Origin of the sequence: Tunturiibacter lichenicola, from assembly GCF_051013355.1 — a bacterium.
GTDB classification, from domain to species: domain Bacteria; phylum Acidobacteriota; class Terriglobia; order Terriglobales; family Acidobacteriaceae; genus Edaphobacter; species Edaphobacter lichenicola_F.
Map to the genome: position 1 here is coordinate 4,261,941 of NZ_CP132944.1, position 461,373 is coordinate 4,723,313.

Here is a 461,373-nt window from a genome sequence, read left to right on the forward strand (position 1 = left end):
GAGGCTGGGCCGAGGATGGTGATGTGGAGAGGGTCTTGCGTGAAGTCTTCGTAGGCGAGGAGGGTGCCGGCGGAGAGTGGTTGCAGGGCGATGGTGCTGGAGGCGAGGTAGCGCATCGCTTCGGCGGCCATTTGGTGATAGGTGGGGTCGCCGGTGGCTTGCGAGAGTAAGGATGTGAAGCGGACGAGGGCTACGTTTTCGTCGCGGTCGGGGTGGGGGCGGTAGGCGGCGTCGGTGCGGGTCGGTGAGGTGATGAATCCGGTGCCGGGTTTTGTGGGGGCGAAGTGGGCTGCGATGAACTTTGCTGCGGAGGTGGCGGCGGAGAGGTCGTTGCGGTCGCCGGTGACGTTGTAGAGGGCTAGGTAGGCGTGGCCCATGGCGAGGGTGTCGCCGAGGTAGGGGCCTGCGGGGTCCACGTCATCGTGGCGGAAGCCTCCGCCGGGGATGGTGCGGTGGATGGCGATCCAGTTGGCGGCGTGTTTTGCTTCGGTGAGGGCGGAGGTGTCGCCGCTGACGGCGTAGAGATGGCAGAGGGCGGCGATGGTCCAGCCGTTTTCGCGAGCGTAGACGTGCTTGTCGATGCGGGGGATGCCCTGGGCGCGGCGGCCGCGGTCGTCGAGTTTGAAGTAGGGCTCGTTGTCTTCGCCGTCGTGTAGGTCGGCGTCCTGCGAGACGAAGAAGACGCCGGTGGGGGCGTCGGTGAGGAAGGTGTGGACGTAGCGGTGGACGGATTGGGCCGCGGCTAGGTCTTCAGGGTTGTGGGTTTGGGCGTAGGCGAGGGAGTACTCGCGGAGGTAGGAGGCCTGGATGGAGATGAGCTTTTCGAAGTGGGGCTCGCGCCAGTCGCCGCTGACGGAGTATTGGTAGGCGCCGCCCCAAACGGGATCGATCAGGTAGGTGGCGTTGTGGAGGGTGTCGGTGGTGCGCTTGGTGTAGAGGGCGTTGTTGCGGGCGGAGAGGCGGAGGGCGTACTCGACGGACTCTTCGTCGAGGTACTTGTGGACGAAGCCCCAGCCGGAGTTGGGTTGGTCGTACTGGGCGTCGTAGCTGGTGTGGATGCGGTTGAGGAGTGCGGGTGCTATGGTGGCGTCGGCTGCGGGATGGAGCGCGGCTTCGCGTTCGATGCTGGGGCCAGGGGAGGGGTCGTCGATGATGGCCTTGAGCATGGAGGCCATGAGGCGAGGTTGGAGGAAGCCTTGGCGCTTTACGATCTCGGAGCCATCGGGGGCGAAGACTACGGTGGCGGGCCAGCCGTAGTCCTGGTAGCGGTTGGAGATGTCGGGGCGGGAGTCCTGATCGACTTTGACGAGGATGTACTTTTCGTTGAGGAGACGGATGACGGTGGGATCGCGGTAGGTGACGTCGTCCATGACGTGACACCAGTGACACCAGACTGCTTCGAGGTCGAGGAGGACGAACTTGTGTTGCTGGCGAGCGGTGGTGAAGGCAGCGTCGGACCAGGGTTGCCAGTGGAGTGTAGGTTGTTGTGCTCGGGCGGGTGATGGCGCGATTGCGCTGACAATGAGTGCGAGGAAGATGCAGAGGCGGGCGGCGGAGTGGTTGGTTCTAGTCACTCTGATAGTACGTTTGGGATGCGGTGGTGGATTAGTTCTGTGTTCTGGCGGCTTGTCCTGCCGGACGGGCCGCCTGCGCGGGGGACAGCCACTTTGTGGCTTGTATATCTTTTCTCGTGTGCGTTTGGCGCTTATTCGGAGGGATGGACTGGCGGCTGTCCCCAGTGGCCTGAGTTGATTGGCTTGTAGTTTTGCCAGTTCGCGAAGACGCTGGTGGATTTTTCTTTTGGTGTCAGCAACTGTTGTATGTGCTGCGCGGTTTGAGTGGGGAGCAGAGCGAGGCAGATAAAGCCTCCTGCGCCGGGGTGAGCTAGATTTTTGTTTAATATGATCGATACGAGAGGTGGGACGATCAGGGCTAAGCTTGCCCAAAGCCAGATTCGATTTGTGACCAAAACTTTTACCGGTTCGAGATCAGCTTCCGTCCAGATGTTGTCGTGGAAGCCTCGTTTGAATCGCCGGACTGCAAGCAGGGAGACTGCGAGTCCAAGTGCGAGGGGTATTGTCAAAGCTGCAAGTTGCAGACGGTTCGACCATGCGACATCCCAGACCGCAGACCCGTGTGCTGGGAGTTTCTGAATCGGCAAGATGGCGACGAAACATATGCTGGCCGCAAGGAATGCGCCCGCGATTGCCCATAGCACCAGTTGCTTCGGATTTGGTTTTCGATCATCCACGGCGGCAATTATATCCGTAGGTTTGTGGCTTGACGATGAAAATGCGGGGGTCTCTCCACTGCGCTGCTCACGGTGAGACTGTGAGCAGCTTCGGTCGAGATGACGATCTCTGAGGAGTGGGATCGGAGAAGAGACAACTGCGGCTGCTGGTCGAGGGATGAAGAGTTTTGTGCTCCCATCCATCGCGATAGGGCTGCGGTGGATGGGGCATCTGGTTGGGTCCTGCCGGACGGGCCGCCTGCGCGGCGGGCGGCCACTTCGTGGCGTGTGTACCTTGTGTGGCTTGGGAGTTGCTTGGGGGCCTCGCGATGCTCGGCATGCAGTTTTGTTAGAAGCCGGGTGGGTTTTCTTGCGCTACGTTGAAGTGGCGTTCCATGGCCAGGCCTACGCTTGCGATGGTGCCTTCGTCGAAGAGACGGCCGATGAGAGTGACGCCGTGTGGGACGCGGCGTGGTGGCGAGAATTTTGGTAGAGGCTTGGATGGGTCTGGGGCCCAGTCGCTGCGGGCCTCGGAGACTTCGACGAAGCCTGCGCGGAGGGTGAGCGAGGGATGGCCGGTGAAGTTGGTGATGGTGAGGATCTCGTCGCGGAGGGAGGGGACGAGGAGGAGATCGACTTCGGCCATGATGCGCGCCATTTCGACGGCGACCATGCGGCGGAGGCGGTCGGCCTGGACGTAGTCGACGGCGGAGAGGAAGTGGGACTGGCGGAAGGTGTTGGGCCAGGCGTCGGGGACTTGTGCTTTGAGCTGGTCGACGTGGTGGTTGACGGTGATCTCTTCGAAGGCGGCGGCTGCTTCGGCGAAGAGGATGAGGTCGAGGTTGTCGTAGGGCCAGTCGGGGAGGGTGACTTCGACTGGTGTCATGCCTAACGTGGCGATGGCGGCCAGGGCGGCGCGGTCTACGTCGGTGGCGGGGGCTTCCTTCATCCACTGGGGGAAGTAACCGACTTTGAGATTTTTGATGGGAGCTTGCGCATCGAAGGCTAGTTTGCTGGGGACGCAGGAGACGTCTTTGTTGTCGGCACCGGTGATGGTGTTGAGGACGAGCATGGTGTCTTCGACGCTGCGGGCCATGGGGCCGAGTTTGTCGAGGGACCAGCAGAGGGTCATGGCTCCGGTGCGGGGGACGCGGCCGAAGGTGGGGCGAAGGCCGGTGACTCCGCAGCGCATGGAGGGGCTGACGATGCTGCCTCCGGTTTCGGAGCCGATGGCGAATGCGACGAGGCCAGCCGCGGTGGCGGCTCCGGGGCCTGCGCTGCTTCCGCTGGAGCCTTCTTCGGTGAGCCAGGGGTTCATGGTTTGGCCGCCGAACCAGACGTCGTTTAGGGCGAGGGCTCCGAGGCTCAGCTTTGCGATGAGGACTGCGCCTGCGGCGTTGAGGCGCTCGGTGACGGTGGCGTCGGCGGTGGGGATGCGGTGCTCGAAGGGCTCGGCGCCGTAGGTGGTGGGGATGTCTGCGGTGTCGAGGAGATCTTTTGCGCCCCAGGGGATGCCGTGGAGTGGGCCGCGGTAGTGGCCGGCGGCGATTTCGGCGTCGGCGGCTTTGGCTTGGGCGAGGGCGTGGTCGCGGGTAAGGGTGATGATGCAGTTGATCTTGGGATTTAACTGCTCGATGCGTTTGAGGTAGATCTCGGTGAGGCGGGTGCTGGTGAGTTTTCGGGTTTCGATCCAGCGGGAGAGATGGTGGACGGGAGCGAAGGCGATGGCTTCGTCGGTGGTGGGGAGTGGGGCGTCGGATTTGGTGCGGATGAACTCGTTTTTGGCGGGACCGGCGGTGGTGCCAGGGAGGACAGAGTTGACGGTGGAGTAGGGGACGGCGGTGGTGGGGATGGCGACTTTGCGTGGGCCGGTGCGGCGTTCGTAGAGAGGGGCCATTGCGCTGCGCCAGTTGCCGGCGGCCTGGGCGCGGTCTTTTTCGGTGAGCTCGTATTGGACGAGTTTTTCGGCTTCGGCGAAGGTGGTGGTGGTGACCTCAGGGCCGACAGCGGGAGAGGTGCCGAAGGCTGGTGGAGCGCCGGGAGTAGGTGGGGTGTTGGGAGTTTGTGCGAGGGTTGCGGTGGTGGCGGAGGCGAGCAGGGTGAGCGTGCTTTGGGTCAGGAATTCTCGGCGCGATTTCGACATTGGTTCCTCTGTTGGGGATTGTAGCGGGAGATGTGTGAGGAGATGTCATGGAGTGGTTTACTCGTAAAGCTCCGATGGTCAACTTGATGTACCCGCCTTCCAGAGAGAACGCATTCCAGACAGGAATGGTTGAGAAGACCACCCTTCTGAAACTGTCATCGACGCTCCTCGGTTCATCCATATGTGAAGTAGAGATGTGAGGCAGCGCGTGCCGTTCGTTGCGATGGAATTTCTACGAGTGCTCTTGCGACCGGAGGCATGTTATTTCTGCGTCTCCCTGGAATAAAAACCGGATGTGTCAGTTAACTTCGTTGCGCGCACTGGCACTAAGAGCTTCTCTGCCAAAAGAATCTGGAGAATAAGTAATGAAGAAGCTGTGCTTGTTTGTGTCTCTAACATTGTTCCCGCTTGGTCTGTCGTCACTGTTCCTAACAGGTTGTAGTAGCAATGGATATGGGGCGACTGCCTCGCCCACGCCAACTCCAACTCCCTCCCCAACACCCACGCCCACTCCAACTCCCTCCCCAACGCCCACGCCAACTCCAACTCCCTCCCCAACACCCACGCCCACTCCAACTCCCTCGCCCACTCCAACTCCCTCGCCCACTCCCACTCCAACGCCAACTCCGACTCCTCAGCCTGTGCTCGTGCCTCAATTCGCCATCGTTGCGAACCGAGATGGAGATACTCTTTCCACCTACCTAATCAACTCTTCTACGGGGGAGCTTCGTAACAGCGGAAGTGTCGCGAGTGGAGGCACTGGACCGATTGCGCTTGCCGTGGATCCTGCCGGCCATTTTGCTTATGTTGCGAACTTGATAGTTGGTGGAGGCGGAGTTGGCGGTGGTGGCATATCTGCGTTCGCTATCAATGCGGATACTGGAGTTTTGACGCCAGTGGGCTCACCGGCCGCTGCTGGCGACGGACCCCGCACTGTCGTCGTGCACCCCAGCGGAAGATTTCTTTATGGCACCAGCTTGCTTTCGAATAATATCTTCGCCTACTCCATCGATCCCAGTACTGGCGCTCTGCTCCCGATCGGATCTCCAATAGCCACAGGGCAAGCGCCTGTATCTCTGTCCCTGGATCCTGCTGGGAAGTTCGCTTACGTCGTAAATTCAGACGACAATACGATATCGGTGTACACGATCGACCCAAACACAGGCACTCTGACGGCATCGGGAAAGCCTGTCCCTGTTGTTGGGTTCGATCCGACGATCATGATGGTGCATGTCTCTGGTAAGTTTGCATACCTTACCAATGTCGTCTCCCAAACTATCTCCGTGTTTGCGATTGATTCCATCAGTGGAGCGCTTGCACCGCTTGGCGACCCAATCACCAGCTGCGGGAATCTCCCGACAGCAATAGCAGAAGATCCGAGTGGGAGGTTTCTTTATGTTTCGAACGTAGGCACGGGAGATATTTGCGCGTTCACGGTTGATTCGGCAACCGGTGCACTCTCTTCGATCGGTTCGCGAGTGATAGCAGGAGACGCGCCGAACTCAATGAATGTAGACCCCTCCGGCAGGTATTTATTCGTAGGCAATGCCGGATCCGACAGTGTGTCAATATTCGCGATTGATCCAAACACTGGTACGCTCTCCTCCGCAGGAGCGCCAATACCTACCGGTAAGACGCCGTTCTCAGTGGTTACGATCGCGAAGCTTATTACTCCTCCTGCTTCGAACTGATGTCTTGACCGGGCTTATCGGTAGTTGCGCTGGTGCTGGATAGGTTTTCTCTCGAAGGCGGTGTGGCTAGTCGGGGACCTGCCAGCCTACTGGGGATTGGGCTAGGACGATGGTGTCGGTGGCCTGGCTGGTGGTGGCGTGGGCCATGGTGGGGAAGGCGGCCTGGATGTCGTGGCTTTCGGCCCAGACGGGGACTTCCTTCATGGTGTAGGTGTAGGTGACGGTGGTTTCTTTGAAGCCGTTGTTGACGGCGATGGGCGTGAAGCTGTTGATGCCGGTGACCTCGCGGTGACCGTAGCAGAAACGTGGAGCGTAGCGGGTTCCGGCGGGGGCGACGGTGTAGCGGCTGACGTGAATGCTGGTCTCGACGGTTTTTTCGAGGAGGAGGTTCTTGACCAGGGTGTCCATCTGTTTGGTTATTGCGGGGTCGCTGGTCTCGAAGGGGAAGCGCGTGTCGGTGAGGAGGCAGGCTGGGTGGTCGAGGTAGTGGTTGTTGATGCCGAGGGTGAAGTTGGCGGGGGTGGCGGCGGCTTTGCCGGTGTCGTTGCAGCCTAAGGTAAAGACGAGTGCAGCAATGGTTAGAAGGCTTAGGGCGGTGGCTGCGAGTGAGGGCGAGACGGATTTGGCTGGAACGATTTTCATCGCTTCTCCTATTAATCTACTAGTTGGATGCATGCGCGGAGGTGAGAGAGTTGAGGTATCTGTATCTGCAGATGGTGCAGATTTTTTTTTGACATCTGCCCGGGTGACACGCTATGTGCGGAAGCCTGCTAATTAAACGCAACGAAAAGCAAGCGGAGGAAGTTTGATGAAGGTAATACGAGTGTTGCTGGTGACGACGTTTGTTTTGGGGACGCTGAACGCGATGGCGCAGGCGCCTGCAGATGCCAATACGGGGCGACCGGTGACCGATGACGACATTGCGGTTTTGCGACAGGATATTCAGGCTGATAAGACCGAGATTATCACTCGCAATATGCAGTTCACAGACGAGCAGTCGAAGGCTTTCTGGCCGGTTTATCGAAACTACGCGCATGAACAGCAGGTGATTGGGGACCAGCGGGTCTCGTTGATCAAAGACTATGCGGCAAACTACGACCATATTGATGATGTTCAGGCTCAGTCGTACATCACCCGGGCTTTGAAGTTCGAGGAGGACGGTTTGAAGCTGCGGAAGAGCTATGTGGCGAAGTTCGAGAAGGCGATCGGAGCGAAGCAGACGGCGAAGTTTTACCAGGTGGACAGCCGGTTGACTTTGTTGGTGAATGTGCAGTTGGCGGCCTTGTTGCCAATCATCAAGTAGAGGAGCGAAGGAGGGCGGATGGTGACCGCCCTCCTTTTTCTGCGTGCTTGTTCGGCCTATTCGGCCAGGATTTCGTCCGGGATTGGGTCCAGTTCGCCGATGGTCTTCATGGTGGCCAGGGTTTTGAGATTGGTCTGAACCTGCTCCCACTTTTGCGGATCGTTTTTTGTTGTGATGGGGGATTGAGGGTCGGCGTAGTAGGCAATGAGGTCGTGCTTGAGCTGGTTGGGAACGACGTTGGATGGGTTTTTCGTGATTACGGCGAGCAGCTTGGCGTAGGTGATGTCGGTGAGTGGGTAGCCGCCGGGTTGGACGACGTCTCCGGTGTCGAGATCGCGGTTGGAGATGTAGTGGTCGATGGAGTCGTAGTTGGTGAGGACGCGGCGCAGGGCGATGATGGAGTGGTTCACGCTCTTGATGTAGAGATCCTCGGTCTGCTGAGTGGGTCCCTTGATGGCCAGAAGTTTGAGAGTGCCGACTTTGGGGAGGATGTAGATGAATCCGGCGTAGAGGTGGCTGCGGAAGCCGGGAGTCTTGCGATATTTCTCCCATTCGTTGTCGGCTGATGCCTGGATGAGATCGGCTCGCAGGGTGTCGAGATCGGGGCTGGGAGTGTCGGCGGGGAAGCTGCTTTTGTGAAGGATGGTTTCGGCGCGGGCGATGTTGGGAAGGAAGCGGCGAACGGCGTAGCGGTAGATGTGGATGGAGGTTTCTTTGCTTCCGATGATGTCGGGGAGGCGAAGCCCGTAGGTTTCGAAGAAGGCAGTGCGGAGAAGTGGCATTGGAACTTCGAGGCCGACGTGTTGGAGGTAGGCGGATGGTGCGAAGCGGCGTTTGCTGAGCTGGTTGATGTCGAAGGCGAACTCGGTCTGGACGTGTGCGTGGGGATTTTCGGCGTAGTTGACGGAGGGGCCGTACTTCTTTTCGAGCTTGGGGAACTCGATTGGGACGGATTGGTTGACGGCGTATTTGTGACCGAAGTTGTCGCCGATGTAGTGGGAGAGAGAGCCGATGGCGAAGGCGAGCTCATCGGCGGTCTTTGCGTTGTGAAGGAGGGAGAGGACGAAGTCGCCGGAGCGGACGTAGTGGGTGAGCTCGGAGAAGAAGGCGTTGCCGAAGGGATAGTAGCCGAAGTCCTGAATGGCGCAGCCGCCGTAGGCGTAGGCGTGAGCCTCCTGGAGCTGAGCTTCCGTGAGAGTGGGGTATTTCTTGAGAAGAAGAGGACGGATGGTCTGTTTCCAGGCAAGGTCGATGAGTTCCTGATGGGTTTGGACCGAGTAGGGGACGGCGGGAGTCGCCGTGAGAAGCAGTGCGAGGGAGGCTAGCGTTTTGAGGAGGGTAGAGCGGCGTGAGGTGGGAATGAGTAGGCCCCTAGTAATGCGGTCGTGCTTGTTCCTCTCATACTTTACATAGCTCGAAGGAGAGTAAGGAAGATCTACGCATCGCGAGGGAGAGTGTAGGGTTGCGGGACTAAGACAACGCGGAGGTCTCTCGATTGCGCGATGGACGGTGAGGCTGTCCATCACTTCGGTCAAGATGACGATTTTTGAGGCGTAAAAATAATTCAGATCATACGATCAAAGGCGAAAGTATCTCAGGTCATAGTCAAAATGTCGCTCCTCTGCGCGACTCACGATGACACTGTGAGTCGCCTTCATTTGCTAAGCGTAGAGGAGTGATATCTGTTGTCGCTTGTTTGTTTTACATGTCGTAGAAGAACTCTTCGTAGACGACTTTGCCGTCTTTTACCTTGTAGACTCCGACTTCTTCCATTGTGAAGCGTTTGTTCTGGGGTTTGAAGGTGACGTCGAGTTTGAAGGTGACGGCGAAGTGTGATCCGGCTACGAGTGGACCCTCGACCGTGGCGCCATGCACCTCATGATTTTCTTCCCACCACTTTCCCTTGGCCTTCACGGCGTCCAGACCCTTGGACTCGCGGGATCCTCCCGGAGGTGCTCCGGCTTCCATGCTTACGACGTCGTCTGAGTAGAGGCTACCGACTGCTTCGGCGAACTTACCTTCTTTACATAGCTTCACCAGTTGATTGGCTAGTTCCTGGGTGGTCATGTGAGTCTCCTTTTTAGTTGGGTTCTCGTTCTTCGAGCGCAGCCAGCATAATGCAATTGGCGTGCCCCTGGTTTTGTGAGGGTCAGCGCCACTCTCTGTGATTTGCTATCGCTCTTGCATCCTTGGACTGCTAGCTCTGGCAGTGGTTAGGTTTGGCCCACTTTAGTTGGGTCCGATTTAATGAGAATTGGTGTTGCGGGAAGATGAAAATCCGGTTGAGAGTCGGGATGGGCCGGGTTGAAGTCGGGTACGGTTGGGTCAAGGAACTTGACGATGGGAAGGTTGGATTCGCGAATGCCGTGGACGATGCAGCGGGCAAGCTCGTAGGCGCCGTAGCTGTTGAAGTGAGTGTCGTCGTCAATGGCTTTGGGCTGGTTCGCGTAGGCATTGGCGGGGTAATGCATGAAGGCTTTGATGCTGCCTTCGGGGCCAAGGGTTTCAAAGAGGGTTTTGCTCATGGCGTTGAGGTCGATGAGGGCTACTTTTTGCTGGGCTGCGACTTCGCGCATGGCGTCGGGGTAGCCGCCGAAGGAGTTGGTGATGTGGCCGGAGTCGTCGAAGGTGCGACGGTTCATGGAGGTGACGAGGACGGGAGTTGCGCCTTTGGCGCGGGTCTGGGCGATGTAGTCGGCGAGGAGCCGCTTGTAGTCGTCGAGGGATACGGCGCCGGGTTTCATGTCGTTGTGGGCGAACTGGATGAAGAGGTAGTCGCCGGATTTGATGGTGGACATGATCTTGTCGAGACGCTTTTCGGTGACGAAGCTGCGGGTGGTCTCGCCGGATTCGGCGTGGTTGGCGATGACGACGCCGGGAAGGAAGAAGCGTGGAAGCATCTGGCCCCAGGCGGCCCAGGGCTCGTAGTACTGGTCGACGACGGTGGAGTCGCCGGCGAGGTAGATGGTGGGCTCGTTGGGGATGGGTTCGATGGAGATGGAGCGGACGCTTGGGTGTTCGCCGTTGAACTCCAGGGTGAGTTTGTGGTCCCAGTTGAGGATGCCTTGCTCACGGTCTTTGAGTTTGACGCGGTTGTCGGGGTTGCTGGCGATCTCAGGGTAGCGGACGTTGGTGTCGAACGAGCGCGTGAGGGAGGCGTTCGGCGCGGTGGGGATCTTTTCGAGCATGAGGCGGCGGCCTTCTGCGCGCACGGTGGTGACGGAGGCTTGTGGGCCGCCGAGGATGACGGTGACGCGGTAGTTGCCTTCGGGGATGGCGACGGAGAAGAAGAAAGGCTCATCGCTGGTGCAGGAGTTTCCGGAGATTTCGGGTGAGGCGATGAGGTCGAAGCCTGCGGTGGTGTCGGTGAAGCGAGAGGTGGGGCTGAGGGTCGCGAACATGCGGTTGGCGGGGCCGCAGGCGTACTTCATGAGGGCGAGGTTGGGGGCTTGTGCGTGGGAGGCGATCGTGAGGGTGGCAAGGGTGGCGAGGGTAGGGAAGATTCGTCGCACGGGATTCTCCAGAAACTTTTTCAAATGGGAATCGTATCACCTCAGTGTCATTTGCCTTTGAGTCTGCTGCTGACCGCTTAGAAGAAGTTCTTGCGGAGGTTGATCTCGTACTCGAGGAAGGCTTTGAGGCAGCAACTCATTTGGGTCCAGCCCATGCAGTTGCCATAGGAGCCGTCGAGACTCTGCTGAGTTTCGCGCCAGCCGGATTCGACGATGCGGACGAGGGTATTGGCGGGACCTAGCGACTCAAAGGTCATCTCGACGGTGGTCTTGTAGTCGATCGGCGGAGGCAGCTTGTTTTCGGTTGGCGGCTCATAGGCGGGCCACTCGAAGATGATCTGTTGGTTGGGTGTGACTTTCTTTACGGTAACGGGGCAGTCGCCGGGATAGTCGGCGAAGCGCCAGATGACAGTGGTTCCTTCGGTGAGCGGGGCGCTGGCGCCTCCGGTTGTGAAGTAGGTGCTGAGCTTGGTCGGGTTGTAGACGGCGTCGAAGACCTCGGCGATAGGCTTCTGGATCTTGGTCTGGATTTGAAATTTGAGTTGCATCGCGTGGTTCACCTCGGAATGGAGTGCTAACCTTTATAGGTTATATTTTTATAACATGTCAAAAAAAGATCCACGAGGCGCAGTTTATAAAGCGTTGGCCGATGATCGGCGGCGGAAGATTTTGGATCTGTTGAAGGATGGGCCGAAGACGACGGGGGAGTTATGCGCGCACTTCAAGCGGGTGGATCGGTGTACTGTGATGCAGCATCTTGGTGTGTTGGAGGAGGCTGAGCTGGTAATTGCCAAGCGGGAGGGACGGAACCGATGGAATTATTTGAACGTCGTTCCGGTGCAGGAGATCTACGATCGCTGGATCAGCCAGTATGCGCGGCCTTCGGTGGAGTTGCTGACGAGGCTGAAGCGGGATCTTGAGTAAAAGGAAACAGACGCCAGATCTGCGGTATTTGGAACAACGAAGAGAAAAGCGAAATACAGGGATCCTTCGCTGTGCTCAGGGTGACGAGCGTTCAAACCGATGCAGGTTTAATGCGAGTGGCTTACGCACAGGCTATTCGCTGAGGATTTGAGGCTTTTTGTCGAAGTCGTGGCCGAAGGTGAAGCGCTCGACGAGCATGCAGAAGATGTGTTCGAGGGCGAGGTGCGACTCCTGGATGTTCATGGTGACGGCGGAGGGGATGACGATGTTGTAGTCGCAGAGAGGGGCCATGTGGCCGCCGTCGTTGCCGGTGAGGCCGATGGTGGGGATGCCGATGATCTTGGCTTGGGTGATGGCTCGGATGAGGTTTTTGGAGTTGCCGGAGGTGGAGATGGCGAGGAAGATGTCGCCGGGTTGGCCGAGGGCTTCGAGCTGACGGGAGAAGAGGTGGTCGAAGCCGTAGTCGTTGCCGGCGGCGGTGAGGATCGACGTGTCGGTGGTGAGGGCGATGGCGCGGAGGGCGGGACGGTTGACGGTGAGGCGGACGACGAACTCGGCGACGAGGTGCTGTGCGTCGGCGGCGGAGCCACCGTTGCCGGCGACGAGGAGTTTGTGGCCGGATTGCATGGCCTTTGCTGTGAGTTCGGCGACGGTGACGAGAGTATGGATGATGGTTTCGTCGGCGAGGACGGCTTGCATGGTGGCGATGGATTGAGCGAGCTGCTTTTGTACCAGTTGCTTCATGAACTCTCCGGCGTGGCCTTGGGTGCTGGTGCAAGGGTACGGGATGGGTGGGGGTAATGTCGAAGGTGTGATCGTTGGGGGTGGTGAGGTTTTACGCGCGAGCTTGCCTGGCGGGGTTTGGTGAGGTGGTTGTACCATTGCTTCCGTTGGCGTCTTGTACAGCGCTACGGGGGATGACGCGTGGTGAAGGGCTTTCTTGGCTGTTTCGTTTTTGCAGTGATGTTGGGTGGCGTGGGGTTTGGGCAGCGAGTGGCGGCACCGGCTGTGACGGGAGCTGCGGCGAGTGGGAAGACGGTGTTGTTGTGGCCGGATGGGGCTCCGGGGGCGCAGGGGAGTGAGGATATTGATAGGCCTGCCCTAACGATATTTGTAGCGCCGGGCGAGAATGCTACGAAGACGGCTGTGGTGATTGCGCCAGGTGGTGGGTACGAACATCTGTCGTGGACAAAGGAAGGAACGGACTTTGCGCAGTGGATGAATGCGCGTGGTGTGACGGCGTTTGTTCTGCAGTACAGGTTGGGGCAGAAGTATCACTATCCTGTTGAGCTGGAAGATGCGCAGCGGGCGATTCGATGGGTACGGGCGCATGCGGCGGAGTATGGCGTGGCGGCAGATCATATTGGGATGATGGGTTTTTCGGCGGGTGGTCATTTGACCGCGACGGCAGGGACGCACTTTGATGATGGGAGGGCGGGGGACGCGGATGTTGTGGAGCGGCAGGGAAGTAAACCTGACTTTCTGCTGCTGGCTTATCCGGTGATTACGTTTGAAGAGCCAGCGGTGCATAGCGGGTCGAAGAAGTATTTGTTGGGGGCCGATCCTGATCCGAAGTTGGTTGAGTTGCTGTCGGACGAGACGCAGGTGACAAAGGATACGCCGCCGACATTTTTATTTGCGACGACCGATGACAAGACTGTTCCGGTGATGAACAGCGTGATGTTTTATTCGGCGCTGGTGAAGGCGGGAGTTCCGGCAGAGATGCATCTGTTTCAGCACGGTTCGCACGGAGTGGGACTGGCTGCAACGAATCCGGAGTTGAGTGTGTGGCCGGATCTGATGGCGAAGTGGATGAGGGAGCGCGGATATATGGCTGCGGCTTCGCAGTAGGGAGCGAGCGATGACGGTCGAGGAGTTTTTGGAGACAGAGGCGGATGAGTTTCATGGGGCTCTGCTGGCTCTGTGGTGGGATGGGAAGGGCGACTGGACGAAGGCGCATGAGATTGCGCAGGATGTTGCAGGGGCGGATGGCGCGTGGGTGCATGCTTATCTGCATCGCAAGGAGGGTGACGTGGGGAATGCTGGTTATTGGTATCGGCGGGCGGGTCGGGATGTGGTGCGGGGAGATTCGAGGGTGGAGTGGGTAGCGATTGTGACGGAGATGCTTGGGCGTTGATGTCGGGTAGCTCGCGGTTTAGGTGAGTGTGCCCATCCTGGCGGAATGCGTTGAAGATGGGCACGGCGGGTGTTTTCGCTGCTGCCGTGATTTTTTGTGGCTACGACAGAGATGCAGATGCGGGGCTCTTCACTGCGCGATGGACGGTACTACTGTCCATCGCTTCGGTCGAGATGACGATCATTTTCTAATCATCATTTTTTACTGGCGCCAAATTCTCGGGTTGGAAAGATTCGCATTCAACTCAGAGTGCAACAGCCGAGTTTGCCTGTTGGCTAGCGGAGGTAGCTGTCGTCTTTCTCGATCCAGTTCTGGCGGGGTGGGGCGAAGATGTCGAAGTTGATCGTGTCTTCAAGGGCTTCGGCGGAGTGAGCGAGGTTGCCAGGGATGACGAGGATCTGTCCTGACTTGACGACGTGGGTTGTGCCGTCGCCCATCACGAAGCGGAGAGCGCCATGGAGGATGAAGGCCAGTTGTTCGTTGGCGTGTGAGTGGGTAGGAACGACGCAGCCCTTGCTAAGGACGATGCGGGAGAGCATGGCCTGGGTGCCAGTGACGAATTGACGGATGAGGAGTGGGTTGAGCTGCTCTTTTTCAACTTCGTTCCAACTGTAGAGAGTTGCGGTCGACATGGTAGATGCCTTTCGAAGAATGAGTGCTGGTACGTGACGCCTGTGGGAATAATTTCTCGCTTTGTGTTGCGCGCTCCCTTGTGTAGAGTAAAGCGAACCGGGGCGGTGCGGCGGGTGCTTCGCTACTTTCGCTCCTTTCGCTCTTCATGACGTGTGAAGATTGAGTCGTAGGCTGCCAGATTGGCGAATTGACGGCGTATCTCTTCTTTCCTTGCAACTTTCGTTTATTTTGAAATGACTAACTTTGAAACGGGTGATTGAATCATGCGTCTTCCAGTAGCGAAGGTGTTTTCTGTTTTTCTGTTTGCGCTGATCGTTCTGATGATCGGCGGGTCGGTTGTGGGTGGAGCGCGGGTGATGGCCCAGACTGTGGTCCAGACGGCTGCTCCTGCGGCGACGAGCCAGGCGGATCGGATTGCTGCGCTGGAGAAGCAGAGTGCGGATAATGCTGCATTGGTGGCGGCGGCGCAGTCGGCTGGGGATAACGCCTGGATGCTGGTTTCGGCGGCGCTGGTGTTGATGATGAGCGGGCCGGGTCTGGCGTTGTTCTATGGCGGCCTGGTGCGAAAGAAAAATATTCTGGGCACGATGATGCAGACCTTCGCGATGATGGCGGTTATCACTGTGCTCTGGGCATTTGTGACGTATTCGCTGGCGTTTGGCGAGGGCAATGCGTTTATCGGCGGGCTGCACAATGTATTTTTGAAGGGTGTTGGGCTGGCGCCGGATGTGAAGTATGCTGCGACGATTCCGCTGCAGACGTTCATGGTGTATCAGCTGATGTTTGCGATTATTACGCCGGCGCTGATTACGGGTGCGTTTGCAGAGCGGATGAAGTTTTCGGCGATGCTGGTGTTTATGGTGTTGTGGGCGCTGATTGTGTATAGCCCGATGGCACATATGGTGTGGGGCAAGGGCGGTCTTTTGAATGCTTCGCTGGGCGGACGATTTCCTTGTCTGGACTTCGCTGGTGGGACCGTGGTGCATGTAACCTCAGGGGTCTCGGCGTTGGTGACTGCGCTCTATTTGGGGAAGAGGCTTGGGTATCCGAAGGTGCCGATGCCGCCGCACTCGGTGGTGTTGAGCTTTATTGGCGCATGTCTGCTGTGGGTGGGCTGGTTCGGGTTTAATGCGGGTTCGGCGCTGAGCGCTGGGACGCTGGCGACGTCGGCGTTTGTGGCAACACACTTCGGCGCTGCAGCTGCGGCGATTGGCTGGAGCATCGCAGAGTGGATTCGCCAGGGTAAGCCGTCGGCGCTGGGTGCGATTTCGGGCGCGGTGGCGGGGTTGGTGGCGATTACTCCGGCTTCGGGCTTTGTGACGCCGATGTCGGCGCTTTGGATTGGGCTGATTGCCGGTGTGTTCTGCTATTTGATGGTCGTGAAAGTGAAAGCTGCGTTTGGCTATGACGATTCGCTGGATGCATTTGGCGTGCACGGGGCGGGCGGGACGATCGGAGCGTTGTTGACGGGTGTTTTTGCAAACAGCGTGATTAACCCGATCTTCGGGGCAGGGAAGGCTACCGGGCTTCTCGAGGGCAATGGTCATCAGTTGCTGAATCAGATCATTGGCGTGGCGATTGCGTGGAGTTTGTCGATTGTGGGGACGCTGGTGATCCTGTTCATCGTCGATAAACTGATCGGGCTTAGAGTGAGCGAAGAGGCGGAGCGCGAAGGATTGGATCTTTCGCAGCACGGCGAAGAAGGGTACGATTGGGCGCACTAAAATTCTTGTCGGTAGAACGATTGGGTTGAGAGGAAGATACGGATATGCAGAAGATTGAAGCGGTGATTCAGCCGTCGAAGCTGGACGCGGTGAAGGATGCGCTGGTGGAGATTGGCGTTGAGGGGATGACGATCACCGAGGCTCGGGGGCATGGGCGGCAGAAGGGACATACAGAGTTCTACCGCGGGCGCGAGTACTCGGTTGATTTGCTGCCGAAGGTGAAGCTGGAGGTTGTGGTCGCGGACGAGATGCTGGATAAGGCGATACTGGCGATCACAGGCGCGGCACGGACAGGAACGATCGGGGATGGAAAGATCTTTATCTCGAAGATTGATGAGGCGATTCGAATTCGTAACGATGAGCGTGGCGAGATTGCGCTCTAGACAGCTGGCAGATGAAGTTTCAGATTGACGCTATAGCCGTGCGGGGATGGGCGCGGCTGGCTGTATGCTTAAGGTTCTTTCGAGCAAAATAGCCATGCAGGGAAATGAACCCACAAGCGGGATGCGCGGAGTGTACCAGCGGAAGATGCTGGAGGTTCGTGGTGCGTTCGAGGCGGGTGGCGCTTCGGGTGCGGTGACGATTGCGGCGCGGGCGGCAGCGTTGGACGAGTTGGTAAAGAGGCTGTGGGCGCAGGCGATGGAGCAGGATTCGCGGCTGCGAACCGGGATAGCTTTGGTGGCGGTGGGTGGTTATGGGCGCCGGGAGCTGTTTCCTTATTCGGATGTTGACCTGCTTTTTCTGCTCGATAGCAAAGTGCCGGAGAAGGACGTCAAAGATGCGATTCGGCGCGTGAATCAAGAGATGTGGGACTGCGGGATTCGGGTTGCGCCGGCGACGCGGAAGCTGGCGGAGTGCGAGAAGTTCGATCCGGAGAATGCGGAGTTTGCGCTGTCGCTGCTGGACCATCGGCTGGTGACTGGCGATGAGGCTCTATATGGGAGCTTTGCTGGGCAAAGTGTGCCGAAGCTGTTGCAGCGGGAGCATAAAGCAGTGATGATTCGGCTGCTGGAGATGACGCGCGCTCGTCATGCGAAGTATGGGGATACGTTGTTTCACCTGGAGCCGAATATCAAGGACTGTCCCGGCGGCTTGCGGGACGTGCATGTGTGCGGGTGGATGACCAAGCTGATAGAAGCCGCGGAGTTGGCGCAAAAGAAAGGCAGCGAGGCGAAAGGCGTTTCAGCCGCTGATGGAGATGAGTTTCGCAAGGCGGTGGATTTTCTGTGGCTGGTTCGGTGTTTTCTACACTACCGGCACGAGCGGGACGATAACACGCTGGACTGGCAGGCGCAGGATGCAGCGGCTGAGGATGCGGTCGGATTGAAGGGGCGCAAGCCGAAGAAGGCGGATGCTGCGTATTGGATGCGGCTCTATTTTCGTCATGCGAGGAGCGTTGAACGGCGAGTGGAGCAGATGTTGGACGAGGTGCCGGCGCCTTCGAAGCTGCTGGGCTTGAAACGGGAGCGCAAGATCGAGGTGACGCAGCATGGGTTTCGCCTGGAGCGCGGACGGGTGATGCTGCAGTCGGCGGCAGAGTTTGGGCATGATCCGGCGGAGGACCCGGATGTTGTGCTGCAGGTGTTTGCGGCGATGGCGAAGACCGGGGTGACTCTGGGACGAGACGCGGAGGAGCGGCTGTCGGAGGGATTGCCGCTGCTGTCGGCTCAACTGGAGGAGGGACCTGCGCTATGGCATCACCTGCAGGGAGTTTTGACTGGGATTCATGCTGGAGATGCGTTGCGGTCGATGCATGCGCTTGGCGTATTGGAACTGCTGATTCCTGAGTTCCATGGGATCGACGCGCTGGTGATTCGGGATGCGTACCACCGGTATACGGTCGATGAACACACGTTTGTGCTGATCGATACGCTGCATGGATTGGAGAGCGCGCAGTCGGGTGGAATGGCGGAGTGGGCGACACGGTTTGGTGGGGTGTTGCGTGAGCTGCCGCATCCGGGTTTGTTGTATCTGGCTGCGTTATTGCATGACACCGGGAAGGGTCGGAGCACTGGAGACCATACACGGGAGAGCGCTCGGATGGCGGAGAGTGTGCTTGAACGGCTGGAGTTGGATACGTATGAGAGCGGCCTGGTGGTAAGCCTGATTACGAACCATCTGGAGATGTCGGCTGCGCTGCGGAGAGATATCTTCGACGCCGAGACGGTGAGGGCGTTTGCAGGGAAGATGCAGACGCCGGAGGCATTGCGGATGCTGACGTTGTTTACGTATGCGGATATCAACGCGGTGCATCCGGATGCGTTAACTCCGTGGAAGGCGGAGAATCTGTGGCGGCTCTATATCGCGACGGCGAACTACCTGGATCGCAGTGTGGATGATGAGCGGTTGGGCGCGCAGGAGGAGAGCGAGCTGGTTCATCGTGTGGTGGCGTTGTTGCCGGGGCAGAAGGCTGCTGTACGGGAGTATCTGGAGGGGTTTCCAGAGCGGTATGTGCTGACGAGAACGCCGGAGCAGGTTCGGACGCATTTCAAGATGGCAACGGGATTTGCAGGTGATCCGGTGCAGCTGGACTTTCGTTATGCGGCGACGGTGAGCGAACTGACGCTGGTGACGCGGGATCGGCCGCAGCTATTTGCAACCATGGCAGGAGTGCTGGCGGCGTGGGGCATGAATATCGTAACGGCGGATGCGTTTTCGAATCGGCAGGGTGTCGTGGTGGATTCGTTCCGGTTTACCGATGGCTTTCGAACGCTGGAGATGAATGCTTCGGAGCATGAGGTGTTCGTGAAGAGTGTTCATGATGTGATGACCGGCGCGGTGTCGGTGGAGAAGCTGCTGAGCGGGCGACGACGTGGGAGACGAAAGGCTCCGCTGGTGGTGGTGGAGACGCGGGTTGAGTTTGATGATGAAGCTTCGTCGCACAGCACGCTGTTGGAGGTGGTGGCGCAGGATACAACCGGGCTGTTGCGGGCGTTGAGTCTGACCTTGGCGGCGCAGAGTTGCAATATTGAAGTGGCTCTTGTGGATACGGAGGGAGAGACGGCGATCGACGTCTTTTATCTGACTCGTGGAGGAGCGAAGTTGGATAAAGACGAGGAAGTGGTGCTGCGACAGGCGCTGTTACAAGCTATCGAAGAGAATGCTCGCTAAGTTTGAGGCTGGTATCGCATGAGACTGTAATGTTTCAGCCGCGGACTACTATTTTTGCTAGTCGGTTTGCGAGAAAGTGAACGAAATAAGTTATGCGACGCGCGCAACCGGTTTTATAGTAGAGACATGAGCACAGCTTCTAACGAGAATACGAGCAACCGACCCACAGCGACTCCGCAGAAGAACGACCGCTACATCTTCGGTAGTCTGGATAGCTCCGGGAAGAACCACGAAAAGGTGACCGAGGTGAGCTGGGGGGATCAGCAGCCGGAGGGTGTTGTTCTGGCTTCGATGGATGCCGCGATCAACTGGGTGCGAAAGAACTCAATCTGGCCGATGACCTTTGGTCTGGCGTGCTGCGCGATCGAGATGATGTCGATGGGCGGATCGAGATACGATATTGCCCGGTTTGGTGCGGAGGTATTTCGTCCGTCGCCTAGACAGAGCGATCTGATGATCATTGCGGGCCGAGTCTCGCAGAAGATGGCGCCTGTGATTCGGCGTCTGTATGAGCAGATGCCGGAGCCAAAGTGGGTGATTTCGATGGGTGCATGCGCGACCTCAGGTGGGGTGTTCAATAATTACGCTCTGCTGCAGGGTGTTAACCAGGTGATACCGGTTGATATCTATGTTCCAGGATGCCCACCGCGCCCCGAGCAGCTGTTATATGCAATTACTCTGTTGCAGGAAAAGATTCAGCAGGAGCGGGGAACAGTCCGTAAAACCCTGAATTTGTCATAGTGCACAGTATGAAGTGCACGTTACTGGAAGGGTTCTTTAGATAGGCCATCTGGAGTTTTTTGCTCGGCGGGCTGGTAACCTATTGAAAATAGTGTCATCGAGGAGTATTTTTTTACCCGGATCCATTAGCAACTGAAGTAAGCTGTTAGGAATCGAACAAAACAAAACGATCTCTGAATAAAGGTTCGTAAAAAAGCAAGACTTTGAGTGGAGGAACTCGAATGGTTTATCGCCCGTTTCGCAGTACACGCCGGTTCATACTGGCTGCATGTGCAGTCGGTCTCGGAGCTGCCAGTTTAAGCGCGCAGACTCCCAGCACAGCCGCCCCGGTGGGGCCTAACCCTTCCCGAGTGGATGTATTTCTGGGGTATTCCTACTTTGGGGCTCATGGACAGATTAAGCCCTCGGACATTAGCTACTCTTCGATCAATGTCGGCGCCATCGGTAGCGTAGCTTATTACTTCAATAAGTATGTCGGTGGAGAGGTTATCTTCGCGGCGCATCCGAATGGTGTGAACGATGATCTTTATACTGGCTCTGCCGGTCCCATCTTCAGGGCTCCGATGCAGAACTTTACGCTATTTGGCCACGGCCTGGTCGGTGGCGGTCGCCTCGATGGTCCGAACTCTCACAATGGCACCTATTACAACCCATATCGCTGGGGCCCGACTCTGACTGCCGGCGGCGGCATGGACTACGATCTGCCTTTCTTCAACAACAAATTCTCGCTTCGATTGTTCGAAGCCGATTATCGTTACATTCACACCAGCTATGGCGCTCCGACGCCGCCCCCAACCGCTGGTGTGCTGGGCGGTCGCGCGAACCTGAGTGGTGTCGAGCTGAGCACTGGTATTTTGATGCACTTCGGTCACATTATTCCTCCTCCACCTGTGACCTACTCCTGCGTTGTTTCGCCTACGACTGTTTATCCTGGGGACCCTGTTACGGCGACCGGAACGGCGTTGAACCTCAACCCGAAGAAGACGGCGACGTATTCCTGGACAGCTGATGGTGGTGTAATCTCCGGCACATCCACCACAGCCAACATTGACACGAAGTCTGCGGCTCCGGGCACCTATACGGTGAAGGGCCATGTTACCGAGGGCGTAAAGCCTGGCGAGACAGCGGACTGCTCGGCCACCTACACTGTGAAGCAGTTTGATCCACCAACCGTAAGCTGCTCAGCGAATCCGTCGACGGTTGCACCTGGAGATTCGGCGACGATCACCGCAACTGGTGTCAGCCCGCAGAATCGTCCTCTGACTTATAGCTATAGCTCGACAGCAGGTTCGGTCTCGGGAAGCACCTCGACCGCAACTCTGACGACGACTGGTGCAGCGCCCGGAACGATTACGGTAACTGCTAACGTGGTTGACGATAAGGGTCAGAGTGCATCCTGCACAACGACGGTTACGGTAAATGCACCGCCGCCGCCGCCTGCCCCAACGACCAGCGCTCTCTGCTCGATCAACTTCGATCGTGACAAGAAGCGGCCAGCACGTGTCGATAACGAAGCGAAGGCCTGCCTTGACGATATCGCTCTCAACCTGCAGCGCACTTCGGATGCGAAGCTGGCTGTGGTTGGCGATAAGGACAGCGCAGAGAAGAAGGGCGACCAGCTCGCTGCAGAGCGCGCTGTAAACGCCAAAGCCTACCTGGTAACGGAGAAGGGTATCGACGCTGGCCGTATCTCGGTCTACACCGGTTCGGATAACGGAAAGACTGTGACGACGACGTTGATTCCTGCCGGCGCCACACTGAGCACCTCTGGTCTAACCCCTGTGGACGAAAGCGCAGTAACCGCCAAGCCACGGACGGCACCACCAGCGAAACATAAGAAGAAGTAGTAACGATAGTTGTAGATGTGCATAAAAAGCTGACTGGGGAGGTCCCCCAGTCAGCTTTTGTGTTGAAGGCTGTATGTAAAATGTTCTACTCTTCAACACACACAGATTGGATAACCTCCCTTGAACAAACATCTCCGGCTCCCTAGTAAGTTAGCTCTTCTTCTCGTTCTATCCTCCCTTCAAGCATTTGCCGCGGCAAACTGGTTGCCCTTTGGACCGGATGGAGGCGATGCTCGAGCTTTCGCTGCCGATCCCCACAATCACTCGCATCTCTACCTGGGTACCGCCACCGGGTGGATGTATGAGTCACAGAATGGCGGCGGTGACTGGAAGCGTTTGGCGTGGATTGGCAAGCGGGATGACCTGGTGCTGGATTCGATCGTGCTCAACAGCACCGATGCGAAGCGCATTTTGGTTGGGGCCTGGGTTTTGGGCAGCCCAGATGGTGGCATCTTTCTCAGCAAAGACGGCGGCGCAAGCTGGGAGAATGAAGCGGATATGCACGGCCAGTCCATTCGTGCTCTTACCTCTGCGCCATCGAATCCTAATATTGTGGTGGCAGGGACCCTCAAGGGGGTTTACCGATCGACCGATGGTGGGGAACACTGGCAGTTGATCAGCCCTGAGGGAAGCCACGAACTGCATGAGGTCGAGTCGATTGCAATCGATCCGGTGGATCCTCAGATCATCTACGCAGGCACATGGCACCTACCGTGGAAGACGGTCGATGGTGGCAAGCACTGGACCAACATGAAAGAGGGCATCATCGACGACTCCGATGTGTTTTCAATCATCGTTGATCCCAAAGATTCGAAGACCGTTTATGCGAGCGCCTGCTCAGGAATCTACAAGAGCCAGACTGGTGGCGAAAAGTTCCAAAAGATCCAGGGGATTCCGTCCACGGCACGCAGAACCAGGGTTTTGATGCAGGATCCGAAGAATTTGAATATTGTTTTTGCGGGAACCACGGAAGGGTTGTGGCGTACCGTCGATTCAGGCGCGACTTGGCAGCGCACAACTGGGCCCGAGGTAATTATCAACGATGTGTTCGTTGATCCGACCAACACCAGTCGAATGATGCTTGCGACAGACCGCGGAGGCGTCCTGGTGAGCAACGATGGTGGCAATTCGTTTACGCAATCGAACAGCGGGTTCTCGGCACGAGAGATTACTTCCTACGTGGCGGACGCTTCCAACCCCCAGACTGTCTACGTGGGAGTCGTGAACGATAAGGCGTTGGGTGGGGTATTCGCCAGCACGAATGGCGGCCTCAATTGGACCCAGAAGAGTGTGGGATTAGAGGGCCACGATGTGGTCAGCCTTGGGCAGGGAACGGACGGGAGTTTAGTGGCGGGCACGCGACATGGTATTTACCGGTTGCAAGGAGAGACGTGGGGCCGCGTGAAAGACATCACTCTCAACCCGCCGCCGGCGCCGGCACCTCGACCAGGAAAGAAGGTTGCTGGACACACCACTGTTCCAACAACCGTCCACAAGCCTGTTGCAAAGCCGCTCACTGACTTCCAGGCGACGATCAATGGGATCGCCCGTGGCGGCGATGCACTTTATGCTGCAACTTCGAGTGGACTTTTTCGCAGTGTCACGTCAGGTCAGAGCTGGAAAGAGGTTCCGGGTTTCGAACCAAGGAGCTGGAACTTTGTGGCCGCATCGAAGTCTTCGGTGCTGGCGGCTAGTCTGAACTCTGCGTCGTTTTCTTCAGACGGTGGCGAGCAATGGAGCCCGATTAAGCTACCGGAGGCAATCGATCAGGTCTCGGCTTTGGCCGTGGACGATGCGGGTGGCCTTTGGGTGGGTGGGCGACAGGGCATATTTGTCTCCGACGATAAAGGAGCTACCTGGCAGACGATCAAGAACCTTTTTCTTCTTGATGTGAACAGCATTTTCTATGATGCAGCCTCACAACGCGTCCTCATCGCTGCGGGCAGCAAAAATACGATTGCCTTTGGCGTTCATCTTCCCGATCGAACGGTGCAGTATTGGAACACCGGCTGGAATCTGCGTCTGGTGCGCCCAATGGGGGACCACCTCGTCGGGGCGACCTGGTTTGATGGTGTGGTGATACAGCCACGTATGGTCGATTCCAAGGAAGTGGCCAGTCATTGAGGTGGGCCTCGAGGGCTAATGAGGAATAGAATCGTAGTATGAGTTCTTATTCAGCCGCTCCACGCCCTCGACACTCGTTCCAGACAGACGATGCTGCACTTTTGCCCATTGCGGCGAAGGTGCAGCAAGGCGAGAGGCTTAGCTTCGACGATGGAGTGACGCTCTATCGGAGTGGCGATATCCTCGCTGTTGGCTGGCTGGCAAACCTGGTGCGGGAGCGCATGCACGGGGACATCGCGTACTTCAACGTCAATCGGCATATCAACCCAACCAACGTTTGCATGGCGTCCTGCCGTTTATGTGCGTTCGGGCGCAAAAAGGGAGAGGCCGGTACCTACACGATGGCCCTCGAAGAGGCCTGGGAGACGGCAGCTTCGGGGTATTCGGAGGCCGTGACCGAGTTTCACATTGTTGGCGGACTGCATCCAGACCTGCCGTTTGAGTACTTCATGGATTTGGTTCGTGGGCTCAAGGTTCGGTTTCCGAAGGTTCACGTGAAGGCTTTCACCATGGTGGAAGTAGCGTTTCTGGCCAAGCGCGCGAAGATGACGATTCCGGAGACGCTTGCTCACATGAAGGCCGCAGGGGTGGATTCGATGCCGGGTGGTGGTGCAGAGATCTTTGCGGATCGGGTGCGACATATTATCTGCGATCACAAGATTGACGGCGGTGAATGGCTCGATACAGCCCGCATGGCGCACCAGATTGGGCTGCGCTCGAACGCTACCATGCTGTACGGGCATGTGGAGAACGAAGAAGATCGCGTGGACCACCTGCTGAAGCTGCGTGCAGTACAGGATGAGACTGGCGGGTTTCAGACTTTTATCCCGCTGTCGTTCCATCCGGACAATACGGCGCTGGCTCACATTCCAAAGACAACGGGAATGCTGGACCTTCGGCAGATCGCTGTGGGGCGGCTGATGCTGGACAACTTCCCGCATATAAAGAGCTATTGGCAGATGGTTTCGCCGAAGATGGCACAGATCTCTCTGCGGTTTGGCGCGGACGATATTGATGGCACGGTGATCGAGGAGAAGATTTACCACGATGCCGGAGCAACGACTCCGCAGGGTATGCGGCGGGCGGATCTGGTTCGGTTGATTACGGAGGCTGGGCGAGAGCCGTTTGAGCGCGACACCATGTATCGAGCTGTGACCCGCAGCGAAGACAGCTTTACTGTTGCCGTGTAACCTGCACAGTTCCCGTTTTGATACCAGTTCTATTTTAGGAAAGCCATTTCGGAACGGAGTGGCTTTCCTTTTTGCTTAATGGTGTCGCCTTCTCGCTAGATTCACCCAGTGAGATTGAGATGTTGAGTCCCGCATCCGTCTTGTGGTGCCCGAATGAACTGTGTTCGAGATTGGGAATCGTCACCTTCCTGGTTCTTAATCACTTATAGACCCTCCGTGCTCCGTTACGTCATTTTTGCCTTATTGTTGGCTAAGTGATCGGAAAACTCACGAAAAAATAAGCTTTTGCCTTAAAAACGAACACTGTTGCCAAGGTTTGCATGTGAATAGTGGAAATGTTTTTCCTCGTGGGTAAACCTTTGACACGAAATCCAAGAGGTTTGCCACGTGATTTCAGCGGGTTATTTGAAAACTCTGGAATTTCAGTGAATTTTTAATCTTTCGTGAATGGTTCCCAAGTTGCAACAGAGAGGGTGCAGTAGAGATCTCGGGGAAGGTTTTCATGAAACTTAAGTTTGCATTACTTGTTCCAATTTTCTGCCTTGTAGCTGGTCCGGTTGCGGTTAAAGCGGACACGCTCACACTTAATAACGGAACGGTGAATCCCTCGGGCGGTAGTGCTGAGATTTACCCATATTCTTTTCAACTGAACACATCTTCCGGCACATCGACGGTGGACCTGATGTGCCTCAACTACAACCGTGAGATCGCTGCGGGCGAGAGCTGGAGTGCCGCAGAGGAGAGTATTCCGACGGGCACCTCGGTGATGGATCAGGACTATCGCGCAGATGCGATTCTCTACTCCGAAATCCTACACCCGCAAGCTGGCGTGAGCATCAGCGAGATTCAGTACGCAGAGTGGAGCATCTTCGATCCATCTGATCTGAATGGCAATTCGTTGTTTGACTCTACGGCTCAAACCCTGGCGAGCAATGCGTTGAAGGCCGCCAACAACCAACAGTTGATCAGTTCTGGCTACTTCAATCAGTTCACTTTATATATTCCATCTGACGATACCTCTTCGGGACCGCAGGAGTTTATCGGAACTGCGGCTACCCCAGAGCCTTCGAGTCTGTTGTTTCTTGGGTCTGGACTCATTGGAATGGCCGGAATGCTTCGCCGAAGGTTAGTAACGACACAGGTTGGGTAGCGAAGGTTGGTGTCGCAGTTGCTTTTGCACAGTTGTCAGCTTGTTGCTTGATGAAGGGCAATTCCCTAAATCACGCAGTGAGCCGTAAGGCTGCAGTTTTCGTTTGGATATTTCACTCTTGGGAAGGAGGCACTATGTATCTTCTATTCGGACCAGCTATGGCTGCCGTTGTTGTTATTGGCGTAATTCAACTCCGCGATCACTTTGTAGCCCCTGCCAAATAAATGTTGCAGGTTATTATCCCCATGGAGGTCAGGCTGAGCCTGGCCTCTTTTTCCGTGTGGTCGGTTGGAGAGCTGCTCCGCGGTCTACTAAGTCTTCTTGATTGGGAGGCCGCTCTTCTAACTCTTAGGGTCGGCGATTTGCACATCTACCCGCGGGATGTGATTGGTTTGGCAGTGATGACGCCGGAGAGAATAAGGAGTAGAACTGCGCCGGCGGCGGGAACAACAAGCCCTGCGCGGAGGTTGTGAAATTGGGTAGAGCAGACGCCTGTGATCCACGGGAGTACAGCCCCGCCGACAGAGGCGCTGGCGAAGAGAGGGCCGAGTCGTTTGTGGTTGCCGGTGCGGGCGAGCATAAACGAGACCAGGAGAGGAAAGACAGGAGCTAAGGTAAAGCCGCCGAGGATTGTTAGGGTGAGGATTCCACCTGCGGAGATGTGCACCAAAACGCAGAGCAGAGTTTCAATGATAATAAGTAGAACGAGACAGAGTCGATAGAGAGCCGGCTCTCCCAGGAGAAACATAAGAGCGGCTACAAGAAGCCGACCGACTAACTCCGCTACCCAGAAATAGATTGCGATAAAAGACGCCTGCAGAGATGGGTGGGTCCGGACCGCGTAGGTAGGAAGCCATCCTCCAAGCGAGTTTTCGACGCCGACGTAGAGAAACATGGCAGCAGCGAAGGTCATCAGAGGCAATAGGGGCAGAGGCATTCGCTGTTTTAGCTGCGAACTTGAGGTAGATTGCGAGGTCTCCGCGCTGTCGCTGGAAGAGCTCGAAATCTTGATAGCGGTGGAGAAGAGAGAAGCGATAACAAAGAGTATTGCGAGAACAAAGAAGAAGCGGCGAATGTCGCCCGCTCCCGCAATACGGAGCAGCAGGGGGCATGCGATCGCACCAAGACCCCAGGCAACATTTAATATGGCGAGGAGGCGTGCTCGTGCAGAGGGTAGGGTTGTTCCTGCAATGATGTTGCCAGCAGTAAGACCGGTGCCAAGACCGACACCGATGCAGAAGAGGGCAATGTGGGCGTTGCCAAAGCTCAGCGACGATAAGGTTGCACAGCCTAACGCGGAGAGCGCCGAGCCGTAGAGGAGACTACCTCGAAGGTTGCGTGCGGCGATCCAGGCTCCGCAGAGCTGGCCCAAAAAGTCGGCTGTAAAGAGAGTTCCGGCCTGTGAGTCCTGGATCTGCCAGTGCTGAATCAGTGCTGGCAGCAGAGGACCCAGCATCACGGTTGCAATGCCAGCCACGAAAAAGTAGAAGAAGACGGGCCCGAGCATGCGAAACAGTGCGATACGGTCTTCGTCGGGGGCCGTTACTCCTGGATGAAGTTGTTGCAAAGTGCTCCTGTCAGGATTTGTCTCACTTCGACCGGGATTGGTGGGTGTTGTGTATGCTTGCCGTCGATTCTCTCACGACCAACTCCGGTTCAAACCAGACCTCGTGCGGATAGGGTTCATCCGGGAACTGAATACGCTTTATGAGCAGCTGCGCCGCGGTCCATCCCATCTTGTGCAGAGGCTGACGGACTGTGGTTAGGCGAGGGTTAAAGTACTCTGCAACAATGATGTCGTCGAACCCGATGACCGATATGTCGCGGGGGCAGTTGAGTCCAGCATCTTCAATGGCGCGAATGGCGCCGATCGCTGCGGTGTCGTTGAAGCAGAACATTGCAGTGAAGTCGTGGGTGCGGGAGAGCAGTTCGCGCATCGGTGGATAGCCGAGTTCGGGTGACCACAGATTCTTTTCCAGATAGATGCAGAGTTCAGGTTGTATCGCGATGCCAAGCTCCTTCGCGATGCGAACGATGGCCTCCCAACGAGCCTCGGAGTCGAGAGAGTAACGCTGGCCCTTCATGAATGCAATTTTGCGGTGTCCGAGGTCATATAGGTGACGAAGGGCCTTGCTGGCGGCGAAGTTGTGATCGAGCATCATATTGGAGACACCGTCGGCCTTGCTATGGGAGGAGACGCCGACGACAGGAAGGGGAACATTGAGTGACAGTTCAGTATTGACCAGGAGAAAGCCGTCGACGCGGCGGCTCATGAGGAGCTCCTGGTACTCATCTCGGAGGTCATTGCGGCCGAGATGGCTGACGGTGAAGTAGAGGAAGCCCTCTTGAAGAAGATATTCTTCTACGCCCAGCATGACTCCGGTGAAGTAACCCTCACTAAGCTCTGGAACGATAACCCCGATGGTGTTGGTGATGCGGGTGCGCAGCATACGAGCAGCCAGGTTTGGCCGATACTCAAATTTCTTAGCCGCAGCATGGACGCGTTCTCTGGTCGCTGGAGAGATCGACTTCGCGACCGGTGAGTCATTCAGGACAATGGATATTGTTGCGGGAGACAGATCAAGGTACTCGGCAAGGGTCTTGAGCGTCACAGGTCTGGCTGCGTCGGGCGCGTTTTTTCTGATGCCTGTCATCATGCTCCGGCGGATCTATCTTCTTTGTATGGCAACATTTGTACACCTTTCGCACGAACTCGGCGAGTCGATAGACGCCAGGTAGTAAATTCGGGACGCCAGTAGAAGTCACGAGAAAAAGACAAGTTCAATATTTGTTGGGTCGAGAGAAGCTTGTTTTTTTCGCTTGCTTGCGGAAAACGTCAACACAAAAAATCATTTATACAGCGTCAGCGCTGAAGTGTTTAACACATCTAGATTTGATTAGAAAAAAACACTTTTGTAATGACGTAGCGCGTTGACATCTGCAGAAAGTCATGAAACTTTAGATATCACACAAGAGATGTTACTCGTGGAACTGGTCGCGACCCCGGTAGAGCATAAATAGAGGGCATATAGGACCAGACCATCGGCATTACTTAAGGCCATCGGGTGTGTTTTGCACACCGCAAACGATCAGAAGCCTTATTTCATTAGCCGTAGCGCACCGAACAAAATTCGGATGGGCCGCGTGTTTTCCGCAGGAGGCTTGAAGTGATGCATTCATGGAAGTTCTCGAACGGTTTGTTGGGCTTTGTTGCTTTGGTTTTGATAAGTGTTGGCGCGGGATTTGCGCAATCCACGGCCACCTTGTCTGGAACCGTCACTGATCCGAGTGGCGCGGTGGTTCCCGGGGCACAGGTGACGGTGCATTCTCTGGCGACCGGGCTTGATCGCGTGATCGTAACGGATAGTGCTGGCCTCTACGCTGTGCCTTCGTTGGAGCCTGGTGATTACGAGGTGCAGACGAGATCAGCAGGCTTCAGCTTGTATACGGTGAAGAAAGTGACTGTGGACGTCGATCAACGAGTCACCGTCAATATGCCGTTGGCAGTCACATCCGCTGGTGAGACGGTCCAGGTAGAGAGCACGGCGTCGCAGATCGAGACTCAGACGATGACGGTCGGGCAGGTGATCGGACAGAACACGGTGCAGGAGCTTCCGCTGAACGGGCGCCACTTTCTCGATCTGACGGTCCTCACTCCCGGCGGTGTTGTCGCTCCGACTGCAGGTAACTTGACCGGCGCCAGCCGCGGCCTCGGGGCCAACTCCTTTATCACTGCCGGCAACCGCGAAGACTCGGTAAACTTTCAGATCAACGGCGTCAATCTCAACGACATCAGCCAAAATCAGATTACCTTTCAGCCGTCGATCGATACGACCTCCGAGTTCAAGATTAACAACTCAACCTTCAGTGCGGAGTACGGTCGCAGCTCTGGCTCGATTGTGAACGTTGCCACACGTTCCGGCACCGACAGATTTCACGGCGAGGCCTTCGACTACTTCCGCAACGAAGCTCTCGATGCGCGCAATTACTTCAACCGCAACTTCAGCCCCGCTACCGGACTGCCAATTCCTGGCCTTCCGGGCGAAAAGGCGCCGCTCAAACGCAATAACTTTGGTGGTGCAGTCGGTGGCCCAATTTGGAGGGGACATACATTTTTTTTCGCCAGCTATGAAGGTCTGCGCCAGCATCAGGGGATCCTTCAGAACAGTACTGTGCTTACACCAGCTCAGCAGGCGCAAATCGCTGCCAACGCTGCTCAGTTTCCTGCTGCGGCCGCTCTCGCCAAGCTCATTCCGCTCCCGAATAGCGGCAATAATTTTGTCGCGTTCACACCCGGTCCAGTCAATATCGACCAGTTCACCGTCGACGTCTTGCATCAGATCAACACCAGTGACTCTCTGCATGGCTTCTACGCATTTCAGAAGGACGTCCGCACGGAACCTGCATTGCAGGGCGACACCATACCAGGTTGGGGAGACCATCGCTCCGCGCATCGTCAGGTGTTTACGTTGAATGAGACGCATATCTTCAACGCGAACTTCGTGAACGAGGCTCGGCTGGGCTTTAACCGTATTTCGATCGCGTTCAACCCGGCGAATCTGCTGGACCCGTCGAGCGTTGGTATCAACGATGGCCTTAACGGCAATGTCGGATTGCCTCAGATTACGCTCTCCGATATTGGTCTTGTGTTCGGTGGCCCTTCGGGCTTTCCGCAGGGACGCAACGATACGCTCGGTGTTCTTTCGGATGCGGCGACGATGCTTCGTGGCAGACACACGATCAAGTTTGGCGGGGAGTTCCGCCGGTATCTCAGCGCGAGCTTTGCCGCCAATATTGGAACGCTCACGTATGTGAGTACTCCGAATAACTTCGAGCAGGACAGCGCCACTGTTTTTAGCGTCCAGCCAAATACTACCTCCAGCCGCGTATACGCTGATGCTGTAGGTGCATTTGTGCAGGACAACTTCAAGTTCACCTCGCGGCTCACGCTTGAGTATGGTCTCCGCTTCGAATGGAACGGAACTCCGGTTGAAGGCGAGAATCGCTTTATCCTCTTCAATCCTTCTGGTCCATCCCTAACTCAGGTTGGAACCAATGGTCTCGGAGCCAACGCAGCTTACAACCAAAACTATAACTTCGAACCTCGCGTGGGATTTGCTTATGATGTCTTCGGCACAAGCAAGACTGTAGTGCGCGGCGGATACGCGTACCTAGTGGACCAGCCGGTTTCAAATGCGGTGACGGCGCTTGCATCCAATCCTCCGTTGAGCTCTGCGGTTTCGTATAACGGCCCTGCCATCCCGGTCGGAAATCTTTACAACTCTGCAAAAGCTTCTGGCTTCGCGATCAGCTCGGTCAACCCTAACCTGAGGAATGGCTATATCGAGAGCTACAACCTCAATGTGCAGCAGGAACTTCCGGCCGGCATCGTCGCGTCGCTTGGCTACTATGGTTCCGTCGGCCGTCATCTTCGCATTACAACCAACGAGAACCAGGCAAGCGGACCGGTTGGGTCGCCCCACATGTTCTCGAACCTCGCGTCGAACAGCCCGATTCTCCCCGGTCTGGCAATTGCTTCCAACATTTCCGAGATAAACAGCATCGGCGTATCGAACTACAACGCTACGTGGGCCGTGCTTAGCAAAAACATGGGCCATGGGCTCTACGTCAACATGAACTACGAGTGGGCGAAGTCCATGGACATTAATTCACTTGGATCGCAGGGTGGTCTTAATCTGCAGGATAGTAATAATCCGCGCGGCAACTATGGACTGTCTGACTTTGATGTGCGCAATCACTACGCTGGAACAGCGATCTATGCTTTTCCGTTCAAGGGCAATCGTCTGGTCTCGGGTTATCAGCTTTCAACGATCATTCAGTACCAAACTGGCAATCCGATCAACATCACCGCAGGCAGCTCGAGCTTCAATGGTGTCACCGGCGTTGTTCGTCCTGATCTTGTTGGCAAAGTGTCGACGCACAAATCGCAAACTGCTATCGCCAACGTCACTTTTATCCCGCAAAGCAACGTCTGCCCGATTGGTCGCACGCTGGCAGTACCCAATGGGTGCAGCCTGCAAATTCAGGGCATTAATGTGTCTACGCCAACCCCAACCAACCCCAACGCCACCACACTTCAGTACACCGGCATCGGCAATATACAGCGTAATGCTGTGTCGGGTCCTGGATTCGCGGACGTAGACCTTTCCGGAGAGAAGGACACAAAGATCTTTGAGGGACTAACCTTCAAGCTCCGTGTGGATGCGTTCGATATTCTCAATCACCCCAACTTTGCTCAGCCGTCGGGAAACACTCAATCAGCGACGTTTGGCCAGATATCCGCGACCCGCTTCGCGACGAGCGATGGCGGATCTTCACGGCAGCTTCAACTTAGCGGTAAGTTCGTCTTCTAAGAAGAAGCTTGCAAGATGCGCCTCGCTGAGTAGCTGTCAGCGAGGCGCATTTTTTTTGCTCTACCCGATCGAGGTTATCCTGAGCAAGGTGACGAATGAGTGATGAGATCGTTTTGCGAGACTATCGGTCGGCTGACCTTGATGCAATGTTTCGGTTGGATGAGAAGTGCTTTTCAGCGGAGTTTCGCTTTGATCGTGAATTAATGCAGATGTTCGCAGAGGAGCAAGGTGCTGTCATTCGCATTGCGGAGGAGAGCGGCGATGGGATCGTTGGGTTTGTGATTGCTCATGTGAAGCGCGTTGCGAAGGAATGGCGAGGATATGTCGTTACGTTGGATGTCGCAGAGCAGCATCGAGGGCGGGGCATCGCTCGAAGACTAATGGAGCAGGCGGAGTTTCGCATCGCGGCTGCTGGTGCACGGTGGATGGAACTGCATGTGTTTACGGAGAATGAGAGTGCGATCCGGTTTTATGAAGGAATGGGATATGAACGGATCGCGATAAGGCGCCGATTCTACGGCGAGGCCGGACTCGACGCCTTTGTCTATCGAAAGGGATTGTTGAATTTGTAACAGATAAAGTTACTTTTTACCGAAGACATCTCCCATTCGGCGAATCTGAGCTCCGACGCCGCGAAGCTTCTCCTCAAAATGTTCGTAACCGCGATCGAGATGGTAGACGCGGTCGAGAATGGTTTCGCCATCTGCGACGAGCGCCGCGAGGACGAGGGAGGCGGAAGCGCGCAGATCAGAGCACATGACGGCGGCAGATTGAAGCGGCGTTTTACCCCGAATTGTCGCGGTGCGACCGGAGATGGTGATGTTCGCGCCCATCCGGATGAGCTCTTGAACATGCATGAAACGATTCTCGAAGATATTCTCTGTGACGGAGCTGGTGCCTTCGGCTTGAGTGGCCAGGGCCATGTACTGGGCCTGCATATCGGTGGGGAAGCCGGGATACTCTTCTGTAGTTATGTCTGCAGCTTTGAGTTCGCCGCCGGAGCGGACTCGGACGTAGTCGGCACCGACGTCGATCTTGACGCCGCATTGTTCGAGTTTCGAGATGAGAGCGCCGAGGTGTTTCGGTTCGCAACAATCGACGTTGAGATCGCCTCCGGTGATGGCTCCTGCGACGAGGAAGGTGCCAGCCTCGATTCGGTCCGGGTTGATGCGGTGACGCGCGCCGTGAAGCTTGGCGACTCCCTGTACACGAATCGTGGCGGTCCCGGCGCCTTCGATCTTGGCTCCCATCGCGACGAGCAGAGCGGCGAGGTCGGTGACTTCAGGCTCGCGAGCACAATTCTCAAAGAGGGATTCACCTTCGGCCAGGGTGGCGGCCATCAGAAGATCTTCGGTTCCGGTGACGGTAATCTTGTCGAAGACAATGTGAGCGCCTTTGAGACGGTCGGCGCGAGCTTCCAGGTAGCCGTGGTCCTGGGTAATGGTCGCACCCATCGCTTCGAGGCCGCTGATGTGGAGGTCGATAGGACGGCCGCCGATGGCGCAGCCGCCAGGCATGGCGACGCGGGCAATACCTGTGCGGGCGATGAGCGGGCCAAGGACGAGTGAGCTGGCACGCATCGTTTTGACGATCTCATACTTGGCGACGGGGTCGGAGAGGATCGCGCATTTGATATGAGTGCGGTGCTGGGCGCGGCCATAGCCGAGTTCGACCTCAGCGCCCATGCTGGTGAGGAGCCTGCGCTCGGTCTCGATGTCGTGAACTTGAGGGATGTTCTCAAGGATGACCTCTTCTTCGGTCAGGATGGCGGCGGCCATGCATGGGAGGGCGGAGTTTTTAGCTCCAGAGACTTTAATTGTGCCGAGAAGGGGGTTGCCGCCGCGTACTACGAACTTATCCATTCTGCCAGTTTACGGAGATTTGGCGTGGAAATGAGTAACGGCGATGGTTCAAGTTGTGGACCTGGCCATTGAACCAAGTCGTACTGTGCAGCAGGGCGGACGTAAGTCGAAATTTATGAGCAGTTTGGGACAACAGCCGATATGCAAATTCAACTCGTAGACGAGCTTTGGCAAATTTGATTTCGTGATGTATTGGCTGTAGGTCGACCCGAGCGCATGCCTTCGAGTTCGGCAGATTTTGCGGGCGACGATAGCTTGGATAAGGCAGAAGAGAAAGTCCGCTGAGAATGGTTGATTATGGTGAAGCCACAAACCAAGTAAGGCGTTAGATCCGTATGGTTTTGATGCAGAACGTAGGTAATTCAGGCTTTTGATTACTCTTGAGCACTTACAAATGGCCTGATTACCATTGCCAAAAATCTTGGGTTACCCCGTATTTCTCTCAAGCCAAATAGTTTCTTTTCGCGTACACCTTGCATAGCGGACGCACGTCGATCCTGCAAAGGAGAACTATGCGACTAAAAACCTTTATTTCTTTCATATCTGTCTGTTTCGTCAATGCGGTCGTATGGGCTGCCAGTCCGGCAACTCCCTCTTCTGATTTCACACTTTCCAGCACGTCCCACATTCCCGGCGCTACTCTGCAGCCGGGTACCTACTCCATCCATGTTGTGAATCGTTTGTCGGATCGCGTCATTCTGAAGGTCGATGCGGCGAATGGTGCTCAACATTCAACCTTTATCGGTATTCCTAATAATAAGATAGAAAAGCCAGCGGCCAGTGGTCCCCTGAAGTGGGCCAACTCACCGGATGGCACTCCATACATTAAGGGCTGGTACTTCAACGGAAGTCCATCGGTCGTTGAGTTTGTTTATCCGAAGGATGACGCGGTCGCAATTGCTAAGTCGAATCCTGCCATGGTGCCAGCTGTCGATCCTGCATCCGAGGGGAAGGTTACCGATAGCACGCTCTCGCAGGACGACATGCAGTTGCTGACCCTCTGGGTTCTATCGTTAGAACAGGTTGGGCCAGGGGGGGCACCGTCTATCAAAGCTGCGCGCTATGAGATGGCCAGCGCCAGCCAGAAGCCGGCAATCAAGGCGCTGCCTCATACTGCAAGCTGGCTACCGTGGGTATGGTTGGTTGCACTTTGCTCACTGATTGCAGCGGCTGCGTTGCACATCATCGCATCGAAGAACCGCACATCCCCTGTCAGCGAAAGACAGCCGCTGCGGGAGTAGAATGCGGGTATTAGCACATGCCGAACGTCTTCTTTGGGCGGCCGGGGCTCTCAGCCTCGGCTATTGCCTTGTAGTAGGTGTTCAGGTAAGAGGATCGCAGAACATCGCTGCAGGTATTGGTAGACCTCAGCAAGCTGGCGATGTCGCTCCTCAGAACGACGCGTCCCGGGCAGATGGGGTGATTGGAAGGATAGAGATTCCCGCACTCGCGTTGTCGGCTCCGATTACATCGGACTACGACGTGAACAGTCTTCGACTAGGCGTCGGTCATATTCCCGGAACGGCAGTGCCAGGTGGTCTTGGAACAGTCGGATTGGCAGGTCATCGTGATTCGTTTTTCAGGCCATTGCGTCGTGTAACTCCGAAGATGGAGATACGACTTGTCGATAAGAGTGGCACCTATCATTATGTTGTTGACTCCACCGAAATCGTGAGCCCTGACAGGGTCGAGGTGCTCGATATCGTTGCACGGCCGGAGCTTGCACTCATTACCTGCTTTCCTTTTGACTACGTAGGTGCCGCGCCGAGACGTTTTATCGTGCATGCTCATCTTTTGTCGGCTTCCCCTGACGGGGTTTTTGCCATCCATTAAGGGTGAGGTGTTATGAGATTTGAAATCCTGGAGACGGTGCCCACGCCAGACCGTGAGATGGTCTTGCGTGCCTTGGAGATGTGTTCGCGAGAGGTCTCCAGCAAGGTCGTGCGTTACGGTGATCGGATTACTCTGCAGGGACTAGGGCCGTCGCCACGAGCAAAGAACGTCCGTGACACGACTGTGTTCCGTGTTGATGCCGACGACGATAAAACCATCATCAGCGGAGAGGTGAGCTTTCAAGCGTCAGCCTTGCTTGGAGACCAGCCGCAAGGTGATGTCGTACGTTCAAAGATTGAAGAGCTATTCAACCAGATGAAGGCGCAGATCGGCATCGATGAACTGCACCCTGTGGGTTCTGCTTTGTCAGTGTCTGCAGTCTCGATCGAAGCAGATTCTGGTGTGACAACAGACGTTTTGAACGAGAGCGCCTCCACTGCTTTTATTCAGAATCAAGAAGTGGAGATTCGGCCCGAGCACTCGGAGGCTGGAGCTGTCGAAGTAGTCTCGGCATATAACTCGGAGTTGGCGATTAATTTCGAACGAAATGCAGAATCGGAAAGGAATGTCCCGGCTGAACAAAACGTTGAAGTCGAAGAGCGAAATGTTTGGTTGGACGAGTTGTTTAGCCAGCTAAAGGCGCAGGGCGATCTTGAAGAGAGGCTGGCGCTTGACGGCGTTGCCACGGCACCTACCACTACGTCGATACAGGCAACAGTTGGTGTCACGGACTCTGTTGTGGCAGATATATCGGAAAAGGCAGCAGATATCACTGTCTCTTCGGATAAGCCGGAGGAGATTATGATCGCCTCCACCGAGCCCGCATTAGCAGAGCCGATTGGTTTGGAGGAAAGCAACGGACCTACATGGGCCGCTCTCACCGCGCAAAATGCTGAGGTGGAACAGAATGTCGATCTGAAAAGGCGTGTCGAGCCGGAGGGCAACTTCGATCTAAAAGAAAATGCATGGCTGGAAGATCTATTCCACCAGATGAACGCGCAGATTGACGTCGAAGGGAGCCCGACAGCGCAGGATGTTATCGGCACGGCATCGATTGATTCGTCCTTATCGACTACCACGGATGATGCGTCTTCGATCTCGACGGAAGGCATTTCGGCGAAAGAAGCCGCCTTTATTGATGCTCCAGACAACGAGCCCGAGGTCATGAATTCGGATGTCGAATCCAACTCAGAGATGGAAGCCTCGGTTGCTGTGTCCGAAGTGGCTGCTAATTCGAAGCAAAATGCCGAAGATAGCCGCACCTCTGAAGCTGTGCAAGATGCCGAAGTGGAATCGAGCATCAAACTACAACCAAATCCCGAGCTGGAACAAAGCGTAAAGCATGCACAGAGTATTGAGGCGCAGCTGACTGCGCTGCAAGAAGAAAGTGCTAAGGCTGTCGAGACAGCCAAAGGACAGCCGAGTATCGATCCGGTGCAAAGCGTCTGGCTGCAACACGTAACCGAGTTGGATCAGCATGCCCGAAAGCCATTTGAAACACCGCCATTCCTAGTAGCGGGGGCAGTTGAAGAGGCTCCCCAAAGAAAGCGATCTGCCAAGTGGGTGACTGGATTGGTTGCGCTGCTATTGATCGCCGCCGGCATCTTCTTTTTTCTATATCGCTCGCGTTTTAGCCCTGAAGTGCCCTCAGCGCAGACGATCGAACAGCCCGCTCCTGTCACGACGGATTCGTTACCCACGACTGAGCCGAGTCATGTGCCTGACGCGAAACTACCGTTGCCACTCACGAAGCGCCCAGTCGTCGATCCGGCAGTTCAAGTGACCGATGTCAGGGTGTGGTTGGACAATTGGGCGGCTGCGATGCGCACGCGCGATGCCAGCGCACAGGCCGCCTTCTATGCGGACACCGTGAACGAATATGTGGGGAAGTACGACGTAAGCAAAGACGCGGTGTTGAAGGATAGGGAAGCCACCATTCACATGAGGAAGGGATTGTGGACGGTGAAGATGGAGAAGGTTGTGATCGTGAGGCAGACAAAATCCGAAGCGGAGGTTCGCCTGGTAAAGCACTTCATTGACGAACCTGTACCATCCGAGATTGTGGAGTCGTTTGTTCCAACTCGACTCAAGCTGAAACGCGTTGATGGAAGAGGGTGGAGGATCACTTCGGAGCAGGATCTACCGTCGTTGTCAGCACCGCGGTCAGACAAAATGAAACGGCCTGAACCATTCCCTGGTTCAGGCCGTTCGATAGAGATGGGGACTCTTGTGGCGAACTAGAGCTCCAGGCGCGAGTCGTCGATGGCAAGGCGAACGTTGCCGTCGGACTTTGTAAGGCGGCGTACAGCTTCCATCTTGTCGACGTTGGCTTTCAGCATGACCACTGCGATAGGAATTGATTTACCTGCGGACTTGATGGTGCGAATCGCGGTGTCGCGGTCGATGTCGCAGACCTTCATCAAGACGCGAATGCCGCGCTCGACGAGCTTCGCATTCTTCATGTGCACGTTGACCATGAGATTGTCGTAGACGTAGCCGAGACGGGTCATGGCGCCAGTGGTGATCATGTTGAGGACCATCTTCTGAGCAGAAGCAGACTTCATGCGTGTGGAGCCGGAGATAACCTCGGGCCCGACCTCTGTGATCACGGTAGTGTCGGCAACATCGGCTAAGGGTGTATGCAGATTGCAGGTGATGGCAGCGGTCTTCGCTCCGCGCGCGCGGGCATACTCGACCGCTCCAACGACGTACGGCGTACGGCCGCTGGCCGATACCCCAATGACGATGTCCTTCCGCGTTGGGCGGCGGCGGGCGATGTCGCGCTGGCCGATCTCGGGGGAGTCCTCATTAACGTCGGAGGCAGAGGCGAGAGCCTTGGGACCCCCAGCCATTATGTACTGGACTTGCGAGGGAGCAGTGGAGTACGTTGGTGGGCACTCCGAGGCGTCAAGGGAGGCGATGCGGCCGCTGGAGCCTGCACCGACATAGATGAGCCGGCCACCGTCGCGGAGGGAACGAGCTACTGTATCGATGACGATGGCGATCTCTGGCAGCGCTTTCTTTACTGCTGCAGCGATCTTCGCGTCTTCGTGGTTGATGATTCGGGCTATCTCGAGGGCGGACTTGGTGTCGAGACCCTCTGAGGCGGCGTTGGCGGTCTCCGTGGTGAGATCGTTGAAGTCTGCTGCGCCACGGTTGACGTTCTTGGGTGTCGGGGCCTGCTCGAGCATGGTAAGGGTTGCCATAAGTGTCCTACTGTTCTGCTGGGGCAATTCTAGTCTTAACCTTCTCGAATGCGTCAAGAAAGGTTTGCCACAGACCGGTTATCATAAAGGGTCGGAGGCAGCTTGAAATCGAAGATGGAGATGGCGCAGTGCCGGAACCTGTGGTACGCAAATGAGGTTCGGATCGCAATGTTTGGATCTCATAGATTTTGCGAAGCAAACTGCAGCTTGTGATACATGAGATGCAGCTTTTACAAATAGGTTTGCCCGGCCACCGACTTGAGGCAGCAACGAGATACAGGGAGCGGTAGTAGGCTTTCTGGGGAGTGGGACGTCTAAATGATAGAGGAGTCAGAAGATCGAGTGCAGATCGACGCAAAGTTAGAACCTGACGATGGGCCGGTGAATGAGCCACCACGGCACGATCGCGGCGTAATGCATTCGTGGATGCGTGACCTGGTGATCTCAGTCGTCGTTTCGGCGTTCATTATCATCTTTTTGTACCAGCCGGTGCGAGTGGAGGGAACCAGCATGTTGCCCGTGCTGGAGGATCAGGACCGGCTCTTCATCAACAAGATGGCCTATCGCATGGGAGAGATTCATCGTGGCGATGTGGTGGTGTTTCAGTATCCGCGTGACCATGAAAAGAGCTATATCAAGCGGGTGATCGCTCTGCCGGGCGACGATCTGCGGATCGATCATGGCCAGGTCTTCGTCAACGGGAAACCGATCGCGGAGGCCTATGTGCCGAGTCGGTTCGCCGACGACCGATCTCAGCCGGAGATGTTGGTTCCGGCGCATGAGTACTTCGTAATGGGTGATCATCGATCAATTTCGAGCGACAGCCGGGACTTCGGGCCCGTTGAGCGGGACCTGATCTACGGCAAGGCGGCCTTCGTGTATTGGCCGGTGGACCAGGCCGGGGTTGTGCGGTAGCTGGCCGACGATCCGCTGCTATGCGGTGGCATTATGAATAATCTCGAAGAATGACTTGGGCTGGAGGCTGGCGCCGCCTACGAGCGCACCGTCGATATCGGGTTGATCCATGAGGCTGGCCACGTTATCGGCTTTGACCGAACCGCCATAGACAATGCGCGTTCCGCTGGCGCAAGGTTCGCCAAGGTGCGCTGCGACTTCGCGGCGAATGATGGCGTGGGCTTCATTCGCCTGTTCCGGGGTGGCGACGCTACCGGTACCGATGGCCCAGACCGGCTCGTAGGCGATCACCAACCGGCCACAGGAGCCTCCTTTGATCCCGTTGAGCGCGCAGGCGATCTGCCAGCGGAGAACGGCCTCAGTGAGGCCGGACTGGCGCTTGTCTAGGGTTTCGCCAACACAGACCACGGGGATCAGATCGTGATCCAGCGCTGCTTTGAGCTTGAGGTTGACCATGTCGTCGGTCTCATGGGCGTAGATGCGGCGCTCGGAGTGCCCAAGCAGGACGCGGGTGCAGTCGATGCTTTCGAGCATGGTGGGCGACGTCTGGCCGGTATAGGGACCCTCGTTCAACCAGTGCATCGTCTGGGCTCCCGCGGTGACGCAGGTGCCTTTGGTCGCCTCGATCACGTAGCCGAGCGACGACATGGTGGGGAAGATTGCGATCTCGCTGGCTGTGTGGTCTTTGACCAGAGGAAGGAACTCGCTCAGGAATGCGAGGGACTCTTTAGGGGTCTTGTACATCTTCCAGTTGGCTGCGATCAGTGGCTTGCGCATGTGCAAATCAGTATTCCATTTTCACGCCGTCAAGGGAAGGGAAGAGGGCCTGGACGACTTCAAAGGTGAAACGTCCTGCGGTGAGCTACGGAGCCGCTGGTGGTACCGCTTCTGTAGACGCGTACTGTATTGGATGTCTTGCGATGGCCGATCCAAGCCAAATACCTAGCTGAATCATCGGGGACTCGATGCAGTGAAAAAGCAGGACCGGCATGCTCAAGAGAAGGATGCCGAAAGTCACGACGTGGAACGAGCGCACTACGTCGAATGCTACCCACAAGCAGAAGAGGTGTGACAAGTAGACTCCATAGGAATACTTGGCCATGTTGTAGGTAATACGGTTGACTGTTGGGCTTTTGATCGTGGCGAATCGGGGAAGCAACGAACCCAAGATGAAACAGATCATCCCGCCAACCGCAGTCGACTGCCGCCAGGCAAAGAATGCCATTGTCAGAACACCGAGTGTAATCGGGAAGAGCCAGGACGGCCAGAGTGATGACCGCTGACGGCTCGCAAGCGCAAAGGCAATAACACCCGCCAGGAAATGTGGAGCATAATGCAAGGGCATAAATAGATGAGCGGGTATCCACGAGCCTATCCAGACCGCGAATAGAGGCCACAGTCTGCGTAGCCTCGATTGAAACAGAAATATTATCGGCAGCAACACGTACATTTGGACTTCAAAGGGCAAACTCCAAAGTACTCCGATTATTTCTCGCGATCCTCGCGGCCAAACGTTCTGAATAAGCAACAGGCTACCGACCACCTCATTCCGAGAAGGGTCAAAATTGCCAAATAGATATCGGCCTGAGATAAACGCCGAGGGGATATGAAATAGCACAACGACGGTGACGGCGAAAATGCTAAGAGGATAAATCCGAAATATACGGCGGATGTAGAAGCTAAGCCATGCTCGCGCTCTCGTGGTTTCCGTGGTCAATCTCTCCAGCGAAAGCATAAGCACCGTGCAGGTGTGTACGAAAAAGAACATCACACCCAGGCGACCCAGCCAGTTCATCTCTCGCCCCAATACGAACGGGTGGCCTAAAAATTTCGAGGTGTGGTCGACAACGACAAAGGTCACCGCAACCGCGCGGAGTAGGTCCAGGTTCGTGGATTTGTGCAGAATATTATTTTGCAAGCGTTTTAGGGCACTCGACTTAACTCAAGCTGAATTTAATTGTAATAATTCGTGTTTTTATGTGATTTGGGAACGTCTTTGAACCAATATCCGAACCCCGTTCGATACGCATCTTTTCGTTGTTTGTCGAAAGTCGGGTTGGGTTCCCGACACAATTAGCGAAACCTTTGGTTATCAGTGAGAGCTGCGACGCCGGGGAGGGTTTTGCCTTCGAGGAACTCGAGGCTGGCGCCGCCGCCGGTGGAGATGTGGGTGATGCGATTTGCGAAGCCGGACTGCTGGATCGCTGCGACCGAGTCACCACCGCCGACGATGGTCGTCGCGTCATGATTGCGGGCGACTGCGCCGGCGATCTCGTTTGTGCCGCGAGCGAAGGCAGGCATCTCGAAGACGCCCATCGGGCCGTTCCAAATGATGGTGCGGGCTTCGGTGATCTCGTCTTCAAAAAGCGCAATGGATTTGGGACCGATATCGAGTGCCATGAGCTCAGCAGGGAAGGCTCCGGCACCGTCGAAGACCTGAGTCTTGGCGTCAGGGGCGAACTTATCGGCAAGGACGTGGTCGACGGGGAGGAGGAAACGAACACCCATGGTCTTCGCCTTTTCGAGCGCGGCTTTGGCAACGTCAATCTTGTCAGCTTCGACGAGCGATTTGCCGGTGCTCTGCCCCTGCGCGTTGAGGAACGTGTAGGCCATACCACCGCCGATGATAATGGCGTCGGCCTTCTCCAGCAGATTGTCGATCACCTGAATCTTGTCGGAGACCTTGGCTCCGCCGATGATGGCGACGAAGGGCTTATCGGGCTCCGCAAGTGCCTTGCCAAGGTAGGTCAGCTCCTTTTCCATCAGCAGCCCGGCTGCGGACTGCTTTACGAAGTGGGTGATGCCTTCGGTGGAGGCGTGGGCGCGGTGAGCGCTGCCGAATGCGTCATTGACATAGATATCGCAGAGCGATGCGAGCTTTTTGCTGAAGGCCGGGTCGTTCGCCTCCTCCTCTGGATGGAAGCGCAGGTTTTCGAGCAGGAGAGGCTGACCGGACTCGAGGTTGGCTGCCATCTCGCTTGCGATCTCGCCGACACAGTCTGGTGAGAAGGCGACATTCTCATCATCACCGAGGATGTGGTCGAGGAGCGTACGCAGATGATCGACGAGTGGGCGGAGGCTCATACCCGCGACAGGCTTGCCCTTGGGCCGGCCAAGGTGCGAGCACAGGATGACCTTGGCCTTGTGGCGCAATGCGTACTCAATGGTAGGAAGTGTCTCGCGGATGCGAGTGTCGTCGGTGATGATGCCGTCCTTGAGAGGGACATTGAAGTCGACGCGAATGAGGACGCGCTTGTCGGTCAGGTCGAGGTCGCGGATGGATAGTTTGGACATGTCAGTTAGAGAATACCCGAGGAGGCGGCCCAAAGCGGCGATTGGCTAAAGATATGGGCAGGCCCACCAGGAAGACCATCGCGGCGATGCTATTGAGGAGAACCGGGCCAGTTGGGTGGTTTTTGGGGAATACGTTCGTGTGGGGAAGCACGAGAGAGTACATCACGACGTAGATGAAAGCTCCATAGAGCAGGCCCGAGAGGACAGCATACCGCGTAAGAAACGGTAGGAAACGAGATGCAAGGACAAACGGTGTGGCCCAGACCAATGCGATGAACAAGTGAAGGGCAAGCCCGAGAAGGGCGGTTTGGACCCCGCCAGAGTATGCGGCCCGACCCAGAACGCCGCTTGCGATGGACTGCGGGATCTTGATGGGTGCAATGCCGCGGAGTCCGAAGAAAATGATGGGGTCGAGTATGTCGAGGATCGCCGCGACGACTGCGCCCACGAGAATAGCCTTCAGGACAGGCCGAATGTGTTGATCTGGCATGCCGAATTTTAGAGCATGTTGAGCGTCAGCTAGTCGGGAATGCAGGCATCTGCTTCAATCTCAATATGCCAGGACGGGTTGAGCAGCGCAGCAACGACGACCATGGTTGCGGCGGGACGAATGGTGCCGAAGAACTTGCCATGAACGCGGCCGACGATCTCCCAGTCTTGAGCATGCGTGAGGTACATGCGAGTGCGATAGACATGCTCGACGGAGCTGCCAGCCTGCTTGAGCGCCGTCTCGATGAGGTTGAGGCATTGCTCGGTCTGCGCGGCTACGTCGCCGTCATCGCAGCCGACCGGGCCAGTGCCCGAGACGTGGACGTGACTGCCGATGCGCACAGCCCGGGAGAATCCGATGATGGGTTCGAAGGGGCTGGTTCCGGGAATGTTCTTGCGAGACATAGAGTGAGCCACCAGTTCTGAAAGTGAGATGCCGCTCCGCTGCTCCCAGTTTCGGCGTAGCAACGAAGCGGCATGGTTGCAGTGCGAAGGTCCTAAGCGAACTACAGGCCTTTTTGGACGAGGAAGCTGATGAGATCCTTGACGCGGTTGGAGTAGCCCCACTCGTTGTCATACCAGCTGATGACCTTGCCCGTGTTGCCGCCGACAACCTTCGTGAGCTTTGAGTCAAAGATGCTGGATAGGGGGTTGCCCTTGAAGTCCGAGGAGACAAGCTCTTCGTCGGTATAGCCGAGGATGCCCTTGAGTCCGCCCTCGGAGGCCTTCTTGATCGCCTCGTTGATTGCAGCCTCGGTGATTGGCTTCTCGGAGACGAAGGTGAGGTCGACGACGGAGACGTTAGGTGTTGGGACGCGGATGGCAAAACCGTCGAGCTTACCGGCCATCTCGGGCACGACGAGCTTGAGCGCCTTGGCAGCACCGGTGCTCGACGGAATCATCGAGAGGGCAGCAGCGCGGGCGCGACGGAGATCCTTATGCGGTGTATCGAGGATGACCTGATCGTTGGTATAGCTGTGGATCGTGGTCATAATGCCGGATGCGATGCCGAAGGTGTCATTGAGCACCTTGACGACAGGCGCGAGGCAGTTGGTCGTGCAGGACGCATTCGAGATGATGTTGTGCTTCGCCGCCTCGTACTTGTTATCGTTGACGCCGAGGACGATGGTGATGTCTTCGTTTGTAGCTGGTGCGGAGATAATCACCTTCTTGACCGTGCTGCCGAGATGAGCCTTGGCCTTTTCGGCATCGGTGAAGAAGCCGGTGGATTCGACGACGATCTGTGCACCGACAGAGGCCCAGTCGAGCTTGGCTGGATCGCGTTCCGCGAAGACCTTGATCTTCTTGCCGTCGACGGCGACAAAGTCTTCGCCGTGGGTGATCTCGTTTTTGAGGTTGCCGAGGATGGAGTCGTACTTGAGAAGGTGAGCCAGGGTGGCGGGGGTGGTGAGGTCGTTGACGGCGACGAATTCGATATCTGAGTTACCGATTGCGCTGCGGAAGACGTTGCGTCCAATGCGGCCGAAGCCGTTGATGCCTACCTTTACTGCTGCCATGATTTTCGGTTGCTCCTGTCAGGTTGCTGCGTTATTTACACGTTTCACTATTGTAGAGCGCAGCAAGCGGGCCTGCACGCCATCAGACCGGGATGCTATCACCGGGGCTGAGGTGACGCAAACTGTGGCCTGCCGTGCCGTTAGCCACGGTGGTGGAGATTTGTTGGAAAAGCTGCGTCTGCGGGCTAAAACTTGAAGAACTTCTCGCGAAGAGCTTCTTCGTAGTTTTTCTTGGCTTCCTTCGCCCTTCCGCGAGCATCTTCCTCGCGAAAGTCGGCCGCCTCCCACAAGTCAACCTCTGCCTCGGTGTGGTTGACGGAGGCAAGAGCCTCTTCTTCGTGGATGGCGCTGACCCACGCATCGACGGCTTCTTTGTAAGCGGCCTGCATCTTATCGAGATCGGAGACTTCGGCTGGCATCGTTCACCTCTTTTACCAGCGACAGTATCGCAGCCATGTAAACGGACGATGTAAAGTGCTGAGAAAAGATGGGATGGAGGCGCCCAATCTGAGCGGGTGGAGCAACGGATGGGGTGTCTCTGAAGGTGCGACCGATTTGCGGGAGGCTTCCGCGCTGTGTTACAAGCGTCGTATGCGCGATTTGCGCGAATGGATAAGCGAAAAGATGAGACGACGCCCGAGACGTGGACCGAATGATTCGGAGTCCACGGGGAAAAGCGGGCAGGAGCTGCCCGCAAACCAGCAAGCTCCCCTGAGACCAAGCTACCCGGAGCCCGTGGCAACCCGTGCTGCCGAGCCGGCGCCGGCAAAGGTGGAGCACCCTGTTGAGCCGATCGCCGAGGCTGCTCCCCTGGCAGAGCCATTTACTCCGGCGTCGCCAACTGAACCCAACATCGTGATGGAGACGCAACCCGAGTCGTTGAGCACGCCGCCTGCTGAGGCGACGGCGGCGAAGTCGCCGAAAGGGTATGTCGTTCTCGCAATCGGTTTGCCGGGATCGGGCAAGACGACTTGGTACAAGCGGCGTGGGGTCACTCCGCTGTCCAGCGACCTGCTGCGTACGCTCTTATTCGACGACATTACAGAACAGCGGTATCAGGGATTGGTGTTTTCGACGCTACGAAGTCTTCTGCGTGCTCGGCTCATCGCCAAGATGCCATGGAACTACGTGGATGCGACTAACCTGTCTCCGCACGAGCGCAAACAGTGGATCAAGATGGCCAAGAGCTTCGGATACGAGGTGCAAGCTGTCTTCTTCGACGTGCCGCTGGCTGTGTGTCTGGAGCGGAACTCAAAACGCGACCGCCAGGTTACCGACGAGGTGATGCATAAGATGGCCGAGCGTCTCAAGCCTCCAACCTTCAAAGAAGGATTCGAGAAGATTACGGTAGTCCGCGTCAAAGGACAGCCCGTAGCAGCGGCTGAGCCCGCTGCTATAGCAGAGCCGGCTGCGGAGACCGCGGAGTAAGTCTCTCTTTCGACAAGACACGTTAGAGTAAACCATGCCCACAGTTGGCGTTGAGTTCGCGAAGGTGAGCTACACGCTGGCAGGTGGGCGTACTCTTTTGCGCGACGTCTCGCTTCAGCTTGAGGCAGGGACTACGACCGCCTTGCTGGGGCGCAGCGGGTCGGGCAAGACGACCTTGTTGCGCATGGTCAACGGACTGGTGCAGCAGAGCGCGGGTGAGGTGCTGGTTGCGGGGAAGAACACGCAGGATGGCGACGCGGTGGCGCTCCGCCGAAGCATCGGATACGTCATCCAGGAGACCGGGCTGTTTCCACACATGACTGTGGAGCGAAACGCAGGGATGGCTCTCGAGCTTGCCGGCAGAACGAAGCAGGAGACTGCGGCTCGCGTGCGGGAGGTGCTGGAGCTTACAGGCCTGGACTATGAAGAATTTCACGCACGGTATCCGTGGCAACTCTCCGGCGGCCAAAGACAGCGTGTCGGTCTCGCCCGAGCGTTGGCGACGGACCCAACCGTGCTGCTGATGGATGAGCCGTTCGGCGCGCTCGATCCCCTGACACGGGCAGAGATGCAAACCATGCTAAAAGATTTGCTGAAGCGTGTAGGGAAGACCGTTTTGCTGGTGACACATGATCTTGATGAGGCCCTGTATCTCGCCAGCAGAGTGATCTTTCTGTCTAAAGGGGCAGTGCTGGCGGACCTTCCGGCAAATGAGGTTCTCAGGTCCGAAAATTCTCAAATTAAGAATTATGTTCAGGCGGTACATCGCGCGGTGCCTGCATGACGGACTTCCTGAGGCAACACGGGTGGGAGATCGGCAGACTGACCTTTGAGCATCTCTGGCTGACGCTCTCGGCAATGTTGTTGGCAGCGGCAATTGGTCTACCGCTTGGGATTTTACTGACCCGGAATCGAGCTCTGGCGAAGCCCGTCATTGGCTTTGCAAATGTATTGCAGACCGTACCAAGCCTTGCGTTGTTCGGCCTGCTGTTGCCGGTGCCATGGCTGGGAGAGAACGCGGCCCGGCTGGCAATTCTGGCGCTAACCGGATACGCCCTGCTGCCAATTCTGCGGAATACCTACGCAGGGATTGGAAGTGTAGATCCCGCGCTGGTCGATGTAGCTAACGCAATGGGGATGACCTCCTGGCAGCGGCTGATCAAGGTAGAGTTGCCGCTCGCCGCGAGCGTGATACTCGCAGGCCTGCGTACGGCAACGGTAACTTGTGTCGGCGTAGCGACGATTGCGGCTGCGATCGGCGCCGGGGGGCTCGGCGAGCTGATCTTTCGCGGCGTAGCAAGTGTTGACAACGGCCTCGTACTCGCAGGAGCAATTCCAGCGGCACTCTTAGCTCTGATTGCGGACGCAGGATTGGGGCTGTTGGAAAAGCGATTAGCCGTGAGGCGGGTGTGAGGAGCGAGACGGCAAGTCAGCGCGTCCGCGGGTCTGCGCCACGACGGCTGTCCGAGCTGTCACTGAGTGCAGTCGTTCTCTGTTTTTTGCTGACCTGTGTGGCGTGCGCGCCTCCACGCTCATCACGCATCACCATTGGCGCGAAGAACTTTACCGAGCAGGTCGTCCTCGGAGAGTTGCTATCCCAGGAGATCGAAGCAGTCACTGGGGAGCAAGTTGCCCGAAGGTTCTACCTGGCCGGAAGCTATCTCTGTCAGCAGGCGCTCGTGAGCGGACGAATCGATGGCTACGTCGAGTACACGGGGACGGCGTTGACGGCGATCCTGAAGCAGCCTCTACCGCCGATGGGTCAGAGGGATGCTGCAACGGTGCTGCGACAAGTGACTCAGCTGTATGCTTCGCGCTATCACGTCCTGGTAGGACCAGGAATGGGATTTGAGGACACGTTCGCAATGGTCGTGCGAGGAGACGACGCGCGACGATTGGAGTTAAAGACCATCTCCGACGCCGTGAAGGTCGCGCCGCAGTGGCGGCTTGGCGTGGGTTACGAGTTCGAGGAAAGACCGGACGGCCTGCGCGGTCTCGAGGCAACCTATGGCCTCAAATTCGCCGATGCACCGCGAACGATGGACCTGGGACTGCTGTACCGAGCACTATCGAATAATCAGGTTGATATGGTCGCAGGCAACTCGACAGACGGACCGATACGAGCGCTTGGATTCGTCGTACTCGCCGACGACAAGCATTACTTTCCCCCATACGATGCAGTGCCATTGGTAAGGCAAGACTCCCTTCATCGTCATCCTGGAATCCAATTCGCAATGGAGAGGCTTGCGGGGAAGGTAAGCGCGGATGAGATGCGCGGAATGAACTACGCTGTCGACGGCGAACATCGGGATGTAGGGGACGTCGTGCGAGAGTTTCGCAAAGGGAAGGGGCTCTGAGTTTGGTTGAACAATTCGGAGTGTGAGCGTAACTCGTTTTCGCGAAGATGGCTTCAGTAGTTGAGTTCACACGACTGGAGAGTTCCGATGAGCGAGTTACGAATCATTGCAATTGCAAGTGAGTTGGCAGATCAGGTAAGAGTCACGATGGTGTCGCCTGGATATGGGCATCCGGTGACGGCGAAGGTAGCGACCGGGTTGGGCCCTTGCCGGCATTGTCTGCAGCCGTTTGCGGTGGGTGAGGAGGTAAGGCTGTTGTTTACGTTGAATCCGTTTGATGGCGTGGCGCCGATACCGCAGCCAGGGCCGGTGTTTTTGCACGAAGAGACATGCAAACGACACGAGGAGAAAGATGAATATCCAGAGGCGCTGTTGCCGTTGGGCGCTCTGCTCGACGGCTATGATGCAGAGCAGATGATTCGGCGGCGCGAACTCGTGGCAAAGGATGTATCACCCGAAACCCTGATGCGGGAGATGCTGATGGATCCGCAGGTTCGGTACGTGGTGGTGCGGGATCCGAATGCAGGTTGTTATCGGATGCGTGTGGAGCGAAGGGAGTGGCAGTGATGGTTGAACCATGGTTGCGGGGCACGCTGACGGAGGTGGATTCTGTACGGCGTCAGGTGCTCCACGCTCTGGATTTGGCGAGCGAAGATGTTGAGCGTTGGTGCGCAGGCTTGAGCGACACAGAGATGAATGCACGACCATTCGAACTGGCCCCAGTCGCATTCCATCTCCGTCACATCGGGCGGAGCCTTGATAGGTTGCTCACATACGCGGAAGGTAGGGCGTTGTCAGGAGCGCAGATGAATGCTCTGGCTACCGAAATGGCCGGTGATGCGCTTGCTGAGGAGGTTCTGGCTGAGGTTCGAGCAGGTCTTGGTGAAGCTCACCGGCGAATCATGCTGATCCCGCAAAACAGTTACCAGGAAAAGCGTGGCGTGGGCAGAGCGCTGTTGCCAAGTACGGTGGGCGGCCTGTTGATCCACTGTGCGGAGCACACACAGCGACACGTGGGGCAGGCGGTGACGACTGCAAAGGTTGTCGTGGGAGTGCAAAAGAGCTGATTCGGAGCGCCCAGCGCTCATCCATTAGGCGGACTCAGATCCCCGCCTTTAGGTGGGTTGACTCATATCAGACGGCAGCGTTGAATCGCTGCGAGGAAGAACATGCCACAGATGCAAGAGCTCTACACAAAAAAGACTGAGTCGAGAAGAATTCTATCCTTGGCTTCGATTAGTGCTGCAATTTGCGTCGCTTGCGTAGCTATCCCCATGTTTGTCATTCGACCGTTTCGCCCTCAGGGCGCTCGGGAACTAGAAATTGCCCTGGTCGTTCGTCATGCTGCTCCTTGGCTAGCTGGCGCGTGCGCCGTAACCTTGCTGTTGCTGGTAATACAAACGTGGAAAACCACGCGGTTGAGTTCTCGCATTGCGTTGGCCGGGTTGCTCCTCGTGGCGACTGTATGTGCGGCTTTCACGCACATCAATATCTTCGAAAAGATGTTTCACCCCTATGGTTCGCCGTCGTTTGGAAGCCCAGCAAGCGCTGCGGTCGATCCGGATGACAAGGTGCTGGCAGTCACCTTAGGACATGACGCCCGTGCCTACCCCATCCGAACGATGGGCTACCACCACATCGTGAATGACACCGTTAACGGTGTGCCGATCGCGGTGACGTATTGTACGCTATGCCATACCGGATTGGTGTGGAACCGGATGCTCGACGGGAGGTTGTTGCACTTCCGGCTCGCTGGCATCAACAACGGAAACGCTTTGCTGCGCGACGAAGAGACGAGCAGCATCTGGCAACAGAGCACCGGCGAGGCGATCTACGGCCCGCTCAAAGGAAAGCAGCTTCAACTGGTTCGCAGCAACGAGTTGAGTTTCGGCCTCTGGAAACAAGAGCAGCCGCACGGGCAGGTGCTGCGGTCCAACTCACTCTATGCGTCCGAGTACGACCCCAAGGACTGGGAAAAACACGTCGAGAAGACGCGAACAGTTGTAGACACAGCGAAGTCCGGGATCGGTCCGCATGAGCTGATGTGGGGCATCACTACGGCTGGAGGGAGCAAAGCCTATCCGGTCCAGGCAATACTCGCGACGAAGTTGATTCAGGATCACGTCGGGAAGGTCCCGATCCTCCTGCTGGTTGGGCCCGACGGCACATCAGTCCGGACGTTTGAAACCAGGGTTGAGGGCGGAAACACCGATCTGACCTTCGCCACCGGGCCGCATGACGGAACGATGACGGATGCTGAGACAGGGTCAACGTGGAACTTTCAAGGCTGCGCGGTGGAAGGAACTCTCTCAGGGCGCTGTTTGAAGGAGATCGACGCACACAAGGACTATTGGTTCGACTGGATGAACCACCATCCTGACTCGACTGTATTCAAGAGCTGAATTAACTAACGAGGTGGCCCATCTTCTCCCGCTTGGTCTGGAGGTAGCGCTCGTTGGTAGGCTCACTCGGAACTTCGGCGGAGATGCGCTCGACGACTTTGACGCCTGCAAGTTCTAGCGCCTCAACCTTCTCTGGGTTATTGGTGATGAGGCGGACGGACTCAACGCCCATCTGTTTCAGGATCTGGGCGGGAAGCTCGAAGTGGCGGCAGTCGGCCTCATAGCCGAGCTCCAGATTCGCTTCGATAGTGTCGCGTCCCTGGTCCTGCAACTCATAAGCGCGAAGCTTCGCCATAAGGCCGATGCCGCGGCCTTCCTGCTGTTCGTAGAGGAGGATGCCCGCGCCTGCGTCGGTAATCGTCGCCATGGCGAGCTCGAACTGCTGACGGCAGTCGCAGCGCAGGGAGTGAAAGACGTCCCCGGTGAGGCACTGGGAGTGCACCCGCACGATGGGGGGCGCAGAGTGAATATCTCCCATGACCAGAGCCACGGCAGATTCGACACGCACGGTCGGCGGAGGGACGTTGTCGTTGCAGGCCAACGGGTTCTCAATCGTACCCTCGAAGCCGAGGATGCGGAAGTGCCCCCAGCGGGTGGGAAAGTCGGCTTCGGCTACTTTGGTTACACTTGCGAACGGCATATCTCGATTATACGTTTCAGCACCCATGAACATTAGATTGCCGGAGGGGGCTCCAGGATGCGGAGTTGCGCGACGGGCGTAAAGTAATGGTGTGCCCCCGACCGACTCCAAGCTGATTCTGATTACGCTGCTGATCGAGCTAGGCGTTGCGGCGGCCGTCTCCAGCTCGCTCGCACGCTCGCAACGCTTCAAAAACCTCCTATTGCTGTCGCGTCGGACCCCTAAACAGACCGCGTGGCTGGTGATCATCATCTGCGTGCCGCTAACGCTCGGCGTTTGGGTCCGGACGACAGTGCCGAACTTCCTTGCGGCTGACCTCTCCTTCGAAACCACGATCTTGCTGGGCATTCTGGTCGGTCCACTGGCCGCGATGGCCGGCGGAGCTGTGTTGGCAATTCCAGCGGTGCTGCATCATGAATACTGGGCGCTCCCGGTTAATTTGGCAATCGCGGCCATCTCCGGGGCCTTCGGACGCTTTGCTGACTCTGAGGATGTCTGGTCGTTCTCGCCGATGATCGATCTCAGCATCTATCGCTGGGTGACGCGAAATCTGCGAAGGCCGCAGCTGGACCGGCAGATCTTGCTATTGCTTCTCGTCTCGTCGATGCAGCTCGGCACAAGCATGCTCGGGAGATTTTACCCGCGGCACTTTTTCGAGTTGTACTCCAACGAATGGTGGGTGCAGTTGTTGATCTGCGCGACAGCACCGATCGTCGTTGGAATTCCGCTGAAGATCTGGAACGCGATCCGCGTCGAGCGCAAGCTTGAAGAGCAGGGAAGGCTACTGCTTGAAGCGCGCCTCGATGCGCTGCAACGCCAAATCAACCCTCATTTTCTGTTCAATACACTCAACTCGATCACATCACTCGTTCGATCCAAGCCTGAGCTGGCGCGCGAGATGATCATAAAACTGGCGAATATCCTGCGCGTGCTGCTGAAGGACCGCGAAGCCTTCCTTCCACTCAGTGAGGAGCTGCAGTTCACGGACGACTATCTGGATATCGAGGTGGTGCGATTCGGCGACAAGCTGAAGGTCGTGAAGGAGATCGCAGAAAATACCCTGCATATTGTGGTGCCAGGAATGTTGCTGCAGCCGCTGATCGAAAACAGCATCAAACACGGGCTCGAACCACGAATCAGCGGTGGCACTGTGACCTTGCGGAGCCGCATCACGGACCAGGGCCGGCTCATGGTTGAGGTCGAAGACGACGGCGTCGGGATGGCTCCGGACCGAGACGAAGCGTCGGCGACCAGTGGGCTGGTGAGGCCAGGAACCGGCATCGGAGTCCGAAACGTTCGCGAAAGGATGCAGGTGCTCTATGGCGACCTTGCGAGCGTTGAGATCAACAGCCGCCCCGGTCGCGGGACGAAGGTGACGATGCTGATGCCGGTGCTTGAAGCGGGCGCAGAAACATGGGGCCCGATCGGCGGCGCGGCCGGTCAGGCCATCGGTCACTTGGTCGAAGATGCCGTACGAGCGATGACGCGGTCGTAGTAGTCCTCGTAGAGCGGAATCACACGAGACGCGCAGAAGTGGTCCTGCGCTGTCTTCCGGCCAGCTTGAGCCATTGCTTCAAGACGTGGCTGGTCACGCAACAGCGCGATGGCGGCGGCGGACATGGATTCGATATCGCCTACATTGAAGAGAAGGCCGTTGTGGCCGTCCTGAATCAACTCGGAGACGCCGCCGACGCGGGTTCCGATCGTCGGCACACTGCACGCCATCGCTTCGAGCGCGGCCAGCCCGAACGACTCCATCTCGCTTGGCATCAGCATCAGATCGGCGAGCGGCAAAAGCTCGTTCACATTGTCCTGCTTGCCAATAAAGTGGACGCGATCCTGAATATTATGCTGGCGCGCAAGGTATTCGGCCACGCTGCGATCAGGCCCGTCGCCGATGAGCATCAGCCGAGCCGGTATCGCCTTAGCTACCCGCGCAAAGACCTCAACCACGTCCTGAATGCGTTTGACTGGACGAAAATTCGAGAGGTGCACGAGGAGCCGCTCATTCGGCTCTGCGAAGCGTGGACGCATAGCGCCGACCAGCTCGGGGTTGCGGAAGTAGACATCGCAGTTGACGAAGTTGCGAATGACTTCAATCTCAGAGGTCACGGCGAAGGCCTCGCGGGTCCGGTCGCGCAGGTAGCTGGAGATGCTGGTCACGCCATCGGACTGCTCAATGCCGAACTTCGTAATCGGCAGGTAGGAGCGGTCGAGGCCAACCAGAGTAATGTCAGTGCCGTGAAGCGTCGTGACGAATGGCAGATGCACACCGTGGGTGGCGAGCATCTGGCGCGCCAGCAGTGCACTGACAGAATGAGGAATCGCATAATGAACATGCAGCAGGTCGAGCGAGTAGAACTCGGCAACCTCTGCCATGCGAGTCGCAAGCGCGAGATCGTATGGCGGGTGTTCGAACAGTGGATAGTTCGACGCGACGACCTCATGGAAGTGAATGTTGGCCTCGCGACCGCTCAGTCGAAATGGCTGCGAGTAGGTGATGAAATGAATCTCGTGCCCGCGCGCCGCGAGTTCAATTCCAAGCTCCGTGGCGACGACTCCGCTGCCGCCATACGTGGGATAACAGGTGATGCCGATCTTCATAGACTTCCCATACTTCGTTAGGCTGCGTGGTTCAGTTATTGGACGGAGCAGCGACTTGTTAGGACTCGTTCATAACGTGACTAGTCTCTCGTACGGCCGCGTGACCACCAAGCTCTCCATAGTGGATGAGTTGCGGAGCGTTTGGTTGCAAAGCCCTCGCGGGAATCTCCACCAATAGAGCTGTGCGCTCCACATCACGATGGGTCCGAAGGCGCGTCGTAACCTCATCGAGATCCCTGTCGTTATAGCCGGGATGGCAGCATAGCTCGAAGCTTCCATCAGCGGGCAGGGCGTGAAGAATCTCGCGGAGGGTCTTTCCATAGAGATTACCCGTCGTAGAAATCCCGATAGTTCCGTCCGTAGTCAGGACATGTGCGTTACGGATCTGTGACAGATTCTCGAAGCCACGCTGAAGGCGGCCAACGGCATGGATTTGAAGACGGCGAACGATGCCGCCGTGACCAAGGCCGAGGCTCCACGGCCTCTCAAACGGCTGACGAATCGCACCGACCGAGCAACGCTCGGCGACATCTAAAAGCGGTCGGGTAACTGCAGGAAACATGTGGGTGTGTTTGTGTGTGTCGAGATGAGTGACGTTGATACCGGCGTTCTGCAGCTTGTGTATCTGCGCCAGAGCCTCGCGTTCGATGTCATCCCGGCTAATTTTGCCACGAAGCAAAGCTTGAATGAAGTCGAGTAGCGAGGGACGAAACGTCCTGCCGTCAGGCCCGAGAAGGGTCGGGATGTCTTGCGGTGGCGACGCTGGAATCCCGTCAGTAAGAATAACGTGGCAACCTACGCCGAGTGTTGGATGAGCGAGCGCGATGCTGACGGCGTCATCAAACGCAGCGCCTGTGGCCATGAGCGTCGTGGAGGTAAGAGCCTTCGCCTCATGTAGCTCTACGATAGCGCGGTTGACACCGTGAGTGAGGCCGAAATCGTCCGCGTTGATGATGAGTCGGGAAGGCATAGGATTTGAGCGAAGCCGGTCGATCCAGTCATTGCAAATGAAGATTCTCAACTGGATCGCGTTTCTTTCAACACAGAAAAACCGTGCGAAAACGACCGGAACGCTAAGGTCATTCTCGCACGGCTGTTTGATAAGAGCCACGGCGCGCCGTGACCATCAGGGACTACGGATGGACGTGAAGAGTTGCCTTAAGCGGGTTATCGCTCGAGGATGGCCCAGCCGTTACGGTATAGTCGCCGGGCAGTAGCTGCCAACCATTTTGATCGGTATTGAACACAGTGAGCGAGAGCGGATGGAGCGGGAGCGTGACCTCCTTCGATTCACCCGGAGCCAACTTGACGCGCTGCCACGCCGACAGACGTTTGTAGCTCTCATTTGCCGCGGCAGGCAGAGCAACATAAACCTGAGCAATCTCCGTGCCCTCGTGCGGCCCAGTGTTGCGAACGGTGAAGTGGACGGTGCGTTTCGTATCATCGACGGTCAAGCCCGAGTACGCATACGTGGTATACGACAACCCAAATCCGAACGGAAAGAGCGGCTGCTTGTGGGTCGCCTCAAAATATTTGTAACCGACCTTGGCGCCTTCGGTGTAACGCAGGTCGAACGGCGCGACCTTGTGATATTGGGTCGGCTCCGTAGCAGGTAAACCCTCAAGCCCAGGAACCACAGGGTTTGGCAGCTGCGCATCATCCTTAGCGAACGTAACAGGCAGCTTCCCGGAGGGGTTGACGTTGCCGAAGAGAATATTCGCAAGCGCCTGCGCGCCACCGATGCCGGGATACCACATCTCGACCACGCCCTTGACGTGATCAACCCATGGCATGCTTACCGGGCCACCATTCTCAATCACGACGATAGTATTTGGATTTGCAGCGGCGACCGCTTCGACGAGCGCGTTCTGATTGCCCGGCAGCGCAATAGTGACAGCGTCCATGTCTTCCTGCATCGGCTGGCTTACAAAGACGATCGCGATGGCGGAAGACTTCGCGAGCGCCACCGCCGCGGCAGTGTCCATCCCATCAGCATAGCGAACCGAAGTCTGGGGCGAGTGCGACTGGATATTTTTGAGCGGAGAAGAAGGGAAGTAGACATGTTCCGTCCATCCGGAGCCACCGGGCTTTGGGTTCGCAGCGTTTCCACCAGGCGCATCGACCTGAGCCGAACCGCCGCCAGAGAGAACACCAACGTCAGCGTGTGATCCGATAATTGCGATCGAGTTTGAAGCAGAAGCCTTCAACGGCAGAATATGATCGGCGTTCTTGAGAAGGACGATGCTCTCTTCGGCAATGTGCTGCGCGTCGTCGCGGCCACGAAACGGATCCACTACCGAGCGAATCGGAGGATCGTCCACGACACCAGCAGCGAACATACTGCGCAGAATGCGGTGAACCATGTCGTTGAGACGTGCCTCAGGCACCTGGCCGCCCTCTACCGCCTTCTTGAGCGGTGCATTGAAGTAGTTTTCGTCGCCGGGCATCTCCTGATCGAGGCCGTTCAGCGCAGACTTGACGGTGCTGTGAGTGGCGCCCCAATCGGAGACGACCCAGCCCTTGAACTTGAAGTCCTTCTTCAAAACTTCGTTGAGCAGATAATCGTTTTCGCAGGCATGATCACCCTCCACCAGGTTGTACGAGCACATCACCGCAGACGGCTCGGCAATGCCAATCGAAACCTCGAACGCAAGCAGGTCAGACTCGCGCATCGCTTTCTTACCAAGAAGCACATTGACGACCGTGCGCCCAGTCTCCTGATCGTTCAGCGCGTAGTGCTTAATGTCGCTCATCACGTGCTGCGAGAAGACGCCTTTTTCCAGGTTCCCAGTCAACGTACCGGCGAGGATCGGATCCTCTCCCGCATACTCGAAGTTGCGCCCGTTGCGTGGCTCGCGAGTAATATTCACGCCGCCGCCAATGGACATGTTCGTTCCCCACGCGCGAAGCTCCCGGCCGATCACTGAACCATAAAGAAATGCGGAATCCGTGTCCCAGCTCGATGCGGCGCCCAGGGTCGAAGGCAACAAAGTCGCATAGCGTGCCTGATACGCCGCCATACGTGCGCCGACGGCCGAGTCTGCAAGGTCGATGCCCGGAATACCCAACCGCTCAATACCCTCCATGTAACCTGCGGCGAAGTTCGACTTTGCAGGGACTGGATCGCCCGCACGAAGAACACCCCAGCCGGTTCCATGAACCATCTGTATCTTTTCGTCGAGCGTCATCTGCTGCGCAACAATGTCGGCGCGCTGGTCAGGAGAGAGAGCCTTGTTCATCCAGGGCATCTTGGAAGTATCTGTTTTCGTTTGAGCGTGCGCCGCAATACATCCAAGCGACGTCATGAAAACGGTTGCGAACAGTGGTGAATTAGTGAACCTCTTAAACCGCGTGAAAAATGACATCCATGCTCCTTGAAATCTTTGTGCGACCAACGGATCGCCAGTCGCAGCCGTCAAAATGGTGTTTCCCAGCCGCTAGAGAGTCTATACGAACTAAAACGATATAGGTAAGGGAATTCTTGCATTTCCGGTACGACCGGAGTGGGGAGGTAGAGCCGCGTGTCGGCGTCTTCACCACAGACTAGGCAATGAGAGTCAGATCCCAGGAACACTCAACCAAGGCTGGACTTCAACCCCGATTTCGACGGAGTTTGTAGGAAGAAATGAAGAAGCGTCCTCTACCGTAGATGCCTCTCCGCAGAATTATGATTCGCTTTTATTTCGCAAAGAGATTACCGATGTCGGCGAATGCTTTGAACTCGAGCGCGTTGCCGGCAGGATCGAAAAAAAACATCGTCGCCTGTTCGCCGACCTCTCCCTTGAACCGAATGTACGGTTCGATCACAAACGAAACACCCGCACGGCGAACTCTTTCAGCCAGCGTCTCCCAGACCTCCATCGGCAGCACGACGCCGAAGTGAGGAACGGGAACGTCATGACCATCGACGGGATTGTGATGGGCTTTGTCGGTAGCCGAGCCCGGCTTCAGGTGTGCGACGATCTGATGTCCGAAGAGGTCGAAGTCAATCCACTGCGCAGAGCTGCGGCCCTCGGCGCAGCCCAGAGTCGTTCCATAAAAAGTACGAGCAGCTTCAAGGTCGTCGACTGGGAAGGCGATGTGAAAAGGTGTCAGCGGCACAAATAGTCTCCTGCATTCATCATACGATGCAGAAGACCATCTGCCGCTCGCGACTACCCGCGGTGGAAACCCTGATCGTAGCCTCGAACATAAGAACGACGGAAGGCATCGCGGTACGGTTCATACGGCCCCAGCGCCGAGTCGTATCCAGGCGTCTTGTGAAACTTGCGGTCGTGTTGCGGGTGATATCCAAACCCGTTGTACGCGTCGCGCGCACCATCTTCCGAGCCTGCACGGAAGCCTTCATGATCCGCTCTCGCAATCAACGGTGGAACGCTGTTGTAGCCAACTGGTGGGGGCGGTGGGGGAGGAGCATAGTAAGCAGTGTGCGAGGCACAGCCGGCCGTAAAAATACAAGCTGTGGCAATAAGGGGCAAAGTAAGAGCGGAGCGTTTCATGGCGTCCTCACTATTCAATTCGCGCAATCACAAAAGGAACGCGCGTTCGAATAGATAAACGCTGATGAAAGAAAAATGTTGTCGTCGCCGAATCTCTTCCGCGACCACAATATTTTTTATTCGCTGTCGCTCGGCAGGCGAACGACAAACTTTGTGTTTCCGGGTTCAGAGCTGAACCGAATGATTCCGTTGTACTGCTCAACGATGCGCTGAACAATGCCCAGACCAATGCCCGTGCCAACTCCAACAGGCTTCGTCGTATAAAACGGGTCGAAGATGTGCTCTTGGCTCTCCAGTGGAATTCCGCTGCCGTTATCGCTCACACTAATGCACAGATCCGTATGCGGATTCTTCGGATCCGCAGTCGATTGCTCCGCCCACGTATGCACGCTGATGCGTCCGTGTTGCGGAACTGCGTCAATCGCGTTGTCCAGAAGATTCGTCCAGATCTGGTTCAGTCCAGTGCATTCGCTGTGGAGAGGAGGCAGGTCAGCCGCGAAGCTCTTCTCCAACACAATCTCTTTCTCGCGCAGCTTGTGGCCGAGGATGATCAGCGTCGCATGAATGCTGTTGTTGATATCGATCGTCTGCCGCTGCCCCTTGCCTTCGTACGCATACGATTTGACCGCCTGCACAAGGTCAGTAACGCGGCCAATACTCTCTTCGATGGTCCCGACAAGTTGCATACTCGAGACCAGAGCCTCCAGCCAGCTCAATGCCTCTCCCAACAGCGGTCCATCGAAGTCGTTGCGGACGCGCTCGAGTTCAGCAGCACTCATGCCAATTGAAACCAGCGTAGGAGCCATCTTCCACGCGTTTTCGATATTGGCTGATTCCATCCACTCCGCCAGCGCCTCCTCGGCGTCGCTCTGGTCAAGCGAGTTCATCATCAGCGGTTGTTTCACGGCAAGCGCGTGCTTCTGCAGATCGAACATGCAGTGCTTCTGCTCTGACGTAAAATCGCGTTCTTTGAACTTGAGCGAGATCTCATGCAGCCGGAGAAGGTTTTCCCGCAACTGCGAAGCAGCGCGGCGAGCAGCCGCACCAGGGTTGTTCAGCTCATGCATCAGGCCCGCAGCCAGCGTCCCCAGCGACGCCATCTTCTCCTGCTGCACAGTCGTGCTCTGCAGCTTCTGAAACCGATAAGCCATGTTGCCCAGAATCGCCTTACGAACCTGCGGGCAACTGGTCATCAGATTCCAGAACTGCTCATCGTCCAGCTGCAAAAGATGACTCGGCGACGTCGCCTGAACGCTACTCAGGTTCGGAACGGTCGTCAGCAACGCAAGCTCGCCAAAAGTGTTGCCCGACTCGATCTTTGCCATCGTATATTCGTGCTGCTCAGCCGTCTTCTGAGAGACTCGAAGCTCTCCGTCAAGCAGAATCCAGAAGTAGTGGGAGATCTCCCCCTGGCGCACGATGACCTCGTCCTTGTCGATGTGGATCTCCTGCACCCCCTCCAGGCAATGCAGCTCATCATCTTTCAACGATGACAGAATGGGAACTTTGCGCAGTAGGGCTGTCAGCTCTGCACCGACCGATTCGACAACGTGGTTTTGGACGATTTGGGTTTGTTCGCTCATTGGGTTAGTCGTTCATTGCCTTTCACAGCGTCGCAAGATACTGATGCACAAATTGAATTGCGATGGAGCCTTCGCCGACTGCGGAAGCACATCGTTTGACCGAGTTGAATCGTACGTCGCCTGCAACAAAGATGCCTGGAACACTCGTCTCGAGCAAATAGGGATCGCGCTCCAGCTTCCATGACTTCGGAGATTGCGCCTTCAAGTCTGGACCCGCAAGAATAAATCCCTTGCTGTCACGACAAAGCTCCTGTGGCATCCAGTCCGTCTTGGGAGCAGCGCCGATAAAGATAAACAGGGAACTGGCCGGCCGAGCCTCTTCTCCGCGCGGTGTCTTCAAGGTCAGGCACTCAAGGTGTCCTTCGCCCCCCATCGCGATAACCTCCGTGCCGGTCTCCACCGTGATATTCGGAGTCGCCTCAATCTGATCGATCAGATACTTCGACATACTGCTCTCAAGCGATTTGCCGCGGACCAGCATGTGAACATGATCGGCATAACGCGAAAAATGCATAGCCGCCTGACCGGCCGAGTTCGCCCCGCCAACGATATAAACCGCCTCTTCCTTGCAGGACATCGCCTCAGTCAGCGCCGCACCGTAGTAAACGCCTGCTCCGCTCAACTTATCCGCGCCCGGAACGTCGAGCTTGCAGTAGTCGACGCCGGTCGCCAACAGGCACACGTGGCACGTGACCTCCTGCCCATCCGCCAGCGTGACGATGCGGTATTGATTCTCTGACCGTATGCAGTCCACTCGCTGGGTCAAAAACTCTGCCCCCAGGCGGTTCGCCTGCAGATACGCCCGCTTGGCCAACTCTTCCCCGCTAAGTCCCTCAGGAAACCCAAGATAGTTTTCGATCTTCGAGCTCGAACCCGCCTGCCCCCCCGGTGCGGCGGCCTCAACCACCAGCGTACGGAGCCCCTCAGAGGCCCCGTAGACGCCCGCAGCCAACCCGGCAGGCCCGGCACCCACCACGACCACGTCGTAGAACTCCTGCTGCGCCTGAGTGCGTAGACCAACCTTGCTTGCCATCTCGGTCGAGGTGGGTTGCACCAGTGCCGTATTGTCGCCGAAGAGGATCACCGGCAGCTTGGTATCGTCGATGCCTTTTTCCTTCAGCAGCGCAAGCGCATCCGGATTCGTCTCAGGGTTCAACCACTGGTAGGGAATCCGGTTCCGTGACAAAAAGTCGCGTACCGCATGATCCATCGCAGACCAGCGCACACCCACCACGCGGATCCCTTCGAACGGAGGCCTGTAGCCCTCCTTCCAGCTCCCCAGCAGGTCGTCCAGCACCGGATAGAGCTTCTCCTCCGGTGGATCCCACGGCTTATTCAGGTAGTAGTGGATCTTGGCGGAGTTGATGGCCCGAATCGCGGCTTCGGTATCCGCGTAAGCGGTTAACAGCACACGTTTTGCGTTGGGATAGATACAGAGAGCCTGCTGCAGAAAGTCCACGCCGGTCATCCCCGGCATACGCTGGTCGGAGAGAAACAGTGCGACGATGTCCTTGCGTTCTTTGAGCTGGCGGCAGATATCCAGCGCAGCCCCCCCAGAGGCAGCGCGGACGATCCGATAGTCCTGACCATAGTGACGGCGCAGATCTTGAACCACAGCTTCCAGCACGCTGGTGTCGTCGTCGATCGCTAACAGAATAGGCTTAGGCATATCTCTTTATACTTCGTGACAAGGTTTCGAGACACCCCACGTATGATTTGATTGTGTTTCACGCTCACAAGTTTCAGAAAGTTAATGCGCCCGGAGACGAGGCGCATGCCCCTAAAGTGCTATCAACACAACAATTTGTCCGAATCTTAGACATCGCACCACTCCTGCTGCAATCAACCGATATGGGGATTGTGGGACAACTTGAGCCCGGCAGGAGACTACGGCACCTATGAATCGAATCATTCTCGCGGATAATCAGGCCATCTTTCGGGCGGGTGCAGCCAGAACCCTGTCACTCGAGGACGATATGCGCATCGTCGCCCAGTGCGAGGACGCGGCCAAGCTCTTCACCGCCATCGACGGACTTCGTGGCTCGGTGATCCTTGTCGCCTCCAGCCTGCGCCTGGACCTCAGAGACCTGGTAGCACGCACCCAGGCCGCTGGCAGCCGTTCCATTCTGATTGCGGAAAACGCAGAGCAGGTCCCGGACGATCCTGCCGTACTCTTCCAGGGAATCCTTCACCGCAACGTCGGCGGCACCGTGCTGGTGGACTGCGTTCGTCGCGTCGTCAGCGGACAGCGCTTCGTGCAACGCGCCAACGTCACCACCATGCAAAGCTCCGACAGCGTCGGAACACGCGTTCGCGACCGCCTCACCCCAAAAGAGATGCAGATCGTCGCCCTAATCGTTCAAGGCTGCAAGAACAAAGACATTGCCCAGCAGCTCGGCACCAAAGAACAGGTAATCAAGAACTATCTTCGAAGCATCTATGACAAAAGCGGCGTCTCCGACCGGCTCGAACTAGCCCTCTTCACGATCCATCATCGCGTTCTCGCCGAGGCCGCTGCCAAAGCCGGCACCCTCATCCAGATGAAAACCGCCTGACAGCCGCCTGATAATCAGCAGAAACAGCGTCAAAGCCTAGTTGCCTTTTTCTTGTTCTTCAATTCGCTTTTTGAACTCATCAATATCCAGGCGCGTTTGACTATGAAGCGGCTTGTCCTTAGATACAGACCAGAGTTCATTATTAGCTTGGTCGCGTACAGAGAAAACTACGGGGGTAGGTGATATGTCTATATCATTGCCTGGTGGGGTGGGTCTGCCCTTGGTGTTTGTTGTGAACCGAAGGACCAGATCGGCGTCCTTTGCGTCCTTCAAGATTTTGAATCGCCCCCACTTACTTAATGCATCGTAGGCTCGGTCTGCAATCTCTGCGTGGCCCGTTTGATTGTCAATGTACACGGTTTTTGCCGCGATCACGCTGGCCGGGAGCGGAGCAAGTTTGTCCTTCGCATGAATCGGGGACACGATGAGAACGAGGGCAAGTGCTACTGTGCTTGCTGCTTTCATGCGATCTCTCCTTGAAGAACTAGAACTATAGTCCACAGATCCGTGCAGCGCACACTGCAACCGCATAGCAGGCGATATCATCGGAGCCCCGTCAGGGCACAGATATCAAACTCGGTTCCGTACACCACGCCACAGTGCGGACAACGAGAGTAGCCGCGGTCCGCACTGGATGTCGTCTTGTGGGTGGATCTCCTTCTTACAGGCCGAGGCCCCCGTCTTTACATGCCCATCTGCTCAGACTGCTTCTCCGCCGCAGGACTCGCGTGTCCGACCTTCTCCGCGATGCTCTTAGCCTGCGTAAACAGCAGCAGATAGTCCGGTCCGCCAGCCTTCGAGTCGGTCCCACTCATATTGAAGCCCCCAAAGGGATGCGCCCCAACCATCGCGCCGGTGCACTTACGGTTGAAGTACAGATTGCCAACCTGGAACTCCTCGCGAGCCCGATCCAGCTTGTCTCGCGAGCTGGAGTAAAGCGCCCCGGTCAGACCGTATTCGGTATTGTTCGCAATTGCCAGCGCATCGTCAAAGCTCTTTGACTTTATCACCGCCAGCACCGGCCCAAAGATCTCTTCAAGAGCAATCCGCGCCGTCGGAGCAACGTCAGCGATCACGGTAGGGGCGATATAGTACCCACCTGCCGCGTTCTCAATCGCATGGCCGCCATTCAACACCGTGCCCTCTTTCTTGCCGATCTCGATGTAGTCGAGCGTCTTCCGATAGGCCTTCTCGCTGATCACAGGTCCGGTGTAGACATTCTCAGCCGGGTCACCGGTCTTGATCTTCGAGACCTTCTCCCGCAGCTTGTCGCAGAACACATCGTAGATGTCAGCCGCCACGATCGCTCGCGAGCAAGCCGAGCACTTCTGCCCATTGAAGCCGAACGCGCTCGCCACAACTCCATCCACCGCAGCATCCACATCGCTATCCGCTTCAACGATGATCGAATCCTTGCCGCCCATCTCAAGAATCGTCCGCTTGATAAAGACCTGACCAGCCTGCGTCTTCGCGGCACGCTCGTGAATCTCCAGTCCAACCGCCTTTGAACCGGTAAACGCGATAAACCGTGTCTGCGGATGCGCGACAACAGCGCTGCCGAACTCTGGTCCTTCTCCCGGACACAGGTTCACAACACCATCGGGCAGGCCCACCTCTTCGAGCAACTCAAAGAACTTCGCCGCAATCGTCGGTGCGTCAACCGATGGCTTCAGGATGACCGTATTCCCGGTCACGATCGAAGCCGCAGTCATCCCTGCCATGATGGCAAAGGGAAAGTTCCAAGGCGGAATCACCGCTCCAACGCCCAGCGGAACATACCTCAGCTGGTTGCGCTCGCCGGGAAACTGAATCGGCGTCTTTGCATCGTTCAGCCGCAACGCCTCGCGCCCGTAAAACTCCAGAAAGTCGATGGTCTCGCCCACATCGGCGTCCGCCTCGCCCCAGTTCTTACCCACCTCAAACGTCAGCCACGCGCAAAACTCGAAGCTGCGCTCACGAATCAACTCTGCCGCCCGAAACAGCAGCCCAGCCCGCTCCTCGACCGGCACCTTGCTCCACTTCAAAAACGCTGCCTGCGCTGCCTGCATTGCCCCTTCGACGTGCTCCGCCCCCGCCCGCTGGTGAATCCCAATTACCTCAGCCGGCCGCGCCGGATTCGTCGAAACAATCTTCCCGGCCGTCTTCAGCCGCTTGCCGCCGATGACGATGTCGTACTCACGGCCAAGTTCGCTCTCGACCCGCACGAGCGCCTCTTTCATGCGCCGCTTGTTCTCAGCCGTCGTAAAGTCCACAAACGGCTCGTTGGAAAATGGTGTCTTCGGCGCAAACGCCGGGGCGGAGTGGGTAAGGTTCATAGTAGCCATAACGTGTCGATTCTAGCGGAGGTTTCAGTCTCTCGTCGCTCGTGAGGTGGATAATCCTTCTTGCGGTAATTAGCGTTTGTTGCTGTTGAGTTTGATGAATGTCTCCCAGGCAGCGCGTTCAACACGGTTGTGTAGCAACTTTCCGTCTTCGCGAACGCTCCAAATGGCAGTTCCGGTTAAGCTGATTGGCTGTTGGCCGGCAACCGTTCCCATCATGCCGTTGTTCTTGCCCGTAATACGCCAGAGCGATGCCACCCGGCTCCCGTCTTCATTCTGAAAGGTCTCGAGGACATCAAAGCCGAAGTCATTGATCTTCGATAAAAAGTCCCAGGCCCAGGCGATGAACCTGTCCCTTCCCCTAATCTCTACGCCTCCGGTGGTGATGATCGCATCCTCCACGACGAAGTCTGCGATGGCGTCAGGGTTTCGAGACTTCCAGACCGCTGTCCAAAAGTCCTCAACGATCTTGACTGAATTCATTCCGTTCTCCCTGCATCTGCCTTGCCGACTCAAGCTGATGAGCCTTCACACTCTATTGGATGCTTCCGGACGGATGTTCGATTGTGCAACGCCCGCCTAAGCACCTTCGGTCAGCTTCTCCGTGGCCTTCGACATCTTCGCCGTCCGCTCCAGCTTGTCCCAATTGAACGGCTTCCCGTCAATCGCGCGCTTCACCGTCTTCAGCAGCACAACCGAAAACAGCTGCCGATACGTAAACCGCTGTATCCAGATATGAAACAGCAGCCACCCGTCGCCCTTGCTCGCCGGATGCTTCCGTTCCAGCGCAAACGCCAGCGCCGAAGCCGCAAAATCGATCGCAAGAAACGCCGCAAAGAACGCCAGCAGCTTATAGAAACTGTCCGTCGACGCCGTCTCCGGATGAAAGTGCTTATCGATGATGTAGTGAATCACTCCGCCAACAAACATCAGGTCAATCAGCGGCGACACCAGCGGCAAAATAATCTGGAAGATCAAAATATTCGGCAGCGCAAACAGTCCCATCGCACGATGTTTGCTGATCGCTCCCTTATGTTTAAAAATCGCCTGCAGAATCCCGAACGACCACCGAAACCTCTGCCGCATCAAGCCATCCGCATTCACCGGAGCCTCCGTGAACGCCAGCGCCCGATCCTCATAGATCACGCAATACCCCTGCTCCAGCAGGTTCATCGTCAGGTCGGCATCCTCAGCCACCGTGTTCGAGTGATACCCACCACCCGCCTTCACCGGAGCAGTCCGCCACGCACCAATCGCCCCCGGAACCACCATCACCACATCGAACAGATCCAGCGCCCGCCGTTCAAAGTTCTGGCTCGTGATGTACTCCAGCGCCTGCCACCGCGTCCACAGATTCACGCGATTCCCCACCTTCGCATTTCCTGCAACCGCGCCGATCTTCGGATTCGCAAAGTGCGGCACCAGGTTCGCAATCGCATCATGCGCAATCACGCCATCCGCATCGATGCCGACATAAATCTCCTCATCGATCCGCTCCAGCGCGTAGTTCAGCGCATCCGCTTTGCCGCCATTCGGCTTACTCATCACCGTCAGTCGCCCCGACGCAATATCCGCCGGATACGCGGCCTTCGCCACGTCAAACGTATTATCCGACGATCCATCATCGATCACGATGATGCGGATGTTCTTATAAGACGACATCATCACCGAACGAATCGTCCGGACGATCACCTTCTCCTCGTTGTACGCAGGAATCAGCACGGCAACTCCCGGCTGATACTCCGGCGTCGCATAGTTCTTCCTCTTGCGGAACCGATCAATGATCGCGAAGATCCCGATAATAATGAGCCGCGCGCTCATCAAAATATCGCCGACGAAGAACACACCCACGACAAAGTAGTGGAAGAAGCTATAGAAGAAGAACGTAAGCGAATCAGCCCGCGCCTGCCAGCGTTGATGCGGCGTCAGCGCGGGCATTACCTCGGCCCGTGTCTTGCCCACCAGCTCCGACACCGGAACAATCTCATAACCCCGCGCCTTCAGGGCCTCAATCAACACCGGCAGCGCAGCAATCGTCGCCGACCGGTCGCCGCCGCCATCATGCAGCAGAATCACCGAGCCCCTGTTCCAGGGCCGCGTCTTCATATCCTCAATCTGTTGAAAGACGCTGTCAGTAATCTCCTGCGGAGACTTGCGCGGATGCTCATCCCAGTCATTCGTATCGATCTTGTTGCCGATAATGACGTAACCAAGCGCCTGAATCTTCTCCACCGGCGCAGCCTGATCGTTCGTGTCAGGCTCCTGATCGATCGAGTACGGCGGCCGGAAGTAGAGCGGCTGCACTCCAAGCTTCGACGCAAACAACCTCTCCGTCAGGTTCAACTCCAGATCCACCTGGCGATTCGAGATTTCGCTGATGTCCGGATGCGACCACGTGTGATTCCCAATCTCGTGCCCTTCGCGATACACCCGCTGCATCACGCCAACGTAGTCTTCGGCCACCTCGCCGATCATGAAGAACGTACCCTTCACGTTGTACTTCTTCAGAATGTCTAGAATCTTCGGCGTCCACTCGGGGTCGGGCCCATCGTCAAAGCTCAGCGCGACCTTCTTCTCCTGATAGCCATACTGCTCGACCGTGTACGAAAGTGGGTAGGAGTCCATCGACTCCTGCGTGATCATCCGATACTCCACCGGTATCGAAGTGTCATCATCCATGGTGACGACGCGCTTGCCTACCTGAGGCTTGCGCGTGACCCGCAGAATATCTCCCTCGCCCTCAGTATCGACATCATATCCAGGCTCAACGTCAGCCAGGTCTTTCACCGGGTCCGACTGCATCGGATGATCCCAGATCTTCCACAGCGAATTATCTTCCGAGCCCAGCCGCCACAGCGCGTACGTCTGTATCCCCACCGTACGAGCTGCTCTCATCTGGTTCTGAATCGTGACCGCATCCAAAAACCACACCGTATGTCGAATGCGCGCATCTTCATCATCGTATGAAAAATGCACATTCAGCGAATCGTCATCGAGATCAATCTGCGAGTCGGAGTCCGACGCTGCCTGCCACGCTTCCTGCGTCGATAGATCATGCGACGAGAGTATCTTTTCAGGCGCATCCGGCTTCTTAGCAGCCGTCTTGCGAGCACCTCGCTTCGTCGCAATCTCTGGCGGAGGCAGCGCCGTCGTCCAGTCGTAGCCATAGCTACCCAGCGAGCAGATCACCTTCTCCTTCGGAACCTTCTTCAAAACATTCTTCAGGTTGTCGAGGAACCAGTCTTGCGATGCGATCGGCCCCGGTCCGCTATCGGTCTGGTGTTCGTCGTAGTTCATCAGCAGCAAACCGTCGGAGTGATCCGCCATGAACTTCAAATCCCAATCATCGTCACCAACAGGCGTGTTCACGTAGAGGCGCAGATTGCGCGGATGAAAGTCCTCATACAACGCTGCAATCAAAGCCCTCAGACCGGGTTGCGCATTCGTAGGAATCTCTTCAAGGTCCAGTGAAATTCCACGATAGGTCGGATTTCCCGCAAGGAAGCTATGAACCTGCTGAACGAAGTGGGCCCGTGATGCATCGTTCGTCAGGAAGTCGCCAACCTGCGGCATGAACCTGCCCTTGTTCGGGTCGTAGTTGTTCACCAGTGGAAAGATATCCAGATTCACGTGGTTGGCAACGACTGTGCGCGCAACCTTGTCCTCACGGTCAACTTTATGAACGCCGTTACGATCCACAACATCGTAGGGGCGGTTGTCCTGGGTGTAGGAGGTCAGCTTTCCGTCCGGCGTAACCACGTGCAGCCACTCCGGAAACAGCAAGTCAACCTGGGCGATGTGCTGTTTCAGCGACGAGTAGCTAGCCGGGTCGTCCTCAACGTAATACGCCGCACGCAAACCTTCACCCGAGTTCAGAGGAACGTCGCCCGGCTTTACGTCAGTCTTACGGTGAGCCGATCGATGCAGCTTCTGCCCCGGCTTCACCACAGGCGTAGACTGATTCGCCAGCGCCCGGTAGTTGCGCTTTTGCGCCTGCAGAAACAGCTCCGGCAACGGCTTCATCCGCAGCAAGCCAATGACGAACACGCTACCAAGCACCAACCCCAGCAGGGCGAGTACGTCAAAGATTCGGCGCAGCCGCTTCCAGCGCTTGCGTTGTGGGTCGTAGAAGACTTGTCTGTTCATTGAGAGATACGTGCGACTCTGCGAGCGGGGTCAGTCATCATCGTATGGGGTCGAATGGCCTGAGTCAACGCACGGCGCCACCCACGCCGGCGTCGACTCAACAAGCGAACAAGATACTCTCTTTAGACTTCAACTCTCCTATTGCCTGTAGATGGGTGCTCCCATCGGCGCGCCCGTCGCCCCACCGTCCACGACGATCTCCGTGGCTTGCACGAAGGAGGACTCGTCAGAAGCCAGAAACAGAACAGCATTGGCCACCTCAAGGGAGGCGCCGACCCGTCCCAGCGGAATCGCTCTCCCCATCTGCTTGCGCAGTGCATTTTTCTCCTCGGGGCTGCCGGTAAGAGGATTCCAGACAGGCGTATCGATCGCTCCAGGCGTCACCACGTTGATTCGAACTCCTCGCGGAGAGAGCTCCGCGGCCATCACCCTCGCCATCGTGCGCACAGCGGCCTTGCTTGCTGCATATGCGCTGAAGCCCGGTCTCCCGTTTACGCTCTGAACAGAACCGTTGAAGATGATCGAAGCGCCGTCGTTCAGGTAGGGCAGGGAAGCCTGCACGATAAAAAAAGTCGAAGTCAGGTTTACTCGCAGGATCTTTTCGAACGACTCGACCGTCGTGGCTCCGACCGGCGTCGCATGGGCAATACCGGCATTGGCAAATACCACATCCAGTCTCCCAAATCGCTCTGCCGTTGCCGCGATCGACTTCTCTATGGCCGCGAAGTCCGATACATCTCCATTCATAACCAGAACCTCCGGGCCCAGCTCCGCTGCCACAGCATCCAGTCTCTTCTGGTTGCGTCCCGTGATTGCGACCTTTGCTCCTTCAGCAACAAACAATCTTGCCGTAGCTAATCCAATACCGCTGTTTCCGCCCGTAACCAGGGCGACTTTGCCCGCTAATCTCATCCGATCCCCACTTCTCTCTTCGAACCACCGTTAATAAAGACACTGCAACGACGGATTTATTCCCAACCGGCGAAACCGGGAGAGGACTTCATCCGGTAAATAGACCTTCACTGTTAAAGAACTGTTTTGGATTTCCATCCGTGGCTGTCCGACTCGCCACAGTATTATGCAGAGACATGACTGAAGGACGGGTGAAGACAGGTCTCAACGCTACTCTGGCGCTCATCGCCGGCTTCGCCCTGCGTCTTTGGTATGTCACACGTGCACCACGTATCGACGGCGACACTCTCATCTACGGCAACATCGCTAAGAATTGGATGCAGCACGACATATACGGATTCGCGACGACGGTGAAGGGACTCCAGCCGACCCTGATTCGTCTACCCGGTTATCCCCTCTTCCTTGCCGCGTGTTTTCGGGTCTTTGGCGTCGATCATTACGTTGCGGTCATGTGCGTTCAGGGCCTGTTCGACCTCTTCACCTGCCTGTTGATCGCTGCTCTGGCGCGAAGATTGTTCGGCCAGCGAGCCGCGTTGGTTGCGCTCTGGCTCTCAGCTCTATGTCCGTTCACAGCGGCCTATGTGGCGGCTCCTCTCACCGAGATTCTGACTCTCTTCACCATCACTCTCACGTTCTACAGCCTCGAACGTTGGCGCAGCGCCAGCCTCGGCTTCAACCGGTGGCTATGGGTAGTAGCCGTCACAATGGCCTACTCAGTCCTCTTACGGCCGGAGCAGGGAATGCTCCCCGCCGTCGTCGTCCCGGCGATGATCTGGATGGTTTGGAAGAGCCCGCAGCGGCTTCTTCTGCTCCAGAATCTCTCGCCCGTCGCGGTCGCCGCAATCTGTGTCGTTCTGCCGTTAGTCCCTTGGACAGCGAGGAACTGGCGCACCTTCCACGTCATCCAGCCGCTGGCACCGCGCTCCGCCTCCGACCCCGGCGAGTTTATTCCCCGCGGCTTTCAGCACTGGTATCGCACCTGGGCCATCGACTTCGCCTCCACCGAACAGGTCTACTGGAACTACGACAGCACCGACCTTCGACTTGGCGATCTGCCCACCCGCGCGTTCAACTCCGACGAGCAGTACGAAGCAACCGCCTCTCTCCTCTCCGACTACAACCAGAAAGACAATGCCACCCGGCCACTGGACGATCGATTCGAGGCCATCGCCGAACAGCGCATCCAAGCCAACCCCATCCGCTACTACATCGGTCTCCCCATCGCCCGTCTGATCAATATGCTCTTCCGGCCGCGCACCGAGATGATGCAGATCGGCCTCGACTGGTGGAACTGGCACGAATACCGATCCCAGACCCTCCTTGCCTACGGGATGGCAGCACTCAACTTCAGCTACTTCGCTCTGGGAGCCATCGGCCTCTGGCTATGGTGGCGTGCAGGGTGGGGCGTGCACGGAGCACTTGCAGCTGCAATGACGGCCTTCGTCGTCCTGCGCTGCACTCTGCTCCTGACCCTCGACAACTCCGAGCCGCGTTACACGCTGGAGTTCTTTCCGCTGCTGTTCGTCTGGGGTAGCTGCGTCTTCGCCCGCCGCGCCAAAATCCCGGGCTAGAGCAACGCCGGAGTTGTGCAGTGCCGCTCTCGCTTTTTGTTTGTCATTCCCGAAGGGGAATTCTGCGTTTGGAGTCTTCGAGGGAAAATGGACAGAGTTCTTGAAGAGGCTGTTCAAAAAAAATAGTTGAAAACAGTGGCGCATTTTTCGCGCGTCCTAAAGAGGTCTGCAAGCCACCATGTTTACCACGCAATTCACCACCAACTCACCAGCGAATTACCACGTTAAACACACCGCTTTTTCCAAAACACCCGTCAAAAACGCCCATAAATGAGCATTCCGAGGCCGTTCACCACGCCAGATTTTTTCCGCGGAACTTCCAAAAAATCTAGTGCTGATCCACGGTCGTTTTGTTGTCCGTCTTTATCTGATACGGCTTCGTATCGACGCCTTGGTTGTACTTGATATTCGAATACACCGCGGTCCGGTAATCTTCCGATGGCATATAGAAGCTTTGTTTCAACGAGATACCACGCTCCACATCCACCCAGATCGTCATATGCGTACAGTTATTTCGAATCGCCGGATCCTTCGGCACCAAATCCAGCTTGACAGTCTCTGTACCGTTGATCGTCTCTTCGCCTAAGTCCGAGATATTCCAGGCTTTAGCCAGATCCTTGCCGCTCCCGCCGAAGCCAAGTGTCAGAAAACTCTCCATCTGCGCCTGGTTTCCCTTCGAAGTGACAACTGTTAGATGATCAGTCCCCGGATCGTAAAGCCGCAGCACTCCATCGCGATACTCAAGAATCCTCGTGGTAGGTGAGATAATTCTCGCGCCCATCACCGTCTTCGCCCCGTCTTTCTTGAAGTAAATCGTGCCGTTCTGCGACGTGGTCTGCTTCACAACCTTCTCGTAGAGATCCCACTGAAAGGTCGCCTCAGCAGCCTGAAACCTAAGGCTCGCCGCGTCCATCTTGCGAAGGACTTCGTCCAAATGGCCGGCCTTAGGCTGCGCTGCCGCCGAGGCGAACGAAAGGCCTAACAAGGCGGTGCAGGCCAGAAATAACGCTGTTATGCGACGGATGCTGCTCATAAGTTAAACACTCCCGATGATTCGATGGTGCACGCGCAAACCAAGGCTAACGTAATACCCAGGCGTTGTACGCGATGATCCTGCCCTGCACGTCGCGGACAGGCTCGTAACGCTCCAGAGAGACTTCACCGGAGATTGGCTCGATGACACGAAGAATGGCGGCGCGGCGCTCAGCGTCCGTGTTTGCGCCATTCATGTCATCGGCGCGCACCTGGTAGATGAAGCGGCTGCTTCCACCAGATGTCCCCGCCTCTCGTACAAGAACCTCGCTGGCGTGAAGTGCCACTGTTTCGACCGGTTTGTCCTTGAAATCGATGAAATGGGGCGAGACAAACATGAAAATGAGGATGGCCGTCACCATGACGTCGTAGTGGAAGCTGCCTCGCTCGTAGGCCCAAAAAATGTAATTGCGGATTAGTTTGAACATGTTTTAACTCCGGCCTTGCTGCCTGCCAATGACGGTCTCACCGTTCATATAGGGCATCAGGACGTCTGGAACTTTGATTGTGCCGTCGGCCTGCTGGTAGTTCTCCAGAATCGCGAGATACGTACGGCCTACCGCGAGCCCGCTGCCGTTAAGAGTATGCAAAAACTCGCTCTTCTTTGCTCCTGCAGGTCGATAGCGGATGTTCGCCCTACGTGCCTGGAACGCCTCAAAGTTCGAGCAGGAGGAGATCTCACGATAAAGCTCTTGACCGGGAAGCCAAACCTCCAGATCGTACGTCTTCGCAGCAGCAAAGCCCATATCACCAGTGCAGAGAAGCATACGCCGATAGGGAAGTCCGAGCCGTTCCAGCACTGTTTCGGCATTGCGGGTCAGCTGCTCGTGTTCGGCTTCGGAGTCCTCCGGTCGAACGAACTTCACCAACTCAACCTTCTGAAACTGGTGCTGGCGAATCATTCCGCGCACGTCTTTGCCGTAAGAGCCGGCCTCGGAGCGGAAGCAAGGGGTGTATGCGCAAAAGGAGGTTGGAAGCTGCGACTCGTCGAGCGTTTCATCGCGAAATAGGTTGGTAACGGGCACCTCGGCTGTCGGGATGAGCCAGTGGTCGCTCTCCTGATAGGCGCCAGGTTGGTAGTTTCCATTGTCATCACAATGAAAGAGGTCCTCTGCGAACTTGGGCAACTGGCCGGTGCCGAAAAGCGACTTCGAATTGACCATGAAGGGCGGCAGGACCTCGGTGTAACCATGCTCGCGGGTGTGCAGGTCAATCATGAAGTTCGCAAGCGCTCGTTCCAGCCTTGCACCCTGACCAAAGTGGACGACAAAGCGTGAGCCGGAGATCTTTGCCGCACGATTGAAGTCCAGAATGCCTAGAGCTTCACCGAGTTCCCAGTGAGGTTTAGCAGGAAAGTAGAAGTTCGGTCGTTCTCCCCAGACCTTGTCTTCGCGATTCCCGTGCTCGTCCTTACCGACAGGTACGGAGGCTTGCGGAAGGTTGGGAAGTGCCTGGAGAATCTCCCGCAGCTTGTCGTCGGCAACCGCAGCCGAGGTTTCAAGCGACTCAACCTGAGATTTCAAAGCCTTTGTCTGTTCGGTTTGAGCGGTGGCATCTTTACCTTCGCGCCTGAGCTTGGAGATTTCTTCCGTCAATCGGTTCCGCTGAGCTTTGAGCGTCTCTACCTGGGTTATGGCCTCGCGTCGTGCTTGGTCGACGTTGGCAAAATCACCAAGAGCTACAGCAGGATCCATTCCCCTGGAGCGCAATTTTTCTTCAACAAGGGCCAGGTTGGCCCGTACAAATGCCAAATCGATCATCACTTGTATTTTAGCGTCTTCCCAGCCGAACGCGGGCGTCCGAACCCACCCAATCCCCTCAGCTGAACGCAAGGAGGAGCGCCGGTGTACTTGTCGCGTATTTTTTCTGAGCTATTCACCCACTCTGTTAGTGACAACTGCCGCGGTTTGAATGAGCAATTACATAAGTCAACAATGAACGTGGCCAATTGCGAACCGCTACACTTATATAAAGTATGAAAATGGGATCAGGACAGTGAACGCCACTGCGCGGAGCAAAGGCCCGGATATGCGGGTGATCGTAGCAGGAGTTGAGTTCGCCTCGCCGGTAATTGCGGCGAGCGGAACCTTCGGTTATGGGCTTGAATTTGAGGATATTGTCTCTCTGGGACGCATAGGCGGTTTCGTCACCAAAGGGCTCTCCCGCGAGCCGATGGCAGGCAATCCGGCTCCACGGATTATTGAGACCTCTGCAGGCATGATGAACGCCATTGGCCTGCAGAATATGGGCGTCGGGGCATTCATCGCGGAGAAGCTCCCCAAGCTACGGAGAACTCCGGGCGCAGTTGTTATCGCAAATGTCTTTGGCTTCACCATCGACGACTGTCTTGAAGTTATTCGCGCACTCAACGACGCTCCAGGCGTTGCTATGTACGAACTCAACGCAAGTTGTCCCAACACGAGTCATGGGGGGATGGTCTTCGGGACCGATCCTCCTCAGCTTTGGGAGCTGGTAGCAAGGTGCAAAGCAGTCGCCCAACGGCCGTTGATGGTCAAACTTTCTCCAAACGTCACCGATATCGGTTTGATGGCTCGTGTCGCTGCGGATGGAGGCGCCGACGCGGTCTCGCTGGTCAATACCTTCGTCTCTCTAGCAATTGATGTTGAGACGCGCCGGCCACGCATCGCCAATATCACCGGGGGATTATCAGGGCCCGCTATCAAGCCAATAGCTGTGCGGATGGTGCATGAGGTCTCGAAAAATGTGACTATCCCGATCGTTGGTATGGGAGGAATCGTACGTGCCGAGGATGCCGTCGAGTTCATGATGGCGGGTGCGACGGCTGTGCAGGTCGGAACCGCCAGTTACGCCGACCCAAGAGCAGTCGAGAACATCGCCGATAGGCTAAAACACTGGTGCATCGCCCATGATGTAGCTCGAGTCAGCTCTCTTACCGGGTCAGCCATCCTCTGAGAGAGGTAACGTCGTGTCTCTCGACTGGCTTAGAATAAGCAAGTGATGATTGAACACCGTACTGACCCTTCAGCCCCTGCGACCGATCTTCGCCCTATCCGCCGCGCATTGCTTTCAGTTACCGATAAGACAGGCCTAGTCGAGTTTGCCCGCGTCCTGAGCTCCTTTGGTGTAGATCTGGTTTCAACCGGGGGAACCGCGCGCGCGTTGCGAGAGGCTGGTCTGCCGGTACGCGATATCAGCGACCTGACGGGTTTTCCCGAGATGCTTGATGGTCGGGTAAAGACGCTCCATCCAAAGGTTCACGGCGGTATCCTACATATCCGCAATAACGCGGAGCATGTAGCTTCGGTCGCAGAACACGAGATCGAGCCCATCGATATGGTTGTTGTGAATCTGTATGCGTTTGAGAAAACGTCGCAGCGACCCGGCGTAGCATTTGCGGATGTCATCGAGAATATTGATATTGGCGGTCCGTCTATGGTTCGTTCGGCAGCCAAGAACTTCGCGGACGTCGCGATTGTCACCTCCGCCGCAGATTATTCGTTGCTCGCGGAGGAATTGGCTGGAAACTCCGGTAGCTTAGGTCATTCGACACGTTGGCGGCTCGCCAAGGCGGCATTTGCCGTTACTGCTGCATACGATGCTGGGATCGCGACGGCGTTAGAGAGTATCGAAACTCCTAGCGGTGCTGCCGTCTTTTCGCAAGAAAACTTGCCGACGACGATTCGAGTCATTGATCCGTTATCCAAGGCATTACGTTATGGCGAGAATCCCCACCAGAAGGCGGCTTTGTACACGGACGGGAGCGGTAAAGGTGTAGCGAATGCAAAGCAGCTTCAAGGTAAAGAACTTAGCTACAACAACATCGTAGATCTGGATGCCTGCTGGGAGCTAGTGAGTGAGTTTGATGAGCCAGCCGCTGTGATCATCAAGCATACCAATCCGTGTGGAGCTTCAACGGGGGCAACTGTTGTTGAAGCATATCGCCGCGCGCTCGAGGCCGATCCGGTGTCGGCATTTGGTGGGGTCATTGGCATCAATCGCGAGGTGGACGCTTCTGCAGCCGAGGAGATTGCCAAGCTTTTTGTCGAGGCGATTGTTGCGCCATCCTTTACCCCGGAAGCTCTTGAACGCTTCGCCACCAAAAAAAACCTGCGACTAATTGAAATTCTGCCGGCCGAGACGCCCCGTGTCCTCAAACAGGTTTCGGGTGGTCTGCTGGTTCAGGATGCTGACCGGTTGCGTCTCTCCGAGTCAGAGCTTCAAGTTGTCTCCAAACGCAAGCCCACCACGGAGGAGTTGCGTGCGCTACTCTTCGCCTGGCGAGTCTGTAAACACGTCAAATCAAACGCGATCGTCTATGCGCGCTTCAATCAGGGCCACGGCCAGACGGTGGGGGTTGGAGCAGGCCAGATGAGTCGTGTCGACGCTGCCAGATTTGGGGCAATGAAGGCAGTTCTCCCACTGGAGGGCTCAGTCGCTGCCTCGGATGCTTTTTTCCCGTTCGCGGACGGCCTTGAAACAGTTGCTCGGGCAGGTGCTACTGCAGTTATTCAACCGGGAGGATCGATGCGGGATGCAGAGGTGATCGAGGCCGCCGATAAGCTGGGCGTGGCGATGGTTTTTACAGGCGTCAGGCACTTTCGGCACGGATAATACTGCGGTTTTAAGGAAATGATGGATATAATCACCGGCATGCTGTGCAACCGGCCTGTCTATGCTCCCTGCATCCAAAGTGCGGATGGCGCCGTCTAACCAACGTCTAGTGGTAAAGATCTACTTCGATTCCGTAGGCACCAGGAAACTATCATGACTTTGCTTTTGCGTGCCTCTTCCCTTCGCCATCTTCGTCTATTGCCGGCCACTGCACTCCTATTTGCTGCGCACACGATGCTGGGTCAGGCCTCTTCAGCCTCCAAAAGTACGATCACTCCGACGACAGTTGTTCCCGATCGGGCATCCTCTTACTACCACTATGGCTTAGCGCGGCTGTATGAAGACATGGCAGTCAACGCGGGCCGGTCTGATTACGCAACCCAGGCGGTTGAGCAGTACAAACTAGCTCTGGACGCAGATCCGAACTCCCGGTTGCTTCAGGATGGTTTGGCTGACCTCTACTTCAAGATCGGGCGAATTCGTGAGGCAGTCACCGCTGCTCAGGACCAAGTAAGCAAAAACCCCGACGATATTGAAGCGCATACTTTGCTCGGGAAGGTGTATCTGCGTTCGCTGGGCGATATGCAAAGTCCGCAATCCGGCCAGATGCTTCAGTTGGCAATCACCGAGTATGAGAAACTCGCTCAACTGAAGCCGAACGATGTGGAGACGCATTTATTGTTAGGGCAGCTGTATGGCCTGAACCATGATTCGGCTAAGGCGGAGGCACAGTTCAAAGCTGCACAGGGTATCGACTCGAGCTCGGAAGAGGTTGCGCTTAATATGGCTCGTCTCTATAGCGAGCAGGGGGATGCGAAGCGCGCTGCTGAGGTGCTAAACGCAGTTCCAGTAGACGATCGCTCTCCTCGTGTCGAGTTTGCTCTTGGGGCTAGCTACGAGCAACTGAAGAAAAATAAGGATGCTATCGCTGCCTACCGCCGCGCACTTGATATGGAGCCCGACAACCTGGACACAGAGCGCGGACTTTCTAACGCACTGCTTGCAGATGGGCAACTGGATGAGGCTCTGAAGGTGCTGAATGGGATCGTTGCAGCGGAGCCGCAAGATGCTCAGTCCCAGATCCACATCTCCGAGATCGAGCGACGGCAGGGAAATTACGACGAGGCGCTGAAGACACTTGATAAGGCGAAGCCATTGGCTCCCGATTCGTTGGAGCTGACCTACAATGAAGCGCTCATCTACGATTCGCTTGGCCGCTACGACGACGCGACTGGTGTTCTAACTAAGCTGGTTACAGATTCGGCACATTCCGATGGAAAGTACACCGATGGTGAAAAGGCCAACCGGTCGATCTTCCTCGATCGTTTGGCTATCATATACCGCGAGGAAAACAAAACAGCAGAGGCTGTTGCTACCTATAAGCAGCTAATTGCGCTTGGTGGCGATTACGTTAAGAGTAGCTATCAAGGGCAGATCGACGCTTATCGCGACGCTCATCAGTGGAAAGAAGCCACTGCTGTTGCTGATGAAGCGGCGAAGGCGATGCCGAATGATCACGCGATCCAGTTGATGTATGCCGGTCAGCTTGCTGATACGGGAAAGGCCGACGAAGGAGTGGCTCTGGCAAACGCTCAGCTTGCCGCCACGAAAGGCACTCCGGATGAACGTGACTCACATCTTGCGCTGGCACAGATTTATACCCGGCTGAAGCGCTGGCAGGAGGCGACTGCCGAGCTGAACAGCGCTGAGGCGTTGGCCACGAAGCCGGATGAGAAGCTCTACGTCGCGTTCCTGAGAGGCTCGCTCTATGACCGGCAGAAACAGTACGATCTTGCAGAGGCTGAGTTTCGTAAAGCGCTTGCTATCGATCCTCAGAATGCGACGATCCTGAACTACCTCGGTTATATGCTTGCTGATCGTGGTGTCCGACTTCCCGAAGCGCTTGTTATGATCCGCAAAGCTGTCGATCTCGATCCTCAGAATGGCGCATTTCTGGATTCTCTCGGATGGGTCTACTACAAGTCAGGTCAGTACGCTTTGGCTGAAGAGAATCTCCGTAAGGCAAACGAGCGGATCAATACCGATCCAACTGTTCACGATCATCTTGGTGAGGTCTATGAGAAGACCGGCAACCTCAAGATGGCTGTGGCACAGTGGGAGCGTTCGATGACCGAATATGCTCACTCACTTCCTGCCGATGCCGATCCTGCGGATGTTGCCAAAGTTCAGCACAAGCTGGAAAACGCTCGCGTAAAGCTTGCAAAGGCTACGACCGCAGTCAAATAGCGACGGTCCCCGTTCAAGGCAGACATCGGTTCTGATGTCTGCCTTTACACTTGAATCTGACTATGCCATTCGATCTTCATCGCTGCGCGGTCGTTGCCGACCCGGACGATCTGCTTCTGACTCGCGTATATCCTGCGCCTTTTCGGCCGTCGCGGACTCCGTTCCAGCGTGACCGTGAGCGTATCGTGCAGGCCAGGGCCTTTCGGCGTCTCGCGGGCAAGACGCAGGTGTTCACGAGCCGGGCTTCCGATCACTTCCGCAGTCGTCTCACTCACACTATCGAGGTAGCGCAGATCGCCCGCGCAGCCGCGGCTGCGCTCGGCTTGCATGAGGATCTGGCCGAGACGCTGGCGTTGGTTCATGACATCGGTCATCCGCCATTCGGGCACGCTGGAGAGCGCGCGCTGGACCGCGCGCTGAAGCGTCATGGACGCGGATTCGACCATAACATTCATGCGTTGCGGATCGTCGAGCACTTTGAGCAACGCTATGCGGCACATCGCGGGCTGAATCTTACGCTCGGCGTTCGCGAGGGCATCATCAAGCACTCGCGTGATTACAAGGTTGAGAAGCACCCTGATCTTGCGGGCTATCTGTTGGACGAGCGACCACCGCTCGAGGCGCAGCTGATCGATCTGGCTGATGAGATCGCATATCTTACTGCGGATCTCGACGATGGAGTTGAGTCCGGTCTGCTCGAGATTAGGCACATCTGCGAGCATGTGGACATCGTTGCGCGATGCTACAAGATGGTCGAGCGAGTACATGCTGGTGTCGACGAAAAGTTCCTCTTCAATGAAGCGCTGCAGTTGATGCAAAACGTGCTCACTGACGATCTGATTGAAAATACTGCACGCAATACGCAGGCGATCGGGGCTGATTCGCTTGCGGATATTCGCAGGTATCCCACCCGGCTGGCGCTCTTTTCCCCGGAGGTGGAAGCGGAGCGTCTGCAGGAGAAGCGGTATTTGTACGACACGCTTTACACCTGCCCGGCCCTTGAGCACGAGCACGATAAGGCGGAAGAGGTCGTAACGGCTCTCTTCGACTACTGGATCAATGATCCGGAGGAGCTGCCGGTTGGCCACTTCGATGAGGTAGAGAAGGAAGGGCTCGCTCGGGTCGTTGCCGACTACATTGCGGGCATGACGGACAGCTTTATCCTTCTGCAGTACGCTCAGATCAAGCGCGCTGTCCGTAGCTGACAGGCACCGTGATTAATAAAGTGCCCAGTCCTTTTTGAAAGGCTGTACACTTTCAGCCAAATGAGCTTCAGTCCGGCAAACATCACGGCACTTGTTGTTGCTGCCAGCTTTGCCGCAGGCCTGAATATCTATGCCACCGTACTGACGCTTGGGCTGCTTGCGCGGACACAGTGGGTAGCGCTGCCTCCCGGCCTAGACTCGCTTGGCCACACCTGGGTTCTGGTGGTGTGCGGGATCATGTTCGCGATCGAGTTCGTAGCCGATAAGATTCCCGGCTTCGACGTGATCTGGAACGCGCTCCACACGGTGGTACGTATTCCTGTTGCTGCTTTGGTTGCGTATCACGCCAGTTCGCAGTTGTCGCCGCAGATGCAGGTGCTGGCGACGGCGATTGGCGCGAGTGTCGCGTTGGCCGCGCATGGATCAAAGACCGCTCTGCGTGCGGCGGTAACACCGAGTCCGGAGCCTATTTCTAATATTGCGCTGAGTACTACCGAGGATGCGGCAGCGATCGGTCTTACATGGTTTGCGACCCACCACCCGTTTATCGCAGCTTCGATCGCGGTGATTTGTCTGGGAGCCGCGGTTTTAGCTGCGCGTGCGCTGCTTCGGGCGATACAGAAACCCTTGCGGTGGCTGCTCGGTACCGATCTGGAGGAGACGAAGACTCCGATTGAGCCGACTCCTTGAGTGATGCGTCAGGAACAGGGGGTGGCCCCGGGGGTATCTATGTTAACTCATCCATTTGCAATAACTTACTGAAGTGGCTCCTTCTAAAATCGTCATTCTAAATATCTTGCAGGCAAATACGTCTTAACAAAGAGGTTGCGGTGCGGCTTTACTTGAAGCGATGTTCCTGATGGTGTATTGGTACGCCATACAGCAGATTCCTCCGCTTTGCTGCGGAATGACAACAAAAAGGAAAACAAAGCTATATACCGCATTCTGCTCTAACGTTATGCGTGATATTGAGCGTCCGTAACCTGCTCCATCCAGTCAACGACTTTGCCATCGAGTTTTTCCTGAACGGCGATGTGAGTCATGGCAGTGGTTGGTGTTGCCCCATGCCAATGCTTTTCGCCGGGTGAGAACCAAACGACATCTCCGGGGCGGATCTCCTCAACTGGTTCGCCTTCTCGTTGCGCCCAGCCCAAGCCGGCGGTGACGATCAAAGTCTGCCCGAGCGGGTGTGTGTGCCATGCGGTACGGGCGCCTGGTTCGAAGGTGACGCTGGCACCCTGGACGAGCGCCGGATCTGGAGCCTGAAAGAGCGGATCGATCCGCACCGTGCCCGTGAACCAATCGGCGGAGCCTTTGACAGAGGGTTGTGAGCCGCAACGTTTAATCTGCATAGTTCTATTATAGTGAGCTACCTATAACTCATACGCCACGGCTATGTTGCTGTTGATACTGGGGTTGATAGCTTTATGGGCTTGACAGCGAGGAAGCGCCGGTTTTTCGCGAGTCAAGAGCCGAGGACTTCGGAGCAGATGGCGGCAGAACGTAGGAGACTCGGCCGACTTGGGGTGGATTCGGCTGGGTTGAAGAAAGCGGTTCGCGCTTTCGCGCGAATAACCCACCCTTTGCGGTAAGACTGCAAAGGATGGGCCACCCTATCCTTGAGGCCACCCTATTATTGAGGCCACCCTATCCTCGGGGCCACCCGATTCTTGGGAGCTTTTTTCGGTGTTATCAGGGGCGCGGGCTGCTTAGCGGAGGTTGGGTTAGTTGGATTTGGAATAGTTTGGCGGGGTCTAGGTAGCTGCCTTGCCAGCGTACTCCCAGGTGAAGGTGAGGGCCGGTGGCACGACCGCTGGCGCCGCTCAATGCGATGAGTTGGCCACGGTGAACCTTTGTGCCGACCCTCACTTCAATCTTCGAGAGATGCATGTAGACGCTCATCAGGCCGAGGCCGTGGTCGATGACGACGCAACCTCCTTCAAAGTAGAGCGGCTTCGCAAGGACGACTCGTCCTGAGTTGATTGCGGAGACCGGGGTGCCCGTCTTTGCGTGATAGTCGAGGCCGCGATGTACGCTGGCTAGCTTTCCGTTGAAGATGCGTTGGCTGCCGAAGGAGTCCGTCATGGGAGCGACGCGGAGTGGTGGAAGGAAGTTGGAGGTCCACCCTGGCTTCGAGGACGATTGGGCAAAGGCTTTGTCTTTTACGATCTTGTCAGCGGCAATGATCTTTAGAGCTGCGGCGTTTGGTTCGACAAACTTGTCCGGCACGGTGAGAGGCACTTTTTCGTAGGGAGCTTCTGTTATCTCGAGGTCTTGTTGAAGCGTTCGGTGCGTTGATTCGGTGGGATCGATCTCGATTGCGAGGGGGTAGTGACCTGGGGTTGTCTCTATGTCGACTCCTGCGAGCGAAGACCAAGTTTGATGATCGGTGTTTGGAAAAAATAGGATCGGGTGACTTTGCCATGTGCCTGTGACTACAGATGCTTTGTTGTGCAGCACAACGGTGAGGAGGAAGGGCGATCCGTTCTGCAAGGCTGCAGGGGTGATGGCGATCGAGTCTTGACTGACTGGATTGGCGGATGGTGCGAGCGGGGCTGCGAAGAATGTCGCTGTTGCGAGAGCCAGGATACGCAGGATCATGAGAACTGAAGTCTAAGGTAAGTGCGAGCGTTTGAATGAAGTAATTGCTATGGAACCGTTGGAGCGCATGGCGGCGAGAGGCGAAGCACTGCGATGCGGTGATATTCTAGCCAAAATCAGTACGAATGAGGCCTCCGCTTTTCATGTCCAACCCTGGCAATCCCGATCACGAATCTTCTCTTGAATCCGCTGAGTCTACCGAATCTTTCGACACGATCCTTTCGCAGTATGAACAGACTCATTCGCGTCGATCCGGTGAGGGCGGCAAGCAGATATCGGGGACTGTTGTGTCGGTTACTGCTGATTCGGTGATCGTCGATATTGGGTATAAGACTGAGGGTGTGTTACCGCTTGCGCCGTTTCAAGCGGCTGGTGAGGCTGTGGAGACTGGCACTAAGTTGCTGGTGTCGGTGAAGGGGCGCAACGAAGAGGGATACTACGAGCTTTCGCGCCTGCGGGTGGAGCAGCCGAAGGACTGGAGCGCGCTGGAGAAGGCGTTCGAGGATAAGGCTGTGATCGTTGGAACGGTCACGGGTGTGGTGAAGGGCGGCCTGACGGTGGATGTTGGGGTGCGTGCGTTTATGCCGGGTTCGCGGAGTGGAGCGCGTGACGCGGCTGAGATGGAGAAGCTGGTTGGGCAGGAGATTCGCTGCCGGATTATCAAGCTGGATGCGGCGGAGGAGGATGTCGTCGTTGACCGGCGCGCGGTTGCGGAGGAGGAAGACCGCTCTACGAAGGAGCGTCGCTATGCGGAGACTCAAGAGGGCGATGTGATCTCTGGTACGGTGCGTAGTCTGACTGATTACGGCGCGTTTGTCGATATCGGTGGCGTGGATGGGTTGTTGCATATCAGCGATATTGCGTGGAGCCGCGTGGAGAAGCCAGCGGATGTGTTGACGGTGGGACAGCAGATTGAAGCGAAGGTGTTGAAGGTTGAGGCGGCGGGGAAGCGTATTTCGCTGGGGATGAAGCAGCTTCTGCCGCATCCGTGGGATGCAGTGGCAGGGAAGTATGTGACCGGGGAGCGCGTGCGTGGCACGGTGACTCGGGTGACCGACTTTGGTGCGTTCGTTGAACTGGAGCCGGGGATCGAAGGGATGGTGCATATCTCGGAGATGTCGTGGGCGAAGAAGGTTAGGAAGCCCGGCGATATGGTGAAGCGCGGGGATGTCGTCGAGGTGATGATTCTTGGCGTGAATGTTGAGGAACGCAGGATGTCGCTAGGGCTGAAGCAGACGCTGGGCGATCCGTGGATCGAGGCGGCGGAGAGATTTACGGCGGGTTCGCAGGTGGAGGGGCCGGTTGTGAGCTTTACGAAGTTTGGCGCGTTCGTGCAGCTGGCAGAGGGCGTTGAAGGGATGATCCACGTGAGTGAGATCAGCGCTGAGAAACGGATTGAGCGGCCGCAGGATGTGTTACGCGTGGGCCAGGTGGTGAAGGCGAAGGTGCTCGAGTTCGATAAGGAGAAGCGGCAGCTGAAGCTGAGTATGAAACAGTTGGTGCCGACGGGTCTGGACGACTATATCGCCGAGCATGCGCAAGGGGATGTGGTTTCGGGACGCTTGATCGACATCTCGGAGGAGCATGGGACGGTGGAGCTGGGCGAGGGGATTCGCGCGCGGGGGCGCCTGGTGGTGGAGGCTGCGGCGCCGGAGGAAGCGAAGGCATCGGCTGTCGATTTGTCATCCTTCAGCTCAATGCTGGCGGCTCGTTGGAAGAATGGACCCGCTGCGAGTGAGGCAAAGGCTGAGCCGGTTCGTGTGGGGCAGATTCGACGCTTCCGGATTGCGTTGCTCGATCGCGAGGCAAAGAAGATTGAAGTTCAGCTGGTGTAGGAAAATAAATAATAAGAATTAATTCTTGATAGCAGGTGGCGTGTAAGCTGCGCATTTTCAGTGTTTTTTCTGTTGATTGATGATGCTGCGAGGCGTGCGAAACGCACAGTCTTGACGGCCTCGCGGTCACATGCATGTAACGTCTTGGGATATATTAGATTCATCGTGCTGAGCCCATGGCCAAGACCGAGTATGCAAAGTTCGTGGAGGCTTCTCCTCGCTCTGCTTTGTGTGTTTCTGGTTGTTGCGACCGGGACGATCCAGGTAGTACACGCCCACCCAGTTGGGGATATCTCGCATGCAGACTGCTCACTCTGCGCCACCGCACATGTAACAGTGCAGGTGGTCGAGCCGCCTGTGACACTCTTTGTCACGGCCGTCGTAACAGATGTTGAAGCGTTTGTTTCGCCTATGCGGAACAAGACCTTCTCCACGTTTGCACTCTTCACCCGACCACCGCCTGCTGACACAGTTCTCGCCTAGAACGAAAGTCAAAAAAACAGGTCTAATCAAGGGGGTAGTGTATGCACACGTCAATACGACGGGTCATCTTCGCAGCATTTGTTATTTTGTTTGCACTTGGCAGTTCAGGTGTGTGGGCGCAGTCGGCCGGAAACGCGGGCACGATCTACGGTACTGTAACGGATTCAACTGGCGCCATCATTCCGGAAGCGACTGTGACTGCCGAGAATCCAGTTAGTGGTTACAGCAGGATTACAACGTCCGATAGCGCGGGGAAGTTTCAATTTACCAACCTGCCGCTCAATCCGTATCACGTTAGCGTGGTGGCGAAGGGGTTTTCCAAAAGCGTTCAGGATGTTGTGGTGCGTTCTTCGGTGCCGGTAACCATTAAAGCCAGCTTGAATGTGGGTGCGGCTTCGACGGTGATCGACGTTACGGGCAATGATCTTGTGGAGGATGATTCGACCTTTCACACGGACATCGATCGTGGACTTTTCAATAAGCTTCCGCTGGAGAGCCAGTCTTCTTCTCTCAGTTCTCTGGTGACGTTGTCGTCGCCTGGAGTTGCTGCGGACTCGAATGGGTTGTTTCATGGGCTTGGCGATCATGCGTCGAACTCCTTTTCGATTGACGGCCAGCCGATTACAGATCAGCAGAGCAAAGTTTTCTCGAACCAGATTCCCTCGAACTCGATCCAGTCGATTGAGGTGATCTCGGGCGCTCCGCCGGCGGAGTTTGGTGGCAAGACTAGCCTTGTGATCCAGGTGACGACACGGTCGGGTCAAGGAGTCACGAAGCCAACAGGCAGCATTTCGACTTCGTACGGCACGTTCGGTTCAGCGACTGGCGCGATTGATCTTAGCTATGGCGGGAAGAACTGGGGAAATTTCATCGAAGTCGATGGTTTGAACACTGGGCGCTTTCTCGATCCACCGGAGTTCACTGTGTTTCACGACAAAGGCAATGAGGTTAACGTCTTCGATCGCATCGACCGCCAGCTGACTGCTGTCGACTCGATTCATCTGAATCTGAACTACAGCCGGTCGTGGTTTCAAACGCCGAACGCCTTCGATAATTTAAATGTTCAGAACGTGGTCAGTGGCGGCGATGGAGCGAACCCAATCTTTGGGAACGTTGGCAATACCGATCAGCGTTCGAAGATCGGCACGTTTGATATCTCACCGACGTACACGCGCACGATTGGAGCAAATTCAGTCTTCAACTTTGGTCCATATATCCGCAAGGATCAGTATGACTACTATCCGAGCGGGAATCCTCTGGCCGATCTGGGACCGCCAAATCTGCAGAACCAGACCATCTCTCAGACTCGTTCGCTGACGAATGCAGGTGTGCACACCGATCTTTCGTATGCGAAGGGAATCAACAACATCAAGATTGGCGCTAACTACTCGCAGACCTTCCTGCGTGAGAGCGACACTCTGGGCCTCGTATCCAATACTTTCAACTCGCCTTGTACCGATGCTGCGGCGAATCCGGTGAATGGATTCAGTGATCCATCGCAGTGCCTGGCAGCGGGTTTCTTTCCGAACGACGGCGTACTCGCTGGGGCGCTGAGATCTCAAACCCTCGCTTTCAATCCTGTGCTGCTGCCGTACGATCTGACTCGCGGAGGCGGCCAGTTCAACTTTATTGGCCGTACCGATGTGAAGGAGTTGGCTCTGTACGTTCAGGACCAGATCAAGGCCGGCAACTGGCTCTTCAATGTCGGTATTCGCGGCGATCTTTATAACGGTTTGACGATTGCACGTCAGGCAGAACCTCGTGTGGGTGTTGCTTACAGTATTAAGCCGACCAATACCGTTTTGCGCGTCTCTTACGCGCGAACACTAGAGTCACCCTTCAACGAAAATCTTGTGCTTTCAAGCCAGGGATGCGGGAATGAAGTGCTTTCTCCATTGCTGCTCTGTACGTCTGGCGTGTCGGGAAATCTTCAGCCTGGGTTCCGTAACGAATTTCATGCTGGAATACAGCAGGCCTTCGGTAAGAATCTAGTCATCAGCGGTGATTACATCTGGAAGTACACCCACAACGCCTTCGACTTCAGCGTGCTCGGTAATACGCCGATCACGTTTCCGATCGACTGGCATAACTCGAAGATTCCTGGCTTTGCACTTCGTGCGGATGTCCCGAACTTTCACAACCTTTCGGCCTTCGTCGTTATGTCTTCAGTGGCTGCGCGGTTCTTCCCGCCGCAGGTTGCCGGTGCCGGCGCGACTGTTGGAAACGGCGGATTCCCCTTCCGCATCGACCACGATGAACGCTTCAACCAGACGACGCACCTTCAGTATCAGATCCCTGGAAAACATACTCCGTGGGTCGGATTCAACTGGCGATTTGACAGCGGTCTGACGGCTGGCTCGGTGCCTTGCTACAACGTTACGGATCCGAACAGTTTGTGCAATCCTGCGAATGGTGGGCCTTCGATCACGATCAACGGTCAACCGGGAATCGATCTCAGTGGCTTGACGCCGGATCAGCAGTTTCAGGCTGGTCTTACCTGTAACGGTGTTGCGGCGACTCCGACCCAGGGCATTGTGACCAATGGTCAGCCTCAGTGCCTGGCTTCAGAGCTGACTTCCAAACTGGTATCGATTCCTGCGCCAGGTACGGAAAATGATGATAAGCATCCACCACGTATCGCGGAGCGGAGCTTGTTTGATGCTTCGATTGGCCAGGACAATCTCTTCAACGGCGATAAGAACAAGTGGAGTCTTCGTCTGACTGGCGTAAACATCACCAACAAGTACGCTTTGTATAACTTCCTTTCGACGTTCAGCGGTACGCACTATGTAACACCGCGTGCTTTGACGGCGGAGCTTGGGTTCCACTTTTAGAAGCAATACTTGAATACAAATGGGCAGCAGGAGTAGATCCTGCTGCCCATTTTCTTTTGTGATGGGCTTGTCGTAGTACGAACTACTCCGCTGTCTGCAGCTTCGATTGTTTGGCGAGGTCTTTGAGGGTCTCTTTGCTCAATGCTTTTTCGTGGAGGAGAAGTTCGGCTGCGCGAACGCGAGGGGTTCCGTGGAACCAGTCCTGAACGATGTTGTTTTTGAGTAAATTGGTTACCGCGAGGAGGCACATTCCCTGATGATGAGCCATCCAGGATCTGACCAACTGGGGCTGATGACCCTCTGTGTAGTCGGCTGCTTCGTAGAAGCCGTATGCGCCCATCCAATCGAGTGAGGCCATGCGGCGAAGATTTGCGATGGCGTCTTTGCGCAGAAGGGGAAGAGCTAGGAAGCTCGAGTAGGGAGAGATGACGGGGCCATCTTCTGCACCATATTTGAGAGCTAGTTTTGGAATGCCCCAGGCCTGATAGCCGTATCTGCCTTGGGGGTCCATCTTCGAGAAGCCTGACTCGGAGATTCCCCAAGGGATGTTGCGGACGTGCTCTCTCTGAATACGTACGGCCGACTCGAGCGAGCGCGCGATGAGCGTGTCGGGAAAGGTGCGCATCCAGAGGGAGGGCATCATGTACTCGAACATCGTTCCGGTCCACGAGAGAAGGGCCGCGCGACCGTTGACCAGAACGTGTGAGCGGTCGAGACGGAACCACGATTGCTGCGGTATGTCCCCTTTGGCAACGGCGATGAACGATGCAATGCGCGCTTCGGAGGCGAGAAGGTCGTAGCAGGCCGAGTGTAGTTCGTGAGTGACGCCGTCGTAGCCGATAGAGAGGAGTTGACGCGATTCGACTAAGAGGAAACCGTACTCCATGGCGTCGGCGTGTCGCTCCGCTTCGCCTGCGACTGTGAGTAGATCGGCCTTGAGCTTAGCGAGGTTTCTGGCCGCTTCAGACAATAGCGATTGCAGCGTTGAAGCAGAGACTGCAAGAGGTGAATCCTTGGGCACATCATGGAGTGTGGCAGAGATCTTCGAGTCCAGGTCGGCAATATATTCGGCGGCATCCTGCAGAGTAGGAATTTGCTTGTCAGCAGGTTCGTTGAGATGAGGCGACGCGAAGAGTTCTCCGAATTGTGGGAGAAGCCAAGGTGCGTATTGCTCTGCGAAGCGAATAAAGGCTGCGTTGCGATTCGATACTTCGCCTGCGATCCACGCCTCGTTGGTAGCGCTTGAAGGATTGGTGGGATGTGTGGGTTGTGCAGCTTTCTCCTGCATTGATTTGAGGTGAGAGCGCACTGACGTTGCGGGTGTAGTGATAGTGGATGGAGTTGTATTGGCAGTCGAGTGTTGCATCTGCTTGAGAGTGGTGAGGATCTCTGGGCTGAGGAGAGGGCGTTTCAAGAGATCTAGCGCGCCGGTGTGCAGCGTGTAAAGGGATGCGGCAAGGTTGCCACTGTCAACCGCTGAGACTGTGAGTGGGGCGATTGGCTTCAGGGTCTCAATGTCGTACCAGTTATAGATGTGACCGCGCTGCTTCTCGAGCCGGTCATAGGTGGTGAGTGTGCCGAGTGTGGCCTGCACAAATTCGGAGAGTGTGAGAAAGCCAAACTCGTACGCGGCCTGGCGAGCGTTGAAGAGCATGCCGAGGTTGGTGGGGGAAAGCTTGCGGATCTGAAGGGTGTTCTTCTCTTCGACGTTATCCGGGATGAGCCAGTGATTTTCTTCGCCGCCGAACTCGTGGAAGTAGCGCCAGATGTAAAGGGCTTGCTGATGGAGGAAACGGCTATCTTCCGAGGTGAGGGGGCCTTCTTCCTTGAGGGGAGGAAGATTGAGCCAGATGGCGACGAGCGGCGCGATGATCCACAGTAGCAGCACGGGAGACGCCGCAATAAGAGACCGGACATTTGTGAGGCCAAGAGCCAACGCGATGAGCAGAGCGACGACGGGTGAGAGTTGAAGGTAGACGTCGAGCTGCGTTTTAGAGCCACCGGATTCGGCTTGCGCTGCCGTCTCCCACTCCAACAGATGTTTGCCAGACACGAGGCTGCGGCTTAGTGAACGAACGATCGCATCGAGCGCGAGAAACATGTGATGCGGAAGGAAGGTGAGGTTGAGGATTGTGAAGCCGAAGGAGGTTGCGAAGGTTTTGAAGCCTTCGCGAGCGCCTACGAAGCTTAGTTTCAGGAGCGCGCGGCCAAGGTTGAAGCCTAACTGAACGAGGACTGGGAGAAGCAGAAGAACAAGGCCGGCGATGGTCCAGTAGAGCGCTCCGCCGGGAAGAACGAACCATCCGAGGAGGAAGAGAAGAAAGGTTACTGGTTCGACTAAGCTGCGGCGGAGGTTGTCGAAGATCTTCCAACGAGAGACGGTGTTGATGGGATTGGCAACGAGTTTGCCGGACTCGTCGGGCACGTTGCCAAAGAGCCATCGTGCGATCTGCCAGTCGCCGCGCACCCAACGGTGCTTGCGGCGGGTGTGCGCGGAGTAGTGGGACGGGTAGTCGTCGATGATCTCGATGTCGGTGACGAGGCCGGCGCGAGCGTACGAGCCTTCGATGAGGTCGTGAGAGAGGAGAGCGTTGCGAGGGAAGCGGCGGTCGAGTACCTGGTGGAGGATGTCGACTTCGTAGATGCCCTTACCGGCAAAGATGCCTTCGCCGAAGAGATCCTGATAGACGTCGGAGACAGCGCGAGTGTAGATGTCGAAGCCGGTTTCGCCGGAGTAGAGGGACGCGAGGTGGGAGCGCGATGCGGATGCAACGCTGACACCTACGCGCGGCTGGAGAATGCCGTAGCCCTGGGTGACGATGCGAAGGCGGGGATTGACGATCGCTTGATTGAGTGGGTGCGCCATCGTGCCGACCATGCGGGCGGCGGTGCCGCGCGGGAGTTGCGTGTCGGAGTCGAGGGTGATGACGTAGCGCACACGGTGCAATGCTTCGAGGGGGCCAGCCTTCAGCGGGAACGGGTCGTGCTCGTTCAATAGAAACTTATTGAGATCGAGTAGCTTGCCGCGCTTGCGTTCCCATCCCATCCAGACGCCCTGGCGTGAGTTGAAGATGCGATGACGGTGCAGAAGGAAGAAGGCTCCGCCTTTGGTTCGCGGATATTTCGTGTTCAAATGCTCGACACACTGAACGGCCAGATGAGCAAGTGGGTGGGAGTCTTCATCGAGAGGCCGCGCTTTTGTGTCGGGCAGATCGGTGAGAAGGCCGAAGTGGACGTTGGGGTCTTGGTTGGATAGATAGCGGGCTTCGAGTTCATCGAAGAGTTCGCGAACCTGTACCTCGTTGATGAGCAGGGTTGGGACCACAACAAAAGTGATTGCGTCTTCGGGGACACCTTTTGACAGGTCGATCTTGGGGAGTGACTCGGCCTGCATCAGCGCGGTGACGGTGTTGTTGACGAGGTCGACTCCACCTTGCGTCGCAGGGAGGAGAGCGAGCAAGAGCGCGAACATGACCGGCCAGAATGCATGATGCGGGACCAGAGGAGCAATGATGGCGACGATGAGAAGGCAGGAGAGAGTGAAGATACCGAGGATGTAGAAGTCCTCTTTCCATCTACGGAGAATGCCTCGTACGCGCTCGATCGGTGGTGGGTTGTATCCGATGCGCTGGTTTAGCGTGGGCAGGCCCTCGGCGAAGAGGTAGTAGCCGATGTGTTTGATTCGGAGGGCGTGCCGGGGGTCTTGATCACCAACGCGGTCGGCTTCACGCGCCAGATTCAAAGCTATCTGAGCGGTTTCGACCTCGCTTGCATCTGCGTACTGGGCGAGCTCGGCGACTCGCATGTGATAGGTATGACGTGTTTCGTCTTCCATTCGCGCAAAGACGTTAGCGGGATCCTGGCGGAGGATGGCATCGAATGCGATGAGCGGTTCGAGGACGTTGCGCCACTCGAATTGATTGAGGCGGCGCATGCTGTGGAGAATTGCGGAGAAGGGTGACTGCTCGATGGGAGGGAGCGGGCCGGCTGCGAAGGCTTCGTCGGCGCGATCGAGGATGTATTCGAGTTGCGCCAGCTTGAGCGCCTGCGGAAGAACGGTGACCTCTTCGAGGAGAAGTGCGTCTCGCTGCTGCGCCTGCTGGACGTAGATGGTGAGGGATTCTGCGGACCAGATGCCTCGCGCTGCGACGAGATAGCCTTCGGTGAGGTTGATCGCGCGGGGTAGCTCGCTGTCGTGGTCGACGCGGACGTGAGGGAGAGATGCAAAGGTGGCGGCGGTGTTATCACCAGCGATGAGCGCCGATTCCAACATGCGCGTGCTCTCGAGCAGCTCAAGTTCAGGTGTGAGCTCCTGAATGGAGGCAGTTTTGCGACAGGTACGCAGCGTTTCAGTGAGCCTCTCTTTCAACCGGGCGAGGCGCGCGGCGAGCCCATCGGCCTTCGTGTTGGCAGGCACCATCTCCCATTGCCGGCTGAGTTCGTCGGCGCGCTGCCTTAGCTCCGCCTCGGACACGGTCGGCCTCTCGGGGAGGCCGGCGGTCGGAAGCTCAAGCGCAGGTGCGGTAGGGGGCAGAGCGTGCTCTGCGGTGACTGGATTGTCTGAAGACGATGCCATGTTGCCTTTCTCGTACCCTTCGCCCGCTGACCTGGGAGTTCGATTCAGTCGATTCGTGTCTGTGCTGCTGGGTAAGATGCTGAGGGTAGCTTACCTGTAGCTTGCGGCTTGCATCTCAAACATGCTCGCGTAGAGTCCACTTTTAGCCATCAACTGCTGATGGTTACCTTCTTCAATGAGACGGCCGCCGGAGAGGACGACGATGCGATCCGCCATGCGTACTGTAGAAAACCGGTGTGAGATGAGCAGCGCCATCTTGCCTTCGGTCAACTCCGCGAACCGCTCAAAGACTTCAAGCTCGCTGCGAGCGTCCAGGGCAGCGGTCGGCTCGTCGAGGATAAGGAGTTGCGCGTCGCGGAGGTAGGCGCGGGCGAGGGCCATCTTTTGCCATTCGCCGCCGGAGAGTTCAACTCCACCTTCGAATCGGCGTCCAAGAATTTGGTCGTAGCCTCCGGCGAGCTTACTTACGACAGTGTCGGCAAGGCTTTTGTGTGCTGCGTCTTCAATGTCGCTCTGTTGATGCGGCTGGTCGATACGGCCTACGGCGATATTTTCTCGGGCGGTCATCTCGAAGCGCATGAAGTCCTGGAAGATGACGCCGATATGGCGGTGCAGATCTTCGAGGGAGTACTCGCGGAGGTCGATGCCGTCGAGCAGGATCTGTCCCTCGGTGGGATCGTAGAGTCGGGTGATCAACTTTACGACGGTGGTCTTGCCCTGGCCGTTCTCGCCGATCAGGGCGATTCTTTCTCCTGTTGAGAGCTTCAGGTTAAAGTTCTTAAGGACTGTTCGGTTTGTGCCTGGGTAGGTGAACGAGACGTTGCGGAACTCGAAGCCACTTTGAATGGGCTTTGGTGTCGGGAGACCGTTTGGGTTGGATTGCACAGTCGGCTCCATCTCGAAGAAGGCTATGAGATCGGTGAGGAAGAGCGCTTGGTCGGCGATACCAGATGCCGTGGAAAAGACTTGCTGGAGGTTCGAACTAGCTTGTTGGATCGCGGTTGTGAGGAAGGTGAACTGGCCGATGTCGTAGACGCCGTGAAGGGTGCGCCAGATGACGTAGACGTAAGCGCCGTAGTAGCCAAGTGTGCCGATGATGCCAAGCAGGCCGCCGACGATGAGTTTGGAGCGTGAGAGGGTGACGTCTTCGATGTAGATCTGGTTCGCAAGCGTCTGAAATCTGCTGGTGAAGAACTTGTTGAGGCCGAAGAGCTTTACTTCCTTCGCGCCTTCGCGGCTACCGGCTACCTGTCGGAGATAGTCCATCTGCCGCTTTGCTGGAGTTTGACGGAAGTTCTTCGCATAGCCAAGGAATGCGTAGTGGGTTTCGCCTAGAAACGACGGGAGGACCCCGAGTGCGAGTAGAAGCACCAGCCACGGCGAGGCCCACGCCAATGCTGCCGAAAAGGTGAGAGTGGTTATGACCTGGGTGACGAGGCGGCCTAGTTGCTGGATCATCGCCAGGCGGTCGGTCGCCTGAACGCGGGCTCGCTCGAGGCGATCGTAGAAGACGGGATCTTCGTAGGTGGTGAGGTCGAGGCGCGCGGCCTGCTCCATGACGCGAACACTGACGTGCTGGGTGTAGCGGTTGGCGAGGAGCGAGTCGGAGTAGTCGATGGCTCGCGTGATGAGGCCAAGGCCGACGTTGAGGGCAACCTCGGCGATGACGAGGTTCCAGAAGTTGTGGGCCAGGGGGTTGCCGCGCAGCACGCTGGCGATGTCGGTGATGATGTATTGCGCTACCTTGGCGATGCCGAAGGGAAGGGTTGCGACGATGACCCGAAGTGCAAGGCCCCATGAGACAACCGCACGTCCGGACTCCCACAGGATACGCAGGACTGCGGGCATGTTTTTGAGGGCACGCAGCCGGTCACGCCATGGACTCTCAGCATTCACAAGGTCTTTCAAATCGCTCCTAGAGTGAGACTGCAGATAACGAAAGAGTCACATAGAAATAAAGTCTGTGTTTAATTGATGCAGCAATGGGGCAAGGTGTTGGATATGCGACGTTGGCAAGTTGCTGACGTTGTGATCGTTGCTGGCATTATGCTCGGGAGGGGTCGCTTATCTGCCTCCATATCTCGGGGTCGACGGGCACGCCGAGGCGCAGGTTTTCTTCGCGGAGTTGTAGAGTCTGTTCGCCGGGATAGCGAATTGGCTTGGCGGGATCGACGGGCGTTGCGTCGCGGAGAGACTGGAGAATGCCATCTGCGATTCGGTTGATCGCCTCGGCGGTCGAGAGGGAACGGGGATCGATTGCGATAAAAATCTGCGAGATGCCCGACTCACGGAGTGGATCGAGCGGGATTTCGTGCGTGGAAAGGCCTCCGGAGAGTATCGCTGCCATCATGTCTAAAACAAGGGAGAGGCCGGAACCTTTCCAATAGCCGATGGGGAGGGCGCGTTGCGACGCTTCAATGGCAGTCGCATCCTTCGTCAGGTTGCCGGCTGAATCGAAGCCTCCGTCTACCGGCAGGTGCTGACCGCGTTTGCTGTAGGCGGAGAGGGAGCCATAGGAGAACTGAGACATCGCCATATCCAGCACGACGTGGCCGCGGAGGCGAGGAATCGCGATGACGATGGGGTTGTTTCCAAGGGTTGGCGTGGTGGCGCCCCAGACTGGCAGGTTGGCGAGGGTGTTGGTCCAGCAGATGGCGAAGAGGCCTTGATCTGCTGCCTGCCAACCGTAGGTGCCACCGCGCATCCAGTGGTTCGTGTTGGCTAAGGCCACGGCCCCGATGCCATTTTGCGTGGCAAGTGCAATGGCTCGCTCCATTGAGGCGTGTGCGTTGAGGTTGCCGACTCCACGATGGCCGTCCCAACGTTCGATCGCTCCGAGGCCAGCGGTTTTGGTCGGTTCGGCGTTGACGTCGACACTGCCGTTACGAACGGTCTCAGAGAAACGGGGGAAACGGTTGAGGCCGTGGGTATAGATCCCGTCGCGTGTGGTCTCCGCGAAGAGGCGAGCGCAGTGGGCGGCGCGGTCCTCCGACAGACCAAGCTGGCGCATGGCGCGGTGAAGGGCGGCGTAAAGATCCTCGAAAGGTATTCGGAGCATGCTCCAGTCTAGACGCCTGTTTAGTTTTTGCTTGGTGCTGCGTGAGCTGATGCCTCTTTCGAGAGTTCGAAGGCTTTCGTGGAGTGTTCGTGCGCTTGCTTGGACAGCTCGTGGGCGGTAAGGTGGTCTCCCTTGCCATGAGCGGTGGCGGCGGCGTTGTGGGCGTGGGCGGCTTTGTTGTGGTATTCGGCGGCGCGATCGTGCGGACTTTGAGGCATGACGTACTCCTTCATTCGTTGGATGCTGGCTGAGGTGATCGGAGGTGGATTTCTAACGGCCCATCCAGCCGCCGTCTACTGTCATCACTGTGCCGGTGACGTAGTTGCTGGCGGGAGAGCTAAGAAAAAGAGCAGCTCCGGCGAGATCCTCCGGTTGCCCCCAGCGTGCAGCGGGGATGCGTTCGAGGATTTGGCGATTGCGGGTCTCATCGGCCTGAAGGGCTTCGGTGTTGGTTGTGGCGAAGTATCCGGGGGCGATGGCGTTGACCTGGATTCCCTTGGGTGCCCACTCGTTGGCCAGGGCTTTGGTGAGCTGAGCGACTCCGCCTTTGCTGGCGGCGTAGGCCGGGACGCGGATGCCGCCCTGAAAGCTGAGGAGGGATGCGATGTTGACGATCTTGCCGCAGTTGGTGCCGAGCCCGCCGCGGGGGATCATGTCGCGTGCGGCGAGCTGGGAGAGTTGAAAGACGCTGGTGAGGTTCACCTGGAGGACCTGCTGCCAGTCTTCGAGGGTGACCTCTTCGGCGGCGGCGCGGAGGATCGTGCCGGCGTTGTTGATGAGGATGTCGACGCGGCCGAACTTCTCTTTGACCTGGGTGAAGAGGTCTTCGGCACCGCTGGTCGAGGAGAGATCTGCGCGAAAAGCTGCGGCTTTTTCGCCGATGGTGGCGGCGGTTTCGGTGGCTGCGCGGCGGTTGCCGTGGCAGGCGACGGTGGCTCCGGCCTGCGCAAGCGCAACGGCGATGGCAGCGCCGAGACCGCTGGCGGAGCCGGTGACGAGCGCTACTTTATTGTCGAGACGGAAGCTGTCGAGGATATTGGCTGTTGTGGTTGGCATCACAGCCAATTTACGTTGTGGGTTGTCATCGGGCAAATTGTGAGCGTGTGTCTAAGCTGGAACTGAACCCGTTGTCGAGATCAGCACTAACGTGACGCTTCCTTCGGTGCTGCGTTTGTGCGGCGTGCCACGCGGAATTACGAGCATGTCGCCCTTGTGGAGCGTGAGCGATGTGGCCCCTTCAGATGTTGGAGCGAGCCACTCGCCCGGTTTAATGTTGCGTGCATTCTTTGGTGTCCCGCCCACCTCATAGAACGTTGTCCCGTCGAGGATCTGAAGGATGTGGTCGCGCCCTTCGTGATACTCAAACTCTTTCGCGCTCTTCTTCTCCTCAGTTGTCATGACGATGGTAAAGGGGAGCGCTTTTGAATCGAACAGGCTGTCATTCCCTGGCTTCGCTTGAAGCGTCTTCATCGCATCGGAGAGTTTGTCAGCAGCGAAAACCTGAAAAGGCTGTGGAGTCGCGGCTTCGGCGCTGTTTAGCGTGGCGTTCGATGCTAAGAGGAACTTCTCAGTAAGGGGAAGACTGATTGCAGCGGCGAGGGGTGCAGTTCGCAGGAAGTTGCGGCGAGTTTGATCTTTGAGCATGCGAAAGTTGACCACATCCGACGACGATTTGCCAAGAACATGCAACGTAACTCATCCAGATCTCGGCCATGGGCGCGCGAGTAAGATTTGCGGGGCAGTGGCTGCGCTAAGTGAGATAAGTTTTTAAACTTACGAACCAAAGTTAAAAATCTGATGGCTATACTGGGAACGAGGATCTGGAGGAGAGTAACAAATGCGGCTTTATCAGATGGCGGATGCGGTGCGGTATGGCCTGATGAATACGGAAGAGTTGCGGGAGACATTTTTGCTGGAGGGAATGTTCGAGCCCGGCGAGATTGAGTTTTCGTATGTTGATCTCGATCGCACGGTGATCGGATCCGCAGTACCCGAGACAGAGACACTGACACTTGAGACGGAGCCTGAACTGAGGGCGGAGTATTTTCTTGAGCGGCGTGAGCTTGGTGTTTTGAACGTCGGGGGCGCCGGATCGGTAGTTGTCGATGGGAAGATCTTCGATTTGGAGAAGCTCGATTGTTTATATGTCGGTCGTGGAAATCGAGCAGTTACTTTTTCAAGTAAAAAGGCGTCTGATCCAGCGTATTTTTATCTGTTGAGTTATCCGGCGCATGCAGAGTATCCCACGGCGATGGCGAAGTTTTCCGATCTGCAGGGAGTACAGCTGGGGGCTGCTGAGACCTGCAATAAGCGGACTATCTATAAAGCTATCTACAAGGATGGAATTAAGAGCTGCCAGTTAGTAATGGGCTTCACCTTGTTGGAATCGGGAAGTAACTGGAATACGATGCCTCCGCATACGCATATGCGGCGTAGTGAAGTTTATTTTTACTTCGATGTCGATCCTGCGCATCGGGTTCTGCACCTGATGGGGCCGCCGGATGCTACGAGTCACTTGGTGGTCGCGGACAAGGAAGTAGTGGTGTCGCCTGGATGGTCTATCCACGCCGGTGTGGGAACAAAGAACTATGCCTTCTGCTGGGGGATGGGCGGAGAGAACCAGGCATATGACGACATGGATCCTGTAACGATTGCGGATCTCAGATGAGCGATGCTTCCGTGGGGTTGACGATACGCTCCAAGACCGAATGTAAGTGGGACCTGGTGAGCCTCGGTGAAGTAATGCTGCGATTCGATCCAGGTGAGGAGCGGATTGCGTCCACGCGGAGTTTTCGAGTCTGGGAGGGTGGCGGGGAGTACAACGTGGCGCGGGGGCTGCGTCGGTGTTTTCAGCAACGGACCTCAGTTGTGACTGCGTTGGCCGACAATCCAGTAGGTCGGCTGCTTGAGGATCTGATGTTGCAGGGAGGCGTAGATCTGTCGCACCTGCGGTGGGTAGAGTACGACGGGATTGGTCGTGAGGCACGGAACGGGGTCTACTTTCTGGAGCGTGGATTTGGCGTGCGCGGCGCGATGGGGATGATGGATCGCGGACATACTCCTATCTCTCAGTTGAAGGTTGGCCAGGTGGATTGGGACGCGATCTTCGGCAGGGAAGGAGTGCGGTGGTTTCATACGGGCGGTGTTATGTGTGCTCTCTCTGCCGAGTCTCCGGCGGTGGCTTGTGAGGCGATGGTGGCGGCGAAGCGGAACGGTGTGTTGGTTTCGTATGACTGCAACTATCGGCCTTCGCTGTGGAAGAATGCTGGTGGGCGACAAGGGGCTTCTGACGTGAACCGGATGCTGGCGCCGTTTGTGGATGTGCTGTTTGGACACGAGGGCGATGTGTCGGCAGTGCTGTGCGACGCATCGCATGGAGCGCCTTGGCATAGTCGTGAGAGCTATGGCGAGATGGCTGCTCGTGTGTGTGGCGAGTTCGGGAACCTCAAGGTGATCGCGACGACGACGCGACGACCCAAGACGGCGAATCGGAACGATTGGAGTGCGTTTGGATTTTCCGGCGGAAAGGTTTTTCAGAGCATCGCTTTTGATGATCTAGAGATTTTGGATCGGGTTGGCGGTGGCGACTCCTTTGCTGCTGGGTTGATTTATGGATTGATGGAAGGGAAGGGGCTTCAGTGGTCGCTCGATTGTGGGGTGGCGCATGGGGCTTTGGTGATGACGACTCCAGGAGATAGTTCGATGGCTTCGCTGAGTGAGGTGGAGCGGTTGATGGCGGGTGGGTCGGCTGGAGTGCAGCGTTAGAGGGTTGATTGTGAGGGTCTAGATTGCGAGGGGCTATGGAGAAGGCTGCGGTACTGCGGGAGTTGCGGGAGATTGGGTTGGTGCCGGTGTTGCGGGCGGAGTCGGTCGAGCAGGCGATGGCGCTTGCCGATGCGATTGCGGCGGGCGGCGTGACTGTGCTTGAAGTGACGATGACGGTGCCTGGAGCGATTCAGGTGATGCGGCGTCTGGCGGAGCAGCGGCCGGACATCCTGATCGGTGCGGGGACGGTGCTCGATGCGGAGACTGCGCGGATGTGCATCCTCGAGGGGGCGCAGTTTGTGGTGAGTCCGGCGCTGAATATCGCGACGATTGAGATGTGTCATCGGTATTCGGTTGCAGTGTTGCCGGGAGCGTTGACGCCGACGGAGATTGTTACGGCGTGGCAGGCGGGCGCCGATGTGGTGAAGGTGTTTCCGGCGAGTGCGATGGGAGGGCCGAAGTACCTGACCTCGCTCAAGGGACCGCTGCCGCAGATCGAGATGATTCCGACGGGCGGCGTGATGTTGGGAACTGCGGCTGAGTTTCTGGAGGCGGGAGCGTTTGCGCTTGGTGTTGGTTCGGATCTGGTGGCGGCGAAGATGATAAAGGATGGAAGGCCAGAGGTTATTACCGACATTGCGCGGAAGTATCTGGAGATTGTTCGGGAGTTTCGGTCGCGACACAAAAAATAAACCGGCAAATCGCCTCTCTCAACCCACATGCTACCCTTCCGTGCAGAGTTCTCCAACGATGGCCACTAGCCGCCGCACCTTTTGTTCCCAATCCGCCGCCCTTCTCCTCGCGCCTCGCGTGCTTCTGGGGCAAAGCCCGACTCAATCGCAGTCTGCCGCTCAGACTCCGGCTCCGGCAAAACCCACTGCTCGCCTTGATGTCGCTGCGATCGACCACGACCGCATCCTCCGGCTGGCGAACAGCTATCTCGCACTCCCGGTCGCACCACTCACGACCCTCCCTTGTCCTCGCAGTCCCGGCACACCCCACGACTACTACTCCGAGGCCGAAGACTACTTTCCCGATCCAGCAAACCCCGACGGTCCTTACGTTCAGCACTCCGATGGTGCTCCGAATCCTGACGCCTTCATCGCTCATCGCGATGCGCTTCTCGACCTGAGCCTTTACGTTCCTGCCTTTGCTGCTGCCTTCCTTCTCACCAACGACCCCCGCTACGCCCAGCAGGCTGTCGCTCATCTCCGTGCCTGGTTTATCGACTCAGCTACCAGCATGACGCCCAGCATCCTCTACGGGCAGACCATCCCACCTGCAAAGGCTGGACGCCTCGAAGGTGTCATCGAAGCAGTTCACCTGGCTGAGGTGGTTCAATCGATCCCGTTTCTCAGCAAGTCCGAAGCCCTTACCGACGCTGACCTGACTGTCCTTACCAAGTGGTTTACTGACTACTTCGATTGGCTCAACACCTCGCGGCTCGCCGGGCTCGCTCGCGATAACAAAAGCCATCATGGCACCTCGTGGCTGCTGCAGGCTGCCGCAATTGCTCACCTCACCGAGATCAAGGACGACCGGCCACTCAGCACGCTGCGTCACCAGTTCAAGAGCTCCACCATCCGTGCCCAGATCGTCGCCGACGGCACCTTTCCCCACGAACTCAACACGCCGAATCCCTATCGGAATACCCTCTTCAACCTGGATATGCTCGCAGGCGTTTGCCTCCTGCTGACCAGCCGCTTCGAGAGTGCGTGGGACTACGAACTGCAGGATGGTCCGGGCATGCGCACTGTCGTCGCTCGTCTCTTTCCTTACATCCTCAACCGTGGGTCGTGGCCGTTTCGCGCTGATGCTGCCTACTTCACCGCGCTTCCCATCCGTCCTCCGAGCCTGCTCTTCGCTGCCCGCGCGTACGACCGCCCCGAGTACGCCTCGCTCTGGAAGACCCTTCCTCCAGACACTACCTTTTTCGAGTTGCAGCGTACTTTTCCTATTCGGCAGCCGCTGCTCTGGGTGACCCGGCCTCGACCCTAGCCTCTATTGTGGTGAGTACCCCTCCCCCCTATATTTGCGCGTAAAAACCTTCGTTTCAACGAGTTACGGGTGGCGTCGATTTGTAAATTCGTCTATCGAAAGGGGTTACGGCCAAATTCGTCATACCAAATGAGTTAGCTCCTTAAAACAGAAACGCCCCACAGATGCGGGGCGTTTCTGTTGTTTTGAGTTCTATTTCTATTATAGCTGTCGGATGCAAACTCATACGCCACGCGGAAGTCCTTGTCTGGCGCGGGGATTTGCGGTTTTGGGGGTTGACAGGTTTTTAGATGCCCTCGGGTTTGAGGACCAGGTTCTGACCTTCTCCGCTGGCTCTGGTGGTCAGGGATCTGTTTCGGTCCTGAATGCGGCCGAATGTGCTGATGAGAAGGCGCTGCATCTTTGCGGCGGCTCCCGTGACGGCAGATGGTATGTCGGAGGAGTCGTTGGTGACGGCGAGCGCCTGGTGGCGTTTGTGACGGACTTCGAGGCGACAGCGTTTGTCCTGTGCTCCGGCCTTGTCTCCGTTTTCGTCGCTGAGGTGAACTTCAACGCGAGTGAGTTGGTCTTTAAATCGGTTCAGAATCCGGTTGAGATCGGATTGAATCAAGTTGGAGAGTTTGTTGTGCATGGAGATGTTCTTATCGCTGCTGATCTGAATCTGCATTCGTTGAACTCCTTCTCTCTTACCTGTCGAGTTAGACGCTCGGAGTGCTGCGGAAGTGGCCAAATTTTAGCAGTGCAAGGGTTAGCAGGTTGTGCAAAACTTTTTTCGTGCGCGATCTGCCGTTGCAGGTAGAGGAACGTGTCTTGGGGTTCGTCGGTGAGGGCCATGCTCAGGGCCTCACTTTCGATGGGGATTCAGTTTGGTGATTTCAATTGATGTACCAGTTGGCTTAGGTTTTCGACGGTAACTAGGTCGGTGAGTTTTCCGTCTTTGTCGAAGGTAAAGAACTCTGTTCCGTCCACATGAATCTGCCGGTTGGTTGCAGCGATGACGCCCTCCGGTGTCGGCAGATCTCCTTTTTGCGTGCCCGTGATGACAAAGCGAATGGCGGCTGTGTTGCCGTCTACGACCGTGGTCAGATCGGTGATCTTCACGTCAGGAAATGGCACGACGAATCTTCCTATTCGATTTACGAATGCAACTCGTCCGTTTACTTCTGTGCCATTCGAGTCGACGTGAAGATTTTCTACGACGAGGTCGCCATTTTTTGCGAAGTCACGGTTGTTAAAGTTTTTGTGGAACTGAGAGACGTTGTTCAGGATAAGTCTTTCGTAAGGGGTGTAGTCGTGCTTGATGTGGGTGGGGACTGCGATGCCTGCAACGGTCGTTGAGCTTTGAGCGAAGCTTGTCCCGATAAAGAGCAATGCAGCGAAGACTGCAGTTAGTGTTTTTTTCATACTTGTTTGCCTCCTTGATGTGTCTGCTTCGGACTCCGTTGCAGTACGGCTTTATGATAGGAAGTCCGCAGTGCGAATGGGTCTCGATTTGGTGCGGATTCGTCCAAACACCGGGAGAGGAAGAGGCATGAAGCTGGATGTGATCGAACGGCTCCTCGCCAATCTCGAAGTGGGGGTGGGAGCGTTTGCGTCGTGTGATATTCGTCAAGGCCATCAACTCACATTCGAAGCGCGGCCTGCGGCTGGTGTGCACTACTGCCTGGCTGGCAAGGGTGCTCTACGGATTCGGGACGGGAAGACAGTGGAGATACGGCAGCACAGCTTTGTTCTGCTGCCTCCGAATGTGATCTACAGCTTAGGCGCAAATGAGGCGGAAGAGAGTGACAGTGTGCCGCGTCGTCGCCTGAGAGCGCCTTTGTTTAAAGAGAGCGTTCCCACGATCCAGGCTGGAGAGGGGCAGAGCGGGATCGTGACGGTGTGTGGTGAGATTCGTTTTGAAGGCGTCGGCATACCGGGATTTTTCGCTCAATTGGGCGAGCCGATGATCGAGCACTTTGATGGGCCGGATGGGTTGCGGGAGCATTTTATTGTTCTTCTTGCCGAGTCTGCACGGCCTCAGTTCGGAACGCGGCCGTTGACGGAGGCGCTGTTGAAGCAGTGTCTAATCCTGCTGCTGCGGCGAAAGATTGAACGCAGGGGTGCTCCTCTGCCGTGGATAGCGGCACTCGGCGACAAGGGACTATCGAAGGCATTGCATGCGATCCTTCATCGTTACTCGGAGCCGTTTACCGTGGAGACGCTGGCTTCGATTGCGGGGATGAGCCGTGCTTCGTTTGCTTCTCGGTTTACAAAGGCTTTTGGTCAGACGCCGATTTGTCTGCTGAGGTCAGCACGGCTTAGCCGCGCGCGGGAACTCCTGGCTACTTCCGATGCGTCGATTGATCAGATTGCCCGGTGTGTCGGCTTTTCAAGCCGAAGCAATTTTTCGCATGCGTTTCGTCAGGCTTATGAGGTCGATCCATCCACGTTCCGCGCTGGTTCGTTGGTCGGTGGGGAGGGATCATGAGATGGCCTTGGTGACTAGGGATTGGGCTTCGGTTTGGATTTGTTTGAGGTGGTCTTTGCCGTTGAAAGATTCGGCGTAGATCTTGTAGACGTCTTCGGTGCCGGAGGGACGGGCGGCGAACCAGCCGTTTTCGGTGGTGACTTTGAGGCCGCCGATGGGGGCGTGGTTGCCGGGGGCTTCGGTGAGGATCGCGGTGATGGGCTCGCCGGCTAGCTCTTTTGCGGTGACCTGGGCGGCGGAGAGTTTGGCTAGTTTTGCTTTTTGGTCTTTGGTGGCTGCGGCGTCGATGCGCTCGTAGACGGGGTTGCCGTATTTGGCGGTGAGTTCGGCGTAGTGCTGGCCGGGGTCTTTGCCGGTGCGGGCTGTCATCTCGGCGGCTAGGAGGCCGGGGATGAGGCCGTCTTTGTCGGTGGTCCAGACCTGGCCGTCGCGGCGGAGGAAGGTGGCGCCGGCGGACTCTTCGCCGACGAAGCCGAGGGTGCCGTCGATCAGGCCGTCGACGAACCACTTGAAGCCTACCGGGACTTCAAGCATGGGGCGGTTGAGGCCCTTGGCTACGCGGTCGATGATGCTGGAGGAGACGAGGGTTTTGCCGATGCCTACTTTTTCGGACCACTGCGGGCGGTTGGTGAAGAGGTACTGGATGCAGACGGAGAGGTAGTGGTTGGGGTTGAGGAGGCCGGAGGTGCGGGTGACGATGCCGTGGCGGTCGTGGTCTGTGTCGGCGGCGAAGGCTACGTCGTACTTTTCTTTGTTGGCGATCATCGACGCCATGGCGTAAGGGCTGGAGCAGTCCATGCGGATGCGGCCGTCCCAGTCGGTGGTCATGAAGCGGAAGGTGGCGTCGACGTTTGGGTTGAGGATTTGTAACGATGGGAGATACTTTTCGGCGATGCGTGGCCAGTAGTGGACGCCGGCTCCGCCTAGCGGGTCGACGGCTAGTTTTAGGGTGGTGCCCTTGAGGACATCGAAGTCGATTACGTTGGCGAGGTCGTCGACGTAGGCGGTGATGTAGTCGTGGCGGTGGGTGGTGCTGGCGGCGAGGGCTTTGGCGTAGGGGATTTTTTTTACGGTGGTGAGGCCGGCGGCGATGATTTCGTTGGCGCGGTTCTCGATCCACTTGGTGGCGGTGGTGTCGGCAGGGCCGCCGTTGGGTGGGTTGTACTTGAAGCCGCCGTCGTCGGGTGGGTTGTGCGAGGGGGTGATGACGATGCCGTCGGCGAGTTTGTCTTTGCGCTGTGCGTTGTAGGTGAGGACGGCGTGGGAGAGCGCGGGGGTGGGGGTGTAGGCGAGATCTGTATCGACCATGGTGTCGATGTTGTTGGCGGCGAGGACCTCGAGGGCGGTGGCGAAGGCGGGCTCGGAGAGGGCGTGGGTGTCTTGCGCGAGGAAGAGCGGGCCGGTGGTGCCTTGGTCGCGGCGATAGTCGACGATGGCCTGGGTGATGGCGGCGATGTGGTCTTCGTTGAAGGCGGTGTTGAAGGCACTGCCGCGATGGCCGGAGGTTCCGAAGGCTACGCGCTGGGCGGGGACGGTGGGGTCGGGATGGAGCGAGTAGTAGGCGGTGATGAGGCGCGGGAGATTGACCAGGTTGGCGAGGAGTGGGGGTTGGCCGGGCTGGTTGGGGTGCTGGAGTGGATTCGTGCTCATACCGTTCGTGTCCTTCTTCGTTGGTGGTGACCTTGACACTATATGGGATGCGGGTTGCAAGGGAAGTGAACGTGTCGGTTTGTGGGGTGGCTGGAGGGTGGGGATTCGCGGTGACACGGAAGTCGCAGCGGAAGATGCTTGTATTTTTAGGGCGGATAGCCTAAAACGGGAATGCTCCCAGTTGTCTGTTTCGTTTTGGAACATTGTTTCGACCAGCTCATGGCTGGTTCGGCGGGCACCACAGAGTTTTGATCGTTGAACGATGGGTGGGCCTCGATGCGCCGGAGTGCGCTGCGGGGCCTGTTCATGAGGAGCTGGATGGGCCGGGTAGGTAGGATTTGTTTGTTTTGGGCGGCGCTTGCGGCGATTTTAGCTGCGGCTCTGCCAGCGTTCGCGGTGGAGGCGACGCTGGTGGCAGACGCCCATGTGAACAGCGCCCGGGCGGGGGTGAATAGCGGGGCGATCTCAAACTTGAATGTGGGCGGCGGGTATACGGCGCTGCTGCAGTTCGATCTTTCGATGTTGCCGGCGGGGACGACTGCGGGGCAGGTGTCGCGGGCGACGTTGCGGCTGTATTGCAATCGGGCGGATGTGGCGGGACAGGTGAGTGTGCAGCCGGTGGGTGGGGCGTGGGGGGAGTACAGCGTGACGTTTGCGACGCTGCCTTCGCTGGGGAGCGCGGTGCAGGTGGTGTCGGTGACGCAGGCTGGGGCTTATGTGGTGGCGGATGTGACGGGGTTGGTGCAGGGGTGGATCAGTGGGGCATCGGCGAATAATGGGGTGGCGCTGACGGCGGGGTCGGCAGTGGTGCAGTTCGATAGCAAAGAGAACGACCTGACCGGGCATGCGGCGGTGCTGGATGTGGAGCTGTCTTCGGCGGGGGCAACTGGGGCGACCGGACCTGCTGGTGCGCAGGGGCCTGCTGGGCTTGCTGGGCCACAGGGCGCTGCCGGGGCGGTTGGGCCTGCGGGTGCGCCTGGACTGAGCTTTCAGGGAGCGTATACGGCAAACTCGACGTATGCGCTGAATGATGTGGTGACGTTCTCGGGGTCGAGTTTTGTTTCGTTGACCGGGGGAAATCGGGGAAATACGCCGGGAGTTGCGGCGCAGTGGGCGGTGTTGGCGCAGGCGGGGAGTAATGGGTCTGGTGGTGGGGGGACTGCAGGTCTGGCGTATCAGGGGTCGTACGCTTCGACGACGGTCTACGCGCTGAATGACGTGGTGACGTTCCAGGGGTCGAGCTATGTTTCGTTGATTGTGGCGAACCATGGGAATACGCCGGGGCTGAGCCCGGGGGCGTGGGGAGTGCTTGCGCTGGGAGCGGTGGGGATTCAGGGGCCGCCGGGTGTTGCGGGAGCGCAAGGGCCGCAGGGATCGACCGGACCGGCGGGACCGAAGGGGGCTACTGGCGCTACCGGGGCGGCGGGTGCGACGGGAATACCGGGATCGCCGGGGTTGGTGTATCAGGGGACGTATTCGTCGGTTATGAACTATGCGTTGGGGGATGTAGTGTTGTTTCAGGGGGCGAGCTACGCTTCACTGCTGAACGGGAATCTTGGAAATACTCCGAGCACTAGTTCTGGGCGGTGGGGAGTGCTGACGGCTCAGGGGCCAGCGGGTGCGATGGGTGCTCAGGGACCCCAGGGCGTGGCGGGACCGCAGGGATTGCTCGGACCGGTTGGGCCAAATGGGCCGGTTGGGCCGCAGGGAGCGCAAGGGACTCCGGGACAGACGGGAGCGCAGGGGGTGGCGGGAGCAACCGGGCCGCAGGGGCTGCAGGGACCGATGGGACCGCAGGGAGTTCCGGGGCCGGTTGGAATGACATTTCGGGGAACGTACTCGTCGGCAGTGAACTATGCGCTGGCGGATGGAGTTGTCTTCAATGGCTCGGGGTATGTTTCGCTGGTTGCGGGGAATCAGGGGAATACTCCGAGTACGAGTCCGGCACAGTGGGAGTTGTTTGCGACGGGGACCGTGGGCGCGCAGGGAGTGGCGGGGCCAGCGGGTCCGCAGGGATTGCAGGGACCGGCTGGGCCGCAGGGGGTGGCTGGGGCGCAGGGAGTTGCAGGGGCTACTGGACCTCAGGGTCCGCCGGTGGCGAACTTTACGGGGAGCTATGTTACGACGACGAACTATGGGCTGCATGATGCAGTGAGCTTTGGCGGATCGACGTATGTTTCGCTGGTGGCTGGGAACCTTGGGAATACACCGTCGTCGAGTCCGGTGCAGTGGGCGTTGCTGGTGGCGCAGGGGGCTGCTGGACCAGTGGGCGCGACCGGGGCGACAGGGCCAGCGGGTCCGGCTGGAACGACGGGAGCTACCGGTGCAGTTGGGCCGCAGGGACCACCATTGAGCTTTCTTGGCGCGTGGCAGCTGGGGACGGCTTATTCGGTGGGGAGCACGGTGAGTTTTGGCGGTTCGAGCTACGTGGCGTTGGCGGCGAACACTGCGAGAGAGCCGGATATCAGTCCGACGTTCTGGGCTGTGTTGTCGCAGGCTGGTGCGCTGGGTGCGGCAGGGGCTGCAGGCGCGACTGGGCCACAGGGGCCGGCTGGGGCGGTGGGTGTGACGTATCGCGGGACGTGGGTGGCTAGTACGGCGTATCACGCGAATGATGTGGTCGGCTTCAATGGAGGAACTTATCTGGCGGCGTCAACTTCTCTTGGGTCGGAGCCGGATGTCTCGCCTGCGCTGTGGGCGGTGTTGTCGCTGAATGGAAGTACCGGTGCGACGGGACCGTCCGGGAGTGCCGCGACAGTGAGTGTGGGGACGGTGACTACTGGTGCGGCGGGGAGCCAGGCGAGTGTCAGCAATAGTGGGACGTCGAGTGCGGCGGTGTTGAACTTTACGATTCCTCAGGGCGCGGCGGGAGCCAATGGGACTGGCGGAGGCGGTGGAGGTGGGACAAGTGGAATACCGTTTGCTTCGGTGTTTCACTCGGTTTCGTTTAATCTGCTGTTTCACTCGGTGAATAGCTCGATCGATTCCGGGACTGAGACGGATTCGGTTTTGACGTGGGTGCCTGCGGGCTGCACGGCGACGCAGTTGAGCGTGTTTTCTCGCCAGACGAATACCGTGAACGTGATACTGCGGCAGGGGACGCCGGGAAGTATGGCGAATACGTCGCTGGTGTGTTCGGTGGCGCCGGGTGGGTCTTGTACGGAGACGGGCAATGTTGTGGTGCCAGCGGGAAACTTTGTGGACTTCACCGTTACTGGAGCGAGTGGGAGTGCGTCGAGCATGTGGGTGGCGCTGGCTTGTAACTGATTGCTTCAGGCTGATGGTGGCTTATGCTTGGTGAGCGTATTCAGCAAGCAGTGGCCTGAGGGAGTGATTTCGACGACAGGGCATCCGGGGGAGTGGGGATATGAAGAGGGTGTTCTGCTGGATGGAATGGCCGCGGAGTGGCATGCTACTGCGAATGGTCAGGACTTCGCCTACATTAAGGCGGCAGTTGATAAATATGTAACGGATGATGGAACAATTGTCGGTTACAAGTCGGATGGGCTTACTCTCGACGACATCGAGATGGGCCGTGCGGTGCGGTTTGTGTATCGGGTGACGCAGCAGGCGGCGGGCGAAGTGAGCTTACAGGGCTGAGCTTAGAGACCTGAGGCGAGGGAGCTGCGGAGATCTTTTGCGAGTTCGGGAAGCGTGGTGAGCTGGTTGGGGGTGGGATCTTTGAGGATGTGCTCGATCTTGCGAGCGATCTCGGTGCCTTGTTGATAGCCGAACATGCCGAGGGAGCCGGTGAGCTTGTGGGCGATGTTGTAGGCCTCGAGACGTGGAGCTTCGGGGATGGTGCCGGAGGCCGCGATCGATGCGGTGCGATCGATGAGGTCGAGGCGCTCGCGCAGGGTGGGGAGATTCTTTTGCCAGAGGCTTGCGAGGACGGTGTCGATCTGGTCGGGTTTCTTCATTGGATCGGCGGCTTTGATGGAGCCGGCAGATGGCTCCATCAGCATACAGGGGTCAGTTTACTGCGGATTGTTACGGTTGCGAGGAAAGAATGCGAGCTTTGCGGGGAAGGTAATGGGGAGAGACTAGGGACAGTGCTTCTGGGGGACTACAAGTCTTTCCAGCCGAGGGCTTCGGAGATCTGCTCGGCGAGGGTGAGGGGGTCAAAGGGTTTGAAGAGGATTCCGGCGAGACCGAGTCCGGCAAAGCGGCGTTGATCGACCCCCTGAACCTTCGCGGTCAGTAGAAGGACGGGGATATTCGCGATGGCTGGGGTTTGTTGCATTTTGCTGAAGGTGGTGGGGCCGTCGACACCGGGCATCATGACGTCCATGAGGATCGCGTCCGGCTGCTGGGCGGTCGCGACGGAGATACCTTCGGCGCCGGAGCTGGCGGTGAGGATCTCCCAGCCGGCAGTCGCTTCCAGAGAGAGAGCGGCGACCTCACGAATGTCGTCTTCGTCGTCGATGATGAGAATGCGTCGCATGGAAAGACTTATTCTCTCATGCGCTGCGGGTTAGTGGAGTTGCCTTGGGGGTTTCCTGCCTGGCGGATAAGTGGGAGTCGGTTTTGAGGACAAGGAAACAGACAACCGCAACGACAAAAGCCAAATGCGGGGGTTCTTTGCTGCGCTCAGAATGACAACAGTTTTACAAAAGGGTTAGGGAGTGGCTGTGATGGCAGTTTTCACCCCAGTTCCCGACGTTCATGAAGCGACATCAGAGATTTGCTAGGCGGCGGGACCTGCGGTGGTCAGGTCGGCGAACTTGGTGCGGATGCGATGCACCATGGAGAGGACGAGCTCTTCGACCTCCTGCGGCTGCACTTTGGCCTTGGTGAGGAACTCGGTGGGTCCGAGGCGGAGCTTGGCCATCTCGGTCTCGGAGATCTCGCGGCCGGAGTAGACGACCAGGGGCAGGGAGCGGAGGGTCGGTTGCTGACGGAGCCATTCGACGAGAGAGAAGCCGTCGCCGTCGGGAAGGGTGAGGTCGAGGATGAGAAGATCGGGCGGGCGGGTGATGCACTGGCGGATGGCCTGCTGCCGGGTGGCGGCGTGATCGATGTGGACGGCGGCGTCTTCGAAGCTTGCGGAGAGGACGCTGGCGAGGTCTTCGTCGTCTTCGACGAGCAGGACGTAGGCGGGGCCTTCGCCATGGTGGAGGACGCGACCGAGTTCGGCGAAGAGGAGGTTTTCGTTGAAGGGTTTCTGGACCCAACCCTGGGCGTCGCCGGTGAGTTGGGGGCGAAGGGTCGAGGAGAGAACGCTTAGGACCACGACGGGGATGTTCGCGGTGACGGGGTTGTTGCGGAGGCGCTGGAGGGTCTCCCAACCGCTGAGGCCAGGCATGTAGAGGTCGAGGAGGATTGCTTCGACGTGGTGTTCGGCTGCGAGGACGAGTGCCTGCTCGCCTGATGTGGCTTCGATGACGGTGTAACCCTGACGGGTGAGGTGCTCGGCGACTACCGTGCGGATGCCGGCGTCGTCGTCGCAGACCAGGATGGCGCCTTCGCCGCGGGGTACAGAGGTGGGGAGGGGGACGTCGGTCGCACGGGTGGTGCGGGGAAGCATCATGTACATCGTGGTTCCAGGGCCGAGGTTGCGCTGTGCCCAGATGGAGCCGCTGTGCTGCTGGACGATGCTGCGGCAGATGGCGAGGCCGAGGCCGGTGCCGCCTTTCTGGCGGGCGTCGGAGGGTTCGATCTGCTGGAAGCGGTCAAAGATGGTGTCGAGTTTGTCGGAGGGGATGCCGCGGCCTTCGTCGACGACCTTGAGGAGGATGGAGTCGGATGCGGCTTCGGTGTGGACACGAACTGTTGAGGCTGCCGGAGAGAACTTGATGGCGTTGGAGAGGAGATTGGTGAGGACCTGCAGGATGCGGTCTGCGTCGCCGTCGAAGAAGAGCGCTTCGGGATAGGCTGCCTGAGCGACTGTGGATGGTTCGAGAACGAGGTGGACGGTATTGGCGTCGGCCATGGCAGTCATGGTGTCGATGGCCTGCTGGGCGAGATCGCGCAGAGAGCAGCGGCGAATCTGCAGAGGGGCGCGGCCGGACTCCATTCGCTCGAGGTCGAGGATGTCGTTGATGAGGCGGATGAGACGATCGGTGTTGGTGACGGCGATGCGAAGGAGGTTGAGCGCTTTGGCGTCGACGTCGCCGATGATGCCGGAGGAGAGCAGACCGAGTGCTCCGCGGATGCTGGTGAGTGGCGTGCGCAGCTCGTGTGAGACGGTGGAGATGAACTCGTCTTTGAGTGTGTCGAGCTCGGAGCGCTGAGTGAGTTGAAGCGTGTGTTGGTGCTGCTGTTCACGGGCCTGCGACAGTTGCTCGGCGAGGTCGCGTATTGTCCGTTGAGCGCGAAGGAAAGCGATCAGCAAAATTGCTGAAGTGGCGAGGAGTGAGAGGTAGCCAAGAACAAAAAGGATATGCATTATTCGCCAGTGACCCTAATGGTAACTTCTTACATCGCTTAGCGGTAACTTAATTTGGTGACCGTTATGAAGATTCGAAAAATACGCTCTGGGCTGGTGATCTGAGTTCTTGCTTGCTGAAGACAGAGAAGCCTCTGCGTGAGTGGAAGGGTGTCCGCCGGGGTCCTTATTCCTGCATCGAAGATTCTGTTTTCAAACTGAGAATGACAGAGATAAAGTTGTAGCGGCAATAACACCTCGGTGGGTTATCAGAGATGACAACATTGCAGCGTAAGCACTTAGGCGTAAAAAAGGCGTAAAAAGGCCGCCTTTCCGAGGAAAGGCGGCCTTTTATTCGTTTGATGCGACTAGGCGGTGACGGGAACGCGGTCAAGAATGGTGGCCCATTTCTTTCCGGTCCTGGCGGCGTAAGCCTTCTTATGGAAGGCATAACCGGTAATCAAGGGTAATGCCAAGGTGGCTTCGGAGAAGACCATCTGCTCGTAGGTGAGGTCGACTTTGCCCCAGCTGGAGGCCTCTTTGAGGGTCGAACCGGAGAGGGCACCGTCGCGGGCATCGGCCACGGTGATCTGGATGGCATATTTATGCATCGATGCCTCGACGCCGAGGATGTCGGCTGCGACGACGATGTCCTGGGCGAAGTTCTTGGGAACGCCGCCGCCGATCATGAGGAGACCGGTGGTGGGGTTGGCGATCTTGAGTTGAGTGATCTCGTAGAAGTCCTTGGCGGAGTCGATCGAGACGCATGGTTTGCCCTGACGCTCGTGCTGGTGGGCGACGAGACCGAAGCCGGCGGAGCAGTCGGAGAAGGCGGGGCAGAAGATGGGAACGTTCTTCTCGTAGGCGGCGAGGACGATGGAGTCGCGTCCGCCTGCCTGTGGGCTCTTACCGTTCTTGGCGAGGTAGGCGCCCATCTCGCGGATGAACTCGCGGGAGCTGTACGGCCTGGGCTCAAGGGAGTTGGTGATCTGGTGGGTGATCTCGTCGCACTCGCGCAGCTCTTCTTCGTCGATGAAGGTGTCGTAGATGCGGTCGATCATGAGCTCGCGCAGGTCGGCGTCGCCTGCACCGTACTTGTACTCGTCGCCGGCGACGTAGTGGTTGAAGCCGAGAGCTTCGAAGAAGTCCTGATCGACGATGTTGGCGCCGGTGGAGACGATGGCGTCGACCATGTTGTTGCGGATGAGGTCGACGAAGATCTTCTGGAGGCCAGCGGAGATGAGGGAGCCGGCGAGGCAGAGGATGACGCCGCAGTCGGTGTCGCGGAGCATCATGTCGTAGATGTTGGCGGCGCGGGCGGTGTCACGCGCGGAGTAGGCCATGTGGGACATCGCGTCGACGATGGGGACGACGTTGTGCTGTTTGATGTCGAGGTGCTGGATGGGCGATTTGAGGAGTTCTTTTTTTGTAGGCATGGCTCTACTAGGATATCAACGTTTTCGGCTGGATTTATGCGGGTTTTATATGAATTTAACAAACGTTTGGCTTAGGCTGCCGGGCGTTATGACAGATAGTAAGCCGGGGTCAAGCATGTTTAGTTGGATTGCTGTGCCGGGCTGGACTTTTTGAGGTTACGGGGGTGCATCTTGCGACGATGAGGGTGATGTCGTCGTGCTGCTCGTGGGGGCTGAAGAGCTGGATTTCGCTGATGGTGGCGGAGAGGATCTCGGACGGTGGAAGGTGGGAGTTTCGTTGGAGCGCGGCGATGAGGCGGTGTTCGCCGAACTCTTCTTCGGTTTCGTTGAAGGCCTCGGTGACGCCATCGGTGTAGAGGGCGAAGATGTCGCCGGGGGAGAGCTGGCAGTCGACGGTGGGGGAGTGCCACTCCTCAAAGAGACCGAGGACGGTTGCGGTGGGGTGGAGGAGTTCGACCTGGCCGTTTTGCCGGAGGAGGATCGCGGAGAGGTGGCCGCAGTTGGCGTATCGGAGACGGCAATTTGCGTCGTCGTAGTCGGCGAAGAAGACGGTGGCGTAGGCGGCGTCGGTGGTGCTGTGGAAGAAGAGGCGATTGACGGACTGGAGAAAGAGTTGGGGTTCGTCGCGGGCGAGGGCGAACTGGCTGCGGAGGTTGGCTTGTAGGTTTGCCATGAGCAGGGCGGCGGCGATGCCTTTGCCGGCGATGTCTCCGATGACGAGGCCGAGACGCTGGTTGCCGAGGGCGAGGAAGTCGTAGTAGTCGCCGCCTACGTGGCGGGCCTGGATGCAGATCCCGGCGTAGTCGAGGGTTTTGAGCGGAGGGAGAGTCTGGGGGAAGAGCCGAGCTTGGACCTGCTTGGCGATTTCCAGCTCCTGCGCACTGCGGCGCTCTGCTTCGATGCGTTCGGCTGCCTGACGGCGCTGACGCTCGATCTCACGGGTGATCTGATCGGAGCCGAGGAGTTCGAAGGAGTTGCCGTCGATGTCGTAGAAGCCGGCGACGACTCCTCCGAAGAGGGTTTGCTGGGGAGGGTGGTGAAAGCGGACGCCACGAGCGTTCCATTGCTCGTAGGTGGCGTTGATGTCTTCGGAGAGAAAGCCTATTTGGGTGTTGCGTCCGATGAGCCTGTAGTTTTCAGTGCCGGGCCGGGGTGCGATGAGGGCTAGAACTGTGGAGCCGTCGGGTGGGGCGATGGCAACCCAGCGGCCGTCGAAGTCGAAGCGGGCGTCGGCGACAACGCTGAAGCCGAGCTGATCGACGTAGAACTTCAGGCTCAGGTCGTGATTGCGGACGTAGACCGTGGATTTGAAGACGCGCAGGTAGATGCACTCGGGGCAGTCGCGGGTTCCCGTTTCGGCGAGGAGGGAGGGAGAGGTCACGATGCTTGCGGTGCTGGGTTTCAACGGATGTTCCTGGACTGGTTTGCGTCGGCGAACGGCTAGTCAGAGTCAGGACTTCATTGATCTGTGCGACGTGGGGTCCATCATCTCTCGAATGGGAGTTAGATGTACAGGGATCGTCCGGGATGCGATGAGTTGATGCGCTTTTAGGGTGAGGAGGGCTTGATCGATCAGGGTTTGAGGAAGGTCTGGACGGCTTTATCGAAGGCGGCGGGTTGGTCGTACATGATGAAGTGGCGGGAGTCGTCGATGCGGATGATCTGGAGGTTAGGCTTGGCTGCGTAGGCGTTGGTGTAGAGCGCGGCGACGTCGGTGGGGGAGCCTTCGGCGGCTTCATAGGGGTAGAGGAGGGTCATCGGAGTTTTGATGGAGGCGAGCTGGGGGCGGAGGTCGGTGCCGAGGTCTTCAAGCATGGCGTTGGCGAAGACGGTGCGGTCGGAGGCGATGGAGGAGGCTGAAACGGCCTTGGCTCCCTCGGGTGAGATGACAAGGCGGCTGGTGAAGAGGGGTTGGCTGGCGGCGAATTGGTCGCTGGGCATGGCGATGAACTGATCGTGCATGATCTTGGCCTGGGGCGCGATGTTTTCTACTGTGGCGGCGGGGTTGAAGACGAGACCGTAGAAGGGGAGGGTGTCGATGATGAGGAGTTTGCTGACGTCTTCGGGGTGGGCCTGGGCGAGCATGAGGGCGAGGAGGCCGCCCATAGAGTGAGCTATGACAGGAATGGGTTGGAGGTGATTGGCGGCTATGTACTGGTGGAGCTGCTCTACGACGGGAGCAAGGATCGGGCCGGTTGCATTGGGACCGGCGGGCTCGCCTGCGAAACCGGCGATCTGGACGAGGTGAAGGCGGTAGTTTGCGGTGAGTAGCATCGCCTCTGCAGCGTAGACGTCGCGGGAGCTAGCGAGGCCTGGGATGAGGAGGACGCTGGTGCCTTTGCCGGGGGCGACGCCTTCGATGACGAAGGAGAAACGGGTGGGCGCGGCGGTGGTTGTCTGGCTGAAGAGCGGTCTTTGCAGCAACAGGACGCCGGCAAGGAGCAGGAGAAGGGCGACGAGGCGGAGAGCTTTGGTGGATGTGGTCATCGGGGCTCCTTCGTTATCTAAGAACTACTCTAGTGTGCGTGAGAAGCTGCAGGGCGACCAGTGAGTTGAGTCATTGAAGGGGGATGACAGTTGTCATTGGGGCGTTGGGGTTGGAGTTTGTGCTGGAGCTATGCCAATTGGCTGTTCGAAAAGATCGGCGAGTTGGTAGGCTTACGGGGAGGATGATTACGTGAATGTAAATTTTGCGGAGCGGGCGCACAACCACAACTGGAAGCTGGACCCGATCGTTCGGTCGCTGCTCGATACGGACTTTTACAAACTGCTGATGCTGCAGTTTATCTGGAAGAACTTTCCAAAGATTCATGTCACTTCCGAAGTTACAAATAGGACACTGTCGGTGCGACTGGGAGAGGTGATCCCGGCGGGTATGCTGCGGGAGCAGATGGAGCATGTGCGGGAGTTGAGGTTTCGGCGGTCGGAGATTATTTGGCTGGCAGGTAATACATTCTATGGGACGCGGAGCATCTTCGAGCCCGCGTTTCTGGAGTGGCTGGAGAAAGACTTCAGGCTCTCGGACTATGAGATAAGCGAGGAAGATGGGCAGCTTGTGGTGCGGTTCAGCGGGTTGTGGACCGAGGTGACGATGTGGGAGGTCTATGGGCTGGCGTTGGTGAGTGAGATGAGAACACGTGCGGCTCTGAGTGCTTTGAGCGAGTTGGAGTTGGATGTGTTGTATGCGCGGGCGAAGACGAAGTTATGGGAGAAGATCGAGCTGTTGCGTACGGTGCCGGAGGTGAGGATCTCTGAGTTTGGGACGCGGCGGCGGCACAGCTTTTTGTGGCAGGAGTATGTGGTTCAGGTGATGCGGGTGGCGCTGGGGGCGAGTCTTTCGGGAACTTCGAATACGTTTCTTGCTTACAAGCATGACCTGGAGGCGATGGGTACGAATGCGCATGAGTTGCCGATGGCGATGGCGGCGCTGACGCATGATGATGAAGAGTTGCACCGGTCGCAGTATCGGGTGTTGGAGTTGTGGCAGAAGAGCTATGGTGGAGAGCTTTTGATTATGCTGCCGGATACGTTTGGCACGACGCAGTTTTTAGATGGCGCGCCGGATTGGGTAGCGGATTGGACGGGGCAGCGGTGTGACAGCAAGGATCCGTTTGTTGCCGGGGATGAGTACATTGCGTGGCTTGGTGCCCATGGACGCGATGCGAAGAAGAAGCGGTTGATTGCCTCAGATGGGCTGGATGCAGATGACATTCTGCGACTGCATGAGTACTTTCATGGGCGAATACGGTTTAGTGCTGGTTGGGGGACGCTGCTGACGAATGATTTTCGCGGATGCCATCCGCGCGGAGAGACCGGGCTTGAGCCGATCAGTCTGGTGTGCAAGCTGATGACGGTGGAGGGACGGCCTGCGGTGAAGCTGTCGGATAATGCGAGGAAGGCTACGGGGCCGGAGGCGGAGATTGCGCGTTATCGGCAGGTGTTTGGAAGTGTGGCTGTTGAGGGTGCGTTCGTTACTGTTTGAGATGGCCTGCCGGCCGGGCCCGCTGCGCGCGGGGCGGTCACTTCGTGACTTGTGTGCTCTGCTTGGGTTGCCTGCATTTATTTTTCCTGCGGTGCCGGCACGTATACTTTTTTGCATGATGAGTTGGATGGGTTCTGTACGGGTTGCGGTGGCAGTAACTTTGCTGCCGGTGATGCTGGTTCAGCAGGGTTTGGCGTGGGGCAGGGATGGGCACATGATGATCAACCGCTTGGCGGGGGCGGCGCTGCCGTCGGATGTGCCGGAGTTTTTGCGATCGAAGCAGGCGCTGGATGCGCTGGAGTACTACGGGCCGGAGCCGGATCGGTGGAAGTCGCCGCTGGAACCAGAGTTGAATGCGGCAGGATTTTCGGAGCACTTCATCGATCTTGAGTGGGCGGATCTGGTGGGGGAGTTGCCGCGGAAGCGGTACGACTTTGTCAGGGCGCTCGCGTTTGCGCAGAAGTCGCATCCGGATTTGGCGTTGACGCCCGAGAAGGTGGGGCTACAACCGTATGTGACGGTTGAAGTGTGGGAGCGGTTGAAGAGCGCGATGCGTGACTATCGACAGTTGGTGCTGGACCATAAGGATACGAAGCCGTCGGAGTGCGAGATTGTGTTTTTGGCCGGGTGGTTGGGGCACTATGTTGCAGATGGTTCGCAACCACTGCATACGACGATTCAGTACAACGGATGGACAGGACCGAATCCGAATGGGTATACGACGGAGCACAAGATTCATGCACTGTTTGAGTCGGTGTATGTTTCGGCGAATGTGAAGCCTGCGGATGTCGCTCCGTTGATTGTGGCAAAGCCAGTAGTGGTGGGAGATATATTCACCGATTACATGGCTTATCTGCGGCATACGAACTCACTGGTCGAGAAGACGTATCAGTTGGAAAAGACCGGAGCCTTTGCGGGTGCTGGAACGCCGGAGGGTAAGGCGTTTACCGATGAGCGGCTGGCTGCGGGAGCGACTGAGTTGAGAGATTTGATCTATTCGGCATGGGTGAAGAGCGCGGAACCACTGCCACCTTCCAAGTGGGCGGATTAGTCGGAGGTATTTTTTACTGTTCGTATCGTTTACGACAGGATTGGGTATTGATGGCGTTCAACGCGCTTGAGGAGCTTTCGGAGGAATGGTGTCAAAGCAAGGGCGAAGAGAGGTATAGCGACGGCGGCCAGGATTGCCCAAAGAAGGAACGCGTGCCACTCCCACAGCCAGAGCTGACGGGAGAGAGCGATGGGGTGTTCGCGGGCGGCATGGAGGAGTTCGTTCGGTGAGAGCGGCATCGGTGCGGTGTGGAAGATGCGGCTGGCGATGTGGATGAACGGAATCACGAGAATGAGTTCGAGCGGATAGACGATGTGGTTGCCGAGTTGAGAGGCGGCCACATTGAGACGAAGGATAAAGGCTACTGCGAGGCAAAGAATCGTGGTGCTGCCAAGGATGGGATTGATGCCGATGAGGAGACCGACGGCAATGCTCCAGGCGAGCTTCTCTGGGGATGTTCCCATGCGAAGTAGTGCGAGGACAGGAAGGACGACGCGACGGTAGAGCCAGCTGTGATGAATTGGCGCAGAGACGCTGGAGTTGGATTCGCTGGGTTGCACTGATGACAGGATAGACTGCGCAACGAGGGTTTGTGCGGGTGGGGCAGGTTCGGAAAGGTGAGGATTCGATCTGGTGAATTTTTTTCGGGCAGTGGGGAGGAGCGTTCGGTTGGTAGGAATGTTTGTGGTGGCCGGCACGGAGTTGGCGTTGAAGCGTCCTTCGACACGAGAGGAGCGCGCCGATTGGCTGCATCGATTTTGTGCAAGTTCATTGCGCGGGATGGGGATTGACGTCAGTGTGGTGGGGAGTTTTCCAGAGCGCGGAGCGGTGATTTCGAACCACCTTAGCTATCTGGATATCGTTGTGTTTGCGGCGGTGCGTCCTTGTGTGTTTGTGTCGAAGGCGGAGATTCGAAGCTGGCCGGTTGTGGGATGGATGACGACGATGTCGGGGACGGTTTATGTTGAGCGCGGCCACGGTGGATCTGCGATGAAGGCTCGCAAAGGGATGCAAGAGGTGGTGGATGCGGGACTTCCGGTGGTGTTTTTTCCTGAGGGAACGACGAGTAACGGGAGTGGGTTGTTGAAGTTTCACAGCGGATTGTTAGCGCAGGTGCTTGACGGAGGAGCACCTGTGACGGCAGCTTACGTGCGGTACGACTTTGGAGTGAGTAATGGGCCTAACGTGAGTATCGCGGACGATGTCTGCTACTGGGGTGAACGGAGTATGTGGGGGCATGTCTTTGCGCTTCTAGGTCTTCGCGGGGTTCGAGCAGAGATTCGGTTTGCGGAGGCGCCGATTGCGTTTTCAGGTGATGCACTGCACCGGAAGCAGGCGGCGGTAGAGGCACGGACGGCAGTTGCGGCGTTGGGGCAGGCGGGAACTGTGAAGGTGGGGTGAGTAGGGAGGTGCACCATTTTTTGTTCAACGAATGTTCACTTGTTATGAACACTCTGTAACAGAAGACAAAGCAGACTGACATCGAACGCAGCACATCCTGGACGTTGTAAGGAGAGTCGATGCTCACAGTCACTGAGTCGCCGATCGTACTTCTGCCCAATCGAGCTGTATCCCCGGAGTTGCCGTCAAAGAAAGATATACGACTGGAAGCGGGGAACTATGTGGTGCGTCTGGCGCTGTCTGAAGGAGAACGGGCTGCCGCCTTTCGACTGCGCTTCCTGGTGTTCAACCTGGAGATGAATGAAGGGCTTGAGTCGGCGTACGTCGATGGCTATGACAAGGACCATTTTGACGATGTGTGCGACCACATGATCGTGCAGGATCTGAGTTCTGGCGCGATTGTGGGGACGTATCGGATGCAGATGGGGGATGTGGCAGGGCAGTACTTTGGGTATTACAGCGAGCAGGAGTTTTGTTTTGGGCCGTATGAGGCGATGCGCGGGCAGATTGTGGAGTTGGGGCGGGCTTGCATTAGCCGGGAACATCGCTCGTCTGAGGTGTTGCATCTCTTATGGCGTGGGATTGCACGGTATGCGCTGGTGAATGGCGGTCGTTACATGATGGGATGCTGCTCGTTGACATCGCAGGATGCGGATATGGGGCATGCGGTGTATGAGTCGCTGCAGAGCTGCATGGTGGACCGCTCGCTGTTGACTGTCACCACGCCGGCGTTTGCGTTGCCTGCGGCGAAGACAAAGATGCCTGATGTGCGAGCGCCGAAGTTGCTGCGAGCTTATCTGACGATTGGGGCGAAGATCTGCAGCGAGCCTGCGATCGATCGTAGCTTCAAGACGATTGATTTTCTGACTCTGCTGGATTTGCAGACTCTGCATCCGCGGGTGGCGAAGAGATTTCTTGAGGGATACTGAAGTGACGGCTCCACGGTCGGTCAGGTCGCTGGTGCGGTCGTTGTGGCGCAGTGGGCTATTCGTGGCGTTGCTGCTGGCGGCGGCTGTGGATTGCAGGCTTCGGCGGCCGAAGATTGGGGCTGAGGGGGCGGTGTGGATCCATGGGTGGTGTCGACGGATTGTCGGGGCGTTGGGGTTTGAGTGTGGCGTTGAGGGCGTGATGCCGACGGGTGGAGCTGTGGTGTCGAATCACCTGAGCTACCTGGATATTCTGCTGTACAGTTCGGTGCAGCCGTTCGTGATGGTGGCGAAGACGGAGGTGCGCGGTTGGCCGCTGCTGGGTTGGCTTACGGCCCAGGCTGGGACTGTGTATGTGGAGCGTGGTGGTAGACCGAAGACTTATCCTGCGGTGAATGCGGCGATGGCTGAGGCTTATCGGAGTGGATTGCCTGTGCTGTTCTTCCCCGAGGGGACGACGACGGATGGAGCTGGTGTGCTGGCGTTTCGTCGTGGGTTGTTTCACTCGGTGCTGAGTGGTGGGATTGCGTTGCGGACTGCGGCGCTGCGATACACGCTTGATTCGCATGGTGTGAATGGCGATGCGACGGTTGGCGAAGATGTCTGCTGGTGGGGCGATATGGAGTTTGTCTCACATATGTTTCGGTTTCTTGGGCTGCGGGGGCTGCGAGCGCGGATTCGATTTGGCGAAGAGATCGTTGAGCGGGCCGATCGATTTGTGTTGTCGGAGGGGGCGCAGGCGGTTGTGGCGGAGATGTATGAGGAGTTAGGCGGAGGGGTTGGGGCGCGATTGGGGTGGGAGCACGACGCCAAGCTGGTTGAGGCGTTGTAAGACCTGTTCGACGGACCAATCGAGGGCGTCTGTGCCTTCTACGGTTATGGATGCGTGAGTGGCAGAGGGCAGGACGTAGAGATCTGCCATTGGCTTAGCGGTTGCGTCGAACTGGGCGCGAACGCTCTCTTCGGTGCGGCCGCGTTCGCGCATGTCGCGATAGATGCGACGATTGAGACAGATCTGGTTTGGAGCGTTGACGTAGATGCTGAAGTCGTAGAGGGAGCGGAGAGCTTCGTAGTGGAGGGCGAGGATGCCTTCGACGATGAGGAACTCTGTTGAGGCGATGAGTTCTGTCTGGTTCGGCACGCGGGTGTGGTTGGCGAAGTCGTAGATTGGGCGATTGATTGATTCGTGGTTGGCGAGGGCACGGATGTGTTCGGCTAGAAGCGTGTGCTCGATGGAGTTGGGGTGGTCGAAGTTTTGGAAGGGGCGATCTTCCGGGGGGAGGTGGCCGAGGTCGCAGTAGTAAAAGTCCAGCGGGAGGAGCGTTGCTTTGAACTGGGCGGTGAGTTCTCTGGCCAGGGTGGTTTTGCCGGAGCCGGAGCAGCCTGCGATGCCGAGGATGAAGGGGCGGCGGGGTAAGGTGAGCTGTTCGGGAGTCGACTGTGGAATTGGTTCTGTCACGGTTACAATTTAATTTTGGCAGCTACAAGCTGTTCGATTGCGATCTGAGGGATGAGGGCGGTGAGGAGGCTGGTGAACTGCTTTTCTGCGTAGCGGCCGGTCTCCATGACCTCTTCGTGATTGATTTGCTGGTCGAGAACACCGGATGCCATGTTGGTTACGAGTGAGAGTCCGAGGACTTCGAGGCCCATGTGGCGAGCTACGATGACCTCGTGAACGGTGGACATGCCGACGAGGTCGGCACCGAGGGTGCGGAAGGCGCGGATCTCGGCAGGGGTTTCGAAGCTGGGGCCGAGGACGGCGAGGTAGACGCCTTCGGTGAGGAGAAACTCCTGTCGTTCGGCCTCTTCGATGGCGAGGGTGCGGAGTTTGAGGGAGTAGGCGGAGCTCATGTCGAAGAAGCGCTGGCCTGCGCCGGGGACCATGGCGAAACGCGGCTCGTTGGGGCCCAGGGCGGCGTTGGTTCCGGTGAGGTTGATGTGGTCGGAGATGGCGACGAGCGAGCCTTGCTGGAGGGTGGTCCGGATGCCGCCTGCTGCGTTGGTGACGATGAGGGTTTTGCAGCCGAGGAGGCCGAGGACACGGGTGGGGAAGGTGACCTCGGAGATGGGGTAGCCCTCATAGGCGTGGACACGGCCCTGCATGACCGCAACCGTGACTCCTGCGATGGTGCCCAGGACGAGGTGGCCGGAGTGGCCCTGGACCGTTGACCGTGGGAAGTTTGGGATGTCGGCGTAGGGGATGCGTGTGGCGTCTTTGACGTGGGTGGCGAAGTTTCCCAGGCCGGAGCCGAGGATGACGCCGATGGATGGGAGGAGCGGTGTTCTGGCATGGATGAAGTCGGCGGCGGATTGGGCCTTGCTGTAGATGTCGGTCATAGATCTTTGGTGCTGCTCTCCCTGGGGTTGCACCGGCATAGGGTACCCCCCCCTATATACCTCGCCTAAATTATCCAGAATCAACAACTTACGAGGGGTTGATTCCGGCAAATTCGTCATTCCAAATGGGTTACATCCAAATTCGTCCAGCGAAAGGACTTAGCTCCAATCTCTCCCTGTTGGCTCAGTCTAACTTGTGTGGTTATTCCACTGTTAATAGTTTAGCGAGCGGGCAGGGGTAAATGCGCCACGGTTTCGGGTTTTATTTTTTACGTTGGCGAAGACGCGGAGATGCTGGATTGGCGCGGGTTTTGGCGTCACTGCACGACACTTTATTTTCTTTTGTGTGAGCGCCGGGGGCTTGACAGAAAAAACGGTGTGTCGCGTGGGGGAGTCTGAGCAGGAAAAGCTGGCGTGCGCCAAATCTTAATGAGAGGGTTTGTGCGTAGCAAGATGTAGGAGCGGGGGCATGTGATGGGAAGCGCTGGGTTGAGTTCAACGGATGATGTTGCGGGGCGGTTTGCTTCGATTCATACCGAGTCGGGGGCGAGCCTGTTGGAGTTGGTGGAGGCTTCGCCGGTGCTGCTGATCTTTCTGAGGCACTTTGGATGTTCTTTTTGCCGTCAGGCGATCAGCGATGTTGCGGATCTTCGTGAGGAACTGGCGCGACGTGGGGTGCGGCCGGTGTTTGTTCATCTGGGTACGCCGGAGCGAGCGAAGCCGTTCTTCGATTACTACGGGATTGGGGACGTGGAGCGGGTGAGCGATCCGGAGGCCAAGATCTATCGGGATCCGGTGTTTCTGCTGCCGCGGATCAATCCGTTTCTGACTCTGCTGCAGCCTGCGGTGTGGGCGGGCTGGTTGAAGGGCGCGATCTTCAAGCATGGAATCGGAGCGATCAAAGAAGATGGGGAGCAGATGCAGGGGCTCTTCTTTTTGAAGGGGCCTAAGATTGTGCGGCAGTTTCGGTATCGGACGATTGCGGATGAGCCGGATTATTTGAAGCTGGTTGCGTGAGGCTACTGTCCTGCCGGACGGCCCACTGCGCGTGGGGCGGCCACTTCGTGGCGGGTGTACCTTTTCCTGCTTTGTGATCGGCTTTGGTCCTCCCGTTGGTCGGGGCTGACATTTTTTTTAGAGTACTTTTGCTACTACTACGGTCAGGTCGTCAGACTGTTGCGTGGTTCCGGCGAAGTTCGAGACTGCCTCCGCAATGTCGGCGACTACGCTTGCTGCGGGCTCTGATTCTTTGCTGAGGACGAGTTTTTTTAGCCGGTCGAGTGAGAACTCTTCTTCGGTTTCGTTCTCCTGTTCGGTGACGCCGTCGGTGTAGAGGATGAGGATGTCGCCGGGTTCGAGTGGGACGATGGTGTTGGTGAACTGGGCGTCGGGGAGGATGCCCATGATAGGGCCTGCTTCTTCAAGAAGGAGCGACTCGCCGGTCTTCGGGCGAAGGAGGAGTGGTGGGTTGTGGCCGCCGCAGGCGTACTCGAGTGTGCGACGGGATGGGTTGAAGCGGGCGTAGAACATGGTGACGAAGGTCGCGGGGTTCGTGATCTGTTTGATGATACCGTCGAGGTCTTTGAGGATGGCGGCAGGGCCACTGAGTTCGCCGGCGTGGAGACGGAGAGCTACGGCGAGGGAGGGCATGAGAAGAGATGCGGCGGCGCCTTTGCCGGAGACGTCGGCGATGACGACATCGACGATCTCGTCGGAGACCTTGAAGAAGTCGTAGTAGTCGCCGCCGAGGAGACGAGCGGTTTGCATGGCGGCAGCGAGTTCGATGCCAGGCATGATTGGGGGCTTTGATAAAACCTGACGCTGAACTTGAGAGGCGAGGGTGAGGTCGCGCTCATATTCGTCTCGTTGGCGCCGGACCTCGGCCGCGAGGCGCTCGCGCTGTCTTGCGATGAGGGTGACGAGAAATCCGACGATCAGGAAGCCGGTCAAGCCTAGCGCGATGTGGGCGATCCTAAGGTTGATCGACTCCGCGGGTGGTCCGAAGAGGTCTTGCAGGACGGTGCAGAGGATGGCGAGGGCGATGGTGACTGGAAGTGGGTTGACCAGCGCACAGAGGGCTATGGGGAGAACGTAGAGATAGCCCATGGAGATGTTGACGACTACCTTCCAGTCTGTGAAGGCGACGGCAGCGATGGCCAGGGCGACGACGACGTTGAGTAGACCTGTTGTTCTGTTCTCTTCGGCGATGACTTGTTGCTTGTAGTCGGCGCTGTTTTTGTTTCCTTGTCTGAATGCCATCGCTCATGCTCTTTCGCAAGGTGAGGTACGCGGAGATTTTAGTCCTACAGAGTTGGAGGCTTCGATGTTATTTGGCTTCGGTGTTATTTGATGAGCATGGAGACGATGCTGGCGGACATGAGGTTGGCCATGGTTCCGGCGAGCATGGCGCGAAGGCCCAGCTGGGCGAGGTCGTTACGGCGGTTGGGGACGAGGGCGCCGATGCCGCCGATCTGCATGCCGATGGAGCCTACGTTTGCGAAGCCGCAGAGGGCGAAGGTGGCGATGGAGAAGGTGCGTGGGGTAAGGGTGGATTTGATGGCGCCTAATTGGGTGAAGGCGACGAACTCGTTGATCATGGTGCGGGTGCCGAGGAGGTTGCCGATGGTGGGAGCTTCGCGCCAGGGGATGCCGATGAGCCAGGCGATGGGGGCTCCGATGACGCCGAGGATGGCGTTGAGGGAGTGAGGGAAGGGAATGTGTCCGTGGGCCCAGGCGAAGTTGGAGATGCCGAGCATGATGGCGTTGAAGAGGCCGACGAGAGCGACGAAGCTGATGAGCATGATGGCGACGTTGAAGGCGAGTTTGCCGCCATCGAGAGTGCCACGGGCGATGGAGGCGATGAAGTTTTCGTCTTTGTGCTCCTCGTTGGGAGGCATGTGGACGGTGCCGATGGTGGCGGGGACTTCGGTTTCGGGGACGAGCATTTTTGCGACGAGGATGGTGCCGGGTGCGGTCATGATGACGGCGGAGAGGAGATCTTGCGCGTTGATGCCGAAGCTGATGTAGGCGGCCATGATGCCTCCGGAGACGTGGGCCATGCCGGAGGTCATGATGACCATAAGTTCGCTGCGGGTTGCGCCGGCGAGGAAGGGGCGGATGGTGAGGGGGGCTTCGGTCTGGCCCATGAAGATGCTTGCGGCGACGTTGGTGGACTCGGCACCGGAGGTTCCCATGGTGCGCTGCATGATCCAGGCGACGATGCGGATGACGTGCTGCATGAGGCCGATGTGGTACATGATGGCGAAGAAGGCGCTGACAAAGATGATGGTGGGGAGGACGGCGAAGGCGAGGATGGCGAAGGGCCCGGGGGTGCCGAGGCGGCCGAAGACGAGGGAGGAGCCGTCGACCGAGTGCGCGAGGAGGGAGGTGATGACGGCGCTGACGTTGTGGAGGATGAGTTGGCCGGTGTTCCACTTGATGACGAGGAAGGCGAAGATGATCTGCAGGCTGAGACCCCAGGCAACGGTGCGCCAGCGGATGGCGCTGCGGTTGGTGGAGAAGGCGTACGAGAGGCCAAGAAACGTGATGAGGCCGAGAAGACCGATGAATCGGGGCAAAGGCTGCTCCTGCTAGATGGATCGCAATTATGAGTACGGGTTGAGTGTAACGGGTGGGAGGGGGAGGGGCCTAGGGATTTCAAGGTTTGTTGTTGCACGAGCGGTGTGAGTTGAGTTGTCGGAGCACGCGCTGTTGGAGTTGAGAACAGCTGCAACGCTCCATGTTGGAGTAGTACAGATCGGTCGTGTCGCTAATTTGTTTCTGGGCTCGTTACGTTTGATCGGATTTGAGATTGAGGTTGCGGGCCAGGCGGTGGAGGTACTTGGGGTGAATGCCGAGGAGGCGCGCGGCTTCGGGATAGCTGCCCTTCGATTCGCGTAGTGCGTTGAGGATCATCTCTTTTTTGGATTGGTTGAGGACGTCGTGGTAGCGGGCTCCGGCGAGTTCTGCGGATTGCTCCTCGAGTACTCCGTTGGGAAGATCTTCGGGGAGGATCTCTTCGGTAAGGCCCAGGACGATGGCGTGCTCGATTGCGTTCTCGAGTTCGCGAACGTTTCCGGGCCAGCTGTAGGCTGTCAGGAGCGCGCGGGCCTCGCGTGAGATTCCCTTGAAGGGGCGCTTCGCTCTTTGCGCGTATTTTGACGCGAAAAAAAGAGCGAGGAGAGGGATGTCTTCACGATGTTCGCGAAGAGGTGGGATCGTGACGGAGACAACGTTGAGGCGGTAGTAGAGGTCCTGACGAAATTCGCCGGACTTGATGGCCTGCTCGAGATTTTTGTTGGTGGCGGCTAGAACGCGCGCTTTGAACGGGACGGAGTTTGTTCCTCCGACGCGCTCGAACTCTTTTTGCTGAAGGACTCGGAGTAACTTGGCCTGCATGGGTGGGGCGAGTTCGCCGATCTCGTCCAGAAACAGCGTTCCGTCTTCGGCTGCTTCGAGCTTTCCCTTTCTCATTCCGACGGCGCCGGTGTAGGCACCCTTTTCATGGCCGAAGAGTTCGCTTTCGAGGAGCGTCTCGGGGATTGCGGCGCAGTTGATGGCGATGAATGGGCGATCTTTCCGAGGGCTGATCTGATGTATGGAGCGTGCGACAACTTCTTTTCCGGTGCCGCTTTCGCCACGGATGAGGACGGTGGAGTCGCTCTGTGAGACGCGGGAGATGAACTCTTCTACCTGGCGGATTTGCTTGCTTTCGCCGATCAGGTTGCTGGTCTGGTTTAGCTCTTGCTTCAAGCGCAGATTTTCGGAGCGAAGAGAGTCGAGGGCGAGTATGTTTTCAAGCGTGACTGCAGCGATGCGGGAGACCGAGTCGAGAAAGTGAATGTGGTCCTCGCGGAATGGCGGAGCGGGGTGAGGCGAGGTGAGATAGATGGCGCCGATGGTTCGTTCAACGGCCACGAGTGGGAGGCAGAGTATGTTTCGCGCTGCGGTTGAGTCTGAAGGTGACTCGGTGAAGACGGCGGCTCTCTCCCAGATTGCGCGATGAACGAACTCTCGCTGAATTTCGATGTTCGACGCCTCGTCGGTCTTTCGGCTCCATGCGCAGATGGAAGGACTCTCCTCTTCGAGATCGGTCAGCAGAACGACAGCGCCGTCTTCGGCTGGGACGACTTCGAAGATCAGGCGAAGAAGTTCGCGTTGCAGGAGTTCTGCGTCGCGGATTGAGTTGATAATGTTGCTGATTCTGAACAGCGCGGTTAGATCGCGCGCCATCCGCCCTACCTCGATGCCAAATGCCGGGGGCACGGGTGAGTCCTCCACTCGAAACATCGCGAGTCTGGTGTTGGAAGAGCTGTCGCTCAGGTGGATTTTGGAGGTGGGGGTATGTTCGCCTTCGTGGGTGAGGAAGACGAACTCGGCGCTGCCGATGCGGATGGTATCGCCGTGGTCCACGGTCTTGCGGCGTATGGGGGTTCCATTGACGAAGGTACCGTTCTGGCTGTCGAGGTCGATGAGTTCATGTAGCGCTTCGGTCTTTCGGATGGTGCAGTGTCTTCGCGAGACCACGGGATCGACCAGGCATAGCTGATTCGCGTCGTCGCGGCCGATGGAGATCTGGCCGTCGACGAGCTGTCGAACAGTGCCTGTCAGCGAACCTTTGATGGCAAGGAGCCGCGGCTGCATCGGGGACCTCCGATGCGTCAAAGTGTAGCTGAATTGACGGTATGCAGGGTATTCAAGGGTGACGGGAGCCTATCGGATACCTGCGGGTAACCGTTCGGATACCGATGAGACTGAGCGTGGCGGAGGGCGATTGCGAAGGGGCTGATTGATGCGGGTGTATCTCGTTGCAAATGCACGCATGCGGTTTTCTTGCACGGACTCTGGCCACTTTGGCCACGGGCTTGCAATATATCCGGGCATAGCAAACACGCTCCAGACAGTATTCCGGAGCACCCGGGCCAAGAGGGAGCCGAATGAGGGCACCTCAGAAAAAGGAGATCACCATGAACCGCATATCCGCAATCGCTCTCTTCGTCGCAGCAAGTTTCGTTACGGCCGGCAGCGCCATGGCACAGGATCATCGAGTCCAGGCAACCGTTCCGTTCAACTTCACCGTCAATGGTGAATCGCTTCCAGCTGGCACTTACGTTATCGGCTCCGATATCTCTTCTCCACGCATCGTCACGATTAGCGATCGAGCGAAGAAGGTTAATCTGATGGCCGTTACATTGCCCGATTCGAGCAGCTCGCATGTGTCGAACAAGCTGGTCTTCCATAAGTATGGAAACCAGTACTTCCTCAGCGAGATTCGTTGCGACTCTGCGTCGATGAACGCTCACCTTACGACCTCGAAGCAGGAGAAGTGGGCAAAGGCACGGACGCAAGAGGCAGCTCTTCGCGAAGACAACAATGTTCTGGTCGCGCTCAACTAGTTACTCAGAGGTTGAGATGAGATGGACCCGGAGACGATGTCTCCGGGTCTTCTTCTGTTTCTAGAGCGCTGTCTGAGAACAGTTCGTCGGCTATTATTTTTTTTGAATTACTTCGCGGATGAGGGGTTGGTTCTGGGGTGGTGTCGAGGCAATGTGGAGGGTTTCGCGGAGCATGGCTTCGGGTTCGTCGAGGAGATCGGGGTCTTCGCTGAAGAGAGTGATGAGGGGTTGGCCGATTTTAATTTTGGCTCCGAGTTTGGCGTGCATCTCGATGCCGGCGTGGGCGCTGACGGGGTCGCCGGGTTTGGCGCGGCCTGCGCCGAGGCGTTGAACGGCCCAGCCGACTTGTTTGCAGTCCATGCTGGCGAGATAGCCGGAGTGAGTGGCGGCGAGTGTGCGTGAGGCAGTGGGTTGGTGGTGCGCTGCGGGATCTTCGAAGACGGCGATGTCGCCGCATTGGGTTGCAACGATCTTGAGCCACGCTTTGTAGGCGGTGCCGCTGAGGAGGATGTTGTTGGAGAGAATTGCACCTTCTTCCGGGGTCGCGGCGTGTCCGGCGAGGTGAAGCATCCAGCCGGAGAGGATGTTCGAGAGTTCGATCAGGTCGGCCGACATGGGATGGCGGTCCTGGGGGCGGCGGGCGCGCATGATGTCGATGCACTCCCAGACCTCGACCCAGTTTCCGGAGAAGCGGCCGAGTGGCTCGTCCATGCCGGTGAGGAGCGCGACGGTGCGGGTGCCGGAGGTTTCGCCGGTCTGGACCATGAGTTCGGCGAGGAACTTTGACTGCTCGTAGGTGGGCATGAAGGCGCCGCTGCCGACCTTGACGTCGAGGACGAGGGCCTTGAGGTCTTCGGCGAGTTTTTTGCTCATGATGCTGGCGCAGATGAGAAAGGGGGACTCGACGGTGCCGGTGTGGTCGCGGAGGGCGTAGAGGATGCGGTCGGCGGGGACGAGGTGCGGGGTTTGGCCGACCATGGCTGCGCCGCATTTTTCCAGGGTGAGGAAGAGGTGGTCGAGGGTGAGCTGCGTGTTGAAGCCGGGGATGGTTTCGAGTTTGTCGAGTGTGCCACCGGTGTGGCCGAGGCTTCTGCCAGAGATCATGGGGACGCAGATGCCGGGGATGCCTGACGATGTGGGTGAGGCCAAGCCTGCTGCGGCGAGGATGGGTGCGATGAGGAGGGATGTCTTGTCGCCGACGCCGCCGGTGGAGTGCTTGTCGATGGTGAAGGTGTGGAGTGGTGCCGCGTCGAAGGTTTCGCCGGAGTAGCGCATGGCAGAGGTGAGGGTGGCGAGCTCGTGTGGGTCGAGTCCGCGTTGGAAGACGGCCATGAGGAATGCGGCGATCTGGGCGTCGGTGACGAGCTGGTTGGTTGGGGTACGGTCGACGATGGCGCGGATGAAGGCTTTAATTTCGGCGTCGCTGAGGACGTGGCCGTCGCGCTTGTGGAGGATGACGTCGATGGGGTGGATGGGCTGAGTCATAACGATGAATGTATCTATTATAGTTACGAATTTGGATGCGAATTTCCTATGAGTTTTCCAGAACGAAGGCGGCGGGGAGTAGTTTGGCGATGGTGGTCTCGGCGATGACTCCGAAGGCGGAGGGATAGAAGACGATGGTGTCGGGGGTGCTGAACTCGTGGATGGTCTGGCGACAGGCTCCGCAGGGTTCGCTGGCGGCGGCGTTGAGGTTAGCGATGGCGACGGCACGGATGCGGATGCCCGGTCCGTGGAGGGAGACGGCGGTGGCGATGGCGGCCTGCTCGGCGCAGGTGGTGAGGCGGTAGGAGGCGTTCTCGACGTTGCAGCCGGTGACTATAGTACCGTCCGTGAGGAGGAGGGCGGCGCCGACGCGAAATTTGCTGTAGGGCGCGTAGGCGTGTTCCGCAACGGCGCGCGCTCGCTGTTGGAGATCGGCGATTTGTGCGGGGGGGAGCTCGCTGGGACGTTCGGTGGAGGACATGATGTGAGTGAGGCTATCGGGTGCGGGGTTCGATAGCAAGTCGTGTTGCGCTCATGGTTACCGTCCTGTGTCCGATAGAGAGAGTGTGGACGACCTAACCAAAGAATTTATCGCAGAGAGCCAGGAAGGTCTGGACCGGATGGAACGGTGTCTGACTGAGCTCGAGACGCGGCCTGACGACGCTGGATTGCTGGGAGAGATCTTCCGTGCGGTGCACACGATCAAAGGGACGACGGGGTTTCTGGGATTCGATCGCCTGGAGAAGCTGGCGCACGCGGGAGAGCATCTGCTGGGTTCGCTGCGGGACGGCAGACTTGCTGTGACCTCGGAGCTGATCAGCGGGCTGTTGCGCTTGATGGATGGGCTGCGCGCGATTCTGGTGCTGATTGAGGAGACCGGCAGCGAAGGGACCCGGGCGGGTGATGAAGACGGAGAGCTGATCGCAGAGTTGGCGATGTTGAACGGGCAGGAGCCTGCGGAGTTGCCGGAGATCGAGGCTCCTCAGATTGCTTTGGTGGAGACGACCAAGGTAGAGGGTGCTGTGCCTGTCGCTGGGAGTGGGGCATCGCCAGGTTTGCAGCCGACGGTAGTGAGTGAGAAGGCAAGCGCCGATAAGACGCTGCGTATCGATGTAGACGTGTTGAATCGCATGATGAATCTGGTGGGAGAGCTGGTGTTGACTCGCAACCAGATGCTGCAGAGCGGCATGGAGGCGGCGAACTTTCCCGAACTGGCGCGGCGTCTGGATAGCGTTACCGCGGATCTGCGCGAGACGGTGATGCAGGCCAGGATGCAGCCGGTGGGAAATCTGTTTGGCAAGTTTCCGCGGATGGTGCGGGATCTGGCGCGGACGTGCGGCCGTGATGTGAGGGTTGAGTTTAGCGGGCAGGAGACTGGGCTGGATAAGAGCTTGCTGGAGGCGATCAAAGATCCGCTGACGCATGCGGTGAGGAATGCGGTCGATCATGGAATTGAATCGCCTGCTGACCGTGTGCTGGCTGGTAAGTCGGCGGAGGGGTGTCTTCGGTTGAAGGCATTCCATCAGAGCGGGTCGGTGGTGATTGAGGTTGAAGATGATGGTGCGGGGATACCGATTGAGCGTGTGCTGCAGAAGGCGGTCGAACGGAACCTGGTGACGGCGGAGGCTGCCGCGGCGATGTCGGAGAGGGAGGCGTTGCAGCTGATATTTCTGCCGGGCTTCTCGACGGCGGCGGCGGTGACTACGGTTTCGGGGCGCGGCGTCGGGATGGATGTGGTGCGCGCGAACGTGGAGAAGGTTGGCGGGAGCGTTGAGGTGGAGTCGCGCAGGGGCGTAGGCACGACGCTGCGGCTGCGGGTGCCGCTGACGCTTGCGATTGTTCCATCGCTGGTGGTGAAGAGCGGGGGGCAGAGCTTCGCATTGCCGCAGAGCGCGTTGGTGGAGCTGGTGGATATTCCGGAGCGTGAGTTCAAAGAGGTGGTGCAGCGGATCGGCTCGTCGGAGCTTTATCGATTGAGGGAACATCTGCTGCCGATGGTGTGGCTGGATCGATTGCTTGGGTTGGATGCGGACGCTCCGGAGAAGTCGAAGGGGCATTATCTCGCGGTGCTGGAGGCGGAGGGTTGCCGGTATGGCCTGGTCGTGGATGATCTGATGTCGCCTGAGGAGATTGTGGTCAAGCCGTTGTCACCGGTGTTGCGGGAGATTGGATTGTTTTCGGGCGCGACGGTGCTGGGGAATGGGACGCTTGCTTTGATTCTGGACATTGGAGCGACCGCGGCTCGAGCTGGTGTGAAGCCGATGGAAGAAGAGATTGGTGGGATTGGTGTGGGCGAGGCCTCGGTCCAGGAGGCTGCGGGGACGCAGTTCCTGATCTTCGAGGATCGTGCGCGGGAGAGGACTGCGCTGCCGCTGGATGTGGTGGAGCGGATCGAGAGTGTGCCGCTGGGACAGATCGAGTATGCGGGTGGACGGCCGCTGTTGCAGTATCGCGGAGAGCTGTTGCCGTTGAAGGACGAAGGAAATGTGCTGGCGGATCTCGAAGCGGCGCGGCAGCGAGGCGAAGAGGTGATGGCAACGGTGCTGATCTGCGGCGATGCCGAGATGGGCGGAGTGCAGCGGGGCGGCATGATCGTGCGTCAGGTGTTGGATGTGTCGCACGGCACGCTGCTTGAGCGCGACGAGGCGACCGATGGAGTGGAGCTTGCCCTGGTGAAAGAAAAACTGACGCTGGTTCATCGTGAATTTGGTGTGAAGGCGAAGGGCGTATGGCAGGAGGTTGCATGAGAATCGCTGGCAAGGCGAAGGTCGATGAGATCCAGGATGAGAGCGATGCGGTGTCTCTCTGTTCACTGTATGCGGGGAGCGAGACGTTCGGGATCGACACGAGCAAGATACGCGAGGTGCTGGGCGAGCGGGACCTGCAGCAGGTGCCGATGTCGCCTACCTTCATCGCGGGTGTTGTGCCTTACCGTGGTGAGGTGCTGACGACCGTAAATCTTCGAGCGCTGCTCGGAGTCGAGGCGCATTCGGGGCGGAGTTGTGTGCTGGTGATGGAGGACGACAAGGCGGCGGAGCGGTTCGGCCTGGTAGTGGATGCGGTTGGCGGCGTGGTTGTGGTGAGCCAGAGCGCGTTGGAAGAAAATCCATGCACGTTGGAGGCACGAGGCAAGTGGCTCTTCGATGGAGCGTACAAGATGGAGTCAGGTCTGATGATTCGACTGGATCCGCAGAAGTTGAGCCCGTCGCGGCTGTCGGAGACGGGGTTATTTAGGAAAAATTCAAATGGAGGTGCAGATGCGAGCCTTGATCGTGGATGACTCCAGCTTCATCCGCGAGTACCTTCGGCACTTGCTGAGCCGAATGGACATCGTGTGTGAAGAGGCGGTAGACGGGAGTGACGCACTGACCGTGTTGGCAGCGCAGGAGTCCTTCGACCTGATGTTGCTGGACGTCAATATGCCGGTGATGAACGGGTTGGAGTGCGTCAAGGCGCTGCGTGATGCGAACCTCGGCCCGGACATGAAGGTGATGATGGTAACGACGGAGGCTGATCACACATTTATCACGACTGCGCTCGACAATGGTGCGGATGAGTTTCTGATGAAGCCCTTTACGCCGGAGAGTCTTCGGGAAAAGATGCTTCTGCTGGGTGTTATCGCCGCTTGAATTGCCGCCTAAACCGGAAGACTAAGGAAAGCAGACATGAGTACTTTGGATGATCGGCCTCTGCGCATCCTCGCGGCGGATGACTCCGCGGTGATGCGTGGCATCATGTGGAAGCTGTTTCAGATGCATGCGGAAGAACGCTCGGGCGAGCTGCCTCGTATGGAGTTGTGCGGGGTTGCGCAGGACGGGATTGATTGCCTGGAGTCGGTGAAGCGCCTGGCGCCGGATGTCCTTGTGCTTGATCTCGAGATGCCGAGGCTGAATGGTCTGGAGGTGTTGCATCGGCTGCGTGTGGAGAACCCTAGTCTGCCGGTGATCATGTGCAGCTCGTACACCGAGCACGGAGCGCGATCGACCCTGGAGGCGTTGGCGAGCGGTGCTTCGGACTATGTGACCAAACCGGCGGAGCAGCGCGACTTTGCTTCGGCGATGGTGTCGCTGTCGAAACAGCTGTTGCCGCGAATCGCTGCGCTGGCCAAGGGCGCTCGCCAACGGGAGGTGAGCGCGGACAAGGAGTCTTCGCCAGCCAAGAGACCGGCGTTGCAATCGGCCGAGGCACCTGCGAAGGCTGCCTTGCCTGTTGAGGTCGTTGTGATCGGATTGTCTACCGGCGGCCCAACCGCGCTCGAACAACTACTACCGAAGCTGCCGGGAGACTTTGCTGTTCCGATTCTGATTGTGCAGCATATGCCAAAGCTGTTTACCGGCGCGCTCGCGGAGCGGCTGGATAAGATCTGCAAACTGCATGTTCGAGAGGCCTATGAAAATGCAGTGATCCGTCCGGGAACGGTCTGGCTTGCTCCGGGAGATGCCCATATGGAGATAGGGCCGAGCAACGGGCTGATGGAGAAGCAGGACGCAAGCGTCGCGGGGCGAAACGGTCGCGTTCGGCTGCACCAGCGGGAGCCGTTGAACCATTGCAAACCTGCGGTTGACTATCTTTTCTTCTCTGCGGCGCGGATGTTCGGGGCCTCGGCGATGGCGCTGGTGATGACGGGAATGGGCGCGGATGGCCTGGATGGAGCGCGGGCGGTCCATGCGCGTGGTGGGACTGTACTGGCGCAGGATGAGGCGAGCTCTGCCGTTTGGGGGATGCCGGGCAAGGTGACGGAGGCCGGCATAGCCAGTGCAACCCTGTCGCTCGGCGCGATGGCAGAGGCATTGAACAAGAGGGTTAACGCAGGCCGGCTGACGAAGCTGAACGCTGTGCCGTTAGCGACGTCGGCGACGGCACCCCATCGGGAGATGACTGATGGCTGTCTCTGAGTCGGATTACACCTATCTACGTGAACTTGTGCAGGAACAGTCGGCTAACCTGATCGACCCTTCGCGCAATGCTTTGTTCGATACGAGGTTGACGCAGATTGCGAGGTTGTCGGGCGCGGAAAGCCTTGGTGACTTCGTCACGATGTTGAAATCGGGTCGTCCGGCTCATCTGCACCGGGCGGTTGCTGAGGCGATGACGATCAATGAGACCAGTTTTTTTCGCGATCTGAAGCCATTTGAGATGTTTCGGGAGGTTATTCTTCCTCGACTGATCGAACGGCGGCAGGATGCGCGCAGGCTGCGGATATGGAGTGCAGCGAGTTCGACCGGGCAGGAGGCGTACAGTCTGGCGATGGTGATCGCGGAGCATTTTCCGGACCTGGCTCATTGGGATGTCAAGATTATTGGGACCGATATCTCACGACAGGTCGTGGACTACGCGCAGAAGGGACGGTATCGGCGCCTGGAGGTGAACCGGGGACTGCCTGCGAGAATGCTGCTGAAGTACATGACGCGGGACGGCGAAGAGTGGGAGGTCAGTCCGCAGATTCGGTCGATGTGTGAGTTTCAGTACGCGAACCTATGTGCTCCGTTGTCGCTTTTGCCGGTGTTCGATCTTGTGCTGCTGAGAAACGTGTTGCTTTATTTTTCTCAGCAGGATCGACGTGCACTCTTTCGTGAGATCCATCGGAAGCTGGCTCCGGACGGATATTTGGTACTGGGGAATGCGGAGCAGGCGGAGGACTCGACGGATCTTTTTGAGGTGGAGTTCGGCGCAAACTGCTATTTTTATAGTCCCGTAAAAACGGGATGAGAGTGCTGTGGATGGTTTGAAGCGGAGGCGGACCTCAAGCCGTCGGCGCGCATCTTATACAGTGCCGCAGTTATGCTGCTGAAAGCACTTTGAGACGATGCCGCTACCTCCTTCCAAGCCGAAGAAGAAGATTGAGGCTCTGCCGCTGGCTAATAGCGCTGCGACGGGGGAGCAGGCGCTTGCGCTTTTTCATCCGATTACAGCGAAGTGGTTCAGGGCTGTGTTCGAGGGGCCGACGGCTCCGCAGGTGGAGGGTTGGCCGGCGATTGCCCGGGGTGAGTCGACGCTGATACTGGCGCCGACGGGCACAGGTAAGACGTTGACGGCTTTTCTGTGGTGTCTTGATAAATTGATGTTGCGTATCGCGCCGGAGGCTGAGCGTGGGTGTCGTGTCGTCTATCTCTCACCTCTGAAAGCGCTGGCGGCCGATGTGGAGAGGAATCTGCGTTCTCCTCTGATCGGTATTGCGAATATGGCGAAGCGCGAGGGCGTGGACGTGCGGATGCCGGAGATCAGCGTGCGCACGGGAGATACTTCGCCGAAGGAGCGGGCGCGGTTTCGGAAGCATCCTGGCGATATTTTGATCACGACACCGGAGAGTCTTTATCTGCTGCTGACGTCGGAGGCCGGAGAGGCGCTGCGATCGGTTGAGACGGTGATCGTGGATGAGATTCACGCGCTGGTGCCGAGTAAACGCGGAGCGCATATGGCGTTGTCGCTGGAGCGGTTGGAGGCGTTGACCGGGAGAAAGCTGCAGCGGATTGGGCTTTCGGCGACGCAGAGGCCATTGGAAGAGGTGGCGCGGTTTTTGGGTGGGGCGGATGCTGCGCGGCAGCGGGTTAGCGAGCAAGCGAGTCAGCGAGTCGGCGAGTCGGCAGGTGCGGATGCGTTTGGAGTTGGCGGCGTGCTGCTGGAAGCGACTGGCGATGATGGCGCAGGCGCGGAGGTGGGTGCGGGTGCTCCGCTGTACCGGCCGGTGACGGTGGTGAACGCCGGGGCGAGGAAGGTGCTGGAGCTGAAGGTTGAGGTTCCGGTTGAGGATATGGCCAGGCTCGGGGAGATTCAGGAGCAGCCGAGTGGGCCGGCTTCGCAGGGGCCGAAGCGGACTTCGATCTGGCAGTCGATTCATCCGCGACTGCTTGAGATTATTCAGTCGAGGACGTCGACGCTGATCTTTGTGAATGCTCGGCGGGTGGCGGAGCGGCTGGCGGGTGCGTTGAATGAGTTGGCGGGAGAGCAGATTGCGCGGGCACATCATGGCTCGCTTGCTGCGACGCAGCGGAGCGAGATTGAAGAGTTGCTGAAGGCGGGGAAGATCAAGGCGCTGGTGGCGACTTCGTCGTTGGAACTGGGGATTGATATGGGTGCGATCGATCTCGTGATTCAGATTGAGGCTCCACCGTCGGTTGCCAGCGGGATGCAGCGGATTGGCAGGGCGGGGCACCAGGTGGGAGCGCCTTCGCATGGGATTATCTTTCCGAAGTATCGTGCGGACTTGATCGCGTGTGCGGCGGTGACGCGGGCGATGCATGAGGGGCATGTGGAGTCGACGCGGTTTCTGCGGAATCCTCTGGATGTGTTGGCGCAGCAGATGGTGGCGGTGATTGCGCACCCTCCACTGAATGTTGTTGATGCGGAGAGGCGGTCGAAGCGCAAGAGCGAGGAAGAGGAGAGTCCGGGGCTGAGTTATGCTGCGCTGTTTGCTCTGGTTCGGGGGGCGGCTCCGTTTGCTGGGTTGAGCAAGAGTGTGTTCGACGGTGTGCTGGATATGCTGGCGGGACGATATCCGTCGGATGAGTTTGCGGAGTTGCGTCCGCGGATTACGTGGGACAGGACGAGGGACTGGATCACGCCTCGTGCTGGAGTGAAGCGGATTGCCATTTTGAATGGAGGGACGATTCCGGATCGTGGGACGTATGGGGTATTTCTCGCGGGGGAGAGGTCGAAGCCGGTGCGGGTGGGCGAGTTAGATGAGGAGATGGTCTTCGAGAGTAGGACGGGAGATACGTTTATTCTTGGGGCTTCGACTTGGCGTATCGATGAGATTACGCATGATCGAGTGTTGGTGACGCCGGCGCCGGGTGAAGCGGGAAAGATGCCGTTCTGGCATGGTGATCAGGCTGGGCGGCCGCTTGAGTTTGGGCGAAGGATTGGCGCGCTGGTGAGGGAGCTGCGGGATGCTCCGCGAAGTGTGGCGATAGCGCGGCTGACGACGGAGCATGATCTGGAACCAGGCGCGGCGGAGAATGTGTTGCGGTATCTGGCGGATCAGGAGTTGGCTACGATTAATGTTCCGGATGACCAGAACATTGTGATTGAGCGGGTGCGGGATGAGTTGGGGGATTGGCGGGTTTGTGTGCTGACGCCCTTCGGTAGCAGGGTTCATGCGCCGTGGGCGATGGCGGTTACGGCGAAGCTGCGGGCGGTGAATGGGCAAGAAGTAGAGACGATGTGGTCGGAGGATGGTTTTGTGCTGCGGTTTCCTGAGACCGAGGAGGCGCCTGGTGTTGATCCGATTTTGCTGGAGCCCGAGGAGGCGGCGGAGTTGGTGTTGCGGCAGTTGGGATCGACTGCGTTGTTTGCGGCAAAGTTTCGTGAGAGTGCGGCGCGTGCGTTGCTGCTGCCGCGAAGGAGGGCGGATGGGCGGACGCCGCTTTGGCAGCAGAGGAAGCGTGCGTATGACTTGTTGAGTGTTGCGAGTCAGTATGCTTCGTTTCCGATTGTGCTGGAGGCTTATCGGGAGTGTCTGCGGGATGTGTTCGACATGCCGGCGTTGATGGAGACGCTGCGGAATATTGGGAGTCGTTCGCTGCGGGTGCATACGGTGGATTCGCGGACGCCCTCGCCGTTTGCTTCGGCGCTGTTGTTCAGTTATGTGGCGAACTATATCTATGACGGAGATGCTCCGCTGGCGGAGAGGCGGGCGCAGGCGCTTTCGATCGATCAGGATCAGCTGCGGGAGTTGATGGGTGATGCGGATCTTCGGGAGTTGTTGGATATTCATGCGATTGAAGACACCGAGGAGCAGTTGCAGTGTGTCATTGAGAGCTATCGAGCGCGGAGTATGGATGGGGTGCACGATCTGCTGCTGCGATTGGGGGATTTGACTCGGCCTGAGTTGAGGGATCGATGTGTAACTGACGAAGTTGCAGATAGTGTTGCGAAGTTGATACGGGCGCGGCGAGTGCTGGAGGTGCAGGTTGCCGGTGAGAAGCGGCTGATCGCGGTGGAAGATGCGGCTCGTTATCGGGATGCGCTGGGGTTGCCGCTGCCGCCGGGACTGCCTTCTGCATTTTTGCAGGAGGTGCCGGATGCTGTCGTTGATTTGATACGTCGTTTTGCTAGGACGCATGGACCGTTTACGACACATGAGGCGGCTATGCGGTACGACTGGCCGACGGACAGCGTTGAGGCCGTGCTGCAGCGGTTGGTGCAGAACGGGAAGGTGGTTGAAGGTGGGTTTCGTCCGGGGGGTATCCATCGGGAGTGGTGCGATAACGAGGTGCTGCGGGCGATTCGGCGTAGATCGCTGGCGCGACTGCGGAAGGAGGTTGAGCCGGTTGAGCAGAGAACGCTGGCTCGGCTGTTTACGCGGTGGCAAGGTGTGGTGCAGCCACGGCGCGGATTGGATGCGCTGCTTGATGTGATTGAGAATCTGCAGGGCGCGCCGTTGCCAGCATCGATTTTGGAGACGGAGATTCTGCCTGCGCGATTGTTGGGATATAAATCTTCTGATCTCGATACGTTGATTGCAGCGGGCGAAGTGGTTTGGGTGGGGTTCGATCCGATTGGAGAGAGGGACGGCCGGATTGGGCTATATCTTGCCGAGAGGCTTGCGGCTCTGTGGCCGATCGCTCCTGCGCCGGTGGAACGGGTGTTGAGGGATGAAGAGGGGAAGGTGATTCCGGCGTCAGTTGCAGTGGCCAGTAAGGAAGCGGAGATTATTGGCTATCTGAAGACGCATGGTGCGTCGTTCTTTCAGGATCTTCATGATGGTGTGGGAGGAGGGTATCCGGGGGAGACACTGGAGGCGCTGTGGAGCCTGGTGTGGAAGGGGCAGTTGACCAACGATGGAATGGCGGCGCTGCGGGCATATTGCGAGAAGCCTGCGTCGAGTGGTTCGCGTAAGCCTGCGCGAAGGGTGCATCAGCAGACGGGATTTCGATCGAGGCGAACGACCCCTCCGACTGCGCAGGGGAGATGGGCGCTGCAGGGAGCGGCGTTTGCTGCAGACCGGTCGTCTACGGAGTGGAGCCACGCGATAGCGTTGCAGTTGTTGACGCGGTATGGCGTGGTGTTTCGCGAGACGGCTCATGCGGAGAACCTGCCGGGTGGATTTTCGGCGATCTACGACGTGATGAAGGCGCTGGAGGAGAGCGGGAAGATTCGGCGAGGGTACTTTGCGGCCGATCTTGGAGCGACGCAGTTTGCGATGCCGGCTGCCGTGGATCTGCTGCGTTCGTTGAGGGTGCAGCAGGATCCGGAGAAGGTGGAGATGTTGCAACTGGCGGCAACTGATCCGGCGAATCCTTATGGTGCGCTGTTGCGTTGGCCTGCTGCGGCGGATGCTGGGTCTTCTTTGACGCGGAGTGTCGGGGCGCGGGTGATCTTGTGTGATGGTGCGTTGGTGGCTTATCTGAGGCGGGGGAATCCTAATGTGCAGATGTTTTTGCCGGAGGAGGAGCCGCAGAGAAGCCAGGTGGCTCGGAGTGTGGCGGAGTTTTTGGTGACGCGGGTGCATGATGACGAGGACGCGAGCGGGCGGGGCGGAATGCTGATCTCGTCTGTGAATGGAGTCGCGGTTGCGGAGCATTGGATGGCGCGGTTTTTGCTGGATGCAGGGTTTGCGGCGGGGGCGCTGGGGTTCAATGTGCGACGTGGGTTGCCGCCGTTGCCGGGGGCTCGGGGCGAGGTGAGAGCGAATGCCTGAGGGAGATACGATCTATCGTGCTGCGCGGGCTTTGCAGAAGGCTATTGGGGGCAAAACGGTCACGGGTTTTGATACTGGTCTGGCGAAGCTGGCTCGGGTGAATGACGATGCGCCTTTGCTGGGTAGGGTGGTGGAGAAGGTGGAGTCGCGAGGTAAGTGGTGTCTGATTTTCTTCTCGGGCGATTTGATTCTGGTGACGCACATGTTGATGAGTGGGAGCTGGCATCTGTATCGCGTGGGCGAGAGGTGGCGGATGGGGCGTGACCGGATGCGGGTGGTGATTCGGACGGTTGATTGGGAGGCGGTGGGGTTCAATATTCCGGTGGCGGAGTTTCATACGGCGCGGTCGCTGGAGCGGTCGAGTCAGGTGCCGAAGCTGGGGCCGGATATTTTGTCGAACGAGTTTACGGTGGAGGGTGGTGTGGCGCGGCTTGCCGCTTACGGGAGAGAGAATCCTGATGCGGAGATTGCGGTGGTATTGCTGAATCAGAGAGTGCTGGCCGGGCTGGGGAATGTTTATAAGAGCGAGGTGGCTTTTGCGGCCGGGGTAAATCCGTTTCGTGCCATGAGGACGATTACGGCTCGCGAGATGGAAGTGATGGTGGAGGTTTCGCAACGGTACATGCGGGCGAACGTGGTGGATGGGGCAGGGGATGGGATCGTGACGTATGCGGGGAATCGGCGAACGACGCATGCGATGGATCGAGAGGAGCGACTGTGGGTGTATGGGCGACAGGGACAGGAGTGTCGGCGGTGTGGGGCTGCTGTGATGATGCGGAAGCAGGGTTTGCAGGCGCGGTCGACGTACTGGTGTCCGGAGTGTCAGGCGTGGGTGGGGATGGGTGAGACGGCTGCTCCAGTGGGGCGGACGCAGGTTGTGCGTCGGGGGAAAGTTGGGTGTTAAGCGTGGGCTTCAGAGGTTGGTTCGACGCGATGGGGTTGGGGAAGTTAAGGAAGGCGGTTCGCGCGTATAGCGAATAACCCACCCTTCGTGATGCGACTACGAAGGATGGGCCACCCGGCGAATGCCAACATCTCAAAATCGAGATATGGGGCAGTTTTATTGCGGGGGCGGATTGGGTGGTGGTTGCTGCTGTTGTTTGTCTTTGCCTCCGCCGAAGATCTTCTGGAGGAAGTTTTTCTTCTTTGGTTGGCCGGGTTGCTGTGTGTTGTCGGGAGCGTTGCCGTTGGGTGGGGTGTTTGGGGCGACGCGGACGATCGGTGCGGGTGTGGTTGGCGTTGCGTCGGGTGTAGATTTGCTGCCGCCGATGCCGAGGATCTTCTGGATGAAGTTCTGCGGACTTTCGCTCATCTGGCTGCAGGTGTTGACGGGCGCGGTGCCATCGAGGAACGCAGCATACATCACCTTGTCGGGGCAGGTGGAGTCGGCAAGAAGGCTTGAGGTTCTGTCGATGCGGGCAGTGGTGATGCCTTCGGGTGGGATGAAGGATTTGACGTCGGAATATTGAGGGAGCTGGATGGCGCGCTTCATGAACTCGGCCCAGAGGGGAGCGGCCGCGTCGGCGCCTTGCAGAGGACGCGATAGTCCAGTCGAGATATCGGTGTAGTCGTCGTTGCCGACCCATACGACGCAGATCAGGTTGGAGGTGTAACCGGCGAACCAGACGTCGTGGCTGGTTCCGGTCTTGCCTGCGGCTGGCGCGAGGAAGCCGTGTGCGCGGGCAGAGGCACCGGTGCCGCGGGTCATGACGCTTTCGAGTAGCGACTGGGTGAGATAGGCGACGCGCGGATCGAGGACCTGCTTGGCTTCGGGAGAGTAATCGGAGACGATGTCGCCGTTCGCGTTTCGTACAGAGGCCAGCATCCACGGGGTGAGGTGGACTCCGCTGTTGGCGAAGACGGTGTAGGCTCCCGCCATGTCGATCGGTGTGGCGCTGTAGGTGCCGATGGCGACGGAAGGGGTTCCGCGGGCGCTGGTGATTCCGGCGGAGCGGGCTAGTGCAGCTACGTTGCCGAATCCGACCATCTGGGCGAGCGAGATGGTGGCGATGTTGAGCGAGTGATCGATGGCGTCGGTGGCGGATACCATGCCTGGATATTCGCCCTTCTCGAAGTTACCTGGGGTGTACTCCTTGCCGTCGTACATGAAGGTCGTGGTGTCGTCGTTGAGTGGGGTGAGGGCGGTGAAGACTCCGCCGCCACCTGCTTCGCCGCCGTCGCCGAGTGAGAGGCCGTTGAGAGAGGTGTTGTAGGCCGCTGCGTAGACGAATGGTTTGAAGATGGAGCCGGTGGGGCGCTCGGCGACTGCGTGGTTGAGCTGCGAGACGCCGTAGTTGCGACCGCCAACGAGAGCGAGGATCTGGCCGGTGTGAGGGTTGATGGCGACGAGCGCGACCTGGGGATAGGTGATGGGGCCGGGAGTCTCTCCCTTGGGGGTCTTGTGGAGCTTGCGGACTAGCTCGTCGATGTTCTTCATGCCGATCTCGACGGCTTCGGAGGCGGCGCGCTGGAGTTCGGGGTCGAGCGAGGTGTAGATGCGGAGGTTCTGGTGGGCGATGTCCTGGTCACCGATGCGTCTTACGAGCTGGTCGTGAACGAGGTCAACGAAGTAGGGGGCTTCGCTGGAGTCGATGTTGGGCGGGGCGAGGCGGAGGGGTTCGGCTTTGGTGCGCTCAGCTTCGGAGGCAGTGATGGCGCCGGTTTCGACCATGGAGTCGAGGACTACGTTGCGGCGCGTCAGGGCGCGCTCTGGGTGGCGGTAAGGATTGAGACGAGTGGGCGACTGGATGGTGCCGGCGAGGAGTGCACACTCGGCGAGGTCGAGCTGCTGGAGGTTTTTGCCGAAGAAGGTCTGGGCGGCCTCGCCGAAGCCGTTGATGGCGTAGCTGCCGCGTTGGCCGAGGTTGATCTCGTTGGCGTACATCTCGAAGATCTGCTTTTTGTTGAAGCGATTTTCGAGCTGGAAGGTGATGAGGATCTCGATGAGCTTGCGCTTGATGCGCTTTTCCGGGGAGAGGAAGAGGTTTTTCGCGAGCTGCTGGGTGAGGGTGGAGCCGCCGCAGGTTCTGTGGTGGGTGATGAGGTCGGAGAAGGCGCATTTGGCGATGCGGAAGTAGTTGATGCCCCCGTGATTGAAGAAGTCGCGGTCTTCGATGGCTGTGACGGCCTGCACCATGCGCGGGGGGATCTCGTTGTAGGAGACGAGGCGGCGCTTGGTGCGGTTCTTGTCTTCGGAGAGGGCGGTTATGAGCTGAGGTTCGAGCTCGTAGGCGCTGAGGGTGACGCCGTTTTCGGCGGTGATGGTCTGCACGACGCCGTTGGAGGTGTTGATGGTAGCGCCGTCGGTGTTGTGGTAGCTCTCGGGGCCGGGTTTGATGAAGATGTTGTCGGCGTTGAGCTGGAAGGTGCCGAGTTGCGTGTTGGTGTTGTAGCCTGCCTGGCGGAGTTCGGCGGCTATGGCTGCGGCGGAGAGCTTCTGACCTGCGCGGACTTCTTTGGGTGCGGCGTAGATCTGCGAGACGCTGGCGAAGATCGGACCGGCGGCGAGGCGGTCATCGACGACCTTCTGGTAGTGATAGTAAAAGTAAGTGAAGGTGGATACGCCCACGATCACGAGCACGGCCAGCGCGATGAGCGCTATCCGCAACAGGCGTGGGCCGAAGCCGGACGGTTTGATGAGGGAGCGGACGCCGTTTCCGTATTTGAGTTTGACTGGCAATATGCTCTTTCGTTGGACGGTTAGAGGCCGGCTGCGGAGAGCGGGTTGCGCAGGGTCGTGGTTATCCGCTCGGATACCTTTGCGACTACATCGCCGAGGGCGACATCCTCTGTGACGCTCTGTAGGCGATCGAGAAATTCTACCTTGCCCTCTGCGACTCCGCGACCAATATTGATTCGATAGGGGATACCGACCAGGTCCGCATCTTTGAACTTGACGCCGGCGCGCTCGTCGCGGTCGTCGAGGAGGACATCTACGCCTGCTGCTTCGAGGTCGGCGGCGATCTTTTCTCCAGCGGCGAGCAGGGCCTCGTCGCCGATGTTCGTGATGGTGACGATGGCCTGGAAGGGAGCGATAGCAGGGGGAAGAGCATAGCTGGTGCCCTGGTTCGCTGAGGCAGATGTCTCGATGGCTGCGGTCAGAATGCGCTCAATGCCGATGCCGTAGCAACCCATGATGGGGGTGACCTCTTTGCCGTCGCGGTTGAGGACGGAGGATCCCATGGACTTCGTGTACTTGTTGCCGAGTTTGAAGATGTGGCCGATCTCGACGGCCTTGCCGAGGCGCAGAGGCTGGCCGCCGATGGGGTCGAGTTCGCCTTCGACGATGTTGCGGACGTCGGCGATAACGGTGGGCTTGAAGTCACGGGCGGGAGTCACGTTGCGGAGGTGGTACTCCTCCTTGTTGGCTCCGGCGATGAGGTTGCTGCGGCCCTCGAGAGCTTTGTCGAGGATGACGAGGGTGCCCGGCTTTTTGGGGTGTGGCGCGGCTTCGATGCCGATTGGGCCGAGGTATCCGGCAGGGGCCTTGAAGGTTGCTTCGAGCTCTTCGGGGGTCATGGGGCGTAGCTCTCCGCCGGCGATGAGAAGGAGCTTGGCTTCGTTGAGCGAGTGGTCGCCGCGCAGGAAGACGACGACTGGGCGAAGCTTGCCGAGTTTGGCGTGGTCGGCTTGGGGCAGCTCAGCCATATAGGCCATGGTCTTGATCTGGTGGACGGGAGCGACACCGAGGAAGGTGCCGACCTCGTCGATGGTGCGCTGGCCGGGAGTGTGGACGAGTTCGGGCGAACCGTCGCCGGTGGGCGCGAGAGCTTCGACTGCCGCGAGTTGCGAGGTTGCTTTTTCGAGGTTGGCAGCGTAGCCCGAGGTGGAGCTGGCGATGAGGTCTTCGCCGGCTTCGGTATAGACCATGAACTCCTGCGAACCGGAGCCGCCCATGGCGCCGGAGTCGGCCTCGACGGCGACGAACTCGAGACCGCATCGCTTGAAGATGCGAACGTAGGCGTTGTAGTGCTTGTTGTAGCTTGCGTCGAGGCTGGCATCGTCGATGTCGAAGGAGTAGGAGTCCTTCATGATGAACTGACGGACGCGGAGGAGGCCGGCTTTGGGGCGGGGCTCGTCGCGGAACTTGGTCTGGATCTGGTACCAGATCTGGGGGAGCTGCTTGTAGCTGCGAAGTTCACTGCGGGCGATGGAGGTCATGACCTCTTCGTGGGTCATGCCGAGGCAGAGGTCAGCACCTTTTCGATCCTTGAGGCGAAACATGTTTTCGCCCATGACGGTCCAGCGGCCGGACTCCTCCCATAGTTCGCGGGGATGGAGGGTGGGGAGCAGGAACTCCTGACCGATGCGGTCCATCTCTTCGCGCACGATGGCGACGATCTTGTTGATGGATCGGTTGCCGAGGGGTAGATAGCTGTAAATTCCGGCGCTCAGCTGACGGATGTAACCGGCGCGGAGGAGGAGCTTGTGGCTGGCGACTTCGGCGTCTGCGGGTGCTTCGCGGAGGGTGGGGACGAAGAGTTGTGACCAGCGATGCATAAGTAAAGAAGCACTTTCCGGCCCGCGGCCGGGTGCGCGCGGACATATAAGAATGAAATTTCATTCTAAACCGGATGACGTTACACACGAGAAAAGCGCTTGATGTTGACTGCGTGAAATCTTAGGATGTGTCGTGTTTGTATATGTTGGGTGGGTGACAGACCATGTTGAACCATAAGCGTATGGTTGGGCTAATCGCATGGATCCGACAAGCGCTTTGTGGGCGACACGCCTTTGCGGCTAGAGGATTATCTCGCACAAAGGACGCCCCAATTGATGAACAAAAGGAGTGGAGTCGGCGTAGGGCTGTCGGTGCGCCCGCGCAATCTCATTCTGAGGCAGTTGCCCGACGAAGAGTTCGCTGCCCTAGTGAAGTTTTTGACTCGTGTCGATCTTCCGCTTGGCATGCAGTTGTCTGAACCAAATGTCCCAATCGAATATGTGTACTTTCTGAACAGCGGACTGATCTCAACAGACGCTTTGACGGAGAAGGGCGAATCGGTCGAGGTTGGGGTGATCGGGCGCGAGGGATTCGCAGGCCTGCCAGCTTTGCTGGACCAGCCGCAGATGTCCCATTCGGTGATGATTCAAGGCGTTGGCGAAGGGCTGCGTATTCGAAGCTCCATCGTGCGTGACGAGTTCATAAAGGGTGGAGCATTTCAACGTATGGTGCATGCGTTTGCGTACCTGCAATTAGTCCAGATATCGCAATCTGTTCTGTGTAATCGGATGCATGAGGTGGATGCTAGGCTGGCGCGTTGGCTACTGACTTCGGCCGACCGGATGGAGTCGGAGTCGTTGAACCTGACACAGGAGTTTCTAGCGCAGATGTTAGGGGTGCAGCGGTCTACTGTCACTGTTGCGGCTGGCGATTTGCAGCGGCGTGGGATGATCGGTTACAGCCGCGGCAAAATTAATATCCTCGACCGCGCAGCGCTGACCAAATTAGCTTGCGAGTGCTACAGAATCGTCTCCTTGTCCTATGAACGGGTTTTGCAGACCGATTTCAAGCATCCCCCGAGTTACGTCGTTTAGACGACACAACTTCTTTCTTCATTGTGAACTGTCGGCTGGCGGTTCGACATTGTCAATAATTACTGAAGTATGGCGGCTCGATCCGCAGTTCCGAAGAGAACCGGCGCTGTTGTTGTCTCCTATATCGGAGACGATCTCCTGACTGCGGTTCAATCTGAAATGCCAGAGATGGTTGTGCTCTGTCACTCGCTGTCCACGGACTACGCGGAGGCGATGGCAGACACGGGCCGGCTATGCTGTCCGAAGACAAAGTTTCTGCTGGTGTTGTCGGAGTTGCGCGTTGATCGACCTTATAAAGATGCGATTCGACGCTATCAGTCTTGCGGAGTCTTCGAGGCTGATCGCGCGGGTTAGCGAGTTATTAGGGATACTGCCTCACCATGTTATGGAGGGCACAGCGTCAGAGAGACAGGGACCTGAGGCGGCTAGATTTGCAAGCGATGAAGAGGATGCTTGTGGTGAGTCCGGCATCCTACCATGTCGTTTGAGTTATTTTCTTCCACTACTTCAGTTGTTGAGTTGAAGGGTCCATAGATCGTGGAGATGGACGACACCTTCAATGCGCCGGTCGGGGGCTATGACGATGAGGGATGTGATTTTTTTTTCTTCCATGAGGGCAAGGGCCGAGGATGCGAAGGCGCTGCCTTCGATGGTGAGCGGATGTGTGTTCATGATGTCGCCGGCGGTGTGTTCGAGGGCGTGGGAGCCATCGCGTTCGAGGAGACGGCGGAGATCGCCGTCGGAGATCATGCCGACGAGATGGTTGTCTGCGATGACGGTCGTCATGCCGAGTTTCTTTCGCGACATCTCATAGATCACCTGGGGCATGGGAGTGGACGGCGCGACTTGCGGTATCGCGTCGGCGGTGTGCATGAGCTCGCGGACGCGTGCGAGGCGCTTGCCGATGCGGCCACCGGGGTGCAGGTCGGCGAAGTCTTCCGCCTTCCAGCCACGACGGCGGCTTACTTCGAGGGCGAGTGCGTCGCCGAGAGCGAGCATGACGGTTGTGGAGGCGGTGGGTGCGAGGTTGAGGGTGCAGGCTTCGGTGGAGACACTGGCGTCGAGGAAGATGCTGCTCGACTGGGCGAGGGTGGAGGTGCTGCAGCCGCTGATGGCGATCAAGGTGGCGTCGAGGCGCTTGAGGGTGGGGAGGAGGCGCAAGAGCTCTTCGGTCTCTCCGCTGTAGGAGAGTACGAGGACGATGTCGCCGGTTGAGAGCATGCCGAGGTCGCCGTGAATCGCTTCGGCCGCGTGAAGGAAGTGTGCTGGAGTTCCCGTGGAGCGGAGGGTGGCTGCGATCTTGCGCGCGATGATGCCGCTTTTGCCGATGCCTGTGACGATGATGCGGCGGTTGCCGGCGGCAGATTGGAGCAGGTGGTCGATGGCCTGAGTAAAGGGGGCGAGCATCGTTGTGTCGAGACGGGCGGCGAGTTCGTTGAGGGCAGTGGCCTCGATGCGGACGAACTCCGATGGACGTGACGGGATGTTGGAATTGCTGGACATAGAGGCCGAACCATGTCGATGCTAGCAGAGGTGTGGGTGGCTGTATCTTCTGGAGCGCTGCGTATGCGATGGCCGAATTGTGATGCAACTCGTGAAGAATGCGGTCGTTGCACCATTTGCCGGGTCTTTGCGTCTAAACTAAAAGCTAAAGTGTGGCAGGTGTGCGTGCCGGAAGGATTTGACGTGAAGCGGAGCGGATTGGTTCTCAGTGTGATGATAGTTGGAGTAGCGCTGCTGCTCTGGGCGGGGTGGCATAATCTCCGCGAGCGGAAGCTGGCTATGCGGGAGGCGCAGGAGAACCATGTGGTTCTTGTGCCGGAAAAGTCCGGCGCAGCAATGTCCGGGAGTGCTACGCAGCCGGATCCGCAGTCGCCGGAGGCCGAAGCGACGCAGATGCGTGGCAAGGTTGCTCCCGCTTTTACGCTAGTGACGCTCGATGGGAAGAAGGTATCGCTGAGCGACTTCAAGGGACGCCCTGTGCTGGTGAACTTCTGGGCAACGTGGTGTGGGCCGTGCAAGGTGGAGATGCCGTGGTTTGAGGAGTTTCAAAAGCAGTATGCTGCGCAGGGGCTTGAGATCCTTGGGCTCGCGGATGATGTTGATGCGGGCAAGGACGCGATTGCGAAGGTGGCGCAGAAGACGGGCGTGACGTATCCGATTCTGTTGACCGATGGGAAGGTGCAGAAGGCGTATGGCGGCCCTGATGGGATGGATTATCTGCCCATGTCGTTTTACGTCGATAAGAACGGCGTAGTCGTTGAAGAGACGGCGGGGCTTGGCAGCAAGGATGAGATTGAAGCGCACATCAAGAAGGTGATTGCGTCGGGAGCAACGTCAGCAGCAGGCGGGCAGTGATGCGGTTGAGCCTGGGAGTTGCGGGATTGGTTGCTTTCGCGACGGTTGGATTCGCCCAGCAGGTTGGGAGTCTGGATGCGCCGGCTGCGAAGCCGAAGTCGTATGTGGTTTATGCAGCGGAGCAGCAGAGCGTGTCGGCAGGGAAGCGGAGTGTGTTGGAGCTACACTTCCGCGTTGTGGATGGCTTTCATGTGAACTCGCATACTCCTAAGTCTGATTTGTTGATTCCGACGCGGGTTGAGTTGCAACCTGCGGTAGGCGTTAAGGCTGATGCAGTCGAGTATCCGGCTGGGACGTCGTATAGCTTCAGTTTTGATCCGACGGAGAAGCTCGATGTTTATTCGGGGGATTTCACGGTGAAGCTGCCTGTGGTGGCTGAAGTGGGTACACATACTGTGGATGGGACGTTGCGTTACCAGGCGTGTGATCATGCGGCGTGCTATCCGCCGAAGAGTCTGCCGGTACAGGTGATCTTCACGGCGAAGTAGTCGATGCGCGAGTTATCGGCGCAAATTTTGTTGGTAGCTTCGATACGTCCGCTGATTTTGTGATGAGTTGGTGGCATCATGGATAAAACAGGAGCGGGCGGACGGGAATGGAAGAATTTCGAAGGCTGACACGGCTGCCGGCGTATGTATTCAATATCACCAGTGAGTTGAAAGCTGCGGCGCGTAAGCGTGGTGAGGACATCATCGACTTCGGGATGGGGAATCCTGATGGTGCAACGCCGAAGCACATCGTCGACAAACTGATTGAGGCGGCGCAGCGGACGGCGACGCATCGATACTCGTTATCGCGTGGCGTGCCTCGTCTGCGTAAGGCGATCTGCAGCTGGTATAAGCGTCGCTACGATGTCGATCTCGACCCTGAGACGGAGGCGATTGTGACGATCGGCTCGAAGGAGGGGATCGCGCATCTTTGTCTGGCTGTGCTTGATGATGAAGATACGGTTGCTGTGCCGAACCCTAGTTATCCGATTCATATCTTCGGGCCGGTTATTGCTGGGTCGAAGGTGCAGAGTATTCCTGTGCAGGATGGGACTGCAGAGGCGTTGCTGGAGCGGTTGGAGCATGATCTGCCACGTATGCAGCCGCGGCCGAAGTTGCTGATCTTGAACTTTCCTTCGAATCCTACGGCGCAGTGTGTGGAGCTTCCTTTCTTTGAGCGGATTGTGGCGCTCTGCAAGGAGTTGGGGATCTACATCATTCACGATCTTGCTTACGCTGACATTGTGTTTGATGGGTATCGGGCGCCTAGTATTTTGGAGGTGCCGGGGGCGAAGGATATTGCGGTGGAGTTCTTTACGCTCTCGAAAAGTTACAACATGCCGGGATGGCGTGTGGGCTTCATGGTGGGAAATCGCAAGCTGGTTGCGGCTTTGGGGCGCATCAAGAGCTACTTCGACTATGGGACTTTTACGCCAATTCAGGTGGCTGCGATCTGTGCGCTGGATGGGCCGCAGGAGTGTGTTGCGGAGATTCGCGATATTTATAAGGATCGGCGCGATGTGCTGGTGCCGGGGCTGAATAAGCTTGGCTGGCCGGTGGATCTGCCGAAGGCGACGATGTTTGCCTGGGCGAAGATTCCGGAGCAGTATCGGGCGCTGGGGTCGGTGGAGTTTTCGAAGCGGCTGCTGCTGGAGGCGAAGGTTGCGGTCAGTCCTGGCGTGGGTTTTGGCGAGCATGGGGATGGGCATGTGCGGTTTTCTTTGATTGAAAATGAGGAGCGGACGCGGCAGGCTCTGCGGGGAATTAAGCAGATGTTTAAGGCTGGCTGAGAGAGATCATTTTGCAGAAAAAATTGCCCTGGTGCGAGCCAGGGCTTTTTGCTGTTTTGCTGGTGTTTTTGAGGGGTGTTTTGGGAAAACGTGGTGCAATGGGATGGTTTTTTGTGGTGAATATCGTGGTGGATTGTGGTCAAAACGTGGAGATTAGCGACTCGTTTTTGCGAGCGTAAAAATACGCCAACTTTTTAAGATTTATTTTTGGGTCGAGGGAGCTTCGCCTGGTGGGGTGGGGATCGGGGTGCCTTGATGGAAGGTGACCTGCCAGCGTCCGTCGATGTTTGTCCAAAGGGAGCTGCGCCAGGATTGGCCTATTGGTTCGCCGTTTGCGTTTCGGCGTGTGGCTTTGTAGGTTGCGAGGACGGCGTTGGGGGCGATCTCTCGTATGGAGAAGTCGCTGAGCAGGGAGGCTGGACGGGGCGGCTCGTTCTTGAGGTCTTCGAGGATGGAAGCTTTGTTGAAGACGCGGCCGGAGCTGCCGAATTCGATGAAGTCGTCTGCGAGGAGGGAGGCTGCCAGCTCGGAGTTGTGGCGAACTGCTGGGTCGAGAAGCTGTTCTTCGAGGGATCGGAGATGGTCTTCGATTCGCATGTGCTTTTGATATTAGCGAGGACAAGCGCAATCTCCCTCATGGTGCAGAGACTGCAAACGCAGTTTCCCTTCGGGAATGACAACAAAAAGCGAAAGCGGCTCTTCATCAACTACGGCACTGTCGTGAGTCAATTGACATATATTCTTATAATGGAATATATTTTTACTGCTGCCGCGACCGACATGTTTCATGCAGTTGCTGAGCCCTAGTGATTGGAGAGTGTCAGGGTTTGAACCGTTGGTATCATCACCGTGCCAATGCCCGGTGCACCTTCGGCTGCTGGACGTTTCGATTCCTCCGGGCCATGTCTTAAGCACCGATGAAGACCCATTTCGTTGAAAGGTAGATTGGAGCATGAAGAATCTTTTTGAAGCGGAGACAGTGGATGAGGTAAAGGAGAGGATGGCGCGGCTGAGGCCGGAGAGCGCGCGGCAGTGGGGCAAGATGAATGCGGCGCAGGCGGTAGAGCACTGCTCGAGGGGCATGGAGCTGGCGTTAGGGGATCGGCTTCCGCCACGGTTGTTGATTGGACGGATCCTCGGGCCAATGATCAAGCCGAAGGCGTTTGCGGATGGCGAGCCGATGCGTAGGAATTCGCCTACAGTGCAGGGTCTTACGGTTAGCGATGATCGGGAGCTTGGTGAGGAGCGAGCGCGGTTGTGCGGGCTGATTGATCGGTTTGTTGCGGCTGGGCCTGCGGGATGTACTTCGCATCCGCATAGCTTCTTTGGACGGCTTACGCCGGATGAGTGGTCGGCGTGGATGTATAAGCATCTGGATCATCATCTGCGGCAGTTTGGGGTCTAGCGAAGTTCTCCTGTAGGTGTAGTGACGCGGCGAAAAAATACAGGGATCCTTCCCCTTCGACTCGCTCAGGATCAGGATGACGACGAAACAGACACGAAAGAAGCCCCGGTTTGTCCGGGGCTTCTTTCTATTGTGCATCGACGGTGATTTATGCCGTCCTGTCTGTTGTTGCTTAGGCGAGGACTGGGGTGGGGGTGGTCTCAGAGGCAGCCTGAGAGGTTGCGGTGGTGGAGGCAATTGCGGGATCGGTGGTGCTGTCTTCGCCGGTTTCGACGTGGCCTGCGATTTGGCGCTGGAAGGTGGAGTCGGAGTTGACCTCTACTACGAAGTCATACCAGTTGTGCGACTTCTCCAGAGACCATGTCTTGGTGAGCGTTTCACCGGCCCTCAGGTTGTGGGTTGTTTTTTCTTTGGTGTAGACGTCGAGGATGCTCACTTGCGTGGTTGAGCCTCGGTTGACGATGTCGAGGGTGATGCCGCAACGATCCTCTCTGTAGCGGCTGGTTACGTGGAGATTGGCTGCTTCTTTACTGGCGGTGCTGCCTTTGAAGGAGCGCAGGAAGCCGTTGGGTCCGTGGACGGAGAGATCGTATTCGCCGCCGGGATTCGCGGAGAGTGTCCACGAGTCGGAGATGTCGTTGTGTGGCGCTACGGTGTAGGACCAAGGGCCCGTCTTCGTGTTGCCTGAGCGCACGTGATAGACCGCGGTGGCTTTGCCGGTGTTGCCGAAGTCGAGCTTGATGGTCTGGTTGTTGAGCTCGGCGTGGCCGTGAACGTGGAGCTCGTATGGCAGGGCGCGAGCGGGGCGCGTGCCGGGTTCCTGCGTGGGCAGGGCCTGGTCGGTGGGTGGTGTGGGGACATAGTCAGGGTGGCGCTGGTTGTCGGGTGGGAGATACGCGGCGGTGCTGGGTAGAGGCACTTTGGCGTCATTTGGATTTCTGAAGTTGAAGGCGGAGGTGAGGTCGCCTGTGACTGCGCGGCGCCACTTGGTGATGTTCTGCTCCTTGATGCCGGGGTATTGGCGGCCAAAGCGTTGCTCGACGAACTTGATGAGCGAGGTGTGATCGAAGACTTCGGAGTTGACGTAGCCGCCTTTGCTCCAGGGCGAGATGACGACCATGGGAACGCGGAGGCCGAGGCCGTAGGGGCCGGCGGGATACTCGGAGCTGCCGGGGAAGATCTCGTTGGTGATGTCGACGGTGGAGATGCCTTGTGCGCGGGTTTGCGGGGGAGTGGGTGGGACCATGTGGTCGAAGAAGCCGTCGTTCTCGTCGTACATGAGGATGAAGGCGGTCTTGCTCCAGACTGCGGGGTCGGCGGTGAGGATGTCGAGGATCTGCGAGACGTACCAGGCGCCGTAGTTGGCGGGCCAGTTGGGATGCTCGGTGTAGGCTTCGGGGGCGACGACCCAGGAGACCTGGGGGAGCTTGCCGGAGCTTACGTCCTGCTTGAAGATGTCGAAGAGTGTGCCGGTCTTGAGGATGTTGGTGCCGGTGCGCGCTTTTTCGGCGAGCGGAGAGCCCTGGGGCGCGTTCTGGTATTGGTGGAAGTAGAGGAGCGAGTTGTCGCCGTAGTTGCCGATGTAGGGGTTGTCGCCGGTCCATCCCCAGAAGTCGCTTGCGTCGAGGCCCTCGCCGATGTCCTGATAGATCTTCCAGGAGACGCCTGCTTTTTGAAGGAGCTCAGGGTAAGTGGACCAGTCGTAGCCGGCTTCGGCGTTGTCGATGACGGGGCCGCCGTTTTTGCCGTCGTTGCCGACCCAGCCGGTCCACATGTGGTAGCGGTTCGGGTCGGTTGGCCCGAGGAGGGAGCAGTGGTAGGCGTCGCATACGGTGAAGGCGTCTGCGAGGGCGTAGTGGTAGGGGATATCGCTGCGGTTGAGGTGCGCCATGGTGGTGGTGCCTTTCTGCGGCACCCACTGGTCGTTGTTGCCCTCGTTCCAGGCAGCGTGTGTGGTGGTCCAATCGTGGGCGAGGTCCTGGAGGAACTGGAGGCCGAGGTTGGGCGCTCCGGGATGGAAGGGCAGGACGTAGTTGTTGCCGCCGTTGGGCTGATGAAAGACGGAGTTGCCGGAGGGGAGGGTGACGGCGCGGGGATCGCCGAAGCCGCGGACGCCGCGGAGAGTGCCGAAGTAGTGATCGAAGGAGCGATTTTCCTGCATCATGAAGACGATGTGTTCGACGTCTTCGATGGAGCCGGTGCGGTTGTTAGCGGGGATGCTGAGCGCGCGTGCAATGCTGGCGGGGAAGGACGCGCCGAGAGCGCCGGTGCTTAAAAGCTGCAGGAAACTGCGTCGGTCTAGAGCCATGGGGAGAACCTCACTTTAGCTGGAATTTTCAAGCTGCGGGTGAGCGTATGCCTGTATTGTTTCGGGGGTGTGACGGCTGAGTGACAATCTGTAGAGGGGTGAATGGATGTCCTAGAGTTCGGGGGTAACAGCGGTGTTGTGGTATTCGGTGATCTGCCATTCACCCTTGTCCTTCACCAATACCTCTAGAAGCTTGAATCTGAGAATTCCATCGCTGCCGACTGGAAGACCGGGTGGCACTTTGGCGAAACCGGTCATTTCGCCGCTGATGTCGACGATGGCGACGTCGGGCCGCACAAAGCGCAGCTTCGCGATCGAAGTTTTAACCGAAGTGCCTTTGAAGATGGATTGGGCTATCTCGATGTGCCGCTTGACGAACTCGTCGCGTCCGTAGCGGACGGTGCCGAAGATGTTGGTGAAGCTGCCATCCTCTGCGAAGTGGTCGGATGGATTGCCGTGGACGATCTTTTCGATGGCGGCGGTATCTGAGACTGTACTGACTTGGGCGGAAGGTGTCTGCGCGTTGAGGGTGCCAGTCTTCCCGGTAAGAAGCCCCATCAGAGCGATCGAAATGGCTAGAGAGGCCTCTGCTGTTCTCACGAACTAATCCTCACTGCTTGGATTTTGCTTCTTGATCGGTGCGGTGGAATCTATCACAGGACAAACGATAAAGGCGAATGCAGGGATCCTTCGCTTCGCTCAGGATGGCGACGGGTTATTGGGGTCGTAAGCGAAGGAAGAGATTCTGCTCGCTCAGGGTACGGAATGACAACAGAACGGCAGGCAGCGATGACAACAAAAGGACAGGCAACAGCTAGCGCAGTTGCGGAGTGCTTGAGGCTTTGTTCGAAGTTTGTGGTCGCTACTACTTCTTTTGGCTGGCTAGCTTCTTTTGGGTTTCGAGGAAGCGGCGGACTCGGTCGAGGGTGCGGGATTTGCCGAAGACTACCATGCTTTCGAGGAGCGGCGGGGACATGGTGCTGCCGGTTAGGATCGCGCGGAGGAGCATGAAGTTTTCTTTGACGGACCACTGCTTTTCTTCGCCTAGTTTTTTCAGGGCGGGCTCGAGGGCTTCGTGGGTCCAGTCGGTGGCTTCGAGGACGGTGAGCTGCTCGGCGGCGAAGGCCAGGGTTTCCTCGAGAGTGCGTTTTTTGGGGACGAAGACTTCGGCGGGTGGCATGATGTCGTCGGCGAAGAGGAAGTGGGTGAGGTTGCCGAACTCGCCGAGGGTTTCGATGCGGGTTTGGACGAGTGGGGCTATTTGTTGCAGGTACGCGTCGCTGAGAATGGTTTCGCGTAGGGCTTTGTAAAAGGACTCGGGTGTGAGGGCGCGGATGTATTCGCCGTTGAGCCACTTGAGTTTTGTTAGGTCAAAGACGGGGCCACCGAGGCGAATGTTTTTGACGTCGAAGCGGGCGACCATGTCGGGGAGGGTGAAGATGTCGGTCTCGCTTTGTTTGGCGGCGGTTTGCGTGGGTGTGGATTCGGTGGTGGGTGCGGGCATGCCGCCGCCCATGAGGCCGAGGAAGTTAATCATGGCTTCGGGGAGGAAGCCGGCCTGGCGGTAGTAGATGAGGGAGACGGGATTTTTGCGCTTGGAGATTTTGGATTTGTCCAGATTGCGCAGGAGGGGCATGTGCCAGAAGCGCGGGATCTGCCAGCCGAAGGCTTTGTAGAGGAGGACGTGTTTGGGGGTCGAGGAGATCCACTCTTCGGCGCGGATGACGTCGGTGATGTGCATGAGGTGGTCGTCGACGACGTTGGCGAGGTGATAGGTGGGGAAGCCGTCGGACTTCATGAGGACCTGGTCGTCGACGTTGGAGTGCTCGAAGCGGATGACGCCGCGGAGTTCGTCTCGGAACTCGGTGAAGGCGGGATCGCCGGCGGGGACTTTGAGGCGGACGGTGTAGGGGCGGCCTTCGGCGAGGTAGGCGTCGATTTGTGATTGGGAGAGTTCGCGGTGAGCTCCATCGTAGCGTGGGGGGAGCTTGGCGGCGATCTGGCGTTTGCGCAGGTCCTCGAGCTCTTCCGGTGTTTCGAAGGAGCGGTACGCGGTGCCGTTGGCGAGGAGAATTTCTACGTGCTCGCGGTAGATTTCCGTGCGTTCTGACTGGCGATAGGGGCCGTAGGGGCCACCGACGTCTGGGCCTTCGTCCCAGGTGAGGCCGAGCCAGCGGAGGGAGTTGAAGATCTCCTGCTCGGAGGTGGCGACGAAGCGGGCGCGGTCGGTGTCCTCGATGCGGAGGACGAACTTGCCGTTGCGCTGGCGGGCGTAGAGGTAGTTGATGAGGCCGATGTAGGCGGTGCCTACATGTGGGTCGCCGGTGGGGGAGGGAGCGATGCGGACGCGGATAGGGGCTTCGGTGGTGCTAGTGCTATTCGTCATAAAGGCCAAGAGTTAATGCTAGCAGAAGGGTGGCGGTTTTATGATCGTCAGCTCGAGTGAGGTGATGCGAGAGGCGCATCACTCTTTGAGATCCACGAACCTTGCAACAATCAGCCGTTGCGTGACGGCAAAGATCAGCGCGGTTGAGACACCGAACATAAGCGCGCCAGTTGCGCCTTCGAGGGGGCCGAGCAGCTTCCACGCCGGGCTCATGACGACGTCGCCGTACCCCAGGGTCGTGTAGTTGACGGCTGAATGATAGAAGGCGGATCCAAAGTCTTGAAATTCTTTGCAGATCAAAAATAACCAGGCCCACAATGCGATCTCAAGCAGGTGCGCGAGAAACGCAAATGATATTGCGAGCGAAGCGATAAGAATGTCGATGGAGAGAGCGACGCCCGTACGGCCCAGTCTTCGTTCACGGCGAAAGAAATCTACCGTAGCGGTTAGAGCCATCGAGTGGATCAGGATTGTAGCGAGAACGGCCGGTGCGCTGACCGCCAGAGGGATTAAGACTGCGACTCGATGTATCTGCATCATTTTTCTGCCAGTGCATTCTTTTGCAGCGACATGGTGTGTCGGGTGAAGGCCTTTGCGCTATTTTAGTTCGCGGACCCAGATGTTGCGGAAGCTGATGGGTTCGCTCTTGTCTCCGTGGGCCTGAAGCTTGATGGGGGCCGTGTCGTACGGTTTGTAGAAGGGTTGGCCGACATAGAGCGTCTGCCCTTTTAGCTCGAAGTGATTTTGGACCAGGACTCCGTTGAAAAAGACTGTGGCGTAGGCGGGAGTCTTGAGGGTGCCGTCGGTGTTGAAGGTTGGCGCTGTCCAGATGACGTTGTAGGTCTGCCAGTCGCCGGGTTTGCGCGCGGGGTTTGCGAGTGGGATGCCTTGCTTGTAGATGCTGGCGGCCTGGCCGTTGACGTAGGTCTTGTTGTTGTATGAGTCGAGGACCTGGAGCTCGTATCCATCATCGCCGGGACCGGTGGAGGCGAGAAAGACGCCGCTGTTGCCGCGTGCCTGATCGGTGCCTGTGATGTTCTCGGGGATTCTCCACTCGATGTGGAGTTGATAGTTTTTAAAAGCTTGTTTGGTTTCGATGTTTCCGACGCCTGGGGTCTTGCTGACGGTGAGGATGCCGTCTCCGACAGTCCATTTGGCTGGTGATTTGTCCTTGGTGGAGACCCACTGGTCGATATTTTTGCCGTCGAAGAGGACGATTGCGTCGGAGGGTGGGGCGGCGTCGGTGGCGCCCGGCGTTACGATCGGGGGAACCGGCTCGTAGACTTCGGTGTCCTGATGTTTTGGCGCGGCTGGCTGTTGTGCGGAGAGGGATGCGGTGAGGACGATCAGGGATGCGAGGGCGAGGAGCTGCGAGGGTTGGGTGCGCATGATTTCCTGAGAGAAGGATATACCCATTCAATCTTCGGCAATCTATCTATGGCTTAGTAATAGTTTCCGAGGGCTTAGTAATAGTTTCCAAGGTATGTCTTGTCGGCTTGTTGAACGAGATAGCGCCGATTCTGATCGAAGAGGATTCGGGCCAGGCCATCGCGGTAGTTGATGTCGGTTATGAAGCTTCTGAGGACGTCGAAGCCAAGCAGCCCGGATACCTCGATGCCAGTGGCGTGGCTCTTCGGGGTGAGATCGAATGATATAGCTCCGGAGGCGGCGAACTCTGTACCTGCGAAGCGTAAGGTTGGGAACTTGAACGGGCGGTAAACCTTGACGAGGCTTCCGTCGCTTGAGTAGATGTCGGTACGGTTCTGATCACCACCGCCCTCCTTAGGAATAACTTTGACTACCGGGCCTGAGATACCACGGAGCGCTACGCTGCCGTCGGTGGTCTTGCCGAGGGTGGCGTTAGCTACATCAGGAGCGAGGAAGGTGCGGACGGCGCCTGTATCCATGACGAAGAGGTAAGGTCCCTGTTTGTTGATGAGGGCGGGGATGAGGATGTTGCTGCCAGCGATATAGACCTGCGACCAGTCCTTCTCAGTGGGAGTGATGATCGACCGCTCGTTTGCTGGCGCGGCGGCGAGAGGAAGTGCGGGGAGCGGACTGAGTGTTACGGACTGGTCCGGGTAGTCGATGTGTATGAGGTGTTCGCGGAAGAAGCTGAGGCCGATGAGACCGTTTGCTTCAGCAAGTGTGCTCGAGGCTACTACGCGGACGGGACAGTCTCTGTATTTGACGGCGCCGATCTTGATTTCATCGGCGACACCGTCGTAGGGCACCTTGTTCGCGCCGGCGATGAGCGGTTGAACTCCGGCTTTGGCTGCATGTTTTTCGTCGATCAGGATGCCTGAAACACTGGAGTCAAGCTCGAGCAGTTCGACGTCATGATTGAGTTGCGTCATGAAGCCCCAGGAGCGAATAAGGGTTCCGTTCTCCATGATGGGCAACAGAACCAGTTTGGCGGTCTGGATCGGCTCCACTTCCGTGCAGAACTTGTGACCTTGAAGGATCGCTAGTTGGCGAGTGAGTTCACTGAGGCGATCAGGAGGCAACAGCGGCTTGCTGGAGAGAAAACTTTCGAGAGGCGCGGCGCGGTCAGCCTCGGGAAGCGACGTGAGATAGGCGTCGATGATGTCGGGATCGTGCGGCGCGAGCTTGTGCGCAATATCGAACTCATGTTGAGAGGTGGTATGGTGCGAGAGAAGGCTGTCAACGCGTCCCATGCCGAGGTGACCGCGTGCTGAACATACGTCAAGCGCGATTGCGCGAGAGTAGCCGGTAGCAGCCTCGGGGATCTGTCCGGAACGGAGGAGAAAATCTCCCATGGCTGCTTGCACGTCGGCAGAGGTGGGCATGGCCGCGAGAGCATTTTTCACTGTGGCGCGCGCAGCCGAGAGCTTGTTGTCTGCGAGTTGAGCGCGGATAAGGCCAACGTATGCGCCGGCAGATGGCGCCGATGCAACCTGAGCGGCGTAGAGAGCTTCGGCATGTTCGGTGTTGCCTGATGCGAAGGCGATCAATGCTTCGTCGGGCGCGGGCGGAACTTGAGCGGGGCAGTGGACCTTGCCGTCGGAGGCGGGAGTGCGAGGGGCAGGCGCGCTCTGGGATGCGGTTTGGCATAGAGCGACGGACGACAGCGAAAGAACAGCTAGAACGATCAGGCAGCGCATGAAGTGTCCCGGAGTAAGCTTCGCGGATGTTACCACGACACCGGTTTATGAGGTATACGTGGCGAATCCACGTGGACAACGTATCAAGGCTACGACTGGGTGCGGGCGGAGCGGACGGCGGCGGCCAGCTCGTGAAGTGCGACGTCGGTTTCAGCCCAGTCGATGCAGGCGTCGGTGATGCTTTGGCCGTAGACGAGAGGTTTGCCAGGGACTAGTTTTTGCGCGCCTGCAACGAGGTTGCTTTCGAGCATGACGCCGATGATGCGTTTGTCGCCTGCGGTGATCTGTGCGGCTACGTTGCGGCAGACAGATAGCTGCTGGGTGTGGTCTTTGTGGCTGTTGGCGTGGCTGCAGTCGATCATGACCTGGGGACGGATGTCGGCCTTCTCCATCTGCTTGCAGGTATCTTCTACTGCAGTGGCGTCGTAGTTCGTGGTGTTGCGGCCGCCGCGCAGGATGATGTGGGTGTCGTGGTTGCCTTTGGTGACGAAGATCGCGGTGCGGCCCTCTTTGGTGTGGCCGAGGAAGTTGTGGGACTGGCCGGCGGAGAGGATGGCTTCGATAGCGATCTGCACGTTGCCTGAAGTGCCGTTCTTGAAGCCGACAGGGCAGGAGAGGCCGGATACGAGTTCGCGATGGACCTGGCTTTCTGTGGTGCGGGCGCCGATTGCTCCCCAGCTGACGAGCGAGGAGACGTACTGCGGGGAGATCATGTCGAGGAACTCGGTGCCGGCGGGGACGCCCATGGTGGCGAGGTCGAGGAGGAGGTGACGAGCCTGGCGGAGGCCGTCGTTGATCTGGAAGGACTCGTCGAGGTAGGGGTCGTTGATGAGGCCCTTCCAGCCCAGGGTTGTGCGGGGTTTCTCGAAGTAGACGCGCATGATGATGCAGAGGTCGCGGGAGAACTCGGCGATGGCGCCCTTCAAGAGTTCGGCGTAGGCGCGGGCGGCTTTGGTGTCGTGGATGGAGCAGGGGCCGACGACGACGATCAGGCGATTGGCTTTGCCGTTGAGGATGTCGACGACTTCGTTGCGGGCCTTGAAGACTGTGGCGGAGGCTGCTTCGGTGATCGGCAGCTCGGCTTCGAGGGCATCGGGCGGGAGGACGACTTTGGTCCAGGTGATGCGGAGGTCATCGGTGGGAAAGAACATGGGTCTCACTTAGATAGAGTCAGGTAAACCCAAGGCTTTGACCGGCAAGGCGTGTGGATTACCGCGTCTTGATTTTACAGCTTGTGTTGCTGTGATTACACAGAACGAGGTATGGTGATACTCCTCAGCTCTGTCAAGATGGTCGGTGCAGACTAGAATATGGTTGCGGCTGCCGCAGACGCGGTTGCCGTTGATGCTGCAGTTTGCGACAGGAAAGGTACTTCCCTTGAAGGCATTGGTAAAGAGCCGCGAAGAACGCGGCCTCTGGTTAGAAGATGTTCCGGAACCCGAGATGGGTATTAACGACGTTAAGATTCGCGTTCTCGCAACCGGAATCTGCGGTACCGACCTCCACATCTATGAGTGGGATGCGTGGGCTCGATCCACGATTCGGCAGGGGCTGACCATCGGCCATGAGTTTGTCGGCGAGGTGGTTGGGGTGGGGTCGAACGTCACTGATATTCCTATCGGCCAACTGGTGAGCGGTGAGGGGCATGTTGTTTGCGGACGCTGCCGTAACTGCCTTGCGGGGCGGCGGCATCTGTGCGCGCATACGCTTGGAGTTGGCGTGAATCGGAATGGAGCTTTCGCAGAGTATATTGTGCTGCCGATGTCCAATATCTGGATTCATAGTCCAGGTATTCCGCATGAGATTGCTGCGATCTTCGATCCGCTGGGGAATGCTGTTCATACGGCGCTGGCGTTTCCGGTGCTGGGTGAGGATGTACTTGTTACGGGGGCTGGGCCGATTGGGATTATGGCGGCTGCTGTGGCTCGGCATGCCGGGGCTCGGCATGTTGTTATCTCCGATCCGAATGAGTATCGGCGTAAGCTCGCTGAGAAAGTGGGCGTAACTCTTGCGGTTGATCCTCGCGCTACGCCGCTGAAGGAGATTCAGCAGCAGCTTCGTATGCATGAGGGCTTCGACGTTGGTTTGGAGATGTCGGGTAACCCGGGGGCGTTTCGCGAGATGCTCGCTAATATGAGCCACGGCGCGAAGATCGCGATGCTGGGAATTCCGTCTGAGGATATTTCGATCGACTGGAACCAGGTGGTGTTCAATCAGCTCACCATCCGCGGCATCTATGGCCGAGAGATGTATGAGACCTGGTACAAGATGACGGTGATGCTCGAAAGCGGTCTCGATATCTCCGGGGTGATCACGCATCGGATGAACTGGCGCGACTACGAAGATGGCTTTGCAGCGATGCGCACTGGAAACTCCGGCAAGGTGATTCTGGACTGGAGCGATGTAGCTTAGGTTGTCGGACCCGTTTAACGATTGCTTGATTCAACGCAGCGCTGTCTTTTTCTCGGGCAGCGCTGTGGCCCGTTTGGAGTTATTGGGTGGTAAAAAACTCCACAAATCTTCGATGAGTTGGAAGGTATAACGAAGGCACGCTCTTCATGTTTTGCCACTTTATAATCACCGTACGAAACATCGAGGAACAAGATGAACATTGAGCAGAAGCCGGGATTTTATGTCGTCGGGCTATCGACTCGCACACAAAATGCTGCAGAGATGAACGGCAACGGAAAGATTGGTGAGGTGTGGCAGCGATTTCTGGCGCAAAATCTAGCGGCAAAGATTCCGAACAAACTTGGCGTTGACTTGATCGCTATCTATACGAACTACGAAACCGATCACACCGGGCATTACACGTACCTTCTTGGAGTTGCTGTCTCGTCTACCGATCATCTGCCGCCGGGCCTTACGCTGAAACACGTACCAGACGGGCGGTATGCGGTACTTCGCTCGAATCGAGGTGCGATTAAGCGAGTTGTTCCGGAGTTATGGCAACGGATATGGGCGATGTCTCCAAGCGAGCTTGGTGGCTCGCGCGCCTTTCAGGTTGACTATGAAGTTTACGATCAGCGCGCGGCAGATCCAGATAATGCGCAGATCGAGGTTCACGTGGGCCTTCGTTGAAGTGCGGCAGATAGAAGATCTGGGGTCGCCGTATACTTTTCTCGTTGCATCTTAGGAGATATTCGACATGCAGAATCGTATTCTCGGCACCACCATGCCCGTCCTCGAGTTCGCACTTGGTCCTAACGATGCTGTTATCTCTGAGGCCGGAGAACTCTCCTGGATGACCGCTTCCATTCAGATGACAACTCACACTCAGCATGCAGGTGGTGGTGGGTTCTTTGGTGCGATCAAGCGTGTGGCCGGCGGCGGCTCACTCTTTATGACGGAGTATCGTGCAATCGGAGGTCCTGGCGAGGTTGCTTTTGCAACGCGCGTGCCCGGTCATATCGTTCCGGTTGAGGTTGGGCCTGGGCATGAATACTTGGTTCATCGTCACGGCTTTCTTTGCGCCACGGCCGGTATTGAACTGGGTGTTGGTTTTCAGCAGTCACTTGGAGCAGGCATCTTTGGCGGCGACGGCTTTCTGCTGCAGAAGATCACCGGGCAGGGCATTGCGTGGCTTGAACTTTCGGGCGAAGTTATCATCAAGGATCTCGCGGCCGGTGAGACGTTGCGTGTTCATCCGGGGCATGTAGGGGCGTTTCAGGGGACGGTTGCATTCCAGATACAGCGGGTTCCCGGTATCAAGAATATGATCTTCGGCGGAGATGGTGTCTTCCTCGCAGCGCTTACGGGGCCGGGGCGCGTGTGGTTGCAGACGCTGCCGATATCACGCCTCGCTCATCAGATTCAGGAGTACCTGCCGAAAGAGCGCGCACAGCAGGCTGCTGAGGGTGGAGTAGTCGGTGGGATCGTGGGTTCGATTCTTAAGGGGATGTAGGAAGCTGGAGGAAGGCGCCGATGTTACTGACGTGTGTGCAAGTACGCTTACGTCTTTGCGAGCGAGATTACAACGCCACCGGCAACGATGAGTGTTCCGCCGGTCAAAACTGCGATTGAGGGGACTTGCTTGAAGACGAGCCACGAGAGCATCTGGGCGATTACAAAGAAGAAGACGACATAGAGACCGAGCAGCCTCCCAAAGTCCCAGGGCGGAGAATTCACCGTCCAGCCGTAGGCGAAGAGGATGATTGCTGCTGCTGCAAACATGAGGTTGCGCGGCCAGGTTGCGCTCGTATGAAGACCGACACGGATGAGAGCATCGCCACCAGCTTCAAGAGCTGCCGCAGCAAGAAGGATCAGGGTTGTGGTGGTGCGAGTCATGATTTTTTTCCGCGATCGAGTATGGATGGGGGATGGAGACGAGGCATAGGCCTCGCACAGTTAATCACAATAGGGATAACGAAACCATAAGAGAGCTTTCGTCGAGCGCATGAAACCAAGTTGTTGAGAGAATTATCTATGGTCGGCTGCCTGCATCTACACTCAAGCAGAGGCCCGCATGACTGCTGTCCCGCTTGACGTTCACCCTGGCCGCTCAAAGAGGTATCCGGCCGGTCCTCCGTTTCTGCCGCGCTTTCTCTCGGGACGCATGTTCCGTCAGAACGCGATCGAATCCATGAGCGCGACCGCGCGTACTTACGGCGATCTCGTTCACTATACGATCTTCGGGCGACACATCTATCAGCTTAGTCACCCTGATTTGATTGAAGATTTTTTGCTAAAGGACGCGGGCAAACATCATCGTGGCATTGTGATGCAGCGAGCCAAGGTAGTGCTTGGAGAAGGTCTGCTGACCAGCGAAGAGCCGCTTCATATGCGACAGCGCCGTCTCGCTCAGCCTGCTTTTTTACGTCAACGCATTGCAGCTTATGGAGAGGTTATCGGCCAGAACGCTGCTGCTATTTCGCAGAGTTGGCAAGCTGGCAAGGTTCGTAACTTGCACGATGACATGCTTGTACTGGCTCTGCGTATCGTCGGCAAATGTCTCTTCGATCTTGATGTGCAATCTCAGGAAGAAGTGAAAAAGATCTCTGCTGCTGTCGATGCATTCATGGACTTTCTTCCTCTCGCTATTCTGCCGTTTTCAGAGCAGATTCAGCGTCTGCCGCTGCCTGCGATGAAACGCATTCGCAAGGGGCAGGCCGACATGGACGCCATCATCTACTCCATGATTGACGAACGGCGTAAATCTCCGGGTGATCGCGGAGATCTTCTTTCGATGCTGCTTGAAGCGGTAGATCCGGAGGATCCAACGGCCAGGATGTCGAACCAGCAGGTCCACGACGAGTGCCTGACGATCATGCTCGCGGGCCATGAGACGACTGCGAATGCGCTTAGCTTTGCGCTTTGGCTATTAGCAAAAAATCCTGACGTACAGCTTCGTCTCCATGAGGAAGCTACTGCTGTGCTTGGCAATCGTGCTCCTGAGGCGGACGACTACGGCCGCCTCCCTTATGCGACGCAGGTCTTTTCGGAGGCGCTTCGCCTGTATCCTCCGGTTTGGGTCATAGCTCGTACCTGCATTCAGCCCTACGAGATTGCGGGGTATCGAATTCCGCGAGGAGCTGTTCTTGTGGCGTCGCAGTTTGTCGTTCATCGGGATGCACGCTTCTATCCTGACCCACTTCGCTTTGATCCGGAACGCTTCGCCGCGGAAAAGAAAGACATCGCCAAGGCGCGTCCTCGCTTTGCCTTTTTCCCCTTCGCTGCTGGGAGTCGACAGTGCATTGGTGAGGGTCTGGCGTGGATGGAAGGTGTTCTCTCGCTTGCTACGATTGCTCGCGATTGGCGGGTGAGTATGCCCGCTGACTCTCCCTCGGAGATTGCAATCAATCCTGCTATCAGCCTGCGTCCCAAACATGGAGTTCCGTTGATTGTGGAACGCTGGGCTTAGTTCAGCTCTTATTTCGAGCGATCCGGGCGTCTATGGACCAACCGTTGTATCGTCCGAGAAAGAGCAGAGCTGCATATGCGATGGCGTATGTCAGTTGAATCGCTGTCGCGTTCCAGTCCTGCACCAATGCAGTGCCAAACGTTAGCACGACGATTAGGAGGCTGGCGGCGATGAGTGCAGCTCGCGTTCGCAGGCCGATCAGGATTAATCCTCCGAGTATTCCCTCAATGGACGGCAGCATCAAAGCAAAACCCCACACGCTCCAGGCCGGAAGTGGCGCATGTGTGAACTGGATCACCAGCTTTGCAGCGAATTCACCGGGGCCTGAGACGATTCGACTGATGCCGTGCATCATCAGGTTGACTCCAACTACGATTCGCAACAAGGCGTACGCTGTGCGTCTTTCGCGAATATCCAATTCAGTTTCCATCCATCCTCCGGCGGTGATGTCCAGCCATCATCTCTGCTCACACTTTAATCTAAAGCAATAAGCCGCAGTGAAGGCTACATAAGGTAGATGCGAGGCAGGCTATGCTTTATGGATGCAAGAGACAGCCGTCGAACCATTTCTTCATCTCTCTCATGTCAATGTGGCGCGCGGCGATAACGTCGTGCTGCACGACATCAGCCTTACGGTGAATACCGGCGAACACATTGCGATACTTGGGCCGAATGGCTGCGGTAAATCGACACTGATTAAGACCATCACTTGTGAGTGCTATCCGTTGGTTCAGCCTGAGACAAAAGTCAGCATATTTGGCCGTGAACGTTGGGATTTGACCGAGTTGAAGAAGCGCCTTGGGGTTGTTTCGGCTGAGCTGCCGGGGAAGCCCACGTTGCATACGACGGGCCGGGACGCTGTTCTGACCGGCTTTTTTTCGAGTAGTACGTTGTGGCCGAATCTTACGGTGACGGAGGAGATGCGTCGTCGTGCGGAGGAGGTGCTGACGCAGATCGATGCCGTGGATCTGGCGGAGAAGCCGGTGGGGGAGATGTCGGCGGGGCAGCAGCGGCGCATTATGATTGGGCGGGCGCTGGTGGGTTCGGCGGGGATGTTATTGCTGGATGAGCCTTCGAATGCGCTTGATCTTGCGGCGCAGGCTGATCTGCGTGGGTTGCTGCGGAAGCTGGCGCAGCAGGGGACGGGGATTCTGCTGATTACGCATCATATTGCGGATATTCCGCCGGAGATCGATCGGATTTTGATGATGCGGGAGGGGCGAATTGTTGCGGATGGTTCGAAGGAGGCGTTGCTGACTGCTTCGCGGTTGAGTGAGCTTTTTAAGACTGAGGTTCAGCTTTCGGAGCGGGATGGTTTTTTTCACGCCTGGTGATACTTCAAAATAAATCTGCAAAACGTGGCGCATTTTTCGTGTGTCAGAAAGCGGCTCCTCAATTGACCACAAACACCACGCATAAAACCACGTTTCACCATCGAAATCACCACGTTTTGCACTCACTTTTTTCAAAATACCCCTGCAAAAACCACAATTCACCACCCTAAAAAAATACGTACCTGTCACATTCGAAATTGGCATCGCTGCTGACGGTTTTGCTCGAAAGAGATGTCCTGCCGGACAGGCCCACTGCGCGTGGGGCGGTCACTTCGTGACTTGTATACCTTGTCTTGGCGGACCCAAGATCGGTGATCCTCCCGTTGGTCGGAAGGTGAGTGCGCTTGTCTAGTCTGTGTGGGGGATTACGCCGGTTTGCAGCTTGACTAGCTCGTTCTGCGCGATGCGGCTGGGGCCCAAGACTGCGATCTTTGGCAGGGGGCCACGGACCATGGCTACCTCGTCGCACGCGTAAAGGCGTGGGCAGGTCTGGCAGTCCTTGTAGATCTTGTCGGGGAGCGTGGTGCGGTCGACTACGCGGAAGCCGAAGTGGAAGAAGAAGTCGGGGATGCGGGTGAAGAGGCAGACGGCGGTGACCTTTTGTTCTTCCGCTTCTTCGAGTAAGGCACGGAGGAGACGGCCGCCTGCGCCCTGGCCCTTGGCTTCGGGCTTGACGACGATGGAGCGGACCTCGGCAAGGTGCGGGCCGTAGAGGTGGAGGGCTCCGCAGCCGAGGAAGACACCGCCGGAGTCTCCTTCGATGGGGGACTCGGCTACAGCGAAGTCGCGGATGTTCTCGCAGATCTCGGCGTAGTTGCGGCGGAGGAGGGTGCCGTCGCCGGAGAGGGAGTTGACGAGGTCGAAGATGTTGACGGCGTCGGGAAGTTTGGCCTTGCGCACGGTAGCTCCACCTACGCGCGGTCGGGATGAGGAGGTGGATTCACTCACGGTCATCAGGGGGGTAATGGACAACTGCGTTGGGCTCCTTGCTTTATTTTCGCAGAGTATTGGATGGTTTGATCAAAACGTTCGGTGCAGATGTTGAAGAGTGCGGTTCGTGCTCCAAGTGGTCACAGCGGTGCGAAGGTGTGGGCAACGTGATACATGCCGGGTTCAAACTTCGCTATGGTGAGCGCTTCCTGAAGAAATGGGAACGGGGCGGGATCACTGCGCATGGCTTGATAGTCCTCCGCGCTTCGCCACTGAGCGACCATGGTGACCTTTGTTCCGTCGATGCTGCGATGGAGATTCGCCGAGATGAATCCTGGCGCGTGGCGTACGGAGGTTTCTGTTGCCCGGGTCAGGAGTTCGATGAGGCGTTCCTGGTTTAGGGGATCGACTGTGAAGACGTTGATCAGGGTCACGGGTTCGTTCTGAAGGGGAGGAGTTGTCATATCTTTCGCGTTGATGGAGTGTCTGGCTGCGTCGCTAGGCGGGCCTTTGCTTCGGCTAGGGCGGTTTTGACGCGCGGGCGGGCGGTGCCGCCGATGACGTCGTGGCAGTCGAGGGTGGCTTCGAGGGTGATCGCGGGGAAGAAGTCTTCTCCGAATGAAGGGGAGATGGTGCGGAGTTCTTCGAGGGTTAGTTGCTGGAGTTCGCGGTGGGTTTCGAGGCCGAGGCGGACGGCGTTGCCGATGTGCTCGTGGGCTTTGCGGAAGGGGATGCCTTTGTCGGTGAGATAGGTGGCGGCGGCCATGGCATTGAGGTAGCCGGAGTGCGCGGCGGTCTTCATGGTGTCGAAGCGGAATTTTAGGGAGGCGGTGAAGGCGGGTAGGACGCTCAGGATTCCGGCGATGGTGTCGGCTGCGTCGAAGACAGGCTCCTGGCCTTCTTGCAGGTCTTTGTTGTAGGCGAGGGGGAGGCCTTTGATGAGGGTGGCTAGGGTGGTGGCTGCGCCGAGGAGACGGCCTGATTTTCCGCGGATGAGTTCGGTTAGGTCGGGGTTTTTCTTTTGCGGCATCGCGGAGGAGCCGGTGGAGAAGCGCTCGGGGAGGTCTAGGAAGCCGAACTCTGCTGTGGAGTAGAGGGTGAGCTCTTCGGCGAAGCGGGAGATGTGGATGCCCAGGGTGGCGATGGATTGGGTGAACTCGAGGGCGAAGTCGCGGTCGCTGGTGGCGTCCATGCTGTTGGGCGTGGGGGCGTCGAAGTTGAGGGCGCGGGCGGCGATGGTGCGGTCGAGGGCGAGGGTTGCGCCTGCGACTGCGCCGGAGCCGAGGGGGCAGAAGTTCATGCGTTTGCGGGCGTCGGTGAGGCGGCTGGCGTCGCGCTCGATCATACTGACGTAGGCGAGGAGCCAGTGGGCTACGAGGACAGGCTCGGCGCGCTGGAGGTGGGTGTAGGAGGGCATGGTGGCTTCGCCTGCGGATTCGGCGAGGTCGATGAGGGATTTGCGCCATGCGCTGAGGCCAGCGAGGGTGTTGTCGATGGCTTCGCGGACGAAGAGGCGCATGTCGGTGGCGATCTGCTCGTTGCGGCTGCGGCCGGTGTGGAGCTTGAGGGCGAGATCGCTGATTTGTTTGGTGAGTTCTAGTTCGACGTAGTGGTGGACGTCTTCGGCCTGGGGGTTGGCGGTGACGATGGCTTCGCCTTGTTCGGCTTGCTGCTTGGCAACGGCGCGGAGGCCTTCTTCCATTTGCAGGAGTTCTTCGCTGGTGAGGATGCCTGCGGCTTGAATGGCTCGGGCGTGGGCTATGCTGGCTTCTACTTCGTAGGGCACGAGGCGCCAGTCGAAGGGGAAGGAGCGCTGCCAGGATTCGAAGGTGGCGTCGAGTGGTTCGCGGAAGCGGCCGGACCACATTTTTGTATTTTGTTCGGACATTTTGTTTGCCAGTTTTTGAGTTTCGATGACGATTTTGAAGAGTGGAGACAAGGACAACGGTAAAAGCCAAGGCAATATTTAGTCGCTTTGGCAGAGTGGGGCACCGACCTCAGTTCAAAATGCTGTACAAAAAATTCTGTACAGTGAGTATCCGACGAAACAAACACCAATCATAGAAATGATAGCGACTTCCGACCAAAATGATCCCGGCTCTTGATCGCGGTAGACCCATCCATTAAAACGAACCCACACTTTGCCCGTATATGTAAATACCGCAGCAGCTGACATTGAGATGATGCCGAGGATCAAAAAGAGATACGGCGATCTTATTGGTGCGTTCCAATTAGGCATGATGAGCGACCCGTTCCTTAACCTGTACCGTCATGCTCTCAGCTGTAGAGTTGATCGCAAGCAAATGGCAGCGATGAAATTAATCCTTGTTGCTCCCGCTGTTTAGTTGGGGCATTTCGGAGCCTTTGCTTAGGGTGATTAGGCCCGATTTGGCGTAGGTGATGAGTTTGGCGCGGGTGTCGGTGATGTCGAGGTTGCGCATGGTGAGTTGGCCGATGCGGTCGCGGGGGGAGAAGGTGGATTCGCCCTTTTCCATAGTGAGGCGCTCGGGGTGGAAGGTGAGGTTGGGTGAGGCGGTGTTGAGGATGGAGTAGTCGTTGCCGCGGCGGAGTTCGATTGTAACCTCGCCGGTTACAGGTTTGGCGACCCAGCGCTGGGCGGCTTCGCGGAGCATGATGGCCTGGGGGTCGAACCAGCGGCCCTGGTAGAGGAGGCGGCCTAGCTTGCGGCCGCTGTCGCGATACTGCTCGATGGTGTCCTCGTTGTGGATGCCGGTGATGAGGCGCTCGTAGGCGATGAAGAGGAGAGCGAGGCCGGGGGACTCGTAGATGCCGCGGGACTTGGCTTCGATGATGCGGTTTTCGATCTGGTCGCTCATGCCGAGGCCGTGGCGGCCGCCGATTGCGTTGGCTTCGAGCATGAGGGCTACGGGGTCGGAGAGCTCTTTGCCGTTGAGGGCGACAGGAAAACCTTCTTCGAAGCGGACGGTTATCTCTTCGGGTTTGATGGCTACGTCGTCGCGCCAGAAGGCGGTGCCCATGATGGGGGCGACGATCTTCATGCTGGTGGTGAGGAACTCGAGGTCCTTGGCTTCGTGGGTTGCGCCGAGGATGTTGGAGTCGGTGGAGTAGGCTTTTTCGGCGGACATCTTGTAGCCGAAGCCGGCCTTGGTCATGAAGGCGGACATCTCGGCGCGGCCGCCTAGCTCGTCGATGAAGGTGGGGTCGAGCCAGGGCTTGTAGACCTTGAGGTCGGGGTTGACGAGGAGGCCGTAGCGGTAGAAGCGCTCGATGTCGTTGCCTTTGAAGGTGGAGCCGTCGCCCCAGATGTTGACGTCGTCTTCCTTCATCGCCGTCACTAACATTGTCCCAGTTACAGCCCGGCCGATGGGGGTGGTGTTGAAGTAGGTGACGCCGGCGGTGGTGATGTGGAAGGCGCCGGACTGGAGGGCGGCGATGCCTTCGCGGACGAGCGGGCCGCGGCAGTCGATGAGGCGGGCTTTTTCTGCTCCGTACTCGAGGGCTTTGCGGGGGATCTCGTCGTAGTCGGCTTCGTCAGGCTGGCCGAGGTTGGCGGTGTAGGCGTAGGGGAGCGCGCCCTTTTGCTTCATCCAGTGGAGGGCGGCGCTGGTGTCTAGGCCGCCGGAGAAGGCTATGCCGACTTTTCGGCCGACGGGAAGAGTTTCTAGGATTACGGACATTTGATACAGACCTCAATGGTTGATGCAGACTCGTTGATAGGGAGACGTTAATCCAGCATTTAGCAATGCTCTAGAAGGTGATTGTGAATTGTTTCGGAATCGGCTGGACCGTCTCCAATTATGAGAGTTACTTCGTTGCGAAAAGTGTCGGTAATACCACCATCTATACAGAGATTGACCTCATGTGGATTTATCCAAATAACTCTCCCAACAGTAAGGTCGCCCCCGTCCAGCACGAGCAGTTTTTTGGATTTTCCGTGGCGTTCAAGATGAGCGTAAACACGGTTGGTGTCAGAGACCGGTGTGTGTTCACGAGTAGTTTCGACCGTATAGAAGACACCATCTATTGGCGATTTGTAAGTTTCCACGATGGTCGGTTTACCGCAGCCCAATGCGCCTACGACAATGAAGGACATGAATCTAGTGAAAGAGGTCTTCTGCATATTAAGAAATCTATTACGCGATTAGTGCTTCAAATTCGCCCATTGCGCCTTGCTTCGTGACCTCTAGTTGCGTTTGCGGGTTTGGATTCCGCGGTTGCGGCTGTGGGTGGTGCGCTTGGCTCCGCCGAGGAGCATGAGCAGGAGAGCTTTTTGGGCGTGCATGCGGTTTTCGGCCTGGTCGAAGACGGCTGACTGGGGGCCGTCGAGGACGGCGTCGGTGACTTCGGCGTTGCGATGCGCGGGGAGGCAGTGCATGAAGACGGCGTCGGTTTGCGCCTGGGCCATGAGGCCTTCGTTGACCTGGTAGGGCTTGAAGATGGGGGCGCGCTTGGTGGCCTCGTGCTCGAAGCCCATGGAGGTGCAGACGTCGGTGTAGACGGCGTCGGCGCCGGTGACGGCTTTGACGGGATCGTGCGTCAGGGTGATGCTGCCGCCGGTGGTCTCGGCGATCTCCATGGCTTTGTGGATGATGTCGAGCTTTGGAGCGAAGCCTTTGGGCGTGGCTACCGTGCAGTGGGCGCCGAGTTGGGCGGCGGTGAGCATGAGGGAGTGGCAGACGTTGTTGCCGTCGCCGACGTAGGTGAAGCGGAGGCCGGCTGCGGAGCCGAAGCGCTCTTCGAGGGTGAAGAAGTCGGCGATGGCCTGGCACGGGTGCTCGAGGTCGGAGAGGGCGTTGATGACAGGGATCTTGGAGCAGGCGGCGATCTCGGTGATGGTCTCGTGGGCGTAGGTGCGGAGGACCATGATGGACATCCAGCGCTCGATGTTGTGGGCCATGTCGGCGAGGGATTCGCGTTCGCCGAGGGGGGACTGGGTCTGGTCGACGAAGATGGCGTTGCCTCCGAGGGTGTTGATGGCGGTCTCGAAGGTGAGGCGGGTGCGGAGGGAGGCCTTCTCGAAGAACATGACCATCTGGCGGGCGTCGAGGGCGTGACGGAAGTCTTCGGGGTTGGCTTTGACGGCGTGGGCGAGCTCCATGATGGCGGCCATCTCCTGGACGGTGACGTCGGAGATGGAACAGACGTCGCGGCCGCAGAGGCGCTTGGAGGCTTCGCTGAAGGCGGTGTCGGACTGGATGCCGAGGGTGGCGTGACGAGCGGGGGCGAAGTTTTCGGCTTCGGGCCTGGAGTTTATCAGGGCGGGGTTCATGATGACGGTTTTGCTACCCATTGGCTTTTTCTCCTGCCGGTGCTGTGCCGACGTAGGCTGAGCTGAAGATCTCGTCGAATGCTTTGACGGCGGTCTCGACGTGTTGACGCTCGAGAAGGAAGGGAGGGAGAAGGCGGAGGACCGTTTCGCTGGTGCGATTGATGATGATGCGGCGCTCGAGCATCTGGGCGACGACGCGCTGGGCGAGGTCGGAGGAGTTGAGCTCGATGCCCAGCATGAGGCCCTTGCCGCGGACGTCGGTGATGCAGTCGTGGCGTTTGGCGAGTTGTGTGAGCTGGTCGTGGAAGTGTGCGCCGACTTCGTTGATGTGGGCGATGAGGTTGTCGCGCTTGATGGTGTCGATGACGGCGATGGCGACGGCGCAGGCGAGCGGGTTGCCGCCGAAGGTGGTGCCGTGCATGCCGGGGGTGATGGCTTCGGCTGCGGCGTTGGTGCAGAGCATCGCGCCCATGGGGATGCCGTTGGCGATGGGCTTGGCGACGGTGGTGATGTCGGGGAGGATGCCGTAGTGCTGGTAGGCAAACCATTTGCCAGTGCGTCCCATGCCGGATTGGATCTCGTCGGCGATGAGAAGGGCTCCAGTCGAGTCGCAGAGTTCTCTTGCTGCTGCGAAGAACTCTTGCGAGACAGGATGGATGCCGCCTTCACCCTGGATGGGCTCGATGCAGATGGCGCAGATTTCTGGAGAAAACTTTGCGCGGAGGTCGGCTACGTCGTTGAAGCGGACGAAGTCGACGCCGGGCATGACGGGCATGAAGGGCTCGCGATATTTTTCTTTGGCAGTGGTGGCGACGGAGCCCATGGTTCGGCCGTGAAAGCTGTGGTCGAGCGCGAGGAACTTTGTGCCGACGTTGCGGCCCTTTGAGCGGAGGAGGCCAGCGTGTGCGCGGGCGAGCTTGAGTGCAGCTTCCCATGCTTCGGTCCCGCTGTTGGTGAAGAAGGCGCGGTCGAGGCCGGTGATTTCGGTGAGGCGAAGGGCGAGTTCGGCTGTGTGCTCGTGGAAGAAGAGGTTCGAGGTGTGGATGAGGCGCTTCGACTGGCGCGTGATTGCCTCTTCGACGGCGGGGTGGCTGTAGCCGAGACCGCAGACACCGATGCCGCTGAGGAGGTCGAGGTAGTCGTTGCCATTCTCGTCGCGCAGATGCACGCCCTCGCCGCTGACGAAGAGGATGGGGTTTCGCTCGTAGGTGTTGAGGAGCAGGTTCTTCTCTGCTGCCTGGATGGATTGCAAGGTGTTCATGCGACCATGACCTCCGTTCCGTCATTGACCCGCGTGGAGACGAGGTCAGGTAGTAGAGATGCAGCTTCTGCCGGGAGAATTCGCACGCGCTTGACGCCGTGGGTGAGGGCTTCGCGGCAGGCGTTGAGCTTGGGGAGCATACCGCCGGAGACGACCTGCGCTTTTTCCATGGCGGGAATCTGGGCGAGTGTGAGCCAGCGCATGACGTTGCCGTCAGCACCCTTGACTCCGGGGACGTCGGTGAGGAAGACGAGCGTGTCGGCTTTGGTGCCGATGGCGCAGGCTGCGGCCATCTCGTCGGCGTTGATGTTGTAGTATTCGCCGTCGAAGCCGAGGGCGATGGAGGAGATGACCGGGACGGCGCCCATGGTCCAGATGGCTTCGAGCCACTTGGGATCCATGGCGGCGATCTCGCCGACGAAGCCGAGGTCGGGTGTGGTTTTTTTCTTGCGTGCGCGGAAGACGTGGCCGTCGCCGCCGGAGAGGCCGACGGCGGACTGGCCATGTGAGCCGACGGCAGCTACGAGCGATTTGTTGACGCGGCCGGCGAGGACCATGAGGGCAGCGTCGCGAGTCTCGGCGTCGGTGATGCGGAGGCCGGAGATGAACTCGCTCTTCTTGCCCATCTGGGCGAGGGTGCGGGTTAACTGAACGCCCCCACCGTGGACGACGGCGACCTGATTGCCGTCGGCGACGAGCTCGGCGATTGCTTTGCCGCAGGCGTGCAGGATCTTCGGGTCCTCGAGAGCGGCACCGCCTAGTTTGACGACGAATCTCACAGCAAGCCCTCCTCTTCGTTCCATCCACACATCAGGTTGAGGTTTTGTACTGCCTGCCCGGCGGCTCCCTTGAGGAGGTTGTCGAGGCAGGAGACCATGATGAGACGGTGGCCGTCTGCGGCGAGGGCAAAGCCGATGTCGCAGAAGTTGGTGCGGACGACGTGTTGGATCTCGGGCAATTGCGGTGTGGTGTGAAGCCTGACCAAAGGACTGTGCTGGTAGAAGTTCTGGAGCGCTTCGGTGACTACTGTTGCGTTGGATGGCTGCCTGAGGCGAAGGTAGATCGTGGACAGGATGCCGCGGGGAATGGGTAGTAGATGCGGGGTGAACTGGATCTGATCCGACTGCAGATGGAGTTGTTCGAGTAGTTCTCCGGTATGTCGATGTCCGAAGACCGCATAGGCCGAGAGATTGTCGGCGGCGTACATGAAGTGAGTTTTGGAGGTGGGTGCTTTGCCAGCGCCGCTGACACCGGACTTGGCGTCGCAGATGATGCCGTGATCGAGATCGACGAGGCCCGCCTGAACGAGCGGGGCGAGAGCGAGGATGGCGGATGTGGCGTAGCAGCCTGGGTTGGCGACGAGGCGGGCGCTGCGGATATCGTCGCGGTGCAGCTCGGGGGAGCCGTAGACGGCTTCGGACTGAAGCTGGGCGGCGTGCTCGGCGTTGGTGTCTTTGAGTTTGTAGATGGCGCGGTTTGTGGTCTGGTGGAGACGCCATGCGCCGCTGAGATCGATGACTCGGATACCGCGTTCGATGGCTTCGGGGACCCACTCGCGGGATTGCTCGTGTGGTGTGGCGAGAAAGAGGATTTGGGTGCCCGAGTCTGCGAGTTTTTGCCAGCCGAAGGGATGAACCTCGTTCTTCTTGCGGCTTCCCGGGGTTGCGAGGTGCGGGTGCAGGTCTTCGAGGTGAGTGGAGGCGGTGGTTTCAGCCTCGCCAGCACGGCCCAGAAAGATTGGGGGTGTTTTGCGCAGGCGCGGATGGTGAAGGAGAAGGCGCGCGAGTTCGCCGCCCGCGTAGCCGCCTACGCCCACGACCGCGATGCGGGGTACCGTCGTTCGCGTCTCTTCCTGTTCGAGTACGGATGTTGTCGCTGGATTAGCCAAGATAGCCTTCGATTCGTGTCTTTAGAAGAGCTGCCTGCTTCTCGTCTGGGCAGATGATGAGGACGGTGTCGTCGCCGGCGATGGTGCCGATGACCTCGGGCCAGTCTTCATAGTCAATGCCAGCGGCGATGGGCTGGGCGCTTCCTGTGGTTGTGACGAGGACGAGGAGGTTGAGTGCCTGTCGTACCTCGAGGCCGAAGCTTTCGAGGACCTCGCGGATTCCGGGGAGGGCGTCTTCGTCCGAGTCGTTTCCTCCGGGGAGCGAATAACCGGTCGGTCCTTTATTTAATCGTAGTTCGTGAATATCGCGCGATAATGTTGCTTGAGTGACATGAAACCCGCGTCCGGCTAGTTTTCGACGTAACTCGTCCTGGCTGGTGACGGCAGTCTTGACCAGCAACTCTCGAATTACGGCGTGACGCTGTTGTTTCATGGATTTGTTTTACCTTTTCTCGTGTATTTAAGTCGTCAACGGTAGCTCAATTTGTCGCTTCAATCGCTCTGTATATTTATACATTATTTGTGTATATTTATGCACAGCGTCTCAAGTAATTCTTTTGAAGCAACGCTCCATAAAATTGGAAGGGGTCGTAACCGAGCATGTTGTTCCGGGTACGACGTATAGTGAAGCATGGAACGGTCTCTTGCAGCTAGCCTGAACCCTACTCGCGGAAGTGTGGGTATGTCTTCCGGAGCTTCGCCGTCGTTGGTGGACGAGCGGTTTGACCATGATTCGTGTGGTGTGGGGTTTGTCGCCTCAGTTGATGCTTCGCCTTCGCATGGGATTCTGGAGCAGGCGCTAACTGCGCTTGCGAGGCTTGCTCACAGGGGAGCGACCGCTGCAGATGGAAAGAGCAGCGATGGCGTTGGCGTGATGACGGCGGTTCCGCGGTCTTTGCTAGTCAAAGCCGCAAGTCTTGCGATTAGTGATACGCAGTTGCTGGGCGTGGGAATGTTGCTTATTCCTGTCGACGAGACGCGTGCTGAGGAGGTGCTGGAGCGTTGTCTGCTCTCGCATGACTTCGAGATTCTTTGTTGGCGCGATGTGCCGGTGCGTACGGAGTGGCTGGGTGAGATGGCGTTGGGCACGATGCCGAAGATTCGTCAGGTGTTGATCGTCGACCGCGAGGACGCGGAGCCGGGGACGATGGAGCGGCGGCTATATCTTGCGCGGAAGCAGTTTGAGCGGGCGCACGAGCAGGGGGATGTGACGGGATACGTGTGCTCGTTGTCGTCGCAGACGCTTGTCTACAAGGCGATGTGTACGGGTGAGTTCCTGCCGCATTTTTATCCGGATTTGGCGTCGGAGGATTACAACACGCCGTTTGCGGTGTTTCATCAGCGCTACGCGACGAATACGTTGCCGACGTGGCATCGGGCACAGCCTGGGCGGAAGCTTGGACATAACGGCGAGATCAATACGGTGTGGGGAAATCGTGCCCGGATGGCGGCTCGCGATTCTACGCTGCCGGTGGAGTGCAAGCCGGTTTTGACGCAGGGCGGAACGGACTCTACGAGTCTCGATGAGGCGGTGGAACTGCTGTCGCAGAATGGACGGACGCTGGCGGAGGCGATTCGTATGCTGCTGCCTCCTGCGACGGATGGGCATCATCTCTCTTCGTTCCTGCGGTATCACACGGATTGTGCGGAGCCTTGGGACGGTCCGGCGGCGATTGCGTTCAGCGATGGGCGGATTGTGGGTGCGGCTCTCGATCGGAATGGACTGCGGCCTTGTCGATTCGCGGTGACAAGCAAAGGGTTAGTGGTTGCTGGGTCGGAGGCGGGATTGGTGGATCTCGATCCGGAAGAGGTGACGCATAGCGGGCGGTTGGGGCCGGGGCAGATGTTGGTGGTCGATCTCGAGAGCCACAAAGTTTATGAGGATGAGGAGTTGCTGGAGTTGTTCGATGCGGGCGCGACGTACGCGAAGCTCGCTGAGGAGACTCCGCTGGTTGGCGTAGCTACTGCGGCGGTTGATTCGGGTGCCTTGAGTGCGGCGCAGAGGGGCTTCGGTTATACGCGGGAAGATGTGAAGATGATCCTGCAGCCGATGGCGGTCGAGGGCAAGGATGCTGTGTGGTCGATGGGCGACGATACGCCGCTGGCGTTTCTTGCTCGGTCTCCGCGGCCTGTGTATGCGTATTTCCGACAGCGATTTGCGCAGGTGACGAATCCAGCGATCGATCCGCTGCGCGAGGCTTGCGTGGTGTCGCTGCATACGCGGCTCGGGCCGTGGCCTCACATGCTGGATAAGAATGCGCCACTGCCTGGTTTGTCGGTGCCTTCACCATTCTTGTCGCTGGGGCAGGTTGAGGCGCTGCGGAAGGGCGAGTATCCGCATACGGCGGAGCTGAAGCTGGCTGAGTTGCAGGCTGTGTTTGGCGTTGAGAAGGCGCTGACGCAAGGGCTCGACGATATTTGCATGCAGGCGATCAAGCTGGTGCGCGAGGGCGCGCGGATTTTGCTGCTCTCGGATCGTAGTGCGAGTGCGGAGAAGCTACCGATACCGATGGCGATGGCTACCGGGGCGGTGCATCAGGCGCTGGTGTCGGCTGGGTTGAGAACGCTGGCTGGGCTTGCGGTTGAGGCGGGTGATTGTCGCGATATTCACCATGCGGCGGTGTTGATTGGATATGGCGCTGGGGTGGTGTGTCCGTGGCTGGCGCTGGAGACCGGGATGAGTCTCGCTCCCGCGGATACGGATGTGGTGGAAGCTGAGCGGAAGATGATGAAGTCGCTCGATGCCGGACTGGCGAAGGTGATGTCGAAGATGGGCATCTCCGTTGTGGATAGTTATCGCGGGGCGCATCTGTTCGATATTCTCGGTCTGCATTCGAGTGTAGTGGCGCGGTGCTTTGTAGGTACGCCGGCGCCGCTTTCTGGTGTAGGGTTTGCCGAGGTGGAGCGACAACTGCGACAGACCTGGGTGACGGGCGAGGCTGCTGCTCCGGCTTCGGCTGAGCTACCGGACTATGGCTGGGTGCGATTCAGGAAGGCAGATGTGTCGGAGCCGCATGCTTGGCAGCCGCCAACAGTGAAGGCGTTGCAGTCTGTTGTGGGGAGTGCGCGCAATGTGCCGCAGCCTACGGATCCTGCGGGCGCGTTTGCGATCTACACCAAGGATGTTATTGGGCGTGATCCTGCGGTGTTGCGCGATCTGCTCGAGATTCGTCCGGCGGGGCCTGAGATTGGGTTGGGTGATGTGGAGACGCCAGCGAGTTTGTGCAAGCGGTTTGTGGCAAGCGCGATGTCGCTGGGTTCGTTGAGCCCGGAGGCTCACCAGACGATAACGGCTGCGATGAATATGCTGGGTGGCCGCTCAAATACGGGGGAAGGCGGCGAGGACTCTTCGGTCTATCGTGTGCAGCCTGTTGGGCCGGACAGAGGTAGTTCGGGCGATGGAGCGAATCTGCTGGCTCGGTCGGGAGGCGGGACTGCGATTGCTGAGCCTGCGATTGAGGCGCCTGCAGTGCATGTTTCGCTGAATAACAAGATCAAGCAGGTTGCGTCGGGACGGTTCGGAGTGACGGCGGAGTATCTGTCGTATGCGGAGGAGATCGAGATCAAGGTTGCCCAAGGGGCGAAGCCCGGCGAGGGTGGGCAGTTGCCGGGGCACAAGGTCAGTGGGTTGATTGCGAGGCTTCGTCATGCGCAGCCTGGGGTGTCGCTGATCTCACCGCCGCCGCACCATGATATTTACTCGATTGAGGATCTGGCTCAATTGATCTACGACTTGAAGCGGGTAAATCCGCGTGCTGCCGTTGGGGTGAAGCTGGTCTCGGGTTGTGGTGTGGGTACGGTTGCCGCAGGTGTTGCGAAGGCTTATGCAGACTTTATCGTGATCGCTGGAAATACGGGCGGGACGGGAGCGGCGGCGCTTTCGAGCATCAAGTATGCGGGCAATCCGTGGGAGCTTGGGCTGGCTGAGGCGCAGCAGGTGCTGATGCAGAACGGCATGCGTGGGCGAGTACGGTTGCGGACTGATGGCGGTCTGGCGACGGCGCGGGATATTTTGATTGCGGCGTTGCTGGGTGCGGATGAGTATGCGTTTGGCACGGCGGTGCTGGTGGTGCTGGGTTGCGATATGGCGCGACAGTGTCACCTGAATACGTGTCCGACGGGGATTGCTACGCAGAAGCCCGAGTTGCGGGCGAAGTTCCGTGGGAAGCCGGAGCATGTGGTGCGATTCTTTGAGCAGCTTTCCGGGGATCTGCAGCATCTGCTGGCACGATATGGATTGCCTTCGATTGAGGCGGCGATTGGGCGGTCGGATCTGTTGGAGCAGGTTCGGTTTGATGGGAACCTAGATCTGCAGCCGATGCTGACTCAGGTGTCGGATGGGCCGCGCCAGTTTATGGGGGTGAGGAATAACCAGCCGTTGGCGTCCGCTCCGCTCGATGAAGAGTGGGTTGCGCCTGCGATGACTGCAGTGGATGCTGGTAAGCCGTTTGTGGTGGACTCCAAGATTGCGAACTGCGACCGGGCTGTTGGTTCACGGTTGGCAGGTGAGTTGGCGGTGCGTCGTGCGCAGGGCGAGCTTGCTGCGGATGTCACGTTCAATCTGCATGGGACGGCTGGGCAGTCGTTTGGCGCGTTCACGGTTGATGGGATGAAGCTGGTGCTCGATGGGCAGGCGAATGACTTTGTTGGCAAAGGTCTATCGGGTGGGGAACTGGTGATTCGAGCGCGTGGATTGGCGGCGAAGGATAGTGGGAATCACGTAATTCTAGGGAACGTTGCTTTGTACGGTGCGACCTCAGGTCGGTTGTTTGCGGCTGGGCGTGCGGGAGAGCGATTTGCGGTTCGTAACTCCGGAGCTACGGCTGTGGTTGAAGGTGTGGGAGACCATGGTTGCGAGTACATGACTGGCGGCACTGTGGTGATCCTTGGTCGAGTTGGAATGAACTTTGGTGCGGGTATGACAGGTGGTTTGGGGTGGGTTCTGGATGCTGATCGTTCCTTCGTTTCTGGCAAGAGGTATCACCCGGAGTTTATTGATGCCGAATCGTTTAGCCTAGTTTCTGCTGAGTCGCAAGAGAGCCTGAAGTCGCTGATTGAAGAGCACGTGAGTCGTTCGGGTAGTGGTCTTGGGCAGGAGATGCTTCTGAACTGGCCGGAGCGGGCTACAGCGTTTGTTCGGTTGACTCCTAAACCACAGGCTTAAGGTTTTGGGGCGAATTGATTTCAGTCTTGCTGCACGCAGGCGTGACTGATTTGCCCCAATCGCTTGTCTGCTGATTTCGAATTGCCTGTTCGTTTCGATGACACTCAGCTTGGACCAGTGAATACTTCGACTCTTTCTGGAGACGTGAAAAGTGCATAAAGATCCATTTTGTTCGAGTGAATGACAGTTCATTCTTGGCAAACTCTCGCCGATTCATTAGAGTGACGGCACCGGAGATTTCCGGTTTGAGGCCTGGACTGAAACGGATAGCTAAGAAGACGAGGCCTGATTCAACCGTAAAGGTGGCACCGGCAACAGGGCCGGGAAGCGAGAAGTATCAGCGCATTCTGGATGCGGCGGTGGAGGTGATCGCTGAACGGGGCTACTTCAGCTCACCGGTGAGTGCCATCGCCAAACGTGCCGGGGTGGCAGACGGCACGGTCTATCTCTACTTCAAGAGCAAAGATGATGTGCTGCGGACGGCGATTGATTCGACGTTCGACAAGTTTCATCGTCAGGTTCAGGAAGAGTTCAAGACACTGCATGGGCCCAGGGAGCAGTTGGAGTACATTGCACAGGTTCATCTGGAGAGCCATGCGGTGAACCGAAATATGGCGATCTTAATGCAGACCGAGGTGCGGCAGAGTGCGCGGTTTATCGCTGAGTTCTCGCATCATCATCTGGTGAAGTACATCCAGGTGGTTCGTGAGGTGGTGCGGAGGGGGCAGCAGGAGGGAATCTTTCGACGCGATGTCTCAGATGGCGTTGTGGCTCATTGCATGTTTGGGGCGATCGATGAGCTGCTGAGTTCTGCAGTGTTCACAGGACGCGTCTATGATTCGAAGTCGACGGCTGCGCAGGTGATGGATGTGTTGTTGAGTGGGATTCAGGCGAAATGATTGCATCTGTGCTGGAATGCTGCGCTTGTGCGAGAGCAGATTTGTGCGCTGCAAGATGACAGATAGTGAATAGAAACGAAGATTCAAGGTCATTAACAAGGCTTGTAGTGAAATTTGGAGATGAATGATGTTTGATCTGGCAACAGTGAACGATGCTTTTGGGATGGTTTCGGGGCGTGGCGATCGTACGGTGATGATGGCGCAGGGTGCGGACGGGACCTGGACGCCGATTAGTTCCAGTGAACTGTATGGGCGGGTGCGGGCGCTGGCTGATGTGTTGCGTGGTTGGGGAGTGGTGAAGGGCGATCGTGTGGCGATTCTGTCGGAGAACCGCTGGGAGTGGGCGGTGACAGACTTTGCGGCGTTGGCTGTGGGAGGCGTGGATGTCCCTCTCTATCCGACGCTGACGCCGGAGCAGATTGGTTACATGTTGCGGGACTCAGGCGCGAAGGTGGCGGTGCTCTCGTCGCGGGAGCAGTACGACAAGCTGTCGGCTGCGGGGGATCTGCCGGAGCTTGAGCATGTGGTGGTGATGGATGCGGGGGAGTTTGCGAATGCGGAGAGCTTCAGCGCGTTGATGGAAGGTGCGTCGACGAAGAAGCAGAAGGATGCTGGATTCGACGCGATGTTGAAGGGGGCGCGACCGGAGGATTTGGCGACGATTATCTACACGTCGGGTACGACGGGTGAGCCGAAGGGCGTGATGTTGACGCATGGGAATCTCGCGAGCAATGTGAACTATTCAACGGGAAAGATGGGGTTCGATGCGGAGGATTGCTGTATCTCGTTTTTGCCACTGTCGCATGTGACGGCGCGGCATACGGACTATGCGCTGCTGTGTCATGGGGTGAAGCTGGCTTACTGCGCGAAGTTCGATCAGTTGCCGGTAGCGATGAAGGTTGTGAGACCGACGGTGTTTTTGGCGGTGCCGCGAGTGTACGAGAAGATTAGGCATGCGGTGCAGGGCAAGTCGGCTGCGTCGCCGGCGAAGCTGAAGATATTGAACTGGGCGCTGGCAGTGGGGAAGAAGCATCGGGCGGAGATATTGGTGGGGAAGACGCCGAGTGCGCTGAGCTGGAAGATTGCGAACAAGCTGGTGTATTCGAAGATTCTTGAGGCGTTTGGCGGGCGCGCTAAAGTGTTTATCTCGGGTGGCGCGCCGCTGGGGATGGAGTCGGCTGGGTGGTTTGCGGATGTGGGGATTCGCATCTTTGAGGGGTATGGACTGACGGAGACTTCGCCGGTGATTGCGGTGAACTATCCAGAGGCTCACCGGATTGGCACTGTGGGGCAGGCGCTGAAGAATGTGCAGTGCCGGTTTGCCGAGGATGGTGAGTTGGAGGTGAAAGGGCCGTCGGTGTTTGCGGGATATTGGAAGAAGGAGAAGGAGACGAAAGAGGCGTTCACTGAGGATGGTTGGTTCAAGACCGGGGATATCGGCGCTATGGACCAGGATGGATTTTTGTCGATTACGGATCGCAAGAAGGAGTTGCTGAAGACGAGCGGTGGAAAGTTGATTGCGCCGCAGCCGATCGAGAATAAGCTGAAGGCGAACTCGCTGGTGGCGGAGGCTGCGCTGGTGGGGGATAAACATAAGTTTGCGTGTGTGTTGATATCGCCGAACTTCGCTGTGTTGGAGGGATGGGCCAAGACGCAAGGGATTTCGACGAGCGATAAGGCGGCTTTGGTGAAGGACGCTAAGGTTGTGAGGGCCTATCAGGAGATCGTGGATAAGGTGAATATGAGCCTGGCGAACTTCGAGAGCATGAAGCGGATGAGTGTCGTTCCGGAGGAGTGGAGCGTGGATGGTGGAACGCTGACTCCTAGTTTAAAGTTGAAGCGACGGGTGATCGAGCAAAAGTATGCGAAGCAGATTGGGGATTTCTATGCGGATGAGGCTACAGCGTCGAGGGGATGATCTCGGAGCTTTGATGGCTGGAGTTCTGCGGGTGCTGGGTGTGGCGGGGTTGGCTTGCGGGATGTGTTTGGCGCAGGTGGGACCGCCGGTATGCGCTGTTCCGGCAGGGAAGCAGGTGCCTAGTCTGCGGCCGACGGTGGGGACGACGAGGCCTTCAGTTGCTGCGGCTGTTGCTACGGCAGAGACTGCTGCGGCGGATCCGTCGATGATCGTGACTGCGGAGCCGATGGAGAACTTTGGGGTGGCGCGGTATCGGCTGGAAGACTATGCCGATTGTGTGGGGACGGGTGGATGCTATTGGGCGGATGTGGATGCTCAGGCGAAGCGAGCTGAAACGGAGCTGAACAGGTTGGTTGCGACGCGGAAGGTAGGCGAGAAGCTGGTGTTGGTGCTCGATATCGATGAGACTTCGCTGACGAACTATTGCGAAATGAAGCGAGAGGACTACGGGTTTATCTCGGTGCCGTTCAATGAGTGGGCTGTGTCGGCTGAGGCGGATATGCCGTTGCCCGGGACGCTGAGGTTGTTCAATGTGGCTCGGGCGGCGGGGATTGACGTGTTTTTTATCACGGGACGGCAGGGGCAGCAGAAGGCGGCTACTGCTAAGAATCTGGAGGCCGCAGGCTATAAGGGATGGAAGGGGCTTGCTCTGCGGGAGGGGCCGCAGAAGACGATGGCAACGGTCGCTTACAAGAGCGAGGAGCGGAAGAAGATCGTGGATGCAGGGTATCGGATTGTGATGAATGTTGGGGATCAGTGGAGCGATCTGAATGGAGATGCCAAGGGAGAGGTGAGCGTGAAGCTTCCGAATCCCTTTTACTATTTGCCTTGATGATTCTTTGAAGCGAGGGCCATGCTGTGGCGACTGTAGTATCCAGAGATATGACGATGTTGCGACGGGCCACGAAGGTCGGTCGGCGGTTTTCGAATCCGGTCCCTACTGTGATTGGTGGCTTGAGCACCATCTTCAAAGTGCTACCGCATTATTTGACCAATAAGGCGGAGACGGTGCCGGTGCGGGCGCTCGGGCCGTTCAAGACGGATGTTTCGGTGTATGGGGCGCCGCCGGAGAGTGGGCTGCGAGTGACCTGGATGGGGCACTCGTCTGTGCTAATTGAGATAGATGGAGTGCGGATGCTGATGGACCCGGTGTGGGATGAACGGGCTTCTCCGATGCGGTGGGCGGGGCCTAAGAGGTTCTTTGCTGCTCCGCTTCGGCTTGAGGATATTCCAGCGGTGGATGTGGTGTTGGTGTCGCATGACCACTATGACCACCTGGGAGAGGCTACGATTCGGGGGCTTGCACGGCTGGAGTCGATGCGTGGAGCGAGGTGGGTGACTTCGCTGGGAGTCGGGGAGGAGCTGCGGAGCTTTGGGGTGAGCGCGGAGAAGATCTCCGAGTTGGATTGGACCGAGAGTGTGACGGTGAATGGGCTGGAGATCACGGCTGTGCCGTCGCGGCACTTCTCGGGGAGGAGCCTGTTCAACCGATTTGAGACGCTTTGGTCTGCGTTTGTGTTGAAGGGGTCGAAGCATAAAGTTTATTTCGGGGCGGATTCTGGGTGGTGGGAGGGTTTTGCGCAGATTGGTGCGGCATATGGACCGTTTGATTTGACGATGCTGGAGATTGGGGCGTTCGATGCACTGTGGGATGCGATTCATCTGGGTCCGGATGGTGCAGCGCGAGCGTTTGAGGCGTTGGGCGGTAAAGGTTTGATGATGCCGATTCATTGGGGGCTGTTCGATTTGGCGTTGCACGCGTGGCGACAGCCGATTGAACGGATGCTGGAGTTGGCGGGTGAGCGGGGGATTCGGCTATGGGCACCGGAGCCGGGGCGACCAACTGAAGTGGTGGCTGAGGAAGAGGTGCGGTCGGATTGGTGGCGGTGAGATTTAGTTAGATTGCGGGAATGACTGCTTTGAGCGCTTCTGTGGTCTCTTGTAGGCGAAGACCAGAAGCTGCTGACGGCGTATGATTTCGCTGATGTTAATTTGCTCATTTTAAGGAGGCTCAATGCGGGTTGGGATGTTGACCGGTGGTGGAGATTGTCCAGGGCTCAATGCAGTGATACGGGCGGCGGTGCGCAAGGGGATTTTGCACCATGGGGATGAGTTTGTCGGCTTCATGGAAGGGTGGCGAGGTGTGCTGGATGATGTGACCATGCCGCTGACGCTCGAGACGACGTCGGGGATTTTGCATCGGGGTGGGACGATTTTGCGGTCCTCGCGGACGAATGTGAAGAAGATTTCGGGAGGATTTGAGAAGTGCGTTGAGGTTCTTGGGAAGCATAAGCTGGATGCGCTGATTGCGTTGGGTGGGGATGACACGCAGTCGATCAGTTTGGCGCTGAGTGAGAAGGGTGTGAAGTGCGTTGGAGTTCCGAAGACGATTGATAACGATTTGAACGGAACGGACGCATGTTTTGGGTTTGATACCGCTGTGGGGATCGCGACGGAGGCGGTGGATCGGCTGCACTCGACCGCTGAGGCGCATAACCGGGTGATGGTGTGTGAGGTGATGGGCCGCGATGCGGGTTGGATTGCGATCACGGCTGGAATTGCGGGCGGCGCTGATGTGATTCTGGTGCCTGAGGTGCCGATCGATATCGAGGAGGTCTGCCGGCTCGTGAAATACCGTCGGGAGCATGGGAAGAAGTTTTCGATTGTGGTCGCGGCTGAGGGGGCGCAGTTCCCTGAGACTGGGCAGGCGACGCATGGGACGGCAGTGGACTCGTTCGGCCATGCGCGGTTGAGTGGAATTGGGCAGGCGCTGGCGGAGGAGATTGAGAAGCGCACTGGTTACGAGACGAGGAGTGTGAACCTGGGGCATACGCAACGGGGTGGAACACCTTCGGCCTATGACCGGATGTTGGCTACTCGGTATGGCGTTGCGGCAATTGACCTAGTGCATGCGGGTAAGTTCGGTCGGCTGGTGGTGCTGAAGGGGACTGAAATTACTGATATTCCGCTGGCGGATGCGATTGCGAAGACGCGAACGGTTGGGGAGGACCTGCTGACCGTGATGAAGAGTCTGCAACCGTTAGCTTCCAGTTAACAAAGGAGATTTTTGTTGTGCCTCTCGACAAAAGAAGGTACAAAGATGGTGCCGGGTTGGCTCGACCCGGCACCAGTCGAGAGCGAAACGGGGACCTGTGATGGCTGTATCGGCGCAAGTAGCGGTACGCGAGGTTATGGATATCCGTCAGGCGTCGGAGTATCTGGGTATTAGTGGGGATACGTTGTACCGATATGCGTCTGAGGGGTTTATTCCGGCGTTTAAATTGGGGAATCGGTGGCGTTTCAAGAAGTCGCTGCTGGATGCTTGGATGGATGAGAAGTCGGGGGTAAAGCCGACGGTCACTCCGATTGCGGTCATGCCAAAACAAAAGAAGCCGGTTGCGCGGGCGCGGTAGACGGGTTGATTAGTCGACTGGCTGCGCACATTAACGGATCGGTGATACTGTTCGGGGCGATTGCGGTCGCAGCCTTTTGGTTTGCGATACAGCTTTGCTGGTCGGCTGTGGGAAAGCCGTGGTACAGCGTTGCAGGGCGTGTAGCGGCGGCAGTGGCGCTTATTGGGATGGGAATCGTGATGATATTTTTTACGGCGTTCGAGGGCTAGCTTTGCATCGCGCGAATTTCGAGTTTTTTTTCTTGTCGAACGGGATTCAGGCTGGGTTAAGTGTCAGGACGGTGATCTCTGGAGGGCAGTTGAGCCGGAATGGGAGGCCGACGGTGCCAATGCCACGGTTGACGTAGAGCTGCATCTGGTTGAAGCGGTAGTGGCCTTCAGGGTACTTCATGCCCATTGGGGGTAAGACCAACGGGCCAAGGAAGGGCAGTCTGATCTGGCCTCCGTGAGAATGGCCGGAGAGCATGAGGTCGACGAGCGGTCCGCGGGGGTGGGCCATGACGGTGTCAGCGTAGTCGGGTTCGTGCCCCATGAGGATGACGGGGCCGTCGGGTTTGGCTGGGACCGCTAAGTCTAGGTTCGGGGAGCTCGTGCCGGGATCGTCTAGACCGCAGAGCCAGATACGTGCGCCGTTGCGTTCGATGGGAACGTTTTGGTTGACCAGGACTGGAGTGCCACGGCTGGAAAGGGCGTGAATGACCATCGCGGCGTCTACAGCTACGTCGTGATTGCCGAGAACGGCGTAGCGAAGGGGAGCGGTGAGTTTGGTGATGATCTCGGCCGCGCGATGGGCTGCGTGTCGACCGGCGATAAAGGTGATAGATCCGTGGGTGACGAAGTCGCCGGTAAGAAGGACGAGATCGGGTGCAAGGCTGTTGACTTTGTTGACGATGTGTTCGAAGAAGTAGGGCTCGGTGTACTCGTCGAGATGGATGTCACTGATCTGAACGATGCGGTAACCATGGAAGGCCGACGGGAGGTCTTTGACGGAGATGGGCCGGTCGACGACGTCAACCTCGTGTCGAGCGATTTCGCCAGCGTAGAGAGCGAATGCTGCTGCGGTAGTGCCGGTGCCTATGATGAAATTTCGTCGGCTTAAGCGCGACGGCTGGTCGGATTTAAAGCCGGACATAAGCCATGATACCGGGTTGCACGTGGATGGACCAAAGCCGACTAGTGGACCGAGCAGTTGGGTAGAATCAGAGGTGATGAATTTCAGTTTGCGGAAGAGAAGAGCCGGAGCCGCGGCAAAGACAGCGGGCGTGGATGGGATGTTGGTTACACATCTGCCGGATGTTCGCTATCTCTGTGGTTTCACAGGGTCAAGTGCGGCATTAGTGCTGGTTGGCGGCAAGGCAGTCCTGTTTACCGATGGTCGATATACGGCGCAGGCCAAGATCGAAGCGGTTGGAACCAAGGTTGTCATCGCGAAGAAGCCGGCGGTGATCGCAGCTTGTGAATGGATCGAAGCGGCGGGACTGCGGCGATGTGGGTTTGATGCGCCGCATACGACGCTGGCCGCGCTGGAGACAATGCGCAAGGCAGTATCTGCCAAGATACGGCGAGGAATGTTTGTTGCAGTGGGGTCACTGGTGGCTCGGCTGCGTGAGGTGAAGGACAACGACGAGATTGCGCGGATGCGCGCGGCTGCCCAGGTAGGGTGTGAGTTGTTCGATGGGATGCTTACTTATCTTGAGGCGGGGCTGACAGAGGTGGAAGTAGCGGCGACGCTGGAGTATGCGGCGCGGCTTGCAGGGGCAGAGGGGATGTCATTCGAGACGATCGTTGCGAGTGGAGAGCGATCTGCGCTTCCACATGGACGGGCAACGACTGCCAAGCTGCCGAAGCAGGGGTTCGTGACGTTGGATTTCGGTGTTATTCTCGACGGATATTGCAGCGATATGACGCGTACCATACACATGGGGAAGGCGCTTCCAGGTGTTCGGGACGTGTATGATTCTGTGCTGGAAGCGCAGGAGGCTGCGGTCGCTATTGTTGCGCCCGGAGTAACGGCCGGAGAGGTCGATGAGGCGGCACGGAGCGTGTTGCGACGGGCTAAGCTGGATCAATATTTCAGCCACTCGACGGGACATGGTGTAGGGCTGGAGATTCATGAAGGCCCGAGATTGGCAGCGAAGCAAACGCAGGTGTTAGAGCAGGGAATGGTGATTACAATCGAGCCTGGTGTGTATATGCCGGGACGGTTTGGATTGCGCATTGAAGATATGGTTCTGGTGACGGCTTCAGGTGGAGAGGTTTTGACGCCGAGTGTGAAGGCCTGGATCGAGTTGTAAAAACGAGATGGTGCCGCAAGAGGCACGGGAAGAGACATGATGGACGGAAATAAGTTGAATGAGCTTCGCGAACTGGTCGAGTTTTTGAAGGCGAATGAGATCGCCGAGTTCGACATGGAGCAGGATGACCTGAAGGTGCGGATCAAGTTTGCTGGCGAGCCTGCAGTTGCGGCTCCAGCGGCAGGGTTCGATATGGCGCAGCTAAGTCGGTTGATGGCATCAGCGCCTGCTGCTGCTCCTGCTCATCCAGCCTCTGCCCCTGCGGCAGTGGCGCCAACTGCTCCAGCTGCTGAGGCCGAAGAGAAGTTGCATGAAGTGAAGTCGCCGATCGTGGGGACGTTCTACGAGTCGCCATCACCTGGCGCACCGGCGTTTGTGAAAGTAGGCGATCAGGTCGAGGTTGGGCAGGTGCTGTGCATCGTCGAGGCCATGAAGCTGATGAATGAGATCGAGTCTGACGTGGCCGGTGAAGTGGTGAAGCGGATCGCTGCGAGTGGACAGCCGGTGGAGTATGGACAGCCGCTGTTTGCCATCAGAGCGCGGTAAGACACATTAGCGATTCGGTACAAAGTTCGATGGAAGGCATCTCAAGTTTATGTTTCGTAAGGTTTTAATTGCCAATCGTGGGGAGATTGCACTGCGTGTGATCAGCGCGTGCAAGGAGATGGGCATCCGTACGGTTGCTGTGTATAGCGAGGCGGATCGGAACTCGCTGCATGTGCGGTTTGCCGATGAGGCGATCTGTATTGGGCCACCGCGTTCGAGCGAGAGCTACTTGAATGTGCCTGCCGTGATCTCCGCGGCTGAGATTGCTGACGTGGACGCTATTCATCCGGGCTATGGACTGTTGAGCGAGAATGCAAACTTCGCCGAGGTGTGCCGGGCTTCGAATATTAAGTTCATCGGGCCGCCGCCAGAGGTGACGCGGATGATGGGCGAGAAGTCCACAGCGCGGCAGACGATGAAGAAGGCGAAGGTGCCGATTCTGCCGGGCTCCGATGGGATTATCGCGGACGAGAATGAGGCGCTGGAGTGGGCGAAAGACGTTGGTTACCCCGTCATTTTGAAGGCCGTTGCGGGTGGCGGCGGTCGCGGGATGCGCATCTGCCGCAACAAAGAAGAGTTGCCGGGCCTGTATCAGCAGGCTTCGACGGAGGCGGCGAATGCCTTTGGCAACGGCGATATGTACATGGAGAAGTTCATCGAACGGCCTCGGCATATTGAGTTTCAGGTGCTGGCAGATGAGCACGGCAATGTGATGAGTCTGGGTGAGAGGGAGTGCTCGATTCAGCGTCGGCACCAGAAGTTGATTGAAGAGGCTCCGAGCTTGATGGTGACGCCGAAGCTTCGTGAGGAGTTGGGCAAGACAATCAAGAGGGCGCTTGAGAATATCGGCTACTGGAATGCCGGGACGATTGAGTTTTTGATGGATGAGGATGGCAAGATCTACTTCATCGAGATGAATACTCGAATCCAGGTTGAGCATTGTGTAACTGAGATGGTTACAGGGATTGATCTCGTAAAGGCGCAGCTGCGAATTGCTTCAGGGGAGAAGCTGACCTCGATCATTACGAAGCCGGTTGAGATCCGTGGACATGCGATTGAGTGCCGGATTAACGCGGAGCATCCCGAGAAGTTCACGCCTAGTGCGGGAAAGATTACGGCGTTCAATTTGCCCGGTGGGAACGGGGTTCGAGTGGATACGGCTCAGTATGCGGAGGGGTTTGTGCCGCCTTACTACGATTCGCTCATAGCCAAACTAATCTGCCACGGTGCTGACCGCGAAGAGGCGATGAACAAGATGGAACGGGCGTTGAGCCAGTTTGTTGTCCAGGGAATTCATACGACGATTCCTCTGCATCAAAAGATCTTCGCGGATAAAGAGTTTCGGTCGGGACAGTTCGATACGAAGTTTATGGAGCGATTCTTCGAGCGGCAGAAGGATAGCTAGGCGCTAGAGGACGTGAACAGGATGAAGAGGCTTGTAACGTTAGTGCTGGTGGTAAGCTTCATGGGCTTAGGAGCTCAAACCGTTCCGTCTCCCGCTGGTCCGGATCCGCTGGCGCCCGTTGTGTGGATGGCTGGTGGAGTGTGGCATGGGGAGGTGCAAGGCCCCGATGGCAAAACCACAAAGATCGAGACTCGCGTAGAACGGGAACTGGATGGCAAGGCGCTTAGTTTCACCAGTAGCTTCGACGGTGTGATGCAGTATCAGGGCTTCTTCGCCTATGACGCCGCTAAGAAAGCGATTGTATTTTCTTATCCCAGCGCGGATGGCGGATTGACCAACGGCACGGTGAGGAGCGAAGATGGCTCGTTGTTATGGGACTTTCAGATGACAGAAGCGAGCGGCAGTGTAAATCGCTTTCAGGTACACACTGATCAGACTGGCAGCAATGACTACACGTGGGCGCTGTTCGCACTGAAGAAAGATGCCTGGGTGAAGCTGTTCGAAATCCACTACCACCGGACGCAGACATAACGATGGATCGAAAGCTGCGTTCTCTGCCTATTTTTTATGCCATTCTCGACGCGGGAATTTTGTCGCGACGAGGCGTTGATATCGCTGATTTTGCTCGAGCGATTCGCGATGCGGGTGTAGGCCTAGTTCAATATCGCGACAAGGGAGCTGCGCCGCAGATGGCTATTAGGAACGTGGACACCATACGCGACGTATTCCGCGAGAGCGACTGTTTGCTGGTGATGAATGATCGGGCCGATCTTGCGGTGCTCGCTGGATGGGATGGGGTTCACGTGGGGCAAGATGATCTCACGCCTGAGGACGCTCGTACCGTTGTGGGAGCGGCCAGGTGGGTTGGGGTTTCTACGCATACTGAAGAGCAGGTTCGGCGGGCGGATTTGAGTTGTGCAGATTATGTTGCAGTAGGACCGGTGTTTGCCACTGGGACGAAGTTGGATGCAGAGCCGGTGATCGGATTGGCGGGAGTAAGGGTGGCGCGATCGCTGACAAAAAAAACGATTGTGGCCATTGGCGGAATCACGCGTGGAAATGCCAGATCCGTGATCGATGCCGGGGCTGATTCAGTAGCCGTAATCAGCGCTCTGATTGTAAAGGGGGAGCCGGTCGCGAAAGTGGCGAGAGACTTTCTCGATGTTTTACGGTAGAACTGACAAACGTGAATTTTGTGAAAAAAACAGAACTTGCTCCCGCTGCTGAGCAGCCGAGTGAAAGACAGGCAACATCGGTCGCTCCACAATTTGTGCAGGGGATGGGGTTGTTTTCTGCAACGGCGATCGTGATGGGCTCGATGATTGGGTCGGGCATCTTTATTGTTTCTGCGGATATGTCGCGTGGGCTGGGGTCTCCTGCGTTGCTGATTGCGGCGTGGCTGGTGACGGCGACAATGACTGTGATTGGCGCGCTGAGTTACGGAGAACTGGCCGCGATGATGCCAAAGGCAGGCGGCCAATATGTGTATTTGCGTGAGGCGCTGGGGCCGCTTTGGGGTTTTCTGTATGGGTGGACCTTATTTCTTGTCATACAGACAGGAACCATTGCGGCTGTGGGTGTGGCGTTCGGGAAGTTTCTCGGGGTATTTGTTCCAAGCGTGAGCGCGCAGAACTGGATCTGGCATATCGGGCATGTTCCGGCGTGGCATGTGGGGCCGATGGTGCTGGGCAACATGGATATTGGGTTGAATACGGCCAACCTGTCGGCGATTGTGGTGATTACGCTGCTGACGTTGCTGAATACACTGGGCGTGAAGATGGGCGCGGCGGTGCAGAATGTGTTTACGTCGGCGAAGGTGCTGGCTCTCGCGGCAGTTGTGCTGGTAGGGGTGCTTGCTAAGAACTCTGTTGCCCTTGCGGCGAACTTCGGTGCTGGTTGGCATAACTTCTGGGCGGGTGCTGGTTGGCATACCACGCATGCCGTGCAAGTAGGGGTGGGTGGGCCGACAGCATACGTTGGGCTTTTCACTATGCTGGCGGTGGTGCAGGTGGGGTCTCTGTTCAGCTCGGATGCCTGGAACAACGTGACGTTTACGGCTGGGGAGATCCGAAATCCCAAGCGAAACCTGCCGCTCTCGCTCGCAATTGGAACGGGAGTAGTTTTGCTGCTGTATGTGCTGTGCAACTTCGTTTATCTGAGCGTACTGCCGATGGTGGGCGAGCCAGCAGCGACGACGATTGCGGGGCGGGGAATTCAGTTTGCAGCCGAGGATCGAGTTGCGACAGCGGTGATGGAACAGGCGTTCGCTGGGTATGGCGCTAAGTTGATGGCTGCGGCGATTTTGGTTTCCACTTTTGGTTGCGTGAACGGGATGCTGCTCGCTGGGGCTCGCGTGTACTATGCGATGAGCCAGGATGGTTTGTTCTTCAAGTCTGTTGGCAAGTTGAGCGAACGGTCGAAGACGCCTGTGAACTCTCTTTGGGTGCAGTGGGCGTGGACTTGCTTGCTCTGCCTATCGGGAAGCTATGGGCAGCTGTTGGACTATGTGATCTTTGCGGTGTTGGTCTTCTATATTTTGACGATTGCTGGACTGTTTGTGCTGCGGCGGAAGCGGCCGGATGCGGTCCGGCCTTATAGAGCGTTTGGGTATCCGGTGCTGCCTGCGGCGTATATCGTGATGGCGCTATGGATTTGTGCAGTACTATTGCGTTACAAACCTCAATATACGTGGCCGGGCCTTGTGCTCGTTCTGCTGGGGATACCGGTGTATCTGGTATGGACGCGGATGCCACGGTCTCAGTCGATTGAGATGACGGCAAACGAAGGGTAATAAGTTACGGGAAAGTAGAGAACTCGAATCAATGGCGAAGTTGCTGGCAACCAAACCTCTCTCGCGTCTGCTGCACGAAGCACAAGATGAGGGCGAGAGTGGACTGAAACGTACCCTGGGCCCACTGAATCTGGTGACACTCGGTATCGGAGCGATCATCGGCGCCGGCATTTTTGTGCTGACTGGTCAGGCTGCAGCGAAACATGCGGGGCCGGCGGTGATGCTGAGCTTCGTGGTGGCCGGGATTACCTGCGCGTTCGCGGGCCTTTGCTATGCAGAGTTCGCTTCGCTGATTCCTATTGCTGGCTCGGCTTATACGTATGGGTATGCCACGCTTGGTGAGTTTGTGGCCTGGATTATTGGCTGGGACCTGGTGCTGGAGTATGCGTTTGGGGCGGCGACGGTGGCTTCGGGCTGGAGCGGTTACTTTGTTGGGTTGCTTCAGGACTTCCATATTCATATTCCTCCGCAACTAACGACTACGCCGGGAAATGTGCTGTACATGTACCACGATCGCTGGCAGTCGCTGATGGCACTTCCTGCAGGAGTCGATGCTTCGGCGCTGCCTCATGTCACTGGTGTGTTCAACCTGGTGGCGTTTCTGGCGATCACCGTGATTACGACGATTCTGATCATTGGGATTCAAGAGTCGGCGAATCTGAATACTGCGATTGTGATTGTGAAGCTGGGTGTTGTGGCAATTTTTCTGGTGCTTGGAATCGGGTACATTCTTCATCATCCGGCCGAGGCTCATGCGAACTGGACGCCGTTCATTCCGCCGAGCCAGGGGCCGGGGGCGTTCGGCATCGGAGGGATTACGGCTGGTGCGGCGTCGATCTTCTTTGCGTATATCGGGTTTGATGCAGTGTCGACGGCGGCGCAGGAGGCGAAGAATCCGAAGCGGGATATGCCGATCGGAATTCTTGGGTCGTTGGTGTTCTGCACGCTGCTCTACATTGTCGTGTCGGGCGTGCTTACCGGGTTGGTGAACTACAAGGCGCTGAATGTGGGCGACCCGGTTGCGGTCGGTATCGACGTGACTGGTGTTCGGTGGGGCAGCATCCTGGTGAAGATTGGTGCGGTGTTCGGTCTGGCGACGGTGATGCTGGTGATGTTGCTGGGTCAGTCGCGGGTGTTTTATTCGATGTCGCGGGATGGGCTGCTGTGGAAGTGGGCGGGAGTGATCCATCCCCGGTTCCGGACTCCGTGGATCTCGAATCTGGTGGTTGGAGCGATTGTGGCGTTTATGCCCGCGCTGTTGCCGATTGACCGGTTGAGTGAGCTGGTCAACATGGGGACGCTGCTGGCGTTTGCTATTGTCTGCGCGGGCGTTTGGATACTGCGGCGACGCAATCCCCATCTGCATCGGCCCTTCAAGACACCGTTTGTTCCCGCGGTGCCGATCCTGGGTATCATCAGCGCTCTTTACCTGGTGTGGACGCTGCCTACGTTGACCAAGATCGTCGTGCTGGGTTGGCTGGCGTTTGGGCTGCTGATCTACTTTACGTACAGCGTGAAACATAGCAAAGTGCAGAAGGCCCTACGAGAGGGTACTGAATAGCTTCTGGTTTCCTTGCTTCAGACCCCCACCCCCCCCCGGGGTGGGGGTACGTAAGTCTTTTATTATGAGCATTTTGCCGAAATGGATGGCGTCAAATATTTCATTCCAAATGGGTTACGGCTAAATTCGTCCAAGCAAACGGGTTATGCGTTTCTCATCGCAGTAGATGAAAAAGCCCAGGCTAGTTGCCGGGCTTTTTCTATGTCTGATTCAAGTATAGCTGCTGGAGCATAACTCATACGCCACGCGAATGTGCTGGATTGGCGCGGGTTTTCGTGGATCTGGGGCTTGACAGGTTTTCGGCGCGAGCAAAAGCGGGCAAAGCTCTGCCACGGCTTTGAGCAAAAAGGTTGATCATCTTGTTGGGCGGAGGTGGCTTCTATTCTCCGTCGGGCGGAGTGCGGGTGGCTCGAAGGAGATGGAAGTGGGTGGGGTGATGCTTCCGGTGGTGGCTAATGGTTGGGGTGATCTTGGCGGGATTCTTGTTGAGGGTTGATGGTGTTTTTTGTGGTGGTTTGTGGTGCAGATGATGGCTCATCCGCTTCGGCTACGCTCGAACAACAAAGAAAGCTAGAGCAACGACAAGAGCAAAGGCGAAATACTGGGGTCTCTCCACTGCGTCGCGCGATGAGACCGCACGACTTCGGTCGAGATGACGACTTTTGTGTGTGATTGTTTTAGAACAGGAGCAAGGCTTAGCACTGCACGACAGCAAAAACAAACAGCGGCAAGTGCAACGGCAAAGACAAGGATCCTTCGCTGCGCTCAGGATGACGACATCGGTGGTTCGCTCAGGGTGCGGAACGACAGTAAAGGTAAGCTACCGCAAGGGCAACAGCAATTGAACTAGCAACAGCAACAGCAAGAGCAACGACAACAGCAGATTCCTCCGCTTCGCTGCGGAATGACAACAAAAAAGCACCGGCAAAAGCATCTGCCAATTAAGAACAGCGGCCAATTAAGAACGGCTGACAATGAAGAAGTGCAGAGAAGGGATTAGTTTTTGGGGAGGTTTTTGGGGTTGGTGAGGGCTGATGCGGAGGTGCCTGTGGATGCAGGTGTCGTTTGAGGGAGGATAGGCAGGGTCACCGTGTTGGTGGCGGTGGGGTCGTCGCGGAGGCGTAGGTAGAAGCCGGTTTTGGCGGGGCGCGGGAGGGAGAGGCTGGTGCCGACGAAGCCTTCGGGGACGGTTGTTGGGGTGGTGAAGGTGGAGTCGGTGGCGATCGAGTCAACCAGGTAGAGGCTGGAGCCGGTGAGGGTGCAGGGCTGGGTCGTGTCAGCCGGGCAACGGAGGGCTGTAAGGGTAGGGAGGCGGACGAGGGTGACAAGAGGGAGCCAGTCGCCTGTGGTGCCGTCGGGGGAGACGGGGCGCAGGCGGAGCGGACCGAAGGCTGAGGTGCCGAAGGCCTTGAGGGGGTCTAGCGTGGCGAGGAGGGTGTGGGGATTCTGAAGGACGAGATTGCCCTCGGAGACGCTGAGGGTCGCGTGGAGGCTGTCGTCGGCGTTCGTGATCTCGATCTTGCCGGTGCGCGGAAACGGCACGGGGGACTTGAGCGAGAAGGTGAGCTGCTGGTCGGCGGGTAGGTCGTCCTGAGTGGCGAGGTGAATGGGGCTGTTGGAGTCGCCCATGTTCTTGTTGAGCAGCGTGACAGAGGGGCGGGCTGGAGAGACGGTGAGGGGAAGCGTGAGGTTGCGGCCGTCTTTGAGGGAGAAGCTGGCGGTGAGGCGTTCGCCGACGCGAAGTTTGGGGGCCTGGCTGTTGGGCGGGAGGGTGAGGCGGAGCTGGGTGTCGGAGTTGGTGGCCGCAGGGGTGGGGGTTGCGGTGTCCTGATTGGAAGGGGTGGCCGGTGGGGCGGGGGAGAAGACGAGGTTATTGATGGTGAGTTGCTGGACCTGATCGAGGCTGGAGCCGGTGAGATCGGCGGTGGTGTCGCCTGCGTGGAGTTCGAGGGCGGTGAGACGGGCCGGCTCGGAGTAGGTTTTGGCGGCGACGGTCTCGTCTTTGGGTTCGCCGAACTGCTTGACGACGAGGTGAAGGGCTCCAGGGTCGTTGGCTTTGAGGGGAACGGTCACGTCAACGGTGGAGGGCTTGTCGACTGGCTTCCACTTGGCTTCAGCGAGCTTTCCGGCGGTGTCGACCGAGATGGTGTCGACGCAGGCGGTGCCGGTGGAACTGACCATGAGGTGATTTTCACGGCCGGCGATGAGAAGGTCGTTGTCGGCCAGCCTCCAGTCTTTACCTGGCGTGTCTTGAAGTTGGAGGGTTGGGCCTTTGAAGGCGTCAAAGCCCCAGAAGCCGTTGATGGTGCCGGTAACGGTGCCGGGTGCAGACGCAGATGCTGTCGAAGCTGGATGGGAACCATCCGTTGCGGGCGGTGCATCTGGTTTGGCGTCTGGTTTCGCTGGTGAGTTTGCCTCGGCGGGAGCTTCGAGGCGCGTTTCAAGCGGGAGGGGTTTGCGTGCGGGGGCGTGTGCCAGGACGAGACCGCCTCGAAAGGCGTCCGGAGTGACGGGAATGTCGGTGCCGCCGTTGGGGCCGTCGACGTGGAGGGTGAGATCGTGTGCCAGTGCGGTTGCGAAGACGAGGGGCGCGCCTTCGACTGGGAGAACGACCGCGGGTTTGAGCAGACATGCGATGTCTTTGGGATTGGTGGGACGCAGCGGTGGGGGGACAGCGGCTTGAATCGCGGGGAGACCGATGACGATTACGGATTTCGGATTGTTGAAGGAGGGTGGGGTGTTGAGGCGGAGGTTGAGGGCGTCGCCGTCGGGGAAGGCGATGGCGGGGATGTACTGATATCTGGCGGTGTGGAGGCTGCTGGTGATGCGGATGAGGTCGACGATGGCGCCGACGTAGGGGCTGTAGTTGCCGCCGCCAGCGAGACGGGTGTAGCTCGCCTGGTTGATGAGGTCAGAGTTGGAGCCGTCGTTGAGTGCATCGGCGACGGATTGGCCGTGGCCGTCGTCGAGGAGGGTCTGGTTGCCGGCCTGGGTGAGGCAGGTGGCCTGGGTATCGACGGGGCGTTTGAAGCAGTCGCCGTTGGGCTTGAGGTTGAGGGTACGGGCGAGGAGGTCGGAGTGATCGACGAGTCCCTTAGTGTCATCGGGCGGGACGCGGCGGATGGCAGCGAGGTAGGTCTCGATGCGGGCTTGTTCGAAGCCGGATTCGAGGAGGTCCTGCGAGGCGCGGACGAAGATGCCGGGGCGGCCGCGGACGGCGGACCGGAGGGTGCTGAAGTCGCCGCCAGTCTCGGGTGCGAGGAATAGGATCACCTGCTGGGCTTCGGCGGGGACGGTGATGGTGACGCCCTCTTCGCGAACCTTTTTGTTCCAGGTCTGGATTTCGGTGAACCAGTTATCGGGCGGCGGGTTGGTGGTGCCGCGCAGGAAGACTGCAACGAGTAGGTAGTGGACGGATTGGGTGGGAGGGAGGTCGGCACGGAGCCAGACCTTGTCACCGGGTTGGAGGTTGGGAACCTGGGCGATGGGCAGGGTCTTGCCGGCGCGGGTAACGTGAACGTCTACCTTGGGACCAGCGAGATCGAAACGGGCGGCGTCGGCAGCGTGGAGCAGCGTACATACGCTGAGGAGGGCAGCGAGAGTTCCAGCGATACGGAAACGTCGAAACACACTTGCCATCATTCTATTTTAGACGGCGAAATGGCTCCTGCGGCTGTACTGAGGATGTTGTTGAATCTTTTGACACACTTGTTACGGACTACTTGTTGCGGATGCGGGAGGAGAGGTGGTCGCCGGCGACGACGCCGTCGCGGATGGTGACGATGCGATGGGCGTACTCGGCGATGTCGGGCTCGTGGGTGACGAGGACGATGGTGTTGCCGTTGGCGTGGAGTTCGTCGAAGAGAGCCATGATCTCGTCGCCGGTTTTGGAGTCGAGGTTGCCGGTGGGTTCGTCGGCGAGGATGATGGAGGGGCGGTTGACGAGGGCTCGGGCGATGGCGACGCGTTGACGCTGGCCTCCGGATAGCTCGTTGGGCTTGTGCATCATGCGTGTGCCGAGGCCGACGGACTCAAGGACATCTTTGGCGCGTTTGGTGCGGTCGGCTGCGGGAGTGCCGTTGTAAATGAGAGGCAGCTCGACGTTGTGGAGTGAGGTTGCACGGGCGAGCAGGTTGAAGGTCTGGAAGACGAAGCCGATTTCCTTATTGCGAATGCGGGCGAGCTCGTCGTCGTTGAGCTCGGAGACGTCGTGGCCGTTGAGCCAGTAGCGGCCCTGAGATGGAGAGTCGAGGCAGCCGATGAGGTTCATCAGAGTCGATTTGCCTGAGCCGGAGGGGCCCATGATGGCGACGTACTCGTTGTGACGGATGCGGAGGTTCACGCCACGGAGAGCATTCACCTGCTGGTCGCCCATCTCGTAGGTCTTCCAGAGATTGTCGGTGACGATGACGTCGCCGGTGGTGGGACCGGAGGCGTTGCTGGTGCTGAGGTTGGTTTCGACTGCAGTTTCGATTGCCATCCGGTTCTCCGTGCTCCTACTGTTTCAGGATAGTACGTTTGGGGTGGTGGGATGGTTCCGCGATGTTGGTTCAGTCACTGCGTAAGCACCTATTTTAGAGTTCAGATTCAACTTTGTCAGGACTTGTCTGCGTCTGTGGTGGTCGTTTCAACGGTGTTATCTACTTTGACGGCTGTGCCGCTCTTTAGGCCTCGCAAAATTCGATATCGGCCAGTGACTATTTCATCGCCTTCTTTGAGCCCGCTGAGAACTTCGATGTCGGTGGCTCCGGTGATGCCGGTGGTGACGGGAACGAAGACTGCACGGAGCTTTTTGTGGTCCGCCTGAAGGAGGTAGACACCCTGGACGGGCTGAGGTTTGGTGGTTGCGGCGGCGACTCCGCCTGCTTTGGGTTTGCCCGCGTTGGCGGCCAGGGCTTTTTCGGCGGCTGGATCGCGCTGGACGAGGGCCTGGATGGGGATGGTGAGGTCGTTGGGTTTGTGAGCGGTGGTAATCTTGGCCGTGGTGGAGAGGCCGGGGCGAAGCTCATCGTTGGACAGGCCTGGTGTCTGGTCGATGGTGACGACGACCTTGAAGTCCTTGGCCTCTTCGGTGCCTGTGGTGCTTTGGCTGGTGGCGACGCCGGTGGTGCGGAGGAGCGCCTGATCACCGACCTGGGTGACGTGGCCTTTGAAGACGCGGCCGGGCAGGGCATCGACGGTGACTTCAGCAGGCTGGTTGAGTTCGACGTTGACGATGTCGGTTTCGTCGACTTTGACCTCGGCGGTGATGACGGACATGTCGGCGAGGGTCATGAGGGTCGAGCCTTCGGCGTTTTGAATGCCGAGGACGACGGTTTCTCCTTCGCGGACGGGGACGTTGGTGACGAGGCCGTCGAAGGGCGCGCGGCTGACGGTCTTGTCGAGTGCGTCGTAGTTGGCTCGCTGGCTGGCGACGGCCTGGTTCATGTGGCCGCGTTGCGACTCGGTCTGGGCCAGGGCCTGAGCGAGAGCGGCCTGACGCTGGGCGAGTGTCGCAGCGGACATGTCGTAGGCGGCTTTTTTGGCGTCGTAGTCCTGCTTGGCGATTAATTTTTCGTTGTAGAGCGATTCGGCGCGACCGTAGTCGAGTTTCTTCTGCTCCAGGTCGGCTTTACCCTGGGCTATGTTCGCTTCGGCGGTCTTTTCGGCGGCGAGAAAGCTGGAGATATCTGTCTTGGACGAGGAGATGGTGGCCTGCTGGGCTGCGACGGTCGCCTGCGGCTGAACGCTCTCGACGGTAGCGAGAACCGTGCCGGCCTTCACGTGGTCACCCTCTTTGACGTAGAGGTGGGTGATGCGTCCGAAGGCGGTGGCGCCAATATTGACGTAGGTCTTGGGTTTGATCTGGCCGGTGCCGTTGACCACGGAGATCAGGTCCTGACGAACGACTTTGCCGGTGGCAACTTTGGTGACGTTGGCCTGGCCGTGAAGAATGGTGCCAACGATGATCCCTCCGAGAACCAGGACCGCAACGACGATCAAAAGGATTTTCTTTAGGCTCATTGCTGCTTTCTTATCGCGCCCTCTGCCCGATGGCGGAGCCGCGTTTTGAGTTAGTGGCTACTGAATACAGTACGGAAGCGAAAGACCATGTGTTCCAATAATCTTTCCGTGACGCGGGCGGAGCCTATTCCGAAGAGATCCTCCAGAGTTCGCAACTTCCCTGTGGAGAGGACTTATCCGTTCCCTTCATCTGCGAGCGATGATAGCAGGGGTTGGCTTGAGTCTCCTCTTGTAACGGAGGTGTAACCGCTCTACAATGTAGGTTGGTACCAGGAGCACAACCTCAGCTATGACAACTTCTCGGCGCTTTGCACCCGGCACGGCTCTCCTCTTCCTGGCGATGATGGGAGCGGGTGTTTTAGCAGCGCAACAGACGACTGGTGGTTCTACGGCGCCCGATGGCGTAACAAAGGGCCCCACGGTTACAGAACAGCCGGATCCGCTGAAGCGTCCGTTGAGCGATCAGGAGAAGATCGCGCAGCGTAAGGCCCTGAAGCAGGAGTTGAAGGGCGTTTATAAGAAGTGGGTAGATGAGGATGTTCGCTGGATCATTACCGACCAGGAGTTGCAGGCATTCAAGAGTTTAAGCAACGACGAAGAACGTGACCAGTTTATTGAGAACTTCTGGTTGCGCCGGAATCCGAATCCTGACTCGCCTGAGAATGAGTTCCGCGAAGAGCATTACGCACGCATTGCGTATGCGAACGACCATTTTGCTGCCGGTAAGCCAGGCTGGAGAACCGATCGCGGGCATATTTATATCGCTTACGGCAAGGCGGACAGCATTGACTCCCATCCGAGCGGCGGCAGCTACGAGCGGCCGATGGAAGAGGGCGGAGGCAGTACGTCTACCTTCCCGTTCGAGATATGGCATTACCGCTATCTCGAGGGTGTCGGCGATAACATCGACATCGAGTTTGTAGATACGTGCATGTGCGGCGATTACCACATGACGATCGATCGGTCGGAGAAGGATGCGCTGAAGCATGTTCCTGGAGCCGGTCAGACGATGTACGAGCAGACGGGGCAGGCGAAGCAGGCCGACCGGTTTTCGGGTGGCGGTCTGGAGCAGCTTGGCGCGGGGCCGCTCTCGTCGCAGAACTCGAGCAAGCAGTTTGATCGGTTGGATCGCTTTGCGAAGCTGATGGCTCCTCCCGTGATTAAGTTCAAGGACCTGGAGTCGTTTATGGCGACCTCCAAGATTTTGACTGGGCCACCGTTTTTATTTGACGTCCGGACAGACTACGTCAAGGTGACGAACGATACGATTCTGGTACCGGTGACGCTGCAGATCAGGAACAGCGATATCACGTTCACCAATAAAGACGGAGTTGCCATGGGCACAGTGAACATCCTGGGTCGCGTGTCGAATCTGAACCATAAGCCGATTCAGACCTTTGAAGATACGGTGAGTGTGCAGGTGCCGAGCGAGTTGCTTGCACGCAAGCGGTCCGATCTGTCGGTTTACTGGAAGTCTCTCCCGTTACGGCCTGGGCTTTATAAGATCGATATTGTGATCAAGGACGTCAACAATCCGGATCACATCGGCCGATGGGAGCGCAGTTTGAATGTTCCCCAATACGACGATGACCGGCTTTCTTCTTCGTCGCTGATTCTGGCCGACCAGATGGAACGGGTACCCTCGAAGGATATTGGAGCCGGAAACTTTATTATTGGAGATACGCGAATTCGTCCGCGTGTGTCGACCGGAGTCGCAGTTCCTGTTACATTTCATCGTGCACAGAGTCTGAACTTCTGGATGCAGGTGTATAACCTTGGTATCGATGAAAAGAGCAAACAGAACGGTGCGACCATCGAGTATCAGATTCTGGACATGGCAACAAATACGACAGTTTTGCAGGCACAAGAGTTGACATCGAAGACCAATCCGAACGCGGACCAGGTCACGATTGAAAAGAGTTTGCCGTTGGCAAGCTTGCAACCAGGAAAATATCAGGTAAGCATCAAAGTAAATGACGGAATAACGAAGCAGCAGATCGCAGAATCTGCATCCTTCATCGTAGATTAGGCAGGTGCGGATTTAGATTTGGAAAGACAATATGGTTGCGCGGACGTCAATTTGCAGCAATCAATTTCACCGCACGCTGTAAGACGCACCCTATTTTTTCCGGGTGCGGGTTGGTTAGGACAGCCCTCGACGCGCAGGACGGTTTTACTGTGCAACGGCCCCAGGTGAAGATCGCGTTTCTGTCGCTGATGCTGCTGACTGCAGCCTGCCGCGTTGCTGTCGGTCAGGGTGCCACGGTATCCGGTGTTGTTCGCGACGCGGAGGGAGTGGCGCAGCTGGGGGCGCTGGTTCAGGTGATAGCGGCTGATTCAGCCATGGCAGGGACGGCGTTTACCGACCTGCACGGACGATACTTTATCCCCCACTTAGTTCCCGGACAATATCAGGTAAGAGCCAGTGCGGCGTTGTTTGTGCCAGCGCTGCGGTCTAATTTGCAGCTTCGTTCCGGAGCTCAGGCCGTTGTAAATCTCACATTGAATACGCTGTTCGAGTCTGCGACGTGGCTTCCAGCGGAACGGCGTAAAGCCGATGAGCCGGGTGACGATTGGAAGTGGACTCTGCGCTCGGCTGCGAACCGACCTATCCTGCGGCTGGCTGACGATGGCGACGTGATCGTGGTTTCGTCTAGCGCGACGGAGTCGTCGAAGGGTGCCGAACGAGCCCGTACCGAGATGACCGCTGGGGATGGTGGCTTCGGAAGTAATGGTGTACATACTGTCTTCGCTATCGACAAAGTGCTCGACGATGGAGCGGGTCTGACGTTGCATATGGATGTTGGAGCACCAATCCAACCTAGTTCGGTTGGACCATCGACAGAAGTGGCTACCGGATACGGGATGCGTTTGGGAATGGGTGGCGCGGCGAGAACGGTGCTGAGTTACCAGTCTCATCCGGAGATGATGGGGCCGGATGGATCTTCCGGACTTCAGTCGATGCAGATAGCGAGCGCTCAGCAGATGCAGCTTGGGGACATGGTTGATGTTGAGGCCGGGGGGACGGTGTATGTTGTGCGGACTTCGGGCTATGCGTCCGGTTCGCGACCGTTTCTGAAGGTAAACGCGCATCCAACCGGAACGTGGACCGTGGGGTACCGGATGGCGACGTCGCAGGAGCTTCAATCGTTCGCTGGGCTGGATACGGTCAAACGAGAGCTGCCGGTTGCGACGGTTTATGAGGGAAAGATGCAGACCGAGGGTGGGTTGCATCAAGAGTTTTCTGTGGGCCGGAAGACCGGTCGTGGGTTTGTCCAAATTGCTTATTATCGAGACTCTCTGAGTCGCGTAGCGATTGCGGGTGGCGGTGCGTTGAGCGCAGCCGATATTGCAGAGACAGGGCAAGATGGTGGCAGCGGAATTCTGGCCGATTCGACGACGGGGAATTTTCGGTTTCTGGGAGACGGATATAAGACGCAAGGGCTGAATCTGACTGTGTCTGAGCCGTTATCGTCGAATATGTGGATTGCGTTGGAGTACGGTACTGGGGCCGGGCTGGCTGAAAAGGATGGAGTGGTGATCGCTCTACCGACGCTTGGGGCTAGTTTGGCGCCGCGAAGTGCACAAACAGCGACTATTGCGTTGCGTGGGCGAGTGATTCGAAGCGGAACGACAGTTCGGGCGGCCTATCGCTGGCAGCCGACACGATTGGTGACAGCGGTTGATCCGTACGCTCCATTTAGCGACCAGGCGTACTTCAGTTGCTATCTGCGCCAGGCTCTGCGGCTGGGTAGCTTGCTGCCACCAGGACTGGACGCAACGATCGATGTAACGAATCTGCTGGCGCAGGGGTATCGTCCGTTTATGTCTGATGATGGCCAGATGCTGTTTCTAGCGCAGTCGCCGCGCACGATTCAGGCTGGGCTCGCGTTTACCTTCTGAAAGTATTCTTTGCTCAAGACTTCATGGATTCGTTCTTTCAGTGAGGTGAGAGCTGATGGTGATTGTTTGCGTTCTGCGCTGACGATAGAGTGAGTGCACGCAGTTTGTGCGGCGAAGGAGCTTGAATCTGATGCGAGCAGATATTGTGCCTGGGGCTGTGTTTCCTGACTATGAACTGACCGATCACACGGCGAAGCGGCGCAAGCTCTCTGAGTTGCAAGGACCACATCCGCTGGTGCTGGTGCTAAGCAGAGGTGGGTTCTGCCCGAAGGATCGCCGGCAGGCAGAGGGGTTGGTCGAGCTTCATCGCGAGATGGAGGTTGGGTATTGCAGGCTGGTGACCGTGAGCACGGACAATCTGGCTGAGACGAACGAGGTGCGTGCCGGCATTGGTGCGCACTGGACGTTTTTGTCGGATGCGGGACGCGTGATCCAGAAGGACCTCGACATCGCCGAGTATACGGATCCAGTGCATAATCCGATGATTCCTTACACCATCGTTCTTGAGCCTGGGCTTGTTGTGTTTAAGATCTATGACGGGTATTGGTTTTTTGGTCGTCCGACTGTTGAAGAGTTACGTCAGGATCTGCGAGCTGTTATGAAGAAGTGCCGGCCAGATTGGGATATCACAGATGCTGCGCACAAGGCAGCGTGGCAGCGGGGGGAGAAGGATGGTTTCTATCCCTATGGCAAGAGCTATGCCGCAGTGTTTGGAGAGCAGGATTAGGTGACGGCAACGCGGTCCCACTGCAAAGGGAATACGGGAGATCGTTAGTGTTTTGCGGCGGTTGTGGCTGATGCAGTTGTCGGCATGTAGACGATTACCTCGCCCGGTCGCGTGTAGTGGAGTTCTTCGCGTGCCTGATGCTCGATCGCGTTTGGATCGCTCTGGAGGCGATCGACGTGTCCTTTCAACAGGTCGTTCTCGCGCTGCAGACTGCGCAGTTGATTGTCCAGGCTCTGCGCATCCTGCCGCTTCTGCTGATAGACGGTAAGGCCGTTCTGTCCAAAGATGACGTGGTATCCCATCGCGATGGCGAGCAGCGCGGCTGCTCCGGTAGCGACCTTTCGCCAGCCCAGGCGGCTTCGCTCGTACAAACGCACGAAAGCATTTGATTGCTTTGCTCCTGCGCTTGTTGTGTTTGAACGAGGCATACAAAACTAAGTACAAACTTCGTGCCATGCATCGTCAAGTGGAAAACCCCCTTCGCGCGTGGATGTACCTACTTTGTACCGCTGTATTTTGGGAGAAGAGATACGTATGGCAGAAGCAATGAAATCGCGCCCGTTGCCGAATAAGCTGCACGAAGCCCATTCACCTTGTTATTCTTCTTATGGAGCATGCGAACCCGCTTTGCCATCTCGATCCTTTGCTATTCTCGTTTTCGCGATTGGCGTCGCCGCTCAAGTTTCTATGTTCGGGCTATTTCTTTTAGTCAAGCAACTTCATCAAAGCGTTTCTAGCGCGAAAGGACCTGCTCTATGCAATCCGCTGCCTCTACACAACTTGGTCTCACGCAACGTACCGGATCGCTGCAGGACTCACTCTCCGGCAAAGTAATCCTGGTCGTAGCCGCGAGCGTATTCGTCGCTATCTGTGCTCACCTCTCAATTCCGCTTCCGTTCACGCCGGTGCCTCTGACACTGCAAAACTTTGCTGTCATCCTCGTTGGGATGATGCTTGGCCCGGTGGCTGGTTTTTCGGCGATGGTGCTTTATCTCGCCGAAGGAGCGATGGGTCTGCCAGTCTTCACGCCGCACAGCGTAGGTGGCGTTGCGCACCTGCTTGGCCCCAATGCCGGATATCTCTTCTCTTATCCGCTGGCCGCAGCGACCGCTGGCTGGGTAGTACGCTTGATGCAGCGTGTAACCTCCCGTTTCCGCAGCGGTCTGGTCGCTGCGACGGTTGCGAGTGCGCCGATCTTCATCCTTGGCGCTGGCTGGCTGGCTCATCTTCTGCATCTGAGCGCATCCGCGACCTGGACCATGGCGATCGCTCCGTTTCTTCCGGGAGAGGTCGTCAAAATTATGGCCGCCGCCGGCATATTCAGCTCAGTGCAACGATGGCGCCGGTCTTGAACTAGATCGCGCTGTTACCTCCTTTGCGCAGACCTGATCTGCTAGCCTGCGCATGTAACACTCATTACTCAGATTGAAGGATCAAAGCATCATGACAGCCGCAACCGCCGCAATTCAAGAGATCAGCATCGCCCATAGCCCAGACTCCGATGACGCTTTTATGTTCTATGGTCTGGCGACCAACAAGGTCCGCGTCCCGGGCTTCAAGTTTACCCATACTCTTACTGATATCGAGACACTGAACCAACGTGCTATCAACGAAGCGTTCTATGACGTGACGGCGATCTCGTTTCATGCCTATCCCTATCTGCAGGACAAGTACACGTTGATGTCGTGTGGCGGTAGCGTCGGCGAAGGTTACGGACCCATGATCGTCGCAAGCCGCAAGCTCTCACTCGACGATGTTAAGAAGACCCGCATCGCGGTTCCCGGCACTCTTACGACTGCGTATCTCACGCTGAAGCTTTTCGCGCCGGAGGTTGAAACGGTTGTCGTTCCGTTCGACAAAATCATCCCGGCAGTGGTCTCGGGCGAATATGAGGCGGGCCTGATTATTCATGAAGGGCAGCTTACTTACGCAAATGACGGGCTTATCAAGCTGCTCGACCTTGGCCAGTGGTGGCGCGAGCAGACGGGGCTGCCGCTTCCTCTTGGTGGGAATGCTATTCGCCGCTCGCTGGGTGCTGAGACACTGCTGACTACCACGAATGCTCTGCGCGATAGCATTCAGCACGCACTCGATCACCGTGAAGAGGCACTGGCCTACGCGATGCAGTTTGCTCGCGATCTGGATCCGACTCTGGCCAACCGTTTCGTCGGTATGTACGTGAATGAACGCACCTTGAACTATGGGGAAGATGGCAGAGTGGCCATCCGCAAGTTGCTCGATATGGGCTACGAGCGCGGCATCATTCCTCATCGGGCCAATGTTGATTTTGTCGGCTAAGCATCGGCGCGATTTCGTTGGCTAACTCACAGCTTGCAGTCGGTTTTTCTTCTGCAAGCTGTGTTATCTTTAATAAGTCGAGTGATTGCAGTCTTGCGTGCTTCAACCCCTGCAAAGGCTCTCACCGGCCTCCTCTCCGGGAGTAAAAACCAAAAGGACGCGTAGCTCAGTTGGTAGAGCATTCGACTCTTAATCGACTGGTCGTAGGTTCGATCCCTACCGCGTCCACCACTTTCCGTCTTCCAATCTGTCAAACGCCTACTGGTTGCAAGGTCGTTCTCGATATGATGTATGTTTCAAGACCTGACCATACTCGTGGGCTGCTCTGATCGCTACCCGTAGTGGTTCAGATGCCTGACGCTGATGGGGTTTCATTGACTTCCTGGGGCGAGTAGGCATTTCTGCCTTCGGGAAGAGAAATCTGCTTCGCTAACAGTAGAATGTTGGGAACATTTTGGAGGCGAGGCGTATGGGCCCTTTCCGTTGCACTTCGTCCCTCATGAAGCAACGATCGACTGTCCCTCTCATAATCGTTAGCGTCTTGCTTGGTGGGTGCAATTCGAAGAGCGTGCCTTCCAAACCAACCGTCCAGATCACACAAGTTCCGGCCGCTAATCCTGGAGGTCCGTTAGAACTGGATTTTATTGAAGGACGGGTGAGCGGCGTCAAACCCGGTCAACAGATCGTACTTTACGCACGCAGCGGCATTTGGTGGATTCAACCTTTTGGGAACCAGCCTTTTACGAAGATTCAACCCGATTCGACCTGGAGGAACTCGACGCATCTCGGCACCGATTACGCAGCGCTTCTCGTTGAGCCCGGCTTTCACCCCACAGCGAAGATTACGGCACTGCCTCCAGAGGGAAACGGCGTAGCCGCAATCGCTGTTTCGATGGGCAAATCTGCCGCACCTATCGTTTCCAGGGTCATCCATTTTAGTGGATATGACTGGGGTGTGCGCAACGCGGCGAACGACCGGGGAGGGCAATCCAACTTCTATGATCCTTCGAATGCGTGGACCGATAAGAACGGCTATCTGCACCTTCGAATGGAGGAGCATGACGGCGTATGGACATGTGCGGAGGTGAGTCTGACCCGCAGTCTGGGTTATGGTACGTACATCTTTGTCGTTCAAGATATCGGTCATTTTGGACCATCTGCTGCTCTAGGCTTATTTACAAACGATGACTTTCGACCGGATGACATACGTAGTGAACTCGACATCGAATTGAGCCGTTGGGGAATTGCGGACAATAAGAATGCGCAGTATGTTGTCCAACCTTTCTATATCCCTGAAAACGTCTCTCGATTCATGGCCCCTGCCGGAGTGCTGACACACATGTTACGTTGGGAGTCAGGGCGCGCTTCCTTTAAGACTGTCCGCGGACCAGTGACAGGCCCTGGAGCGGCAACGATCAGTGAACATATCTTTACGTCAGGGATTCCGACTCCCGCTAAAGAGACGACTCACATTGGTTTGTACAGTTATCGGCATTCGACGAGCACATCTGAACAACCGGTCGAGGTTGTGATTGAAAAATTCGAATTCCTACCGTGAAACCATGATGCAGCGGCGTCGGCTACGTAAAGGACTCCTGTATGGAATCGCGCTCCTATGTCTTGTGAATGCTGCTTTTGGACTAGACCCTACCCGGAAGATCTCACAATATGTGCATGACAAGTGGGGAGATGATAAAGGATTCATTGGCGGAAGGATTTACGCCATTCGCCAATCGTCCGATGGCTATTTGTGGATGGGAACCGAAAGAGGTCTGGTCCGATTCGACGGATCCAATTTCATTCTGATTAAACGACCTCTTCCGGAGTCGCCTCCGATTAGCCCTGCGCGCGATCTCGTTACCGACGCCAGCGGGAACCTCTGGATTCGTCTCGAGGGTCCCAGCATGCTTCTTTATCATGACGGGAAGTTCGAGGACCCATACGCACGGTTCGATCTTCAGGACATTACGTTTACAGCAATCGTTCCCGACTACGAGGGTCGTGTCATTCTCTCCGGGCTAGGGGAGGGGACGTTCCGATACGGGGACGGTCACCTCGAGACAATAGTCAGCGCAGAGCAAAGTCCCGGTATTGTGATCTCACTCGCAGCAACGCGAGACCAAAGTATTTGGCTCGGCACACAAGCTAACGGCCTCTTTCGCATGAGCCAAGGACACATTTCCAAAGTTGCGCAAGAGCTCAAGGATTTGAAGATCAATGCTCTTCTGCCCGCAGACACCGGGGGGGTGTGGATTGGGACGGACAAAGGAATTCATTTGTGGGAGGGCGGTGTACTGGCTAAGCTCAACCTGCCTTCCTCGCTGAGGCAACTCCAGATTCTGACGATGATCAGAGACGATGACGCAAACGTCTGGATTGGAACGAACCATGGCATCGTGCGCATCACTCGATCCGGCGCTGTTTCGCTCGACCAACTCAACCCAAAGCCTGGATACGAAGTAACAGCAATCTATGAAGACCTGAACGGAGATATTTGGTTCGGTGGCTCGCGAGGAGTCGAGCGACTGCGAAATGGAGTGTTTACGACGTATTCGACTTCTGAGGGTCTACCGTCGGGCGGCATGGGTTCAGTCTACGCCGGCTCCAAGGGGCGGGTCTGGTTCGCGCCACTCACCGGTGGCCTGTTTTGGATGAAGGAAGGACAAGTTGGCCATGTAACTGTCGACGGACTGGAACACGATGTTGTGTATTCCATCAGCGGTGGTGACGGTGAAATTTGTGTCGGCCGGCAACAGGGCGGTCTTACTGTGCTGACGGAAGAAGGCGATTCATTTACTGCCCGCACCTATACAGAGGCGGATGGGCTTGCGCAGAACAGCGTTTATTCCGTGCACCGTGATCGCGATGGGACGATTTGGGCTGGAACGGTGAGCGCTGGTGTAAGCAGATTGAAAGACGGAAAGTTCACCAATTTTTCGGACGCGAATGGACTCCCATCCAATGCAGTCAATTCGATTGTGGAGGGTTTCGATGGCGCGACATGGTTGGCTACGCCAAGCGGTCTGGCTTCGTTTGCGAATGGACATTGGAGCAAGTACATAGCTCGTGATGACCTGTCATCCTCAATGGTTAAAACAATCTTCGAAGACACAAAGCATGTGCTCTGGCTCGCGACTTCCGGCGGCCTGGCGTTTTTATATTCCGGACAGATCCAAGTTCCAGAGAATCTGCCGGAGGCGTTACGGGAGCAGATCTTCGGAGTTGCGGAGGACAGCACGGGCTCACTATGGTTTACCACCTCAGATCACATACTCCGGGTGAACAAGGATCGGCTTCTGAGCGGTGCGCTCTCTGACGTAGATGTTCAAAGCTATGGAGTCGAAGACGGTCTCCTTGGAGTAGAAGGCGTCAGCCGCGATCGTACTGTAGTTGCCGATCACCTCGGCCGGATCTGGATCTCGCTTAAGTCGGGTTTGTCCCTGGCTGATCCGATCGTCACCTCAAAAGATGCGGTTCCAACCATGGTCCGAATCGAATCTATGGCGGCTGGCGGAACCCGGGTGAACGTGCAGAACCCCATCAAGATCAGCTCTGGAATTCAGAGCATTACCTTGAATTACGGGAGTACGAACCTGGCTGTGCCGGAACGCATCCGCTTTCGCTATAAGCTCGATGGCTCCAATCAAGGCTGGAGCGAGACCGTTGCGTCAAGGCAGGTTGTCTACAATAACCTCGGCCCTGGCACGTATGTTTTCCGCATCGTTGCCTCCAACAGTGCCGGTCTTTGGAATGGTCCGGAGACTTCCGTGCCTTTCGTCATCGAGCCCGCATTTTGGCAAACATGGTGGTTTCGTGTGGCTTGTCTCGCAGCATGTTGCCTGACGGTCCTGGCGATATATCGCTTGCGTATTCATCAAGTAACGGAACGATTAAATGTCGGTTTCCAAGAGCGGCTCGCTGAGCGCACGCGAATTGCGCAGGAATTGCATGACACGCTGCTCCAAGGTGTTCTGAGCGCCTCTCTTCAGCTTGATGTAGCTGAAGACCAACTCCCGGAGGGCTCTCCCGCCAAACCTCTTTTGAAACGAGTTCTGCAATTGATGAGTACGGTCACCGAAGAAGGTAGAAATACGCTCCTTGGGCTGCGCACAAAGGAATCGGGGAACCAGAGCCTTGAGACATCCTTCTCTCGGCTGCGGCAGGAATTTTCCCTCGACTGCAAAACTGATTATCGGATTATCGTTGACAGTGTGGCGCGTCCATTGCGACCGCTGATCCGCGATGAAGTCTACCGCATTGGCCGCGAGGCCCTATTGAATGCATTTATGCATGCACACGCGAACAGTATCGAAGTCGAAGTTGAATATGCGAGCAGGCATCTTAGAATATTGGTGCGCGACGATGGCCGTGGAATCGATCCTCAGGTGCTGCATTCAGGCCGCGAGGGACACTGGGGACTCGTCGGCATCCAAGAGCGCTCCGAAAAAATTGGCGGGAATCTAAAACTTCGGAGCCGTATTGGTGCAGGAACTGAAGTGGAACTGACCGTTCCTGGCTCGATAGCATTCGAAAAAGATTCGAATGGCTCTCTATTGCAGTGGTTCCGTTGGCTTCGCCAAGAGAGGCTCGAGACGCCGAAGGATGATAAAGGGAAGTGAGACCGTAAATGAACGTTGCCCCCAGAATTCGGGTCTTCTGCGTTGACGATCATCCTCTCATGAGGGAAGGCATTGCGGCGGTTATCAGAAATGAACCCGACATGGAATTGGTTGCAGAGGCATCGACGGGACAGGAAGCCATTCAGGGATTTCGTGCACATCGGCCCGACGTGACGCTCATGGATGTCCGGATGCCGGACATGGGGGGCATCGATGCATTACTCGCGATTCGCACGCAGTTCGAAGATGCCCGTGTGATCATGCTTACGACGTTTGAAGGAGACGCCGAGATTCAGCGCGCGCTGGCGGCAGGAGCGCAAGGCTACATGCTCAAAAGCTTGCCGCGAAAACAGTTGGTAGATATTATCCGCAAGGTGCATGCCGGACATAAACACATCCCTCCGGAGGTCGCTGCTCAGCTCATGGAACATCTTTTGGGTGAAACGCTGAGCAAGCGAGAGATTGAGGTCCTTCAGAAGGTCGCCGGGGGAAATCGAAACAGTGATATTGCAGCACTTCTTTTCATCTCTGAGGAAACAGTCAAAGGGCATGTTAAGCACATTATGGAGAAACTCGGTGCGAGCGATCGTACCGAGGCCGTCGCGATCGGAATCAGACGCGGAATCATACATCTCTAGCCCACTCACACTCTCGAGTATCCAGAGAATTTGCAAGTGGTATAGAAAAAGCACTCGTTCGGGGGGTCCATTCCGCTGCGAAAGAAGCTAGCCTTTTTCTGGTTCGTCTTTAAGCCCCCAGGAGGCAGCGTCTGCAGAGGCTTTTCTCAAGCTTTCCGGAGGGGTGGCCGGGTATTGGCCTTATCTTCCTGCGACTTGCTATTGCACTCAACGCAATCAATAGCGGTGTCGGCGCGCTCGTTGGGCCCGGCAGTCACACGATTGGCATTTGGGCAGGAGGATCGGTTGCAATCGCGGTTGGAGTTGTGATTTTCATCGGCTTTCTTACGCCTGCCGCAAGCGCTGCGGCAACAGTTGGTTACCTTATGAGGGGCGTTTCGTCGTTTTTGATGACTGCGGCAAACAACCACGTTAGTACGTCAACTGCCTTCAATCTGGCCGCGATGTCCGCAGCGCTCGTCTTGCTTGGTCCGGGCGCTTTTTCACTCGATGCGCGTCTCTTTGGTCGTCGCGAGATCATCATTCCTGAGGGGCGACGTTCACCTCCTCGATAATTCCGGGAATTTCAAAGCTTCAGTCAAATTGAACGCAATAGTTATTCGAACGAGAGGTAAATTGCCCCCTCAATAGTGGTATCGGATGCGCATCAGTCACGAGCGCTTAAAATACCTTCTTTTGCGGGATGTAATCTTTCGAGTTTTCCCTCATATTCACCTCAGCAGTATCGAAACCCGAAGATGGATCAGAGTTACGAATCACTCATTCTCTGAATCGGGTGAAGGTTAAATTTGGAGGTCGGATTTCGTGATGATCCATTTGGATTATCTTTCTTGTTTCCTTACCGTCCTAGCGACGGTACTGCTCGCACGAAAATCCTGGATCGGCCTCCTTGTCGCAATTGTCAACAGCTTGACCGTTTGTGTCATTGGATTGAGAACGTCACAGCTTGGTTTTATTCCAGCGAACATGTTTTGCATCTGCGTATACGCGTTCAGCATGCGGCCCTGGCTCAGAGAACAAACGCGCAAATCGAGATCAGACGCAGCAGCACGAATCACCGGTCACACCTTTTCATGATTGTGCACCTCAAACGGGGCTACTGCGTCACCAACACAGCCGATCGTCGGTCCTGAAGATAGTATCTGCAACAAAGATCGGACTTCCGGAGTAACACCATGCGTCCTGAATTAACATCGATGGCTCTCGCCCGTGAATCGAATCGCTATTTACTCATTCGGCTGATGGCGAAGGCAACTCGCAAACTGCACCGCCCAAAAACACGGTTGCAGGATACGATGAACGCCGCGTTCGAGCGGTTCGGCTGCTCAAAAAAAGAGCAGCCCACCGTTCTGCGGAAAAGCCAGCAGGTCGGAATCCTTTTGCATGATGCCCCGCAGTCGACTAGATTTCAGCACTCTCCGTTACAAAGTCAGGAGTGACAACTATGGCAACTTCATTCGCATCTCTACCATTTACCCCATCGCCGAGAAGCGCGTCATGGTGTTTCCTGCTGCTCGAGTACCTGGATGAATTCGCGACGCTGGTTTGGTATCTCGTAGCAGATGGCAAGCTTGTCGAAGATACATTCGCACGCACGATGGCGAAGCTCGATATGACTGCATTTGAATCTTCCATTCCAGCGATCGCTTACAGTCAAGCTCGAGATGTTCTCATCACCCAGGCGATTGCTGTGCTGTCGGACGCGCGGAGAGAAGAAGATGGAAATCGATTTTTTCGGCCGGCCTTTGGCAGCTTGCCCGATCACCCTCGCCTGGCATTCATGCTGAGATTGATAATCCGTTCGTCTGAAGCAGAGGTTGCGAAGTTTCTCGGCGTATCGCCATCTGAGGTGCGGGGACTTGTGAAGCATGCGATTGATCGTCTCAGCGTAGTTCCGCCTATCTCCGCAGCTATCGGTTGTTATGACGCCTAGGTGTTTTTTTTGAGATTCGCAGCCTTGTATGGAGATCCAACCTAGTTGGATTGGAGCGCCGGTAGCCAAATAATCTAAGTCGCAGGGGCCAGTCATTCGCTGTCCAGATCATAGGGGGAAGAGTGAGAGCACACCTTAAGGAAACAGGGATTTCAGACCGTAATATTCTTATGTTTGACAAGGATGTCGGTCTGGATCTGCAGAATGAGCTGAAAGAGAGTGCACAAAATCAACTGATACAGCAAGAGAGGATGTCGTCGATAGGCACGATGGCATGCTCGATATCCCACGATATGCGCCACTCCCTCTCGGCAATCTATGCGAATGCGGAGTTTCTCGAGCGTCCCGATATATGTGTTAGCGTGCGGACTGACCTGCTGATCGAAATTCAAGAAGCAGTGGTCGAAATGACAGAGCGCATTGATACACTGCTGCAATTTGCTAGTGGGGGACGGAAAAATCCGCTTGTTCATGAGCGCGTTTCCCTGATTGTCGAGAAAGCCATCGCGGCCGTGAAGTTTCATCCAGCTGGGCGGAAGATCTCCATTGAAGTCGGCAAATTCTCGCCAGCAGAAGCATTCATCGATGCGAGGAATCTTGAAAGCGCCATCTATAACTTGCTTCTCAATGCCTGCCAGGCTGCAGCGCGCTCCACTCACGTGCCTGAGGTGAGGGTCGATCTTACGGAAGGCGATGAACTGATCTACGTCACAATTTTAGACAATGGTTCCGGTATACCAGTCTCTGTTCAAAGGACGTTGTTCGATCCATACGTGACCTCGGGAAAATCCAACGGAACAGGGCTGGGGCTCACTCTGGCTCGTCAAATAGCTGAAGAGCATGGTGGTAGCGTCTGCCTCGAGGAATCGAATCGAGAAGGGACGGTATTCACGCTGAGTCTGATGAAGAACCGATTTTTAGACTAAGTTCGTGAATAGAGTTTCGTTCTGATACTGACCGAGAGCCCTCCGTAGTGGAGATGAGAAGGCGGCAACGTAACGCGCGTCGCCGCAGGTATTGTTATGATGACCCTTCATGCGTGCGAATCACTAGTAACACCTCATTAACACAGAGGATTCGCAGCGTCCGGGGGAATGACTGTGCGTTCGAGACGACCGCTTGAAATTGTCACTCTGCTTCTTGCCGCATCGATGCCGCTCTGCAGCCAAACCGCCACGCAGGCTAAGAAAAATTCACCAACTTCCATCGGTGCCAAAGGCAGTTCCGTACAGAAACCAGACAGCGCCGATTCTCGCTTGAGCTCGATCGTCGCCTCCGGACACCTCGATGATCTGCGTTGGCCAGACTTCTCAGACTACCGGCTGCATCTCACGAACTTTTACCGCCCAGCCGCATACAAACCGGCGTGGATCCGCGACGGCGAGGCCACTCCTCAGGCGATCGAACTGATCCAGATATTCAAGGACGCCGATCGAGAGGGCCTGCTGGCTGAGGATTACGACGGTTCGCGCTGGGCGGATCGTCTGGCGGTGCTCAAAGGCACACATGGAGCGGCTGACGAAGCGCGCTTCGACGCTGCACTCACTGTCTGCATCATGCGTTATGTCTCCGATGCGCATATTGGAAGAATCAACCCGCAAAATCTGGGCTTTGAGTTCGACGTCTCACATAAAAAGCTCGATCTGCCGCACTTTGTCCGCGAACGGTTGGTCAGTGGGACCGATCTACGTTCGGAGCTTGCTGGGGTCGAACCGCCCTTCCCGAGTTATCAGCGACTCCGCACCGCCTTATTGCACTACATGGAACTGGAGAAGAGCGGTGACGGAGAGAAAGTGCTCGACGTCGGCGAAGTCTCGCCGGGCGGCCAGTATGCGGGGGTAGCAGGTTTGACGAGCCGATTGCGACTGCTAGGTGACCTGCCCGATAGCGTCACAATCCCTGCTGGCGCGAAAGTTTACGAAGGCCCGCTGGTCGATGCAGTCAAACGCTTTCAGGGGCGCTTTGGCCTGCGACCAACCGGATTACTCGATTACAAGACTGTCGTCGAGATGAACGTACCGCTGAGCGATCGGGTTGAACAGATGCGCTTGGGCCTGGAGAGGTTTCGCTGGCTGCCTTACCAGTTCAAACAGCCACCGATTGTGATCAATGTTCCCGAGTTCCGCCTCTACGCCTTCAATGAAAAAAATGAAGTTGGTCTTACGATGAGGGTGAACGTGGGCGAGGACTACAACCACCAGACACCGATGTTCGAAGGCAAGATCCAGTATCTTGTGTTTCGTCCTTACTGGAACCCTACGCCGAACATCCTGCGCAATGAGATCATTCCTGACCTGGAGAAGAGTCCTTCTCTGGACGGCCTGGAGCTGGTCGGCGCCAACGAAAAAGTTGTCAGCTCTGGAACTGTCACTCCTGCGATGTTGCAAGAGGTGCGGACGGGAAAGCTGACGGTGAGGCAGCCGCCTGGTCCCGAGAACGGAATGGGACTGGTCAAATTCATCTTTCCGAACCAGCACGACGTTTATATCCACGACACCCCTGCGAGCCTGGATATGTTCTCCGAGGCTACCGAAGGGGAAGAGGGAGAGCTAAAGCGGGTGGCAAGCCACGGTTGCATCCACCTGCAGTATCCCGACAAGTTCGCAGCCTATCTTCTGCGCAACACTACAGGTTGGGACGAAGATAGGGTTGAGAAGGCGATGCACGACGGCCGCGATAACCTGCAGGTGAATCTAACTCCACCTGTTCCTGTGATGATCTTCTACATGACCGTTGTCGTCGACGAGAGCGGGGAGGTTCACTTCTTTCACGACATCTATGACCACGACCGAACGTTGAAGTTGGAGTTGGCTCATGGCTACCCGTACCCCAAATGAAGGGAAGGTTTGCGAATCGCAGGTCGTTACTGTTGTCGCAGATCGTCGCGGTCAGGGTTTGATCTCGATCGGTGTACCGTCTGCCACCACACGCCAGATCTCTTCGATCTCTGCGTTGGTGACCGCGATGCAGCCCTCGGTCCAGTCACCCAGTTGCTGAGTCGGCCCTTCGTAGTCATTTGGCAGCCCATGAATGTAGAGGTCGCCGCCGGTTGGGACGCCCAGTCTTCTTGCGCGTGCCACGTCGTCCGCGTTGGGATAGGAGATGTGAATGGACCGGTGATACAGGCTATATGCGTTATGCCGATCCAACACGTAGACGCCCTCGGGCGTCTTGTGATCGCCCTCCCTGATCTTCGAACCGACCGGATTGCCTCCGAGCGAGACGGTGTACGTCTTCAGCACATCGTTGCCCTTCATGAGCAACAGCTTCCTCTCGCCTTTCAACACGAGCACTTTATCGGCGATGGCCGACGATGGCAATGGCGGATTGTCTGCTGAAAGCGCATGCAATGAAAGAACTACGAGAGTAAAAGGCGCGAGAACGGCCAGCCGCGTGATCTTTCCCAGACGTGTTCCCAGCCACATTCGAGTTGCGCTCCGTACGAGGAAGAGATTGCGCAAGAGGCTGAAATCGCCTCCCGCCGGACAGACAAATCGCCGAGTAGAACCACCTCAGCTTGCAGTTGCTTTATAAAAGCGTACCTGAGATAGGCCAATCCCACTGAGGTGGGATCCAGCTTGGTTACTTTGGCACCTTGGCATCGGCTCAAGTAGTCCCATCCTCACTGGCTGGTGGTCAGGCAGGGTGGCTGTAAGGGTATACCCCCTCCCCCCTATACCTGTGCGTAAGTCAATTATATTCAGGTACTTGCCGAATTATCTCTTCGTAAAAATTTCATTCTAAATGGGTTACGGTCAAATATGTCCAATCAAAGGGGTTACGGCCATTTCTCCGTTCTAATATGAAAAACCCCAGCGAGTAGCCGGGGTTTTCTATGCTCTGTATCCAGTATAACGGGTTGAGGCTAACTCATACGCCACGCATATCTCGTTGGTACATAAAGGTTTGCTTGGTTTGGGGGCTTGACAGCTTCTTGACGCGTTTTCGTTGGACACGGGGTAGGAGGATGTTTAAGGTCTAGCACTCCGGCGCCGATCTGAACCGTATAGCTGCGGTAAGGTGAACGTGCTTTGCGCTGCGGGAGGGCACGCCGTTGCGTTGTGAGGTAACTGCCTTATGGGGCTTCTTCAAAGGCCTACGGCTTGGTGACGTATGGGAGATGCGGCTGTAGGTCGCGCGTGCCGCCTTTCATCCCGTCTGGGTGGACCTCATAGACCGGATTTGTGCTGCGGTCATCTTGTCGAAGAGCGAAGTCAAGGGCAAGCAGCGAAAACCTGTTTTAAAAATCTGCATCTACGACCTATTCAGTCCTTGATTCGTTTACAATTCGGACATCCTCAGTCCTATATGTATTTATGCAGGGAGAACGAAGTTTTATGCCTCAAAGATGGGCTGCGCCACAACTTACCTGCGTGCTTTTCGTGCTCTTGATTTTGACGGCGCGGGCTTTTGGCCAAGAGCCACCGTACTTCGTAACCTACTCCGACGTGCTGGAGGAGCCCGGAAACCTGGAGATTGCCAGCCAGAATATCTACAGCACACCGAAGGATCTGAATCCGTTTTATGGACAGACGGTGGAGCTGGAGTACGGCGTCACCGGATGGTGGACGACCGAGGTATATCTGCAGGGGCAGGTGACTGCACACGATTCGACTGTGTTCACTGGGTTCCGGTTTGAGAACCGTTTTCGACCGCTGCGTGAGTCGCACTGGATCAATCCGGTGCTGTATCTGGAATACGAGGACATCAACCAGGCGGATAAGAGCTTTCTGGAGATCACGGGAAATCAGGTGATTCAGGATAAGGCGGTGTCGAATGCGCTGCTGCGGGCGGATGTGGAGCGGTCGATTGAAGGGAAGCTGATCTTGTCGAGCTATTGGAAAAGCTTCAACTTTTCAGAGAACTTTATTGCTGAGAAGAATGTTTCGAATGAGCCGTGGGAGTTTGGTTATGCGGCGGGAGCGAGCCGGTCGCTGGCGAATGGGGGCAGTCCGAGAGCGTGCCGGTTCTGCCGACAGTACTTTGCGGTGGGCGGCGAGGTGTTTGGTGGGCTGGGGACGCGGTACAACTTCGGCCCGACGGGGACCTCGATCTATGCGGGTCCTACGTTCGCTTATAACGCACCGCGCAACCTGACGATCGTGGCTGGGCCTGAGTTTGGGCTGAATGACAACAGCGCGAAGGTGCTGTGGCGGCTGAAGGTGGCGTACGAGATTAATCAGTTTCGTGATTGGTTCAGGAGGTCTCGATGAGACGCTTATTTGGCACGGCGTGCGCCGTACTCTCTGCTGTTTTGTTGATGGGAGCTGCCAACGGGGCGTGGCTGAGTCGCGTCTCGAACAAGGACCACGAGCGGGTGAGCCCGTTTGCGGGAAAGCCGGACCAGTTGGAGAACGCTGCATCGGCAGGTGCACAGATCTTTCATAACGAGTGCGCCAAGTGTCATGGCAACGATGCGATGGGAATCTACGGCCGGCCAAAGCTGGTGAGTGGTCGGATCGCCGAGGCTTCGGATGGGGACCTGTTCTGGATGATGAACAATGGCGTGCCATGGAGAGGGATGCCGCCGTGGAACATGCTTCCGGAGAAGCAGCGCTGGCAGGTGGTGGCCTATCTGCGGGCGTTGAACTCTGCGGAGTCACATGCACAGTCGCCCTTGAACGAGGCTGGATCTGAAGGTGCATCGAAATGAAGATTTTTGTACGAGGCTTTATGAGTTTGCGCCGACGCATGCGAGGCGTTGTGCCGATGGTTGTGATGTTGTTCGGACTGATGCTGGCGATTGTTGGCGTGATCGTTGGTTGCGGCTCCGGCACGGCGCCTGCGGTGAGCACGGAGAATGAGGGAGCTACGCCTACGGCCGATCCGATTGGGGAGCGGCTGTTTCTCGATACGCGGTTTGCGAAGTTTTTCTTTCAGAATATGACTGCGGTGAATACGCCGCTTACGACGGGCGATCCGGTGGTGGCTGTGGTTCATACGCCGAACGGTGATCTTCCGGGGCCGTTTGCCGGATCGAGTATTAATTGCCGGTCGTGCCATTTTGTGACGGAGTTTCAGGGGGTACCGAATGCGGGCAATCGGACCTACTCGGACTTTACGACGCGTAGTCCGATTCCGGTTTTGCAGAACGGCTTCGACAACACGCCGCGCAATTCGATGCAGATGGTGAATACGTTTCGTATCGACGGCGGGACGCAGTTTCTTCACTTCGATGGCGAGTTTGCCTCCGGGGAAGATCTGGTGATTGGAACGCTGACGGGGCGCAACTTTGGCTGGGCGCCGGAGGATTACAGCACGGCGATCCACCATATTGCGACGATCATTCGGGGAGACGATGGTTCGGATCAACTTGCTGCCGACAGGAGTGACGGTCTTTCCTATGGTGTGCTGTTCAAGGGAGTCGATCCGCGGATTACTAGCGATATTTTGCTGCCGCCTTCGCAGCGTATCGATGTGGCGACTGCGACGGATATGCAGGTCGTGCAGGAGGTTGCGCTTTGCATCGCGCAGTACTTCAAGGATCTTCAGTTCAAGAAAGATAACTACCAGAGGTACATTGCTTCTCCGTACGATTTCTTTCTGAGTAAGAATCATCTGCCACGGCAGCGGCTGGTGGGTGAGTCTCCGGCTGAGTACAACACGCGGCTCTATAACGATGTGGTGGCGTTGTCGAATCCGGTGTGGGTGACGCCAGCTGACGGGACGTTTGCTTATCACGATCAGCCGTTTCAGTTTGGCCCGACAGAGCTGGCAGGATTGAAGATATTTCTGAAGGCTTCGGCTGGGGGCTCCGGGAGCGATCAACATGCGGGGAACTGTGCGGCGTGCCATACTCCACCGGACTTCACGGACTTTGCATTCCATAACAACGGTGTTGCGCAGGATGAGTACGACGGAGTGCATGGTGCGGGTGCGTTTGCGGCTCTCTATGTTCCGAATCTGACGGATCGCTCGGCTAACCCGAATGCATGGTTGCCAGAGACTCCGGCGCATCCTTCTGCCAGTGAGACGTTTCGACGTCCGGCGTTGGCATCGAATGCAGCGTATGCGGATCTGGGGATGTGGAACATCTATATGAATGCGGATTATCCGAACCCGCAGGCTAACTTGAAGGGCTTCGTTTGCGCGGCAGGGAAGGACTGCTCGGTGGATCAGGGATTGGCGTCTACGATTGCGTTGTTCAAGACTCCGGATCTTCGAGACCTGGTGGATTCGGCTCCTTATTTTCACAATGGAAGCCGAGCGCAGTTCGGGGATGTGGTGGCGTTCTACATCAAGAGTTCGGCGCTGGCGAAGGCTGGAAAGCTGAGGAATGCACCGCCGGAGTTTCAGATGATGAGTCTGTCGGATGACGACGTGAGTGCGTTGACAGCGTTTCTGCTATCGCTGACTGAGGATTACGATGACGCGTAGAGACTTGTAGCGGATTTTTGGGGATGGGGGCTTGGTTGTGCAGAGGCCGTCCATTTGTTAGTTTGGCGGACATGCCGCTGAGTGTGTCCGACGATCTGAGCAGAACCATCGAGACGCTTTACAGGTCTGAATCGGGCAGGATTCTGGCTACCCTGGTGCGGCTGCTTGGCGACCTTGATCTCGCCGAAGAGGCGATGCATGAGGCGTTTGCTACTGCTTTGGATACATGGCCTCGGGCGGGTATACCGGACAAACCGCGGCCCTGGCTGATTTCAACCGCACGCTTCAAGGCCGTTGACGGGATGCGTCGGCGGGCTCGATTCGAAGGAGCACAGAGAGAGTTGACGCACTATCTTGAGGCGCGTATCGGTGGCGCGCCTGCCGAAGATGAGATTGAAGACGACCGTCTGCGTCTTATCTTTACTTGCTGCCATCCGGCTCTGCCGGCGGAGGGACAGGTTGCGCTGACTCTGCGAGAGGTTTGCGGGCTGACAACTGAGGAGATTGCACGGGCATTTCTGGTTACGCCAGCGACGCTTGCACAACGCATCGTTCGCGCGAAGGGTGTCATTCGCGATAAGGCAATTCCTTACCGGGTGCCCGTGTCGCAGGAGTTATCGACACGGCTGGGAGCCGTGCTTCATGTGGTGTATCTGGTCTTCAACGAGGGTTATTCGGCCGAGACGACAGGAGTGGAATTGAGCCGAGAGGCGATTCGTCTCGGTAGGCTGCTGTTTGAGCTTCTGCCAGAGCCCGAGGTGATGGGCCTGCTAGGGCTGATGTTGCTGCAGGAGTCTCGGCGCGCTGCGCGAAGCTCTGCGGAGGGAGAGGTGATTCTGCTGGAGCAGCAGGATCGCTCGTTGTGGAACAGGGATCAGATTGCGGAAGGCATCACGCTCACTGAGGGAGCACTTTCCTCGCGGCGTTTCGGTGCCTACACCCTGCAGGCGGCCATTGCGGCGGTTCATGCCGAGGCTTCGTCGGCGGCGTCTACAGACTGGCGGCAGATCGTGCTGCTGTACGACCGGCTGATTCGTATTCAGCCATCACCGGTGGTGGAACTCAACCGCGCAGTTGCCGTTGCGATGTGCGAAGGGCCGGAGCAGGGTATTCGTCTTATCGATGCGTTGCTGGAGGGGGAGGAGCTTGCGAAGTATTACCTTGCGCACTCCGCTCGCGCGGATCTGTGTCGCAGGCTGGGGCAGCTTCCGGAGGCTCGTGAATCGTATGAGAAGGCGCTTGCGCTGGCTCGGCAGGAGCCGGAGCGCCGGTTTCTTACGAGGCGGCTGCAGGAGTTGAAATAAATACTGGGTCTGCTGTCGATTTTCCCCGCCCCCCGACGACTATAGGGTGAACCATCCAACGCGCATGGTTGCGCTGATCGGCATCAGTAAAAGGAGAGGTGAGATGAAATACATCTGTTTGGGATACTACAAGCCGGAAAAACACGCGGCCATGACCGAGCACGAGCGAAACGCAATGTTCGACGAATGTTTTGAGTACGACGACCATCTGCGCGCCAACGGACACTGGGCTGGTGGAGAAGCTCTTCAGCCTTCTGAAACCGCGTTGAGTGTGTATTGGAAGAATGGGAAAGTCGCGACGACGGACGGTCCGTATGCGGAGACGAAGGAACAACTCGGGGGGATCCTCATGCTTGAGGCGCGGGATATGAATCATGCCGTTCAGCTCATATCGCAGCATCCGGCGGTGAAGTATGGGTCGTCGTTCGAGATACGTCCAGCTGGCGATATGAGCGACATTATTCAGCAGAGTGAGCAGCGACGGGGAAAGGTCGCCACACTCTGAACTAAAGGAAGGATTATCGTTGTCGAGCCTCGGAGTCCGAGGCTCGGGCAACAGCGTTGAGCGATGATCAGGATCGCCAAACACAAAGGGGGAGAGCAAGCATGCCAAAAGTTCGTGTAGCCGGATTCGGTGTCTCGGTCGATGGTTTTAGTGCAGGGGTGGATCAGAGCCTGAACGATCCTCTCGGGAAGCGCGGTGCCGAGATATTTCAGTGGTTCTTTCACACAAAGTCATTCTGTGCGATGCATGGGCAAGAAGGCGGATCGGTGGATGAAGACGATGTGTTCGCTCATCGAGCGATGGATAATTTTGGTGCGTTCATCCTTGGCCGCAACATGTTTGGTCCGGTGCGCGGCTCGTGGCCAGACGACTCATGGAGGGGATGGTGGGGAGAAAATCCGCCGTATCATACGCCGACATTTGTATTGACGCACCATGAACGCGAATCACTCGTCATGGAGGGCGGGACGACCTTCCACTTTGTTACCGGCGGTATCGAAGAGGCTTTACGGCTCGCAAAACAAGCAGCTGGCGACAAGGACGTAAAGATCGGAGGGGGTGCTTCTACGGTGCGGCAGTATCTGAAGGCCGGATTGATCGATTCGCTGCATCTGGCGGTCGCACCTGTCGTACTCGGCCAAGGGGAAGCTTTGTTTGCAGGGCTCGATATGCCAGCGTTGGGCTTTCGTGTCACCGAGCACAAGGCTACCGAGTACGCAAGCCACATTGTGCTGGAGAGAGACTAGGCAGAGGATTCTCGGGGGGGTGAGAACTAGTCGATCCTTCCTCTTCTCTGAGCAGTGCGGGCTAGTGGGATCGGGGGTAATCAGGCGATGTTGATGCCGTGGTCTTCTGTCTGGCCGAATACCGAAAGAAGGTTTGTCATCTTGAGAAGATTGCGAAGCTGCTTCCCAAGGTGAAGCAACTGGAAGTCGCATCCCGTTTGGCGGGCGGCTGCGTACAGACGGACCAACGCACCAAGCCCCATGCTGTCGACGTAGGTAAGATCTGCCAAGTCGACTACTAGCGCTTTTAGCTGGGGGAGCAGGTGTTTGACCTCCTGGTACATCTCTTCGGTGGTGCCTGCTACCAATCGGCCGTGACATTTCACAACTGCTGTGTCGCCGTTACGCTCGATTTCATAGGTCAGAATTTTTGCGGCTTCTTCGGGCATCTGGTCAGCTCCTGAAAAGGTAACGAATGTTGGGCCTGGATATTTGCAGTGAGAATTTTCGCATACGGAACCAGACGCATGGATAAATTTGCAGTTTCATGGGCGTTTTATTTTCAGGAAGATGGCGAAAGTACGGACAGGGACTCTGTCACCTTACCGCTCTCACTGCGATCTGGGCCGGGCGAGCGACATTGACCTCCTGTCTGGGTTACGCTGCTGAAGAGGAGAGTGAATGAACTTTGACATTGAGAAGGTGAAGGCGCGCGAGACGTATAACCTTTTGATCGGGTTGGTTGCACCGCGGCCGATCGCCCTGGTGACGAGCATGGATGAAGAGGGCAGGATGAATGCTGCGCCTTTCAGCTCTTATAACTACCTGTGTACGGATCCGCCGATTATCGGGATGGGCGTCATGAATCGGCCCACTGGAGATTTCATTCCGAAGGATACGGCGCGAAATATCCGGCGAACGGGCGAGTTTGTGGTGAATGTTGTGACCGAGGATATAGCGGAGCAGATGAATATCTGCGCGACGGATTTCCCCGCTGAGATGAACGAATTGGAGATGGCCGGTTTTACGACCACGCCCTCAGAGATTGTGAAAGTGCCGCGAATTGCGCAGGCGCATGCGGCGCTTGAGTGCAAGGAGTTCACGACGATGGAGATCGGGAGGTCGCGGATCATTCTGGGACGGGTGGTTTCGATCTATATCGAAGATAAATTCGTCGATCCGGCAGGACCTTATGTGCTGTCGCAGGAGTTGCACGCAATTGGCAGGATGAATGGGCTGGGGGCTTATGTGAAGACGCGGGATTCGTTCTTGAATATACCGCGGATTTTTTATGAGGACTGGAAGAAGGGGAAGCGATAGGCGGCGACTACGAGAGGTATTCCTTGAGCCAGGGATCGCTGGAGTGAACGAGCTCGTGGGTGGTGCCGTCGAAGACTACTTTGCCTTCGTTAATGACCAGAAACTTTGTGCTGTCGTCGATGCCACCGTTGGGGATCTGCTCGACTTTACCGGTCTCGGAGTTGAAGCGGTTTCTCGCTAGCAGGAAGGCGTCCTGCAGCCGATGGGTGATGACGAGAGAGGTCGTGTGGGTTGCGTCGCGCTGCTTGATGACGAGGTCGATGATGGTGGTTGAGGTGATGGGGTCAAGGCCGCCGGTGGGCGAGTCGTAGAGGATGAGGTCGGGCTTCGATATGATGGCGCGGGCGATGGAGACGCGGCGACGCATGCCTCCGGAGAGTTCGGGCGGGAACTTCTCGTAGGTGTTCTCGAGAGCGACGAACTGAAGCGCTTCGACGACTCGACTGTGAACTTCTTCTTCGGGGATGTGATCTTCGTGGAGACGGTAGGCGACGTTATCTCCCACGGAGATCGAGTCGAAGAGGGCGGACTCCTGAAAGACCATACCGATGCGTGCGCGCAGCTTGAAGAGGTCGACCTCAGGCATCGTGCTTACGTCCTGGCCAAAGACTTGGATGAAGCCGGTGTCAGGCTTGAGAAGGCCGTTGACGAGCTTCATCAGAACGGATTTGCCGCCGCCAGCAGGGCCCAGGATGATGCGGGTTTCGCCACGCTGAACGGTGAAAGAGATATTCTGCAGGACAGGTTTGACGTCGAAGATGATCGAGACATCATCGACGACCACGACGGGTTCGTTCGACGCAGGGTCTTGCGGAGTTAGTCGCGGGCGGGTCTGAGCGAGGTCTGCCGTCATGGTTGAGGTTCTGGCCCTACCTGCCGAAGATGCCGATCATTGCCCGGGTGACGAGCAAGTCGACGATGATGATGAAGACGGAAGAGATGACGACGGCCTGGGTGGTCGCTTTACCGACTCCCTGGGTGCCACCCTTGGTGTTCATGCCAAAGTAGCAGCCGACCGTAGCGATGATGAATCCTGAGAAGAGCGGTTTGGTGAGCCCCTGGACGACGTCTCCGTACTGTAGCGCGCGGTATGAGTTGTGGAAGTAGGTTGAGCCGTTCAGGCCGAGCAACGCCACGCTGATCAGCGCGCCTCCGGCGATCCCGAAGGCGTCCGAGAGGATCGTGAGGAAGAAGAGCATGAAAATGGTTGCATAGAGACGCGGGGTGACGAGTTTGCGGACCGGATCGGTTCCCAGGGCGCGCATGGCGTCTATCTGCTCGGTGACCTTCATGGAGCCTATCTCGGAGGCCATACCGGATGCATTGCGGCCGGAGACCATAAGGCCGGTGAGGACGGGCCCAAGCTCTTTGACCATGGAAAGGGCTACCAGATTCCCGGTGAGGCTGACGGAACCAAAGGCCTCGAGCGAGGTTGCAGACTGGAGGGCAAGGACGCAGCCGGTGAAGAAGCCGGTGAGGATAACGATGGGCATGGAGCCGACGCCGATGGAGTCCATCTGGGCGTAGATGTCAGCTATATAGCGGGGTCGGGAGAAAAGATTTACGACGGCACGCCATGACAGGATGGAGTAGTCCTGGATGGCGGCAAGTCTTTGCTTGGCGAAGATCTCTGGAGAGACAAAGGTCATGTTTATGAGGCTCAGATTATCAGATGCAGAGGCTGCGTTGGTGATTGCATGTTCTTGAGGGGGTTGAGATATCGTCAAAGGTGCATGGACGGGTGGGGAATGAGAAGATAGAAGGGTGAAAGCTGATATGACGGCGGCGGTGTTGTACGGCAAGGAAGATCTGCGGCTGGAACTCGTTGAAGTGCCGCAAGCCGCAGCGGGAGAGCTGGTGGTGCGGGTGGGGGCTGCGCTGACCTGCGGGACGGATTTGAAGGTGTATCGGCGAGGGTACCACGCCATGATGTTGAAGCCGCCGATTCCGTTCGGGCATGAGCTTGCTGGTGTGGTTGAGGAGGTCGGAGCCGGGGTCACTGCGTTCCGCAGGGGGGATCGGGTGGTGGCTCTTAATTCGGCTCCCTGCGATGTCTGCTTTTTCTGCCGGCATGGTCAGCAGAATCTTTGCGAGGACTTGCTCTTCAACAATGGGGCCTATGCGGAATATATCCGGATTCCGGCGCGGATCGTGGAGAAGAATACTTTGGTGGTTCCGGACGGGGTTCCGCTGGAGTTTGCGGCGTTGACCGAGCCGCTGGCGTGCGTTGTTCGTGGGCTGGAAGAGAGTGGAGCGCAGGCCGGGGATACCATGGTGGTGATTGGCGCCGGTCCGATTGGGTTGATGTTTATGCATGTGGCGGAGCTTGCGGGCGCGCATGTGATCGCCGTGGTGAAGCGAGAAGATCAGGTTGAGGCGGCCAAGTTGTTTGGTGCGAGCAGCGTCGTCCATGTGGGAGCTGTCGAGGACGTTGTGACCGCAACTCGCGCGTTGACGCCCGAGGGCAGGGGGGCAGATATCGTGATCGAGGCGGTGGCCAGCCCGTCGACGTGGGAGTGGGCGGTGGATATGGTCCGTAAAGGCGGGGTTGTCAACTTCTTTGGGGGACCCCCAAGCGGGACGAAGGTGAAGCTGGATACGAATCGGCTGCACTATGGAGACATCACGTTGAAGGCGAGTTTCCACCATACTCCGGCAACCTGCAGGACTGCCTTTGAGCTGGTGACGAGCGGGCGATTCAAATGTGCAGAATATATTACCGGGCGTGCTGAGTTGTGTGAGGTGCCGGAGATCTTCGCTCGCATGATGAATCGGAATGGTGGTTCGCGAGATATCAAGACCGCGGTATTTCCCGAAGGAGCGCCGCGGTGAGCGAGGCGAGTACGACCCACTATGCGCTCTTGGGGGCTCCGACGGAGTATCTGACTCCTTTGGAGAGGCCTGGTCTTGAAGAGGCGCAGGCGTGGTGCCGAGATCTGGCTACTACGCATTACGAAAATTTTCGTGTTGCGACGTTCTTCCTGCCGCGAAAGGTGAGGCCGCACTTCGAGAGTATCTACGCTTATTGCCGCGTCGCGGAGGATCTGGGCGATGAATCTTCCGATCGCCTGATCGCAACTCGGTTGCTCGATACCTGGGGAGCGATGCTGGAGGAGTGCTACGACGCGCCGGAACGGTCGACGCACCCAGTGTTTGTGGCGTTGAGGGAGACTATTGAGGCGTGTAATCCTCCGCGGCAGCTGTTTCTTGATCTGCTGCATGGATTCCGTATGGATCGATACAAAACGAAGTATGAGAGCTGGGAGGAGTTGCTGGAGTACTCGCACTATTCGGCGAATCCAGTAGGGCGACTTGTGCTGTGGGTGTGCAGGTATAAGGAGGAGTCGCTGGCGCTGCTGTCCGACAATGTATGTACGGGGCTGCGGCTGGCGAATTTCTGGCAAGACGTGGTGGAGGATGCCGAGCGGGGGAGACGGTATCTTCCTGCCGAATCGATGCTGCGCTTTGGAGTGGATGAGGGGCAGATTGTGGGCCGAGTCTTTACGCCGGAGTTTGGGGCGATGATGCAGGATCTGGTCGTGCGTACGCGGGCTATGTTGCTCGAAGGCGGGGCACTCAGTTTGCACGTCGATAGGGAGTTGAAGGTGGTGTTGGATCTGGCTCTCAAGGGTGGAGAGGCGATTTTGAACGGAATTGAGAGGCAGGACTTCGACGTGTTGCGGGGAAGTCCGATGGTGTCGAAGGCAAGAACGGCTGGGTTGCTGGTGGAAGCGCTCGCCGGCAAGATACGTGTGGGGATGGCCACGTGACGATTGATGGAGCTTATGCCGTTTGTGCGGGGATTGCACAACGGGAGGCCAAGAATTTTTATTATTCGTTTCGCGTGCTGCCGAAGCATAAGCGAAATGCCATGTGCGCGGTGTACGCCTTCATGCGAAGGGCCGACGATATCTCGGATGATGAGACGATGCCGGTTGTGGAACGGCGTGCTGTTATGTCGGAGTGGCTTGAAGCATGGCGTGCGGCTCGGCGAAGCGGCTCGTCTGAGGATCCGATTTTTGTTGCTTTGAACGATACGCAGAAGAGGTTTGCGATTCCGGATGAGCTGCTTGAGGACCTGGTGCGGGGAACGACCATGGATCTGGAGGAGAGCCTGCCGGGTGTCGTGACCGTCACGGAGACTATGGCGAATCGAGCGCAGACGCTGCAGATCTACGAGGATTTTGATGGCCTGTATCGCTACTGCTATCTCGTTGCCTCGGTTGTCGGGCTGGTTTGCATTCGTATCTTTGGGTATACCGATCCGCGGGCCGAGGAGCTGGCTGAGAGGACGGGCGTTGCGTTTCAGTTGACGAATATCCTGCGTGATGTGAGTGAAGATGCGGAGCGCGGACGAATTTATCTTCCTTTGCAGGACCTGCGGGCGAGCGGAGTGGATGTGCGCCGGTTGATCGGGGTGGTTCGCAGGGAGTTGAAGCCGGAAGATAGTCGGACTTTGCTGGCGTTGGAGGGTGGGCGGGCGAAGAGCTATTATGCCGCGGCGGAGGAGCTGCTGCCGCTGATAGATCGCGATAGTCGAGCAGCGCTTTGGGTGCTGGTGACGATCTATCGGGGGTTGCTGGAGAAGATAGTGGCAAAGAACTACGACGTATTCTCCGAGCGTGTGAGTGTGTCTACTTCAAAGAAGATGTTGATTCTGGGGCAAGGAATGGGGATGGCAGTCCGGAATCGGTTTCTCTTGTAAGTGGCTCTCGGCTGTGTGTGATCTTCCTTCCCATGGTCGTCCTTGAGTGTTAGTGGGTGCAACCCGTTCATTTAGGGTGTTGGCATCGGGTCGACTGTGTTGGCCGCTGAATGGTTTTAAGTTCAACTGTTGTATCAATAAATGGCGGCAAAATATTCATCAGAAAACGACTTATGCTTTAATTATTCTTCATCGCCCCAAAGTGGCTGGGGGCAGACCAACGGCGACGGCACACCGGAACGGTACGACAGCGGCAAAGACAAGGCAAATACAGGGATCCTTCCCCATTCGACTGCGCTCAGGGTCAGGATGACGACTAAGAACGGGCAACAGCAACAACAACGGCAAAAGCAGATCCCTACGGGATGACAACAAAAGAGCAAGCAACGGCGACGGGTACTGTGATAAGCAACGGCTGCATCGACGGTCTGTTATGGCTGGACGCTATCTTGCGAGAAGGGCTACGCCGGCGCAGACGAAGAGAGCGGCTAGCCAGCGGCGCTTGTCTACGTTTTCTTTGAGGAAGAACTTTGCGGCTGCGGTTGTGGTGATGAAGGTGAGCGAGGCCGTTGCGGGGGCGATCAGGCTTAGGTCGGCGTCGGAGAGGGCGAAGAGGAGCGAAAAGAAGCTGATGGCCATGCAGGTGATGCCGATGAGGAACATCCCGCTGGAGAGGACAGCTTTGATCGCGCCCAGAAGTCCGGACTTTGCGCGGATGTCATCGAGATCGCCTAGTTTGCGCATGCCGCCTGCTATGAGGATGTCGCCTGCGGTGGCGGTAAGGACGACGGCGAATATTGTGGTCCAGGTGTGGAGGGTCGCGGGGCTCATGGGACGGCCTCGATTTCGATCTCTGCGTGTTCGGTGCGGGATGGACCATTGGCGACAAAGCCGACGCCGATAACGATAAGGGCAACACCGAGCCAGCGGGAACGTGAGACCTGCTCGTGGAGCCAGAATTTCGAGAGCAAGGTGACGATGACGTTGCCAAAGGCTGTGGCGGGCAGGACGAAGGTGATGTCGGCCCAGCTCAGAGCGGTCATATAGGAGGCCATGAAGCCCATCAGAACAATGATGCCGGAGATGATCCAGGGGCTTTTGAGGGCGAACAAGAGTGCGCCGAGGTTATTCAGAGACACGGGCCCAAGGTGCTTCATGCCGATGCCGAGGAGAGCGTCGCCGATGGAGGCGCCGAGCATGACGGCTACCAGAACGAGCCAGCGGCGGGGGGTGAGGGTGTGTTGCATTCGTTTGAGCGATCCATTCAAGTGGTGTAGCAACTACTCAGCAGGTGCGACGACTCCAAGATATTCAACAACCTGTGAGAAAGCGGCCAGCATTGAGATGCTGACCGCTCTTTTAGATGCTGCGGATATGGGATAGTTACGCGTTCATGCTGACGGATTCCTGCGCCTTGGCGGCGTTGGCTTCCTTGACGGCGCGAACGGCCTTGTTCCGCTTGGAGCGGAGTTCCATGAAGGACTTGGCTTCGGTGTAGAGGCGGGGCACATCGCGGTTGACGATAGCCTGCCAGACGACGCGGAAGGCGGCCTTGGGGCGGAAGTAATACTCGTCGTAGAACTTGTGCACCATCTCCATGACGTACTCGACAGGGAGGCCGGGATACTCGATGTGGGCCATCTGGTGGCCGCCATCGTCGGACATGGCCTCGTTGGTGATGAAGCCGTTGGTCTTGGCGTAGTCGAAGAACTCGGTACCGGGGAAGGCATGAGCGATCGAGACCTGGATGGTCTCGCAGTCGATCTGCTTGGCGAATTCGATGGTGTTGCGTATGGATTCGCGGGTCTCGCCGGGGAGGCCGAGGATGAAGTCGCCGTGGATGACGAGGCCAAGCTTGTGGCAGTCGCGAGTGAAGTCGCGTGCGCGTTCGACGGTGGCACCCTTCTTGATGTTCTTGAGGATCTGGGGGTCACCGGACTCGTAGCCGACGATGAGGAGGCGGCAGCCGGCTTCCTTCATGGCCTTGAGGGTGTCGAAGTCGGTGGTGACGCGCGAGGTGCAGGACCAAGTGAGGCCGAGAGGCTTCAACTTCTCGCAAAGCTCGATGGTGCGGGCCTTCTGGATGTTGAAGGTGTCGTCGTCGAAGAAGAACTCTTTGACGTGGGGGAAGAGCTCTTTAGCCTGCTTCATCTCGGCAGCTACATCGTCCGTGGAGCGCTTTCGCCATGCATGGCCGGAGAGGGTCTGGGGCCAGAGGCAGAAGGTGCACTGTGCGGGGCAGCCGCGGGTGGAGTAGAGAGCGACGTAGGGATGGAGGAGGAACGGGACGTTGTACTTGGTGACGTCGAGGTCGCGGTGGTAGATCTCGGTGGCCCAGGGCATCTCGTCGAGCTGCTCGGGGGTGACCTGGGCGCGATCGGGATTGTGGAGGATCTGGCCGGTGGCTTTGTCTTTGTAGCTGACGCCCAGGATTTCATTGAGCGGCTTGCCGTTGGCGTATTCGACGACGGAGAAGTCGAACTCGCGGCGGCAGATGAAGTCGATTGCGGGGCACTCGTTGAGGGCCTTTTCAGGGGAGGTGGTCACCGGGGGGCCAACGAAGGAGATTTTGATATTGGGATAGGTCTGCTTGATGACCTCGGCCATCTTCTGGTCGCCGTCCCAGCCCATGGTGCTGGTGAAGAGCACGAGGAACTCATAGTCCTTGAGAATTTCGACGACTTCCTGCCAACTGATGTGGTGTGGCGGGGCGTCGACGAGGCGGGAGCCTTCGAGCATACCGGCTGGATAGGTGAGCCAAACGGGATACCAGTAAGACTCAATCTCGCGGGTAGCAGGCCAACGGGAGCTGGCGCCACCGTCAAATTTTTCGAAGGAGGGCGGATTCAGAAATAAGGTCTTAAGAGGCATAATGATAACTCGATTTTACCATTCAGTTAAGGGGTTATGCGGCTTTTCTGGATTTTCGTCCTTGGTACGTTTTAATGCCGAAGGATTCAAAATTTTATTCATTTCAACGAGATAAAAGCTGTCTGACGGCCACGGTTACGGCTTGGGGGAGGCGGCTGGCTGGGCCTGCAAGGCTGCGGCGATCCAGGTTTCAAGCTCACCGTTCTGGCGCATGAGATTGATCTCGGCTTGTTGCACTTCAAAGTTTGCGTTGATGACCGCGATAAACTTTTCGCGTTCGGCGACCCGGGATGATTGTTCGTCTTTGGGGGTCATCTGTGTGCCGGACAGATTTCCGTTCCCTGCGTTGAGTTGGATGAGGAGGACATCCAGATTCTGCTGGGCAAGTTGCTGGTCGAGAGATGCGATCTCGGCGCGAACGGAGAGTTCCGCTGCGGTGTGCCGGGCTCTCAGGCGACTGTCAAAGAACTGATCGCGGATGCTGTCGGCTTCGTGCTCGGCGTGTGCGGCGTCTGCGTCGGTCTCGCGCGCCTTGGCTTTGTGCTGGGCGTCGATGAAAGGAAGGTTGATTTGAACGCCGGCGGCGAAGTTATTCTGCTGGAAGCGGAAGTAGTAGTCCTGAAGGTTGTTGAACTTTGCGAAGCGGCTGTACTGCGCCTGAAAGGTGACCTGGGGTCTCCACAGATAGCGGGAGTCTCCGAAGGCTATCTCGCGCTTGGATCGTGCGATGGCGTACGCGGATTCGACAGCGGGACTGGTAATTACGTTGTTGCCGGGTTGGTCGGTTGGCGCGGTTGCCGCGAATGCAGGGACGCTGGTGCTGTTGATGCCGAGCCCATGTGCGGGGAGGCCGAGGAGTTGTGCGAGATGTGCCTGGTCGGCCGCGAACTCGTCGTCTGCGCGAAGGTTAGCAAGACGGATCTGCGCGGCGGAGAGACGGGCGGTGGTGAGATCGATTGGGGTATCCTGACCGGCGTCGATCCTGTCCTGAACGATGGCGACGAGGCGGTCGGCGAAGCGCTGCTGGTCTCGAAGGGCGGCCTGACGCTGCATGTCGCGATCGAGAGCGAGATAGGTAATGGAGGCGTCCTCGGCGACGGCCTCACGAACATCCTTTAGGGAGAGGGTGGTTGCTTGAAGTACGCCCTTGGCGGCGCGGATATAGTCACGCTGTGCGTAGCTGAAGACGAGAGACTGGGACGTGATGTTGTAGATGGAGGGCTGACCGAGTGGGAATCCATAGGATGGAGGGCCGATGCCCGAGCCTCCAACGAGGTTTGGGATGTAGGCGTCTTGAAGCGTAGCAAGAGAGGCTCTGGCTTTATCGACGTCGGCCTGAGCCATCATGACTTTGGGACTGTTCTTTAACGCCAGGCCGATCGCGCTTGTGAATGATATCTGCGCAACGGCAGGCGTCATTGAACAGGCAAGGGCAGAGCATGCGATAAGTCGACCAAAGGGGGGGATCATACGTCGTGAGAGATTCCTTGAGACTAGTGAAAGACTATGGTATCGCTTTTCCACTATGAACCTTGCAAGGCTTTGCGGGTAGGTACATAGTTCGATGCGAGGGAGCTGGCCGCGACGTATTCGCGATGCGCCCCAACCGGGTCTCCACCGAGGGCGAGCAGGTCGCCCAGCTGGAGATGCACCTTGAAGGCGGGTGCACTGTCGGACTTGGCGGGGGATGCGAGATAGGTACGGAGAAGGCTAATCGCAAGTTGAGGCGAGCTTTTTGCCGCAGTGAGGATGCTGGCTGCGTCCACGAGGGGCGCGCCTTTGCTGGGGTCGGCAGCGACGCCTGATTGCAGGTTTTCGAGCATCTTGTCGAGCTGATTCTGGCGCTTGTAGAAGTGGCCGAGGTCAATGTAGGCGTCGGGTGTTTTACCTGCTGCGACTGCGTTGATGAACTCGGCTTCGGCTGTCGGGATCTCTTTTCTCTTCTCAGCGATAAGGGCCAGAAGGCGATGCGATTGAGAGGGGAATTTCGGTTGCATTCTGGCCGCGAGAGCTTGAGCTTTATCGAGTCCACCACCGACAAGTGAGGGAGCGGCGACGTAGTATTCTCCCACATCGCTCATGGCCTGAACATTTTCGGGATCGAGTTGCACTGCAAGCTCGAACTCGGAATGAACCCTTCCAGCCAGGCGGAGAGCGGTGAAAGGACTAGCGTGAGATGCCTTGAAGCCGTAGGCGCGGGCCAGCCACATGTGGTTTTCGCTATTGTTAGGTGCATGTGCGACGGCCGCTTCGCACTCGTGGATGGCGGGTTCGCCCATATCCTGGGCGTAGTAGACGCGGCAGAGGAGCTGGTGGGCCTCGGCGTCGCCGGGTTGGGCTGCAAGAAGCGTCTGAAGCATCGCGGTGGCTTCGTCCATGCGGCCCTGCTGAAGCAGGGCATTCGCCTCGGAGTCGTCGGCTACGAGAAAGTGACCTGTGAAAAGGAGGATTAGCAAGAGAAGGTGGCGGAGACGGAACAGAAAAGTCGAGAGGGGCATGGCTACTCGACTATCTTTACCGGGAGCCCATTGGTTAGCTCATGATTGTTGGCTGCGCTCAGGGCTACCGTATCTTTTTCAGTGAGGCCGCTCAGGATTTCGACCCGAGTGAGGTTGACACCGGTTCCAACCTGAACGGGTGTGCGAACGAGCTTGTTGGCGACCACTCGATAGACAAAATCGCCACCTTCGGTGTGGAGAGCCTCGCGCGGGACACTGAGCGCATTGAAGCGCTGCGACGTCGTGACCGTCACTACGACGTTGGTGTTGGGCAGAAGATCGCCGCGGGCGTCGTCGACGGTGATAATGCACTCGCCCACGTTACGGGTTCCGTAGGTGATAACGGTTGTCGGAGCGCGGCTGATATGACCGTGCCAGGTTTGATTCGGCTTGGCATCCCATGCGATTTTGACCGGTTGTCCGATGGCGAGTTTGCCGATTTCAGGCTCGTCGAAGTAGGCACGAATCTGAATGCGGTTCAGATCGGCGAGATCCAGCAGATTTTCGCCGGCCGGAACGAAATCGTAGGCTGAGACGGGGATGGAGTAGACGGTTCCGGCGAACGGGGCGCGCTTATTGTCGTCGTTATAGCTATTCTGTGCGGCTGCGACGGCAGCGCGTGCGTCGGCGAGTTGAGCCTCTGCCTTGGCGCGATCCGTTGCACCGTAGCGCTGGGTGGTGCGATTGTGAGAGTTCTGAACAGCGGTGTTGGCTGTTTCCAGACGTTGTTCCGCGGAAGCTACTTCGCTGGCGGAGGCGGCGCCCTTCTGCTGCAGCTGCTTGAGAGCTGCCAGATCTTTCGTTGCCTGCTGCTGCTGTTGTTGCGCTCGGCTCAGATCGCCGGAGAGACCTATACGTTCGTCCTGCGATCCGCCTTGCTCAACGTCATGAAGGTTTGCTTCGGCGGTACGGAGGGTGGCGTTGGCGGTTGCGAGCCGGGCGACCGCGTCGGCGTCGTCCATTTTGATGAGGAGCTGGCCGGCTTTGACCTTCTGTCCGACTTCTACATAAACCTTTGCTACGACTCCGGGTGCAGGCGCATAGGCCTGGAATTCATCGACTGGCTCGACTTTTCCGTTTGTTGAGACAGAGCTCACAATATTTTGGCGGCTGACAGCTGCGACACGAACATCAATAAGATCGCGTGTTGTCGAGCGTACAACGATGAAGACGAGAGCAATTACGGCGAAGAAGATGCCCCACAGCACTGCGGGATTCAGGCGTCTTGTCTCTGTCGTGGGCATCAGTCGAATGTTCAGTATATAAGACGCCGCATGCACCGAGAATGGACCAGAAACTTTTGAGGATAAGGTAGTTAACCAAGACGGTCTTCGATTTATGCTGATCGGGGCGGGGAAGTAATGGCTCGTTTCGCCCCTCAAGCAGTGGACACCACTCTGCGAGCCGCGGCTAAGCGTTTCCGCAGTACGTACGGCGGACAGTCAGTTTGCGATTCCTGTGACGATGAGTCGATTCGTCCAAACCTATCATTATTGTCAGTAGCGACCGTTAACGCCCCGGTCTAGCATGGTTCGGGAGAGCGAATGCACCGAAACCTACGAACAGAGGGAGCGTACCTGCGGGGCACGAGGCTTCATACGAAGTTGTATCCATATCGCTGATGCCAGCGAAAGAAGCCGGTTGTTCCGCGATGCAGTTGATGAATGGAGAGTTTTTGCCCCAGCTGGCGAGCGATTTGCAGATCTCAGTCATCACGGTGGGACGGTTGTACTCGCCGGATGCCAGTCGCAAATGCCGTCGCCTATTCTTCAAAGCAGCTGCTGGGTGACGGGATTGGAATCCTTGAGATGGGTCTTTTATCGAACTTTAAAATTCGGAATAAGGTGTTCGTAGCGCTGCTGCCGCTGGCTGTCATGGTGATTGCGGCTGCAATCTACTCGTCGATCGAGATAAGAAATATCGACACCAGATATAGCAGGCTGCTTGATAGAGATGTGAAAGTTCTGCAAAATCTGACGGCTGCCCGAGCATTGGACAATGAATTTAGTCTCCTTCTCTATAAGGAGATTGCCGAGACCGATGTCGACAGGATGCGAGAGATTGATGGGGAGCTCGATCAAGTTGAAGTAGAGTTTCGTTCCACAGTAGAAGAGGCGAAACGCGAGAGCCTAAGCCTGGCTCCAGAGATCCAATCGGCGACAGATTTTTTCGATCAGGCAGTTTCTGTCTCGCGGCCTGTCCGCGCTGCGACTATGAGCCAGGATAACGACAGGGCTATGAGGTTAATGCGCGAGAGCGCCGACCCTGAGATGGTCAAAGCACGAAAAGCATTCGACGAGTTGAGTGAAGAATTACATGCCAAAGTCGATCAGCAATCCGATCAGCTCACGGCCAGGACTCGCCGCACGATACTGATTACCTGGGTCGTAATCGTTGTTGGACTGGCTCTCTCTTTCGCAATTGCTTTATCTATCGTGCAGGTTGAAGTAGTAAAGGTTGTGTTGTCGTTTCGCACACGAATTTTGGACGTGGCGGAGGGGCGGTTCGATCAGCCGATAGCAAATCTTGACCGTCCTAATGAGATCGGTGAGATGAGCCGGGCGTTGCAGACCTTGCAGATCGCTGCGCGTGAGCAGGAGATATTGGGATGGGTGAAAGCCGAGGTGGCGGTTACAACCGAGCGATTGCAGTCGGCGGAGGACTTCCCGAGATTTGCCACAGTCCTGCTATCGCGAATCTCGGAGACCCTGGATCTGCTGTACGGTGGGTTTTACCTGGCGGACGAAGGTCTCACACGCTTTGCTCGTGTAGGGGCCTTTGGGGATGTTTCGGCGGGACCGCGCGAGTACGGTCTTGGTGAAGGTTTGGTGGGACAGGCGGCTGTTGAGAGACGCACGCTGCGAATCGTCGCCGGTGTCGACAAGATGGTGGGGATTAGTACGGGTGCTGGTACTGTATCGCCGGCTTGCGTGTTGTTCGTTCCTGTGATGAATCAGGACGACGTGCTGGCAGTCATCGAACTTGCTCCTTCGGCACCGATATCGGAGCGTCAACAGGCTCTGCTGGACGCCCTGTTGCCAACGGTTGCGCTTAATACAAAGATTCTGGCAAGCAAATTGGTTACAAGCAAACTGCTTGAGCACACACAGGTACAGGCAGCGGACCTTGAGGTTGCCAAAGAAGCGGCCGAGGCCGCAACCAAAGCCAAGTCTGATTTTCTTGCGAACATGAGCCACGAAATCCGCACGCCAATGAACGCCATTATCGGAATGACGCATCTGGCCTTGAAGACCGATCTTTCTCCGAAACAGTCGGATTATCTTACGAAGGTGAAATCTGCCGCGCAGGCGCTGCTTGGGATCATTAATGACATCCTGGACTTCTCCAAGATTGAGGCGGGCAAGCTTGATATTGAAAAGATAGACTTCCGGCTTGAAGACGTTCTCGACAATCTATCGACGATCGTAAGTCAAAAGGCTCAGGACAAAAATCTCGAGTTCTTAATCGCGGCGCAGCATGACATTCCTCCTAATCTGGTTGGAGACCCTCTGCGTCTCGGACAGGTTCTGATCAATCTGGTAAACAATGCGGTGAAGTTTACGGAACGGGGGGAAGTGGTTGTAACGGCTGCATGCGAGGAGCAACTAACGGACCGAGTAAAAGTGAAGTTCTCCGTTCGAGACAGCGGCATTGGCATGACGCAGGAGCAAAGCGCCAAGCTGTTTCAGGCATTCGCACAGGCCGACACTTCGACGACGCGAAAGTACGGCGGAACGGGGCTTGGACTCTCGATCTCCAAACGTCTCGTCGAGATGATGGATGGCACTATCTGGGCTGAGAGCGAGCCCGGCCGAGGCAGCACGTTCATCTTTACGTCGTGGTTCGGGATTGGATCAGAGGATAAACACAAGCGATTCATTCCTGATCTAGCGGGCGTACGGGCCTTGGTTGTGGACGATAACGAACAAGCACGCGAGATCCTTACCGAGGCACTCCGGTTGCTTGCTCTCCGAACCGAGTCGTCGTCGTCAGGCGAAGACGCGGTGCGTGAAATAGCTGCCGCAGATTCGTTGGATCCCTATCATCTGGTGTTGATGGATTGGCACATGCCGGGAATGGATGGTCTGCAGGCCAGCCGCATCATCAAGCGTAAGAACCATCTTCAGCATATTCCAAAGATCGTAATGGTTACTGCGTTCGGGCGTGAAGATATCAGGACGCAGGCGGACGAGATTGGCATCGATAGCTACTTGTTGAAGCCTGTGAATCAATCGCTGCTCTACGACACCCTGACGGATCTGTTTGGCGTTGAGGACCACCAGAAGCGTGAGAGGAAGACGGACGGCGTAGTGCATGATGCAACGGGGATACGTGTTTTGTTGGTCGAGGACAACGCGATGAATCAGCAGGTCGCGACAGAACTGCTGGAGAGCGCCGGAGCAATCGTAACGGTCGCGAACCATGGCGGGGAAGCGGTGAAGATTCTTACCGCTGGAGATCAGGCGCCAGCGTTCGATGTGGTGTTCATGGATCTGCAGATGCCGGAGATGGATGGGTTTACCGCTACCAGACTACTGAGGAAAGATCCGCGGTTGCAGAAGTTTCCGATTATTGCGATGACGGCGCACGCCCTCGTTGAAGAGCGTCAGCGTTGCCTCGACGCAGGTATGAATGATCATGTGTCGAAGCCGATTGACCCCGATAATCTATTTGCCACCTTGATGCGATGGGCAAAGCCGCGGCCTAAGCAGGCAGACGAGCCGGTTGCATCCCCCTCTCCCCGAAAGCTCTCCGATGAAGTCGCGATCCCAGATATTTCAGGGGTCAATACTGCGGACGGTTTGAAGCGCGTTGCGGGAAATCGGCGGCTTTATCGTGATTTGCTGGCGCAGTTTTCTGCTAAAGAGGACGATGCGGCTGCTCGGATTTCAACGGCGCTCGAAGGTGGCGACGTAAAACTAGCCGAACGAATAGCCCATACCGTCAAGGGTGTTGCCGGCAATATTGGAATGACAGAAGTGCAGTCTGTGGCTCAAAGATTGGAGAAGGCGCTGCGCGATGGAGATGGAACAGTGGACGCTGCGCTCGTTGAGTTCGCGAGCGTGATGGGAGCGCAAATTCATGCTATCGAGCAAGCCCTGAGCAATTCAACGACCGCCCGACCTGAGGAAGTGAGGACGTCGCCTTACGATGCAGCGGTGGCGACTGCCGCGATTGCCAGACTCAGAGTGCTGCTCGAAGCTAGTGACGGCGATGCCGAAGAGGCGTTTCCTAGTCTACAGCACGCTGTAGCGGGCGCTGTCGACAAACCACAGCTAGATGGTTTGATCTCATCGATCAACGACTTCGACTTTGCCGCAGCACTAGTAAAGCTGGATGAGATTTCCGAACACTGCGCACGAAATGGAGTGACTCAATGAGTGAAGGTGATCAGAAGAAGATTGTTCTGCTGGTGGACGATGCTCCTGCCAATATTCAAATAGTGAATTCGATCCTGAAAGATATCTACAAGATCCGTATCGCAACCAGTGGCGCGAAGGCGTTAGAACTGGCGAACGTCACACCGCTGCCCGACCTGATCCTGCTGGACGTCATGATGCCCGAGATGGATGGGTACGAAGTGTGTACCCAGTTGAAATTGAATCAGGTGACGCACGACATACCGGTGATATTTCTTACCGGACAGACGGAGGTTGAGGATGAGACACGGGGTTTTGACGTAGGTGCAGTGGACTATATTCATAAACCGTTTTCGCCAGCGGTCGTAAAGGCGCGGGTGCACACTCATCTCGTGCTGCGTGGGATTCGCGAGCAGTTAGCTCAGCAGTTGCTTACGATTCAGAAGGAATTGGAGACGGCACGACAGATCCAGTTATCGATTCTTCCATCTGAGATTCCCAAGATTGAAGGTCTCGATATTGCTGCGCGCTACGTTCCCATGACTTCCGTCGCCGGCGACTTTTACGATTTCATCGTCTTAGATGACAGACACATTGGCATTCTTGTGGCCGACGTGTCCGGGCATGGAATGCCTGCTGCCCTTATCGCATCCATGTTGAAGATTGCACTCTCGGCTGAGGCTGCGCATGTTGCCGATCCGGCTCGAGTACTGTTGGGGTTGAATCAAGCGTTATGCGGCAAGTTTCAGCATCATTTTGTCACGGCCGCATATTTGTATCTGGACATGGAAAAACAAACGTTGACCTACGCAGGTGCAGGCCATCCACCGCTGCTTTTATGGGGTGACTCCGAAGGTGTGCGGAGTGTGGAGGAGAATGGATTGTTTCTCGGGAAGTTTTCGTTTGCAACTTATACCTCGGTAGAGTTACCGATCAAGGCGGGGGACCGAATTTTGCTCTACACCGATGGTATTCCGGAGACAGCGAATTCTGAGGGGGTCGAGTTTGGTGGAGAGTGCTTCAAAGGGTTTTTGGAGAAAGATCAAAGTGTGTCCGCAGATCGTTTTGCGGATTTACTAATTGAGGAGATGTTGCGCTGGTCGGGGCGGGCCTTATCCGATCTGGATGACGATATTACGATTGTGGCAATTCAGGTTAAAAAGTGATTCATGGAGTAATGAAGAGATCATTGTTAGATGAAGCATTGAGCCATTGAAACGCGACGCCACCGATCAGCGAGTGTCAGTGAGATTCTCAGTGGTTATAGAGGATTCAATTGAACCCCAAGCCAGGAACATGCAACCAAAGATGTATTCCCGGATTTGAAGGTCTGCAAGCCGACCCCTGAGCACACCCAAAGGCTCATAGTTCAATGCGGGAGTAGATGAGAACGACAGTTTCATGAGCGCTCGAAAGAGTATATTGAGCAACGCTCCCAGTGGATGTTTTGAGAGCTTCGCCCCAAAAACGACAATTCGCGCATTACTCTTCAAGTACGCAAAGAGATTGCCAACAGCTTCAGGAGAAGCGTAGACGTCGGGTGCAGCAAACATTACCAAACCGTCAAATGTGCCGTTAAGTTTAACGGTCTTCGCGTCTCCCTCCACTACATGGACATTTTTCCAGTGGTTAGCCTCAATTCTTCTTCTCGCATTCGTCGCGGCTTCAGGACTAATTTCGACACCCACTACCTCGCCCAGAGGGCCTATCGCATCCGCCAGATAGGGGAAGGTTCCGCCAGACCCGCAACCGGCATCGAGGACACGGCTTCCTGATTTGAATTGAAGCGCCTCGACTGCTTTTTGCCGAAGCAATTTTATGAAGAAGAAATCCCAGTTGGGAAACGGACGCACTAAACGAATGAGAAGACGGACGTAAGGCGGTGTGAGTTCGCGATGATCCACTTTCACCGTCCTTCGGAGCGATCGTACACCGTCGACGCTTCGACCGGGTCGCGTTATGCGATGCAGGTGGCAGGCGCGACGGTGTTGGTGAACGTCATGCGGATTCCGTGTTTTGGCCGGAGGATGACCATCGGGCGAGCCTCGATCGTCTGGCCCGGCGCGAGCTGAAAATCGTATTTTCTAAGCAGATCGCTCAAAATCATGAGGATCTGGAGCATCGCGTAGTTTCCGCCGATACAACCTCGGGGTCCGCCACCGAAGGGAAGGTAGGTGAAGGGTGTGCGCAGCTTGTCGTTCGCTTTGATGAAACGGTCGGTGTCGAAGTTTTCAGGATTCTCCCAGTAGCGGGGAGCATGGTGCGCTCCGTACACATAGACGATGACCATCGATCCGCGAGGGATGACGAGGTCGCCGACGCGGTCGTCGGCAACAGCCATGCGATCGATCATCCAAAACGGCGGGTAGAGGCGAAGCGCCTCCTGGATGACCTGGGTCGCATATTCGAACTTTGGAACGTGGCCATGGCTCAGAGGCTCTTCGCCGAGCACTGAATCGAACTCCTGCCTTACCCTTTCAAGGCAATCCGGACGTGAGCTCAAAAGATAAAGAAGCCACGAGAGCGCATTCGATGATGTCTCATGGCCGGCGACCAAAAGTTGCATGCTCTCGCTCAGGATGAGCTCATCGGGCATGCCTTCGCCATCGGTGTAACGTGCGTCCATTAAGGTCTGTAACAGGTCGGAACGGGGTGGTTCCTTGCGGCGCTTCTTGATGTATTCCATCAGAACAGCGTCCGCGCGGGTGCGCATCTCTTCGTGCTTGCGCAGTTCGCCTGAGGCGGCAAACCAGGGATTCAGATAGGGCTGAAGGGTCTGGCGAACGATGAATTCCTGAACGGTGCATATGGTGTGGCTGACCAGATCGATGTCTTCGTCCTTCAAGGACGCGCCAAACAGGGACCGCGCGACCATCGCGAAGGTAATTTTCATCAGCTGGGGATAGATATCGACGGGGCCGTCATGGACCTGTCTGTCGAAGTCCCGCAGCGACTCGGCAAGGGAGTCCTGCATGATTGAGGACAGCGCATCGAGTTGCTTTCGGTCGAAGCCCTTCTGGATGAGACGCCGCTGCGTCTTCCATGGTTCTCCATGGGTTGTAAGAAGCCCTTTGCCCAGGAAGTGGCCCATCCGCTTTACTTGAATTTCGGATTTCTGGTAGTTCTCCGCATTCGTCTTCAAAACGTGCTGAATGACAGCAGGATCGATGGTAACGATCGCCTCTTTGAGGCCACCCAGATAGAAGCGGAATGTGTCGCCGAACGCTTCGTTGTACCTGGACAAAACCGGCACGGGATTGCGGGCCATTGCGGCAGAGTCAGCAAAGCTGCGAAGCCGGGAGACAGCAGGGATAGAGGTAGATGTGGTCATACGCAGCCGCCCAGATACTTGTCTTGAACCGTAGAAGATTTCATGTCACTTGTACTTGTAGAGGATGGTAGCTGGGCCATAGGTAAAGATATAACGCTCAGAATGAGTTTTCATTTCCCAGTTGCTTCAAAAGTATCAGATGATGCCAGATTGCCCGGGTCATGGTGGGGTGCTGCCGATAGGGAACTCCAAACTCTTCAGCGGTCTGCTTTACGATCCTGGTCAGCGGAGCGTAGTGCGTATGGCACACGAACGGGCACAGATGGTGGACGATGTGATGGTTAAGGCCGCCGACGAGCCAACCGACGAGCGGGTTTTCTGTCGCATAATCAGCCGTGGTGGCGAAGACGTGATACACGCCATTGTCGAACTCGCTGCGGTCGGCGGGGAAGTAGGTCGTGTCGATGGTGTGTGTGGTCTGGAATACAAGTGTTACCGATAGACCGACGATCAGATGGACCAGGAGGAACGCTCCGGCGACCAGAAGAGGCGATTTTCCCAGCACGATCACCGGCAAGATAAGCATGTAGGTGAGATAGAAGGCCTTGCCGGCGAAGAGGATAGCGTATTCGCGCAGAGGATGCCTGGTGCGCTTCAGATATCCATGGGTCGGGAAGAAAAAGTGCTGAAAGTCCCTGACGAAGACATAATCGAGAGAGAAGAATGCGTAGAGGAAGAGCGCATAGATATGCTGAAACCGGTGCAACGGCGTCCGGGGTTCGTAGGGCGTGAAGCGAAGGATGCCACGTCCCGAAAGCGCATCATCCTCTCCGTGGAGATTGATGCAGGAGTGATGACCCCGATGATGGAGGATACGCCACATGTAAGAGCTGATTCCGCATAGATCGAAGACGTAGTTCAGGGTTTTGTTGACGATCGGCCGGGACGAGATAGCGTTGTGATTGCTGTCGTGGGCGATGTTTAACAAAAGAAAAGTCTGCGCAAGACCTCCCAAAAGATAGAGCGCAACAAATGTCCACGAACCGGGTCTGAAGGCGTACAGCGAAATCCAGGTGCCGACGAGGACTGCCAGACTTAAAGCGATCTTGCCCCACATCGTGCGATCCGCTTTGGGTGAGACGTTCTGTTCAGCAAAAAAACTGTCCAGGCGGCGACGCAAGACCTTGGGAAAGGAAGACGCACTGGTCGGTTCGACAGTCTGCGACGATGAGGCTTCGGATGGTACAAGATCCGCCGCATCAAGCTCTTGAGCGATTACCGCTCCGGATTCCAACGTCATTCCGTGCCCTCCGGGTCCATTGTACTTGGACCCGACAGGTTCCATACGCGTCGATGGCCCTTACACTGTGGCGAAATTGTTGTCCCGGCCCCGAAGCGGTTCGCAAATGCGATTCTGTGAGCCCCTAAGGACACAATGAACAAATTCGGGACGGGCGATGCCATGGGTGATTCCTGGAAGCGATGACACATGGTATTGTGCGAATGCTCTGCTAACATATAACCACCAATGAACCGTAACGAACGGGCCTCCTGCATGGACAATAGAACCTCGGCGGAGTTCCGCAAGTCCCCTTCGCGTCCTGTGCGGCACAAAAGAGAATATCTGTTCACCAACGAGCCGACCGACGCTTATTCTGAGAGAAAAATTAGGCGCATATTCTCACAGTCTGCCCACACTTCAGGTCTGTACCTTGGGATTCAATCGTGTTTCACCTCACTCGCTGGGGAAAAGATGTTTCGTTTAATGACTTGGGTTCTATTTAATCCTCGGAGGATCGCTGATTGATGACGGCGTCGATTTTAGACAAACTGGATAGGCTGGCAGATCAGCACCCGGACAAACTCCTTTATTCGTACCTTGACGTAAACGGCGATCCGATCGAGAGCTACACCTACGCGTCGTTTCTTCACCGATCGCAGGCGATCGCCGGACATTTGCTGAAAGACGGTCGTTTCGAGGCTGGCGACCGGCTTCTGCTAGCCTACCCGCCGGGGCTCGAGATGATCTGCGCCTTCTTTGGTTGCGTACGCGCCGGGTTGATCCCCGTGCCGGTCTATCCCCCCAGTTCGCGTGGCTTTCAGAGCGCCCTGTACAAGATGGTCCACATCGCTAAGGATTGCCAGGCGGCTGGGATCTTAACGAGCAGAGACTACCACGCATCTCTCAAGACAAATCTCGCCAGGAGTGGAGTCTCTGCGTCCGGAGTTGACGTAGATTACATCTCTGGTCTTCCGTGGATTGCTACGGAAGATTTCGTGGGTACGATTTCGGGCCGGTCGGCTGGCGGGCCTTCGAATATCTTGTTTCTCCAGTACACGTCGGGTTCAACGATGGAGCCCAAGGGCGTGATCGTGACGCACGAAAACATCCTGAATACTTATGAGCTCGTGATCGATCATCCCTCGCCGGTCGTTGTTTCCTGGTTGCCGCAGTATCACGATATGGGTCTGATCGGGTGTTACCTCTATCCGGCACTGAAAGGGGGCACCACGTACGGGTTCGCTCCCATGGACTTCATTCAGCGGCCGATCTTGTGGTTCGACGCGATAACGACCTACCGAGCCACCGCGACGGCTGCCCCAAACTTTGCGTATGACTATTGTCTGCGTGCCGGGCGGCTGTCTAAGGACAGCCTCGAGGCTTGTGATCTTAGCTCGCTTCGTGTGTTGATGTGCGCCGCTGAACCCGTTAAGGCGGATACCTACACCCGATTTCTGGAAGCGTTTCAGTCCTATGGACTTAAGTCCGAGAGTTTCTATGTAGCCTACGGGCTGGCCGAGAATACCCTGGCGGTCTCAGTTGGCGGCCGCAACATCGTCTCCGTCAACAAGCGCGCACTCACGCTGGGGAAGGCCCGTCTGACGACCGAGGTGTCGGAGATCGATGGGGCCACGCAGATTGTCAGTTGTGGAACCCCGCTTCCGGGTCTTGACGTAAAGATCGTGGATCCGGAGGGGCATTTCACACTTCAGCCAGAGCGCATCGGCGAGATTTGGGTTGCCGGCAGCGGTAAGTGTCAGGGCTACTGGAATAACCCCGAGTTGACGCTGAAGCAGTTCCGCGCGCGGCTGGTGGACGATACTCCCTATGACGACGGCTACCTTCGAACCGGCGACATGGGATTCTTCCACAACGGGGAACTCTACATCTGCGGCCGTATCAAGGACATGATCATTCTCCGCGGGCAAAACTATTACCCGCATGACATTGAGAACGTTGTCGAGAAATCATCCGGTCTGATCCGGCACAACTGCGTCGCCGCGTTCCAGATTCAGGAAGACAGCGAACCTGCGCTGGCAATCGTCGCAGAAGTCAAAAATCCCAGGTCGCTTCCCGAAGCACGAAAGATTGCGGCCGCTGTCCGGAACTATCTCAATGTAGAGGTGGCGGTAATCTCCCTTATTGCGCCTCGTGCGATCCCAAGGACGAGTTCGGGGAAGATTATGCGCCATAAGACCAAGCAGATGTGGCTGCAAGGTGAGTTCACCGTTCTCTCCGACTTTTCGCGGGAGAAGGACGCCGGGAGCTCCTCCCCGGCCGAGTCCGACATGAACTCCTCTTTTGCGGAGTTGAAAGCCAGATACAACCTGACAGGTCAGGAATCGTACAATCTTGTCGAAGCCGGGCTCGATTCGCTGGATCTTGTGGTGTTCATGCATGAGCTCAAGGAGCTGCTGAAAGACAAAGGCGCCGAGATGCTGGCGAGACAGGTGGATATCGGTGTTATTCAGCGCGTCAGCGTAGCCGAGCTGTTTGGACTAGCCGAGATGTTGGAGCGCGCTCCCGAAGAGGCTCTGGTTCATTTGCGTCACTCCCTCGCGGCTTTCCGTGAAGAGCAGAGCGCTGCTGAGAAGCAGATGATGACCGACGACCGAAAGCTCATCTTCGAGCCCCCAGTGCCTTCGCCCATGCCTGAGATACCGGTGTTGAATCAGGTGCTGCTCACAGGCGGGACGGGCTTCATCGGGCCATTCCTCATGAAGAGCCTGTTGGAACAGACACGCGCGAAGATCCATGTTCTCGTCAGGTCTTCCGATGAAGAGCAGGGCAGACAACGGCTGAGGACCGCGATGGAGTCCATGGGGCCCTGCGACGCAGAGCTGATGGATATGTTCGAAGACCGGGTGATTCCTGTCTGCGGCGACCTGGGGCAGCCGATGCTGGGTCTGACGCAGGATGTATGGGATTTCCTTGCGAACGAAATCGACACGGTATTCCATAACGGCGCAACGGTGAACTACCTGTTCAACTACGACCTGATGCGCGACGCAAACGTGCTGGGAACCAATGAGGTCGTAAGACTGGCGTTCGAGGGAAGGCCCAAAGAGTTCAACTATGTCTCGACCACGTTTGTGTTCGGCTGGGCAGTCAAGTCGGTTCTGTATGAGACCGACCATAACGAGGACATGGAGCTTCTCGATTTCGGCTACAGCCAATCGAAATGGGTAGCCGAACAGGTGGTATTCGACGCGCGCAGCCGGGGTCTTTCCGCGCGGGTGTTCCGGCCGGCGCTCGTGAGCCCCTCTGTCACAGGGGGAGGCAACAACTTTGACATCGCCGTTCGCCTGGTCGCCTTCATGGTCAATCACGGCATTGGCGTCGATACGCTCAACCAGGTCAGTTTTGTCCCGGCGGATATCGTGGCGAACAATATCGTTGCAATCTCCACCACATCCGGCACAGCGAACCAGACATATCACATCGTGCGTGACGATTATTCGAACATGATGGATATTACCGGGCTGATTACCGAAGCGACGGGCCGCCAATTCGAATCTTTCGCCCTTCCCGATTTCGTGCCAGAGCTGATCCGGAGATGCCGGAAGGAAGATCTTCTCTTTCCGCTGCTGGATTTTCTGGTCGGCTCTGTCGACAACATCTCCGCGATGGAGTTTAAAAGGTATGACAACTCTTCGTATCAGATGGCCCGGGATGCCTCCAAGTGGGGCAAACCGGACCCGTCCCTCGAAGACACAGTCAACGGAATTCTGAAGTTTATGTATCGCAAGGGAATTATCTCGGTCGCACCACGTGAGGTTGACGAGGTATTACTCGGCGATCCTATTCTGGAGTGCCCGGACGCGATACCGGATGTGCTATCCGTTACTGCTTCTTAAACAAGAGCTTCTCGGTTACCCGCTGGCCCGTCTCCAACGTGCCAGCGGTGGATAGCGTCATCTGCTGCCCATCCGGGGAGACCAGCCATCGATCCTTTTGAGTGACTTGGTTGTCCCGCCGGTAGATCGCATCTACCGTGTGAGGATCGACGAGTTCAAGCGTCACAGTATCGTTGCGAGAGTTCTTTAGATCGTATTGCTTTCCGTCAAAGCGGGCGGTATAGCTGAAATCAGCGAGGAAACGGACCCCGCCTCTTCCGTCCGCCTCGATTTTGAGCACCAAAGCTTGCCGCAGACGGGTCTTACTGAGATCCTGGGTCCACTCGCCCGCGAATAGATTGTTGGCGACCTTCGCACCTCCGCTTCGCGTCCAGACGGTGACCTGATCGGCTTTGCCCGCGGTCGTAGTTGTGGTTGTTAGCTCGTTTCCATCATTCGAAATTTTTTCGCGAACAGTCGCTACAGTAGTCCCATCCTTTTGCTCCTTGACCTCCGCCTGCTTCTTATCGACCCTGCGCAACTTAATTTGATTGAACGCAAGATTGCCTGGCGCGGCGGATTCGTGTCCGTTCCAATTGGCAGTGAAATCGAGATGGGTTTCGCCTGACATGGTGATATGAACTCCGTCATGTAGAGGCGCAATGGAGAGCCGGTTCGGAGGATCCAGGCTGGACTGCGCTGAGACGAGCGTCCAGGAGCCGAGGCGAGGGTCAGCCGCTCCAGGTTGGAAGGCGGCAAGCAGTGTAAGCAACAGTAAGGTTCGAATTGGTCCTCCTAACCGGATGGGAAGAGTTTAGCAAATTCAGATAGTTACGCAGGTGAGTCCTGCGTAAGTGTGGATGTACGCGATACGATGCGTGGCGTGGGAGTCAGTCTCTGAAGGGAGTATCTATTTAGCATCTCCAGTTCTTCGAGGCCGCCGAAGAGTTCATTTACAACAATCTTGTATGACATTATCAGTGCTATGTATTTGCGCCGTTTTTGGGTGTCAGGAATCGTCCTCGCAGCAGCAATTGCACTTCTTCCATTCTCCTTTCACGCGGAGCGCCACCTGGAGACCGCAACGCGTGTCGAAGGGAGCCAGGCTGAGACTGTCCGAGATGAGCTGGCCGATCGTTTTCGGTCGCCGTTCGTGGACCGTGTTGTCCTGGTGATCCAGGGACTTCCACCTGCGAACTCTGAGGAGGGTGGTCAAGCGTTAGAAACCATCGTGGCAGGACTGAAAGACCAGCCCGGCGTCTCGGGTGTGGTGTCCTATCTCGAGTTGCGCGATCCGATCTTTCTGGGCAAGGGCGGGGGAACGTATGTTCTTGTTGGACTCACATCGGCTGACGGTTCTGTGGAGTCGCTTGTTCCGAAGCTTCATCAACTGGCAAGCTCGCTTGAAGATCAACTGCGGAGTCGCTATCCGTCGGTGAAGCTTGAACTCACCGGTGAGATTCCACTGAACTTCGACATTCGGAAGGCGAGCGCCGACGACGTGCAACGCGGTGAAAGGCTGGTGATCCCTGCGACCCTCGCACTTCTTCTGCTGGCTTTTGGAAGCCCGATCGCCGCCCTGATTCCATTGGCGGTTGGCCAGCTCGCTATTGCGACCACTCTGGCGATCACGGGATTCCTGGCGCAGCGCTGGCACTTGTCCATCCTGGTTCAGAATTTAGCCACCATGCTTGGCCTGGGTCTGGGAATCGACTATGCGCTCCTCATGGTTAGCCGCTTCCGCGAAGCGATCTCCGCAGGGCACGACGGACCCACGGCCTCGGTCATCGCGGCCCGTCAGGCAGGTCACACGCTCTTGATCTCAGCCTCCACCGTAGCGATCGGATTTCTGGCCCTCTTGACGGTCCCGATCAGCGAAATCCGCTCCATCGGTATTGCGGGATTTCTGGTAGCTGGAATGAGCGTGTTGCTTACAAATACCCTCGTTCCGGCAGTGCTGGCGTTGCTCGGTCCGCGGATCGATCTTTGCCGGTTGCCCTTTACTCCAAAGCTGGACGTCCATCGGGCCGCGCGTACCGGAGATCGCTGGCGACGATGGGGGAGAGTGATCGTTGCGCATCCTTGGCTTGCCCTTATCCTGGCAGGCACTCCGCTGCTTCTGCTCGCATGGCAGGCCAAAGGGCTCGATACCAGTCTCCCCCGAGGGGATTGGCTTCCCAAGACGGCGGAATCGGTCCACGCGCTCCACACGCTTGAAGTGATGGATCGGGGAGGCGTAGTCGAATCGTTGCGCGTCATCGTCGAGCTTCCAACCGATTCCATCGCGCAAACCGAAGCGGGGTGGAATGTGCTGGATCGTCTCACCAAGCGCCTCGCGAGCGACCCTCGCTGTGACCGCGTAATCTCTATCACAACGCTTGCGGAGAGCAACCGGTCTTCCCTTACTGACCTCTCGCGGGAGACACGCCGAACGTTTCTGAGTGGTGACGGACGAGCGGCGCTGCTTGAGGTGGTACCCGCGAGTTCGGTCTCCCTCCGCGATCAGGTTAGCTGGGTGCGGGAGCTTCGGAAGACCGGCGCAGAAGCTCTCACCGGCGTGCCTGGTGCGACGCTTCTCGTTGGAGGTATTCCGGCGCTCAATGCCGATTATGAAACGATTATCAGAGACCGCTTTTCGTCGGTAACGGCGTTGGTAGTGGGGGGAACGCTGCTTGCGCTGCTCTGCGGATTCCGATCCATCATCGCCGCACTAAAAGCCATCGCACTCAATCTGCTTTCGGTTGCGGCGTCCTTCGGAGCGTTGGTTTTCGTTTTTCAGAACGGACACGGAAGCAGGTTCCTTGGAGTTCCTGGGGGCACAGGCAGCGTGTTTCCACTCGTTCCGATCGTCGCCTTTGCCATCGTCTTCGGGCTAAGCATGGACTACGAGGTATTTCTAGTCGCACGCGTTCTCGAAGCCAGACGGAGCGGACTCAGTGAAATGGATGCGATCCCGGAGGGCATGGCTAGAACCGCAGGGCTGATTACGAGCGCCGCGGCGATCATGATCGTAGTATTCGCGGCATTCACCATTGGAGATTTCCTGGTGGTCAAGATGATCGGGTTTACTTTGGCGACCGCCGTGTTCATCGACGCGACACTGGTTCGTATTGTCATCGGTCCAGCGCTCCTGCGTATTGCGGGCGATTGGAATTGGTGGCCTGGCGGCCTCGCCAAGCCCAGCACGGAGTCCGCACTGGCAAGTCGCGAATGAGGTCTTCTCGTCAGATCGCAAATCCTATGCGGAGACTTTGCCGTGGGTCACCGCATAGTCCTTCTCGATTGCGAAAAGGACGTCGAGGGCCGGGAATGTTATTTTGCGCCGCCCAAGAGAACGGCTGGAGATGAAATGTCTGTTCCACATGATTTCCGGCGAACTTCGCGAGATGAATCTTGCGACACTCGAAGATCAACATGGTCCTTACCATCGCATTCCGGTCCCTCTGGCCTGGTCGACCATGGCGATAAACCAAGCGCAATTCAAGAGAATGCCCTGATAGAAATCGAAAAACGGCGAGAGCAGAGAGAGATAGATCTGATCCCGATGTGCGACGGCGTACAGACTTCCTGACATCATGTTGAGCAGACATGCAGCCGTGGCCCACGAAGCGAGGCTCAAAGACTGCCACCGTGGAAGATGTACAGAAGCGAGCTTCCGAGGAGAAATAAAGTGGCGGGAAGAAGGAGAAATCCAGCAGGAACACAGCTGCAATCCATGCCTTGACCTTGAGCGGCGACTTGTCTCCACGCAAGGCTCTCCTGATGTACCACAGGACGACTTGCATCGTACCGCGGTTCCAACGATATCGTTGGTTAATCAGGCTGGCCAGTGTCGCAGGGGCCTTTGTATGCGCGATTGCATGGGGCTCGTACTCGATACGGTACCCGAGCGTGAGCATAGTAAGGGAGAGGTGAAAATCCTCCGCGAAGGTAAGCGGCGAAAATGGTCTTGGTACTTCGTGATTTTCAGAACCTTGCGAGCACTCGTTTTCTGCCTGCACGCGCTCCAGAGCTTCGCGCCGGAAGAGCCCGATCAGCCCGGGAACAACCATTACCGCTCCAGTGGCACTTTGTGAGAGACGCAAGGCGCCGTTCGCAAGGACATACTCGAACGCCTGGAACAGCCCCACTAAAGAATTTCTATTGCGGACTCGGATTATATACGGACTGAGAGAGACCACTCCGGTTTCTCAGCGTACGATTGTGGATGTCACCCCTGATCGGGTCCGTGGTCTGCAATTATGACCGCTGGGGTTTGAGGAGAGAGGGTGCGGATTAAATCATGCTCGGAGAAGATGAACCGCTCCACTGAGAAGCCGTATACAAGGAGCTGACCGCTCCGGCTATCGAACAGTTTTGCTTGACGATTCTAAGCGTCCCACCGTGCTCACCTGCAATTGACGCCAACATAAACTAATCTTTCCTGAGTGCTGTCAATGGAACACAGTCGCGAGTCGAGAGCGCTGGTGGTAGATCGGATTTCAGGTGCAACAGGGGTGTGCTCTGAGCCACGACGCGCATGTAGGCGTCGGTGAAGACCGTTGCGCAGGCATGAGTGAGATGAGAACTCTCCGGGAGAATAGGTTCTGCGCGGCGGGAAGTTTGTCATCAATTGGGAATGGCGGAAAGAGTTCATGCCAGACCGTCCGCGCGTGGTCGCTGAGTCGTTGATCGTGTTCGATCCGATGCCAAAGCCAGGTTTGGCCGCCCGCATCTGTCTGTCCCATCTTCCAGACGTCGTGGTAAGGCCCTTTCACGCCGGGCCTCCACTCAGGATCGAGCTGAAAGATCAGATTGCTCAATTGATAGCTGTCGTCAAGCATCGCCAGGTTGGGAGAGATCATGCGCTGGACCAGAAAAGATGCTCGTTTGGATGGAGACTCCCAGCGGCTTAAATCAAGCGCCGTTTTTGGCCGCATAACGGAATACACGGTATCGAAGTACACGGTTTCGGTCATTCCCACGATTGCCAGGCCCTTGAAGTGAGTGTCGTCGGCCAGGTCCTCCAGGATTGGCAATCCGCTTCCCCCCCGCAATGCCGAGTTGCAGCGGGCGAACCCCGATTAGTTGTTCGGCGCGATCCAGGTCGGTGTCGAACAGCAGACGCGAATCGCTGATGATGACCACGCGCACGTCGCGCTTATCCACCTGCCGTCGCAGTTCCGCCCATGCATCATAACTTTCGCTAAAGTCACCCCGAACAAGTTCAAGGGCGCGTATCTTCCATTCCCAGAGACACGTGAGCAGAATCACGAGGACGAGCACGACTGCCGACATCATGCGCCAGGGTTGGTCGGGGATGTCGCGTTCAGGAACCGGCTGCGCAACGCCTGGGCGATCGGCTGCGGTGAGCCGAAGACCTGAAGGCAGAGCCTCGTGGCCGGTGTCGTGGGCGATCTCACTAGAATTGGAAATAGATGAAGCCATTGCTCTCTCCATGCTGGATCACAACTGCGAAGGCCATGATCGTCCACAACGCTGTCAGTGCTGTGGGGTGTGTGCGCGCAATCGTCGCCTCAAGCGTCTGGTTGCGCATCGAGCAGTGAGCGAGCAACAGACCGGCGATGATGACTAGGGTGGTAATGATGTAGATCGCGGCCAGCACCGGTTCGGCGTGCGTGTTTCTACCGAACATGCCGTTCAGAATTACGATAGCCTCGCGAAATGTCTTCGCTCGAAAGAAGACCCACGCGATGTTGACGAGGACGAAGGTCAGCAGCCCAAGCCCCGCGGCCGCGACGACTCCAGGCCGATAGCCAGAGAAGAGCTTGCGCAGCATTCTTTCAACTAAGAGATAGAGACCATGCAAACCGCCCCAGACAACGAAGGTCCAGCTCGCGCCGTGCCAAAGGCCGCCGATGAGCATTGTGGCCATCAGGGAAAAGTAGGTCCGCGCCTCTCCATGGCGATTGCCACCTAAGGGAATGTAAAGGTAGTCGCGCAGCCAAGCAGAGAGAGTAATGTGCCACCTGCGCCAGAAGTCGGTGAACCCAATGGCCGCATACGGAAAGCGAAAGTTATCCGAGAGAGCAAACCCGAGACAAAGTGCCGCTCCGATCGCGGTGATCGAGTAGCCCGCAAAGTCGCAGAAGATCTGCCCGCTAAAGGCCAACGTCCCTACCCAGGAATCTATAAAGCCCGGGACGACCCTCCCGTTATAGACCTGGTCAACCACGGGGGCGAGAAAACCATCCGCCAGGACTGCTTCTCAAAGAGACCTAAGGTCATCAAGGCCAGGCCAAACCGAAATTGATTCGGTGTTGCTTTGTGTGGGACTTCAAATTGCGGAACCGATTCCGTTGGCCGCATGATCGGCCCGGCTACCAGGTGAGGAAAGAACGTAACAAAAAGGGCATAGTCAAGAAAGCTGCGCGCAGGTGTTGCGCGGCGTAGATAGATGTCCAGAGTGTAGGACATGGTGGCGAAGGTGTAGAACGAGATTCCAATAGGGAGCACGATGCTCGATCGTGGAGGACTGTATTTTAGCCCTGCCATCGCTGCCAAATGGGCGAAATTCTCGACCAGGAAGTGGCCGTATTTGAAGTAGCAGAGCAGTCCCAGGCTTACAACAATGGAGAGCAGCATCCAGGCGCGGCGCTTCCATTGCTGGTCTGCCTCGGCGAGCCCGCGAGCTGCAAACCAGTCGACTACTGTAGATAACCAGAGCAGGATTACGAACGGCGGATTCCAAGCCGCATAAAAAATGTAGCTGGCAACGAGCAGGTTGACCTTCTTCACCTTCCACGAGAAGGACATCGAGTGCAGGATAAGGACGATTGCAAAGAAAACAACGAAGGCAAGTGAGTTAAAAATCATGTTCACTCTCCCAGATGATAAGAAGCGCAATACCCGAACCCTAATGCGACTACAGTCAACTTTCGTCGTTCGACTTCCCCGGCAGTCCGGGTGAATCTGTCCACTCTATAAAGGCTGCTGAAGGATTTCGTTCAAACCGAATGCCTACCGATCCTGACAGAGACAATACATCGTGCGCACGCTCCTGCACTGAAGGCTTCCTTCAGCCACCGGTCCACAAACCTTGTTGGATTCAAAAAAGAAACCGACTTCCTGATCTGGCCCACTGTTCAATCAAATAACGAGTCTAGTTTTGAGCATCGTAAACGACATCGGAAGAAACCGGCAGCGGGTGGAGGAGACTCGAGGCCTGCCTCACCGAACGGAGAGTTCGGCGGGATCAAAGGTGTTGATATGTTGTAACACGTTCCAAGTGATCTTCAGGACCGATTGGAAAAGTTCAGCCTTGACCAGACCGTTATTTCATCGGTAAAGCTAAACGCGCGTCTCACGACCAACGCGCAGGTGGGCCAGTTTGCTGCGGGTAAAAGCTCCAAGCACGACCAACCCAGTGCCGAGCAGGGCCAGCGAAGATGGCTCTGGCGTCGGGACCGGGACTGCTCCTTGAATCACTCCTGCAGGCGGATCAAAATTGCTTATGAAGTTGGTACTGCCATTCGCCAGGTTGAGGCCTTCTACTTGACCTGTCATGTCGTTGAATGCGTAATATGTGCCGTCCAAGCTGGCGACCGCTCCGAGAATGGTCTCCGGGTGGCAGTTCGCAAGCTGAGGGAGGCTTTGGGGCGATGACGCCGAGAATCCTCGGTACGTTGAAACCATCCCCAAGAGGGGATGTCGCTTCCTTGCAGCTGAGGTCCATCGAGTCGATGCTCCCGCTCCCGTCGCTCACCCAAATGGGAGTTATTCATCGACAGAGGACTTCCCAGTTGGTTCCATCGGAAACAACGCAGCACCGACGACCAAATTGAGGTGGTCCCTCAAATGGACGTTTAGTATCACCGCCCTTCTTGTCATGGCCGTGTGGAAGGCATTCGCCGGGGACGCACTGGGAGCGAAAAGTAGCGCTTCTTTGGCACTTAGCCTTTCCAACCAGCGCGAAGTGCAATACGGTGCTGCATTCGCCTTAGCTCTCGTCGGCGATTACGCCCGATCCACAGCACTAGCGGATGACTTGGAGGATCGTTTTCGGGAGGATACCTCTGTAAGATTCAGCTACTTGCCTGTGATTCGAGCAACTGTAGCCCTGAAACAAAGTGATCCTTTGAAAGCCATCGAATTGCTGCAAATCAGTGCGCCATATGACTCAGGAACGCAGCGCAGTTCCATCCACGGCCTCTTTGGAGCGCTGTATCCAGTGTATGTGCGGGGCGAAGCGTATCTCGCCGCACGCCGGGGCGTTGAAGCGGTCGGCGAATTTCAGAAAATCCTCGATCACCGAGGGATTGTTATCAGCGATCCCGTTGGTGCGGTGGCACGTTTGGAACTGGCCAGGGCGTACATACTTTCGGGAGACAACGGCCGGGCGGGCCAAGCCTATCGGGATTTCCTCGTTCTATGGAAGGACGCTGACCCTGACATCCCGATTCTAAAGCAGGCCCGTGCGGAATTCTCGAAACTCAAATGACCATAGCTCGTTGATTGCTGAATCACGGAGCAACGGAAGGTAAAGCCGACCTCACCGTTGTGAATCGAAACAGCACGACACAGAGCGTATTGCTTGGAAACGGTGACGGAACATTTAAAGCCGCACGGAGCTACACGGTCGGCACAACTGGCTCATCGACACTCGTGGGCGACTTCAACGGCGACGGAGTTCCGGATATCGCAACCCCAGTCCAGAGCAACAACAACGTCGCAGTCCTGCTCGACCAGATTACCCAGACCGTCACCGCCACACTCAACACCCCTAACGTTCCCGCTGGCGCTGCAATTGCGCATGAGGTCGACGCCGTCTATCCAGGAGAGATTTACTTCAGTGAGAGCACCTCCAATCTACTGTCGCTCACCGGAACGCCAATCACCACTGCGACATTGCTCAGCGCCAACCCCTCTTCCAGCACCTATGGCCAACAGGTTGTACTCTCTGCCACTCTGAGCCCTTATACCTTAGGCGGCTATACGACCAATAACGAACTCATCACCTTCCTCAATGGAAGCACCGTCCTCGGCACGAGCAAACTTTCCAGCGGAATCGCGACCCTGAACGTCACGTCGCTCCCTGCCGGTACAGATAGCCTTACCGCGAGCTTCAACCTCGGCAGTCCTACCGACGCAAATTTTCTGCGCAGCACCTCATCGCCAATCAATTTCGTAGTCACGAAGACCACCCCGGTCATCACCTGGGCGAATCCTGCCGACATTACCTACGGAACAGCCCTTGGCAACGCTCAGTTGAACGCGACCGCGGTTTCAGGATCCTTCTCATATAGCCCGGGCACAGGCTCCATTCTCTCTGCAGGCCCCCACACTCTCACCGTCACCTTTACCCCCACCGACACCACCGACTACACCACTGCAACCGCCTCCGTTCGAATAGTTGTCGATCAGCGTAACCTCACCGTCAGCGCCAACAACGCCACCCGCGCCTACGGCGCCCCTGACCCAACCTTCACCGCCGCCTTCACCGGCTTCGTCAACGGAGACACCCAGGCCACCGCCGTTACCGGCTCCGCGTCCCTCACCTCGACCGACACTGCCCTCTCGCCCGTAGGCATCTACCCCATCACCGCAGCTGCCGGAAACCTCGCCGCAAGGAACTACACCTTCACCTACGCCCTTGGAACCCTCACCATCACCCAGGCCACCGCCAGCTTCTACACCATCACCTGGCCCAAACAATCCATCGTCTACGGAACCGCCATCGGCGGCCCCACGGGCATCAAGGCCTCCGCCTCGATACCCGGATCCTTCACCTACATCCCAGCCGGAGTCCTCCAGGTCGGCCCCGCAGTCGCGGTCACCGCCACCTTCACCCCACCGACACCACCGACTACGCCGGACAGACCGCCACTGCCCAGATCACCGTCACCCCCGCCACCCTCACCGTCACCGCCAACAACGCCACCCGCGCATACGGAAGCGCGAATCCTACCTTCACCGGCACCATCACCGGTGCGCTGGACGGCGATACCTTCACCGAAATCTTCTCCAACTCTGCAAGCACGCTCTCTCAGCCAGGACAGTATCCAATCATTCCTGCCGCGACCGGAACCAATGTAACCGACTACCTGCAGACCGTACAGAACGGAATGCTGACCATCAACAAAGCGCCTGCCATCACAACGCTGAGCCTCAGCACAACCGACATCCGCTTCGCTCTGCCGGTAACCTTCACCGCCAACGTCGCTTCTACAACCTCCGGAACGCCAACTGGAACCGTCATCTTCTTTGACAATGGCACACCGCTCAACACAGCCACACTCAACAGTAGTGATGTTGCAACCTTCACCACCACGGGCCTCACCGTAGGCGTTCATACCATCACAGCCGTCTACAGCGGAGACATCGACTTCCGCTCCAGCACCGCCTCTGCCGCCTCCGGTGCGAGCGCCATCACCGTCGAACCGCTCGACTTCACCATCGTACTCACCAGCGCCCAGACCGTCGAAGGCATCTACGGCACCACCCGCCAGTACACATTCCACGTCGCCCCCATCGGCGACTACTACCCCGGAGTCATCAACCTTCCGCCAGCCCGACCGGCCCCATCCTCGCCACCTATAGCTTCTCACCGTCGTCCATCGATCAGTACGCCGGGCCAACCGACATCACCCTCACGGTAGCGACCCGCAAGCTCGCCTCCGTCGAATCGCCGCAGGACCGCTCACGCCGGCTCTCTCACATCGCCCTCGGCCTATTCCTCCTGCCTCTCCTCGGTCTGCGCTACTCGCGTCGCTCAAGCCGCAAACTCACTCGCCTCATCATCCACTCGCTCCTCATTCTCTCCTCGCTCGGAGCCATCGGAACCCTCACCGGTTGCGGCTCAGGGTACTTCGACCGCACCTACCCAATAGCTGTAACCGCTAGTAGCAACGGAATACAGCACACAGTAAACGTGGAATATCACATCGATCAGTCCCCACAGTAAAAAACCACAAGCTTCAAGAGAGAACACCGCATGAGCAACAAAGCCACCTCAAAGAAATTCGCAAAGCTGGCAGCATATCTCCTCCCCGGACTCAAGATCTCTGCCCTGCTTTGCCTGACCAGCTTCGCCGGTGTCCGTCTCCACGCCCAGGCACTCCCACCGCCACCAGTGCCGGAGTCCTGCAGGCTGGCGGCGAATTCAACTACGCCGACTCTGACTACGTTCCGCAAAAGATCAAAGGGCGGAGGTGCCTACGTTGGCTTCGACTTCAAATATCACTGGGGAATCGAAGCCGAGTTCCACCAGATCAACGACTCCGACCCCACCACAAAAATCTACGAACGCACCTACGAAATTGGCCCGCGCTCGTCCTGCACTTCCACAGAATCGAACCCTTCGCGAAGGGCATGTACGGCCGCGGCGTCTTCAATTATCCGGAGGTCCCCAGCCTCACCCCCGGTGCCCCACCACAAGGCGCCCCCGCAAACCTCGCCTACAACATCGGAGCCGCCGGCGTAGGGGTCGACTATCGGACGAGTGGAATACGAGTTTCAAAAATGGTTCGGCTTCCCGCCAAACGATCTATCCCCGCAGGTCTTGGGAATCGGGCGCCTCCTATCGCTTCCACTAAGATCCGCGAATATTGCAAACGAAAATACTCGCGGCGATCTCTAACTCGCCACCCTCCGCCTTCTCCGGCAGTGTAATCGTAAGCGAGTGCGCCGACTCATCAAAACGGAACTTCGAAATCGCCTCTCCGGCGTAAGTAATCTTTCCCGGCGCAGACTTCCAAATCGAAGACTGTCACCTCGACATCATTCCACCAGGGCTGAAAACTTCCTTCCCGCGCTCCCGGACGAAGACGCAGCCCACCGTCCGCCGATTCGCAACTATGCTTCACGCGCAAAAAATCCTTCTCTTGGTATGCGAAGCTAATCCCATCATCCTGGTACAGGGGCTCTGGTGCAAAACAGCATGCTGGAACCGATTAGAGTAGTGGGCCGGATCCTCGTCCGCTTTGGTCCGCCCTCCTGCACGAAAACGGGCGAAAATTGCAGTAAAGGCACTAATATTCGCGAAAAAAGCACACCTGTGACGGTGTGCCAAAAACAAGCGTAATCTGCTGATTTACTTGACTTTATTAAGAGAATTTGGAGGCGCGGGTCGGGATCGAACCGACGCATAAAGGTTTTGCAGACCTCTCCCTTACCACTTGGGTACCGCGCCTCGGGTGGGCTATCGAATTTCTGCCCTGCTGAATTGTAGGAGAAGTGTACCGCAGGCAGGATTTATTTGGAGCGGGAGACCGGGGTCGAACCGGCGACATCTTCCTTGGCAAGGAAGCACTCTACCACTGAGCTACTCCCGCTCTACAAGATCAAGTATAACGACCAAGTTCCGTATGGTCAACGCGCTGTGGCGTGTCATTGCAACTTGCGATTCGGTTTAGCAACCACACGGACTTAAAAAATGCATCTCAATTGTGGAAGGGCGCTTAGTTAGCGTGGTGAAAGTACGGAATGTGCCGATGACGATGCCAATATTACAGACCGGAGAGCAGATGCAGCATTGGCAAGCATTGCTTGATTCAGCCGGTGAAGGCATCTGGGGGCTTGATCTTGAGGGAAACTGCACGTTTGTCAACCGAATGGCGGTGCACACTTTTGGCTTTGCCAGTGAGGAGTTGGTAGGAAGCAACATGCACGAACTTGTGCATCACCACTATCCGGATGGCCGCCACTTTCCCGGCTCCGAGTGCCCAATCTACGACGTGGTACGAAAAAACAAGGTCCTGCGTCAGATAACGGACACAATGTTCCGAAAAGATGGGAGTTCGTTTGTTGCGGAGATCTCGGCGCAGCCGGTGATCGCGGGCAGTAGAGTCGTGGGTGTGGTGGTCACGTTTCGTGAGGTGACTGAACTGAGGCAACAGCAGGAAGATTTGAAGAAGGCTTATGAGCTGGCGGAACAGAAGACGGCGGAGTTGGACGCGGTGATAGAGAGCATGCCGCACGGTGTGTATATTGCCACGCCCGACGACAAGATCCGATCGAACCACGTTGCGAAGATGATGAGCGGTGGGGAGTTTCCGCATGAGTTGAAGACGCTGGAGAACGCTCTGGCGGGCGAGTGGTCGACCGCGACGGTGCGGACCTCTGACCGGTGGATTCGTAGCGTCGCCGCGCCGATTCTGTTGAACGGGAAGGTTCTTGGCGGCGTGGCCGTGAATACGGATGTGACGCAGGCCAGATTACAGGACGAAGCGTTGATGAAGTCAGAGAAGCTGGCTGCGGTGGGACAACTTGCTTCTTCGATTGCGCACGAGATCAACAACCCGTTGGAGTCGATTACGAATTTGTTGTATTTGATTCGACAATCAATGTCGATGGACGACGTGCAGCATTATGCAATGCTCGCGCAGGGCGAACTGGCTCGGGTTACAGAGATCACGTTACAGACCTTGCGGTTTAATCGACAGCACAGCAAGCCGATTGAAGTGGACATAGCCGACTTGATGAGAACGGTGTTGGCTCTCTATACAGGCCGAATCCTCGTTAGAAACGTCGATACTGACGTAAAACTGAAGGCGGCTCCGCGAGTGATGGCTTTAGAGGGAGAGATTCGCCAAGTGATTAACAATCTGATACGAAACTCACTCGATGCCATGAGTCGTGGAGGAAAGCTGATGGTGCGGCTCCATCGAGAACGAGACAGTCACAGTGAGGCCGACGGTGTTCGGCTAACGATTGCGGATACGGGTGAGGGAATTAGTCCGAAGATGCAGGACCATCTGTTTGAAGCGTTCCAGACGACAAAAGAGTTGACCGGAACCGGGCTTGGGCTTTGGGTGAGTAAAGGGATTATAGAAAAGCATGGGGGGCGCATTCGAGTAAGAACACGAAGAGGGGAAGGGCATGGAACAGTGTTCTCGGTATGGTTGCCTGTGAAGGCTAGTTCTAGCTTGGCGGCTCGGGTAAGTTGATGGCGATTCTAGGGCCGACCGTCAGGTTTGACCTGCGGCGGGTGATATGTGGGGTAACAAGCAGGATCAATTCGCTGGAGTCGGTATCGGTTGTTCGGTCACCCGTGGCTGTTTGAAATCCGGGGAGCTGGCTCAGTCCAGGATATCCATCGATGCTGAGCGTTTCGTTTTTGGTGAGGCTGCTTGCCATGAGCGCAGTCTCGCCGTCGTTAAGCGTCACGTCGGAGACAAACTGCTGATTGTTGAGGATCGGGATATTGCTGAGTGAGTTGCCAGTCAACGCTTGAATCTTCAAATCAATGTGCATTCTGATCTCGCCGGACTTCTGAACAGTTGGCGTCGCCTTAAGCGTGAGACCAAGATCCTCGTATTGAATCTGTGGGATGGTGGCTGCGGTGCCCACGGCAGAGTTGAGGAGGCTGGATACGGGAACACCGTTGATCGTTGCGCCTGCAAGAGCAGCGGCACTGCCAGTGACTCCGCTTGAGTAGGTTGCAGTCGTAATGGGATAGCGCTCGCCAACGCGGAAGGTTGCGGACTGGCGGTCGGCAACCCGGATTTGCATGTCGTCGAGCGCGCGGGTGTCACTTGCGGTTAGGGCAAGGGTAAATGTTGGGTTCTGGTTGGTGGTGACGCCAGTCGTGGTTAGCCCGCCCCCGAAAAAGCCGACGGTGCTGGACAGAAGCGTGCTCTGGACAAGGCCGGAGGCTACAAGCGCCAAAGCTATGGCGACGTTGCTTGCGCCGGCGGGGATGAGGCCCTGAGCTATGGCCTGGTTTACGATGCTTTGATTTGCCGAGACAAGATTTTGCGCCGCGGAGGAGACGCTGTAAATGCCAATTTGCTGCGGCAGCTGAGCGCCGATGTTGCGCTGGTTACTCTTGTCGATGGAGTAGAGCTGGAGGTCGATCATGACCTCACTGCCGCCGTCGATAAGGTCGGCGAGAGTGAGATTGATGTAAGTCAGAGTCTCTTGAGGAGCGCGAATAACGAGAGTTCCGGAGCTCTTGCCGACGGTCACTTGTTTGACGTCGAAGATGTTTTTTACGAGGGTGCCAAGATTGTCCATCTCCTCGTTGGTCATGCCGGGGATGAAGATGGTCTCCTGCAACTGATGCTCGAGGCGCTCGCGATTCTCTTGGGTGTCTTTGGCAATGATGACGCTTTTGGCATCGAGTGGAACACTGAAGAGATGTCCCATGTTGAGGACAATTGCGGAGGATTGTCGATAAGGCAATTCATCCAGGTCGAAGCGAATGTTGTCGTGCTGAACGGACTCGTCGAATACGGCACGGATGCCGTAGGCGGAGAAAACCTGCCGGATGACGTCCTGCTCGTCGGTATGGATGTGGAAGCTTTTCAGACCAGGGTTAGGAAGAAGTGTGATGGGCCCGGCGATGGCCGGGCCTTCACGTATCCAGGGTTCTATTTCAGGATGAAAGACTTTGGGCAGCGCGCCGGAGTCTACGTGTTGGCCGACGATATTGTTCTCCGGATCGAGCAGGCGGGCTTCGGCAAGCAAGGTCTCGGCTTTTGCGTTTTGGCCGAGGAGCCGGGCTTTGCCGGACTGCTGCACGAGCTCGTTGACGCGTCGCTGGTGAGTTACGCTGAGCGCCAGAGCGTAGTCATGGCTGGATGCATTGAGCGCGGCAGCTTTACGGAACTGCAGCTCGGCACCGGTGAGATCGTTGTGCTCTAGCAGACGCGCGCCGGCTAGGTAGGCGTCTTCGGCGGCTCGGGCGTTGTGTTTCGTTGGAGCTGCTGCGTTGGCAACCGCAGAGTCGTCGATGTTGGCTGTTGAAACCGGAACATCAGTGGGTTTGGCTTGTGTAGATGATTGGGGAGTCGGCAACGCCTGGGCTAGCGTGGTGAGACATAGACTCCAGAACGTAAGCACAACCGTGCATGTTGCGACGACAGTGGCGCGTGGCTGGATGATGGGTCTCATCGACTGCTGATTAGACGGAGTCGGCGGCTAACGGGCGCTGGCAATGCTTTGAATATGTGGGCGCTCGCTCCGGGGTGGCCGACGCATGCCGTTGCGGATCTGTGCGGTATCCATATCGAGCTCGGCGAGGGTTCGGCTGAGCGTATTGCGATGCATGCCGAGCTCTTCAGCGGCTTTACACTGATTTCCCTTGTGGTGTGCGAGCACTTCGAGGATAAAGCGTCTCTTGAATTGACGAACGGCCTCCGTGTAAGGGATGCCGGCGCTGTGCATCTGCGTGATCAAGCCGTCCATTTCGCGCTTCAAGGTTATTCCTCGCTGGCGGTTCCTTTGATTGGAACCACACTCTCATTGTGCCTCTACCGGAGCGGTTTGATCCAATGGGGCGCGTTGTGCTTGATCTGCTCGGCGCCGTCCAGAATCTGTTGCTGCAGGTCGTGAGGTACAACGAAGGATACCGCATGCGCCCCTGCAAGGAAATAGGAAGATAACTGCGAGTTTGCAATCCAGGTGGAATGGGGCATAAAAGCGGCGATGGACATCATAACGACGATGCCGAGCAGACAGCCTCGCGCGAAGCCGAAGACTCCACCCAGAAGCCGATCGAAGAACCCCAGGCCGATCGCTTGTGCTGTCCGGTTGAGAGCTTTTCCAAGGATGGTGCTGAGCACCATTACTCCGATGACAATGGCGAAAAAGGCAACGATCTGTGCGATGGCCGGTGTAGTGATGAGGCGCTCGACAAAGAGCGCAAGACGGTTGTAATTCCAACTAGCGATTACGATTCCGGCAATCAAACCTCCGAGGGAGAAGAGCTCCAGGATGATGCCGCGTACAAAAGCCGTGATGGTGGAGTAGGCAAGAATCGCGATCAAAAACCAGTCGAAGAGGTTCATGCGATCTAGGTGTTGGCTAGTTCGGTACGGCCGGTAATCAGGCGGAAGGCGTCGAGGTATTTTTCGCGGGTGCGAGTCACAACCTCGTCGGGAAGTGCGGGTGCTGGAGCTTGTTTGTTCCACCGGATGGATTCGAGGTAGTCGCGCACGTACTGTTTGTCGAAAGAAGGCTGCGGGCCGCCGGGATGGTAGGTTTCAGCAGGCCAATAGCGGGAGGAGTCAGGCGTGAGGACCTCGTCGGCAAGAACAATCTGATCGTTGCCGTTCTTGTCGGGGATGAGGCCGAATTCGAACTTTGTGTCGGCGAGGATTAGTCCCTTGCTGGTGGCGTGCTTCGCGGCTTTTTCGTAGATGTCGAGTGTGAGCGTGCGGAGGGCGTCGGCGTGGGGTGCGCCGATGGTCTGCTCAACTAGTTGGTAGGAGATGTTTTCGTCGTGGCCTCCGGTGTTGATTTTGGCAGCCGGAGTAAAGATGGGCTCGGGCAATCGGTCCGATTCGCGAAGACCCGCGGGTAGTTTGATGCCGCAGATCGCGCCGGTCGACTGGTAATCCTTCCAGCCTGAACCCGAGATGTAACCGCGTACGACGCACTCTACGGGAAACATCTTGGCTCGTTTGACGAGCATGCTGCGACCATCCAGCTGGTTGAGGAATGGCTTCAATTCTGCTGGAAACTCCGATGCCTCAGCTGTGATGAGGTGGTTGGGGATGACGCTCTTCAGGAAGTCGAACCAGAAAAGAGAGAGTTGGGTGAGGATCTTACCTTTATCGGGGATTCCGCTACCCAGAACGTGGTCGAAGGCCGAGATGCGGTCGCTGGCGACAAAGAGAAGCTGATCGGAAGAGAGGGCGTAAATGTCGCGGACCTTGCCGCGTGCGGTGAGGGGGAGTGAACCAAGATCGGTCTGGAGAAGGGCTGTTGACATCACGTTGACGGTACCACCTCTTGGAGAATGAGATCAGTTTGCAACCCTTCTTTGAAGGGCTAGGAAAGCGGCTTAGGGGAGCCGGAGGGATTTGTCGACGGTTCCGGGGGGCTCTGAGGGCCAACGCGGGCAGCGAGCTACGACGGTTTTCGCATCAGGTGAAAGCTTGGCCCTAGCAGCTTTTATGTTGCATTCACGAATGTTGAACGCGATCGGTTGGATCTTTTTACGGAGAAAAGGTGCGAATGAGGGGCGATAGCAGACGATGAGATCGACGCCGTCGCTATCTCCGTCGGCGCCGGTAGTGCCCCAGGGCTGAATTTCGTAGAAAAAATTGCGGCTGATCGATACGTCAGTGTTGGGCCAGGGGTTGAAGAGGTCAGTGAGAGGAAAAAGAATGCTGGCAGCAAAGAGGGGGATCAGGAGGATCGCAGCGCTGATTGAGGTTAGCCACTTTGGAGATAGCCGGGAAAAGAGCAGGATAAGCAGCTCGTAAGAAGCGACCGCCAGCCAGCTGATGAAGGCGTTCATGTGGTTCGATGTGGTTCCCCATCTTGTAGCGGCAAAAAAAGCCTGGAGTAAGACCAAAGCAATTGCCGTCCGGATAAGGACAAAGCGGAGCATTGGCGGGACGCGGTCCCAGAAGACTCTCAGCAAAATCATAGCCACAGTTAGCAGAGCGAGAACAGCAGTTGTGATCGGCATGTACATGCTTTTTTAGATTAGCTGTTTTTAGGGAGCAGCGGGGCCGACGACCAAATCGGCTCGGTTGCCTGCTGAAGACGCCTACTGGTGGGTTGCGTATGAAAAAAAGCTGGAGCGAGTGGTGAACCGCTCCAGCTGCGCAAAAGCTGGTTGTCTCTGGCGACGATGGCCTTAGGCCACCGCACGACGGTTTTCGGGGGAGTCGCGGCGGTTTAGATTGACGCTGACGATCTTCGAGACGCCGGGCTCTTGCATGGTGACCCCGTAGATAACGTCGGCCTGGGACATGGTTCGCTTGCTGTGAGTAATTACGACGAACTGTGTGGTTGCGCTCATGTCGTGAATGAGTTTGGCGAAGCGGCCTACGTTGGTTTCATCGAGCGGTGCGTCGACTTCGTCGAGAATGCAGAAGGGAGCGGGTTGGAACTGGAAGATTCCGACTAGAAGAGAAAGTGCAGTCAAGGCCTTCTCTCCACCGGAGAGAAGGAGGATGTTCTGCAGCTTTTTGCCCGGAGGCGATGCGACGATGTCGATGCCGCTCTCGTTGGAGTTCTCAGCGTCGGTGAGCTTCATGAAGGCCTGCCCGCCGCCAAAGAGCTTTGTAAAGGTCACGGAGAAGTTTTCGTTGATGATCTTGAACGCCTCGTCGAACTTGAGCCGGGAGACGTCGTCGATCTCCTTGATGGAGGCCTGTGTGTTCTCGATGGAGTCGAGAAGATCCTTGCGCTGAGTTTCGAGAAAGCCGTGACGGGTGACGGTCTCGTTATATTCATCGAGGGCCATCATGTTGACTGGTCCCATCGCCTCAAGCTTTTGCTTGAGGGCGCGTGACTCTTCTTCCTGGGTGTGAAGATCGTCGCCTTCGATGCGAACGATGGTCTGGTCTTCGCGGAGTGAGATAGCCTCAGCCCCAAGATCGTTGAGGCAGGTGGCATCGATGTGCTCGATGTCGGAGGCGAGCTTGGCGGCGCGGGCCGTAAGGGCTGCTCGTTGCTCACGAAGGGCTTCGGTTTCGTGACGCAGAGTGCGAAGGCGGCCGTCGAGTTCCGTCATGGAAGCGCGTAATGCATGAGCTTCTTCCGTAAGGCGTGTCCCTTGAGCAACGGCGGTAGCGCGGAGTTCGGAGAGTTCGGCGTGCTGGACGGTGAGTGCTGCGGTCTCCTCTTCTCGTCTAGCTTTTTCTTCCGCGGCGGATGTAAGCTGCTGCTCGAGCTGCAGCATGCGCTGATTCTGGGTGTTATGGAGGCGGGTGGTCTGCTCGAAGTTGGCGGCGGCATTACGGCGGCGTTCCTCTAAACCCGCAAGCGCAGCAGCTGCAGCTGCTGCGGCCTGCTGCAGCTCTTCGCGACGGCTTCGCAGCTCTTCCGTTTGCTCTTGAAGAGCGACGAGGCTGGCCTCTAAGGTGCTTCGTTCGTTCTCAAAAGCTGCGGCTTCCTGCTGACGGCGAGCGATGAGATCTGACTTCTGGTTGCGGGCATCGCGATTGCGCTCGCTGGTGAGAGCCCAATCCTGCAGGCGGCGCTCGATACGAGAGACTTCGGACTCCATCTGACGGAGAGCCGCACCAGAGTTGGCAGACTCGCGCTCGGCATCACGGCGTTCATGGGTCTTGCCCTCAATGGTGGCCTGGAGAGCGGCGATCTGGTGCTGAAGCTCGATGGTGTTGCGGTCGGTCTGGGCCAGTTCTTCTTCCGCTTTTTCGAGCTTCTGCTGGACTTCGGCAAGTTCGCGCTTTAGGGCTAACGGACCTTGGGTGCGGGGACGACCACCGGTAACGGTGACGTTATGGAAGGTCTCGCCGGAAGGAGAAAGGAAGAAGGCGTGGGGGTTCGACAGAGCCAATGATCTGGCGGTGTAGGAGTCCGGCGCGACGAACCCTTCACGCAGCTTCGGGAGAATGACTTCAAGGGACTTGCCGAAGCCGTCGAGGACACGGATGCACTCTTTGAGCGGCACCACGCCTTCGATCCCGTCGATCTGAGTTTGAGCTTCACTCTTCATGCCTTCTGCGAAGGCAAAGTTGGCCTGGGAGTCATTGGGATGCACGAGGAAGGTGGCGCGACCAGTGACATCTGTCTGGAGGAGATGCATGCCGGCGTTGGCAGCATCCCAGGATTTGACTACGACATAATTGAGTTCGTCGCGGAGAAACTCATCGACGACGTTTTCATATTTACCGTCTACTTCCAGAAAGTCTGCGAGTGTGCCGACGGCGGCCATCCCATCGGCGTTTTGCTTGTAGGCGTCGGTCTTGAAGAGATTGCGGACGGTGTCGGTAGAGTAGCTGTGCTCGCGGATGAGAGCTTCTAGCGACTTATGGCGGCCTGTGAGAGTTGCGACCTCCCCTCGCAGCTGATCTCCGCGTCGTTTCGATTGAGCCTCTTCACTGCGATTCGCTTCGACTTCGCTACGAAGTGTGGCAATCTCGCTTTCAAGACGCTTGAGACGTTCGGTCACGGACTCAAAGGACATCTTGACCTGGCCGCGCTGAAGACCGAGGGTTTCAAGCTCCTGTTTCGCGATCTCGGATTCGGATAGGAGACGCTCTGCTTCACGGTCAAGGCCAGCGAGTGCTGCTGCTGCCTGCGCCTCTTCGTTGCGGGTTTGGGCGATGCGCTGAACGAGCTGCATGGTGGCACGGCGATTCTGTTCGGCCTGCTGCTCCCCTGAGGCGACGGCGCGGACCGCCTCCTGAGCGTGTGACTGGTGGGTCTGCGCAGCCTCGCGAGAGCCGGTCGACTCGGCAGTGGCGCTGTTGAGAAAGCTGCGGTGCTGTTCGAGCTCTCCATCGAGGCTTGCGAGCTGTTCGCGGGCCTGGGCGAGGTCGTCAGCACCGGTGGCGAGGCGGTTGGTGAGTTCGGTGATGCGGTCCGCGTTGGCCGCAGAGCGAGCGGTAATGCGCTCAAGCTCGACGGCCGACTGATTTGCCTGTGTGCCGGCTTCGCGAATCTGCTGATCCAGCGTGTAACCCGTGTTGACGCCTTCGGTGTGCTGAGCATCCATGGCTTCGACCGTTTCGGACTGGGCGTCGATCTGGGTGGCCAGTGCAAGGATCTTTTCGGTCGTGGCGGTCTGCTCAGCGTCAAGCTGTGACATGCGGCTGGCCAGAACAACGCGAAGGCGAGTACGGAGCTCGTCGCGGAGTGCGCCATAACGCTCGGCCTTGGCCGCCTGGCGCTTCAGTGTGGTCATCTGACGGGTGACCTCGTCGAAGATGTCGTTGACGCGAGCCAGGTTCTGGCGGGCAGACTCGAGACGTAGTTCGGCCAGACGCTTTTTGGTCTTGAATCGGGTAATGCCGGCAGCTTCTTCGATGATAGAGCGGCGGTCGTGAGGTTTGGCGGAGAGGAGCTGGCCGATGCGCTCCTGACCGATGATGGCGTACGACTCGCCTCCGAGGCCGGTGCCCATGAAGATGTCCTGAATGTCGCGAAGGCGGCAGATCTTGCCGTTGAGGAGGTATTCGCTGTCCCCTGAGCGGAAGAGGCGGCGAGTAATGGTGAGTTCGCCAGCGCGGACCGGGGCGCGGCCAAACTTGCGTCGGCGGATCTTCAGGACGACATTGTTGGGGTTAGCGAGTTCGGCGGCTGCATCTGCCTCGGTTGGTGGCGGCAGAATGTGCGGCCCCTTGGCCTCGCCTTCGATGATGGTGCCAGGCTGAGCTTCGGCTACAGCCTCTTCGGTCTCTTCGGCGCGTTCCTGGCGAAAGGTGGTCTCGTCCCAATCGGTGGGCAGGCTATCGTCGATGACAATCTCGGGGTCGTCCTGCAGGCTGGCGCCGTCGTATACCTCGGGGTCGACGAGGGTCAGTGAAACCTCGGCCATACCGGTGGGCTTACGATCGCGTGTGCCCGCGAAGATGACATCTTCCATCTTGATGCCACGGAGGCTCTTGGCAGACTGTTCCCCGAGGACCCATGTGATGGCGTCAGAGATGTTGGACTTGCCGCACCCATTCGGGCCGACGATTGCGGCAATGCCCTCGCCGGAGAGCTGAACCTCGGTACGATCACAGAAGGATTTGAAGCCGAGTATCTGAACTTTCTTGAGCTTGAGCAAGTGCACCTCTGTAGGGCGGCAGGATCAAATTTGAGCGAACTCGCCCCTGTCGATATATGACCACTTAACTGTAGCTGTGGTTGGGCGCGGAATCAACGGGTGCAACACCACCTGTTGTGGATAAGAAGGCTGAAACACTACGAATGGGCGACCTGAGCGGGTGGCCGTCAAAATCAGGGCACTGAGCCGATCGTCGCAGGTTCACCATCAATGTCGGGGAAATCTGCGCGAGATCTTACACAATATAGACGTTGATGCATGCAGCGGCGTAGGTTCGCGGGAGTATTAAATGACGCTCCAAATAAGGTGATCAATGGCACACGACGCACACAAGAAGGCTGCGGAGCACCACGAGCAGGCTGCAAAGGCGCATCATGCAGCAGCCGAGCACCATGCGAATGGCGACCACGAAGCTGCCCATGAGCATGCTGTGAAGGCCCACGAACACTCCACCCAGGCGCACGAACATTCAACGGACGCACATCAGCAGTCAGATGCACATAAGTAACTGACCTAGCCGCATGATCACCCTGACCGATGAGAGTTGGTCAGGGTGTTTCTGTTTATTGCCGTAGAGACTTTCGTGGGATGGAACTGCGGCGTTCTCATTCGTGTATAAAGACCTTTATGGCTGTGAACGAGTATGTCGGCTTGCGTTTTGTGCAACGTCGTTTCTATAATCCGCATCATCATCCCGAGATGCCACGAACACTTCAATCGCTTGACCGAAGGGTTAGGCACGGCGAAGAGCAGAGTTGATGCACTATGATCGCGCTGTGCTTTGTCTTAATAACTAAGTGACCCCGGAAGCAATCGGTGACACATTGAAAGAAAAGATTTACTGAGGAGTGTGGAATGAAGAAGGTAGTCGTTGCGTCTCTCCTGGCGGTTGCTAGCATGGCATGTGGTGCGGGTACCGTGGTAGCACAAACCCAGGTCAATCTCGGTTCCAACGCGCAGACCCCGGCGGGTGGCGACGTTCAATTGTCTCCAGCGGAGTACAAGGCCTATAACGATGCGATCTCGCAGTCGACGCCGCAGACCAAGGCGCCGGCGCTTGAGCAGTATCTTACGGCGTATCCGCAGTCGACCCTGAAGGCGTCGGTGCTGGAGCAGCTGATGCTGGCTTATAGCGCGTTCGATCCAACGAAGACCCTTGATGCGGCCGACAGGCTGCTGCAGGTCGATCCAAACAATCTTCGCGCGCTGACCTTTGAGGTTTACTTCCGCGATCAGGCCGCAGACCAGGCGACCGACCCCACTGCGAAGCAGGCAGCGTTGGACAAGGCAGCCGAATTCGGGCAGAAGGGCCTTGGGGTAACGACCAAGCCTACCGGTATGAGCGATGCAGACTTCGAAAAGCTGAAGTCAACTGCAACCCCCGTGTTCGATCGTGCGATCGCCGAAGCCGCGTTGAACAAGAAGGACGCAGCGACGGCCGTTAAAGACTTCAAAGATGAACTGCACAGCGTCCCCGTGGCGCAGACTCAGGTTCCCGGACCGATGCTTCAGGATACCTACACCCTGGGCCAAGCGTTCTATCAGGAGACTCCGCCTGACTATGTGAACTGCACTTGGTACGCCTCGCGCGCGGCCGCCTTTGCGCCAGAGCCGTACAAGAGCCAGATGCTTCCGCTGGCGAAGTTCTGCTACAAGAAGTACCACGGCTCCGATGAAGGTTACGAAGCTGTGACGGCTGCTGTTCAGACGAATCTGGATCCTCCTGCCGACTTCAAGATCAAGCCTGCACCGTCGCCCGCCGATATCGTGGCCCAAGTGATCTCGAGCACGCCTGACCTGGCAACGCTGGCAATCAGCGACAAGGAGTTCATCCTTGCCAATGGTAAGCCTGAGGATTCGGCAAAGGTCTGGGACACGATCAAAGGCAAGTCAGTTCAGTTCCCGGATACGCTGGTCATTGCGGTAACCGATACTGCCTTGCAGGTTGCGGTCTCGGATGATGCGGTTCAGTCGAAGACGGCGGACTTCACGTTCCAGCTGACTGCTCCGTTGAAGACTCCTCCTGCGGTTGGTGCGAAGGCGACTGTCAGCGGAACGTACGCTTCGTTTACGCCTAGCCCGATCATGATCACAATGAGTGATGGTGCTATCGTTGAGCCGAAGAAGACTCCGGCCAAGGCTCCAGTGCATCACACAGCACCACATCACTAAACTGATGTTGGTTTGCAGGAAGAGGCAGCCTTCGGGCTGCCTCTTCTGCGTGTAGAGATAACTGCTCGTATGCGCCGTTCCTGCTCTGTTCAGTTCTCCCCTTACAAGGGGCCCCCCTCCCATTACCTTTGCGTAAGTCATTTATTTACAATATTTTATAGCGAGTATTCCCCGCCTAAATATGAGAAAATAAAAGACTTATGCGCAAATATGTGCAAACAAATAACTTACGTCTCGATCACCCTTCAATAAAAAAGATCCCGTGGATAACGGGATCTTTTTTTGACTCTATTTCCATTATAGCTAGCTGGGTGGAACTCATACGCCACGCGAATGTGCTGGATTGGCGCGGATTTTACCTGTTTTGGGGCTTGACAGGTTTTGGATGCGACAAGAAGCGGTGCGTAAAAGGAGTAGACAAAAGCAGATCCCTGCGGGATAACAACAAAGGGCAGTGAAGAAGACCGCAAAAGCAGATCCCTGCGGGATGACAACAAAAGAACAGGCAACAGCAACAACGGCAAAAGCAGATCCCTACGGGATGACAACAATCTAAGGAACGGCGCTGGCGATGGGTGGAGGCTCTGTGGGAGGTGTTTACTCGCCGAGCATGATGCGCTGGATGTGGTGGGCGCGGCCTGTGGCTCCGTCGCAGGAGATGAGGGCGGCGCACATCTTTGGGTTGCCCTTGGCGGGTTCGAATTTGCCGGGCATGCCGGTGAGGAAGCGGGCCAGGACTAACTCTTTTTCTACTCCGATGACGGAGTCGTAGGGGCCGGACATACCAACGTCGGTCTGGTAGGCGGTGCCGTTGGGGAGGACGCGCTCGTCGGCTGTGGGGATGTGAGTGTGGGTGCCGAGGAGAGCGGTGATGCGGCCGTCGAGGTACCAGCCGAGAGCTACCTTTTCGCTGGTTGCCTCGCCGTGGAGGTCGAGGAGGATGACCTTTGCGGTGATCTTGCTGAGGAGTTCGTCGGCCTTGCGGAAGGGGTCGTCGCAGGAGGACATGAAGACGCGGCATTGCAGGTTCATGACGGCGTAGGTCTGGCCGTTGGGGAGCTCGCCCTGGTAGACGCCGAAGCCGGGGGTGCCGACGGCGTAGTTAGCGGGCCGGAGGACGCGGCGGCCGCGGACGTGGGAGTCCGCGGGGACGGTCATGTACTCGAAGATCTCGCGCTTGTCCCAGATGTGATTGCCGGTGGTGATGACGTGGGCGCCGAGGTCGAAGAGATCTTCGGCGATGGACGGGGTGATGCCGAAGCCGCCAGCGGCGTTCTCTCCGTTGATGACGAGGAGGTCGACGGCGTTGGTTTCAAGGACGTGCGGGAGGTGTTCGCGGACGATGTGGCGACCGGCGGAGCCAAAGACGTCGCCGACAAAAAGGATGTTCACTTGAGAAGTTTACATGGTGGGGCAGTGGAGAAATGGTGGTAGATATGGCGATAGAGGGATTGGATCGGGCGTCTGGTGTGTTAGTTTTTTGAGCATGGCACAGAGTGGGCGATTCCAATTGAGCGTGCGGGTGTTGGCGGTGCTGGCGAGTGAGCCTGATGCGATGCATACATCGGCGGCAATCGCGGAGGCGCTGAAGGAGAGCGCTGTGATGGTCAGACGGACCTTTCTGCTGCTGCATAAAGCGGGTTTGATCGAGCAGAAGAAGGGGCCACATGGAGGTGCAAAGCTAACGATTCCAGCAAAACAGATCGGACTTGGGGATGTGTTCGAAGCGACAGCAGGGGATTGGTTGAGTATCGAAGACAAGGCTGTCAGCGTATGGATCAAAAAGGTGCGGGCAGATGCGGTGAAGGCGATGAACGAGCATTCGCTGGCCGGCGTGGTGAAGAGATTGAAGAAGACGAAGTAAATTTTTTGGGGTTGGGTGCGGATTTTTTCCGAAAAAAAGTGGGCCCTGGTGAGAACCGGGGCTTTGCTGTCTTTGCTGGGCTTTTTCGTGGGGGTTGCGGGAAAAGTGGTGACTTTTGCGTGGTTTTTTGTGGTGGAAACGTGGTGAGATGCGTGGTGGATGTGGTCGTTAAATGGCCGTTATTTAGAGGCCGAAAAATACGCCAAGTGATTTGAATATTTCTTCGGGATGGTGCATATCGCCTCAGTACAAATAACTATTTTGGGTTTGATAGATTCTTGAAGATGGTGAAGTAAGACCAAGCCAGAAGAAGATAGCAGGGGATGACAAATAACAAAATCTTCTTGGGCAGATGCTCCGCGATCACATGGTAGGACATGATCGGAATGAGAATTACGAAGGCTATTGCTTGATAGCCCATCCACCATCGTCGAAAACGCCCCATCACACTCCTATGTTTCTCTATCAAACGACAATGACGTTCGCTCGGTTCGGGCATTAAGCCGAACCTTGCAGACTTTGGAGTCACACCCAAATCGTACAACACACGTTTTTTTGGATTGGCGGAGATGATCAACTATCAAGGCAGCAGGCGGCTGCGGAGAGCTGGCTTCAAGATCAATACATCGGCGGGAGTCCGGTTTTTTTGATGAGGGCGCGGTAGCGTTCGTCGGTGTGGAGGAAGTCGTAGGCGGGGTCGTCTTGTACCCAGAGGAGATATGGCGCCTTTTGCTGATATGCCTCTTCCAGCATCGTGAGAGTCTCCTCACGACGACCGAGTTGGGCGTATTGAAGGGCGAACTCCATGGGCGAGACGTATTGAGAGGTGGATTTTTTCTTGAAGTTGTTTACCTGCCGAAGGAGCAGGGCGTTATAGCCACCCTTCTCATAGGTGCTCCGAATTTCAGCAGCCTCTTTCTTGTCGCCCGACAGCAGTGAAGCCGTCTCCCACTCCTGGACTGCCTTCTCTAGTTGGCCTTTGCGGCGGTAGGTGTCGCAGAGCATCCAGTGAAGCATGGCGTCCTGAGGTGTAGCTTCCAGTCTTGAACGAACGTCGTCAATTGCGGCGTCGTATTGCCGCGCGGAGCTCAAGGCCAGAGCCATGCCAAAGGGTCGCTCAAACGGATCGAGTTCCATCGCCTTTTTTTCCGATTCGATGGCTTCGCTGTTGCGGCCGAGTGCGTTCAACACCTTTGCGTGGAAGTGATAGGGCTCGGCAAAGTCGGGATTGAGTTCAATCGCGTGTTCGATCTCCTGCTCTGCTTGTGGCCAATTCCAATTAAAGAACATGTTCGCGCCAAGCGCGAGGTGCGCCCAGGGAAGCGAGGGATCGAGTGCAACTGCTTTGTTGGCTGCTTCGATTGCCTTTGGAATGGCAACTCTTGGGTCGAGATTATCGAAGGCGCCTTGACCGTAGTAGGTGGCAAGGCCAGCCCAGCCGGGTGCGTAGTCCGGTTGCAGTTCGATTGCTCTTCGGAAGTACTTGCCTGCTGCTTCGTTGTCGCCCTGAAACCAGATATAGCGCCCGCGGAGGTAGGCGTCGTGGGCTTCGGGATTTACATATTGAGTGGGAGCGGGTTGAAGAGTGGAGGTGCCAAGCCGCTTTGCGATGGTCTGGGCGGCTTCTTTGGGCAGAGTGACGACGTCGTTTGCGTTGCGGTCGTAGCTCTCGGCCCAGAGGTGCGTGTCGGTGGGTGCCTGGATGAGCTGGATGGTCATGTGGACTTTGTCGCCGGTGCGGGCGATTGAGCCTTCGAGGACACCGTCGACGCCGAGTTCGCGGGCTATCTCGGGGAGGGGGCGATGGGCGCCCTTGTATTGCATGGCGGAGGTTCGGGAGACGATGCGGAGGGTGGAGTTCTTCGCGAGCATGGTGGTGAGCTCGTCGGTCATGCCGTCGGCGAAGTAGTTCTGGGCGGGGTCGCCGGAGAGGTTGTCGAGAGGAAGGACGGCGAGAGAGGTGATTTTAGGTGTTGCGACGAGGGAGCGATTGCGCATGATGCGTGTGCCGAGGATGATGCCGACGACTGCGAGGGCAAGAGCGATTGCGGCCAGAAGCCAGAGTCGGGAGTGTGAGGTGGATGTGGTTCCCTGGGGTGTGTGGCTTGAGGGTTGCGTTTTGCTTTCTGGCGGTGTTTCGGCGAGAGCTGTGTGATTTAAACCGTTTCGCGTGGGCTCCGGCGGGTCAGGAGCGGCTGAGATTGGAACGGCAGGGATTGGAGCGGGCAGGAGCGGATCCGGAGCCTCGTGGTGGATGGCGGCGATGAAGCGATAGCCCTGTTTGGGGAGGGTGTCGACGAAAGTGGGGTTGGAGGCGCTGTCATTCAGTACGGAACGAATCTGGCGAATGCAGAAGTTCAGGCTCTGGTCGATATCGACGTAAACGCCGTCGTGCCAGACGTAGTCGCTGAGCTGTTCGCGGGTGACGATGTCGGGCGCACGGGCTACGAGGAGCACGAGCACGCGGAATGGTTGAGGTTGTAGCTTGAGCGCGACCCCGTTGCGAGACAGGACGCCGCGCCTGGGGTCGAGCTCGTAGTCCCCGAAGCGAACGGCAGACGACAGTTCTCGCTGCTGGCTGTCGAACATTGGAAGATGATTATAGTTCTCTGCTCCGAATCGCCCGGAGGAGTGGGTGATTTGAGGAGTGGGGTTCGCTTCGCGAATAACCCACACTTTGCGGTGAGACTGCAAAGGATGGGCCACCCGATTTCTTCAATGACTTGCCCTTTGTATGAGACCGCGAGGATGGGCCACCCCGATTCTTGCAGCCCGATGAGAGCGCTTGTCTTATTGTTTTCAGGTGGTTTGGATCCTCATGTGAGATGAGGAAGACCTCATGATGAACTCATGACGAGATTCAGGTGGTGGGTGCTAGGTTCTCCTCGTCGGCAAGAGTCGGCGTCAAGAGGAGAATTGTTATGAGACCGAAGTTCAGCGCACTTACCGTGGCTCTCGGAGTCGTCGCCTTGGGAACGAGTTTTGCACCGGTCGCGAGGGCCGGATGCGGTTTCAACCCGGGCATACAAGCAAGGGGTAGCCTGAAACCGATGGCCTATGTTTTTGGTTCCGGATTGACCTGGGCAGGCGGTCAGGATTCGAGCTCTGCTGCTGTACAGAATCCGATCGTAGGGCTCTGGCGGATCAAGGTGCTTTCGCGAGGCAACCAGGCGTTCGGGATCCCGGACTACACTGTGCTGGATCAGGGATTTTCAGCCTGGCATAGCGATGGAACTGAGATTCTGAACTCCGGTCGCGATCCTGTGACGACGAACTTCTGCCTTGGGACCTGGAAGCAGACGGGGGCATCGAGCTACAAACTTGCTCACTACACGATGAGCTGGTCCGGTCTGACTGTGGATGCGAAGGGGAACATCGTGGTGAATCCAAAGACCAAGGAACCGCTGAACACATACATTGGCCCTGGGTACATCCAGGAGATTGTCACCCTCGGTGCGGGGAAAGACTCGTTCCAGGGGACATTCAGCGTCGAGCAGTTCGACCAGAACGGCAAATCGCTGTATGTGCTGAACGGCGATGTCTTCGGGACCAAAATTACAACGGACAGTCCTACCTTCTTCAAGTAGATGCAAGATGGCCCGGAAGGTAGACGACCACTTCCGGGCCTGGGCTTTACGTTGTTACTGATTGCCGTCGAGTCATGGCGATTTTTCTTATTGTGTTCGAGGCTGCAAACGCAGATTCCCCTTTGGGAATGACAACAAGGAAGCGACCTCCACAACTGCGGCGGCGTTGCTCTAGTCGTTGCGGATGTCGAGGGAGCCCATGCCTACGTTGATCTCGAGTGATCCGGAGCCGGTGCCTGCGTATTCTTTGCTGACGACGAAGTGTCCGTCGTGGCCGCCGGGGCGATGATCGTGGAGCGTGCCCATGCCAACGTTGACTTCCATCTTGGAGTAGCTCTTGTCGTTGTCGAGGACAAGCTGCATGTGGCCCATGCCTACGTTGATCTCGCGGTTGCCGGAGCTGCCGGTGGCGTTGAAGTCGAGATCGCCATCGCCGAGGTTGAATTCATTGGAGGAGTTCGGCCCCATGGGCATGGTGAGGGTTACGGCGGCGTGGGCTGCTTTGGGGAATTTGAGTTGAATGACGCCGGTGTCGGGCTGGACGCGGAGGGTCTGGATGTAGTCAGCGACGGTGTAGGTGTCTGATTGGGTGTTGAGCTCGACGGTGAGCTTGAGTTGCTTGGCGTTGGGATCGGTGCGGAGGCGGAGGTCGGCGCGACAGATGTGCACGGTGAGCCTTCCGCTGCTGTCGAAGGGGCGCGCGAATTCAAGGTGGTGAGGCTTGAGGATGTCGCTGGGGAGGGTGGCGAAGTCGTGCGTGGTGACGGGCTTGTCGTCGTCGCCGCAGTCCATGGATGGGGTGTGCGGTTCGGCTTCGGGCTTTGTCTGGGCGATGACTTTTACGGCGTTGGCGGGGAGGGTGATGGCCAGGGCAAAGGTGAGGACGTACCAGAGTGATTTACGCATGGGCTCTCCTGGTCTTCCTTGGGTGCTGATGGTGTGTACGTGATTTCCTGTTTGGATGTTCCCTGGCTGGGTTTTGTTGGTTCAGGACAGGCAACGGCAAGGGCAGAGGCAGATTCCTCCGCTTCGCTACGGAATGACAACAAAAAGGCAGACTTCGTTGTGGAATGACAAGAAGTGGATGGCAAAGGCACGTGCAACAGCACTACAACAGCAGATCCCTCCGCTTCGCTGCGGAATGACAACAAAAAGACAGACTTCGTTGTGGAATGACAACAAAAAGGCAGGCTTCGTTGTGGAAAGAAAAGAAGTGGAGCGTGGTCAGGGTTTGGGGCGGAGGTTTTGGAGGAGGGCTTCGGCGGTGGGCTGGGTGTTGAGGATGTCGGCGGGGGTGAGCCAGGCGCGGCGGAGCTGGGTGATGCCGTAACGGATCTGGTCGAGCTCTTCGGTGGCGTGGGCGTCGGTGTTGACTACGATCTTGCAGCCGTGCTGCTTGGCGAGGCGGAGGTGGAGGTCGTTGAGGTCGGCGCGGGCGGGGCTGGCGTTGTGCTCGACCGCTACGCCTTTTTGTGCTGCGGATTTTAAGATGGTGTCGATGTTGATGGCGTAGGGCTCGCGGCCGAGGACCTTGCGTCCGGTGGGGTGGCCTAGGATGCGGACGTACGGGTTTTCGATGGCGCGGAGGACTCGGGCTGTCATCTCTTCGGCGGGTTGATTGAAGTGGGAGTGGACGCTGGCTACGACGATGTCCATCTGGGCGAGGGTGGAGTCTTCGAGGTCGAGGGCGCCGTCGGCGAGGATGTCGACCTCGATGCCGGGGAGGATGCGGATGCGGCCTTCCATTTCGGTGTCGACTTCGCGGATGCGCTTGACGTGGGCGAGGGCGCGGGTGTCGTCGAGGCCGTTGGTCATGGCGAGGTTTTTGCTGTGGTCGGTGATGGCGATGTAGGCGAGGCCGCGGGCGAGGGCTGCTTCGGCCATCTGACGGATGGTGTCGCGGCCGTCGGTGGCGTTGGTGTGCATGTGGAGGTCGCCGCGAATGTCCGCGATGGTGATGAGCTGCGGGAGTGTGTGATTGGCCGCTGCGTCGAGTTCGCCGCCGTTTTCGCGGAGCTCGGGGGGGATGTAGTCGAGGTCCAGGGCGTTGTAGATGGCCTCTTCGCTGGCTGAGGCGACGATGACGTTGTCTTGTAGGCGCAGGAGGGCGTATTCGCTGAGGGTGAGGCCGCGCTTGATGGCGCGCTGACGAAGGGCTACGTTGTGCATCTTGCTGCCGGTGAAGTATTGGAGGGCGGCTCCGTAGCTGGAGCGAGGGAGGAGACGGACGTCGACCTGGAGGTTGTTGCGGAGGGTGAACGAGACTTTGTTTTGGCCTTTGGCGATGAGCTTGTCGATGAGAGGGAGGTTGGCGACGTGCTCGACGGCTGCGCTGACTACGTCTGGCTCGCAGGCGGGGCCGGTGGCGAGGAGGTCGAGGTCTCCTACGGTCTCGCGGCCGCGACGGAGGGAGCCGGCGGGGGTGATCTCGTCGATGCCGGGGAAGGCGCGGATGAGGGTGATGATGGTGTCGGCGTGCTGCTGGGCCTTGTCGATGCGGAAGCGGCTGGAGTTTTTACGGTGGTCTTCGATGCCTTTGAGGAGCTTGGTGACGAACTTTTCGCCCATGCGGGGGAGCTTGGTGAGGTGACCGGCTTTGGCGGCTGCTTCGAGGCCATCGATGTCGCAGACCTGGCAGGAGGACCAGACGAGAGCGACGGTTTTGGGGCCCATGCCGGGGAGGCGCAGGAGTTCGAGCATGGTGGGCTTGTATTTTTGGAGGAGCTCTTCGCGCAGGGGCATGGTGCCGGTGGCGAGGAGAGCCTGGATGTTGGCGGCCATGCCTTTGCCGATGCCGGGGATGGTGAGGAGGGCCTTGGGGTCGTCGGCGAGGGTCGAGAGTTGGGTGGTTTGCTGCTCGACTGCCTCGGCTGCCCGTCGGTAGGAGCGGATGCGGAAGGTGTCAGCTGCGTCGATCTCGAGGAGGGAGGCAGTTTCGTCGAGAAGGCGTGCGATCGAGATATTGTCCATGAGTGTTCGTCAGCGACCGCAGGGGTCACTGAGCAAGTATGCAACATTGTCCGGAGGAAAGGCAGAAAGAGGCAGGCCGAGTGGGGGCCCAGGGTGGAGCTCTCGGCGCTGACTGGAAGAGTTAGATACTAGGAGGCCACTTCTTTCAGCCGTGCTACCTGGTCGGCCTGGGGACCTTTGCTGCCCTGAATGATGTCGAACTCTACCTCATCGCCTTCTTTGAGGCTTTTATAGCCTTCGCGCTGGATGGAGCTGTAGTGAACGAAGACGTCTGCTCCGCCTTCGCGGCCTAGAAACCCGTAGCCTTTTGCGTTGTTGAACCACTTAACTGTGCCCTTGTATTGTGCCACTGAGCCGCTCCCATTCGTATCTCGTATTGAGCGTCGTTCCCGCCAAGTGAAAGTACCTCAGCGGTAATGCCGTTCTAAAGACTGTGACGCAAACGGAGCGATGCGAGTTTTCTGCATCCGTTGGCCGATGTCTACTTTTTGACGAAAACCATGAATTTGGTTACTTGCGTGTTTATTGGTTATTCCCCACATTTTTGCGCGATGCACAGATATAAAACGATTTGTGGATATGTCAAAATTTCATATGGTAAGCAGCTCCGCTGCGGTGTCGTGCTTGCAGTGGGGAGTGGTGCTTGGGTCAGAGGCGGCCGGCGCGTCGGGCAGCGTCGTAGAGCATGAGGCCGATGAGGGTTTTGCCGTCGTGGATCTTGTTTGCGGCGATGAGTGCCAGTGCTTCAGAGAGTGGGACGCGGAGGATCTCGATCTGCTCGTCGAGCTCGGGCGCAGCGGCTCCTTCGCGGATGTCGCGGGCGAGATAGATCTGCATCCACTCGCCGAGGAAACCGGGGCTGGCGAAGTACTTTGTCAGCAGCGTCCAACGTTTGGCGCGGTAGCCGGTCTCTTCGATCATCTCGCGTTTGGCGGCGGCGAGGGTGGCTTCGCCGGGTTCGACGCGGCCGGCGGGGAGTTCGAGGAGGAACTGGCCGGCGGCGTGGCGGTACTGGCGCTCGAGGATTATGTCGGGATCGGCTGGGTTGCGGGATTCGTCGACGGCGAGGATGACGACGGAGCCGTTGTGTCGGATGACGTCGCGGGTGTTGAGATGCCCGCCGGGCTCTACTACCTTGTCGGTGTAGACGTCGAAGACTTTGCCTTTGTAAGAGAGTTTGGAGGAGATGAGGCGGGATTTTTTTGTGTTGGCTGGGGATTTTTTGATGGCGGCGGCGGGCGACTGGTTCTGAAGAGCGATTTTGGCGGGCTTGGCAGATTTTTTTCCGGGCTTCTTTATTTGGGCGGCCATGAGGCTAAAGTATCATCCTGCATCTAGACTTGGGTGGAGGGCATCCAACGGGGAGCGCAAAAAAAATGGTTGCCTGCTGCGGTACTTCCAGGTTGACCCGCGGTTGATGAGATTGAGGATAGTTCTGAATGAACGTTGAGTGTTTTCCCGTCACGGTGTTGCCGCATGTGTCGCAGATCTATCGCGACTACCTTGCGATGGATGAAGGCGCGACGGTGCGGCGGTGGTATGGCGCGGAGGCTTTTGCCGGGAAGTGGATAGGGAAGGGCGTGTCGGTGGGGCATGCCGATGCGTTGGCTGATCTGTTGGAGCGGCAGGCGAGTGAGTTTGGCGCGGGAGATGCCGCGAAGGCGAATATTGCGAAGTTGCGGGCGGGTGCTCGTGCGGTGGTGACGGGACAGCAGGTGGTGCTGTTCGGTGGGCCGCTGTTGACGATCTTGAAGGCGGCTACGGCGGTGGCGCGGGCGAAGGATGCGACGAGGGCTACGGGCGTTGAACATGTTCCTGTGTTCTGGATGGCAACGGAGGACCATGATCTGGAAGAGGTGGATCAGGTTTCGATGTTGACGAAGACGTCGGTGGAGACGCTGCGTGCAGGGTTGAAGGTGGCGCATGCGGTGCCGGTGGGTGGAGTGGTGCCGGGTGCATCGTTTGATGCCGTGTTGGAGCAGGCTAGTGAACTGCTTGAGAATGCTCCGGTGAGCGATTGGCTGCGGGAGTGTTATGAGCCCGTCGGGGAGGCGAGGCCGACGCTTGCGATGGCGTTCGGGCGGTTGATCGCTAAGATTTTCGCGGAGCAGGGACTGGTCGTGATGGATGCGGCTTCGCGAGAGTTTCATGCGCTGGGGGCGGGTACGCTTCGATATGCGATTGAACATGCGGCTGAGTTGCAGGATGCTTTGATTGCGCGGAGTGCGGAACTGGTGGGGGCTGGGTATCACGCGCAGGTGTTGGTCGCTGAAGGTGGATCGATGTTGTTTCTGCTGGATGAGACGACGGGGGATCGGGTGGCTCTGCGGCGGATTGTGGCAGAGGGTAAGGACAGCCAGTGGAAGGCTGGTGGGCGTGTTTATTCTACGGCGGAGTTGCTGAAGATTTTGGAGACGCAGCCGGAAAGGCTGAGTCCGAATGCGCTGCTGCGGCCGGTGTTTCAGGATACTTTGTTGCCGACAGCGGCTTATATCGGTGGGCCGGCAGAGATCGCTTACTTTGCGCAGAGTGCAGTTTTGTATGAAGCGATTCTGGGGCGGATCACGCCGGTGCTGCCGCGGTTGAGCGCGACGCTGCTGGAGCCGGCGATTGCGACGGTGATGGATAAGGATGAGGTGCAGTTGCCGGATGCGATGACGACGGCGGAGGCTTTGGCGCAGAGGCTGGGGGCGCGGGCGATGCCGATCGAGGGCAAGCGCAAACTGGCTGCGGTGGGGAATGCTGTCGAGGTCGAGTTGGCTGTGTTGACGGAGTACCTGGCGGGGATGGATGAGTCGCTGGGACGCGCGGCGAAGGTGTCGGGGTCGAAGATGCGGTACCAGATGAATCGGCTGCGGAGGATGGCTGCTACGTTTGAGTTGCAGAAAGAGGCGAGCCTGCTGAAGCATGCGCAGGCGATTACGCTGAATGTGTTTCCGGGGGGGCATCCGCAGGAGCGTGTGGTGGCGGGGGTTTGGTTTATGGCGCGGTATGGGGATGGGTTGGTGGAGAAGCTGGTGGGGGTCGCGGGGAATCAGTGTCCGGGGCATGTGGTGGTGCGGCTGTAGCGGTTGTTCGAGTTGCAGGATTTGTTCCGGGCTGTAGCTGCAGGAAGGCATACACCAGGGGCTGAAGCCCCTTTAGCGGGCGGCGTTGAGAGGCCCAAGGCTAAAGCCTTGGGTTACCTAGAAGCAGAGGCGACAGCTCTTGGCCTGCTGCTTGTAGCCTTTGCCTGCTGCTTGTGGCCTGCTCACTATCATCTTTTTCTTCTCTCAGTGGCTAACCCTACACGTGATCGATTTCGTGGAATGGCAGCGAGTTTGCGCTGGCGGTTTTAGAATGATTGGGTGAGGTGTGTGGGATGGGATTGAGCGATCAGCCGTTTGAGGTGATGTGTCCGGATTGTGGGGGGATGTTGAAGGTGGATCCGGTGACGCGGTCGGTGATTGCGCATACGTCGGCGCCGAAGAAGAAGATGTTTGAAGACTTTGGCGAGGCGGCGAAGGCGCTGCGCGATGCGGATGCGCGGAGGGATTCGATCTTTCAGCAGAGCGTGGATGCGCAGAAGAATAAGGATGATGTGTTGGCGAAGAAGTTTGCCGAGGCGGTGAAGAAGGCGAAGGAGACTCCGTTGACTGAGCGGCCATTGAGGGACTTCGATCTGGATTAGTTTGAGGTAATTTATGTGCGACTTCCCTCGAAGATGAGCTAGGGTGCAAAGACTGCATCCCTCGTCTGGCTGCGGAAGCTAAATATAAGTCGCTGGCGGCGGGGTGCGGGGCTGCTCATTGTTTGCGAACGCAGCTCGAACTTACCGTGGTGCGAGAGCCTCGGGGATGTGCGCAGGGGACTTGTGCTTGCAGGAGGATCTTGCGTGATCGTCTGCAGGAACGAGAGTGGAGCTGGTCATCTTGCCGGGGAGCATCTCGATTTTTTCAAAGAAACTGCTGCCGGCGTCCAGCTTGATCCCGTAGACAGTGGTGGTTTGGAAGCCGGGTATCTGAAGGGTGAGTGAGTAGGTTCCTACGGGAAGTCTGGAGAACTCATAGCTTCCATCGATCTTCGTGAGTGTGCGAAAGTTCGCATCGGTTGCCTGGGCGGTGATGACGAGGGGTGCGTGATGGAGCGGGTTGCCCTCTGAGTCGGTGACAGCGCCGCGGATGCCTCGGCAGGTGTCTTCAGCTTTCGCAACTGGGATGCATGTGAGGATGAGGAGGAGCGATCCTATCGCACAGGAATATAGCTTCGGCGGTCCGGTACGGTGGGTTTTTGCTGAATGGGAGCCCGCTTTGCGACGGGTCTCCCAAACAGCAGGGGGTATCACTGGCTCAATTAAATTGTTCGACGCTGTTGAAGGTCCATCCATGGATGGATGAACTATAGGGCGGGATTGTTCGGATTCCTATGACCAGTTCAAGCAATTCCTATATAGCCACCGCGGGTGAAGGAGGATGTGGAGTTGCGGTGGGCGATTAGGAATGGCTCGTCGGAGACGATACACTGAAGAAATGCCACCAATCTTAAATGCGCAGGGTTTGACCAAGGCCTTCGGCGCAACGCCTTTGTTTCGTGAGATCAGTTTTACCGTTTCGGATGGAGATCGTATTGGGCTCATTGGGCCGAATGGCGCGGGGAAGTCTACGCTGCTGAAGGTGTTGGCTGGGGATGAAGACGCTGATGCCGGTGATGTTGCAGTGCGGAAGCGGGCGCGGGTTGGGTATGTGCAGCAGGAGTCGGTGTTTGCGCCTGGAGTGACGGTGCGTGAGGTGTTGGAGGCTGCTCTGGTACGGGCTAAGGTCTCCGAAGGCGAGCATGAGGGTCGTCTGCGAGAGACGAGTGGACGGACGGGTTTTCCTAGTCTGGATGCTGAGGCTGCGAGACTGAGCGGAGGGTGGAGGAAGCGGCTGGCGATTGCAGAGACGGTAGTGACGCATCCGGATGTGCTGCTGCTGGATGAGCCGACGAACCATCTGGATTTAGCCGGGATTGCGTGGCTGGAGGAGTTGTTGAATGAGGGTAGTTTTGCTTGTGTGCTTATCAGCCATGATCGTTATTTTCTTGAGAATGTTGCGACAGAGATAGTTGAGTTGAACCGTGTGTATGCCGAGGGGTTGCTGCGGGTGAAGGGGACTTACTCAAAGTTTATTGAAGGCAAGCAGGCGTACATGGAGGCGCAGAGCAAGCTGCAGGACGCGCTGAAGAATCGCGTGAAGATTGAGGTGGACTGGCTGCGGCGCGGACCGAAGGCGAGGAGCACGAAGGCGAAGGCGCGGATCGACAATGCGCAGGATCTCATTGGGCAGTTGAAGGAAGTGAACTCGCGGGTGCAGACGTCGAGCGCGGGAATTGATTTTTCGGCGACGGATCGGCAGACGAAGCGGCTGGTGGAGTTGGAAGATGTAAGTGTTGTGCTGGGGGATCGGAAGATTGTTGAAGGACTGAATTTTCTGGTGACCTCGGGGATGCGCGTTGGTTTGGTGGGGCCGAATGGAAGTGGGAAGACTACGTTGCTGCGGTTGCTGACTGGCGAGTTGGAGCCTTCGATGGGAACGATAAAGAAAGCGGCTTCGCTGAAGATCGTCTACTTCAGCCAGATGCGCGAGCTGGAGGAGGGTGTGACGCTGCGGCGTGCGCTGGCTCCTGACTCGGATTCGGTGGTGTACCAGGGCAGGGTCGTGCATGTGGCTAGTTATGCGACGAAGTTTCTGTTTACGAGCGAACAGCTGAATCAGCCTGTTGAAAGATTGAGTGGAGGCGAGCGCGCGCGTGTGCTGATTGCGAAGTTGATGCTGGAGCCGGCGGATTTGTTGCTGCTCGACGAACCGACCAATGATCTGGATATCGCTACGCTGGAGATTCTTGAGGAGAGTTTGCTGGAGTATACGGGCGCGCTGGTGTTGGTGACGCACGACCGTTACATGCTGGACCGGGTGTCGACGATTGTGCTGGGGCTGGATGGCCGGGGCGGGTCGGAGATGTTTGCGGATTATTCGCAGTGGGAGCAGTGGCGGGGTGTGAAGGTGGAAGAGGCGATTGCTCCGGGGGCTGCTGGGGTTGCGGTTTCGCCGGCTGCTGCTTCTTCGACATCATCGAATGGGGCTTCGGGCGGGAAGAAGAAGCTTTCTTACCTGGAGGCTCGGGAGTATGCGGGGATCGAAGCTGCGGTGGAGGCGGCTGAGGATCGGCTGCAGACGGCTCGGGAGTTGATTGAGGATCCGGCGGTGGCGGTGGATGCGGCGAGATTGACGGCGGCGTTGGCTGAGATGGAGGCGGCGCAGGAGACTGCAGATGGGCTGTATGCGCGGTGGGCAGAGTTGACGGAGAAGGTTGGGTAGGATTCTTTTCACTGCGATGAGGCGGAGTGAAGAGAGCGGTGTCGCTTCGCTCGATAACCCACCCTTTGCGATGAGACTGCAAAGGATGGGGCACCCGTGTTTTGTGGATCACCTGGGTTCAGGATGGGCCATCGGGTTAGGTTGGGTCCCTCAGTTTTCGTGGTGTTCTGAAAGTTCTCCGCGAAGCGTTTACATCCGATATCGCGGGGGGCGACTCTTTTGTTACGCGGAATTTTTGTGTTTGGGGTTGGTGGTGTGTGGCTTTTTTCCCAAGTTATGCCAATCGGTTTCGATCATGTCGACGCCGTAGTGTTTTGCGGCGGCCTTGATGTTGGCAAAGGCCTGTTCGCGCTCGTGGTCGGTGACGTCTTTGACCTGGTCGAAGCGGGCGATGGCGTTGCGGACGTGAGAGGCGTTGTTCAACGGCTCCTTTCGCTTGTCGGGAAAAGCGTAGACAGAGGTCGGTAGTTCAGCACGTTCCTTTGCGTCGAGGGCTTTGTTGTCTTCGTGATGCTTCCAGGTCGCTTTCATCTCTCCTCCGGTGCTCGTTCCAAGCTTGCGGCGGAACGGGCGTCATGTGTGTTTGGATGATGGGTGGCGGTACGGCGTTGTTAGGTTGAGGCACGATCGGTGTGGTTTCGCGATATGCTGCTGTGACGATGAAAAAACTTATTTGTGCGATGGTTGTTGGTCTGGCGGTATCGTCTTGTGTGGCGCAGGATGCGGGAACGGCTCAGCACGTGGTTGTGTTGCATGCGGCGCGGATGCTGGATGTTGCTGCGGGAAAGATTGTGACTCCGGGTGAGGTGCTTGTAGAGGGGGAGAAGATTGCTGCGGTGGGGGCTCGTGTGGAACGGCCTGCAGGGGTCGAGGTGATCGATCTTGGCGATGTGACGTTGATGCCCGGATTGATCGATGCTCATGTGCATTTGTTTCTGCATCCGGGAACGGAGGATCTGCAGACGGTGCAGGAGAGCGTGGCAGAGAGGACGTTGATTGCTGCGGGAGCGGCAAAAGCGGACTTGATGGCGGGATTTACGGCCGAGCGGGATATGGGCAGCGAAGGTGCGGGCTGCGCAGATGTTGCGGTAAGGAATGCGATCAACTCGGGGTTGATTCCGGGGCCGCGGATGAGGATGAGTTGCAATGCGATCGATTTGACCGGCGGACATGAGGATGCGATTGGGTATAACCCGGCGCAGAAGGTGCTGTCGAATGCGGACTATGCCGATTCGAGTGACGAGATTGTGAAGGTAATGCGGGAGCAGCGCAAGGGAGGTGCGGATTTTACGAAGGTCTATGAGACGGGACGGGATTCGTTCCGGGATGGTGGGTTCAGTACGCCGTATCAGTACACGGAGGCGGAGTTGGCTGCGGCTGTGAAAGAGGCTGAGAGAGTGGGTGGTGGTGTGGGCTCGGGGCGCGGGGTTGCGGTGCATGCGACTGGTGAGCCGGGGACAGGGTTTGCGGTGAAGGCTGGTGTGGCGTCGGTGGATCATGCGTATCAGCTGAGTGATGCGACGATGAAGGCGATGAAAGAGAAGCAGATCTATGCGGTGCCTACGTTTGCGATCGCTGAGTACTTTGCGGATCATGCGGCGACGCCGGCGCGAGCGGAGTGGGATCGAAAGGAGCAGGTCTACCATGCAGCGGAGTTCAAGAGGCAACTGGCCGCAGGGGTGCCGATGGCTGTGGGCAGCGATGTGGGGCCGTTTCCGCATGGGACGCAGGCACGGGAGTTGGAGTTGATGGTTGAGTTTGGGATGAAGCCCGTCGCAGTGCTACAGGCTGACCTTTTGAATGGAGCGAAGCTACTGGGCTGGGGTGGATTGATCGGGGAACTGAAGGCGGGATATTACGCAGATGTAATTGCAGTGCCGGGAAATCCGCTGGAGGATATCTCGGTGGTGAAGAAGGTAGTGTTTGTTATGAAGAACGGGGTTGTTTATAAGCAGTAACGATTTTCGGGATGAGTTGTTTACGAAGGCGATCGGCTTGATCACTGTGAGGCTCTATTCGCGCGTTGCGTGCTGAGCTTTATCGGATGGGGGTAGGTGATGAGATATCCTTGAGCGAGCGCTATTGTGATGAGACGAAGATGATCGCAACAACGCAGGAAGGTTTGGTTTGACCAGTACTATTGTTCCCACAAAGGCGTCCCGCGAAGGCCGGCGGCTACAGTTTCTGGATGCTGCCCGTGGAATTGCCGCCTTCGCCGTCATGGTGCAGCATTCCTTTGAAGCGACGGTTCCGTCTTATCTGGCATGGTCGGTTCACCATGTGAACTTTGGCGCTTTCGGTGTGGTGATGTTCTTTCTAGTCAGCGGTTTCATTATCCCTGTCAGTATCGATCGAGCTGGGAAGCTGACGTTGTTCTGGGAGAGCCGTTTTTTCCGTCTCTACCCAATGTACTGGGTGAGCCTGATTGCGACGTTGGGCCTGGGATATTTCAAGTTGATTTCGCTGGCGCCTCAGTTTTTTAGCCATCCGATCACAATGTCTCTCGTAAACGTCACGATGTTTCAAACGTTCTTACATGTTCCCGATGCGCTCGGCGTTTACTGGACTCTATCGCTTGAGCTGCTGTTCTATATCGTTTGTTCGGTTCTGTTTGCCGCGGGATGGTTGCGCCGGTCGCTTTTGTGGGCATGGATGGCAGTTGGCACAATGGCATGTTCTGCTCTGACCCTCGGATTAGTATTTCATCGCTCGTTGCCAGCGGGACGGCTTGGGCTGCTTGTAACAGCGTTTGTAGGCACCGCAATCTATAACGCCTACACCGATCAGATGAATAAGAAAAATCTTTACAGTTTGCTTGCCGGATTGCTGCTGGCGCTTCTAATTAGTTTCTGGTTTCGGTTTCAGGTTTACCCATCGACGGCTGAGGCGGAAGGATGGAATCTGGTAGGAGTTTCTGTGTCGTGGGTACTGGCGTATGCCGTGTTCGGGATTTTACTAATGCTTCGTGATCGAGAATTTCCAAAGTGGATTCTGTGGATTGGCCGGATCAGTTACTCGCTCTATCTTGTGCACGGGCTTGTTCTGTTTCTCCTCCCGAAGAGCCTAAATCCAGTGGTCTTCGCTGTTGCGGTAGCGGGATTGTCCATAGCGATCTCGGGCCTTACTTACGAGTTTGTGGAGAAGCCCGCTATTGCTTTTCACCGCGATCGGATGAAGGCGCTTCGCTCGAGGCCGGAACCTAGTCTTTCTGCCCGGTAAGCGAGATTTTCTCAATGTTGCGTGAGAGCATTCGTCGGGCGTAACGTGATTCCACCTTCAGCGGACGGTCTCGATCCCATTCTTCGTGGCGCTAGTAATTTTATTAGTTTTCGTCAGGTGTCAATTCTTAGATACTAATCACAATCGATCAGACGATCCGCTTTTTGTTGGTTAAGGGCAGGATCGGAATTAATGATCTTCATCTTTCAAGGATCACAATGTCTAAAGACCGACCCGTAGTTGGAATTGACGGAGTTGCGCTTCCAATCCTGCCGCCTGAGCGCGATGCGCGCGTCTGGGCTCGGCTTGTGCGAGTGATGTTTTATCTCCCGGGATTTATGGCGCTGCTTCTTATTAAATCGGGAGAGCCTTCGAGCTTCGGGATTACGGTGGAGCTTCTGATGTTGTCAAGCGGAGCGGCGATTATAGGTGGCCTGTTCATTGGCGCGCAGTCGTCTGGCGCTGGCGCGGATCCTTCGTCGAAGGTGGGCACGTGGAGCGGGTCGCTCGTGCTTGAACTGCTCGCTGTGGTTCCGTTCTTATGTGCGGTACCGCCGCTGTTTCATGAACTAGCGCACAGCAGGCTACTACACACTCTGGCACCGGGCGCTGTCGACGTCTCTTTGGGGGCCTCTGAGATTTTGCCGGCGGTAGCGATCGTGCCCTTCATGGTTTACGAACTCGCCGGGTTTGGCACGCTGCACTTCATCGTGTCGAAGCCGATGAATTGGATCATCAACATGGGAGTCCTCTGCCTGATCATTGGCGGTTATATCTCTAACCTTAAGGATGCTTTCGATTTTGAAAGAAAGTTTGATGGAGCTTTGGTCGCCGCCATGACGATCACGGTATTTTATGGGGTGCTCAAATTAAAGCGATTGCAGACGGCTTACGATGCGGATCGTCCGCCAAAGGCTCCAAAAGAATAGATTGGCTTACAGCAAGCGACAGCCAATCTATTTTGCGGCGAGTGTTGCTCTCGACGAGAGGTTTGGCCGACGATACGCGCGTGCAAGCTGTTCGGTCAGGGGATAATGACCAACTCAGCGTTCGTCTGGCCGCACATTCCATAGATAGCCCCCGACATACAGGCGCCCGCGGAGTATTTGTAACATCCGGGCGTCTTTGCCACGACGGAGACGGCGCGATCGGTGCCGCCGATAATGGCGCCTCCGGGGTCAAACGGAGACGTGTCGCCAACGTCGACAACGAAACCTATATTTTTGCCGGTGCTCTTCCACTGGACCGTCGTTCCTGCTTTTACACAGAAGAGCGAATTGCTCTTAGCGTTTGGGATGTCGGGCGTTGACGAGGCCGCATTGGAGGTTCGTTTCACGTCGACAGAACACGGTGAGGAAGCGGAGCCACAGGTATTGGCTGCGTTGCACAACTGCGCGGGTTTTGCCTCGGAGCATCCGTACTTATTGCTCTTCGACTGGGCTATTGCAGAGGTGGACAGCATAACTATCGGTAACAACAGAGAGGTACATTTGCTTCGAAAGCAACGATTCGTTGTCATAGTTTGCCTCAAGAGTTCGGATCAGTCACAGCAGCGTCCCGATGATTTCGACAGAATCATTTGCATGGCAAGAAAAGTAAGCTCTTCCGCTAATTGACGCCTGCGGTTCCTGCCCAATCGAGGAGGTCGGAGAGCCTCCAGGGGTTCTGACTCAAATCAAGTTGCAACTGGCCCTCCTTGTTCAGGATCAATTGTGCTTCTGGATAGAGGACTCCTGTGCTCTTGCTCTTGTCCTGGTCGTTGAGTTCAAGGACGCCAGCGGTGAGGTTGAAAGACTGCGACTGAGTGTCGAAGAAGGCTTCTCCAAAACGGATCTGCCGGTTGGTGACGAAGACGATCTTTCGTCCGGTGGGCGTCGGCGTCATCTTGATGTATGCACAGTCATAACCGAGTGTTCCGGTGATTTCAACGTGCCCTACGGCTTTCATCTTTTGGAGGGCATTGACAAGCCCCTGATTTTGGCCCTTATCATATGCTTGTACCAGGGTGACCCGATCGGCAGGCGTTGAAAACTCGTAGATGTTTAAGGTGACGCCGATGTTTTGGCCCATTTGAGTGCCCGTCCCAAAGGCTTGAGCCTCGATGGTCTCAGTCTTGTCGCGGGCGAACCCGGGATGAGTGGCAAGTATGGCGATGCCGAGTACGACGAGGCTCTTGGCAGTAATTCTAGAAATTTTTGAGTAAACCGACATATCTCTTCTCCCGATCTGCAGCAATTTGGAGGTGATCTGCTGTTTCATGGGGAGTCTACGAACATTTACGGGCGACGCAAATTAGCAAAACTACTCGTTTCTGAAAAAAAATGCGCCAGGCGACTATGAATCCACAACGACAGAGGTTCGCGTAGTCTCGAGTTTATGGCCGGAAGGGCAGTCAGATCACGTCCTCGAAAGCCGCAACCGGTGGTTCATATATTTTTATTTGCCAACTTCTGCGTATTCGCTCAGATAGTAAGTATGGGCATCAGAAGTGATTCCAAAAATGTTGACACTATCAATTCGCACGAGTATAAATCTAGTCTCACCCAGGGCCAGGTTACTCAAAATAAGTTAAAACTCGATCTAATATTCGAGATACCACTTAGCTGCCGATACTCTTTTTTCTCAATAATCGAGATTGCGCTTCCCCATGCCTCTGAAAAATATATTCAGGAGATCAGCTTTGAGAGAACAACGACCAGCTGCACGTATTCTGATCGCCGATGACCATCAGCTTCTAGCTGATGCATGCAAAAATCTCCTGGAGCCGGAGTTCTCAGTGGTTGGCATTGTTAACGACGGCCGTGATCTGGCAGACGCAGTTGCGGCGTCCAAACCGGACATCATCCTTCTCGATATTTACATGCCCCGCTTGAATGGGCTGGATGCGGGTGAGCAAGTCAAAAAGAAAAATCCTGGTATTAAGTTAGTGTTTCTTACGATGACGCTGGCCGCCGATGTGGCAGCGGAGGCGTTTCGTCGTGGTGCTTCGGGTTATGTTCTCAAACAGTCGGCTGGCACTGAGCTTTTGCTCGCGGTCCGTAAGGTCAATCGCGGAGAGTCTTATCTTTCACCGCTTGTTGCGAAGGAAACAGTCACATTTCTCCTTAATAAAAGAGAGCCTTTCACGGACGAGAAGCGTATTACGCGAAGGCAGAGCGAAATACTGCAGCTACTGGCGGAAGGGCTTTCGATGAAGCAAGTAGCTAGTATCATCGACGTGAAACCAGGCACGGTCGCTTTCCACAAATACCGGATGATGGAGACCCTTAACATCAGCACCAACGCTGAACTTTTGGGATATGCAATTAAACATCAGATGGTAGCTTCGTAATTTTCTAGCATCTGCTCTTCGGATGTTAAAGATCCTTCTACTTACGAGAGAAGTTTAACTCTGCTGTAGTAGCTCGTCCGACCCGTTCCCAAACAGATCATGGAAGTGACGCACAGCCAAGGTTGTCGCGACCTCGTGTCTCCCGATTTGCCAAAAGTTTAAGGGTTACCTAATACATTTGATAGTTACCGTTGACCCTGGATGTTTGAATAATGTCAACGTACCGCCTATTTATCGCGGATAAGGCTGTTGTACGGCGAGAGGTGCGATGCAAGATTTAGAAAGGCAACTATGAAGATCCGAGCCGCGCAATGCTTGCTTTTGATCTGTTTCCTGGCGGCTGGCCGATATGGTGATTCACAAGAGAGCCCTAAACTTGTCAAAAAGGATCGCCCAAAGCTTGGTCTCGTTCTCGAGGGCGGCGGCGCGTTAGGGCTTGCTCATATCGGAGTCATAACGTGGATGGAGGAGCATCGCATTCCCGTTAGCTATGTAGCGGGAACGAGCATGGGTGGACTGGTCGGTGGAATTTACGCGACTGGTCGCTCTCCTGCTGAGGTCAGGGAACTCATCAACGGCATCGACTGGGATCAAGTATTGAGTGGAGTAATTCCATTTCCAGACTTGTCCTTTCGGCGTAAGCAAGATGCTCACGAAGTGCCGGGGTCACTCGAATTTGGCTTGCGTGACGGGCTGCGGTTTCCTTCGGGGTTCAACACAGGTCAGGAAGTTAATCTAGTCCTAGATCGTGTTGCACTTCCATATTCGGAGATTTCTAGTTTCAACGATCTCCCGATACCGTTTGCGTGTGTGGCCAGCGATCTCATCACTGGCAAGCCACATGTCTTCCGCGATGGTTCCCTCGCGTTTGCTATGAGATCGACTATGTCACTACCGGGCATCTTCACGCCGGTTCGATCTGGAAAACATCTCTACGCAGATGGCTTCCTGCTCGACAATCTTCCGATAGACGTCGGCAAAGAGATGGGAGCCGATGTGGTGCTTGGAGTTCATCTAGAGACTGCTCCACTGGATCCTAAGACGGACTTGTCAAGCTTCGGCGTGCTGGGCCAATCCATCTCCGTTATGTCCGCTGTGAATGTCCTTCGTTCGATGGAGCAGGCCGATATCCTCCTAACAGTTCCGCTGCAAAAATACAGCACACTTGACTACAACAAGGCCGACGCGATCATTAAAGTGGGCTACGATGCGGCGGCCGCGAAGGCTTCCGTGTTATCTGCTTTTTCGGTGAGTGAAGCTGAGTGGGAGGAATATATTGCGGTTCGCAATTCTCGACGGAAGACTACACCAACGCCAAAATTTGTTGAGGTTGTGGGCGCTACCTCACCTGCAATGGCACAGGCGATGGAGAAGCAGATGTCTCCACTTGTTGGCGTGCCAGTAGACCCGAAGAAGGTGGACGATGACATGATGGCGATCGTTGGCCAGGGCCGCTTCTCTACTTCCACTTATTCGATGGTTGAAAAGAACGGCGAACAAGGGCTGCAAGTCCAGACCGAGCAAAAATCTTATGCTCCGCCCATCGTGCGTCCTCTCATCTTGATTGATGGCTCGGATTACAACAATGTCCTCTTTAGCATTGGAGCCAGGATCACTTTTATGGATGTAGGGAGCTATCGGTCAGAGTTGCGCACCGACGTGGTTCTCGGATCACAATATCTTTTGTCGGGCGAGTATTATCATCCGCTTACTACAACGAGTAACTGGTTTATCTCGCCCCGAGTTGGATTAAATAGCAACCAATTTAATATTTATTCAGGTGACACTCTGCAGGCCAGCTACCGTATACGTCAGTACCTCGGCGGCCTAGATGCCGGATACGCATTTGGGAGAACGGGCGAATTCAGGCTAGGCTACGAAGGCGGCTATGAGAGAACTCGTCCGGAGATTGGTAACGTGCCTGTGCTCCCGACGACTGCTGGGGCAACCGGGGACGTCAGGATCCAATACCAGCTCGTTACACTTGACGATCCCGTCATCCCTCGCTCTGGCACCAGCCTGCTGATGTACACGAAAGGGTACAACACGAATCCCGCCGCGCCGGGGCCCTTTCCTTTATCTGAGATACAGGCTCAGCATTTCTTCCGTCTGAGCGCTCCGACGTCTGTTTTTGTTACCGCCGCAGGCGGCAGCAGCTATGGCTACAAGACTGGAATACCGACGTTCTCTCTCGGCGGTTCGCGTCAGTTGGTTGCGTGGAGCACGAATGAATTGCTTACGAATCAATATTTTCTTGGGCAACTGGGCTATATTCGGCAGTTGGCGAAGCTACCGCCGTTTTTAGGCAGTTCGATTAACCTTCTAGGCGTATTTGAGGTAGGGAAGACATACAAGCTTCCCAACTGGGTCAGCCCACCAAACCTCCCACTGGATGGTGCAGCAGGGATTCTCGTGAACACGATCTTTGGTCCGGTGCTGATTGCCGGTTCCGTTGGCGACTACGGCCATGCGCGCTTCTTTTTCCGAATTGGTAGGGTCTTCTAAGCTTTAATACATCGCACCAAATCGATGGGTGAGTAGTTCACGATTGATGTCCAAGGTCCGAGAGTACACTGGATCGCGTTTTTCTAATTGATGTACTTTTTGGCGTAAGCGCTGGTTCGCTCGACGCGACTAACGATGCGCGCCTACCATCGTTTGGTTTGCGAAGCGGTGGGTGGAGCATTGGATGCAAACCGACCTCCGCTGAAAACAGTATCAATGGCCCGGATAAGATCTTCAGTCACGCGAGACTTAAAGACGTAGCCGAACGCACCGAGGTCAAACGCAGCACTCACAAAATCAATATCTTCATGTACTGTCAGGAAGATTATCTTCACAGGGGAACCGATGTCTTTTAAGCGCTTTGCGACTTCGAAGCCAGTCAGATCACCTAAAGAGACATCCAAAATGGCAAGGTCAGGGCCGAGCATGGCGATCTGATCTAAGACAGAAGCGCCGTTAGAAAGAGCCGCCACGACTTTATACTCCGTTTGCAACATCTCTACGAGAGTTGTCAATAAAGCAGGGTTGTCATCTGCTAACAGGAGCGCCGGGGATGCCACAATCTCTGTCATCATGGATGAAATTCCTGTGTATGGCTCCGCGAATCATTACTATATTTCCACTCGAAGTAGGTATCTACTAGCAAAAGTACGGGTAATCGAGTGCGAATCTACCTACAGTTCAAACTTGTCGACGGATGCTTTGTATAAGATCACCAGTCTTAGAAGATTGATTCCTGGATGTTGGCTAAAGCTTTTAGGTGTTCTTAGACTTAGCTTTAGCTCTGCGAGTAGTATGTGGGACAATCGATGTCTGTTCGACACTCGATATTGGGTAACCACCGCGTGGAGTTAGCATGCAAAGTGGGGATAGATACGCATAAGTTAGGCGGAGGCGTTGATCTTGTACGACTATTCACGCATTCCTGCATCTGGCCGAAGTTGGACGCATCGTATTGTGTTTCTGCTTAGCTGCTGTTCGCTCTGGCAGATGACGGCCACAGCTTGTGGCGAGCAAAGTCGTCGTGCCCCGGTGTTCTATGAGGCGGGGCGGTGGTCAACTACTACAGATCGTGCAGATCGCGAGATACGGACCACCTATCACGCAGGGTCAGAAGAACATGACTCGCCGAGCGATGGGGTCGTGCTCAACCGTGAGCCGTCGGTGATACAGGCGTATGGGCGCTATGTGTTTGGTGGGCTGGTTCTTTTATTTGGGCAGCTGCTGTTGATCCTCCAGTTGTTGAGCCAGAGGGCAAAAGAGAGAACAATCAGGCGGCATCTGCATGAAAGCGAGGCTCGGCTTCGTGAGGCTCAGAGTATTGCTCGATGCGGTAGCTGGGTATGGGACATTGCGAAGAATGAGGCACATTGGTCTGACGAGATGTATCGCATTCTCGGGTGGAGTTTGGGAGACGTTCCTCCGGCAAACCGTACGCTACCCGTGGGTGATGGAGCGCAGTATGCAGCGAAGATGAAGAGGGTCTCTGAGATAGATCTGAGCTACAGCGAGGAGTATCGGGTTGTACGGCCTAATGGGGAAGAACGAATTGTTGTGGAGTCGGGACAGCCTAGGTACGACTCTCAGCAGAGACCTCTGTTCGTCGTGGGAACGTTGCTCGATGTTACGGAGATGCGGCTCGCGGTGCAGGCGTTACGTGAGAGCGAGGAGCGCTTTCGTATGATGGCGGATGGTGCTCCAATCATGATGTGGATGTCTGGCGTCGACCGACTTTGCACGGACTTCAATCGGAGCTGGCTCAATTACACGGGGCGTTCGATCGAGGAGGAGGTGGGCGATGGATGGGCGACCGGTGTCCACCCAGATGATTTGCAGCGATGTTTGAAAGTTTACGGTGATGCGTTCGACGCGCGAGTGGCCTTTTCTATGGAGTATCGTCTGCGGAGATACGACGGCCAGTACCACTGGATCAGTGATGATGGCTCGCCTCGGTTTCTGAGCGATGGAACCTTCGCCGGTTATATCGGGTGTTGTTTTGATATTCACGATCGTAAGGCGATGGAGACGTCCAGAGTTGAGTTGGCCCGTCGTCTGATGGGAGCGCAAGAGGCGGAGCGTAGCCGCATCGCTCGAGAGCTTCACGATGGCATTGGCCAGGAGATCGCTTTGCTTAGTATCCAGATGCAACGGGCTTCGGCGTCGATGTGGCCAAAGTCGGATTCCAAAGACAACGAGATGCAGCAATTTAGTAACAAACTGGCGGCGATAGGCGTACATGTGAGTCATCTGTCTCATAAGTTGCACTCCTCCGAACTGGAGTATCTGGGGCTGGCGGTTGCAATTACGAAGCTGTGCCGGGAGTTCTCTGAAGAGTACCCAATCAAGGTCTCGTGTGCTTGCAGGAATATCCCCAAAGACCTGAATAGCGACATAGGACTTACTTTTTTGCGAATTGTGCAGGAGGCTCTGCACAATGTCGCAAAACACAGCGGCGCCAAGACAGCGCATGTTGAAGTAACCGGGACGAGTGAGGAGATTGGCCTTAGTGTTTATGACGATGGCGTTGGCTTTGACGTTCCACGGTCGAAGACTGCCGCAGGTCTGGGGCTTGTGAGTATGCGCGAGAGGATATATCTACTTGGCGGTGTGCTTACGATCGATTCTGCGATGGGGGCGGGAACAACCGTGCGTGCCTTGGCTCCATTGGCAGCGGTTTCGCTGCAGACGCTGGACGCGTTATGAGATTTTTTGGGAGCAATCGTCAATAGGAAGTGGCGATGTGACGATTCCGCGATGGATTGACTGGCTATCATTGCGCTATCGATGAGCACAGCGACAGCCCTCCGTGTCGCAGGTTAAATCTGCCTACTGCGTTTAAGAAACGTCGATTTTTTAGGAGCTCCACTGCTCGTCGGCGGATGGGCCATAGAGGGCGGGGACTGGGATGTCGTTGAGGCGGAGATAGACGCCGAGCTGCGCGGTGTGGTGGACGAGGTGGTTGAAGAACATCTGGCGGAAGGCGAGCGTGCGTGGGCCGTTGGAGATGATTTGCTCGCCGTAGCTGAACTTCCAAGGTGCCGCGAGAGCTTCGTCGGAGGCTGCGGCGATTGCGTTACGGCAGGCTGCTGCACCTTCGTCGAGTTTATTGAGGCAGGCCTGACGGGATTCAAAGACAAAGGAGGTCTGCGGGCGCGTGGGCTTGGCGAGGTCCATGCCGTCGTCGAGGATGATGTAGGAACCGAAGAGGGGGAGGGAGGCGCAATGTACGGCCAGTTTGCCGAGAGGCATCGACTTGTCATGACACTTCCAATCGTTTTTGCCTTCGGGGACCCGCTCGAGGGTGCGGCGGGTGTTGGAGATCTCGACGTCGTAGTCCTGGAGGAGAATTTCGGCGATGGTCATTTGTGGCTCCTTCTGTCTAGGAGGGAAGGATACTCGAACTGAGTGGGAGGAGGATGAAAGCAAAGGCGAAATGCGGAGAGAACGGGTTTCTCTGATTAGGATTTCAGGCAACGATCATGAGGTCACGTTGTGCGAGGAAGGAGAGCGGTCTCGCTTCGCTCGATAACCCACCCTTTGCGGTGAGATTGCAAAGGATGGGCCACCCGTTGTTTATTTGGGGAGCTAGAGGCCGGTGATGTTGAAGCCGCAGTCGACGAAGGTGATTTCTCCTGTGATGCCGCTGGCGAGGTCGCTGGAGAGGAAGAGGGCGGTGTTGCCGACTTCGAGGGCGTCGACGTTGCGATGGAGTGGGGCGCGCTGTTCGACGGCGGTAAGGATGGTGGTGAAGTCGCTGATGCCTCGGGCGGCGAGGGTTTTGATGGGCCCGGCGGAGATGGCGTTGACGCGAATTTTTTTCGTGCCCAGGTCGGAGGCGAGATAGCGAACGGCGGCTTCGAGTCCCGCTTTAGCTACTCCCATGATGTTGTAGTTGGGGAACACCTTTTCTGCGCCGTAGTAAGTGAGAGTGAGGATGGAGCCGCCTTCGGCCATGAGAGGCTCTGCGGCACGAGCAAGCGCGATGAGGGAATAGACGCTGATGTCGTGGGCCATGCGGAAGTCTTCGCGGGGAGTTCGCAGGACATTGTTTATTTTCATATTGGGCGCGAATCCGATGGAGTGGACGAGGATGTCGAGCTTGCCATAGACGTTTTTGAACTGCTCGAAGACGGCGTCGATGTCGGCGTCGATGGAGACGTCGCAGCGGAAGGTTTTGGTGCCGGGGAGATCGGCGGCGAGCTCTTCGGCTTCGCGCTGGAGACGCTCGCTCTGATAGCAGATGGCAAGGGTGGCGCCGGCTTCGGAGAGCTTCTGGGCGATGGCCCAAGCGATGCTGCGTTTGTTGGCGAGGCCGAAGACGACGGCGACTTTGCCTTTGAGATCGATCATGTTGTTGAGTGTCTCCTGTTCTTTTATGCAGGTTTGAGGATATCAGTGGAGGGTGGGGTGTGGGTTTGAGCGGAGTGGCGAAGTGGTAAAAGCGGCCTCGCTTCGCTCGATAAACCACCCTTTGCGGTGAAGCTGCAAAGTATGGGCCGCCCGGTTTTTCTGGCTGCGTGAGGATGGATGGGCCACCCGGCGTTCAGGTTGGGGCGTCCGGAGTTGGGGCTACCCGGAGTGGGCGCTGATGAACTTCTTTTATAGTGGAGGCGGTGGTTGAGGAGGCTTTTGGATGTCGGAGTTTTCGCGGAGAAGGTTTTTGCAGGCAAGCGGTGGGTCGGCGATGGCGGCGGTGTTACCGGGGGCAATGATGCTTGGTCAGGAACAGACGGGGCAGACTGCAGCGAGTGGAGATCGGGTGCGGTTTGCGAGTATCGGCGTGGGGATTCAGGGATCTTCACTGCTGCGGGCTGCTGTGACGCTTCCTCAGGCACAGTGTGTGGCGGCGTGCGATCTGTATGACGGGCGGCATACGCTGGCCAAGGAGATCGCCGGGCCGCAGGTCAAGACGACGCGGCGGTATCAGGAGATTCTGGATGACAAGAATATTGAAGCTGTGATCGTCGCGGTGCCGGATCACTGGCATAAGCAGATTACGGTGGATGCAATTCGTGCGGGGAAGGATGTGCACTGCGAGAAGCCGATGGCGCACACCATTGGCGAGGGCGAGGAGATGGTCGCCGCGGTGAAGGCGAGCAAGCATTTTGTGCAGGTGGGTTCGCAGCGGGTGAGTTCGCAGGTGTTTAAGAAGGCGAAGGAGCTGTACGACAGCGGAGCGATTGGTGAGGTGCATCAGGTGGAGTTGCAACTGGGCAGAAACTCGCCCGGTGGGGCCTGGGTGTATCCGCCACCGCTTGATCTGTCGCCGGAGACGCTGGACTGGGTGACTTGGCAAGGGACGGTTGCGAAGAAGGCGTTCGATCCGATTGCGTTTGCGCGGTGGCGTGCTTTTCATGAGTACGGCACGGGGATGGCGGGGGATCTGATGGTGCATCTGCTGACAGGAATGCAATTTGTAACCGGCATCAACGCAATTCCGGATAAAGCGTATTCGGCTGGCGGAATCTATCGGTGGAAGGATGGGCGGAATATGCCGGATCTGATGGTGACGACGTTCGAGTACGGCAATGTGCCGGTGACGGTGCGGTTGACGCTGGGGACAGAGACGCCGGAGGTGACGCGGATCATGGGGCCGAAGGGAGTGATTGAGGTTTCGAATACCAATCAGGTGACGCTGATCCCTGAGCTTGGGGTGGATCGGTCGCCGGCGTATGGAATCAATGGGTTTCCGGCGGCGATGCATGCGGCGTATGAGAAGCAGTGGCATGCTGAGCACGATGCGTTTCTTGCTGAGCATCCTCTGGATGACACGATGACGTGGAAAGGGCCTTCGTGGGACGAGTTGAGACCGCATCTGGCTACGTTTTTTGATGCGGTGCGGTCGAGGAAGCCGGTGGTGGAGGATGTCGTGTTTGGGCATAATGCGGCGGCTGCTTGCCACATGGCGAATGCTTCTTACTTTGAGAATAAGGTGGTGTTTGGTAAGGGATAATTATCGGAGTTCGATGGAGACGCGGCGTGGAATAGATTGCGCTAATGAGACCAGTAACTCGCTCGTCGCGAAAGGAGTTCGCCAGCTTCGGAAGCTTTCTGGCTTTTGTTCTCGCTTTGCGCGACGAGCTTCAGGCCCCGAGCTGTGATGGTTCCGGTGAAGACTCCATCGCAACTTTCGTCCCGCGTGTGTACCGTGAATTGGATTTGATTGCCATTGATTGATACAGGCACGAAGACTGGATCGCTTGGCGCGCCTTGGGAGCACTGAAAGATTGCATAGGCCGTTTGGTACTGAGGAATGATCGTTATTTCGGTGCCGACTACGTCGCCGGTTTGGGCAATGTAGTGCATGCTGCTGAATGTTCCGAAGGCTGGACCATGACGCTGATCGGGGGTTGATTGTGCTTGTGCTGAGGTTGCGAGGACAACAAATAGAGCAAACGAGGATCGTTGTACTAAGACGCTCACACTTTCTCCTGTATTTCTCTGCTGGGGGTAGTGGTTCTGCTAGTTGAGTGTGAGCCAGTCGTATTGGGCGTCGGTGAGGGGGACTACGGAGAGGCGGAACTGCCGGAACATGATGGAGTCTTTGAAGATTGCGGCGGCGCGGATGGCGTCGAGGGGCTTCTCTGTCTTGAGGCGCTTGACAGGCTGGATGCGCACCTGCGGGTTTTTCGGATCTGTGGCGTCGACTGAGACTACCTTTGCTGTGCCTACGGCTGCTTTGCCGACGACGGAGTGGTAGATGACGAGCTTGTCACCTTTTTTCATGCCGCGAAGATTGAGGAGGGCCTGGTTGTTGGAGATGCCGTCCCAGGTGGTCTCGCCGTCGCGCTCGAGGTCTTCGAAGGAGTATTTGGTGGGTTCGGTTTTGAGCAGGTAAGGCATGATCTTTTCTCTCCCTTTTTATAAGTTAGTTTAGCCGCCCAGGTCGACGAGGTTCACTTCGGTGACGGGTTGACCGAGGAAGTTAGAGCCTAAGCGCTGGAATTTTTCGATGGAGTCGGTGGCGTAGAAGGTGGTGGTGGGGTGGTCTATCGTGGCTGGGTTCGGGAAGTGCTCAGTGACTAGCGCGGCGGTGGCGCGGGCGGTGGCAGCGGCGGAGTCGATGATGGTGAGGGGGTGGTTGATGGAGGCGAGGGTGCGGTGGATGGCTGGTTCGATGAGTGGGTAGTGGGTGCAGCCGAGCAAGAGGGTTTGGGTCGCGGGGGCGGACGCTAGCGCCTCGGTCAGGTAGATCTTCAGGACGTCGTCGGTGACGGGGTGGTTCGTCCAGCCCTCTTCAACGAGTGGGACGAGGAGGGGGCAGGCTTTTTCGCAGGCTTCGAGGCCGAGCGCGTTGAGGGCGTGGGTGTAGGCGTGGGATTGAACAGTGGCTGCAGTGGCCAGGACGAGGACGTGATGGGGTGCGTCGGGGGTTGGTTGAGTTGAGGCGGCGAGGGCAGCGTGGGCTCCGGGTTGAACAACGCCGATGACGGGGATGGGCAGGGCTTGCTGGATGTCTTCGAGGGCGAGTGCGGTGGCGGTGTTGCAGGCGATGACGAGGAGGTCTGCGCCTTGCTCGTGGAGGAACTTTGCGCTGGAGACGGCGTAGCGGGCGATGGTCTCGCGGGACTTGGAGCCGTAGGGGAGGCGGGCGGTGTCGCCGAGGTAGATGTAGTGGGCGTTGGGGATGAGCGGGAGGAGCGCGCGGAGGACGGTGAGGCCGCCGAAGCCTGAGTCGAAGACGCCGATAGTGAGGGGTTTTGTAGTGGTTGGCGGCTGGGTTTGGTTCGTGCTTTCGGTCATCTTGCCTTCGATTATGGTCCGTCGGTTGGGGGGACTGGATGGGTGGTGGTGTCGGTTGCGGGGTAGGTGCGGAGGAGGTCGGCATGGCCGGCGAGAGTGTCGTGAGGCTGGCCGTCTACCAGGAAGCGAATGGAGGTGACCTGGGGTAGAACGGCGTGGAGGGTGCCGATGATCGATTGCACGGTGAGGGCTTCGACCAGGACGCCGGAGGGGTGGTTATCGATGAAGGAGCCGCGGAGGTTGACGACTGCCAGCTCAGTGATCTTCTGCGGGTTGGTTTGGGCTGGCTCGCTGAGTAAGAAGACGTCGTCGACGGCGGGGCCGCTTTGGAGTGGATGAGCGGAGGCGGGCTGGGCGTAGCCGGTGAGGAGATGGTCGAGGAGGGCGCGGGCGCGGACGGTGGGCTCCTGGGGGAGCGCGAGGGATTTGATGGTGGGAGTGATGGAGGCGTCGGCGTCGTTGGCGACGTAGAGGGTGACGTCTTCGGTGTTGGCGGTGGTGGGGGCGGCGATTGGTGTCGCGTCGTTGAGCGCGGCGAGGCGCTTGTGGGCCTGCTGGCAGCCGTGGAGGAGGAAGGCGGCCATGAGGAGGATGCCGGCGATGAGGCTCCAGAAGAGGATGCGCTGGTAGCGGGGGATCATCGTGGGGCTCCTGCTGTCAGTTGGCGGCTGCGCCAGGAGTTGAGGCCGGCTGCGATTGCCTGGGCGATCTGTTGCTGGTAGTTGGCGTCGGTGACGGGGGTGGTGTCATCGTCGTGGGTGAGGGGGGCGATCTCGATGGCTATGGCGGGGCAGGTGAGGTTGTCGAGGGGGCGGATGGAGGCCCGGGTGACGAGGACGGGAAGTTTGCTGTGGAGCAGGGCGAGACCGACTTGGTTGGCGAGGGCCAGGCTTTGGGGGATGGAGGCTGCCTGGGCGGTGTTCCACGGGATGGGGTGGTGGGCGTCGGGGTCGTAGGTGTCGTCGGGCGGCGGGAGCTCGGAGGTGATGAGGTGGATGCCGTTGCCGCTGTCAGTGCCGTGGAGGATGATGCAGGCGGTGGGGTGGGCGTGGTTGGCTATCTCGGCGCGCTGGTCGGTGGTGAAGGTGACAGTGGGGTCGGATTCGTGGGTGGAGATGATGGAGAAGCCGGTGGTGGCGAGGATGGCGCGGAGACGGGCTCCGAATGCCATGGTGAAGGATTTTTCGGAGAGGGTGTCGGTTAGTTTGGCGCCGGGGTCCGGGCCTCCGTGGGCGGGGTCGATGAGGATAAGGGTGCGGGGGGTGGGTTGCTGGGCTACGGCGGCTACGCTCGTCAGGAGGACAAGGGTTAGGCGAGCGACGATTTGCTTCAGGGGGAGGGTCAAGGGTTTGTTTGGTTGCGGTTTGATTGTAAATGGATGGGTTGGGGTGTGGGTCGTCAAGGCGAAATGCGGGGGTCTCTCCACTGCGCAGCTCACGATGAGACTGTGAGCTGCTTCGGTCGAGATGACGAGCGATTTTTCTGGTCCAAAGAGATTTTGAACAACTGTCGCAAGATCAGATTGTGGGAGGGAGGAGGCTGTCTCGCTTCGCTCGATAACCCGTCCTTTGCGGTGAGACTGCAAAGGATGGGTTTCCATTGTCTTTATGGCTCTGGGAGCAGGGGCTGTAACAGCAGATTCCTCCGCTTCGCTGCGGAATGACAACAAAAAACATGCAACGGCAACGCAACTTCAACGACAGCGGCAACAGCAACAGCAACAGCAGATTCCTCCGCTTCGCTGCGGAATGACAACAAAAAAACATGCAACGACAACAGCAACATGCAACGACAATAGCAATAGCAATAGCAGCGACAATAGCAGCGACAACAGCAACGACAACGACGCCGGCAACGACTGATTTCCGCTCTGGGGTTGGTTAGTCGAGGGCGTAGATGGCTAAGCCGCTTAGGAGTTTGGGGTAGAAGTCGGTGGATTTTTGAGGCATGACGTCGCCGGAGAGGGAGATGTCGCGGAGCTGGTCGAGGGTGATGGGTTTGATGAGGAAGGCGATGTTGGCGTCGCCGGATTGGACGAGGGAGATGGCTTCTTCGGCTTCGCGGATGTAGCGTACGTTGCCGAGGCGGGTGATGGTCTCCTGATCGAGGCCGAGGAGCTTGTCGAGGATGATGCGGTGGAGTTGGACGACATCGAGCTGGGCCTGCCGGGGGGAGATGTCTTTGAGTTGGGCGGCGATGATGTCTTGCTTCGGGGTGAGGAGGTAGTTGCCGTCGCCTGTGGCGGCGAGGAATGCCGTGCCGGGAGCGGCGTTGAGGGCGGAGAGGTCCGGGGTGGCTAGTTCTTTGATGTTGAAGAAGGCGCTGGCGCGGGTGATGAAGTCGGGGGAGGAGAAGTTTTCGATGCCGCTGACGACGCGGTGAGTGGGAAGGATGGTGATGCCGGGGGCATCCATGTTGACGAAGGTCATCATCATGGCGGCTTCGGGGAAGGATGGTGCGGGAAGCATGGGGCGGGTGTCGCCGTCGGCGATGACGGAGGGCGAGCTGTCCTCGTCGTCTGGATGTGCCTGGTTGAAGGGGAGTTTGAGTTGGGCGGAACGCTCTTTCGCGTAGGCTACCGAGGTCTCGTAGCGGTGGTGGCCGTCGGCGATGATGAGTTTCTTGTCGGCCATGGCGGTTAGGAGGAGATTGATGATCTGGGGATCGGTGATCTTCCAGAGGCGGTGGACGACGTTGTACTCGTCGGTGATGGCAAGGTCGGGCGCGGTGGTGTCTGGTCCGATCATGCTGCTGACGGTTTCGCTGGGGCCGCTGGCGCCGAAGATGAGTTTCTCGGCGGTGAAGGCGGGGTCGGAGTAGAGCATGTAGATCTGCTCGCAATAGGCGCGGGTGGCCTTGAAGAGGGCGAGGCGGTCGGACTTGTGCTTGGGGAAGGTCTGCTCGTGGCGGTAGACGACCTTATCGGCGTAGTCGTAGAGGTGGCCGAGGGCGATGAAGCCGCGGCGTTCGCGCATCTCGGAGGTGCCCGGGACGGTGTACGTCTGGGAGTAGCCGTAGACGGCGGCCTCGGACTCTTCGGCGAGGATGTGGTCGCGACGCCATTCGTGGAGGGTCTGGGCGGCGCGGGTGTAGACGTTGTGGGCTTTTTCGCCGTTGGGGAGGAAGTCCTGCGGTTCGGTGTCGTTGGGCTCGTGTTTGCCGAGGATAACGCGGATGAGGTTGTAAGGGCTGGCTTCGTAGTAGCGCTGCTGCATGGCCGGGGTGATCTTGTCGTAGGGCTGGGTGACGACGTCTTCCATGTTGACGCGGGATGGGTCGTAACGGAGGGCGCGGAAGGGGTAAAGACGGGCCATGCGGTTAGGGATCTCCAGAGTTTGAATTGAACTGATTGTACGGGTTTGGCGTAAAGAGACGGTTAGGAGTGAGGGAGCGAATCCGGAAGGGTACTGAAAACGTTGAGAAGACAGGTGGGGCCGCAGAGCGGGGGTGAAATGGTGACAAAAGGGCTTGACAGTGGGTCTATTATCTGTGGAACAACGCATTGAATGCTTTTAGCGTTGGGGGCAATAGGCTCGGGTAGTTGGCTAAATGAGACGAGGCGGCAATAGCCACTGGTTATGAGGCGACTGACGAGTTGCACAAGTTGCAAAGGTGCCACGATGAACATCGATGAGCAGGGCGGGGTGATTGTCAGGTGCGGAAGGGCGGCGCGTTGGTTGACGATGCGACGTGCTGTGATGGGGCTTGTTTTATTGCTGAGCGTGGGGTTGTGTGGCGCGAGTGTTTGCGGGGCGCAGGAGAATCCGCTGGATCAGGTGGCGACACCAACAGCACCGCCGCCGCCGAAGACGCCTGAGGAGAAAAAACCGTTGTTGGAAGGTGCCGACAACGTCGCTGCGCATGCGACATCGCGACGGGATGCGCGGATACGAGTGGATGTCAATCTTGTTCTGGTGCCGGCTACGGTGACCGATCCCATGAACCGTCTGGTGACTGGGCTGGAGCGGGAGAACTTTCAGGTCTTCGACAACAATATTGGCCAGGTGATCAAGAGTTTTTCGACGCAGGATGCGCCGGTGACGATTGGGATCATCTTCGACCTGAGTGGGAGTATGTCGTCGAAGTTTGTGCGGGCGCGAAAGGCGTTGAGTGAGTTTTTGAGGACATCAAATCCGCAGGACGAGTTTTTTGTCGTGGGGTTCAATGACCGGCCTGCGGTGATAGTTGACTATACGTCGGAGGTGGACGACGTCGAGGCGAGGATGGTGATGCTGAAGCCGGAGAACCGGACGGCGCTAATTGATGCGATCTATCTGGGCGTGGATAAGTTGAAGCAGGCAAAGTATGAGAGGAAGGCTTTACTGATCATCTCCGATGGTGGGGATAATCGGAGCCGGTATACGGAGGGGGAACTGCGGCGAGTCGTTAGGGAGAGCGATGTGCAGATTTATTCGATTGGAATTTTTGATCAGTATGCGCCGACGACTGAAGAGCAGCTGGGGCCGATTCTGTTGACCGATATCTGTGATATGACAGGGGGGCGGATGTTTCGGGTGTCCGAGTTGGGTGATCTGGGGGACATCGCTTCGCGGATCAGCGCGGAGCTGCGGAACGAATATGTGATCGGATATAGGCCTTCTGAGGTGAAGCAGGACGGGAACTGGCGTAAATTGAAGATACGACTCGTACCGCCGCCGGGGCTTCCAACCCTGACGGTACACAATCGCCAGGGGTACTATGCACCTTCGCAGTAGGATTTTTTGGCCGTGGACTGCTGCGGCGGGATTCATGTTGTTAGTTGGTGGCGCGAGCGGATGGGCTCAGCAGCCAGCGGCCTCGCAGGCTCAGGTGAAACAACAACCCGGTGCGGGACAGCCTTCGCTTACTGTCGACCGTGACCCAGTGGCTTCGCCGGATCCTGATTTGCCTGTGGCAAGCCAGACTGGAGCCGCAAAAGGGGGTACGACCGGGACGATCGGACGCGAGAACGGGAAGTACACGCTGCGGCAGGATGCGTATGAGGTGCGGCTGAATGCGACTGTGCTCGATGGCAGCGGGCGCTCGGTTCAAACGCTGGGTAGAGACGACTTCCACGTTTATGAGGATGGAGTTCCGCAGACGATTGCATCGTTTCGGCATGAAGATCTGCCGGTGTCGCTGGGGCTGCTGATTGATAGTTCGGGGTCGATGTATGACAAACGGCAGGCCGTGGATAAGGCGTCGGTTGATTTTGTGAAGCTGTCGAATCCTGAGGATGAAGAGTTTCTGGTGGACTTCTCTTGGGAGGCGTTCATCGATCAGGACTTTACGAACAGCATCGACAAGCTGCAGCAGGGGTTGGGATTTATTAAGTCGAGTGGCGGGACTGCGATCTACGACGCGCTGGTCGCTTCGGCGGATTATCTCGCGAAGAATGCGAAGCATCCGAAGCAGGTGTTGCTGGTTGTGACCGACGGTGAAGATAATGCTTCGAGCGCTACGCTGGAGCAGACGATTCGCAGGATTCAGGACCTCGATGGGCCGGTGATCTATTGCGTCGGGCTGCTGTTTGGCGACGACACGGATAAGCGCGAGTCGCGACATGCGCGTCGGGTGCTTGAGACGCTGGCGGAGCAGACGGGTGGGGCGGCTTATTTTCCGAAGTCGGTGAGAGATGTGGATGCGATTGCTGCGGAGGTCGCGCAGGATATCCGGACACAGTACACGATTGCGTATCATTCGACGAAGTCGCCGACACTAGGTGGGTACCGCGAGGTGCATGTGGAGGCGAAGTCGAAGAGCTTTGGAAGGCTGTCGGTGCGGACGCGAACTGGGTACTATCCGAGGGTGGTTGCGGATGCGTCGAAGGGTGGGGACGCGGGGTTCGGTCCCGGTAAGAAGAACGAATAGCGTAGGATCGCTGGTGGCGTAGCGGGGCACCGCTGCGGATATCTCCGTCTGTCGGTACGATGGGATATGACGGTCGATCGTGTGAGGAATTGGATTGATGAAGGTAGTTGAGAATATTTTGGAGCTGGTGGGGCAGACGCCAATGGTGCGGCTGCGCCGGCTGGAACAGGCAAGCGGCGTTGAAAGTTGCGCTGAGATTTGGGCGAAGCTGGAGTATCTGAATCCAGGTGGAAGCATCAAGGACAGAGCCGCGCTTGGAATCGTGCTGGATGCAGAGCGGCGCGGTGTGTTGCAGCCGGGGGGCACGATTGTGGAGGCTACGGCAGGGAATACAGGCGTGGGTTTGGCGCTGATCGGCGTGAATCGCGGGTACAAGGTGATGTTGTATGTGCCGGAGCAGTTTGCAGAGGAGAAGTGCAAGCTGATGCGTGGGTTGGGCGCGACGGTGGTGCGGACGCCTGAGGCTGAGGGTATGGCCGGCGCGATTCAGCGGGCGTTGCAGTTTGAGAAGGAGACGCCGGGAGCGTTTGCGGCGCTGCAGTTTGAGAATCCGGCGAATCCGGACTTTCATGAGGAGACGACGGCGGCGGAGATCTGGGAGCAGATGGAAGGGCGCGTGGATGCGTGGGTCTCCGGTGTGGGATCGGCGGGTACCTTTACGGGGGTGGCGCGGTTTTTCAAGAAGAAGCGGGCGGGGATTTTGACGATTGCTGTTGAGCCGCAGGGAAGCGTGTTGGAGGGTGGAGAGCCAGGACCGCATGAGGTGGAAGGGATTGGGGTGTCGTTTATTCCGGCGACGTTTGACCGAAGTGTCTGCGACCGGGTGATGAAGGTGATGGATGAGCCGGCGCTTGCAATGGTGAAGCGGCTGGCTGCGGAAGAGGGCGTGTTTGCGGGATCGAGCGCAGGAGCGATGTTGTGCGCTGCGGTAGATGTTGCGAAGGAGCTTGGCGCGGGTAAGAGGGTGGTTACGGTGATTCCGGACTCGGCAGAGCGATATCTGTCGAAGGGATTGCTCAATTAGTTCTTCATATTTTTTAGATTGTGATTGTTGAGGTTACAAATGGCAGATACGACGAAGAGATTTGGGTTTGCAACGCGGGCGATTCACGATGGGCAGCCTTCGGATGAGATGACGGGCGCTGTGAATGTGCCGATCTATCTGACCTCGACCTACCAGCAAGAGGAGATTGGGAAGAACAAGGGGCATGAGTATGCCCGGCTGACGAATCCGACTCGAGATGCGCTGGAGGAGAACCTTCGCTCGCTGGAGGGCGGGACGAGCGCGCATGCGTTCGGCAGCGGGATGGCCTCGATTACGGCGCTCTGCACGATGATGAAGACGGGCGATCATGTGGTGTGCTCGGACAATGTCTATGGCGGGACGGGACGGCTGTTTGATTATGTGCTGACAAACTACGGGCTGACGTTTACCTATGTCGATACGAGCGTTGCGGAGAATGTGGCTGCGGCGATCACTCCTGCGACGAAGCTGGTGCATATCGAGACGCCGACGAATCCGATGATGTCGTTGACTGATATTGGTGCGGTGGCGAGGATCTGCCATGCGAAGGGCGTGGAGTTGAGTGTGGACAATACCTTCTTGTCGCCGTATCTGCAGCAGCCGATCGCGCTGGGTGCGGATATTGTGATGCACTCGACGACAAAGTTTTTGAATGGGCACTCGGATGGGCTGGGTGGCGTGCTGGTTTGCACGAAGCCCGAGCATGCTGAGAGGTTTCGGTTTGTGCAGAAGTGTACAGGTGGGATTTTGTCGCCGTTTGACAGCTATCTGCTGATTCGCGGAGTGAAGACGCTGGCGGTGCGGATGAAGCAGCATGATGCCAATGGTCGTGTGGTTGCCGACTTTTTGAAGGGGCATAAGAATGTGCAGCAGGTGTTTTACCCGGGGTTGGTGGAGCATCCTCAGCATGAGTTGGCGAAGCGGCAACAGCACGGGTTTGGGTCGATGATCTCGATGGAACTGGGATCGCTGGAGAGGGCGAATTCGTTTGCAAAGTCGCTGCGTCTGGGGCTGCTGGCGGAGTCGCTGGGTGGGGTTGAAACGTTGATCTGTCATCCGGCGACCATGACTCACGCTGCAGTTGGGGTGGAGGGTCGGGCGAAGCTGGGGATTACGGATGGGTTGATGCGGATTTCAGTCGGCATTGAAGACGTTGAAGATATCGTGGCGGATCTGGAACAGGCGTTGGATCGCATTTAATCTGTTTCGATTTCGATTGAGGGGCGTGGGCATTTGCCTGCGCCCTTTTAATTTGCGCGATTTAGAGGCGAGCCAGAGTATGCATGAATGTGATACATGTATTAGCGTTGGTTATGAGGTTTCGGAGGGTTCATGTTTGGATTGACGGAAGAGCAGAGGCAGTTGCAGAGTGCGGTGCGGGCGTTTGCTGAGGGTGAGGTTGCGCCCCATGTCTCGGAATGGGATGAGAAGAGCGAGTTTCCGCATGAGGTGGTGAAGAAGCTTGGGGCGATGGGGCTGCTGGGTGTGATCTTTCCTGAGTCTTTGGGCGGCGCTGGAATGGGCTACGTGGAGTATGTGCTGGCTATTGAAGAGCTGTCGCGGGTGGATGGAAGTGTGGGGATTATTGTTGCGGCGCATAATTCCCTGTGTACGAACCACATTATGCTGGGCGGGAATGATGAGCAGAGGAAGCGGTGGATTCCGAAGCTGGCGAGTGGGGAGTGGCTGGGCGCGTGGGGATTGACGGAGCCGGGGTCGGGTTCGGATGCAGGCGGAGCGCGGACGACCGCGGTGAAGCAGGGGGATAAGTGGGTGTTGAACGGGAGTAAGACGTTTATCACGAATGGAAGCTATGCGAACTGTGCTGTGGTGCTGGCGGTGACCGATAAGGAGAAGGGAACTCGCGGTGGAATCTCGGCGTTTGTTGTGGAGCGTGGAACGAAGGGGTTTCGGTCGGGGCGGAAGGAGAACAAACTGGGTCTGAGGGCCAGCGATACGGCGGAGTTGATCTTCGAAGACTGCGAGATTCCGGCGGAGAATTTGGTTGGCAAGGAGGGAGACGGCTTCAAGGATGCGATGCGAGTGCTTGATGGGGGAAGGATCTCGATTGCAGCGTTGAGCCTGGGAATGGCACGCGGGGCGCTTGATGCCGCGATGAAGTACGCGCAGGAGAGGCGACAGTTTGGGAAGGCGATCAGCGAGTTTCAGGCGATTCAGTTCAAGCTGGCGGATATGGCGACGCAGCTGGATGCGGCGTGGTTGTTGACGATGCGAGCGGCGCAGATGAAGGACGCGGGCAAGAAAGTTACGCTGGAGTCGGCGATGGCGAAGCTGTATGCGAGCGAGGCTGCGTGCAGGATCTGCGATGAGGGCGTGCAGATTCACGGCGGATATGGGTTCATCAAGGACTATCCGGCAGAGAAGTTTTATCGCGATGTGAGGTTGTGCCCGATTGGTGAGGGGACCAGTGAGATTCAGCGGATGGTGATTGCGCGGGAGCTGTTGGGGAAGAGTCCTTCGCGAGGATAGTTTGCTTGAAAACCAAGCGGCGCGTCTGTGCTGAACCCGGCAGCAAACCCGGAGCCATCACCGTCTCCGTCTACAAAGCAGACATCACCACCGGCAAAATCCAGAAGCGAACCGGTCCGAGAGATTTATACACGTTTGTGTGTGCTAATGGGAAATAGTTTCTTCTGGGGAATATTTTGTTTCTAAGGAAGTATACCTTCATGTTCAGAGATTCAGCAGATGGTTCGGTTGGGTTTCGCAAACTACACTAGAGATATGAGCCAGATTGCCGCTTCGGTTGAGACGACGTTTGCTGAGATTGCCGCCAAGGTTGCGCAAGGCGAGCGGATCGGACGAGATGAGGCACGATGGCTCTGGGTGAATGCCTCGGATGAAGAGCTGCGAACGCTTGCGGGGCGGGTGCGGGATCGGTTTCATGCTTCGGGTTCTTGTACGTACATGGTGATGCGGATCATCAACTACACGAATGTGTGCGTGGCGCAGTGTGATTATTGTGCGTTCTACAAACTGCCGAATCAGGATGGCGGATATGTGTTGAGCCACGAGGAGGTGTTCGCGAAGCTCGACGAACTGCTCGTACTGGGTGGGGATCTGGCGGCGTTCAATGGAGGGTTCAATCCACATCTGCCGCTGAGTTACTACTGTGAGTTGTTTGCGGCGATTCGTGCGAGGTATGGGGACGCGCTGGAGTTTTATGCGCTGACGATTGCGGAGTTTATGTACCTTGCGGATCACGCGAAGCTAAGCTATAGCGAGGCTGCGGGGCGGTTGAAAGATGCTGGTGTGCGCTGGATTACGGGTGGCGGGTCGGAGATTCTGACTGAAGATTTTCGTGCGCGGCACTCGAAGTTCAAGTACACGGTGACAGAGTACTTCGAGGCGCAACGAGCGATTGTTGAGGCTGGTCTGAAGACGACGGCAACGATGGTGATCGGATTCGATGAGTCTTTGGAGGAGCGGCTGGAGCATCTGGAACGCACTCGGCAGTTTCAGGATGAGACGGGTGGGCTGGCTAGTTTTCTTTGCTGGACGTTTAAGCCTTACTTCACTCAGATTGGCGGGATCGAGATTACGACCGCTGAATATTTGAGGCATCTTGCTTTGTCCCGGATCTATCTCGAAAATATTCCGCGGATTCGAACCTCGGTACTCACTCAGAATCAACAGGCGCTGGGTGGGTTGAACTATGGCGCAGATGATTTTGATCTGCCGATTGAGGACGAGGTGACGCAGAAGGCTGGGGCTACGATCAGTCTCGACTTTGAACGAATTTTGAATTATGCGAAGGAGCTGGGATTCACGCCGGAGTATCGGCATGTGTCGCTTGGACAGCCACCCTGGAGTGCTTCCCACTAATTTGGCTTCGTTTTGAAGTATGGCCTTGTCGCGGCAGTTCGGCCAGCGGAAGAGGCGGGCAAGGGCTTGTGTGCGAAGGTGTGTCAAGGCTGGCCTTTCATTTGACCGTGGCTTGCCTGACACGTCTAAAATGTATAGACGGGCGGCATCCCACACGGAAGTCGTCCAGGATGGGCTCGTGCGCCTCTTCGCCAAAAGGTTGCCGCATGAGTCTTTTATTTTGTCTCTGTTCAGACGACACGTTTGTCCTAGATGCAAGCGCAGGGGAATATTTTTACACTTTCTTCGCTTTGCTCTTTTTAAAAGGACAGCAGTTAGTTACAGGGACGTGCGACGGGTGGAGATGGTGAACGGAATGAGGGTGGATGCCTAGATCGACGCTTTCGGTAGCGATCATCACGCTCAACGAAGAGGCTAATCTCGCGCGGACGCTGGCCAGCGTTCAGTTTGCAGATGAGGTTGTCGTGGTGGACTCGGGCTCCACCGATCACACGGTCGAGATCGCGAGGTCGTTCGGGGCCAAGGTCTTTGACGAGCCGTGGAAGGGATTCGCGGGGCAGAAGAACTCAGCAATTGAACGATGCAGCGGAACTTGGGTGCTCTCGCTGGATGCGGATGAGGAGCTTACGGTCGAGTTGGAGGCCGAGATTGTAAAGATGCTTGAGACCGACGCCGAGATATTGCCGCAGGTGGATGGTTACCGGTTGCGTCTGCGGCATATTTTTCTCGGGCGCTGGATGCGGCATGGTGGCTACTATCCGGACCTGAAGCTGAGGCTGTTTCGAAGAATGACGAGGTTTGGCGATACTCGCTTCGCTGACCGGCCGGTGCATGAGTCGGTGCAAGTTGGCGGAAGAGTCGAGACGCTGAAGAATGATTTTCTGCATCACGGCTATCCAAATCTCGAGATCTATCTCGAACATATGAATCGCTACAGCAGTCTGGGCGGCCAGATTGTTGCCACGAAGGGGAAGGTGAGTAGCTCGGGGATTGCTTTCTGCTGGAACATCGTTTTGGTTCCGGTACTGACCTTTATCTGGAACTTTGGCTTTCGCCTTGGGTTTCTTGATGGCCGCGAAGGCCTGTTGCTGCACCTATACCACTCGACGTATATCAGCTGGAAGTATGCGAAGGCGTGGAAGGCTGGGTTGGTGGACGAAAAGGCGTGACTGGTTTACTGCGGCTTTGAGCCTCGACGACCGGGCAACGTAGCGGACTGAAAGAGGAACACCGTGAGGATCGTCATGATGGGTTCGAGCGGATGGCGGAAGCGGGCCTGAACAGTGACGAAATAGTAGACGAGTGGAAGTAAGGCGAAGGCCCACGCGCAGAGAACCGCGCCTGGGATGCGCTGTTTGAGGGCGAGCGCGAGACCGAGAAGCGATGCCAGACAGAGGAAGCTGTAGTTGAGTACGCGAAATACTTCATTCCAGACCCCGAACTCGATCGGATGTGGGACGCTGACCCAATAGAAGTAGAAGCGCTTCAACGCCAGTTGCGCGAACTGACGCTTGTGCGACCTGATGTAGATCTGGGCGAGTTGCGCTTCCTGACGGACGTAGGCATGCTCGCCCATCTGCTTGTACTCGAGGTAGTCGGGGCAAACCTCGCAGATAGGGATGCGAGATCCCATAGTGAATCCGTTGTAGCCCTCGGCGACTGAGGCGTGGAGTTCCGCTCCGAAGTTTCCGCGAATTGGGATGAAGGCATGGAAGACGGTCCAGTTGCGCCACAGCCACGGGCTGAGGCAAGCACAGAAGAGCGTACCTGCCATGATCGCTTTAAAAAAAGTACGCTGAAAAGCGGCCCTGGTTTTTGCTGCGCCGAGTAGCATCCAGATGCCGCATACCGGGACGAAGAGAAGGAGCGTTGAGTTCAGGAGGCCGAGCATCGCGGAGAAGACTCCGAAGATCGCCCAACGTGATGTCGTCTGGGTGTCGGTTGGAGGGAGATCTTCGCCGACGCCACGTGCTCGCAGGGCCAGGACGATGACCTTCGAAAAAAGGAAGGCTGTCACGGCCATGTCCCATATCCAGCGCACGGCGTATTGCATGGCGGCGGGATGAAGAGCCCAGAGCCAACCGGACCAGAGTGCAATCTTTCTGGCGCGACCAGTGTGTTGGAAGCAGCGCGATGCGATCTCGTAGATGACGGACGAGGTGGCTGCGGAGAAGATGCTGTTGATGGTGAGAATGACCCAGGCAGATTTTGCAGTGTAGACGCCGAAGATTTTGAAGATGCCGGTCAGGAGCCAGGGGTAGAGGGGAGGGACCCAGGCAGTGGGGCCGGTGTGTCCGGTAAACGGGTCGGCGTATCCGTAGCCGGTGGCGAGGGCGCGAGCGATGCGGCCCATCTCCCAGCCGAACTGGAGGTGGTCCTGCCCGAGACGGATGCGGTAGGTGTGGGCGAGGGTGATGTAGAGGACGCGTATGAGAAAGCCCACCCAAAACATGGCAGCTGGTGCTTTGAATGGCGGGGTTGATGCGTCTGGCGGGTTCTTCTTCTGCATTCGCTTTCCTGCGCGTGGATGGGGAGTTACTGCAGATGCTGGGCTGCGCTCCCTGCTACTTTCATTATGCGGGATGGAGCACAATGTCGGAGAGCCGGATGAGACCGTCGGCTGCCTGAGAAGCGGAGAGTTTAGCCGCGTCGATGACGATGTGTGTGGATTCCTGTCTCCATCCATTTAGCATTTGGAAAACACTCGGGGAGCGGTTCGCCAAAACCCGCTAAATTCCAGAGCAAATTGAGGTGGGGAATCGCAATCACTGGCTGAAGGTGCTTCGGGTCTGCCACGTAGTCGAAAAAATGTGGATAATGGCGAACGAGTAGAGAAGCTGGCAATCATTGGCGTGAGGGTAGATGCCGAAGGTCGGCGGGAGATCGTACTGCATGACGAAGGCGTTTGTAGGGCAACTGATATCAGAAGCGATGGCGATGTTCATCGTTATCGCGTTCGGCGATTCCGTCGCCGCAATGTATACGCTCTACAGCCCCAGCCCCTATCAGCAAGCCTATTGGGGAGTATGTATTGCGTGGGGATTGGCTGTGACGATTTCGATCTATACGACAGCTTCGGTGAGCGGCTGCCACGGCAATCCCGTGGTCACGCTGGCGCTGGCGGTCTATAGAAAATTCTCGTGGAGCAAGGTAATGCCGTACTGCATCGCGCAGGTGGTCGGTGCGTTTTTGGGCGCGGGCGTGGTGTATATGCTGTTCTCTCCGGTGATCGACAACTTCAATCTGACCAATCATCTCTCGCGCGCGACGGGCGGAGCGGCGGGGGTTTTCTTTACCCATCCCGGTCTCGCGATTACACCGATGCATGCATTCGGAGACGAGATTATTTTGACTGCATTTCTGATCTTCGGCATCTTTGCGATCACCGAACAATATAACGAGATGGCTCCGGGTGCGAATGCTGGAGCGTTGATGATCGGCTTCCTGGTGGCGCTGATTGGCGCGTCGATGGGGTACCTGGAAGCGTGGGCGCTGAATCCTGCTCGCGACTTTGGGCCCAGGTTGTTCTGCTTTTTTATGGGATGGGGACCGTCGGCGCTGCCTTCACCGAATAACTATTGGTGGATTCCGATTGTTGCTCCACTCCTGGGTGGTCTCGTTGGTGGCGGAACGTATCAACTGTTGATACGTCCGTTTTTGCCGGCCAGAGAGCGAGCGCTGCTGGAAGAGTTGAAGGCGCAACGACCGTAAAGGGATAGAGGCATCTTGAGGGTAAGGGCATCGAAGGAGACAGCATGACGTATGTACTTTCGCTCGATCAGGGAACCACGAGTTCACGTGCCATTCTTTTTGACCACGACGGTCAGATAGCAGGGATCGCGTCTCACGAGTTTCCGCAGATCTATCCGAGCAGCGGCTGGGTGGAGCATGATCCCTTTGACATTCTTACCTCGCAACTTAGCTCTGCGGTTGACGTTCTGGGCAAGGCACGACTGCGTCCAAGGGATGTGGTCGCGCTGGGGATTACCAATCAGCGGGAGACGACGATCGTCTGGGATCGCGCGACAGGGAAGCCGGTCTATAACGCGATTGTCTGGCAGGACAGTCGAACCGCTGCATTGATGAAGAAGCTATCGGAAGATGGTGTGGAGGAGATGGTTCGTCAGAAGACTGGCTTGCTGCTGAGCCCTTATTTCTCGGCGAGCAAGGTTGCATGGATTTTGGATAACGTTGACGGAGTGCGAGCGCGCGCCGAGGCTGGAAAGCTCGCTTTTGGCACGGTCGATAGCTGGCTGATATGGAATCTTACGAGCGGTAAACGTCACATTACCGACCGCACCAATGCTTCGCGCACATTGCTCTACAACGTCGCCGAAGATAGATGGGATGATGACCTGCTCAAGCTCTTCAATATTCCGAGAAGCATTTTGCCTGAGGTGGTCTGGTCGAGTGAAAGAGCTGGCCAGGTCACGACATCGCTCGGACTGGGTGAGGTTGAGATTGCAGGGATTGCAGGAGATCAGCAATCGGCTTTATTTGGGCAGCTGTGCGTTTCGCCTGGAGACGCGAAGAATACTTATGGCACCGGTTGTTTCCTCTTGCAGAACATTGGAAGCGAGTTCACTCTCTCGCCAAATCGGCTGATTACAACGCTTGCCTGTAGTACGGATAAGAAGCTCACTTATGCGTTAGAGGGCAGTATCTTCATCGGTGGAGCTGTCGTGCAATGGCTGCGCGATAATATGAAGTTCTTTCGGAAGTCGTCAGAGGTCGAGGCAATTGCAGGTTCGGTACCTGACTCTGACGGAGTGGTGTTTGTGCCTGCATTTTCGGGTCTGGGTGCGCCGTACTGGGACGCGCAGGCGAGAGGTTTGATCATTGGACTGCAACGCGGAACGAAGATTGCCCATATCGCCAGGGCCGCGATCGAGAGCATTGCGTTTCAAGTGGCTGATGTTTTGCAGGTCATGGATTCTGATACCAAAAATCCCTTCAGGGAACTGCGAGTGGATGGCGGCGCGGCGGCGAATGACTCACTGATGCAGTTTCAGGCCGATCTGTTGGGTGTTCCGGTCCATCGTCCCGCTGTGCTTGAAACTACGGCGCTGGGAGCTGCATATCTTGCGGGTCTTGCAACCGGATTTTGGAGCGGTGTTGACGAATTGGAACAGCATCAGAAGGCCGATACGATCTTTGAGCCAAAGGGTGATAAGAAGCAGATGAAGAAGTTGCAGGATAATTGGAGAGAAGCCGTAGAGCGTTCCCGCAACTGGAATAAGGAGAGCAGATGAATCGCGACGAGATGGTATCCCGTGTACGCAACCGCAAAGAGCCTTGGGACATTGTAGTGATAGGTGGAGGAGCCACGGGGGCCGGGGTGGCCGTGGATGCGGCAACGCGTGGCTATGATGTTCTGCTGCTGGAGCGCGAGGACTTCGGTAAAGGGACGTCGAGTCGTGCCACCAAGCTGGTTCACGGTGGAGTTCGCTATCTGGAGCAGGGCAATGTCTCGCTGGTGATGGAGGCGCTGAAGGAGCGTGGAATCCTTCTTCGAAATGCGCCGCACATTGTGAAGGACCTGCGATTCATCGTGCCAAATTACTCCTGGTGGGAGGCGCCTTTTTATGGGATTGGGATGAAGGTGTATGACTTTCTTGCGGGGAAGTACAGCTTTGGCTCGTCGAAGGTGCTGTCGTTGGAGGAGACGCTGGAGCTACTGCCGACCATTCGTCAGGATGGTTTACGTGGCGGCGTCATGTATCACGATGGGCAGTTTGACGACACACGTCTGCTGATTAATTTGATGACAACCGCCGCGGATCATGGAGCAACTTTGTTGAACTACGCTGGCGTCGTCGAGTTGACGAAGGATGAGGCGGGTTTTGTAAAGGGCGTGACTGCAGTGGACGGAGAGACGGGTGAACGCTTCGTGATTGAAGCCCGTTCGGTGGTGAATGCGACTGGTATCTTTACCGATGAGACGAGGCGGCTCGCCGAACCGAGCGTCGAGCAGATGATGGTGCCCAGCCAGGGAATCCATCTGATGTTTGACCGATCTTTTCTGATCGGCGACACAGCACTATTGGTGCCGCATACGGATGACGGGCGCGTTCTGTTCGCCGTTCCATGGCATGGCCGCACACTGGTTGGTACTACGGATACTCCGATTCAAACCGTGTCGTATGAGCCGCTGCCATTTGAAGAAGAGATTGAGTTCGTTCTGGAGACAGCGGGTCGCTATCTGAGTCACAAGCCGACCCGTGACGATATTCTCAGCGTGTATGTTGGGATTCGGCCGCTTGTGAAGGCTGCCGGCGCTGCTGATGGAAAGACTTCGTCACTCTCGCGTGACTATACGATCCACATTGATCACTCTGGCTTGCTTACAATCGTCGGCGGAAAATGGACGACCTATCGACACATGGCGGAGGACTGCGTTGATCACGCGACAACGCTTGGTCGCCTTGATGAAAGGCCGTGTGTCACCGCAACGATGCAGATCCATGGATACCATCAACACTCGGCGGAGCTTGGTGCTTTGTCCGTGTATGGATCGGATGCAGCATCGATCCTTGAATTAGCCAAGGAACGTCCCGAACTCGCCAAACCGCTTCATCCCGATCTGCCGTATATCGCTGCCGAGGTGGTATGGGCCGCACGAAATGAGATGTCTCGCACGCTGGACGATGCCCTTGCGCGACGAACGCGAGCGCTTCTGCTGAATGCGCGCGCGGCAGTTGAAGTGGCGCCGGCGGTTGCGGCATTGCTCGCTGCAGAGCTTGGCAAAGACTCTGCCTGGGAAGAGGAGCAGGTGAGATCGTTTCGCGCGATGGCGGCACAGTACATCCCGCAGGGGAGGACGTATCCGGCGGATCCCGCATTGCACGTCGAACCAGTCAAGGCGTAGTCCGTATGAATGACGTTTCTACAGTGAGTTCGGTAGTTATCAATGCACATCATCATCTCTGGCACTATTCGGTTGAGTAGTATGACTTGATCAACGGCGACATGGCGGTGCTGCGGCGAAATTTTATTCCTGACGATTTTGGCTGAGCTGGCCTCGGCTAAGGTGGAAGACGTTGTGACGTTGCAGGCGCGACTGACGCTGGAAGAGACAAGTGTCGCGCCGGCAAAGCGTCTTCTATGCTCCAGTTCGGATGTGATTGTTTCGTTCAATTAAATGTAGTGCCGGCCGTTATGCTGAATTGTTGGGAGCAAACTTTCGAGCGAAGCGTCAGATGCGCTGCCTTGCCCATCTTCCTTGCCGGAAGAGGACTAAGCTGATGAGCACGATCACTGATTGTGCAACGACAACGGAGAGGAAGACACCATTGACACGCATGCGGGTGTGCATTGCCAGCCACCAGGCTAATGGTATTTCCAGAGTCCAGAATCCGAATAGATTGACGTAGGTGGGTGTAACCGTGTCGCCAGCGCCATTGAATGCTTGCAGCAGGACCATGCCATAGGCATAAGCGATGTTTCCGCAGCTGAAGATCCGCAGGCAATTGACGGCGACTGGAGCCACTGCGGGATCTTGTGTGAACAGCGCTATGATCCAAGGGGCGAACACAATAAACACAACTCCTACAGAGCCGAGGAAGGCCATATTCCACAAGCCCGTTCGCCACACTGCGTTGCGGGCACGGTCTGGATGGCCCGCGCCGAGGTTCTGTCCTACGAGAGTTGCAGCAGCGTTACTCAATCCCCAGGAGGGCAAGATCGCAAAGATGACGATGCGGATACTGATCGTATAGGCGGCCAGGGCAGGAGCGCCGAAGAGACTAACAATTCGAACAAGGCCAATCCAACTAGCCTGACCAATCAGGAATTGCAGAATTCCGGAGAGCGACACCCGAATCAGGCGCCATAGAACAGAGCTGTTGAGTCGCAGATGCCGCGAAAGTATTTGAAGCCGTTCCGTTCCTTTGCCAAGCCGGTAGAACTGGTAAAGAACACCGATGCCGCGTCCGGTAAAGGTGGCGAGCGCTGCACCAGTTACACCAAGTTTGGGGAACGGGCCAAGGCCGAAGATAAGGCAGGGATCAAGGATGAGGTTAAGTATGTTCGACACCCAAAGCAGACGCATGGCAATAGCTGCATCACCAGCGCCCCGAAAGATTGCGTTATTCAGGAAGAGCATCAGAACAACACCGGAGCCGCCAAGTGCAATTCGCGTGTAGTTAGTCCCGCTGGCGATGATCGATGGGGACGCACCCATCAGCGCCAACAATCGAGGTGCGAACACGAAGAAGGGAAGGCCAAGGGCGAGCGAGACGATCAAGCCCAGGAAGACAGCCTGGACTGCCGAAATAGCCGCTCCGTCTCGATCCTTTTCGCCGATGCGCCGGGCGACCATAGCGGTGGTCGACATACCAAGCCCTAGACCAACGGCGAAGACCAGAGTCAGAACTGATTCTGTCAGTCCTACCGTTGCGATGGCGTCAGCGCCAAGCCGGCTCACCCAAAAGACATCGACTACAGCAAAGAGTGATTCGAGCACCATCTCCAACACCATTGGTATGGCAAGAAGAAGTATCGAACGATTCAAGCTGCCGGTGGTGTAATCCTGATGGCTGCCGCGAAGAGCTTCTTTGACAGATCGCCAAAGAGAGGGAGCCCCGGAGTCGGTGGTCGCCTGCGTTTCCATGCTCGCCTATGGTACTGCAGGAGCATCACATTGTGATGGCGAGATGCGACATGGATTGAATCAGACTAGCGGGCGTAAACGTTCTCTTGTCTCCGGTTTCAGCCTATTCCGCTCTCAGTGCATCCACAGGATCTACGGTGGCTGCGCGGCGAGCCGGCAGATAGCTGGCGATCACCGCGGATGACACCAGGACAAGAGGTATTGCAACGTAAGTAAGAGGATCCAACGGGCTGATACCAAATAAAAGTGACTTCATGAACTGCATGAGACCCGCCGCAGCTACGACGCCGATAGCCACACCGATTCCCGTCAGCATAAGGGCAGAACGGACGAACATCCACTTAAGGTCGCCCTTTTGTGCACCGAGTGCCAGCCGAATCCCGATCTCGCGTGTGCGTTGCGAGACGGCATAGGAGATCACACCATATATTCCGATAATTCCAAGCACGAGCGCCATCGTTCCGGCGATGGCCAGCATAACGAGCGTGAATGAGGTGCGTGCCAGCGACTGACTGTATATATCCTGCATCGTCTCGACCGACGCGAGCGGAAGGTTTGCATTTACAGACCAGACAGCTTGTTGAACCTCGGTGAGAAAGCTCTCGGTCCCTGCGCGATCGCTTCGGATGGCGAAGGTTGCTGATCGCGCTGCGTCGAGTGTCGGTTTCATTGTGTAAGGATTCTTGATCAACGCAGGCCAATAGATAATGGCGGGGGCCTTTTCATCGACGCCGTTATGTCGAACGTCCTCTACGACTCCAATCACCTCTACCCATGGCATATTTGCGAACTGCCGGAGGTGTCTTCCGACGGCGGCGGCTGGCGTTCCCCACGATTCACGAGCGAAGTTCTCGGAGACGATCACTACCTGCCTCAAATCATAGATATCGCCCCAGGTAACATCGCGTCCCGCAACCAATCGCGTGCCCGCTGTTTGAAAGTAACCGGGAGATACGGAGTTGAAGAGCCGAAGTGGCGGATCTGCTCCCTCATAACTCTTTCCTTCAATGCGGATTTCATCCCAATTGGGATCGATTCCTTGCATCGGCATTGCTGCCGCGAATCCCACCGAGGTCACTCCTGCAATCGCAGACAGCTTATCGGCGATGTTGTTTTGGATGTGTGTGACCATTTGCGGATCCGAAACGAGAGAATCCGGAATTGTGATGCGCACCGTCTGAAGATGTTTCGCATCAGCGAACCCGGGTTCGACAGTTCGCAATGCCTGAAAAGTACGAATCATGAGCAGCGCACTGATCAGCAGCACCAGGGCCATCGCTACCTGGGCGACAACCATCAGATTGCGTGAGCGCTGACGCTGATGGCCTGTGCTTGCCGTTCTGCCGCCGCCGGAAAGAGCTGCGCCGGCGCGCGTGTTGGAGTATTTGAGAGCTGGAATCGCCCCAAACAAAAAGCCCGACAGCAGCGAGAGGATGAGCGTGAATCCCAGGGAGCGCGCATCGAGAAAAACTTCATTCAAACGGGGCAGGTCTGATGGTCCGATTGCCGTAAGCAGACGCAAACCCGCAAAGGCAACACCGACCCCGAGCAGGCCCCCGATCATTCCCAAAAAGACACTCTCGATGAGTAGCTCGCGCGCAATGCGCCCGCGTCCCGCACCTAACGCCGCACGAATTGCCAGTTCCTGCTGCCGCGCGTCCGCTCGCACGAGTAGTAGATTCGCAACGTTGGTGCAAGCGATCAACATGACCAGGCCAATCGTGGCCATCACGACCCACAACACATTGCCGACGTTGCCAATCACTTGTTGCTTCAGAGGACGCAGAGCAGGCGTAATCCTCCACGTCTCATAGAAGTGAGGATTGGTCATGGGACCGTTTGTAAATGAGTCCATCCAGATGGGAATCATGCGCGTTATGTCGGCGTCAGCTTGCGCTATCGAAATCCCGGGCCTGAGACGCGCGACACCCTGAAAGCCGAAACCCGCCAGCTTTTGATGATTGCGATCGAAGGCCAGAGGTGCGAGTACATCAAAGTCCTGGTTCGCCAGTCGGAACCCACGGGGCATGACACCGACGATCTCACGGGACTGCGAATCGATCGTTATGGTGTGCCCGATTGCAGATCGATCCCCACCAAAACGTCTCTGCCAGTAGCCGTAACTAAGCATCACAGTTTTGGCACCATGAGGTTGCTGGTCTTCCTGCGAAAGCCAGCGGCCAGCCACTGGAGGAATCTCCAGCGTCTGAAGCACACCATCACTCACAAGGGCTGCGCGAACTTCTTCCGGTTTCGCTAATCCAGTAACGTTTGCACTATCAGTTGTCCACACGCCGAGGGATTGAAACGTCCGGTTCTGTTCGCTAAAGGTGAAGTACATGGACGACGAAAGATGCAGCCCATCCGTGACATTCGCCAAACCAGCAGCGCCTGGTGCCTCCAACCAAAGTGAAACGAGTTGATCCGGTTCGGGATACGGCAGCGGTTTGATCAGCACACTGTTGAGAACGCTGAAGACAGCGGTGTTGGCGCCGATCCCGATTGCAAGCGTCAGAATGACCGTTATGGCGAATCCAGGCGACTTTCTCAGCCGCCGGAAGGCGAATCGCAGGTCGGCCAAAATCGATTCCAGCTTTGCCCACTGCCAAACTTCGCGGCTACGCTCCTCAACCAGAGTCACATTGCCAAACTCTCTGCGTGCGGTCCGCTCGGACTCTTGTGGCGACATCCCTTCTTCCATCAACTCTTCAATCCGTTCCGAAAGATGCTCTTGAATAGACACGGAGAGATCGTCATAACGGCGACTGCGCGAGAACTGAGCTAGCCATTGCATTAGGCACTCCTACGCTTTTGCGGTTGCAAGTACGCGGGTGATTCCGGTGAACATCTTCTCAAAGCTGGATACTTCGCGTTCCAGATGCCGAATGCCCGCGGCGGTGGGTCGAAAGATCCGTGTTGGACGCCCTTTAGCTGAGGTTCCGACCTCCGATTCCAACCATCCTGCCTTCAGCATTCGTTGCAAAGCCGGATAGAGGGAGCCTTCTTCCACTTCGAGCAAACTGTCTGACGCCTGCTTGATATGTTTGACGAGCGCATAACCGTGCATTGGACGCAGTCGAAGCGACTGGAGGATCATGATCTCCAATGTTCCGGGGAAGAGGTCGCGGCGTTCAGGATCTTTTGCCATGTCAAGCAATGTAATGCCAAAATACCTATTTTGTAAATAGGTATTTTGTACGTGACTTACTCTAAGTCATGAGGCGAACCCTGGCAGATATTTTTCCTCGTGCGTTTGCTCGGAATTAGAACAATGGCGCGGTCAGGTTGAAGAGCCGCTTTCGTTTCTTGTCTGTCATTCCCGCAGGGAATCTGTGTTTTCAGTCTTCTACGCCACAAGCAAAGTCTCTCGTGTCCTGGGCATCTGTCGCCCAATGAGAAGAAGACTAAGTAGATGAGCGCTCGGCGGACGGCATTTCAGAGCATCACCGGTGCTTAGTTTTCGTCAGGTTGTAATAGATAACGGGGGTTGCGATGAGGCTGAGAAAGATCGAAGTCGACAAACCGCCAATAACAGCAATCGCAAGAGGCTGAAGCATCTGCGCACCTGCACCAAATGCAAACGCGAGAGGAAGCATTCCGCAGATAGCGGCGATAGCAGTCATACAAATGGGACGAAGTCTGCGCTGCGCTGCGTGCAGCATCGCTTCGCGGGCAAGATCTACGTCAGGCGTATGGTTGGAATCGCTGAGCAGGGCTTCCGCGTGATCAGGAAGAGTATCTAAGCCAGTATGTCTTCCTTCGGCACGGTACCTCTCGTCAGCATCGAGCAATAAAATTCCATTCTTCGCGACGATGCCAATGACCATGATCAGACCCATAAAGCTGGCGACGTTAAATAGGGTGCCTGTGACAAGAAGTGCCACAACAACACCCGTGATAGAGAGCACCGAGCTCGCAAGGATTGCGACTGGTGCCGAAAAATTACGAAACTCCGTCACTAGAACACCGAAGACGAGTGCGAGGGCAAGAATAAGGACTCGAGCAAGATCGCTAAAAGACTTTTGCTGCTCCTGATAGGTTCCACCGTACTCGACGCGCACACTGGACGGGAGATGAAGCGACTGAACGGTCGAACGAACACGCTTCATCGCTGAGCCAAGGTCAGACCCTTCGAGACGACCACTCACGAGAACAACCTGTTGTAGATTTTCGCGGCGAATCTCATTTTGTGGCGGTAACTGCGTCACCTGAGCAAGGGATCCAAGAGTCGCCGTGTGGCCTGTGCTGGAGTTGAAAACCGTGTTCTGAATGGAGTCGAGCGAAGCGCGAGAGTCTTCGGGGAGTCGAATGCGAATCGTATAAGGTCGCCCATTGACAATCATAGGATCGTTGGTCGGTAGACCATCCAATATTGCGGTCGCATCTTCCGCAACTTCTGTTGGTGTAAACCCGAGTCGCCCGGCTAGTACCGGGTTGATCTGAAAACTCGTTGCCGGACCTGAGATTGTGTTATCGACGCCATTTTGTACGTCGACTACACCGGGGATCTTGGTGATTGCGTCTGCAACCTTTGGCCCTAACTCGTGAAGAAGAGCCGCATCAGAAGAGAAGAGCTTAACCTGTATCGGTTCAGGTGAATTAGAAAGGTCGCCGATCATATCCTGAAGGACTTGTGTGAACTCCACATCGATGGCTGGTTCTGTCTTCTTGATCTCAGCGCGAACGTCCGCGATGACTTCGTCGATCGAACGGGAGCGTTTGCTCTTCAATCGGACGGTGAAATCGCCATAGTTAGCCTCGGTCACAGCGGCGAGGCCCATCTGCAGACCTGTTCTGCGAGATGTTATCTCTACCTCTGGCGTGTCGTGCAGGATCTGCTCTACATGAAGCAAGATGCGATTCGTCTCGGAGAGCGAAGTGCCGGCCGGTGTGAGGTAATCCAGGATAAAAGCGCCTTCATCCATCTCGGGTAACAAGTCAGTCCCAAGTGCGCGATAGCTGAAATAGCCGGCGACTACGACGACGAGGCAAGCCAGGCCAAGAAGTAGTGGTCGGGTCAGAGTCCACATCAGCAACCGGGCATGGAGATGAAGGATCTTGCGCATCACAGGACCATCTTCGTGATCGCCATGAGTGGCATTCAGCACCGAACCAGAATCCGCGTCGGTAGAGGTAACGCCTTTCCTGCTTTGCAGGAGATGCAATGAGAGAGCAGGAGTCCAGGTCAGGGCCAACAGTAGCGAAGTGAGCAAAGCCGCAGTCATCGTGACCGCGAGCGCGCGAAAGAAGCTTCCCGTGACTCCCGATACAGCGATCAGAGGCAGGAAGACCACAACGGGCGTGATGGTGGAGAACACGAGAGGGGTGGTGATCTCGTGTAGCGCCTTACGAATTGCCTCAACCCGAGACTCTCCGCGATCTCGATGAACAACGATATTTTCGACAACGACGATCGCATCGTCGATGATGAGGCCGATCGCTGCGGCAAGGCCACCGAGTGTCATCAGGTTGAAAGACTGGCCGATGAGCCAGAGAAACAAAATCGTGACCGAGATCGTCACTGGAATGACAAGTCCCGCGATAAGCGAAGAGCTCCAGTCACGCAGAAACAGAAATAAAATAACGCACGCCAGAACTAGACCGATAAGGATTGCATCACGGACACTTGCGATGGCCTCCCGAACAAGCTGCGACTGATCGTAAAACGGTACAAGGTGTACTCCGTTGGGGAGCTTCGTCTGTAGTTGTGCGATCTCATCGGCCACAGCATTCGCAACCTGAACTGTGTTGGATGAAGGCTGCCTGGCAATGTTGAGAAGAACGGCAGGTTTACCGTTTGAAGTGACCATCGTGTAGACAGGCATCGTTGCCGGTTGAACTGCGGCCACGTCTGCGACACGTATGGGAACGCCGCCAGAAGACGTCTTGACGACGATATCGGATAGTTCATTGCTATTGTGAGCCTGGGCACCGACGAGGCCGAGAACGAGTTGATGGTTTGCCTCATAGAGCCCTGGCGAATCGATGATGTTCGATGTCTGAATACCATTCACAAGGTCAAGCAGAGTGACACCTGAAGCCTGCAACCGAGCGAGGTTCGGAACAACATGAAACTCTGGTATCTTCCCTCCTTGGACAACAACGGTGCTAACGCCGTTCACTCGATTCAGAGGGGGTTTGAGATCGTAGGTAGCAATCTCCCACAGCTGTGTCTGCGAGACCAGATCTTTTCCTGAAGCGTCTGTATCTACGGTCAGCGCGTATCCAAGGATCGGAAAGGTAGCAAAAGTCAGGCGGTTCGTAGTGATCCGTGCGGTCGCTGGCAGTGACTGCTGTACTTTGGCAAGCGCAGCGTCGGTAAGTTGGAGCGTGCGATACATGTCGACGTTCCAGTCGAAGAAGAGGCTGATCTCCGCTGATCCTCGACTTGTAGTACTACGGACAGTGACCAGGCCGGGGACGCTGTTGATCGCATCTTCGATGGGCTTCGTAAGCGTGACCTGCATCTGTTCGACTGGCATGACGCCGTTGTCGACGCCGATTACGACACGAGGGAAGTTGGTATCCGGGAAGACCGAGATCGGAACCTGTGTGGCCCCATAGATTCCTGCGAACGTTAGGACGATCAGAAAAAAAAAGATCGGTTTCGAAGCGTACGAGAGCCAGAATTGTTTAGTCTGTTGTGGAACAACAGAAGTGACGTCGACGATGGGCATCACTGATTGCCCTTCTTTCCAGCTTCTGGCTTTTCGGAAGTATCGGAAGAGTCTGACTTGTCCGTGTCGGCCGTTCCAACCTTTACCTTTGTTCCATCGTCAAGTCCATAAGCTCCGATTGTTATAACGCTATCGGCAGCAGTTAGACCGCTAAGCACTTGAACGGTCGAAGCCGTCTGAATGCCGAGTACAACTGGACGTTTGTGGGCAGATCCGTCCGCCGCAATCACCATGACAGACTTCGTTATTCCGTCTGCTGCCGTTTGAACGGCTTCCGTAGGGATCAGCGTTGCGTTAGTTGCGGTGCGCCCTGTGATAACAGCGTGCACCGCCGTGCCAGCCCTGAAGAGGCCTTTCGGATTTTCGACTCGAAGCCACACTTCAACCGTAGTACTTCCCGGATCAAGTGCCGGACTAATAAGCGATACTTTGGCCGCAACAGGATCTGTAACACCGGGGACTGTGACCTCGGCGGAAGCTCCCACGGTCAGTTGCTGAGCCAGCATCTGGGCGATGTGTAGTTTAGCTAGTAGAGCCGATGTGTCCATTACGGTGATTACCGGCATCCCAGCCCCGGCAGTTTCGCCCGCAAACAGCGGGCGATCTGTGACCACTCCGTCAATCGGACTTCGTATCTCGGTGTAGCTCAGCTGTGCCTGGGCGCCGAGATACTTTCCTTTCGCAGAAGCCAGTTGTCCTCGAGCATTCTCCAGGGAGGCTTCGCGGCTCACCTGCTGAACCGCGTCAAAATGTTGCTTGGCGATATCGTAAGCGGCTTGCGATTGCACAAGAGTAGCCTTAGCAGTATCGAGATCCCTTCCTGGAATCGCCCCCTGAGCGAGTAGCTGGCTTCGCGCCGCCACAATGCTTCGGTTAAGCTCAAGCGTGGCCTTAGCCTGGGTCAAATCTAACTGCGCCTTTGTGTAGTCCTCAGGCGCGGTCGCTCGTGTCGCCGTCTCATACATGGCTTGAGCAGAGCGATACGCCCCTTTGTTATCCATCGCAGCAGCTTCAAGGTCACTGTTTTCTAAGGCTGCCAACAACTGACCCGCTTTCACGTGCGACCCTCGCTGCACGTAAAACTTCCTCACCGGCGCTGTAACCTTGGGCGAGATAGCCGACTGAGCAAGTGGAGCGAGCGTAGCGTCGGCTGCAATCTGCTCGGAGATGCTGCCAACCTGAGGATGAACCGCCTGGACAGTAACCTCTGGCGTCGGCGATTCTTCTGTCTTCTTGCATCCCGTTTCGAACGAAAGGAAAGTACTGAATAAAATCACGAGCAGCGCATTGGTTCTAATTGTTTGGATACGGGCCATGATTAAATTGTTCCTGTCAGGATCTGCAAATTGGCAAGCGCAGTTTGGTAGCGAGTGATGCCATCTTCATGTGCAAGCTCAGCGTTGGTGAGTGAGTTTTGCGCATCCACGACTTCAAACACAGTAGCTTCACCGGCCATGTAACGTAGCCGCGTCAAACGTAAGCTCTCTCTGGCGGTTTCGGCGCTTAATTCAAGCGATTGAAGTTGATCTCGAGCAACTGACGCTTCAGCGTACGACTCATCGAGTTGGGCGATGAGATGACGTTGAGTGGACGACAGCGTGGTCTTGGCGACATCGCGCAAGATCTGTGCTTGTCGAATCTTGTGTTGGGTTGAAAGCCAATCCCAGACCGGGATATCAAGTGTCGCTGTAGCCGAGTAGCCTAAGTTGTGTGAGCCATCGCTTCCGTGCGTCGCAAACTGTTCGGCATCGATACCATAAGCGAAGTTGAGGCTGAGATCGGGCAGGTAAGCTGCGCGAGCCGCGTTCACATCAAGGCTACTGATACGAAGAGCGCTCATCGCACTCTGGAGTTCAGGGTTTAAATGAGTAGCTGCCGTTTCGACCTCGGCTCGGCTTCCGAGAGCTGGCGGGGTTGCTGGTGCGCTCAGGGCGAAGGGTGCCCGCGGATCGGGAAATAGCAAAACGGCAAGCTCGAGCCGCGTTTTTTGAACCTGCAGTGCCGCATCAGCGACATCCCGCTCACGCTGCTGCTGTTGTAATTGAGCTTTAACCACGTCCGCGTGAGCAGCTTCACGAGCAGTCTCTCTTTGCTCGGTAAGTGTAGTGAAGCTTGACGCTTCCTGAGAAGCTCTTTGAGCGACGGCTAGCCTATGGTCTGCAGCCAGGGACCCATAAAATAGCCCAACCACCGCCGACACCAGCCCTCGCCGAGCTATCTCCAATTCGGCAGAAGCTACAGCTGCTGCGGCTGAGGCGCGGGATACAGCGGTAATCTGCTGAAGTCCGATGGTTTCGCTGACGCTGCCTTGGCTGACGTACTCATGCACAGCGTTATTGGCGATGAATCGTGGACTTGAGCCTGCAGTTGATGAAGTGGCGCTGGCGTTATTCGATCCAGTCGCTCCATCCGCCGGTTGCGTGTAGATAAATTGATTGTGGTAGACAACGCTTGGAAGTAACGCTGAACGCGCAATGGAGCGGTCTAGATTACTCACGCGACTCGCCGCAACCGCTGCGGCGAATCCAGGCTCGTTGCTTCGAGCACGTAATATTGCCTCATCCAAAGTGATGGTTACGGGAGCAATAGTCTGTGATGCTGCGCTCGGAGACGGAACGGGTTGGGCCGCCGCCTCCTGCGCGTAGAGAGAGACATGAGAGAAACAAAGCAAGAAAGTGCCCGCAAGCAATAGTCTTTCACTTGCGTTACAGTCAACTCTTATTTGATCTCCCGCCATACGACGATTGAACATAGCTAATCGCGTCCGACCACGAGGACTGTAAAGGTGCCGGCGATAACAGAGGGACGTGGGCGCGGATTGTCGGCAGTCGCGGCAGGCTTTGGTCCGAACTCTGCGCTGACTAGATAGATCCGTCCATTTTTCCGATCAAACGCCATCGTGCGCGCGCCTTTCTGCGTCGGTAGAGATTGCAGAATTGGGTAGTTGTGCTTACCAGCATCGACAATCGTGAGAGTTCCGTCTCCATTTGATGAAAACGCTAGTTTGCGCGCATCATCGTAAGCCGCCGCATCAGGTCCATCTCCGATAGTTGGCGAAGCAAGAAATTTACCGGACTTCGAATCAGTGACGACCATCTTTTTCCCGTCGCATACTGAAAACAAACGATGTCCGGCAACGTCGATCGCCATTCCCGAGGGTGAGTCGCATCCAGTGAGTGGCCACGTATCCGTCGCCTTATTAGTGAGAGCGTCGAGCCGCACAATCTCATTCTTGTCCTCTATATTCACAAACACTGTCCCACTACCATCGACGGTAGGGAACTCTGGTTTGCCTGGCAGAGGAATCGTCGCAATGGCAATGCGCTTTGTTGTATCGATAACAGTTACATTTGCGCTGCGGCCATTGAACGCCCATACCGTCTTTGTGTGTGGCTCAAATACGATGCCATCCGGATTCGTCCCAGCGGGAATAGAAGCTATCTTTTCCAAAGACGAGCGATCGAAGACGATTACAACATTCGCGCCACCGTCGGAGATGTAACCAAACTTGCCAGCATCGTCGAACGCAACTCCATGAGTCCCTTTCAACCCGGGGATGTTGCCAACGATTTTTCCGGTATTTGTATCCAGGACATCGACGCGGGGGCCGTGCGTAACGTACAGGTGAGGTGCGCTCGGATCAACGGACAGATAGTCCCACCCCCCCACACCTCCGACGACCCATTTGGTCTGAACGCTGAATACCTTTTGGGCTGCGGCTTGATTGTGGTTTAAAGCAATCAGGGTTGCCCCGGCGACGAAGAGTTTTCCAAAGAGTGCGCAAACTTTCTTTGCAGTCATATATCTCCATTTTGCTCGGCTAGCTTGTAACCGGCATCTCTACTATTGCAGGTCAACCTTAAGACAGACTGAAGAGCAGGGGACTGAGAAATATTATTGGTAACTTTCAGGAAGAGTGTTTTCGTTCGATACGGTCTCTTCCGAAAACTTCTTCATGGGTACCCAATCGGTAGAACTGCGTTCGATGCGTAGTCGGACAACAGCATTTGTTCCTAAGCCTGGATTACTCGTGATTTCAATAGTGCCATTTGCTTTATTGACGATGGCTTTACAGATGGCGAGGCCTAGACCGGTTCCACCTGTACGTCGGCTTCGAGACGGGTCGTTACGATAAAAGCGGTCGAAGATGTACGGTAGAAACTCTGCTTCAATGCCACTGCCCTCATCGGCGATCTCCAGCTCAATCCATACTCCTGCTGATCTACCGGTTATTTGCACGACGCCCCCGGCTCTACTATGTTGCAGCGCATTCATCAATAGATTGGAACAGAGCAGCTCCAACTCTTCCTCCTCAATCTCCAAGGTCAGAAGACTGGGAGCCGAGAGCTTTACACGTACCTTGTTGAGCTCGGCAAACGTATCGAGCTGCGCCACGACGTTCTTGATGACTCGTGCAAGATCTGTCGAAGGAGTGACCGAGCGGTTGTCCCTCTCCTTTGGAGAACTCTCGACGCGAGCAAGAGTCAGCATTTTGGCTACGATCACCTCCATGCGTTGGCAGTCGGTCTGGCACCGTTCAAGGCCTGCATGGTACTCATCTACAGATCTTGGTTTCATGTTCAATAACTGAACAGACGATTTGATCACTGCGACGGCAGTCTTTAGCTCGTGAGCAGCGTCGTTTGTAAACTGACGTTGTTGTGTGAAGGATCGTTCGAGCCCCTTCATCGCAGTTTCGAGAGCTGTCGCGAGAGGCGCCAGCTCTGTCGTTTCACGAATCCGAGCTGACGGTGAAAACTGCCATGAATGAACCGATAGACCCGAAGCCTCTTTGGCAAGTTCGTCGAGAGGCGCAAGTCCTCTGCGAAGCAGCCAGGACATTCCTAGTCCGGTAATGACAACGAGGAATAAACTCGTGATCCCATAAAATAAGAATGCATTTTGTACCGCTTCCCACACTTGTCTGGTCGGGGCACCATAGACGATCGTCACGCGCCTCTTCACCCCGCCGCTCTTCTCTCCTGGATCGACAATTCGGAGCCCGTCGATTCGAATCGTTCGATACCGTTCGCGTCCAACACGAATCTTTTCAAACTGGTTCGACTGTGCTCCAAACATATTCGAGCCAGAAGGTGCTTTCCAGCCGGGCGAATGTCCTAGAACACGGCCGTTTTCGTCCCACACTTCATAGATATCCTCACTCGGCAGATTGATCTCTGTGCCATCGAGCATGACGTTATCCTGAGCGTCATCGGCGTCCTGAACAGCGCCGAGAAGCGAGTCAGCCCGGCCGCGCAGCATAATATCGAAAGCATGAAAACGGACGTGTCTCTCATATAAAACGGCGAGACCAGTCCCTACTAGAGCAGAAGCAAGTTCGACAAGAAGTACCGAAACGATGAGTTGCACCTTGATGGACTGAATCCTCATCCGTTTGCCTGCTCCTTCAGAGATAGCCGGTATCCGCGCCCGCGAAGGGTTTCGATGCTTGGTTCGGTTGCACCTGAGTCCAGTTTTCGGCGCAGATTGGACACATGCGCTTCGATAACATTCGAATGGTGCTCCCAGTTGTAGTCATACAGATGTTCGAGCAGTTCGCGTTTGGAGACAATCACCTTCGGCCGATGCATCAGATATTCGAGAATGTGGTATTCCGTGGGCGTCAGATCAATCGCAAGCCCTGCGCGCCGAACCGTCTGTTGAAGAGTGTCGAGCTCAACATCCGAAAGACTCAATATGGGATGTGCACCGCCCTTACCTCGTCGAATGAGCGCCTTCGACCGCGCAATCAACTCGCCAAGGTCGAACGGCTTGGCAAGATAGTCATCGGCGCCGGCATTCAGCAGTTCGATAATCGAAGTCGCTTCACCGCGCGCTGTGAGAATCAGCACTGGCGTCAGATCGCGCTCCGCTCGAAGCTTCTTCAGAACGCCTTGACCATCCAACAGAGGAAGCATTAAGTCCAGGATGATGAGGTCATAGCAACGATGACTCGCCAGCGATGCTCCCATCTGGCCATCCAGAGCGCAGTCAACGGCGAAGCCGGGAGTGTCACGAAGAGCTGCGGCCACATTCTCCGCTAGCCTCACCTCGTCTTCTACAAGGAGAATACGCATGTAGAAAGTATCGTTGATGAATGCTTAAGCGAACCTGAAGAACAACTATTTGCAGTGGAAGAGAGGATACCGCCCTATCGGGAGGGCGCCGCGCAACAGGCGAATGGCGGAGAGTGAGGGATTCGAACCCCCGATAGACTTACGCCTATGTCTGATTTCGAGTCAGGTGCATTCAACCGGGCTCTGCCAACTCTCCGCGTTCCTTTATTTTATCTCAGGAGAGCCTATTGCGGCTTCGCTCAGTCGACGGATTTATCCTGAAAGCAACCGAAACGCACGCTTCGGCTGGGGAGTAAGGAATTTGCAGAGTCAATACTGGACACCCGAGCTTGAGTTGTGGCTACGCGAACTGGCCGTAGCATCCGGTTTTGATACTGCCGGGGTGGCGCCTGTCATCGCTGCTAGCTCAGACACTGGCGGCGATAGCGTCGATGCGGAGCGATTTACCAAATGGATATCCGCCGGCAGAGCAGGCGAGATGGAGTATCTAAAGCGCCGCAACGAGCAGGGAGTCCTGCTGCGGAGCGACGTGCAAGTAGCAATGCCGTGGGCGCAGTCAGTCATTGTCTGTGCCCTTAACTACAACGCCACGGGGCCACTCTCTATCGACGACGCTCCTCCCGATACAGGCTGGATCGCTCGCTACGCGTGGAGCGGGCGAAGCAAAGGCGAGGATGAGGATGCAGACGAACTCGCCCCCACTGACTATCACGAAGAGCTATTAAGCCGCTTGCGAAAAGTGGAGTCGGAGCTGCGCGAGCGGTTCGCCTGTGAGACGCGTTCCTACGTTGACACCGGCCCCCTCGTCGAGCGGGCCGCGGCTGCGAAGGCCGGGATCGGATGGATCGGCAAAAATACCTGCATCATCGATCAGAAGCTCGGTTCGTGGCTGCTCCTCGGCGTCATCATTACTTCGCTGCCGGTAGCGTCCGGCGTAGAACGCCACGTAGCAGCCGATCGATGCGGAAGCTGCACGCGGTGCATCGACGCATGCCCCACAGATGCGCTGGTTGCTCCGCGCGAGATGGACGCCTCCCGCTGCATTGCGTACCTGACGATCGAAAAGAAAGGCAGTATCGCGGAAGAGCTACGCGCACCGATGGGCCGCCAGGTCTTCGGGTGTGATATCTGCCAGGACGTCTGCCCGTGGAACCGCCGCGCACCGGTCTCTTTCCACCACGGCATGCTGGCGCGAAATCAACTCATCAATCCTGCGCTCGAATGGCTTGCCGGGATGGATGCAGCAGAGTTCAAGCAATGGTTTAAAGGTTCACCCCTCGAGCGGACCCGGCGCAAGCGGCTTCATCGTAACGTCGCGATTGCAATGGGAAACAGTGGAGAAGACCGATTCATCGACCAATTGAAGCAGTGGAGCGAGGGGGAAGATCCCGTCCTGGCGGAGTCCGCAGAGTGGGCGCTAAGACGCATCCAGAGACCCGATTAGACTCGATGGTCAGGCCAATGTGACCTGAAACTCCGCGCGGTGACGAAGTACCGCTTTCAAGTGGGAGGCAAAACAACTCCCTCTGCTAGCATCGGAGTGAACAACGGCGATCGCAATCCCGCTTCGAACTCTTCTATGCCCTCCATCTTGCCTGACAAGTCCGCAAACTCCGTCTCCACCAATGCCGATCAGCCGGAGCTGCCACCAAAGCCGATCGAAGAGGTCGCGCCGGTCATCCGCGATTACGGTATATCGGCGCAGATCGTCGCGCTAGCTCGTTACATGGCTCGTACTGAGGTCCATACCTACGCATTCAGCGTCGCAGCCAACGTAATTCTCTCGCTATTTCCCTTCATCGTGCTGCTGCTCACGCTCAGTCGCAACGTCTTCCATTCGCGGTCGATGGAGGAGGTCGTCGGCGACATGATGAAGAATCTTTTACCCGTCGGGCAAGACTTCGTCATGCGCAACATGCAGCTTCTGGCCCATCCTCACAAGGGAACACAGATATTCTCGCTCGTCATGCTGCTGGTCACCTCGACGGGAGTGTTTTTACCGTTGGAGGTCGCGTTGAACCGCGTCTGGGGCGTCCGGCAAAACCGTAGTTATCTTCACAATCAGGTCGTATCGCTGGGCCTTGCATTTGCGGTCGGCGTCCTCGCGATGGGCTCAGTCGCGTCCACGGCAAGCCAGCAGACGATCCTCTCGTGGCTCTTCTTCGGGCACACCGAGAACGCTATCTATCACTTCATCTCGTACGGATTTCTACGGTTAAGCGCCGGACTCGCCGGTATTCTCCTCTTTTTCCTCATCTATTGGGTGTTGCCCTATCGAAAGGTTCCGGCGCGTGCGGTCCTTCCTACCGCGATCGTTGTTGGCCTTCTCTGGCAGGCGGCGAAGGTCCTCTATATTAAGGCGCTTCCGTGGCTGGATTTTCAGTCCGTGTACGGTCCGTTTTATATTTCAGTAGGGCTGATGATGTGGGCGTTCCTGTCCGGGTTGCTTCTACTGGCAGGCGCACACTTTTCAGCTACGCGGTATACCTTGAGGCTTGCACGTCAGGCGGAGCGGGAGGCGGCAAACGATGCAAAATCCGATTAGCTCTGACCGGCCGCGTGAGCCCAGGTCGTGGAGGAGACGGATTCCGACAGGATTAGCCGGAGCGGCATTCTGGCTCGGGGTATGGTTCGTCGTACTGTTTGTACGCCGTTGGATTCCCGGAGCATTCGGGAACTTTCTTGGCATCATGCAACTCTTTGTCGGCCTTGCTCTCGTGGCCGTTGCTGTGCCATTGATCTGGCAGTTCATCCGGAAGCACATGCTCTGGAGCCTGCGTAACAAGCTGGTGCTGACCTATCTGTTAATCGGTCTCGCACCAGTGGTCCTGTTTGTGACGCTGGTAGCCGTGGTGGCCTATGTTGCCGCCGGTCAGTTTGCCATCCATCTTGCCGACTCGCGACTGCAGGCAGAGTTGGCCCAGATGAGCGTCGAGAATGAACATCGTGCAGAGCGAATCGCACAGGACCTGGAACGTCAGTCGCCAGGTTCAGTAGAAGCTTCAACGGGCGTTATTGCCGAGAGCGAGCGGTCTATCGCGCTGGAGCTTCCTCGGATGAGGTTGCATCGTGAGATGCAGGCGTTCCTTAACGGCGTACCGGTCAAATTCGATTCAGGTCCGAATGGCAAGACTCCGTTCGGATTGCCTCCCTGGGCAACGGAGTTGAACGGAGATCACTACTCCGGACTGGTTCTCGATGGCAGTGACCTGTTCCTCGTCGCGGTCCAGCAACAAAGATGGAAGGATGGAAGGATCTTCAGCCTGATGTCCAGCCTTCCCGTAGATGGCCCCGTTTTGACGATCGTTGCGGAGGGCCTGGGCCATGCAAGTCTGCTGCCGGTGCGTGCAGGAAGCGGCTCGAACGAGGCGAAAGAGGGTAGTTCAGCAGCTCAGGCTGATCAACGCAGTCTGGCTTCAAAGCCAAAAGGCACAGGATCCACTGCGCAAGAGAACGACTCGAAGGCCACTAGACGATCGTGGATCGTCGGTGGTACGGAGCCGCCGTCGATCAATGTGGTGGACGTGCCGGTGAGCTTTACTTCGACGTTGCCGATAACGGACTGGGATACTGGCAGACCTGACAGCGTCTTCTTTGCTGTCGAATCACGTCCGTCACTGCTATACAACCAGTTGTTCGGAGCATCCCTCAGCGGAATTGTGACGAACGTGCTGCGCATCGCTATCGTATCGTTGTGCGTCATCTTCGCGATCATCGAACTGCTCGCGCTGTGGATGGCAATACGTCTAAGCCGTACCATCACCGCGTCCGTGGCGGATCTCTACAGCGCGACGCAGCACATCGACCGCGGCGATCTCGACTATCGCATCGGCGTCCAGCGTACCGATCAGCTTGCAGAGTTGAGCCGGTCGTTCAACACGATGGCAGGATCTCTCAAGAGGCTCCTTGAAGAACAGAAAGAGAAGGAGCGGCTGCAGAGCGAGATTTCAATCGCACAGGAGGTCCAGGCGAACCTCTTTCCTCTGCACGCGCAGGGCCTGGACACGCTTGAACTGCACGGAGTCTGCCGCCCGGCGCGCTCGGTCAGCGGTGACTACTACGACTTTCTCGTCTTCCACGAAGAGGCGCATGCGGGCATGATCAACCGTCGGGAGACCGGCGTCGGCATCGCGATCGGCGACATCAGCGGCAAGGGAATCTCTGCGGCGCTGCTGATGGCGACGCTTCACTCTGCTGTTCGCGCCTACCGCTTTGCCAGCGAAGAGCTTGTCTACAGCGAATCAAGCGTAGCCGGATTAATGGCTAGCAGAGAAGCTCGCGGTGGTGACTTCGATGAGCTGTTTCAATCTCCGGGACGCATCTTATCGTTGCTCAATCGCCATCTCTACCGAAGCACGCAGCCGGAGAAGTACGCGACCCTATTCCTCTCCCACTATGACGCAGGCTCGGCAATGATGACCTACTCGAATGCGGGGCAGTTGCCGCCCCTGGTGCTGAGCAGGGACGGAAGCATTCGCAGGCTGGACAAGGGCGGAACAGTCGTCGGCCTCATGGACGGCATGCACTACGAAGAAGACCGCTTCAAGATGCTGCCTGGTGACATCATGGTGGCCTACTCAGACGGCGTTACTGAGCCGGAGAACGACTTCGGCGAGTTCGGCGAGGAGCGGTTGATGGAGGTGGTCGCCCGGTACCGCGATCAGCCCCTGCATGTCATCTCCAGCCAGGTGATGCAGGCCCTGGACGCCTGGATCGGCGCCGATGAGCAGCCGGACGACATCACCCTGGTACTGGCGCGGCAGGTTTAGAAAAAAATACTTTGAAAAGTTGGCGTATTTTTTGCTCTGCCAAAAGTGTGCGCTAAGCGACCATCTTTACCATGCGTCCCACCACGTTTTGACCACCAAAACACCACGCAAAACAAGAGGTTTTTCCGCAACCCCTATCAAAAAACGCCAGCAAAAGTGGCAATTCTCTGCCCGCGCCACCACGCAACTTTTTTTGGAAAATTATGTCTTCCCACGAATGGCTTTGACGACGATCGCGTTAGGCGAACTGCCTGCGGGAAGGATCGTGAAGAGCGCAGGTCCCTGCTTTCCTTGTGTTCGAACCACCGCAATGTCGCCCGAATGCGTGTCCGCAGCAAGCAGAAGATGCTCATCCGCAGAGAATGCGAGCGCATCGGGCCCCGAGCCGGTACGCACGCTCCCAGCAAGCTTCCCGTCGTCAATACTGTACAAACCGATCGAGTCTGCACCCGAGTTCGACACCCACAACATGCTGTTATCGTGACTCACGACTCCGTACTTTGGCCCACTCCCGATGGTGTAAGTCCCCCCAACTTCATTGGTCCAGGTCGAGATCTCAGAGATGCTGTCCGATCCGAAGTTGGAGACAAATATCTCGCCGCCATCCGGCTTCATCGCTAGGTGAACAGGGGATTTGCCGACATCGAGGAACACCAGCAGGTGGTCGGTTAGGAGTGCAGGATTTTGCTTCGCTGCCCACGATCCCGGAGCTGCTGCAAGACTAAGTGCCATGATCTGATGACCCGCTGAACACGCTACAAATGCCTTCGCGGAGTCAGGAAGAATCGCGATGTCAGCAGAGCTGGGGCAGCCTGAGAATGTCGAGCGAAGGCGTATCGCTGGCTCAGACCCAGCAGCAGCGGTGTTATAGGGGGTCACATCGAAGATGGAAACACTGCCGCTGCCGTGATTGCTGACGACGAGACTGCGGCCGTCGGGTGAGATGCGTGCGAGTTCAGGCTGTTCGCCAGTACCTGCAGCACCAATCTCTCGGCGACGATCAAGATCGAGTGTGCTCACACTGTTCGATGCGGAATTGACAACGTACGCGCGGTGGCCAGACGGATCAACGGTAATGAATTTAGGCTGGTGATGAACGGGAATCGTGGCAACGACGCGATTGGCATTTGCATCGATCACCGAAACCGTCCCGGATTGACTGTTGGCGACGTAGACCTCGTTGCGAATGGGATTGACAGCCAAAGCGATGGGATTGGCGCCTACCTGAAGGGTTCTATCCTGACGGAGATAGACGAGATCGAGAACTGTGACTGTATTCGAGCCGTCGTTGCTGATGTATGCGAACTCCCGGTAGCCGTCGGGGACGTCAGGGAAGCTGCTTCGGCGGCAGCCGGATATGCCGATGAGGAGCGTGGCTGCAGTAACAGCGCGGCGAAAAAAAAGACGGTGGTGAGGGGTGGGCACTGTTGGGAGTTTATCTCGGAGTTCATCTGGAGTTTGTTCAGGCGGCACGAACGCGGCAAGACCTGAGGGTTTAACGGCGCGTGCTCCGAATGTGGAACCAGTTCCAGACGACCCAGCAGAAATAGCCCCCCTGGATAACCAGAACTGAAACGTAAGCGAAGAGCAGATGCCGGTGAGGCATGGTGCTTAGGTCAAAGAACGACTTCCAGGTCATTGCGGAATCTCCAGCGAAGCTTCAATGGCTTTCAGAGCAGCTTCCTGCTCGGCGAACTGGCGGCGACGCTCTAGCGAGAAGCGGAAGATTACGATGCAAATGCCCCACAACGACCATCCAGCCAGGTTCCAGAAGAAGGCTGGAAGCATGGATGGGTCGACACCCGAATCGGGTCCGCCGCCGAAGACTGGGGCAGGGTGTTGGGTACGCCACCACCGGATGGACATGTAGACGATGGGTACGTCAACCGCGGCGAATACGGACAGAACCGCGGCCAGGGTGTGAGTTTGGCCGGTGGAGGAGAAGCGGCGGAGCATGAGGTAGCTCATATATAAGAGCCAAAGCAGAAGCATGCTGGTGAGGCGCGGGTCCCAGGTCCACCAGATGCCCCATGTGGCGCGTCCCCAGAGCATGCCGGTAAGCAGGCAGATACTGGCGTAGACGACCGTGACTTCGGCGGTGCTGAGAGCGAGGGCGTCGGCTGTCAGGGCTTTGAGGGGGTCTCGGCGGCGCCAGTAAAGATAGAAGAGCGAAGCTGCGAAGTTGATGTAGGGAAAGATCAGACTCAGCATCGCGATCGGGACGTGATAGTAGAAGATGCGTCCGGTGTTTCCTTGAGCCGCGTCTGTGGGGACGAGGAAGATCGCTTGTCGAAAACCGACAATGAGGACAGCGACACTGATTCCGAACCAGAGCCAGGCGACGTTTCGGAGAGTGGGGGTGCGCTGCTCCATACTTTTAGTTTATCGCGAAAGCCGTCATTCAGCGTTCAGCACGGTCTCAAAGAGCAGGATACAGACCGTTGTGAAGATGATGTCGTAACCGGCGAGTTGCTTGATCCAGGTATTGATCTGAATGGGGTCGAGATCGGCGGTGAGGACGCCGGTGGTGGCCTGAACCATCGCGAGGATGGCGGGTAGGGATATGGGTAGGAGTAGCAGGGGGAGAAGTAGCTCGCGATTGCGAGCGCGAAGGCCGAGGGCAGCAAAAAAGGTCCCGTTGACGACCAGAGCCCAGGTGCCGAGAGGGAGAATCAGGGCGAGGAGCCAGAGATTGCCGAGGGCATGGAGGTTGAAGAAGACGATGAAGATGGGGGCCAGGACCGCTTCGACGACGAGAACGAAGAGCATGTTGGCGATGGCTTTGCCAAGAAAGAGCGCTGAAGCGGGGGAGGGGGCCATGCGCTGGGCTTCGAGGACGTTGTTACGCTGTTCGCGTCCCCAGGACTGGTTGAGGGCGGTGATGGAGGCGAAGAGCAGCGCGACCCATAGGATTCCGCCGGAGATCTGACGTGTCACGGTGGGGAAGCTCGTGGGGTCAAAGGCGAGGCCGAAGACTACGACGACCAGGAGAGCGAAGAAGAGCATTCCGTTGATGGAGTCGCGGGAGCGCCATTCGAGGCGGAGGTCTTTGCGGAGATGATCGAGGACGTGCCAGAGGTACTTCATGCCGGAGCTGGGCCTTTGGTGAGGTCCGTGATGGTTGCTTCGGCGGCGCGGAGGTAGTCGGCTGGGGCGAGGATGAGCTGGAGACCACGTTGGCCGGCTGAGACAGAGATCTGGTCAAAGAGTTCGATGGTCTCGTCAGCGTAAGCAGGGAAGGGTTTCTTCGCGCCCATGACGGTGACTCCTCCGCGGATGTAGCCGGTGAGCGGTTCGACATCTTTGAGGGATGCTAGTTCGGCCTTTTTTGCTCCGGCGGCATGGGCAAGCTTTTTGAGGTCGAGCTCGGCGTCGCCGGGGATGACGGCGAAGAGGTGGTCGCCGGTGTTCGTGTGGGCGACGAGGGTTTTGAAGACCTGCTCGGGGGGGAGGCCTATCTTGCGGGCGACGGAGATGGCGGTGAGGTCGTCAGGATCGACTTCGTATGGGCGCAACTCGTAGGGGATGCCGAGGGTGTCGAGGAGGCGGGCGGCGTTGGTCTTGGCTGGGTGAGCGGTCTTCACGTCGTCACCCGGCAGGTTCCGCTGCCGCGTCTACGATCTGGCCGTTGCTCATGATCAGGGTGCGGTTGGCGATGGGTTCGGCGAGTGCGGACTGGTGAGTAGTGAGGATGATGCTGCGGTTTCCACCGCCAGCGACGGGCCAGGTGCGGAAGTCGGCGAGGAGTTCGACCATGTGGCGGGCTGAGGCGACGTCAAGGTTGGAGAAGGGCTCGTCGAGGAGGAGAAGTTCGGGGTCGGTCTGGAGGACTCGGGCGAGGGAGGTGCGTTGGCGCATGCCTTGCGAGTATTGTCCGACGGGCCGCGCGAGCTTCGGGTCGAGGCCGACGGCGCGGAGTGCCATCTCGGGGCTGCCGACGCAGGCGCAACCACCGTCGCGGTGCAGCGAGGCGAAGTAGTTGAGGTTCTCCATGGCGGTGAGTTCGTCGTAGAGCATGGGGGAGTGGCTCATGTAGGCCATGCGACGACGCTGGTCGTGTGGGCTTGCTGAGAAGACTTCGACCTTGCCGCGTGTGGGTGTGATGAGGCCCGCGATGATGCGTAGAAGGGTGGATTTCCCGGCGCCGTTTTCGCCGAGGATGACGGTGCAGGAGCCCGCACAGAAGCTTGTCGAAACGTTGCGGAGAGCGGCGAAGCTGCCATAGATCTTGGAGACGGAGTCGAGCGAGACGCAATCTGCCTCTGCAGCGGCTGGGATTGTGGTGGTGCGAGTTGTCTCAGCCGTCTGCGTCATATTTTTTGTGCGCGGCGGATTATTTGGTTGCGGGAAGGGCAGTCGCGGTGGTGGTTGGAGTTGCAGAGGGAGTCGCCGGGGCGTACTTCGAGGCGCATTTGGCCTGAAGCTGCGTGGCGTGGAAGACGCCGTCGTGGCCGTAGGTGCCGACGGCGAGAGCCTGTGCGTCATCCTTGAAGGTGTCGGGTGGCGGCTCAGAGCCTTGATAGGCGACGGAGAGTTTGCGGCCCTGCTCGATGAGATCGAAGGTGGCGTTGGTGCCGACACGGTGGATGCTGCCGGGTGCGACGTTGCCAGCTACGCGAAGGTGGCGAACGTAGGCCTTGTTTCCCATGCCCTGAAGCTCGCCGATGGTGACGTAGTAGCTCTTGTTGTCGCGGCCGCCAGTGAACGAGAGGTAGGCGACCGTAGCGAGGATGATTACGGCTGCGGCGATGATCTTGATCGGACTTTTGCGAGTTGCGTCTGCCATGGTCTTCCGTCTTTCAGTCTACGTTTCCGTGTTCGATTTGGGTAGCACCTCTAGTGTCAGGTACCCCCTCCCCCACCCAGGTATCTTGCAAGGAAGAGCATTCGAATGAACAACTTACAGTAGGGGTGTGTCTCTAAAATATTCTATTCAAATGGGTTACGCCTAAAATACTTGTTATGTTGCAGTTGCACGTCATGCGATGGGATTCGAGATCAATCGCGCTCAACTTGCTTTACTTCTTCTATTTTACGTTATTGGGACGGGGGAATACGCCACGTCAAAAGCCTTGCTGGGAGCGGGTTTGAGCGACTGTCGGGGTTGACAAGAATTTAAGATTCCTGGAATCAAGTGAGGTTAACTGTTCTTTCGTGTAATGACCAGCGAAGAGGAAAGAATGGAATTCCGGGCATTGGACAGCACAAAGCCAACTACTTGAAATGGAGAGCTAGACGATACCATCCGTTCTCAGCAATAAGTAAAAATAAGACGCCACCGCCGAGCGAACATAGTACCGATCCTAAGAACGCTATTGGAATCTGTAGTAGGTTTCGATAAGCCCAAAGGCCGCGCAATATCAACCAGACAATCGGAATTTGAAACAGCAAGAAACTGAACCAAAGGGCATTTGCCGCTGTACTCATCCGCATGGCCTGTTCGTGTGTCAAAGGGCTTTCGCTGGCCAGAACAGCAGAAGCTATAGCGAGCGCTACCAGTCCTGACGCGGTGAGCACCGATACCAGAAGCGCGATCCGCGTCCGTGTCTTCATATCTTTGATGGTAATCCCCCAAATTGCTCTCGGTAGAGGAGTGAATGCCTCTATCACTTCGTCTCTTTCTGTTTGGTAGACGACGAGCCCGTTGGATTGGGCGGTATGCATGCGTCTTTTCCCAAGTCTTTTAGTTTCTTGAAATCACTAAACACGCGGTCAGAACCACTCTCCCAAGCCGACAGTCTGAGACTAACTGTATCGAGCAATGGTGAGTCGCATTCAAAATATCGAGCGATGGAACTATGAGACATGCCGGGAAAGCTGAAGAAGAGCCAACCGCTCACTGGCTCTCCAGTAGTAAATTTCTGGTTATTCAGTTCGGGTTCTTTCGCTGCCCCTAACGGCAGAGTCTGTGCATCGATTTGTTTCCCAATCGACGAAGATGCATCGATGGTCAGCACCAGACTTACTCTCTCGATATATCCCGGCACCCTGCCTAAATTTCTTACCGATACTCTAATGTTCAGCAAAAACGTGCCGTCCGGAGATGCAGGAATTGCTATCGAATGGATTTCAGAGTACAAGTTTGGCCGCTCATACAGATAAACCCACTGAAGAGCCACTCCGGTGCATATTGCCAACAGTATCGAAATGAGAATTTTGGCTATGAAATGCTTTTGCCATCTGGTCACGATCCAAAGCAATCCGATAGCTAACGAAAAACTCAGCAGCAGAACACAGAACGAAGTCCTCATTCCGAGCGTGGCCCACCGGATAGATCCTGCGGCCACAGGCACTGACAGTACCGCAGCAATCCAAGATGCGTGCCATTTCTTCGATTCTCCGGTCGCGTTGAGCTCTTTCATAGCGGGTTCAGATGATGCTCTAAAGTTATCTGCTCCTTTCTCGCAGTCAAGGAGATAATGCGTTTGCGGGTTTCAGCTGGCGAACGCAGTGGATGACGCGTTGGGCCGGGAAAGATACTGCACGGACTATGAACTGAAACGCACGGTGAACGGGTACGACGAGCTGCTGGCTGTGACGCCGAGGCAACTCGTCGGTTGGTTCATAGGGAGGATGGTTTCCTGGTTACCTTGCGTCTGCAGGTGTTGCGGCGGCTTTCTCGATGAGGGCTGCGACGGGTGCGGGATGCGACAGCATGGCGACGTGGCTGGACGGGAGCGTGATGGTCTCAGCATGCATAGCTTTGGCCATGAAGCGCTCTGCGTCCGGTGGGATCATGCGGTCGTTTGCGGCGACAACGTACCAGGATGGTTTTTGATGCCAGGCTGCGGTGGTGACGGTGCCGTTCAGCACTTTGGCGCTGGTTGGACCCTGGGTAGCGGTGAGGTTTGCCTTTTCTGCGGGAGTGAGATCCTGAGCGAAGTCCTCGGAGATGCCCTTAGGGGTGATCTTCAGAAAGCCCTGTGCGTCGGGACGGAGTTCGGCGATGCCTGGAGGCGGCGTGCCACCCTGGCTCAACTGATTGATGGATCCGTTGTCGTTGGGGGCGAAGGCAGCGATGTAGACCAGGCCGGACACCTTGGGGTCTGTGCCCGCTTCTGTGATTACGACGCCACCGTAGGAATGGCCGACGAGAAGCACTGGGCCGTCTTCAAGGGCGATCGCGCGTTTGACGGTTGCGACATCGTCTTCAAGTGAAGTGAGGGGGAGCTCAACGGCGACGACGTTCAGACCCTTGGCTTCAAGTAGTGGAATGACTTTGGACCAGCTTGCGCCGTTGGCCCAGGCGCCGTGTACGAGGATTACATTGTGGACGGGGCCCGGGGTCTGCGCATGTGCGTGAGTTGCCGCGGTAGGGAAGAGGAGCGCGAGAGCGGCGATGGTGGATAAGAACGGTAACTTCATGGGTGGTCCTTTCAAGCTGAGAATCGCAGGCGTTAACTACCTACTAGTTGGTAGATTACAGATTTGACAGAAAAATTCAACTACCGACGGTGAATTGTTCGTCTATTTATGGATGTGCGGCGAGTCTGCGCAGGGCATCCTGCATGACTGCGGTGTAGACCTTGCTCGACCCGTAGACTCGAGCGGAGATCATGGCGCCGTGCATGAGGGCGATGAATGTTTCTGCCTCAACGGCTGCTGGTTGCTGCAGTTGGATGATGCCCTGGGCGCGGCCATCTTCCAAGGTTTTGCGGACCCACTCTTTGAGGTCGCGGAAGTAACGTTTGACTTCAGCCTTGACCTCGTCTGGAAGCGTGGGGAGTTCTGCACCGAGCAGGGCGGCGATGCAAATGGGCTCGGTTTTGTCGCGGATGCACTTCTCCCAATGCAGAACGTAGGCGTCAAGGCGTTGGAGAGGGCTGTCGACGTTGTGAGTGAGAGCGTTCAGGGCTGCGTTGAGCGTGTCGCGATGTTGCTTCAGGACGGCTGTGACCAGGATCGCTTTCGAAGCAAAGTGGTGATGGATGCTTGGCTTGCGAATCTTCACCATCTCGGCGATATCTGCAAAACTAAATGCCGCGTAGCCGCGTTCTGCGAGGAGAGCGTGAGCAGAGTCGAGGATCCGGTCTGCAGTATCACTCTGCATAGATGGCCGCTACTGGCATGGAGGGATGCTACCAACCAATAGATGAACATGCAATTCGCGGAAAAGCGGAGGTTTAAGCCTCCGCTTTCTGGGTTGAGAGTGCGGTTGTGTGTGGGTTATACGGTGGTACCGGTGTAGGCGTTCTGGGCTATGACTCCGGTTGTGTTGACGCTGTCGGAGATGGTGGAGAGGAGCTCGTCTGCGTTCTTCTCTTCGTCCAGGATGCTGTCGAGGACGTTGGCTGATTCTTCGTCGCCGAGTAACTCGGCCCAGGTGCGGAGGGTGCCGTAGACGGCGATCTCGTGGTGCTCAACTTGCTGGGCAGAGGCGATGAGGGTGATGTCGCGGATGCTGAGGTCGGTGGCGTCTTTGATGTTGTCTTCGGCTTCGGTGACGAGCGCGGAGATGGCTTTGCAGGTGGAGGTGCTGGCATCGCCGGTAGCGGTGCGGAGGATGCTCTCAACTTTGGCTACGTGGCCCTGGGTTTCGGTGAGGTGGTTGCGGAAGGCGGTGGCGAGTTGAGGGTCGGTTGATTTTTCGATCATGGTGGGGAGGGCTTTGGTGATCTTTTGCTCCATGTCGAGCGCCTTTTTGAGGTTGGCGATGTAGAGGGTGCGGAGGTCTTCGATATTTTCTGAAAATAATTTCATTGGGGAGGTTCTCCTTGGGATTTTCGCGAGGTTTCTCGCCGGCGCGTGTGGCGCCGTTTTTCGAAGTGCTTGATTGTGAGAGCGGCGAACGTTCAAGCCGGGGGACTCACGGTCGTACTCGTTCTGTTGGGTAGGATGCGGTGGAGGGGAGATGGTTGGCTGCTTTGGATTATTGCTGGACAAATGTAAGGCAACAGCAGATTCCTCCGCTTCGCTGCGGAATGACAACAAAGGCCGTGCAACGGCAACAGCAGATTCCCTTCGGGAATGACAACAAGAAAAGCAATAGCAACAACAAGAACAGCAATGGCAACAACAAGAAGAGCGACGGCAACAGCGGACTGTTCGATGCTGCGAAATGACGACGAAAGAACAGGTGATGGCCGAGACTGGGCGCTGCGTGGGCGCATCGTATACTTACTCGATAACGTGGCAGCAAAGGCAGGGGAGATTATGAGCGAAAACGGAAACGGCGCAGCTTCGAACGGCAATGGTGGTGGGGCGCATACGCACGGCAATGACTACAAGGTTCCGACGGGGCGTGCGGAGTGGATTGTGAAGCGGAAGGCCGAGGCGGCGCGAACCGGCGATACGAATATGTCGCAGATGCACTTTGCCCGCAAGGGGATGATTACCGAGGAGATGGCTTATGTCGCTCAGCGGGAGAAGATTGCGGCGGAGCTGGTGCGGAGCGAGGTGGCGAAGGGGACGATGATTATCCCTGCGAATATCAACCACGTTGAGCTGGAGCCGATGGCGATTGGGGTGGAGTCGTTGTGCAAGATCAATGCGAATATCGGGAACTCGGCGCTGGTGTCGAACGTGGATGAGGAGTTGCGAAAACTGCACACGGCGGTGCATTTTGGTGCGGATACGGTGATGGATCTGTCCACGGGCGGCGATATTCCGATGATTCGGGAGCAGATTCTGCGGCATTCGCCGGTGCCGATTGGGACAGTGCCTCTGTATGAGGCGCTCTCGCGAGTGAAGCGGGTTGAGGATCTGAATATCGATCTTTACCTTGAGGTGATTGAGGAGCAGGCGCAGCAGGGAGTGGACTACTTCACGATTCATGCGGGTGTGCTGATTGAGTACGTGCCGCTGGTGGCGAAGCGAATCACCGGAATTGTGAGTCGTGGTGGTGCGATTCTGGCGCAGTGGATGACCTCGAACCATAAGCAGAACTTTTTGTATGAGAACTTTGACCGGATTACCAAGATCATGGCGAAGTACGACGTGAGCTACTCGCTGGGCGATGGGCTGCGGCCGGGTTGTCTGGCGGATGCGAGCGATGAGGCTCAGTTTGCGGAGTTGAAGACGCTGGGTGAGTTGACGCGGCATGCGTGGAAGAGCGATGTGCAGGTGATGATCGAAGGGCCGGGGCATATTCCGATGGACCAGATCAAGCTACAGGTGGATAAAGAGGTCGAGCTGTGCGATGGGGCTCCGTTCTATGTGCTGGGGCCGCTGGTGACTGACATTGCTCCTGGGTATGACCACATCACTTCGGCTATTGGCGCGGCGATGATTGGTTGGCATGGTGCGGCGATGCTTTGCTATGTGACTCCGAAGGAGCATCTGGGGCTGCCGAATGAGAAGGATGTGAAGGACGGAATTATTGCGTACAAGATTGCTGCTCACGCGGCTGATGTGGCGCGGCATCGTCCGGGCGCAAGGGATCGGGATGATGCGATCTCGCATGCGAGGTACACGTTCGATTGGGATAAGCAGTTTGCATTGTCGCTTGATCCGGAGACCGCTCGTGGAATGCACGATGAGACGCTGCCGGATGATTACTACAAGGAAGCGGCATTCTGCAGCATGTGCGGGCCGAAGTTCTGCAGCATGAACTGGTCGAGTAAGGTGGATGAGTTCAATGCGAAGGAGCATGGTCTGCATAAGCAAGACCTGACACAGATTGTTACCGAGCAGATGGCCTTGCGGGGGTAGTGCTTCGGAACATGAGACGGTGATTACAAGGCAAGGGCCGCATCCTGATCGGATGCGGCCCTTGTGGTTTGGGGGAGGGTCTTGTGTTGGGTTAGCTCGCGGTGGGGTGCGAGTTTGTTGCGACGGAGGGGAGGGACCGCGTGGAGGATCTGAGAGGGTGGCTCGGGGCCGGGTTCGACTCAAGGGTCGAACTCCACAGCGCTGAAGTTGGAGGCCATGTCCGCAATTCAATGAGATGCGGAAGGGGGTAGGTCGGCAGCAACGTGCCCCGGAGTGTCCCAATGCGGCAGACGATCTACAGAATATCGTTTCCCTCTTTATCGGATCGCATCGCCAGAAGCGCGGGGGCGATGATCATAGCGAGAAATACCAAAGCTAAAACGAGATCGTGGACCATTGGGGAGTCTCCTTTGGGCGGCTTAAACCGTCTGGGAGTAATCATGGGGCAGGTGACTAAATGGGGACATCCCCCGGAGGGCTTGGAGAACTACAACTTAGGTGGGATGGATTAAGGGCAAAAACTAACAGCAGATTCCTCCGCTTCGCTGCGGAATGACAACAAAAGAGCGGGCAAGAGCAGCTGCAACGACAACTGCAACTGCAACGACAACAGCAACAGCAACAGCAACAGCAGATCCCCTTCGGGGATGACAACAAGAAAGGCAGCAGATTCCTTCGCCGCGCTCAGGATGGCGATCTCGTTGTGTCTTCTAGGGTCTAGAGGTCGTGTTCTATATGTGGTGCAATTGTGGTGTTTTGGTGGTTGTTTGGTGGTGTTTTGTGGCTATTTCGTGGCGGCCTCGAGGATAGTGGCGGAGCGGTTGAGGGCTTCGGTGAGGGCGGCTAGCTGGGACTGGGCGCGGGGGGCGTCGGGGGCGTCGATGCCTTCGTTGACGCCGGGGATGACGACGGCGGCGTAGCCAGTGAACTCGCCGGGGGCGTAGATGGTGTGGCGATACCAGGAGCGTTTGGGCAGGCCGGCGGGGTTGAGAAGGGCTTGCTCCGCTCCGCGGAGGGCCTCGTTGAGGCTGGTGGGGTTGGAGGGTGGGTTCGACTGGGTGGCGCGGATGGCGGTGCCGGCGGCGGCGAAGCGATGGGCAGCGGTAAGGGCCGGGGCGAAGTCGAGGGTGAGGCTTTTTGTGGTTGCCAGTTTCTGGGCTGCTTCGAGGTAGCCTACGATCTCCTTGCCGTAGAGCTGATAGTCGTAGGGGAGGACCTCGGTGTCGGCCATGTGGAGGATTTCAAGGCCAAAGACGCGGGCCTGCTGCTGCTCGTAGACGAAGGTTGGGTCGGCGAATTTGATGAACCAGTTGTAGTTGTCGAAGACGGAGTGGTAGACGCCGTAAGGGCCCTCGGAGCCGATGTCGGTGGAGGGTACGCCGAGGTGCTGGATGAAGGGGGTGTAGTCGGAGCCGGAGCCGAGGGTGCCGATGCGGACTTCTGAGTCTGTTGATTCGGCGGGATGACGGCGGCGCGTGTTGCTGGGAGCTGCCTGGTCGGCCTTCCACTGGTCATAGACGGTGCCACCCTTAGGGCTGGGGACCTCTTGTGTGACCTCGCGGACGAATTGCTTGAGGGATGGGACAGCAGCGGCGTCGAAGTTGGGCCCGGCTACGCCGACGTCGGTGTTGAAGTAGGCGACGGCGTGGGCGAGGGGCGTCTCGTGCTGCTCGGCCCACTCGGTTGAGCCGATGAGGCCCTCTTCTTCGGCGTCCCAGCTGCAGATGACGATGCGTCGTGCGGGCTTCCATCCTTGTTTGAGGAGGTCCCCGAGACCGTGAACGGTTTCGAGCATGGCGGCGGTGCCTGAGTTGGGATCAACGGCGCCGTAGACCCAGGCGTCGCGATGGTTTCCGGCTACGACCCAGTTGTCTTTTTGAGCGGGGTCGGTGCCGTCGATGGTGCCGACGACATCCCAGATGGTGCGGAGGGCGATGTCCTGCTCGAGGTGCATGTGGACGGTGACTTTGCTGGTGTTGGTGTGGTTGCCGCCGGCTCCGAGGTGGTAGGTGAAGGGGAGAGCGCCCTGCCACTCGCGCGGGGATTCAGCGCCACCGAGAGCTTTGAGGATAGGCGCGGCGTCTTTGTACGAGAGGGGGTTGGTGGGGATGCTGGCCTGGTTGTTTTGCAGTTTGTCCTGCGGGATGCGCTTGGAGTCGGAGAGATCGGCAGTGGAGGCTACGCCCGGGGTTGTGGGGTCGCCGGGATAGATGGGGAGAAATTGGATGGAGCCGCGCTGGACGGCTGACTCGGGCCGCCACGGGCCTTTGGGATACATGTCGCCGCGGAAGTAGCCGTCGTCGGCGGGGTCAGAGTAGATGAGGACACCCTTCGCTCCATATTGCTGGGCTATGTAGGTCTTGATGCCTCGGAAGTTTTCGCCGTAGCGGACGATGACGATCTTGTCTTTGACGCTGATGCCGAGTTTGGTGAGTTGCTGGAAGTCGGCTAGGGTGCCGTAGTTGACGTAGACGACCTCGGCGGTGATGTCGCCGGAGGGGGAAGAGCCGTTGAAGGCGGGGAGTATGCGGGGATCGTCCTGGAAGGGGTCGCCGCCATATTTGGTGGGGTCGACGTGTTCGGGGGTGGGGCCGGACATGAGCTTTTTGCCGTCGGCGTCGAAGGCTTCGATCTCGATCTTGATGGGTTTATTGAGGAGGACTTTGTAGGGGACGATGTCGGTGTGGAGACCGGCAGCTTTGAATTTGTCGGCGACGTAGACGGCGGTGGCGTAGTCCTCGGGTGAGCTGGCCCAGTGGGGGGCGGCGGTGAGGGTTTTGAGATGTTCGCCGGCGAGCTTTGCGTCGGGGACGGCCATAAAGGCCTTGTCCCACTTTGCCTGCTGGGAGAAGTCGCGGTAGCCGAAGACCTGCGGGGTGGTGGGGGACTGCGCGAGGGTGATGGCGGCGAGGGGAAGCAGGCAGGCTACGGTACGGAGATGAGTCAAGTAATGGCCTCAGTCGATTGAGCTGGTATATGAGGTAGGGTATCGCAAGCTGCGAGATGTGGGGAAGTTGAAGTGAAGGTCGAGCATTCAGGCGGACGATGGGGCGATTCGTTATTTTTATGTTTATGGGGCCTTGAGAGAAGTTCTACTACCATGGAGATTGAAGGCTAAGGTGAAGCGTGGCGCTCCAGACGATCTCAAAGACTAAGACTTTATCGCCGGTTGCGGAAGAAGGTGTGCTGTTTCGGGTGCTGACGGCAGTGAGCTTCTGCCATCTGCTGAACGATATGGTGCAGTCTCTGCTGCCGTCGATCTATCCGATTCTGAAGAGTTCGTTCAAGCTGGATTTTGGCCAGATTGGGCTGATTACGTTGACGTATCAGATTACGGCGTCGCTGCTGCAACTGTTTATCGGGAACTATACGGATCGCAGACCGCTGCCTTATTCGTTGCCGCTTGGGATGACGGTCACTCTGGCGGGGCTGATTCTGGTGGCGGTTGCGTCGAGCTTTCCGATGCTGTTGATTGCTGCTGGGTTGATTGGTGTGGGGTCGGCGGTGTTTCATCCGGAGTCTTCGCGGGTGGCGCGGATGGCGTCCGGCGGTCAGCATGGGATGGCGCAGTCTTTTTTTCAGGTGGGCGGCAACACGGGCTCGGCGATTGGTCCGTTGCTGGCGGCGTACATTGTTCTTCCGCGAGGTGAACGCGGAGTGGGATGGTTTTCCATTGCGGCGCTGGTGGGAATCGCAGTGCTGTTCTGGGTGAGTGGTTGGTATAAGGAGCGGCTGGAACATCTGCAGCAACGGCCTGTGAAGCATGAGGACAATGCTGCCCCGTTGCCGAGGAAGAAAATTATCTCTGCGATTGCTGTGCTGGTTGCGCTGGTGTTCTCGAAGTATTTTTATCTGGCTAGCCTGACGATTTATTACACGTTTTACCTGATGGAGCGGTTTCATGTTTCGGTGCGGAGCTCACAGATCCACTTGTTTGTTTTTCTGGGTGCCGTTGCTGCGGGAACTTTGATTGGAGGGCCGGTTGGCGATCGGGTGGGGCGTAAGGTCGTGATCTGGTGCTCGATCCTTGGGGTGCTTCCGTTTACGTTGATGCTGCCGTATGCGAATCTCTTCTGGACTGGAGTGCTGAGCGTGGTGATCGGGTTTGTGATCGCGTCTGCCTTCTCGGCGATTCTGGTTTATGCGCAGGAGTTGGTGCCGGGGCGAGTGGGGATGATCTCGGGGCTGTTCTTTGGGTTTGCGTTTGGAATGGGCGGGATTGGAGCAGCTGTGCTAGGTAAGCTGGCGGACGCGACGAGCGTTGTCTATGTCTACAAGGTGTGTGCTTATCTGCCGGCGATTGGTTTGTTGACAGGGTTTCTGCCTAATCTGGAACGCAAGCGTATTGGCGCTTGATCTGCGGATTTAAAGACAACGAACCCGGCGAAGATAACGTTCGCCGGGTTCGTTGTCTTGATGAATTGAACTAGACGGGCTGGGTGCAGAACTTGCAGCGGGTGGCTGCGAGGGGGATGTCGCCGAGGCACTGGGGGCAGGGCTTGGTGGTTACCGCGGCTGGGCCTTTGACCTTGGCGAGCAGGTAGTTAAGCGGAAGTACAACGAAGAAGTAGATTACGCCGGCGATGATGAGGAAGTTGATGACGGTGTTCAGGAAGCTGCCGTACTTAATTGGAGTGCCATTGAGACCCACGGCGAGGCCGGAGAAGTCCGGTGTACGAACGATAGCGGCGACGAATTGCATGATGATGTCTTTGGTCAACGAAGTGACAACCGCGCCGAATGCAGTACCGATGATGACGGCGACGGCTAGATCAACAACATTGCCACGCAGGATGAAGTCGCGGAATCCTTTGAACATGAGGTCAGTCTCCTAGAAGGTTCGTCGTGGCGAAACAGTTCGATGCTCTTTCTGGTGCGGCGAGTATATCGCAGGGAGTTTGAGACCGTCGCGTAATCGGTTGATGAGGTGAATATGGCTGATCTGCTGTATTTTTAATGCGCGTTGCGCTACTGGGAGGAGGCAATCCAACGGGCGTAGGGATAGAGGAGAAAGAAGAGGATCATGCAAAGGGCCATGAGGTCCATGTAGATGCAGAGGAGGACACCGCCGTGATAGAAGCTCCAGCGAGGCTGCATGCAGCGGATTGTGTCGATGGTGCCGGCGATGGCGGCGATGGCGGGGAGGATGAGCAGCGGGGTGGCGCGGTTGTGGGGGAAGTCGGAGAGTAAGAGAGCGATGCCCAGACTGCCGAGGACGAGGACGTTGCCGCGTATCAGGGATCGATGACGCGGATTGAAGATGGATCGTTTCACGCGAGAGTCTGTCACTCAGGATAAGTGGGCTGCTGATCTGGGGCCAGCTTGTGGTTGCGGGAGGCGCAGAGGATAGAGGAAGATTTTTGACCGCGGCAATTATGGTGTGAAAGTGCCCCTGCGCGGTCGGTTGGGCAGTCGATGCGCAGGGGCCAGATTGCAAGTGCGGCTTTAGATACGGATCAGATGGTGGCGAACTCGGGCTCGGCTTGCTGGGCCATGGCGCGGATGGATTCGTTGTAGGGCGCGCGTAGGACGCCGCGCTCGGTGATGATGGCGGTGACGTACTTCCCGGGGGTTACGTCGAAGGCGGGGTTTTCGATTGCGACGCCGTTTGGGGTCATCTGTTTGCCGTTGGAGTGGGTGACCTCGCGGGCGTCACGCTGCTCGATCGGGATGCCTTCGCCGGTGGCGGTTTGCAGGTCGAGGGTGGACCAAGGGGCGGCTACGTAGAAAGGGATATTGTGCTCTTTGGCGAGGATGGAGACGCCGTAAGTGCCGATCTTGTTGGCGACGTCGCCGTTGGCAGCGATGCGGTCGGCACCGACGATGACGGCCTGGATGCGGCCCTGGCGCATGAGGGCGGCGGCCATGTTGTCGCAGAGGACGGTGGTAGGGATGTTGTCCTTCATGAGCTCCCATGCGGTGAGGCGGGCACCCTGGAGGAAGGGACGGGTCTCGTCGGCGAAGACGTCAATCTTGTGGCCGTGCTCGATGGCGGCGCGGATGACGCCGAGGGCAGTGCCGTAACCGCAGGTGGCGAGAGCGCCGGCGTTGCAGTGGGTGAGGACGGTGCCTTCGAGCGGGAGGAGCGATGCGCCGTGTGCGCCCATCTGTTTGCAGGCGGCGATGTCCTCGTCGTACATGCGGCGGGCCTTGGCGACGACTGCGGCTTTAATCTCGGGGATGAGGGTGTTTTTGGCGGCGAGCTCGTTGTAGAGGCTGCGGATCTCGTCGATGCCCCAGAAGAGGTTGACGGCGGTGGGGCGGGTCTCGGCGAGGGTCTTGGCGATGACGGCGACTTCGGCGGTGAGGGCCGGGAGGGTGGTGGCGGTGCTGCGGTCGATGCCGATGGCGACGCCCATGGCGGCAGAGACGCCGATGGCGGGGGCTCCGCGGACGATCATGTCGCGGATGACGGTGGCGACCTGCTTGTAGTCGGTGGCGAGGACGTAGGTCTCCTCGAGAGGAAGCTTGGTTTGATCGAGGAAGTTAACGCCGGTAGGGAGCCATTCGAGGGTAGGAATCATGTCCCTTCTAGTTTAGATGATTTGGGGCCTGTAATGGGGCGGATGTGGGGGCCATAGGCGGCTCGCGGGGCGTAGAAGCGTTGGCAGCAGCAGATGCAGCGAACGGGGCGCAGGGCGAGGAGATTGAAGAACCGGTCTTTGATTCCGCGACGATGGGAGCGATGGAGGGACTCAGTATTGCAGTGAGGGCAGAGCCTTCCGTCTGTGAACATGGGCCTTTTGGAAAACATGGTGATCTCATCGGCTGTGGCTGCAGGAGATTCAGTTTAGGGAGAATTAATTTGTCGGGAGTTGAAGGTGGTGGGTTAGGCTAGCGCCGAAATGGAAATATCGACGGTACTTTGATTGGGGTGCTTATGAGACAAGATGGGCTGACTAAGCTTCTTCTGTTTGTTATTGCAGTTGCGCTGGTTGCGATTGCGGTGCGGCCGTATGTTGATCCGGCTCCCGCGCTGGCTCAGGCTAGCTCTGCGCATGCGTTCTATATTGAGCCGGGGGTGCAGATGCTCCGGTATCCAGATGGGACGGGGCAGGTCTATGGGAAGGTCGTTGTTGATCTGCGCAGTGGGAAGGTGTGGGGATTTCCGACGGGGACACCGGATCCGTATCCGTCGAATCCTCTGGACAGCAAGCCAACGACTTCAAGACCTTTTGCGTTGGGTAAGTTCGCGTTTGAAGATACGGAGAAATAGATGACGAGGGAGTCTGGCATGCCATTTCAACTCTTCCATTCGGTTCCTGACGATGTTTCGCTGGTGAAGATTCCGGCTATTGGGTTGGAGCTTGCGGTGCGACTGCCGCATGATGCTTCGGGTGGCGCGCTGACTGTGTTGGAGACGGTGAATGCGCCGGGCTTTGGGCCGCCGCTGCATCGTCATCGCGAGGCTGAGGTGTTTCGCGTGATGGAGGGAGAGTATCTCTACGAGGTTGATGGGAAGAGATTTCGTGCGGCTGTGGGAGATGTGATCAGCGTTCCGGGCGGGGTGGCGCACACGTTTACGAACTTGAGTGCGAGCCCGTCACGACAGATTGTGTTGATGCTCCCTGCGATGGATGCGATGAAGTTCTTTGTGGGGCTGGGGGAGATTATGGCTGCGGGACGTCCGGAGCAGGCGGTGTTGAATGCTTATGGTGCGGCCTGGGGCGTGGAGTTTCTTGGGCCGCCGATCAAGGCTTAGTAAGCCGCCGGCGAATGCGAACTCATTGCATTTGATCGAGTGTTGATCAGCAACTTACAGGATATGGCCAACGCAAATACAGCCTCGGGAACAACTAACCAGAGAAAATCCGTCCAGATAGATGTCGATCTTCGGCAAACGATTATCCACCAGTAACAGAGCGCTGTGAGGGAAAGAATCCATGCCAGGTAGCTTGCGATACGTTCTTGTCGTCTGAAACTCAATATCGTGATCCCGACAGCTAGTAATAATAGCGACAGGAAATAAATACCTGAAGCGCTCGAAAGCGTTGCTGTGAACGGTAGGATGAGGATCGTCGTGAAGGACCTGTAGATCAGGTAAGTGACCGCAATTATGTTGATAACACTTGTAAGAATTTTCTTCATCATCTTGCGTGCCCCGACAAAAATTTAAAAGATATATCCCTTATCTGAATAATCACCGTGTGGTGATGGTGGTGGGGGTTTCGTTGGCTTTGAGGTAGTTGCCGTAGCCTACGACGATGGTGGAGCTGACGAGTAAGAATAAGCCTAGCGCGACGAGGGCCTGGGTGCGGCGGCTGGTGCCTCGCCACTCTTTGAGGAGGAGGCCCCATAGGGTTGCGAAGATGATGATGCTGGCCATGTGAAGGGTCCAGCTGGAGAAGTCGTACTTGCCCATCTTGGTCTGGCCCATGGAGTAGAAGAAGAACTGGAAGTACCAGATGATGCCCGCAAGCGCGGCGAAGATGTAGTTGGAGATGAGGGTTTTGGGGGCGAGGTGGTCGTAGGTGGATGGGTCGAGTGGGTCAAAGTCGACGAGCGTCATGCCTGAGGAGTGAGAGGCGCGCATGGGGTTGAGGCCTGGCTCGCCTGCGAACTGTTTGATGGAGCCGTTTTTGATGATGAGGATGGCGGACCAGACGAAGTTGGTGAGGAAGCCTCCCCAGAGAACGACGATGAGGACGGGGAGGTTTTGCCAGAGGTCGAGGCGGTTGTGGGCGAGGAGCTCGGTCTTGGCGAGGGCGCCGATAGGTGCTCCGGCTTTGAGACCGAAGGCGAAGAAGGAGCTCATGATACCGGCGAAGATGGCGACGGCGAGGCCTTTGCCGAAGTTGTAGTCGGTTTCGCCTGCTTCGGCCTTCTCTTCGGGGGTGACTTCTTTTTCTTTTGAGAGGCCGGCGGCTCCGTTGACGGCTACTGCGATGAGACAGAGGAGGATGCCGGCGAGGATGATCTGGCCGGAGGTCTCGTGGATGATGGTGTGGATGGAGCCGTCGTAGATGGGCGGGATGAGGGTGCCGAAGGCGGTGCAGAGGCCGAGGGCGATGGCGTATCCCAGCGCGATGCCGAGGTAGCGGATGGCGAGGCCGAAGGTGAGGCCGCCTGCTCCCCAGAGGATGCCCCAGAAGATGGCGTAGTGGATGCTCGATGCGGGGGCGGCGCGGAGGATGCCGAACAGATTCGGGACCAAAAGACCGGCTAGGACGACGGGCGCGACGATCCAGGCGGCGAATCCCTGGATGAGCCAGTAGATCTCCCATGACCAACGCTTGATGGCGCGGAAGGGAATGAAGTTTGTGGCGGAGGCGAAGCCGCCGATCCAGTGAAAGATGACGCCGATGAAAGGATTCGGTCCCACTTAGCCTCGTTCTGGTGAATGATGGTGGTGCTTCTTATTGAGCGTACTATCGTACCTGACGCGAGTTGCGTTGGGGAAATCTACTCTCTATTGAATTTTATTTCTGAATTGCGATTTTGCCGGAGGCTGGTCTGCGAGTTTCGCTGTTTATTACCTGCTACAACGACACGCTGTTTCCTGAGACGGGCAAGGCCGTCGTGCGGGTGCTGGAGCGGTTGGGCCATACGGTGGAGTTTCCTGCGGGGCAGACGTGCTGTGGGCAGATGCACTACAACACGGGGTATCAGGCGGAGGCGATGCCGTTGCTTTCGCGATTCGTCGATCAGTTTAAGGGGGCTGAGGCGGTGGTGGTGCCTTCGTCTTCGTGTGTGGCGATGATGAGGGATCACTATCCGAAGATGGCGTTGGTTCTGAAGGATAAAGAGCTGCAGCGGCAGGTGGATGAGTTGCTGCCGAAGGTGTTTGAGTTTTCGGAGTTTTTGACGAAGCGGCTGGGGCTGGAGGATGTGGGGGCTTACTATCCGCATCGGGTGACGTATCACGCGAGTTGTCATGGGCTGAGGAATCTGGTGTTGGGCGATGGGCCGATGAGGCTGTTGAAGGCAGTGCGTGGGATCGATCTGGTGGAGTTGAAGGGGCTGGAGCAGTGTTGCGGGTTTGGTGGGACCTTTGCGGTGAAGAACGCGGAGGTTTCGAGCGCGATGCTCGCGGAGAAGACGACTGCGGTTTTGAATACGAAGGCAGAGGCTTGTACAGCTTGCGATAACAGTTGCCTGATGCATATTCAGGGGGCGCTGCATCGGCAGAGGACTGGTGTGAAGACGGTGCATCTGGCGGAGATTCTGGCTGGGGATGAACGGGTAGCGCGATGAGTGGGGTGGGGTTGGATCCTAAGACGGCGCCTACGTTTCCGATGGCGGCGAAAGCGATGCTGGGGGATACGCAGCTGCGGAAGAATGTGCGGCATGCGACGGATGTGATTCAGACGAAGCGCGCTCGCGTGGTGGCGGAGATGCCGGACTGGCAGCAGTTGCGCGAGGCGGGGAAGCAGATTCGTCAGCACACGATGGAGCATCTGGATTTCTATCTGGAAGAGTTTGAGGCGAACTGCACGCGCGCGGGTGGCGTGGTGCATTGGGCTCGGGATGCTGAGGAGGCACGACGGATTATTGTGCGGCTGGTGAAGGCTTCGGGGTCGGATGAGGTCATCAAGATCAAGTCCATGACGACGGAGGAGATTCAGCTGAACTCGGCGCTGGAGGCGGCAGGGATTCATCCGTTTGAGACGGATCTGGCGGAGTTGATTATTCAGTTGGGCGAGGATCGGCCTTCGCATATTGTGGTGCCTGCGCTGCATAAGAATCGGCAGCAGATTCGGGAGATCTTCCAGAAAAAGATGAATTTGCCGGAGCTGGGGGAGAAGCCGCAGGATCTGGCGGATGCGGCGCGGATGTTTTTGCGGGAGAAGTTTTTGCGCGTGAAGACGGGGGTGAGTGGCGCGAACTTTTTGATCGCGGAGACTGGTGGGGTTTGCGTGGTGGAGAGCGAAGGCAATGGGAGGATGTGTCTGACGCTGCCTGAGACGCTGATTACCGTCGCCGGGATCGACAAGGTTGTGCCGCGGTTTCGGGATCTTGAAGTGCTGTTCCAGTTGTTGCCGCGATCGGCTACTGGCGAGCGGATGAATCCGTATAACTCCATCTGGACTGGGGTGAATGCTGCGGATGGGCCACGTGCGTTTCATGTGGTGTTGATGGACAATGCGCGTACGGAGATTCTGGCGGATGATGAGGGGCGGCAGACGCTGAACTGTATTCGTTGTGCGGCATGCCAGAATGCTTGTCCGGTGTATCGGCAGACTGGTGGGCATGCGTATGGGAGCGTATACGCCGGGCCGATTGGCGCGATTTTGACGCCGCAGTTGCAGCAGATGCAACATGCGCAGTCCCTGCCGTATGCGTCGTCGTTGTGTGGGGCTTGCTACGAAGTTTGTCCGGTGAAGATCAATATTCCCGAGGTGCTGATTCATCTGCGAAATAAGGTGGTGAAGCAAAATACGGCCGGTGTGGCTGGATTTTTTGATGTTGAAGCCAACGCGATGAAGACGATGGCGATGATCTTTCGAACCGAGCGGAGGTTTCGAGCGGCGCAGAGGCTGGGGCGTGTCGCAGAGGCGCCGCTGGTGCACAAGGATGGTCGAGGCGAGGGGTGGATCGGTTGGCTGCCGGGGTTGCTGGGTGGTTGGACTCAGGTGAGGGATCTACAGGAGATGCCGAAGGAGACATTTCGGGATTGGTGGGAGAAGAGGGGCGCGAATGGGCGTTGATGTGAGTGCGGGTTCGGCTCGGACTGAGGTGCTGCGGCGGATCAGGGTGGCCAATGGTGGTGCTGCGGATGGAGTTGCGGCTCGGGCGAAGTGGGAGGGAGTTGCGCGAGGGTATCGGAGGAGTGGGACCAGGGAGCATGAGTTGATGTTGGAGTTGCTTGAAGATCGTCTGCGGGACTATGACGCGACTGTGGTCCGCTCTGCTGGTGAGGATGTGGTGCGAAGTGTGGCGGGGATGCTGGCGGAACGGGGCGTGAAGCGAATGGTGGTGCCGGCGGGTTTGACCCCTGAGTGGCTGCCGGGTGGTATCGAGTTCGTGGTGGACGAAGGGCTTCCTGCTGATGAGTTGAATGGTTTCGACGGCGTGATGACGGGAGCGACTCTGGCAATTGCCGAGACGGGGACTGTGGTGTTGCAGAACGTCGCTGGGCAGGGGAGACGGGCTGTGACGCTGGTGCCGGACTATCATCTTTGCCTGGTGCGGGTGGATGATGTTGTGGAGACGGTGCCGGAGGCGATGGCGCGATTGCAGAGGACTGCGGAGTTAGCGACTACGTTTGTTTCGGGGCCGTCGGCGACAGCAGATATTGAGATGACACGGATTAAGGGTGTGCATGGGCCGCGGTTTCTGGATGTGATTTTGGTTTTTTAGGCCTCGAAAAAAATCTTTTGACAAATGGCGACCGAAAGGCGCAATCTGCTCGTGTTTCAATAGAGAGTATATTTCTGTTTGTAAAACCTGAACGAGCGGAAAGGATTTGAACGATGGGGATCAACGGTGCAGGGACAGCCGAACGGGATGCGCAGAGGGTATGGGATGCGCTGGATGGCTTTCGAATCGAGGTTCCTTCTTGGGGGTTCGCCAATACGGGGACACGGTTCGGGAAGTTCGTTCAGGCTGGAGCGGCAACGACGATTGAGGAGAAGTTCAGCGATGCAGCGCAGGTGAATGCGTTGACGGGAGCGAGTCCGACGGTCGCGCTGCATGTGCTGTGGGATCTGCCGGGAGGAAAGGCAGATGTTCCGGCGATCCAGGGACTGGAGAAGAAGTACGGTGTGAAGTCGGGGTCGATCAATCCGAATCTGTTTCAGAATGCGGAGTATAAGTACGGCTCGATTGCGAACCCGAGTGCGGAGATTCGTGGGAATGCGTTAGCGCATCTGCTGGATTCGGTGGAGATTGGGCGGGCGCTGGGGTCGAAGGATGTTTCGTTGTGGATCGCGGATGGGTCGAACTATCCGGGGACGCAGAGTATTCGTAAGCGGATTGGGTGGATGGAAGAGGTGCTGGGTGCGATGCATGCAGCGCTTGGGGAGGACCAGCGGATGCTGGTGGAGTACAAGCCGTTCGAGCCGGCTTTTTATCATACGGACATTGCAGACTGGGGGATGGCGCTGGAGTTGGCTCGGCGGTGTGGGCCCAAGGCTAAAGTGTTGGTCGATACGGGGCATCATTATCAGGGGACCAATATTGAGCAGATTGTGGCTTGGCTGTTGCATGTAGGGGAGCTGGGGGGATTTCACTTCAACGACCGGAAGTATGCCGATGACGATCTCACGTTGGGCTCGATCGATCCGTACCAGGTGTTTCGGATCTTCCATGAGATTTTAAGTGTGAGTGCGGAGGAGCGTTCGGGGGTTGCGTTCATGATCGACCAGAGCCACAACCTGAAGGGCAAGATGGAGGCGATGGTGCAGACAGTCGCGACGGCGCAAGAGCTGTATGCGAAGGCTGCGCTGGTCGATCGAGCGAAGCTGGCGGAGTTGCAGCAGGATTGCCGTTTGGTGGAGGCGGAGGAGTGCTTCCGGAGCGCTTTCTGGCAGGATGTAAGGCCCCTGGTGCAACAGTGGCGAGTCGCTCGTGGGCTGCCGACGGAACCTCTGAAGGCGCTGGCGGAGAGCGGGTATGTGGAGAAGATCTCTCGGGAGCGCGGGAGTAGGAATGCAAGTAGCGTTTCGAGCTACGCGTGATGATTGAATAGCTCATTTGCCGATCATCTGCTGTGACGTGCTGGATCTTGGGTGTTCTCAATGCGAAACCGGCTGCTCCGCATAGCCGGTTTTTGCCGTTTAATCGGCTAGCCAACTGTTTACGATGTTCGCGCAAATTCCATTAACGAAACTCGGCGGCTTTGCCGCATAATGGAGCGGCTGAGTGCTCGCTCCTCGGCGGGAGACTATGGCGTTACGTAAGACGACGAAACGACTTTATTTGATTCCGGTGTTGTCGAAGGCGCTGGATATTCTGGAGCTGCTGCAGGTGGATAACCAGCCGATGACGCTTGAGGCGATCCATCGGCAGACGCGCATCTCGAAGACGACTGTGTACCGGGTATTGAAGACGTTCGTGCATCGCGGATATCTTTCGCAGTCGCCAGATGGCTTGTATCGGCCAGTGACTCGACCGAAGAAGATGCGGTTCGGCTTTGGTGGACAGAGTGCGGATATGCCGTTTTCCGTCGAAGTGACAGAGAGCCTGAAGGACGCCGCCGCGGCGGTGGGAGTCGATCTGCTGATATTGGATAACCGTTACGACGCGGCGACCGCTTTGAAGAATGCGGAGGAGTTTGTTAGTAGCAAGGTCGATCTCGTGATTGAGTTTCAGGTGGAGCAGGAGGTCGCACCGATGATCGGAGACAAGATCGCGGCGGCAAAGATTCCTCTCATCGCGATCGATATTCCGCATCCACATGCGACTTACTTTGGAGTGGATAACTACCGGGTCGGCATTGAAGCCGGGGAGACGCTTGCGGCGTACGCGACGGCGAACTGGGAGAAAAAAGTAGATTGGGTGCTTGGCCTTGATCTGGCGGAGGCGGGGCAGTTGGTGCAGAGCCGGATTACAGGGGCGTTTGAAGGAGTTCGGAAGGGTCATCCAGAGCTGCCGGTTGAGGCGTTTGTTCGAATCGATGGTCGAGGGATGCGAGACCGAAGTAAGAAACTGGTGTCGGATTTTCTGCAACGGCATCCGAAGGATAGACATATTCTGATTGCTGCAGCTACCGACTCGAGTGCACTGGGTGCGGTGGACGCAGTGCGAGAGCAGAAGCGTGAAAAGCATGTCGCGATTGTGGGCCAGGATTGCATCGCTGAGGCGATGCAGGAGATGCAAAAGGATAAGTCGCCGCTGATTGGATCGGTTTCCCATGAGGCGAGTTCGTATGGGCCTAGTCTGATCCACCTGGGGCTTTCGTTGCTGCGCGGGCAGACGGTAGCACCGTATAACTATGTGGCTCACAAGATGGTGACGCGGGAGTCGCTGGGATAGCGGTTTCAGCAGAGTTTTATCAATTCTGGCTGATTGATTGTGGGCGATTTTCACATTGGAAATAGTTGCCGTATTGGTGTTAGGTGTGGAATGATGGTCGGGGCCGTACTTGGCCGAGATGATTGAGGTTGAACACATGACAGCACGGAGTGGTCTGCGGTTTCTGGAAGATCGTTGGGATGATGCGGTAGCGGCGAAGCTCGATGCACCGGAGCTGCTGAGGTATAGATCGAATCTTCTCGGTTCAGACCTGCGGATTACCAACTTTGGTGGGGGAAATACGAGCTCGAAGCTGGAGCAGGTCGATCCGCTGGATGGAGAGACGAAGCAGATTCTCTGGGTGAAGGGGAGTGGGGGCGACCTGGGAAGCATCAAGCGTGCGGGATTTGCCACGCTGTATATGGAGAAGCTGCTGGCGCTTGAGAAGGCTTATCGCGGCGTGGAGCTGGAAGACGAGATGGTGGATATGTATCCGCTGTGCACGTTTGGGAACAATCCAGTTGCTGCCTCGATCGATACGCCGCTGCATGGATTTCTGCCGTTTGCACATGTGGACCATCTACATCCGGACTGGGGGATCGCACTGGCGGCCTCGGCGAACGGAAAGATCAAGATGGAGGAGTTCAATAAGGAGTTTGGCCACAAGCTGGCGTGGTTGCCGTGGCAGCGGCCTGGGTTCGAGCTGGGCATGATGCTGAAGAAGATTGTTGCAGAGACGCCAGGGTGTGATGGTGTGGTGCTCGGTGGGCATGGATTGTTTACGTGGGGAGATACGCAACGCGAGAGCTACCTCAACACGATTACGATTATTGATCAGCTTGGGCAGTTTATTGAGCGGCATGGCGAGGTTGCGGGACATAACCACTTTGGCGGCGTGAAGGAGAAGAGCCGCGAAGATCGTGCCGCGATTGCGCTGCAGATTATGCCGTATCTGCGTGGGGTTGTGTCGCGGAAGCAGCGATGGATTGGGAGCTTCAGCGATCTGCCGACGGTGCTGGAGTTTTTGAACTCGGCGCAGGCGGAGAAGCTGGCACACCTGGGAACGAGCTGTCCGGACCACTTCATCCGGACGAAGATTCGTCCGATGTTTATTAAGTGGGATCCGGCGGGTGATCCGGCGGAGTTGAAGGAGCTGATCGAGACGTCGCTGGAGACGTACCGCTCGGAGTATGCGGAGTACTACAAGAAGCATGCGCTGCCGGATTCACCGGCGCTCCGTGATGCAAGCCCGACGGTGGTGTTGGTGCCGGGTGTGGGTATGTTTAGCTTCGGGAAGAATAAGACCGAGTCGCGGATTACTGGCGAGTTTTATATCAATGCGATTGGTGTGATGCAAGGTGCCGGATCGTTAGGTGCAGGTGTGGATTGTAAGGACATACCGCAGGCCGGACCGGCTGCTTCCGCCGATCAGTTTACTGTGCATGCGAACTATGTTGCGCTGCCGCCGAGTGAGGCTTTTCGGATTGAGTACTGGAAGTTGGAAGAGGCGAAGATTCGCAGACAACCGCCCGAGAAGGAGTTGAGCCGAAGGGTCGCTCTGATTGTCGGCGGAGGTAGCGGGATTGGGCGGGAGGTAGCTTTGCTGGCGGCCGAACGCGGGGCGCATGTTGTTATCGCGGATCGCGACGTGAAGGGCGCGGAGGCGGTTGCTGATGAGGTGAAGGCGATCGTCGGAAAAGAGGCGGTGAGCTGGACGAGTATCGATATTCGCGATCGGAAGACTATCAAGTCCGCGCTGGATGCGACGATCAAGCAGTTTGGTGGCATCGATATTTTGATCAATACAGCTGCATTGTTTCCTTCTTCTGCGGACGGCGTGATCAGCGATGCGCAGTGGGCTTTGACGCTGGAGGTCAACGTTACGGCGAACTATTTGTTGACGGATGAGGCGGCGAAGATATTTGCTGAGCAGGGGATCGATGCGAGCGTGGTGCTGACGAGTTCGGCGAATGCGGTTGTTGCGAAACGGGGTAGCGAGGCTTACGACGTTAGCAAGGCTGCATTGAGCCATCTGGTGCGGGAGTTGGCGGTGTCTTTGTCGCCGAAGGTCCGGGTGAATGGGATTAGTCCGGCCACGGTGGTGAAGGGTTCGACGATGTTTCCAAGAGACAGAGTGATCGCGTCGCTCAAAAAGTACAAGCTGCCGTTTGACGAAGCAGACACCGATGACGGGCTGCGGAATGTGCTTGCGCAGTTCTATGCAACACGGACGCTGACGCATCAGCCGATCGATCCGAAGGATTGTGCGCAGGCGATCATGTTCCTTGCTGGGCCTCTTGCTCGGTGCACGACAGGACATCTGATTCCGGTGGATGGTGGTTTGACTGAGGCTTATCTGCGGTAGTTGAACCACAGATGGGGAGAGGCGCGCAATGAGACGGACGCCAGATATGGCACTGGTTCCGCAAGACAAGCGGGCTTCGATTGCGGTGGACCTGGGAGCGGAGAGCTGCCGGGTCTCGCTGCTGCGATGGGTGGCCGGAAAACCGACGATTACGTTGGTGCATCGGTTTGCGAATGCACCGCGTGAGGTGAACGGAGGTTTGCGCTGGGACCTGGGAATGATTGAAGCGGGTCTCAATCATGGACTTCGACGGTGCGCGGCGGTTGCGAACGAAGGAGTTCGCTCGATTGCCGTGGATGGCTGGGCAGTGGACTATGTCCGAGTCGACGCCGAGGGTATAGCAATCGCAGATCCGTTTTGTTATCGGGATGAGCGGACGATCAAAGCTGAGCGGTCGCTGCATCGAAGGATTAGTCCGGAGAAGTTGCGGGAGCTGACTGGCGTGCAGCTGCTGCGGATCAATACGCTCTATCAGCTCTATGCGGATACGCTGCAGGGCTTGCCTGAAGGAAATCAGTGGTTGAATCTGCCGGAGTATGTGCTGTCCCGATGGGGCGGAGCGCGCGTGGCTGAGCGAACGAATGCGACACATACGCAGATGGTGGAGCTGAATGATCGGGAGTGGTGCCGAGAGATTTTCAGAGCTGCACAACTTGATCTGGCTTGTGCTCCGAAACTGGTTCCTCCGGGGACGGAGGTTGGGCGAATCAGCGGGGCGTTGGCAGATTTGCCGGCGTTTCGCGACACGGTGTTGATTGCGCCTGCTTGTCACGACACTGCGTCCGCGATTGCTGGGATTCCAGCGACAGGGAATGATTGGGCTTATATCAGCTCGGGGACGTGGTCTCTGGTGGGGACGGTGCTGGAACAGCCTCGAAATGGGAGGGCTGCTGCGGAGGAGAACTTTACCAATCTTGGCGCAGTTGGGGACAGGGTTTGTTTTCACAAAAATGTGAATGGAATGTGGTTGATACGGCAGTGTGTCGATAGGTGGGCGGCGGATGGGCAGGCGTGGACGGTGCCGGAGCTTGTTGCGGCAGCAGAGAAGGTGCCGAAGCCGCAGGGACTGCTAGAGGTGGACGATCCTGAATTGTTGCTGGCTGGGCGTATGCCGCAGAGGATCAATGCACAACGGATTCGCAAGGGGTTTGTGGCTTTGGACGAAAGCGCAGAGAATGCTCCTGAATTTGCGAGTCTGATCTTTCATAGCTTGGCGGTTCGGTATGCAAAGGTGCTTGATCGCGTGGGGTTTCATAGCGGCAAACAGTTGAAGCGACTGTTCGTCGTTGGTGGCGCAAGTCAGAATGATTTTCTAAATCGGTTGACGCACGAGGCTACAGGACTAGAAGTGTTTCGCGGTGCGGCGGAGAGCTCGACGGTAGGGAACTTCGCGGTGCAGCTCGCTGTGCTCGAGGGAAGTCGCGATGCGGCTACAGGGGCGTATGCGGAACGGGTTTCTCGGTGGGCGGGCTTGCTTGTTGCGGCGTTGGACCAAACAGCAAAGAACTAAGGACAGCTCCTTTTCGAGACCGACGTGGGAGTGTGATTTATCCAAGCATCTAAGAAATAGATGCCTTTGCAAAGATCTTGAATGACCGTTGAGGTCTGGTTGAAAAAAGGATGGTTGTTTGCGTAGGGTCTCTTGTTTTCAACTGGTTGTCACTGCTGTCTTGTGTTTAGTTGAACTTGCTGTTCCTGGTTTCGGCGCTTCGGACGTTCCTTCTAGCGATTTTGTGTTAACATCCACCATATGTTGCTGACCTTCCACAATTCCTTCGTCAACTGTTGTTGTTGTGACGCAGGTCTGCACCGTGTGCCCTCTCGGCGTTAGTTCTCTAAAACCTTCAGTATGCATCTAGCCAGCGGTTGATCGCTGTATCTGAGGATCACGATGATTTCATCGACTTTAACGCACACCTGCTATGCAGGCACAGCGGCTTCCACCCCCGGAAGCCTCATGCGTTGTTGTCGTTTCTGATTCCGTTCCTTTCTTAGACACGAAATCCATCACAGTCATTTGCTTAGGCCTGCGCTTCGCCCGCTGGAGGTTCTCGATGCTTCGTTACGTTCTTGCTCTTACGTTTCTTGTTGGAATTTCCCCAGTAGTCTTATGCGCGCAGGTGGTTGGTGGCACGATCAGTGGCGTCGTTGTGGACGCAAGCGGGGCGATTGTGTCTGGTGCTAGTGTGACTATTCGAAATCAAGAGACCGGAGGCGAGCGACACCTAATCTCCGACACTGCGGGAGCATACGCGGCACCGTCAATACCGATTGGCGTTTATATGATCTCCGTGACAGAAGATGGCTTTGCTCCCCAGATTCGCAAAGACGTTTCGCTCACCGTCGGTCAGGCTACACGTGTCGATATCACACTGCATCCTGGCAATGTTTCGGAACAGGTAACTGTGACGGATGCTCCGGCTTCAGTCAACCTGACGACGCAGCAGGTCTCCGGGTTGGTGGATGAGCGCCAGGTTAAGGATCTTCCTTTGAATGGTCGCTCGTACGATCAACTGCTTACTCTGAATCCCGCTACGGTCAACTACACTGCCCAACGCAGCGGATCCGTTGGAACTTCTAACTCTTCCGTGGGAAATATGTTCGCGATATCGGGACGGCGCCCGCAGGACAACCTTTATCTCCTCAATGGCGTGGAGTATACGGGGGCTTCGTTGATTAACGTCACCCCAGGTGGGACGAGCGGACAGTTACTGGGTGTCGATGCCGTACGCGAGTTCAATGCCGTCAGCGACACCTATTCGTCCAGCTATGGAAAGCGACAGGGAGCTCAGATCTCAATTGTTACTGCTTCGGGAACAAACTCAGTTCATGGTTCAGCCTATGAATTTCTTCGTAACTCATTCTTTGATGCACGAAACTACTTTGATCAGGCTCGTATTCCTGAATTTCAACGTAACAATTACGGAGGTTCGCTGGGCGGGCCACTTCGTCACGATCGCTTTTTCCTCTTTGGAAACTATGAGGGTTATCGTCAGAATCTCGGTATTACTGATGTGACACTTGTTCCCGATACGCAAGCTCGACAAGGTTTTCTTCCCAATCCTGCTAACCCCGGTGGGCCGCGTAAAAATTATGGCGTTGCGCCGGGTGTCGCGCCATTGATGAATTTATGGCCAGTGCAAAATGGTCCTGAGTTGCTTGATGCGAACGGCAATCCGACTGGCATTGGTGAGTCGTTTTCGAGCCCAACCCAGCACATTCGTGAGGACTTTGGCACAACGCGCTTCGATGCCAATCTTAGCTCAAGTGATCTGCTGTTCGGGGTCTACACGGTTGATGATTCAACCGCGAATACGCCAACACAGAATCCGCTTTCGTTGATCGATGAATCACTTCGTGAGCAAGTTGTCAGTATTCAGGAGCAGCATGTGTTTTCTGCACGCCTGCTCAACACGGCACGCATCGGATATTCCCGCGCAAGCTTCTTTTTTCTCGGGAGCATACCTGATTCACTCCAAGCCGAGACGCCCGGTTTTATCCCGGGCAAGCCAACGGGTGCTATCGTCATCGCCGGATCGACCGCTTCAAACGGCTCTTCGCAGATTACAGGAGCTGGCGCGAATGTAGGGTCAAATAATGCAACTACCAGAAATCTCTACACATTGGACGATCATGTCTTCTATTCGCGTGGCCACCATCAGATCGAAGCCGGGGTTTGGTTGCAACGACTTCAGTCGAACGACAACTTAGCTCAGAATCAATATGGACAGGCATCGTTTGCTACACTAACGACTTTTCTTCAGGGGACTGTGAAGACCTTCACGGTTGTTCCATCACCTACGCCGCTCAATTGGGTGAGCTTCATGAGCGCAGGTTATGTTGAGGACACTTGGCAGGTTCTGCCCACGCTCGAACTTCGTGCCGGCATTCGCGTTGAGTCGACGAATGGCTGGAACGAGGCTCATGACCGCGCCTCTCGCTATGGTTTTACCAACGACGTCATCAACAGTACGCCGTCAACTGGAGGCTCTGCGCTCACGGATAATCGCGCAACATTTTTGCCGGAGCCTCGTGTCGGTTTTGCATGGAATGCTTTTGGTAATGGGAAGACCAGCCTTCGTGGTGCATTTGGGCTGCACCACTCTCTGCTCGATAATCTCGACTATCGTCTCGATCAAGCTGCGCCTTTCAACACGACGCTTTCCTACGCGAACGTACCTATCTCGAACCCGACCGCTGGACCGCAAGGGCTGATCTCGCCATCGAATATTCAAACCAATATTTCAACCCCGACTGTGCTGTCCTATACGCTTCGGGTGGAACAACAATTAGATAGTGCGACTACGCTGACTATCGCTTACGTTGGCTCGCATGGATACCACCAGATTCTTTCAGAAGATCAGAACGAGCCAGCCTCTATCATCTGCTCGCCGGATAGTGGATGCCCAACGGGTGCGACGGCGGGGACGATTTATTTCCCCACTACTATAAAGGCGAATCCGCAGGTTGCTAACACTACCTCATGGGTATCGAGTGGGTCGAGCAACTACAACGCACTCGAGGCCGATGTTCGTCGCAATATCTCACGTGCCTTACAGTTTCGTGTCAACTACACGTATGCGCGTAATCTCGACAACGGTTCAGCGTGGAATACGAGCGTTTCGGCGAATACTCCCGCCTTTGTTTCTTATCCCGGGAGTCCAGGACTCGATTATGGTCCAGCGGCTACAGACGTCCGACACCTGGTCGCCATCAATGGCACATATCAACTGCCTGTCGGTCATGGGCACGCTTTTCTCTCGTCTGCATCGCCAGTTGTAGATCACTTCGTCTCTGGATGGAGCCTAAGTACGATCGCAAGTCTTCAGAAGGGATTCCCCTTTAGCCCTCAACTTGGATATAACCCAACCGGTTCTGGCGACACACGCAATCCTATTCGACCGAATGTAAACGCCGCATTCACAGGTAGCCTGTATACACACGGCGGTACTGCTGCTCGTGTTGCTCAGTTTTTCAAGCCAGATGCTTTTTCAGCGCCGGTTTATGGCATGGTAGGTAACCTGGGACGGGACACTCTTACCGGACCTGGCTATGCCGACTGGGATCTGTCGCTTGTCAAGGCCACTCAGATCAGTGAGAAGACACGACTTCAGTTCCGCGCGGAGTTCTTCAACGTGATCAATCATACGAACCTGCAGACACCGAACGAGGTGGTCTACACCTCCGGTCCGACGCAGGGAAGTAGTGCAAACCAAACGGCTGCCGTGGTTCAGAGTCCGACCGCGGGCGTAGTTACTGCAGCCGCTACTAGCCGTCAGATTCAGCTTGGTCTTAAACTACTGTTCTAGATTGGCGGTGACTTAGTGGGCTACATTGCTTGAAGTACCACCGTTTGTTAGACTCATCTTACAAATGCGCATCAATCGCCAGCTCCGTTGTTGTTGTTCGTGCGACGTCGAGCAGGCGTCTCCAATCATGCGCTAGTCAAACTCACCACAATCTAATTGGCGTTTTTAGTGTCGTTAGCTGCAACGCCTTGTAGCCACAACTTTCCAGGGAGTTCTCCATGGCAGCATCCCCCGCACTCACGCATCTTCAGCTCCTCGAAGCCGAGAGCATTCATATATTGCGCGAGGTTGCGTCAGAGTTTGAACGGCCTGTCATGCTTTACTCCATTGGCAAAGACTCTTCGGTTATGTTGCGTTTAGCGCAGAAGGCTTTTTATCCCGCGCCTATTCCATTTCCTCTTCTGCATGTAGATACGGGTTTCAAATTTCGGGAGATGATCGAGTTTCGCGATCGCATGGCTGCTGAGGTTGGTGTTGAACTTTTGGTTTGGCGCAATGAAGCAGCAATCGCCGCGGGTACTAACCCCATCGCACTCGATACGAAGCGTTGCTGCGGGCTGCTAAAGACGCAATCGTTGCTGGATGGACTCGCCCACTATGGTTTTAGCGCAGCCTTCGGTGGGGCTCGCCGCGATGAAGAGAAGTCGCGTGCCAAGGAGCGAATTTATTCTTTTCGGGATAAGGCGGGTCAATGGGATCCGAAGAATCAGCGGCCCGAACTTTGGAATATTTATAACTCCCGCGTTCATCCGGGTGAGTCGATTCGTGTTTTCCCTCTTTCCAACTGGACCGAGATGGACGTGTGGCAGTACATCATGCAGGAAGATATTCCGATCGTCGATCTTTATTTTGCGAAGGAACGGCCGATGTATGTACGTGGCGACGCTTTGCTTCCAATCGAACAGAGTTTCGTCGCTCGTGCCGGCGAACAACCGCAGATGATTCGATCACGGCTGCGTTCGCTTGGTTGCAGTCCTTGCACTGGCGCGATTCGCTCGGATGCTGATACTCTCCCGAAGATTATTGGCGAGCTTGTTTCTTTCCGTTCTTCCGAACGCGCGAACCGTGTCATCGATCATGACCAAGAGGGCTCCATGGAACTTAAGAAGCGCGAGGGCTACTTCTAAATGCAGACCACGGACACTACGTTCGAGCTTGAGCCTGCTGTGTTTTCTCTCTCTGGATTTCTCGCGGAAGAGCAGAGCCGTGATCTACTTCGGTTCTCAACTGCCGGTTCTGTCGATGATGGGAAATCCACGTTGATTGGCCGCTTGTTGTACGACACGCAGAGTGTCTATGAGGATCAGGTTCGTTCTATCGAAGGGAAGGGAACAACCGGCGCTGGTGTGCTGGATCTCGCCCTGCTCACGGATGGTTTACGGGCCGAACGCGAGCAGGGAATCACTATCGACGTCGCGTATCGCTACTTTTCCACCAGCAAACGCAAATTCATCATTGCCGATACTCCAGGTCACGAGCAATACACGCGCAACATGGCTACCGGGGCCAGTACAGCGTCGCTTGCCATCGTGCTTGTGGATGCACGTAAGGGTGTTCTTACACAGTCCCGACGACACGCCTACATCACGGCGCTACTGGGTGTCCGCCACATCGTTGTCGCGGTCAATAAGATGGATCTGGTCAATTACAAGGAAGAAGTCTTTGATGCGATTCGTGAGGACTTCACAGATTTTTTTGAACAACTTGGAGATGTTCGGCCACCGCATCTGTACTTCATTCCTGTCAGCGCGCTAGAGGGGGACAACGTAGTTCGCCGTACAACTGCGATGCCTTGGTATGAAGGGCCTTCGCTTCTCGAATTGCTCGAGGCCGTACCCGCCGCTGATGCTAGCGAGTCTGCCCCCTTTCGTTTTGCGGTGCAACGAGTTCTTCGGCCTAATCAGAACTTTCGGGGTGTTTCCGGGCAGATCGCTGCGGGCACCATTAGGCTCGGCGACTCTGTTACGGTTCTCCCATCGCGGCGGACTACCCGCGTCCGGAGTGTTGTCACTTTTGATGGAGATCTTCAGGAAGCCATTGCTCCGCAATCTGTAACGCTTACTCTTACAGATGAGTTGGACATCAGCCGCGGCGATCTCATCGTATCTTCGGGTTCGCCCGCTGTCATCGCGGAGCGCTTCGCTGCTTCGTTGGTCTGGATGGATGAGCAGCCTCTCGACCTCGCACGCCGCTATCTTCTCAAACACACTAGTAAAACTGTTCAGGCACAGGTCACTGCGGTCTTACATCGTCTCGATGTAGCAACTCTGGAGCGACAATCGGCTGCGACGCTTAGCCTCAACGGCATTGGCCTGATTGAAATTACTACCGTACAGCCGCTCGCTATGGATCTGTACACCGTCAATCGCACTACTGGCAGCTTTGTGCTCATCGATCCGGTCACTAATGCAACTGCAGCTGCTGGTATGATCCGCGATACGTCCAGCGGTGTCGATGCTGATTCGACAAGCCCTGTCTCCGCGCAGGAGCGTACCACCCGCTGGGGCCACTCCGGTGGGATCATCCATCTTGGTGGACCTGAATCTTTTGTCGTTGATGCAGAGCGGGCACTCTTTTTGCGCGGAGCCTTCGTCGTACGACCGGCGCCCGAATCTCACGATGTACATACGGCGCTGAGTTCAGCGGGAGCTCTTGTAATCACTCATTCCGAGTCTGAGACGAAGACGGTCACGCTAAATTCCAATCATGCGATCAACGTCGAGAACGTCGATGAGTTGCTCCGCATGCTCGAAGATCATGGTGTTCTCCAAGGAGAGACAAAGCGATGAGTCATCCTTCTATCCAAAGTTCGTATGAAACTCGAACACGTTCCCTCGATTCGCTCGTTGATCTCGAGCCTTTACTTGCGGCTAAACTCACTTACGTTGGCAGCCTTCTTGAACGTGAACTCGCAGCTACGCCCGGGGAAAACGACGCATGTCTGACTTGTAGCTTCCAGGCTGAGGATGTTCTTCTCCTATATCTCGCTCTCAACTTTCGCCCTAATATTCCGGTTCTGTTCCTGGACACTGGTTACCACTTTGCAGAGACCTACGCCTATCGCGATCTAATTGCTCAGGGCTGGAAGTTGAATCTCGTCAATCTGCTGCCTGTCCGCAGCGTAGCCGAGCAGGAGCAAGAACACGGTCTGCTTCACCAGACTGCTCCTGATCGTTGTTGTGGATTGCGAAAGGTTGAGCCGCTCTTCGCGGCAGTCGCGGGTTATAAAGTTTGGCTCACGGGGCTGCGCCGTGAACAGGCGCGTAGCCGTGCTGCTCTTGAACAGATTTCAGATTTCACCCTTCCCTCTGGCGTGACAGTTCGCAAACTGAGCCCCTTTGCCGACTGGACCACGCGGGAGGTATGGGAGTCTTGCGCTCACTATGGGATTCCTTTGCTCCCTCTGTACGAGCTTGGATATTCCAGTATTGGATGTGAGCCTTGCACCTCGGTCCCGACTGACCCAAGCGATCCTCGTTCTGGCCGCTGGGCCGGCCGCAAAGTTGAGTGTGGGATTCACATTCAAGCTGCACCAACTCGCTGAAGTGAGAATCAACGCCGGGAAAAAAATCATGGAGTATTCGGTTGGATTTATCATCGCCGTTTTCATTGCTCTTACTGGTGTGGGAGCCGGCACTATCACGACACCGTTGCTTATCCTCTTTCTCGGCGTTCCCGCACCGGAAGCTGTTGCGACGGGTCTAATGTTCTCTGCCGCGGTAAAACTTGTGCTTGTTCCTTCGCAGATCGCTCGCGGCCAGGTGGCGTGGCGAGTTCTCGGCTTCATGCTGCTTGGCGGACTGCCGGGAGTTCTTATCGGTTCGCTTGTTTTGCGTCATCTTGATATCCATGGGCCACAGCTTCTGCTCAATGGTCTGCTCGGCGGTGTGTTGGTATTCACCGCTCTTTGGCAGATAGCTTTTTCGTTTCGTCCCACGCGAGTCGATATTCCACGTATCGACCGTAGCCGTTGGCTTCCCTTCCTGATGTTTCCAGTCGGTGCCGAAGTTGGCTTTTCCTCTGCCGGAGCAGGAGCTCTCGGCAGCGCCGCTCTTCTTAGCCTAACCGCACTTACTCCTGTTCAGGTTGTCGGAACGGATATTGTCTTCGGCTTTCTACTTTCGCTTATTGGGAGCGGCGCCCACGGTTTCTTCCGTGGCACCAGCTCAGGCCTTTTGCAACATCTAGTCATCGGTGGATTGGCTGGGGTCGCCCTCGGAACTGCGGCGGCGCGATGGATCCCTAAACGTCCACTACGCTTCGCGCTTTGGGTCTGGCTTTTGATCATTGGCTCGCAGTTTATTTACATCAATGCTTTTGCCGCGTCGCACCGCTAGGCTCCGTAGTTGCCTTAGCTAAATCCGTTCCGACAATATTAGGAGCGTAATTCTGGCACTTTTGCTAGTGTCTTTTCCAGCGATTGATTCCTAATATATTTGAGGACGCGGAGTTTTTAGTCGTTGCTCCAGCGTTATGCAGCCGCTTGCGTGAAGGTCATCGGATTAAAAAGGTAAAACATCATGAAGACGAAACATCTGGCAATTCTGCCCTTCCTTGCCGCCTTGCTGGTGTCGATTGGCCAGGCGCAAGTTCCAGTTTTCGAATTTTCGCAACAACAAAGCAAGATTAAGTTTTCCGTGAAGGCCTCGGTCGCTATTGAAGGTAATTTCGACAAGTGGGATGCGACCTTGACTTTTACATCGACGGATGTAACGACCGGTGTGCTGGATATCAAGATTCAAGCGGCCTCTGTAAACACAGGAAGCGGCATGAAGGATGACAAACTGAGAGGCAAAGACTTCTTTGACGCCTCGCAAAATCCGTTGATAACATTCAAATCAACGAAGGTGGTTCAGACCGGTCCGAACACTTTTGATGTGCCAGGTACGTTCACCATACGTGGAGTTTCTAAACCAGAGACGCTGACATTGGTTGTCTCCGGTGTCGGAACAGGCAGCGGTACGATCAAGGGGACGATGGCTTTTGATCGCAAGAACTATGGAATGAATAGCGGAATTCCCTTTATCAAGATCGCAGACAGGGTTGAGGTGAATGTCGACCTCGCCGGAAAGCGCGTTAGCGGCCCCCCTCTTGCTTTGAAAAAATAGCGTGCTGGTACGACAGCATACTCTAGTAGAGAGTCAGCGTCAGATTCTTACCCATGCAGCTTTATACTGCGCTCGAGATATGAATTGATGCTTTGTAGTTGGTGGCGAAGGCAAGTGAGCATACTCATCCTACTGTGGCCGTGTGTTCAATCGACTATGAGCGAGGTAACGGTTTCACGCAGCGGAAACCAAGGTGATTGGTGCCGGTTGAAACTTCGCCTTTGCCACGAGTTCCTACCATATAACGCGAACAATACTGGTCGGTGCAGAGATAGGATCCGCCGCGCATCACTCTCTTCGGGACTCCGCGCTCTGCAGGATCGAAGGAGTCGTCGGGACCGGTTGGGTTGCGGGTGAGATCGCCTGAGACAGCGAGGCGCTGATAGTAGTCAGGACGATACCAGTCGGAGGTCCACTGCCAGACGTTGCCGGCCATGTCATAGAGGCCGTAGCCATTAGGAGGGAATTTAGTAACGGGTGAGGTGGCGTTGAAGCCGTCGTCGCTGGTGTTCTTGTTGGGGAAGTGGCCCTGAAATGTGTTTGCCATGTACTTGCCGTCTGGGCGGAAGGAGTCGCCCCAGACGAAAGGCTTGCCGGTGAGGCCACCACGGGCGGCGAACTCCCACTCCGCTTCTGTGGGAAGACGTTTGCCCCCCCATTTTGCGTACGCAAGAGCGTCGTCATAGGAGATGTCGACGACCGGGTAATTTTCTTTGCCTTTGATGTCGCTGTCAGGGCCGTTGGGATGTCGCCAGTTTGCGCCTTTGACGTAGCTCCACCACTGATACTGGTCATTGAGCGAAACGGCTTGATCGGGTGGGGAGAAGACGACGGCTCCGGCTACGAGGTTTTCCGGTGGGGCTCCTGGAAAGTCTTCTGCTTTCGGTATCTTTTCGCATTCGGTAACGTAGTGTGTCGCTGCGACAAACTTCGCAAACTCAGCATTAGTGACATCGGTCTTGTCCATCCAGAAACCGTCGACGTAGACGCGGTGAACGGGGCGGGAGTCCTCGGTTGCTTTCATGCCAACGTGGTCGTGCTCCATGTCTGGAGGATCCTGAGCACCCATTGAAAACTCACCGCCGGGTATCCATGCCATGCCTGGTTGAGATTTGCTCTGCGGCATGGCTTTATTGGGAATAGTTGGGGCGAACATTAAGCCGGCAGAGGCACTCATCATAGGTGATTCGGAGGGTGCCACGGCGGGCTTGCTGATCGCAGGAGTTGGACCGGATGCAGCGGAAGCAGTTCGAGCGTGCGGAAATTTCAGGAAGGTAAAGATGATTACTGCCAGGATGAGTAAGGCGCCGAGAGCCCACGTCAAGGGGTTGTATTTTTTGCGAGGGGCTGTTTTCGTGGATTTTAAAGGTCTCGACATCAATACTCCTCCGGGCTTGCCAGTAGATGACCTTCTTCGTCGCAGGGAACCGCTGAGCAGCAATCCCTGCAATTGCAAAGATAATACTACTCATAAAGACTTGGCCAGGAGCAGCGAACTCCACCACGGGCAGTTTGAGTAGGGTTTTCTTATGTGGACAATCCCGGGTTGTCGATACACGGCTCACTGACTCAGCCGTGGCTTCGATATCCCATGCCCGCTAAGACACCGCGCATGTAAGCGAAGCTACTGATGACACCGGGCATTGGATCGTCGCCATGAACCTCGTACTCCAAGTCGACAAAACCTTTGTATTTGATTTTGATCAGGGTTTCGAAGATCTCTCTTACCGGCATGATGCCGTCTCCGACAGCAACCTGACTTTCCTTACTCTGGAAGTTCGTAAGGTCCTTCATGTGTACATCGAATAACCGCGGACCCACTTCCTGTATGGCCTGAACTACATCTGTGCCGGCTCGGACGGTGTGACCGACGTCAATGCAGCATCCGATGCGTGGGTCCATATTCTTCACCGCTTTCAGAATATCGAGGGGAGAGTGCCACAATTTATCTTCGGGTCCGTGGTTGTGGATGGCGACGCGGATGTCATACTCTTTCACGAATTTTTCGACGCGGGGGAGAGTTTCAGGAGTGGGGTCGCCTGCGACAATGACCGAGATACCAGCACGCTTGCAGTACTCAAACTTACTGCGAATATCAGCATCTTCGTCTTTGGCGAAGTAGATGGTCCCGGCGGCGTGGAGCTTAATGCCCGCAGCCGCGTAATCCGCGAGCGCCTTGGCTTCTTCGGAAGGGTCCATTGGAAGATGATCCTTTGTGTCCTTCACGTTTAGATCCGTAACGTTGAGTTGCTTCATGAAGCCAATCATCTGGTCGCGGCTGAAGTTACGGAATGTGTAGCTGGCCAAGCCCAATTGAATGGGGGAGGGAGCACCACTTGTCGACGATGGTTTCTGCGCCCGTAGGGAAAGAGTGCTTGATGTGGCACTCGCTACCGCAAAGAATGCACCGGACTGGATGAAGTTGCGACGGGTGAAGGCGTTTTTCATGAGTGTCTTGACTCTGCTTTCTGGATTTAGTTGTTGCTGCAGGAGTTAGTCTGGGTAGCGATCGTTAATAGCTATGGTTAGCAATGACCATGCCAGTAACGCTATAGATGTGGTGCCCAGCCCTTCTCGTATTCGCGGCCCCAAGACTTCATTGCGTCAACATCATGCTGGACCTTTCCGTCTTTAGGATCGAGTTGCAGTTCGCGGGTCACTTCCCAGGCGATGTTAGAGAGTTGAAGCATCGTTACTGCGACGTTTCCTATCGATACGGGCGCGTTGAGTTTTTCGCCTTTGCGGATGCCTGCGATGAAGTTAGCGAAGTGCAGATCTGTCATAGAGTCTCGGCCGGTGAGATCAGAGGATGTGGTCTCTTTGCCTGTCTTGAACTCGCTGGTTTTGTTTCCTTTCAGATCGTAGATTTCATATCCGTCACGGTCGACGAGCACCGTGCCGGTCGTTCCCATGATGGTCGATCCCCGGTCGCGGTTGTAGTACTTCATCCCTTGGCAGCTCTTTCCTTCCCAGGTGATCATCTTGTCGTCGTAGTCAAAGCTGGTGACGAGCGTGTCGTAGAACTGCCAATCGTCTTTGAACTGATAGCGGCCGCCCGATGAGGTGATTCGGTTTGGGAAGTCGACGCCGAGCGCCCAGCGGCAAACGTCGATTTCATGCGTGCCGTTGTTGAGCGTCTCTCCGGTGCCGTAGATCCTTAGCCAGTGCCAGTTGTATGGCTGCACATTGTCCTTGTAGGGTTTGCGCGGAGCAGGACCTTGCCACAGATCCCAGTCGAGCTGCGGTGGTACGGGTGCTTCTTTGCCCGTTCCCATCGACTTTCTAACATTGCTGTACCAGGCTTTTGCAAAGTACGCCCTGCCGATGAGACCGTTGTGAATTTTGTCGACGATTTCTATGGTGTGAGGGGAGGAGCGTTGTTGCGTTCCCATCTGTACTAATTTTTGGTATTTCCGTTGTGCCTCAACCAGGAGCGCACCCTCGGCGGGATTGTGGCTGCAGGGTTTTTCGACATAGACGTGCTTACCCGTCTGGAGTGCCGCGATGGCCATGGGGGTATGCCAGTGATCAGGAGTTGCAATCGTAATGGCGTCAACGTCTTTTTGCTGAAGAACGTGACGAAAGTCCTTGTCGGTTACAGCAGCGTAGCCCATCTCTTTTTGCACGTTGTCCGCGAATTTTTTTAGTATGTCGCTTTCAACATCGCAGACGTAGGTTATTCGCGCAGAGTCTTTGTTCGCCTTGAGCGCCGATAGGTGGGCGTAAGCGCGGGAGTTGAGGCCGATCACGGCAAAGTTTACGCGATCGTTGGAGCCGAGTATCTGAGCGTAACTTTTTGCAGTTGATCCGACGGCAAGGCTCGCGGCTCCAATGGCAAGTGTGTCAATGAACTCACGTCTGGTAATCATTTTCTCTCCTTCGTTGTGTGAGAAGCCGGTCACTTCGCTCTGTGTTTAGTAAGGAAGCGTGAAACGGCAGGGGAGTTGCGGTTTATATAGCTCAGTCAATCGCGATTGCTAGAAGGTCCCTGAGTCAATGAGGGCCTGCTTCATGCCATCCCAGCTGATGCGTGTGGAGGCTTCTGGCGTAGCTGCGCCACGCCAGTGGGTTTCGAGGCTGACGGCATTGTGATAACCAGCCTCCCTTAGAGCGCGGAACTGCGCTGTCCAGTCGATGTAACCTTTGTCGACGGGTGACCACACGATTTTTCCAGAGGCGTCCTTGATGGCGTTTTTGCAGTGGCAGTGGTGAATTCGATTTTTCGGCAGAGCGTCCCAGCCTGCTGGGAAGGCGTCGAGTTCGCCACGCATGACGGCGTTTCCTGGATCCCAGTTGAGGGCGAAGTGAGGGGACTGTATGGCGTTGAGGACTTTTGCTGCTTCACGACCGGTTGCAGTGTTGCAGGCAAATTCGTTTTCAATTACCAGGAGGAGACCCTGTTTACCGACGATATCGGCGGTGGTGCGCAGCTTTTCGTTGATAGCTGCACGATAGGGAGTGACATCCTCGAGGCGCCAGAAGTCGAAGCAGCGAATCTTATCGGTCTTGAACTGTTTGGCCAGAGAGATCGAGCGGGCGAGGACGTCGTCCTGTTGTTTGTAGGCCACCTCTGCGGCTCCGTGCATGTCTCCCTTTGAGCCGTATTGTGATTTGGGAGCGCCGGGCCAATCTACTTTGAAGAGAGGGCTGGCGATGTCGGTGACCTGCAGATTGTATTTGGCGAGGATTTTCTGGGCCTCGGCAATTTCGGCGTCGGAGGAGGCCTGGAGGTTCTTGCCCCACATCTCACGCAGTTCGACATAGTGCAGGCCAAAGTCGTTCGCGATGACGGAACAGGCGTGATCGAAGTCTTGAGAGATTTCATCAGAGATGACAGCAATTTTGAAAGGCGAATTTGCAGCCCACGCGCGGATGGGCAAAGAGAGGGATGCGACTACGCCAGCCGCACCTCCTACAAACTGTCGCCTGGAGACACTCTTCATGATTTGAACTCCTCTTTCTTGCTTACAATTTTGGCTTGCGAACATGAACGTAAATGGAAGACGATTCTTCTCGTGATTTCGTTGCCGCTTTAGGGCTACAAATTTGCAAGACTTTGAGTGCGGCCCCGCATCTCGGAAACAAGATGCGGGGCGGAGAGTTATGGCTGGAGCGCTCCCGCGTGTTCGCTCCAATTAGAAAGATATCTTGACAGCTGCCTGGAGTACACGTGGGCCGCCGACGCCGTTTACATTGCCAACGCCACTTCCCAGGGTTGAGGTGATTTTTCCAAACGAGCCGGATCCGAAGGTTGTTCCAGGGAGACCGAACGCAGGAGTATTGGTTAGGTTGAAGGCATCGAAACGAGCCTCCAGAACTGACTCGCGGAAGAGGGGGAAGTTCTTGAAGAGTGAAAGGTTATCCGAGAAGTAGCCTGGGCCACGGAATTGATTGCGTTGTGTGTTGCCCACCAAGCAGGGACCAGGAGATACGCAACCAGCGAGTCGGCTTACACTGAAGCTGGTTGGGTCGAACCACTGTGTATTGGCGGCGCGAGTGACATTATGCAAAACATGGTAGGGAGCAATCTGATCAACCGTCTGGGTTGTTCCTGGCGTTGCACTTGTTGTCGTGAGAGTGAATGGCAAGCCGGAGAGCGCCGATAAGATCGCCGATGTCTTCCATCCGCCTAATATGAACGAGCCTACGCCGGAGTTGAAGTAACGGTGACCTCGGCCGGCAGGAAGCTCCCATGTAACTGTCTGCTCGAAGTTGAGCCCTCGATCAAAGTCAGCCACGGTGTAGTTGCGGCGGAAGTCGTTGTAAAAGAGCAACGCTCCATCCTGGGCGCCGGTCTGATAGTTTTGCGCTTTGCCCCAAGTAATAGCAGAACTGAAGGCGATCCCCTTGGTGAATCGGCGAGATAGCTGTACTTGCAATGATTGGTAGTTTGTAGAGAAGCCAAGAAAGAATTGGGTTACGGAAGCAGTCTTGCCGAAGGCTATGTTCTGAGGATCGAAGGTTGCGCTTTCGCCATAGACACTGGGCACGTTGATGTTTTGCGCGACATCAATGCGCGTGCCATGGTTCGCGACATAGGCGATTTGGAGTGAGCTATCTCCAGGCAGCGCCTGCTGAATAGCCACGTTCCATGAAGAGACGTAGGCGTTCTGGAAGTTCTTAGGGATATATAGGTTACCCAGGCTGTTGAGGAAGGTGTTGCCAGTCGCAGTGATTGTCCCATTCGCGGAGATGGGAATTGAAGGGGTGGGAGGAATTCCGCTCACGAAATTGACTGCTGACGGATTGGATGATGAAAGTACAGCGGCGCCGTATGTTGGCACGTTCGTGTAGTCGGTGCTCGTCTTGATGGGATAGTTGTACGCGTAGGAGTTGTCTACGAAGGGAACGTAGCTGACGCCAAACCCTGCCCGGATCACAGTTGCATCCGTGGCACGGTAACTTGCTCCGAGGCGTGGAGCAAAGTTGTTGTAGTCCGTTTTCATTCCAATATTGGAGGGATTGCCAGCGATACCGGCGATCACCAACTGATTTGTGGTTGGGTCGTATTCAGAGAAGCCTCCAGCTTTGCGCGGTGTTGCTGGTGGGTAGAGTTCATAGCGGAGACCGACGTCGACGGTTAGTTTGGATGTGGCCTGCCATTTGTCGGAGACGAAGAAGAAGAGCCATGTTTGCCGGTAGCACGGGAACGTACTGTTCGTATCCTGGCCGACCTGGTAAGGGGTGTCAAAGAGAACGCTGGCGATATCGTTAGCCTGGCCTTTGGTCGCTGCCCCTGGTGCAGATGTCTGATTTTCACTGAAGTAGAAGGTTCCAGCAGCAGCGTTGATATTCCCTTGCAGAAGATCGTCGCGGATACGGCGAATGTCGGCACCTGCCTTCAGGGCATGATTACCGAGGATCTTCGTCCAATTGTTTGCGAAATCGATATTGGACTCTGCGCGGAGCCACGGCAATGACTGGGAATAACCGATGAGTGGGTTGCCTGTACCGTTTTCGCCGTTGCCTGCGAAGTTGCTTACTTGAAATGCTACTTGTCCGCTGTCAATCGAACTAAGATTTGTCCCTGGTATGCCGAGAGTTTTGGCGTCGGTAGAACCGAAGTCTGATTGTTCCGCGGAGTTACGCAGGTGCGCTACACCAACGCGGAATTCAGTAAACAAGGTTGGCGAAAAGACGTGATCGTAGTTGCCGCCCGTGCTGTAGGCGGCCGCTGTCCCCGTTGCTTCAAAGCCTCCCCCTGTGGGACCGCCGTAGAAGGATCCGAATAGAGGTGCCTGGAAGGTATTGATTGACTGGTGGCTAAAACGTCCACTCAGATGGTCTTTTTGAGTGATCGTCCAGTCTCCCTTGATGTCGTAGCTGATGGAATCTTTATGGAAGGGCGAGTTCTGCTGAAAGTTATTGGACGTAGCCCCACCGATGTAGGCATTTGAAGCAAGATTGTTGTGTGGGTTCCTCGCAATCTGATCAAGAGCCTGCAGGACATTCAACCCAATATTGCTGCCGTTCACTGGCGTCATTGCTCGGCTTAACGGAATCTGGTTGTTTACGAATGGTGTGCGCCCTTTGCCGCAGTTGGCCGGTGTCGGGCCTCCCTGACAGTCAGCTACATCTCCGGTCTGTGGATCGTAGATCTGCCCGGCATATTTGCTGAGGTCGATATTGCTGCCAACGACGTTGTAGTAGGGGATGGTTGTGGTCACGGTGGACGATTCGTGATCGGAGGTGCGCAGGAAGTCGCCGAAGAAAAACAGCTTATCTTTAATGATTGGACCGCCGATTGAAGCACCCGTGTAGTTGTAAACAAGGCGTCCATTGGGCCCGCTTGCGAAGTAGTTGCGGGCATTGACTCCGTTGTTTTCCATGTTCTGAAAGACAGAGCCATGAAATTGATTCGTGCCTGACTTGAGAGTGAGATTGACCACCGTACCGACCGCACGGCCGAACTCGGCTTCGAAGTTGTTGGTCGTGATATCGACGTTCTGGAGGGAGGCTGCCGGTGGAACGAGAATGATGTGGATACCGGTGCGCTGATCGTCGTCGATGCCCTCGATCTGATACAGATTGACGTAGGATGACTGACCGTTCGCGTTCACAGACAGATCGTTGTTCGCGTTGAAGAACTGAGAGTTGTTGAAGACGACAGGTGACATGCCAGGAACTGTATTGAGCAAGGACTGAAAGCTATTGCCACTGCTGAGGGGAAGGTTGGCAATCTGGTGTTGCTCAAGCGTGGTCGAGATGTCGGCACGATCGGTTTGCAGCAGGGCGGGAGCTGTGGTGACAAGGACGGTTTCGGAGACGTTGCCGGGGACGAGATCGACGTCGACACGGGTTGAGGTGTTGACGAGAAGATCGATGTTCTGATGAGTGTCCTTCTTGAAGCCTTTTGCTTCGGCCGTAACGCTGTAGGTTCCGGGTGGAAGATCGGGGAGCGTGTAGTTGCCGCTCTCATTGGTGATTGATTCGTGAACTGTTCCGGTCGCTGTTTCTGTGACTGTGACCCTTACGCCGGCGACAGATGCTCCAGACGCGTCTGTGATGGTACCTAGAAGTGTTGCGTTAACGGCCTGACCAAAGAGAGCAGGCGACAGACTGAGGATGAGAAGTGCAACGGTCGTTCTCAAAGCTTTTTGTGCGATCACGTTAAGACCTCCGAAGATGTGACAAATTACAAGACTGGGCCTTTTATTGTTTGAAGAGCGAACGAACGCTACCAGTGGCGACGTGACACAGTCAAGAAAATAAACAGTGGGAGGGTCGCGGCCAAATCGTTTAAGTGGAGGGTATTGAAAGGAGGGGCGTTGCGTGTGAGTCAGCTTACGGGCGGGGCTGGCGGATTGCCCAGTGTGTTGGAGGGGCCGATCAGGAAGGCGATGAAGCAGAGGGCGAGGATTGAGTGTTCCAGAGAGGCGCCGAAGAACTGCCAGAAGGGTGCTTCGGCCCCGGGATAGTTCGAAGAGAAGAGGAAAAGGATCATCATGGTCAGGCCGCCGAGGCTGGCCCATCGCACGAGGATGCCGGTGATGAGACTCAGTGCTATGAGAAGTTCGGAGATGCCGACGAGGGCGCCAAAGAATACGGCGTGGGGGAGTATCAGCTTTTGCAGAAAGGGCCGCATGAAGGGGTAGCAGCCCTGATCGATGAATTGGCCGATGTAGGTGGCCATGCCGCCCGAGATAAACTTGGTGCTGGTGAGTTTGTACTCGGCGAATATGAGGAAGATCAGGCCGATTGAGATGCGCAGGAAGGCGAGGGCCTTGGATTGTTGTTCTGCTGCGCTCATTTCGATTTATGCAGGGCGATGTGAGCGGCGCGGACGTCGGAGGCCGTGAAGACGGAGTGGAAGGGAACGCCTGGGATTGTGGCTTCGATGTTTGCTCGACCGCCCTGTTCACGGTCTACCAGGCAGAGGACAGCGGCGACGTGCATACCGGCCTCGCGGGTGGCTTCGATGGCAGTGATTGTGGAGCCGCCGGTGGTGCAGACGTCGTCGACGATGACGACGTGGGCTCCGGGTTTGAGGAAGCCTTCGATGCGACGGCCTGTGCCGTGAGTTTTTTCGGCTTTGCGGACGAGGAAGCCGTGGATGAGGGTGGGGATGGGGCCGGGGTCTTCGTCGGCTTCGAGCTCGAGGGCGCTGGAGAGCTCGGCGATCTCGTTGTAGTCGGCGAGGGCCCAGGCGCTGGCGCTGGCGGTGTTGGAGACGAGGGGGTCGGCGCCCATGGTGAGTCCGCCTACGGCCTCGATCTTTTCGGCGTTGGGGATGTGGTCGCGGATGAGGTTGTACAGGACCAGGCCGGAGAGGCGGCCGCCTTCGGCGTGGAGGGTCGTGATGCGGCAATCGATGTAGTAGTCCGACTTTTGACCGCTGGCGAGGGTGAAGTCGCCTAGCTTGAAGGAGTGAGTGGCGAGAAGGTTTAGGAGGGCGGTCTTGTTCTCGGTCGGCATGGTCTTCTCTATCTCCAGTAAGGGGGGTGCTCCCCCATTACCCGCGTGTAAATTCCTTCGAATCAACAGGTTACGCGGGGTTGGTCCCCGCAAAATCGTCATAACAAAAGACTTGCGCCCAAAATCGTCATAACAAAGACGTTAGTGCGTGGAGGACAATGGTTCCTTGAAGAAACGTTTTTTTGTCTTCCCATTTTCTAGTGTAACTGGTTGGGTGTAACTCATACGCCACGCGATTGTGCAGGATGGCGCGGGGATTTCTTGTTCGGGGGCTTGACATGTGAATTTGCTGGTGTTTTGGGTGTTTTTTTGAAGGTAGGATTTGGGATGTTGAGGGCAGATGTACTGCAACGGCGAATTCAAGTGCAACAGCAGATTCCTCCGCTTCGCTGCGGAATGACAACAAAGGGGCGGGCAACTGCAACTGCAACGGCAAGTACAACAACAGATTCCTCCGCTTCGCTGCGGAATGACAACAAAAGAGCGGGCAACGACAAGTGCAACGACTACTACGACTGCAACGGCGAATGCAAGTACAACAGCAGATTCCTCCGCTTCGCTGCGGAATGACAACAAAAGGGCCGGCAACGGCAACTGCAACTGCAACGACTACGGCAACTGCAACGGCAAGTACAACAGCAGATTCCTCCGCTTCGCTGCGGAATGACAACAAAAGGGCCGGCAACGGCAACTGCAACTGCAACGACTACGGCAACTGCAACGGCAAGTACAACAGCAGATTCCTCCGCTTCGCTGCGGAATGACAACAAAAGGGCGGGAGATGGTTTTAGTGTTGGAGCTTGTCGAGGTGGCGGTAGCCGCCGGTGGCGATGAAGGCGGTGAGGAAGATGGTGAAGTTGTAGCTGGCGTGGATGAGGGTGGAGGCGAGGACGGAGCGCAGGCGAATGCGGACGGCGCTCAGGATTAGTGAGACGCAGAAGAGGAGCAGCAAGACGGGCCAGGTGAAGGCTGTCTGTTGGCCGTGAAGGGCGGCGAAGAGAATGCTGGTCAGGACGGAGGAAAAGATTAAGGCCGGAAGGGTGATCTTGTTGGTGGAGTGCCAGAGATCGTGGGCGGCGGGGGTGCGGGGGAGCGAGAGCCAGTCATAAGCTATTGCGAAGGCGGGTAGAAGGAAGCCGCGGAAGAGAATCTCTTCGAAGAGGGGCGCGAGGCAGACGCCAAAGATGGTGACGAGCCAGACGTCGGACGGGGTGCGAAAGAAGTCGTCCATGGGAATCTCTTTCGGCATGGAGATCAGGGTGGAGATTGCCTGCACTGCGAAAGAGAGGACGAGGCCGATGGGGATGAGGCGAAGGGCGTTGCGGCGTGCGGCGTCGGGGTTCGCTCCGATTCCATCGGGGAAGGAGCGCTTCCACAGCAAGGGGAATACGAACCAGGAGATGACGAGGGTGAGGATGTAGCTGACTGCTTCGGAGGCGATGAGGAGTTTGGGGGAGATGGAGGACTTTGCCGCAGCAGCTGTGGCATGGGCGAGGCCGAAAGGGACGAGTTGGGTGAGGATGAGGATGAAGCCCGCGATGGCAAGGAAGAGAAGAGCGTGGCCAAGGTTGGGGATGCGGTGGGGCGCATCTTCGGGGGCGTCGTTGGGGGTGTTGTCCATGGGAGGCTGAAGGATGGCCTCGCCTTCGGGAAGGATGGGGCGGACGGGGGCGTCCGATTGACTCCGTGCCTGTGTCGTAGAAACGGTGTGATTTGGAATGAGGGAGAAGAGAGCGGACACGCTTGGCAGGGTGTCTGCATGGCTTACGGGATGACTATCGGATGGGGGTGTCTTTGAGGTGAGGTCGCTCATGCTTTTTTCGTGCGCGGAGTTGACTTTGCGGCGGAGGCTTTCCTTCCGGTTTCCTTCGAGGGCGTTGCTTTGCTTATTGTGGACTTCTTTGCAGCTTTTGGCTTGCTGCTTTTTGCAGATCTTTCCTGGGGCTTGGTGGTGCTGGCTTTCGCGAGGCCCGTTTTCTTTTCCGGTGCGATGAATTTGGCTTTTGGCTGCTTGATCGCGTCGGCTGCGGCTGCGATGGTTGCGGGCTGGGGGCCGGCGTGGCTGTCGCCGTTGCGGCTGGCGAAGTTGGAGTTATGCGAAGTGTAGTAGCGAGCGAGAAAGCTGCCGGTGTGGGAGGCGGCGACGGTGGCGATCTGCTCGGGCGTACCGTGGGCGATGACGCGGCCACCGCCTTCGCCGCCTTCGGGGCCCATGTCGAGGATGTAGTCGGCGTTGCGGATGATGTCCAGATTGTGTTCGATGATGACGACGGTGTTGCCGAGGTCGGTTAACCGGTGGAGAACTTCGAGGAGCTTACGTACGTCGTCGAAGTGGAGGCCGGTGGTGGGCTCGTCGAGGAGATAGAGGGTGCGGCCTGTTTGGCGTTTCGATAACTCTCTTGCCAGCTTCATGCGCTGGGCTTCGCCGCCGGAAAGGGTGGTGGCGGATTGGCCGAGGTGGATGTAGCCGAGGCCTACGTCTACGAGTGTCTGAAGTTTTACGTTGACCGTCGGGATGTCTTTGAGGATGGGAACGGCGTCGGCGATGGGCAGGTCGAGGAGGTCGGCGATGCTGTAGCCGTTGAACTTGACGGAGAGGGTTTCCTGATTGTAACGACGTCCGTTACATACTTCGCAGAGGACGTAGACGTCGGGGAGGAAGTTCATCTCGATGCGGCGTTGGCCCTCCCCCTGGCAGGCTTCGCAGCGTCCTCCCTGAACGTTGAAAGAAAAGCGGCCAGGCTTGTAGCCACGCTCGCGTGACTCGGGGAGCATGGCGAAGAGGTCGCGGATTGCTGTGAAGACGCCGGTGTAGGTGGCGGGATTGCTGCGTGGAGTGCGGCCAATCGGGGATTGGTCGATTTGGATTACCTTGTCGAGCTGGTCGATGCCGATGACCTTACCGTGCTGGCCTGGTTCTTCGCGGCTGCCGTAGAGTTCTTTGGCGAGAGAGCGGTAGAGGATGTCGTTGACGAGGGTGGATTTGCCGCTGCCGCTGACTCCTGTGATGACGGTCATTACGCCGAGAGGAAAGTGGGCGGTGACGTTTTGGAGGTTGTGGGAGTGGGCGTCTTCGACGGTGACCCAGTTGCCGGTGAGTTCGCGGGGTTCGGTGCGGGCTACGATCTCTATTTTGCCGGCGAGGTACTGGCCTGTGATGGACGCTGGGTTGTCCATGATTTGTTGCGGGGTCCCGTCGGCTATGAGGATGCCGCCGTTCTTTCCTGCGCCGGGACCGAGGTCGAGGACGTAGTCGGCTTTGCGGATGGTGTCTTCGTCGTGCTCGACGACGAGGACGGTGTTGCCGAGGTCGCGGAGGTCTTCGAGTGCGTTGATGAGGCGCTGGTTGTCGCGCTGATGGAGGCCGATGGAGGGCTCGTCGAGGACGTAGAGGACGCCGCGGAGCTTGGAGCCGATTTGGGTGGCGAGGCGGATGCGCTGGCCTTCTCCGCCGGAGAGGGTAGCGGCGCTGCGGTCCAGGGCGAGGTACCCAAGGCCTACTGCGTTGAGGAACTCGAGGCGTTCGACGATCTCGCGCTGGAGGCGGTCGGCGATGATGCGGTCGCGGCCGACGAAGTTCATGTTGCGGGCGGCGGTGAGGGCTCGCTCGAGTGGGAGAGCGGTGAAGTCGGCGATGGATGCGCTGTTGACGGTGACGGCGAGGGATTCGGGGCGGAGGCGGCGGCCCTTGCAGACGGGGCAGAGGGTCGCGGACATGTACTGCATCATGTACTCGCGGTAGCCCTCGGATTTGGTGTCTTCGAGGTTGGAGCGAAGGTGGTCGAAGATGCCGTGGAAGCCGGTGCGGCCAGCTTCGGAGCGCGGGGGGCCGTAGAGGAAGAGGTTTTGCTGCTCGGTGGTGAGGTCCTCGAAGGGCTGCTTGATGTCGATCTTGTATTTTTCGGCGGCGAGCTTGATGAGGCGGAGGAGGTAGGCGGAGCCGCTGCCGGGGCCCATGGCGCCGTCGAGGAGGGGCTTGGACCAGTCGGTGATGGTCTTGGCGGGGTCGAAGTCATAGGTGCTGCCGAGGCCGTGGCAGTTGGGGCAGGCACCGTAGTTGGAGTTGAAGGAGAAGCTGCGAGGTTCGAGGCGGGGGACGTTGATACCGCAGTCGGGGCAGGCCATGGAGGAGGAGTAGAGGGTTTCGTCCATGCCGTGGATGGCTATGAGGACGAGGCCGTTGGCCATCTGAAGGGCTTTGGTGACGCTGGTTTCGAGGCGGCGGGTGTCGTACTTTGGCGCGGCGTTCGCTAAGGCGGCGGTGGTGTTGTCAGAAGGGAGGGGCTTGAGGATGATGCGGTCGACTACGGCTTCGATAGTGTGATTCTTGCGCTTTTCGAGGCGCATGCCCTCGGTGAGCTCGACCATCTCGCCGTCGATGCGGGCGCGGAAGCCTTGCTGGTCGAGAGCTTCGAGCTCTTCGCGGAATTCGCCTTTGCGGCCGCGGACGATGGGGGCGTAGACTGTGATGCGTTCGCCGGGAGAGAGGGCGGCGATACGCTCGACGATCTGCTCGGCGGACTGGCGGGTGATGGGGCGGTGGCAGTTGGGGCAGTGGGGCTGGCCTACGCTGGCGTAGAGGAGACGCAGGTAGTCGTAGATCTCGGTGATCGTGCCGACGGTGCTGCGGGGGCTGCGGCTGGTGGTTTTTTGTTCGATGGAGATGGCGGGGGAGAGGCCGTCGATGGCGTCGACGTCGGGACGTTCCATCTGATCTAAGAATTGTCTGGCGTAGGCCGATAAGGTTTCTACGTAGCGGCGTTGGCCTTCGGCGTAGATGGTGTCGAAGGCGAGGGAGGACTTGCCGGAGCCGGAGAGACCGGTGACCACGGTGAGGGTGTTGCGCGGAATGCTGACGTTGACGTTACGCAGATTGTGCTGGCGAGCGCCGCGGACGGTGATGTGTGTAATGCCCATGAGAGATGAGAGGCGATGTTCGGCCAAGTCTCTAGAATACGGCATTTTGAGGGGAAGGATTTGATGGGGTGCAGCGAGGGGTTTTGATCGAGGCAACTCCAGAATGGGAAATGTGTATCCGAAAGAGCAATAGCGTCAACTTTCGGGTCATTGTAATTACACGAAGGTTTGTAACAATAGGCGCGGAGTGAATGTCTTGTCGCTGGCAAATTGGACTGCCGCGGCTGGTGAATTAGAGGAGTGGGTGTGAATTCGTCGATTATGTTGGCTTGTGCGGTGCTGGCTTCGCTGGGGTTGGGTGTGCTGGTGGCTTATGGAGTATGTATTGCGATGTTTGGGATCGTCCAGATGCATGTCCGGCAGGTTGCCGGAAATGTTGCGCGGCGTGTGAGTGCGTCGGCGCAGGTTGTGAAGAGCTAAACCGGCGTGTGGTGGATGCGCTCTCTTTTCAGCTTGTGCCCTGAACCAAATCTCTTACTACAAGTTCTACAACTGAAGATTTACGGAGGCGTGGTCGGCTGTTGTTGTTGCTGGCGCATGCGCTGCAACTGCTCGTAGATCTGCTGGGGCGTCTTAACTCCGTTGGGTGAGTCAGGCTGGGAGCCGTCTGCTGGAGCTGCACCGGTTTGGGAGGCTGGAGTCATCGGAACAGTCGTCCGGTTGCCTGGCGGTACGGGTTCTGGCATGGCTTGCTGCTGGGAATCGGGAGAGGGTTCCTGTGAATCAGACTTGTCGTCAAAGGCAGCAGCGTTTGGATTAGGAGGGGTTGGGCCGCCCTGTCGCGGAGTGAGGATGAGTTCGGGAGAGGCGCCACCGTCGGGATGGGTGAGGAGCATGTTACTGCCGGTTCCGTCGAGCAGTTCCGCAAGAATTTGCGGAAGGGGGGCAGGTCCGTACTGTCCGAAGACGCGCTCGTCGACGACGCCGCCTGTAATTTTGACTCCGGCCGTGCTGGATATCTGACGGAGAATCTGGTTGAGGCTGGCGTTGTCCGCGGAGATGGAGAGAATGGCGTTGGAGTAGGTAACCTGGGCGCGCTTCGGTGGCTGTTGCGCAGGAGTGGGAGGATATTCGGGGACTGCAGTGGGTGGTGTTGCAGGCAGGGTGGAGACGACCCCGGCGTTCGGTTTGGCCTGGGGTGGAGTGGTGGACTGTGCGGACAGAAGCGCGGCGAAGATAAAGCTGGCTGCGATGAAGAATCGGATTGGCGCGGCGCTCGGCATGTGGGTGTAGGACGCGTCTGAGCTATGGAAGTAATCCGATAGCAAGGCGCGCTGCTTTCCTTAGTTTATCGCGATTCTGCAAGGGCGGTGATTGTGGGGGGGTGGCGATGGCCAGGCTGCTGGCTCGCTCCGGCAGGGTGTACTAGACTGGCATTGGCCTTCGAAGAATCCTACCTTGCAACCGATGGGCAGGACCAAAAGGCAGTGGCAGGCGAGATGATGAGACTCAATATTGGATTGCTGGCGGTGGGGTTGCTGGCGGTGGGGATTGCCCGGGCCGAGGTGTGCATCACACAATCGCAGATGACAGCGGCGGATCGTGACGCTCTGGTGGCAGCGGCCCGTGGCCTGGCGGAAAAGGTTCAGGCCAATGATGTAAGCGGGCTGAGGGCGGCGACTGTAGCCGAGTACGCTAAGGATTTTGGAGGTATTGGTGAGCTTGTTGGTACCACGGCTGCGCATGTGAAGGGCGGGCTACCAAAGGTGGAGCAGGTTTATCTGCTGGATGGAACACAGTTGAAGCGTGGGGCGGACGGTGCGGCGCCGGATGCACAGTTTTTTTGCTCCCTGAATAAATCGGTGGCCGAGGCAGATTTTCTCATTCCCGGGCTGGCGCCTGGGCGATATGGATTTGCGATTGTGGATGTACGAGATGGCAGCTCGCCCTGGCGAATGTCGTTTTTGTTGCGCCAGGATCAGGGGCAGTGGGCGATGGCGGGATTTTATCCAAAGCCATTGACGGCGGCGGGCCACGATGGTCTGTGGTACTGGACTCAAGCCCGGACGATGACATCCCAGAAGGAGCACTGGAATGCGTGGCTTTACTACCAACAGGCGGAGAGCTTGCTGAAGCCGACGAACTTCGTCCAGAGTACGCATCTTGATAAGTTGAAGGCTGAGGAGGCTGCTGCTGCGCCGCCTGCTCTGTCGGACGGCGTGAGTGCGGAGGCGCCGCTGGTGGTGAAGGGGCCAGATGGAGTGGAGTATCACTTTACTGGGCTCGGGGTGGATGACTCTCTTGCTAAAGAAAAGATCGACGTGATCGCGCATCTGAAGGTGGAACAGCTAGGCGATGCGACTGCGGCTCGTAAGCGAAATACTGACGCGATGGTCGCATTACTGGCTGCGTATCCGGAGATGAGGAAGCCGTTTCATGGGGTGTGGATCTTTGCTGAGGTGCCAGGACAGAATCCGTTCGTAACGGAGCAGGCGATGAGCGAGATCCACTAATAACGTGGAGCAATTAAAACTTCTGATGAGTGTTTGATCGGGTAGTGCTATCTTGAGAATCGTTTCCACAGGATGATACTGTGGGCGCGAAGACTTAATCCCAGGTCAAAATTTGCACTCTATTGATTAGATAAGAAAGAGAACCATGGCAAAGATCAGTAAGACATTGAGTCAGGCAATACAGGAACGTCGAGCGACACCGAGCTTCGACGGAGCGCCCATTCTGGCCGAGGATCTGCGACAGATTCTGGATGCGGGACTGCATGCGCCTAGTGGGTACAACTTGCAGCCTTGGCGTTTTGTGGTGGTGCAGTCGACAGAGCAGAAGAAGAAGCTGCGGGCGGCGAGCTATAACCAGGGGAAGGTGGAGGAGGCGTCCGCCGTTATTGTGGCCTGCGGAGACGCGGACGGGTGGCGTAAGGATCTGGATATGGTGTTGGAGAAGGGGCGTAAGGGTGGGATGCCGGAGAGCTATGCGGTGCAGGCGCAGGCAAGTGTTCCGAACTATATGTCGAGCTTCAGCAGCGGGCAGATGCAGGGGTGGTTGAATAAGCAGGTGATGCTGGCGTTTACGCACATGATGCTGATGGCTGAGGTGATGGGATATGACACGGCGCCGATGGAAGGGTTCGAGCAGGATAAGGTGCACGAGGTGCTGCGGCTTCCGCTGAGCTATTCGGTGGTTGCGCTGCTTGCGATTGGGCATGCAAAGGGCGCGGATAAGTTTGATGGCGGGCGGTTCGATATTAGCCATACAGTATTTGGAGAAGAGTTTGGCAAGCCGCTGAAGCTGTAGCGTGGAGATGACTGGGCTATGAAGGTTGCGCTGCGCGTTCTGGCTTTTTTATTGCTCGTGGTTGTTGCGGCTGGATTGATCTTTTATCGATATCCGCTTTGGGTGGCGGATCAGCACCTTCGATTTCATCTTCGGCGCGCTGGCGTGAAGAGCGACTACGTCGAGGTGGGAGGGTACAGGCTTCATTACTTTGAGGCGGGACCGCAGGGTGGTGGTACGCCTCTGGTGCTGGTGCATGGGTTGGGGGCGCGGGGTGAGGATTGGGCGCGGATGATTCCGGCGCTGGCGGCGAAGGGGTTTCATGTCTATGTGCCGGATCTGTTGGGGTACGGGCGGTCGCAGAAGCCTGATGTGAGCTATTCGATCTCGCTGCAGGAGCAGACGGTTGCTCAGTTCATGCAGGCGATGCATGTTCCGCGGGCGGATGTGGGTGGATGGTCGATGGGTGGATGGGTTGTGATGAAGTTGGCGCTGGATCATCCAGAGATGGTGGATCGGCTTATTGTGTACGACAGCGCTGGGGTTTATTTTCCGGCTACGTTTGGGCCGGAGTTGTTTACGCCTAGCGATCCTGCCGGCGTGAGGCGGTTGATTGCGATGCTTACGCCGATTTCGCGGAAGGTGCCGGATTTTGCCGCGGAGGCGATGGTGAGGAAGCTGCAGGCGAATGCGTGGGTGGTGAATCGGAGTACCGCTTCGATGATCAACGGGCGGGATCTGCTGGATTTTCGGTTGCACAATATCTCGCAGCCGATGCTGATCGTCTGGGGATCGAAGGATGAGCTGATTCCGCTGGCCTCGGGCGAGACGATTCATCGAAATGTGCCGCAGTCGGTGCTGAACATTATTGAAGGGTGTGGGCACCTGGCTCCGGAGGAGTGTTCTGTGCCGGTTATTGAGAGTACGGTGGAGTTTTTGCGGGCTGAGCCTCCGATGCGTGGTGGGGAGAAGATGTTTCCGGCGGGTTTTTAGGAGTGTCCTGCCGGACGGGTCCACTGCGCGTGGTGCGCTCACTTCGTAACTTTTATACTTTGTGCTGCCCGGCCGAGCTTCTAGTCGGGTTGCCACTGGTAGGCGCCGGGTTGGGGCAGGCCAATGTGAGCGAGGACGCGGTGGACGAATTGACGGGCCATGTCCTGCGTGGTTTGTGGGTGGTTGTAGAGGGTAGGGATGGCGGGAAATATGGTGGCTCCGGCGTCTGAGGCCAACTGCATGTTGCGGATGTGGATGCGATTGAAGGGCGTCTCGCGGATGCAGAGGATGAGGGGGCGGTTTTCTTTGAGACAGACGTCGGCGGCGCGCTGGATGAGGTTGGCGGCGAGGCCGTTGGCGATGGCGGCTAGGGTGCCCATGGAGCAGGGAAGGACGATCATGACGTCGGTGGGGTAGCTGCCGCTGGCTATGTTGGCGCCGATGTCGGTTTCGGCGTGCTGCTGGAGCTTGGCGCAGGGTGAGCCGAGGAGTTTTTCGGCGAGGTCGTTGCGGCCGCTCAGGTTCAGCTCTTCGGCGAAGACGCGGAGGGCGCTGTCGGAGGCGACGAAGTTGATCTTGGTAACGCGGGCGTCGGTGGCGAGGGCGCGGAGGATCTCGGCGGCGTAGATGCTGCCGCTGGCTCCGGTTACGGCTAACGTGATGTTGCTCGGTTGAGGCACGGGTTGATTATCTCCGATACGAACACGCCATGGTGGGGGGTGCCCCCTGGGGTGGGTGGTTCTAAGTTCAATGATTGCTGCAGATAGCAAAATTGGTCTTTGTAAATATGACTAAATAAAAGGGTTACGGGTAAATATGTCTTAATAAACGAGTTATTGGTAAATACCTCTCAATGAAGAGGTTACGGTTGCGAAGTTCTCTCCAAGACGAAGGCCCAGCTTTGGCTGGGCCGTTCTCAGATCTTCTAATTCAATTTTAAAGGATTGAGATGAACTGATACGCCAACTTCGACGAGTTTATTTTTGCGGTGTAAACGCTTTATTTGTAGGCGGTTTGGGCGCATGTGCTCGCTTGGTGGAAGCGTTTGGGACTTGACAGGAAAGATGCGTGACTGTGATGTGACGGTCTAAGACTGCGTGGACGCCTGATCTGCTTGCGGATGATAGAGATAAAAACAAGGACGAAATACTGTGCTCTCTCCGCTGCGCGGTTCACGATGAGGCTGTGAACCGCTTCGGTTGAGATGACATTTTTTGGGTGATGCGTAGATTTGCGATGCGTAGATTGGAGCATTCATAAGACGAAATACGGGGGTCTCTCCACTGCGCGGTTCACGATGAGACTGTAACCGCTCGGTCGAGATGACATTTTTTAGGGTGGTAGGAGAGAACGAATAACTTCAACAGCAACGGCAGTAGTGGCTTATGAAGAATGTTCGTCGTGGGGTGGCGTGATGGGTTTGCCCCATTCTTCGCTGAGGTCTGTCCATGTTGGATTTTGAGAGATGATGAGGCGGATTTTCTTGATGCGTGACCAGCGTTTGAGTTGCTTTTCTCTTGCTATGGCGTGGGAGATATCGGTGAAGCGTTCGAGATAAACGAGTCTGTTTATTTTGTAGCGGGAGGTGAAGCTGTCTTCGAATCATCCCTCTTTGTGTTGGCGGATTCGAATTTCAATCTTTGTTGTGACTCCTATGTAGAGCTTTTGAAAGGTGTTCGCCAGGATGTAGACATAGGCTTGTTCGTGCATCTGGGGATTATGGCAGATTGGTGCATGCAAAGACGAAATACGGGGATCTCTCCACTGCGCGGTTCACGGTGAGACTGTGAACCGCTTCGGTCGAGATGACGGTTTTTTGGGTGATGCATAGATTTGGTGACGCATAGATTTGGTGATGCGTAGATTGGTGCATGCGTAGATTGGTGCATGCATAAGAGGAAATACGGGGATCTCTCCACTGCGCGGTTCACGGTGAGACTGTGAACCGCTTCGGTCGAGATGACGGTACTAGAGGTGGGTGGGAGAGAACGGATAACTTCGGACGACACAACACGGGTCTTTCCACTGCGCGGTTCACGATGAGGCTGTGAACCGCTCCGGTCGAGATGACCGGTTTTCTAGGCAGGTTCGAGCACGGTTCAGTGTGTCATTTGGGCGGATATGATCGCTCGGTGAAGCGTTTTGGCCTGACATGAAAATGGACTGGACTTGGTTTGATTTGGTGTTGCATTAGGGGCGCAGTGTGTCGTTCTGCGCAAAGCCTCTCTCAAGCTCGCGGCGTAATGCGGGAGTGTCTTCCAGCACACCGCATCGGTCGAGCTTGATTGGCGATTCTTTTGTCAGGATGTCGTGCCTTTCGTCGTTCCCGACGGGAAATACGATGAACCGTTTTCCGGGAACCAGTTCTTGACCTTTCTCGGGCGGGATGTATCCGCTCCCGTAGGAATATGCGGGAACGATAGCGCCGGGCAGCCAGGGAGCAGGCTCTTTGAGGGACGTTACAACCTGAACGTTTGTCTTCCGGGGATCGTACTTCTTGTCATCTGCAATTGTCGGGAGTACTTCAATGGCTAAAGCATAGCGGATGTCCCGCGCGTGGGCCCATACAGGAATGCTGCTGCAGGGAGGCAGTATTGGCACCGTGGAGCTGGATTGGTATTCGTCGTAAAGGTGCCACTCTTTGGACGCAGGCAACAGATCATCAATGTGCGCACATGCGATGAGCCGTGTAAAGCAGGTGAAGTTATACGATGTCAGACGCTCGATCTCGGCTGGTGGAGTGTGGGTGGAATAGTAGACAATCTCGAACTGGCAGTTGATCTTGCAGCCCCCTGGCCTTCCTACTTTGTAGTACGGGTGTTGGGCAAGTTCGTCCTCGGAGTACATGTAACTGAACGGGTCTTCTATTGTGCGATGAAGTCGCTGACGACTCACGGCGCTGATAGAGAGACCCAACGGCCAATCATTTTCCCTTCGGATCCTTCTGGTTGGGACTTCGACGCTGATCCCGCTGCCAGTTCTCCAGATGGTCCCGTCATGCACGGTGAAGGAAGCGTAGAACATTACGTCGCGGCCGCCGAGCCATTGGTAGAGATTGAGTCGGTCATGCGCGGAGAGCCAATCCACCCACGCACGTTTGGGAGCATCAGGGTTGGAATACCTGATGGTGCCCATGCGGATTACGTATTGGCAACTTGCAGCCGTGCAGGTGCCGTCGTAGTGGCCCCACGCTCCCCAGCGGTGCATAAGGCTCTGGGCATCGGCCCAGGTGGTCTGGTAGAGGCGAATCTGGTGCATATCTGCGGACAGCCGCTCGGCGCGCCAGCGGGATATTGTCAGCTGAATCTGCACTATTAGAAATGCGATGAGGACCAGGGATAAAAACAGTCCGCCAGCAAAGAGGACAATGCGTACAGCCCAGCTTCTGATGGTCATAAAAGGTTAGACACCGAGGACAGTAAAGTTCTCCATGTGTACCACACCGATCGTAATCATGGATGACGCGCGGGGCGGAGGGCGTAGGCGATCAGGGTTTGGCCGTGGAGGTTGTGGGTGGTGTTGAAGGCTTCATTGCTGGCTTCTTCCTGCGCGGGGATGGTGGGGTCTAGTTCGCAGGCTGTGATCTCGCCGGTGGTGGCGTGGATGAAGCAGAGTTCGCAGGTGGCGAGGTTGACTTCGCCGTTGTCGCCTTCGCTGCGCATGGGTGGGCCGAAGGTGCGGCAGAGGATGGGGCGGTGCTCGTAGAGGTCGCAGGTGCCGGTGGTTAGGTCGAGGACGGGGCAGGGCTCGTCGTTGGCGAACTCTTCGAAGAGGATGGCGGCTTCGTGGTCTTCGTTGAGGATGCCGGTGGTGAGGTCGCCGGGAAACCATGGGTCGAGGCGGGTGAGGGAGTCGGCTACTCTTGCGTGGATGCGTGCGGCTCGTTGTGGGTCGGTTGTTTCGAGGAGGGCGAGGCCTTCGTGGAGGCGGGCACCGTCTTCGTGGGCGATGGGGAAGACGCCGATGCAGCATTGCGAGCAGCCTGGGTGGCAGACGAGGTGATGGCCGCCGCGGCGGTAGGCGTCGGCTACGGCAGTGTCTACGATTTGGACTAGGGTTTGGGGCATATTGCTTCTGTGCGAATGCTCACATCTCAGGGTCGAGATATGGGGCACCCAGCTGTCTCTATGGTACTTGTCGGAGTGCGGTTCGCTTCGCGAATAACCCATCCTTTGCGATAGGACTGCGAAGGATGGGCCACCCGGTTGTTCATTTCCATTTGGCTTTGTGCGATGCTGCATCTCTGAGTCGAGAGTATGCCACCGGTAGTCTGTCTTGCTCTGGTTAGTCGGCGGAGCGCAGATTGTAGAGAGATACCCCTCCCGGTGAGACGGTTAGCGTGCCAATCATTGTGCGAAATCCATCGAGAGTGAGCCTGAATTGAAAATTTCCTGTGGGCATGGAAGGCACCTCAAATGTTCCTCCGCTTTGTGTCTTCATGCGCACATGGAATTCCGATTGTAGTGAACTGGGTCCGACGATTTCGACCTGCCCGTCTTTGATAGGCGCAGTGCCTTCGGTGGAGATTTGGACTTTGAGGTCACTTTGAACGGGGGAACTGTGATCGCGTTGTGTGAGAGACAACGTGAGTTTTTGCGGTTTGTCAGTTGACGTAGGGTGTAGAGCAATCGATGCGGTAAAGGTAAGCAGGCGGTCGAGATAGGCTTCCTGGAGGGTTTTGAGGGTGTCTGCGACGGTGGTTGCGTAGGTGAGACCACCGCAGTTCTTTGTCCACGGGCCGTAGTTGTCGGGAGATCCTGTAGTTCCGATGACTCCGAGCAGAGTTAGCACGCTTGAGTCCAGCGAGTCTCGGCGAATGGCCATCGACTCATGGCGATAGTTGTTGACGGGGCGATCTCCCGGTTTGTCCTCGAAGTCTACGTGATCGACGAGGATTTGGAGGACGACGCCAAGTTCTGGGACGTAGTCGATCTTGGTGATGAATAAGGTGGAGTCCTTATCGATGGGGCGGGCGCGATAACTCCAGTGTTGGCCGGGGGTGAAGCGGGGATCCCATACATTCTCGGTGTAGCCGGTGGCGCAGGGGTTTGATATAGGCGGCTGTTGTTGCAGGGCGGCGAAAGCGAGGAGTGCAAAGGAAAGGATCATCGGAGTTTGCGATGCTCCAGCAGTTTGGAAATCAGACGCCTCAACAATACAGCAGATTTTTGCTGCCGTATCGTTCGTTTTGAGAGAGACGGTGTGGGTGTCTCAGGGGATGATGTGGTCCTTGCGGAGGCGGGTGAAGAGGTCGAAGAAGCTGTCGTCGGTGGGCTGGTAGTCGAGGAAGCCTAGTTTGCGGCTCTTGCTCATGTCGGTGACGACTTCGATGGGGCGGCCGAGGTCGGCGTCGGTGTGCCAGGCGGAGGCGAGACGGTTGAGGTCGGGTTCGGTGAGGTTGTGCGATTTGGCGATGTCGCGCCAGATGTCTTCGGTGCCTGTTAGTTGTTGTTCGAGTGGGGTGCCTTCGCCGGGGAATGGAGCGGGTTCGATGCCGAACCAGGAGGCAAGGCGGGGCCACATCCAGCTCCAGCGGAAGACGTCTCCGTTGACGACGTTGAAGGCTTGATCGCGGGCGGCGGGAGTGGTTGCGGCCCACTCGAGATGACGGGCGAGGAGGCGCGCGTCGGTCATGTCGGTGAGGCTGTTCCACTGGGCTGAGGAGCCGGGGAAGAGGAAGGGACGGCCGGTTTCGCGGCAGATGGTGGCGTAGGCGGCGAGGGTGACGCCCATGTTCATGGCGTTGCCGAGGGCGAAGCCGATGATGGTGTGGGGGCGATGGACGCTCCATGTGAAGTTGTGGCGGCGGGCTGCGGCGAAGACCTCGTCTTCCTGGGCGTAGTAGAAGTTTTCGATGGCGAGGCGAGGCTGCTCTTCGCGGAAGGGTGTGGCGGGGAGAGTGCCTTTTCCGTAGGCTTCGAAGGGTCCGAGGTAGTGCTTGAGGCCGGTGACCAGAGCTACGTGCTGGAGGGTGTTGGCGTGTGAGACGGCTTCGAGAAGGTTGCGCACCATTGCGGAGTTGACGCGGATGTTTTCGGCTTCGGTGGGCTGGCGAAGCCAGGTGGTGATGAAGACGTGCGTGGGCTTGAGGTGGGCTACGGCGTTGCGGAGGGCGGTGGGGTCGAGGAGGTCGGCGGGGATGAAGTTGACGCCGGCGATGTCGGCGGAGGGGCGACGGGCGAGGCCGTGTACCTGCCAGCCGTTGGAGAGGAGTTGGTGGGCGAGATTGTTGCCGACGATGCCGGTGACTCCGGCGATGAGTGCTACGGGCATGAACGATCCTCTTGGGTCGGGTTGTGAGGCTCGATGGCCTCACACGTGACTCCGATTGGATGAAGGCTGTGCCTGTTGCGATTCGTCGGCGGCTCGTGCGTGGTTTGCATGTGCGGACGATGCCGGGTCTTGCGGTGGTTTGCTTGATCCGGCATCCGCTTGGGTTGATGGCGTTAGGCTAGGTCGCTTTGCGCTGGAAGTTCGTCTTCTTTGTGCCGGCGAAGGAGTCCTTCGCTTTAACGGAGGCGGTGGATGATCCTGCGAGGGACTTGTCGCCGCCTTTTTCCTGGGCCGCGGCCTTCTCGCGTGCGGCTTGAAGTTTTTGTGCTTTCGGGCTTAACCCGCGTGTCTTAATTTCGGCTGCTTTGGGAATGAAATCACTCATTAGAAGATCGTATTACGTTCGGAGGATTTGAAACAGGCGGCTTTGTGGAAGCGGTCACTACTTTGCTGGATGGGGTTTGACGCCGGTCCATGTCCAGGAGCGAATCTTCCAGGCGCCATTTTCCTGGTGGAGCACGAAGGTCGCGGAGGCTTCTTCTGCCATTGCTTTGCCGTGCTCCTTGTAGAGATAGACGGTGGGGACGATGACGTAGGCGAGGTCGCCTTCGATTTCGGTGTGCGTGGGTGCGTCGTACTTGACGGAGCCGTCGGAGACGCCTGTCGCTGTTGCATGTTTGTCGTAGTCGGCTGCCCATTGCTGGGCGGCGTTGGGGCCGGTCCATTGGTGGGGAGCGAACTCGCCGACGATGGTGATGTCGCCGGTGGCGTAGGCGGCGAATGCAGATTTTGTGTCGCCCTTGTTGAAGCCGTCGACGAACTGACGGATGGGTGTCATTACGTCTGACGAAGGAGCGGCTATCGCGGTGCTTGCCAGCAAAGCGCTTGCTAAAAGCGCGTGGATCACTTTCTTCATGGTCTTCTCCACCAGATGCGGCCTGAAGACCGCGATCAATTAGAGGAGAGTTTCATCTGGTCGTGACGGTGTGAATAGAAGACTGTTCGGCGAAGGGTGTTGGCCTCGCCTGACAGGGTTATTTTGCGGGGGCGTTTAGTACGCGGTCGAAGATGGCGTCTACGTTGGCTAGCTGGCGGGTGTAGTCGAAGGCGCGGGCGAGCTGTTCGGGAGTGAGGCGGGCGGTGATCTCGGGGACTTTGGCGATCTCGTCGCGGAAGACGAGGTCGTTCTTCCAGGAGTTCATGGCGTGGCCCTGGACGAGGCGGTAGGCGTCTTCGCGGGACATGCCGGATTCGGCGAGGTCGAGGAGGAGCTGGCCGGAGAAGATGAGACCGCCGGTGGACTCGAGGTTCTTCAACATGCGGGCGGGATAGACGAGGAGTTTGGCGATGAGGTTGTCGGTCTTGGTGAGGAGGTAGTCGGCGAGGATGGTGGAGTCGGGGAGGATGACGCGCTCGGCGGAGGAGTGGGAGATGTCGCGCTCATGCCAGAGGGCAATGTTTTCGAAGGCGGTTTGGGCGTTGGCGCGGATGACGCGGGCGAGGCCGCTGATCTGCTCGCTGGTGATGGGGTTGCGTTTGTGGGGCATCGCGCTTGAGCCCTTCTGCTTTTCGCTGAATAACTCTTCGGCTTCGCGGACTTCTGTGCGCTGGAGGTGGCGGATCTCGGTGGCTATTTTGTCCAACGTGCTCGCGAGGACGGCTAGCGTGGCGACGTAGGCGGCGTGGCGGTCGCGCTGGACTACCTGTGTCGCTACCGCGACTGGTTTGAGACCTAATTGGTTACAAATTGCTTCTTCGTGCTCGGGCTTGAGGTGGCCGAAGGTGCCGACGGCTCCGGAGAGCTTGCCGACGCGGAGGTCTTCGGCGGCGGCGTCGAAACGGGTGAGGTTGCGCTGCATCTCGGAGTACCAGAGGAGCAGCTTGAGGCCGAAGGTGCTGGGTTCGGCGTGGATGCCGTGGGTGCGGCCGATGATGGGAGTGTGTTTGAACTCGATCGCTCGGCGCTTGAGGGTTTCGGAGAGCGCGACGATGCCGGAGCGGATGATCGCAGAGGCTTCTTTTAGTTGGAGGGACTGGGCTGTGTCGACGACGTCGGTGCTGGTGAGGCCGTAGTGGAGCCAGCGTGATGCTTCGCTATCGTTGATATGTTCCGCAACCGTGGTGGTGAAGGCGATGACGTCGTGACGGACTTCGGCTTCGATCTCGTTGATGCGGTCGACGGTGAAGGCACCCTTGTCGCGGATGGCGTCGGCTGCGGACTGAGGGACGAGGCCGAAGCTGGCGAGAGCCTGGGAGGCGGCGGTTTCTACGGTGAGCCAACACTGATATTTGTTGGCGTCGGACCAGATGCGGCCCATCTCGGAGCGTGTGTAGCGGGCGATCATGAGTTTCCTTATAGGTTCGTGAGTGAGGTTGCGCCTAAGGCCGGACTAGATCATGGTAGGGTCAATGCCAGCATCGCGTCTGGCTTGCCGTTTTCGATCATCGATCTCAAAGAGTCCTACGAAAAGGCCTGTCATAAGCGACAAAGATAGCTCCCCGCGCGAAAAAGTGCCTTGCGAATGCAGCCAGCCAAGCTGGTAGAGGAGTCGATGGCCTGCAATCCAAAGAAGATATGCCGTGGCCCAGGAACAGATGTTGACGAGAACTAAAGATGTCGAGTTAAGCCTGCTGTACCAAAGTCGCTGCTTCTCTCGCCGACGCATCATGAGCGAAATCCTCGGGTGCTTACTTAGGGTTGGGTTACGCCGAAGAGTTCGGACATCTCGTCGTAGAGGAAGCCTTCGCCGGGTTTGTAGGGCTGGACCCATTTGCCGTCGATAACGAACTGGGGGATGGCACGCTTGCCGGTGTTGGCGATGACCAGTTCGGGGGCGCCGGGGGTGTTCTCGATGTCGATCTCTTTGTAGGGGATGTTGTGGTTGGTGAGGAAGCGCTTGGCTTCGCGGCAGTCGCGGCACCAGGAGGCTGAGTAGACGGTGAGATCCATAGAGTTCTATTTTACCCGGTAGCGCCAGGGCTCGGTTGGTGCGCTCCATTACAATCCTGTTTATGTCGCCGCTCAAGGAGCTACTGCTGGCGCATCTTGGCTACTCCGCCTGGGCTACGCGACGGGTGTTGGGAGCCTGCTCGGTGCTTACGGCGGATCAGCTCGATAAGGAGATGGGCGCGTCTCACTCGAATATCCTTCGGACGCTTCGACATATTCATGATGGAGAGAGGGTTTGGCTCCGCCGATTGATCGAGGTGGACAACGACCGGCTGCCTCGAGGGTCCGCTCCGGAACACTCGTTTGAGTCTCTGGTTCAATACTGGCCTGGGCTTTGGGACGGTTATCGTGGATGGGTCGATGCTGCTTCTGATGACGACCTGACATGCGAAGTGTCTACGGTTTTGCCTGACGACGCAGTGTTTCGTGTGCCTCGTTGGCAGATTGTGCTTCATGCGATCAATCATTCTACTTTTCATCGCGGACAGATAATTACGATGCTGCGCGGGTTCGGAGTGGTGCCTCCTAATACTGATCTGACTGCTTATCGCGCTTCGCGCTGACTGCGTTGTCCTGCCGGACGGGCCCGCTGCGCGCGGGGCGGCCACTTCGTGGCTTGTGTACCTTTTCTTTCGGGTGTTATGGTTTGCTGCCCTCCCGTTGGTCGGGATTTTCTATTGTTCGTGGTAGTTGCGGATTAGGCCGCCGTCGACGAAGTAGGTTGAGCCAGTGACGTAGGCTCCGTCGTCGGACGCCAGGAAGAGGGCTACGGCGGCGACATCTGCCGAGGTTCCCATGCGGCCTAGTGGGATATTTTTGAGCAGGGCATCGAGCTGGGATTTGTTGGCCATCATCTTGGCGTTGATTGGTGTGGAGATGGCGCCTGGTGCAATGTTGTTGACGGTGATGTTGAGGGGCCCGAGCTCGACGGAGAGGTTGCGCATCAGCATGCGCATGCCGCCTTTGGAGACGCAATAGGTGGAGAAGTTGGGGAAGACCATGTCTTCGTGGACGGAGGAGATGTTGATGATGCGGCCGGGGAGTTTGGCGTCGCGGAGGCGGCGGACGAAGGCCTGGGTGAGGAAGAAGGCGCCCTTGAGGTTGACGTTGAGGACGGCGTCGTAGTCGGCTTCGGTGACGTCCCAAAAGGCGGCTTCCTTCTCGATACCGGCGTTGTTGACGAGGATGTCGCAGCGGCCTAGTTGCTGGTAGGCCTGATCGACGAGGTTTTGCGTGTCGGCGAGGATGGAGACGTCGGATTTGACGAGGATCGCTTTACCGCCTGCGGCTTCGGCTTTGGAGGCGGTCTCTTGTGCCTGGTCGATGTTGTTGCGGTAGTCGACGACTACGGTTGCACCTTCGCTGGCGAAGCGGATGGCGATGCTTTGGCCGATGCCGGAGCCGGAGCCGGTGATGATTGCTACTTTGCCTGCGAGACGACCTGACATGGATGCATCCTTGCTGGGATTTTGGCGGCATAAACATACTTTGTTAACCCAAATCTGGTGCTAATTAGATGTGTACCAGAAGAGGCCGAGGCAGATAAAACCTATCGCATAGTAGATTGCTACATTCTCCCAAAAAGCTTTGGGATCGTCGGAACGGGAAATTATCCCCCGGTACTTCACCAAACAATATCCGCTAGCCGTGAAGATCATTGCACCTGCACCACAACTATTCCCATGTAGAAGAACACATCGTGCCGTGCCACCAAATATCGGTACCAATAACCGTTGTGATCCATATACCAGCCATGCTCTCAGGTCGTCTGAAGCGGCACAAGGATAGGTTAGTCAAATATGTTTAACTTCTCCTGGCGGCGTTTGCGGAAAAAGTTGGTGAGGAGGGTGCCGCACTCGGCTGCGAGGAGACCTGTGGTGACTTCTACTTTGTGGTTGAGCTGGGGGTGGTTCATGACGCTGAGGACGCTGCCGCAGGCTCCGGCTTTGGGGTCGGGTGCGGCGTAGACGAGACGGCTGATGCGGGCGTGGAGGATGGCTCCGGCGCACATGGCGCAGGGCTCGAGTGTGGCGTAGAGGGTGCAGTCTTCGAGGCGGTAGTTTTTTAGAGCGAGGCCGGCCTGGCGGAGGGCGACGATCTCGGCGTGGGCGGTGGGGTCGCTGTCGCGGAGGACTCGGTTCTGGCCGCGGCCTATGATTTTGTTTTTGTGAACGATGACTGCGCCTACGGGGACCTCGCCGTTGGCTTCGGCGTCGTTGGCTTCGGCGATGGCGGCTTGGAGGTGGTCGAGATCGGTCATGTGTTTGTTGCGTCGAGTGTCGATTGCGCCGCAGAGGAGCTAGAAGAGATTTTTTCCGCCTTCAGTTTCGAGGGAGTCGATGAAGGATTGCATGATTTTAGTGCGCGGGATTGCGAGGGCTTTGGAGGTTTCGAGGAGAAGTTGGTTGGGGAGGGTGGTTAGGTGTTTTTTGAGGGCGTGGAGGGCTTCGGTGAAGGTGCAGAAGCGGGTGTCGCTGCCTAGTTTGGCGAGGGCGCGGGTGATGCCGATGGCGCCTAGTTGCTCGAGGATGTCGGCGTCGCGGGCGATGGTGGCTTCGGGGGTGAGGGGTGTGTCCTTCGGTTGGTGAGTGCGGATAACTTCGAGAACTGCGGGGGTCTTTTCTTCGGGGAAGGCAGCTTCCTTTAGGATGGCTGGTGCTTTTTCGGTGACGTAGGCTACGTGGTCCCAGGTTTTGAGAGCTTCTTCGGTTTCGGGGCGGTGGCCAATGAAGACGCCGAGGTCGTGGAGCCAGACGGCGGCGAAGACTACGTCGTCGTCGTAGGTGAGGCCTTCGCCGATGAGTTGCGTGAGGGCGTAGAGGCGGGGCTGGTGGCCAAATTTGTGGGTTGGGTTCGCGTGGGCGGCGATGTAGTTTTCAATGGCGGCGCGGTAGGGCTTGTCGGTCATTGATTACCCCCAGCCAGGTGTTTTGAGGGATCATTCTTGCGAATACTGTTCCAAAACAGCTTGCAGGAAATCCCAATTGCTGCAAGTCCGAATGGAAGCCTCAGCCATGGAGAACCGAAGGTGACATTGCCCACAAACAAAATTCCCACCAGTAAAAAAGCAAGACTAAGGAGAAGTACACCTGCGCGTTGGATTCTTGTTATATGACGTGAACCTTTCCATAAGAGAGCATCCACGTTTCTAGCGTTTAAGAGTACGTCAGGATATGTGACATTGCTTTGCTTACGCTTCACTTCGTCCGCGAGCTTCTCAATAGGATGTTGGTGTTTATGTTGGTTGGCGTTCATGCGGGTTCCTGTTGGGAGAGGCAGTGGAGGGTGCCTAGGCCCCAGACGAGGTCGACGGCGTGGACGCCGACTATTTCGCGGGTGGGGAAGCAGGCGGCGATGATGTTGAGGGCGTGGCGGTCGTTGGGGTCGTTGAAGGTGGGGACCAAGACGATGCCGTTGGCGATGTAGAAGTTGGCATAGCTGGCGGGGAGGCGCTGGCCTTCGAAGATGACCGGCGTGGGCATGGGGAGTTCGACGATCTCGAAGGGCTTGTCTTCGAGGTTGCGGAAGTTGCGGAGGCGGTCCAAATTCTCTGCTAGTGGGAGGTGATTTTCGTCGTGGGTGTTGGGCTCGATGGCGGAGAGAATCTTGTTTTCGCCGACGAAGCGGGTGATGTCGTCGACGTGTCCGTGGGTGTCGTCGCCGGCGCAGCCTTTGTTGAGCCAGAGGACCTTTTCGATGCCGAGGTATTCGTGGAAGGCGTGCTCAAGGCGCTGGCGGGTTTCAGATTCGTCGCCGAGGCCGGGGTTGCGCTCCTGGATCCTGGAGAGGAGGCACTCTTCGGTGGTGAGGAGGAGGCCGGCACCGTTGGTGTCGATGCTGCCGCCTTCGAGGACGAGACGATGGGTAGTTCCGTTGAGAAGCTGGACCTCGGGGCGGATCTGCGGGATGTCGTAGTGGTGGGCGACGTGCACGGGGATCTGATCGTCGCGTTGCCAGTTGTCATACTTGGCCCAGGCGTTGAACTTCCAGTTTGTGGCGGCGAGGTCGCCGGTGGGTTTGCCTTCGGCGATCTTTTTTACGAAGATGGGGCCGGAGTCGCGGAGCCAGACGCGGTCGGTGGGCCACTGGTGAAAGTGAAGGCGGCCGAGGTTGGCGCCGGCGCGGCGGAGGAGGTTGGTGGCGCGGCGTTCGGCTTCGGCGTTGTTGACGAGGATATGGACGTCTTCGACGCGGGAGAGGTGACGGACGATCTCGCAGTAGACCCAGGGGATGGTTTGGAACTTGCCGGGCCAGTCGTCGGAGTTGTGGGGCCAGGCGATCCAGGTGGCGGCGTGAGGGGCCCATTCGGCGGGCATGCGGTAGGTCGTCGGCTTGGGATTGGCGCTGGTCACTGCTTGTTGCTCCTTTGCGGGAAGGGAACCCTCCTCCCGTCTAAAGTTGGCAAAGTCTTCCATCCAAAAGGCTTCGTTTTGTACTTCGGTGTGCTCAGCGGCAAGGTGCCAGATTTGAGTCACGCTTTGGTGAAGTTGGATCAAGTTTAGTGCCTGATTTAAGTATAGCTGTCGGGGGACAACTGATTTGCCATCGGCATGTCGTTGATTGGAAGGAGCCTGTGTGGCCTTTTGGGTGATGAGGTGAAAGAGCACGGTTCGCGCGTGTGGCGCGATGCCAACATTTCAGAATCGAGATATGCGGCACCCGGCCGAGAGTCACTTTTCCTTGAAGACGAGGTAGGTGGTTATAGTGCCGGGTGCGACTTTGACCCAATGGGGTATGCCGGCGGGGATGTGGACGATGTCTCCTGTGTGGAGGACTACCTCTTTTCCGCCGTTGATGCCGGAGGCGAGGGTTTCGCCGGGGCGGCCGGGGCCGCTGTTGGGATGCTCTCCCTGCATGGTGCCGCCGGTGACAAGGGTGATTGTGCCTTCTTTGATTACGATTTGGTCGGCGAAGAATTGATGGCGCTCGGCTTCGCCGGTGCGGGTGCGGACTACGATGAGGGTGTAGTCATTGCCGTAGTCTTCGAGTCTTCCGATTGCGAGGCCGGTGGGGCTTGCCTTTGCGGTTTCGGTTAGTTTGGCTTCCTGTTGCTGGAGGTCGGCTGCGGTGTGGACGGTGGGCTCGGTGGTTTGGGCGAAGGATTGTGTTGCGACGAGCGCGAGGTATAGGAGGGTGCGCGAGAGCATTCTGACTCCTTGTGGGTGGTCAGATTGTACTGGGTAGTTCGGTTGTCAGATGGTTGGGGATGGAGTCGAGGCGCTCAAGATATTTGGTGTGGATGTGTGGGTAGTCCTCGTATTGTTTGCGGGTGGGGTTGTTTGCTATATAGCGCGACTGGTTCGTGAAGTCATCGGCGTCTCGGATGCGATGTTCGTGGTGTCCGCTGTGCCAGACCTCTCCTGCGACTTGCTTGCGTGCTGCGAAGGAGTATCCGCCCTTGAGGTACTGAATGCATTTTGCTGTTGATTCGTTTGGGCTGGGGTGAGTAAGACATGAACGTGGTCTGGCATGACTACGAAAGCGTGGAGTTGGAAGCGGTTTTTGTTGCGATGATGAAAGAGCGTTGTGATGAAGAGTTCGGCGTTTGCTGTGCGCTGGAAGTGGCGGTGTCGCTGGAACGTCACGATTGTGATCGCGTAGGTGCTCTGCTTTTGGCGGATTGTGGGCATCGAGAGAAAGCATACCCCAGGGGCTAAAGCCCCTTTTGTGGATGGGCTGGGGAGGGCCAAGCCTAAAGGCTTGGCTTACCTAGAAGCGGTTCGCGCCTTTGCGCGAATGCCGATCCTGAAGGCTTGGTTACCTAGAAGCGTTCGCACCACGCGAATGGAAACATGGTCGTCATCCAGCACTCATAGCTTTCTTCACGGCCGCTTCCCACTCTTTCAATACCGCAGGATCGCCTGGATTCCCGTCTGACCAGGTGGAACGTGATAGATCTCCAAGAAGTGCTCCCAACTCTTTATTGGAGTGCCGTTCCCAGATGCCTTCAAGATAGTTAAACATTGCGCGATACGCTTGATCTTCTGTCATTGACATGACTTTAATCGATGAAGCGTTTGGATATGCCTTCGTAGGCGTCGATGCGGCGGTCGCGGAGGAAGGGCCAGTGCTGGCGGGTGACTTCGATGAGTTTGGGGTCGAGGCCGGCGATTAGGATCTCTTCTTTGTGGTGCGATGCCTTGGCGAGGATGCGGCCGAAGGGGTCGGCGATGAAGCTGCCGCCCCAGAACTCGATGCCGGAGTGCGGGGTGTGGTCGCCGGGGCCGTGGAGTTCGACCGTGGCGGGATTGCCGTCGGCTGCGGTGACTTTGAATTTGACGTCGCCGTGCTCGTGACCGACGCGGTTGACGGCGCAGGCGAAGACTCCGTTGGCGATAGCGTGAGCGCGCTGGGCGGTCTGCCAGGCTTCGTACTGGGCGGTGCCAAACTCCTCTTTTTCGGAGGGGTGCCATCCGATGGCGGTGGGGAAGAAGAGGATCTCGGCGCCGCGGAGGGCGGTGAGGCGGGCGCCTTCGGGGTACCACTGGTCCCAGCAAACGAGGGTGCCGATGGGGCCTTGCGTGGTTTGGGTGGCTTTGAAGCCGAGGTCGCCGGGGGTGAAGTAGAACTTCTCATAGTAGAGGGGGTCGTCGGGGATGTGCATCTTGCGGTAGGTGTCGGCGATGCGGCCGTCTTTTTCGATGGTGACGGCGGTGTTGTGATAGAGGCCGGGGGCGCGGCGCTCGAAGAGTGAGGCGACTAGGACGACGCCGGTTTCGCTGCAAACGCGGGAGAGCGTGTCGGTCGATGGGCCGGGGATGGATTCGGCCAGGCCAAAGAGATCGTGGTCTTCGCGCTGGCAGAAGTACTGGGCGCGGAAGAGCTCGGGCAGGCAGACGATCTGTGCGCCTTGTCGTGCTGCCTCGAAGACGAACTCGGCGGCCTTGTCCAGGTTGAGCTGAGTGTCCGGATCGCAGGACATCTGGATGAGGGCGACACGTTTGGTGGTGCTTTGAGCCATGGTGGTTCGTCTCCTGCTTCTGGGCCGATGGTGCTCCGACTCTTTGAGAATGCTATTAGGGCGTTGCGGTGCGATGAATTGTCGCTAACACGCTACCGACAATTAGATCACTTTTCGCGGATTGAGATTCATCGGAGGGTTCGATGAAGCGTGAGCGGAGGAATAAAAACCGTAGGGGCGTGTTTATGGAAGAAGGGATAGTGGCTGCGTACGTGGCGCGAGGGGCTGAAACCGTGGAGTAAGTCGAGAAAGTGATTTGAATCTCTCTTTTGTCCTGATGAATTTTCTGTTAGTTTTGAGGGGTGGAGCGGTCAGATTAGCGTCGGGCGCGTTCTCTTCCAATCACCTAAAAACATCTTCCAGCAGTTGCAGCAAGACGTGTATTTATTGCAGAAGGAGTGTTATTTTGAGCGAATTTCGTGATTTTTTGGAGCTTCCCTATGGTGAACTCGAGGATCTGAACCTGGCGGCGAAAGAGCAGCGCAAGAAGCGCGTTGCCGCCGATGTGATTCAGGAAGAGCGGATCAAGTACCTGACCGACGAACGCCGGATCAAGGCCGTGACGGTGCTGTTCAGCGATCTCGAAGGCCGGCTGCACATGCTGGACTACGACAAGAAGTTTCTGGTGAAGAGCTACGACAACCTGACGTTCGATGGCTCGTCGATTCGTGGATTTACGGCGCAGCGGGAGAGCGATCTGCGGTTGGGGATCGACTGGAGCGCGTTTTACTGGGTGCCGGCGGATATATTTGGCGCGGGCAAGGTGATGGTGTTCGGCGAGGTGATTGATAAGAACGGCACGACGTACAGCGCGGATATTCGCGGAGTGCTGAAGCAGTTCTCGCAGGAGCTTTTTGATAAGCAGGGTTACACGCTGAACGCTGCGAACGAGATTGAAGGATTCTTGTTTGAGGGCATTGATGCGGAGCGGAGCTACCACGAGACGGGAAGCTTTGAGTATGTAAATAAAGGTGGGTACTATCACTCGTTGCCGGGCGATCCGCTGCGCGAGTTTATCGACACCACGGCGGAAGTGCAGCGGGCGATGGGGTTCGAGAATGAGAAGGACCATCCCGAGGTTGCGCCTTCGCAGTTTGAGATTAACTACACCTATGGTGAGGTTGTTGCTGCGGCGGACCAGATTCAGCTCTACAAGTTGATCTGTAGACAGGTTGCGACGCAGATGGGGATGACGGCGAGCTTTCTGCCGAAGCCTGTTGTCGGCGTGAATGGCAGCGGCATGCACACGAATATTTCAATTACTAAGGGCGGGAAGAATCTCTTCTGGGATCCGAAGGGTGAGGAGAAGATCTCGAAGTTGGCGTGGCAGTTTACGGATCGCATTTTGACGCATGGCAACGATATTTGCCTGCTGTTGAATGCGAGTGTGAATGCTTATCGCCGGCTCGATCCTCACTTTGAAGCGCCGAACCAGATTAAGGCTTCGGCTACGGATCGTGGATCGATGGTGCGGATTCCGATTGGAAATGAGAAGTCGGCACGTGTTGAGGTGAGGTCGGTTGGGCCGGATGCGAATCCTTACCTGGTGCTGTACTCGATCTTCAAGAGCGGCCTGCAGGGTGATACTTCGAGGATCAAGAATCTGCGGCAGGCGGAGCGATATCTTCCGGACAACGTCTACACGGCGCTTGAGAACTTCCGCGCGGCGGAGTGGACGACGACATTGCTGGGTGAGGATGTGAAGGCGCGGTACGCAGATCTGAAGCAAGCCTCGGCGGATCGGTGTGCCCGGTTGCTGGGGACGATCGTGAAGGCTCCTGAGGTTCAGTTCCATCACGACGTTTATAACCAGCTGCTCTGGAATATTTTTTAGGCTGCTGTTTCAGATTGGAGCAAGGTCGGTGAGAGATCATCGGCCTTCTTCTTTTTTGATGGGCACCGAATGTGGCGCGTGCTAGAGTTCGAATCGATATGAACGTTCGGGCCCTGTTTTTTCTTGTAGTATTTGGATCGTTTCTCATTGGTTGCGGTGGGGGAAGTCCAAAGCCGGTGTCTCCGGCTGTGAGTCCATTGGCGGGGAATTGGCTTCTTGTTGGGCCGATGCCGACGAATTTGTTGCAGCTTTCGCCTGTCAGCGGATTCAGGCTCGCGATGACATTTGACGTGACGGGTAACAGTCTTAAGGCGGCAGGAGTCAGCAATCAGCCTTGCAACAATCAAGACCCTTCGTCACCCATAGTGCTTGTAGGTGTGTCGTCTACAGACATAACCGAAGGGGCAATCGATGCTGATGGCAGCTTCACGCTACAGACGCCAGCTAATTTTCGAGGAAATTTGTTATCGGTTCAAGGAAAGGTGCCTGAAGCGGGCGGCGGATGGACGGGCAGTTATACGGCGTCATTTACAGGGCCCGTGGAACCGCCTTGCGGTGGAACTTACTCAGGAACGGTGACTGCAACCTCGTTTCCACTGGTTAGTGGAGTCTATGTTGGAGCGGGAAGTTCGCCGTCAGTTCCAGGTGCTCCAGGTAAGCCAGTTACGTTTCAGGTAAGTCTTCAGCAGGGTGGGATTGTGACAAATTCGTCGACGGGGATATCTACGCCGAGCAGCAGCGTGCTTACGGGCAGCATCCAGGTGAGCGGCTCTTCGTGCTTGAGTTCGGGGACAATCGGTCCAACACCTCCGGGCTCGGTCGAAGGCAACCTGATGACCGCAAATTTCGCGATGAATGATGGATCAAGTTTGAACTTTCAGGGAGCGCTGAAGGATTCGACTGAAGAAACCATTACTTCCCTCTTTGTTGTTGTTACTGGAGGAAAATGCGCGGGCTTTTATCAGCTTCCAGAGATCGACCGGCAGCAATGATGTGCTGAACCGATCCGTTCGTCTCTGCAGCTTTGCTGATGTGCGGCTACGCTGTTCCGTTTGTTGACAAGGCGGTGGGGCTGTTGCATTCTGCTGCTGTTGTGTGGACGGAGGTTTTCTCTTGGATACGGAACGATCTTCGTGGTTTGCACCTGCGGCGGTGTTGGGTGCTTGTCTGCTGCTGGGGCTGGTGGTTGGTGGGTGGGTGCTGGGGTCCGAGATAAAGGACATCCGGTTGGCGGACCGGTATGTGACGGTGAAGGGATTGGTGGAGAGGACTGTGAAGTCCGATCTGGCGATCTGGCCGGTGAGCTTTAAAGAGGCAGGGAATGATCTGCCGCAGGTGTTTGCGAAGAGCCAGTCGGATAAGGAGGCGGTGCTGAAGTTTTTTGCGGCGCAGGGAGTGACGCCGCAGGAGATTTCGGTAGGTCAGATCAAGGTGACGGACAAACTGGCCAATGAATATAGCGGGAATAGCACCGGGCCGCGGTACATCGTGGAGCAGAGGGTAACGGTGCAGTCAAAGGACGTGGATAAGATTGCGAAGGCTGGAGAGAAGACGGCGGATCTGGTGCAGGCGGGGATTGTTGTGGGGGATAATAATGGGCAGGGTGGGATTCGGTACACGTTTAATGGCCTGAATGCTTTGAAGCCGGACATGATTACGGAGGCTACGCGAAATGCGCGGTCGTCGGCGGACAGGTTTGCTGCGGATTCGGGGAGTCAGGTGGGTTCGATTCGTTCGGCGAGCCAGGGATTTTTTTCGATCTCGGCTGCGGATAGTGTCTCGACTGGGGGCGAAGGCGGGGGAGCGGATAGTGGCGACGCGAGCATCATGAAGACGGTGCGAGTGGTGGCTACTGTGGATTACTACCTGGTTCGATAAGCGCACGGTTTGGCCGCGTACCGTTGCCACTGGTCTTGCGCAGATGGTAGCCTTCGGTCTTCTGTTTCTATCGATTTTTCTGCGGAGATAATGACGATGCAAACGAGCTACAACGGAATTCCAGTGCCGACGAATGGGCAGGCGATCGAGTACAGCAATGGGAAGTTTACGATTCCAGATCATCCGATTATTCCGTTTATCGAGGGAGATGGAACGGGGCGGGATATCTGGAAGGCTTCGCAGCGGGTGTTCGATGCAGCGGTGGCGAAGGCTTACGGGGGCAAGCGTTCGGTAGCGTGGTATGAGGTGCTGGCGGGGGAGAAGGCGTATCGGCAGACGCAGAACTGGTTGCCGGATGACACGGTGAAAGCCACGGTCGATTTTCGTGTGTCGATCAAAGGGCCTCTGACGACGCCGGTTGGCGGGGGGATTCGTTCGCTGAACGTTGCGTTGAGGCAGTTGATGGATTTGTATCAGTGCGTGCGGCCGGTGAAGTACTACGCGGGTGTGCCGAGCCCGGTGAAGCATCCGGAGAAGCTGGATGTGGTGATCTTCCGTGAGAATACGGAGGATATTTATGCGGGTATTGAGTTTCGCGAGGGGACGCCTGAGGCTCAGAAGTTCATCGCGTTTGTGAACGATGAGATGCTGAAGGGGGGCAAGAAGAAGATTCGACTGGACTCGGGTGTTGGAGTGAAACCGATCTCGATTACGGGCTCGAAGCGGCTGGTGCGAGCGGCGATTCAGTATGCGCTCGATAACAAACGCAAGACGGTGACGCTGGTGCACAAGGGAAATATTCAGAAGTTTACCGAAGGCGCGTTTCGTGAGTGGGGTTACGAGGTTGCTTCGCATGAGTTTCGTGAGCAGACGGTGACGGAGCGGGAGAGTTGGATTCTTGGGAATCTTGAGGCGAATCCGAAGCTGACTGCGGAGGAGAACGCGGCGCTGATTGAGCCGGGGATTGAGTTTGCGGCGAAGGAGTTTGGCGAAGAGGTGGTGGCTGAGGTGAAGCAGGTGGTTGCTTCGATTGGCGCGTCGCACGGCGGAGGGAAGTGGAAGAGCAAGATTCTTGTGAATGATCGGATTGCCGATTCGATATTTCAGCAGATCATTTTGCGGCCGGAAGACTATAGCGTGCTTGCGACCACGAATCTGAACGGGGACTACATCTCAGACGCTGCTGCTGCGCAGGTTGGTGGGTTGGGGATCGCTCCGGGAGGAAATATTGGTGATGGGTACGCCGTGTTCGAGGCAACGCATGGGACAGCTCCGAAGTATGCCGATAAGGACGTGATCAATCCGGGTTCCGTGATTTTGTCGGGCGTAATGTTGTTCGACTTTTTGGGCTGGACCGAGGCTGCGCGACTGGTCGAGAGTTCGCTGGAGAAGACGATTGCGCAGAAGTTCGTGACGTACGACTTTGAACGTGGAATGCAGGGAGCGACGAAGGCAAAGACGAGCGAGTTTGCGACGCGCATGATTGAGAATATGTAACGAAGGCGTGGGGACGGCTTTTTATATGTGAGCCGTCCTCATTTTCTTGCTGCTATGTTGTGCGGTATTCGTTTCGTTTGGGCGATATTGCGACGTAGGCACCGAGTCGACTTTAGAATAAAGAGTGAGAGTCGTACGCGACGCGATAAGGGAGAGATGATGCGGAAAAAAGTAACGATTGTTGGTTCGGGAAATGTTGGTGCAACGGCGGCGCATTGGATCGCTGCGAAGGAACTTGCGGACGTGGTGTTGCTGGATGTTGTCGAGGGTGTGCCGCAGGGAAAGGCGCTCGATCTGCTGCAAGCGATGCCGATTGAGAAGCGCGACTGCAACATTATCGGGACCAATGATTATGCTGATACCGCGAACTCGGATGTGGTGGTGATTACGGCGGGGATTGCGCGTAAGCCGGGGATGAGCCGCGACGATTTGCTGACGACGAACCATGGAATTATGTCGAAGGTTGTGGGCGAAGTGGTGAAGGCTTCGCCGAATACGATCATTATTGTGGTTTCGAATCCGCTGGATGCTATGGCGCAGACAGCGTTCAAGCAGGCTGGGTTGCCGCGTGAGCGCGTGATTGGAATGGCTGGCGTGCTGGATTCGGCACGGTTTCGGACGTTCATTGCTGAAGAGCTGAAGGTGTCGGTGGAGAATGTCACGGCGTTTGTGCTGGGCGGACATGGCGACACGATGGTTCCGCTGTCACGCTACTCGACTGTGGCGGGGATTCCGATTACGGAGTTGATTGCGCCTGATCGGCTGAAGGAGTTGGAGACGCGAACGGCCAATGGCGGCGCGGAGATTGTGAAGCACCTGAAGACGGGCTCGGCTTACTATGCTCCGTCGGCTGCTGCGGTGGAGATGGTTGAGGCGATTCTAAAGGATAAGAAGAAGATTCTTCCTTGTGCTGCTTATCTGCAGGGAGAGTATGGGATCTCGGGCTTGTATGTTGGCGTGCCTTGCAAGCTGGGGGCGAAGGGCTTGGAGCAGATCATCGAGATCAAGTTGACGCCGGAGGAGCAGGCTGCGCTGAATAAGAGTGCGGATTCGGTGAAGGAGCTTTGCACAGTGATTGGTGTTGCGTAGTAACCAATTTAGTTTTTGATTGCGGTATAAGACGAAGGCCCACTCGGTTGAGTGGGCCTTCGTTTGTTGGAATGCGAGATTAGGCGATGCGTTCGATGGTGACGGACTCGAGGACTACTGGGGTCTTGGGGCGGTCCATGCCGTCTTTGCTGACTTTGCTGATCTTCTCGACTACGTCGTAGCCTTCTACGACTTCGCCGAAGATGGTGTGCTTGCCGGTTAGCCAGCTGGTGTCGGCGACAGTGATGAAGAACTGCGAGCCATTGGTGTTGGGGCCTGCATTGGCCATGGCGAGTTTGCCCTTCTCCTGGAAGCCGTGCTTGGAGCCCTTTGTCTCGTCAGCGAACTTGTAGCCGGGGCCGCCCATGCCGGAGCCTTCGGGATCGCCACCCTGGATCATGAACTGGGGGATCACGCGGTGAAAGATGGTGCCGTCGTAGAGCTTTGGGCCTTTTTTGCTGCGGCTGTTCCACTCTTTTGTGCCTTCGGCGAGGCCGATGAAGTTTGCCACGGTCTCGGGCGCGTCTTTCTCGAAGAGCTCGCAGACGACGGTACCTTCCGTGGTCTTGAATGTGGCGTAGGTGCCTGGTTTGGTTGGCATTTCGAAATCTCCTAGCGATTACAGGTTGATTTGTTGGCAGAGAGGCGTCTCCGTGGACTTCGCGGAGGCCTGAAAGATTTAATTTGGCGTTGCCGTGACTCCGGTCGGCGCTTTCGGGACTGCGGGGGGCGCCGGTACGGGAGGCATGGGTTGGCCTTCGCGCACGATGGTGATGTGGTTGATGACGACCGGGGTAAGTGGTTTGTCGCTTGAGTTACGCTCTACGCGGGCGATGGAGGCAACGAGCAGGGCGGAGTGAGAGTCGCATTGGCCGAAGATGGTGTGCTTGCCGTTGAGTTGCGGGACCTCAGTCTCGGTGATGAAGAACTGGGAGCCGTTGGTGCCGCCGCCCGAGGGGCCGGGACCTGCGTTGGCCATAGCGAGAAGGCCGGGCTGGTCGAAGGTGAGGGAGGGATCGATCTCGTCCTGGAAGAAGTAGCCGGGGTCGCCGGTGCCGTCTCCAATGCGGTCGCCGCCCTGGATCATGAAGTTGGGGATGACGCGATGGAAGGTGGTGCCGTCGTAGTAGGGCTGGTGGTGCACCTTCTTGAGGGTTTTGGGGTCGGTCCACTCTTTGGTGCCGTCGGCGAGGCCGATGAAGTTGGCTACGGTGATGGGGGCTTCCTTTTCGTAGAGTTTGCAGGTGATGCGGCCCATGGTGGTGTCGATGACAGCAGTGGGACCGGACGGTACGACGGGGGGCTTGACCTGGCTGGTGGTGCTGGGTGCGTCGGGAAGAGCGTCGGCTGGTGGCGTGGTGGTCGATTGCGCCTGGGCGGATACGACGAGGGCCAGGGAGAGTGCGAATGTGCGAAGCATCATGCGGTGTGTAGCTCCAACAGACAGGCTATCGCAGACGGGCGGTTGGAGCAATGTGAGGGGCTTGCCAGAGAGGGGCTTTGGCGGTGACAAGAGCAACAGCAGATCCCTGCGGGATGACAACCAAAAAGACAACGGCGACCGCACGGTAAACGGGATGGCAATCGCTACGGCTGGATCAAATTCCTAAAAATTACAAACCTGAGACAAGAAAGGCGATGAAGGGTATGCGACATCCGTAACCTATTGAGGCTTTGTGCATCTGATTGGCTGGAGGATTTTTAAAGATGGCGAAGTATGCTTTGTATGCGGAGTTGAAGGCCAAGCCGGGTAAAGAGGCTGATGTTGAGGCTTTTCTGAAACAGGGTGCCGAGATGGCGAAGGCAGAGGCTGGCACCGTTCATTGGTATGGCTTCAAAGAAGATAAGGGTGGAGTGTTTGGCGTCTTTGACACGTTCAACGATGAGGCTGGACGCGATGCTCATTTGAATGGAGAGATCGCGAAGGCGCTGATGGCGAATGCGGCGACGTTGTTCTCCGAGGCTCCCAAGATTCACAAGATCGAGTTGATTGGGGAGAAGTAAGTCAATTTAATTGCTACGGATTGTGATCGGCGGCGGCCTGTACTTCGCGGAAGACGCGGAGGAGGTTGCCGCCGAGTAGTTTGTGCATGTCTTCGGCGGTGTAGCCGCGTGCCATGAGCGCGACTGTGATCTTAGGAAGGTCTGCGGCGGAGTCGATGCCGGCAGGTGGGACGGGGATGCCGTCGAAGTCGGTGCCGATGCCGACGTGATCGATACCTGCAATCTTGATGACGTGATCGAAGTGATCTATTAGCGAGTTGAATGGGGCTCGGCCGATTCTTGCGGCGAACTCGCGATCGATCTTGTCGGATGCTGTGTAGGGAACGGCCATTCCTTTGGCTCTGTATTCGACGGTGAGGGCGGCTTGCGCTTTTTTGCGCTCTTCGCTGCTTGCGTTCCAGGCTTTGCGCCAGTTTTCGTCGATGAAGGCAGGGAAGAAGTTGACCATGACGACGCCGTTGTTCTTCTTTATGGCGAGGAGCATCTCGTCGGTCATGTTGCGCGGCGCGTTGGTGAGGGCGCGTGCGGAGGAGTGAGACGCGATGACGGGAGAGCGCGTGGTGGCGATGACGTCCCAGAAGGTTTTGTCGGAGACGTGGGAGATATCGACCATCATGCCGAGGCGGTTCATCTCTGCGACGACTTGTTTGCCGAAGGGTGTGAGGCCGTTGTGGTGGTGGATCTTTGCGTCGTCGATGTCGCCGGAGGAGTCGGCCCAGTTGTTGGTGTTGGACCAGGTGAGGGTCATGTAACGGACGCCGAGATGGTAGTAGTCGCGGAGGAGGCCGAGGTCGTTTTCGATGGAGTGGCCGCCCTCGATGCCCATGAGAACGGCGAATTTTCCCTGGTTGTGCGTGGCGATGATGTCGTCGGAGGAGAGGCAGAGCTGGAGCTTGTCGGGGTGGTGGCGAACTTGTTCGAGGGTGCCGTCGATGAGGGATAGAGTGCGATGGGCGGAGGCGTTGGCGGCGTATTGGTTGGGGTCGACCCAGATGGAGAAGAACTGCGCGCCGAGGTTGCCTTGCTTTGCGCTGTCGTAGTTGAGCATGCCGCCGTTGAGGGGGTCGGTGAAGCTCCAGTGTTCATCGATGAAGCGTTGGGGAGTGTCGGCGTGGGTGTCGATGACGATGGCGGACTGATGGACGGCGAGGGGATCGGTCATTGATTTGGATTTGTTTTGGTTGCTCTGGGTGTTTTGGGCAGTTGCATAGGGTTGGCTGACGAGAAGTGCCGCCAAGAGCATCGCGGAGGCAAACATCGGCTGTCTCTTCATCTCGGACACCATTCTTTCATGTTGTGGAGTAGGCAGATTGTAGCAAGGGTTTGAAGGGATCTCTGATAACGTTTTCAGCATGTTCCTACGCCGGTTTTTCTTCGCTCAATTATTGGCCGCTTTCGTTTGCATTGGTTGCTCTGGATCAGTTTGTCTGGGACAGGCGAAGGTTGCTCCTATCGTTGTGGATGTGGATGCGGGACATCGTACGGGGCCGTATGAGGCTGTGTGGAGCTACTTCGGCGCCGATGAGCCGAACTACAGTTATGCGGCGAATGGGCAGCATTTACTGAGTGAACTGTCGCAGCTGAGTACCGCGCCGGTGTATTTGAGATTGCACAATCTGTTGACGACGGGGGATGGAAGCTCGTCGTTGAAGTGGGGTTCGACGAATATTTATCGGGAGGACGCTCAGGGGAAGCCGATCTATGACTGGACGATCACGGACAAGATCTTCGACGCGATGCGTGACAACCGGATAACGCCTCTGGTCGAAGTTGGATTTATGCCGGAGGCGCTGTCGGTTCATCCGAAGCCTTATCGGCATACGTTTCCTGATGGATCTGTCTACACGGGATGGAGCTATCCGCCGAAGGACTATGAGAAGTGGGCTGCGCTGGTGACGGCGTGGACGCAGCATCTGCACGATCGTTATGGAGATGCTGCGGTGAATACGTGGCTGTGGGAGGTTTGGAACGAACCGGATATTGAGTATTGGCATGGGAGCCCGGTGGAGTATGACAGGCTCTACGATGTGACGGCGGCCGCGATAAAGAAGGTGCTTCCTGCGGCGAAGGTCGGTGGGCCTGAGGCTACGGGGGTTAGTCCGGGGAAGTCTGAGGATTTTTTCAGGCAGTTCCTGGAGCACTGCGCGAGGGGGACGAATGCAGCAACGGGCGGAGTTGGTGCGCCGCTAGCGTTTATCAGCTTTCATCCGAAGGGGTCGCCGAAGACTGTCGACGGGCATGTGCGGATGGATATTGGCCATCAGCTGCGTGCGATGGATCTTGGGATGCGTGTTGTGGCTTCGTTTCCGGAGTGGAAGAAGACGCCGATTATTTTGGGAGAGAGCGATCCTGAGGGTTGCGCAGCGTGCAAGGGGGCGCAGAACGGATATCGCAATGGGCCTCTCTATGGGGTGAGTGTTGCGGAGGCTACGGCTTTGGCCACTGAACTGGCGAAGCGTAACGGTGTGAATCTGCAGGGAGCGGTGACGTGGGCGTTCGAGTTTGAGAACCAGCCGATATTTGCAGGGTTTCGTGAGTTGGCGACGGGCGGTATGTCTAATGGTGTCGACTATCTTGTGGATAAGCCGGTGTTGAATGTGTTTCGCATGATGGGAATGATGGGTGGGGACTATGTTTCCGTAACGAGTTCAGGTGCGCTGCCGGTGGAAGAGGTTGTCAAGGACAGCGTTCGTGTTGCTCCGGATGTGAATGCGGTGGCGACGCGATCACAACATCGGGTGGATGTGTTGTTGTGGAACTATCACGATGACGATGTTGCTGCAGAGGCGGCGAAGGTGCAACTTGGAGTGAAGAATATTCCAGTACGCGGTGTAAGAGTGCAGAAGTACTTGATGGATGGTCAGCATAGCAATGCGTATGAGGCGTGGCAGAAGATGGGGAGTCCACAGCAGCCTACGGCAGAGCAGTTTCTTGAGTTGCAGCGTGCGGGAAAACTTGAGCCGGTTGGATCAGCTGCGGCGCTGGGGACGAAGAACGGAAGAGCGGAGTTGGATCTGACGCTCGAACGGCAGGCAGTTATGCTGGTTCGGCTGTCCTGGTGACCTTGGTGAAATGTTCAGGAGAGCTGGGGCCGCTCTTTCATGCGAGCAACCTTACGGCCTCTGTATGCCATCTGTTTATGCAGAGGTGATGTATGGCACAGGGTCTTGACGCAACAAAAACTGGAGCACGTCCTTCTCACGAAGCGATTGAAGAAACCGGCACGACTGAAGCCGGTAAAACGGATGAGCAGAAGATGGATCATGCTGCGATGGAGAGTGCTAAGCGCGCTCAAAACCGGATTCACTCGAACGAAGAGACAACGCCGGGCAACTCGATCTTCTCGAAATGATGTTCGTTTCGATGTTTTACGTCAGCACTTAAACCGCTACAGTTGATGCTTAACGTAGAGAAGCCCCGTCGAGATTTCGGCGGGGCTTCCCCATGTTGCGGCGGTGCAGATGAATTAGTTTGCGCCGAGGAGGCCGTGGGGATCGAGGACAAACTTCTTCGCCGCGCCGGAGTCGAACGCTTTGTACCCTTCGGCTGCCTGGCTGAGAGGAATGACTGTTGCGCCGACGATCTTTGCGATGGGCAGGCGATCATAAAGAATGGCCTGCATGAGTTGGCGGTTGTACTTCAAGACCGGTGTCTGACCGGTATAGAAGCGGTGAGATTTTGCCCATCCAAGGCCGAAGCGCATCTTGAGGTTTCCCGTCTTCGAAGCCTCGTCGTGGGCTCCCGGATCCTCGGTGACGTAGAGGCCCGGAATACCGATGGAGCCTGCGGCGCGGGTGACGGTCATGAGCGAGTTGAGCACGGTGGCAGGGGCTTCCTGACCATCTTTGCCCTGGGCTCTTGCTTCGAAGCCGACGGCGTCGATGGAGGCGTCTACCTCTGGTTTGCCGACGACCTTTTCGATAAGTTCGCCGAGGTTCTCGCTTTTGGTGAGGTCGATGGGGGTGAAGCCGACGCTTTCTGCGTGCTTGAGGCGCTCGGCATTCATGTCTCCGATCATGACGACTGCGGCGCCGAGGATGTGTGCGGAGGCGGCGGTGGCTAGACCGACGGGGCCTGCTCCGGCAACGTAGACGATAGACCCGACACCGACACCTGCATTGACCGCACCGTGAAATCCGGTGGGGAGAATGTCGGAGAGCATGGTGAGGTCCTTGATCTTGGACATGGCCTGCTCTTTGTCAGGGAACGGGATGAGGTTGAAGTCGGCGTAGGGGACCATGACGTACTCGGCCTGGCCACCGATCCATCCGCCCATGTCGACGTATCCGTAGGCACCGCCGGCACGGCCTGGGTTTACGTTGAGGCAGACGCCTGACTCCTGCATGCGACAGGTGCGGCAGCGGCCGCATGCCACGTTGAAGGGCACAGTGACGAGGTCGCCCTTCTTGATGTATTCGACGTCAGAGCCAAGCTCGATGACCTCGCCTGTGATTTCGTGGCCAAGAACCATGCCGGTAGGGGCAGTCGTGCGGCCTCGGACCATGTGCTGGTCGGAACCGCAGATGTTCGTAGAGACGACTTTGAGGATGACGCCGTGGTTAATCTGTTTGCCTGCGGGGTTCTGCATCTTAGGAAAGTCGATGGACTGGACTTCTACTTTGTTTTGTCCGAGGAAAACGACTCCAGAGTTTTCTGCCATTTTTCTGCCTCTTCTGTCCTGCGGTTGTGTTTGTCTAAGTGGGCCGCGATCGCCTGCGCGACGCAGCGGAAAGGGCAGCGCGATTCGCGCTACCCTTTGGATGCCTGTTTCTGGTGGAGAGTTAGAGAGCGGCGGCGCCGGCTTCGGCGACTGCGTGATCTTGTACTCCGGAACCCCCGCTGACTCCGATGGCTCCGACGACTTTGCCTTCCTGCTTGAGGGGGATGCCGCCGGCGAAGATCATGACCTTGCCGTCGTTGGAGGCGTGGATGCCGAAGAACTGGTTGCCGGACTGAGAGTGCTCGGCGAGATCCTTGGTGGCGATATCAAAGGCGCGAGAGGTCCAGGCTTTCTTCTGCGAGATGTCGATGGAACCGAGCCAGGCATTGGCCATGCGCTCGAAGGCGATGAGGTTGCCGCCTTCGTCGACTACGGCTACGTTCATGGGCTGCTTGAGCTCTTCAGCTTTCTTTTCGGCTGCGGCGATGATGCGACGGGCGTCTGCTAGTTGGATCATTTGATTCTCCTGATACGAGCTTACTGTGTGATGCATGAGATGAGGGTGAAACCATGTGGAAGCTGACATACAGGAGATGAAATTTTTACATCTTCCATCGCCGTGGTGAGACGGTGATGCGGGCGATTCGTCATGTTGCTTTATTTTGTTGGGCGAAGTGTGCGGAACAGGCCGAGGATGCATGCGGCGACAAGAAAAGTCGTCCCGAGTGCGGTGAATCCGTACATGCCCAGGACTGAGATGTACTGGGGAGTGCTGGGCCATGCTCCTCGGCCTTCGGTCGCGGAGAAAACTGCGTAGGACAGAGCGGCACAGAGGAGCGAGGCGCAGCCTAGCTTAATGATCATGCGCATTATTAACGGGCGAAGAGGTCTTTGACTTGCTGGATGAAGACGTCGCGGCCCATGTCGCTGATGGCTTCGGTGAGTGGGAGCTGTTTGGGGCAGGCCTGGACGCAGTTTTGCGCGAAGCCGCACTCCTGAATGCCGCCGTCCCCGGCTAAGGCACGGAGGCGCTCTTCTTTGAGGACCGCGCCGCTGGGGTCCATGTTGAAGAGTTTGGCCTGGGCGATGGTGGCGGCGCCGACGAAGTTGGTGACGTCGTTGAACTGGGGGCAGACCTCCATGCAGATGGTGCAGGAGATGCAGTTTGATAGGGGGTAGCGCTGCTCCTGGATTTGAGGAGCCTGTCGTGGTCCGGCTCCTAGATCGTAGGAGCCGTCGATGGGGACCCAGGCTTTGACCTTCTTGAGGTTTTCAAAGAGGACGGAGCGATCTACGGCGAGATCGCGGACTACGGGGAACTTGCTGAGGGGGGCTAGTGTGATGGGCTGGTCGTTATTCGGGCCACGAAGTTTGTCGACGAGGGCTGAGCAGGCCATGCGGGCTTTGCCGTTGATGAGCATGGCGCAGGAGCCGCAGATCTCTTCGAGGCAGTTGGAGTCGTAGGTGACTGGGGTGGTCGCCTTGCCGGAGACGTCGACGGGGTTGAGCGCGATCTCGCCGAGGAGGGAGGTGATGTTCATGCCCGGACGGTAGGGGATCTCAAACTTTTCGGTGGTGGCAGGGGCGTCGGGGTTGGACTGACGCTTGATCTCGACCTTGATGGTGCTCGGCATGAATGCTCCTTAACGGCTGCAGATTTCCTGTTCCTTCAGCGTGTGGCCCTGCTGGAGGCGATTGTTGTGAAGGATTGCAGCCGGTGCGGAGTTAGAACGTGCCTATCTTGTGCAGACGTTCTTTTTCCAGTGTTGCGACTGCGATGCCTTCTTCTTTGCTGACCGGAGGACGGCCTTTGAGTGCCTGGGTCCGCTCCGATGGGTGAAGATGCGTGGTGTAGAGATACATATACGCCATGACGCTTGCGAATATGACGGACAGAGCGATGTAGACGAACTGGATGGGTTCCATGCTCGGTTAGACGGTGGAAACGGGTTTTGAGGTGATCAGTCAATTGCATCTTGTACGAGTTTCTTTAGGGCTAAAGCTCCTCTTGCCCATGGTTTTGCTACTCCGAGATGCCCGTTACGGTGAAACGACCTACTGTGCTGTCTGGTAGAACTACGTCGTATACCTGAAATATTGGCGTGTCTCCCATCTCGTGGGGATCTTTTACAAGTCGCGCCTGGCAATCTCCCAGCGCCAATTTGTAGTACTGAAAGGGTGCGTCGCGATCCCCCCGCAGTTCGAGTTTTTTTCCATTGATGACCGCATCCATATAGACCAAGTCTGCAGTTTCACCAGGGCCGGTGTCTTTTCTGCGGTAACGTATTCCTGATATATGCATTTTGACCGGGTAACTATCCCCTGGTTTAACATGTGGTAGTGTTTGTCCGGCACGCATCTTCTGGCCGTGCATTGCCAATGAGCAGAAACAAAAAGCCAAGGCGATAACAACTCTTCTCATGAATCACCTCGATGAATGGATCGAATCGAACAAGTAAGTGCTACGCGGTGGCGTCGTAGCGGCGGGGGCGCGGTTTGATGTGGCTGATGTCTACGTCTTCGAGTTCGAAGGCGGGGGCGTCGTTTTTGTAGCTGGCTTTGGTGGTTTTTAGGAACTTTTCGTCGTTGCGGTCGGGGAAGTCGGGTTTGTAGTGGGCTCCGCGGGACTCGTCGCGGAGACGGGCGCCCTGGACGATGACGCGGCCCAGTTGAAGCATGTTCCAGAGCTGGCGGGTGAAGGCGAAACTGGTGTTGGCCCACTGGCTCTTGTCGGAGAGGTTGACGTTGCGGTAGCGGTCGAGGAGCTCGACGAGCTTGGCGTCGGCTTCGTCGAGGCCGGCGTTGTAGCGGATGATGGTGGCGTGCTTGGTCATGGTGTCGCCGAGTTCGCGCCAGAGCTTGAAGGGGTTTTCGGTGCCGGGGTTGTTGAGGAGGAGGTTGTTGAACTCCTTCTGGCGCTGGAGCTCGGCGGCGTGGCCACCGTCGCCCTCTTGCGCGGGGAGGGACTTGGCGTAGGCGAGGGCTTGTGGGCCGGCTACGAAGCCTCCGTAGATGCAGGAGAGGAGGGAGTTGGCGCCGAGGCGGTTGGCTCCGTGGATGGAGTAGTCGGCCTCGCCTGCGGCGTAGACGCCGGGGATGTTGGTCTGCTGGTTGAAGTCGACCCAGAGGCCGCCCATGGTGTAGTGCATGCCGGGGAAGATCTTCATGGGGACTTCGCGGGGGTCGTCGCCGACGAACTTTTCGTAGATCTCGAGGATGCCTTCGAGCTTGCGGTTGAGGGTTTCCTTGTCGATGTGGGTGAGGTCGAGGTAGACCATGGGCTGGCCGTCGATGCCCATGCCGTGCTCGTAGACGACTTTGAAGATGGCGCGGGTGGCGACGTCGCGGGGGACGAGGTTGCCGTACTTGGGGTACCACTCTTCGAGGAAGTACCAGCGCTCGGATTCGGGGATGGATTTGGCGACGCGCTTATCGTTTTTATCTTTGGGAACCCAGACGCGGCCGCCTTCGCCTCGGGCGGACTCGGACATGAGGCGGAGCTTGTCTTCGCCGGGGATGGCGGTGGGGTGGACCTGGATGAACTCGCCGTTGGCGTAGAAGGCGCCTTGCTGGTAGAGGGCCGATTGTGCGCTGCCGGTGCAGACGACGGAGTTGGTGGATTTGCCGAAGATGGCTCCGTTTCCTCCGGTGCAGACGATGATGGCGTCGGCGGGGAAGGTACGGGTGTCCATGGTGCGGAGATCCATGGCGGTGATGCCGCGGCAGGCGCCCTTGGAATCGAGGACGGCGGAGAGGAACTCCCAACCTTCGTACTTGGTGACTTTGCCTTCGGCTTCGAAGCGGCGGACCTGCTCGTCGAGGGCGTAGAGGAGTTGTTGGCCGGTGGTTGCTCCGGCGAAGGCGGTGCGGTGGTAGAGGGTGCCACCGAAGCGGCGGAAGTCGAGGAGGCCTTCGGGGGTACGGTTGAAGGGGACGCCCATGCGGTCGAGGAGGTCGATGATGGCGGGACCCTGCGCGGTCATGTTTTTGACGGGGGTCTGGTTGGCGAGGAAGTCGCCACCGTAGATGGTGTCGTCGAAGTGCTTGAAGACGTCGTCGCCTTCGCCTTTGAGGTTCTTGGCGGCGTTGATGCCTCCCTGGGCGCAGACGGAGTGGGAGCGCTTGACGGGGACGATGGAGAAGAGGTCGACCTTGCCGCCGGCTTCGGCGATCTTGATGACTGCGGCTAATCCGGCTAGGCCGCCGCCTACTACGATGATTCTGGGTGTTGCTGCCATGGTCATAAGTCCGATCTGAATAAAAATTCTCAAGCTGCCAGGAAAAGGCATGTCATCATCACTGCAACACCAGCAATCTGCATAAGCCGGACTTTTCTCCGAACTTCGTGGGGCAGTACTTGCCAAAGCCGGTGATTGTAATCCCGATTGGTACTTCGGTTAGTTCCCGGCGGAGGAGCATAGCCGGTTTTTGCGTGCCAGCCATCAAGTTCCCGTTGAGCTAAATAGATGGATAGCACTAACCCAGCAAATCCCAGCAAAGCGACTACTGGGTGCGAAATCGGGTGGTTCATCACTGGACGTCACCATTCTGCTTAGGGTTGGTTGAGTTTGGTGGTGGGACTGTTGGTGCGGGTAGGGTGATGCCGGCGGGTTGGGCGGGCATTACGTTGGCGGGGGCGTTGGGATACTTCCAGACGACCGCGTAGATGCTGGCGAGCCCCATGAGGCAGAGGGCCAGGCCGAAGGCGGTGCAGACGTAGCCGAATTTCTTGCGGGCTTTTTCGCCGGGGGTGATGCCCCACTTGGCGGCGAAGAGCCAGATGCCGTAGGCAAAGTGCCAGGTGGTGGCGATCATCGCGATGACGTAGATGGCGAGCATCCAGGGATTCGAAAGTTCAACCTGTACTTTATGGAAGGCGGCGCCGGGGTTCTCCGGGAGGGAGATGCCGCTGAAGCGTTGTCGCCAGACGTGCTGGACAATGTAGAGGAAGGCGATGATGCCCGTTATGCGCTGGGAGACGTACATCCAGTTGCTGGCCCAGGGGTAGACGTTGACGCTGACGCGGCCGCGGAAGGCGATGAAGAGTCCGTAGAGGGCGTGGAAGGCGAGGGGGATGAAGATGAAGGCCCACTCGAGGACGCGGACGAGCGGGAGGGAGTTGAGGAACTTGACCTGCTGGGCGTAGGCGAGGGGGCCGTTGAGGGTCTCGAAGTTGGAGATGATGTGCTCGACGAGGAAGGCGCCGATGGGGACGATGCCGGTGAGGGAGTGGAGCTTGTGCCAGAGGAAGGAGTTGCCCTGGCCGGCGCGGAGTGGCTGCACACCTTTAAGTGGCGGGGTGGCAGGAGGTGCTGGCGAGGCGGCGGTGGCCATGAAGACTCCTTGATTCGTGATTGATGCACTTTGGCAGGATGAAAAAGTGCAGCACGGCGATTATTCCGCTCAGCGAATAGCAGCGTCAAGGAAAGTGCAGCGTTTTGTGCGATTAGCGATGCGCTTGTGCGATTTTTATTCAACTGATGAAAAGCAAGAGCTTATTCGGCAGCTGGGGTGCAGTAAAACTCAATACGGAAGCCGTTGGGGTCGTTGAGCCAGATGTAGTTCTGTTTTCCGTGGGGGTCGATTCCGATCCCGCTGTTAGGAATGCCTGCGGATTTAAGGTGACCGAGGATCTGCTCGAGGTGAGGAAGTGATTCGACCCCTAGGGCGATGTGGTTGAGGCCAGGCTGTTCTTTGTCGTAGGGAGTGGCGGTGCCGGCTGCTTTGGTGAAGAAGAGCCGGGTGTTGGTTCCGATCTTGTAGAGGAAGATGTCCTCGTTTTGGAAGACGGGGTCGCCGAAGAGGGCGGCGTAGAAGGTTTTGGATGCGGGGATGTCGCGGACGCGGAAGACGAGGTGATCGATGGAGAGTGTTGGGAGCATGGCTCGAGTCTATCGCGAGGAGTGGGAATGGAGCCCGGAGGTCAACTCTGAGATGAGAGCGGCGAAGGCTCGGCCGCGATGGCTGAAGGTGAGCTTGGTGGCGATGTCTAGCTCGCCCATGGTTTTGTTTTGGGCGGGGAGGTAGAAGAGGGGGTCGTAGCCGAAGCCGTCGGTGCCGCGGGGGGTGGTGAGGATCTCGCCTTCGACGGCTCCGTGGCCGATGGCGAGGATTTGGCCGTTGCGGGCGGCGGCGAGGACGCAGTGGTAGCGGGCGCTGCGCTCGGTGAGGGGGATGTTGGTGAGGTTGGAGATGAGGTAGAGGTTGTTGCGTTCGTCTGTGGTTGCGTTCGGTGGATCGGTGAAGTGGTGGTCGTCGGCGTAGCGGGCGGAGCGGACGCCGGGTGCTCCGTGGAGGGCGTCAACTTCGAGGCCGGAGTCGTCGGCGATGACGATCTCTCCGGGGGCGTGGTGAGAGTAGTAGATGGCCTTAATGCGGGCGTTGCCTTCGAAGGTGGGCTCGTCTTCGGCGGGGGCGGGGATTTGTTTGAGGTTGGGTAAGGGAGTGAGTGTGATTTCTGGAGATGCCGCAGCGAAGTCGCGGAGCTTGCCGGGGTTGGTGGTGGCGATGTAGAGATTCATGATTGTGTCAACAGTCTAGACATCAACATCCGATCGCAAAATAGAAGAAAAACTGTTCTGGTCTATTTCGGCGTGCCAATTGCCGTTTGAATTGCGATACAGAGTGCCCTTGGCGCATAGGTATGTCGGTCTATCCCTCTCATCGGCGTCAAGGTCGTAGAAATCAAGAGTCATACCTTCCTGAGGCACAATTCCTAGCTTTCGAAGATCTTCGAATGATCCGTGAGTTAGTTGAGTGTGGCCGAGGTACAAATAAACGCTGCCCTTCATTAGTCAATTCTAGCGACGAAGAGATTCTTCCGGCTACTTAGCGCAAATCGAGATGATGATTTTTGCCACGTGAAGTGAAAGGCAAACAGATCCCCTTCGGGGATGACAACAAGAAAGGAAAAATGCACTCCTGCTTTAGGTAGTTGCTATTGCGTTATGCGGAAACGGACGAAGGCTACTACTCCCCACGGGTGAGCGCCGTAGATGGAGACTAGTGCGTTGGGTGTGGTGTAAGTGGTGAACTGAGCGCCGGGCGCGGCAAGAAGGTGTGGGGCGATGCGGTAGTCGCGATCGTATCCGAAGGAGTAGGTGGCGACGTGGCCGAGGGGGGATTCGGTGAAGTTTGGAGGGAGCGCGGAGCCGGGGGGAATGAGGAGTTCGTTGGAGCGGCCGGCGTTTTCGATACGGGTCCAGATGTAGTTGCGGTTGTGAAATTTGAGGAGCGATTCGAGGAGGTAGCTGTTTTCTTTGCCGTTGTCGGTGAGGGATTTTGTGCGGCCCCAGAGGAGGGTGCTCGACCAGTTGCCGGAGTGAGCGCCGTCGGTGGTTGTGGCGCCGAAGGGGCGGTTGTACATGATGGAGGCGGTCTGGCGCTGCTGGTCTTCGCCGGGGTAGAGGGCTTCGGGGCTGACTATGTGGGCGATGGAGTATTGGCTGGTCCAGTTTTGGGTGGGGGAAAAGGTGATGCGGGAGGAGTAGCTGTCGATGGCGAGGCCGTTGGGGGAGGGTTGGAAGCCCCAGCGCTGCTCAGTGGGTTCGGCGCCGTGAAAACCAGACTCTTCAAAGCGGAGCCATCGCCAGGTGAAGCCGCCGGTGAGGACGTTGAAGGCGATGTGGGTGGAGTCTTCCTGGTGGTGGCCGAGGGCGGCGATGGGATCTTCTGAGGCAGAGAGGCGATGCGGGTAGGCGGTGGGGCCGATGGCGGGGTCGCCGACGGGAGCGGCATAGAAGCTCAGGAGCGCGTGCTCGCCAAGGCGAATGTCGTAGAGGGCGGCGACCTCCATGAAGAAGTCGTGAGGGTGCTGGCCGTCGATGATGGGTTTGCCAAATGCGGTTTCGCCTTGCTGGAAGAGCTCGGGATATTGACGGTCACTGACGGTGGCGGGTTCGAGTGAGAGCATGGTGCGGAGGGTGAGTTGGCCGGGGCCAAGCTGACGCATGGCCATGGGCATGATCCAGTTGGTTGAGAATAGCTTGTCGCCGCCTCGGGTGTTGGCGGGGTTCGTGCAGATGAGGTCGAGCTGTTCGCAGGTTTCGGGCGACGGGCCGGCGGGGCTGGAGGCGGCTTGTTGCTGGGTGTCGGCGATGAAGGCGGTGCCGTGGAGCATTAGCATCCAGCCGCGATAGCTTTTCATGATCATGGCGACTGGGGTGGATGCGGGTTCGATGCTGGTGCCGGAGTTTGTGTGGGAGAGTTCGGCATGGATGAGGGTTGATGGCTGGCTCATTCCGTTCATCGTCATCTTCATAGACCCGCCTTCGGGCATGGACGTTTGTTTGGCGCTCATGTCCATGTCGGGCATAGTGGGGAGCTTTGTTTGGGCACGAGAGACAACGGAAGCTAACAGCACAAGTGAAAGCAGGGCTGTGGACGAATGGTTGGGGCGCATACGAGTTCCTTATCCTGAAGGCTGCGTGGTCGGCATACAGCGTGGGGAGACGCTGCGAGGCGGCGCGGTTCAAGAGGGAAATCAGATACGAAGTGCGATGCGGGGTGGGACTTGAGGGGGTGCGGTGGCTCGCGTGGCCGATGGAGCGAGGGAGGATGCGATTTCGTGCGGGAGAACGCGAACGTATGCCGTTAGTAGCTGTATTGGCTGCTGAACTTCGGAGGAGATGATGGCCAAAGGCTGCTGCTGTTGTGCGCTGCAGCAGGAGGGAAGGTTCTGGCTGAGAGGCGATTGCTTTGGGCAATGATCGCACGAGGATTGTCTGGGTTGCTCCACATTCATACACGTCGCCGTGCTCAGGAGAAGAGTTAGTACGCAGAGCAACGTCGCGACGATATGGAGGGTCTTTTTCATTGCCTTACTGTTGGACGTTGAGACTAGTTAGATCGATACATCCAGTGAGTATTTTAAATCAATGTCGTTTCTGTCTTGCGTTGTGTGTCTGTACGAACCATACATAATGCAAGTATAGACTCAATAAGAACATTTGCTTGAGTCTAGCTTGGCTTGATAAGTGGTTGCACTCATGAGGTGGTCTCCACGAGGTGGGTAAGGAACTTTGCGACGTCACGGGTCTTTTCGACCGAAAACCCATGCCCGATCAAGGCCCCATCGTAGCTGGCGGAGCGCAGGGCCGCGACGAAAGCGGGTAGATCGACAGCACCATCACCAGCGGCGACTACCTGACCGGATGCATTGATGTCTTTGGCGTGAGCGAGAAGGATGGAGTCACTTAGCAGTTCAACGGCATGAGATATGACGGTCCTCTGGTGTGTGAGGTTCTCGGGTGATAACAGATTGGCTGCATCGAGCACGATGCCGAGGTGCGGTGAGGCGACTTCGTCGAGCAGTCGTCGGGCTGCTGTGGCATCGCAGATGACGTTTCCTGGCTCCGGTTCTACGGCTAGCTTGACGCCGGTTACATCAGCAAGCCCCAAGGCGTAGTCGAGTTCGGTGCGGAGGTCGTGCCAGGCAGCGGGCGTGTCGTTGTCGGGATGGTGCTGCCACATATCCGACTCGTTGCGAGAGCCAGTGCATAGGGTGACGACGGGTGCACCCATGCGGTGTGCTGCTTTCACCACATTGGCAAAGCCGACGCGAGAAGCAAGCCGGACGGTGGAGTCAGGGTGTGCCATGTTGTAGGTGCCGGAGAGTGCAGCGATGAAAAGGCCATTGGAGCGCGCAAAGTTTGCGACCTCTTCGGCCAATCCGTCGGGCAGGCTCTCAGGAAGACTTGCGAGTCCAGCGGAGAGTAGATTGAATTGCACTCCCGCGTATCCATCCTGCGTGACGGCGAAGAGGACGTCTGCAGTGTTGGTGATCGGGTACGTTCGGGTAAAGATGGCGGGATACACTAAGCAGCTCCCGATACGTCGACCAGCGTGACGGAGTGGCCGGAACGAGCAGACTGAGCGATGGCTACCATGGCGCGAACGGAGGCGACGCCGTCTTCGATCGATGCACCTCGCATCGGCGCGCGATTGAGGATGACATCGGCGAAGGCTTCGAGCTGGCGACGGTAGAAGTGGCCGTCAGCGCCGAGGACACGGCGACAGGTTGCGTCGCTCTCGTGGAAGATCTCCACCTCGCTCGATTTGTAGTACCAGGGGTTGAAGATCTTCCCGATTGCGCTGCCGTGCTCGCCGTATATTTGGAAGCCTTCGTGCCAGTCCATTCTTACTGCGACGGTGAGGTCAAGATGGCCGAGAGTCCCGTTCTCGAACTCCGTTTCGACGAACCAGCAATATGCGCCGAACCGCTCTGAGAGCCGGGCATGCACTGCCTTGATGGGCCCGCTGAAGTGGCGGGCCAAATCGACCAGATGACAGCCGTGGGCCAGCATGTAATAGCGGGCCTTGTCCTTCTTAGGATCATCTTTTGGTTTTAATGCGCTGGCACCAAACCGTGGTACTGGTTGGACGGCATCAGTGACGGTGTAACGGTGGGTTGAATCGCAATACCAGGCCTTGAGCGCGAGAAGTTGGCCGATCTCGTTTTGGATGAAGTCGTGGGTTGCCTCGATGCCTGGATCGAAGCGCAGCATATGGCCAACCTGCAATACAAGGCCGCTCTGCGTAACTTTTTGTGCGAGTTCTTCTACCTCTTCGACCGAGACTCCAACCGGTTTTTCGCAGAGCACATGCTTGCCAGCGGAGAGCGCCTTCAGAGCGGCGGGAACGTGAAAGGCGTCTGAGGTTGCGATAAGGACAGCATCGACCTGCTCGTCGGCCAACATGTCGTCATAGTCGCGGTAGATACGTTCGGCATCGTAGAACTGGCCAAAGCGCTGCGCGAGGCTTTCATCTGCATCGCAGACTGCGCGCAAGATAACGTTGCGGCCTTTTTGCACTGATTCGAGATGGGCAAACTGCGAGATTGGACCGCATCCCAGTATTCCTACGCGTACACAATGTTGTTCTTTCATTGTCTACATCCTCTTGCGTCTGCCCTCACGATCTTATATGACTCGATCCAAGCGCTCCACCTCTCTGATACGGTGCTGGAGTGGCCGTATCAGAGAGAGTGCAGAGTTCGATGGACAGCGAGCGAGCGGGTTATTGTGAAGTTGCCGGGTATCGCAAAAGAATGACGTCGACGCGACGGTTCTGCGTGCGTCCGTCTTCGGTGTTGTTGCTGGCGACAGGGTGAAACTCGGCGTAGCCAGCGGCGGAGAGGTTCGCTGGATTAATGGGGCCGCGTTCGAGGAGCAGGCGAGCGATTGCAGTGGAGCGTGCGGTCGAGAGCTCCCAGTTACTGGCGAACTGCTCGGTTTGGATGGGCACGTTGTCGGTGTGGCCTTCGACGCGAAGTGGCCCTGCAGGTAGAGTGGTTGCGAGGAGGGAGAGCATCGGAATTGATGCTGCACGAACTTCAGCGGAGCCGGAGGGAAAGAAGCCAGCCTCGTGAAGTGAGATGACGAGGCCGTCCGGTGTGATGCGCATGGTCACTCCGCCTGGAGGAATACGGCCAGCGGCGACCTGTTCGGCGAGAAGCTTGCGCAGGCGGGCTTCGGTCTGTTCGAGAGTCTCCGCGCTGGTGGAGGGGAGCGGCGGGACGATAGCCGCGGGGATTGAGTTAGTGATGGCTGCGGCGCTAATGTCTGTGAGCGGCGGTGTCTTCGAGTGGGCGTCGAAGGTCCCGAGGGGGGTGAAGGCGGATTGAATTGCTGCAGACAGTTTCAGCTGCTTCTTCTTGTCCGTCTGGCTGGAGGCGAAGAGTACTACAAAAAAAGCGAAGAGCAGGGTGATGAAGTCGGCGTAGGAGACAAGCCAACGCTCGTGGTTTACATGTTCGGGATGCTTTTTTTTGCTCATGCGTTAACCTCTGCGCTTTTGCTGGCCTTCACTGGATGCGAGTCGAAGAGATAGGTGCGGAGCTTGGTCTCGATCATGCGTGGATTCATGCCTTCCAGAATTGAGATGACGCCCTCGAGCATCATCTCCTTGATCATCTGCTCTTCGCGATGGCGGAACTTGAGTTTTCCTGCGGCGGGGAGGCAGATGAGGTTAGCCATGGCTACGCCGTAGATGGTGGCAACAAAAGCAACGGCGATGCCGCGTCCGACCTCGTCAATGTTGGAGAGGTTCTTCATGACCTGGATGAGTCCGAGGACTGCGCCGATGATGCCGACGGTGGGTGAGTAGCCGCCGGCTGCTTCAAAGACGGCAGGGATCTTCTCTTCGATCTCTGATTTGTTGTCGAGTTCGAGTTGCATGATCTTGCGGACTTCGGCCGGCTCGGTGCCATCGACGGCGAGCATGAGGGCTTGTTTGAGAAAGGGATCAGAGACATTTGCCAGGTCGGCGTCGAGCGAGACGATACCGCTTCTGCGAGCCTTGTTGGCGAACGCGACTATCTGGGCGAGAGTAGCTTCGCCGTTCGATCCCTTGTGAAGAAAGACCTTCATGACTGCTTTGATGGCAGCGACGAGGATATTGAGAGGGAATTGGAGCATGACCGCTCCGACGGTGCCGCCAATGACGATCATGGCCGCAGTGGGTTGGGTGATCTGAGCGATGCTGCCACCTTCGACCATCATGCCGGCGAGAATGCCGATGATAGCGAGAGCGATGCCGCCGATGCTGGCGATATCCATGGGTGTCCTCTTCCAATGTGAAGTTCTTATTCGTTGGAGGTTTTACGGTCCTGTTCGCGAGCGCGCTGGTCGGCGTCGTGCGCGGAGCGGGCGATGACAGCTGGTGCGGCTTCGGGCCAAGCTTTGCGGAGAACAGCCGAACGATACTCCAAGGTGCGCTCTGAGACCTCGCTGCACGGTTCGAGGACGACGAGCTTTTCGCCGGTGATGAGTGTGAGGACGGTGTCGGGCGCGGCCTCGGCATATTTGATGAGGTCACAGTTGACGGCGAGGGGGCTACCGTTCAGGCGTGTCAGTTCGATCATGAGTTAGGACCTTCTTCCAGAAGTCTCATCGGCGCAGAAGCTGACTGCAATAGCAAGCGTGACGGATTACTGCTACGACGGCTTCTGCAGAAGCTCCTACTAAAGTCGCGATTGCGTGCGCCGATGAGGTGTGAGAACGCGGAGCCTTCCGCATGGTGATCCGGATCTTATTGCTGCTTTGTTTGCAGCATGAGTTTGCCGGGCGGGCACCCGGGACTGGCGTCGCGGTAACTCAAACCGAGCAGTATAGGAGCGTTTCCTCATGTCCTTAGGTGTTCTTACTAACATTGCAGCGATCAACGCAGAGAACAGTCTCAACCAGACGCAGAACAGCCTCAATACTGTTCTCCAACAGCTCTCCTCGGGCTCTCGCATCAACAGCGGTTCGGACGACGCGGCTGGCCTTGCCATCTCGGACGGACTGAATGCAAACCAGGCTGCTCTGACGCAGTCTGCACAGAATGCTCAGGACGGCGTTGGCTTGCTGCAGACCGCCGACGGCGCACTGTCACAGGTGACGAACCTGCTCGACCGTGCCGTGACTCTGGCCACCGAAGCGTCCAACGGCACGCTGACCACTGCACAACAGACATCTGCCGATACCGAGTTCCAGAGCATTCTGACCGAGATTGGCAATATCGGCAGCACGACGAACTTTAACAGCATCAACGTCTTTTCTTCGGCGTCGACCAGCTTCGTCGTAAGCGATGGTACTGCGGCTGGCACTTCGACCTTCACCGACACGATCGGAGTCCTCACAACTGCAAGCGTAGGTACTACTGCGGGCGCGGTGCCCGGAGCCGGACAGGCGCTTAATGCAGACAATTTGCTCACCACAACGGCAGCCTCAACGGCACTTACGGATGTGACAACTGCTATCTCTAATGTTTCCTTTCAGCGCGGCACCATCGGCGCTGACGTCAACCAACTAAATGCGGCGTCAAACGTGGCGAGCTCAGAGCAGGTGAACCTTGCTTCTGCATCGAACAGCATTCTGGCGACGAACTTTGGTCAGGCCACCAGCGATCTGGCGAAGTTCCAGGTCCTGAGCCAGACCGGTATCAGCGCGCTGGCACAGGCGAACAGTGTACAGCAGGAGATTCTGAAGCTCCTGCAGTAGACGAACTGAGATGAAGGCGGCCAGGATGCTGATTGTCCTGGCTGCCTTGCCTCGTTTTAGGAACTTAGTTTTTCCTAATTCTTGAGGCAGTCGTAATGGCTGCGGGATTGCATGCTGTTGTGAGGACGCAACAACGGAGGGTGGAATGGGTACGGTTGGATTAAGTTTTGGATCACCGACGAGCGGGCAGGGGTTTGACGTAGCAACAACGGTCGCGCAGATCCAGGCAGCCGCATCTGCTGTGGAGAACCCATGGAATACTCAGTTGACTGGACTCAAAGCACAGGACACCGTCTTTACTGCGCTCGGAACTGATCTTTCAACCTTGACTACCAGTCTCCAGGCTTTGAGCGACTTTGATGGCGTGTTTTCGGAGAAGGAAGGGTCAAGCTCAGATACCAACACGGTGTCACTGACCAGCGCTGCATCCAACGCGACGGCTGGGAGTCATACGATCGTTGTCAACTCACTGGCTACCACCTCGGCCGAGGCGTCGAGTACGATCGCCAACGCCAGCGATCTGCTCTCCGGCAATGTGACCATAACGGTGAACGGCAAGACCGAGACCATATCCGCAGATGGTGACACGTTGTCATCCCTCGCTGCCGCCATCAACTCGGCGGGCGCGGGTGTAACCGCGTCGGTCCTCACGGACTCGACCGGATCGCGGCTCTCGTTGCAGAGCTCGACCAGCGGGGCGGCGGGGCAGATCGATGCGTCGGGAAGCACGCTCAGCGATGGCGGTACGAGTATAGGATTTACAAGCACTCAGGCAGGAGCGGACGGAAGCATCACCGTAGACGGGACTACCCTCGGTGTCAGTTCGAATACGGTAACGAACGCGATTCCGGGAGTTACCTTCCAACTTCTAGCAAAAAGCGCTAATCCTGATGCGCCCGTCCAGGTCGAGATTACGAACGACACTACGGATGTGGAGACAGCGGTAAATAATTTGGTGAATGCGTTCAACGCGGTCACAAAAAGCCTTCAGGCACAGACCGGCAAAGACTCTAACGGGAATCAAGAGCCGCTCTCTGGCACGACGATCTTGTCACAGCTGCAGAGTCAAATCTCGGGAGCACTCTTTGGGGAAGCGGCGAGCGGAGTCATCAAGAGCATTGATCAGCTCGGAATAACTGCTAACCCTGACGGGACTCTGACACTTAATAGCGACACTCTCGACACTGCGATCAACAGTAACTTCTCTGACGTCGCTGGCTTCTTTCAGAATACGGGTAGCTTTGGGCAGAATCTCGCGACTACGCTCAATAACCTGGGCACTCAAGCGCCAAATGGCGCCATCTTCCTCGCTCAGCAACAGAACAGTGCTCAGGAGACACAGCTCGGCACAAATATCACCAATGAGAACGCGCTACTCGCTACACAGAAGACACAGCTCACGAATGAATTGAACGCTGCTAACCAGATATTGCAATCGATCCCAAGCCAGCTCGACGAAGTCAACTCTGTATTCGACTCTGTGACCGGTTTCAACCCGAACCAACAGTAAAAAGGACAAGCAAGTGAGCGAGAGCAACTATCAGCAGCAGGCCTTAATCGGTGCAACGGGCGTCGAGCTTATCATTGCTCTCTATGATGGGATGATTCGTTTTCTTTACCGAGCGATGCAGTGCGTGGAAGAAGGCGATACTCACGGTCGGCGGATTGCGGTCAAGAAAGTTGTTGATATTCTGATGTATCTTCAGGCGCGCCTGCGACCCGATGTTGGTGGAAGTGTTGCCGCTTCGCTCGCTGATTTTTATGCGACGATGTTCACGATGACGCTTGAGGCGTCCCATCTTGAATCAGCGGAGCAGTTTCAGGAGGTGATCGGGTTAGTGCGAAACGTTCGCGAGGCATGGGTGGTGGTGGCTCGCGATCCTGAAGCCGGAAGAGTATTGCCGCGAGAGCTGCGAACTCGCGAAGAGAAGTTTGTGGCGCCTTCAGAGGTGCTCGCAGGCAACAGCGAAGCAAGTGCTTCGCGATGGCTGGCCTAGCTGCAACTAGGTTGCTACTGAGAGCTCTTCTTCGAGACGCTGCTTCTCGAAGAGGCTGGTGTAGTATCCGTTGCGCGTGATCAGCTCTTCGTGGGTACCTAGCTCTGCGATGCGACCTGCGACGAGAACGGCGATTTGGTCGGCGTTGCGGGCGGTTGAGATTCGGTGGGAGATGAAGACTGTGGTGCGGCTACCCATACCCTGACGAAGGCCATTCAGGATGCGCTCTTCGGTGTAGGTGTCGACGCTGGCGAGGGCGTCGTCGAGGATGAGAATCCTTGGTTCGCGAATGACTGCGCGAGCGATTGCTGTGCGCTGCTTTTGGCCGCCAGAGAGCGTAATTCCACGTTCGCCGACCATGGTGTCGAAGCCCTTGGGAAACTCGAGGATCTCTTTGCCGATGTGCGCAATGCTGGCCGCGTCGTGAATCTGCTCCTGGGACGCTTCGGGACGGCCGAAGGAGATGTTCTGTCGGATGGTATCGGAGAAGAGGAATGTCTCTTGCGGAACGAAGCCGATACTCTTACGTAACCCGGCCAAGGTAAAGTTGCGGATAGGCTCACCGTCTATGAGGACTTCGTCTGGTGGAGCGTCATGTAGGCGTGGGATGAGGCCGACAAGAGTGGATTTTCCTGATCCCGTGGGGCCGACGATGGCAAGGCTAGTGCCAGCGGGGATGCGTAGGTTGATGTCTTGAAGAACCGGCGGACCGTCGGGGTAGGAGAACGTCAGATTGCGGAACTCGATCTCTCCGTTGATCGGCGTATCAGTTGCGGTCGGTGAGTCCGCGATGGACGGTTGTTGCTTGAGGAGCTCATCGATACGGACGACTGATGCAGTGCCGCGTTGGAAGAGATTGACGACCCAGCCAACGGCGATCATGGGCCAGGTGAGTTGCACCATGTAGACGTTGAATGAAGTGAACTGACCCACGGATATGCGGTGGGCGACGACTTCGTGACCGCCGACCAAGAGCGTAATCATGAGAGAGAGACCGAGCACGAACTCGAGGGTCGGCCAAAGCATAGCCATGAGGCGGACGAGGTGCAGACTACGTTTGATGTACTCGATGTTGGCGGTTTCGAAGGAGGAGATCTCGGCTTCCTCCTGTGCGAAGGCGCGGATGAGGCGGGCGCCGGAGAAGTTCTCCTGAGCCTTCGCGGAGATGTCGGAGAACATCGCCTGGATGCGTTCGAACCTGCGGTGAATACGGTTGCCGAAGTATTGGACGAGGACCGACGCCATGGGGAGGGGGACGAAGGCGAAGAAGGTCAGCTTCGGGCTGATGCGATACATGAAGGGAAGGGCGGCCGCGGTGAAGACGATGGTGTTCGCGCTATACATGATCGCTGGACCAAGGAGTTGACGAACGGCGTTAAGGTCGTTGGTTGTGCGCGCCATGATGTCGCCGGTGCGATGAGTGTGAAAGAAGCTTGGGGCTTGACGCTCGAGGTTGCTGAAGAGATCGTTACGAAGGTCGAACTCAATCTCGCGGGACGCTCCGATTATGACTTGTCGTGTGATGTAGAGAAAGACTGCGGATAAGACTGCAATCAGGAGTAAGCGAAGGGTGTGGTGGACCACCTTTGCTTCGGTAATGCCGTGCTGCATGTCGTCGATGGCGTGGCCGATGACGAGCGGGATCAAAACCTTAATTGTGTTGTATAAGACGACCGCGACCCCACCCCAGGCGAGATGCTTCCAATATCGACGGAGGTAGGGTGCGAGCGGTCTAAGTCTTTCCAACATATTTGTTTGCGTGGCTTTCCTTGGGATCAGATGAGACTACAGGCCCTCAGGATGCGGGGGAGTCGTCGGCTGAGTTGAGGGTGTGGTGGAGTCTGTCGGTGGTGCATCGGTAGACGGCTTGGGGGTCGGTGCTGTTGAAGGTTGAGCGGGAGCGTCTGCCGGCTTTGGTTGGGCGGTGGGATTTGCTGGGGCGGGGGGGGCCTGTTTTGGGGCGGCAGGCGGGGTGTCCGACTGGGAGACCAGCTCCAGGTCGAAGATGAGGTCGGCTTTGGCTGGGATGACGGGGGGGCGGCCGGATTCGCCGTACGCGAGTTGGTAGGGGATGAAGAGGCGACGTTTGCCGCCGACGTGCATGCCCTGAAATCCGGTGTCCCAGCCTGCGATGACACGGTGTCCGCCGTAGGGGAAGGTGATGGGTTCTGCGCCGGGGTGGTCAAAGGAGGAGTCGAACTTGGTGCCGTTAGTGAGCCAGCCGGTGTAGCGGACGGTGTAGTATTTGCGGTCTTCGGCGAGTGGGCCGGTGCCGACCTTGATGTCGACGTACTTGATGGCGTAGAGAGTCTTCGGGATGCCGACTACTTTGGGGATATTTGGTGGTGTAGTGGCGGTCTTTGCGGCGGTTGTGGTGTGGTGCGTGGCGGTTGCGGTTGTTGTCTTTGGGGTGGTGGTCGTCTGGGCGGTGGCGGCTGTGGTGATGGCGGCCAGGAGGGCGATCGAGGAGAGCTTGGCGGTCATTATGGTTCCAGTTTAGGTTGTTTTGGGTGCTTTTTTGTGGCGCTATCGTGGTGATTTGTAGTGATTTTGTGGTGTTTCGTGGTGGAGGCCTGTCGGGAGGCCCTCCCCCCTCGCCTTTGGGGGGTATTTTGCACATAAGTTATTTTATTTGTTCAGTTTGCAGGGCTGAGGTGCTTGTAAAATATTGCAAATGAAAGGCTTACTCGCAAAATATTCAAAATAAAAGGCTTGTCTCTGCCGACGACGTAGGTTTTTAGTGCTTAGAAAAAAAATGCCCCCTTATCTCTATTGTAAAGACTTTGGCTAACTAATACGCCAAAGCTGGTCGATGTTCTTGTCGGTGGGCTGGTGCCGGTTCCATGTTCTCGGAACTTGCGGTATCAGGATATTTTCAATTCTATTTAACTTTTTGGTTGATTGGTTTTTGTGTTCGAGTTATATTCAACCATATGGTTGAATCATCAGTTGCGGCACTAGATTGTGTGTTTCATGCTCTGTCGGACGCGACGCGGCGGGCTATCTTGCGGGATGTGACGCTGGAGGCTAAGACGGTCGGGGAGATTGCGGAGCCTTACAGCATGTCGCTGGCGGCTGTGTCCAAGCACCTGCAGGTGTTGGAGCGGGCGGAGTTGATTCGGAGGGAGAAAAAAGGGAACTACCGGATGGTGCGGTTGAATGCGGATGCTCTGCGGGCGGCGCAGGCCTGGCTGACCTACTACGAAACCTTCTGGACTGGGCGGCTGGATGCTCTCCAGAGCTACCTGGAAGCGGCGGGGACGCCGGGAGAGGATGTTCGGAATGGCAACTCTGGCGATGAATCAGCAGAAGGCTAATGTTGGTGAAGGCGGCGGCGCTCTGATGTTGGAGATGACACGCGTGATTCGTGCGAGCCGTGCTCGCGTGTATGAGGCGTGGACCCGACCGGAGGTTGTGAAGGAGTGGTTTGGATCGAAGTCCAAGGTCGTGTCGGCGGCGACGTTCGATGTGCGCGAGGGCGGGGAGTACGCGATTGAGTGTTTCGGCAAGCCGTGCAATCCGAAGCCGGGGGAAGTGGATGAGAGCAGAGTATTGATTGTTCGCGGTGAGTATCGGAAGGTGGTTCCAAATGAGCTGCTGCAGTTTACCTGGTATGGAAACCGGGATCCGTCTGAGGTTTCGCTCGTTACTGTCTCGTTGAGAGATGTTGAGGGTGGAACAGAGATTACGTTGAGGCATGAGCAGTTTGCCACAGAAAGCTCACGTGATGACCACCAGCATGGTTGGAGTGATTTGCTGCCTAACCTGGCGAAGTTGGTTGAGGGCTGAGTGCTCGGGCTGCAAAGAAGGAACAGGGCGGCGGATGGATGGGTCCGCCGCTTTTTCTGCACATGGAATCAGATCGCGGGTGAGTTGTTTTCGATACAAATGCGAGAGGCACGGCTCGCGCCGCGCCTTTCTTTGTACTGCTGAAGATCTTTATGTTGTTGGGTTGAACGATACCAGGATAGAGACGAAGACCACTCCAAAAAGGATCACCAGCAGCGGCCACCAACGATCAATCCAAGGCACTGATTCATTTGACGCACTCATCTCAAACTCTCCTAGACCACTTCTAGATCCTAACTGAGACTGCAGCGATGCTCAATCTGCTTTTTGTGAAAGAGGTAGGAGTGCATTAGGCGCAATTGTTATCTCGAGTTTGGGTTTGCTCGTGGCGGTAGTCGCATAAAATGCAGCTATCGCTAGATCGATAATCGATAGGCTCGGCTCTCGTCTGTTGGGCTTGCGACAAACTCCGCATGGCGGTCATCCTCGGACATTGGGATTACCTCACACCACACCATTTGGAAGTCGTTCTGAAACACTTCCGCGTGCTCCGGCTTCTGATAAACAATTTCAAGATTCGTCGGATTGGTGCCAAAATGCATTTTCATTTTGTTGGCCAACCGCCGCATGACCGGTTCAGCAAACGGATTGTAGAGATACACCAGACAAGGTCCAGCGGGCCACTCCAACTCCAGAGCGTCGCCACACACAATTCGAATCGGACTTTTTGCTTTACCCTGTGTGTTCCATTTAGTCACGTTAGTCTGCGCTATCTCTGCCAACTTCGTGTTTAGTTCGACTCCTACTACCTCCCTAAAGCCGAGTTCTGAGGCGAGGAGTGCGGCTCTTCCTTTACCACATCCAAAGTCGATGAAGGTGTACTCCCCGAGAGTATGTGCTGGGCTGCTCGCTTGCCAGCGCTCCATCGCGCCATAAAAGCGCGACGGCGGTATTGCTGCATAGCCTGCAATGAATCTATCGTTGGCGTGCCCGACGGCAAGATCGTGGCCTGGTATGAGGCCGTCAGTTGTCACCATATTCTGCACATCGAACGGATGTGCCACTTGCGTCTCTTGCCGTCCAAAGAATTTACGTCCTAGGCTCTTCGTCGCCGATACTATCGTCCTGGTCAACCCGCGCTGCTCTAAGGACCACCGAATCTTATAAAAAACTCCCAAAATGTTTTCCTCACTGCAGGGCTCTGGCCGTTGATAGGACTGATGTTCTTTTAGAAAAGAATCTTGACGGAGAACTGAATCTGTCGAGAGGTTCCGGCGGTCTTGCTGATCAGGCCGAAGCCTGAACCCTTGATGGTATTTGCCGGTAGACCCATATCTACGATGTTGAAGATGTTAAAGAACTCGGAACGGAACTGGACATCAAAGAGTTCGCTGCCGCCGGAGCGTCTTCCTACTGGCGTGTCTTTGATGAGCGAGAAGTCGAAGTCGTAGAAGGCGGGGCCGCGGAAGGTGTCTCTGCCGAGAGAGCCGAAGACGCCTTGATTCGGACCGGTGCCGCCGGGAACGTTGATTGGAATGGAGAAGAACGATGCGTTGTTTGCGCCCTCGCCGAAGTAGTCTTCGCGGATCTTTCTCGCAGTAGAGAGATGAGGTATTCCGATCTGGTTTGGCCGGTCGACACCGTTTGAACCTGCGCCGGTTTGCTGGACTCCAGAGTAGATGGTGAAGGGAAGGCCGCTGCTGATGGTTGAGATGCTGAGTAACTCCCACCCTGCAGTTACTTTTCGATTTACAGGTTGGAGGAATTCGATTTTTTCTAGTTGCAGATCCTGGGCGAGGCTCATCGTGAATCCGTTGGTTACATCGAAGCTTGAGGGTCCCTTTTCGGCGTGGGTGTTGAAGGGGTTTTGAGGATAGGGGCTGGAGACCGCGCCGGTTGTGTTGCCGTTTGCAGAGACACCGCTTGTGTCATCGAGAGACTTTGCATAGGTGTAGCTGATCTGGATGCCGGGGCCACCGACGAAGGGCGTACCGGTGAGCGAGGCCTGGAGAGAGTTGTAGGTGGAGTGCGCGGTGTCGGTGATCAACTGCTCTGTACCGAAGCCGCCGATAGCGTTTCCTGCGTTATCGAACTTGGTGAATTGCGCGAACTCCTGAGTTGCCCCCGAGTAGGCGTTGGGGAAGGTGATGCGCGGAAGGTGGACAGAGGCAGTGCCGACGTATGCGATGTCCGCTGTAAGCTTGCCGATCTGATCTTCGAGGCCGACTGTCCAGGTTTGAAGATATGCGTTGCCGAAGCTGCGTTCGATGCCGGTCAGGTTTAATGGCGTGAACTGTGTGCCGGGTGAGAGTGCGGCGAGGTCCCGCTGATAGCGCTCGATATCGAGAACGGTGTTGGCCGGTACAGTCTTGGGGTTGCCGTTAGCGAAGACATTCTGGCCGGAGGGGGTATACATCGTGGGAAGCTGGGCCGATGTGATTTGAAATCCGTATTGGATTGGAGCGCCTACAGCTGCTGTGATGTGAGGATAGATGACGAATGGGGTTGCGCCGGTGAGGAAGTTGTCCTGCCAGATGTTGGGTGGGATGGTGGTGATGCCTCCTCCGGCGTGAAGGTGAAGGTTGTTCTTGACCACCACGTCGAGTTGAACGCGAGGAGCGACGCCACCCCAATCGAATCTATAACCGGGCTGCGGGTTGTCGAGATACTCCTGCTGCGATCCATTCATGAGGAAGCCCGAGGTGCGATGAGCGCGCTCAGTGATTGGAGTGTAGAGTTCGTAGCGGATGCCGTAGTCGAGCACGAATCGTGGGGAGATTTTGAAGGTGTCCTGCGCGTAGATTGCTCCGCCGTAGCGCGAGATTGCGGCGGGGCCGATGTGACTGCCGCCGGAGACGTAGGGAGGCGCGACGGCTGTTGTGTAGACGAATGCGCTTCCAGTGAGCAGGCCGCTGAGGGTGTCGGGTAGAGGGTCTCCGACGTGAATGTTGTGTGTGCCACTCTGTGAGGTGATGTTGACGGGGGAGTACGCGGTTCCTCCACCATAGTCGTATTCGCCGTTGGGGCTGATGCCGAAGTAGGTGGTGTCTCGATTGGCGCGGAACTCGCCACCGGCCTTGATGAGGTGGCGGCCGATGGCTAAGGTGAAGTTCTGCCTTCCTAGAAAAAGGTTGCCATAGGCGGACATGACGGAGCCGCCGGCTGAGTTGAAGGCTTCGAAGAGGCCGTCGTTGAATTTGACGGCGGGATCAACGTGGTCGGGGGTAGGGAACTGTGGGGTGGTGCGAGTGAAGCTGATGGAGCTTTCGAAGGAGAAGCGTGGAGTGACGGCGTGATTGTAGGTGAGGACTCCGTTGCGCTGGTGATCGACATAGACGACGCCAAAGGCTGTGTCGATTGCCGTTTGGTCGGGATTGGTGGTTGGTCCGAATAAGTTGTTGAAGTTGAATCTTGCGGTAAGGTGCGATTTAGGGGAGAACACTTGATCGATGCGGACCGAAAACTGGTTGGCATTGGTGACAACTTTGGATGAGGCCGCGTAGGTGTTGGCCCCATAGGGGCCGGTGGGATTGTTTGGCAGGGGATAACGGGCCAAGATAGCTGCGATATCTGACGGTGGTGTGATGAAGAGCGTGTCGCCCGGGTACGCTGTCGTGTTCAGGCCGAGGCGTTGTTCGGAGGTGGGTACGGGGAGGACCTGTGTTGTTCCGAGGACCTGGCGAAAGCCCTGGTATTCGCCGAAGTAGAAGGTCTTTCCGCGCCCGTCGTAGATGTGAGGCAGGATGATTGGGCCGCCGTTGGTGAAACCAAACTCGTTACGGCGGAACGGGGGGATTCTGCCGGGTTCAGCGATAGACGGGTGATCAAAGTAGTTGCGTGCATCGAGCGCAGAGTTTCGTATGAACTCAAAGATTGAACCGTGAAAGCCGCTGCTGCCGGAGCGTGTGGTGATGTTCGTGAAGCCTGCAGCGCCGCGGCCAATCTCGGCGGGCATCCAACCTGAGACTGAGTGGATCTCTTCGACGGCGTCGACGTTGTAGTTGCTGAAGGTTGCGCCGCCCATCTCGGGATCGCTGGTGTCTGCGCCGTCCATAGCGAAGACTGCTTCGACACCGCGTTGTCCGTTGATGGCGAACTGCTGAGTGAAGTTTGTCTGACCGTTCGCATCGGTCATGGTGCCTGCTGCAAGTAGCAACAACTGGCTAAAGTCACGTTTGTTCAGCGGGATGGCGCTGACGGTCTGGCTGGAGAGTTTCTCTCCGCCCGTCTTCGCGGCTTCCTCCGAACGCAATGCGACTGAGATGGTGCCATCGGCAGAGATAGTCACGACTACGGGCGGCGAGTTTGGCTTGAGGTTGAGGGTCTCTTTGTAGGGATGTGAGATTCCATCGATCACTACATCGAGTTTGTAATCTCCTGGTATCAGGTTGGGAAATTGAAAGCTGCCATCGGCTGATGTATCCGCGACAAGTTTGCCTTTTTTCCCAACGAGACGGATGGTGGCGCTTTTGGTAAAAGCTCCGGCGTCATTGCGCAGTACGCCCTTCCAATCTTGAGCGACCGGCTCCTGTGCGAAGAGCAGGGAGGGCAGAAAAAACGCGAAGAGAAAGATGAGAACTCTAAATGGCATGAGCGGCCATTATATTGATGTGCCACTTGGATTGGCCGGAGACATTTACCTCAGCTTACTGAGTCGTACGATTCGTCAACAGGACAGGTTCGATATAAGTCCGTTACGGCTCTAAGTAGAGGTAGTGTTTTTCAAGGGAAAATGGGCTCGATTCATGCTTCAAGAGCCATCGTTTTCGATCAATTCCTCCGCCGTATCCGGTCAGAGAGCCATTCGTGCCGATTACGCGATGACAGGGCACAATCACGCCGATCGGATTGGCGCCGTTCGCCAGTCCTACTGCTCTTACGGCTGCGGGTCTGCCGATCTTTTGGGCTAACGCAGCGTACGTGATAGTTGTTCCGAAAGGAATGTCCCTCAGCGCGCGCCAGACGCTGCGTTGAAATGGAGTACCCGATGTGGCCACCGGCAACGTATCGAGCGCGGCAAGATCACCAGCAAAGTATCGATTGATAGCCTCCGTAAGTCTCGCTGAGATTTTGCCGGGTTCAAATTTGAACCCGTTCGCACCATAGTGGCGCTGTAGTAGACGTTGCATACGAGGTTCGTAGTCTGCCCAGTCGACAGCGCGAAGATTCCCATCATGGTCTGCGATGACTATCATCTCGCCAATTGGTGTAGCAATTCGGTCGATGATTAGTTGCAAAGGTTCACTCATGCACGTTGTCCGTTTCGATTAAGTAATGTTGGGTCTGCTGCCCAAAGATGTTGCGCTGCGTAGGCACGCCACGGGCGCCATGCTTCGGCTCGATCAAGGAGATCAGTTGAAGTTATCGCAGTGGTTCGATCAATCGCAGCGGCACTTCGCAGAAGCCCGACATCGGTGGATGGAAAGGCATCCATCTCACGAACAGCGCGGAGTGCGATGTACTGAGCAGTCCATTCGCCTACTCCGCGGATGGACTTTAATCGGTCGATGGTCTCTTCGATATTGCCTGCTTGACGGAATAGATTGGGATCCGCAACTGCTGTCTCGGCTAGCGCTTTAAGGGCCGCCAGACGCGCTGTGGGCATCCCCAAACCTATTGATTTAACTTTTGCCAATCGTTTCGCTGTGGGGAATGCGCGTGAGAGTCCAGCATGACAAACGTTGGCGTTAGGCACAGGTTTGCCGTGGAGTGCAACGATCTGTCCAGCCAGACGGCGTGCAGCTACGACGCTAATCTGTTGGCCCAGGATGGCCCTCACTGCCAGCTCAAAGCCGTCCCAGCCACCAGGAGCGCGCAGTCCGGGGCGTTTTGCAATGAGTGGAGCCAAAGCGGGATCGCTTGAAAGATGTGCATCGATCGTTTCGATATCTGCGCCGAGATCGAACAGACGTCGGACCCGCGCAACGATGGCAGGCAGCGACTTGACGTTTGGAAAGCGAATCCTGACACAGATGTTGTGTCGTTCGGGTTGATGGGAGACATCAATACAACCTGTGAATCCATCCATCTCAACGGTGCGGAGATAATGACCATTCTCCACAAGTTCGACTTCCGGTATAGCGCGGGCTTGCAAAAAGCCGATGATCGAATCCCAGTCGTAGGGTGGACGGTATCGCAACCGTAGAGTGATTCCGTCATCTACGGTTGGCTGGCTTGCCGACTTTCTGCGCCTCAACGCAGTTGGCGGGCGGTGGAATAGATTTTGAAATGTTTCGTTGAATCGACGAACGCTGCCAAAGCCGGCTGCGACTGCAACTTCAGTCATGGGTATCCGTGTTTCATGGATGAGTTGCTTCGCGAAGAGAATACGTCTTGTTTGGGCAACTGATAGCGGAGACGCTCCGAGGTGTTGAAGAAACAGGCGTCTCATCTGACGCTCACCCACGCCAAGGCGTTCTGCCAGCTTCTCGACGCTTGCGCCCGCACCGTCAAGCGCTCCCTCTGCGATGAGGGCCAGTGCTCGGGATACGGTATTGGACGTTCCCCGCCAAGAGGCGAGATCCGGGGCAGTTTCAGGACGGCAACGAAGGCATGGGCGATAACCCGCATCTTGTGCGGCCGCGGCCGAGGCATAAAAAGTGCAATTCTCAGACAGTGCGGTGCGGGCAGGACAGATTGGGCGGCAGTAGATCCCGGTAGATTTAACCGCCACGAAGATTAGCCCGTCAAAACGTGCATCTCGACTCTGCAACGCTCGATAACACACTGCTCGATCCGGTAATTCCATGCACCGATTCTCTCATCCCAGAGGATGCCCACTAGCGGTTTTCGGACGTGGTCATTGTGGTCACTAGGAACGCGCACGAACGATTCAGCAGACCGCCGGACGTCAGCGAATTTCGGTCGGACTGGCTTAGAACTGTTGAGGCAACATTTTGTTCAATTACCAAGCAGTGACGAGCTGTTAGAAGACGATACGCGCTGCGAATTGTCCAAACCGTCGCTCATCGTTTGCGCCACCATTCACGCCACCTTTCCTCGCCTGGAGAAGCTGGGGAGTCTCCAAAGTTGGATCGTATCCGAAGTTGGCTACATCGTTATTGAGTTCCAAGGCGTATAGGTTATGGTGATTCAGGATATCGAAACCTTCGGCGCGCAGCTCGACTGACACACGCTCTGTGATGGGAATATTCTTACTTACT

At 57.0% G+C, this 461,373-nt stretch carries 399 protein-coding genes, 4 tRNA genes and 3 pseudogenes (2 of these 406 running past the window's edge); 185 read left to right on the forward strand and 221 right to left on the reverse strand.

Annotated features, from left to right (window positions below; genetic code table 11):
• The 3 genes from RBB82_RS17795 to RBB82_RS17805 all read right to left on the reverse strand — a co-directional run.
• A protein-coding gene (locus tag RBB82_RS17795) for a thioredoxin domain-containing protein (RefSeq protein WP_433972085.1) crosses the window boundary here: on the reverse strand, positions 1-1,574 show its 5' portion. Its footprint begins 229 nt before the window's first position; only the first 1,574 of its 1,803 coding nucleotides appear in the window; the start codon lies at positions 1,572-1,574; its stop codon lies beyond the left edge, outside the window.
• Between the two features lie 131 nt (positions 1,575-1,705).
• On the reverse strand, positions 1,706-2,251 hold the full coding sequence (locus tag RBB82_RS17800; RefSeq protein WP_433972086.1) for a hypothetical protein: 546 nt from the start codon (positions 2,249-2,251) through the stop codon (positions 1,706-1,708).
• A gap of 328 nt (positions 2,252-2,579) precedes the next feature.
• Positions 2,580-4,373 (reverse strand): amidase, encoded by a 1,794-nt coding sequence (locus tag RBB82_RS17805; protein WP_433972087.1) that lies wholly within the window; start codon positions 4,371-4,373, stop codon positions 2,580-2,582.
• 365 nt (positions 4,374-4,738) lie between these two features.
• Here RBB82_RS17805 and RBB82_RS17810 point away from each other — a divergent pair, with 365 nt between their 5' ends.
• Positions 4,739-6,064 carry a lactonase family protein gene (locus tag RBB82_RS17810; protein WP_433972088.1) on the forward strand — a complete coding sequence of 442 codons (1,326 nt, stop codon included), beginning with the start codon at positions 4,739-4,741 and terminating at the stop codon, positions 6,062-6,064.
• Positions 6,065-6,130: 66 nt separating this feature from the next.
• Here the strand turns inward: RBB82_RS17810 and RBB82_RS17815 are convergent, their stop codons facing one another.
• On the reverse strand, positions 6,131-6,706 hold the full coding sequence (locus RBB82_RS17815) for a hypothetical protein (protein WP_433972089.1): 576 nt from the start codon (positions 6,704-6,706) through the stop codon (positions 6,131-6,133).
• Positions 6,707-6,872: 166 nt separating this feature from the next.
• On the opposite strand from RBB82_RS17815, the gene RBB82_RS17820 reads away from it, so the two are divergent.
• Entirely contained in the window at positions 6,873-7,367 is a 495-nt protein-coding gene (locus RBB82_RS17820) for a hypothetical protein (protein ID WP_433972090.1), read from the forward strand.
• A 56-nt stretch (positions 7,368-7,423) separates the two neighbouring features.
• Here the strand turns inward: RBB82_RS17820 and RBB82_RS17825 are convergent, their stop codons facing one another.
• From RBB82_RS17825 to RBB82_RS17840, 4 genes are all read right to left on the reverse strand, one after another.
• The gene (locus RBB82_RS17825; protein WP_433975404.1) at positions 7,424-8,893 is read right to left on the reverse strand and encodes a zinc dependent phospholipase C family protein; all 1,470 of its coding nucleotides are present in this window, start codon (positions 8,891-8,893) and stop codon (positions 7,424-7,426) included.
• Between the two features lie 175 nt (positions 8,894-9,068).
• Entirely contained in the window at positions 9,069-9,434 is a 366-nt protein-coding gene (locus RBB82_RS17830; protein ID WP_433972091.1) for a SnoaL-like domain-containing protein, read from the reverse strand.
• A 146-nt stretch (positions 9,435-9,580) separates the two neighbouring features.
• Positions 9,581-10,879, reverse strand: coding sequence for a rhamnogalacturonan acetylesterase (locus tag RBB82_RS17835; RefSeq protein ID WP_433972092.1), 1,299 nt, complete (start codon positions 10,877-10,879; stop codon positions 9,581-9,583).
• A gap of 77 nt (positions 10,880-10,956) precedes the next feature.
• On the reverse strand, positions 10,957-11,427 hold the full coding sequence (locus tag RBB82_RS17840) for an SRPBCC family protein (protein ID WP_433972093.1): 471 nt from the start codon (positions 11,425-11,427) through the stop codon (positions 10,957-10,959).
• 55 nt (positions 11,428-11,482) lie between these two features.
• Here RBB82_RS17840 and RBB82_RS17845 point away from each other — a divergent pair, with 55 nt between their 5' ends.
• Positions 11,483-11,803, forward strand: coding sequence for an ArsR family transcriptional regulator (locus tag RBB82_RS17845; RefSeq protein ID WP_433972094.1), 321 nt, complete (start codon positions 11,483-11,485; stop codon positions 11,801-11,803).
• A gap of 132 nt (positions 11,804-11,935) precedes the next feature.
• Here RBB82_RS17845 and RBB82_RS17850 read toward each other — a convergent pair whose 3' ends face one another.
• The gene (locus RBB82_RS17850) at positions 11,936-12,547 is read right to left on the reverse strand and encodes a D-sedoheptulose-7-phosphate isomerase (protein ID WP_433972095.1); all 612 of its coding nucleotides are present in this window, start codon (positions 12,545-12,547) and stop codon (positions 11,936-11,938) included.
• A 180-nt stretch (positions 12,548-12,727) separates the two neighbouring features.
• Here RBB82_RS17850 and RBB82_RS17855 point away from each other — a divergent pair, with 180 nt between their 5' ends.
• Together RBB82_RS17855 and RBB82_RS17860 are read left to right on the forward strand one after the other, a co-directional pair.
• A complete protein-coding gene (locus RBB82_RS17855) occupies positions 12,728-13,654 on the forward strand; it encodes an alpha/beta hydrolase (RefSeq protein WP_433972096.1) in 927 nt (308 codons plus the stop codon).
• Positions 13,655-13,664: 10 nt separating this feature from the next.
• Entirely contained in the window at positions 13,665-13,940 is a 276-nt protein-coding gene (locus tag RBB82_RS17860; protein ID WP_433972097.1) for a hypothetical protein, read from the forward strand.
• Positions 13,941-14,215: 275 nt separating this feature from the next.
• On the opposite strand, the gene RBB82_RS17865 is transcribed toward RBB82_RS17860, so the two are convergent.
• Positions 14,216-14,572 carry a cupin domain-containing protein gene (locus RBB82_RS17865; RefSeq protein WP_433972098.1) on the reverse strand — a complete coding sequence of 119 codons (357 nt, stop codon included), beginning with the start codon at positions 14,570-14,572 and terminating at the stop codon, positions 14,216-14,218.
• Positions 14,573-14,929: 357 nt separating this feature from the next.
• Between RBB82_RS17865 and RBB82_RS17870 the strand changes: the two genes are divergently transcribed.
• The 8 genes from RBB82_RS17870 (at position 14,930) to RBB82_RS17905 (ending at position 26,460) form a co-directional block, all read left to right on the forward strand.
• The gene (locus RBB82_RS17870; RefSeq protein WP_433975405.1) at positions 14,930-16,297 is read left to right on the forward strand and encodes an ammonium transporter; all 1,368 of its coding nucleotides are present in this window, start codon (positions 14,930-14,932) and stop codon (positions 16,295-16,297) included.
• A gap of 44 nt (positions 16,298-16,341) precedes the next feature.
• Positions 16,342-16,680, forward strand: coding sequence for a P-II family nitrogen regulator (locus RBB82_RS17875; protein ID WP_183811189.1), 339 nt, complete (start codon positions 16,342-16,344; stop codon positions 16,678-16,680).
• Between the two features lie 94 nt (positions 16,681-16,774).
• Positions 16,775-19,408 carry a [protein-PII] uridylyltransferase gene (gene glnD / locus RBB82_RS17880; protein WP_433972099.1) on the forward strand — a complete coding sequence of 878 codons (2,634 nt, stop codon included), beginning with the start codon at positions 16,775-16,777 and terminating at the stop codon, positions 19,406-19,408.
• A gap of 126 nt (positions 19,409-19,534) precedes the next feature.
• A complete protein-coding gene (locus tag RBB82_RS17885) occupies positions 19,535-20,149 on the forward strand; it encodes an NADH-quinone oxidoreductase subunit B (RefSeq protein ID WP_433972100.1) in 615 nt (204 codons plus the stop codon).
• 221 nt (positions 20,150-20,370) lie between these two features.
• Positions 20,371-21,996, forward strand: a complete 1,626-nt coding sequence (locus RBB82_RS17890; protein ID WP_433972101.1) for an OmpA family protein — start codon at positions 20,371-20,373, stop codon at positions 21,994-21,996.
• A gap of 120 nt (positions 21,997-22,116) precedes the next feature.
• On the forward strand, positions 22,117-24,120 hold the full coding sequence (locus RBB82_RS17895; RefSeq protein WP_433972102.1) for a WD40/YVTN/BNR-like repeat-containing protein: 2,004 nt from the start codon (positions 22,117-22,119) through the stop codon (positions 24,118-24,120).
• 38 nt (positions 24,121-24,158) lie between these two features.
• The gene (gene mqnE, locus RBB82_RS17900) at positions 24,159-25,310 is read left to right on the forward strand and encodes an aminofutalosine synthase MqnE (protein ID WP_433972103.1); all 1,152 of its coding nucleotides are present in this window, start codon (positions 24,159-24,161) and stop codon (positions 25,308-25,310) included.
• 502 nt (positions 25,311-25,812) lie between these two features.
• Positions 25,813-26,460: a PEP-CTERM sorting domain-containing protein gene (locus RBB82_RS17905; RefSeq protein WP_433972104.1), complete on the forward strand. Its 648-nt coding sequence runs from the start codon at positions 25,813-25,815 to the stop codon at positions 26,458-26,460.
• A 370-nt stretch (positions 26,461-26,830) separates the two neighbouring features.
• Here the strand turns inward: RBB82_RS17905 and RBB82_RS17910 are convergent, their stop codons facing one another.
• Positions 26,831-28,027, reverse strand: coding sequence for an MFS transporter (locus tag RBB82_RS17910; RefSeq protein ID WP_433972105.1), 1,197 nt, complete (start codon positions 28,025-28,027; stop codon positions 26,831-26,833).
• A gap of 22 nt (positions 28,028-28,049) precedes the next feature.
• Entirely contained in the window at positions 28,050-29,117 is a 1,068-nt protein-coding gene (locus RBB82_RS17915; protein ID WP_433972106.1) for a LacI family DNA-binding transcriptional regulator, read from the reverse strand.
• A 513-nt stretch (positions 29,118-29,630) separates the two neighbouring features.
• Between RBB82_RS17915 and RBB82_RS17920 the strand changes: the two genes are divergently transcribed.
• Complete coding sequence (locus RBB82_RS17920) at positions 29,631-32,834, forward strand: TonB-dependent receptor domain-containing protein (protein WP_433972107.1); 3,204 nt, start codon at positions 29,631-29,633, stop codon at positions 32,832-32,834.
• A 95-nt stretch (positions 32,835-32,929) separates the two neighbouring features.
• The gene (locus RBB82_RS17925; protein WP_433972108.1) at positions 32,930-33,406 is read left to right on the forward strand and encodes a GNAT family N-acetyltransferase; all 477 of its coding nucleotides are present in this window, start codon (positions 32,930-32,932) and stop codon (positions 33,404-33,406) included.
• Positions 33,407-33,415: 9 nt separating this feature from the next.
• Here the strand turns inward: RBB82_RS17925 and murA are convergent, their stop codons facing one another.
• Positions 33,416-34,696, reverse strand: a complete 1,281-nt coding sequence (gene murA / locus RBB82_RS17930) for a UDP-N-acetylglucosamine 1-carboxyvinyltransferase (protein ID WP_433972109.1) — start codon at positions 34,694-34,696, stop codon at positions 33,416-33,418.
• 512 nt (positions 34,697-35,208) lie between these two features.
• Between murA and RBB82_RS17935 the strand changes: the two genes are divergently transcribed.
• Genes RBB82_RS17935 through RBB82_RS17945 form a run of 3 tightly spaced genes read left to right on the forward strand, consistent with a single transcriptional unit; the run spans position 35,209 to position 38,770 of the window.
• Entirely contained in the window at positions 35,209-35,937 is a 729-nt protein-coding gene (locus RBB82_RS17935; RefSeq protein ID WP_433972110.1) for a hypothetical protein, read from the forward strand.
• Position 35,938: 1 nt separating this feature from the next.
• Complete coding sequence (locus RBB82_RS17940; protein WP_433972111.1) at positions 35,939-36,529, forward strand: class D sortase; 591 nt, start codon at positions 35,939-35,941, stop codon at positions 36,527-36,529.
• A 12-nt stretch (positions 36,530-36,541) separates the two neighbouring features.
• Positions 36,542-38,770: a hypothetical protein gene (locus tag RBB82_RS17945; RefSeq protein ID WP_433972112.1), complete on the forward strand. Its 2,229-nt coding sequence runs from the start codon at positions 36,542-36,544 to the stop codon at positions 38,768-38,770.
• On the opposite strand, the gene murQ is transcribed toward RBB82_RS17945, so the two are convergent.
• The gene (gene murQ / locus RBB82_RS17950; RefSeq protein WP_433972113.1) at positions 38,767-39,735 is read right to left on the reverse strand and encodes an N-acetylmuramic acid 6-phosphate etherase; all 969 of its coding nucleotides are present in this window, start codon (positions 39,733-39,735) and stop codon (positions 38,767-38,769) included. The two genes, RBB82_RS17945 and murQ, sit on opposite strands and share 4 nt — an antisense overlap.
• Before the next feature lie 414 nt (positions 39,736-40,149).
• On the opposite strand from murQ, the gene lepB reads away from it, so the two are divergent.
• Entirely contained in the window at positions 40,150-40,650 is a 501-nt protein-coding gene (gene lepB, locus RBB82_RS17955; protein WP_433975406.1) for a signal peptidase I, read from the forward strand.
• Between the two features lie 18 nt (positions 40,651-40,668).
• Here lepB and tpiA read toward each other — a convergent pair whose 3' ends face one another.
• From tpiA to RBB82_RS17990, 7 genes are all read right to left on the reverse strand, one after another.
• Complete coding sequence (tpiA, locus tag RBB82_RS17960) at positions 40,669-41,427, reverse strand: triose-phosphate isomerase (protein ID WP_433972114.1); 759 nt, start codon at positions 41,425-41,427, stop codon at positions 40,669-40,671.
• An 85-nt stretch (positions 41,428-41,512) separates the two neighbouring features.
• Entirely contained in the window at positions 41,513-42,568 is a 1,056-nt protein-coding gene (locus tag RBB82_RS17965) for an acyltransferase family protein (RefSeq protein ID WP_433972115.1), read from the reverse strand.
• Positions 42,569-42,723: 155 nt separating this feature from the next.
• Positions 42,724-43,944: a phosphoglycerate kinase gene (locus RBB82_RS17970; protein ID WP_433972116.1), complete on the reverse strand. Its 1,221-nt coding sequence runs from the start codon at positions 43,942-43,944 to the stop codon at positions 42,724-42,726.
• A gap of 1 nt (position 43,945) precedes the next feature.
• The gene (locus RBB82_RS17975) at positions 43,946-44,434 is read right to left on the reverse strand and encodes a hypothetical protein (protein WP_433972117.1); all 489 of its coding nucleotides are present in this window, start codon (positions 44,432-44,434) and stop codon (positions 43,946-43,948) included.
• Between the two features lie 29 nt (positions 44,435-44,463).
• A complete protein-coding gene (locus tag RBB82_RS17980; RefSeq protein ID WP_433972118.1) occupies positions 44,464-44,838 on the reverse strand; it encodes a RidA family protein in 375 nt (124 codons plus the stop codon).
• 101 nt (positions 44,839-44,939) lie between these two features.
• Positions 44,940-45,950 (reverse strand): type I glyceraldehyde-3-phosphate dehydrogenase, encoded by a 1,011-nt coding sequence (gene gap, locus RBB82_RS17985; RefSeq protein ID WP_433972119.1) that lies wholly within the window; start codon positions 45,948-45,950, stop codon positions 44,940-44,942.
• Between the two features lie 185 nt (positions 45,951-46,135).
• Positions 46,136-46,369 carry a hypothetical protein gene (locus tag RBB82_RS17990; protein ID WP_433972120.1) on the reverse strand — a complete coding sequence of 78 codons (234 nt, stop codon included), beginning with the start codon at positions 46,367-46,369 and terminating at the stop codon, positions 46,136-46,138.
• A 205-nt stretch (positions 46,370-46,574) separates the two neighbouring features.
• Here RBB82_RS17990 and RBB82_RS17995 point away from each other — a divergent pair, with 205 nt between their 5' ends.
• The 7 genes from RBB82_RS17995 to RBB82_RS18025 all read left to right on the forward strand — a co-directional run bounded on the left by RBB82_RS17995 (position 46,575) and on the right by RBB82_RS18025 (position 52,137).
• Entirely contained in the window at positions 46,575-47,378 is an 804-nt protein-coding gene (locus RBB82_RS17995) for an AAA family ATPase (protein ID WP_433972121.1), read from the forward strand.
• Between the two features lie 34 nt (positions 47,379-47,412).
• Entirely contained in the window at positions 47,413-48,162 is a 750-nt protein-coding gene (locus RBB82_RS18000; protein WP_433972122.1) for an ATP-binding cassette domain-containing protein, read from the forward strand.
• Complete coding sequence (locus tag RBB82_RS18005; RefSeq protein WP_433972123.1) at positions 48,159-48,791, forward strand: ABC transporter permease; 633 nt, start codon at positions 48,159-48,161, stop codon at positions 48,789-48,791. The genes RBB82_RS18000 and RBB82_RS18005 overlap by 4 nt, the downstream gene beginning before the upstream one ends.
• Entirely contained in the window at positions 48,788-49,735 is a 948-nt protein-coding gene (locus RBB82_RS18010) for a glycine betaine ABC transporter substrate-binding protein (protein ID WP_433972124.1), read from the forward strand. The genes RBB82_RS18005 and RBB82_RS18010 overlap by 4 nt, the downstream gene beginning before the upstream one ends.
• Before the next feature lie 87 nt (positions 49,736-49,822).
• The gene (locus RBB82_RS18015; RefSeq protein ID WP_433972125.1) at positions 49,823-50,302 is read left to right on the forward strand and encodes a DUF1203 domain-containing protein; all 480 of its coding nucleotides are present in this window, start codon (positions 49,823-49,825) and stop codon (positions 50,300-50,302) included.
• A complete protein-coding gene (locus RBB82_RS18020) occupies positions 50,302-50,802 on the forward strand; it encodes a DinB family protein (RefSeq protein ID WP_433975407.1) in 501 nt (166 codons plus the stop codon). Before RBB82_RS18015 ends, RBB82_RS18020 begins: the two co-directional genes overlap by 1 nt.
• A 351-nt stretch (positions 50,803-51,153) precedes the next feature.
• Entirely contained in the window at positions 51,154-52,137 is a 984-nt protein-coding gene (locus RBB82_RS18025) for a DUF3179 domain-containing (seleno)protein (protein WP_433972126.1), read from the forward strand.
• A 1-nt stretch (position 52,138) separates the two neighbouring features.
• Here RBB82_RS18025 and ribA read toward each other — a convergent pair whose 3' ends face one another.
• On the reverse strand, positions 52,139-52,777 hold the full coding sequence (gene ribA, locus RBB82_RS18030) for a GTP cyclohydrolase II (RefSeq protein ID WP_433972127.1): 639 nt from the start codon (positions 52,775-52,777) through the stop codon (positions 52,139-52,141).
• Between the two features lie 91 nt (positions 52,778-52,868).
• Between ribA and RBB82_RS18035 the strand changes: the two genes are divergently transcribed.
• Positions 52,869-54,272, forward strand: coding sequence for a sensor histidine kinase (locus RBB82_RS18035; protein ID WP_433972128.1), 1,404 nt, complete (start codon positions 52,869-52,871; stop codon positions 54,270-54,272).
• Here the strand turns inward: RBB82_RS18035 and bshA are convergent.
• The 7 genes from bshA to RBB82_RS18070 all read right to left on the reverse strand — a co-directional run bounded on the left by bshA (position 54,230) and on the right by RBB82_RS18070 (position 63,132).
• Complete coding sequence (bshA, locus tag RBB82_RS18040) at positions 54,230-55,381, reverse strand: N-acetyl-alpha-D-glucosaminyl L-malate synthase BshA (protein WP_433972129.1); 1,152 nt, start codon at positions 55,379-55,381, stop codon at positions 54,230-54,232. The two genes, RBB82_RS18035 and bshA, sit on opposite strands and share 43 nt — an antisense overlap.
• 58 nt (positions 55,382-55,439) lie before the next feature.
• Positions 55,440-56,351, reverse strand: a complete 912-nt coding sequence (locus RBB82_RS18045) for a ChbG/HpnK family deacetylase (RefSeq protein ID WP_433972130.1) — start codon at positions 56,349-56,351, stop codon at positions 55,440-55,442.
• A gap of 163 nt (positions 56,352-56,514) precedes the next feature.
• Positions 56,515-58,620, reverse strand: a complete 2,106-nt coding sequence (locus RBB82_RS18050) for a beta-glucosidase (RefSeq protein ID WP_433972131.1) — start codon at positions 58,618-58,620, stop codon at positions 56,515-56,517.
• 439 nt (positions 58,621-59,059) lie between these two features.
• Positions 59,060-59,482, reverse strand: a complete 423-nt coding sequence (locus tag RBB82_RS18055; RefSeq protein ID WP_433972132.1) for a VOC family protein — start codon at positions 59,480-59,482, stop codon at positions 59,060-59,062.
• Between the two features lie 53 nt (positions 59,483-59,535).
• Entirely contained in the window at positions 59,536-59,880 is a 345-nt protein-coding gene (locus RBB82_RS18060; protein WP_433972133.1) for a hypothetical protein, read from the reverse strand.
• Between the two features lie 116 nt (positions 59,881-59,996).
• Positions 59,997-61,463: an ATP-binding protein gene (locus RBB82_RS18065; RefSeq protein ID WP_433972134.1), complete on the reverse strand. Its 1,467-nt coding sequence runs from the start codon at positions 61,461-61,463 to the stop codon at positions 59,997-59,999.
• A 22-nt stretch (positions 61,464-61,485) separates the two neighbouring features.
• The gene (locus RBB82_RS18070; protein ID WP_433972135.1) at positions 61,486-63,132 is read right to left on the reverse strand and encodes an FAD-dependent oxidoreductase; all 1,647 of its coding nucleotides are present in this window, start codon (positions 63,130-63,132) and stop codon (positions 61,486-61,488) included.
• Between the two features lie 229 nt (positions 63,133-63,361).
• On the opposite strand from RBB82_RS18070, the gene RBB82_RS18075 reads away from it, so the two are divergent.
• Positions 63,362-64,018, forward strand: a complete 657-nt coding sequence (locus RBB82_RS18075; RefSeq protein WP_433972136.1) for a response regulator transcription factor — start codon at positions 63,362-63,364, stop codon at positions 64,016-64,018.
• Positions 64,019-64,054: 36 nt separating this feature from the next.
• On the opposite strand, the gene RBB82_RS18080 is transcribed toward RBB82_RS18075, so the two are convergent.
• The 5 genes from RBB82_RS18080 to RBB82_RS18100 form a co-directional block, all read right to left on the reverse strand.
• A complete protein-coding gene (locus RBB82_RS18080; protein ID WP_433972137.1) occupies positions 64,055-64,483 on the reverse strand; it encodes a hypothetical protein in 429 nt (142 codons plus the stop codon).
• A 218-nt stretch (positions 64,484-64,701) separates the two neighbouring features.
• Positions 64,702-66,342 (reverse strand): L-glutamate gamma-semialdehyde dehydrogenase, encoded by a 1,641-nt coding sequence (gene pruA, locus RBB82_RS18085; RefSeq protein ID WP_433972138.1) that lies wholly within the window; start codon positions 66,340-66,342, stop codon positions 64,702-64,704.
• A gap of 69 nt (positions 66,343-66,411) precedes the next feature.
• Entirely contained in the window at positions 66,412-66,822 is a 411-nt protein-coding gene (locus RBB82_RS18090) for a nuclear transport factor 2 family protein (RefSeq protein WP_433972139.1), read from the reverse strand.
• Between the two features lie 96 nt (positions 66,823-66,918).
• Entirely contained in the window at positions 66,919-70,485 is a 3,567-nt protein-coding gene (locus tag RBB82_RS18095; RefSeq protein ID WP_433972140.1) for a polysaccharide deacetylase family protein, read from the reverse strand.
• Between the two features lie 138 nt (positions 70,486-70,623).
• Complete coding sequence (locus tag RBB82_RS18100; protein ID WP_433972141.1) at positions 70,624-71,397, reverse strand: glucose 1-dehydrogenase; 774 nt, start codon at positions 71,395-71,397, stop codon at positions 70,624-70,626.
• Positions 71,398-71,573: 176 nt separating this feature from the next.
• Here RBB82_RS18100 and RBB82_RS18105 point away from each other — a divergent pair, with 176 nt between their 5' ends.
• Positions 71,574-72,968 carry an ArnT family glycosyltransferase gene (locus RBB82_RS18105; protein WP_433972142.1) on the forward strand — a complete coding sequence of 465 codons (1,395 nt, stop codon included), beginning with the start codon at positions 71,574-71,576 and terminating at the stop codon, positions 72,966-72,968.
• A 328-nt stretch (positions 72,969-73,296) separates the two neighbouring features.
• On the opposite strand, the gene RBB82_RS18110 is transcribed toward RBB82_RS18105, so the two are convergent.
• The 3 genes from RBB82_RS18110 to serS are packed head-to-tail and all read right to left on the reverse strand — an operon-like array spanning position 73,297 to position 75,760.
• Positions 73,297-74,001, reverse strand: coding sequence for a LolA family protein (locus RBB82_RS18110; protein ID WP_433972143.1), 705 nt, complete (start codon positions 73,999-74,001; stop codon positions 73,297-73,299).
• A gap of 46 nt (positions 74,002-74,047) precedes the next feature.
• A complete protein-coding gene (locus RBB82_RS18115) occupies positions 74,048-74,428 on the reverse strand; it encodes a hypothetical protein (RefSeq protein WP_433972144.1) in 381 nt (126 codons plus the stop codon).
• A 3-nt stretch (positions 74,429-74,431) separates the two neighbouring features.
• On the reverse strand, positions 74,432-75,760 hold the full coding sequence (gene serS / locus RBB82_RS18120) for a serine--tRNA ligase (protein ID WP_433972145.1): 1,329 nt from the start codon (positions 75,758-75,760) through the stop codon (positions 74,432-74,434).
• A 268-nt stretch (positions 75,761-76,028) separates the two neighbouring features.
• On the opposite strand from serS, the gene RBB82_RS18125 reads away from it, so the two are divergent.
• The 5 genes from RBB82_RS18125 to RBB82_RS18145 all read left to right on the forward strand — a co-directional run bounded on the left by RBB82_RS18125 (position 76,029) and on the right by RBB82_RS18145 (position 82,735).
• Positions 76,029-76,934: a dihydroorotate dehydrogenase gene (locus tag RBB82_RS18125; RefSeq protein WP_433975408.1), complete on the forward strand. Its 906-nt coding sequence runs from the start codon at positions 76,029-76,031 to the stop codon at positions 76,932-76,934.
• A 45-nt stretch (positions 76,935-76,979) separates the two neighbouring features.
• Positions 76,980-78,593, forward strand: a complete 1,614-nt coding sequence (purH, locus tag RBB82_RS18130) for a bifunctional phosphoribosylaminoimidazolecarboxamide formyltransferase/IMP cyclohydrolase (RefSeq protein ID WP_433972146.1) — start codon at positions 76,980-76,982, stop codon at positions 78,591-78,593.
• 153 nt (positions 78,594-78,746) lie between these two features.
• The gene (locus RBB82_RS18135; protein WP_433972147.1) at positions 78,747-80,840 is read left to right on the forward strand and encodes a tetratricopeptide repeat protein; all 2,094 of its coding nucleotides are present in this window, start codon (positions 78,747-78,749) and stop codon (positions 80,838-80,840) included.
• A 62-nt stretch (positions 80,841-80,902) separates the two neighbouring features.
• Positions 80,903-82,045 carry a dGTP triphosphohydrolase gene (gene dgt / locus RBB82_RS18140; RefSeq protein ID WP_433972148.1) on the forward strand — a complete coding sequence of 381 codons (1,143 nt, stop codon included), beginning with the start codon at positions 80,903-80,905 and terminating at the stop codon, positions 82,043-82,045.
• A 60-nt stretch (positions 82,046-82,105) separates the two neighbouring features.
• Positions 82,106-82,735 carry a DUF4126 domain-containing protein gene (locus tag RBB82_RS18145; protein WP_433972149.1) on the forward strand — a complete coding sequence of 210 codons (630 nt, stop codon included), beginning with the start codon at positions 82,106-82,108 and terminating at the stop codon, positions 82,733-82,735.
• Between the two features lie 266 nt (positions 82,736-83,001).
• Here the strand turns inward: RBB82_RS18145 and RBB82_RS18150 are convergent, their stop codons facing one another.
• Both RBB82_RS18150 and RBB82_RS18155 read right to left on the reverse strand, forming a co-directional pair.
• On the reverse strand, positions 83,002-83,397 hold the full coding sequence (locus RBB82_RS18150) for a (R)-mandelonitrile lyase (protein WP_433972150.1): 396 nt from the start codon (positions 83,395-83,397) through the stop codon (positions 83,002-83,004).
• A gap of 340 nt (positions 83,398-83,737) precedes the next feature.
• Positions 83,738-84,646: a M23 family metallopeptidase gene (locus RBB82_RS18155; protein WP_433972151.1), complete on the reverse strand. Its 909-nt coding sequence runs from the start codon at positions 84,644-84,646 to the stop codon at positions 83,738-83,740.
• Positions 84,647-84,789: 143 nt separating this feature from the next.
• On the opposite strand from RBB82_RS18155, the gene RBB82_RS18160 reads away from it, so the two are divergent.
• The 3 genes from RBB82_RS18160 (at position 84,790) to RBB82_RS18170 (ending at position 89,798) form a co-directional block, all read left to right on the forward strand.
• Positions 84,790-86,481 carry a 30S ribosomal protein S1 gene (locus tag RBB82_RS18160; RefSeq protein WP_433972152.1) on the forward strand — a complete coding sequence of 564 codons (1,692 nt, stop codon included), beginning with the start codon at positions 84,790-84,792 and terminating at the stop codon, positions 86,479-86,481.
• A 192-nt stretch (positions 86,482-86,673) separates the two neighbouring features.
• Positions 86,674-86,964 (forward strand): hypothetical protein, encoded by a 291-nt coding sequence (locus RBB82_RS18165; RefSeq protein WP_433972153.1) that lies wholly within the window; start codon positions 86,674-86,676, stop codon positions 86,962-86,964.
• Positions 86,965-87,005: 41 nt separating this feature from the next.
• Complete coding sequence (locus tag RBB82_RS18170; protein WP_433972154.1) at positions 87,006-89,798, forward strand: carboxypeptidase regulatory-like domain-containing protein; 2,793 nt, start codon at positions 87,006-87,008, stop codon at positions 89,796-89,798.
• A gap of 82 nt (positions 89,799-89,880) precedes the next feature.
• Here RBB82_RS18170 and RBB82_RS18175 read toward each other — a convergent pair whose 3' ends face one another.
• The 6 genes from RBB82_RS18175 to RBB82_RS18200 form a co-directional block, all read right to left on the reverse strand.
• On the reverse strand, positions 89,881-94,374 hold the full coding sequence (locus tag RBB82_RS18175; protein ID WP_433972155.1) for a glucoamylase family protein: 4,494 nt from the start codon (positions 94,372-94,374) through the stop codon (positions 89,881-89,883).
• 90 nt (positions 94,375-94,464) lie between these two features.
• Complete coding sequence (locus RBB82_RS18180) at positions 94,465-96,282, reverse strand: ABC transporter ATP-binding protein (RefSeq protein WP_433972156.1); 1,818 nt, start codon at positions 96,280-96,282, stop codon at positions 94,465-94,467.
• Positions 96,283-96,418: 136 nt separating this feature from the next.
• A complete protein-coding gene (gene yiaK, locus RBB82_RS18185; RefSeq protein WP_433972157.1) occupies positions 96,419-97,432 on the reverse strand; it encodes a 3-dehydro-L-gulonate 2-dehydrogenase in 1,014 nt (337 codons plus the stop codon).
• A 20-nt stretch (positions 97,433-97,452) separates the two neighbouring features.
• Positions 97,453-97,650, reverse strand: coding sequence for a DUF1771 domain-containing protein (locus tag RBB82_RS18190; protein ID WP_433972158.1), 198 nt, complete (start codon positions 97,648-97,650; stop codon positions 97,453-97,455).
• Between the two features lie 52 nt (positions 97,651-97,702).
• Positions 97,703-98,488: a glucose 1-dehydrogenase gene (locus RBB82_RS18195; RefSeq protein ID WP_433972159.1), complete on the reverse strand. Its 786-nt coding sequence runs from the start codon at positions 98,486-98,488 to the stop codon at positions 97,703-97,705.
• Positions 98,489-98,539: 51 nt separating this feature from the next.
• Positions 98,540-99,121: a cupin domain-containing protein gene (locus RBB82_RS18200; protein WP_433972160.1), complete on the reverse strand. Its 582-nt coding sequence runs from the start codon at positions 99,119-99,121 to the stop codon at positions 98,540-98,542.
• A 148-nt stretch (positions 99,122-99,269) separates the two neighbouring features.
• On the opposite strand from RBB82_RS18200, the gene kduI reads away from it, so the two are divergent.
• From kduI to RBB82_RS18220, 4 genes are read left to right on the forward strand one after another with little or no spacing between them, the layout of a single operon-like run.
• Positions 99,270-100,100, forward strand: coding sequence for a 5-dehydro-4-deoxy-D-glucuronate isomerase (kduI, locus tag RBB82_RS18205; protein WP_433972161.1), 831 nt, complete (start codon positions 99,270-99,272; stop codon positions 100,098-100,100).
• Entirely contained in the window at positions 100,097-101,197 is a 1,101-nt protein-coding gene (locus RBB82_RS18210; RefSeq protein ID WP_433972162.1) for a PfkB family carbohydrate kinase, read from the forward strand. The genes kduI and RBB82_RS18210 overlap by 4 nt, the downstream gene beginning before the upstream one ends.
• 35 nt (positions 101,198-101,232) lie before the next feature.
• A complete protein-coding gene (eda, locus tag RBB82_RS18215) occupies positions 101,233-101,889 on the forward strand; it encodes a bifunctional 4-hydroxy-2-oxoglutarate aldolase/2-dehydro-3-deoxy-phosphogluconate aldolase (protein ID WP_433972163.1) in 657 nt (218 codons plus the stop codon).
• Positions 101,890-101,947: 58 nt separating this feature from the next.
• Positions 101,948-103,195: an alginate lyase family protein gene (locus RBB82_RS18220; RefSeq protein WP_433972164.1), complete on the forward strand. Its 1,248-nt coding sequence runs from the start codon at positions 101,948-101,950 to the stop codon at positions 103,193-103,195.
• A 286-nt stretch (positions 103,196-103,481) separates the two neighbouring features.
• Here RBB82_RS18220 and RBB82_RS18225 read toward each other — a convergent pair whose 3' ends face one another.
• Both RBB82_RS18225 and RBB82_RS18230 read right to left on the reverse strand, forming a co-directional pair.
• Positions 103,482-103,862, reverse strand: a complete 381-nt coding sequence (locus RBB82_RS18225) for an HPF/RaiA family ribosome-associated protein (protein WP_433972165.1) — start codon at positions 103,860-103,862, stop codon at positions 103,482-103,484.
• 194 nt (positions 103,863-104,056) lie between these two features.
• Positions 104,057-104,599, reverse strand: coding sequence for an ester cyclase (locus RBB82_RS18230; RefSeq protein WP_433972166.1), 543 nt, complete (start codon positions 104,597-104,599; stop codon positions 104,057-104,059).
• 76 nt (positions 104,600-104,675) lie between these two features.
• Between RBB82_RS18230 and RBB82_RS18235 the strand changes: the two genes are divergently transcribed.
• Complete coding sequence (locus tag RBB82_RS18235; protein WP_433972167.1) at positions 104,676-105,665, forward strand: helix-turn-helix domain-containing protein; 990 nt, start codon at positions 104,676-104,678, stop codon at positions 105,663-105,665.
• On the opposite strand, the gene pgm is transcribed toward RBB82_RS18235, so the two are convergent.
• Positions 105,660-107,315, reverse strand: a complete 1,656-nt coding sequence (gene pgm / locus RBB82_RS18240; protein ID WP_433972168.1) for a phosphoglucomutase (alpha-D-glucose-1,6-bisphosphate-dependent) — start codon at positions 107,313-107,315, stop codon at positions 105,660-105,662. The two genes, RBB82_RS18235 and pgm, sit on opposite strands and share 6 nt — an antisense overlap.
• Before the next feature lie 318 nt (positions 107,316-107,633).
• Here pgm and RBB82_RS18245 point away from each other — a divergent pair, with 318 nt between their 5' ends.
• Together RBB82_RS18245 and RBB82_RS18250 are read left to right on the forward strand one after the other, a co-directional pair.
• The gene (locus RBB82_RS18245; RefSeq protein ID WP_433972169.1) at positions 107,634-110,582 is read left to right on the forward strand and encodes a DNRLRE domain-containing protein; all 2,949 of its coding nucleotides are present in this window, start codon (positions 107,634-107,636) and stop codon (positions 110,580-110,582) included.
• A gap of 30 nt (positions 110,583-110,612) precedes the next feature.
• Positions 110,613-110,915, forward strand: coding sequence for a glycoside hydrolase family 88 protein (locus RBB82_RS18250; protein WP_433972170.1), 303 nt, complete (start codon positions 110,613-110,615; stop codon positions 110,913-110,915).
• 2 nt (positions 110,916-110,917) lie between these two features.
• On the opposite strand, the gene RBB82_RS18255 is transcribed toward RBB82_RS18250, so the two are convergent.
• The 6 genes from RBB82_RS18255 to RBB82_RS18280 all read right to left on the reverse strand — a co-directional run bounded on the left by RBB82_RS18255 (position 110,918) and on the right by RBB82_RS18280 (position 117,605).
• Entirely contained in the window at positions 110,918-111,280 is a 363-nt protein-coding gene (locus RBB82_RS18255) for an Hpt domain-containing protein (protein ID WP_433972171.1), read from the reverse strand.
• A 101-nt stretch (positions 111,281-111,381) separates the two neighbouring features.
• Entirely contained in the window at positions 111,382-111,759 is a 378-nt protein-coding gene (locus RBB82_RS18260; RefSeq protein ID WP_433972172.1) for a response regulator, read from the reverse strand.
• 243 nt (positions 111,760-112,002) lie between these two features.
• A complete protein-coding gene (locus RBB82_RS18265; protein ID WP_433972173.1) occupies positions 112,003-113,703 on the reverse strand; it encodes an ATP-binding response regulator in 1,701 nt (566 codons plus the stop codon).
• 347 nt (positions 113,704-114,050) lie between these two features.
• The gene (locus tag RBB82_RS18270) at positions 114,051-115,118 is read right to left on the reverse strand and encodes a 1,9-bis(guanidino)-5-aza-nonane synthase (protein ID WP_433972174.1); all 1,068 of its coding nucleotides are present in this window, start codon (positions 115,116-115,118) and stop codon (positions 114,051-114,053) included.
• 109 nt (positions 115,119-115,227) lie between these two features.
• Positions 115,228-116,523 carry a PP2C family protein-serine/threonine phosphatase gene (locus RBB82_RS18275; RefSeq protein WP_433972175.1) on the reverse strand — a complete coding sequence of 432 codons (1,296 nt, stop codon included), beginning with the start codon at positions 116,521-116,523 and terminating at the stop codon, positions 115,228-115,230.
• 167 nt (positions 116,524-116,690) lie between these two features.
• A complete protein-coding gene (locus RBB82_RS18280) occupies positions 116,691-117,605 on the reverse strand; it encodes an alpha/beta fold hydrolase (RefSeq protein WP_433972176.1) in 915 nt (304 codons plus the stop codon).
• Between the two features lie 190 nt (positions 117,606-117,795).
• Between RBB82_RS18280 and pncB the strand changes: the two genes are divergently transcribed.
• Positions 117,796-119,100 carry a nicotinate phosphoribosyltransferase gene (gene pncB / locus RBB82_RS18285; protein WP_433972177.1) on the forward strand — a complete coding sequence of 435 codons (1,305 nt, stop codon included), beginning with the start codon at positions 117,796-117,798 and terminating at the stop codon, positions 119,098-119,100.
• 127 nt (positions 119,101-119,227) lie between these two features.
• Positions 119,228-120,151 carry a nuclease gene (locus tag RBB82_RS18290; protein ID WP_433972178.1) on the forward strand — a complete coding sequence of 308 codons (924 nt, stop codon included), beginning with the start codon at positions 119,228-119,230 and terminating at the stop codon, positions 120,149-120,151.
• A gap of 29 nt (positions 120,152-120,180) precedes the next feature.
• Here the strand turns inward: RBB82_RS18290 and RBB82_RS18295 are convergent, their stop codons facing one another.
• Complete coding sequence (locus RBB82_RS18295) at positions 120,181-120,711, reverse strand: DUF2062 domain-containing protein (protein ID WP_433972179.1); 531 nt, start codon at positions 120,709-120,711, stop codon at positions 120,181-120,183.
• Between the two features lie 118 nt (positions 120,712-120,829).
• Here RBB82_RS18295 and RBB82_RS18300 point away from each other — a divergent pair, with 118 nt between their 5' ends.
• From RBB82_RS18300 to RBB82_RS18310, 3 genes are all read left to right on the forward strand, one after another.
• Entirely contained in the window at positions 120,830-121,552 is a 723-nt protein-coding gene (locus RBB82_RS18300; RefSeq protein ID WP_433975409.1) for a lysophospholipid acyltransferase family protein, read from the forward strand.
• A gap of 119 nt (positions 121,553-121,671) precedes the next feature.
• Complete coding sequence (locus RBB82_RS18305) at positions 121,672-122,481, forward strand: GNAT family N-acetyltransferase (RefSeq protein ID WP_433972180.1); 810 nt, start codon at positions 121,672-121,674, stop codon at positions 122,479-122,481.
• On the forward strand, positions 122,468-123,310 hold the full coding sequence (locus RBB82_RS18310) for a lysophospholipid acyltransferase family protein (RefSeq protein WP_433972181.1): 843 nt from the start codon (positions 122,468-122,470) through the stop codon (positions 123,308-123,310). Before RBB82_RS18305 ends, RBB82_RS18310 begins: the two co-directional genes overlap by 14 nt.
• Here the strand turns inward: RBB82_RS18310 and udk are convergent.
• Both udk and RBB82_RS18320 read right to left on the reverse strand, forming a co-directional pair.
• The gene (gene udk, locus RBB82_RS18315) at positions 123,245-123,937 is read right to left on the reverse strand and encodes a uridine kinase (protein WP_433972182.1); all 693 of its coding nucleotides are present in this window, start codon (positions 123,935-123,937) and stop codon (positions 123,245-123,247) included. The two genes, RBB82_RS18310 and udk, sit on opposite strands and share 66 nt — an antisense overlap.
• Before the next feature lie 2 nt (positions 123,938-123,939).
• Complete coding sequence (locus RBB82_RS18320) at positions 123,940-124,815, reverse strand: purine-nucleoside phosphorylase (RefSeq protein ID WP_433972183.1); 876 nt, start codon at positions 124,813-124,815, stop codon at positions 123,940-123,942.
• Between the two features lie 471 nt (positions 124,816-125,286).
• Between RBB82_RS18320 and RBB82_RS18325 the strand changes: the two genes are divergently transcribed.
• Complete coding sequence (locus tag RBB82_RS18325; protein WP_433972184.1) at positions 125,287-125,832, forward strand: redoxin domain-containing protein; 546 nt, start codon at positions 125,287-125,289, stop codon at positions 125,830-125,832.
• Positions 125,833-125,949: 117 nt separating this feature from the next.
• Here RBB82_RS18325 and RBB82_RS18330 read toward each other — a convergent pair whose 3' ends face one another.
• From RBB82_RS18330 to RBB82_RS18340, 3 genes are all read right to left on the reverse strand, one after another.
• Complete coding sequence (locus RBB82_RS18330) at positions 125,950-127,074, reverse strand: PP2C family protein-serine/threonine phosphatase (protein ID WP_433972185.1); 1,125 nt, start codon at positions 127,072-127,074, stop codon at positions 125,950-125,952.
• Between the two features lie 83 nt (positions 127,075-127,157).
• Positions 127,158-128,393 carry a NupC/NupG family nucleoside CNT transporter gene (locus tag RBB82_RS18335; protein WP_433972186.1) on the reverse strand — a complete coding sequence of 412 codons (1,236 nt, stop codon included), beginning with the start codon at positions 128,391-128,393 and terminating at the stop codon, positions 127,158-127,160.
• Positions 128,394-128,604: 211 nt separating this feature from the next.
• Positions 128,605-130,458 (reverse strand): sigma 54-interacting transcriptional regulator, encoded by a 1,854-nt coding sequence (locus tag RBB82_RS18340; RefSeq protein WP_433972187.1) that lies wholly within the window; start codon positions 130,456-130,458, stop codon positions 128,605-128,607.
• Positions 130,459-130,781: 323 nt separating this feature from the next.
• On the opposite strand from RBB82_RS18340, the gene RBB82_RS18345 reads away from it, so the two are divergent.
• On the forward strand, positions 130,782-131,210 hold the full coding sequence (locus tag RBB82_RS18345) for a hypothetical protein (protein WP_433972188.1): 429 nt from the start codon (positions 130,782-130,784) through the stop codon (positions 131,208-131,210).
• Positions 131,211-131,303: 93 nt separating this feature from the next.
• On the opposite strand, the gene RBB82_RS18350 is transcribed toward RBB82_RS18345, so the two are convergent.
• Complete coding sequence (locus tag RBB82_RS18350) at positions 131,304-132,695, reverse strand: thymidine phosphorylase (protein WP_433972189.1); 1,392 nt, start codon at positions 132,693-132,695, stop codon at positions 131,304-131,306.
• Positions 132,696-132,741: 46 nt separating this feature from the next.
• Entirely contained in the window at positions 132,742-133,215 is a 474-nt protein-coding gene (locus RBB82_RS18355; protein WP_433972190.1) for a cytidine deaminase, read from the reverse strand.
• Positions 133,216-133,261: 46 nt separating this feature from the next.
• Between RBB82_RS18355 and RBB82_RS18360 the strand changes: the two genes are divergently transcribed.
• From RBB82_RS18360 to RBB82_RS18390, 7 genes are all read left to right on the forward strand, one after another.
• Entirely contained in the window at positions 133,262-135,442 is a 2,181-nt protein-coding gene (locus tag RBB82_RS18360) for a chemotaxis protein CheA (RefSeq protein ID WP_433972191.1), read from the forward strand.
• On the forward strand, positions 135,439-135,975 hold the full coding sequence (locus RBB82_RS18365) for a chemotaxis protein CheW (protein ID WP_433972192.1): 537 nt from the start codon (positions 135,439-135,441) through the stop codon (positions 135,973-135,975). The genes RBB82_RS18360 and RBB82_RS18365 overlap by 4 nt, the downstream gene beginning before the upstream one ends.
• Positions 135,953-136,324, forward strand: a complete 372-nt coding sequence (locus RBB82_RS18370; RefSeq protein ID WP_433972193.1) for a response regulator — start codon at positions 135,953-135,955, stop codon at positions 136,322-136,324. Before RBB82_RS18365 ends, RBB82_RS18370 begins: the two co-directional genes overlap by 23 nt.
• 36 nt (positions 136,325-136,360) lie before the next feature.
• Complete coding sequence (locus RBB82_RS18375; protein ID WP_433972194.1) at positions 136,361-137,590, forward strand: protein-glutamate methylesterase/protein-glutamine glutaminase; 1,230 nt, start codon at positions 136,361-136,363, stop codon at positions 137,588-137,590.
• A complete protein-coding gene (locus tag RBB82_RS18380) occupies positions 137,577-138,404 on the forward strand; it encodes a CheR family methyltransferase (protein ID WP_433972195.1) in 828 nt (275 codons plus the stop codon). The genes RBB82_RS18375 and RBB82_RS18380 overlap by 14 nt, the downstream gene beginning before the upstream one ends.
• A gap of 97 nt (positions 138,405-138,501) precedes the next feature.
• A complete protein-coding gene (locus tag RBB82_RS18385) occupies positions 138,502-143,334 on the forward strand; it encodes an Lhr family helicase (protein ID WP_433972196.1) in 4,833 nt (1,610 codons plus the stop codon).
• On the forward strand, positions 143,327-144,238 hold the full coding sequence (locus tag RBB82_RS18390; RefSeq protein WP_433972197.1) for an Fpg/Nei family DNA glycosylase: 912 nt from the start codon (positions 143,327-143,329) through the stop codon (positions 144,236-144,238). The genes RBB82_RS18385 and RBB82_RS18390 overlap by 8 nt, the downstream gene beginning before the upstream one ends.
• Positions 144,239-144,394: 156 nt before the next feature.
• Here RBB82_RS18390 and RBB82_RS18395 read toward each other — a convergent pair whose 3' ends face one another.
• Entirely contained in the window at positions 144,395-147,013 is a 2,619-nt protein-coding gene (locus RBB82_RS18395; RefSeq protein ID WP_433972198.1) for a transglycosylase domain-containing protein, read from the reverse strand.
• 20 nt (positions 147,014-147,033) lie between these two features.
• The gene (locus RBB82_RS18400) at positions 147,034-148,833 is read right to left on the reverse strand and encodes a proline--tRNA ligase (RefSeq protein ID WP_433972199.1); all 1,800 of its coding nucleotides are present in this window, start codon (positions 148,831-148,833) and stop codon (positions 147,034-147,036) included.
• Between the two features lie 276 nt (positions 148,834-149,109).
• On the opposite strand from RBB82_RS18400, the gene RBB82_RS18405 reads away from it, so the two are divergent.
• Positions 149,110-149,868 (forward strand): Crp/Fnr family transcriptional regulator, encoded by a 759-nt coding sequence (locus tag RBB82_RS18405; RefSeq protein ID WP_433972200.1) that lies wholly within the window; start codon positions 149,110-149,112, stop codon positions 149,866-149,868.
• 69 nt (positions 149,869-149,937) lie between these two features.
• Positions 149,938-150,222: a hypothetical protein gene (locus RBB82_RS18410; RefSeq protein WP_433972201.1), complete on the forward strand. Its 285-nt coding sequence runs from the start codon at positions 149,938-149,940 to the stop codon at positions 150,220-150,222.
• 153 nt (positions 150,223-150,375) lie between these two features.
• On the opposite strand, the gene RBB82_RS18415 is transcribed toward RBB82_RS18410, so the two are convergent.
• Positions 150,376-151,371: a KpsF/GutQ family sugar-phosphate isomerase gene (locus RBB82_RS18415; RefSeq protein WP_433972202.1), complete on the reverse strand. Its 996-nt coding sequence runs from the start codon at positions 151,369-151,371 to the stop codon at positions 150,376-150,378.
• A 165-nt stretch (positions 151,372-151,536) separates the two neighbouring features.
• Here RBB82_RS18415 and RBB82_RS18420 point away from each other — a divergent pair, with 165 nt between their 5' ends.
• The 4 genes from RBB82_RS18420 to RBB82_RS18435 all read left to right on the forward strand — a co-directional run bounded on the left by RBB82_RS18420 (position 151,537) and on the right by RBB82_RS18435 (position 154,182).
• Positions 151,537-152,226 (forward strand): redoxin domain-containing protein, encoded by a 690-nt coding sequence (locus tag RBB82_RS18420; RefSeq protein ID WP_433972203.1) that lies wholly within the window; start codon positions 151,537-151,539, stop codon positions 152,224-152,226.
• Positions 152,226-152,714, forward strand: coding sequence for a protein-disulfide reductase DsbD domain-containing protein (locus tag RBB82_RS18425; RefSeq protein WP_433972204.1), 489 nt, complete (start codon positions 152,226-152,228; stop codon positions 152,712-152,714). Before RBB82_RS18420 ends, RBB82_RS18425 begins: the two co-directional genes overlap by 1 nt.
• 107 nt (positions 152,715-152,821) lie before the next feature.
• Complete coding sequence (gene alaC, locus RBB82_RS18430; RefSeq protein WP_433972205.1) at positions 152,822-154,003, forward strand: alanine transaminase; 1,182 nt, start codon at positions 152,822-152,824, stop codon at positions 154,001-154,003.
• A gap of 11 nt (positions 154,004-154,014) precedes the next feature.
• Positions 154,015-154,182 (forward strand): hypothetical protein, encoded by a 168-nt coding sequence (locus tag RBB82_RS18435; RefSeq protein ID WP_433972206.1) that lies wholly within the window; start codon positions 154,015-154,017, stop codon positions 154,180-154,182.
• 22 nt (positions 154,183-154,204) lie between these two features.
• Here RBB82_RS18435 and RBB82_RS18440 read toward each other — a convergent pair whose 3' ends face one another.
• Positions 154,205-154,600 carry a DUF4440 domain-containing protein gene (locus RBB82_RS18440; RefSeq protein WP_433972207.1) on the reverse strand — a complete coding sequence of 132 codons (396 nt, stop codon included), beginning with the start codon at positions 154,598-154,600 and terminating at the stop codon, positions 154,205-154,207.
• A gap of 355 nt (positions 154,601-154,955) precedes the next feature.
• Here RBB82_RS18440 and RBB82_RS18445 point away from each other — a divergent pair, with 355 nt between their 5' ends.
• A complete protein-coding gene (locus RBB82_RS18445) occupies positions 154,956-155,408 on the forward strand; it encodes a DUF1569 domain-containing protein (protein WP_433972208.1) in 453 nt (150 codons plus the stop codon).
• A gap of 172 nt (positions 155,409-155,580) precedes the next feature.
• On the opposite strand, the gene RBB82_RS18450 is transcribed toward RBB82_RS18445, so the two are convergent.
• The 7 genes from RBB82_RS18450 to RBB82_RS18480 all read right to left on the reverse strand — a co-directional run bounded on the left by RBB82_RS18450 (position 155,581) and on the right by RBB82_RS18480 (position 164,378).
• Positions 155,581-157,716 carry a phosphocholine-specific phospholipase C gene (locus RBB82_RS18450; protein ID WP_433972209.1) on the reverse strand — a complete coding sequence of 712 codons (2,136 nt, stop codon included), beginning with the start codon at positions 157,714-157,716 and terminating at the stop codon, positions 155,581-155,583.
• Between the two features lie 111 nt (positions 157,717-157,827).
• Positions 157,828-158,316: an SgcJ/EcaC family oxidoreductase gene (locus tag RBB82_RS18455; protein ID WP_433972210.1), complete on the reverse strand. Its 489-nt coding sequence runs from the start codon at positions 158,314-158,316 to the stop codon at positions 157,828-157,830.
• Between the two features lie 265 nt (positions 158,317-158,581).
• Positions 158,582-160,102: a glutamate--tRNA ligase gene (gene gltX / locus RBB82_RS18460; RefSeq protein ID WP_433972211.1), complete on the reverse strand. Its 1,521-nt coding sequence runs from the start codon at positions 160,100-160,102 to the stop codon at positions 158,582-158,584.
• A gap of 78 nt (positions 160,103-160,180) precedes the next feature.
• A complete protein-coding gene (locus RBB82_RS18465) occupies positions 160,181-160,642 on the reverse strand; it encodes an ion channel (protein ID WP_433972212.1) in 462 nt (153 codons plus the stop codon).
• 57 nt (positions 160,643-160,699) lie between these two features.
• Complete coding sequence (locus RBB82_RS18470; RefSeq protein WP_433972213.1) at positions 160,700-161,491, reverse strand: 3-keto-disaccharide hydrolase; 792 nt, start codon at positions 161,489-161,491, stop codon at positions 160,700-160,702.
• Positions 161,492-161,565: 74 nt separating this feature from the next.
• Positions 161,566-163,227, reverse strand: a complete 1,662-nt coding sequence (locus RBB82_RS18475; protein ID WP_433972214.1) for a hypothetical protein — start codon at positions 163,225-163,227, stop codon at positions 161,566-161,568.
• A gap of 89 nt (positions 163,228-163,316) precedes the next feature.
• Complete coding sequence (locus RBB82_RS18480; protein ID WP_433972215.1) at positions 163,317-164,378, reverse strand: 3-deoxy-7-phosphoheptulonate synthase; 1,062 nt, start codon at positions 164,376-164,378, stop codon at positions 163,317-163,319.
• Between the two features lie 145 nt (positions 164,379-164,523).
• On the opposite strand from RBB82_RS18480, the gene tdh reads away from it, so the two are divergent.
• From tdh to RBB82_RS18495, 3 genes are all read left to right on the forward strand, one after another.
• The gene (tdh, locus tag RBB82_RS18485) at positions 164,524-165,639 is read left to right on the forward strand and encodes an L-threonine 3-dehydrogenase (protein WP_433972216.1); all 1,116 of its coding nucleotides are present in this window, start codon (positions 164,524-164,526) and stop codon (positions 165,637-165,639) included.
• 192 nt (positions 165,640-165,831) lie between these two features.
• Positions 165,832-166,308, forward strand: a complete 477-nt coding sequence (locus RBB82_RS18490; RefSeq protein WP_433972217.1) for a GyrI-like domain-containing protein — start codon at positions 165,832-165,834, stop codon at positions 166,306-166,308.
• A gap of 67 nt (positions 166,309-166,375) precedes the next feature.
• Positions 166,376-167,131, forward strand: coding sequence for a TIGR00266 family protein (locus RBB82_RS18495; RefSeq protein WP_433972218.1), 756 nt, complete (start codon positions 166,376-166,378; stop codon positions 167,129-167,131).
• A gap of 47 nt (positions 167,132-167,178) precedes the next feature.
• Here the strand turns inward: RBB82_RS18495 and RBB82_RS18500 are convergent, their stop codons facing one another.
• Positions 167,179-167,514: a hypothetical protein gene (locus tag RBB82_RS18500; protein WP_433972219.1), complete on the reverse strand. Its 336-nt coding sequence runs from the start codon at positions 167,512-167,514 to the stop codon at positions 167,179-167,181.
• Positions 167,515-167,692: 178 nt separating this feature from the next.
• Here RBB82_RS18500 and RBB82_RS18505 point away from each other — a divergent pair, with 178 nt between their 5' ends.
• Positions 167,693-169,087 (forward strand): cytochrome P450, encoded by a 1,395-nt coding sequence (locus RBB82_RS18505; protein ID WP_433972220.1) that lies wholly within the window; start codon positions 167,693-167,695, stop codon positions 169,085-169,087.
• 1 nt (position 169,088) lies between these two features.
• On the opposite strand, the gene RBB82_RS18510 is transcribed toward RBB82_RS18505, so the two are convergent.
• Positions 169,089-169,517, reverse strand: a complete 429-nt coding sequence (locus RBB82_RS18510; protein WP_433972221.1) for a MauE/DoxX family redox-associated membrane protein — start codon at positions 169,515-169,517, stop codon at positions 169,089-169,091.
• 112 nt (positions 169,518-169,629) lie between these two features.
• Here RBB82_RS18510 and RBB82_RS18515 point away from each other — a divergent pair, with 112 nt between their 5' ends.
• Positions 169,630-170,421, forward strand: coding sequence for an ABC transporter ATP-binding protein (locus RBB82_RS18515; RefSeq protein ID WP_433972222.1), 792 nt, complete (start codon positions 169,630-169,632; stop codon positions 170,419-170,421).
• Between the two features lie 348 nt (positions 170,422-170,769).
• Here the strand turns inward: RBB82_RS18515 and RBB82_RS18520 are convergent, their stop codons facing one another.
• The 10 genes from RBB82_RS18520 to RBB82_RS18565 all read right to left on the reverse strand — a co-directional run bounded on the left by RBB82_RS18520 (position 170,770) and on the right by RBB82_RS18565 (position 180,184).
• A complete protein-coding gene (locus RBB82_RS18520) occupies positions 170,770-171,375 on the reverse strand; it encodes a GNAT family N-acetyltransferase (protein ID WP_433975410.1) in 606 nt (201 codons plus the stop codon).
• Between the two features lie 116 nt (positions 171,376-171,491).
• On the reverse strand, positions 171,492-171,815 hold the full coding sequence (locus RBB82_RS18525) for an antibiotic biosynthesis monooxygenase family protein (protein WP_433972223.1): 324 nt from the start codon (positions 171,813-171,815) through the stop codon (positions 171,492-171,494).
• The gene (gene argH / locus RBB82_RS18530) at positions 171,812-173,239 is read right to left on the reverse strand and encodes an argininosuccinate lyase (protein WP_433972224.1); all 1,428 of its coding nucleotides are present in this window, start codon (positions 173,237-173,239) and stop codon (positions 171,812-171,814) included. Before argH ends, RBB82_RS18525 begins: the two co-directional genes overlap by 4 nt.
• A 430-nt stretch (positions 173,240-173,669) precedes the next feature.
• Positions 173,670-175,010: an argininosuccinate synthase gene (argG, locus tag RBB82_RS18535; RefSeq protein ID WP_433972225.1), complete on the reverse strand. Its 1,341-nt coding sequence runs from the start codon at positions 175,008-175,010 to the stop codon at positions 173,670-173,672.
• Between the two features lie 59 nt (positions 175,011-175,069).
• Positions 175,070-175,426, reverse strand: a complete 357-nt coding sequence (locus RBB82_RS18540) for a hypothetical protein (RefSeq protein WP_433972226.1) — start codon at positions 175,424-175,426, stop codon at positions 175,070-175,072.
• A gap of 90 nt (positions 175,427-175,516) precedes the next feature.
• On the reverse strand, positions 175,517-176,623 hold the full coding sequence (gene argF / locus RBB82_RS18545; protein ID WP_433972227.1) for an ornithine carbamoyltransferase: 1,107 nt from the start codon (positions 176,621-176,623) through the stop codon (positions 175,517-175,519).
• Positions 176,616-177,863 (reverse strand): aspartate aminotransferase family protein, encoded by a 1,248-nt coding sequence (locus RBB82_RS18550; RefSeq protein WP_433972228.1) that lies wholly within the window; start codon positions 177,861-177,863, stop codon positions 176,616-176,618. Before RBB82_RS18550 ends, argF begins: the two co-directional genes overlap by 8 nt.
• Positions 177,860-178,642 (reverse strand): acetylglutamate kinase, encoded by a 783-nt coding sequence (gene argB / locus RBB82_RS18555; RefSeq protein ID WP_433972229.1) that lies wholly within the window; start codon positions 178,640-178,642, stop codon positions 177,860-177,862. Before argB ends, RBB82_RS18550 begins: the two co-directional genes overlap by 4 nt.
• A complete protein-coding gene (gene argC, locus RBB82_RS18560) occupies positions 178,639-179,751 on the reverse strand; it encodes an N-acetyl-gamma-glutamyl-phosphate reductase (RefSeq protein ID WP_433972230.1) in 1,113 nt (370 codons plus the stop codon). The genes argB and argC overlap by 4 nt, the downstream gene beginning before the upstream one ends.
• Positions 179,744-180,184: an arginine repressor gene (locus RBB82_RS18565; RefSeq protein WP_433972231.1), complete on the reverse strand. Its 441-nt coding sequence runs from the start codon at positions 180,182-180,184 to the stop codon at positions 179,744-179,746. The genes argC and RBB82_RS18565 overlap by 8 nt, the downstream gene beginning before the upstream one ends.
• Before the next feature lie 249 nt (positions 180,185-180,433).
• Between RBB82_RS18565 and RBB82_RS18570 the strand changes: the two genes are divergently transcribed.
• The 7 genes from RBB82_RS18570 to RBB82_RS18600 all read left to right on the forward strand — a co-directional run bounded on the left by RBB82_RS18570 (position 180,434) and on the right by RBB82_RS18600 (position 191,145).
• Positions 180,434-184,915: a glutamate synthase-related protein gene (locus RBB82_RS18570; protein WP_433972232.1), complete on the forward strand. Its 4,482-nt coding sequence runs from the start codon at positions 180,434-180,436 to the stop codon at positions 184,913-184,915.
• A 245-nt stretch (positions 184,916-185,160) separates the two neighbouring features.
• Complete coding sequence (locus tag RBB82_RS18575; RefSeq protein ID WP_433972233.1) at positions 185,161-185,814, forward strand: TetR/AcrR family transcriptional regulator; 654 nt, start codon at positions 185,161-185,163, stop codon at positions 185,812-185,814.
• Positions 185,815-185,938: 124 nt separating this feature from the next.
• Positions 185,939-187,732, forward strand: a complete 1,794-nt coding sequence (locus RBB82_RS18580) for an AMP-dependent synthetase/ligase (protein WP_433972234.1) — start codon at positions 185,939-185,941, stop codon at positions 187,730-187,732.
• Positions 187,733-187,745: 13 nt separating this feature from the next.
• Positions 187,746-188,564 (forward strand): HAD family acid phosphatase, encoded by an 819-nt coding sequence (locus RBB82_RS18585; RefSeq protein WP_433972235.1) that lies wholly within the window; start codon positions 187,746-187,748, stop codon positions 188,562-188,564.
• Positions 188,565-188,620: 56 nt separating this feature from the next.
• Positions 188,621-189,622: an MBL fold metallo-hydrolase gene (locus tag RBB82_RS18590; RefSeq protein ID WP_433972236.1), complete on the forward strand. Its 1,002-nt coding sequence runs from the start codon at positions 188,621-188,623 to the stop codon at positions 189,620-189,622.
• A gap of 124 nt (positions 189,623-189,746) precedes the next feature.
• Entirely contained in the window at positions 189,747-190,787 is a 1,041-nt protein-coding gene (locus RBB82_RS18595) for a 6-phosphofructokinase (RefSeq protein WP_433972237.1), read from the forward strand.
• Positions 190,788-190,887: 100 nt separating this feature from the next.
• Positions 190,888-191,145: a helix-turn-helix domain-containing protein gene (locus RBB82_RS18600; RefSeq protein ID WP_433972238.1), complete on the forward strand. Its 258-nt coding sequence runs from the start codon at positions 190,888-190,890 to the stop codon at positions 191,143-191,145.
• 255 nt (positions 191,146-191,400) lie between these two features.
• Here RBB82_RS18600 and RBB82_RS18605 read toward each other — a convergent pair whose 3' ends face one another.
• Positions 191,401-192,276, reverse strand: coding sequence for a metallophosphoesterase (locus RBB82_RS18605; RefSeq protein WP_433972239.1), 876 nt, complete (start codon positions 192,274-192,276; stop codon positions 191,401-191,403).
• A gap of 88 nt (positions 192,277-192,364) precedes the next feature.
• Between RBB82_RS18605 and RBB82_RS18610 the strand changes: the two genes are divergently transcribed.
• The 7 genes from RBB82_RS18610 (at position 192,365) to RBB82_RS18640 (ending at position 199,741) form a co-directional block, all read left to right on the forward strand.
• Positions 192,365-193,438 (forward strand): M24 family metallopeptidase, encoded by a 1,074-nt coding sequence (locus RBB82_RS18610; protein WP_433972240.1) that lies wholly within the window; start codon positions 192,365-192,367, stop codon positions 193,436-193,438.
• Positions 193,439-193,477: 39 nt separating this feature from the next.
• Entirely contained in the window at positions 193,478-193,984 is a 507-nt protein-coding gene (accB, locus tag RBB82_RS18615; RefSeq protein ID WP_433975411.1) for an acetyl-CoA carboxylase biotin carboxyl carrier protein, read from the forward strand.
• Between the two features lie 49 nt (positions 193,985-194,033).
• Positions 194,034-195,389 carry an acetyl-CoA carboxylase biotin carboxylase subunit gene (gene accC / locus RBB82_RS18620; protein ID WP_433972241.1) on the forward strand — a complete coding sequence of 452 codons (1,356 nt, stop codon included), beginning with the start codon at positions 194,034-194,036 and terminating at the stop codon, positions 195,387-195,389.
• Between the two features lie 21 nt (positions 195,390-195,410).
• On the forward strand, positions 195,411-195,920 hold the full coding sequence (locus RBB82_RS18625) for a hypothetical protein (RefSeq protein ID WP_433972242.1): 510 nt from the start codon (positions 195,411-195,413) through the stop codon (positions 195,918-195,920).
• 2 nt (positions 195,921-195,922) lie between these two features.
• The gene (gene thiE, locus RBB82_RS18630) at positions 195,923-196,564 is read left to right on the forward strand and encodes a thiamine phosphate synthase (protein ID WP_433972243.1); all 642 of its coding nucleotides are present in this window, start codon (positions 195,923-195,925) and stop codon (positions 196,562-196,564) included.
• A gap of 104 nt (positions 196,565-196,668) precedes the next feature.
• Positions 196,669-198,180, forward strand: a complete 1,512-nt coding sequence (locus RBB82_RS18635) for an APC family permease (RefSeq protein WP_433975412.1) — start codon at positions 196,669-196,671, stop codon at positions 198,178-198,180.
• 31 nt (positions 198,181-198,211) lie between these two features.
• Complete coding sequence (locus RBB82_RS18640) at positions 198,212-199,741, forward strand: amino acid permease (RefSeq protein WP_433972244.1); 1,530 nt, start codon at positions 198,212-198,214, stop codon at positions 199,739-199,741.
• A 379-nt stretch (positions 199,742-200,120) separates the two neighbouring features.
• On the opposite strand, the gene RBB82_RS18645 is transcribed toward RBB82_RS18640, so the two are convergent.
• The 4 genes from RBB82_RS18645 to RBB82_RS18660 all read right to left on the reverse strand — a co-directional run bounded on the left by RBB82_RS18645 (position 200,121) and on the right by RBB82_RS18660 (position 205,744).
• Positions 200,121-200,279 (reverse strand): hypothetical protein, encoded by a 159-nt coding sequence (locus RBB82_RS18645; RefSeq protein WP_433972245.1) that lies wholly within the window; start codon positions 200,277-200,279, stop codon positions 200,121-200,123.
• A 458-nt stretch (positions 200,280-200,737) separates the two neighbouring features.
• Positions 200,738-203,371: a hypothetical protein gene (locus tag RBB82_RS18650; RefSeq protein ID WP_433972246.1), complete on the reverse strand. Its 2,634-nt coding sequence runs from the start codon at positions 203,369-203,371 to the stop codon at positions 200,738-200,740.
• Between the two features lie 88 nt (positions 203,372-203,459).
• A complete protein-coding gene (locus RBB82_RS18655; RefSeq protein ID WP_433972247.1) occupies positions 203,460-204,221 on the reverse strand; it encodes an ABC transporter ATP-binding protein in 762 nt (253 codons plus the stop codon).
• A gap of 116 nt (positions 204,222-204,337) precedes the next feature.
• Complete coding sequence (locus tag RBB82_RS18660) at positions 204,338-205,744, reverse strand: efflux RND transporter periplasmic adaptor subunit (RefSeq protein WP_433972248.1); 1,407 nt, start codon at positions 205,742-205,744, stop codon at positions 204,338-204,340.
• Between the two features lie 289 nt (positions 205,745-206,033).
• On the opposite strand from RBB82_RS18660, the gene RBB82_RS18665 reads away from it, so the two are divergent.
• The 3 genes from RBB82_RS18665 (at position 206,034) to RBB82_RS18675 (ending at position 210,374) form a co-directional block, all read left to right on the forward strand.
• Entirely contained in the window at positions 206,034-207,773 is a 1,740-nt protein-coding gene (locus RBB82_RS18665; RefSeq protein ID WP_433972249.1) for a GWxTD domain-containing protein, read from the forward strand.
• A 149-nt stretch (positions 207,774-207,922) separates the two neighbouring features.
• Entirely contained in the window at positions 207,923-209,647 is a 1,725-nt protein-coding gene (locus RBB82_RS18670) for a carboxypeptidase-like regulatory domain-containing protein (RefSeq protein ID WP_433972250.1), read from the forward strand.
• Between the two features lie 130 nt (positions 209,648-209,777).
• On the forward strand, positions 209,778-210,374 hold the full coding sequence (locus RBB82_RS18675) for a redoxin domain-containing protein (RefSeq protein WP_433972251.1): 597 nt from the start codon (positions 209,778-209,780) through the stop codon (positions 210,372-210,374).
• Between the two features lie 44 nt (positions 210,375-210,418).
• On the opposite strand, the gene RBB82_RS18680 is transcribed toward RBB82_RS18675, so the two are convergent.
• Complete coding sequence (locus RBB82_RS18680; protein WP_433972252.1) at positions 210,419-210,751, reverse strand: FtsB family cell division protein; 333 nt, start codon at positions 210,749-210,751, stop codon at positions 210,419-210,421.
• Positions 210,752-211,129: 378 nt separating this feature from the next.
• Here RBB82_RS18680 and RBB82_RS18685 point away from each other — a divergent pair, with 378 nt between their 5' ends.
• The 10 genes from RBB82_RS18685 to RBB82_RS18730 all read left to right on the forward strand — a co-directional run bounded on the left by RBB82_RS18685 (position 211,130) and on the right by RBB82_RS18730 (position 222,699).
• A complete protein-coding gene (locus RBB82_RS18685) occupies positions 211,130-211,726 on the forward strand; it encodes a biotin transporter BioY (RefSeq protein WP_433972253.1) in 597 nt (198 codons plus the stop codon).
• A 91-nt stretch (positions 211,727-211,817) separates the two neighbouring features.
• Positions 211,818-212,672 carry a menaquinone biosynthesis family protein gene (locus RBB82_RS18690; RefSeq protein WP_433972254.1) on the forward strand — a complete coding sequence of 285 codons (855 nt, stop codon included), beginning with the start codon at positions 211,818-211,820 and terminating at the stop codon, positions 212,670-212,672.
• Between the two features lie 155 nt (positions 212,673-212,827).
• A tRNA-Lys gene (locus tag RBB82_RS18695) sits at positions 212,828-212,903 on the forward strand.
• A 337-nt stretch (positions 212,904-213,240) separates the two neighbouring features.
• Entirely contained in the window at positions 213,241-214,230 is a 990-nt protein-coding gene (locus RBB82_RS18700; RefSeq protein WP_433972255.1) for a hypothetical protein, read from the forward strand.
• Between the two features lie 7 nt (positions 214,231-214,237).
• The gene (locus tag RBB82_RS18705) at positions 214,238-217,291 is read left to right on the forward strand and encodes a sensor histidine kinase (RefSeq protein WP_433975413.1); all 3,054 of its coding nucleotides are present in this window, start codon (positions 214,238-214,240) and stop codon (positions 217,289-217,291) included.
• A gap of 8 nt (positions 217,292-217,299) precedes the next feature.
• The gene (locus RBB82_RS18710) at positions 217,300-217,929 is read left to right on the forward strand and encodes a response regulator (RefSeq protein WP_433972256.1); all 630 of its coding nucleotides are present in this window, start codon (positions 217,300-217,302) and stop codon (positions 217,927-217,929) included.
• 305 nt (positions 217,930-218,234) lie between these two features.
• Positions 218,235-218,483 (forward strand): hypothetical protein, encoded by a 249-nt coding sequence (locus RBB82_RS18715; RefSeq protein ID WP_433972257.1) that lies wholly within the window; start codon positions 218,235-218,237, stop codon positions 218,481-218,483.
• A gap of 890 nt (positions 218,484-219,373) precedes the next feature.
• On the forward strand, positions 219,374-219,862 hold the full coding sequence (locus RBB82_RS18720; RefSeq protein WP_433972258.1) for a hypothetical protein: 489 nt from the start codon (positions 219,374-219,376) through the stop codon (positions 219,860-219,862).
• Between the two features lie 122 nt (positions 219,863-219,984).
• Positions 219,985-220,788, forward strand: a complete 804-nt coding sequence (locus RBB82_RS18725) for a sensor histidine kinase (protein WP_433972259.1) — start codon at positions 219,985-219,987, stop codon at positions 220,786-220,788.
• A 174-nt stretch (positions 220,789-220,962) separates the two neighbouring features.
• Complete coding sequence (locus RBB82_RS18730; protein WP_433972260.1) at positions 220,963-222,699, forward strand: L,D-transpeptidase family protein; 1,737 nt, start codon at positions 220,963-220,965, stop codon at positions 222,697-222,699.
• A 51-nt stretch (positions 222,700-222,750) separates the two neighbouring features.
• On the opposite strand, the gene RBB82_RS18735 is transcribed toward RBB82_RS18730, so the two are convergent.
• Positions 222,751-223,287 (reverse strand): L,D-transpeptidase family protein, encoded by a 537-nt coding sequence (locus tag RBB82_RS18735; RefSeq protein WP_433972261.1) that lies wholly within the window; start codon positions 223,285-223,287, stop codon positions 222,751-222,753.
• A 912-nt stretch (positions 223,288-224,199) separates the two neighbouring features.
• Between RBB82_RS18735 and RBB82_RS18740 the strand changes: the two genes are divergently transcribed.
• The 6 genes from RBB82_RS18740 to RBB82_RS18765 all read left to right on the forward strand — a co-directional run bounded on the left by RBB82_RS18740 (position 224,200) and on the right by RBB82_RS18765 (position 229,794).
• Complete coding sequence (locus RBB82_RS18740; RefSeq protein WP_433972262.1) at positions 224,200-225,075, forward strand: hypothetical protein; 876 nt, start codon at positions 224,200-224,202, stop codon at positions 225,073-225,075.
• Entirely contained in the window at positions 225,072-225,515 is a 444-nt protein-coding gene (locus tag RBB82_RS18745) for a c-type cytochrome (RefSeq protein ID WP_433972263.1), read from the forward strand. Before RBB82_RS18740 ends, RBB82_RS18745 begins: the two co-directional genes overlap by 4 nt.
• 20 nt (positions 225,516-225,535) lie before the next feature.
• Positions 225,536-227,239 (forward strand): hypothetical protein, encoded by a 1,704-nt coding sequence (locus RBB82_RS18750; protein ID WP_433972264.1) that lies wholly within the window; start codon positions 225,536-225,538, stop codon positions 227,237-227,239.
• A 71-nt stretch (positions 227,240-227,310) separates the two neighbouring features.
• The gene (locus RBB82_RS18755; RefSeq protein WP_433972265.1) at positions 227,311-228,543 is read left to right on the forward strand and encodes an RNA polymerase sigma factor; all 1,233 of its coding nucleotides are present in this window, start codon (positions 227,311-227,313) and stop codon (positions 228,541-228,543) included.
• 103 nt (positions 228,544-228,646) lie between these two features.
• Positions 228,647-229,048, forward strand: coding sequence for a YciI family protein (locus RBB82_RS18760; protein WP_433972266.1), 402 nt, complete (start codon positions 228,647-228,649; stop codon positions 229,046-229,048).
• A gap of 101 nt (positions 229,049-229,149) precedes the next feature.
• Positions 229,150-229,794, forward strand: a complete 645-nt coding sequence (locus RBB82_RS18765; RefSeq protein ID WP_433972267.1) for a dihydrofolate reductase family protein — start codon at positions 229,150-229,152, stop codon at positions 229,792-229,794.
• Positions 229,795-229,874: 80 nt separating this feature from the next.
• Here RBB82_RS18765 and RBB82_RS18770 read toward each other — a convergent pair whose 3' ends face one another.
• Positions 229,875-230,222 carry an STAS domain-containing protein gene (locus RBB82_RS18770; RefSeq protein ID WP_433972268.1) on the reverse strand — a complete coding sequence of 116 codons (348 nt, stop codon included), beginning with the start codon at positions 230,220-230,222 and terminating at the stop codon, positions 229,875-229,877.
• 232 nt (positions 230,223-230,454) lie between these two features.
• Here RBB82_RS18770 and RBB82_RS18775 point away from each other — a divergent pair, with 232 nt between their 5' ends.
• Positions 230,455-231,093: a flavin reductase family protein gene (locus RBB82_RS18775; protein ID WP_433972269.1), complete on the forward strand. Its 639-nt coding sequence runs from the start codon at positions 230,455-230,457 to the stop codon at positions 231,091-231,093.
• Between the two features lie 7 nt (positions 231,094-231,100).
• On the opposite strand, the gene RBB82_RS18780 is transcribed toward RBB82_RS18775, so the two are convergent.
• Positions 231,101-231,946, reverse strand: coding sequence for an ABC transporter ATP-binding protein (locus RBB82_RS18780; protein WP_433972270.1), 846 nt, complete (start codon positions 231,944-231,946; stop codon positions 231,101-231,103).
• Between the two features lie 16 nt (positions 231,947-231,962).
• Positions 231,963-232,742: an MlaE family ABC transporter permease gene (locus RBB82_RS18785; protein ID WP_433972271.1), complete on the reverse strand. Its 780-nt coding sequence runs from the start codon at positions 232,740-232,742 to the stop codon at positions 231,963-231,965.
• A 127-nt stretch (positions 232,743-232,869) separates the two neighbouring features.
• Between RBB82_RS18785 and RBB82_RS18790 the strand changes: the two genes are divergently transcribed.
• The 3 genes from RBB82_RS18790 to RBB82_RS18800 are packed head-to-tail and all read left to right on the forward strand — an operon-like array spanning position 232,870 to position 235,798.
• Positions 232,870-233,925: a zinc-dependent alcohol dehydrogenase gene (locus RBB82_RS18790; protein ID WP_433975414.1), complete on the forward strand. Its 1,056-nt coding sequence runs from the start codon at positions 232,870-232,872 to the stop codon at positions 233,923-233,925.
• On the forward strand, positions 233,922-234,863 hold the full coding sequence (hpnC, locus tag RBB82_RS18795) for a squalene synthase HpnC (protein ID WP_433972272.1): 942 nt from the start codon (positions 233,922-233,924) through the stop codon (positions 234,861-234,863). Before RBB82_RS18790 ends, hpnC begins: the two co-directional genes overlap by 4 nt.
• On the forward strand, positions 234,860-235,798 hold the full coding sequence (locus RBB82_RS18800) for a phytoene/squalene synthase family protein (protein ID WP_433972273.1): 939 nt from the start codon (positions 234,860-234,862) through the stop codon (positions 235,796-235,798). Before hpnC ends, RBB82_RS18800 begins: the two co-directional genes overlap by 4 nt.
• Positions 235,799-236,242: 444 nt before the next feature.
• Here RBB82_RS18800 and RBB82_RS18805 read toward each other — a convergent pair whose 3' ends face one another.
• The 6 genes from RBB82_RS18805 to RBB82_RS18830 all read right to left on the reverse strand — a co-directional run bounded on the left by RBB82_RS18805 (position 236,243) and on the right by RBB82_RS18830 (position 242,411).
• On the reverse strand, positions 236,243-236,629 hold the full coding sequence (locus RBB82_RS18805; RefSeq protein ID WP_433972274.1) for a hypothetical protein: 387 nt from the start codon (positions 236,627-236,629) through the stop codon (positions 236,243-236,245).
• Positions 236,626-237,045, reverse strand: coding sequence for an EamA family transporter (locus RBB82_RS18810; protein WP_433972275.1), 420 nt, complete (start codon positions 237,043-237,045; stop codon positions 236,626-236,628). Before RBB82_RS18810 ends, RBB82_RS18805 begins: the two co-directional genes overlap by 4 nt.
• Positions 237,046-237,181: 136 nt before the next feature.
• On the reverse strand, positions 237,182-238,669 hold the full coding sequence (gene hpnJ, locus RBB82_RS18815; protein WP_433972276.1) for a hopanoid biosynthesis associated radical SAM protein HpnJ: 1,488 nt from the start codon (positions 238,667-238,669) through the stop codon (positions 237,182-237,184).
• A gap of 135 nt (positions 238,670-238,804) precedes the next feature.
• On the reverse strand, positions 238,805-240,139 hold the full coding sequence (locus RBB82_RS18820) for a TolC family protein (RefSeq protein ID WP_433972278.1): 1,335 nt from the start codon (positions 240,137-240,139) through the stop codon (positions 238,805-238,807).
• 53 nt (positions 240,140-240,192) lie between these two features.
• The gene (locus RBB82_RS18825) at positions 240,193-241,167 is read right to left on the reverse strand and encodes a tetratricopeptide repeat protein (protein ID WP_433972280.1); all 975 of its coding nucleotides are present in this window, start codon (positions 241,165-241,167) and stop codon (positions 240,193-240,195) included.
• A 2-nt stretch (positions 241,168-241,169) separates the two neighbouring features.
• The gene (locus RBB82_RS18830; protein WP_433972281.1) at positions 241,170-242,411 is read right to left on the reverse strand and encodes an efflux RND transporter periplasmic adaptor subunit; all 1,242 of its coding nucleotides are present in this window, start codon (positions 242,409-242,411) and stop codon (positions 241,170-241,172) included.
• A gap of 495 nt (positions 242,412-242,906) precedes the next feature.
• Between RBB82_RS18830 and RBB82_RS18835 the strand changes: the two genes are divergently transcribed.
• Both RBB82_RS18835 and RBB82_RS18840 read left to right on the forward strand, forming a co-directional pair.
• Positions 242,907-246,548, forward strand: coding sequence for a response regulator (locus tag RBB82_RS18835; RefSeq protein WP_433972282.1), 3,642 nt, complete (start codon positions 242,907-242,909; stop codon positions 246,546-246,548).
• A complete protein-coding gene (locus RBB82_RS18840; RefSeq protein WP_433972283.1) occupies positions 246,545-247,693 on the forward strand; it encodes a SpoIIE family protein phosphatase in 1,149 nt (382 codons plus the stop codon). Before RBB82_RS18835 ends, RBB82_RS18840 begins: the two co-directional genes overlap by 4 nt.
• A 66-nt stretch (positions 247,694-247,759) precedes the next feature.
• Here RBB82_RS18840 and RBB82_RS18845 read toward each other — a convergent pair whose 3' ends face one another.
• The 3 genes from RBB82_RS18845 to RBB82_RS18855 all read right to left on the reverse strand — a co-directional run bounded on the left by RBB82_RS18845 (position 247,760) and on the right by RBB82_RS18855 (position 251,098).
• A complete protein-coding gene (locus RBB82_RS18845) occupies positions 247,760-248,431 on the reverse strand; it encodes an SAM-dependent methyltransferase (protein ID WP_433972284.1) in 672 nt (223 codons plus the stop codon).
• A gap of 53 nt (positions 248,432-248,484) precedes the next feature.
• Positions 248,485-249,858, reverse strand: coding sequence for a cytochrome P450 (locus tag RBB82_RS18850; protein ID WP_433972285.1), 1,374 nt, complete (start codon positions 249,856-249,858; stop codon positions 248,485-248,487).
• 97 nt (positions 249,859-249,955) lie between these two features.
• Positions 249,956-251,098, reverse strand: a complete 1,143-nt coding sequence (locus RBB82_RS18855) for a fatty acid desaturase family protein (protein WP_433972287.1) — start codon at positions 251,096-251,098, stop codon at positions 249,956-249,958.
• A gap of 506 nt (positions 251,099-251,604) precedes the next feature.
• Between RBB82_RS18855 and RBB82_RS18860 the strand changes: the two genes are divergently transcribed.
• Positions 251,605-254,937, forward strand: a complete 3,333-nt coding sequence (locus tag RBB82_RS18860) for a thioester reductase domain-containing protein (RefSeq protein WP_433972288.1) — start codon at positions 251,605-251,607, stop codon at positions 254,935-254,937.
• On the opposite strand, the gene RBB82_RS18865 is transcribed toward RBB82_RS18860, so the two are convergent.
• A complete protein-coding gene (locus RBB82_RS18865; protein WP_433972290.1) occupies positions 254,924-255,688 on the reverse strand; it encodes a hypothetical protein in 765 nt (254 codons plus the stop codon). The genes RBB82_RS18860 and RBB82_RS18865 overlap by 14 nt on opposite strands.
• Before the next feature lie 213 nt (positions 255,689-255,901).
• On the opposite strand from RBB82_RS18865, the gene RBB82_RS18870 reads away from it, so the two are divergent.
• A complete protein-coding gene (locus RBB82_RS18870; protein WP_433972291.1) occupies positions 255,902-258,130 on the forward strand; it encodes an MMPL family transporter in 2,229 nt (742 codons plus the stop codon).
• A gap of 10 nt (positions 258,131-258,140) precedes the next feature.
• Here RBB82_RS18870 and RBB82_RS18875 read toward each other — a convergent pair whose 3' ends face one another.
• The 6 genes from RBB82_RS18875 to RBB82_RS18900 all read right to left on the reverse strand — a co-directional run bounded on the left by RBB82_RS18875 (position 258,141) and on the right by RBB82_RS18900 (position 262,551).
• On the reverse strand, positions 258,141-259,097 hold the full coding sequence (locus tag RBB82_RS18875) for a glycosyltransferase (protein WP_433972292.1): 957 nt from the start codon (positions 259,095-259,097) through the stop codon (positions 258,141-258,143).
• 300 nt (positions 259,098-259,397) lie between these two features.
• Positions 259,398-259,835: a hypothetical protein gene (locus RBB82_RS18880; protein ID WP_433972293.1), complete on the reverse strand. Its 438-nt coding sequence runs from the start codon at positions 259,833-259,835 to the stop codon at positions 259,398-259,400.
• A complete protein-coding gene (locus tag RBB82_RS18885) occupies positions 259,813-260,343 on the reverse strand; it encodes a hypothetical protein (RefSeq protein WP_433972294.1) in 531 nt (176 codons plus the stop codon). The genes RBB82_RS18880 and RBB82_RS18885 overlap by 23 nt, the downstream gene beginning before the upstream one ends.
• Positions 260,318-261,028: an MBOAT family O-acyltransferase gene (locus RBB82_RS18890; protein WP_433972295.1), complete on the reverse strand. Its 711-nt coding sequence runs from the start codon at positions 261,026-261,028 to the stop codon at positions 260,318-260,320. The genes RBB82_RS18885 and RBB82_RS18890 overlap by 26 nt, the downstream gene beginning before the upstream one ends.
• 17 nt (positions 261,029-261,045) lie before the next feature.
• Complete coding sequence (locus RBB82_RS18895; protein WP_433972296.1) at positions 261,046-261,732, reverse strand: hypothetical protein; 687 nt, start codon at positions 261,730-261,732, stop codon at positions 261,046-261,048.
• Between the two features lie 474 nt (positions 261,733-262,206).
• On the reverse strand, positions 262,207-262,551 hold the full coding sequence (locus RBB82_RS18900; protein ID WP_433975415.1) for a PEP-CTERM sorting domain-containing protein: 345 nt from the start codon (positions 262,549-262,551) through the stop codon (positions 262,207-262,209).
• A 250-nt stretch (positions 262,552-262,801) separates the two neighbouring features.
• Here RBB82_RS18900 and RBB82_RS18905 point away from each other — a divergent pair, with 250 nt between their 5' ends.
• The 5 genes and pseudogenes from RBB82_RS18905 (at position 262,802) to RBB82_RS18925 (ending at position 266,338) form a co-directional block, all read left to right on the forward strand.
• Positions 262,802-263,356, forward strand: coding sequence for a hypothetical protein (locus tag RBB82_RS18905; protein ID WP_433972297.1), 555 nt, complete (start codon positions 262,802-262,804; stop codon positions 263,354-263,356).
• A gap of 14 nt (positions 263,357-263,370) precedes the next feature.
• A pseudogene (locus tag RBB82_RS18910) lies at positions 263,371-264,510 on the forward strand (Ig-like domain repeat protein); the annotation flags it as partial.
• A gap of 239 nt (positions 264,511-264,749) precedes the next feature.
• A pseudogene (locus RBB82_RS18915) lies at positions 264,750-264,929 on the forward strand (MBG domain-containing protein); the annotation flags it as partial.
• Positions 264,930-264,980: 51 nt separating this feature from the next.
• Positions 264,981-265,514, forward strand: a complete 534-nt coding sequence (locus RBB82_RS18920; protein ID WP_433972298.1) for an Ig-like domain-containing protein — start codon at positions 264,981-264,983, stop codon at positions 265,512-265,514.
• 335 nt (positions 265,515-265,849) lie between these two features.
• The gene (locus tag RBB82_RS18925) at positions 265,850-266,338 is read left to right on the forward strand and encodes a hypothetical protein (protein ID WP_433972299.1); all 489 of its coding nucleotides are present in this window, start codon (positions 265,850-265,852) and stop codon (positions 266,336-266,338) included.
• 211 nt (positions 266,339-266,549) lie between these two features.
• On the opposite strand, the gene RBB82_RS18930 is transcribed toward RBB82_RS18925, so the two are convergent.
• The 3 genes from RBB82_RS18930 to RBB82_RS18940 all read right to left on the reverse strand — a co-directional run bounded on the left by RBB82_RS18930 (position 266,550) and on the right by RBB82_RS18940 (position 267,188).
• The gene (locus RBB82_RS18930) at positions 266,550-266,774 is read right to left on the reverse strand and encodes a DUF5110 domain-containing protein (RefSeq protein WP_433975416.1); all 225 of its coding nucleotides are present in this window, start codon (positions 266,772-266,774) and stop codon (positions 266,550-266,552) included.
• Positions 266,775-266,971: 197 nt separating this feature from the next.
• A tRNA-Cys gene (locus RBB82_RS18935) sits at positions 266,972-267,046 on the reverse strand.
• Between the two features lie 67 nt (positions 267,047-267,113).
• Positions 267,114-267,188, reverse strand: a tRNA-Gly gene (locus RBB82_RS18940).
• Positions 267,189-267,380: 192 nt separating this feature from the next.
• Here RBB82_RS18940 and RBB82_RS18945 point away from each other — a divergent pair.
• Positions 267,381-268,802 (forward strand): PAS domain-containing sensor histidine kinase, encoded by a 1,422-nt coding sequence (locus RBB82_RS18945; protein ID WP_433972300.1) that lies wholly within the window; start codon positions 267,381-267,383, stop codon positions 268,800-268,802.
• On the opposite strand, the gene RBB82_RS18950 is transcribed toward RBB82_RS18945, so the two are convergent.
• From RBB82_RS18950 to smc, 6 genes are all read right to left on the reverse strand, one after another.
• Positions 268,777-270,750, reverse strand: coding sequence for a hypothetical protein (locus RBB82_RS18950; RefSeq protein WP_433972301.1), 1,974 nt, complete (start codon positions 270,748-270,750; stop codon positions 268,777-268,779). The genes RBB82_RS18945 and RBB82_RS18950 overlap by 26 nt on opposite strands.
• Positions 270,751-270,777: 27 nt before the next feature.
• Entirely contained in the window at positions 270,778-271,056 is a 279-nt protein-coding gene (locus tag RBB82_RS18955; RefSeq protein WP_433972302.1) for a helix-turn-helix domain-containing protein, read from the reverse strand.
• A gap of 53 nt (positions 271,057-271,109) precedes the next feature.
• Positions 271,110-271,646 (reverse strand): CvpA family protein, encoded by a 537-nt coding sequence (locus RBB82_RS18960; protein ID WP_433972303.1) that lies wholly within the window; start codon positions 271,644-271,646, stop codon positions 271,110-271,112.
• Between the two features lie 5 nt (positions 271,647-271,651).
• Positions 271,652-272,572 (reverse strand): phosphoribosylaminoimidazolesuccinocarboxamide synthase, encoded by a 921-nt coding sequence (locus RBB82_RS18965; protein ID WP_433972304.1) that lies wholly within the window; start codon positions 272,570-272,572, stop codon positions 271,652-271,654.
• 72 nt (positions 272,573-272,644) lie between these two features.
• Positions 272,645-273,277, reverse strand: coding sequence for a hypothetical protein (locus RBB82_RS18970; protein WP_433972305.1), 633 nt, complete (start codon positions 273,275-273,277; stop codon positions 272,645-272,647).
• Positions 273,278-273,448: 171 nt separating this feature from the next.
• A complete protein-coding gene (gene smc, locus RBB82_RS18975; RefSeq protein WP_433972306.1) occupies positions 273,449-277,336 on the reverse strand; it encodes a chromosome segregation protein SMC in 3,888 nt (1,295 codons plus the stop codon).
• Between the two features lie 313 nt (positions 277,337-277,649).
• On the opposite strand from smc, the gene RBB82_RS18980 reads away from it, so the two are divergent.
• Together RBB82_RS18980 and RBB82_RS18985 are read left to right on the forward strand one after the other, a co-directional pair.
• Positions 277,650-277,844: a hypothetical protein gene (locus tag RBB82_RS18980; RefSeq protein ID WP_433972307.1), complete on the forward strand. Its 195-nt coding sequence runs from the start codon at positions 277,650-277,652 to the stop codon at positions 277,842-277,844.
• A gap of 347 nt (positions 277,845-278,191) precedes the next feature.
• A complete protein-coding gene (locus RBB82_RS18985) occupies positions 278,192-279,508 on the forward strand; it encodes a hypothetical protein (protein ID WP_433972308.1) in 1,317 nt (438 codons plus the stop codon).
• Positions 279,509-280,105: 597 nt separating this feature from the next.
• Here RBB82_RS18985 and RBB82_RS18990 read toward each other — a convergent pair.
• Positions 280,106-280,900, reverse strand: coding sequence for a TIGR00282 family metallophosphoesterase (locus RBB82_RS18990; RefSeq protein ID WP_433972309.1), 795 nt, complete (start codon positions 280,898-280,900; stop codon positions 280,106-280,108).
• A 94-nt stretch (positions 280,901-280,994) separates the two neighbouring features.
• Between RBB82_RS18990 and RBB82_RS18995 the strand changes: the two genes are divergently transcribed.
• Positions 280,995-281,372: an RrF2 family transcriptional regulator gene (locus RBB82_RS18995; protein WP_433972310.1), complete on the forward strand. Its 378-nt coding sequence runs from the start codon at positions 280,995-280,997 to the stop codon at positions 281,370-281,372.
• Positions 281,373-281,628: 256 nt separating this feature from the next.
• On the opposite strand, the gene RBB82_RS19000 is transcribed toward RBB82_RS18995, so the two are convergent.
• Positions 281,629-281,817: a hypothetical protein gene (locus RBB82_RS19000; protein WP_433972311.1), complete on the reverse strand. Its 189-nt coding sequence runs from the start codon at positions 281,815-281,817 to the stop codon at positions 281,629-281,631.
• Between the two features lie 173 nt (positions 281,818-281,990).
• Positions 281,991-284,078 carry a winged helix-turn-helix domain-containing tetratricopeptide repeat protein gene (locus tag RBB82_RS19005; protein WP_433972312.1) on the reverse strand — a complete coding sequence of 696 codons (2,088 nt, stop codon included), beginning with the start codon at positions 284,076-284,078 and terminating at the stop codon, positions 281,991-281,993.
• A gap of 215 nt (positions 284,079-284,293) precedes the next feature.
• Between RBB82_RS19005 and RBB82_RS19010 the strand changes: the two genes are divergently transcribed.
• Positions 284,294-284,959: a hypothetical protein gene (locus RBB82_RS19010; RefSeq protein ID WP_433972313.1), complete on the forward strand. Its 666-nt coding sequence runs from the start codon at positions 284,294-284,296 to the stop codon at positions 284,957-284,959.
• A gap of 171 nt (positions 284,960-285,130) precedes the next feature.
• Here RBB82_RS19010 and RBB82_RS19015 read toward each other — a convergent pair whose 3' ends face one another.
• The 4 genes from RBB82_RS19015 to RBB82_RS19030 all read right to left on the reverse strand — a co-directional run bounded on the left by RBB82_RS19015 (position 285,131) and on the right by RBB82_RS19030 (position 289,240).
• On the reverse strand, positions 285,131-285,865 hold the full coding sequence (locus tag RBB82_RS19015) for a hypothetical protein (RefSeq protein WP_433972314.1): 735 nt from the start codon (positions 285,863-285,865) through the stop codon (positions 285,131-285,133).
• Between the two features lie 318 nt (positions 285,866-286,183).
• Positions 286,184-287,929, reverse strand: coding sequence for a DNA polymerase/3'-5' exonuclease PolX (polX, locus tag RBB82_RS19020; RefSeq protein ID WP_433972315.1), 1,746 nt, complete (start codon positions 287,927-287,929; stop codon positions 286,184-286,186).
• Between the two features lie 128 nt (positions 287,930-288,057).
• A complete protein-coding gene (locus RBB82_RS19025; protein WP_433972316.1) occupies positions 288,058-288,279 on the reverse strand; it encodes a cold-shock protein in 222 nt (73 codons plus the stop codon).
• 298 nt (positions 288,280-288,577) lie between these two features.
• Entirely contained in the window at positions 288,578-289,240 is a 663-nt protein-coding gene (locus RBB82_RS19030; RefSeq protein WP_433972317.1) for an NUDIX hydrolase, read from the reverse strand.
• A 128-nt stretch (positions 289,241-289,368) separates the two neighbouring features.
• On the opposite strand from RBB82_RS19030, the gene bshC reads away from it, so the two are divergent.
• A complete protein-coding gene (gene bshC / locus RBB82_RS19035) occupies positions 289,369-290,997 on the forward strand; it encodes a bacillithiol biosynthesis cysteine-adding enzyme BshC (protein WP_433972318.1) in 1,629 nt (542 codons plus the stop codon).
• A 293-nt stretch (positions 290,998-291,290) separates the two neighbouring features.
• Positions 291,291-291,599, forward strand: coding sequence for a hypothetical protein (locus RBB82_RS19040; protein ID WP_433972319.1), 309 nt, complete (start codon positions 291,291-291,293; stop codon positions 291,597-291,599).
• Positions 291,600-291,740: 141 nt separating this feature from the next.
• Here the strand turns inward: RBB82_RS19040 and RBB82_RS19045 are convergent, their stop codons facing one another.
• Complete coding sequence (locus RBB82_RS19045) at positions 291,741-292,253, reverse strand: carboxypeptidase-like regulatory domain-containing protein (protein ID WP_433972320.1); 513 nt, start codon at positions 292,251-292,253, stop codon at positions 291,741-291,743.
• Between the two features lie 184 nt (positions 292,254-292,437).
• Here RBB82_RS19045 and RBB82_RS19050 point away from each other — a divergent pair, with 184 nt between their 5' ends.
• Positions 292,438-294,264, forward strand: coding sequence for an ABC-F family ATP-binding cassette domain-containing protein (locus tag RBB82_RS19050; RefSeq protein WP_433972321.1), 1,827 nt, complete (start codon positions 292,438-292,440; stop codon positions 294,262-294,264).
• Between the two features lie 222 nt (positions 294,265-294,486).
• Here the strand turns inward: RBB82_RS19050 and RBB82_RS19055 are convergent, their stop codons facing one another.
• Entirely contained in the window at positions 294,487-294,795 is a 309-nt protein-coding gene (locus tag RBB82_RS19055; protein WP_433972322.1) for a DUF6582 domain-containing protein, read from the reverse strand.
• A 128-nt stretch (positions 294,796-294,923) separates the two neighbouring features.
• On the opposite strand from RBB82_RS19055, the gene RBB82_RS19060 reads away from it, so the two are divergent.
• From RBB82_RS19060 to RBB82_RS19070, 3 genes are all read left to right on the forward strand, one after another.
• Entirely contained in the window at positions 294,924-296,222 is a 1,299-nt protein-coding gene (locus tag RBB82_RS19060; protein WP_433972323.1) for an amidohydrolase family protein, read from the forward strand.
• A 169-nt stretch (positions 296,223-296,391) separates the two neighbouring features.
• Positions 296,392-297,483, forward strand: coding sequence for an acyltransferase family protein (locus RBB82_RS19065; RefSeq protein WP_433972324.1), 1,092 nt, complete (start codon positions 296,392-296,394; stop codon positions 297,481-297,483).
• A gap of 218 nt (positions 297,484-297,701) precedes the next feature.
• Positions 297,702-298,412 carry a hypothetical protein gene (locus RBB82_RS19070; RefSeq protein ID WP_433972325.1) on the forward strand — a complete coding sequence of 237 codons (711 nt, stop codon included), beginning with the start codon at positions 297,702-297,704 and terminating at the stop codon, positions 298,410-298,412.
• A 95-nt stretch (positions 298,413-298,507) separates the two neighbouring features.
• Here RBB82_RS19070 and RBB82_RS19075 read toward each other — a convergent pair whose 3' ends face one another.
• Together RBB82_RS19075 and RBB82_RS19080 are read right to left on the reverse strand one after the other, a co-directional pair.
• Positions 298,508-298,819 carry a hypothetical protein gene (locus RBB82_RS19075; RefSeq protein ID WP_433972326.1) on the reverse strand — a complete coding sequence of 104 codons (312 nt, stop codon included), beginning with the start codon at positions 298,817-298,819 and terminating at the stop codon, positions 298,508-298,510.
• Between the two features lie 272 nt (positions 298,820-299,091).
• Entirely contained in the window at positions 299,092-299,694 is a 603-nt protein-coding gene (locus RBB82_RS19080; protein WP_433972327.1) for a hypothetical protein, read from the reverse strand.
• Between the two features lie 469 nt (positions 299,695-300,163).
• On the opposite strand from RBB82_RS19080, the gene RBB82_RS19085 reads away from it, so the two are divergent.
• Positions 300,164-300,814: a response regulator gene (locus RBB82_RS19085; protein WP_433972328.1), complete on the forward strand. Its 651-nt coding sequence runs from the start codon at positions 300,164-300,166 to the stop codon at positions 300,812-300,814.
• A gap of 291 nt (positions 300,815-301,105) precedes the next feature.
• Positions 301,106-303,319 (forward strand): patatin-like phospholipase family protein, encoded by a 2,214-nt coding sequence (locus tag RBB82_RS19090; protein WP_433972329.1) that lies wholly within the window; start codon positions 301,106-301,108, stop codon positions 303,317-303,319.
• A gap of 143 nt (positions 303,320-303,462) precedes the next feature.
• Here RBB82_RS19090 and RBB82_RS19095 read toward each other — a convergent pair whose 3' ends face one another.
• On the reverse strand, positions 303,463-303,894 hold the full coding sequence (locus RBB82_RS19095) for a response regulator (RefSeq protein ID WP_433972330.1): 432 nt from the start codon (positions 303,892-303,894) through the stop codon (positions 303,463-303,465).
• Between the two features lie 328 nt (positions 303,895-304,222).
• On the opposite strand from RBB82_RS19095, the gene RBB82_RS19100 reads away from it, so the two are divergent.
• Entirely contained in the window at positions 304,223-306,022 is a 1,800-nt protein-coding gene (locus RBB82_RS19100; RefSeq protein WP_433972331.1) for a PAS domain-containing sensor histidine kinase, read from the forward strand.
• A 150-nt stretch (positions 306,023-306,172) separates the two neighbouring features.
• Here the strand turns inward: RBB82_RS19100 and RBB82_RS19105 are convergent, their stop codons facing one another.
• Entirely contained in the window at positions 306,173-306,682 is a 510-nt protein-coding gene (locus RBB82_RS19105; protein ID WP_433972332.1) for a DinB family protein, read from the reverse strand.
• A gap of 222 nt (positions 306,683-306,904) precedes the next feature.
• The gene (locus tag RBB82_RS19110; protein ID WP_433972333.1) at positions 306,905-307,669 is read right to left on the reverse strand and encodes an enoyl-ACP reductase FabI; all 765 of its coding nucleotides are present in this window, start codon (positions 307,667-307,669) and stop codon (positions 306,905-306,907) included.
• Between the two features lie 283 nt (positions 307,670-307,952).
• Here RBB82_RS19110 and RBB82_RS19115 point away from each other — a divergent pair, with 283 nt between their 5' ends.
• Complete coding sequence (locus tag RBB82_RS19115; protein WP_433972334.1) at positions 307,953-309,272, forward strand: Gfo/Idh/MocA family oxidoreductase; 1,320 nt, start codon at positions 307,953-307,955, stop codon at positions 309,270-309,272.
• Between the two features lie 41 nt (positions 309,273-309,313).
• Here the strand turns inward: RBB82_RS19115 and RBB82_RS19120 are convergent, their stop codons facing one another.
• From RBB82_RS19120 to RBB82_RS19140, 5 genes are read right to left on the reverse strand one after another with little or no spacing between them, the layout of a single operon-like run.
• Positions 309,314-309,742 (reverse strand): hypothetical protein, encoded by a 429-nt coding sequence (locus RBB82_RS19120; protein ID WP_433972335.1) that lies wholly within the window; start codon positions 309,740-309,742, stop codon positions 309,314-309,316.
• A 39-nt stretch (positions 309,743-309,781) separates the two neighbouring features.
• Complete coding sequence (locus tag RBB82_RS19125) at positions 309,782-310,162, reverse strand: EVE domain-containing protein (protein ID WP_433972336.1); 381 nt, start codon at positions 310,160-310,162, stop codon at positions 309,782-309,784.
• 30 nt (positions 310,163-310,192) lie between these two features.
• Positions 310,193-311,062 carry a glutamate racemase gene (murI, locus tag RBB82_RS19130; protein ID WP_433972337.1) on the reverse strand — a complete coding sequence of 290 codons (870 nt, stop codon included), beginning with the start codon at positions 311,060-311,062 and terminating at the stop codon, positions 310,193-310,195.
• An 11-nt stretch (positions 311,063-311,073) separates the two neighbouring features.
• A complete protein-coding gene (locus RBB82_RS19135) occupies positions 311,074-311,703 on the reverse strand; it encodes a GerMN domain-containing protein (protein WP_433972338.1) in 630 nt (209 codons plus the stop codon).
• On the reverse strand, positions 311,700-312,662 hold the full coding sequence (locus RBB82_RS19140) for an N-acetylmuramoyl-L-alanine amidase family protein (RefSeq protein WP_433972339.1): 963 nt from the start codon (positions 312,660-312,662) through the stop codon (positions 311,700-311,702). The genes RBB82_RS19135 and RBB82_RS19140 overlap by 4 nt, the downstream gene beginning before the upstream one ends.
• Before the next feature lie 7 nt (positions 312,663-312,669).
• On the opposite strand from RBB82_RS19140, the gene RBB82_RS19145 reads away from it, so the two are divergent.
• A complete protein-coding gene (locus tag RBB82_RS19145; RefSeq protein ID WP_433972340.1) occupies positions 312,670-312,924 on the forward strand; it encodes a hypothetical protein in 255 nt (84 codons plus the stop codon).
• Between the two features lie 18 nt (positions 312,925-312,942).
• On the opposite strand, the gene RBB82_RS19150 is transcribed toward RBB82_RS19145, so the two are convergent.
• A complete protein-coding gene (locus tag RBB82_RS19150) occupies positions 312,943-314,376 on the reverse strand; it encodes a DUF1015 domain-containing protein (RefSeq protein ID WP_433972342.1) in 1,434 nt (477 codons plus the stop codon).
• 306 nt (positions 314,377-314,682) lie between these two features.
• On the opposite strand from RBB82_RS19150, the gene RBB82_RS19155 reads away from it, so the two are divergent.
• The 8 genes from RBB82_RS19155 to RBB82_RS19190 all read left to right on the forward strand — a co-directional run bounded on the left by RBB82_RS19155 (position 314,683) and on the right by RBB82_RS19190 (position 322,951).
• Positions 314,683-315,777: a VWA domain-containing protein gene (locus RBB82_RS19155; protein ID WP_433972343.1), complete on the forward strand. Its 1,095-nt coding sequence runs from the start codon at positions 314,683-314,685 to the stop codon at positions 315,775-315,777.
• 34 nt (positions 315,778-315,811) lie between these two features.
• The gene (locus tag RBB82_RS19160) at positions 315,812-316,912 is read left to right on the forward strand and encodes a VWA domain-containing protein (protein ID WP_433972344.1); all 1,101 of its coding nucleotides are present in this window, start codon (positions 315,812-315,814) and stop codon (positions 316,910-316,912) included.
• Positions 316,913-317,009: 97 nt separating this feature from the next.
• A complete protein-coding gene (gene cysK, locus RBB82_RS19165) occupies positions 317,010-317,936 on the forward strand; it encodes a cysteine synthase A (RefSeq protein ID WP_433972345.1) in 927 nt (308 codons plus the stop codon).
• A gap of 39 nt (positions 317,937-317,975) precedes the next feature.
• Positions 317,976-319,136: a trans-sulfuration enzyme family protein gene (locus RBB82_RS19170; RefSeq protein ID WP_433972346.1), complete on the forward strand. Its 1,161-nt coding sequence runs from the start codon at positions 317,976-317,978 to the stop codon at positions 319,134-319,136.
• Positions 319,137-319,268: 132 nt separating this feature from the next.
• On the forward strand, positions 319,269-320,426 hold the full coding sequence (locus tag RBB82_RS19175) for an acyl-CoA dehydrogenase (RefSeq protein WP_433972347.1): 1,158 nt from the start codon (positions 319,269-319,271) through the stop codon (positions 320,424-320,426).
• Between the two features lie 5 nt (positions 320,427-320,431).
• Positions 320,432-320,584 (forward strand): hypothetical protein, encoded by a 153-nt coding sequence (locus RBB82_RS19180; RefSeq protein WP_433972348.1) that lies wholly within the window; start codon positions 320,432-320,434, stop codon positions 320,582-320,584.
• Between the two features lie 97 nt (positions 320,585-320,681).
• Positions 320,682-321,782 (forward strand): radical SAM protein, encoded by a 1,101-nt coding sequence (locus tag RBB82_RS19185; RefSeq protein WP_433972349.1) that lies wholly within the window; start codon positions 320,682-320,684, stop codon positions 321,780-321,782.
• Positions 321,783-322,147: 365 nt separating this feature from the next.
• On the forward strand, positions 322,148-322,951 hold the full coding sequence (locus tag RBB82_RS19190) for a glycosyltransferase family 2 protein (RefSeq protein WP_433972350.1): 804 nt from the start codon (positions 322,148-322,150) through the stop codon (positions 322,949-322,951).
• A 5-nt stretch (positions 322,952-322,956) separates the two neighbouring features.
• Here RBB82_RS19190 and RBB82_RS19195 read toward each other — a convergent pair whose 3' ends face one another.
• Positions 322,957-324,291, reverse strand: coding sequence for a hypothetical protein (locus tag RBB82_RS19195; protein WP_433972351.1), 1,335 nt, complete (start codon positions 324,289-324,291; stop codon positions 322,957-322,959).
• 383 nt (positions 324,292-324,674) lie between these two features.
• On the opposite strand from RBB82_RS19195, the gene RBB82_RS19200 reads away from it, so the two are divergent.
• Genes RBB82_RS19200 through RBB82_RS19210 form a run of 3 tightly spaced genes read left to right on the forward strand, consistent with a single transcriptional unit; the run spans position 324,675 to position 328,650 of the window.
• A complete protein-coding gene (locus RBB82_RS19200) occupies positions 324,675-325,493 on the forward strand; it encodes an MIP/aquaporin family protein (RefSeq protein ID WP_433972352.1) in 819 nt (272 codons plus the stop codon).
• Between the two features lie 44 nt (positions 325,494-325,537).
• The gene (gene glpK / locus RBB82_RS19205) at positions 325,538-327,034 is read left to right on the forward strand and encodes a glycerol kinase GlpK (protein ID WP_433972353.1); all 1,497 of its coding nucleotides are present in this window, start codon (positions 325,538-325,540) and stop codon (positions 327,032-327,034) included.
• Positions 327,031-328,650: a glycerol-3-phosphate dehydrogenase/oxidase gene (locus tag RBB82_RS19210; RefSeq protein WP_433972354.1), complete on the forward strand. Its 1,620-nt coding sequence runs from the start codon at positions 327,031-327,033 to the stop codon at positions 328,648-328,650. The genes glpK and RBB82_RS19210 overlap by 4 nt, the downstream gene beginning before the upstream one ends.
• Positions 328,651-328,977: 327 nt before the next feature.
• Here RBB82_RS19210 and RBB82_RS19215 read toward each other — a convergent pair whose 3' ends face one another.
• The 10 genes from RBB82_RS19215 to RBB82_RS19260 all read right to left on the reverse strand — a co-directional run bounded on the left by RBB82_RS19215 (position 328,978) and on the right by RBB82_RS19260 (position 343,343).
• On the reverse strand, positions 328,978-330,393 hold the full coding sequence (locus RBB82_RS19215; RefSeq protein ID WP_433972355.1) for an MATE family efflux transporter: 1,416 nt from the start codon (positions 330,391-330,393) through the stop codon (positions 328,978-328,980).
• A 103-nt stretch (positions 330,394-330,496) separates the two neighbouring features.
• Entirely contained in the window at positions 330,497-333,187 is a 2,691-nt protein-coding gene (locus tag RBB82_RS19220; protein ID WP_433972356.1) for an ADOP family duplicated permease, read from the reverse strand.
• Between the two features lie 9 nt (positions 333,188-333,196).
• On the reverse strand, positions 333,197-333,541 hold the full coding sequence (locus RBB82_RS19225; RefSeq protein WP_433972357.1) for a PadR family transcriptional regulator: 345 nt from the start codon (positions 333,539-333,541) through the stop codon (positions 333,197-333,199).
• Between the two features lie 295 nt (positions 333,542-333,836).
• Positions 333,837-337,070, reverse strand: a complete 3,234-nt coding sequence (locus tag RBB82_RS19230; RefSeq protein WP_433972358.1) for an efflux RND transporter permease subunit — start codon at positions 337,068-337,070, stop codon at positions 333,837-333,839.
• On the reverse strand, positions 337,070-338,386 hold the full coding sequence (locus RBB82_RS19235) for an efflux RND transporter periplasmic adaptor subunit (RefSeq protein ID WP_433972359.1): 1,317 nt from the start codon (positions 338,384-338,386) through the stop codon (positions 337,070-337,072). Before RBB82_RS19235 ends, RBB82_RS19230 begins: the two co-directional genes overlap by 1 nt.
• A gap of 2 nt (positions 338,387-338,388) precedes the next feature.
• Entirely contained in the window at positions 338,389-339,807 is a 1,419-nt protein-coding gene (locus RBB82_RS19240; RefSeq protein WP_433975417.1) for a TolC family protein, read from the reverse strand.
• Positions 339,808-339,824: 17 nt separating this feature from the next.
• Positions 339,825-340,871, reverse strand: a complete 1,047-nt coding sequence (locus RBB82_RS19245; protein WP_433972360.1) for a YncE family protein — start codon at positions 340,869-340,871, stop codon at positions 339,825-339,827.
• A 93-nt stretch (positions 340,872-340,964) separates the two neighbouring features.
• Positions 340,965-342,461: a sensor histidine kinase gene (locus RBB82_RS19250; protein ID WP_433972361.1), complete on the reverse strand. Its 1,497-nt coding sequence runs from the start codon at positions 342,459-342,461 to the stop codon at positions 340,965-340,967.
• On the reverse strand, positions 342,458-343,147 hold the full coding sequence (locus RBB82_RS19255; RefSeq protein ID WP_433972362.1) for a response regulator transcription factor: 690 nt from the start codon (positions 343,145-343,147) through the stop codon (positions 342,458-342,460). Before RBB82_RS19255 ends, RBB82_RS19250 begins: the two co-directional genes overlap by 4 nt.
• 104 nt (positions 343,148-343,251) lie before the next feature.
• Positions 343,252-343,343: transfer RNA gene (locus tag RBB82_RS19260), tRNA-Ser, on the reverse strand.
• Between the two features lie 105 nt (positions 343,344-343,448).
• Between RBB82_RS19260 and queG the strand changes: the two genes are divergently transcribed.
• From queG to RBB82_RS19275, 3 genes are all read left to right on the forward strand, one after another.
• Positions 343,449-344,591 carry a tRNA epoxyqueuosine(34) reductase QueG gene (queG, locus tag RBB82_RS19265; protein WP_433972363.1) on the forward strand — a complete coding sequence of 381 codons (1,143 nt, stop codon included), beginning with the start codon at positions 343,449-343,451 and terminating at the stop codon, positions 344,589-344,591.
• 135 nt (positions 344,592-344,726) lie between these two features.
• Complete coding sequence (locus tag RBB82_RS19270) at positions 344,727-345,692, forward strand: YihY/virulence factor BrkB family protein (protein ID WP_433972364.1); 966 nt, start codon at positions 344,727-344,729, stop codon at positions 345,690-345,692.
• A complete protein-coding gene (locus RBB82_RS19275) occupies positions 345,676-347,916 on the forward strand; it encodes a PP2C family protein-serine/threonine phosphatase (RefSeq protein ID WP_433972365.1) in 2,241 nt (746 codons plus the stop codon). Before RBB82_RS19270 ends, RBB82_RS19275 begins: the two co-directional genes overlap by 17 nt.
• Before the next feature lie 201 nt (positions 347,917-348,117).
• Here the strand turns inward: RBB82_RS19275 and RBB82_RS19280 are convergent, their stop codons facing one another.
• The 10 genes from RBB82_RS19280 to RBB82_RS19325 all read right to left on the reverse strand — a co-directional run bounded on the left by RBB82_RS19280 (position 348,118) and on the right by RBB82_RS19325 (position 356,616).
• Positions 348,118-349,341, reverse strand: a complete 1,224-nt coding sequence (locus RBB82_RS19280; protein WP_433972366.1) for a YncE family protein — start codon at positions 349,339-349,341, stop codon at positions 348,118-348,120.
• A 210-nt stretch (positions 349,342-349,551) separates the two neighbouring features.
• Positions 349,552-350,289, reverse strand: coding sequence for a cytochrome c biogenesis protein CcsA (gene ccsA / locus RBB82_RS19285; RefSeq protein ID WP_433972367.1), 738 nt, complete (start codon positions 350,287-350,289; stop codon positions 349,552-349,554).
• 24 nt (positions 350,290-350,313) lie between these two features.
• The gene (locus tag RBB82_RS19290; protein WP_433972368.1) at positions 350,314-351,003 is read right to left on the reverse strand and encodes a heme exporter protein CcmB; all 690 of its coding nucleotides are present in this window, start codon (positions 351,001-351,003) and stop codon (positions 350,314-350,316) included.
• Positions 351,000-351,500, reverse strand: a complete 501-nt coding sequence (gene ybaK, locus RBB82_RS19295) for a Cys-tRNA(Pro) deacylase (RefSeq protein ID WP_433972369.1) — start codon at positions 351,498-351,500, stop codon at positions 351,000-351,002. The genes RBB82_RS19290 and ybaK overlap by 4 nt, the downstream gene beginning before the upstream one ends.
• Positions 351,501-351,504: 4 nt before the next feature.
• On the reverse strand, positions 351,505-352,230 hold the full coding sequence (locus RBB82_RS19300; RefSeq protein ID WP_433972370.1) for an ABC transporter ATP-binding protein: 726 nt from the start codon (positions 352,228-352,230) through the stop codon (positions 351,505-351,507).
• A gap of 19 nt (positions 352,231-352,249) precedes the next feature.
• A complete protein-coding gene (locus tag RBB82_RS19305; RefSeq protein WP_433972371.1) occupies positions 352,250-352,702 on the reverse strand; it encodes a cytochrome c maturation protein CcmE in 453 nt (150 codons plus the stop codon).
• An 820-nt stretch (positions 352,703-353,522) separates the two neighbouring features.
• Positions 353,523-354,278 carry a hypothetical protein gene (locus tag RBB82_RS19310; RefSeq protein WP_433972372.1) on the reverse strand — a complete coding sequence of 252 codons (756 nt, stop codon included), beginning with the start codon at positions 354,276-354,278 and terminating at the stop codon, positions 353,523-353,525.
• A 223-nt stretch (positions 354,279-354,501) separates the two neighbouring features.
• Positions 354,502-355,281, reverse strand: coding sequence for an alpha/beta fold hydrolase (locus tag RBB82_RS19315; RefSeq protein ID WP_433972373.1), 780 nt, complete (start codon positions 355,279-355,281; stop codon positions 354,502-354,504).
• Between the two features lie 106 nt (positions 355,282-355,387).
• The gene (locus RBB82_RS19320) at positions 355,388-355,966 is read right to left on the reverse strand and encodes a TetR/AcrR family transcriptional regulator (protein ID WP_433972374.1); all 579 of its coding nucleotides are present in this window, start codon (positions 355,964-355,966) and stop codon (positions 355,388-355,390) included.
• Positions 355,967-356,082: 116 nt separating this feature from the next.
• Positions 356,083-356,616 carry a ferritin-like domain-containing protein gene (locus RBB82_RS19325; RefSeq protein ID WP_433972375.1) on the reverse strand — a complete coding sequence of 178 codons (534 nt, stop codon included), beginning with the start codon at positions 356,614-356,616 and terminating at the stop codon, positions 356,083-356,085.
• A gap of 155 nt (positions 356,617-356,771) precedes the next feature.
• On the opposite strand from RBB82_RS19325, the gene RBB82_RS19330 reads away from it, so the two are divergent.
• Entirely contained in the window at positions 356,772-356,978 is a 207-nt protein-coding gene (locus RBB82_RS19330; RefSeq protein ID WP_433972376.1) for a hypothetical protein, read from the forward strand.
• Between the two features lie 91 nt (positions 356,979-357,069).
• On the forward strand, positions 357,070-358,566 hold the full coding sequence (thiC, locus tag RBB82_RS19335; RefSeq protein ID WP_433972377.1) for a phosphomethylpyrimidine synthase ThiC: 1,497 nt from the start codon (positions 357,070-357,072) through the stop codon (positions 358,564-358,566).
• 784 nt (positions 358,567-359,350) lie between these two features.
• Here the strand turns inward: thiC and RBB82_RS19340 are convergent.
• Positions 359,351-361,513, reverse strand: a complete 2,163-nt coding sequence (locus RBB82_RS19340; RefSeq protein WP_433972378.1) for a M28 family metallopeptidase — start codon at positions 361,511-361,513, stop codon at positions 359,351-359,353.
• Between the two features lie 179 nt (positions 361,514-361,692).
• Between RBB82_RS19340 and RBB82_RS19345 the strand changes: the two genes are divergently transcribed.
• A complete protein-coding gene (locus RBB82_RS19345) occupies positions 361,693-362,922 on the forward strand; it encodes an MFS transporter (RefSeq protein ID WP_433972379.1) in 1,230 nt (409 codons plus the stop codon).
• Positions 362,923-362,992: 70 nt separating this feature from the next.
• Here the strand turns inward: RBB82_RS19345 and mscL are convergent, their stop codons facing one another.
• From mscL to mtnA, 3 genes are all read right to left on the reverse strand, one after another.
• A complete protein-coding gene (gene mscL, locus RBB82_RS19350; RefSeq protein ID WP_433972380.1) occupies positions 362,993-363,385 on the reverse strand; it encodes a large conductance mechanosensitive channel protein MscL in 393 nt (130 codons plus the stop codon).
• Positions 363,386-363,534: 149 nt separating this feature from the next.
• Positions 363,535-363,840, reverse strand: a complete 306-nt coding sequence (locus RBB82_RS19355; RefSeq protein WP_433972381.1) for a permease — start codon at positions 363,838-363,840, stop codon at positions 363,535-363,537.
• A 182-nt stretch (positions 363,841-364,022) separates the two neighbouring features.
• Positions 364,023-365,090 (reverse strand): S-methyl-5-thioribose-1-phosphate isomerase, encoded by a 1,068-nt coding sequence (mtnA, locus tag RBB82_RS19360; protein WP_433972382.1) that lies wholly within the window; start codon positions 365,088-365,090, stop codon positions 364,023-364,025.
• Positions 365,091-365,446: 356 nt separating this feature from the next.
• Here mtnA and RBB82_RS19365 point away from each other — a divergent pair, with 356 nt between their 5' ends.
• Both RBB82_RS19365 and RBB82_RS19370 read left to right on the forward strand, forming a co-directional pair.
• Positions 365,447-365,782, forward strand: a complete 336-nt coding sequence (locus RBB82_RS19365; protein WP_433972383.1) for a hypothetical protein — start codon at positions 365,447-365,449, stop codon at positions 365,780-365,782.
• Positions 365,783-366,268, forward strand: a complete 486-nt coding sequence (locus RBB82_RS19370; RefSeq protein WP_433972384.1) for a cupin domain-containing protein — start codon at positions 365,783-365,785, stop codon at positions 366,266-366,268. It abuts the gene before it with no gap.
• A gap of 438 nt (positions 366,269-366,706) precedes the next feature.
• Here the strand turns inward: RBB82_RS19370 and RBB82_RS19375 are convergent, their stop codons facing one another.
• Positions 366,707-367,888, reverse strand: coding sequence for an L-rhamnose/proton symporter RhaT (locus RBB82_RS19375; RefSeq protein ID WP_433972385.1), 1,182 nt, complete (start codon positions 367,886-367,888; stop codon positions 366,707-366,709).
• A 131-nt stretch (positions 367,889-368,019) separates the two neighbouring features.
• Between RBB82_RS19375 and RBB82_RS19380 the strand changes: the two genes are divergently transcribed.
• The 13 genes from RBB82_RS19380 to RBB82_RS19440 all read left to right on the forward strand — a co-directional run bounded on the left by RBB82_RS19380 (position 368,020) and on the right by RBB82_RS19440 (position 386,243).
• Positions 368,020-368,760: a (Fe-S)-binding protein gene (locus tag RBB82_RS19380; protein WP_433975418.1), complete on the forward strand. Its 741-nt coding sequence runs from the start codon at positions 368,020-368,022 to the stop codon at positions 368,758-368,760.
• A gap of 5 nt (positions 368,761-368,765) precedes the next feature.
• Positions 368,766-370,214, forward strand: coding sequence for a LutB/LldF family L-lactate oxidation iron-sulfur protein (locus RBB82_RS19385; protein ID WP_433975419.1), 1,449 nt, complete (start codon positions 368,766-368,768; stop codon positions 370,212-370,214).
• Positions 370,204-370,866 (forward strand): LutC/YkgG family protein, encoded by a 663-nt coding sequence (locus RBB82_RS19390; protein ID WP_433972386.1) that lies wholly within the window; start codon positions 370,204-370,206, stop codon positions 370,864-370,866. The genes RBB82_RS19385 and RBB82_RS19390 overlap by 11 nt, the downstream gene beginning before the upstream one ends.
• Before the next feature lie 113 nt (positions 370,867-370,979).
• A complete protein-coding gene (locus RBB82_RS19395; protein ID WP_433972387.1) occupies positions 370,980-372,185 on the forward strand; it encodes a TIM barrel protein in 1,206 nt (401 codons plus the stop codon).
• 208 nt (positions 372,186-372,393) lie between these two features.
• Entirely contained in the window at positions 372,394-373,482 is a 1,089-nt protein-coding gene (locus RBB82_RS19400; protein WP_433972388.1) for a substrate-binding domain-containing protein, read from the forward strand.
• Between the two features lie 136 nt (positions 373,483-373,618).
• Complete coding sequence (locus RBB82_RS19405) at positions 373,619-375,826, forward strand: bifunctional rhamnulose-1-phosphate aldolase/short-chain dehydrogenase (RefSeq protein WP_433972389.1); 2,208 nt, start codon at positions 373,619-373,621, stop codon at positions 375,824-375,826.
• A gap of 28 nt (positions 375,827-375,854) precedes the next feature.
• Positions 375,855-377,336, forward strand: a complete 1,482-nt coding sequence (locus RBB82_RS19410; protein ID WP_433972390.1) for a rhamnulokinase — start codon at positions 375,855-375,857, stop codon at positions 377,334-377,336.
• Between the two features lie 544 nt (positions 377,337-377,880).
• Entirely contained in the window at positions 377,881-381,135 is a 3,255-nt protein-coding gene (locus RBB82_RS19415) for a carboxypeptidase-like regulatory domain-containing protein (protein ID WP_433972391.1), read from the forward strand.
• Between the two features lie 218 nt (positions 381,136-381,353).
• Positions 381,354-382,262, forward strand: coding sequence for a sulfate adenylyltransferase subunit CysD (gene cysD, locus RBB82_RS19420; RefSeq protein ID WP_433972392.1), 909 nt, complete (start codon positions 381,354-381,356; stop codon positions 382,260-382,262).
• Entirely contained in the window at positions 382,263-383,924 is a 1,662-nt protein-coding gene (gene cysN / locus RBB82_RS19425) for a sulfate adenylyltransferase subunit CysN (RefSeq protein WP_433972393.1), read from the forward strand. It begins immediately after the preceding gene.
• Positions 383,921-384,679: a phosphoadenylyl-sulfate reductase gene (locus RBB82_RS19430; protein WP_433972394.1), complete on the forward strand. Its 759-nt coding sequence runs from the start codon at positions 383,921-383,923 to the stop codon at positions 384,677-384,679. Before cysN ends, RBB82_RS19430 begins: the two co-directional genes overlap by 4 nt.
• Positions 384,680-384,707: 28 nt before the next feature.
• Complete coding sequence (locus tag RBB82_RS19435) at positions 384,708-385,472, forward strand: sulfite exporter TauE/SafE family protein (protein ID WP_433972395.1); 765 nt, start codon at positions 384,708-384,710, stop codon at positions 385,470-385,472.
• Between the two features lie 183 nt (positions 385,473-385,655).
• Positions 385,656-386,243, forward strand: a complete 588-nt coding sequence (locus RBB82_RS19440; RefSeq protein WP_433972396.1) for a YceI family protein — start codon at positions 385,656-385,658, stop codon at positions 386,241-386,243.
• A 154-nt stretch (positions 386,244-386,397) separates the two neighbouring features.
• Here the strand turns inward: RBB82_RS19440 and RBB82_RS19445 are convergent, their stop codons facing one another.
• The 7 genes from RBB82_RS19445 to pyrE all read right to left on the reverse strand — a co-directional run bounded on the left by RBB82_RS19445 (position 386,398) and on the right by pyrE (position 396,158).
• A complete protein-coding gene (locus tag RBB82_RS19445; protein WP_433972397.1) occupies positions 386,398-387,621 on the reverse strand; it encodes a formylglycine-generating enzyme family protein in 1,224 nt (407 codons plus the stop codon).
• Between the two features lie 191 nt (positions 387,622-387,812).
• Complete coding sequence (locus RBB82_RS19450; RefSeq protein WP_433972398.1) at positions 387,813-388,691, reverse strand: sugar phosphate isomerase/epimerase family protein; 879 nt, start codon at positions 388,689-388,691, stop codon at positions 387,813-387,815.
• A gap of 101 nt (positions 388,692-388,792) precedes the next feature.
• Complete coding sequence (locus RBB82_RS19455; RefSeq protein WP_433972399.1) at positions 388,793-390,112, reverse strand: Gfo/Idh/MocA family protein; 1,320 nt, start codon at positions 390,110-390,112, stop codon at positions 388,793-388,795.
• A 108-nt stretch (positions 390,113-390,220) separates the two neighbouring features.
• Positions 390,221-391,186, reverse strand: coding sequence for a sugar phosphate isomerase/epimerase family protein (locus RBB82_RS19460; RefSeq protein WP_433972400.1), 966 nt, complete (start codon positions 391,184-391,186; stop codon positions 390,221-390,223).
• A gap of 192 nt (positions 391,187-391,378) precedes the next feature.
• A complete protein-coding gene (locus RBB82_RS19465; RefSeq protein ID WP_433972401.1) occupies positions 391,379-394,852 on the reverse strand; it encodes a carboxypeptidase regulatory-like domain-containing protein in 3,474 nt (1,157 codons plus the stop codon).
• A 170-nt stretch (positions 394,853-395,022) separates the two neighbouring features.
• Positions 395,023-395,493 carry a DoxX family protein gene (locus RBB82_RS19470; RefSeq protein WP_433972402.1) on the reverse strand — a complete coding sequence of 157 codons (471 nt, stop codon included), beginning with the start codon at positions 395,491-395,493 and terminating at the stop codon, positions 395,023-395,025.
• A complete protein-coding gene (pyrE, locus tag RBB82_RS19475) occupies positions 395,490-396,158 on the reverse strand; it encodes an orotate phosphoribosyltransferase (protein ID WP_433972403.1) in 669 nt (222 codons plus the stop codon). Before pyrE ends, RBB82_RS19470 begins: the two co-directional genes overlap by 4 nt.
• A gap of 327 nt (positions 396,159-396,485) precedes the next feature.
• Between pyrE and RBB82_RS19480 the strand changes: the two genes are divergently transcribed.
• Positions 396,486-396,728, forward strand: a complete 243-nt coding sequence (locus tag RBB82_RS19480) for a hypothetical protein (RefSeq protein ID WP_433972404.1) — start codon at positions 396,486-396,488, stop codon at positions 396,726-396,728.
• Entirely contained in the window at positions 396,725-396,922 is a 198-nt protein-coding gene (locus tag RBB82_RS19485; protein ID WP_433972405.1) for a hypothetical protein, read from the forward strand. The genes RBB82_RS19480 and RBB82_RS19485 overlap by 4 nt, the downstream gene beginning before the upstream one ends.
• A 23-nt stretch (positions 396,923-396,945) precedes the next feature.
• Here RBB82_RS19485 and RBB82_RS19490 read toward each other — a convergent pair whose 3' ends face one another.
• Together RBB82_RS19490 and uvrA are read right to left on the reverse strand one after the other, a co-directional pair.
• Positions 396,946-397,971: a lysostaphin resistance A-like protein gene (locus RBB82_RS19490; RefSeq protein ID WP_433972406.1), complete on the reverse strand. Its 1,026-nt coding sequence runs from the start codon at positions 397,969-397,971 to the stop codon at positions 396,946-396,948.
• Positions 397,968-401,075: an excinuclease ABC subunit UvrA gene (gene uvrA / locus RBB82_RS19495; protein WP_433975421.1), complete on the reverse strand. Its 3,108-nt coding sequence runs from the start codon at positions 401,073-401,075 to the stop codon at positions 397,968-397,970. The genes RBB82_RS19490 and uvrA overlap by 4 nt, the downstream gene beginning before the upstream one ends.
• 246 nt (positions 401,076-401,321) lie before the next feature.
• Between uvrA and RBB82_RS19500 the strand changes: the two genes are divergently transcribed.
• Complete coding sequence (locus RBB82_RS19500) at positions 401,322-401,495, forward strand: hypothetical protein (protein WP_433972407.1); 174 nt, start codon at positions 401,322-401,324, stop codon at positions 401,493-401,495.
• 80 nt (positions 401,496-401,575) lie between these two features.
• Here the strand turns inward: RBB82_RS19500 and RBB82_RS19505 are convergent, their stop codons facing one another.
• On the reverse strand, positions 401,576-402,343 hold the full coding sequence (locus RBB82_RS19505) for a hypothetical protein (protein ID WP_433972408.1): 768 nt from the start codon (positions 402,341-402,343) through the stop codon (positions 401,576-401,578).
• Between the two features lie 108 nt (positions 402,344-402,451).
• On the opposite strand from RBB82_RS19505, the gene RBB82_RS19510 reads away from it, so the two are divergent.
• The 3 genes from RBB82_RS19510 (at position 402,452) to RBB82_RS19520 (ending at position 405,296) form a co-directional block, all read left to right on the forward strand.
• Positions 402,452-403,528, forward strand: coding sequence for a hypothetical protein (locus RBB82_RS19510; RefSeq protein ID WP_433972409.1), 1,077 nt, complete (start codon positions 402,452-402,454; stop codon positions 403,526-403,528).
• Positions 403,529-403,673: 145 nt separating this feature from the next.
• Positions 403,674-404,324, forward strand: a complete 651-nt coding sequence (locus tag RBB82_RS19515) for a nitroreductase family protein (protein ID WP_433972410.1) — start codon at positions 403,674-403,676, stop codon at positions 404,322-404,324.
• 18 nt (positions 404,325-404,342) lie between these two features.
• A complete protein-coding gene (locus tag RBB82_RS19520) occupies positions 404,343-405,296 on the forward strand; it encodes an alpha/beta fold hydrolase (protein WP_433972411.1) in 954 nt (317 codons plus the stop codon).
• An 80-nt stretch (positions 405,297-405,376) separates the two neighbouring features.
• On the opposite strand, the gene RBB82_RS19525 is transcribed toward RBB82_RS19520, so the two are convergent.
• The 10 genes from RBB82_RS19525 to RBB82_RS19570 all read right to left on the reverse strand — a co-directional run bounded on the left by RBB82_RS19525 (position 405,377) and on the right by RBB82_RS19570 (position 414,519).
• The gene (locus RBB82_RS19525; RefSeq protein WP_433972412.1) at positions 405,377-405,976 is read right to left on the reverse strand and encodes a UbiX family flavin prenyltransferase; all 600 of its coding nucleotides are present in this window, start codon (positions 405,974-405,976) and stop codon (positions 405,377-405,379) included.
• Between the two features lie 922 nt (positions 405,977-406,898).
• Positions 406,899-407,006, reverse strand: coding sequence for a GIY-YIG nuclease family protein (locus tag RBB82_RS19530; protein WP_433972413.1), 108 nt, complete (start codon positions 407,004-407,006; stop codon positions 406,899-406,901).
• 480 nt (positions 407,007-407,486) lie between these two features.
• Positions 407,487-408,692 (reverse strand): hypothetical protein, encoded by a 1,206-nt coding sequence (locus tag RBB82_RS19535; protein WP_433972414.1) that lies wholly within the window; start codon positions 408,690-408,692, stop codon positions 407,487-407,489.
• Between the two features lie 56 nt (positions 408,693-408,748).
• Positions 408,749-409,363 (reverse strand): YkgJ family cysteine cluster protein, encoded by a 615-nt coding sequence (locus RBB82_RS19540; RefSeq protein ID WP_433972415.1) that lies wholly within the window; start codon positions 409,361-409,363, stop codon positions 408,749-408,751.
• Between the two features lie 217 nt (positions 409,364-409,580).
• Positions 409,581-410,405: a hypothetical protein gene (locus RBB82_RS19545; protein WP_433972416.1), complete on the reverse strand. Its 825-nt coding sequence runs from the start codon at positions 410,403-410,405 to the stop codon at positions 409,581-409,583.
• Between the two features lie 102 nt (positions 410,406-410,507).
• Positions 410,508-411,569, reverse strand: a complete 1,062-nt coding sequence (locus tag RBB82_RS19550) for an SDR family oxidoreductase (protein WP_433972417.1) — start codon at positions 411,567-411,569, stop codon at positions 410,508-410,510.
• A 178-nt stretch (positions 411,570-411,747) separates the two neighbouring features.
• Positions 411,748-411,954 carry a hypothetical protein gene (locus RBB82_RS19555; protein WP_433972418.1) on the reverse strand — a complete coding sequence of 69 codons (207 nt, stop codon included), beginning with the start codon at positions 411,952-411,954 and terminating at the stop codon, positions 411,748-411,750.
• Between the two features lie 57 nt (positions 411,955-412,011).
• A complete protein-coding gene (locus tag RBB82_RS19560) occupies positions 412,012-412,485 on the reverse strand; it encodes a DUF4440 domain-containing protein (protein WP_433972419.1) in 474 nt (157 codons plus the stop codon).
• A gap of 118 nt (positions 412,486-412,603) precedes the next feature.
• A complete protein-coding gene (gene purB, locus RBB82_RS19565; protein ID WP_433972420.1) occupies positions 412,604-413,914 on the reverse strand; it encodes an adenylosuccinate lyase in 1,311 nt (436 codons plus the stop codon).
• A gap of 347 nt (positions 413,915-414,261) precedes the next feature.
• Entirely contained in the window at positions 414,262-414,519 is a 258-nt protein-coding gene (locus RBB82_RS19570) for a glutaredoxin family protein (protein ID WP_433972421.1), read from the reverse strand.
• Between the two features lie 62 nt (positions 414,520-414,581).
• Here RBB82_RS19570 and RBB82_RS19575 point away from each other — a divergent pair, with 62 nt between their 5' ends.
• Positions 414,582-415,082: a DinB family protein gene (locus RBB82_RS19575; protein ID WP_433972422.1), complete on the forward strand. Its 501-nt coding sequence runs from the start codon at positions 414,582-414,584 to the stop codon at positions 415,080-415,082.
• 111 nt (positions 415,083-415,193) lie between these two features.
• Here the strand turns inward: RBB82_RS19575 and RBB82_RS19580 are convergent, their stop codons facing one another.
• The 6 genes from RBB82_RS19580 to RBB82_RS19605 form a co-directional block, all read right to left on the reverse strand.
• Positions 415,194-415,967 carry an SDR family NAD(P)-dependent oxidoreductase gene (locus RBB82_RS19580; RefSeq protein WP_433972423.1) on the reverse strand — a complete coding sequence of 258 codons (774 nt, stop codon included), beginning with the start codon at positions 415,965-415,967 and terminating at the stop codon, positions 415,194-415,196.
• 341 nt (positions 415,968-416,308) lie between these two features.
• Positions 416,309-416,779: a tRNA adenosine(34) deaminase TadA gene (gene tadA / locus RBB82_RS19585; protein ID WP_433972424.1), complete on the reverse strand. Its 471-nt coding sequence runs from the start codon at positions 416,777-416,779 to the stop codon at positions 416,309-416,311.
• 39 nt (positions 416,780-416,818) lie between these two features.
• Entirely contained in the window at positions 416,819-417,427 is a 609-nt protein-coding gene (locus RBB82_RS19590) for an HD domain-containing protein (protein WP_433972425.1), read from the reverse strand.
• Positions 417,424-417,774, reverse strand: a complete 351-nt coding sequence (locus RBB82_RS19595) for a hypothetical protein (protein WP_433972426.1) — start codon at positions 417,772-417,774, stop codon at positions 417,424-417,426. Before RBB82_RS19595 ends, RBB82_RS19590 begins: the two co-directional genes overlap by 4 nt.
• Positions 417,771-418,835, reverse strand: a complete 1,065-nt coding sequence (locus RBB82_RS19600; RefSeq protein WP_433975422.1) for an agmatine deiminase family protein — start codon at positions 418,833-418,835, stop codon at positions 417,771-417,773. Before RBB82_RS19600 ends, RBB82_RS19595 begins: the two co-directional genes overlap by 4 nt.
• Positions 418,836-419,189: 354 nt before the next feature.
• On the reverse strand, positions 419,190-419,666 hold the full coding sequence (locus RBB82_RS19605; protein ID WP_433972427.1) for a cupin domain-containing protein: 477 nt from the start codon (positions 419,664-419,666) through the stop codon (positions 419,190-419,192).
• A 49-nt stretch (positions 419,667-419,715) separates the two neighbouring features.
• Between RBB82_RS19605 and RBB82_RS19610 the strand changes: the two genes are divergently transcribed.
• Complete coding sequence (locus tag RBB82_RS19610) at positions 419,716-419,946, forward strand: hypothetical protein (RefSeq protein WP_433975468.1); 231 nt, start codon at positions 419,716-419,718, stop codon at positions 419,944-419,946.
• A 62-nt stretch (positions 419,947-420,008) separates the two neighbouring features.
• On the opposite strand, the pseudogene RBB82_RS19615 reads toward RBB82_RS19610, so the two are convergent.
• The 3 genes and pseudogenes from RBB82_RS19615 to RBB82_RS19625 all read right to left on the reverse strand — a co-directional run.
• Positions 420,009-420,149 (reverse strand): annotated as a pseudogene (locus RBB82_RS19615) (hypothetical protein); the annotation flags it as partial.
• A gap of 169 nt (positions 420,150-420,318) precedes the next feature.
• Complete coding sequence (locus RBB82_RS19620) at positions 420,319-420,516, reverse strand: hypothetical protein (RefSeq protein WP_433972428.1); 198 nt, start codon at positions 420,514-420,516, stop codon at positions 420,319-420,321.
• Positions 420,517-420,520: 4 nt separating this feature from the next.
• Positions 420,521-421,480, reverse strand: coding sequence for a carbon-nitrogen hydrolase (locus RBB82_RS19625; protein ID WP_433972429.1), 960 nt, complete (start codon positions 421,478-421,480; stop codon positions 420,521-420,523).
• A 403-nt stretch (positions 421,481-421,883) separates the two neighbouring features.
• Between RBB82_RS19625 and RBB82_RS19630 the strand changes: the two genes are divergently transcribed.
• From RBB82_RS19630 to mdh, 5 genes are all read left to right on the forward strand, one after another.
• Positions 421,884-423,314: a glutamine synthetase family protein gene (locus tag RBB82_RS19630; RefSeq protein WP_433975423.1), complete on the forward strand. Its 1,431-nt coding sequence runs from the start codon at positions 421,884-421,886 to the stop codon at positions 423,312-423,314.
• 98 nt (positions 423,315-423,412) lie between these two features.
• On the forward strand, positions 423,413-424,306 hold the full coding sequence (locus RBB82_RS19635) for a hypothetical protein (protein ID WP_433972430.1): 894 nt from the start codon (positions 423,413-423,415) through the stop codon (positions 424,304-424,306).
• A 121-nt stretch (positions 424,307-424,427) separates the two neighbouring features.
• Positions 424,428-425,192, forward strand: coding sequence for an SIMPL domain-containing protein (locus tag RBB82_RS19640; protein ID WP_433972431.1), 765 nt, complete (start codon positions 424,428-424,430; stop codon positions 425,190-425,192).
• Between the two features lie 96 nt (positions 425,193-425,288).
• Complete coding sequence (locus RBB82_RS19645; protein WP_433972432.1) at positions 425,289-426,689, forward strand: NADP-dependent isocitrate dehydrogenase; 1,401 nt, start codon at positions 425,289-425,291, stop codon at positions 426,687-426,689.
• 159 nt (positions 426,690-426,848) lie between these two features.
• Positions 426,849-427,778 carry a malate dehydrogenase gene (mdh, locus tag RBB82_RS19650; RefSeq protein ID WP_433975424.1) on the forward strand — a complete coding sequence of 310 codons (930 nt, stop codon included), beginning with the start codon at positions 426,849-426,851 and terminating at the stop codon, positions 427,776-427,778.
• Between the two features lie 79 nt (positions 427,779-427,857).
• Here mdh and RBB82_RS19655 read toward each other — a convergent pair whose 3' ends face one another.
• Both RBB82_RS19655 and RBB82_RS19660 read right to left on the reverse strand, forming a co-directional pair.
• On the reverse strand, positions 427,858-428,379 hold the full coding sequence (locus RBB82_RS19655; protein WP_433972433.1) for a peptidylprolyl isomerase: 522 nt from the start codon (positions 428,377-428,379) through the stop codon (positions 427,858-427,860).
• A gap of 78 nt (positions 428,380-428,457) precedes the next feature.
• Entirely contained in the window at positions 428,458-429,201 is a 744-nt protein-coding gene (locus tag RBB82_RS19660; RefSeq protein WP_433972434.1) for a peptidylprolyl isomerase, read from the reverse strand.
• 284 nt (positions 429,202-429,485) lie between these two features.
• Here RBB82_RS19660 and RBB82_RS19665 point away from each other — a divergent pair, with 284 nt between their 5' ends.
• Complete coding sequence (locus RBB82_RS19665) at positions 429,486-429,782, forward strand: putative quinol monooxygenase (protein WP_433972435.1); 297 nt, start codon at positions 429,486-429,488, stop codon at positions 429,780-429,782.
• A gap of 13 nt (positions 429,783-429,795) precedes the next feature.
• Here RBB82_RS19665 and RBB82_RS19670 read toward each other — a convergent pair whose 3' ends face one another.
• Positions 429,796-431,055, reverse strand: a complete 1,260-nt coding sequence (locus RBB82_RS19670) for a dipeptidase (RefSeq protein ID WP_433972436.1) — start codon at positions 431,053-431,055, stop codon at positions 429,796-429,798.
• 79 nt (positions 431,056-431,134) lie between these two features.
• Between RBB82_RS19670 and RBB82_RS19675 the strand changes: the two genes are divergently transcribed.
• Entirely contained in the window at positions 431,135-432,844 is a 1,710-nt protein-coding gene (locus RBB82_RS19675; RefSeq protein ID WP_433972437.1) for a GH39 family glycosyl hydrolase, read from the forward strand.
• 92 nt (positions 432,845-432,936) lie between these two features.
• Positions 432,937-433,134: a hypothetical protein gene (locus tag RBB82_RS19680; RefSeq protein ID WP_433972438.1), complete on the forward strand. Its 198-nt coding sequence runs from the start codon at positions 432,937-432,939 to the stop codon at positions 433,132-433,134.
• 114 nt (positions 433,135-433,248) lie between these two features.
• Here the strand turns inward: RBB82_RS19680 and fdhA are convergent, their stop codons facing one another.
• The 16 genes from fdhA to RBB82_RS19760 form a co-directional block, all read right to left on the reverse strand.
• Complete coding sequence (gene fdhA / locus RBB82_RS19685; RefSeq protein ID WP_433972439.1) at positions 433,249-434,442, reverse strand: formaldehyde dehydrogenase, glutathione-independent; 1,194 nt, start codon at positions 434,440-434,442, stop codon at positions 433,249-433,251.
• 121 nt (positions 434,443-434,563) lie between these two features.
• Positions 434,564-434,959, reverse strand: coding sequence for a GlcG/HbpS family heme-binding protein (locus RBB82_RS19690; RefSeq protein WP_433972440.1), 396 nt, complete (start codon positions 434,957-434,959; stop codon positions 434,564-434,566).
• Positions 434,960-435,099: 140 nt separating this feature from the next.
• A complete protein-coding gene (locus RBB82_RS19695; RefSeq protein ID WP_433972441.1) occupies positions 435,100-435,306 on the reverse strand; it encodes a hypothetical protein in 207 nt (68 codons plus the stop codon).
• Between the two features lie 8 nt (positions 435,307-435,314).
• Positions 435,315-436,076: a succinate dehydrogenase iron-sulfur subunit gene (gene sdhB / locus RBB82_RS19700; protein WP_433972442.1), complete on the reverse strand. Its 762-nt coding sequence runs from the start codon at positions 436,074-436,076 to the stop codon at positions 435,315-435,317.
• Positions 436,077-436,167: 91 nt separating this feature from the next.
• Positions 436,168-436,368: a hypothetical protein gene (locus RBB82_RS19705; protein ID WP_433972443.1), complete on the reverse strand. Its 201-nt coding sequence runs from the start codon at positions 436,366-436,368 to the stop codon at positions 436,168-436,170.
• A 97-nt stretch (positions 436,369-436,465) separates the two neighbouring features.
• Complete coding sequence (locus RBB82_RS19710) at positions 436,466-436,864, reverse strand: hypothetical protein (protein WP_433972444.1); 399 nt, start codon at positions 436,862-436,864, stop codon at positions 436,466-436,468.
• A 40-nt stretch (positions 436,865-436,904) separates the two neighbouring features.
• Positions 436,905-438,680 carry a succinate dehydrogenase flavoprotein subunit gene (gene sdhA, locus RBB82_RS19715; RefSeq protein ID WP_433972445.1) on the reverse strand — a complete coding sequence of 592 codons (1,776 nt, stop codon included), beginning with the start codon at positions 438,678-438,680 and terminating at the stop codon, positions 436,905-436,907.
• A gap of 292 nt (positions 438,681-438,972) precedes the next feature.
• A complete protein-coding gene (locus RBB82_RS19720) occupies positions 438,973-439,776 on the reverse strand; it encodes a succinate dehydrogenase (protein WP_433972446.1) in 804 nt (267 codons plus the stop codon).
• 161 nt (positions 439,777-439,937) lie between these two features.
• Positions 439,938-440,324 (reverse strand): VOC family protein, encoded by a 387-nt coding sequence (locus RBB82_RS19725; RefSeq protein WP_433972447.1) that lies wholly within the window; start codon positions 440,322-440,324, stop codon positions 439,938-439,940.
• 9 nt (positions 440,325-440,333) lie between these two features.
• The gene (locus RBB82_RS19730; RefSeq protein ID WP_433972448.1) at positions 440,334-440,963 is read right to left on the reverse strand and encodes a non-canonical purine NTP pyrophosphatase; all 630 of its coding nucleotides are present in this window, start codon (positions 440,961-440,963) and stop codon (positions 440,334-440,336) included.
• A gap of 416 nt (positions 440,964-441,379) precedes the next feature.
• Entirely contained in the window at positions 441,380-442,702 is a 1,323-nt protein-coding gene (locus tag RBB82_RS19735; protein WP_433972449.1) for a hypothetical protein, read from the reverse strand.
• A 725-nt stretch (positions 442,703-443,427) separates the two neighbouring features.
• A complete protein-coding gene (locus RBB82_RS19740; RefSeq protein WP_433972450.1) occupies positions 443,428-444,258 on the reverse strand; it encodes a sugar phosphate isomerase/epimerase family protein in 831 nt (276 codons plus the stop codon).
• Positions 444,258-445,328 carry a Gfo/Idh/MocA family protein gene (locus tag RBB82_RS19745; RefSeq protein ID WP_433972451.1) on the reverse strand — a complete coding sequence of 357 codons (1,071 nt, stop codon included), beginning with the start codon at positions 445,326-445,328 and terminating at the stop codon, positions 444,258-444,260. The genes RBB82_RS19740 and RBB82_RS19745 overlap by 1 nt, the downstream gene beginning before the upstream one ends.
• A gap of 130 nt (positions 445,329-445,458) precedes the next feature.
• Entirely contained in the window at positions 445,459-446,217 is a 759-nt protein-coding gene (locus tag RBB82_RS19750; RefSeq protein WP_433972452.1) for a flagellar motor protein MotB, read from the reverse strand.
• Positions 446,214-446,999 (reverse strand): flagellar motor protein, encoded by a 786-nt coding sequence (locus RBB82_RS19755; protein ID WP_433972453.1) that lies wholly within the window; start codon positions 446,997-446,999, stop codon positions 446,214-446,216. The genes RBB82_RS19750 and RBB82_RS19755 overlap by 4 nt, the downstream gene beginning before the upstream one ends.
• A gap of 26 nt (positions 447,000-447,025) precedes the next feature.
• Entirely contained in the window at positions 447,026-447,304 is a 279-nt protein-coding gene (locus RBB82_RS19760) for a flagellar FlbD family protein (RefSeq protein WP_433972454.1), read from the reverse strand.
• A 262-nt stretch (positions 447,305-447,566) separates the two neighbouring features.
• Between RBB82_RS19760 and RBB82_RS19765 the strand changes: the two genes are divergently transcribed.
• From RBB82_RS19765 to fliS, 3 genes are all read left to right on the forward strand, one after another.
• Positions 447,567-448,424 carry a flagellin gene (locus tag RBB82_RS19765; protein WP_433972455.1) on the forward strand — a complete coding sequence of 286 codons (858 nt, stop codon included), beginning with the start codon at positions 447,567-447,569 and terminating at the stop codon, positions 448,422-448,424.
• A gap of 145 nt (positions 448,425-448,569) precedes the next feature.
• Positions 448,570-449,934: a flagellar filament capping protein FliD gene (gene fliD, locus RBB82_RS19770; RefSeq protein WP_433972456.1), complete on the forward strand. Its 1,365-nt coding sequence runs from the start codon at positions 448,570-448,572 to the stop codon at positions 449,932-449,934.
• Between the two features lie 13 nt (positions 449,935-449,947).
• Positions 449,948-450,421, forward strand: a complete 474-nt coding sequence (gene fliS, locus RBB82_RS19775) for a flagellar export chaperone FliS (RefSeq protein WP_433972457.1) — start codon at positions 449,948-449,950, stop codon at positions 450,419-450,421.
• Positions 450,422-450,427: 6 nt separating this feature from the next.
• Here the strand turns inward: fliS and RBB82_RS19780 are convergent, their stop codons facing one another.
• Positions 450,428-452,170 (reverse strand): ABC transporter ATP-binding protein, encoded by a 1,743-nt coding sequence (locus RBB82_RS19780; RefSeq protein ID WP_433972458.1) that lies wholly within the window; start codon positions 452,168-452,170, stop codon positions 450,428-450,430.
• Positions 452,171-452,206: 36 nt separating this feature from the next.
• Positions 452,207-452,905, reverse strand: coding sequence for an FKBP-type peptidyl-prolyl cis-trans isomerase (locus RBB82_RS19785; RefSeq protein WP_433972459.1), 699 nt, complete (start codon positions 452,903-452,905; stop codon positions 452,207-452,209).
• Positions 452,906-453,354: 449 nt separating this feature from the next.
• Here RBB82_RS19785 and RBB82_RS19790 point away from each other — a divergent pair, with 449 nt between their 5' ends.
• Both RBB82_RS19790 and RBB82_RS19795 read left to right on the forward strand, forming a co-directional pair.
• A complete protein-coding gene (locus RBB82_RS19790) occupies positions 453,355-453,738 on the forward strand; it encodes an ArsR/SmtB family transcription factor (RefSeq protein ID WP_433972460.1) in 384 nt (127 codons plus the stop codon).
• Positions 453,704-454,210 (forward strand): SRPBCC family protein, encoded by a 507-nt coding sequence (locus RBB82_RS19795; RefSeq protein ID WP_433972461.1) that lies wholly within the window; start codon positions 453,704-453,706, stop codon positions 454,208-454,210. The genes RBB82_RS19790 and RBB82_RS19795 overlap by 35 nt, the downstream gene beginning before the upstream one ends.
• A 416-nt stretch (positions 454,211-454,626) precedes the next feature.
• On the opposite strand, the gene RBB82_RS19800 is transcribed toward RBB82_RS19795, so the two are convergent.
• From RBB82_RS19800 to RBB82_RS19820, 5 genes are all read right to left on the reverse strand, one after another.
• Positions 454,627-455,274 carry a class I SAM-dependent methyltransferase gene (locus tag RBB82_RS19800; RefSeq protein WP_433972462.1) on the reverse strand — a complete coding sequence of 216 codons (648 nt, stop codon included), beginning with the start codon at positions 455,272-455,274 and terminating at the stop codon, positions 454,627-454,629.
• Positions 455,275-455,438: 164 nt separating this feature from the next.
• Entirely contained in the window at positions 455,439-458,801 is a 3,363-nt protein-coding gene (locus tag RBB82_RS19805) for a hypothetical protein (protein WP_433972463.1), read from the reverse strand.
• A gap of 103 nt (positions 458,802-458,904) precedes the next feature.
• Positions 458,905-459,459, reverse strand: coding sequence for a methylated-DNA--[protein]-cysteine S-methyltransferase (gene ogt / locus RBB82_RS19810; protein WP_433972464.1), 555 nt, complete (start codon positions 459,457-459,459; stop codon positions 458,905-458,907).
• Complete coding sequence (locus tag RBB82_RS19815; RefSeq protein WP_433972465.1) at positions 459,456-460,958, reverse strand: AlkA N-terminal domain-containing protein; 1,503 nt, start codon at positions 460,956-460,958, stop codon at positions 459,456-459,458. The genes ogt and RBB82_RS19815 overlap by 4 nt, the downstream gene beginning before the upstream one ends.
• 177 nt (positions 460,959-461,135) lie before the next feature.
• A protein-coding gene (locus tag RBB82_RS19820) for a TonB-dependent receptor domain-containing protein (RefSeq protein WP_433972466.1) crosses the window boundary here: on the reverse strand, positions 461,136-461,373 show its 3' portion. The gene runs 3,278 nt beyond the window's last position; 238 of the gene's 3,516 nt are visible here — the last part of the coding sequence; the start codon falls outside the window, past its right edge — the gene reads right to left on this strand; the stop codon is at positions 461,136-461,138.

Bases quoted from the DNA above. Each gene is read 5' to 3' on its own strand.
- RBB82_RS18465 (WP_433972212.1), bottom strand. From the start codon at position 160,642: ATGATGCAGATACATCGAGTCGCAGTCTTAATCCCTCTGGCGGTCAGC.
- RBB82_RS18765 (WP_433972267.1), top strand. From the start codon at position 229,150: ATGCCAAAAGTTCGTGTAGCCGGATTCGGTGTCTCGGTCGATGGTTTT.
- pyrE (WP_433972403.1), bottom strand. From the start codon at position 396,158: ATGCCGACCGAGAACAAGACCGCCCTCCTAAACCTTCTCGCCACTCAC.
- RBB82_RS17830 (WP_433972091.1), bottom strand. From the start codon at position 9,434: ATGACCACCCAGGAACTAGCCAATCAACTGGTGAAGCTATGTAAAGAA.
- RBB82_RS18225 (WP_433972165.1), bottom strand. From the start codon at position 103,862: ATGCAGATTCAGATCAGCAGCGATAAGAACATCTCCATGCACAACAAA.
- RBB82_RS19155 (WP_433972343.1), top strand. From the start codon at position 314,683: ATGAACATCGATGAGCAGGGCGGGGTGATTGTCAGGTGCGGAAGGGCG.
- RBB82_RS19080 (WP_433972327.1), bottom strand. From the start codon at position 299,694: ATGTCGGTTTACTCAAAAATTTCTAGAATTACTGCCAAGAGCCTCGTC.
- RBB82_RS18445 (WP_433972208.1), top strand. From the start codon at position 154,956: ATGAAGAATCTTTTTGAAGCGGAGACAGTGGATGAGGTAAAGGAGAGG.
- RBB82_RS18785 (WP_433972271.1), bottom strand. From the start codon at position 232,742: ATGACCTTTGTCTCTCCAGAGATCTTCGCCAAGCAAAGACTTGCCGCC.
- RBB82_RS19195 (WP_433972351.1), bottom strand. From the start codon at position 324,291: ATGCAGAAGAAGAACCCGCCAGACGCATCAACCCCGCCATTCAAAGCA.
- RBB82_RS17970 (WP_433972116.1), bottom strand. From the start codon at position 43,944: ATGTCCAAACTATCCATCCGCGACCTCGACCTGACCGACAAGCGCGTC.
- RBB82_RS19220 (WP_433972356.1), bottom strand. From the start codon at position 333,187: ATGCAATGGCTAGCTCAGTTCTCGCGCAGTCGCCGTTATGACGATCTC.
- RBB82_RS18870 (WP_433972291.1), top strand. From the start codon at position 255,902: ATGTATTTGCGCCGTTTTTGGGTGTCAGGAATCGTCCTCGCAGCAGCA.
- RBB82_RS19450 (WP_433972398.1), bottom strand. From the start codon at position 388,691: ATGAAAAACGCCTTCACCCGTCGCAACTTCATCCAGTCCGGTGCATTC.
- RBB82_RS18500 (WP_433972219.1), bottom strand. From the start codon at position 167,514: ATGACTCGCACCACCACAACCCTGATCCTTCTTGCTGCGGCAGCTCTT.
- RBB82_RS18400 (WP_433972199.1), bottom strand. From the start codon at position 148,833: ATGCATCGCTGGTCACAACTCTTCGTCCCCACCCTCCGCGAAGCACCC.
- RBB82_RS18000 (WP_433972122.1), top strand. From the start codon at position 47,413: ATGCCCACAGTTGGCGTTGAGTTCGCGAAGGTGAGCTACACGCTGGCA.
- RBB82_RS17990 (WP_433972120.1), bottom strand. From the start codon at position 46,369: ATGCCAGCCGAAGTCTCCGATCTCGATAAGATGCAGGCCGCTTACAAA.
- murQ (WP_433972113.1), bottom strand. From the start codon at position 39,735: ATGGCAACCCTTACCATGCTCGAGCAGGCCCCGACACCCAAGAACGTC.
- RBB82_RS18995 (WP_433972310.1), top strand. From the start codon at position 280,995: ATGGCACAGAGTGGGCGATTCCAATTGAGCGTGCGGGTGTTGGCGGTG.
- RBB82_RS18340 (WP_433972187.1), bottom strand. From the start codon at position 130,458: ATGCAGCCGCGGCTCCTTGCCATCAAAGGTTCGCTGACAGGCACTGTT.
- RBB82_RS18835 (WP_433972282.1), top strand. From the start codon at position 242,907: ATGCCAGTCGCAAATGCCGTCGCCTATTCTTCAAAGCAGCTGCTGGGT.
- RBB82_RS18270 (WP_433972174.1), bottom strand. From the start codon at position 115,118: ATGCCTACAAAAAAAGAACTCCTCAAATCGCCCATCCAGCACCTCGAC.
- RBB82_RS19305 (WP_433972371.1), bottom strand. From the start codon at position 352,702: ATGGCAGACGCAACTCGCAAAAGTCCGATCAAGATCATCGCCGCAGCC.
- pruA (WP_433972138.1), bottom strand. From the start codon at position 66,342: ATGGCTACTATGAACCTTACCCACTCCGCCCCGGCGTTTGCGCCGAAG.
- RBB82_RS18505 (WP_433972220.1), top strand. From the start codon at position 167,693: ATGACTGCTGTCCCGCTTGACGTTCACCCTGGCCGCTCAAAGAGGTAT.
- RBB82_RS19570 (WP_433972421.1), bottom strand. From the start codon at position 414,519: ATGGATCTCACCGTCTACTCAGCCTCCTGGTGCCGCGACTGCCGCGAA.
- RBB82_RS18125 (WP_433975408.1), top strand. From the start codon at position 76,029: ATGCGGGTGATCGTAGCAGGAGTTGAGTTCGCCTCGCCGGTAATTGCG.
- RBB82_RS18585 (WP_433972235.1), top strand. From the start codon at position 187,746: ATGGCTGGAGTTCTGCGGGTGCTGGGTGTGGCGGGGTTGGCTTGCGGG.
- RBB82_RS19300 (WP_433972370.1), bottom strand. From the start codon at position 352,230: ATGACGCAGACGGCTGAGACAACTCGCACCACCACAATCCCAGCCGCT.
- mscL (WP_433972380.1), bottom strand. From the start codon at position 363,385: ATGTTCAAAGGATTCCGCGACTTCATCCTGCGTGGCAATGTTGTTGAT.
- RBB82_RS19680 (WP_433972438.1), top strand. From the start codon at position 432,937: ATGGCACAGGGTCTTGACGCAACAAAAACTGGAGCACGTCCTTCTCAC.
- RBB82_RS18135 (WP_433972147.1), top strand. From the start codon at position 78,747: ATGACTTTGCTTTTGCGTGCCTCTTCCCTTCGCCATCTTCGTCTATTG.
- RBB82_RS17885 (WP_433972100.1), top strand. From the start codon at position 19,535: ATGAGCACAGCTTCTAACGAGAATACGAGCAACCGACCCACAGCGACT.
- RBB82_RS19555 (WP_433972418.1), bottom strand. From the start codon at position 411,954: ATGAGTGATTTCATTCCCAAAGCAGCCGAAATTAAGACACGCGGGTTA.
- RBB82_RS18480 (WP_433972215.1), bottom strand. From the start codon at position 164,378: ATGTTCTTTCCCACCGATGACCTCCGCATCACCTGGACCAAAGTCGTC.
- purB (WP_433972420.1), bottom strand. From the start codon at position 413,914: ATGATCGCCCGCTACACACGCTCCGAGATGGGCCGCATCTGGTCCGAC.
- RBB82_RS18520 (WP_433975410.1), bottom strand. From the start codon at position 171,375: ATGACCGTGAGTGAATCCACCTCCTCATCCCGACCGCGCGTAGGTGGA.
- RBB82_RS18645 (WP_433972245.1), bottom strand. From the start codon at position 200,279: ATGAGCCATCATCTGCACCACAAACCACCACAAAAAACACCATCAACC.
- RBB82_RS18425 (WP_433972204.1), top strand. From the start codon at position 152,226: ATGCGGTTGAGCCTGGGAGTTGCGGGATTGGTTGCTTTCGCGACGGTT.
- RBB82_RS19540 (WP_433972415.1), bottom strand. From the start codon at position 409,363: ATGCCCCAAACCCTAGTCCAAATCGTAGACACTGCCGTAGCCGACGCC.
- RBB82_RS19625 (WP_433972429.1), bottom strand. From the start codon at position 421,480: ATGGCTCAAAGCACCACCAAACGTGTCGCCCTCATCCAGATGTCCTGC.
- RBB82_RS19455 (WP_433972399.1), bottom strand. From the start codon at position 390,112: ATGATTACCAGACGTGAGTTCATTGACACACTTGCCATTGGAGCCGCG.
- RBB82_RS17865 (WP_433972098.1), bottom strand. From the start codon at position 14,572: ATGTCGACCGCAACTCTCTACAGTTGGAACGAAGTTGAAAAAGAGCAG.
- RBB82_RS17850 (WP_433972095.1), bottom strand. From the start codon at position 12,547: ATGAAGCAACTGGTACAAAAGCAGCTCGCTCAATCCATCGCCACCATG.
- RBB82_RS18090 (WP_433972139.1), bottom strand. From the start codon at position 66,822: ATGAATTCAGTCAAGATCGTTGAGGACTTTTGGACAGCGGTCTGGAAG.
- RBB82_RS18290 (WP_433972178.1), top strand. From the start codon at position 119,228: ATGGGTTCTGTACGGGTTGCGGTGGCAGTAACTTTGCTGCCGGTGATG.
- RBB82_RS18760 (WP_433972266.1), top strand. From the start codon at position 228,647: ATGAAATACATCTGTTTGGGATACTACAAGCCGGAAAAACACGCGGCC.
- RBB82_RS18860 (WP_433972288.1), top strand. From the start codon at position 251,605: ATGACGGCGTCGATTTTAGACAAACTGGATAGGCTGGCAGATCAGCAC.
- RBB82_RS18720 (WP_433972258.1), top strand. From the start codon at position 219,374: ATGGCAACTTCATTCGCATCTCTACCATTTACCCCATCGCCGAGAAGC.
- RBB82_RS18320 (WP_433972183.1), bottom strand. From the start codon at position 124,815: ATGACCGACATCTACAGCAAGGCCCAATCCGCCGCCGACTTCATCCAT.
- RBB82_RS19365 (WP_433972383.1), top strand. From the start codon at position 365,447: ATGAGACAAGATGGGCTGACTAAGCTTCTTCTGTTTGTTATTGCAGTT.
- RBB82_RS19690 (WP_433972440.1), bottom strand. From the start codon at position 434,959: ATGATCCAACTAGCAGACGCCCGTCGCATCATCGCCGCAGCCGAAAAG.
- RBB82_RS18390 (WP_433972197.1), top strand. From the start codon at position 143,327: ATGCCTGAGGGAGATACGATCTATCGTGCTGCGCGGGCTTTGCAGAAG.
- RBB82_RS19755 (WP_433972453.1), bottom strand. From the start codon at position 446,999: ATGGATATCGCCAGCATCGGCGGCATCGCTCTCGCTATCATCGGCATT.
- RBB82_RS18675 (WP_433972251.1), top strand. From the start codon at position 209,778: ATGCGAGCAGATATTGTGCCTGGGGCTGTGTTTCCTGACTATGAACTG.
- RBB82_RS19440 (WP_433972396.1), top strand. From the start codon at position 385,656: ATGAAGACGAAACATCTGGCAATTCTGCCCTTCCTTGCCGCCTTGCTG.
- RBB82_RS18365 (WP_433972192.1), top strand. From the start codon at position 135,439: ATGAGAATCGCTGGCAAGGCGAAGGTCGATGAGATCCAGGATGAGAGC.
- RBB82_RS19060 (WP_433972323.1), top strand. From the start codon at position 294,924: ATGAAAAAACTTATTTGTGCGATGGTTGTTGGTCTGGCGGTATCGTCT.
- RBB82_RS18685 (WP_433972253.1), top strand. From the start codon at position 211,130: ATGCAATCCGCTGCCTCTACACAACTTGGTCTCACGCAACGTACCGGA.
- RBB82_RS19730 (WP_433972448.1), bottom strand. From the start codon at position 440,963: ATGAATCTCTACATCGCCACCACCAACCCCGGCAAGCTCCGCGACTTC.
- RBB82_RS19405 (WP_433972389.1), top strand. From the start codon at position 373,619: ATGACAGCACGGAGTGGTCTGCGGTTTCTGGAAGATCGTTGGGATGAT.
- RBB82_RS19635 (WP_433972430.1), top strand. From the start codon at position 423,413: ATGAACGTTCGGGCCCTGTTTTTTCTTGTAGTATTTGGATCGTTTCTC.
- RBB82_RS19710 (WP_433972444.1), bottom strand. From the start codon at position 436,864: ATGAGAAGAGTTGTTATCGCCTTGGCTTTTTGTTTCTGCTCATTGGCA.
- RBB82_RS18825 (WP_433972280.1), bottom strand. From the start codon at position 241,167: ATGCCCCTCTCGACTTTTCTGTTCCGTCTCCGCCACCTTCTCTTGCTA.
- RBB82_RS17875 (WP_183811189.1), top strand. From the start codon at position 16,342: ATGCAGAAGATTGAAGCGGTGATTCAGCCGTCGAAGCTGGACGCGGTG.
- RBB82_RS19590 (WP_433972425.1), bottom strand. From the start codon at position 417,427: ATGACCGACAAGCCCTACCGCGCCGCCATTGAAAACTACATCGCCGCC.
- RBB82_RS17810 (WP_433972088.1), top strand. From the start codon at position 4,739: ATGAAGAAGCTGTGCTTGTTTGTGTCTCTAACATTGTTCCCGCTTGGT.
- RBB82_RS17935 (WP_433972110.1), top strand. From the start codon at position 35,209: ATGCGACTAAAAACCTTTATTTCTTTCATATCTGTCTGTTTCGTCAAT.
- gltX (WP_433972211.1), bottom strand. From the start codon at position 160,102: ATGACGAATAGCACTAGCACCACCGAAGCCCCTATCCGCGTCCGCATC.
- uvrA (WP_433975421.1), bottom strand. From the start codon at position 401,075: ATGGGCATTACACACATCACCGTCCGCGGCGCTCGCCAGCACAATCTG.
- RBB82_RS19055 (WP_433972322.1), bottom strand. From the start codon at position 294,795: ATGAAAGCGACCTGGAAGCATCACGAAGACAACAAAGCCCTCGACGCA.
- RBB82_RS19140 (WP_433972339.1), bottom strand. From the start codon at position 312,662: ATGGAAACCCATCCTTTGCAGTCTCACCGCAAAGGACGGGTTATCGAG.
- RBB82_RS19275 (WP_433972365.1), top strand. From the start codon at position 345,676: ATGCAAAATCCGATTAGCTCTGACCGGCCGCGTGAGCCCAGGTCGTGG.
- RBB82_RS19675 (WP_433972437.1), top strand. From the start codon at position 431,135: ATGTTCCTACGCCGGTTTTTCTTCGCTCAATTATTGGCCGCTTTCGTT.
- RBB82_RS17845 (WP_433972094.1), top strand. From the start codon at position 11,483: ATGTCAAAAAAAGATCCACGAGGCGCAGTTTATAAAGCGTTGGCCGAT.
- RBB82_RS18965 (WP_433972304.1), bottom strand. From the start codon at position 272,572: ATGTCAACAGCCCTTCTCCAGACCGATCTTGGTTCACTCCCCCTCACC.
- polX (WP_433972315.1), bottom strand. From the start codon at position 287,929: ATGGACAATATCTCGATCGCACGCCTTCTCGACGAAACTGCCTCCCTC.
- RBB82_RS18490 (WP_433972217.1), top strand. From the start codon at position 165,832: ATGAACATTGAGCAGAAGCCGGGATTTTATGTCGTCGGGCTATCGACT.
- thiC (WP_433972377.1), top strand. From the start codon at position 357,070: ATGAGCGAAAACGGAAACGGCGCAGCTTCGAACGGCAATGGTGGTGGG.
- RBB82_RS19050 (WP_433972321.1), top strand. From the start codon at position 292,438: ATGCCACCAATCTTAAATGCGCAGGGTTTGACCAAGGCCTTCGGCGCA.
- RBB82_RS19105 (WP_433972332.1), bottom strand. From the start codon at position 306,682: ATGACCATCGCCGAAATTCTCCTCCAGGACTACGACGTCGAGATCTCC.
- RBB82_RS19610 (WP_433975468.1), top strand. From the start codon at position 419,716: ATGGTTGGGGATGGAGTCGAGGCGCTCAAGATATTTGGTGTGGATGTG.
- mqnE (WP_433972103.1), top strand. From the start codon at position 24,159: ATGAGTTCTTATTCAGCCGCTCCACGCCCTCGACACTCGTTCCAGACA.
- RBB82_RS18235 (WP_433972167.1), top strand. From the start codon at position 104,676: ATGGGTCTCGATTTGGTGCGGATTCGTCCAAACACCGGGAGAGGAAGA.
- RBB82_RS17840 (WP_433972093.1), bottom strand. From the start codon at position 11,427: ATGCAACTCAAATTTCAAATCCAGACCAAGATCCAGAAGCCTATCGCC.
- serS (WP_433972145.1), bottom strand. From the start codon at position 75,760: ATGATCGATTTGGCATTTGTACGGGCCAACCTGGCCCTTGTTGAAGAA.
- RBB82_RS19315 (WP_433972373.1), bottom strand. From the start codon at position 355,281: ATGAAGTTACCGTTCTTATCCACCATCGCCGCTCTCGCGCTCCTCTTC.
- RBB82_RS18005 (WP_433972123.1), top strand. From the start codon at position 48,159: ATGACGGACTTCCTGAGGCAACACGGGTGGGAGATCGGCAGACTGACC.
- RBB82_RS19070 (WP_433972325.1), top strand. From the start codon at position 297,702: ATGTCTAAAGACCGACCCGTAGTTGGAATTGACGGAGTTGCGCTTCCA.
- murI (WP_433972337.1), bottom strand. From the start codon at position 311,062: ATGACCGAAAGCACGAACCAAACCCAGCCGCCAACCACTACAAAACCC.
- RBB82_RS18745 (WP_433972263.1), top strand. From the start codon at position 225,072: ATGAGACGCTTATTTGGCACGGCGTGCGCCGTACTCTCTGCTGTTTTG.
- RBB82_RS18300 (WP_433975409.1), top strand. From the start codon at position 120,830: ATGTTTGTGGTGGCCGGCACGGAGTTGGCGTTGAAGCGTCCTTCGACA.
- RBB82_RS17980 (WP_433972118.1), bottom strand. From the start codon at position 44,838: ATGTCTCGCAAGAACATTCCCGGAACCAGCCCCTTCGAACCCATCATC.
- RBB82_RS18175 (WP_433972155.1), bottom strand. From the start codon at position 94,374: ATGGCATCGTCTTCAGACAATCCAGTCACCGCAGAGCACGCTCTGCCC.
- RBB82_RS19215 (WP_433972355.1), bottom strand. From the start codon at position 330,393: ATGGAAACGCAGGCGACCACCGACTCCGGGGCTCCCTCTCTTTGGCGA.
- RBB82_RS18110 (WP_433972143.1), bottom strand. From the start codon at position 74,001: ATGAGCAGCATCCGTCGCATAACAGCGTTATTTCTGGCCTGCACCGCC.
- purH (WP_433972146.1), top strand. From the start codon at position 76,980: ATGATTGAACACCGTACTGACCCTTCAGCCCCTGCGACCGATCTTCGC.
- RBB82_RS19030 (WP_433972317.1), bottom strand. From the start codon at position 289,240: ATGGCCGCCCAAATAAAGAAGCCCGGAAAAAAATCTGCCAAGCCCGCC.
- RBB82_RS18370 (WP_433972193.1), top strand. From the start codon at position 135,953: ATGCGAGCCTTGATCGTGGATGACTCCAGCTTCATCCGCGAGTACCTT.
- RBB82_RS18550 (WP_433972228.1), bottom strand. From the start codon at position 177,863: ATGAACACCTTGCAATCCATCCAGGCAGCAGAGAAGAACCTGCTCCTC.
- RBB82_RS18710 (WP_433972256.1), top strand. From the start codon at position 217,300: ATGAACGTTGCCCCCAGAATTCGGGTCTTCTGCGTTGACGATCATCCT.
- RBB82_RS19805 (WP_433972463.1), bottom strand. From the start codon at position 458,801: ATGCCATTTAGAGTTCTCATCTTTCTCTTCGCGTTTTTTCTGCCCTCC.
- RBB82_RS18145 (WP_433972149.1), top strand. From the start codon at position 82,106: ATGAGCTTCAGTCCGGCAAACATCACGGCACTTGTTGTTGCTGCCAGC.
- RBB82_RS19560 (WP_433972419.1), bottom strand. From the start codon at position 412,485: ATGAAGAAAGTGATCCACGCGCTTTTAGCAAGCGCTTTGCTGGCAAGC.
- RBB82_RS18415 (WP_433972202.1), bottom strand. From the start codon at position 151,371: ATGTCCAGCAATTCCAACATCCCGTCACGTCCATCGGAGTTCGTCCGC.
- accC (WP_433972241.1), top strand. From the start codon at position 194,034: ATGTTTCGTAAGGTTTTAATTGCCAATCGTGGGGAGATTGCACTGCGT.
- RBB82_RS19545 (WP_433972416.1), bottom strand. From the start codon at position 410,405: ATGATCCTTTCCTTTGCACTCCTCGCTTTCGCCGCCCTGCAACAACAG.
- RBB82_RS18750 (WP_433972264.1), top strand. From the start codon at position 225,536: ATGAGTTTGCGCCGACGCATGCGAGGCGTTGTGCCGATGGTTGTGATG.
- RBB82_RS19370 (WP_433972384.1), top strand. From the start codon at position 365,783: ATGACGAGGGAGTCTGGCATGCCATTTCAACTCTTCCATTCGGTTCCT.
- RBB82_RS17905 (WP_433972104.1), top strand. From the start codon at position 25,813: ATGAAACTTAAGTTTGCATTACTTGTTCCAATTTTCTGCCTTGTAGCT.
- RBB82_RS18150 (WP_433972150.1), bottom strand. From the start codon at position 83,397: ATGCAGATTAAACGTTGCGGCTCACAACCCTCTGTCAAAGGCTCCGCC.
- RBB82_RS19480 (WP_433972404.1), top strand. From the start codon at position 396,486: ATGTTGAGGGCAGATGTACTGCAACGGCGAATTCAAGTGCAACAGCAG.
- mtnA (WP_433972382.1), bottom strand. From the start codon at position 365,090: ATGATTCCTACCCTCGAATGGCTCCCTACCGGCGTTAACTTCCTCGAT.
- RBB82_RS18350 (WP_433972189.1), bottom strand. From the start codon at position 132,695: ATGACTCAGCCCATCCACCCCATCGACGTCATCCTCCACAAGCGCGAC.
- RBB82_RS19145 (WP_433972340.1), top strand. From the start codon at position 312,670: ATGGCTCTGGGAGCAGGGGCTGTAACAGCAGATTCCTCCGCTTCGCTG.
- RBB82_RS19600 (WP_433975422.1), bottom strand. From the start codon at position 418,835: ATGCCCGCCGAATGGGCCCCTCACGCCGCCACCTGGATCGCCTGGCCC.
- RBB82_RS19665 (WP_433972435.1), top strand. From the start codon at position 429,486: ATGGCGAAGTATGCTTTGTATGCGGAGTTGAAGGCCAAGCCGGGTAAA.
- tpiA (WP_433972114.1), bottom strand. From the start codon at position 41,427: ATGCGCAAGCCACTGATCGCAGCCAACTGGAAGATGTACAAGACCCCT.
- RBB82_RS19310 (WP_433972372.1), bottom strand. From the start codon at position 354,278: ATGAAAGAGCTCAACGCGACCGGAGAATCGAAGAAATGGCACGCATCT.
- RBB82_RS19470 (WP_433972402.1), bottom strand. From the start codon at position 395,493: ATGAGCGCAGCAGAACAACAATCCAAGGCCCTCGCCTTCCTGCGCATC.
- RBB82_RS18050 (WP_433972131.1), bottom strand. From the start codon at position 58,620: ATGAACAAGGCTCTCTCTCCTGACCAGCGCGCCGACATTGTTGCGCAG.
- RBB82_RS19225 (WP_433972357.1), bottom strand. From the start codon at position 333,541: ATGGCAAAAGATCCTGAACGCCGCGACCTCTTCCCCGGAACATTGGAG.
- RBB82_RS19150 (WP_433972342.1), bottom strand. From the start codon at position 314,376: ATGGCCCGTCTTTACCCCTTCCGCGCCCTCCGTTACGACCCATCCCGC.
- RBB82_RS18230 (WP_433972166.1), bottom strand. From the start codon at position 104,599: ATGAAAAAAACACTAACTGCAGTCTTCGCTGCATTGCTCTTTATCGGG.
- RBB82_RS18345 (WP_433972188.1), top strand. From the start codon at position 130,782: ATGAACCGCATATCCGCAATCGCTCTCTTCGTCGCAGCAAGTTTCGTT.
- RBB82_RS18640 (WP_433972244.1), top strand. From the start codon at position 198,212: ATGGCGAAGTTGCTGGCAACCAAACCTCTCTCGCGTCTGCTGCACGAA.
- RBB82_RS18945 (WP_433972300.1), top strand. From the start codon at position 267,381: ATGCAGCATTGGCAAGCATTGCTTGATTCAGCCGGTGAAGGCATCTGG.
- RBB82_RS17860 (WP_433972097.1), top strand. From the start codon at position 13,665: ATGACGGTCGAGGAGTTTTTGGAGACAGAGGCGGATGAGTTTCATGGG.
- RBB82_RS18755 (WP_433972265.1), top strand. From the start codon at position 227,311: ATGCCGCTGAGTGTGTCCGACGATCTGAGCAGAACCATCGAGACGCTT.
- RBB82_RS19175 (WP_433972347.1), top strand. From the start codon at position 319,269: ATGTTTGGATTGACGGAAGAGCAGAGGCAGTTGCAGAGTGCGGTGCGG.
- argG (WP_433972225.1), bottom strand. From the start codon at position 175,010: ATGTCCGTAATCCTAGAAACTCTTCCCGTCGGCCGAAAAGTCGGCATA.
- kduI (WP_433972161.1), top strand. From the start codon at position 99,270: ATGCGGCTTTATCAGATGGCGGATGCGGTGCGGTATGGCCTGATGAAT.
- RBB82_RS19090 (WP_433972329.1), top strand. From the start codon at position 301,106: ATGAAGATCCGAGCCGCGCAATGCTTGCTTTTGATCTGTTTCCTGGCG.
- RBB82_RS18260 (WP_433972172.1), bottom strand. From the start codon at position 111,759: ATGCGACGCATTCTCATCATCGACGACGAAGACGACATTCGTGAGGTC.
- RBB82_RS18565 (WP_433972231.1), bottom strand. From the start codon at position 180,184: ATGAAACAACAGCGTCACGCCGTAATTCGAGAGTTGCTGGTCAAGACT.
- RBB82_RS18735 (WP_433972261.1), bottom strand. From the start codon at position 223,287: ATGTGGCTGGGAACACGTCTGGGAAAGATCACGCGGCTGGCCGTTCTC.
- RBB82_RS19135 (WP_433972338.1), bottom strand. From the start codon at position 311,703: ATGATCCCCCGCTACCAGCGCATCCTCTTCTGGAGCCTCATCGCCGGC.
- RBB82_RS18220 (WP_433972164.1), top strand. From the start codon at position 101,948: ATGGCCACTAGCCGCCGCACCTTTTGTTCCCAATCCGCCGCCCTTCTC.
- RBB82_RS19270 (WP_433972364.1), top strand. From the start codon at position 344,727: ATGCCCTCCATCTTGCCTGACAAGTCCGCAAACTCCGTCTCCACCAAT.
- RBB82_RS18805 (WP_433972274.1), bottom strand. From the start codon at position 236,629: ATGAGCCCCGCGACCCTCCACACCTGGACCACAATATTCGCCGTCGTC.
- RBB82_RS19575 (WP_433972422.1), top strand. From the start codon at position 414,582: ATGTCGCCGCTCAAGGAGCTACTGCTGGCGCATCTTGGCTACTCCGCC.
- RBB82_RS18850 (WP_433972285.1), bottom strand. From the start codon at position 249,858: ATGACCACATCTACCTCTATCCCTGCTGTCTCCCGGCTTCGCAGCTTT.
- RBB82_RS18580 (WP_433972234.1), top strand. From the start codon at position 185,939: ATGATGTTTGATCTGGCAACAGTGAACGATGCTTTTGGGATGGTTTCG.
- RBB82_RS19620 (WP_433972428.1), bottom strand. From the start codon at position 420,516: ATGTCAATGACAGAAGATCAAGCGTATCGCGCAATGTTTAACTATCTT.
- thiE (WP_433972243.1), top strand. From the start codon at position 195,923: ATGGATCGAAAGCTGCGTTCTCTGCCTATTTTTTATGCCATTCTCGAC.
- pgm (WP_433972168.1), bottom strand. From the start codon at position 107,315: ATGAGCACGAATCCACTCCAGCACCCCAACCAGCCCGGCCAACCCCCA.
- RBB82_RS19095 (WP_433972330.1), bottom strand. From the start codon at position 303,894: ATGATGACAGAGATTGTGGCATCCCCGGCGCTCCTGTTAGCAGATGAC.
- RBB82_RS18100 (WP_433972141.1), bottom strand. From the start codon at position 71,397: ATGAGATTAGCGGGCAAAGTCGCCCTGGTTACGGGCGGAAACAGCGGT.
- RBB82_RS19720 (WP_433972446.1), bottom strand. From the start codon at position 439,776: ATGGCCACCGCCGCCTCGCCAGCACCTCCTGCCACCCCGCCACTTAAA.
- RBB82_RS19415 (WP_433972391.1), top strand. From the start codon at position 377,881: ATGCTTCGTTACGTTCTTGCTCTTACGTTTCTTGTTGGAATTTCCCCA.
- RBB82_RS18740 (WP_433972262.1), top strand. From the start codon at position 224,200: ATGCCTCAAAGATGGGCTGCGCCACAACTTACCTGCGTGCTTTTCGTG.
- RBB82_RS19245 (WP_433972360.1), bottom strand. From the start codon at position 340,871: ATGACTGCAAAGAAAGTTTGCGCACTCTTTGGAAAACTCTTCGTCGCC.
- RBB82_RS18980 (WP_433972307.1), top strand. From the start codon at position 277,650: ATGGCACACGACGCACACAAGAAGGCTGCGGAGCACCACGAGCAGGCT.
- RBB82_RS18080 (WP_433972137.1), bottom strand. From the start codon at position 64,483: ATGAAAGCAGCAAGCACAGTAGCACTTGCCCTCGTTCTCATCGTGTCC.
- glpK (WP_433972353.1), top strand. From the start codon at position 325,538: ATGACGTATGTACTTTCGCTCGATCAGGGAACCACGAGTTCACGTGCC.
- RBB82_RS19725 (WP_433972447.1), bottom strand. From the start codon at position 440,324: ATGCTCCCAACACTCTCCATCGATCACCTCGTCTTCCGCGTCCGCGAC.
- RBB82_RS18155 (WP_433972151.1), bottom strand. From the start codon at position 84,646: ATGATCCTGCGTATCCTGGCTCTCGCAACAGCGACATTCTTCGCAGCC.
- RBB82_RS19530 (WP_433972413.1), bottom strand. From the start codon at position 407,006: ATGCACGAACAAGCCTATGTCTACATCCTGGCGAACACCTTTCAAAAG.
- lepB (WP_433975406.1), top strand. From the start codon at position 40,150: ATGCATTCGTGGATGCGTGACCTGGTGATCTCAGTCGTCGTTTCGGCG.
- RBB82_RS19595 (WP_433972426.1), bottom strand. From the start codon at position 417,774: ATGAACGCCAACCAACATAAACACCAACATCCTATTGAGAAGCTCGCG.
- RBB82_RS18470 (WP_433972213.1), bottom strand. From the start codon at position 161,491: ATGCGCACCCAACCCTCGCAGCTCCTCGCCCTCGCATCCCTGATCGTC.
- bshA (WP_433972129.1), bottom strand. From the start codon at position 55,381: ATGAAGATCGGCATCACCTGTTATCCCACGTATGGCGGCAGCGGAGTC.
- RBB82_RS19745 (WP_433972451.1), bottom strand. From the start codon at position 445,328: ATGAAAGAACAACATTGTGTACGCGTAGGAATACTGGGATGCGGTCCA.
- eda (WP_433972163.1), top strand. From the start codon at position 101,233: ATGGAGAAGGCTGCGGTACTGCGGGAGTTGCGGGAGATTGGGTTGGTG.
- RBB82_RS18375 (WP_433972194.1), top strand. From the start codon at position 136,361: ATGAGTACTTTGGATGATCGGCCTCTGCGCATCCTCGCGGCGGATGAC.
- RBB82_RS18970 (WP_433972305.1), bottom strand. From the start codon at position 273,277: ATGCCGATCACAACTGCTGTTCTCGCTCTGCTAACTGTGGCTATGATT.
- murA (WP_433972109.1), bottom strand. From the start codon at position 34,696: ATGGATAAGTTCGTAGTACGCGGCGGCAACCCCCTTCTCGGCACAATT.
- RBB82_RS18115 (WP_433972144.1), bottom strand. From the start codon at position 74,428: ATGTTCAAACTAATCCGCAATTACATTTTTTGGGCCTACGAGCGAGGC.
- RBB82_RS17915 (WP_433972106.1), bottom strand. From the start codon at position 29,117: ATGATGACAGGCATCAGAAAAAACGCGCCCGACGCAGCCAGACCTGTG.
- RBB82_RS18020 (WP_433975407.1), top strand. From the start codon at position 50,302: ATGGTTGAACCATGGTTGCGGGGCACGCTGACGGAGGTGGATTCTGTA.
- ogt (WP_433972464.1), bottom strand. From the start codon at position 459,459: ATGAGTGAACCTTTGCAACTAATCATCGACCGAATTGCTACACCAATT.
- RBB82_RS18515 (WP_433972222.1), top strand. From the start codon at position 169,630: ATGCAAGAGACAGCCGTCGAACCATTTCTTCATCTCTCTCATGTCAAT.
- glnD (WP_433972099.1), top strand. From the start codon at position 16,775: ATGCAGGGAAATGAACCCACAAGCGGGATGCGCGGAGTGTACCAGCGG.
- RBB82_RS18635 (WP_433975412.1), top strand. From the start codon at position 196,669: ATGGGGTTGTTTTCTGCAACGGCGATCGTGATGGGCTCGATGATTGGG.
- dgt (WP_433972148.1), top strand. From the start codon at position 80,903: ATGCCATTCGATCTTCATCGCTGCGCGGTCGTTGCCGACCCGGACGAT.
- RBB82_RS18195 (WP_433972159.1), bottom strand. From the start codon at position 98,488: ATGCCAACCACAACAGCCAATATCCTCGACAGCTTCCGTCTCGACAAT.
- RBB82_RS19160 (WP_433972344.1), top strand. From the start codon at position 315,812: ATGTTGTTAGTTGGTGGCGCGAGCGGATGGGCTCAGCAGCCAGCGGCC.
- RBB82_RS18655 (WP_433972247.1), bottom strand. From the start codon at position 204,221: ATGGCAATCGAAACTGCAGTCGAAACCAACCTCAGCACCAGCAACGCC.
- RBB82_RS18595 (WP_433972237.1), top strand. From the start codon at position 189,747: ATGCGGGTTGGGATGTTGACCGGTGGTGGAGATTGTCCAGGGCTCAAT.
- RBB82_RS19390 (WP_433972386.1), top strand. From the start codon at position 370,204: ATGGGCGTTGATGTGAGTGCGGGTTCGGCTCGGACTGAGGTGCTGCGG.
- RBB82_RS19490 (WP_433972406.1), bottom strand. From the start codon at position 397,971: ATGAGCGACCTCACCTCAAAGACACCCCCATCCGATAGTCATCCCGTA.
- RBB82_RS18475 (WP_433972214.1), bottom strand. From the start codon at position 163,227: ATGCGCTGCCTGATCGTTCTAGCTGTTCTTTCGCTGTCGTCCGTCGCT.
- hpnJ (WP_433972276.1), bottom strand. From the start codon at position 238,669: ATGCCTCTTAAGACCTTATTTCTGAATCCGCCCTCCTTCGAAAAATTT.
- RBB82_RS18405 (WP_433972200.1), top strand. From the start codon at position 149,110: ATGAACAAAAGGAGTGGAGTCGGCGTAGGGCTGTCGGTGCGCCCGCGC.
- RBB82_RS19485 (WP_433972405.1), top strand. From the start codon at position 396,725: ATGACAACAAAAGGGCCGGCAACGGCAACTGCAACTGCAACGACTACG.
- fdhA (WP_433972439.1), bottom strand. From the start codon at position 434,442: ATGGCAGAAAACTCTGGAGTCGTTTTCCTCGGACAAAACAAAGTAGAA.
- RBB82_RS17815 (WP_433972089.1), bottom strand. From the start codon at position 6,706: ATGAAAATCGTTCCAGCCAAATCCGTCTCGCCCTCACTCGCAGCCACC.
- RBB82_RS18525 (WP_433972223.1), bottom strand. From the start codon at position 171,815: ATGACAACTCCTCCCCTTCAGAACGAACCCGTGACCCTGATCAACGTC.
- RBB82_RS18380 (WP_433972195.1), top strand. From the start codon at position 137,577: ATGGCTGTCTCTGAGTCGGATTACACCTATCTACGTGAACTTGTGCAG.
- RBB82_RS18540 (WP_433972226.1), bottom strand. From the start codon at position 175,426: ATGTCCTTCATTGTCGTAGGCGCATTGGGCTGCGGTAAACCGACCATC.
- RBB82_RS19430 (WP_433972394.1), top strand. From the start codon at position 383,921: ATGAGTCATCCTTCTATCCAAAGTTCGTATGAAACTCGAACACGTTCC.
- RBB82_RS19290 (WP_433972368.1), bottom strand. From the start codon at position 351,003: ATGAAGTACCTCTGGCACGTCCTCGATCATCTCCGCAAAGACCTCCGC.
- RBB82_RS18790 (WP_433975414.1), top strand. From the start codon at position 232,870: ATGACGGCGGCGGTGTTGTACGGCAAGGAAGATCTGCGGCTGGAACTC.
- RBB82_RS19410 (WP_433972390.1), top strand. From the start codon at position 375,855: ATGAGACGGACGCCAGATATGGCACTGGTTCCGCAAGACAAGCGGGCT.
- RBB82_RS19170 (WP_433972346.1), top strand. From the start codon at position 317,976: ATGGCAGATACGACGAAGAGATTTGGGTTTGCAACGCGGGCGATTCAC.
- RBB82_RS18600 (WP_433972238.1), top strand. From the start codon at position 190,888: ATGGCTGTATCGGCGCAAGTAGCGGTACGCGAGGTTATGGATATCCGT.
- RBB82_RS18705 (WP_433975413.1), top strand. From the start codon at position 214,238: ATGCAGCGGCGTCGGCTACGTAAAGGACTCCTGTATGGAATCGCGCTC.
- RBB82_RS19210 (WP_433972354.1), top strand. From the start codon at position 327,031: ATGAATCGCGACGAGATGGTATCCCGTGTACGCAACCGCAAAGAGCCT.
- RBB82_RS19735 (WP_433972449.1), bottom strand. From the start codon at position 442,702: ATGAAGATGACGATGAACGGAATGAGCCAGCCATCAACCCTCATCCAT.
- RBB82_RS18165 (WP_433972153.1), top strand. From the start codon at position 86,674: ATGCAAAGTTCGTGGAGGCTTCTCCTCGCTCTGCTTTGTGTGTTTCTG.
- RBB82_RS18900 (WP_433975415.1), bottom strand. From the start codon at position 262,551: ATGGTTTCAACGTACCGAGGATTCTCGGCGTCATCGCCCCAAAGCCTC.
- RBB82_RS18495 (WP_433972218.1), top strand. From the start codon at position 166,376: ATGCAGAATCGTATTCTCGGCACCACCATGCCCGTCCTCGAGTTCGCA.
- RBB82_RS18160 (WP_433972152.1), top strand. From the start codon at position 84,790: ATGTCCAACCCTGGCAATCCCGATCACGAATCTTCTCTTGAATCCGCT.
- RBB82_RS18810 (WP_433972275.1), bottom strand. From the start codon at position 237,045: ATGCAACACACCCTCACCCCCCGCCGCTGGCTCGTTCTGGTAGCCGTC.
- RBB82_RS18105 (WP_433972142.1), top strand. From the start codon at position 71,574: ATGACTGAAGGACGGGTGAAGACAGGTCTCAACGCTACTCTGGCGCTC.
- RBB82_RS19235 (WP_433972359.1), bottom strand. From the start codon at position 338,386: ATGGCCCGTATCCAAACAATTAGAACCAATGCGCTGCTCGTGATTTTA.
- RBB82_RS18960 (WP_433972303.1), bottom strand. From the start codon at position 271,646: ATGAACCTCTTCGACTGGTTTTTGATCGCGATTCTTGCCTACTCCACC.
- RBB82_RS17920 (WP_433972107.1), top strand. From the start codon at position 29,631: ATGCATTCATGGAAGTTCTCGAACGGTTTGTTGGGCTTTGTTGCTTTG.
- bshC (WP_433972318.1), top strand. From the start codon at position 289,369: ATGAACGTTGAGTGTTTTCCCGTCACGGTGTTGCCGCATGTGTCGCAG.
- RBB82_RS18880 (WP_433972293.1), bottom strand. From the start codon at position 259,835: ATGCGGCCAAAAACGGCGCTTGATTTAAGCCGCTGGGAGTCTCCATCC.
- RBB82_RS19645 (WP_433972432.1), top strand. From the start codon at position 425,289: ATGCAAACGAGCTACAACGGAATTCCAGTGCCGACGAATGGGCAGGCG.
- alaC (WP_433972205.1), top strand. From the start codon at position 152,822: ATGGAAGAATTTCGAAGGCTGACACGGCTGCCGGCGTATGTATTCAAT.
- RBB82_RS18830 (WP_433972281.1), bottom strand. From the start codon at position 242,411: ATGCCCACGACAGAGACAAGACGCCTGAATCCCGCAGTGCTGTGGGGC.
- RBB82_RS19765 (WP_433972455.1), top strand. From the start codon at position 447,567: ATGTCCTTAGGTGTTCTTACTAACATTGCAGCGATCAACGCAGAGAAC.
- RBB82_RS18410 (WP_433972201.1), top strand. From the start codon at position 149,938: ATGGCGGCTCGATCCGCAGTTCCGAAGAGAACCGGCGCTGTTGTTGTC.
- RBB82_RS18060 (WP_433972133.1), bottom strand. From the start codon at position 59,880: ATGAAACGCTCCGCTCTTACTTTGCCCCTTATTGCCACAGCTTGTATT.
- RBB82_RS18255 (WP_433972171.1), bottom strand. From the start codon at position 111,280: ATGCTGATGGAGCCATCTGCCGGCTCCATCAAAGCCGCCGATCCAATG.
- RBB82_RS18245 (WP_433972169.1), top strand. From the start codon at position 107,634: ATGGGCCGGGTAGGTAGGATTTGTTTGTTTTGGGCGGCGCTTGCGGCG.
- RBB82_RS19580 (WP_433972423.1), bottom strand. From the start codon at position 415,967: ATGTCAGGTCGTCTCGCAGGCAAAGTAGCAATCATCACCGGCTCCGGC.
- RBB82_RS18065 (WP_433972134.1), bottom strand. From the start codon at position 61,463: ATGAGCGAACAAACCCAAATCGTCCAAAACCACGTTGTCGAATCGGTC.
- RBB82_RS17995 (WP_433972121.1), top strand. From the start codon at position 46,575: ATGAGACGACGCCCGAGACGTGGACCGAATGATTCGGAGTCCACGGGG.
- RBB82_RS18330 (WP_433972185.1), bottom strand. From the start codon at position 127,074: ATGGCATTCAGACAAGGAAACAAAAACAGCGCCGACTACAAGCAACAA.
- RBB82_RS18770 (WP_433972268.1), bottom strand. From the start codon at position 230,222: ATGCCCGAAGAAGCCGCAAAAATTCTGACCTATGAAATCGAGCGTAAC.
- RBB82_RS19200 (WP_433972352.1), top strand. From the start codon at position 324,675: ATGACGAAGGCGTTTGTAGGGCAACTGATATCAGAAGCGATGGCGATG.
- RBB82_RS18450 (WP_433972209.1), bottom strand. From the start codon at position 157,716: ATGGCTCTAGACCGACGCAGTTTCCTGCAGCTTTTAAGCACCGGCGCT.
- RBB82_RS18665 (WP_433972249.1), top strand. From the start codon at position 206,034: ATGACAACTTCTCGGCGCTTTGCACCCGGCACGGCTCTCCTCTTCCTG.
- RBB82_RS18385 (WP_433972196.1), top strand. From the start codon at position 138,502: ATGCCGCTACCTCCTTCCAAGCCGAAGAAGAAGATTGAGGCTCTGCCG.
- RBB82_RS19230 (WP_433972358.1), bottom strand. From the start codon at position 337,070: ATGCCCATCGTCGACGTCACTTCTGTTGTTCCACAACAGACTAAACAA.
- RBB82_RS18070 (WP_433972135.1), bottom strand. From the start codon at position 63,132: ATGCCTAAGCCTATTCTGTTAGCGATCGACGACGACACCAGCGTGCTG.
- RBB82_RS19780 (WP_433972458.1), bottom strand. From the start codon at position 452,170: ATGTTGGAAAGACTTAGACCGCTCGCACCCTACCTCCGTCGATATTGG.
- RBB82_RS18170 (WP_433972154.1), top strand. From the start codon at position 87,006: ATGCACACGTCAATACGACGGGTCATCTTCGCAGCATTTGTTATTTTG.
- RBB82_RS19520 (WP_433972411.1), top strand. From the start codon at position 404,343: ATGAAGGTTGCGCTGCGCGTTCTGGCTTTTTTATTGCTCGTGGTTGTT.
- fliD (WP_433972456.1), top strand. From the start codon at position 448,570: ATGGGTACGGTTGGATTAAGTTTTGGATCACCGACGAGCGGGCAGGGG.
- RBB82_RS19325 (WP_433972375.1), bottom strand. From the start codon at position 356,616: ATGAAATTATTTTCAGAAAATATCGAAGACCTCCGCACCCTCTACATC.
- RBB82_RS19535 (WP_433972414.1), bottom strand. From the start codon at position 408,692: ATGACCATCAGAAGCTGGGCTGTACGCATTGTCCTCTTTGCTGGCGGA.
- RBB82_RS17890 (WP_433972101.1), top strand. From the start codon at position 20,371: ATGGTTTATCGCCCGTTTCGCAGTACACGCCGGTTCATACTGGCTGCA.
- ribA (WP_433972127.1), bottom strand. From the start codon at position 52,777: ATGCCGTTCGCAAGTGTAACCAAAGTAGCCGAAGCCGACTTTCCCACC.
- RBB82_RS18075 (WP_433972136.1), top strand. From the start codon at position 63,362: ATGAATCGAATCATTCTCGCGGATAATCAGGCCATCTTTCGGGCGGGT.
- RBB82_RS19790 (WP_433972460.1), top strand. From the start codon at position 453,355: ATGGTTGAATCATCAGTTGCGGCACTAGATTGTGTGTTTCATGCTCTG.
- RBB82_RS19795 (WP_433972461.1), top strand. From the start codon at position 453,704: ATGGCAACTCTGGCGATGAATCAGCAGAAGGCTAATGTTGGTGAAGGC.
- RBB82_RS18510 (WP_433972221.1), bottom strand. From the start codon at position 169,517: ATGGAAACTGAATTGGATATTCGCGAAAGACGCACAGCGTACGCCTTG.
- RBB82_RS19240 (WP_433975417.1), bottom strand. From the start codon at position 339,807: ATGGCGGGAGATCAAATAAGAGTTGACTGTAACGCAAGTGAAAGACTA.
- RBB82_RS18265 (WP_433972173.1), bottom strand. From the start codon at position 113,703: ATGCATATCCTTTTTGTTCTTGGCTACCTCTCACTCCTCGCCACTTCA.
- RBB82_RS19750 (WP_433972452.1), bottom strand. From the start codon at position 446,217: ATGAGCAAAAAAAAGCATCCCGAACATGTAAACCACGAGCGTTGGCTT.
- RBB82_RS18625 (WP_433972242.1), top strand. From the start codon at position 195,411: ATGAAGAGGCTTGTAACGTTAGTGCTGGTGGTAAGCTTCATGGGCTTA.
- RBB82_RS17870 (WP_433975405.1), top strand. From the start codon at position 14,930: ATGGCCCAGACTGTGGTCCAGACGGCTGCTCCTGCGGCGACGAGCCAG.
- RBB82_RS19760 (WP_433972454.1), bottom strand. From the start codon at position 447,304: ATGATCGAACTGACACGCCTGAACGGTAGCCCCCTCGCCGTCAACTGT.
- sdhA (WP_433972445.1), bottom strand. From the start codon at position 438,680: ATGGCAGCAACACCCAGAATCATCGTAGTAGGCGGCGGCCTAGCCGGA.
- RBB82_RS18660 (WP_433972248.1), bottom strand. From the start codon at position 205,744: ATGAGCCTAAAGAAAATCCTTTTGATCGTCGTTGCGGTCCTGGTTCTC.
- RBB82_RS19435 (WP_433972395.1), top strand. From the start codon at position 384,708: ATGGAGTATTCGGTTGGATTTATCATCGCCGTTTTCATTGCTCTTACT.
- RBB82_RS18570 (WP_433972232.1), top strand. From the start codon at position 180,434: ATGTCTTCCGGAGCTTCGCCGTCGTTGGTGGACGAGCGGTTTGACCAT.
- RBB82_RS18280 (WP_433972176.1), bottom strand. From the start codon at position 117,605: ATGACCACATCCACCAAAGCTCTCCGCCTCGTCGCCCTTCTCCTGCTC.
- RBB82_RS19255 (WP_433972362.1), bottom strand. From the start codon at position 343,147: ATGCGTATTCTCCTTGTAGAAGACGAGGTGAGGCTAGCGGAGAATGTG.
- yiaK (WP_433972157.1), bottom strand. From the start codon at position 97,432: ATGCTCCGAATACCTTTCGAGGATCTTTACGCCGCCCTTCACCGCGCC.
- RBB82_RS18840 (WP_433972283.1), top strand. From the start codon at position 246,545: ATGAGTGAAGGTGATCAGAAGAAGATTGTTCTGCTGGTGGACGATGCT.
- RBB82_RS19655 (WP_433972433.1), bottom strand. From the start codon at position 428,379: ATGCCAACCAAACCAGGCACCTACGCCACATTCAAGACCACGGAAGGT.
- RBB82_RS18045 (WP_433972130.1), bottom strand. From the start codon at position 56,351: ATGCCTTCCCGACTCATCATCAACGCGGACGATTTCGGCCTCACTCAC.
- RBB82_RS18895 (WP_433972296.1), bottom strand. From the start codon at position 261,732: ATGATTTTTAACTCACTTGCCTTCGTTGTTTTCTTTGCAATCGTCCTT.
- RBB82_RS18305 (WP_433972180.1), top strand. From the start codon at position 121,672: ATGCTCACAGTCACTGAGTCGCCGATCGTACTTCTGCCCAATCGAGCT.
- tadA (WP_433972424.1), bottom strand. From the start codon at position 416,779: ATGACCGATCTCGACCACCTCCAAGCCGCCATCGCCGAAGCCAACGAC.
- RBB82_RS18690 (WP_433972254.1), top strand. From the start codon at position 211,818: ATGACAGCCGCAACCGCCGCAATTCAAGAGATCAGCATCGCCCATAGC.
- RBB82_RS18590 (WP_433972236.1), top strand. From the start codon at position 188,621: ATGTTGCGACGGGCCACGAAGGTCGGTCGGCGGTTTTCGAATCCGGTC.
- RBB82_RS19395 (WP_433972387.1), top strand. From the start codon at position 370,980: ATGGGGATCAACGGTGCAGGGACAGCCGAACGGGATGCGCAGAGGGTA.
- RBB82_RS17940 (WP_433972111.1), top strand. From the start codon at position 35,939: ATGCGGGTATTAGCACATGCCGAACGTCTTCTTTGGGCGGCCGGGGCT.
- sdhB (WP_433972442.1), bottom strand. From the start codon at position 436,076: ATGCCGAGCACCATCAAGGTCGAGATCAAGCGTCAGTCCAACCCCGAC.
- RBB82_RS19670 (WP_433972436.1), bottom strand. From the start codon at position 431,055: ATGAAGAGACAGCCGATGTTTGCCTCCGCGATGCTCTTGGCGGCACTT.
- RBB82_RS18925 (WP_433972299.1), top strand. From the start codon at position 265,850: ATGAGCAACAAAGCCACCTCAAAGAAATTCGCAAAGCTGGCAGCATAT.
- RBB82_RS18440 (WP_433972207.1), bottom strand. From the start codon at position 154,600: ATGCGAATCGAAGACCATCTCCGATCCCTCGAAGAACAGCTTCTCGAC.
- RBB82_RS19445 (WP_433972397.1), bottom strand. From the start codon at position 387,621: ATGTCGAGACCTTTAAAATCCACGAAAACAGCCCCTCGCAAAAAATAC.
- RBB82_RS18855 (WP_433972287.1), bottom strand. From the start codon at position 251,098: ATGACGTTGGAATCCGGAGCGGTAATCGCTCAAGAGCTTGATGCGGCG.
- RBB82_RS17820 (WP_433972090.1), top strand. From the start codon at position 6,873: ATGAAGGTAATACGAGTGTTGCTGGTGACGACGTTTGTTTTGGGGACG.
- cysD (WP_433972392.1), top strand. From the start codon at position 381,354: ATGGCAGCATCCCCCGCACTCACGCATCTTCAGCTCCTCGAAGCCGAG.
- RBB82_RS17925 (WP_433972108.1), top strand. From the start codon at position 32,930: ATGAGTGATGAGATCGTTTTGCGAGACTATCGGTCGGCTGACCTTGAT.
- RBB82_RS19125 (WP_433972336.1), bottom strand. From the start codon at position 310,162: ATGCCTTACCTGCTCAAAACCGAACCCACCAAATACTCCTTCGAAGAC.
- cysN (WP_433972393.1), top strand. From the start codon at position 382,263: ATGCAGACCACGGACACTACGTTCGAGCTTGAGCCTGCTGTGTTTTCT.
- RBB82_RS18885 (WP_433972294.1), bottom strand. From the start codon at position 260,343: ATGGCTTCATCTATTTCCAATTCTAGTGAGATCGCCCACGACACCGGC.
- RBB82_RS19400 (WP_433972388.1), top strand. From the start codon at position 372,394: ATGGCGTTACGTAAGACGACGAAACGACTTTATTTGATTCCGGTGTTG.
- RBB82_RS19460 (WP_433972400.1), bottom strand. From the start codon at position 391,186: ATGAAGAGTGTCTCCAGGCGACAGTTTGTAGGAGGTGCGGCTGGCGTA.
- accB (WP_433975411.1), top strand. From the start codon at position 193,478: ATGGACGGAAATAAGTTGAATGAGCTTCGCGAACTGGTCGAGTTTTTG.
- RBB82_RS18985 (WP_433972308.1), top strand. From the start codon at position 278,192: ATGAAGAAGGTAGTCGTTGCGTCTCTCCTGGCGGTTGCTAGCATGGCA.
- RBB82_RS18950 (WP_433972301.1), bottom strand. From the start codon at position 270,750: ATGAGACCCATCATCCAGCCACGCGCCACTGTCGTCGCAACATGCACG.
- RBB82_RS18015 (WP_433972125.1), top strand. From the start codon at position 49,823: ATGAGCGAGTTACGAATCATTGCAATTGCAAGTGAGTTGGCAGATCAG.
- mdh (WP_433975424.1), top strand. From the start codon at position 426,849: ATGCGGAAAAAAGTAACGATTGTTGGTTCGGGAAATGTTGGTGCAACG.
- RBB82_RS19705 (WP_433972443.1), bottom strand. From the start codon at position 436,368: ATGGAACCCATCCAGTTCGTCTACATCGCTCTGTCCGTCATATTCGCA.
- RBB82_RS19785 (WP_433972459.1), bottom strand. From the start codon at position 452,905: ATGACCGCCAAGCTCTCCTCGATCGCCCTCCTGGCCGCCATCACCACA.
- RBB82_RS19250 (WP_433972361.1), bottom strand. From the start codon at position 342,461: ATGAGGATTCAGTCCATCAAGGTGCAACTCATCGTTTCGGTACTTCTT.
- RBB82_RS18605 (WP_433972239.1), bottom strand. From the start codon at position 192,276: ATGTCCGGCTTTAAATCCGACCAGCCGTCGCGCTTAAGCCGACGAAAT.
- RBB82_RS17975 (WP_433972117.1), bottom strand. From the start codon at position 44,434: ATGCCAGATCAACACATTCGGCCTGTCCTGAAGGCTATTCTCGTGGGC.
- RBB82_RS19190 (WP_433972350.1), top strand. From the start codon at position 322,148: ATGCCTAGATCGACGCTTTCGGTAGCGATCATCACGCTCAACGAAGAG.
- RBB82_RS18920 (WP_433972298.1), top strand. From the start codon at position 264,981: ATGCTGACCATCAACAAAGCGCCTGCCATCACAACGCTGAGCCTCAGC.
- RBB82_RS18190 (WP_433972158.1), bottom strand. From the start codon at position 97,650: ATGCCTCAAAGTCCGCACGATCGCGCCGCCGAATACCACAACAAAGCC.
- RBB82_RS19515 (WP_433972410.1), top strand. From the start codon at position 403,674: ATGGCAAAGATCAGTAAGACATTGAGTCAGGCAATACAGGAACGTCGA.
- RBB82_RS19550 (WP_433972417.1), bottom strand. From the start codon at position 411,569: ATGCCCGTAGCACTCATCGCCGGAGTCACCGGCATCGTCGGCAACAAT.
- RBB82_RS18780 (WP_433972270.1), bottom strand. From the start codon at position 231,946: ATGACGGCAGACCTCGCTCAGACCCGCCCGCGACTAACTCCGCAAGAC.
- RBB82_RS18095 (WP_433972140.1), bottom strand. From the start codon at position 70,485: ATGAACAGACAAGTCTTCTACGACCCACAACGCAAGCGCTGGAAGCGG.
- RBB82_RS19115 (WP_433972334.1), top strand. From the start codon at position 307,953: ATGTCGGAGTTTTCGCGGAGAAGGTTTTTGCAGGCAAGCGGTGGGTCG.
- RBB82_RS19605 (WP_433972427.1), bottom strand. From the start codon at position 419,666: ATGCTCTCGCGCACCCTCCTATACCTCGCGCTCGTCGCAACACAATCC.
- cysK (WP_433972345.1), top strand. From the start codon at position 317,010: ATGAAGGTAGTTGAGAATATTTTGGAGCTGGTGGGGCAGACGCCAATG.
- RBB82_RS19015 (WP_433972314.1), bottom strand. From the start codon at position 285,865: ATGCGTAAATCACTCTGGTACGTCCTCACCTTTGCCCTGGCCATCACC.
- RBB82_RS19185 (WP_433972349.1), top strand. From the start codon at position 320,682: ATGAGCCAGATTGCCGCTTCGGTTGAGACGACGTTTGCTGAGATTGCC.
- RBB82_RS19010 (WP_433972313.1), top strand. From the start codon at position 284,294: ATGAGACCGAAGTTCAGCGCACTTACCGTGGCTCTCGGAGTCGTCGCC.
- RBB82_RS19320 (WP_433972374.1), bottom strand. From the start codon at position 355,966: ATGCAGAGTGATACTGCAGACCGGATCCTCGACTCTGCTCACGCTCTC.
- RBB82_RS18820 (WP_433972278.1), bottom strand. From the start codon at position 240,139: ATGATCCCCCCCTTTGGTCGACTTATCGCATGCTCTGCCCTTGCCTGT.
- RBB82_RS19000 (WP_433972311.1), bottom strand. From the start codon at position 281,817: ATGGGGCGTTTTCGACGATGGTGGATGGGCTATCAAGCAATAGCCTTC.
- RBB82_RS17805 (WP_433972087.1), bottom strand. From the start codon at position 4,373: ATGTCGAAATCGCGCCGAGAATTCCTGACCCAAAGCACGCTCACCCTG.
- RBB82_RS17945 (WP_433972112.1), top strand. From the start codon at position 36,542: ATGAGATTTGAAATCCTGGAGACGGTGCCCACGCCAGACCGTGAGATG.
- RBB82_RS19040 (WP_433972319.1), top strand. From the start codon at position 291,291: ATGGGATTGAGCGATCAGCCGTTTGAGGTGATGTGTCCGGATTGTGGG.
- RBB82_RS19695 (WP_433972441.1), bottom strand. From the start codon at position 435,306: ATGATCATTAAGCTAGGCTGCGCCTCGCTCCTCTGTGCCGCTCTGTCC.
- RBB82_RS18210 (WP_433972162.1), top strand. From the start codon at position 100,097: ATGAGCGATGCTTCCGTGGGGTTGACGATACGCTCCAAGACCGAATGT.
- RBB82_RS18775 (WP_433972269.1), top strand. From the start codon at position 230,455: ATGAACTTTGACATTGAGAAGGTGAAGGCGCGCGAGACGTATAACCTT.
- ccsA (WP_433972367.1), bottom strand. From the start codon at position 350,289: ATGGAGCAGCGCACCCCCACTCTCCGAAACGTCGCCTGGCTCTGGTTC.
- gap (WP_433972119.1), bottom strand. From the start codon at position 45,950: ATGGCAGCAGTAAAGGTAGGCATCAACGGCTTCGGCCGCATTGGACGC.
- RBB82_RS19815 (WP_433972465.1), bottom strand. From the start codon at position 460,958: ATGGAATTACCGGATCGAGCAGTGTGTTATCGAGCGTTGCAGAGTCGA.
- RBB82_RS19660 (WP_433972434.1), bottom strand. From the start codon at position 429,201: ATGATGCTTCGCACATTCGCACTCTCCCTGGCCCTCGTCGTATCCGCC.
- RBB82_RS19110 (WP_433972333.1), bottom strand. From the start codon at position 307,669: ATGATCGATCTCAAAGGCAAAGTCGCCGTCGTCTTCGGCCTCGCCAAC.
- argF (WP_433972227.1), bottom strand. From the start codon at position 176,623: ATGGGTAGCAAAACCGTCATCATGAACCCCGCCCTGATAAACTCCAGG.
- argH (WP_433972224.1), bottom strand. From the start codon at position 173,239: ATGTCCGAACAAAATACAAAAATGTGGTCCGGCCGCTTCCGCGAACCA.